The following is a 456,415-nucleotide window of genomic DNA, read 5'->3' on the forward strand; positions in this document are numbered from 1 at the left end:
CTTCAGGTCGACCGTGAAATGGTCGCTCGGCTTGGCCGAGCCAAGGCCCTTGAGAATTGCGAAGACGCCCTTGAACTGCTGCTGGAACGGCACCTGCACCGGGTTCTGGTCGGACGGCTTGTCGCCGATGCGCATGATCGGCGCGGGCGTGGCCGGGAATGCCGCCATCAGGACCTTGTACTGGTTCACGCGCGCCTGACCCATGTCACGCAGGGCCAGTTCGCCTGCATACACGGTGCGGTGGAAGTCGCCGTAGAACGCGTACGGCGTGAGGTTCGCGAAGTCGTCCAGGCGCAGGCCAGCAGCCGTGGCCAGACGGTCGGCGCGCACGGTGGCGTCCTGCCAGTCGGTGGCCAGCGTCGACGCAGCAACCGTCGTGTTCGCCGGTGTGCCCGCAGCGGCGCACGCAGCGGTCAAGGGCAGGATGCCGGGCGCGTCCTTCAGTTGCGCCAGTGTGACCCTGGTCTGCAACTGCGACAGGATCAGCATCTGCTTGCCGTTCAGAGCCATCGCCGCTTCTTTCATCTCGCACGGCCAGTATTCGTCCATGAAGCGCAGGCGCGACAGCTCGCCGAAGTACTGGTGCGTGAATTCGCCATACGAGCGGGTGTCGAGGATGCTGCGGTCCCAGCGCTTGGCGACATCGGCCGTAACCGAGCTGCCCTTGAGGTAATCGTTTTCGACCACGTAATGCGGGAACAGTTCGGCAAAGCGCGGCACCGTCGACAGCGGCATCGTCTGGACATCGATCGTCTCGGCATCCTTGTAGGTCACGACCTTGTAGGCGGCGCCATACACAGCCAGCGACGGCGACTGCACGTTGACGAGGTAGTTGCCGCTGCCGTCAGTGTGGTCGTTGGTGCCGTTGAAGTGCATGTGCCCGCCCACGTGCAGGCGCAGGCCCGTGGCCGCCACGGCATTGGCGACGCTCGCGTCCGGCACGCGCGCCGTCTGGAATGCGCCCGACTTGAACACGTCCTTCATGGCCTGCGTCTGGTTGGCGTAGAAGTCCATGGTCGGATAGTGCGAGAAGGCCATCAGCTGCTTGCCCTCGGCCTTCGCGCGCGCGGCAACCGACTTGATGTAGTCCATCAGGAACATCTTGTGGGTGATCACCTTGTTCCAGCCGGCGTTGCCGGCGCCATCGAAGCCCTTGAAGCTGGTCGGGTTGGCCGGGTCGAACTTCGCGTTCGGCACGAACACATTGGCGTCGATCGACAGCAGCCACAGGCCCTTGACCGGCTCGACCAGGTACGTCGTGTCGATCAGCTTCGTGCACTTGGTGAAGGCTTTGCCCAGTTTCGCTTCGCCGGCAGCCTTGTAGGCGCCGCCCGAGCCTTCGGCGCAGATTTCGAATTCGCGGCTCTTGCTGCCCGACTGCGCCAGCGCCGCGTCATACGTGTATTTGCCGGCGTCGTACTTGCTGAACGGGGTTTCCCACAGCAGGTCGGCCTTGTTCGGCATGAAGCCGAATTCGCCCATCTTGACCATCAGGCGTTCGGTGCCTTGCTCCATGACCTGGTCGGTGCAGATCACCGTCGGATCCTTGGTCAGGCATGCCGGATTGCCGGTGGCATAGATTTTCTGCTCCTTACCGTCCTTGGTCAGAAAGTCGTTCTTGCCCGCTTCATTGTCGTCGAACGGCTCGACGGGGTCATGGTTGCCGGGCGCGATGAAAAAGCGCATGCCCTTGGCCTGGTACTGCTTCATGATCTCGGCGATGCCGTCGACGTTCATCGGCTGGGCGTCGTCGGTATAGTCGCCCGGGAGCGCGACGACGCGAATGCCCTTGGCATAGGCGTCGTCGAGCGCGGCGTAGAACGCGAAGTAATTTTCGTTGAACAGGCGCGTGGAGGTCAGCTGCGCATACATCGTGCGGATGGTTGCGTTCTTGCCGTCCTTGGTCGGAATGCCCGCGAACTGGCTGCTCTTGAAGTCGCCGTAGACATTCTGGAAGTGCACGTCGCTCATGAAGGCGACGGCGGTGCTCACCGGAGCAGGGGACGGGGCCGGCGTTTGCACCGGTGGCGTGACGGCGACAGGAGTGTCGCTGTCGCCAGGACTGCAACCTGCCAGCACGGCCAGCAGGGAAAGCGCCGCGCAGGTGGCAGCGCGGTGAGGCATTGGACGGGTCATGCAATTACTCCGGTCATCAAGATGCCCGGAGGATGACATCGTTGCATGACCGGATGGTTACATGACCGGCTCTAGAGCCGGCGGATTACTTGCCCCAGCTGTCCTTGAGCGTCGTCACCCGGTTGAAGACCGGCTTGCCCGGCGTCGAATCGACGCGGTCGGCCACGAAGTAGCCGTGACGCTCGAACTGGAAGCGCTGGTCGCCCACGGCATCCTTCAGGCCCGGTTCCAGATACGCGGTAATCGTCTCGAGCGCATTCGGATTGAGCACCGTCTTGAAGTCCTTGCCGCCGGCGTCCGGCTGCGGGTCCAGGAACAGGCGGTCGTACAGGCGCACTTCGGCTTCCAGCGCACTGGCGGCGCTGACCCACGTGATGTTGCCCTTGACCTTGTAGTTGTCCGCGCCCTGCGTGCCCGACTTCGAATCCTCGAAGTATTTCACGTGCACGGCGGTGACGTTGCCGTCGGCATCCTTGTCGAAGCCCGTGCATTCAACCACATAGCCATACTTCAGGCGCACGCGGCTGCCTGGCAGGTCGCCCTGGGGCGGCGTGAAGCGGAAGTAGCCCTTGACCGGCGTTTCCATGAAGTCTTCCTGCTCGATCCACAGTTCGCGCGTGAACGGGAAGGTCCGCTTGCCCATCTCGGGATGGTGCGGGTGCACGGGCGAGCTGCACTCGTGCGACTCGCCTTCGGGGAAGTTGTCGACGATGAGTTTCAACGGGCGCAGCACGGCAATCGCGCGCGGCGCTTTCGGGTCCAGATCGTCACGCAGCGCGCCTTCGAGCGTGCTCATGTCGATCCAGCCATCGGCCTTCGACACACCGATGCGCTCGCAGAACAGCTGCAGCGATTCGGGCGTGTAGCCGCGGCGGCGCAGGCCAACGATGGTCGGCATGCGCGGATCGTCCCAACCGGTGACGGTGCCATCGTCGACCAGCGCGCGCAGCTTGCGCTTGGAGGTCACGACATAGGTCAGGTTCAGGCGCGCGAATTCGTACTGGCGCGGCACGGGCTTGTTGAAGAAGCCGCCTTCGGCCAGCGTCTCGACCAGCCAGTCGTAGAACGGGCGGTGATCCTGGAATTCCAGCGTGCACAGCGAGTGCGTGATGTTTTCAATGGCATCCGAAATCGGGTGCGTGTAGTCGTACATCGGGTAGATGCACCAGGCGTCGCCCGTGCGGTGATGGTGCGCATGGCGGATGCGGTACAGGGCCGGATCGCGGTTCGTCATGATGGGCGAGGACATCGCATCTTCGCTCATCTTGGCGCGCAGGATGTGTTCGCCATCCTTGTACTTGCCGGCTTTCATGTCGCGGAACAGCTGCAGCGATTCTTCGACCGGGCGGTCGCGGAAGCGTGAATTGGTGCCCAGCGTGCCGAAATTGCCGCGGTTCTTCGCCATCTCTTCGGCGCTCTGGCTGTCGACGTAGGCTTTCCCGTTCTGGATCAGGTACTCGGCCATCGCGTACAGCTGGTCGAAGTAGTCGCTGGCGTAGTACAGGTGCTCCTGGCCGTCCTGCTGCCACGAGAAACCGAGCCACTTGACGCTGTCGATGATCGTGTCGACGTATTCCTGGTCTTCCTTCTCGGGATTGGTGTCGTCGAAACGCAGGTGGCACAGGCCGCCATAGTCACGCGCCAGGCCGAAATTCAGGCAGATCGATTTGGCGTGGCCGATGTGCAGGTAGCCGTTCGGCTCGGGCGGGAAGCGCGTGATCACGGGCGGCAGGCCCTCACGGGCATGCGTGCCGGCGGCCAGGTCGGATTCGACGATGGCACGCACAAAGTTCGACGACGGTGCGTTGCCCGGCGCCGGGGAATTCTTGTCGTTGCTCATGAGATAGTTCTGGGAGGGTAAGGTGTCGGGCATTTTACCGTAGACAGCGACCCTGTAGCATGCCCTCGTCGTTACCCCGCCCGCCGTTGCCGCCAGCCGGTGAAAGCGGGCGCTCGCGCCCCGTCGAACCTTTTCTATAGGATAATCTCTCTTTAAACCGTGATTCATTGCCAGACGGCTGACGCCGGGAGAGTTTCTGTTGGAAAATTTATATGCGATCCTCGGCGTGGCCCCGAATGCCACCGACGACGAGATCAAGAAGGTCTACCGCTCGCTGGCCATGCGCTATCACCCGGACCGCAATCAGGCGCCGGGCGCGGAGGCGCGCTTCAAGGCCGTGAGCAAGGCTTACGAGATCCTGTCTGACCGCGCCAAGCGCGACGACTACAACCAGAGCCTGAACCACCGCATCGTGCTCGACGCCGAAGCCGAAGCCTTCGAGTTGTGGCGTTCGCTGTTCGCCCTGAACGGCGTCAACCTGCCTGCGCACTGACGCTTCGGCTGCCGCTGCGGCCCGCCAAATACATCTACAGGACACATTATGAAAAACGTACATCCCGAATTTTCTTTCCAGTCGCGTGAACTGGAAGGCCAGATCGAAGGCACTCTGGGCGACCCGCCCAACCGCAAGAACTACGACATGATGGTGAACGCGCTGGTGTCCGAATACGCCGACGGCGGCGGCATCGACGACGTCAACATGATGGCCTTCGCGCTGGTCGACAAGATCCGCTTTCTGGACGCCAAGGGCCTGATGCGCGAAGCGCTCGACTACGCCGACGGCGACCCGGCCAAGGTGTTCGCGATGGCCGAATGCACGGGCGACGATGGCGCCAAGATGTACGAAGCGATGACCACCAACTTCCCCGAGCTGGCGCGCCAGGCGATCATCACCGCATTCTTGTTCAAGAACCAGAATCGCTGGGACGATGAAGACCAGTCGCTCGAGCAGCTGGGCCGCAACGACGACGGCGACGATGTCGATGAAGACGGCGAAGCAACCGACGACTTCAGCGGCCTGTTCGACGAAGGAGACCGCGATGAGCGATGATACCGGCAGCAAGAATGAACACCTGCCAGCCCTGACGCAGCAGGTGGGCGACCTGGTGCTGGCCGGCTCACTCGACCACGCCGAAGAGGTGTTTTCGAAAGCGGCCGACGAGCATGGCGACTACGCCGTGGCGCAGGTGCTGAGCGACCTGCCACCGCAAGTGACGGCGCTGCACCTGGCTGGCTTTGACGGCGGCAAGACGTCGCTGGCCACGATGCTGGTCCCGCCCAAGGCCTGGGCCGACAGCCTGGCCTACATCGCCGCGACCTGGCCCGACAACCTGATCGAGGACGATCCCGAGCGCATCGCCGAAAACCTGTTCAACCACGTCCATGGCGTGGTGTATGCGCAGGACGACGAAGAGCGCCGCAACGAGCTGCTCGAAGCGGCGTCCGCCACCGACCATGGCGCGACGATCTTCGCGATCATGTGGTCGCTGGCCCCGCGCGAAATCCTCGAAGTGGCGGGCGAGATCCTGTCCAAGGGCCGTTACGTGAGCGGCCAGACGAGCGCCGACAGCGACATCGTGCCGCTGGCAGTCGACCTGGCCAAGGCCAGCGAAGATGGCTGGGAGCGCTCGCTGCTGGAGCTGTTCCCGGAGTTCCGTCACAGCGCCGAGATGGCCGAGATCGAACTGCCGGACGATCCCGACGAAGAGTCCGAATTCATGCAGCGTTCGACCCGCGACCTGCTGCTCCGCCTGCGCAAGCAGGTGCCATCGGTGCGCAGCATGCCGCGCCGCAGCCCGCGCCGCAGCCTGGGCTCGGACATCTTTTCGTGACAGCAGGCCCCAGCATGTTGCCTGCCATTGTCATTGAAAAGCCGCCCCGGCTGATCCGCGCGATCCGGCTGCTGCCGGTCGACGCCACGCCCGATGAAGCGGCGATCCTGGCCGATGAATTGTCCGGGATCACCGCCATGGTGGCCGAAAAGTTCACCAACGACCGCACCGCCGAAGGCATCGGGCGCGCGCTGCTGTTGACGGTCGGCGGCATCTCGCTGGGCCTCGAGCACCTGATCCAGACCGAGGAAGAGGGCGACCTCGATGCGCTCGACATCCTGATCGGGGAGGGCGCCGAGCACGCGTTCCAGGCGGGTTTTCGCCTGATCCGCGAGCTGGCCGCGCTACCCGAGGACAGCCTGGTGAGCGAGTACGATCTCGACCCGATCTATGCGCAGCGGCGTCTGAAAGAATTGTTCGTCGATATCTGCACGGCCGACCCGGGCGAATCGTGGTCGGGCTACGAGCGCTATCTGGGCCAGGTGCGCCAGCGCCAGGAAGTCCAGGCGGTCGTCAAGGCGGCCGAGTGGCTGCGCAAGCATCACTACGAGGGCGCGGTCGTCGATCCGGACCTGAATGCCGAAGGCGTGATCGCGATGGCGATCATCTTTGCGGCCGAAGGCGGCGCGCGCATCACGGCGCGCACCGGCCAGCGCGAGTTCGAACGCTTCGTCAAGGCGGTGCGCAAGCACAATCCCGATTTCGAGGCCGGCTGGGCCGAGCTGATGGCGCGTGTGCCGCCGGCGCACCAGCCAGTCATCGCTGCGCGCATCGCGACCTACCGCGCCAGTTGCACGGTGCTGCAACTGATTGGCACGACGGCGACGATGAAGCAGCTGTTTGCCGAAATGGAAAACTACGCCGGGTCGGAGCTCGATCCCGAGTATCCGTGAAGGCTGCCAGGTGAGCATGCCGGGCGCCCGCATTGCCGCCGGCAGCGCGGCGTTCCGGCGCATCAACCGCGCCATGGCCTTTGGTGGCTTTTCCACCTTTGCGCTGCTGTACTGCGTTCAGCCCTTGATGCCGCTACTGGGCCGCGACTTCGGGTTGTCACCCGCGCAGAGCAGCCTGGTGCTGTCGGTGGCGACGGCCACGCTGGCGCTCGCACTGCTGGGCTCCAGCAACGTCGCCGAGCGCTTCGGGCGCAAGAAGGTCATGGTCGGCTCGATGCTCAGCGGCGCTGTGCTGACCCTGGGCTGCGCCTTCGCGTCCGATTACCTCCACCTGGTGGCGCTGCGCGCCTGCATGGGCCTGATGCTGGGCGGCTTGCCAGCCGTGGCGATGGCGTACCTGGGCGACGAGATCGAACCGACATCCCTCGGCCTTTCGATGGGCATGTACATCAGCGGCAGCGCCTTTGGCGGCATGACAGGGCGGGTGCTGTCGGCCTTCATCAGCGATTTCGCCTCGTGGCGCATCGCCCTCGGTGTGCTCGGCGCGGCCGGACTGTACGCGGCGTGGGAATTCTCGCGCAGCCTGCCAACCTCGCGCCATGGCGCGACGCTGCCGGCGCGCGGCCCCGGCTTCGTCGCCGGCTTGCGGATCCACTTGCGCGATCCGGGGCTGCCGTGGCTGTTCGCGCTGTCGTTCCTGCTGATGGGCGCCTTCATCACGCTGTACAACTACATCGGCTACCGCCTGCTGGGCGCGCCGTTCAATCTGCGCCCGAGCGCCGTCGGGCTGCTGTCGCTGCTGTATCTGCTGGGCATCGTCAGCTCGATGTGGGCCGGCAAGCTGGCCGACCGGCTTGGGCGGCGCAATGTGCTGTGGCTCATGATGGGGCTGATGATCACCGGCTTGCTGATCACGCTGGCCGATTCACTGGTGGCGATCGTCCTGGGCGTGGGCCTGGCGACGTTCGGCTTCTTTGCGTCGCACTCGGTGGCCAGCAGCTGGGTAGGGCGGCGCGCGCGGGCGCCACAGGCGCTGGCCTCGGGCATCTACCTGTTCTTCTATTACCTGGGATCGAGCGTGGTGGGCTGGTCGGGCGGGTATGTCTACGAGCACTGGGGCTGGACCGGTGTAGTGACCTTGCTGGCGGGGCTGCTGGGGGTGGGGCTGGCGATCGCGCTGCATCTGCGGCGGCTGGCGCCGTTGCCGGTGAACTACTAGCTGGAGTAAATAGGGGAGCAATACCGAGTAGCGGGCAATACCGACTGGCGGGCAATACCGATGCCGCGCGCCGGCCGAAAACCGGGCGCACAAGTAAAAACGCCACGCTGCGAAGCGTGGCGTTGTCCGATCAGCGGCGAGCTGCGCGGTTTTGCGGGCGCGGTGCGCCGCCGGTTTTGCCAAGGTGACGGAAAGTGATCCGGCCCTTGCTCAGGTCGTACGGCGACAATTCGAGGCTGACCTGATCGCCGGCGATGATGCGGATGTGGTTCTTGCGCATCTTGCCCGAGGTGTAAGCGATCAGCTTGTGGCCGTTTTCGCAGTCGATACGATAACGCGAGTCCGGCAGCACTTCAGCCACGACGCCATTCATTTCGATGAGTTCTTCTTTTGCCATGATGGAGCTCCTGTAAATTTTAATATTGGGTAATCACACCAGCCTGGCGCGCGGCGCACGGGCTGGCGGATGATGCGGCCTGCGTGAAGCAGACAGTGTCAGGATGGGAATAATATTGACTTCGCTGGGTGTTGCGGCCCGTGTGCCATCTCGTGCCGTGGCGTCGCGCTTTGCGCGAATCATTTGTCCACAGGAACACGATATGGGGACGGTAGTAGAATTTTCCAGTGGCAATCTCGTGTTGTCATTCCTGAAACTTTGTAATCGTGGAGGAGTGATCGATGCCATACAAGCGATAGTGTAGCACGGTTGCCGCTCTGCGGCTCATGCGCACGCATAATGACGATATAATCTGCTTAACTTCCGTTGCAAAAAGCAACGCTTTTCACCAGGTCTTTCGCGTGCAGCAGTTGCCCCACGTGTCGATCGGCCGACTTTCCTGGGCTGCTCTCATGAACGACCGCACTTCCGCCAATCTCACTGGCCGCATTTCCACCGGTATTGCCGGCCTTGACGACATCCTGGGTGGCGGCTTGACGCCCCAGCGCGTGTATCTCGTCGAAGGTTCGCCCGGCGCCGGCAAGACCACGCTTGGCCTGCAATTTCTGCTCGACGGCATGGCGCGGGGCGAAGCCGGCCTGTATGTCACCCTGTCCGAAACCACTGATGAACTGATTGCGGTGGGTCAAAGCCATGGCTGGGACCTGACCCCGCTGTCGATCTACGAGCTGGCGGGCGAAGACGACCTTGATCTTGATGCGCAACAGTCGGTGTTCCACCCATCCGAAATCGAACTGGGCGAAACGACGCGCAAGGTGATGGACAGGGTCGACGAACTGCAGCCGGTGCGGGTGGTGTTCGACAGCCTGTCCGAAATGCGGCTGCTGGCCCAGAATCCGCTGCGCTACCGGCGCCAGATTCTGGCACTCAAACAATTCTTCTCCGCGCGCGGCTGTACTGTTCTGCTGCTCGATGACAAGACCAACCAGTCCGACCAGCAGCTGCACAGCATTGCCCACGGCGTCATCAGCCTGGAGCAGATTGCCCGCGACTACGGCAAGGAGCGGCGCCGCGTCAATATCCTCAAGATGCGCGGGATTCGCTTCCGTGGCGGCTACCATGACTATGCGCTCGATACGGGCGGCATCACGATGTATCCGCGCCTGGTCGCTGCCGAACACGTGCGCGACTTCGTGCCGCTGGTCGGCTCGAGCGGCTCCGACGGCTTCGACGCGCTGCTGGGCGGTGGCCTGATCCGCGGCACGAACACGCTGATCGTCGGCCCGTCCGGTATCGGCAAGACCACGCTGTCCACGCGCTGCCTGCTGGCGGCGCTCGAGCGTGGCGAAAAGGCGGCCTACTACCTGTTCGACGAAGGCCTGGGCACCTTCTTTGCCCGCAGCACGCAACTGGGACTGGACCTGCGGCCCTACCTGGCCACCGGCCAGCTCGCGATGTGCCACTTCGATCCGGCCGAACTCTCGCCCGGCGAATTCGCGCAACTGCTGCGCGACGCCGTCGAACAGCAGGGCACGCGCTTCATGGTGATCGACAGCCTGAACGCCTATCTGCAGGCCATGCCGGGCGAACAGTTCCTGACGCTGCAGATGCACGAACTGCTGTCGTATCTGAACCAGCAGGGCGTGACGACGATGATGATCCTGGGCCAGCATGGCCTGATGGCCGAAGGCCGCACCGACGTCGACCTGAGCTACCTGAGCGACAGCACGGTGCTGATGCGCTTTTTTGAGACGAGCGGCAATGTGCGGCGCGCCATCAGCGTGATCAAGAGCCGCACCACGCAGCACGCCCAAACGATCCACGAGCTGCAGCTGGGCCACGGCGGCGTGCGCATCGGTGCGCCGCTCGTGGGCTTCGAGGGTGTGCTGACCGGCATCCCCAACTACCGCGGCGCCACGCCCATGATGGTTCCGGTTCCAGATGCCGGGCAATAGCCAGCCGCGCAGCGCGCGCGAGGAACGCATCCTGATTTTCGCGCCGCGCGGGCGCGACGCCGAGGTCATGGCGTCGGTGCTGCAGCGCGATGGCCTCGAGTGCAAGGCCTTCACCGACTTCGCCCAGCTCGGCGCGGCGATCGAAGAGGGTGCCGGCGCGGCCATCCTGGCCGAAGAAGCGCTGCAGAACGTCGATGCCAGGGCCTTGCATGCCTGGCTCGAAGCGCAGGCGCCGTGGTCCGACTTTCCATTCATCGTGTTGCTGGCCAAGACCGTTGGCCTGCAGCAGGGTGCGGCCCGCGAGCGCCTGGGCGACTACGGCAACGTGATCCTGCTCGAACGTCCACTGAATGCGCAGACGCTGCGCAGCGCCAGCATCTCGGCCCTGCGCGCGCGCCGCCGCCAGTACCAGGCGCGCGACGTGCTGGCCGACCGCGAGCGCACGGCGCAGAGCCTGCACGACAGCCGGCAGGAACTCGTCGCCCTGAACGAAACGCTCGAATCGCGCATCGACGAGCGCACCCGCGCGCTGGCCCAGGCCAACGACCGCCTGATGAACGAGATCATCGAGCGCGAGCGGGTGCAGCAGGCGATGGCGCAGTACCAGAAGATGGAAGCGGTCGGGCGCCTGACCGGCGGCATCGCGCATGACTTCAACAACCTGCTCAATGTGGTCCAGGGCAGCATGGACCTGATCCTGTTGATGTCGAAGGACGATGTGGCCAAGGGCCGCGCCGAGATCGCGCGCCGCGCCTGCCAGCGCGGCGGCAAGCTCACAAGCCAGTTGCTCGCGTTCGCGCGCAACCAGAGTCTCGACCTGCGCGAAACCCATATCGGCCTGCTGTTCGACGGCGTGCGCGAACTGGTGGCAAGCTCGGTCGGCTCGGCCATCCGGCTGCGCTTTGCCGTCGACGACGACTGCGCGGCGGTGCTGGCCGATGGCAACCAGATGGAGATGGCGTTACTGAACCTGGCCATCAATGCGCGCGACGCGATGCCGGCTGGCGGCGAGCTGGTGTTCGCGGCCGGCCTGTCGGCCCCGCCGGCCGGCTTGCTGGCCGAGGGCGACTACGTGCGCATCGCCGTGACCGACAGCGGTGAAGGCATGGCGCCGGAACTGGTGGCCAAGGTGTTCGAACCGTTCTTCACGACCAAGGGCGTGAAGGGCACGGGACTGGGCCTGAGCCAGGTGTACGGCATGGCGCAGCAATCGGGCGGCGCGGCGCGCATCCTCAGCGAACAGGGCGTGGGCACCACGGTGGAAATCTGGCTGCGCGCCGCTACCGGGCTGGATGAGGCCGAGCCGGCGCCGCTGGCGCAGATGCCGGTGGCAAGCGAGCCGGCGCGCATCCTGATCGTCGAGGACGATGATTTCGTGCGCGCCTCGATGGTGTCGTCGCTCGAAGCGCTCGGTCACCACGTGACGCAGGCGGCCGACGGCGAAGCGGGCCTGGCGGCCCTGCAACGGGCGCGTCCCGAGCTCCTGATCACCGATTACCTGATGCCCGGCATGACGGGCGCCGACCTGATGGTGCGTACGCGCGCGATGTTCCCGGGCCTGCCGATGATCATCGCCACCGGCTACGCCGACATGAAAGCAATCGAGCAGGTGATTGGCGACGACATTGTGCTGCGCAAACCGTTCCAGCTGGCCGAACTGGCAGTGAGCGTCGGCCAGGCGCTGGACCGCCAGCGCCAGCGCGACAGCGCAGCTTTGGCCTGAGGTGTGCCCAGCGCGCTCTGCGCGTTTGACTGCGCCTATATAATCCGACAGACGCCACTTGCCAACGGACCACCGTGACAACCGCACCCGACCCATTCGACTATGAAGCCGCCATCAGCGCCTGCGCCCGCGGCGACCGGCACGCCCTGCGCCGGCTGTATGACCAGGAAAGCCCGCGCTTGCTCGGCGTGGCGCTGCGCATCGTGCGCGACCGCCAGAGCGCCGAAGACGTCGTGCATGACGCCTTCGTGAGCATCTGGACCCGCGCCGGCAGCTTTGAGCCCACGCGCGGTTCGGGCCGGGGCTGGATGTACACGATCGTGCGCCACGCGGCGCTCGACGCCGTGCGCGACGGCGCCCGTGAAGTCGGCGTTGACGAAGACACGCTCGACGCGCTCGACGCCGATGCCTTCGATCCCAATATGCAGGACGCCTTCGAGCTGCGCCAGGACATGGGCCGGCTGCACGAGTGCCTGACGCAGCTCGATCCGGCCAAGCGCAACAGCATCCTGCATGCCTATGTGGATGGCTTCTCGCACAGTGAAATCGCCGAGCGGCTCAAATCGCCGCTGGGCACGGTGAAGGCCTGGATCAAGCGCGGCATGAGCGCGCTGCGGGAGTGCATGGTATGAACGCAACACATGATTATGATGATTTGGCTGGCCAATACGTGCTGGGCACGCTGCCGCGCGCCAAGCGGCTCGAGGTCGACGCTGCGCTGGTTGACAATGCCACGCTGCGCGCTGCGGTCGCCTTTTGGGAAGCGCGGCTGCTGCCCCTGACGACGCTGGTGGAACCGAGCACGCCGCCGGCGTCGCTGTGGGCGCGCATCGAGCGCAGCCTGGGACCTGTTAGCAAGCCAGTGACGCCTGCGCGCGCCGGCTGGTGGGAGCGCCTGGGTCTGTGGCGCGGCCTGGCCGCCGGCGGCTTTGCCGCCGCTGCTGTCATGGCGGTGATGGTCGGCCTGCGCGTCAATGACCTACAGCAGCCGCACTACATGGTCGTGCTGGCCGCGCCGCAGAACGCGGCGCCGGGCTGGGTGCTCAAGATGACGGGCGCGACCACGCTGCGCCTAGAACCGCTGGTGTCAACCGCCGTGCCGGCGCAGCGCGCGCTGCAGTTGTGGACCAAGGCCGACAACTGGTCCGGTCCCGTGTCGCTGGGTCTCGTCAAGCCGGGCGAGACCGTCGAGGTCAAGCTCGACAAGCTGCCGAAGATCGTGCCGAACCAGCTGTTCGAAATTACGCTGGAGCCGCAGGCCGGCTCGCCGATCGGCAAGCCGACCGGTCCGATCCTGTTCATCGGCCGCGCCGTGGTCATCTAAATATCGCGCGCACCAACGGAAAAGGGCGTTCCCACGCAAGCGGGAACGCCCTTTGTTCATCCTACAGGATGATTAATGCAGCCAGATCAACGCAGCCAGATCGCGATGTCCTTCACGCCCGGCATGCCGCTGCCGATACGCGATGCGGCCGGGTTGGCGGCCCCGCCGATCAGCGTGCCGGCGCCGGTGGTGATGTCGACGCGGTACAGCGACGTCGGGCCACCGGCGGTGGTGCGCAGGGCTGCCAGCACCAGGCCGTTCGCACCGCCGGCGATGTCCATGCCGCCGTCGCCGGCGATCGTCACGCCCAGCGGGCCGACATTGACCAGCGTGCCGTCGTTTGGCGGGTTCTGCAGGGCCAGCACCGAACTGGTGCTGTCGACGTCGAACAGCTGCGTGGTGGTCGCGTTCAGGATACTGTTCGTGTAGGCGGCTGCTGCCACGCTAGGCGCCGCGCCGACGCGGTTGATGACGCCATCGGTGGTGGTCGCGCCGGTATCGACGTTGATGCGCAGGTTCTGACCGCTGTTGCTGATCACGCGCAGGCGGTCGGCCACCGGGTTGAAGTCGACGGCAAACGCGGTGCCGGCAATCGCGGTGTACGGCAGCGTGGTGTCGGTGCTGTCAGCGGCCAGCGTGGCTTTCACGGTGGCCACGCCGGTGGCCGGATCGATCGTGATCAGGCGCGCGGTCGAGGTCAGGCCATACAGCATATTGTCACGTGGACGCACGTCGATGCCCAGCACGAGTTCACCCGGGGCCAGGCCGCTGATGGTGACATTGGTGTCGAGCGTGTTCGGCGTGCCGACCTTGAAGCCGACCAGGCGGTTATCGTCGGTCAGGCCCAGCACGACCGGCGTCTGCGCCGCGCGCAGCGCGATGCCGCGGATGTCTTCGGTCACGCCCAGCGCGCCCACCAGCGTCGCCGGTGCGCTGGTGGCGGCCAGGTTCACGCCGTACAAGTTACGTGCGCCGCCAACGGTGGCCACCATATAGCCCATGTTGGTGCGTGCATCGATGTCGAAGCCGTTGACGGCGCCGGCGACGATGCCCAGCGGGACCGGGTTGGCCAGCGTGCCGTTGTTTGGCGGGTTCTGGGTGTACAGCGTGTTGTTGACGGCATCGATGCCGAACAGTGTCGTCGAGCCGGTGCCGGCAAACGAGTTGGTATAGGCCGAGGCCGAAATCGCCGTGTTCGCTGCGCCGCCGTTGATGCTGCCGTCGGTGGTCGTCGCGCCGGTGTCGACGTTGATGCGCAGGCTCTGGCCCGTGTTGCTGACAATGCGCAGGCGGTCGGCCATCGGGTTGAAGTCGACGCCGAAGTTGGTGCCGGCCAGCGCGGTGAACGCGTCGGTGGTGTCGGCAGCGTCAGCGGCCAGGCGCGACTTGTTGGTAGCGGCGCCGGTGACCGGGTCGAGCGTGTACAGGCGGCCGGTCGAACCGACGCCGTACAGCATGCCGTCGACCGGACGCATGTCGATGCCGACCAGGTTTTCGCCGCTCTGCAGGCCGGTGACGAGCACATTGGTGCGGATGGTCGCGGGGGCGGCGCGGTCGAACGAGATCAGACGGTTGCTGACAGTCAGGGCAACCACATCGCCAACAGTCGCGGATGCCGGCGGCGGGGTGGTCGGCGCCGGCGCGGCGTTGTTGTCATCGTCGTCGCTGCCGCAGGCGGTCAGCGCAAGGGCGATCGACGATACGAGGACGAGCTTGGCGAATTGTGGTTTTTTCATGATGTGTCCTTATTAGTAGAATGGGTCGTCAAAGTGGATCAGGGCGCACGGCCCGCGGGCAGGCTGCCATGTCGACACGGGTACTACGCACCAGATGCAGGATTGGATGCAGCCGGATGAAAATAAATATTCGTGCGCAGCCCGGCGGCGGCATGCAGCCTGCGTGCATGTGAGAATGCACGCATTTTGATGACAAGGTCGCATGTTACTGTAGGGAAATTATGGTGCAGCTGTCCTGCACCAGCAACCCTGTTCCAACGGTGCCGTCATGCGTGTTTCCCTGAGTGAGGTCGTGTCCGTGGTCGCCTTTTCGCTGGTCGGGTCGGTCTCGTGCCTCAAGGCCTGGTCGGTCTTGTCGGGTACCCCATTCACGCCGGGCTTCTACATTGCCGGCGCGATGTTCAGTCTGCTGATCTGTTCATTGTTTTTGCTGGCGTTCGCGTCGGTGCGGGCCTGGACCCGGGTGCGCTGACGCAGCCCTGGCCGCCGGGCGGCCGCCAGGTGACGAGAGACGGCGCTAGACGACGCCGCGGTTCTGCAGGGCGGCGATCTCGGCGTCGCTCTTGCCCAGCACATCGCGCAACACGTCCAGCGTGTGCTGGCCCAGCGTGGGCGGCGCCACGCTGCTGGTGGCCGGCGTGGCCGACATGCGGATCGGATTGCGCACCAGTGTGACTTCGCCGGCACTCGGATGCGGCAGCGCGATCGCCATCGCGCGCGCCTGCACCTGCTCGTTGGCGAAGACCTCGCCGACGTCGTTGATCGGCCCGCACGGCACGCCGTGTTCTTCCAGCAGCGCGATCCAGGCGGCGCGCGTTTTTTCACCGACCATCTCGGCCAGCAGCGGCACGAGCACGTCGCGATGCTGCACCCGCAGCGGATTGGTGGCAAAGCGCGCATCGAACGCCAGCTCGGGCCGGCCGCCTGCTTCGACGAACTTCTGGTACTGGCCATCGTTGCCGGCGGCGACGATGATGTGGCCGTCCAGGCAGGCGAAGGTCTGGTACGGCACGATATTGGCGTGCGCATTGCCCCAGCGCTTCGGCGCCTTGCCGCTGTTGAGGTAATTGCTGCCGACATTGGCCAGCATCGCCACCTGCGTGTCGAGCAGCGCCATGTCGATCTGCTGGCCTTCGCCGGTGCGGTCGCGGTGCGTCAGCGCGGCCAGTACGGCCACCGTCGCATACATGCCCGTCATCAGGTCGGTCAGCGCGACGCCGGCCTTTTGCGGCCCGCCGCCGGGCACATCATCCCGCTCGCCCGTCACCGACATCAGGCCGCCCATGCCCTGGATCAGGAAGTCGTAGCCGGCGCGGTGCGCGTATGGGCCATCCTGACCAAAGCCCGTGATCGAGCAATAGACCAGGTCGGGTTTGAGCGCCTTCAGGCTCGCGTAGTCGAGGCCATAGCGCGCCAGGTGCCCGACCTTGAAGTTCTCGAGCACCACGTCGCATGACAGCACCAGTTCGCGCAGCAGGGCTTGGCCTTCGCTGCTGGCGATATCGACCGTCATTGAGCGCTTGCCGCGGTTGGCGGTCAGGTAGTAGGCCGCTTCCTGCGTGTCGCGGCCATCGGCATCCTTCGCATACGGCGGGCCCCAGGCGCGCGTGTCGTCGCCACTGCCGGGGCGCTCGATCTTGATCACGTCGGCGCCCAGGTCGGCCAGGTTTTGCGCGCACCACGGGCCGGCCAGCACGCGTGACAGGTCGAGCACGCGGATGTGGCCGAGCGCCTTGGGCAGCGATGTGGAAGCGGAAGCGGAAGGAGAGGATGGCGTCATGGTTCAGGCAGGTAGGCAATCATGAAGCGCCGATTATAACGGGCCGGCCATGGGCTGCGGGGCCAGCTGGGCGGCCGCGGACAGTGCGCGTTCACGGTCGACGATGGCGTCGATCGTGCGCTCTTCCAGGCCCATCGCCCCGAGCACGAAGCTGGACAATTGCAGGCTCGCTTCCAGCGTTTCCGGTACCACGACCGAGGCGCCGGCCAGGCGCAGGTCGCGCGCGTGCTTCTCGTCGCGCGAGCGGGCGAACAAGGCCACGTGCGGGAATTCGCGCCGGATGCCGTGCACGGCCTGCAGCGCTGCGAGCGGCTGGTCCATCGTCAGCACGATCGCAGGCGCCTCGTCGGCGTGCACGCGGCGCAGCAGCTCGGGGCGCGCCGCGTTGCCGAACCAGACCGGCCAGCCGTCGGCGCGCAGCTGCGCGACCAGCCGCGCATCGGTTTCGAATGCCACGAACGGAATCTTTTGCGCAGTGAGCAGCTTGCCCAGTTGCTGGCCCACGCGGCCGAAGCCGGCAATGATGACTTGACCGCGCACCGCACTCAGGGCGGCATGATCGTGCTGCGCGGCCAGCTGCTCCCCTCGCGTTTCCAGCTGGTCGCCAATGGCCGTGCCCAGGCGCGCCAGCAGCGGCGTGATGAACAGCGACAGGCCCACCGCCAGCATCACGCGCGCGCCCAGCGCCGGATCGAGCACCCCGCTGGTCGCCGCATAGCCGATGACGATGAAGGCAAATTCGCCGCCCTGGCCCAGCAGCAGGCCACCTTCGACGGCGCGGCCCCACGGCAGGCCGCCCATCCGGAAAAGGAGGGCCACGACGACGCCCTTGATCAGCACCAGCTCGAGAACAAAAGTGGCCAGCCACAGCGGTGCGTCGAGGATCTGGCCGGTGTCGATCGTCATCCCGACCGTCATGAAGAACAACCCCATGAGCAGACCCTTGAACGGGTCGACCATCAGCTCGACCTCGTGCTTGAATTCGGTCTCGGCCAGCAGCAGGCCGGCGATCAGCGCGCCTAGCGCCATCGACAGGCCGGCGGCGGCCGACAATGCCGCGATGCCGAAGGTGGCGAGCAGCACCAGCGCCATGAACACGTCGGGCTGGCGCTGGCGGGCGAAGGCGCGAAACAGCGGGTGCACGACGCGCCCGCCGACCAAATAGATGAGGGCGATCGCGCCGGCGGCCTTGGCCAGCGTGATGGCGGCCAGCAGCAGCGCGTCGTTGCCGTCGCCGGCACCCTTGGCCAGCGCGCCGATCAGGATCAGGATCGGCACCACGGCCAGATCCTGCAGCATCAACACGGCGAAGGCGGCCTGGCCCAGGCGCGTGCCGGTGCTGTGCTGCTGGTTCATCAGCTGCATGACGACGGCGGTGGACGAGAGCGAGAGTACGAGGCCGAGGATGACAGCGGCCTGACCCGGCAAGCCATACAGATACAGGGCGGCGCCGATCAGCGTCGCGCTGGCCACGACCTGCGCCGAGCCGGCGCCGAACACCCAGCGCCGCATCGACCACAGGCGCGCAGCGGACAGTTCGAGTCCAATCATGAACATCAGGAACAGCACGCCGATTTCAGCGAGCATCGAGATGCCGGGGCCGGCGGGGAAGGTGAGGAACGAGAGCCACGGCGTGTGGACGGCCAGCGCGCCCAGGCCAAAGGGGCCGAGCAGGGCGCCGACGGCGAGAAAGCCGAGCACCTGATTGATGCGCAGGCGCTGCAGGGTAGGAATGAGGATGCCGGCCAGGATCAGGAACAGCAGGATTTCACGCAGGAAGGGGAAAGCGTGGTGGTCGTTCACGGTAGTACCTGTTCGTGGAGGGTTGGCGCGAGCGCCAACCCTACCACACGGACCGGTCAGGTCCCCGAGTGGATGGCCTCATCCAGTTCGGCCTGGCGCTCGCCACCCGCCACGTCCTGGCGCCGTTCGGCCTGCGCTTCGAGCTCGCGCCGTTCGTCGCGGTCGGCATTGCGCAGGTCGATGTAGCGGCGCAGCGCATCGTCAAGCGTCGGCAGCAGCGCGCCCCGTTCGCTGGCGAGCGCGCAATAGCGTGGGCGCGGCGCCGTGAAGCCGAATTCCTCGGCCGCTTTTGATTCCAGACTGCTGGCATCGATGCCGGCCAGTTCGGCCGCGCGCCGCGCCAGCTCGGCCCAGGTCAGTTCGCCCTGGTTGGCCAGATGCCAGATGCCGGCTTCGCCATCGACCGCGAGGTCGAGGCACGCATGCACCAGGTCGGGCACGAAGGTCGGCGACACGGTCAGGTCGCCGGCTGCGACGAACGGGTCGCCCCGTTCCAGCGCAGCGAGTGCCTGGGTGACGAAGTTGTGCTCGTCCCACGGCCCGAAAAAGGCGCTGGTGCGCACGACCAGCGCGCCCGGGTGATTCAGCAGGACCACGCGCTCGGCCTCGGCCTTGCTGCGGCCGTACACGCCCAGCGGCGCGACCGGATCGGATTCGACATACGGCCGCTCGTTGCTGCCATCGAACACGAGGTCGCTCGAGAACGTCGTCAGGTGGATACCATGCTGCGCGCAGGCGGCGGCCAGCGTCGCCGCGCCCACGGTGTTTTCACGCATGCAGCGTTCGAGTTCGTTCTCGGCATCGTCCACGCGCACGTAGCCGCAGGTATTGATCACGGCCCATGGCTTGTAGCGGGCCAGTGCGCGCTCGACCGATTCCTGATCGGCGATGTCCATGTCCTGGCGCGACAGCAGGCGGTGCGCCAGATTGCGTTTTTCGCAGATGCGGGCAAAGGCGCGGCCCAGCGTGCCGGTCGCGCCCAGGATCAGGATGGGCGGGGCGCTCATGTCGACCACGCGGTGGCCATCGGCGGCGGTGGACGTTACGGTGTCGGGCGTGGCGACCGGCTGGCACACGAAGCGGCCCGGGCGACGCCACCAGCCCTGTGCGCGCAGCACCGGATGCGACAGCGGCTCGCCGGCGGCCAGTTCGTTCATCATCGTCGCCAGCGCAGTGCGGCGCGGCAGTGGCGAGCGCACGTCAAGCGGGCCCGGCTCGTAATAGCCGTTCTCTGCGGTGACGAGGCAGTTCCAGTCGAACGACCCGAGCAGCGCCCAGACCGTCACGGCGCGCACGTCAACGCCATTGGCGCGCGACCCCTGCGCGGCTTCCCAGATTTCAAGGAGCCAGCGCAGTTGGTCTTCGCGGTTGGCGTCGATGTGCGCCTCGGTGATCGCCAGCGGGATGCCGTAGCGTTCCCAGATTTCCTGCAGCAGCGGGGCGATGCCCGGTGTGGGCGTGGCCAGCACGCGCGACGCTTCGACGTCAGCGCACGGGAGGTCGTCGGCCATGCCGCGGTGGTGCGCCGGATAGCGCTCCGGCCGATGGTCGAGCCAGCGCTCGCTGGTAACGTAGTAATTGCAGCCGATGATGTCGGGCGGGCACGGGTTATCGCGGAACCAGAGGAGTTCGGCGGCCTCGGCGCCATTGCGCAGCAGGTAGTTCCACAACGGGTGGTCGGGCACGACCATCCCGCACAGCAGGTCCCAGCCGAGCCAGCGGCGCTCGTTGTAGAACTCGGCGACGTCGCTCAGTTCGGGCGTGCTGTAGGTCTTGCCGAGATCGTCGGTCTGGATCAGCTTGGCAGCCGGATTGACGGCGCGGATCGCGCGCATCGACAGCACGGTGGCGCGGCACTGATTCAGCAGCGCCTGGATGAACGTGCGGTCGTCGCGCCCGTGCGGATACCAGACGCCGTACAGGCCGGCGAAGCGCGCCGTCGTGCAGATTTCGTTGACGGGGGTGTAGTACTCGAGCCAGGGATAGCGCGCGGCGACGGCGCCGGCGTAGTCGGCCAGTGCCTCTGCAAAACCGGGGTCGACCAGGCTCGTGTGGCGAGGCCCGCTGCCATGGTGGACCAGGCCGGCAATCGGCGTGACGCCGGCGGCGCGCAGGGCGTTCAGGCGTTCGTCGGGCCAGTGCCAGTTGGCGTGCTCGAGGCCATCCGGCGCCGTGCGTTCCCACAGGATCGGATAGCGGATGGCGCGGATGCCGAGGCCGGCGAAGCGCTCGATGTCGCACGGCCGGTCGGTGTGGCCGTTGCGGTCGAGCTGGCTGAAATAGGCGTCCTGCACGCGGTTGACGGTGCATTCGAGGCCGCCCCACAGTTCGAGGGGATGGTCCTGGTGGTTCTGATCATTGTGGCTGTTCGTGCTCTTGTTCATGGCGTTGGTTCCTTAATATTATTGCAACTAGCTGGTCGACCTGAAGTGCTCTGACTGATCTGTGTTGTGTTGGGAGAGCCCTGCTGCCGAGTCACGGACCGGGTGGCGGTTGACAGCGCGGCGGCAACCTGCAACCATGCGGTCCATGATCTTTCCGAAAGCACATTTCATTCTTTCCTGGTGGCGCCGCTGATAGCGCGCGGCCACGGGAAATGATGTGCATTTCATAGCCGCCTCGATTCAGGCGGCGTTCATTGTTGATACGCAGCGATCGGGGCATAGAACCAGGAACCTCGATGACACTGCCTACTTCAACTACTACTTCTATCGATACTGCCACTGCTGCCGTACCAACCGCAGCAACTACGCCAGCTGCCAACTCGATCATCCTCACCGGTGACCGGCCAACGGGCCCGCTGCACCTGGGCCACTTCGTCGGCAGCCTGCGCGATCGCGTGGCATACCAGCATCAATACCGTCAATTCGTCATGCTCGCCGACTCGCAGGCCATGACCGACAATATGGATGACTTGGGTAAGGTACACCGGAATGTGGTCGAAGTGGCGCTCGATTACCTTGCTGTCGGGATCGATCCGGCCAAGACGACCGTGTTCATCCAGTCCCAAATCCCGGAGCTGACCGAGCTGACGTTCTATTACCTGAACCTCGTGACCGTTGCGCGCCTCGAGCGCAACCCGACCGTCAAGGCCGAAATCGTCCTGCGCGGCTTCGAGCGCGACATTCCGGCGGGCTTTTTGACCTACCCGGCCAGCCAGGCCGCCGACATCACCGCGTTCAAGGCGAACATGGTGCCGGTCGGTGAAGACCAGATCCCGATGATCGAGCAGTGCAACGAGATCGTGCGCAAGTTCAACCGCATCGTCGGGCGCGACATTCTGGTGGAAGCCAAGGCCTTCGTGCCCGAAGTGGGGCGCCTGCCAGGCATCGACGGCAAGGCCAAGATGAGCAAGTCGCTGGGCAATACGATCAACCTGGGCGCCAGCCCTGACGAGATCCGCGCCGCCGTCCGAAACGTCTACACCGACCCGCTGCACCTGAAGGTCTCCGACCCGGGCCACATCGAAGGCAACGTCGCCTTCACGTATCTGGACGCGTTCGATACCGACAAGGACGGCCTGGCCGAGATGAAGGCGCATTACCAGCGCGGCGGCCTGGGCGACAGCATCGTCAAGAAACGCCTCGAAGGCATCCTGCAAGACATGCTGGCGCCGATCCGCGCGCGCCGCGAAGAGTTTGCGAAAGACCCGGCTTACGTCATGCAGATGCTGAAGGAAGGCACGATGAAGGCGCGAGAAGTCGCGGCGGCGACGACCGACGAAGTCAAGAAGGCGCTGGGGCTGTCGTACTTCTGATGTGCTTCTGACTGGTATCGCGCGGCGATGCCGGCGGTAGCGCAGCGCAAGGCTATCGTAACTGTGAGTAGTAGAAAGCCCCCGGGGATGGCAAGCTGCGTGCTTGTCCATCACCCGGGAGTGCATCATGAGCAAAGGCTTGCGCCTGACTGAAAAATGGATGCAGCGCGCCCTGTGGCTCGTTGCGTTCGTGTTTGCCGGCTTCTTGATCGGGCTTGGCAGCCTGATCGTGCAGAACGTGCGCGATGTGGAAGAGCCACTGACGCTCGAGCAGTTCATGGACTCGGCCCAATTGGCCAGTGTGCAAGCCGAGCGCGAAGCCGCGCACAAAGCGCAGGAACAGGCCCAGTCGCGCCTGGAGCAGGCGACCCAGAAGCACACGGTGGCCAGCGCGAATACTGCGTCGGCGCGCGAGACGTTCGCCAACTGGCTGGCGACGCGGCAGGTGACCGCGCGGCCCGAGCAGGATCCGGAATTAATCAAGCGCACCGAGGCACTCGATGCGCTCGCAAGCGCCGAGCGCAAGGCGCTTGCAGCAGTGGAGGCCGAACAGCAGACGCTGCTCGACGCAACCCAGGCCGGGGAGCGTGCCGGCAACCGTTGGCGTGCGCTGGAAGAGCCTGCCGAGACGGCGTTGTTTGAAGCGCAGACTGCGCGCGATCTGCGCGTGTTTGGCTATCGGCTCGCGCTGACCCTGCCGCTGTTGCTGGTGGCCGGCTGGCTGTTCAAGCACAAGCGCAAAACGCCCGACTGGCCATTCGCCTGGGGCTTCATCCTGTTTGCGTTGTTCACGTTCTTTTTCGAGCTGGTGCCGTATCTGCCGAGCTATGGCGGGTACGTGCGCTACATCGTCGGTATCATCCTGACGGTCGTTGCGGGGCGCTATGCGATCCGGTGGTTGCAGGGATACCTGGCGCGCCAGAAACTGGCCGAGGCCTTGCCCGATGCCGAGCGGCGCCAGGGGATGCTCTATGACGTGGCCCAGACCCGGCTGGCGAAAAGCCTGTGCCCCGGATGCGAGCGGGCGGTCGACCTGAAGGATGGCAAGAACGATTTTTGCCCGCACTGCGGCATCGGCCTGTTCAACCGCTGCACTGCCTGCACGACGCGCAAGAATGCGTTTGCACGGTTCTGCTTCGCGTGCGGCGCGGCGGCCAACACGACACTGGCTGATTGAATAAAAAAAACCGCAGCCGGCGGGGCCGGTTGCGGTTTTATGAAGTGCGCGCTATGTAAGGTGGGCGGGTTTCCGCCCACGCGTTCAACACACCTTCGCATACCAGGGAAGATGTGAAGTACGCGCTACCCGATATCAGTCACGCAGGTCAGCTGGCACCTTGCCGCCATTGGCTGCCAGCTTGTTCATGACCTGGCGGTGCAGCCAGATGTTCATCTTGGCCGAATCGTTCATGTCGCCCGTGTAGTTCAGCTCAGTGGCGAGTTCCTTGCGCGACTGCAGGCTGCTGTCCAGGCCGAGCAGCTTGAGCAGGTCGACGATCGACGAACGCCAGTTCAGTTGCTGGCCCGACGAGGCGAGCATGCCGTTCAGGACTTGCTCGACGTCGACTGGCTGGGCTGGCGCCGCTGCTGGTGCTGGCGCTGCTACTGGTACGGCGGCCGTTGGTGCTGCCGGTGCTGCGGTCGGGGCAGCAGGTGCAGCCGTTGGCGTTGCCGCCGGTGCTGCGTCTTTTTTGCCTGGGAAAATTTTATGGAAGATGTTGCTCAGGATACCCACGGGACCCTCCTTTTCTGGTGATTGCTTACGGATATTGTTTGCCATGTAGCCCAGTGCGACGGCCAGGGCGGCGCCCCCGGCAGCCTTGATCAGCGTCGGATGCTCGGCGTAGAAGTCGCTCATGCGATCGACGATGCCGGGATTCTGCTGTTGTGCTTTTTCAGCCAGTTCCTGCACTTGTTCAGGCGAAACCTGCGCCGCCTGTTCAGGCGTAACCTGCGTTGGCACATTGTTGCCGAAGATCTTGCTCAGTGCACCACCGGCGACCGACGACAGCACGCCGCCGCCTGCGCCGCCCAGCAAGCTGGTCAGCATGCCGGCGCGCTGGTGCTGGTCGCTCTGGCCAAACAGCTGGCTGACCATTTGCGGGAACGGCGGGGTCTGGTCGGAGCGCAGTGCGCTCGCGATGCCTTGCGCGACGCTGGCCCGGGGCGCGTTCTGCGCTACTTGGTCGAAGTCGGCGGCAGCATTGCCGTTGGTGCTGGCGGCGCCTGCGCCACCAAGATATTGCTGCAACAAATTACCTAAATCAAAAGCCATGTGTTCTCCTGCTGGGTGAATGCCGGGATGGATGACCAGCGTAGGCGTTTTGATATGGACCGCTCTGTACGATGACGAACCCACGGTGCATCGATCATCAACGATCTGCGCTCTGTGAACTGCGCTCTGCGCTCTGTGATCATTACGTGGGTGTTGCGCAGGAAAGGGTAGTGCCGCATGTATTTGCCAGGTGGACACGACAGTACCGCGAACGGTAAGCTGTCGGCATGCCCTACGTCCCGCTTGCCGTGTTCCTCGTCCTCTACCTGTTTGCCAGCCTGGCCTGGAACATGTCCCAGGTCGTCGGCGCCGCCTACCTCGTTACCAGCCTGACCTGTTTCGTGGCCTACGCGATGGACAAGTCGGCTGCGCGCGCCAGCACCTGGCGCACGCCGGAAGCCACGCTCCTGCTGCTGGGTCTGATCGGTGGCTGGCCCGGCGCCGTGCTGGCGCAACAGTGGCTGCGCCACAAGACCAGCAAGCAATCGTTCCAATGGAAGTTCCAGGCGACGGTGGCGCTGAACCTGGCCGTATTCGCATTCCTTGCCTACCGTTTCGGTCAACCGACCGCCGCATGATGACGAACGATCCCGTGTGGCCATGGCCCCGCATTCTCGCGCACCGTGGCGGCGGCACGCTCGCGCCCGAGAACACGGTGGCCGGCTTGCGCTGCGGCATGGCAGCGGGCTTTCGCGCGATCGAGTTCGACGTCATGCTGGCGCGCGACGGCGTCCCCGTGGTGCTGCACGACCCGGGCCTGGGCCGCACGGTCCGGGGCAGCGGCAGCGTGTTCGAGCACGATGCGCTTGAGCTTGCCGCGATGGATGCCGGCAGCTGGTTCGGCCATGGATTCGCGGGCGAGCCGGTGCCGTTGTTCGACGCCTTCGCGCGCCTGTGCATGGCCCACGGCATCTGGATGAATATCGAGATCAAGCCGGCGCCCGGCTACGAACGCGAGACGGGCCACATCGTGGCGCAGATGACCGCCGCGCTGTTCGCTGACGCACTCGCATCCGGCGACCCGGCCGCGTTGCCGCTGTTGTCGTCATTCAGCGACGTCGCGCTGGCAGCGGCGCAGGCGGCGGCCCCGACCCTGCCGCGCGCCTGCCTCATCAGCGCGCTCGGCGCCGATTGGCAGGTGCGGGCGCAGGCGCTCGGTGTGCACGCCATCCATACCAACCACTTGCACCTGAGCCGGCAGCAGGCACGCACCGTCAAGGACGCCGGCTACGGCCTGTTCTGCTACACCGTCAACGATGCCGGCCGCGCGCGCGAACTGCTGGCCTGGGGTGTGGACGCCTTCTGCACCGACCGCATCGACCTGATCACGCCCGATTTCACCTGACAGCAGGTCCAGGCACTATATTTACTCTGTGACCTCAAGTAACAGGGAGGGAGTGACGTTAAGAAGGGACGATCACCCTGACGGTGTTGCCACCATGGCGCTTTCCATTTCGACGAATACCCTGTCGCTCAGTACGCAGCGCAGCATGCGCACGCATGACACGGAGGGGGCAAAGCTCACCGAGCGCCTGAGCTCCGGCATGCGCATCAACCGGGCATCCGACGATGCGGCCGGCCAGGCGATCACGTCGCGCCTGTCGTCGAACCTGCGCGGCGTCAGCCAGGCGATGCGCAGCCTGAGCGACGCGACATCGATGCTGCAGGTGGCCGACGGCGCCATGGCCAGCGTCACCGATACCCTGCAACGCCTGCGCGAGATGGCGGTGGCGGCCGGCAACGGCAGCTACACGGACGGGGATCGCGGCGCGCTGCAGAAAGAAACGCAGGCACTGCTGCAACACATCACGCAGGTGGGCACCGACACCAGCTTCAACGGGCAAGCGCTGTTTTCGCAGGACACCGTCAGCATCGGCGGCGACGAACGGCGGCGCGCCGTGCTCGATGGCCTGCAGTCCGGCTGGCTCAGTTCGGCCGAGGACCTGATCAAGCAGCATTACGGGCTCATGGGCGATGGCGCCAAACTGACTGTCAACCTCGACACCACGGACGGTGGCTATAACGTGCTCGCCTCGGTGTCCGGCACGTCGTCCGGCGGCAAGCTGAACAATCTGCACCTGAATATCGACATGGCCGACTTCGGCACCGCGCCTACCCCCGACGGTGGCAGCGCGCCGCTCTACAGCGACCGCATCGTCGCCCATGAAATGGTGCACGCCGTGATGGGCCGCACGATGAATATGGGGTCGCTGCCGCAATGGTTCGTCGAAGGCACGGCTGAACTGATCAATGGCGCCGACGAACGGCTGGCCGGCGCCGGCAGCATCGCAGGCGTGGTCGCCACCATCGCTGGCGGCGGTTTTTCGTACGAAGGCGGGTATGCCGCCAGCCGCTACCTGCACGACCGCATGAAGGGCCTGGGCGTGGAGGGCGGCATCAAGGGCATCATGCAATACCTGAACAACAACCAGTCGGCCGATCTCGACGCCGCGCTCAATGCCGTGTCGAAAGGCGTGTACACCAGCAGTGCCGCGTTCCTGGCCGACTTCGGCGCCAATGGCGAACAATTTATCAATACAAAAATGAATCTGACCAATGCCGATACGGGCGCCATCGGTGGCCTCGATGCCGATGGCGGCCCCGTGCGCGATGCCCGCGCCGTCGTGCCCGCCAGCGGGACCAGCAATGCCGCGGACGGCCTGGCCGGTTTCAACGTCGTCTACCCGGACGAAGGCAGCGCCAGCGGCGTGCGGCGCGTGCAGGTGCAGGCCGGCGACAGTGCCGGCGACCTGATCGACCTGCAATTCTCGTCGATGAACGCGCGCGCACTGGGGCTGGCCAATCTCGACATGACACGCTCGAGTGTGGCACTGCTGAGCATCGACCGGGCGCTGGAGTTCGTGGGCGAACAGCGCGTACGCACGGGCGCCTCGAGCAACCGGCTGGACCTGGCCGCCGGTGCCCTAGAGACGAGTTCGCAGAACATGCAGGCGGCCCGCTCGCGTATCCAGGATACCGATTACGCGAGCGACACGGCGCAGCTGACCCGCACGCAGATCCTGCAGCAGGCGGCGTCGGCGATGCTGGCGCAGGCCAATGGGCAACCACGCTCCATCCTGAGCCTGCTGCGCTGAGAATGGATCGGGGAGCTAGGCTATAATCGTTCCTTTATAGGCACGCTGCCTCATTCCGCCCAACGATCAGACATGAAATCCTCCGACATCCGCGAAAAGTTCCTCAAGTTCTTTGAATCCAAAGGCCATTCCATCGTGCGTTCCAGCCCGCTGGTGCCGGGCAACGACCCGACCATGTTGCTGACCAATAGCGGCATGGTGCAGTTCAAGGATGTCTTCCTGGGCCTGGATTCGCGCCCGTACTCGCGCGCGACGTCCGTGCAGCGCTGCGTGCGCGCCGGCGGCAAGCACAACGACCTGGAAAACGTCGGCTACACGGCGCGTCACCACACGTTCTTCGAGATGCTGGGCAACTTCAGCTTCGGCGATTACTTCAAGCGCGATGCGATCCAGCTGGCCTGGGAGCTGTTGACCAAGGTCTACCTGCTGCCAGCCGAAAAGCTGACCATCACCGTGTACTTCGAGGACGACGAAGCGTACGACATCTGGGCCAACGAGATCGGCGTGCCGAAAGAGCGCATCATCCGCATCGGCGACAACAAGGGCGCGCGCTACGCATCCGACAATTTCTGGCAGATGGCCGATACGGGCCCATGCGGTCCGTGCACCGAGATCTTCTACGACCACGGCGCCGACATCTGGGGCGGCCCACCGGGCTCGGCCGAAGAAGACGGCGACCGCTTCATCGAAATCTGGAACCTCGTGTTCATGCAGTTCTACCGCGACGAATCCGGCTCGCTGACCCCGCTGCCGAAGCCGTCGATCGACACCGGCATGGGCATGGAGCGCCTGGCCGCCGTGCTGCAGAACGTGCACAGCAACTACGAAATCGACCTGTTCCAGAACCTGATCAAGGCGGCTGCCCGCGAAACCGCGGCGCCTGACCTCGAGAACAATTCGCTGAAGGTCATCGCCGACCACATCCGCGCTGCGTCGTTCATGATCGTCGACGGCATCATCCCGAGCAGCGAAGGCCATGGCTACGTGCTGCGCCGCATCGTGCGCCGCGCACTGCGCCACGGCCACAAGCTGGGCCAGACCAAGCCATTCTTCTACAAGCTGGTGGCTGACCTCGACATCGAGATGGGCGAAGCCTATCCCGAACTGCGCATGGCCAAAGAGCGCGTGGCGCAAGTGCTCAAGGCCGAAGAAGAACGCTTCGGCGAGACGTTGGAAAACGGCATGAAGATTCTCGAAGCCCAGCTGGCCAAGGATCCGAAGAACCTCGACGGCGGCACCGCCTTCACGCTGTACGATACATACGGCTTCCCGCTCGACCTCACCGCCGACATCTGCCGCGAACGTGGCATCACGCTCGACGAAGCGGGTTTTACCGCCGCGATGGAACAGCAAAAGAAAACGGCGCGCGCCGCCGGCAAGTTCAAGATGGCCGCCAACGTCGAGTACGCGGGCGAAAAGACAAAATTTGTCGGCTACGATTCGCTGGCCCACAACACGCACGTGCTGGCGCTGTACGCCGACGGCGTGAAGGTCGAGCAACTGAGCGCCGGCCAGGCTGGCATCGTCGTGCTCGACACGACGCCGTTCTACGCTGAGTCGGGCGGCCAGGTGGGCGACCAGGGCGTGATTGGCGATGGCGCCATCCGCTTCGAAGTCGAAGACACGCTCAAGATCCAGGCCGACGTCTTCGGTCACCACGGCGTGCTGCGCGAAGGCATGCTGAAGGTCGGCGCAACGGTCGACGCACAGGTCGACACGGCCAAGCGCGCACGCACCATCCGCAACCACTCGGCAACGCACCTGATGCACAAGGCGCTGCGCGAAGTGCTGGGCACGCACGTGGCACAAAAAGGTTCGCTGGTCGACCCGGACAAGACCCGTTTCGACTTCAGCCATCCGCAGGCGCTGACGCTGGACGAGATCACGCAGGTCGAGACCATCGTCAACCGCGAGATTCTCGAGAACCACGCGACGCAGTCGCACAATATGTCGTTCGACGATGCGGTCAAGCACGGCGCCATGGCGCTGTTTGGCGAGAAGTACGGCGACACCGTGCGCGTGCTCGACATCGGTACGTCGAAAGAGCTGTGCGGCGGCGTCCACGTGACCCGCACCGGCGACATCGGCCTGTTCAAGATTGTGTCGGAAGGCGGCGTCGCGGCCGGTATCCGCCGTATCGAAGCCGTTACGGGCGAAGGCGCACTGGCCCTGGTGCAATCGATCAACCGCAAGCTGATCGAAGCGGCCGGCGCGCTGAAGACCAATCCTGACGAACTGACGGGCCGTATCGGCCAGGTGCAAGACCAGGTGAAGCTGCTCGAAAAAGAAGTCGCTGCACTGAAGTCGAAGCTGGCGTCGGGGCAGGGCGACGAGCTGATCGCGCAAGCCATCGACGTCAACGGCATCAAGGTGCTGGCAGCGACGATGGAAGGCGCCGACGTGGCGACGCTGCGCGAAGCCATGGACAAGCTCAAGGACAAGCTGGGCACGGCCGCGATCGTGCTGGCAAGCGTCCTCGAAGGCAAGGTCAGCCTGATCGCAGGCGTGACCAAGGATGCCACCGGCAAGGTCAAGGCCGGCGAGCTGGTCAACTTTGTGGCCCAGCAGGTGGGCGGCAAGGGCGGCGGACGTCCGGACATGGCGCAGGCCGGCGGTACCGACCCATCGGGCTTGCCGGCAGCACTGGCCGGCGTGGCGGGCTGGGTTGGCGAGCGCGCGTAAGCAGCGTCCTGTCGGATAAAAAACGCCGCCTCTTTGGGCGGCGTTTTTTATTGCCTTCGTTGCATTGCCCTCATAGAATCATGCACGAACATTAACCTTTTAAAAGACGATCATGCTGACATTTCGGGTTGTGATAACGGGTTTTCTGGCAACGGTAGTGTCGGTGGCGCAGGCCCAGATGCCGGCAAACGACACGGTCAAGGGCGGCAAGGATCATCCACTGCTCACGCGCTTTGCTGGCGCGAAGCTGGTTGGCTATGAGGTGAAGCAGTTCGATGAGGCCACGCTGCCGGCAGGCAAGCGCGTCCGGATCGCCGGCAAGCTGGGTTTCGAGAAGACCCTGCGCCTGGAGGGCAAGTACACCCGCATCGCCTACGTCTATCCCCAGGACCGCTCGTCTCTCGAAGTCATGCGCAACTACCAGGCAGCGCTCGAAAAGGCCGGCATGAAAAGCACCTTCGCCTGCGCCAAGGAAACCTGTGGCGAAAATTTTGGCGACTTCGTGCAGCAGCAGCGGGTAGGCTACAACTTCATCCAGGGCGGCGAGGCGGCGACCTCGCCCTTCAACTACGGCCGCAATGACAACCGCTATCTGCTCGCATCGGGAACGCGTCCCGATGGGTCCGCGCTGACCGTTGCCGTGTACATGGTCGATCCGGTCCAAGGAAAGCTTGGCGGCGTCTATCTCGACATCGTCGAAGGCAAGTCGATGGAAGGGGGGAAGGTCTCTGCCAACCTGAACGCGGCGGACATGGCCAAAGGCATCGCCACGGACGGCAAGGTGGCGATCTACGGCGTCTATTTCGACACCGGCAAGGCCGACGTCAAGCCCGAATCGGCAGCTGCGCTGGCCGAGATGGCCACGATGCTCAAGCAGTCGCCAAAGCTCAAGGTGTTCGTGGTCGGCCACACCGACAACCAGGGCGCCGTGGCCCAGAACCTGACGTTGTCGCAGCGGCGTGCCGAGTCGGTGGTCGGGGCGCTGGCCGGCACCTACAAGATCGATGCCGCGCGCCTCAGTCCGAAAGGCGTGGCCGCGTATGCGCCGCTGGCGTCGAATCGCGCCGAGGCGGGGCGCCAGCAGAACCGGCGGGTAGAGCTGGTCGAGCAATAAACGCTGGCGGTGCGCGACACCATCGCGCAAGCATATTGCGCAGCCTTGCCGGAACGACGGTTGTGCGCGCTCTTTTGGACCGTATCTGGTGCTTATGATGCACCGTCATCTCGAACGAGTCCGGGAACCTTGGCAAGCACCTGCGCAATGAATTCGATGAAGACCGCTGCACGCTGGGGCAGGCGTCGTTCTGCGGAATACAGCACATTGACGGGCACAGGCGGCGCCCCATGCGCGGTCAACAATGCGACCAGTTCGCCGCTCTGCAGTTCTTCGGTCACCATCCACGCAGGCAGGTAAGCGATCCCCAGGTCATTCAGGACGGCGCGCCGGATGCCGTCCAGACTATTGAGCCGCATGCGCCCGCTGACCTTACGATCGCCATCTCTGAATGGCCAGCTGTCATTGCCGGCTGCCAGCAAGGTATACATGATGCAGTCGTGCGCAGCCAGGTCGCCGGGTTCCAGCGGTGTGCCACGTTGTTTCAGATACGTCCTGCTTGCCACACAGATGCGCGCGGATTGACCGACGCACCGTGCGCGCAGGGTGCTGTCACGTAATTTGCCACCCCGTATGGCGATATCGATGCCTTCGGCCACCAAGTCGATGTAGGCGTCACCCAGACGAAACTCCACATCGACATGCGGATAGCGCCGTAGAAAATCCGGCAGGGCGGGTATCAGGAGTTCAGTGCCGATACTCTCCGGACAAGCAATGCGCAGCAGTCCATGCGGATCTTGTTGGCCATGCGCCTGTGCTTCGGCTTCTCCGATGATGTCGAGTGCTTGGCGCGCTTGCGCGTAGTAGCGCTGGCCCTCGGCCGTGGCAACCATCTGCCGCGTCGAGCGATGCAATAGCCGCGTTCCCAGCGACTTTTCCAGTGCCGCCACATGCCGGCTGACGTTCGGTTGCCCGATCCCGAGCTCCCGCGCGACAGCTGAAAAACTACCGGTTTCGACGGCGCGCACGAAGCAACGCATCCACAACAATTTATCCATTCCTGCCCGTGTGAATTCACTTTATGCAGCAGGAGCATAAATGATATGAGCGCAGCATGGGTTCTCGTGCAGGCAGTCAGCGATCAGACTGCGCGGGTCGACCCCAAGCGCACACGCTCGTGCCCCGGGTTTTACCATGACAGGAACCAAGATGAACACCTCTGCAACTGAACGCTTTGTCAGCCTGGTCGGCACCTATGAAATCGACCCGCTGGACGCTGCGGCGTTTGCACGCATCGCGACGGCGTCGGTCGACCAGATCGCTGGCAAACCAGGCTGCCTGTATTACAGTGCCTCGCAAGACCTGAAGCAGGCCAACGTGTTTCATCTGACCGAAGGGTGGGCCACGCAAGAAGCGCTCGATGCTCACCTGAGTAGTCCAGATTTTCTCACCATGCTGGAGCAAGCATTCACGCTGCGCATCGTGCGCCGTGACATCTACGTGTCTGAGTCGGCAGGGCGAACGTTGTTGGGCTGATTGGCGCAATCCAGGCGCATTGTCCGCTGTCGGACCTGCATTGACCCGCACATCGATGTTTCAAGCGAAGTACCTTCCCACTTTATTGCGCCCAATTGTCTGACCGTCTATTGCACGCGCCGATTTGGGTCGCATCTTGTCCGCATGATGCACCACCATAGTGCTTTTTCGTGAGCATCCAGTACAGACTCGGTAGCAGTTCGTCAAGCTTTTAACACTGGGTTGCAGGCTCGCAACAATCTATGACTATTTTGGTGCGCTGCGTCATACTGTGGGAATTGGAGTAGTATTCGAGTTCCAGCACCCTCCTTACTGATCAGGAATGCGATGAGCGACATCATTTTCGACACTGACACCGACACCATGGAATTCCAGAGAGATCTGGATGCGCGGGGGCTTAATTGCCCACTGCCCATCCTCAAAGCGAAGAAGGCGCTCGCCGAAATGGAGAGTGGCCAGGTGTTGCGTATCGTGGCCACCGACACCGGCTCCGTGCGCGACTTTCAGGCGTTTGCCAAACAGACCGGCAATGCACTGCTGGCCCACACCTTTGAACACGGCGAGTTCACGTTTCTGATGCGCCGCAAGTAAAAGAAACCGCCGTGTCGCGCCTGTCGACACGGCGCGCACCATTGCTGTGCCGGGGTCTGTGCCCCATTTGTTTTCCCCGAATTCATGACAGACCGAGTACTTTAGGTGTTTTCCTCTACTAAAAAATCGCACGCTCGTGCTTTAATTTGGCCCGTTGCCCCGATTTCTCATATAATCTGAGCCACTTTAGTCTGTCTCCATCTCATTTTAAAAGGCACCCTATGAAAGTCCTGGTACCCGTCAAACGCGTGGTCGACTACAACGTCAAGGTTCGCGTCAAGTCCGACAACAGTGGTGTGGATATCGCCAACGTCAAGATGTCGATGAACCCGTTCGACGAAATCGCGCTGGAAGAGGCGACCCGCCTGAAAGAAGGCGGCAAGGTTACCGAAGTGGTGGCAGTGTCGATCGGCGTGCCGCAATGCCAGGAAACCCTGCGCACCGGTCTGGCCATCGGCGCCGACCGCGCGATCCTGGTCGAAACCGCGGGCGACACCGAGCCGCTGGGCGTGGCCAAGATCATGAAGGCGCTGGCCGACAAAGAGCAGCCACAGCTGATCATCCTGGGCAAGCAGGCAATTGATGACGACTCGAACCAGACCGGCCAGATGCTCGCCGCACTGCTGGGCTGGCCACAAGCGACGTTCGCGTCGAAAGTGGTGCTCGAGGATGGCAAGGTCACCGTGACGCGCGAAGTCGACGGCGGCCTGGAAACCGTGGCGCTCAAGCTGCCTGCAGTCATCACCACCGACCTGCGCCTGAACGAGCCGCGCTACGTGACGCTGCCGAACATCATGAAGGCCAAGAAAAAGCCGCTCGAGACGATCAAGCCGGAAGACCTGGGCGTGGACGTGGCGCCGCGCCTGAAGACCCTGAAAGTCGTCGAGCCAGCCAAGCGCTCGGCTGGCGTCAAGGTCCCGGACGTGGGCACCCTGGTGCAGAAACTGCGCACTGAAGCCAAAGTCATCTGAGCCGTTTGTCGTTACTTACAAGATAGGAATCAACATGGTCGCATTAGTCATTGCTGAACACGACAACGGCTCCCTGAAGGGCGCTACCCACCACACCGTTACCGCAGCTGTACAGTGCGGCGGCGATGTGCACATCCTGGTCGCCGGTTCGGGTTGCGGCGCTGCTGCCGAAGCTGCTGCGCAGATCGCGGGCGTCTCGAAAGTGCTGGTCGCCGACGCGCCGCACTTCGCCGACGGCCTGGCCGAGAACGTGGCCGAGCAGATCCTGGCAATCGCCGGCAGCTACTCGCACATCCTCGCCCCGGCCACCGCCTACGGCAAGAACATCCTGCCGCGCGTGGCTGCCAAGCTCGACGTCGCGCAGATCTCCGAGATCACCAAGGTCGATTCGCCCGACACGTTCGAGCGCCCGATCTATGCCGGTAACGCGATTGCCACCGTGCAGTCGAGCGACAGCGTGAAAGTCATCACCGTGCGCGGCACGGCGTTCGACTCCGCCGCCGCTGGCGGCTCGGCCGCCATCGAAGCCATCGCTGCCGTCGCAGACGCGGGCACGTCGAGCTTCGTGGGCCGTGAGCTGGCCAAATCGGACCGTCCGGAATTGACCGCCGCCAAGGTGATCGTCTCGGGTGGCCGTGGAATCGGCTCGGCCGACAATTTCAAGATCCTCGAGCCACTGGCCGACAAGCTGGGCGCGGCGATGGGTGCATCGCGCGCCGCCGTCGACGCCGGCTTCGTGCCGAACGACTGGCAAGTTGGCCAGACGGGCAAGATCGTCGCGCCAACGCTGTACATCGCCGTCGGTATTTCCGGCGCGATCCAGCACCTGGCCGGCATGAAGGACTCGAAGGTCATCGTCGCCATCAACAAGGATTCGGAAGCGCCGATCTTCTCGGTCGCCGACTACGGCCTGGTGGGCGACCTGTTCGAAGCCGTGCCGGAACTGGTCAAGGAACTGGGCTGATCGCCAGGCGCGGCGTCGTTGAACGCCGCGCCGACAGCCGCCAATGACGCCGTTCCCGCCTCTGCAGGAACGGCGTTTTTTTTGCATAAGAATTTATTCAGGAGACAATGGTGAGCTACAACGCCCCGCTGAAAGACATGCAGTTCGTGCTGACTGAACTGGCCAACCTGGCCGAGATCAATGCGCTGCCCGGCTGTGAAGACGCGACGCCCGATACCGTGGAAGCGGTCCTGGAAGAGAACGCGAAATTCTGCCGCGACGTGATCGCGCCGCTCAACCGTGTGGGCGACAAGGATCCGAGCTACTGGAAAGACGGCACCGTCACCACGACCAAGGGCTTCCGCGAGGCGTTCAAGGCGTACGCCGAGGCCGGCTGGCAGGGCGTGCAGCACCCGCAGGACTTCGGCGGGCAGGGCTTGCCCAAGCTCGTGGCCACGCCGTGCATGGAGATGCTGCACGGCGCCAACCTGTCGTTCGCACTGGTGGCGCTGTTGTCCGACGGCGCCATCGAGGCCCTGCTCACCGCCGGCTCGGACGCGCAAAAGGCGCGCTTCCTCGAGCCGCTGGTGTCGGGCCGGTGGACCGGCACCATGAACCTGACCGAGCCGCAGGCCGGCTCCGACCTGGCCGCCGTGCGCACCCGCGCCGAGCCGCAGGGCGATGGCACCTATAAACTGTTCGGCACCAAGATCTACATCACGTATGGCGATCACGACATGACCGAGAACATCGTGCACCTGGTGCTGGCGCGCACGCCTGACGCGCCGCCGGGCGTGAAGGGGATCTCGCTGTTCATCGTGCCCAAGTTCATGATCAACGACGATGGCTCGCTGGGCGCGCGCAACGACGTCGCCTGCGTCTCGATCGAACACAAGCTGGGCATCAAGGCCAGTCCAACGGCCGTGCTGCAGTTCGGCGACAACGGCGGGGCCGTCGGCACGCTGGTCGGCGAAGAAAATCGTGGCCTCGAATACATGTTCATCATGATGAATGCAGCGCGCTTCGGCGTGGGCATCCAGGGCGTCGGCCTGGCCGAGCATGCGTATCAGGGCGCGGTGGCCTTCGCCAAGGACCGCGTCCAGTCGCGTGACGTGGCCGGCTCGAGTGGTCCGGTGACGATCATCCATCACCCGGACGTGCGCCGCATGCTGATGTCGATGCGCTCGCAGACCGAAGCGGCGCGCGCGCTGGCCTATGTCGGCGCGGCGCTGTCCGATCTGGCGCATCACCATCCGGATGAAGCCACGCGCACGGCGAATCTGGCCATCTATGAATACCTGGTCCCAGTCATCAAGGGCTGGGCGACCGAGATGAGCGAGCAGGTCGCGCGCGACGGCGTGCAGGTGCATGGCGGCATGGGCTTCATCGAAGAAACGGGCGCGGCGCAGCACTACCGCGATGCCAAGATCCTGACCATCTACGAAGGCACGACCGCGATCCAGGCCAATGACCTGGTGGGCCGCAAGACGGTGCGCGATGGCGGCGCCGTGGCCAAGGCGCTGATCGCCCAGATCCGCGATGTCGAGCGCCAGCTGGGCGAGGCGCAGAACGCCGATTTCGTCGCCATCGCGCAGCGCCTGCAAGAAGGCAGCGCGGCGCTCGAGCAAGTGGTCGAGTATGTGGTGGCCAATATCAAGACGGACGTGAAGGCGGTGTTTGCCGGCAGCGTCACGTACCTGAAGCTGGCCGGCATCGTGCTGGGCGGCTGGCAGATGGCGCGCGCGGCGCTGGCGGCGCAGAAGCGCCTGGATGCAGGCGAGGGCGATGCTGCCTTCTACCGCGCCAAGATTGGCACGGCGCGCTTCTTTGCCGACCACATCCTGTCGCAGGCACCGGGGCTGCGCACGTCGATCGTCGATGGCGCGGCAGGCGTGCTGGCGCTGGAGATCGAGCAGTTCTAAGCAGGCATGCCGGTCACGCCGTGGTGTCGCAAGGGGTGTTGAACGCGTGGACGGGGAACCCGTCCACCCTACGCGATCCATCCGTTCAACAAATCGTGGGGCACGGTATGGTGGATGCCACAGTGACCCCAACATGTAGGGTGGACGGCTATGCCGTCCACGCGTTCAACCAACCGTTGCACACCACGCAACCCGCATTAAATCATCCGTACGCGCCGCCCGTGTAGACCACATCCGACAACCGTGCGATCGTCCCGATCAGCACGGTCGTCGCCACCAGCATCGTGATCACTAGCAGCAACACCAGCACCCAGTTCGAGTGCGTCTGCTGACCACTGTGCGCGTTGTATTGGGCGTCCCACTTCTCGTCCGGCGTCAGGCCAATGACCAGCGCCTCGACAAAGCCGACAATGTACGACACCAGCAGCGGCAGCACGATGTAGAACGGGTGCGGTTTGACCGCCCCGTACAGGATGCCTGTGACCGGCAGGCAGCACAGGTGCAGCAGGCCGATCCGGTCCGCACCGGGCTTCAGATAAAAGCGGTGAACGCCGAAGCCACCCAGCAGCAGGGCGAGCAGGGTGGCGACAGTCTTGTTCTTGTGCGCAGCGGCCATGGATGTTGTCAATCGTTCAGGAAAGCCAAAGTATCGTCCAGATTGGCGCGAATGGCACGCTTTCAGCGATTGACAGCGTATTCCAGGCCAATCGGGCAGATGGCTGGTAGCGGTATGGCGCGAAATCGGTGATAATGGTTGATTCTCCTGGGACTGCGCGCCCTGTATCATTAACGCTTGCTGCTGTTCGGTGTCGCGCGCTATAATCGTCGACTTTCTCCGTCCAGAACAACTTTTTCGGAAATATTATGGTCGTTATTCGTTTGGCTCGTGGTGGCGCAAAAAAGCGTCCGTTCTTCAACATCGTTGCAACTGATTCGCGCAATCGTCGCGATGGTCGTTTCATCGAGCGTATCGGTTTCTACAACCCGATGGCATCGGGCGCTGAAGTCAGCCTGCGTATCGCTGCTGACCGTCTGTCGCACTGGCAAGGCGTTGGCGCACAACTGTCGCCAACCGTCGCTCGCCTGGTCGCCCAGCAAAAGCCAGCTGCTTAATTTTAATTAAGCAAGGTACGCAGGTTTGAACGATTCAGCAGCGAGCAACGCAGGTACGGGAACTTCGGTTCCCGCCGATCTGGCCGAAGTGGGGTATGTGTCCGGTGCTTATGGCATCGTCGGTGGCATTCGTGTCACGCCGCACTCCGCTGACGCCGATGCGCTGCTGAACGTGAAAACCTGGTGGGTCAGCAAGCCGACTCTGCACGCCGTTACGGTGCGCAGTGCAAAACTGCATGGCGGCGATGTCGTCGCCACGCTGGTCGGCCTGCAGGGCCGCGATGCTGCCGAAGCGCTCAAGGGCGCCACGGTACAGATCGCACGCAGCGCGTTTCCCGCGCTCGAAGAAGATGAGTATTACTGGTCCGATCTGATCGGGCTTGACGTGGTCAACCTGCAGGGCGAAGCCCTGGGCAAGGTGGCCGACATGATGAGCAATGGCGCGCAATCGATTTTGCGCATCGTGCCGGTGCCCGATCCGTCGTCAGACGAGAAGGCCCCCGAGCGCCTCGTGCCGTTCGTCGACCAGTTCGTCAAGACTGTCAGCCTCGACCAAAAACTGATTACCCTGGACTGGGGTCTCGATTTTTGAACCCGTCCACGTGGGCTTGAGATCCGATGCAATTTGACGTCGTGAGCTTGTTCCCGGAAATGTTTGCCGCATTGACGCAGTCCGGGGTGACCCGCCGTGCGTTCGAGCAGCAACGCTGGGGGCTGCATCTCTGGAATCCACGCGATTTCACGCAAGACCGTCACCGTACCGTCGATGACCGCCCATATGGCGGTGGTCCCGGCATGGTGATGATGGCACGGCCGCTCGAAGCGACCATCGATGCCGCGAAGGCGCGCCAGCAAGACCTCGGTCTGCCGAGCCCGCGCGTGGTGTTCATGTCGCCGCAAGGCAAGCCATTGACCCACGCCCGCGCGATGGCACTGAAGGACGAGCCTGGTCTCGTCATCCTGTGCGGTCGCTACGAAGCGGTGGATCAGCGCCTGCTCGATCGCTGCGTCGATGAGGAAATTTCTCTCGGCGACTTCGTGCTGTCGGGCGGTGAATTGCCGGCGATGGCCCTGATGGACGCCGTGGTACGCCTGATTCCCGGCGTGCTCGGCGACGATGCATCGGCCGTCGAAGACAGTTTCGTCAACGGCTTGCTCGACTCGCCGCACTATACGCGGCCTGACGTGTACGAAGACATACCGGTGCCATCTGTCCTGATGGGTGGTAACCACGCCGAGATCGTCAAGTGGCGCCGCCAGCGCATGCTGGAAGCAACCGCATCGAAGCGGCCGGATCTGCTGGACGCGGCGCGCGCTGCCGGCCAGCTGACAAAGAAGGACGAACAGTTTCTGGCAGGGTTGGTCAAACCTGCCGAGTAAGAATGTGGCGTCGCAAGACGCGTACAGAATATGCGTTGCAAGACGCATGCAAAAGCGGGCACGTTGCCCGTTGTTCAACCCCATCCTCTACTGGGCGAAGGTAGCGCCGGCAAGATGGTTTATGGAGTCATAAAAATGAATCTGATTCAACAACTCGAGCAAGAAGAAATTGCGCGCCTCGGCCGCAAGATCCCTGATTTCGCACCTGGCGATACCGTTATCGTCAGCGTCAACGTCGTCGAAGGCACCCGCAAGCGCGCCCAGGCATACGAAGGCGTCGTGATTTCCCGTCGTAACCGTGGCCTGAACTCGAACTTCATCGTTCGCAAGATCTCGTCCGGCGAAGGCGTCGAGCGTACGTTCCAACTCTACTCGCCGCTGATCGCTTCGATCGAAGTCAAGCGTCGTGGCGATGTGCGTCGTGCGAAGCTGTACTACCTGCGTGAGCGTTCGGGCAAATCGGCGCGTATCAAAGAAAAACTGCCACAGCGTCGCGTCAAAGCAGCGCCAGCAGCTGCAGCTGAGTAATAGCTTTCGTGCGCAAGCACCTTTGCTAATAAAAAGGCATCCGCAAGGATGCCTTTTTTACTATCCGCAGCGTTATTGAAAGAACGTTATTTTGGCCAAGCTCGTGTTCGATCCCACCCAGTTGCCCGTGATGAGTCTGGCCGGCGAGGCCGCGGTCGCGCCCGCGCGGCTCAGTCCCACAGCGCTGCGCCAGCGCTTTGCGCAAACCCTGGCCTGGGACCCGGAAATCTCTACCGAGACCGATGACCGCCTGGCCGCGCCGTTTCGCCGTGCCGCCGTGCTGATCCCGCTGGTCGAGCGGCCCGAAGGCGTGACGGTCCTGCTTACGCGCCGCACCGATCACCTGACGAGCCACGCCGGCCAGGTCAGTTTTCCCGGTGGCCGCTCGGAAGACTATGATTCGTCGCCCATCGAAACGGCGCTGCGCGAAACCGAAGAAGAAATCGGCCTGTCGCGCCACCGTATCGAGATCATCGGCGTGCTGCCCGACTACGCCACCATCAGCGCCTACCGCGTCACGCCAGTCGTGGCCCTGGTCGCGCCACCGTTCACATTGCAGGTGGACCCGGGCGAAGTGGCAGAAGCGTTCGAAGTGCCACTGGCTTGGTTGATGGACGGCCAGCATCACCAGCGGCGCGAAGTCAACCTGCCGCAGGGCGGCAGCCGGGCCTTCTACACGATGCCGTACGAGCAGTATTTTGTCTGGGGCGCAACGGCCGCCATGCTGCGCAACCTGTTCCACTTCCTGCGGGCTTAAGGGAATGTTATTGCCCGAAATTTGATTCTGGCGTACTTCTCCGCTATCGTAACGGGGCAGTCGTATTGCCATAACAAAAAAGGGTTCCTGAATGACATTCTTTTCCATCCTGTGCGCGCTGCTCATCGAGCAACTGAAACCGCTGCGCGCGGACAACCAGGTATATGGCGCCATCAAGGCGCTGACGATTCGCATCGAAACCTGGTTCAACGCCGGCGAGCAGACCAATGGCCGCATGGGATGGTTGCTGATGATGGGGGCGCTGATGCTGCCCACCTGGCTGGTCTACTGGGTGTTCATGCATTACAACCTGATCTTCCTGGCCTTCGCCTGGAATGTCCTGATCATCTACCTCACGATGGGGTTTCGCCACTACAGCCATTTCTTTACGTCGATCCAGTTCGCGCTCAATGCCGGCGACGAGCCGCGTGCGCGTGCACTGCTGGCTGAATGGACGCGGCTCGATACGGTTGGCATGGACAGCACGGAGATTACCCGCATCGCCGTCGAGAAAGCCCTGATCACGACGCACCGCAATGTGTTTGGCGTGTTCTTCTGGTTCCTGATGCCGCTGGGCCCGGCCGGCGCCGTGATGTACCGCGTCTCGGAATACCTGTCGCGTGCATGGAACGAGCCCGATCATATGCGCAACGAAGCGTTCGGCGAGTTTGCCGCCAAGGCGTTCTACTGGATCGACTGGATGCCGGTGCGCCTGACGGCGGTGGCATTCGCCGTGGTGGGCAATTTCGAAGACGCCGTGTATGCGTGGCGCAATTTCGCCAACCGGTGGGTCGACGAAGCACGCGGCATCATCCTGTCGGCGGGCGGCGGTGCGATGGGCGTGCGGCTTGGCACGCCCAACGAAAATGCCCCACAATTGTTGCCGGCAGACGCCGCCATGGTCGACATGAGCGACAGCGAAACGGATATCCTGCCGGGCGAAGAACCGACGATCCGTGCGCTGCAAAGTACGGTCGGCCTCGTGTGGCGTGCGCTGATTCTGTGGATGATTCTGCTGTTGTTGACCTCGAGCGTGGCCTGGCTGCGCTAGGGCAGAGGAGGGGGCAGCGCCCGCTTCCTCGTCCTCAGGTCTTCTATAAGATATAATAGTGGCTTCACTTAGCCCCTCAGGACTATGACCGACTTAGCGCAGACCAAGGACGAGGATCTCTCCGGAGAATTTTTTGTCCTGGGCATCACGAACAACGGCAAGCAATTCCGCCCGAGCGACTGGGCGGAGCGGCTGTGCGGCGTCCTGGCAGCCTATTGTCCCGGCACCGGCGGCCCGAATGCCCACCTGAAGTTTTCTCCCTACGTCTACCCGACCCTCGTCAACGGGATCAAGGCCGTCGTGGTCAACCGCAAGCTGCAGAAGATCGAACCACTGGCGTATCACTTCGTGCGCAGCTTTGCCACCGATAACGACATGCAGATCGTCGAGGCGTGCTTCGTGCCGCTGCCCGGCGAGAAGAAGCCCGAAGCCTGAACCTTCAGCACCACGCCACTGGCGCCTTGATCACATCAAGGCGCCAGTGTTCATTTGGGGCCGGGTTTCAGTTCGCCTCAGATGCTTCCTGTCAACCCGTCAACCGAAGGGGCATGCTGGGCTTGCCCATCTGCTACTATTTCGGCCGCAGGCGGGACGGTTGGCGTCCTGCCCCAATGATCGGACATCATGGATTCAAAGAACAAGCTGCGCGGTATCTCCGCGCATGTCGCGGCGCTGTGCCTGGCGCTGATCACCATTGCGCCTGCCGGTGCCCAGCCTGCTGTCAACGCACCTGCGGCCAGCGCACCTGCGGCTGGCACCGCTACTGCCAGTGCCGCCAAAGCGATGCTGCCCAAGGGCGTGACCCTCGGCCCGGCAGTCGAAGGCATCACCGAATATCGCCTGGCCAATGGCCTGAAAGTGCTGCTGTTCCCGGACGCTTCGCGCCCGACCGTCACGGTGAACATGACCTATCTGGTCGGCTCGCGCCACGAAAACTATGGCGAAACGGGCATGGCCCACTTGCTTGAACACCTGCTGTTCAAGGGCTCGACGAAAAACCGCGACATCACCAAGCAGTTCTCGGAGCGGGGCATGCAGTTCAACGGCACCACGTCGCTCGACCGCACCAATTACTACGAAGTGTTCCAGGCGTCGAAAGACAATCTGGACTGGGCACTGCAGATGGAAGCGGACCGCATGGTCAACTCGTTCGTCGCCGCCAAGGACCTGGCGTCCGAGATGACGGTCGTGCGCAACGAGTTTGAAAGCGGCGAAAACCAGCCGGGCAACGTGCTGTTCAAGCGTATGCAGAGCATCGCCTACGACTGGCACAGCTATGGCCGCTCGACGATCGGCAACCGCAGCGACATCGAAAACGTACGAATCAAGAACCTGCAGGACTTTTATCGCACCTACTACCAGCCCGACAACGCCGTGCTGCTGGTGGCGGGCCAGTTCGAGCCGAGGGCCACGCTGGCGAAGATCCAGCGCCTGTTCGGGGCCATCCCGAAACCGAAGCGCACCTTGCCCGTGTTCTGGACCGAAGAGCCGACCCAGGATGGCGAGCGCAGCTTCACCGTGCGGCGCCAGGGTGACATGCAGTTCGTCGCGATTGGCTACAAGATCCCGTCCGACCTGCACGCGGACGCCGAAGCGCTGGGCTTTGCGTCGCAGATCATGGGCGACGCGCCCAACGGCCGCCTGCACAAGCTGCTGGTGGAAACGGGCAAAGCCAGCCAGGTATTCAGCTTTGGCCAGACCGGCTACGCGCCGGGCCTGCAATACTTTGGCGCCGTGATCAAACTGGGCGAGCCAATCGAGCCGGTGCGCGAGGCGCTGGTCCAGGCCGTCGAAGAATTTGCCAGCAAGCCGCCCACGGCGGAAGAACTGGAGCGCGTGCGCCGTTCGTGGCTCAACACGATCGAGCGCAGCCTGAACGATCCGCAGGCGGTGGGCGTGGCGCTGTCCGAGCCGGCGTCGCTTGGCGACTGGCGCATGTTTTTCGTCAGCCGCGAGCGCGTACAGAAGATGACGGCCGAACAGATCGCCGCCAGCGCCGGCCGCTACTACCTGCGCACCAACCGCGTGACCGGCACCTTCATTCCCGAAGAATCGTCGAAACGCGCCGTGCTGCCAGCGGCGCCTGCCGTGACGGACGTGCTGAAGGACTTCAAGCCGGCGGTGTCGAACCTGGTCGCGGAAAACTTCGACCCGAGCCAGCAGAACATCATGCAGCGCACCACGTTGACCACGGCGGGTGGCGTGAAGCTGGCGCTGCTGCCGAAAAAGAACCGCGGCGAGACCGTCACCGTCGATCTGAGCCTGCATGCTGGCGATGAAAAAAGCCTGTTCGGCAAGGGCGTGGTCTATGGCATGACGATCCCGATGCTCACGCGTGGTACTACCCGCTACACCCGCGCTGAGCTGGACGATGCCTTCGAGCGGCTCAAGATCGTGGGTACACCGCTTGGTTTTCAGACTACGCGCGCCAACCTGCCTGAGGCATTAAAGCTGGTGGCTCACATCCTGAAAGAACAATCGTTCCCGCAGAGTGAGTTCGAGCAACTGCGCCAGCAGATACTGGTCGGCCTGGAATCCGGCCGTAACGAGCCGCAAAGCGTGGCCAGCTATGCCCTGGCCCGCCACTTCAATCAATATCCGCGTGGCGACGTGCGCTATGCGGGCACGCTCGACGAGGGGCTGGAAGACTTCAAGCGTATGAGCGTAGATGACGTCAAGGCATTTCACCGCGATTTCTTTGGCGCCAGTCCGGCCGAAATGGCGATCGTGGGCGACTTCGACGCCAAAGAAATTGCGCCGCTGGTCAATGAACTCTTTGGCAACTGGCGCGCCCCCCAACCGTTTTCGCCGTTACGCTATCAGCACGTCGAGGTCGCCCCGACAGTGCAGGTCATTAATACGCCGGACAAGGAAAACGGCTTTTATACCGCTCGCCTGAATGTCGACCTGAATATCGACGATCCCGACTATCCGGCACTGATGCTGGCCAATTACATCTTCGGCGATGGCGGCCTGAAATCGCGCCTGATGGACCGCATCCGCCAGAAAGACGGTTTGTCGTATGGCGGTGGTTCGGGTATTTCTCCAGGTCTGCTCGACCGTGCCGGTAACTTCTCGATCAGTGCCATCGCCGCGCCGCAAAACCTGGCCAAACTTGATGCCGCGGTGCGCGCCGAACTGGCACGCGCGGTCAAGGAAGGATTTACAGCGGAAGAACTGAGCGGGGCGCGTTCGGGTCTGCTGCAGCAGCGGCTTCAGGCACGCACCAATGATGCGAGTCTGGCCTCGGGATGGACGTCGTTCCTGTACCGCAACAAGACCTTCCTGTGGTCGCTGGAACTGGAGCGCAAGCTGAACGCCGTCACCTTGCCCGAGCTGAACGCAGCGTTCCGCAAGGCGATCGATCCGGCAAAACTGTCCGTCGTGATGGCTGGCGATCAGTCCAAAGTCGGGGAGCCGGTCAAACCGATAGTCGCTATGCCCTAACTGCAACAGTTGCCCTACTTAAATTCCCTGAATTGTGACGCCGGGGGAAGCATGCGTTAAAATGTTTCCCTTCGGAATCATCGTATCACCCAGGGAGTATCATGAAAGGCATCAGCAAATTGCCGGCAGCAGGCGGCATGTCGTTCACCGGCAAGGTGGTCCTGGTCACTGGCGCGGCCAGCGGCATCGGTCGCGCCATTGCCCTGGCGTTTGGCCGCGCCGGCGCCTGTGTGGTCGTGGCCGACATCTCGATCGAGGGTGGCCACGCGACGGCGGGCATGATCGTGGAAAACGGCGGCAAGGCACTGTTCGTGCAGTGCAATGTCACGCGCGCGCTTGAGGTCGAAGCGCTCGTGGAAAAGACGATCAATTACTACGGTCGCCTGGACATTGCCGTCAATAATGCCGCGGTGGACGAAGAGCACCATCCGCTGGCCGACACCGACGACGAGCAGTTCGACCGTATCATGAACGTCAACGTCAAGGGCGTCTGGCTGTGCATGAAATACCAATTGCGCCGGATGCTGGCGCAGGGGGGCGGGGCGATCGTCAACATGGCGGGCGTGGCCGGCCTGGTGGGCAGCCCGAACCATGCAGTCTACGGCGCCAGCAAGCATGCCGTGGTGGGCCTGACCAAGAGCGCTGCCGCCGAGTACGCACGCGAGGGCGTGCGCATCAACGTGCTGTGCCCGGCAGCGGTGAAGACGCCGATGCTGGCGCGCGCGATCGAGCGTGATCCGGGCATCGAGAAAAAGCTCAAGGCAGCCCATCCAATGGGCCGCTTCGCCGAAGCCGGTGAAATCGCGCAAGCTGCCCTGTGGCTTTGCTCGGACATGGCTTCGTACGTCAATGGCCATGAGATGGTCATCGACGGCGGTTATACCGCCATCTAGGTTCGCCAGCCCCGGTCTTACTTGGGGCGGGGCTGCTTGAGATTCTGGCTGGCCACGGCGACGCGGCCGGCGCGCACTTCGCCCACGGCAATCGCCACGGCGCGCGCGACGTTGCGGGCTTCTTCCTGCACCGCGTGGTCGGCGTCGAACGTCTCGTGGCTGTCCGCATACGATTCGTAGTAGCCGATGAAGCGGTTGAGCTGGCCGAAGCTGCCCGAACTGATCAAGCCCATCCATTCCAGCCAGTCCGACAGTGAGCGGCGCACGCCCTCGATGCCGGCCACGTCGCCATGCACGATGAGGCCGAATGCACGGCCGGCCAGGTGCTTTGGATATTCCCAGCCATCGCGTTCGATCTGCTTGGCGATCTCGGCCTTCTTGCCCTGGGTCGAGGAGGGATCGGGATTGCCGCCGTCAGCGCAGACCAGGCGGTCGATCATCTGCTTGAGCACGCCCGGCGTCTGGTACCAGTAGACCGGCGTGATGATGATGACGCCGTGCGCCAGCACCCAGCGCTCGTAGATCTCGTTCATCCAGTCATTGACCTGCCGTTCGGCGTGGTTCGGGTAGCAGCTGCATGGCCAGTGGCACAGCGGCATCGCGGTCGACACGCAACCCTTGCACGGATGGATGTGGCGGTCGTAGTCGGAGTTGATCAGGCTGAGGTCGAGGATATCGGCCTCGATGCCATCGGCCTCGATGATCTCGCGCGCCATCTCGGACATGCGCCAGCTTTTCGAGATTTCGCCGGGGCAGGAGCCGTCGTTGCGGGCCGAGGCATTGATGATCAGGATGCGGCTTTTGGTGTCCGGGTTCTTCTGGTGCTGTTCAGCCTCGAGCAGGCGGTCACGCGCGGCTTTCCAGTCGATCGACAGGTCGTAGTCGGGATCGGCAAAGCCAGGGCCGGCCTTGACCGTACGAGGCGCCTTGCGACCGTCCTGGTAGGCGTCCCAGGCCACCGCCTCGATGGCAGCCAGCTCGTTTTCCAGCGCGTCGTAACCGGGGTCCTGGAAGGTGCGACGGAATTGCAGGTGAAATTCGTTGCGCCCCAGTTTGGCGGGCGCCTGGCCCTTGCGTACCGTCGTCATAAGTTCTCCCATGTGAATGGGGTCATTATCGTGGCGACCGGTCAAAGGCTATGTTCGGACGCGCACACAGAATCGCTGGACGAATCAAGTTTGCGTCCGAACCGCACGATGTGCCCGCTTATAGTCGCCCGGCAAATTCCGCAATCATGGCACGCAGCCAACGTTGCGCAGGATGACCATGATGGCGCTCGTGCCACAACATGCTGACTGAAAAGCCGGGCACGGGAAAAGCGCAATCGACGACGTCAAGCAGCGCTGCGCCATCGCGCACCAGGCGTGCCGGTACCAGGGCCACAAGGTCCGATTGCGCGACGATGCCAGGCACGAACAGGAATGACGACGCCGACAACACCACCTTGCGCTGATGGCCAAGCGCGGCCAGCCCGATATCCAGAGGCGTCGAGAACGCTCCGCCATCAAGCGACACAATGACATGCTCGAGCGCGCAGAATTGCGCGGCGGAGATTCCGGGACACAACGCCGGATGGCCGCGCCTGCCGATCAGTACGTAATGCTCGTCGAACAGATGCCGGCTGCGCAGGCGGCCTTGCTCCTCGCCCGGCGTCATCAACGCAAGATCGATGTCGCCCTTGGCCATCCTGGCTTCCAGCGCGTTCGGATCGAGGTGGTGCAGGGCGACGCGCACGCCCGGAAAGCGCTGACGCAGCATCAACACGAACGGCTGCGCGAGTGCTGCCTGCACGTAATCCGTGCAGGCGATGTTGACGTCGAGCGCGGTGGCTTCCGGGTCGAATCGATGGTGCTCGGCCACCGTCGCGCGAAGCTGATCCAGCGAGCGGCGCAGCGGTTCGAGCAATTCCAGCGCCTTGCTGGTGGGCGCCATACCGCGTTGCAGTGGAATCAACAGCGGATCGTCGAACAGCGTGCGCAGTCGGCGCAACTGCGCACTGACCGCCGGTTGGCTCAGGTGCAAACGCTGGGCAGCTCGCGTGACATTCTGCTCGATCAGCAGCGCTTCGAGCGTGATCAGGAGATTGAGATCGGGCGTGGTATTGCTCGTGGTCTTGGTATTCATCCGATGGATGATAGGCCAAAAATGATGTGATTTCACGGATACCTGGGGACTGATCACACTGGCGAGCTCTCCACATTCTCATAGGAAGCGCTCATATGCCCTCGACCACCAGCAAGAACGTGCTGCTCGTCCATGCACACCCGGAACCGACCTCGGCCACGCGTCACCTTGTCCAGGTCGCCATTCACACCATGGAAGCGCAGGGACATACCGTCACGCAGTCCGACTTGTACGGAATAGGGTGGAAGGCGGTGTTTGACCAGGACGATTTTTTAATCCGCGCCAACCCGGAGCGCCTGGCATTCATTGACGAATCAGGTCATGCCTACGCCACCGGCAGCCAGACGCCGGATGTCGAACGAGAGCAAGCGAAGCTGGCCGCTGCCGATGCCGTCATCCTGCTGTTTCCGCTCTGGTGGTTCGGCATGCCCGCAATCATGAAGGGCTGGATCGACAGGGTCTGGGCATTCGGCCTGGCCTATGGTTACCAGGGCGCAGGCAACACCTATCGCTACGGTGAAGGCGGCCTGGCCGGCAAGCGCGCCATGCTGGCCGTCACCGTCGGCGGACCGGCAATCGATTACGGGCCCCGCGGCATCAATGGCCCGCTTGAGCAACTGCTCTTTCCCATCACGCACGGCAGCCTGTTCTTTCCCGGCATGCAGGTGTTGCCAACGTTTGCGGTCTACGACGCGGTGCGCATCGACGCCGGGCGCATGGCCCTGATCGAGTCCGATTGGCAAACGCGGCTTCAGGATTTGTTTGATTCGGCACCGATTGCCTTCCGGACGCAGAACGGCGGAGATTATCCGGACCGCCATGTGCTGGCTGACGATGTTGTGCCTGGCGTATTTGGGCTGGACGCACATATCAAGGCGTGAGTTAAAACTGGGCGGCGTATACGGTAACGACAGCACAGAGTTTTTCATTTATCTTGCGCTCAAAATAAATATATTTCTAATATTCAATTATGAATGTAGCATATTGATATTTCTAATACATCCTTATACACACCAGTACATTTTTATAAAAATTATTAGTATAAGATTTTAGGCGTGAGTTCTGAGTCAGACGAAAGAGTTAAATATAGTTTGGTGATGCTATTCACTGTCAGGCTTTTTTCAGCGCAATACCTTCATCCCCATCCCGTTTGTTCATGGTTTCATTTTGCGAGAAAATAACGATGATCCGAAAAGCAATGCTGGCCATCACGGCTGCCTTCTTAACAAGCTCCGCAGCAGCGGCAACGATTGGTTTTGAGTCTGAGGACGGTGGTTACGGTTACTCGAATTACAGCTTTCTCGAGGACGGGTTCAGGGTGACGTATTCACCGATCAGTGATTTCGGCTTTTATCTTATCGATGATCCTGCTGGTAATTTGGGGATGTGCAGTCCAGCGTGTGCTTCAAATGGGACGACTGCACTTTATGCGTTCAATGAAAGTAGTGTCACGATCGACCGCGAGAACAAAGGCTTGTTTTCCTTTACCTCGCTGGACGTTGCCAAGACATTTACCGGAAACGGTCGGCCTTTGAGTATGACCCTTACTGCAATGGGAATCAACGGTGTCATCACGAACACGATCTTCCTGGAAGAAAGTCTGGCTGAAACATTTTCAAACTTTAATTTCCAGGACTTCGTCAATATTTCGTCATTAACCATCACGGGCGGACAAGACTTTCCGGAATTCGCAATAGACAATCTCGTCCTCTCTGCAACCGAGGTTCCAGAACCTGCATCCTTGGCAACCCTGATAGCCGGCCTCGGAATCATGTACGCATCCCGCCGTCGGCGCTTACCCAACGGCCTCGCCAGATAGGGCCACGGCAGTCGTTACTCGCATCGTTTCGCGGAGAATGTGATTCGGCGACAATGATCAGTCCGAGTTCCAGGTTCTTAATTGTGCTGCACGCTGTGTCGCATGTTCACGGCGGCAGTTCATTCTGTACCATGATTGCAGGCTTGCTCCGGGTCGTAACTCGTATTTGGCATTGCAGTCCAGATCCCGGAACTTGATCCATTCACGCTGCGCTTTAATCAATCCCGCTCGAGCCTTCGAGCCCTCGAGGTTGGCAAGCAGTTGCGTGTATGCCGAATTCAGATTTTGCTCTGTTTCCTTGAGCTTGTCCTCCTCGCATCGTAGTGAGTCAAACGAGGAGCCATCGTTTGTGCATCGCGGACTTTGCGCAAAGGCTGCTGTCGACAGCATGGCAAACGCGACGCCATAGATCCAGTTGCATCGATTTATCAATTCATCCTCAAAATGGTTGTGGCCGATGGCAAAGGTTCACACGAGCATGAGCGCGCCATGGCAATGCATGAAAAAAGCGGGCCAGGCCCAGGGCCCGGCCCGCTTTCACGGGTCCATCCACAGCAGCAGTCTTACTTCTGCTGCTGCAGCAGCAGTCTTACTTCTGCTGCTGCAGCAGCACCAGCCAGTACTTGGCCAGGTCGCCGGCACCGCCGCCGCCCTTGACCGTTTGGAAGGTCGAGATTGCTTCGGCTTTTTTGCCAGCGCGGACTTGTGCCATGCCGAGGCGCAGCTTGGCTTCTTCGGCGTTCTTCAGGCCACCCTTGGCGATACCTTGCTGGATGAAGCCGACGCCCTTGTCGCCCTGGTCCATGGTCGCGTACGCCCAACCCAGGTTGACGAGGCCGGCGCCGGTCTTGGCCTTGGCCGCGCCTGCTTCGCCGGCAGCGATGTTCTTGGCATCGTCCGCCGCGCCCTTGTTGGCCTTGTCGCGCAGTGCGCTGTGGGTTTTGGCATTGCTGCCTTTGCCCAGCACGCCGGCAGCGTAACCGGCATCCATCGTTTTCTTCGCTTCGGTCGGGAAACCGTCACGCAGCGACAGCTCGGCCAGGTCGACGTATTCCTCGGCCGCCATCTGCTTGACGGCAGCGGATTCCAGGCGATACACGTTGATCATATTGGTCTGCGCATCGAAGCCCGACTTGCGTGCCACGCCGCGGTTGAGCAGGTCGGTCCAGAAGTCGTCGCTCGGGTAGTGGGCGACCAGCTTTTCCAGTGCGACCAGGTAGCCGGCATCGTCCTTGACCTTGTTGGCCGACGAGGCCAGGAGGCGCAGGTCTTCTTCGCTTGGCTTCTGGCCGGCTTTTTCGGTGGCTTCGATCGCCGGCAGCAGTGCCGTCTTGGCGCTGGCGTAATCGCCGCCCAGGTAGTAGGCGCGGGTCAGTGGCGCGGCGACTTTTTCAGGCGTCGGGCTTTCTTTCTGGTAGCGCTTGAACCACTCGATCGCCTTCGGGTAATCCTTGGCGTTGTAGTGCATATTGGCCAGGGCCTGGATGAAGTCGGCCTGCTCGTTCGGCGCCAGGCGGCCCGATGCGATGACGGCTTCGAGGGCCGGGATCGAGATGGCGTTGTCATTCGTTGCCGAACCCAGCGACAGCTTCATGCGGTTGACGACATAGTCTTCGTACGGCGTGCGGTTCGGGAAGGCTTCGGCCTGCGTCACGCGGCTCTGGATTTCGGCGTAATTCTTTGCATCCATCAGCGGCTTGATCTGCGCCGGGTCGAGCAGCTTGAACAGCTCTGGGCGGACGGTGTCCTTCGGCGCAGCAGCGGCGGCAGCGGCAGGCTTGTCCTGTGCGTTGACGGCAGGAATCACGGCAGCGGAGTTCAGGCCGACGGCGGCCAGCATCAGGCAGAGGCGGGCGAGACGGAATTGGGACATTGGTTATCCTTCTATCTAGACAAAAAATATACGAAATGTGCGTTTGGCAATATAGCAAGAATGCCAAGCTCGGACAAAAAAGTATTGTCCCATATATCCAGCTTTTTCTGGATTGGCAATTGTGCCGCAGCACGCACCGCCGCGCCCGTGTCGTTACATCGCGTTACTTTGCCGCTGTCACGGCCCGTCAAAACCCGGTACCGGGCAGACCCCTGGCGCGTCGATCTCGCCGGCCAGCCAGGCCACGGCCGCAGCCAGCGCCGGCGGCGCGAAGCCATAGGTGAGCAGTGCAGGGCCGGGAAAGTCGAGCGCCTGGTATGGATTCCACAGCGCCAGATGTAAATCGGGTCGCCAGGTCGCGCAGGCTTGCGGCCCGTAGCGGCGGCGCGCGGTCGAGGCCAGGATCGTGAAGCGGCCATCGGCCGGCAGCGCGGCCCAGTCGAAGGTCTCGCTGTCAGCGAAGGTCACCAGGACGACGTCGTACAGTTGCGACAACGCGGCCGCGATGCTGGCTGCCGGCACGCCGGCTTCTGACACGCCATCGCTGACGACGTCGGCGCGTGCGACCAGGCGCACGCGCGCACCGCGCTCAGGGCGCTGGGGCGAGCGCAATGCCGTCAGGCCTGCGCGCCAGGCGCGCGCCATCAGAGCGCAGTCATCCGGTTCAGCTGCGTACGCAACCGCGCCGGCCGGGTGTGCATCGGCCAGCTTGCCAAGGCGCGCCAGGCGGGCCTGCACGGCCGCTAGCGGCAGCACGCCGTCGCGGATCGCCGCGGCAATCGCTTGCACGGTCTCGATCTGCGTAGCGCGCGTGCCGATCGCCATGACCATGTCGGCGCCGGCCACCAGCGCATTCACAGCCGCCTGGCCGACGCCATAGCGGTGGGCAATCGCATGCATGTCCATGCCGTCCGTGATGATCACGCCGTCGTAGCCGAACTGCTCGCGCAGCACGCCGGTGAGGATCGCATGCGACATGGTAGCCGGATTGACGGGGTCCAGCGCCGGATAGACGATGTGGGCCGTCATCATGGCCGGTGCATGGGGCGCAGCAATCCGGAACGGGGCGAATTCGAACTGTTCGAGGTCGGCGCGCGATTTGTCGACGTACGGCAGGTCGCGGTGCGAATCGACGTGCGTGTCGCCATGGCCGGGGAAGTGCTTGACGCAGCAGGCCACGCCTTCGCGCTCGCTGCCTTCCATCCAGGCCAGCGCGATGCGCGTTGCCTGCTCGGGATCGGCGCCGAACGAGCGCTCGGCAATCACCGGGTTGCGCGGGTTGTTGTTCAGGTCGAGCACCGGCGCGAAGTTCCAGTTGAAGCCCAGCGCGCGCACCGCGCGCGCCACGGCCGCGCCGACCTCGCGCGCCAGGTCCGGATCATTGGCTGCGCCGAGCGCCATCGCGCTGGGCGGGGCCGGCACCCAGGTCGAACGCACGACGGCGCCGCCTTCCTGGTCAAGGGCGATCAGCGCTTGCGGCCCGATCGCATCACGCAGCGCGCCCGTGAAGCGGGTCAGTTGCGGCGCGTCGCGCATGTTCTGGCGGAACAGGCAGGCGCCGCGGATACGGTAGGTACGCAGGAAGGCGTCGGTCTCGGCATCGAGTTCGGTGCCGAACAGGCGCACCATCACCAGTTGGCCGGCCAGGTCGAGGTAGTCGTTCATGGTCGAGATTCAGGCGGTTAGTTCGTCTTCGTGACTTTGCTCAGGTGGCGCGGCTGGTCGGCATTCATGCCGCGCGCCGCCGACAGTGTGGCCGCCATTGTATAAAACGCCTGCGCCGCGACGATCGGATCGAGGTCGGGGATGGCAGCGGTGGGCAGCGTCAGGTCGCGGCTGGCAATATCGGCCGGCGCGGCGAGCAGGACGCGTGCGCCCCGTGCACGCATGTCGTCGGCCAGCGCCACCAGGCTGGCCTGGGTCGGACCGCGCGTCGCGAAGATCAGCAGCGGATAGCCGTCTTCGATCAGCGCCATCGGGCCGTGCTTGATCTCGGCACCCGAAAACGCTTCGGCCTGCAGCGCCGAGGTTTCCTTGAACTTGAGCGCCGCTTCGAGCGCCAATGGGAAGCTGATGCCACGGCCCACCACCATGATGTTGCGCGCCGGCGCCAGCACGTCGATGGCGGCCGACCAGTCGCCGTCCTGGCCGAAACTGCGGGCGGCGCGCAGCGCATCGGGCAGGGCGGCGATGCCGTCCTTGAGTTCTGGGTCGTTCTGCCAGTCGGCGACCAGGCGCGCGCCGGCCACCAGGCTGGCGATGAAGCTCTTGGTCGCGGCCACGCTGTGCTCCTTGCCGGCATGGAGCGGCATCGTCCATTCGGCAGCCTCGGCCAGCGGCGAAGCGGCGTCGTTCACCAGCGCCACCGTGACGGCCCCGCCAGCGCGGAAGTACTGCATCGGTTCGACCACGTCGGGACTCTGGCCCGATTGCGAAATGGCGATGGCCAGCGTGTCTCGCGCGATGATCGGCGACTTGTACAGCGTGATGAGCGACATCGGCAGCGACGTTACCAGGCGGCCCATGCGCGACATGATCAGGTAGGCCAGGTAGCCCGACGCGTGATCCGAGCTGCCGCGCGCCACCGTCACGGCGCTGTGCAACTGTGTCGCACGGAGCTGTTCGCCCAGCGCGGCGTAGCGGTCGGCATCCTGCGTCAAGGCGTGGGCGATGCAGTCGCCCGACGACAGGGCCTCTTGCAGCATCAGCGATTGGTGACCGTCAGCAGTGGCGGGCGTGGCATTCACAGGCATTCTCCTTCGATATAGACAGCTTTGATGTTCAGGGCGCGGTCCAGGACCACGAAGTCGGCGTGACAACCAGGCGCCAGGCGGCCGCGCCGGGTTTCGCCGAGGTAGTCGGCGGCGTGGGTCGAGACGCGCTGGCTGGCGTCTTCGATCGACAGCCCCATGCCCACCAGGTTGCGCAGCGCCTGGTCCATCGTCAGCGTGCTGCCGGCCAGCGTGCCGTCGGCCAGGCGCACGCCGCCCATGCATTTGTGGACCACCTGGCGGCCCAGCATGTACTCGCCATCGGGCATGCCGGCGGCGGCTGTCGAATCGGTCACGCAGAACAGCTTGGGGATGCAGCGCAGGGCAGTGCGGATCGCGCCCGGGTGCACGTGCAGCAGGTCGGGAATGATCTCGGCATATTCGGCGTGCGCGAGCGCGGCGCCGACCATGCCGGGGTCGCGGTGGTGCAGGCCGGGCATGGCGTTGAACAGGTGCGTGAAGCCGGCCGCGCCGTGGGCAAGGGCTGCCACGCCGACGTCGTAATCGCCGTTCGTGTGGCCGATCTGGACCCGGATGCCGGCCTTCGTCAACTGCCGCACGAGGGCCATGTGGCCGTCGATCTCGGGCGCCACGGTGATCAGCTTCATCGGCGCCAGTGCGTGAAAGCGCATGACTTCATCGAGGTGCGCTTCGCGCGCAAACGGTGGCTGGGCACCGAGTTTGCCAGAGTTGATGTACGGGCCTTCCAGGTGCACGCCAAGAATGCGCGCCTCGCCCTTGCCGCGCGCCGCGCAGGCCGCGCCGATGGCGCTCAAGGCCCGGTCGATGTCTTCGACGGGGGCAGTCATGGTCGTGGCGAGCAGGCTGGTGGTGCCGTGCTTCGCGTGCAGCGCGGCGATCACGTGCGGGGCGTCGCCGCCTTCCATCATGTCGCGGCCCGCGCCGCCGTGCACGTGCACGTCGATAAAGCCCGGCACGATATAGACGTCGTCGTTGTTGGCCGGGTCGACCCGGCGGCCGTCGATGCCGTCGACGCGCGCGCCGAAGCGCAGCGCGCCGTGCACCCAGCCGGCCGGTGTGAGGATGTTGCCCTTGATGGGGCGGCGAGTGTCGTCGGTCATGTGTTGGCGTCCTTCAGATGCAGTTCGATCATGCGCAGCGCGCCGGCGGCGGAGTCGCCATGCGGGGCACTGCAGCGTGCCAGCGTTTCGGCTGGCAGGTAGGCGCGCAGCGTGTCGCCCAGGCCGCCGCACAGCGCCAGCGGCAAGCTGCCCGACGGGTCGAGCGCGCGCGCGATGCGGGCGGCTTCTGCGCCCGCCTGTGTCAGGATCCCGGCGGCCACGGGATCGGTAGCGCCGTGCGCCACGACAAAGCGCGCCAGGCCTGCGTAATCGGTCTGCGTGGCGTGGCCGAGCCAGACCTGAATCGGATCGCGCGCGCCGCCGCAGGCGCCAATCACGGCGTCGGCAAAGGCGCCGCCTTCGGCGCGGCCGTCGAGCACTTGCTGGATGTGGCCGATCGCGCGCAGGCCCATCCAGGCGCCGCCTGCTTCGTCGCCGGCAGGAAAGCCCCAGCCGCCGACTTCGACGCGCGTGCCATCTGGCCGCAGGGCTTCGCCGACGCTGCCGGTGCCGATGGCGACGATCGCGCCCGGCTGCCCGCCATGGGCGCCCATCAGCGTCGTGAAGCCGTCGGTGTCGAGCACAAGGGCGCCAAAGCCCGGATCGGCGGCGCGGAAGGCGGCCGCCCATTCCTTGTTGTGGACACCGGCCATGCCCAGGCCGATCGCGCAGGCGGGCATGGGAACGGTGTCGATGCCGATTGCGGCGAAGGCCTGGCTGGTGGCGGCAAGCACCGCGCTCCAGGCCTTGTCGATGCCGTGGCGCAGGCCGGATGCGCCGCTGCTGCCGGTTGCGAGCACGGCGCCGTCGCGGCCGGCCAGGCGCACGCGGGTATTGGTGCCGCCGCCGTCAACGCCAATGAGATAGTGGATCATGGTGTGCAATGAGTGCCGGGAAAAGGGTCATCGCACTATAGGCAGGGCATTCTGGCATGTCAACAGGTATTTAACTGGTATTGATTATTTGGGGCTCCTAGTTCGGTATCGCTCTGCTGTAGGGAGGTAAGTATCAAGGCCGGTGAGCGAATTGGTATCGCAATTGGTATTCCGTGCAGCTTGGTCGCTCGATGGCATATTTGCCTGCAGGAAAAAGGGCACTGGCCAGGTCGGCAAAGTGGTATCGTTCATGGAATATCCCGAGTGAATAACCCCGATGCCCGACCTCTTGCCCCCGCACCTCCCGCCGTCGAACCTGGCGTTTGCCACAGGTGGCGGGGACATGGGCGCACTGCTGCGCGCCCTCGACTGGGCGCACCATCCACTCGGCCCGCTGGCAGCCTGGCCGCAACCACTGCGCACCGCAGTGAGCCTGATGCTTGGTGCGCGCCAACCTATGTACGTGGCCTGGGGGCCGGCGCTGCACCTGCTCTACAACGATGCCTATCGCGTCGTGCTGGGCGCGCGCGGCGCGCATCCCGAACAGACGTTCGGCCAGCCGTTTGCCGAGGTCTGGGCCGATGTCTGGGAAGAGGTCCGCCCGATGCTGTCCGCCACGCTGCAGGGCAATCCGGTGCACGCAGAAGACCATGGCTTCATCGTGCACCGCAACGGCTATCCGGAGCAGATCTACGCCACCTTCTCGACTATCGCGCTGCGCGACGAAGCGGGGCAGGTGGCAGGCGTGTGCTGCATGTGCGCCGAAACTACGGCCGAGGTACTGGCCGCGCAACAGCGCGACCACGCGCTGCACGAGCTGGAAACCACCAATGAAAAGCTGCGCATTGCGGCCGATGCCGGCGAATTTGGCCTGTTCGACCATTCGCTGACCCACTGCGACATCGTCTGGAACACGCACGCGCGCACGCATTTCGGCGTGCCGCCCGACGGGCCGGTGACCCACACGCTGATCGACGCCGCGTTCCATCCGGATGACCGCGAGCGCGTCGTGGCCAAGGTGGCGGCCCTGCTGGCCGCGCCGGGTGATGGCCACTACCGCGACGAATACCGCACGGTGAGCGCCATCGATGGCCGCGAACGCTGGATCGCGGCCAGCGGGCGCCTGCTGCGCGATGCTGCGGGCGCCCCGGAACGCCTGGTTGGCACTACGCTCGACATCACCAGCCGCAAGCTGTTCGAAGCGAGCGTGCGCGCCACCGCAAGCGAAGCCATGGTCGCAGCCGAAGCGAATGCCAAGTTCCGTACGTTCTTCGAGCAGGGCACGCACTTTGGCATCCTGATGACACCGGGCGGCACGCTGATCGAAGCCAATCGCGTGGCCCTCGACGCCGGCGGCTACGCGCGCGGCGACGTGCTGGGGCGCCCGTTCCAGGCCTGCGGCTGGTGGAGCGGCTCGCCCAAGGTGGCGGCCGAGATTGCGGCCTGTGTCGCGCTGGCCGCGGGCGGCGAGCGTGTGCGCTGCGAGCTGCCGTACTTCGTGGCGGGCGGCGGCGAGCGCTTCATCGATCTCGTCATCGCGCCGGTCATGGGCGACGACGGGGCTTTGCTGTTCGTGGCCGCCACCGGCAGCGACATCACCGAGCGGCGCCAGGTTGAAGAGCGCCTGCGCATGCTCGACGCGATCGGCGAAGCCACGCGCGTCGCGCACGATCCGAAGACGATCATGGGCGAGGCCACGCGCCTGCTGGGCCAATACCTGGACGTCACGCGGGTGGCCTATGCGGACGTCGAGGCGGACAACGACCGCTTCACGATCCGCCACGACTGGGTGACGCCGGGCGCGGTCAGCACCGTGGGCGTGTATTCGCTCGATCTGTTCGGCTCGCGCGCCCGCGCCGACATGCGCGAAGGCCGCACGCTGCTGATCCACGACGTCGAGCGCGAACTGACGGACGAAGACGGCGCCGCGATGTTCACCCAGATCGATGTGCGGGCCATCATCTGCTGCCCGCTGGTCAAGGGCGGCAGGCTGGCGGCGATGATGGCGGTGCACCAGCGCACACCGCGCGTCTGGACGGCGGGCGAGGTGGCGCTGGTCGAGGCGGTGGTCGAGCGCTGCTGGGCGCACATCGAACGGGTGCGCGCCACGGAAGCGCTGCACGACGCCGACCGCCGCAAGTCCGAATTCCTCGCCACACTGGCGCACGAGCTGCGCAACCCGCTGGCGCCGATTCGCAACGGTCTCGAAATCATGCGCATGGGCGCGGACAAGCCGGGCAGCGCCTTGCGGCTGGGCGGCGTGCGCGCGATGATGGAGCGCCAGGTCGGGCACATGGTCCACCTGATCAACGACCTGCTCGACATCGCGCGCGTCTCGAGCGGCAAGCTGGTGCTGCAGATGCAGCCGGTCGATTTGCGCGACGTGATCGCAACGGCCATCGAAACCAGCAAACCGCTGATCGACGCTGCCGGTCATGCGTTGTCGGTCGATCTGCCGCTGCTGCCGGTGCCGGTCGACGTCGATCCCGTGCGCATCAGCCAGGTGGTGAGCAACCTGTTGTCGAATGCGGCCAAGTACACGCCGCACGGCGGGCGTATCGTGCTGACGGCGCGCATCGAGGGTGACGAGGCGGTGGTGACGGTGCGCGATAACGGCGTGGGCATCGCGGCCGACATGCTGGCGGCCGTTTTCGAGATGTTTACCCAGGTGGCGCGCAGCATCGAGCGCGCCAACGGCGGACTGGGGATCGGGCTCTCGCTGGTGCGGCGCCTGGTCGAACTGCATGGCGGCGCGGTCAGCGCGCAGAGCGCCGGCGTGGGCCTGGGCAGCAGCTTTGCCGTGCGCCTGCCGTTGATGACGGCGGCGCTCGCCGCTTCGCCGGCGCCTGCGCCGGCCGGCGCGCAGCGTGGCGGGCAAGGCGTCGCATTGCAGGTGCTGGTCGCGGACGACAACGTCGACGCCGCCGCCACGCTGGCGGCGCTGCTCGAGATTGCCGGCCACACGGTGCGCGTCGTGCACGACGGCGCGGCAGCGGTGGAAGAAGCCGCGCGCTTCCAGCCTGACCTCGTGTTTCTCGATATCGGCATGCCGCTCATGGACGGCTATGAAGCGGCGCGCCGCCTGCGCCAGCTGCCCGCGCTCGACGGCGTCATGCTGGTGGCGCTGACCGGCTGGGGCACCGAGGAAGACCGCGCCCGCTCGCGCGCAGCGGGTTTTGATCGCCACCTGCTGAAGCCAGCCTTGCCGGACGACGTCGAGGCGGTGCTGGCCGCGGCCACCGCAGTAGCAGCGGCAGCGGCGCGTGCGCCGGCGTGATCCGGCACTTGGCTGCCCGGGCGCCACGCAGTGTCATAATGGGCGCCGCTGAAGGAGAGTATCGCCATGATCCGCCCGGTTGTTGCCTGCCGTACCACTACGCTTCTCAAGCGCGGTCTGCCGCTGCTCGCCGGCCTCGTGCTGGCCTGCGCCGCAACGGGGGCGGGCGCGGCGCCATCGACGTTCGGGCCGGTGATCGGCAGCGCGCTCCTGTGCCGCAGCCAGCTCGATAACGCCTACTTCCACGCCTATCTCACCGAATCCTTCGGCCCGGCCTACAAGCGCGAGGGCGGGGCCTACTGGTTCCGCACCGAGGCGTCGCTGTGGGGTTCAAAGGTGGAACAAGTGATGGTCAGCGACGACACGAGCGCCGTGGTGTTCGTGGCCGCAATCCTCGAGGCCAAGCCCGACGAACTGGAAAAATCGGTGCGCGCGGCGGTCGGTACGCCGTTTCGCGCGGCCGATGGCTCGCGCTACCCGTTGCGCAAGTCGATCCCCGGCAGCACGATCGCTTACGCGAACGACAAAAGCAAAATATACTGCGCCAAGTTCAAGCCGCTGAGCGGCCCGCAGAGCACCCCGCAGAGCATCCGTTAGTCATTCATGTACAACCACTATTTCCAGCTCTCGCACTCGCCATTTTCGATCGCCCCCGATCCGCGCTACCTGTTCATGAGCGAACGGCATCGCGAAGCGCTGGCGCACCTGTTGTACGGGATCGGCAGCGGCGGCGGCTTCGTGCTGCTCACCGGCGAGATTGGCGCCGGCAAGACCACGGTCTGCCGCTGCTTCATCGAGCAGGTGCCCGCGAACTGCCGCCTGGCCTACATCTTCAATCCGCGCCTGACGGCGCAGGAGCTGCTGCAGACCGTGTGCGACGAGCTGCATATCGAGGTGGCGCCGGCTGCCGCTGGCGCGGGCGTGAAGGGCTATGTGGATGCGATCAACCGCTACCTGCTGGCGTCGCACGCGCAGGGCCTGAACAACGTGCTGGTGATCGACGAGGCGCAGAATCTGTCGAGCGACGTGCTCGAGCAGCTGCGCCTGCTGACCAATCTCGAAACCAGCGAGCGCAAGCTGCTGCAGATCATCCTGATCGGCCAGCCCGAACTGCGCACGATGCTCGCGCGTCCCGAACTCGAACAACTGGCCCAGCGCGTGATCGCACGCTACCACCTGGGACCACTGGGCGAAGCCGAGACGGGCGCCTATATCGCGCACCGACTGGCCGTGGCCGGCGCGGTCGGCGTGCCATTCCCGCCCGCACTGACGCCGCTGGTGCACCGCCTGGCGCATGGCGTGCCGCGCCGGATCAACCTGCTGTGCGACCGCGCGCTGCTGGGCGCCTACGTGGAAAACAGTCCGCAGGTCACGCGCGCCATCCTGCGCCGGGCGGCCGCCGAAGTCTTCGCCGACGATCCGGCCGCGCGCCGTGCACCGCGGCGCTGGCCGTTGCTGGCCGGCGGCGCGCTGGCCTGCGTGGCGCTGGGCGCGGCGGCGTGGCAGATGCTGCCGCAGCATGCGGCGCGGCCGGCGGCGGCCGGTGTTGCGACGGTCAAGCCGGCGCCGGTTGCTTCGGTTGCGTCTAGTGCACCGAGTACGCCCAAACCTGTCGCCGTCGCTGCAGCTGCACCGGGCGCGCCGCTGCCGACGCTCGAGAACGAGACCGCGGCGCTGGGCGCACTGGCGGCGCTGTGGGGGCCGTCATTCGCCAACCTGGCCGGCGCCGATCCGAAATCCATGTGCGAGGCTGCGCTGCACGCCAACCTGCGCTGCCATGCTGGGCGGGGCGGCCTGTATGAGCTGCGCCTGCTCGACCGGCCGGCGGTGGTCACGCTGCACGACGGGCGGCGGACCGGCTATGCGGTGCTGGTCGGGCTGGACGAACGCAGTGTCACGCTGGCGCAGGGCGACCGGCGCGAGCGCGTCGACATCGCGGCCTTCGTCGCGCGCTTCGGTGGCGAATTCACCACCTTCTGGCGCATGCCGGCGGCGTTTCGCGATGTCGTCGCTCAGGGCGACCGCGGGCCGGACGTCGACTGGATCGCCCAACGACTTGCAGGCCTGCACAGTGCCACGGCGCCGGCGCTCGATGCGCCGCTCGACGCGCGCACCAAGGAGTGGCTGCGCGCCTTCCAGGCCGCGCAAGACCTGAAGGCCGATGGCGTGGCCGGGCCGCGCACTTATATGCGTCTGAACCAGTTGTCGAACGTGGCCGAGCCCCGTTTGCTGGCCACTGGCGGGACGGGAAGCTGATATGTCGTACATTCTCGAAGCACTCAAGAAGGCGCAAGCCGAACGCCAGCTGGGCAACGCCCCGACTATCCACGCACCGGCGCCGTCGTACGCCGCGCCGCGTGCAGGGCAGGGCGCGCAGTGGCGCTACCTGGCACTTGGCGTGGGCATCGTCGTGGTCGCGGCGGCAGTGGCGCTGCTGTGGCCGCGTTTTGCGGGCGAGGCGCCGGTGCGGCTGGCAGCCGTGACGCCGCCTGCAGCTGTGGCGGCGACTGCGCCGGCGACTGTGCCGGCGACCGCCCCGGTAGCGACGCCTGCACCGCCCGCTGCTGTGCTACCCGCACCCGCCCCGGTTGCTCAGCCTGCACCTGCACCGGTGCCCGAAGCCCGGCCAGTACGTGTGAAGCCGGCGCCGGCGCCGGTCGTGTCGACAGCGTCATCATCACCACAGCCGTCACCGCAGCAGCGCGAGGCCGCGCCTGCACCCGCCACCGTGGCCGCGCAACCAGTCGGCGACGACCAGCTGCGCACCCTGCAGCAGTTGCCAGATACCCTCCAGCGCGAAATCCCCAAGGTCGCGTTTGGCGGCTACATCTACTCGCCGACACCTGGCGAGAGCCTGCTGCTGGTCGACAAGATGCTGCGCCGCGAGGGCGAGGAAGTCGCGCCGGGTCTCGTGCTCGAGCGGCTCACGCCCAAGGCCGCCGTGATGAATTACCGTGGAACCCGCTACCGTGCTGCCTACTGAATTGGAACCGCGCGTGTCCGGCCCCGTGCTGGCGGTGGTCGGCTGGTCGGGTAGCGGCAAGACGACGCTGCTCGAGCATCTCGTCGCCGGGCTGTCCAGTGCCGGCCTGCGCGTCAATATCGTCAAGCACAGCCACCACGATATCGAGCTCGAGCCGCCGCGCAAGGACAGTGCGCGCCTGCGCCTGGCCGGGGCGGCTGAGGTCATGATCGCCTCGCCGTACCGGATCGCCATCATGCGTGAGCTGCGCGCTGCCCCCGAGCCGCCGCTGGCCGAGCTGCTGACGCGCCTGTCACCCGCCGACCTGACGCTGGTGGAAGGCTACAAGTGGGAGTCGCTGCCGAAGCTGGAAGTGCATCGCCCGGCGCTGGACAAGCCGGCGTTGTACATCGACGATGCGACGATCGTGGCGGTGGTGTCGGACGTGCCCCGTCCCGCGACGCTGCGCGCCGGCGTGGCCTGGCTCGACCTGAACGACATCGGCGCGGTGCTGGCCTGGGTGAGTAAATGGGCGAGCGCCAACCCTCAAGTTCTGGCTGGCGGCGCCGTTAAAGGCTGACGAGTCTCATTCTGGAGAAATATATGGACGTCACGAATATTGCCAAACTGGCGACCAGCATGGCAGAAACTGGTATCCGTCAGGAAGTGGGCATGACGATGCTCAAGCGCGCCATGGACATCGAAGCGTCGTCGGCAGCGCAGATGATTGCCTCGCTCCCGCAGCCGCAGAACCTGCCGGCGCACCTGGGCAATTCGATCAACACGAAAGCATGAGCAACCCGGCGCGATGCCGGGTTTTTTCGTTATGGCTTAGTGTATAGCTTAGTGAAACGCGCGCAGGATGCGCGATTCGCCCGAGCGGTCCGCGAACTGCTCGTTGGCCAGGCGCGTGGCGGCCATCATGCGTTCGAGCTGGGCGTCTTCAAAGCGCGACAGCTCTTCATTGGCCGCTTCCAGCGCCAGCGACAGTTTGGTCCGGGCGCTCTGATACAGCTCGCTCGAGTATTGGTCCGTATTCTTGAGCAGTTCTTCCGCGTTTTCGATCACGAGGCGCAAGTCACCGATCAGTTGCTCTTGCGACTGGACGCGGGTTTCCGGGGTTTCCATCGATTTCACCTATAAGCCGTTGATTAACGTCTTAAAATATAAACAAGGAAGCCCGGTTCTGTTTGTTAGGCCGCAAACATAACAAGCTGTCTTTCTGTCTATTTTTTATTGAACGGTGATTTCGACGTCGCCCAGCGTGACGACCTGACCGGTACGGATCTTGGCCGTCTTGCGCAGTTCCTGCTTGCCGTCGACTTTTACCACGCCGCTGGCGACCAGGTTCTTGCCGGCGCCGCCGCTGTCGACCAGGCCGGCCAGCTTGAGCAGCTGGTTGACTTCGACAAATTCCGATGTCAACTCGAATTCGATTTTTTGCATGTTTTCCTCGGGTGTGAAAAGGGCGGCCTGATGGGCATGCGGCCGCCCGGGTACTGGGTGTTTATTCGACCGGATCGGGCCGCGTCATATCGATCGGCACGATCCACTGGTCAAACTGCTGATCGTCGACAAAACCGCTTTGCAGGGCGGCCTGGCGCAGGGTCAGGCCTTCCTTCGATGCGGTCTTGGCAATCTGCGCGGCGCGATCATACCCGATGTGCGGGGCCAGTGCCGTCACCAGCATCAGCGATTTTTCCATCAGCTCGCCGATCCGGACCAGGTTCGGCTCGATGCCCTGGGCGCAGTGCGTATCGAACGAGCGCATGCCGTCGGCCAGCAGGCGCGCGCTTTGCAGGAAGTTATGGGCGATCATCGGCTTGAACACATTGAGCTCGAAGTTGCCCTGCGAGCCGCCGACGGTGATCGCGACATCGTTACCGAACACTTGGCAGCAGAGCATCGTCAACGCTTCGCACTGGGTCGGATTGACCTTGCCCGGCATGATCGAGCTGCCCGGTTCATTCTCGGGAATGGTGATTTCACCCAGGCCCGAGCGGGGGCCGGACGCCATCCAGCGGATGTCGTTGGCGATTTTCATCAGTGCCGTGGCCAGCAGCTTGAACGCGCCATGGGCCGACACCATCGCATCGTGCCCGGCGAGCGCCATGAATTTGTTGGGCGCCGACTTGAACGACAGGCCAGTGCGCGACCCGAGTTCGGCTGCGATGCGCGGTGCGAAATCGGGATGGGCATTCAGGCCCGTGCCCACGGCGGTGCCGCCGGCCGCCAGTTGCAGCAGGCCCGACAAAGTGGACTTGAGCGCGCTTTCGGCAAATTCGAGCTGGGCGACGTAGCCGGAGAATTCCTGGCCGAGCGTCAGCGGCGTCGCATCCTGCAGGTGGGTGCGGCCGATTTTGACGATCGGCTCGAAGTCGCGCGACTTGCGCACCAGTGTGCCGCGCAATTGCGCCAGGGCAGGCAACACTTCTTTGGCCAGTGCCCAGGCCGCAGCCACGTGCATTGCGGTGGGGAAGATGTCGTTGGACGACTGGCCCATATTGACGTGGTCGTTCGGGTGCAGCAGGCGTGCTTCGCCGCGCTCGCCGCCGAGCAGCTCGGAGCCGCGGTTGGCTAGTACTTCGTTCATGTTCATATTGCTTTGCGTGCCCGACCCGGTCTGCCACACGGCCAGCGGGAATTCGCCCGGATGGCGCCCGTCGAGCACTTCATCGGCCGCGCGGATGATGGCGTCGGCCTTGTCGGCTGGCAGCTTGCCCAGCGAGCGGTTGACGGCGGCCGCGGCGCGCTTGACCTGGGCGAGGGCGGCCACCAGTTCGGGCGCCATGCGTTCGGTCGAGATGTGGAAGTGGTGAAGCGAACGCTGGGTCTGCGCACCCCACAAATTGTTCTGCGGCACTTCGATGGGACCAAAGCTGTCTTTCTCAATCCTGTTTTCCATGGACATGTCCTGATATGCAAGAGGCTGGGATTAAAGAGTTTATCCCAATGTCCGTTAATGACGCTTGGGCTTCACTTTTGTTAGTTGCTATGGCCAGCCGCCTCCCTGTATTCATCATGTGTGCTTTGCTCTCCTGCGGCGTCGGCGCAGCCGAGCTCGGTGAGCCGCGCATCAGTTCGTATATCGGCCAGCCGCTTGCGCTGGAACTCGAGCTGACTGCGCTCGCCTCGCCCGCGACCCCGGTCCAGGCACGCCTGGCGCACCCGGACGTGTACCGGGGCGCGAACATCGGCGTGCCGGCCGTGCTGTCGACGCTGGCCATGCGTGTGAGTCAGCGCGATGGCCGTCAGTTCCTGCGCGTGACGTCGTCGGCGCCCGTCGAATCAAGCCGCCTGCATTTGTACCTTGACCTGGCCGATGGTGGGACGCGCGATGTGCGTCTCGTGACGCTCTTCATTGCGCCGAATCCGAATCCGCCGGCGGCTGCGGTTCCATTACCGGTGCTGGCGCCGGCGCCGGCGCCGATGCCGATGCCCGCGAAGGCGCCGGCGCCGGTCGTGGCGGATCTTTCTGCTGCACCCGTTTCTGCGCCCAAGCCGATGGCGGTCAAGCCAAGGCCACCGAAGCCGGTGAAGGTGCCGAAGCCGCCGCATCCGGTCACACCGGCGACACCGGTCGTCGCTGGGAAGGTGGCGCCGGCGCCCGAACCGGCTGCGGCCACGCCAGCACCGACGCCATTGTCCAAGCCGCTGCCTTTGCCTTTGCCAGTGCCTGTTGCTCTGCCTGCACCTGCATCTGCCGCGATCTGCGCGCCGGCATCCTCGGTTGACAGCGCAACCGTGTGCGCCGCACTCGACGTCAAGAATGCCCAGTTGCGCGAGCAGATCGGCACGCTGGAAGACAAGGTGCGTGTGCTGCAGGTGGCGCTGGGCGCCAGCCCGTCCGCCGTCGTGCAGGACAAGGTCGCGCCGCGGGCCGCGCCACGGCCATCCCGCAAGCGGCCTGCGCCGGAACCGGAAACGTCCACCCCGTGGGGCTGGATCGCCGGGGCAGTGGTTGCCGTCCTCGGGCTGGTGGGTGGCACGCTGCTCGTCCTGCGCCGCCGCAAGCGGGCAGCGCCGATGATCCAGCCCATGCCGCGTGCTTCGCTGATGGCCCGTCTGCGGCAGCGTTTTGCGCGTAAAACGAAGGCGCCGGCGCCGGTCGAACCACAGCTGGATGAGCCGCACAATGAAATGTCTACACAACTTTGATTTTGCGCTATAATTGCTTCGTGATCGACAAGGTCACAGACAGCACAGGGTCTGGCGCAGTCACCAACGATAGGTGGCGCGATCAGCAGACGACCGTTGAGGAAACGCCTGTGTCTGGAAGCAGTTCGCTTGCCTACAGTGGCAACGGACGCCGGCAGCAACCGGCACGAGGCGACGCCAGCAGATAGCTGGGGTTCGTCCTCTCACCGAATTCGCCACCCGGCTTCCAGTCCCGTGGCCACCAAAGCGCCCGCCGGGCGCTTTTTTGTTGCCTGTGCCCGTTGGACACCTTTCTTTTGCCTGCCCATAAAAAAAGCACCTGAAGGTGCCTTGATCGATGAGCCAATGGCGGATCAGTGTGCGTGCAGGGCGCGACCGACTTGATCGTCCCATGGATCGGTCACGTCGCGAATAGCGCGGTCGTTGGCCATCAATTGTTTCAACAGGTCGACCTTGCTGAGGCGTTTGGCACCTGTCAGTTCCGGCATGCCAGCGACTGCCGGGGCTGCCTGAGCCCGTGCTTCCATATTCAATTGCGCAAACTCGTGCCAGTCGCCCGCCTTGGCGGCATGCGTCATCTGGCCCGTCAGGCCAGCCAGGTTTTCGTACATCGCCAGGACATCATCTGCGTTCATAAGGTTACCAAAGCATGGTTTCTCAGGCCGGATTCCCGGTTGTCTCAATCATTTACGGATGGGTATGTGGAAACTTTAGGGTAATCCAGGAAATATTTTTAATGTTTTTTGCATGGGTGCACATGGCGCAAGCTGCGCGCCCACTGGCATACTGTGCGCATGAACCATGACGATATCTCCCGCAGTACTCTCCAACACTACAACGAGCATGCCGAGGATTTTTTTGCCGGTACGATTGACCATGACGTAAGTCAAAACATTGCCGCTTTGCTGGGTGCGATCACAACACCAGCGCCGCATACGATCCTCGACCTGGGCTGTGGGCCTGGGCGCGACCTCAAGACCTTCAGCGGCCTCGGCCATCGTGCCATCGGCCTGGACGGCAGCGAACGGTTTGTCGCCATGGCGCGCGAATACAGTGGTTGCGAGGTATGGCAGCAGGATTTCCTGCACCTGGATTTGCCGCCCGCGCTGTTTGATGGCATTTTTGCCAATGCGGTGCTGTTCCACGTCCCCAGCGCGGCGTTGCCGCACACGCTCGATCAACTGTTCGGTACGCTCAAGCCGGGCGGGGTGCTGTTCACGTCGAACCCGCGTGGCGAGAACCAGGAAGGCTGGAATGGCGAGCGCTACGGTACCTACCATGACTACGACAGCTGGGAGCGCTTCCTGCTCGCGGCTGGCTTTGTGGCACTGCATCACTATTACCGGCCGCCCGGTTTGCCGCGCGAACAACAACCATGGCTGGCAAGTGTCTGGCGCAAACCCATGTGTTAAGCGCCGCACAGAACTAACCGAAAGTTACTCCTAGTGTGAAGTCTCATCCACGTCACGGGCAAGGAGATTGCAATGAACAAGGATCAAGTCAAGGGCAAGACCAAGGAAGTCGCCGGCAAGGTGCAGCAGAAGGTTGGCGAAGCCGTTGGCAGCCGCCAGCAGCAGAGCGAAGGCTTGTCGAACCAGGCGGAAGGTAAAGCTCAGAAGAAAGTTGGCGACGTCAAGGAAATTGCAAAAGGCAATCGCTGATGCATTTCCGCTGATGTATCGCTGCTGATTCGTACGGCAGCACCAACAACAAAGCCGCGCAGTGCGCGGCTTTGCTTTTATCAGGACGCTTTCGCGGGACTGTCCCCGGGTCTATCTGCGGGTCTGTCACCCAATATGTCTTCGATATACAGCATCTTGACCAGCACGGACAGCACAGCCGCCAGTGGCGTGGCCAGCGCGACGCCGGCGAAGCCGAACAGCGTGCCGAAGATCAGTTGCATCACAATCACGAGTGCGGGCGGCAACTCGATGGCTTTCGCCTCGATCATCGGCTGCAACACATAACCTTCGAGCATATTGATCGCTGCAAACAGCAGCAGTGCGTACAGGGCCAGGTCGGGGCTGATCGACAGTGCCAGCAAGACGGCCGGGATGCCCGCCATGATCGGACCCAGGTAGGGGATGAAGTCGAGCAGGCCCGCGATCACGCCCAGAATCAGCGCCAGGGGTACGCCGAGTATGCTCAGACCAATCGCCGTGGTGACGCCCACGATCAGCATCGATACGGCCTTGCCCAGCAGCCAGCTGGACAGGTTGTCGCCCATCTCCTGCATGACCTCACGTGCACGGCCGCGTTTTTGCTGCGGCACGAGGCGGATGAAGCCACCCGTATACACGCCGGGTGACGCGGCAAAATAAATGCCCACGAAAATGATGATGACAATATTGCCCAGCGCGCCGATGACGCCACTGAAGAACAGGCCCGCATTCGGCACGAGCGAACCCATCTGCTTGACGATGTCTTCCGGCGGCGGCAGCTCGGCCACGAGGCGCTTGAGCAGAGGGTGTTGCGCGACTTCCGCTTGCAGGCGCTCGACGGCCGCGGGGATCTCTTTGGCCAGCTGACCTGACTGCTCGGAAATCTGCGGTGCCATCGCCCAGCCGCCCAGGCCAAAGATGGCAGTGAGCAGCAGCACGACAATGACCAGGGCGATATTGCGCTTGATCCCCGTGCGTTGATGCAGCAGCGCGCTTAGTTTGTAGAGCAGGATCGAAAACAGGATGCAGGCAAAGATCAGCAGCAGCGCGTCGGCAGCGAGCACGACCGCTGCCAGTCCCAGGATGAACAGGACGCCGATACCGTTGACGAGCGTGACGCGGCGCGCGAGTTTGCGCTGGGTGAGAGGCGTTTCCGGCGCCATGGCGTCGGAAGAGGGCGGCGTGTGGGGATGCATGGTGTGTATTTACTTGAAAGTGAATGGTGTTGTTAAAACAATAGCATTCTGAGGAGCAAGATGTCGCGCAATTCGGCGTGAGTGGGGCGCGGAGGCGATGTGGATGACTATGTGCGTGCGCTAACAGAAGAGCCGGACACATTCCGTTAATCTGTACTCATCGCATCGCCAACCGGCCATGCCAACCAAAGGAGATCACCATGAACAAAGACCAAGTCGAAGGCAAACTGAAAGAAGTTGGCGGCAAAATCCAAGAAGGCGCCGGCAAACTGGTGGACAGCAAGGAACAGCAAGCCAAAGGCCTGGCAAACCAGGTTGAAGGCAAAGTCCAGAACGCAGCTGGCGACGTGCGTGAAGCAGCAGAAGATGCAGCTGACCGCGCAAACCGTCCACGTCCATAATAGGGACTCCCTCACCAGCCGCTGATAGCGGCAGGTGAATGGACGAAGAAAAAGCCGCATCGTTTCCGATGCGGCTTTTTTACGTCTGGTGCAACCGCCTTATTTTGCCGGTGTCTCGGCCAGGTGGCGCTTGAAGTACGCTTCGATCAAGCCATACACGTGGCGCTGGCTGGTGCGCCCCGAGATGCCATGCTTGGCGCCCGGGTACGTCATCAGGTCGAATTGCACATTGCGCTTGACCAGCTCATCGATCAGGAGCGTGGTGTTCGAGAACAGCACATTGTCATCGGCCATGCCATGCACCAGCAGCAATGGCGACTTCATGCCATCCAGATGCGCAAACACGCCGCTGCGTTTATAAGCTTCCGGATCGCTCTTCGGCGTCGCGCCGACGAACTGTTCGGTGTAATGGGTGTCGTACAGCGACCAGTCGGTCACCGGCGCCACCGACACGCCCATCGCGATCTTGTCCGATGCTGCCGACAGCAGACGCAATGTCATGAAACCGCCATAGCTCCAGCCGAACACGCCGATGCGCTTTGGATCGACAAAGCTCTGCTTGGCCAGCCAGTCGATGCCGGTCACCTGGTCTTCGACTTCGTGCTTGCCCAGATTGTTGTACAGCACGTCGGTGAAGGCGCGCTCGCGGCGGCCCGAGCCACGGTTATCGAGGCGGAACACCACGAAGCCCTGCTGCGCCATGTACTGGTCAAAATAATTGCCCCAGGCGCGGGTCACGCGCTGCGAGTGCGGGCCGCCATAGGTGAACAAGAACACCGGATAGCGCTTGCTCGCATCGAAATTGGCCGGCTTGATGATCGAATAGTGCAGCGTCTGGCCATCGTTGGCCTTCATCGTGCCGTATTCGGTCGCCAGATGGTCGGCCATGTGGCGCGTGTACGGGTGGTTGGCATTGAGCTCGTTCTTTTCGATCCACTCGACCATCGCGCCATCGGCGCGGCGGATCGACACTTGTGGTGGGGTGCGCGGGTTCGAATAGGTATCGACAAACAATTTGCCATTGCCGGCAAACGCCGCATCGTGCCAGCCGTCGCCCTGCGTGATGCGGGCCGGCTTGTCGGCGCTGCTGCCGTCCAGGGCCAGCGCATAGGTTTGCTTGTCGATCACGGCGTCGCGGTTCGACGACACGTACACCTTGCCGGCGCCTTCATCGACCGCCAGCACATCGTCCACGCCCCATGCGCCGCGCGAGATCGGGTGCAGCAGCTTGCCGTCCAGGTCGTACAGGTACAGGTGGTTGTAGCCGCTGCGCTCCGAGGCCCAGATGAAGGCCTTGCGGTTTTTCAGGAAGCGCAGGTCGTTGTGGATGCTGACCCAGGTGGTCGAGTTTTCCGAAAACAGTGGGCGCTGCGCCAGCGAGCCGACATCGACGGCCACCAGGTCCAGGCGCTTCTGGTCGCGCGTCTGGCGCTGGTACACGAGCGTCTTGGCATCGGCGCTGAAATCGGCACGCACCAGATAGATGTCCTTGTCCGCGCCCAGGTCGACCTTGCGCTGCACGCCCGTGGCCGGGTCGACCAGCATCAGGTCGATCAGCACGTTCGGATCGCCCGCGGCCGGGTAATGCTGATCGATCACCTCGGTGCGATCGGCGAAGATCTCGAAGCGGCGCACAACCGGCACCGGCGCTTCATCGTAGCGGCGATAGGCAATGGCCGAATCGTCCGGCGCCCAGTAGTAGCCGGTGGTCTGGCTCATTTCTTCCTGCGCGATGAACTCGGCCGCGCCGTTGTGTACGGTGCCCTTGCCATCCGTGGTCAGCTGGCGCTCGGCGCCGCTTTTCAGGTCGATCACGACCAGGTTCTGGTTGCGCACGAACGAGACATAGCGGCCGCGCGGCGAGATCTTCGGATCGGTCACGCTGCCCGAAGCGACCTTGCGTGCGTTCTCTGGCTTGGCCGCATCGACCAGGTACAGGTCACCACCGACCGGCACCAGCAACTGCTTGCCGTCCGGCGACCAGAAATAATTCAGGATGCCCGACAGGCCAGCGGTGCGGGCGCGCTCGCGGCGTGCTTTTTCTTCGAGCGACAAGGTCTCGGTCGGCACCAGTTGCTTCGAATCCACCAGGCGCTGCGTAGCCTTGCTCTTGGTGTTGTATTCCCACAGGTCGAGACGGTACTGGTCGTCGGCGCGCGGGCGCAGGAAGGTCACGCGTTCGCCGTCCGGCGACACGCGCAGATTGCGCACGCTGGCGCCGGCCAGCGAGGCATCGCCATAAATACGGTCGAGGGTCAGACGTTCAGCCATGGCAGGAACGGCCGTGAGAGCAGCCAGAAGGACGAGGAGAGGGCGCATAGTTTCTCTGGTGGATGTTTAATTGACAGCAACGGCGAGACGATACCAGAGTCAGACTGCCAGCGCTGTAATGACATGTCATAAAAACTAGGACACCAACGCTTTCGCCCCACCCTCACGGATACGCTGGCGCGCCAGCTTCTCGAATTGCCAGGTCAGCAGCACTGCAGCGACGGTCAACGCGAACACGAGGCCGATCCAGAACCCGGTGGCTTCCATCGGCGCCGCAGGCGTCCATGGGAACCATTGCGGCGCCAGCCCCAGCACGCAACCGAGTGGCAGCGACAAGCCCCAGAACGAGACCAGCTGAATCACCATCGGCGGGCGCGTCACCTGGTAGCCGCGGATGGCCGAGGCAGTCGCAACCTGGGTCGCATCCGACAACTGGAACAGCGCCGCGAACAGCAGCAAGTGAGCCGTCACTTGCTGCACGGCTGGATCGGACGTGTAGGCCGCTGCGATTTCCCAGCGGAAGATGGCGATGAACAGCGCTGCCAGCGCCCCAAACGTCAGCGACACGCCCACGCCGACCCAGCCGACGAAGCGGGCCCGCTCTGGGTCGCCTTCGCCCATCGCCTGGCCGACGCGGGTGAGCATGCCAATCGCGAAACTGAGTGGCAGCATGAACACGAGCGACGCAAAGTTAAGCGCGATCTGGTGCGCTGAGACTTGCACGACGCCATAGCGCGCGACCAGCAGACTGATCAGGCCAAAGGCGCTGACCTCGGCGAAATAGGTCACGCCGATCGGCAGGCCGAGGCGCAGCATGCTGCCGATGGCCGTGGCGTCCGGGCCTTCGAAACGGTCGAACGGGTAGGTCATGCGGTAGGCCGGCGAGCGCCGCACCCACCACAGCATCACGCCCAGCATCAGCCACATGCCGCTGGCCGTTGCAATGGCGCAGCCGACTGCGCCCAGGCGCGGGAAGCCCAGCTCGCCAAACACGAGCAGCCAGCTCACGAGGGTGTTGTACAGCAGACCGAAAATGGCGATCCACATGATTGGCTTGGTCTGGTTGATGCTGGTCGTGTAGCCGTACAGCGCGCGGTAGACGCCAAAGGCTGGCAAGCCGACGCTGATCACGTGCACGACCAGCGACGCCCGCGCGGCGACGTGGGCATCGAGCCCGACATGGTCGAACAGCAGCGTGCACAGGTTGGCAAACAGCATCGCGATGGTGCCGACCAATAAGCCTTTCCACATTGCCTGGCGCACCGAGTGGGGTACCTGATCGTGCCGCGCGGCGCCCATTTCGTGCGCGACGACGGTATTGATCGCCATCATCGTGCCCATCACGGTCACTAGCACGATCGACCACACCGCCGTGCCGAGCGACACCGCGGCCAGCTCTTCGGCGCTGACGTGCCCGGTCATGGCGACATCGACCACGCCCATCCCGACGGTGGCCAACTGGCCGACCAGCACGGGCCACGACAGGCGCCACAGGGTGAGAATTTCGGTACGGATCGGTGTGGCGGAGGTGGTCATGATGCGGGCTCGACTAAGGGAACCCAGGATTTTACTGACTTATTGTCAAGGCCGGTGGAAGCCGCACTGTCCACGCGCTGCAACGTGTCGTTTATCCGCGCGCATCCATTGCGCTTTCACAACGGCCATGCGCGCGATCTGACCGACCGTAGCGTGTCAGCCTGAGGGAGAATGCAATGAAAGCGCTGTTGCCCTATTACGAGCGCGAGCTGGTCTACCTGAACACGGTCGGCCGCGAGCTTGCCCACCAGTATCCGAAGCTGGCCGCCGAGCTTGGCCTGGGGCCGGAAGGCAGCGAGGATCCGCACATCCGGCGCCTGATTCAGGCGTGCGCGCTGCTCAATGCGCGCACCGCGAAAAAGCTCGACGACGATTACCCGGAATTCACCGAGGCGCTGCTCGGCAGCCTGTATCCGCATTTCCTGCACGGCATCCCGAGCTGCTCGATCGTGCGCGTCGACGACAGCGACCGCCAGGCCAGCTCTGCCACACTCGGCCACGTGCACGTGGTGCCGCGCGGCACCGAGATGACGTCGCTGGCCGCAGGCGGCGCGCCATGCCGCTTCCGCACGACGGCCGACCTCGCATTGGCGCCAGTAACGGTCACGCGCGCCTGGTTTTCGCCGGTGGCGCAGATGCCGCCGCCGCTCCGGCTGCCGGCCCGCGCTAGCGCGCGCATCAGCATGACTATCGACAGCGCCATACCGTGCCGGCTCTTGCCCAGGCTAGGCCTGGCGCGCTTGCGGCTGCACGTCGACGGCGACGCTCTGCTGACGGCCGCGCTGATCGACAGCCTGTGCCTGCACACGCTGGAAACGTGGGTCGAGACGGAAGGGCAGGACCGCTGGCGCCGTCTGGACCGCCCGGCCTTGTCGCTTGGCGGCCTCGAGCCTGACGAAGCCCTGGTGCCCGAACCGGCGCATGCCCATCCCGCGTACCGCTTGCTGACCGAATACTTTGCCTTCCCCGACAAGTTCCACTTCCTCGACGTCGATCTGGCGGCGCTGGCGCCGATGTTTCCCGCCGGCGCGCGTCGCTTCACGCTGCATGTGCTGCTGACCGGCCTGCACGCAGACGCCGGCGCGGCGCGTGTCCTGCGCGCGCTGTCGCACCAGCACTTGCTCGCGGGCTGCGCGCCGGTGGTCAATTTATTCCGGCAAGCGGCGGCGCCAGTGCGCATCACGCACCGTTCGGCCCTGTACGACGTGGTGCCGGGCCGGCACGAAGAAGACGTCGAGGTGTATAGCATCGACGCGGTGCAGGTACTGACGACGCGTGGCGGCAAGACGACCGGCGTGACCTATCGCCCCTGTTATGGCCTGCGCCATGGCGAAGACGGCGAGGGCCAGCGCTACTGGTTCGACCGCCGCATGGATGGAGGCGAGCGCCGGCACCGCATGCAGATCGCCTTCAGCGACGACGACACGGCGCTGGCCGGACCCGAGCCAGCGATCGCGTCGATCGAGCTGACCTGCAGCAACGGCCAGGCGGCCTGCGCGGTGGGCGTTGGCGCGTCGGGTGGCGACCTAGCCAGCGAAACGGCGACGGGCGGCGTGCCCATCCGCCTGCTGCGCAAGCCATCGGTGCCGCTGCACTTTGGCAACCGCGACGGCAGCGGCTGGCGCCTCGTGGCCCAGCTGGCGCTGAATCACCGTTCGCTGGCCCAGCTCGACGCCTTCCGCGACACGCTGGCGCTGTACGACCTGGCGCGTTCGGGCAGTTCGCAGCGCCAGATCGCCGGCCTTACCGCGCTGGCCGCGCTGCCGGCCACGGCGTGGCTGCGCAACCGGCACGGCGCCACGCTCGTGCACGGCACCGAGGTGCGGCTGACGCTGGACGAAGAAGCGTTCGCCGGCAGCAGCGTGTTCGTCTTCGCGCAGGTGGTCAGCCGCTTTCTGGGGCTGTATGTTCACTTGAACAGTTTCACGCGGCTCGTGTTGATTTCTGGCCAGAGCGGCAAGGAGCTTCTGCGCTGTGAGCCACGCAGTGGCAGCCTGACGCTGGTGTAGTGGGTGATTGCCGACCTGCTGGCGCACCCGCAGCGCTACGAATTTTTCCAGGCGGTACGCCTGCTGCTGCGCTGGCTCGACCGGCAGGGAATCGGCCCGGAGCAGGCGCTTGGCGGCGTCATTCGCTTTCGCAACAGCGTCGGGCTGGGCTTTCCACCGAGCGAGATCGAGGCCATCGAGCCTGGCACCGGCGACGTGCCGGCAATCACGATCACACCCGCGATGATGGGGTTGCTCGGCGTGATGGGCGCCTTGCCGCTGCACTACACCGAACGGTTCGCCGCCTGGGAACTGCGCAACCGCGACGATGGGCCGCGCGCCTTTCTCGATCTGTTTTCCAGCCGCCAGGTGGCGCTGTTCTACCGCGCCTGGTGCAAGTACCGGGTACGGCAACCGCTGGCGGCGGGCGTCGACCGTTTCCAGCCGCTGCTGCTGGCGCTGGCTGGCGTGGCGTCGGGGCAGCAAGACGTGGCTGAGGCCGATGCCATGGCCCGGTTTGCCGCGCCGCTGCGCAGCCGCGTGGTCAGCGCTGACCTGATCGCTGGCGTACTCGGCGCCTGCTTTGGCGTGGCAGTGCGTGTCGAACAATTTACCGGCCGCTGGGACGTGCTCGCCCCGGACCAGCGCACGCTGCTGGCCCAGGGCAATTGCGTGCTGGGAGCGGGCGCCACGGCAGGGGCGCGGCTGCTGCGGCCCGAGCTCGGCATCCGCATCCGCCTGGGCCCGGTGAGCGCCGTTGAGTTTGAACGGTTCCTCCCGGGGCAGGAGGGCAGCCGCGCATTGGCTGCCTTGCTCGGGCGCTTTGCCATCGACGTGCCGTATCGCGTACTGCAAGTTGTGTTGCGGCGCGAGGCGGTCCATGGCGCCCGGCTCGGCGGTTCGGCGCGGCTGGGGCTGAATGGCTTCCTGTGCACGCGAAGTGCAGCACGCGATCGCGACGATATGTGCTACCTGCTCGAGTGACACGTTCGATTCCTGACGGCATACGCGCGCCACACATGTGACGGGCAGCCTACAATCGATGTCAACGAATTAACAAACCATCGACCAGGAGGCACCATGCAACAAGCAGAAAACATGCAGCCGGCAGATCATCTCGAACCAGCAGCAACCCAATCACTTGACGGCCGCCGCGTCGCGGTCCTGATGACCGACGGCGTCGAGCAAGTCGAATACACCAAGCCGCGCCAGTTCCTCGAAGCGCAGGGCGTGACCGTTGTGCTGATCTCGCCAAAGAAAGTGGGCGAACAGATCCAGGGCTTCAATCACCTCGAACCAGGCGACAAGTACGCGGTCGAACTGAACGTGGAAGATGCCAACGCAAACGACTACGATCTGCTCCTGCTGCCGGGCGGCGTGGCCAATCCCGACAATCTGCGCTCGAGCCCGGAATCGATCGCCTTCATCAAGGCCTTTGGCGACGGCGACAAGCCGATTGCCGCGATCTGCCATGGCCCGTGGCCGCTGATCGACGCCGGCATTGCCGAGTCGAAGCATATGACCAGCTGGCCGACGCTGCAGATCGACCTGGTCAATGCCGGCGCCGAATGGACCGATGACGAAGTGGTCGTCGACGGCAAACTGATCACGAGCCGCAAGCCGGACGATATTCCGGCGTTCAACGAAGCCATCATGAAGCAACTGATGGTGCTGCAAGAGGCTGGCACCGATCCAGGGCCGACCTCGTAATGTTCTAGTCGTCAACGGCCGTGCCGCGTCACTGCATGTGTTCCCACAGCGTGACGCAACCGACCGCGATCAATACCAGGCCGCCGAAGATTTCGGCGCGCTTGCCCGCCAGGGCGCCAATGCGGCGGCCTACCAGCATTCCCAGTGTCACCATCGTCAGCGTCGCCAGGCCAATGGCCAGCGCCGGCCAGACGATATGGGTGGCCGTAAAGGCCAGACTCACGCCGACGACCATGGCGTCGATGCTGGTGGCGAAACCCGTCAATGCCAGCAGCCACAGCGGCCGGTTCGAGTCTTCGGCGTCTTCCGGTGGGGAGAGGCCTTCGTGGATCATGCGCACGCCGAGTCCGCAGAGCAGGACGAAGGCGACCCAGTGATCCCAGCTCTCGACGTAAGAGGCGGCGATGCTGCCCAGCGCCCAGCCGACCAGCGGCGTCACGCCCTCGATCACCCCGAACAGCAGGCCCACCTTCAATGCATCCTTGAAACGTACGTGATGGCGGCGCGCGCCCATGGCAATGGCGACGGCAAAGGCGTCGGTAGACATGGCGAAGGCGAGGATGAGGATGGCAACGAGAGACATGACAGCTTTCCGATCGGGCACGACAAAAGGCATGTCGCGTGGCCCGAACGTCACGCAAACATGCCAATGGTCTTGCCAACCAGAAGGCTTGCGCACCATGACGTTGAGCGTCAAGTATGTTGATGCGACAAACTTCCGAAAGAGGAAGCAGGCTACTCCCCAAGGGCGGCGCTATGGTAACTCAGCAGTAGCTAATCGGCAAGGCGCGTGGCGGGCACGCCATCGGCACATCCGGGCATCAGGCAAGGGCGGCGCGGCGCCTTGGCGCCAGTGTGAGCGCACGTCCGAGCGGCAATTCGACGCCGTGATGGAAGAGGGCGCCGGCGATCATGCTGGCAATCCAAGCGAGGATGACGCCGGCAGTCTGCACGAGCACGTCCTGCGGCGCAAAGCGAGTGAACGCCGCATTGATGATGAGGCACACAGGGAAATGCACCAGGAATATGGAGAACGAGATGTTCCCGGCGCTGCTGACGACGCGCCATTGCCCGGGTGCAGTCGACGCGGCCTGCGTGCGGCCGAACGCGACCAGGACACACGCGATGAGCAGCGCAAGGGCAATTCGGCTGCGAAAGTCGACCGTCAGCGCGAGCAGCGCCGGCACGGTCATCATCAGCAACAGAATGGCGACTGAGCGCGGACGGCGGGCAGGATCGCTCGCCCACCAGGCCAGCGCGCCCAGGCCGTAACTGCCGAGAAAGTAGGGGGCCCAGACGTCCCAGTCGGCGTCCAGGTTGAAGTACAGCAGCGAAGCGCCGGTGGCAATGGCCGTCATGGCCGGGATCAGATAGGTTGGCGTGGCCGATGCGGATGCGCGGCTGCAAGCCCATAGCAGGATGCTGAACATGGCATACAGCTGCAGATCGATGGCGACGTACCAGGCGCCGGCCGAGAGCGCGTCGTAGGCAAGCACGTCATGCAGCAGGAACGCATGGGCGAGCAATTGTCCTGCACTGGGCGGTGCGGAGATGGCGTCATGTGTCATCCAGAGGCCTGCGAGCCATGAGGCGGCAACGGCCAGCAGGATCGCCACGAAGAATGGTGGCGCTAGCTTGGTGTAGCGGCGCAGGATGGTTTTTAACGGATTCGCCGGGCCGGACAATGCCTGGGGCGACAATGACTTTGCGGCGAGGAAGCCGCCGATGACGAGGAAGATCTGGACGGCGATGCGGGCGTCCTGGGCGAGCCAGTCGATCAGGTCAGGGAGTGCCTCGCGGGTGTAGTCGGCCATGGGGCCGTAGAAGGCCAGGTGGTGCAGGACGATCAGTTGGGCGGAGATGGCTTTCAGCAGGTTGATCGTGGCGTATTCTGTGGGGCGTTGTTGCAGGGTTATCGGGGCGGACTTCATGTGCATTCTGGGTTGTGGTGCTTGGTGCGTCTGCGTTGCTGGTGATTTCGACGCGCCTGTGGGGGCGTTATCATAGCTGAACTTGCTAGAAAGACATGGTGGGTGGCGTGCGCGGGGTGTTGCTTGGTTTTTGGTTTGCTTTGCTTTGCGTGACACTGCGCTCCGGTCGAAGTCGGGTGCGTTCTAGCAGAGGCGGGAGGGCAAGAAATCGCGGAGCGATTTCCCTCTGGTCAGGCGAATCGGAGAGCCTTGCGCTTGCAAGCGCAAGGCGGATTTCCGGCGGGGAGCAGTGCTCCCCGAATTCCCGGAAATCCCCCGCGTCCCGCGGGTTCGATTCCCGCCGCCTGGAGCGCAGGCGAAAAAAAACCGTCCACTGGACGGTTTTTTAGGAATACTGGTGGAGGCGGCGGGAATCGAACCCGCGTCCGCAAGCACTCTACAGACAGTTCTACATACTTAGCACTATCATTTAATTTAGCCCGTACAGCGCGGATGTGCACGCTTTGGACAGGCGAGTTACCTTAAATTTCGGAAACAACCAAGTAACCCGGCTGAGTCCTAGCCTCTGTAAATGACTCTACTAGTCTTGCGACTCACCCCAGAGGCGAGGTGTTGTAGAGCTAGCAGCAATTAAGCTGCTTGTGCGTACGAGTTATCGTTTGCAGTTATTGATTTCTGGATGTATTTACGAGGTAACCAGTCCTCGGTATGCCCTGCGCTGCTTTGCAACCCACGTCGAAACCAGGTCGCCCCCAGTGTCGAGAAGTTTTATTGTACTCCATGAGCTCGTGATGTACACCCGTTTTCATTAGAAGCGCCTTAAAGTCGCATTCGGTGAGAAACCCGCAACGCATGCCCGAATTGCAATATGCTCGTCGAATTCGTTATGTAACGACAGGGTCCGTAATGACATGCATCGTTTGTGGCGGTTCGCAGATCGCGGGACTGACTGGCTGGCACGCCAGATGCCTTGGTTGTCGCTATGAAAGCGCCGCGTTGACGCCGGCGATCAATGCGCCCAGTGCCGTGCCCATGGATGAAGCACAGCGTGAGGCGGCCTTGAAGGCATTGCGTGTCGAGAATTTCAACACGATTGTCGGCTATGCCAGACAGCATGTTTCGGCCAGCAACCCGCGGCTGCTGGATGTGGGCAGCGCGCACGGCTGGTTCCTCGAGGCGGCTCGCGGGCAATTCGATGTGCTCGGTGTCGAGCCCGATGCCGAGGTGGGTGGGCGGGCGGCTGCGCGTGGCTTGCCAGTGCGCTCGGGTTATTTTCCGGATGCCGTGGGCCGCGACGAGCGCTTCGATGCGATCGTCTTCAACGATGTGATCGAGCATATTCCCGATATTCATAGCGCACTGGCAGCTTGCCACGCGCATCTGAATGATGGGGGGATTCTGATCCTGAACCTGCCCAATAGCCGCGGCTTTTTCTACCGGGTGTCCAAGGTACTGGCACGGATCGGCTGGCGCGGTCCGTTCGAGCGCATGTGGCAAAAGGATATGCCGTCACCGCACGTCCATTATTTTGACCCGCGCAATCTGCGTGAACTGGTGCTCAAGCAAGGATTCACGATGGCGAAAACAGCCGAGTTGCCTGCACTGCGCGCTGAAGGCCTGATGGAACGGCTGCGCTATGTGGGCAAGGCCGCACCGGTGTCACTGTATCTGCAATATATCGTCATTCGCTGCGCCATCCCCGTCTTGAGCATTTTCCCGAGCGACATCATCGTCAGCATTTTCAAGAAAAAAGCCGCAAGCTGATCAGCTTGCGGCCAAGGGGAGGTGTGTGGTTGTCGCGTGCTTAACGGTTGCGGTTGGCAATTTCGTTGCCAAGCATACCGCCGCCGATCACGCCGGCCACGGTGGCCAGTTTCTTGCCGTTACCGCCGCCGATCTGATTGCCGATCAGGCCGCCAATGACGGCGCCGGTACCGATGCCGACATAGTTCGGTTGTGCTGGCGCTGGTTCTGCGTATCGCCGCTGTTCATAGTGAACTTGCTTCGGCGCGGCGTGCACGACGCGGGTTTTCTCGACCACGCGCACCACCGGCTTTTCCTTGATGATCACGGTCGGCTGCTGCTGCTGGGCCACTGGCTGGGCATAGGCCAGCTGATTGGCCGGCACCATCGCCGGGACCATGGCAGGAACCAGTTGCTGCTGGTTGGCCGCGACCGGCACCAGCTGGCCGTTCTGGACCATATAGCCGTTAGGCACTTGCAGGCCTGGTTGCTGCATGCCAGGCTGCTGCTGATTGTAGGGCGAGGTGGCTGCCAGCGGCATTGGCTCGGGCGCGCTCTTGGACGATGGCAGCAGACCAGTGATCGCTGCGGCACCGGTCAGGCTGACGATGATGACCGACGCTGCTGCGGCTGCCATCATTGGGTGAATGCGGTTGGTGGTGTTTTCCATGATCTGCTCCAGTAAGCTATTGCTTGTTTGTATGGATGTAGATTACTGGCGAGCCCGCTTCCAAGCTAGACGCATCCCTGTATCAATCGTAAAGAGATGTAAGCCACCATCCTTGGCGAGTACAAACAAAAATGGCGCCCGGAAGAGGGCGCCATCGTGGATTGAAGTCAGTGTGAAATCAGTTTGACCGCGCGATCAGGCTGCCCGATCCGCGCGCGACGTGCGATCTGCAGCATCGCGCAGTGCAGCCAGCAATTGCTCCGGTGTGTCGAACAGGTAATCAGCGCCCCAGGTCGACTGAGCGATCGCGCCGCAATAACCCCAGGCGCAGGCCACCGTGATCATGCCGGCGGCCTTGCCGGCTTCGATATCGCGCAGGTCGTCACCGACGTACCAGCACTGTTCTGGTGCGACGCCCAGGCGGCGGGCGCCTTCGAGCACGGGCGCCGGGTGCGGCTTGGCAAACGCCGTCGTGTCGCCCGAGACGATGCAGCCGGCGTGCGCCAGCGCGATTTGCGGCACCAGCGGGTCGGTGAAGCGCGAGGGCTTGTTGGTGACGATGCCCCATGCCATACCGGCTTGTTCGATGCCGGTGAGCAGTTCGTTGATGCCGTCGAACAGCGTCGTATGGGTCGACATCGCCGTTTGATAGCGGTCGAACCAGGCCAGGCGCAGCTCTTCGTAACCGTCGTCGCCCGGTGCCAGGCCAAAGGCAGCCCCGATCATGCCGCGCGCACCGGCCGAGGCCGTAGGGCGCAGCACTTCGTACGGCGTCTCGGCCAGGCCGCGCTCGGTGCGCAGCCAGTTGACGGCCGCAGCCAGGTCGGGCGCGGTGTCGGCCAGCGTGCCATCGAGGTCGAACAGGACGGCGCGCGGCGCCGGAATCGAAGGGGGGAAGGTCATCGGATCACAGGGGTTTGGTGCACGCCACCATGTAGTTCACACTGGTGTCGCTGTTGAGTGAATAGATCTTGGTCAGCGGGTTGTAGGTCAGGCCCTTGAGACCATCGACCTGCAGGCCGGCCTGGCGCACAAACTGCGACAGCTCGGCGGGCGTGATGAACTTGCCGTAGTCGTGCGTGCCGCGCGGAAGCATGCGCAGGATGTACTCGGCGCCGATCACGGCGAACAGGTACGACTTTGGATTGCGGTTGAGCGTCGAGAAGAACAGGTGGCCGCCCGGTTTGACCAGGGCTGCTGCGGCGCGCACGATCGATGCCGGGTCGGGCACGTGTTCCAGCATTTCCATGCAGGTGACCACATCGAACTGGCCTGGTTCTGCCAGGGCCATGTCTTCGGCAGCGATGTGCTTGTAGCGCACTTCGACCCCGGATTCCAGGCTGTGCAGGTCAGCGACCTTCAGCGCTTTTTCCGACAGATCGATGCCGGTGACCTTGGCGCCTTTTTTCGCCATCGACTCGGACAGCACGCCGCCGCCGCAACCGATATCGATCACGTTCTTGCCGGCCAGCGGCACGCGCGCATTGATCCACTCGAGGCGCAGGGGATTGATCTCGTGCAGCGGCCGGAATTCCGAGGTCGGATCCCACCAGCGGTGGGCCAGTTCGCTGAACTTCTGAATTTCTGATGGGTCTGAATTTGTCGTCGTCATAGCTCGGAATAATAACCGACCTTCTCCCGATTCGGGAGAAGGTCGTCCCCGCGCATGCGGGGAGCCAGATGTACTTGAATCGTCGATACCTAAAACGACGTCGTCCCCGCGAAAGCGGGGACCCAAGTTTAGCGTGAACGAAACGCTTGCAAACTTGGGTCCCCGCCTGCGCGGGGACGACGTGCTTACTGCAACTACTGTTGACGATTACTTGGCAGCGCCGCGGGTGCCGACCACTTCGATTTCCACGCGACGGTTCTGTGCGCGGCCTTCGGCGGTAGCGTTGTCCGCTTTAGGCTGGCTCTCGCCCTTGCCTTCGGTGTAGATGCGGGTTTCTTCGATGCCCTTGCCCTTCAGGTAAGCCTTGACAGCTTCTGCGCGGCGGATCGACAGTTTCTGGTTGTACGCATCGGTACCGACCGAGTCAGTGTGACCGACGGCGATGATGACTTCCAGGTTCATGTCGCCCAGCTTGCCGCTCAGCTCGTCCAGCGATGCCTTGCCGGCTGGCTTCAGGATCGCCTTGTCGAAGTCGAAGAAGGCGTCGGCCGAGTAGCTGACTTTTTCCGAGGTTGGCACTGGGGCTGCTTCAGGCACTGGTGCCGGTGCTGGTGCAGGGGCGACTGGCGCTGGTGGCGCGACGCACTTGCCGTTTTCAAGCTTTTCTGGCTCGACGCACAGTGGCGCGTCGCAACCTGGGACCGCATCAGCCGGGGTCCAGTAGCCGGTACGCCAGCACAGACCGAAAGGATTGCGTGCGATCACGCCGCGGCTGTCCTGCACATAAGCGCTGTATGGGGTGCGCGCTTGCAGGTCAGTGGTCAGCGGCGCATAAGGTGGGGCGCTTTGGGCAGAAGCGACGCCCGCGATGGCGGCCGTTGCTGCGAACAGAACAGTGATCATTTTTTTCATATTCTTTTCCTTTCGGTAAATTCCGTGTCGATTCAGACAGTCTCCATGTGGTCATAACAATAACATGGTGGCTGCTCTGTCCGTTTCGTATTGTGAAACAAGCAATTGACTTCCTGGCCATTCTGCCACACGCACCAAAATCGTACGACTGCACCTAAATCAAACACCGAGCATTTGTTGATTGACGTTGTTTAAGCGCAACATTTATGCAAGCAGGCGTCGCTGGTGACGACAATACTGGAACTTTTAGTGAGTCCAGTCCGGATTTCCCGTGTCAAAAAGGCATGGCCGGGAATTGAGCAACTACTATGTTGCGCGTGGTAGAATCGCCCGCTGTAACTTATAACTTTCGCCTGAAAGCAGTCGACCCGCCAATGGATCAATTCGCAAAAGAAACAGTCCCGATTTCCCTCGAAGAAGAGATGCGCAAGAGCTATCTCGATTACGCGATGAGCGTGATCGTCGGCCGCGCTCTGCCGGATGTCCGCGACGGCTTAAAGCCAGTGCACCGCCGCGTCCTGTACGCGATGCACGAAATGAACAACGTGTGGAACCGGCCTTACCTGAAGTGCGCGCGCGTCGTCGGCGACACGATGGGCAAGTTCCACCCGCACGGCGACTCGTCGATCTACGACACGCTCGTGCGCATGGCGCAAGACTTCTCGCTGCGCTACACGCTGGTCGATGGCCAGGGCAACTTCGGTTCCATCGACGGCGACAGCGCCGCAGCGATGCGTTACACCGAGTGCCGCCTGGACAAGATTGCCGGCGAAATTCTGGCCGACATCGACAAGGACACCGTCGACTTCCAGCCGAACTACGACGGCAAAGAGAAAGAGCCGACCGTCCTGCCAACCCGCATCCCGAACCTGTTGATCAACGGTTCGTCGGGCATCGCGGTCGGCATGGCCACGAATATTCCGCCGCACAACCTGTCCGAAGTGATTGCCGGCGCGATGCACGTGCTGCACAACCCGGATTGCACGATTGACGAGCTGATCGAGCTGATCCCGGCACCGGACTTCCCGACCGCCGGCATCATCTATGGCGTCTCGGGCGTGCGCGACGGTTACCGCACCGGTCGTGGCCGCGTCGTGATGCGCGCCAAGACCCACTTCGAAGAAATCGGCCGCGACGGCGCCCGTACGGCGATCATCATCGATGAGCTGCCATACCAGGTGAACAAGAAGTCGCTGCTCGAGCGCATCGCTGAAAACGTGCGCGACAAGAAGCTCGAAGGCATTTCCGACATCCGCGACGAGTCCGACAAGTCGGGCATGCGCGTCGTGATCGAGCTCAAGCGCGGCGAAGTCCCCGAAGTCGTACTGAACAACCTGTACAAGCAAACGCAGCTGCAAGACACGTTCGGCATGAACATGGTGGCGCTGGTCAATGGCCAGCCGAAACTGCTGAACCTCAAGCAGATGCTCGAGTGCTTCCTGTCGCACCGCCGCGAAGTCGTCACGCGCCGTACCGTGTTCGAACTGCGCAAGGCGCGCGACCGCGGCCACATGCTCGAAGGCCTGGCTGTTGCGTTGGCCAATATCGACGATTTCATCGCGATCATCAAGGCGGCGCCATCGCCACCGGTTGCCAAGGTCGAGCTGATGCAGCAAGCCTGGGATTCGTCCCTGGTGCGCGAAATGCTCAACCGCACCGAAACCGGCGCGGCCGGCGGCATCGAAGCCTTCCGTCCCGAGCACCTGCCAAAGCACTATGGCATGCAGCCGGACGGCCTGTACAAGCTGTCGGACGAGCAGGCGCAAGAGATTCTGCAGATGCGTCTGCAGCGCCTGACGGGCCTGGAGCAGGACAAGATCGTCAACGAGTACAAGGAAGTGATGACCCACATCGCCGACCTGCTCGACATCCTGTCCAAGCCCGAGCGCGTCACCACGATCATCGTCGACGAAATGACGGCGATCAAATCCGAGTACGCCGACAACGGCAAGGATGCGCGCCGTTCGGCCATCGAGCACAATGCCAGCGACCTCGAAACCGAAGACCTGATCACGCCGCAGGACATGGTCGTGACGCTGTCGCACTCGGGCTACATGAAGTCGCAGCCGGTGTCCGAATACCGCGCGCAAAAGCGCGGTGGCCGTGGCAAGCAGGCGATGGCAACGAAAGAAGACGACTGGATCGACCAGCTCTTCATCGCCAACACGCACGACTACATCCTGTGCTTCAGCAACCGTGGCCGCATGTACTGGCTCAAGGTCTGGGAAGTGCCGCAAGGCTCGCGCAATTCGCGCGGCAAGCCGATCGTCAACATGTTCCCGCTGCAGGACAACGAAAAGATCACCGTCGTGCTGCCGCTGCAGGGCGAGAACCGCACCTTCCCTGAAGACCATTACGTCTTCATGTCCACCTCGCTGGGCACCGTCAAGAAGACGCCGCTGCGCGACTTCTCCAATCCACGCAAAGCCGGCATCATCGCGGTCGACCTGGACGAGGGCGATGTGCTGGTTGGCGCGGCGCTCACCGACGGCAAGCACGACGTGATGCTGTTCTCCGACGCCGGCAAGGCGGTGCGCTTCGACGAGAACGACGTGCGTCCGATGGGCCGTACGGCGCGCGGCGTGCGCGGCATGAACCTCGAAGAAGGCCAGGAAGTCATTGCGCTCCTGGTGGCCGAGAACGAGCAGCAAACCGTCCTCACCGCGACCGAGAACGGCTTCGGCAAGCGTACCCCGATCACGGAGTACACCCGCCATGGCCGCGGCACGAAGGGCATGATCGCGATCCAGACCTCCGAGCGTAACGGCAAGGTGGTGGCGGCGACCCTGGTCGAGCCAAGCGACGAGATCATGCTGATCACGACGGGCGGCGTGCTGATTCGTACGCGCGTCTCCGAGATCCGCGAGATGGGCCGCGCGACGCAGGGCGTGACCCTCATCGCCGTGGAAGACGGCACCAAGCTGTCGGGCCTGCAGCGCATCGTCGAAACCGACCTCGAAGAAGTCGAGTTCGAGCCGGCGCCCGAGTAATATCGTACTGAGCAGGGGCGTGCTGTCGTCCCTGTTGCTGTCACTTCGAACGGCCGGCCCGGCAGGCCGGCCATTGTCCCAAGTCGCCGGGCTCTGCCACCCGCATGGACTCCTGATGAAACACTTTCTCCGTTCCCTGACCATCGTTACCGCTGTCGCTGCTGCGCCCTCGTTTGCCGTGGCGCAAACCGCGCCGGCCCCGGTGGCCGCTGCCACCGCCGCCAGCCCGCAAGCCAGCGCCGCCGTCAAGGAACTGCTCGACGCGATGGACGTGCGCAAGATGATGGCCGCGTCGTTCGCCGAGATGGAAAAGGCGCTGCCACAGATGATGCGCGCACAGCTGACGGCCGTGATCAACGCCGATCCGGGCGCCGATGCCCAGAAAAAGAAAGCCGCGCTGGCCAAGGTCGAGCAGGTCTTGCCCGTGGCGTCGCAAGCAATCAACCGCATGTTCAAGGATCCGGCGCTGATCGATGAAATGATGGTCGACATCGCGCCGCTGTACGCCAATAACTACACGGTCGCCGAACTGAAGGAGCTGACCGCGTTCTATCGCACGCCGCTGGGCCGCAAGATGCTGGCCCTGAGCCCGCGCCTGTCCGCCGAAAGCATGGCGATCGGCCAGCGCATCGTCGCGCCGCGCCTGAATGGCCTGATGCAGGAAGTCATGCAGAGCGCACAAGGCAAATAACCCTCCACGAAAGGACCGCATGACCCAGATCTTCAATTTCTCGGCCGGCCCCGCCGTACTGCCGAAAGAGGTGCTCCAACAGGCCGCGCACGACATGCTCGACTGGCATGGCAGCGGCATGTCGGTGATGGAGATGAGCCACCGTGGTCCCGAATTTTCCAGCATCCACCGCCAGGCGATGATTGATCTGCGTGAGCTGCTGAACGTGCCGGCCAATTACAAGATCCTGTTCCAGCAGGGTGGGGGGCTTGGGCAGAACGCCATCGTGCCGCTCAACCTGGCCGGGCGCCGTCCAGACCCGGTGATCGACTTCGTCCACACCGGTACCTGGTCGGGCAAGTCGGCCAAGGAAGCGGCGCGCTTTGCGCGCGTGAACATCGCGGCGTCGAGCGAGCCTGACCACTTTACGCGTGTCCCGGCGCGCGACACCTGGCGCCTGAGCGACGACGCTTCGTATCTGCATATCTGCACCAACGAGACCATCGACGGCGTCGAATACCCTGACGCGCCCGACGTGCCGGCCGATCTGCCGATCGTGGCCGACATGTCGTCGCACATCCTGTCGCGCCAGATCGATATCTCCAAGTACGGCGTGATCTTCGCCGGCGCGCAAAAGAACATCGGCCCGGCGGGCCTGACGCTCGTGATCGTGCGAGAGGATTTGCTGGACTTTGCCTCGCCCCAGTGCCCGTCGGCCTTCCACTGGAAGACCTGCGCCGAGCACGATTCGCTGTATAACACGCCGCCCACCTATGCGATCTATATCGCCGGCCTCGTGTTCGCGTGGCTCAAGCAGCGCGGCGGCGTGGCGGCGATGGAAGCAATCAATATCGAAAAAGCGCGCCTGCTGTACGCCGCGCTCGACGCCGATGATTTCTACGCCAACCGCGTGGATCCGGCTTATCGTTCGCGCATGAACATCCCGTTCTACCTGCGCGACGAATCACTGAACGAGCAATTCCTTGCCGGCGCCAAAGAGCGCGGGCTGTTGCAACTGAAGGGCCACAAGTCCGTCGGCGGCATGCGGGCATCCATCTACAACGCGATGCCAATCGAGGGCGTACAGGCTCTCGTCGATTATTTGAACACGTTTGCGGGACGGTAGATCGTATTGGCCAGCTGGACGCGTGGACGGCAGAGCCGTCCACCCTACGCCAATGTGCACGGTAGACAGGTGTACCGTAGGGTGGACGGGTATCCCGTCCACGCGTCCAATGCACGGCTGATACGCCCGAACGCAAACAACATCGACCAACCAGCATAACGATGACAGACAAACTCACCCCCTTGCGCGAACGCATCGATGCGATCGACGCACAAATTCTCCAGCTGTTGAGCGAGCGCGGCCAGGTTGCGCAGGCTGTCGGCCACGTGAAGGCCGAAACCAACGCGCCCGTGTTTCGCCCCGAGCGCGAAGCCCAGGTACTGCGCGGCGTGGCCGAGCGCAATCCAGGTCCGCTCAAGAACAGCGACGTCCAGACCATTTTCCGCGAGATCATGTCGTCCTGCCGCGCCCTCGAAAAGCGCGTCACGGTCGCATTTCTCGGCCCCACCGGCACCTTCAGCGAGCAGGCCGTGTTCCAGCAGTTCGGCACGGCCATCGATGCGCTGCCGTGCGTGTCGATCGATGAGGTGTTCCGCGCCACCGAAGCCGGCACCGCCGACTTTGGCGTGGTCCCGGTCGAGAATTCGTCCGAGGGCGCCATCAACCGCACCCTCGACCTGCTGCTGGCAACGACCACGATCATCAGCGGCGAAGTCTCGATCGCGGTCCACCACAGCCTGATGACCAAGACGGGCACGATGGACGGCGTGACCGTCGTCTGCGCCCATTCGCAGGCGCTGGCACAATGCCAGGTGTGGCTGAACCAGCATTACCCGAACATCGAGCGCCGCGCGGTCGCGTCGAATGCCGAGGCGGCCGTGCTGGCCAGCCAGGATCCGACGGTCGCCGCGATCGCCAGCGAGATGGCGGGCGAGCAGTATCGCCTGGGCGTCGTGCAGGCCCACATCCAGGACGATCCGCACAACCGCACGCGCTTCGTCGTGATCGGGCAGTTGCAGACCGGCCGCTCGGGCAAGGACCGTACCGGCATCGTGCTGGCCGTGCCGAACAAGGCCGGCGCCGTCTACAACCTGCTCGCGCCCCTTGAAAAACACGGCGTGTCGATGACGCGTTTTGAATCGCGCCCGGCCCGCATCGGCACCTGGGAGTATTACTTCTATGTCGACATCGAGGGCCACGTGCACGACGCCGCCGTTGCGCGCGCGCTCGAGGAACTCAAGGACAACGCCGCCTTCTTCAAGGTGCTGGGGTCCTACCCGCAAAGCCTTTAAACGATTACGAGAGAGATTTTCATGTCGACATTTGGTCCTGAATACGTCCGCGCCATCGCCCCCTACCAGGCCGGCAAACCGATCGCCGAAGTGGCCCGCGAATATGGTCTCGACGAAGCGAACATCGTCAAGCTGGCGTCGAACGAAAACCCGTTCGGCATTCCAGAGTCCAGCCGCGCCGCGATGCTCGAAGCGGCAGCCGACCTGGGCCGCTACCCGGACGCCAACGGTTTCGAGCTGAAGACCGCGCTGGCCAAGCGCTACGACGTGCCGCTCGAATGGCTCACGCTGGGCAACGGCAGCAACGACATCCTCGAGATCGCGGCCCATGCCTTCGTGCAAAAAGGCGAAGCGGTCGTGTATTCGCAGTATTCGTTCGCCGTGTATGCGCTGGCCACGCAGGGCGTCGGTGGCCGCGCGATCGTCGTGCCAGCCGTCGACTACGGGCACGACCTCGATGCGATGGCGGCCGCCATCGATGCCGATACGCGTTTGGTGTATGTCGCCAACCCGAACAACCCGACCGGCACCTTCATCCCGGCCGCGCAGATCGAAGCGTTCCTGCAAAAAGTGCCGGCGCGCGTGATCGTCGTGCTCGACGAAGCGTACAACGAGTACCTGGCGCCCGAACACCAGTTCGAGTCGAGCGCCTGGGTGCGCAAATACCCGAACCTGATCGTGTCGCGCACGTTCTCGAAGGCCTATGGCCTGGCCGGCCTGCGCGTGGGCTTTGCCATCGCGCAGCCCGCTGTCACCGACCTGATGAACCGCATCCGCCAGCCGTTCAACGTCAACTCGCTGGCGCAGGCCGCTGCGGTCGCGGCGCTGAACGACACGCCGTTCCTGGACCAGGGCGCGCGCAACAATGCCGACGGCTATCGCCAGATGATCGCCGCCTTTGATGAGCTGGGGCTGGAGTACGTGCCATCATTCGGCAACTTCGTGCTGGTGCGGGTCGGCGACGACGACGGCGCCGGTGCGCGCGTGAACGTGGCGCTGCTCAAGCAGGGCGTGATCGTGCGCCCGGTCGGCAACTACGGTCTGCCGCAGTGGCTGCGCATCTCGATCGGCCTGCCGCAGGAGAATGCGGCCTTCATCGAGGCGTTGAAGAAGGCGCTCGGCTGAATGCTGGACAAGATCGTTATCGTCGGCGTCGGCCTGATTGGCGGGTCGTTCGCGCTGGCGCTCAAACGCGCCGGGCAGGTGCGGGAAGTGGTCGGCATCGGCCGCCATCCCGAGGCACTGGCGCGGGCACTGGCCCTTGGCATCATCGACCGGGTCTGTGACGACTACGCCGACGCGTTGAACGGCGCCGATCTGGTCATGCTGGCCGCGCCGGTGGCGCAGACGGGGCCGATCCTGGCTGCGCTGCTGCCGCACCTGGCGCCCGGCACGGTCGTCACCGACGCCGGCAGCACCAAGTGCGACGTGGTTGCAGCAGCCCGCACGGTGCTCGGCGAGCGGGTACACCAGTTCGTGCCCGGCCACCCGATCGCCGGCAGCGAAGCAAATGGCCCCGACGCTGCACTGGCTGGCCTTTACCAGGGCAAGAAGGCCGTGCTCACGCCGTTGCCCGAGAACGCACCAGGCGACGTCGAACGGGTCGCTGCCGCCTGGCGCGCCTGCGGCGCCGTGATGCATCAACTGACGCCAGAAGACCATGACCGCGTGTTTGCCGCCGTCAGCCATCTGCCGCACTTGCTGGCCTACGCGCTGGTGGACGACCTCGCCGGCAAGCCGCACGCCGACATGCTGTTCCAGTACGCCGCCAGCGGCTTTCGCGACTTCACGCGCATCGCCGGTTCATCGCCCGAAATGTGGCGCGACATCAGCCTGGCCAACCAGGCTGCGCTGTTGACCGAGCTGGATGCCTATCTGGCACAATTGACGGCGATGCGGACCATGCTCGCCGCCGGCGACGGGGCCGGATTGCACGATATTTATGCGAACGCGCAGCGCGCCCGCCACGAGTGGCAGATCGCCATCGAAGCCGGCTCGACTCGCGCGCCTATTCAGGAAAACACATGACGCAGCAAAAACACTATCCGCAGCATATCGACCTCGAACCCGTGCTGCACGCGCAGGGCGTGGTGCGGCTGCCGGGCTCCAAGAGCATCTCGAACCGCACGCTGCTGCTGGCCGCGCTGGCCGAGGGCACGACCACGATCCACGACATGCTGGCATCCGACGACACGATGGTCATGCTGGGCGCACTGCGCTCGCTGGGCATCCGCTGGGACGAAGTCGACGAGCGCACGGTCATCGTGCATGGCAACGGCGGCGTGCTGCCCGAGGCTGCGGCCGATCTGTTCATGGGCAATGCCGGCACGGCGATCCGGCCGCTGACGGCGGCGCTGGCCGTGATCGGCGGCGACTACACGCTGCATGGCGTCTCGCGCATGCACGAGCGTCCGATCGGCGACCTGGTCGACGCATTGAACGCCGTCGGCGCGCAGATCGAGTACACGGGCGAGCAGGGCTTTCCGCCGCTGCGCATCCGCCGCGGCCACATCACGGCCAACCGCATGGCCGTGCGCGGCAATGTATCGAGCCAGTTCCTGACCGCGCTCTTGATGGCCGCGCCGCTGATGGCCACGACGCATCCGGTCTCCATCGACGTCGTCGGCGAGCTGATTTCCAAGCCGTACATCGAGATCACGCTGAATCTGATGCGCCGCTTCGGCGTCGAGGTTGAGCAGAATGGCTGGGCCTCGTTCACCGTGCAGCCGGGCCAGCGCTATCAAAGCCCGGGCACGATCCACGTCGAAGGCGATGCGTCGTCGGCGTCGTACTTCCTGGCCGCCGGCGCGATTGCGGGCGGGCCGGTGCGCGTCGAAGGCGTCGGTGAACACAGCATCCAGGGCGACGTGCGCTTTGCCGATGCGCTCGAACGCATGGGCGCCATTGTCACGCGGGGCGAGAACTGGATCGAGGTGCAATCGAATGGCATGCTCAAAGCCATCGACGCCGATTTCAACCACATCCCGGATGCGGCGATGACGATTGCGGTGGCGGCGCTGTACGCCGACGGCCCGAGCACGCTGCGCAATATCGCCAGCTGGCGCGTGAAGGAAACCGATCGCCTGAGCGCGATGGCGACCGAACTGCGCAAGGTCGGCGCCGAAGTGGAGGAGGGGCCCGACTACATCCGCATCACGCCGCCGGACGAACTCAAGCCCGCCACGATCGACACCTACGACGACCACCGGATGGCGATGTGCTTTTCGCTCGCGTCGCTGGACGGCAAGGCGCGGCGCGGCAACGCGATGCGGATCAACGATCCGAAGTGCGTCGCCAAGACTTTCCCCGACTATTTCGAAGCGTTTGCGGGCATTGCGCGCAACGAGCTGTTTTAATTTATCCGCCCCGAGCCCATGCCCAATTCCAACGTACCAGTCATCACCATCGACGGCCCGACCGCTTCCGGCAAGGGCACCGTGGCCAGCCGCATCGCCGACCGCCTGGGTTTTCACCTGCTCGACTCGGGCGCGCTGTATCGCCTGACGGCGCTGCAGGCGCTGCGCGGCGCGCTGCCGCTGTCGGACGAAGCGGGCATCGCGAAGCTGGCCCAGCAGCTGCCGGCGCGCTTTCGGGATGACGTGATCTACCTGGCGGATGAGGATGTAAGTCACGCGATCCGCGCGGAAGAAGTGGGCAATATGGCGTCGAAGATCGCCGCCTTGCCGGGCGTGCGCCGGGCGCTGTTTGACCTGCAACTGGGCTTTCGCCAGGCGCCCGGATTGGTGGCCGACGGGCGCGATATGGGCACCGTGATCTTTCCCACCGCCAAGCTCAAGGTGTTCCTCACCGCAAGTGCTGAGGCGCGCGCGCAACGCCGGTATAAGCAATTGATTGACAAAGGCTTTTCTGCTAATATGAACGACCTGCTGGCAGATTTACGGGCTAGAGACGAACGCGACACCGGTCGCGCAGTCGCTCCCCTGGTCGCAGCAGCTGATGCGCATATCCTGGATACCTCTGCGATGGGGGTCGACCAGGCGGTCGAGCAGGTCCTGACCTGGTATACGCATAAATAAGACTTTGAATGACGTGGTGGCGGTGGTGTCAACCGGTTGCAGTCCGAACCGTTAGGCAGCAGCGCCTGAACGTCATTCCCGCGCAGGCGGGAATCCCGGTTCGATGCGTCACCATTGGCTTGAGTCATCGCCATGGTGGTTTGCAAGTAAATCTGGATCCCCACCTGGGTGGGGACGGTGGTCTTCCGGTTGGCATCTTCGTTGTTGAGGGTGGCAGTCGTAGACCTTGTCCTTTGGTGCTTGCGACAGCATATTGGCCATCGCAAGCGTGTTTTAACCTAACCCAGTTCAGTCCGCACTATCGTCGGTCTGCTGGCTCACATGAAATAACCAACTTTTTTATGTCTACTGCAACTACCCAAGATACTGGTATGGAAAGCTTTGCCGCCCTCTTCGAGGAATCGCTGTCGCGTCAAGACATGCGTTCGGGCGAAGTCATTTCGGCTGAAGTCGTGCGTCTGGATCACAACTTCGTGATCGTCAACGCAGGCCTGAAGTCGGAAGCGTTCATTCCAATCGAAGAATTCAAGAATGACCAGGGCGAACTGGAAGTCGCAGTAGGCGACTTCGTTTCCGTGGCCATCGAGTCGCTGGAAAACGGCTTTGGCGACACCATCCTGTCGCGCGACAAGGCCAAGCGTCTGGCTTCGTGGCTGGCGCTGGAAAAAGCAATGGAATCGGGCGAGATCGTCACCGGTACCGTCAATGGCAAAGTCAAGGGCGGCCTGACCGTTCTGACCAACGGCATCCGCGCGTTCCTGCCGGGTTCGCTGGTTGACACCCGTCCAGTCAAGGACACGACCCCATTCGAAGGCAAGACCCTCGAATTCAAGGTCATCAAGCTGGACCGCAAGCGTAACAACGTCGTGCTGTCGCGCCGCGCTGTCATCGAAGCATCGATGGGCGAAGAGCGTCAGAAGCTGATGGAAACGCTGAAAGAAGGTACCGTGGTTACCGGTATCGTCAAGAACATCACCGACTATGGCGCATTCGTCGACCTGGGCGGCATCGATGGTCTGCTGCACATCACCGACCTGGCATGGCGTCGTGTGCGTCACCCATCCGAAGTCCTGTCGGTTGGCCAAGAGATCACCGCCAAGGTCCTCAAGTACGATCAAGAGAAGAACCGCGTCTCGCTGGGCGTCAAGCAGCTGGGCGACGATCCATGGACCGGTCTGTCGCGTCGTTACCCACAGAGCACCCGCCTGTTCGGTAAAGTCACGAACCTCACCGACTACGGCGCGTTCGTCGAAGTCGAGCAGGGTATCGAAGGTCTGGTCCACGTGTCCGAAATGGACTGGACCAACAAGAACGTGGCACCAAACAAAGTTGTCCAGCTGGGCGACGAAGTGGAAGTCATGGTTCTGGAGATCGACGAAGAGCGCCGCCGTATTTCGCTGGGCATGAAGCAGTGCAAAGCAAATCCATGGGACGACTTCGGCATGACCCACAAGAAGGGCGACAAGGTCAAGGGTTCGATCAAGTCGATCACCGACTTCGGCGTGTTCATCGGCCTGCCAGGCAACATCGATGGTCTGGTGCACCTGTCGGATCTGTCGTGGACCGAAGCCGGCGAAGAAGCTGTGCGTCGCTTCAAGAAAGGCGACGAACTGGAAGCCGTGGTTCTGGCCATCGACGTCGAGCGCGAGCGTGTTTCGCTGGGCGTGAAGCAACTCGAAGGCGACCCGTTCAACACCTACTCGTCGATGAACGACAAGGGTTCGCTGGTCACCGGCACCGTGAAATCGGTTGAGCCAAAAGGCGCCGTGATCTCGCTGAGCGAAGAAGTTGAAGGCTACCTGCGCGCTTCGGAAATCTCGCGTGACCGCGTTGAAGATGCTGGCACCCACCTGAAAGTCGGCGACACCGTCGAAGCTCTGGTGATCAACATCGATCGCAAGGCTCGCAGCATCCAGCTGTCGATCAAGGCGAAAGACAATGTCGATACGCAAGAAGCCATGAGCAAGCTGTCGAACGACAACAGCGCTGCTTCGGGCACGACCAGCCTGGGCGCACTGCTCAAGGCCAAGTTCGATAACAAGAACTAATCAGGTAAGCCCTGAGGAGCTTGCAGATGACCAAGTCCGAGCTGATCAACCGACTGGCTGAGCGTTATTCTCAGCTGGTGGCAAAGGATGCGGAATTTGCTGTCAAGACCATCCTCGATGCGATGACCAACGCCCTGGCGACCGGTCAACGCATCGAGATCCGTGGTTTCGGCAGTTTCTCGCTGAACAGCCGCCCACCGCGCATCGGTCGCAATCCGAAGTCCGGCGACAAGGTGATGGTGCCCGAAAAACGGGTGCCGCACTTCAAGCCGGGCAAGCAGTTGCGCGAGCAGGTGGACGCGATGGTCGGGCAACCGATCATCAACGATTGAGTCAGTGCTGGCACCAAGAAACGGCATCCGCGAGGGTGCCGTTTTTTTTGGCCTGTCGGGTCAGCCAACGGCCCAACGCCGCACGCTATTTTGAAATATGATGGCGGATATGCGACACTTCGCCCTTACACCCTTGTCTAGCGGAACCTGTTGATGAAATTCGTCTCGACCATCGTCGGATTTGTCCTGTTCATCCTGTTTTTCGGCTTTGCGCTGAAGAACACGAAAGAGGTCGACCTGCATTTTTTCCTCGACTATGAATTGCGCGGCCCCCTCGTGCTAATGCTGCTGGCGTTTTTTGTTGCCGGCGCCGCTTTCGGCATCCTGGCCCTGGCGCCGACCGTGTTCCGTCAGCGCCGCGAAAAATGGCAGCACAAGTACACCATCCAGGCCCTGCAAAGCGCCGCCGGCACCGGTGTGGTCGCCACCACGCCGCCGCCGCCGGATGCCGTTCCACCGGTTGCACCCCGCCACTAACAACAAGAACACCATGGATTTCGAACTCTGGATGCTGCTTGGCATCCCCTTCTTCTTTGGCCTGGGCTGGCTCGCCGCCCGGGTCGACATCAACGAGGTGGTCTCCGAGTCGCGCACGCTGCCGCGCGGCTACTTCAAGGGCCTGAACCACCTGCTCAACGACCAGCCCGACAAGGCCATCGATTCGTTCATCGAGATCGTCAAGCTCGACCCTGAATCGAGCGACATGCACTTCGCGCTGGGCAATCTGTTTCGCCGCCGCGGCGAGACCGAGCGCGCGATTCGCGTGCACCAGAACCTGCTGGCGCGCCCCGACTTGCCGAGCGAAGACAAAGCGCATGCGCAGTACGAACTGGGCATCGACTACCTGAAGGCGGGCCTCCTGGACCGCGCCGAGGAATCGTTCAATGGACTGGCCGACACACCGTATGCGGTGCAAGCGCGCCGTTCGCTGCTGGAAATCTACCAGCGTGAAAAGGAATGGAAGCGCGCCATCGAGGCGGCCGAAGACTTGCAAGCGTCCGGCGCCGGCGCGCGCCAGATCGAGATCGCCCAGTTCTATTGCGAACTGGCAGCCGACGCGCTGGTGCACATGGCGCCAAGCGACGCCATGCTGCTGCTGGACAAGGCGCTGGAAGCGAATCGCCACAGCGTACGCGCCACGATCCTGCGCGGCGACGCGCTGCTGGCCCAGGGCGACGTGGAAGAAGCCCTCAAGACCTGGCGCCGCGTGGAGCAGCAAAGCGTGCCGCACGTGGCCCTGGTGGCTGCGCGCCTGATGGATGGCTACCGCAAGGTGGGCCGGCCGCAAGAGGGCGTGAATCTGCTGCGCTCGTACCTGGCCGAAGCCTCGTCGATCGACCTGATCGAAGTGGTGTTCAAGGCCGTCATCGAGCTCGATGGCGTCGAAGCGGCCAAGGGCCTGGTGGTGGAAGAGCTGCGCCGCAATCCGACACTGCTTGGCCTGGATAAATTGCTTGAAGCGCGTCTGATGGATGCGCCGGCCCACGTCTGGGAAGAGCTGTCGATGGTCAAGAACCTGGTGCAGCGCTACACGCAGAAACTGGCGCGCTACCAGTGCAGCCACTGCGGTTTCAAGGCGCGTCAGTTCTACTGGCAATGCCCGGGCTGCAACCGCTGGGATTCGTATCCGCCACGCCGCACCGAAGAACTCAACGTAATGAACTGACGGTTCATCGAACGATCCCAATGACCAGCACGAGCACAACCTCCATGCCCATGACCCCGAGCCGCCTGCTGGTGGCCGACGACTACCGCCAGCAGGCGGCCCCCGAACTGTCTGCCGTGCGCCTGCTGGTGGTGGGCGACGTGATGCTCGACCGCTACTGGTTCGGCGACGTTTCGCGCATCTCGCCCGAAGCGCCGGTGCCCGTCGTGCGCATCGAGCGGCGCGAGGAGCGCCTGGGCGGCGCCGCCAACGTGGCGCGCAATGCCGCCGCGCTGGGCGCCCACACGGGCCTCCTGGGCGTGGTAGGGGCCGACGAGGCGGGCGATGAAGTCGAGCGCCTGCTGCAGGGCGCGGGCATTCATAGCTATCTGAAACGCGACGACGCGATCTCGACCATCATCAAGCTGCGCGTCATCGGTCGCCAGCAGCAGATGGTGCGCATCGATTTCGAAGATGCGCCCACCGAAACCGTGCTGCGCGATAAGCTCAGCCAGTTCAAGGCGCTGCTGCCCGATTACGACGTCATCATCCTGTCGGATTACAACAAGGGTGCGCTGGTCAATGTCGCCGAGATGATTGCCTTGGCGCGCGCCGCTGGCAAGATCGTGCTGGTCGATCCGAAGGGCGACGATTTCACGCCGTACAAGGGCGCCAGCATCCTGACGCCCAACCGCGCCGAACTGCAACGCGTCGTTGGCGGCTGGAAGAGCGAGACCCAATTGCTCGAAAAAGCGCAGGCGCTGCGCGTGGAACTTGGCCTGGATGCGCTGCTCTTGACGCGCTCCGAAGAAGGCATGAGCCTGTTCACGGCCGACGAAGTGCTGCATGTGAACGCCGATGCGCGCGAAGTGTTCGATGTGTCCGGCGCCGGTGACACGGTGATTGCGACGCTGGCCACCATGCTGGGCACGGGCGCGCCGCTGGGCGAAGCGCTGGTGACGGCCAACCGCGCCGGCGGCATCGTCGTCGGCAAGCTGGGCACGGCCACGGTGACGCGCGACGAGCTGTTCCCCGGTTGAGTCGCGCTTGATCTGGCGCAAGCCCGGCCCGTCAACGACGCGCCGGGCGATCCGTTAGAAGAGCGATGGGCGGCGTCGCCGTCCAGCGTCTTCAACCAACGGAGAAATTCGATGATCAAGAAACTGATGCTTGCCTTTGCCGCGCTGGCCGTCTCGGGCAGCATGGCGTTTGCCCAGGTCGATGTGAACAAAGCCGATGTCGCCGCGCTCGATGGCGTCAAGGGCGTGGGGCCGAGCATGTCCAAGGCCATCCTCGACGAGCGCGCCAAGGGCGAGTTCAAGGACTGGCCCGACCTGCAAACGCGCGTCAAGGGTCTGGGCGATAAAAAGGCAGTCAAGCTGAGCCAGTCCGGGCTGGTGGTCAACGGCAAGGCCAAGGAAGGCGCAGCCGCCAAGCCTGCCGCTGCCAAGGGCGACAAGTCCGCTGCCAAACCGGCCGACGCCAAAACGGCAACATGACATGTATTGACTGACAGCGTCACGGGCGCGTGGCAAGATGTTCCAGCTCTTCAAGATCATGCTTGAACATCAACATCAGAAAGGTCGTCATGCCTCACGCCCGTGTTTCAACTCGTGTCTCAACTGCATTGTTGGCAGCCCTGCTGGCTGCTGCAGGGGCCGCTTCAGCTGCTGCGCCAGCAACTACGTCCGCTGCGCCCGCCACACCGAAACAACCCGACATCACCGCGCAGCAAGCCCAGATCAGCAAGATTCTCGGTGAAGTCTCGCAGCAGCGCATCGAAGGCCATATCCGCAAGCTGGTCAGCTTCGGCACGCGCCACACGATGTCCGAGACCGAGTCGCCAACGCGCGGCATCGGCGCTGCCCGCCGCTGGATCAAGGCTGAGCTCGAGCGCTGCGGCGCCGGCACGCCATTGCAGGTCACGTATGACAGCCACGTCGCGCCCGTCTCGGCGCGCATCACCAAGCCCACCGAGATCGTCAATGTCGTCGCAACGCTGCCGGGCACGCAGGCCGCTTCCAAAGAGCGCATGTACGTGGTCAGCGGTCACTATGACTCGCGCGCCTCGGACGTGATGGACGCCACCTCGGACGCGCCAGGCGCGAACGACGATGCATCGGGCACCGCCGCCATCATGGAACTGGCGTGCGTGATGGCCAAGTACAAATTCGACGCGACGCTCGTGTTCATGGCCGTGGCCGCAGAAGAGCAGGGCCTGATCGGCGCCCGCCACTGGGCCGTCGGTGCGCGGGAAAAGAACTGGAACGTGGCCGGCATGTTCACCAACGACATCATCGGCAGCTCGAAAGGCGACGATGGCAAGGTCGACAACAAGCAGGTGCGCCTGTTTGCCCAGAGTATCCCGGCGACCAAGGAAATGAGCGAGGCCGTGCGCCAGCTGGTGGCCACGGGCGGCGAGAACGATTCGCTCTCGCGCCAGCTCGCGCGCCACACGAAGGAGCAGGGCGAGCGCTACGTGAAAGGCTTCAAGGTCAGCGTGATCCAGCGGCATGACCGCTATCTGCGCGGGGGCGACCACATGCCGTTCCTGGAGCAGGGCTACGCCGCGCTGCGCTTTACCGAGCCAGCCGAAGATTTTTCGCACCAGCACCAGGATCTGCGCACCGAAAATGGCAAGGTGTATGGCGACACGATCGACCACGTCGACTTTGACTACATCGCCAAGGTCACGCGCGTGAATGGCGCCGCGATGGCCTCGCTCGCGCTGGCGCCTGCCGCACCGCAAGAGGTCAAGCTGCGCACCGCAGCCCTGACCAACGATTCCACCCTGGTCTGGAAAGCGAATGGCGAGCCCGACCTGGCCGGCTACCGCATCGTCTGGCGCGACACGACCAGTGCCAACTGGGAAGGCTCCAAGTGGGTCGGCAACGTGACGGAAGCCACGCTCGACCTGTCGAAGGACAATGTCTTCTTCGGCGTACAGGCGGTCGACAAGGACGGCAACGTCAGCGTCGCGACGTATCCGCTGCCGCTGCGCTGAAAGGGCGTCTGAGCAGACAGAAGGGCCGCGATGCAACGTTTGCATCGCGGCCCTTTGCATTGTCGAACCCGTCCTCCGACGTCGACGTTCGTCTCGGATTAAAATGGTGTTTTGGTATCGCAAGGAATAGAGAACGCAATGGCATACAAGACCATCGAATCCACGATCGGCAACACGCCGCTCGTGCAGCTGCAGCGCCTGCCGGGCGCGGAGTGCGCGGCGCGCAATAACATCATTCTGGGCAAGCTCGAAGGCAACAACCCGGCCGGTTCGGTGAAGGACCGGGCTGCGATGTCGATGCTGCGCGGCGCCGAATTGCGTGGCCAGATCAAGCCGGGCGACACGCTGATCGAAGCGACCAGCGGCAATACCGGCATCGCGCTGGCGATGGCTGCAGCCATCCTCGGCTACAAGATGATCCTGTTAATGCCAGATAACCTGTCGATCGAGCGGCGCCAGAGCATGGCTGCCTACGGCGCACAGATCATCCTCACGCCAAAGACCGGCGGCATGGAATACGCGCGCGACATGGCCGAGCAGATGCAGAAAGACGGCCAGGGCATCATCCTCGACCAGTTCGCCAACGACGACAATCCACGCGCGCACTACGAGAGCACGGGCCCGGAAATCTGGCGCGACACCGAAGGACGCGTCACGCACTTCGTCAGCGCCATGGGCACCACCGGCACCATCATGGGCGTGTCGCGCTATCTGAAGGAGCAGAACGACGCCGTGCGCATCATCGGCGCGCAGCCCGAAGAAGGCTCGTCGATCCCGGGTATTCGCAAGTGGCCCGAAGCCTACCTGCCGAAGATCTACGACAAGGCGCGCGTCGATCAGGTCGAGAGCGTGAGCCAGGCAGCCGCTGAGCAGATGGCACGCCGCATGGCGGCCGAAGAGGGCATCTTCTGCGGCATCTCGGCCGCAGGCGCCTGTGAAGTGGCGCTGCGCATCGCGCAGACCGTCGAGAACGCGACCATCGTGTTCATCGTCTGCGACCGGGGCGATCGCTACCTGTCCACGGGTGTCTTTCCTGCCTGAATCACCGGCGCGGTCAATGCTGCTACAAGATTGACGGCGCCATAAAAAAGGCCGCCTGGTTCACAGGCGGCCTTGTCAAATCAGTCCTTGGACTGCCTAGACCTTTCCATCGGCTCCAAGCCAATTTCCTTCGGTCGTCCGCCAATGCGGCGGCTCATACGCCCGCGCGGGCGTATGCACTACTGGTGCGGGCCGTGCCGCATGGGACGGCCCGTTCAATCCTGGCCAGACGAACAACGCAGGCGCCCTGAAGCGCCCGACGTTGCTCAGTCTTTCATTGCCGGGACTGCGCCTTCTTTTGGCTTGAACTGCTTGTCGCTGATGCGGAATTTCGCACGGCGATCGCCCATCAGGTAGCGCAGGTCACGGATCGACAGGTCGCTCACTTCGTGCATGCGGATCAGCAGCGAAGCGCCGACTGGCAGGCGGTGGTGACGGATTTTCGAAATCACCGGCGGCGCCACTTCCAGCGCGCGCGACAGCGCTGCGTCATTTTTCAGGCGCAGGTTCTCGATCAGCGTATCGAGAAGGCGATTCGGGTTGTACTGAAGCAGCTCGTCGCCTTCCGAATCGCTGTTCATATCAATGCCGACTTGGTTAGTCATGATTCATATTCCTTAGGGGTTAGTGCGGAGTCATCAACATCTACAACGTCGAGTCCGGTTTTTACTTTCGTAAATTTCTATTCAATTGTACAACTATTTCGATACCGATACTCATGAGCAAGCCGGAATCGTTTCTTTCGATTCGGTTATCGTTGTCTACTTGCAACAATAGCCGCAATGCAATTCTCTCATATAGTCACGTGAAACAACTATTGTTTTTTGATTAATGAGTAGTGTACGGGCATCCAGCATTTGATGCCGCACAGTATGGGAATTGCTGACTTAATGGAAAGAAAATGGGGAGTATGACTACATTCGTAATATATTTAGTACGAATAATTGCAAGATACTTGCGCATACCCCTGGGGGGTATGCGAGCGAGTGCTGGTCAGCAATATTGAAAGTTGGAGGGAAACTTGTTACAAAGGATTACAAACTTTCCCACTCGGAAATGTAGCGTGATGTGCCTCACTCAGGTCGGGCAGCGCGCACGGCACGACCCAGGTCCACAACCGACATTGCATAGAAATAACTGCGATTGTATTTGGTGATAGCATAAAAATTATCGTTGGCGACCCAGTACTCGGTCGGCTCGGCGCCATTTTGCAGGTCGATCAAACCGTACAGGTTCTCCGCCGGCAGCGGCGTGCTGGTGACCACGCCAGCAGCACGCAGCGCTTCCGGTTTCAGCGTCGCTTCCAGACCGAGTCCGAGCAGCGACTCCCAGGCGCGCGTTGGCGAAACGTCGGCGGCATACGCGGTCGGCCCGCGGTGCTCGGGGTTCCAGCCATGCTGGATCAGGAAGTTGGCGACGCTGCCGATCGCATCGACGCTGGAGCCGCGCAGATCGACGCGGCCATCGTTATCGAAGTCCACACCGTATTTGAGGATATTGCTCGGCATGAATTGCGGCAAACCGACGGCGCCTGCGAACGAGCCGAGCAGCGAGAACGGGTCGTAGCCGCGCTCGCGCGCCAGCACCAGCGTGTTGGCCAGCTCATCGCGGAAGAACGCCTGGCGCGCGGCCTGGTTCGGTGAATCCGGATAGGCGAACGCCAGGGTGGTCAGCGAGTCGAGCACGCGGAAGCGCCCGGTGTCGCGGCCGTAGATAGTCTCGATGCCGATGATGCCGACGATGATCTCGGCCGGCACGCCATACGCTGCTTCGGCGCGCTTGAGCGCCTCGGCGTTGGCTTCCCAGAAGCGCACGCCGGCACGGATCCGGATCGGCTCGATGAAGCGGGCGCTGTAGGCTTGCCAGTTCTTTGGCTTGCCCGGTGGCGCCGGCTTGACCAGCTGCACGGCCGTATCGATGTAGCGCACCTGGCCGAACAGCGCCTCGAGCGCCGCACGTTCAAAGCCGTGCTGCGCGACCATCCCGTCGATGAATTCGCGTACTGGTTGCCATTCCAGAAAGTTGACGTGCTCGTTGTCGGTGTCGACGACGCTCGCGGCAGCGGCGCCGGCTGCAACAACTGGCGCGGCCTTGGCGGCGGTGCTACGCACCTTGGACGATTTGGCGTTCGTTGATTTGGCTTTCGCTGCGGCCTTGGCTTTGGCGGCCTTGGTCTTGGCTTGCGCGCTGCGCGCCTGGCTGTCGGAAGAAGGGGCGGCGAGCGCATCGCCATGCGCGCTGGCGGCAAGCGCGAGCGCGGCGAACAGGGTAACAATTAATTTCATCTGACTTGCGACAATAGACGTTTCAAGGTGGCGTGGAGCCGGGGATCGGCTGCGGGCGCGGCGTAGCGCCAGGCGCTGTAACGACGCAGGAAGGCGATGGCGGCCTCGCGGGCGGGCGGGCCCAAGGCCTGCGCGCCGGCGGCGGTAGCAGCATCGGTGGCGAGGATGCGCGCCGCGTAGGCGCTGGGCCCTTCGTCTTGCGCGCGCGGCAGGCCGGCCTGGCCCAGTCGCTTGCACAAGACCGAGTATAGAGCATCGATCGGGTCGATTTCGCGACGGCGCCGCAAAATTTTCATGCTCCACCAGGCCAATCCGGCCAGCACCAGCGCGACGCCGAACGGCCAGCCGAGCAATTTGTCCTGCAGGCCCTGTACGACGCTGCGCTGGCGTTCCGGCGTGTAGTTCAGCACCCACTGGTTCCAGCCGTTGTTGAGCGCGCCCATCGCGTTACGCACATCGGCCAGCCAGGCGCCGGCTTGCAGTCCGAACGGGTTCACGCCGCGCAGCGCGTCGATGCCGAATGGCGCGGGCCGCTCCGTGGCCCGGTTCGTCCCTGACTGCACGCGCTCCGGCGCCACCGCCGCCGTCGGATCCACGCGCAGCCAGCCACGGCCGGCGATCCAGACTTCGGCCCAGGCGTGGGCATCCGACTGGCGCACCGTCATGAAGCCGTCGATGGGATTGAGCTCGCCGCCCTGGTAGCCGGTCACCACGCGCGCCGGCACGCCGGCCGCGCGCATCAGAAACACGAAGGCGCCCGAGTAATGTTCGCAAAAGCCCGAGCGCGTCCCGTACAGGAATTCGTCAACCGTATGACGCCCGAGCAGCGGCGGGGCCAGCGTGTATTCAAACGGCTGCTCGCGGAACTGGCGCAGCACGGCGTCGACCCGCGCTGCCGGGTCGCCCAGCGCGCGCAAGGCCATGCCGGCAGCCAGGGCGCGCGGGTTGAAGCCATACGGCAGCAACAGCCAGCGATTGGTGTCCGCCAGTGCCGGACCACGCTGCAGCGCATACTCGACGTGCGAGCTGGCGCGGTAGCGCACGCGGCTCGCCAGCGGCGTGTCAGCCGTCAGCTCGAACTGCGGTGAGATGCGCAACTCGTGGCCCGGCACGACCGGCAATTCGCCCGGCATCTCGAGCGCGAACACCCAGCGTGATTGCGACGGTTCGAGCGTGACTTCGTATTCCAGTCCCGGCCCGCCGACCGACAGGCGCAGATTGCGGCCCGACGCGGTGTTCTCGCCGCGACGCCAGGTCAGGCCATCGAAGGCATCGAGCACGGGGCCTCGCCAGTACAACTGGGGCGGCAGTGGTGGGCGGCCAAAGAAGCGCACGCGAAACGCCGGCTCTTCGGACAGCGCCAGGTTCGACATCTGGCCCGGCGCCATCTGGTCCGACAAGCCCGAGGTGCCGGCGCCCGGGCCGCCCGGCATGCTCCACAACGGGCCCTGGATGCGCGGGAACACGAAAAACAGCGCGATCGCAATCGGCGCGGCAAAGACCAGCATGCGCGCGGCCATCGCCAGGCGCGTGCGCAGCGGCGGCACGGCGCCGGTGAACTGGAACGACAGCTGCGTGGCCAGCAGCAGCAGCACCGACGCGATCATCATGACCGCCGTGCCGATCCCCTGCGCGTAAAAGAAGTTGGTCAGCACAAGGAAGAAGCACAGGAACACCACGACGAACAGGTCGCGCCGCGCATGCATCTCGAGCATCTTGAAGGCCACCAGCAGCACCAGCATCGCCACGCCGGCATCCTTGCCGAGCAGCGTGTCGTAGCTGAACTGCACGCCGACCATGGCCGCAATCGCGATCGGCAGCAGGACGATGGCCTTGGGCATGCGCTTGCCGCGCAGCGTGATGGCGGCGCGCCAGGCCAGCGTGGCCGCGCACAGCAGCGAGACCCACCACGGCAGGTGCAGCGCGTGCGGCGCCAGCACCAGCACCGCGCTGGCAAGTAATAGCAGCGTGTCGGCCTTGTCGCGTGGCAGCGGGGTACGCAGGAAGTTCATGCGGGACCCTCGATGCCGTACAAGGCCAGCGCGCGCAGGCACGCCGCCTGGTGCGCCGCGCCGCTGCCGGCGTCGATGCGTACGGGACCCAGGTGGAAGGCGTAGGGCAGGGCGCGGCTTTCGGCGTCCAGCACCCAGCGCGTCAGGCGCGCCAGGCGCAGTTCGACGTCGAGCGTGCGTGGCAGGCGGTCGAAGTCGAGCACCAGTTCGTCGCCGCCACCGCCTTCAAAGTGCTTGGTCACCAGCTGGCCGCCGATGCTGGGATCGAGCCGCGCGATCTGGCGCCAGGCCATCTGGCGCGGCGAGTCGCCGGCCTGGTAATTGCGCACGCCAGCAAAATCGTCATGGCCGGCCGTGCGCACGCTGTTGCCGCCGCCGCCCTGCAGCGGCAGGCCGGGCGCGCCGTCTTCGGGGCGCGGGTAGACCAGCACTTGCGCGGCCGGCCGCCAGTAGCTCCAGGCGACGAACAGGCCAAGGGGAAAGCGCGTCGACAGCTTCACGCGCGCCGGCGCCGCCCAGCCACGCGCGGTGGTCGGCAGCGTGAGGGTGACGGTGGCCTGCGTGCCAGCGGCGATGTCGGCGACGTGGCGCGCATCTAGCCAGTCGGCAAAGTCGGCCCGCACGGCGTAGCGCGCCAGGCGCGTGCGGTTGATTACATGCAGCTCAAATTGCGCCACTTCGCCCGCAAACACGGGCGCCGTGCGGCCCTGTTGCAGGCGCAGCTGCGCCAGATTGCGGTAGGTGGCGACCATGTCGACCAGTGCGCATGACAGTGCCAGAAAGGTCAGGCCGAAGCCCAGGCCCAGCCCGTAATTGACCGACCCGACCAGCAGCACGGCCAGCAGCAGCACGAATCCAAGGCCCGCGCGCGATGGCACGATGAACACGCGGCGCTGGCTGATGACCACCTCGCCCGCGTCGAGCGCGCCGCCGCGCGGCAGCCATGTGCCGGTCGTGCGGCGCAACCAGCCCCGTAGCGCCAGCGCCATCAGACCGGGACCGCCTTTTGCAGTTGCAGCACCAGGTCGCGGCTGGCCAGCGCGGTGCCGTGCGCGGCGCGCAGTGGGCGCAGGCGGTGCGCGCAGACCGGCACCAGCACGGCCTGGATATCCTCGGGGATCACGTGGTCGCGCCCTTCGAGCGCAGCCCAGGCGCGCCCGGCCTGCAGCAGCGCGATCGCGGCGCGTGGCGACAGGCCCTCGGCGAACATGCCGTTCTGGCGCGACGCCTGCGCCAACGCCTGCACATACGTGATCAGCGCGTCGGATGCGTGGATGGTGCGCAGCTGATGCCGGGCCGCGGCCAGTTCGGTGGCCTGCATCGCCGGCTGCAGCGTCTTGAGCATCGCGCGTCGGTCTTCGCCCATCAGCAGCGCGCGTTCGGCGGCGGCGTCCGGATAGCCCAGCGTCAGGCACATCAAAAAGCGGTCGAGCTGCGACTCGGGCAGCGGGAACACGCCGACCTGATTGGCCGGGTTCTGCGTGGCGATGACAAAGAAAGGCTCGGGCAGGGCGCGCGTGACGCCGTCGGCCGAGACCTGGTGTTCTTCCATCGCTTCGAGCAGACCCGACTGGGTCTTGGGCGTGGCGCGGTTGATCTCGTCGGCCAGCAGCACCTGCGTGAAGATCGGGCCCGGGTGGAACACGAATTCGTTCTTTTCGCGCTCGTAGATCGAGATGCCGGCCACGTCGGCCGGCAGCAGGTCGCTCGTGAACTGGACGCGGTTAAAGCGCAGGCCCAGCGAAATGGCCAGCGCGTGCGCCAGCGTGGTCTTGCCGACACCCGGCAGGTCGTCGAGCAGCAGGTGGCCGCCGGCCAGCAGGCAGGTCAGGGCCAGGCGCACCTGCTGGTCCTTGCCGACCACCACCTCGTTGACCTGGCGTGCGACGGCGTGCAATTTGTTGAACATGGTTGGCTTTACGTTATTCGGTACATGAAACAGGTCGGCGGACCTGGCACGCATGGCATGATTGACAAGGCGGCACAGCAGCGCTGCGGCCTGCCGTGGTAGATTAGCGTCATTGGCAATCTTCATACGTCGACAGCAACAAGCCGTCCCAAGGGATTCTATGCGAGAACGGCGCGGCAAGGTGTGAATGGATGAGCACAGGCGGAGACCGAGCATCATGAGTACAGCGATTTACAGCCACCCCGACTGCCTGCGGCACGAGATGGGCGATTGGCATCCCGAGTCCCCGGCGCGCCTGCGGGCCATCGACGACCAATTGATCCTGGCGCGCCTGGATGGCCTGATCGAGCAGCGCAGTGCGCCGCTGGCCGACACGGCGCAGATCCTGCGCAACCACACGGCGGGCGCGCTGGCGCTGGTGCGCGACCACGTACCCACCACGCCGGGCGATTATTACCCGCTCGATGGCGACACGTCGCTCAATCAGCACAGCTACCAGGCGGCGCTGCGCGCGGCCGGCGCCGCGGTGGCGGCAACCGACGACGTCATCGCCGGCACGGTCACCAATGCCTTCTGCTCGGTGCGCCCGCCGGGCCACCACGCCACGCCGACCGAGCCGATGGGCTTCTGCCTCTTCAACAACGTGGCCATCGCCGCGCGCCACGCGCTCGAGGCGCATGGGCTGCAGCGCGTCGCAATCATCGACTTCGATGTCCACCACGGCAACGGCACGGCCGATGCGTTTCGCGATGATCCGCGCGTGCTGATGGCGAGCTTCTTCCAGCACCCGTTCTTTCCCTACACCGAGCCCGAACCGATTACCGCCACCTGCGTGAACGTACCGGTGCCGGCGCGCTGCGAGGGCGACACCGTGCGCCAGCTGGTGCAGGAGCAGTGGCTGCCGGCGCTGCATGCCTTCAAGCCGCAGATGATTTTTGTCTCGGCCGGCTTTGATGGCCATCGCGACGACGACATGGGCGGCATCGGGCTGGTCGAGGCGGACTACGCGTGGATCACGCGGCAGGTGCTGGCGGTGGCCAACCAATACGCCGGCGGGCGGATCGTCAGCTGTCTCGAAGGCGGCTACGAGCTGTCGTCGCTGGCGCGCAGCGTGGTGGCGCACCTGAAGGTGCTGGCCGATCTTGAATAGTCGGGAACCGCGGCGGCATTCTGCTCTCTAACGTAGCACCGGCACAAGCCGGGCAGCGAGGAGACCAGCATGAGCGAGGAGATCAGCATGAGCGAGGAGGCCAGCATAAACCCCCGCCGCATCCCGTACGCCCTCTATATCTTCTGCACTCTGTGCCTGCTTTTGGCCAGCACCGTGGCGGGCGCCACCAATTACACGCTCTGGATCAACGGCCGCAGCAGCGGCGGCGCTCCTGGTAACTACAGCGACTTTCGCTACTGGGGCCCGGCCGCGACGCCTGCCGGCATCAACAAGCAGGCAGTCAACTGGGATGGCCGCAGCAGCATTGCCTCGCAAAGCGGGCGCGTGCGCGATGCGCTCGACTGCTTCTGCACGGGCCAGAACTGGTGCTACATCGCTGCCTACAGCGCGGGCGACCTGCTGCTTGGCTACACACTGGCCAATTACGGCGGCTCGGCGCGCACCGTGACGAACGCCAGCGCGAACGCCAGCGGCGTGTGCGCCGCCAGCGGGGGCGTGCAGACCGGCTGGAACCTCAAATGGGTGCGCGTCGCAGCTGGTGCGGCGGGCGGCTCCGAACTCGCCAACGTCGGCGCCTGGACCACCTCCGAGCCGCTCGTGCAAGACCTCAAGACCAGCACCGCGCGCGCCATGTACAACCACAATGACACTCGCAACGTCTGGTTCTACCGCTACGCCGGTGCGCGCGGTACTGCGTACTCGTTCGTGCTGCCAGGCCAGGACGACGAGGTCGTGGCCTATCACAGCAGCGGCGGCGTGGCCGGCAATGCGGGCCGTTCGCTGTGTAATCCGGGTGACTGGCTGTGCGACGACCTGCGCCTGGGCACCGCGCCGAACCAGGGCAGCAGCGTCAAGTGGAGCTGGCACTCGGTCGTGTTCCGCGACGACGGCGAACGCTTCAACCACTATGGCGACGGCAACTGGGCTGGCATCATCGGAGTCATGCGTGAAGCGATGGTCAATACGGCCAATTAGTTGGCGCGCCGTCTGGCTGGCGCTGGTCGTCGCCGCTGCGTTCGTGGTCGGGCTGTTCTGGCACCAGGACGATCCGGCGCTGCCACCTGCTGCATCGGCGCAATCGACCGGCCTGCATTTTCTCGGGCCGGTGCCGGTCATGAATCCCGCCGGCGACGACCGTACCATGCGCCGACGCCAGCTTGCCGGGCAGGTCCGATTAACGCAGCACACTTATTGCAGCTACCTTCAGCACACCCGCTACCCGCATGCTTCGCGTCCGGCCGCGCAGCATCCCGACCAGCTGTATCCGAACCAGCCGGTGCGCGAATCGAACCCGATGCGTGTCGACGGTGGCGACAGCGATCCCGGCGTGCTGGTGCAGACCGCGCAGTCGCGCGTCTACCTGGCGGCAGGCGAGACGGTCACGTTGTCGCTGCGCGCTGTTGACGCGCACGGCGCCGCACTGCCGCTGGTGGTCACGCGTGCGCTGGCCCAGGGCATGGGCACCACGGGCAGCCGCCCCGCGCCCCGCGTCACGCTGGCGTTTTCGCAGGATGATGCCGATTACTGGCGCGCCACGTTCGCTCCGCACGCGGGTGCACTGGCGGGCTTTCACGGCACCATCCGCAGCGAAGTGCGCTTTGCCGCGGCCGGCCGTGCGGGTGTCGTGTTGTTCGACGTGATTTATTCGCCCGAGTTGCCGGCCGTGTGGGCGGGTGCGCCGCGTGAAGCGATCGGCGCGGACGCCATCGAGTTCACGCTGCCGCTCGACGTGCGCTTGGCCGGCCGCTACGTGGTCAGTGGCCGCATCGACGATGCGCTGGGCCGCCCGTTCGCGCTGGCAAGCTTCAACGAACTATTGGGGCAGGGGATGCAGTCGGTCGCGTTGCACGTGCACGGCAAGCTGCTGCACGACGCCGACCCTGCGCCGCCATTGCCGCTGGTGCTGCGCGATGTCGAAGGCTATCTGCTGCGTGAGAACGCGGACCCGGACCGGCTGCTGCTGGCGCGCCGCGAGGGCGCCGTGCTGGTCAGCCGCACGCTGTCGCTGGCCGGCGTGCCCGATCACGTATGGCAGAGCGAGGAACGCAGCCGCTATCTGGCCGAGTATGCGAAAGACCGCGCGGCAGCGCGCGAGCGTTTGGCGGCGTTCGATCCGGCGGCCACGTTACCGCCTCTTGCGTGCAGCGAATCGGGGCTGGTTCAGTAGGGCACCAGCGGCAACTCGACCAGCGCGGACACCGCGATGGCGCAGCACAGCAAGCCGACGCCGTACCAGCGCACCATCGATCGTTTCAGTCTGTCCCGTGCGCGCATATGTCGTCTCCGCTGGCGGCCCGCCACCGTGCGTGGCCAAGGGCAAGTGTGCACGCCGAATATGTCAACAGTGTTGCAACGGCTCAACGTCATGCGCAAGAGAAAGACCAGCTGTGGCGGGTTCACCACGCTCGCGTGCGCCACCAGCGTAAAATAGCACCTTGAACGAAAGATAAAGAAAGCAACAGCATGTCGATACAATGGTTCCCGGGCCACATGAACGCGGCTAAGAAGGAAGCGGCCGAGCAGATGGAGAACATCGATCTGGTGATCGAAGTCCTCGATGCACGCCTGCCCGAGGCGAGCTGCAACCCACTGGTGGACCAGCTGCGCAAGTTCCGCCAGCGTCCCAGCCTCAAAATCCTGAACAAGATCGATCTGGCCGATCCGGTCGCCACCGCCGCCTGGAAAGCCTATTACGATGCGCAGGACGGCGTCACGGCCTACCCGATGACGACCAAGAAGCCGGCCGACGTCGCCCGCATCCCCGATCTGGCCCTGTCGCTGGCACCGCACCGCGGCGTGCCAACGAAGCCGCTGCGCATCATGATCATGGGCATCCCCAACGTCGGCAAATCGACGCTGATGAACGCGCTGCTGAAAAAACGCGTGGCCAAGGTGGGCGACGAGCCGGCCGTGACCAAGGTCCAGCAGCGCCTGTACCTGAACAAGAACGTGGTCCTGGTCGATACGCCCGGCATGCTGTGGCCAAAAATCGCCATGGCCACCGATGGCCTGATGCTGGCAGCCAGCCATGCCATTGGCACCAACGCGCTGGTCGAAGAAGAAGTGGCCGAATACCTGGGCGAGCTGCTGCTGCAGCGCTACCCGCACCTGCTCACCGCGCGCTATGGCCTGAAAACGGACGGCATGGATGGCGTGGGCGTGATCGAAGGCGTGGCGATGCGGCGTGGCTTCCGCGTGCGCGGCGGCGACTACGACTACGAAAAGGCAGCGCACTCGCTGCTGCAGGATTACCGCCAGGGTGCCCTGGGCCGCATCAGCCTGGAAACGCCGGATTCGCGCGCGGCCAGCCTGGCCCTGCACGCAGCCGAAGTGGCCGAGAAGGCCCGTCTGGCCGCCGAGAAGCTGGCTGCCAAGCTCGAAGAGCAGTCGCGCGGCAAGCGCGGCAGTTGACCTGCCAGGGCGCGTGCCGACACGGTATAATCGCGCCGTTTTGGTGCTCTCGCGCGCATTCCAGCGCGCGAAGTTAAACGGGAAACACGACAGGGCTGCGCCGCGCGCCGTCCTGGAAGTGTGCTGCCCCCGCAACGGTCAACAAGCGCCGCGTCCGCACATCCTGCGCCGCGGCAGACAATCTCGATAACCACTGTCCGTGCCGGACAGGAAGGTGAGGGCGTCCGCTTGCCAGCCCGGATACCGGCCAGGACAGGTGGAAGCGCGACGCGCTTCCTTCGACGCCAGGCTGCGGGGACGCAGCAGGGCGCCCTTTACCGAGAACACACTCATCATGACTTTTGCAGCTCCCGCGCGCCGCGCGCCCCTCGTTGTGGCGTGCGCCTTCGCCGTGTCCACCTTCGCTACCCTCGCTGTCAACGCTACTGCGCAGGAAACGCTGGCGCCGGTCGTCGTCACCGCATCCCGCTTCCCGGCCACCGCCACGCCGATCGGCGCCACCGTGATCACGGCGGACCAGATCCGCACCTCCGGCGTGGCCGACGTGAATGCGGCGATCCGCAAGATCGGCGGCGTCTTCGGTCGCCAGAGCCTGGACGGCTCGCCCGACTTCAGCCTGGACCTGCGTGGCTTCGGCACCAACAGCGCGCAGAACGTGGTCGTGATGGTCGACGGTGTGCGCCTGAATGAAAACGAGCTGGCCAGCACGGTGCTCTCGAGCATCCCGGTCGATACGGTCGAGCGCATCGAAATCACCCGTGGCGGCAGCAGCGTGCTGTACGGCGATGGCGCCACCGGCGGCGTGATCCAGATCTTCACCCGCCGTCCGCAAGGCAGCGGCACGCGCGGCACCCTGTTCGTGGAAGGCGGGCGCTTCGACGCGCTCGACCTGCGCGCCTCGATCGCGCATGGCGCCGGCCCGTGGTCGTTCGACGCCGCCGTGGCCGACCGCCGCACCGACAACTACCGCGACAATAACAAGTACGAGCAGACGAGCTTCAGCGGCGGCGTGCAATATGCGTACGGTTCGAACGGCCGCGCCGGCCTGCGCTTCGAGAGCTCGCGTTCGGACTCGCGCCTGCCGGGCTCGCTGAACGAGGCACAGTTCCAGGCCAACCCGACCCAGAGCAACACACCGGACGACTTCGGCTCGCTTGACACCGACCGTGTCAGCGCCTTCGTCGAACACCGCATCGGCGCCATCGAACTGGCTGCCGAACTGTCGCACCGCGAGCGCGATGTCGGTTCGACGTATGTGTTCTCGGGCTTCCCATCGGCCTCGCGCTATCAGGCCGATCAGACCCAGTTCTCGCCACGTCTGCGCCACACTGCCACGCTTGGCGATAAGCGCAATGAATTCGTCACCGGGATCGACCTGACCCGCTGGGACCGCCAAGTGACGTCGAGCTTCTCGGCCGGCGACGCCAAACAGGAGTCCAAGGCGATCTATGTGCGCGACGAACTGACCTGGAACGCGCCGCACAATGCGCGCCTGGCCGTCGGCGCGCGCCATGAACGTTTCGACAAGGACTACACCGATCCGCTCGCCTTTGTCGAGCCGGAAGACACCGAGCAGTCAGTCAACGCGTTCACGGTCGAAGGCAGCTTCGACGTCGCGCGCGAGGTAACCGTGTTCGCCAAGGCCGGTCGCAGCTACCGCATCGCCAACATCGACGAAAACTCGTACCGCTCGAGCCCTGGCGTGCTGGCGCCGCAAACCTCGCGCGACCTGGAGCTGGGCGTCGCCTTCGGCAACGACGCGCACAAGGCCACGGCCCGCGTGTTCCGTCACCGCCTGACGAACGAAATCTTCTTCGATCCGACGCTTGCTGGTGGCTTTGGCATCAACACCAATCTCGACCCCACCCGCCGCCAGGGTGTGGAAGTCGAAGGCAACGCGCTCTTGGCGAACAACCTGCGCCTGACCGGGGCATGGCAATACGTGCAATCCGAGTTCCGCGATGGTCCGAATGCCGGCCGCGAGATGGTGCTGGTGCCCAAGCACGTCGTGACGACGCGCCTGGCCTGGACGCCGGGCAATGGCCAGACCGCCGATGTCGGCGCGCAGTGGGTGGCCAGCCAGCGTTTCGGCAGCGACTTCGCCAATAGCTGTGACGCCCGCGTGCCGTCATACACGACGGTCGACGCCCGCTATGCGCGCCGCTTCGGTCCATGGGAAGCGTCGGTGTCGGGCCTGAACCTGCTCGATCGCCAGCACTACAGCTACGCGTTCAGCTGCCGCGCCGGGATTTACCCGAGCGATGGCCGCCAGCTGAAGGTGTCGCTGCGCTACGACTTCTGATCCATGTTTTGCCGGGCGCGGGTGGCTGATGTATTTGCATGCATGTTTCAGCGGTAAGCAAATGCAATAAATCGCGCCCTGCAGACAGGGCAGGGGCAAAAAGTGGTAATCTCGCGATCGTTCGCTCAATCATATTTGTGGAAGGATGTTATGCGCACTCTGCGTTTTGCCCTCGTTGCTGCCGCCCTGGTTGCCGGTTTCGCCAATGCTTCGCCGACTGATCCACGCGTCGGCTCCGAATACACCGTGCTGGCCGCGCCGCAGCCGACCCAGACCGTCGGCAAGAAGGTCGAAGTCGTTGAATTCTTCGCCTACCACTGCGGCGCCTGCAATGCGTTCGAGCCGACGCTCAATGCATGGATCAAGAAGCAGGGCGACAACATCGTGATGCGCCGCATCCCGCTGCCGTTCCAGGGCCCGAGCGACCCGGAAGCCCGCCTGTTCCTGACGCTCGACGCCATGGGCAAGCTGGAGCAGTACCATGACCGCGTGTTCCGCGCCGTGCACGTCGAGCGCAAGCGCCTGATGAAGGATGAGGACATCATCGCCTGGGCAACCTCGAACGGGCTGGACAAGGCCAAGTTCATGGAAGCGTGGAACTCGTTCGGCGTCCAGACCAAGCTCAAGCGTCTGCCGGCAGTTGCCGAAGCGTACAAGGCCAGCAGCACGCCGACTGTTGTCATCGATGGTAAATACGTCGTGTCGCCAGCGACTGTGGCACAATCGAACAAGATCCAGGACATGGGCCAGCTGATGACGGCCACTGGCCAGGTCCTCGATGCACTGGTAACGAAGGCAGCCCAGACCAAATGACCAACGACGTCGAACGCGACATCCTCAAGATCTACGAAGGGTCACGGCCCAAAGAGGAAGAGCTGTTTGAGACCAGCCGCGTGAACCATGTCGCGTGGTCGCTGGCGGCGATCTTCGCCCTGGTGGCCATCTGGCTCGCCATCGCGCTGGTCAATGCCGAAAACCAGCGCCACGCGCTGGCGACGAACAAGTGCCCCGACATGGTCTTCAAGTCCGGTGTCGACAAGGCCTGCCTCGTCACGGTCAATTCGCGCGATCACTGGTGGCAGCATCTGTGGCATGCGGTGACGAATGTGCGTCCACTGCCGAGTAATGTCGGGCAGTAAAGGTTGTTGGTAGCAAGTTGAACGGCGTCCAATGGGCGCCGTTTTTCATTGCGCGTTGATGTGGTTCATAGTTCATGCTGACCATAAGATTCAGGAATTTCTGTAAGGAAAATTCTGTCGGCATTATGCGGTATGACTGTTTCATGGAGCAGAATCGGACAATTAGGCGACGAACAATAAAACTGTGAAGGCCATATGCTTCTCCAAACGAATTCTGGCAAACGAAGGCATGTTGATCTGCTTTCCGAACTCATCAATAAATCCAAGGTGTCAATCCTGTGTTCCGGCTGGATCAAGTTGCCAGGATTAGAAGATCTATTGCCGTCAATCGACGCGGCTCTCGCTAGGGGCGCCACGGTGATCGTGTATTCCAATTTGACAGAAACCAAGGAAGGCGTTGCGCCAGCGCTGGCCTCGCGGACAGGGCTCACGCATCGCATGGTTGGTCGTGGCAGTCGTGCGCTGCATACCAAGATTTATTATTTCGAAACCGACGACGCTTACACTGCTGTAATTGGTTCCGCAAACATTACGAAGGGAGGCTTGAGCACCAATGAGGAATTGTCTGTGGTTCTACGTGGAATCCAAGGTGACCCCGTTTTCCTTGAGCTCCAAAAATATCTCCAAACCATCGCGAACATGAAGTTCGTTTAAAACCTTGCTGGGACATACTCGTCAGTAACCTTGGTTGGACATTTTCCAGGCAAATCTCGGGATAGTTTTCGTCACAGGTTCTGGTGTGCTTCTTCATTTTCCGCAGGCACGGCCCGGGCGCTGGCACTCCAGCGCCGCAGCGCCACCGAGGCGCACGCCGCCAGTACCCCCCCGACGACCAGCACCAGTCGCGTGTCGATCAGCGTCAGCACCGCGCCCAACAGCGCCATCAGGATATTGGCCAGGCAGAAAATGGTCGACAGCAGCGCCATGACCGAACCCTGGCCATAATCCGCGAACGTATCGGCCGACCAGGTTTGCAGCGCCGTGTTGTAGAACGCATGCGGCACGCCGAACAGGACGATGCCGGCGATCCCGATCCACAAATTGCCAAAGCCCACGCACAGGATGGCCGTGGCGCCCACCGCCGCATACCAGCCGGCGCGCAGGCGGCCTTCGACGAGGCTGGCATGGCCGGCGAATAGCGCGGCAGTGGTCATCAACGCGCACATGCCCATGTTCACGAGCGAAATCTGGCGCGCATCGTAGCCGCCCACATCGACCAGCCACAACGGGAAGTATTCATACAGCGACGCCACACCGCAGCAATAGCCCAGATGGACGATGAACAGCGTGCGCAGCGGCCCGTGGCGCAGCAGCGTCAGCGCATGGCGTTCCCGTGCGACGGTCCACCAGCGCAGGCCGTGCGTGGCCGCTGGCGTCGCCGGGATCGTCAGGAACACGCCGAGCGTGCCCAGCAGCAGCGCAACTGCGGCGATGCCGAACGGGACTTCTGCGCCGTAGGCCATCGTGAAGCCGCCCAGCAGCGGCCCGACGAGCCAGCCTAGATTGAAGGCACCATTGAGCCAGGACAGCGCGTGATTGCGCAGCGGCCCCTTGACGCGTTCGATCACGAGCGCGCGCATGACGGCGCCATTGCCTTCGAGCAGACCGGTGAAGAAGCGCGCGGCGAGGAACAGCAGGTACGATTCCATGACCATCGCGGCGGCCGTGAGCAAGTGACCGAGCGCCGCGCCCACGGTCGTCAGCAGCAGCGCGCGGCGCCGGCCGAAGCCGTCCGACAGCGGCCCCAGCACCGCGCTGCCGATCAGCAGGCCCAGCGGATTGATCATCAGCGCAATGCCCAGCAACAGCTTGGGCGGCAGACCGAGGAAGCTGTTCAAGCCGTGGATGCTGCCGTCGGCAAACAGCGGCGCCAGCATCGGGTAGGGCAGGGACGCGCCGACGGTCGACAGCAAGGCCAGCGCGCACAGGGTCGTGATCAGGAAGCGTTGATTCATGCGGGAGATCCCATGGACACGGGCAGCCGCACGACGAAGCGCGCGCCGCCCAGACCGGACGTCGCCACCTCCAGCGTCCCGCCATGCAAGACCACCGCCTTGCGCGCGATCGACAAGCCGAGCCCGAAGCCGCCGGTGGCGCGGTCGCGGCTGCGGTCGAGCCGGTAGAACGGCTCGAACACCTTATCGCGCTCGGCGTCGGGGATGCCGGGACCGTCGTCGTCGACAGTCATCTCGATGCCGGTTGGTCCCCGTGTGGCCGACAGCACGACCCGGCTGCTGGCATATTTCTGGGCGTTGCGCAGCAGGTTGCCGATGGCGCGCGCCAGCAGGCGGGCGTCGCCGTCGATGGTGCCCAGCCCGTCCGCGAGCTGGCAGCTGACGTCCTGGGGCGACGGCGGCAGCGTGGCGCAGCAGTCGCGCAGCAGCGCGTCCAGATCCACCGTGGCGCCCTGCAGCGTGCCGGCGCTGTCGAGTTTGCTCATATCGAGCAGCTCCCTGACCAGGTCGTTCAGTTCGCGCACGTCGCCCTCCATCGCGGCGATACGGCGGCGCAGGTCGGGGTCGTTGGCGCGCGCGTCCAGCAACTCGAGGCCGAATTCGAGGCGCGCAATTGGCGTGCGCAATTCGTGCGAGACCGAATGCAGCAGACTGCGCTGCGCGCCCATCAGCGCTTCGATGCGTCCGGCCATATCGTTGATGCGTTCGGCCAGCGGGTAGACGATTTCGGAAGGGGCGAGCCGGGCGCGTGCCGACAGCTTGCCAGCGCCAAACTCGTCGGCCATCTGTGACAGCGATTGCAGTGCGCGCCAGTGAGAACGCGACCACAGGGCAATCGGCAGCAGCAGGGCGAGGGCGACGATGACGAAGCGCAGCAGCTCCTTTTTGAGCTCCTTGCCGATATCGATCGGCAGGTTCTGCGCATGCAGCACGTCGTCGTTGCTGCCGATATAGCGCTCGCCCGCCAGGTCGACGCGCCGGTACAGGGCGCGTTCGCCGATATCCAGGACAATCGCGCCGCGATCGAGCGCTGCACGCCGGGTGTCGTCCAGCCGGGCGCGCGCGGCCGCCAGCGGCAGCAGGTCGTAGCGCACCGGCGAGACTTCACGCACATTGTTCAGGCGCGTGAGCCACTCGTCGCCGGGCGCTTCGTCCACATAATGTTCGATCAGGAAAATCTGGCCAGCCGCCTGGCGCCGGGCAATGTCTTCCAGCGGATCGCCGAACAGGCGCGCAAAGGCGAAGTAGATGAGGAATGTCGCGGCCGTGATCGCCAGCATGACGACCACGAAGAACCGGAAAAATAGCCGGTTCACGGGTGCATCCCGGGTGACTGTCGGTGATGAAGCGCGGCCAAAAGCATGGTTTCTCCTGAGCCGGGGATTGTACAGCGGCAAGGGCGCAACCGTCAGCATCCACGCCGGCGCACGAGCGCTGCCTTACAAATTGACGACAATTGGGGGACATCTGAAGGGTGATTCACGGGGGCGCAACGCTTACCATCAGTCGCATCATCAGGGTTTCCGTTTGCCCACTGATGCGCAAGTGTCAGTGGGTTTTTTTATTTGTGCCAGAGCGAAAGCGTCTGCGTTGCCATCATGCGATTGGGAGAGCGAAGCTTGCTCGACGTAAAATATCAGCACACGAACTCCCGGAACGCCACCACGATGAAACAGTTCTTCGCCCTGGCCCTCGCTGCAGCAAGTGGTGTTGCGAGCGCGCAGACGCCGGCCACTAACCCGATGCCCGACGGCAGCCACGATATGTATGCGGGGCTGGGCGCCATGTCACGGGCGCGCTATGAGGGCGCGGCCAACACGAAGACCTCCGTCCTGCCGGTGCTGCAGGTGCAGTGGAGCAATGGGATATTCATTTCCGGCATGAGCGCCGGGATGCACCTGTCGACCGATCCCACACTTGAATTCGGGCCATTGGTATCGCTCCACGCCAGCCGCGACGAGTCCGGCTCGGGCGGCATCATCGATGGCGTTGGCGTGGCGACCATGATGCCGCTGGCAGCGCGCATGCGGCGCGACAATCCGCTGGCCGGCATGCCGGACGTGGATGCCCGGCTCGAAGGCGGCGCCTTCCTCAACTATTACCTGAATCCGGCGTGGCGTCTCACCAGCAGTGTACTGATCGGCTCCGGTAGCGAGCGCGACGGTGCCCGCATGACGCTGGGCGTGCAGCGCCTGGCCGTGGCCATTGCGCCGCAGCACACGATGTCGTTCCATGCCGGGCTCACGCTGGTCAACCGCGACTACAACCAGAGTTATTTCGGCGTCAACGAAAACGATGCCTGGAGCAGCGACAATCCCGTGTATCGCCCCGGGGGCGGCCTGAAGGATGTGCACGTCGGAGCGCGCTGGAACTGGGCGCTCGGTCCGTCGTGGATGCTTACCACCAATGTGCAGGCGACGCGCCTGACCGGCAGCGTTCGCCGTAGCCCGCTCGTCGAGCGGCCCACCAACGTGACGGTTTCGACCGCCTTCGCTTACCGCTTCTGATGATGCAACGCGTACACCTCTCCGCTTGCGTGACCCTGCTGCTGACGGCAGGCGTCGCCGTCGCGCAGGCGCGTGCCGACGACTGGGTGAGCTATCGGGATGCCTACCGGGCGATGGTGGTATTCGACAAATACGGCGGGCCCAAGCATCTGCTGCAGAATCAGCTGCAGGTGCGCCCGCGTGCCAAAGGGACGCTGGGCGATGGCGCGAGCCTGCTGATCAAGGGGCGCACGCTGCAGACCAGCCTGGCGCTTGATCCGCTGGGCCGCACGACGCTGCCGCTGCTGAAAGCCGCCTACGACGAGAACGCGGTGCTGGCACCCAACCGGCCGCTGGGCGGCTTCACGGTGCGCCCGCGCATCTCGCTGGCGCTGCGCGCCGACGGCTCGTACGACGCGACCGAGCTGCGCGCCGCCTGCGAGCAGGCGCTGGGCTTTGCCCGCCATGCCGATGCCTCGGCGCGCAGCTTGGCGTGCGTGGGTGTGCGGCTCGTGTTTCCAAAAACGAGCGCCGATGCCGGCGCCCGGGTGCGGGCCGGTAGCGCCGAGACCGTCCTGCCAGTCACGCGCGCGCCAGCGTTCACGGGGGATGTGGATGACGATTTCCCGGTCGTCACCTACCGTTTTGCGCCTGCGCCTGCGCCAGCGGACGCGGCCCAGGTCGTGACGTACCACGCACCGCTGGCGATCGTGCCGGTGTTCGAATAAGTACTGACGGTAGGGTGGACGGCTATGCCGTCCACGCGTTCAAGCAACCTCAATCTTTCTGTGCTATGCGAAGGCAAGCTGAACGCGTGCGCGGGGAACCCGCCCACCCTACGATGTTCACGCAGACGTAAAAAAACCTGCCGCGGGGCAGGTTTTTTTATAGGTGCGTTATCGCGTCAATTCCAGGCCGATGGCGAAAACAGGTAGCCTTCGCCCCAGACCGTCTTGATCTTTTCCGAATCGGCATCGTCGAACTTGCGCCGCAGCTTGGAGATGCAGTTGTCGATACTGCGGTCGAGCCCATCGAACTCGATCCCGCGCATCTTCTTGAGCAGGGCGTCGCGCGAAAGCACGCGCCCGGCCGCCTCGGCCAGCACCAGCAGCAGTTTGTATTCGGTATTCGACAGGATGCACGGCTGGCCACGCCAGATGACGCTGCGGTCGCTCGTGACGATGCGCAGCGCGCCAAATTGCAGGATGCGCGAATCGACGCCCGACTTGGCCTGGGCACGCCGCATCAGCGCGCGCAGGCGGGCCAGCAGCACGCGCGGCTGGACCGGCTTGTTGACGAAATCGTCGGCGCCTTGCTCGAGCCCCGAGACTTCATCGTACGAATCTTCGCGCGCGGTCAGGATCAGGATCGGGACGTCGGAGTGTTCGCGGATCTGGCGGCACACCACCATGCCGTCCAGGCCCGGCAACATCAGGTCGAGGATCACGACGTCGGGCGAGAGTTCCTTGAAACGCTCGAGCGCGACGTCGCCGCGGGTGACGAGGTCAACCGCAAACTCGTAACTGGACAGGTATTCGGAGACGAGCTCGGCCAGACGCGCATCGTCTTCCACCAACATTACACGGTGCATTCAATTTCTCCTCGGTCTGTCATTGTAGCGGGCAGCATGCCGGAATGGCAGAACCTGCGAGAAGCGAGACAAGTCATTACAGTTTGACGACAACCGGGCGCATCTGATGCGCCCGGTTGTCGATCGCGGCGCGCACACGATCGTCAGTTGGCACCCTTCGTGCTGCGTGACGCGCTGGCGCCAACCTTCTGGTTAGCGTGCAATGCCAGCGCCGGCACGGTCGCCCCATTCACGCTGCCCAGCGTGAACTTGATGGCGCCATTGGCCGGGACCACCACGGCGTCGCCGCTGCAACCTGTTTTGGCGGCATTGAGCTGGCCATTGATGACGTTGCAATAGGTGCCAGACGGCAGGCCGGTCGCCTGCGTTGTGGTCCAGGCCGCCGGGTCGTTATTGATCGCGACAAAGCCCTTGTTGCCGCGCGAAAAGGCGATCTGGTTGCGTGTGCCGGTGGCGAAATTATCCACGCCCTGGCCCGATGTGGCAGCGCGAAACCCGACCATGTTCGAAATCTCGGGCCAGCGATGGATGAAGTCCCAGGCCTGGTTGATCAGCGGCTTGCCATTTGCATCGAACGGGCTGGTGGCTGGCGGCGGCTGCTCACTGCGGGTAAAGCGAAAGCCCGAATGCACTTGCGCTGCGCCGTAGGGCCAGGCCAGCATCAGGACATTGGCCAGCTGGTAGCGCTTGGTGCCTTGCGTATCGTTGGGAACGCCGGTGAAGTTGCTGGCCACGAGCGAGCTCGGGGCATGTTCGCCGCGTTCGGAATCCCAGTTGTTGATGAACACGGTTGCCTTGTCGCTGGGGATGAAGCCCCAGGTCCCACCCCATCCAGTGCTTGGCGAGCCCATAAACCTGGGCAAGTCCGCCACGGCGGCGCCATTCACATTCTGGAACATTTCCTTCATCGCATAGACGTAATGGAACTCGTTGACCGAGCCAGTGGCCAGATAGGCATTCGCCTTGACGCCGCTGTCCGGGATCACCTCTTGCGTGAACCACAGCGGCTCACCGGCTTTGGTCGTGCGGGATACGCCATTGAGGAAGCCGGCAATGTCGCCCGGCGCCATGTGCTTGGCGGCGTCCAGCCGCACACCGTCCACGCCCATGGCCACGAGCTTGTTCAGGTAGTTGCGGATCTGGCCTTGCACATAACTGGCGCCGGTATTCAGGTCGGGCAGGTTGTTGAGGCGGCAGCTCGTCACCTTGGTGCGGTCGGCCAGGCTGTAGTCGCCGCCCTGGATAACGCAGGCGGCATGGAAGTCGGGGGCGCTGAAATGGGGGTAGCTTTGCGTGGCGGCATTCCAACTGCTGCCGTCGGTGGCCGTGCCGGTACCAGCGCCGTCGGCCATCTGGTTGACGACCACGTCGGCGTAAATGCGCACCTTGGCAGCATGGCAGGTATTAATCATGGCCTGCAACTCGGCTTCCGTGCCCATCCGGCTGTCGAGCCTGGTGTAATTGACCGCCTGATAGACGTCGTACCAGAAGTCCAGCTTGCGCGATGCATGGGGTGGCGAGATCTGCACCGCACCGTAGCCCTGTGGCCCGAGCCAGTTCGTGCACTCCTTGGCGATGTCGTTCCATTTCCAGCGGAACATTTGTACCGAGGTATCGGCAGGGTTGAAGTCGGCTGCGGCCGCTGGCGTGCTGAACGCCATGGCGATGCAGGCGATGCTGGAGAGACGCGCTGCGTGGGGCAGACGGTGCACCAATTGCCTGGTTCGGATGAATTCCACGTTGATTCCCGGGTTGTGACGCGTTGACGATAAATGACCGCACGATGGACGCACTGCGTGTCCAATGTTGCTACGACGGAAATTATCACGGAACGTCAGGGCGTAGATTCAGACTTGCTTCAGAGCCAGGCAGCCTGAGCATGGGAGTTTCCGGCTTGACGAACAGGGATCTGTCGTCGAAGATTCCGGTCATCAACCACGTCCTGACACCCTTGGAAAACGCCATGAATCTGGTCGTCAAAGTACGCGTGCTGCGGCACATCCGGCAGTCCGGCTATCGTCCGCAACTGGAGGATCTCTCGCCTGATCTGTTTCCGTTCTGGCAGCGCACTGGCGGGAAAGAATTTCCCGGCATGCCGGACAACGCACTCTTTTTCATGCATGCAGCGACCGGACTGATGCGCTTTTTCGAGGTCGCGGCAGACCGGCGCGAGCCGTGCGCGTTGCCATCGCTGGCCGCTGACTCGGTCTGGCATGCGTGGATGGCATGGGATCCCGTGAATCTGGATCAGTTTTGCCGCCGCCACTTCGGCAAGCCGATCGACCATCTTCCCCACACCATGCTCGATGCGCTGGCACTGCCGCGCGCGCTCGTTGGCTGCCGTGAGCACGAAGACGCGCGCTCGCGGGTACGGGGCTTGCCCGCGTTGTTCCGCCTCGATGTTACGTTGCGTATGCCATATGGTCATGGCTACGCGCTGCAAGACGAGGACGTCGTGTACAGCCGTCTGGATGCCAACGGCAGGATGGCCGGCCGCGCACGGCTGCATCCCGAGCTGACACTGCGGGCGCTGTTGCTGGCAAACCTGATCAGCCAGGCAGACTATGCCGCGGCCCTGCGAGAAAAACGGGGGCTGGATACCGGGGCAGGCACTTATTACGTCGGTGATGGTGGCAGCGACAACGCGATGCGCGACTGTAACGCCAACCTCAACTGCCACGGCGGCGGAAGCGATGGTGGCGATGGCGGCGGCAGCAGCAGTTGTGGCGGTGGCAGCAGTTGCGGCGGCGGTGGCGGCGGCGGAGACTGAGCGCTAGCATGCAAACGGCCCGCTCGCGCGGGCCGTTGCAGATCGTCACGCCGGACGGCGCGTGACCTTCAGTGACTCATTTAATTCAAGCCATGTTCTGGTTGACGAAGTCCCAGTTGGCCACGTTCCAGAACGCTTCCAGGAACTTTGCGCGCGCATTGCGGTAGTCGATGTAGTAAGCGTGTTCCCAGACGTCGGCCGTCAGCAGTGGCTTGTCGGTCGTGGTCAGTGGCGTGGCGGCGTTCGAGGTGTTGACGATGTCGACGCTTCCGTCGGCCTTTTGCACCAGCCAGGTCCAGCCCGAACCGAAGTTGCCCAGTGCCGATTTGTTGAACTCTTCCTTGAACTTCTCGACCGAACCCCATTTGGCATTGATCGCGTCCAGTGCCTTGCCGCTCGGTGCGGCGCCGTTCGGGGTCATGCAGTGCCAGAAGAAGGTGTGGTTCCAGACCTGTGCCGAATTGTTGAACACGCCGCCCGACGACTTCTTGACGATCTCTTCCAGCGGCATTTCTTCGAACTCGGTGCCCTTGATCAGGTTATTCAAGTTGGTCACGTAGGTCTGGTGATGCTTGCCGTGGTGGTATTCCAGGGTCTCGGCCGAGATGTGCGGTTGCAGGGCGTCCTTGGCATACGGCAGTGCTGGCAGGGTGTGTTCCATGATAAATCCTTGTTGGGTTGGAAAGGTTGCAGTTCTGATAGCGGCGCTATTCTAAACCGGCTGCAGCAATATTGCATGACTGCATTCTCTTTCCTACCAGACAGGATTCGTTACTCGAGCACGCTCTGCACCTGCGCCACGCCGACCTCGGCGCTGCCATCGGCCAGGCGGATACGCAAGGTGTCGCGCGCGTGGATCTGCGCCGGGTCGCGCACGATCTGGCCTTTGCCATCGCGCACGATCGCGTAGCCACGTTCGAGCGTGCGCTGCGGATTGAGCAGTTCGAGCTGCGCTGCCAGGCCCATCAACGCATCGCGGCGGCCCTTTAGGTTATTGCGCAGGCTGGTGTGCAGGTGACGCCCGTCCGACGACAGTTGCGCCCGCAGCGCGCGCATGTCGGGCCGGTGCCGGCTCCACCGTTGCTGCAATTGTGCCAGCACCAGTCCCTGGCGGTTGATGGGCAGCTTGACCGCATGCGTCATGGCCGTGGCCAGTGCCAGCAGTTTCAGGCGCTGGTGGCCGATCTGCGCTGACGGGCTCAGCAGGCGACGGCTCAGGTTATCCAGGCCCTGGCTGGCATCCGACAGGCGACGGTCCATTGCGCGCTGCAGGTCGAGCGCGTCGCCGTGCAGCGAGGCGAGCCAGTCGGCGCGGGGCGTGGCGGCCAGCTCGGCGGCGGCAGTTGGCGTCGCGGCGCGCACGTCGGCCGCGAAATCGGCAATGGTGACGTCGGTTTCGTGGCCCACGCCCGAGACCACGGGGATGGCGCAGGCATCGATCGCGCGCGCCACGCATTCTTCGTTAAAACTCCACAGGTCTTCGATCGAGCCGCCGCCACGGCACACGAGCAACACGTCGACTTCGCCGCGGCGCGACGCCGTCGTGATCGCCTCAGCAATCTTGTCGGCAGCGAACTGGCCCTGGACCGGGGTGGGGTAGAGCACCACGTGCACATGGGGCGCGCGCCGGCGCAGGGCTGTGAGTACGTCGCGCAGCGCGGCGGCGCCGGGGCTCGTGACGATGCCGATGCTGCGCGGGAACAGAGGCAGCGGGCGTTTGCGGTCGGCATCGAACATGCCTTGTGCAGTCAGCTTTTCCTTCAGCCGCAGGAATGCCTCGTACAACTGGCCGACGCCGGCGCGGCGGATCGCCTCGACATTGATCTGGTAGTCGCCGCGCGCACCGTACAGCGTCACGAGGGCGCGCACTTCGACCTTGTCGCCTTCGCGCGGGATGAAGCCGGCCGACTGCGCGCGACCACGAAACATCACGGCGCGCACCTGGGCTGCGTCGTCCTTGAGCGTGAAATACCAGTGGCCCGACGCCGCGCGCGTGAAATTGGAGATTTCGCCGCCGATCCAGGTCAGTGGAAAAGTACGCTCGAGCAGGCGCGCCACTTGCTGGTTCAGCGCGGTGACGCTCAGAACGGCAGGGGGCGTGTAGGCAGAGTCGGCGTCGCTGGTCGGGAACATGGTCGGTGGCGAAAAATCGGGGAGGAGCGATTATAGCTGCCCCCACGCCGCGTTCAGGCTCGATGGCAATCAGCTCTGTCAAGGTTGATTATTGCTGCTTTTCAATGCAATCTATTGAAATGCTTTTTAAATCAATAGGTTGCAGGGTTGATGATGTCGTTTGAGGACGGTTTATCCACACAAACTGTGGGGAACTCATTCATAAGACATGACGCTGCGCGCGAATTGGGCAGGGGAGGTGGATTTATTACAAAACAATGACTTAGGGCCATTGCAGCAGGCTTGATCACAAAGTTGTCCACAGAATCTGTGCACACCTTTTTTTGCGGCGCGAAGGCGTTTTCAGCGAAAAACTGTTGGTCCGACTACACCCGGGTGATACCAAGGACCCTGCTTAATTTTAAAGCAGGACGAGTCGTTGGTAATGAAATCAATGACTTACACCCCTAACTTGATGCTTCCTCACACTCTTATCCACATAAAGTGTGCATAGGGCGAATATTCTGTGAACAACGGGCGGACAGGCCGAATAAACATGGTGGTGTCCGAGAATACGGCGTGTTTCATGGGTGATTTCGCCGATATGCTCAAATTTTAAGCGTTGTGGGTTTGCTGATTAAAATCAATAGCTTAGTGTCATAAGCGACGTCTTGCGCACACTTTTGTCCACAATAAGTGTGTGGAACTACACAGCCGCACGTGCTCGGCAAACCGGTAAGTCACTGCCTCTAAAACAGGCGCGCAATCGAAATCCTTTGAAATCAATAACTTAGGTGTTGTTCAGGGGCCTTGCGCACAATTTTGTCCACAGAATGTGTTCGCAACTACAGGCGCCAGCAGGAGCGTTGTCGGAAAAACCATGGTGTCATTGCATGGTGGCACTGAGTCATGAGACTGCCATTTTCTTGCGCAGGCGCAGAAAGCCCTTTGAAATCAACGTGCTTGGCTCGTGTCGCGCGCCTTGCGCACAATTTTATCCACAGAAGGTGTGCAGAACTCTACTTGCCGCTTCGCTGCCAACTTGCTACATTGCCGGATTGACTTTTATCCTCTCAGGAGTATCTCTTGCTCGCCATTTTTCAAGCCGCAGGCTGGCCTATCTGGTTCCTGCTGTTCGCGTCGATCGTTGCCGTCGCCCTCATCGTCGAACGCCTGATCACGCTGCGCCGCGAGAAAATCCTCCCACGCAACCTGCTCGATGAAGTCATCCGTGTGCACCACACGGGCAAGGCCACGCCGGACGTCATCAACAAGCTGGAACAGAATTCGCCGCTGGGCACCGTGCTGGCGGCTGCACTGCGTAATGTTGACGCGCCACGCGACGTGATGAAGGAGTCGATCGAGGAAGCCGGTCGCGGTGTGGCCCAGAACCTCGAACGTTTCCTGACCACGCTCGGCACCATCGCCTCGCTCGCGCCGCTGATGGGCCTGTTCGGCACGGTGGTCGGCATGATCGAGATCTTCGGCGCCTCGGCCCCGACCGGCGGCAATAACCCGGCGCAACTGGCGCACGGCATTTCGGTGGCGCTGTACAACACCGGTTTCGGCCTGGCCATCGCCATGCCGGCCCTGGTCGCCTACCGTCACTTCCGCAACCTGGTCGACACCTATATCGTCGACATGGAACTGCAGGCCGTGAAGTTTGTCGACGTCGTCCACGGTGCCCGCAAATGATGGACTTTCGCCGTGGCCGCAAGCGCGAGGATCCGGAGATCAACCTGATCCCGTTCATCGACGTGCTGCTCGTGGTACTGATCTTTTTGATGGTCTCGACCACCTACAGCAAGTTCACCGAACTGCAGATCACCTTGCCGACGGCCGAGGCTGAGAAGCAGGCGCAAAAGCCGTTCGAGATCAATGTCACGGTCGACGCCAAGGGCAACTACACGGTCAATAACACGCCCGTGGCGTTCACCAGCGTGGCAGGCCTGGCGCAGGATATGAAAACGGCGGCGCGCACGCCGGACGGCCAGGTGGTGGCCAGCCCGGTCGTCATCGTCAATGCCGACCAGTTCGCGATGCACCAGATGGTGATCAATGTGCTCGAAGCAGCGCGTGTGGCCGGCTACGACAAGTTGACCTTCGCAGCCCAGACCGGCACCGGCAAGTAACCTCACCGGCCCGCGTCAAGCGAGCCGGCTTCCTCCCGCATGGCTTCTTCCCTTGAAACAACCCTGACCCGCGCGTGGCTGCGGCGCGGCCCGCTTGCCATCGCGCTATTGCCGGTGGCGCTGCTGTTCGGGGCGCTGGCCGCCCTGCGCCGCCGGCTGTTCCAGTCCGGCCTCAAGGCGTCAAAGCGCTTGCCTGTGCCCGTCATCGTTGTCGGTAACATTTTTATTGGCGGCACTGGCAAGACCCCGCTGACGATCTGGCTGGCCGAGGCCTTGCGCGCGGCCGGCATGCGGCCGGGCATCATCTCGCGCGGCCATGGCGGCGATGCCGGCAAGGATGGCGCGCCGCGCGCCGTCACGCCAGGGTCCGATCCGCGCGTCGTAGGCGACGAGCCGCTCCTGATCGCCCAGCGCACCGGCTGCCCGGTGGTCATCGGCCGCGAGCGCGCCGAGGCGGGCAGGGCGCTGCTGGCGGCGCACCCGGACGTCGACGTGCTCATTACCGACGATGGCTTGCAGCACTATGCGCTGGCGCGCGACATCGAGATCGTCCTGTTCGACGGGCGCGGTGTGGGCAACGGCTGGCTGCTGCCGGCCGGGCCGCTGCGCGAGCCGCCGTCGCGCCGTCGGGATTTCACCGTGGTCAATGTCCCCGAGATTACGCCGGCGCTGGCCCGGGCCGTTGGCGGCGCCCCGTACCGCATGCTGCTGTCAGGCCAGTACGCCGAACCGCTGCATGGCGGCGCGCGCGTGCCGCTGGCCGATCTGCGCGCGAAACGCATCGTTGCCGCAGCCGGCATCGGCAATCCGGGGCGCTTCTTCGCGATGCTGCGCGCGGCCGGCCTGGCCCCCGGCGAACTGGCCTTGCCCGACCATCACGACTTCCTGGACGACCCGTTCGCCGCTCTGGACGCCGAGATCATTCTGATCACGGAGAAGGATGCAGTAAAATGTCGGCAAATTGAACATCTGAAGGACGATCCGCGCTTGTGGGTCGTGCCTGTGACGGCGCAGCTCGACCCTGCGCTGGCTGAACACATCGTGGAGAAATGTCGTGGACGCTCGCCTGCTTGATATCCTGGTCTGCCCGTTGTGCAAGGGTCCGCTCGAACTCGACAAGAAGGCGCAGGAGCTGACCTGCCGCGCCGACCGCCTCGCTTATCCGATCCGTGACGGCATCCCGATCATGTGGGCCGACCAGGCACGCAAGATCGAGCCTGTCTGATCGGCCTACATGAACTTTACCGTCATCATCCCGGCGCGCCTGGCGTCGACCCGCCTGCCGAACAAGCCGCTGGCCGACCTGGGCGGCAAGCCGATGGTGGTGCGGGTGGCCGAGCGGGCGCGTGAATCGGGCGCGACCCGGATCATCGTCGCCACCGACCACGCCGACATTGCCGCCGCCTGCGCCGAGCATGGGGTGAGCGCCGTGCTCACGCGCGCCGATCACCCGTCCGGCACCGACCGCATCGCCGAAGTGGCGCACGTGCTTGGCCTGGCGCCCGATGACGTCGTCGTCAACCTGCAGGGCGACGAACCATTGATCGACCCGCGCCTGCTGGCGGCCTGCGCCGCCCGGATCAGCGCCGACGTCCCAATGGCCACCTGCGCGCATCCGATCCTCGATGCGGCCGACGTGTTCAACCCGAACGTCGTCAAGGTCGTGCTCGACAAGAACGGGCGCGCACTGTATTTCTCGCGCGCCACCATTCCCTGGCACCGCGATGCATTTGCCCAGACGCTCGAGTCGCTGCCTGCCGGCTATGCGCCGCTGCGTCACATTGGCCTGTATGCCTACAGCAATGCGTTCCTGCAGGCATATCCGGCTATGGCCGTATCACCGCTCGAGTCGATCGAGGCGCTGGAACAGTTGCGCGTGCTGTGGCACGGTGTGCCGATCGCCGTGCACATCACGGATAGTGCACCGCCAGCGGGCGTCGACACGCCCGACGATCTGGCGCGGGTACGCCTGCACTACACGTCTTGACGCACGCCACAAGGGTATAGCCGGGCCATCTGCGCAGGATCAAATATCCTCGCTGCAACGGCTTGCGGCTGGCTTTTACGCCAACTTTTGTGGTAACTTCCGTCTCAACGAAGTCTGCGCAATATCAAAAAGATCACCGTATCCGCCATTTTACTTTTCTCTATTTTCTAGAATCTCAGGAAACTCATGCGTCTCATTCTGTTAGGAGCACCCGGTGCCGGCAAGGGCACCCAGGCCAACTTCATCAAGGAAAAGTTCGGCATCCCCCAAATCTCGACCGGCGACATGCTGCGCGCGGCGATCAAGGCAGGGACTGAACTGGGCCTGGCCGCCAAAAAAGTGATGGATGCCGGCCAACTCGTGTCGGACGACATCATCATCGGCCTGGTCAAAGAGCGCCTGAAGGACGCAGACTGCCAGAACGGCTATCTGTTCGACGGCTTCCCGCGCACGATCGCGCAGGCCGAAGCGATGAAGGACAGCGGCGTGAACATCGATTACGTTCTCGAGATCGATGTCCCTGACGACATGATTCTTGAACGCATGACCGGCCGCCGCTCGCACGCTGCGTCGGGCCGCGTGTACCACGTCAAGTTCAACCCGCCAAAAGTCGACGATACCGATGACATCACCGGCGAGCCGCTGATCCAGCGCGACGACGACAAGGCAGAAACCGTCTCGAAGCGCCTCGAGGTCTACCACAACCAGACCAAGGTGCTGCTCGGTTACTACGGCAAGTGGGCCGACTCGGGCTTGCCAGGCGCGCCGAAATACCGCCGCATCTCGGGTGTCGGCCCGGTCGAGCAGGTGCGTGACAACGCGTTTGCTGCGCTGGCCGAATAATCCGTCTATCCAGTACGACCTCAGCGATCCCGCGCCGGCCCTGCCTGCGCGGGATCGCTGCATTCCAGGCCTGTGGTCGTCATTACGCCGTACAATTGTGAGCAATTGTTTCCCGTGCGCCGTGTGCGGGTTGGCAAGACGATAATAAGTTATCTGTCTACAACCCTGAGAGGTCTCCCATGAACAAGAACAACACCATCCTCGCCATGCTGCTGGCACTTGCCGCTGCCAGTGCCGGCGCCCAGACGACAGGTGCTACCCAGGGTCAGCCCGCCACGGGCGAGACATACCGTCCATCCCTCGATGGCCAGCAAACTTCGACGCCGGCTGCGCCGATCGACATGCAGCCGAAAACCCAGGAAGAAAAAGCCACGGGCCGCCAGGAGCCATCGCGCCTGAAGGACATCGATCCGGCCACGCATCCGGCGCCGCAGAACGTGCGTCCACAGCCAACGCCAGCACCGAAGACGCAGCAGGAGCAGGGCGTGCAACCGGTCGCCCGTCGTTCGGTCCAGCAGCAGATCGATAGTGCAGGGCGCCTGGCGTCGCCGAATGCCCCAACGGTTGTCACTCCAGCCACGAGCGCGCCGACGCCAGTCGTGCCAACGACCAGCCAGGTTGCCCCTTGCATTGGCGCAACCTGCACCGACACCAGCGGGGCCACCACGGCCGGCGCTGTCGGCAGCTCGAGCGTCAACAGCGCCGGTCGCCTGTGCAACCGCAGCGGCACCACGGTGCAGTGTTTCTGAACTGACCGCGCGTCGTCCCGAACGTTCTTGATGCGCCTACTTTACGTTTACGTAAACGTTAAAGCCGGGCAAAATAGCGGTACAAGAATTTTCACAAGGGACAACCATGCACATCCAGGATAAAGTTTTCATTGTCACCGGCGGCGCGTCCGGTCTTGGCGCGGCCACCGCGCGCATGCTCGCCGCGAATGGCGCGACCGTCGTCATCGCTGACGTCCAGGCCGAAGCCGGTCAGGCACTGGCCGAAGAGTTGAAGGGTCAGTTCGTCCGCTGCGACGTCACCCAGGAAGCCGACGCCCAGGCTGTCGTCGATGCGGCCGTTGGGCTGGGCGTGCTGCGCGGCCTGGTCAACTGCGCCGGCGTCGCACCGGCCGTCAAGACCGTCGGCAAGGATGGCGCGCACCCGCTGGACGTGTTCCAGCGCGCCGTGAACATCAACCTGGTCGGCACCTTCAATATGGCGCGCCTGGCCGCCGAGGCCATGGGCAAGACCGAGCCGGCCGAGCACGGCGAGCGCGGCATCATCATTAACACCGCATCGGTTGCTGCGTTCGATGGCCAGATGGGGCAGGCGGCCTACGCTTCGTCCAAGGCGGCCGTGGCCGGCCTGACGCTGCCGATGGCACGCGACCTGTCGCGCAACGGCATCCGCGTGATGACGATCGCGCCGGGCATTTTCGAGACGCCGATGCTGATGAACATGCCGCAGGAAGTCCGTGATTCGCTGGGCAAGATGGTGCCGTTCCCACCGCGCCTGGGTCTGCCGACGGAGTTCGCCCACCTGGCCCGCGCCATCATCGAAAACGTGATGCTCAATGGCGAGACGATCCGCCTGGATGGCGCAATCCGCATGCAGCCAAAGTAGTTCTTCGGGGACGTGTCCTGAAAGCATTTCGAAGATGCTGTAGCATGTCTTCGATGTCGGGCGCCTGGTGTAAGTCCACGCGCCCGTTTGCTATTTTGGAGAACCGTTTGAACACACTCAGCAAGCTTGCGCTCGCCCTGGCATTGGCCGGCGCGACGACGACGCCCCTGTGGGCCCAGGATTCACTGCAGGCCGCGCCCGAAGCGGCGACCGGCTACACCGAGAAAAATGGCTGGCAGGCCAAGAAGTACATGGTCACCGCGGCCAATCCGCTGGCGGTCGAGGCCGGTTACCAGATCCTGCGCCAGGGCGGGGCCGCCATTGACGCGGCCATTGCCACGCAACTGGTGCTGACGCTGGTCGAGCCGCAATCGTCGGGCATCGGCGGCGGCGCGTTCATGGTCCATTACGACGGCAAGCAGACCCAGGCATTCGATGGCCGCGAAACCGCGCCAAGCAAGGCCGACGAGCACCTGTTCGAACGGCCCGACGGCACGCCGCTGTCGCGCACCGAAGGCGTGGTCGGCGGCCGCTCGGTCGGCGCGCCGGGCGTGCTGCGCATGCTCGAACTGGCGCACCGCCAGCACGGCAAGCTGCCGTGGAAGGCGCTGTTCGCCCCGGCGATCCGCTTGTCGGAGCAGGGCTTCAAGGTCAGCCCGCGCATGCACAAGATGCTCGCAGGCGAAACCTTCCTGATCAAGGACCCGGTTGCCGCCGCCTACTTTTATGACGCGGCCGGCAAGCCATGGCCGGTTGGCCACTTGCTGAAGAACCCCGCGCTGGCTGCCACGCTGCGCGAGATCGCCGCTGGCGGCGCCGACGTGTTCTACACGGGCCGCTTCGCGCGCGAAATCGCGGCCAAAGTGGCTGCGCACCCGACCAATCCGGGCCTGCTGACGGCCAAGGACATCGCCGATTACCGCCCCAAGGTCCGCACGCCGGTCTGCAGCGACTACCGCGCCTACACGGTGTGCGGCATGCCGCCGCCATCGTCGGGCGGGATCGCCGTGGCGCAGATGCTGGGCATGTTCGAAACCTTCGACATGAAGGCGCTCGCGCCGAAGGACGGCGTGCCGGGCGCAGATGCCGTGCACGTGTTCTCGGAAGTAGGGCGCCTGGCCTATGCCGACCGCAACCGCTACGCCGCTGACGCCGACTTCGTGCCGCTGCCGGGCCGTGGCATCCCGAGCCTGATCGACAAGGGCTACCTGACGGCGCGCGCCGGGATGGTGGGTGCGCGCTCGATGGGCGAGGCCAAGGCCGGTACGCCGCCCGGGATGGAGGTTGCGTGGGGCACCGATAACGCGATCGAGACGCCATCGACCTCGCACATGTCGGTCGTGGACGGCAATGGCGCCGGCCTGGCGATGACGACGACGATTGAAGACGCGTTCGGTTCGCGCCAGATGGTCGACGGCTTCATGCTGAATAACCAGTTGACCGACTTCTCGTTCAGTGCGCGCGACGCCGATGGCCCGGTGGCCAACCGCGTCGAAGCGAACAAGCGCCCACGCAGCGCCATGTCGCCCACGATCGTGTTCGACCGCGCCAGCGGCAAGCTGGTGCTCGCCATCGGCTCGCCGGGCGGTCCGGCCATCATCAATTATGTCGCCAAGGTGCTGGTGGGCACGCTCGACTGGGACCTGAACGTGCAGCAGGCGATCGCGCTGCCGAACTTCGGCAGCCGTAACGGTCCGACCGAACTGGAACGGGGCCGCTTCCCAGACGCCACGCTCGACGTGCTGCGCGCACGCGGCCACGCGATCCGGGTCAGCGAGCAGACATCGGGCCTGCACGGCATCGAGCGTGTGATGGTAAAAGGCGTGCCGATGTGGTTTGGCGGCGCCGATCCGCGCCGCGAAGGTGTTGCCAGGGGCGATTGAGGTATCCCTGGAATGCAAGCCGGCTCGAATGGGCCGGCTTTTTATTTTATGAGATGCAGATTCCGGAATGCGTAGCGAAGTGCTTCCGGCAGCGTGTCCATATCGACGTATTGATTCAACAGTTCGATCCGGAGCTTGTCCTTGCCGCCATACGCAGCAACAAGCCGGTTTGCATAGTCGATCATGAGACGCTGTTGAATGTCGCGCGAGTAGTCCTCGGTGAAGTCGTCATCGGCCAGTCGGTAGGGGCCTTCGTGTTCGATGATGACGCACGCTTGATGTTGCAGCATGATGATCGGCGCATATTCATCGGTGATGTTGCGTGGGAAGCGCATATCGTCGACGTGGTGCCGAACCTCAGAGCTGTTGAGCAGGTAGTAGACCCGGCCGGAGGCGTCGCTTGCGCTGGCAAAAATGAAAAAAGTGCGATGTGGATTTCCGCCCTCGTCCAGCGCCGGGCACTCCTTGCGTAAGGTTGACGGGAAGGGCGCGAAATGGATTGTGGCGGGTTCATACCGCAGGCGAAGGATGGGATCTTGCAGAATGCGTGGCAGGGGTTGGGCGCACGGCAATCCGCTCAATGTATTGAACAGGATGGCGCAAACAAGTGGCTTGATCGTGTTGGACGTCATGGCAGCAGCCTCGCTATTCGGTGATTCCGGATCTGATCGAGCATTTGACGGGCATGGAAACGCGCGCCAGCGCCGGCAAGTTGGCGATCTCTATTTCGGCAGGCGCAAGTCCCTGAATGTATGGCGAAGCTCGTTTGGCAGCGTGTCGAGATCCACGCGCTGCTTCAGGATTTGCGCCCGAAGCTTCTCTTTGCCGCCGAAAGCCGAGGAAAGCCGAGCGGCGAAGTCGATTGCCAGCCTCTGGTGGATATCCTGCGGATATTCGTCATTGAAAACCGGATTCCTGAATGTTTCTCTGGCATCGTTATCGATGATCAGGCATTCCGGACCCCGGACCATCACGATCAATCCATGGCCACCAGTCGAATACTTGGGGGAATGAGGAGGCTCTGGGTTGTTCCGGATTTCGTACCCATGTAGCAGATAAAAGATTCGGCCCGCATTGTCGCTTGCTTTGGCGAAGACGAAATGTACACCGACACTGTATTCATTGTCAGATAAGGTGTCGCACCCGGCGATGGCCTGCAATGGTAGCGGCTCGAAACGTATCTTTGCCTGTTCATAACCCAGTTCAAGGAGCGGGTCGTGAAGGATTCGTGGCAGCGACTGTGCAAATAGAAGACCGCTCGTGCTGCTGAACAATGCGACGGCGATGAGTTGCTTAAGGACGGTAGAACGCATGAGGTGGCCTCTTGATGCGGTAAGTTGAACCTGACCAGAAATCGCGCTGCTTGAAATCCGAGATCCAGATTCGTCCATCCCACTCCAAGGTTGGATGAAAGACGGGATTCTCGGCCGGTACAAGCATCACGATATTGGCGTTTCGCAAGACCAGGCGTCAGGTGGCAGCGATCCAGCGCGGTTGGGGCACACAAGCGACAATCTGCGACAAATTCTTGCCATTTCCATCCCATATTTGCCTCAAGACAAGCAGAATTTGCTAACCTGCTGGCGTGACGAACAAACAGAAAACCAGACCGGGCGTGACAGAAGATGGTGCGCGCGACGCCTGCCGGGGCGGGATTCTGCACGCCGCTCTATGCGGCGACGTGCTGGCCTTGTTCGCGGCGTGACGATGCTGCGCACGTTCCTGCTCCTGGTGCTGCTGGCGCTGACCACGCTGTGCGCACCCCTCGCGCGCGCGGCGGCGCCCGAACCGACCTTGCGCTTCGAGCACCTGTCGGTGCAGCACGGTCTGGCGCAGGAGTCGGTGCTGTCGATCCTGCAGGATGCGGATGGCTTCATGTGGTTTGGCACCCAGTCCGGCCTGTCGCGCTATGACGGTTACCGCTTCGTCAACTACCGCACCGAGATCGGCAACCCGCGCAGCCTGGCCAGCAACTGGGTGCGCGCGATGCTGCTCGATCGCCACGGACGCATGTGGGTGGGCACCGACGGCGGCCTGAATCGCTACGACCCGGCCACCCGCAGCTTCACGCTGTACGCGCCCAACGAGCCGGCGCGGCGCGGCGCCGGCAACCGCCAGATCAAGACGATGATCAGCGATGGCCAGGACGGTCTATGGATTGGTACCGCCGATGGCTTGCAGTATTTCGACATCGACACCGGCAAGTTCACCGTCTGGCACCACGTGCCGAACGATCCGCGCACGCTGCGCGACGACGGGATCCAGGCGCTGGCGCTGGGCGGTGACGGGCGCCTCTGGATCGGCAGCGCGGCCGGCCTGGACAGCTTGAGCGCGGACCGCCAGCGCATCGAGCACCATGCGTCGGACCTGTCCGGGCGTGCACTCCCGGTGCACGCGCTGCTGGTCGACAGCCAGCAGCGACTGTGGGTGGGCCGTTACGGCGGACTCGAACGCCACGGCCAGGGTGGGCCGGGCAAGGGCGCGCTGCGCCGCTTCGGCGCGGGTGACGGCGTCGGCAACGAATGGATCACGACCCTGCGCCAGGATGCCGATGGCACCGTGTGGGCGGGTACGCATGACGATGGCCTGTATCGCTGGCGTGCGCAGGGCGACCGCTTCGACACGTTCCGCCATGAAGTCGCCGATCGCCACAGCTTGGGCGACAATTATGTCTCGGCGCTGTACCGCGACGACGTCGGCACGTTCTGGGCTGGCACCTGGTATGGCGGCGTCTCGCGCGTCGACCTGGGCGGCGGCGGTTTCGCCCGCATCGTCGGGCGTCCCGGCGAGCCCCATTCGCTGGCCGACAACAAGATCCGCGCGCTGCTGCAGGACGGCGACCATCTGTGGCTCGGTTCATCCACCGCGCTGCACCGGTTCGATCCGGCCACCGGCAAGGCCGACGTGTACCGGCACCAGAAGGACAATCCCAACAGCCTGATCGACGTGCCGGCAGCGGCTATCGTGCGCGATCGCGCTGGCCTCTTGTGGATCGGCAGCCGCTCGGGCGTGACGAGCTTCGAGCCGGCCACGCGGCGCTTCCGGCGCTACATGCTGCCGGGCGACGCCGACGCCAACCAGGTGCGCTCGATGCTGGTCGATCGCGATGATGTGATCTGGATCGGCACGCGCGGCGGCATGCACCGCATGGCGGCCGGCACCCGTGCACTCACGAGTCTGCGGCATGACCCGGGCAAGGCGGCCAGCCTGACGGACGACACCGTGCGGCCGCTGCTGGAAGACCGCCGCGGGCGCTTCTGGGTCGGCACGGTCTCGGGCCTGGAACTGCTCGATCGCGCCAGTGGGCGGTTCCGCCACTTCCGCCACGATCCGTTCGACCCGAATAGTCTCAGCCATAACGAAGTGCAGTCGCTGTTCGAAGACAGCCGCGGCGACATCTGGATCGGCACCGGCGTGGGCCTGAACCGCATGGTCACGGGACCGGATGGCGCCCTGAGCTTCACGCGCTACACGACGCGCGACGGCCTGGTCGACGATTCGGTGTCGGCCATTCTGGAAGATGCGGACGGGCGCATCTGGACCAGCACGTCGAGCGGCATTTCGAGCTTCGACCCGGCCAGCGGGCGCTGGCGCAGCTACACGGCCGCCGACGGCATCAGCGAAGGCGCGTTCTTCGACACGGCGGCGCTCAAGACAACCGACGGCACGCTGTATTTCGGCGGCTTCAATGGCCTGACCGCGTTCGATCCGCGCGCGATCCACGACAACCGTATTCCGCCGCGTCCGACGATCACCGGGCTGCAGGTGTTCAACCAGCCGGTCGAAAAGGTCTTCCCGGGCCTGTTGCCGGGGCCGATCGAGCATGCGAGCGCCATCACGCTGCCGTCCGACGCCGCCGTGATCACGGTCGAATTCGCAGCGCTGCATTACGCCGCGCCCGAGCGCAACCGCTTCGCCTACCGCCTCGACGGATTCGATGCGGGCTGGGTCAATGCCGGCGCCGACAAGCGCTTTGCCACCTATACCAATCTCGATCCGGGCACCTATGTGTTCCGGGTGCGCGCGGCCAACAAGGACGATGTCTGGAGCGAAGACGTGGCCGCGCTGGCGATCACGATCGAGCCACCGCCGTGGGGCACGGCATGGTTCCGGATCGGGATGATCATCCTGACCTGCGGTGCGATCTATCTGGGTATGCGCATCCGCTTTGCGAGCCTGCGCCACCAGAAGGAGCGCCTCGAGCACCAGGTGAGCGCGCGCACCGAGCAGGTCGAGCAGCAGAACCGCATGCTCGAGCTCCAGACGGAGGAATTGCGCGAGCAGGAGCGGCGCGGCCGCCACCAGAGCAATGAGCTGGCGCGCGCCTACCGCGCCTTGCAGGACAACGAGGAAGTGCTGCGCCAGGCGAAGGAGCGCGCCGAAGATGCGACGCGCCAGAAGTCCGAATTCCTGGCCAATATGAGCCACGAGATGCGTACGCCGCTGGCCGGCGTGATTGGCATGCTGGGCTTCGCGCTGCGCGATCTGGCGCTGCGCGACAACACGCGAGAGCAGATCCTGCGCGGCCAGGCCAATGCCCAGGCCCTGCTGGGGATCATCAACGACCTGCTCGACTTTTCCAAGATCGAGGCCGGCAAGCTGACCCTGGAACGGATCGATTTCGACCTGCACGCCAAGGTACGCAATGTGGCCAGCCTGTTCGACGAGCAGGCGGCCATGCTGGACCTGGCGTTTTCGGTGCTGGTCGACGACAACGTGCCGCGCTACGTGGCGGGCGACCCGACCCGCGTGCGCCAGGTGCTGGTCAACCTGGTCGGCAATGCCTTCAAATTCACCAACGCGGGCGGCGTGACGATCCATGTCGAATGCCGGCCCGACGACCAGCGCGAGGCGGGCAACCCCCACATGATCCGCTTCACGGTGCGCGATACCGGCATCGGCATCCCGGCGGCGGCCTTGCCGCGCCTGTTCCAGAAATTCGAGCAGGCTGACACCACCACCACGCGCCGCTACGGCGGCACGGGCCTGGGCCTGGCGATCTGTCGCCAGCTGGTCGAGCTGATGGGCGGGACCATCGGCGTGAGCAGCGTCGAAGGCGAGGGCAGCGTGTTCTCCGTGCTGCTGCCGCTGCGCGACGGCGTCGCGCCAGCCCACATCCCGCACGTGACGCGCGCGCTGCACAGCCACCGGCTGGCGATCCTGTGCGCCGAGGATTTCCCGACCAACCAGATCATCGCGCGCCTGATGGTCGAGGAGATGGGCCATGCGATCGACATCGTCGACAACGGCGTCGCAGCGGTGGCGGCGTGCGCCCGCAAGCGCTATGACCTGATCCTGATGGACGGGCGCATGCCCGAGATGGACGGCGCCAGCGCCACGCGCCTGATCCGCGCCGGCGGCCCGCACGACGCGCCGGTGCTCGACCAGCACGTGATGATCGTGGCGCTTACCGCCAACGCCAGCGGCGAAGACCGCGCACGCTACCTGGCCTGCGGCATGGACGCGTTCCTGACCAAGCCGATCGACGAAGCGGCGCTGCACCTGCAACTGGCGCGCGCGATCGAACGCCAGTTGCAGCGCGGGTTTGTGTTGCCGCTGATCGAGGATGGGGCTGTACCTGAACCGGCACCGGCCGCACCTACGCCGGCTACACCTACGCCGGCTGCTCTCGACGCATTGTTCGGCGTGGCGCCGCCAGCGCCGCCCGTCGCTCGCGCCGACAATCTGGGCCTGCGCCTGCGCGCTGCATTCTCTAACGACCTGCCGCGCCGGCGCGCCGAGCTCGACGCCGCGCTGGCAAGCGACGACTTCGAGGCCGCGGGCCGGATCCTGCACGGGCTGCGCGGCAGCGCCACCTATCTGGCCGAGCCGGCGCTGGAAACACTGTGCGCCGAACTGGAAGCGGCCGCCGATGGGCGCGACGCGCAGCGCCTGCGCGCGGGCTTGCCGGTCCTGGCCAGCTTCTTGGATACCTTCGAAACGGGCGCCCCGTCCTGACACCTGCTTATAATGCAGGTTCTGACGAATCTGGTGGAGACGTGATGAACGTGCTGGTGGTCGACGATGACGTGGTGGCGCGCATGATGCTGATGCATCTGGTGGACAGCTGCGGCAGCCATGCGATCGTCGAAGCGGACGACGGCGCCGATGCCTGGCGCCAGCTCGAAGCTGGCCTGCGGCCCGACATCGTGTTCTGCGACCTGCGCATGCCGCACCTGTCCGGCCTGGAACTGCTGCAGCGCGTGCGTCACGACCCGCTGCTGGCGGCGCTGCCGTTCGTGCTGGTGTCGGCGGCGTCCGACAGCGCCACGATGGACGAGGCGGCCCAGGCCGGCGCCAGTGGCTACATCGTCAAGCCGTTCCGCCACGACGACGTGCGCATCCAGTTCGAGCGCCTGTTCCCGCCGGCTGACGCAAACGATGCAAATGACGAAGCCCCGGACGCCGTGGTGCGCCGGCTTGGCATCGACGTCGAGCGCCTGCGCCTGTATCTCGATGGCCTGGCGCGCCAGTTGCAGGCGGCGCAGGCCGGCGTGGCCGAAGGCGCCGAGGGTGCCGAACAACTTGCGCGCTTGCGCGCCGGCTGCAGCATGCTCGGCCTGCATGGCGCCGCCGCAGCGCTCGAGCGCGCGCCGCTGGCGGCCGGCCTGGCGCAGGCGCAGGCAGCGGTAATGCGCCAGATCGAGCGCGCGGCGCGTGCCTGATGCCGATGGCCTGCCTGCCCGCCAAAGTTCCTAGCTGCTGGTGTGCTTTGGACTTACAGTATCCCGCGGGTGTTGCCTGACCGGCGCTGCCGGTCGACTGCTTCGTTGTCAGCCGGGGATCACGCCATGAACGACATCACCAGTGCAGCGCTGTGCCCCTCCGGCCACACCGATGGCTTCGCGCGTGCACACTTGCCACCGCCCGATACCTGGCCCGACTTCCTGTTCGATCTGCCCGAGCTGCAGTACCCCGAGCGCCTGAACTGCGCGAGCGCGCTGCTCGATGGCGCCATCGCGCGCGGCTGGGGCGCACGCACGGCGCTGATTGGCGCCCGCGAACGCCTGAGCTATGCCGAACTACTGGCGCAGGTCGACCGTATCGCCCACGTGCTGCGCCACGATCTCGGGCTGGCCACCGGCAGCCGCGTACTGCTGCGCGGCGCGAACTGTCCGATGATGGCGGCCTGCATCCTGGGCGTGATCAAGGCCGGCTGCATCGTGCTGCCCACCATGCCGCTGCTGCGCGCGCGCGAACTGCGCGCCATCGCCGACAAGGCGCGCATCAATGCGGTACTGTGCGCCGATGGTCTGGTGGCCGAAGTCGATGCGCTCGGGCTGGAGGTGCCGGTCCTGGTGTTCGGCGCGCCGGCGCCCGATGCACCCGATGCGCTGGAAGCACGGATGCCCCGCCACGACGCCCCGTTCATCGCCGCCGACACCGCGCGCGACGACGTCTGCCTGATCAGTTTCACGTCCGGCACCACCGGCATCCCGAAAGGGACCATGCACTTCCACCGCGACGTGCTGGCCGTGTGCGACTGCTTCCCGCGCCACATGCTAGAGGCATGCGCCGACGATATCTTCATCGGCACGCCGCCGCTGGCGTTCACTTTCGGGCTGGGCGGCCTGCTGCTGTTTCCGCTGCGCGTCGGTGGCGCAGGTGTGTTGCTTGAACGCCTGAGCCCCGAGGCGCTGCTGGCGGCCATCGCCGACTACCGCGCCACCGTGTGCTTCACGGCGCCGACCTTTTATCGCCTGATGGCGGCGCAGGCGGACCGTTTCGACCTGGCCAGCCTGCGCGCCAGCGTGTCGGCCGGCGAGCCGCTGCCGCTGGCCACGCGCGAGGCCTGGCAGGCGGCCACCGGGCTGGCGATGATCGACGGGATCGGCGCGACCGAGCTGCTGCACATTTTTATTGCCAGCGCGGGCGCAGCCATCCGGCCGGGCGCGACCGGCAAGCCGGTGCCGGGCTACCAGGCCTGCATCCTCGATGCCGACGGCGTACCTGTCGGTCCGGGCGTGATCGGCCGCCTGGCCGTGAAAGGCCCTACTGGCTGCCGCTACCTGGACGACGAGCGCCAGGGCGATTACGTGCAGGGTGGCTGGAACATCACGGGCGACGCCTACGAAATGGACGCCGACGGCTATTTCTACTACCGCTCGCGGACCGACGACATGATTATCTCGGCCGGCTACAACATCGCCGGCGCCGAAGTCGAAGAAGCGCTGCTGCACCATCCGGCCGTGGCCGAGTGCGCCGTCGTGGGGCGGCTCGACCCCGAACGCGGGCAAGTGGTCGAGGCCCACGTCGTGCTGCGCGCAGGGCGGGCGGGGTCGCACGAGCTGGCACGCGAATTGCAGGAATTCGTGAAGGCGCAGATCGCGCCGTACAAGTATCCCAGGGCCATTTTGTTCAAGGAAAAACTGCCTCGCACCGAAACCGGTAAACTACAACGTTTTAAATTACGCACGAACGCAGATTGAGGACAGCATGCAGGAAGTGGATGGACGTGAAGAAGACCCAGCAATGGGCGGGGCAGCCGAGCTGGACATGGAAAGCCGCCTGACGGACGAACATCACCAATCGCTGCGCCTGTGGCTGCGCATGCTGTCATGCACGACGCGCATCGAGAACGAAATCCGCAGCCGCCTGCGCACGACGTTCGACATCACGCTGCCGCGCTTTGACCTGATGGCGCAGCTGCAGCGGCATCCGGATGGCCTGCGCATGGGGGAACTGTCCAAGCGCATGATGGTCACCGGGGGCAATATCACGGGGATTACCGATCAGCTCGAACGCGAACAGCTCGTGGTGCGGGTGCAGGATGTGAACGACCGGCGCGCGTCAGCCGTCAAGCTGACACCAGCGGGGCGCGCGGCGTTCGACGAGATGGCGGCGGTGCATGAGCGCTGGATCGAGGAAATGCTGGCTGACGTGGCGGCGGAGGACAAGGCGACGATGATCGCGTTGTTGTCGACCATGAAGCGCAGTTTGCGGGTAGATGACGGGGTGTAGCTGGTCCCCCCGACTGGAATCGAACCAGTATCCCACGCTTAGGAGGCATGTGCACTATCCATTGTGCTACGGGGAGGACGCCCGCGCCGCCAGGTGCTGACGGCGCGAAGCAGGGCAAGCCTGCAGTCCGGCGGGCAGGCCCCGCAGGGCGGGCTGGTACCGTGAACCGGTTGCAATTATAGCCGGGATCGAAATAGAAATGCAGGTTCATGCCCGGCAGTCGGTACAATGTGCCCCTTAATCAATCAACGCACCTTTTCCCCCGCGCCAAGAATTTTTCGCGCGACGAAACGCATACCGATCATGGCTGTCATCTCCATTAGTTCCGCTCAACTTGCTTTCGGCCACGTGCCGCTGCTCGACCACGCTGATTTTTCCCTCGAGACCGGCGAACGCGTCGGCCTCATCGGCCGCAACGGCACCGGCAAATCCTCGCTCCTGAAAGTCATCTCGGGCCGTTCGCGCCTGGACGATGGCTTGCTGGTGATGCAGCAGGGCGTCACCATCGCCTATGTCGAGCAGGAACCGGTGTTTGACCTGAGCATGACGGTGTTTGCCGTCGTCGCCGGCGGCATGGGCGATCAGCAGGCGATGCTGACCGAATACGAAGAACTGACCGGCAAGTTCGGCCAGGGCGACGATGACGCGCTGATGGAGCGCATGCATGTGATCCAGACCAAGCTCGACGCAAACGACGGCTGGAATCTGGCGCACAAGGTCGAGACCACGCTCGATCGCCTGAACCTGTCGGGCGACGCCCTGATGGGCACGCTCTCTGGCGGTATGCAAAAGCGTGTGGCGCTGGCCGTGGCGCTGGTCTCGGCGCCGGATGTGCTGCTGCTCGATGAACCGACCAACCACCTGGACTTCACGTCGATCAAGTGGCTTGAGAGCCTGCTGCGTGAATTCCGCGGCTCGGTCCTGTTCATCACCCACGATCGTAGTTTCCTGGACAACGTTGCTACCCGCATCATTGAACTCGACCGCGGCCGTCTGCTGTCGTTCCCGGGCAACTTCACGACCTATCAGGCGCGCAAGCAAGAGTTGCTGGCCAATGAAGAAGTCGAAAACGCCAAGTTCGACAAGTTCCTGGCGCAAGAAGAAGTGTGGATCCGCAAGGGCGTGCAGGCACGCCGCACCCGCGACGAAGGCCGCGTGCGCCGCCTGGAAGCACTGCGCTCGCAGCGCGCGGTGCGCCGCGATCAGCAGGGTCAGATCAAGCTCGACGTCGCCACGGGCGAGCGCTCGGGCAAGATCGTTGCCGATCTCGAGAACATCTCGAAGATGTACGGTGACAAGGTCATCGTCGACAACTTCACCGGCACGCTGATGCGTGGCGACAAGGTTGGCCTGATCGGACCGAACGGCGCCGGCAAGACGACGCTTCTCAAGATCATCCTGGGCGAAGAAACGGCCGACAGCGGCAAGGTCCGTCTGGGCACCAAGCTGAATGTCGCGTACTTCGACCAGATGCGCACCCAGCTCAATGAAGAAGCCAGCCTGGCCGACACCATTGCACCGGGCAGCGACTGGGTCGAGATCAATGGCCAGCGCCGCCACGTGATGACCTACCTGAACGACTTCCTGTTCTCGCCGGAACGTGCACGTTCGCCGGTCAAGTCGCTATCTGGTGGCGAGCGCAACCGCCTGCTGCTGGCGCGCCTGTTCGCCAAGCCAGCCAACTGCCTTGTGCTCGATGAGCCGACCAACGATCTGGACATCGACACGCTCGAGCTGCTCGAAGAACTGCTCGAGGAATACACGGGCACCGTGTTCCTGGTCAGCCACGACCGCACCTTCCTCGACAACGTCGTCACGCAAGTGATCGTGGCCGAAGGCGCCGGCAAGTGGCGTGAATTCGTCGGTGGTTATACCGACTGGGAACGCGTCAAGGCGGCAACGCCGGTGGTCCAGGCGCCGGTCAAGACCAGCGCCCCGAAAGCGGACGACACGGCAGCCCCGGCCGCCAAGAAGGTCAAGCTGAGCTACAAGGAGCAGCGCGAGCTGGAAGAATTGCCGAAGCTGATCGCGACGCTGGAAGATGAACAGTCGGCCATCACGGCCCAGCTCAATGGCCCGGATTTCTACAAGCAGAACCCGGCCGATGCCAAGCGCATCAATGCGCGCTTTGCCGAAATCGAAGACTTGCTGCTCGACGCGCTGGAGCGTTGGGAAACGATCGAAGCGCGCTCGCGCGGCGTGTAATCCAACAGGGGCGGGCGATGGCCGGGCGGAGCGACTTTTCATGATCGACAACAACGAATCGCGCGCCGCCCGGCCAGCCGGCCCCGGCTCCGGCCCCGGTGCCGGGGCTGCGGCCCCGGCGGCCGACGAACCCTTCCTCACCCGCGCCGCCTGGGCGCGCATCCTGCCATTCGGCACCTATATCCTGTTCATGGTGATTGGCGACCTGCTCGAGCGCATGGGCATGAGCCGCGCCGACCTGCGCTGGCTGTATCCGGTGCAGGCCGGCGCCGTGCTGGCGCTGCTGGCCGTGTTCTGGCGCCAGTACGACGAACTGCACCGGTTCGGCTTGCTCTCGCATACGCTCGTTGCCATGGTCGTTGGCATTATCGTGCTGGTGTTGTGGGTCAATCTGACGCTCCCCTGGATGCTGCTGGGCAGCTCGCCCGGCTACGATCCGCGCACGCATGGCGAGATCGACTGGCTGATGGTGACGCTGCGTATTGCTGGCGCGGCGCTGGTGGTGCCCGTCATGGAAGAATTGTTCTGGCGCTCGTTCCTGATGCGCTGGGTCGAACACGCCAACTTCAGACTCGTTGATCCGGCGCGTATCGGCTTCAAGGCGTTTGTGATCCCATGCGTGCTGTTCGGCTTTGAACACACGCTGTGGCTGGCCGGTATTGTGGCCGGCGTGGCCTATGGCGTGTTGTATATGAGGCACCGCAACCTGTGGTCGCCCATCCTGGCCCACGCTGTCACGAATGGGTTGCTGGGCGTCTGGGTTGTCTACACAGGGGGCTGGCAATTCTGGTGATTCCTCCGGTAGTACGACCCGTGGAAGACGACGACCATGCCAGCCCCTTCAGCGTTGCATCGCCTTTCCCCGGTCGCGCTGTGCGCCGGTGCCTTCTGGTGCTTTCCTGCAGGCGCGGCGCCCACGCCGTCAACTGAAGGAATACAACTGCTTGCCGGCATCGGCTGGGCCCACGACGACAACCTCCTGCGCCAGGCCGATGGAGCGCCCGCGCTCGGCGGCGGGCGCAGCGACAGCTACCGCACATTCGAAGCGGGTGTGGCGCTCGACAAACACATTAGCCGCCAGCGCCTTGCCGCCACGGCCAGCGTGTCGAAGACCGCGTTCGATCGTTTCAGGCAGCTCGACTACACTGGCCACGACCTGCAAGCGACGTGGTTCTGGCACCTCGGCACGCAGTTCGACGGCCGTGTCGAGGCGCTCGATATCCGGACACTCGCGCCATACACCGACTTCAACAGCGACCAGCGCAACCTGCGCCAGCAGCGGCGCCAGGCATTCGATGCCGGCTGGCAGCTGCACCCGAGCTGGAAACTGCGCGCAGGCGCCGAGCGCGACAAGGCAAGCTACGACCTGGCGATCCAGCGCTTCAACAACCGCACCGAACAGGCATGTGAGACCGAGCTGCTGTACCAGCCCAGGGGCGGCAGCGCGCTGGGCCTGGTCGCACGCCGCGTCAAGGGCAGTTACCCGTATCGGCGACCGGCCATCGCCACGATGCTGACAGACGATTTCACCCAGGACGAACTCAAACTGCGCGTGAACTGGCTCGCCACCGGCTCGACCATGGTGCAGGGCCTGGCCGGCTACGTGCGGCGCGAGCAGCCGTCGTACGGCGAAGGCGTCACGAGCGGCGTCAACGGCCGCATCAATGCGTTCTACACGCCGCGCGGCCAGGTCAGCTATCAGGCGGGCGTGTGGCGCGAGTTCGCACCCATTGAAAGCCCGTTCGTCAGTTACACGCTCAACAAGGGCGTCAGCATTGGCGTCAATTGGGCGGCCAGCGCCAGGCTGGCGCTCGAGGCCAGCGCGACCTACGAGCGGCGCAGCTACACGGGACGGGGCGACTTTACCGGCGCCGATGCGCTGCGTGACGCGATCCGTTCGGCCAGCGTGCGCGCCGTATGGCAGGCCCGGCCCGGGGTGAAGGTGGTTGCCGCAGTTGTTCATCAGGCGCGCACCGCTTCCGGGCTCGGCATTGGCAAGTTCGATGCAAACGTGGTGCAGGTCAGCGCCAATGTGTTGTTCTGATGACGAATCTATTGACGTGAGGTTGATGGTTTTTTGAGAAAAAACGCGCATTGGTTGCGCTGGCGCTAGCGCAGTCAGGCCGGCGGCTTTTTGTTGGAACCGATGGGTTGCTGGCGCATCGAATGGCATGTTGGGCGTGTGTTTGCCGCCCCGTTGCAACGATCACCGATGCTGGAGGAATCATGAAACGTGTCGTCATATGGATCACGGGCCTGGCCTTGATGCTGGGTATGAGCATGGGCATGAGCACAGCCGGCGCGGCCGAAGTGCTGCTGGGGCCGGGGGACGTGGTCAAGCTGTCGGTGTATGGCAGTCCCGACCTGTCAATCGAGACCCGCGTCAGTGAAAGTGGCCATCTCACGTTTCCGTGGCTGGGGCAGGTGGCTGTCGGCGGCATGCCGGTGGCGGTGGCCGAGAAAACCATCGCAAGCCTGCTCGAAAAGGGCGGCTACCTCAAGCAGGCCCAGGTCAATATGCTGGTGACGACCCTGGCGAGCCAGCAGATTTCGGTGCTCGGACATGTGAACCGGCCCGGGCGCTATCCGGTGGACGGGCGCCGCCGTGTGCTCGACATGCTGGCGCTGGCCGGTGGCATCAACAGCGACGGTGGCGACATGATCAGCCTGGTGCGCATGCGCGATGGCAAGACGCTGCGCGAGACCATCGATGTGGTCGACATGGTGCGTACGGGCGAACTCGACAGGGATGTGGAAGTGGCCGGCGGCGACATCATCTTTGTCGAACGGGCGCCGCGGGCGTATATCACCGGCGAAGTCAGTCGCCCGGGACCATTCCGGCTCGAGCGCGGCATGACGGTCCAGCAGGCCTTGTCGGCTGGCGGCGGCTTGAGTCCGCGCGGCAGCAGCAATGGCATCCGCATCACACGCAAGGCAGCCGGCGGCCAGCCGGTCTCGCTGGACGCCCGTGCCAGTGACATCGTCCAGGTCGATGACGTGATCGTCGTGCGCGAAAGCTGGTTCTAGGCATTGCCTTCGCTGCTTTTCCCACGTTGCTACCAGTCCAGCAGGACCAGCGTGGCGACACACTTCTTGCATGGATGGCATCATTTCCTTGAACAACATTGATCAAGGACAGGGGCATGCAAGCGTGGTGGACACAAAGCTGGGAGACGATTCAACACGAATTTTCCGATCTGGGCGATGCCGAAGATGTGACGATCATCGTCGTGCGTCTGCTGGTGGCGGCGGTGCTGGGTGGTTTGCTTGGCTATGAGCGCGAAACGAAAGGGGCTTCGGCCGGCCTGCGCACGCACATGCTGGTCTCGGTTGGCTCGGCGTTGTTCGTCCTGATTCCATTGCAGGCCGGGATGACAATCCAGGACTTGTCACGCGTGTTGCAGGGCGTCACGGCCGGTATTGGTTTCCTTGGCGCCGGCGCGATTCTCAAGCAGCGCGATCAGAACGATATCAAGGGACTGACCACGGCCGCCAGTGTCTGGATGACGGCCGCCATCGGCGTTTCCGCCGGCATGGGACGCGAAGGCACGGCAGTACTGAGTGCGCTGTTCGGACTGGTCATCCTCGCGTTCGTTCGCTCGCCCAGCAAGCGCAACGCCGACTGACAGTAGGGCGGCGGCGTCCGCCAGTCGTGCAGGTGTACGCGCCAGCGCTGAGGCTCCACGATACTTCCAGTGCATCGGCGCCCATCACAACAGCCGGATCATGCCGTTCGCTGACCCGCTGTTGCACCGGCTATCTTGTTGTTATTCGCCAACTTCTTGCTGCGGCAATGGCAAGCGCGACCTTGTTTGTATTCTTCCCCATGACATCGGCGGGACCGACGCGGCATTCTCATGCCCGGTCAACGCCGCCCGACTTTGCACGATCCTGGCAAGCTGGCCTTCCTCGAATACGCACCCCGAATCGTGCGTAGCTCCCGACACAGATGAATGTATTATCGGAAAAATTGTGCCTTTACCAAGTGCTTGAGCGCGAGGGTGCGGCGTTCATCGCCCCTACACCGGAGGTACGTTGCGATCCACGGACGCTTGGCGGCGGATGGCAATCGGTTGACGAGGCAGAATTCTGCATGAAGGAAGCGCAATGAACGGAACAAACATGGTGTGGCTGGTCAACCGCTTGCGCTGCATGTCGGTGGCCGAGATGGGATACCGGGTCCAGCAGGCCACTGCGATCCGGCTGGGGCGGAGCATGGCGGGCCGTACGCAGCTGGCGCTGGCGCGCTCGGCGCCGCCCGCCATGCCGACCCTGAACCTGGGCGTGCGCGGTGCGCCCGAGCTCGATCCGGGCGAAGTCGAGGCGTTGCTGCTGGACGCCGAGCGCATCTGTGCAGGCCACGTCGTGCTGTTTGCCGACGGCCGCTTCGACGTGGGCGTGCCAACCGCATGGAACCGCGATCCCGACACCGGCGTGACCGCGCCGGCCGTGTACCGGGGCGACCTCGCCATCAACGACCGCGAGCTGGTGGGTGACATCAAGCATGTCTGGGAACTGAATCGCCACTTGCACCTCGTGCGGCTGGCACAGGCCTGGACACTCACGCGCGATACGCGCTGGATGGATGCGCTCGAGCAAAACCTGCGCAGCTGGCTCGAGCAGTGTCCGCCACTGACCGGCCCCAACTGGACCAGTTCGCGCGAGCTGGGCATCCGGCTGATCAACTGGAGTCTGATCTGGCAATTGATCGGTGGTGACCGCAGCGCGCTGTTCGAGGGCGACGCCGGTCAGCGCCTGCGCGCCGACTGGCTTGGCAGCATCCACGCCCATTGCCGTACGATCGCGCGCCACCTGTCGCGCCATTCGTCAGCGAACAACCACCTGATCGGCGAACTGGCCGGCCTGTACATGGGCGCCGTCACCTGGCCGTGCTGGAAAGAGTCACGCGATTGGCAGACGCTGGCACAGAATGAGCTGGAAGTGGAAGCCCAGGCGCAATTCTCGCGCGATGGCGTCAACCGCGAGCAGGCCTTTGGCTACCACTTGTTCGTCTGTGAATTCTTGTTCGTGGCCGGCTTGCTGGCCCAGACCGGCGGCCACAGCCTGCGACCGTTTTCACGCGCTTACTGGGGCAGCCTGCAGCGCGCGCTGCGCTTCTTGCGCTCGGTACGCGATGTTGGTGGCAATGTGCCTGCAGTGGGCGACGCCGACGATGGTTGCGTATTCCGCCTGGATGCATCGGGCATGGACCGCGCCGCGCAGTTGCTGGCGCTGGGCGACACCGTCTTCGGTGGTCATGCCGACAGCCACCCGGGCGTGCGCTGGTTGCTGCACACGCTGCCGGGCGGGCGGCCCGATTGCGATCCGCACGAGGTCGATACGGGCTGGGCCTTTCCCGATGGCGGCTACCTGCTGTTTGGCAATCGCTTTGGCGAAGCCGACGAAATCAAGGGCTTGCTCGACTGCGGCCCACTGGGCTACCTGGGCGTGGCTGCCCACGGCCACGCCGATGCGCTGGCGCTGGCGCTGTCAATCGCGGGTGAACCGTGCCTGGTCGATCCCGGCACCTATTCATACGGGCAGGACGACAAATGGCGCGATTACTTCCGCGGCACGTCCAGCCACAACACGGTGCGCATCGACGGCGTGGACCAGTCGGTCTCGGGCGGGCGTTTCATGTGGCTGCGCAAGGCCGCGGCCAGCATCGAGCGCATGCCGGCCTCGCCGCACGAATTCGATTTCCGCGGTTCGCACGACGGCTATGCGCGCTTGCCCGATCCGGTTCGCCATGTACGCAGTGTCCGCTTCGAGAGCGTCAGCAACACGCTGACCGTGCGCGACGAGGTGTCCGGCAAGAAGCCGCACAAGGTCGAGTTGTTCTGGCACTTCGCACCCGGGCTGGACGTGCGCCTGACCAGCAATGGCCTGGCCGTACGGGGCCGCCGCTTCGTGCTGCAGATGCAGGCCAGCGGCGAGGACCTGCACCTCGAACTGGTGCGCGGCGCCGAAAATCCGCCGCTCGGATGGTACTCGGCCACATACCAGTCCAAGGTGCCGTGCGACGTCTTGCGGATCTCGACCGTGTCGTCCGCCGTGCCGGTGGAGTGCAAATTTTCCATCACGTTCATCGACGAAAAGTAACGCACTGCCCGTAGAAAAGGCACGCCGCGCACGCGACGTGTCGCTGCGAAACCCTGGGAGCAGGGCGCCTGTTGAATCTCATGTTGCAGTGCAATCTTGAGCATGGGAACGAGTATTGCTCTCTGCACACGCGTGCGTGCGCACGGAATCGATCAATGCATTGTAAAATAGATAAGCTTTAGCTGCGGGATATCCCGAACCGCGTTGCAGCGCTACTTGTACAGTGTCCAGCCTCACCCAGTGACCTCGATTCGTACTGCGGCGCCCTGCCGCGCAAGGGGCGGGCAGGCACGAATTCTTGTTGGGTACACACGAAGATATCGTGCGCGGGTCGAGCAGATGTATTCTAGGCATGGTGCACCGCAACCGCGGCAACCAGCTATCGCGCTGATCCCGTTGTTCGAAGCACAATGATTGCCACGTTCCGGGAACGCGCGCATCAGCAGCGAGCAGACGTAAATAGCAGTAAATAGCAGTAAATAGCATCAAGCACTGGCTGGAAGCATCACGGCTATTGCACACAATCGATCACAAAAAGTGAAGGCAGAGAGCAAACACATGAAGATTCTCGTTACTGGCGGCATCGGTTACATCGGTTCGCACACGGTCGTCGAACTGCAAAGCGCAGGCTACGACGTGGTGGTGGTCGACAACCTGTCCAATGCCCAATTGTCGGTACGCGACCGCGTGCAGCGCATCAGCGGCAAGCCATTCGCTTTTGTCGAAGCCGACATCCGCGATCGCGCGGCGATGGAAGCAGCGTTCGCCGAACACAAGCCGGAAGCGGTCATTCACTTCGCCGGCCTGAAGGCGGTGGGGGAGTCGGTCGCCGAGCCGCTGCGCTACTACGACAACAATGTCTCGGGCAGCGTCGTGCTGTTCGAAACGATGGCCAAATTCGGTTGCAAGTCGCTCGTGTTCTCGTCGTCGGCCACCGTGTATGGCGACCCGGCCTCGGTGCCGATCCGCGAAGACTTCCCGCTCTCGGCCACGAACCCGTACGGCCGCAGCAAGCTGATGATCGAAGAGATCCTGCAAGACCTGGCCAAGGCCCAGCCCGACTGGCGCATTGCGCTGCTGCGCTACTTCAATCCGGTGGGCGCCCATGAGAGCGGCCTGATCGGCGAAGAGCCAAGCGGCATTCCCAACAACCTCGTGCCCTACATCGCCCAGGTTGCCAATGGCCAGCGCGAGAAACTGTCGGTCTTCGGCGGCGATTACAACACGCCCGACGGCACCGGCCAGCGCGATTACATCCACGTCTTGACCTGGCCATCGGCCACGTCAAGACGCTGGACCGCCTGACCAAGGGCCCGGGCATCGTTGCCTACAACCTCGGTACGGGGCGCGGCAACAGTGTCCTGGAAATGATTCGTGCGTTCGAAGCGGCCAGTGGCCGCACGGTCGCTTACCAGATCGTCGACCGCCGCCCAGGTGACGTGGCGAAATGCTACGCCGACCCGGCCAAGGCACGCGACGAACTCGGCTGGACCGCCGAACGCGATGTCGCTCAAATGTGCGCCGATGTATGGCGCTACCAAACCACTGCCAAATAATTCAAAGGAACATCGAATGAAAGCCATGATTCTCGCCGCAGGCAAAGGGACGCGCGTGCGTCCACTCACCTACGATCTGCCAAAACCGATGATCCCGCTGCTGGGCCGGCCCGTGATGGCCTACCTGGTCGACCACCTCCGCAAAAACGGAATCTCCGAGATCATGGTCAACGTCAGCTGGCTGCATGAAAAAATCGAAGAGTACTTCGGCGAAGGCGAGCAGTTCGGCGTCCAGATCGGCTACTCGTTCGAGGGCTACACGAAGGACGACGGCGAAGTCGTGCCGATGCCGATCGGCTCGGCCGGCGGCATGAAGAAGATCCAGGAATTCGGCGGCTTCTTCGACGACACCACGGTCGTGCTGTGCGGCGACGCACTGATCGACCTCGACCTGAAAGCGGCCCTGATGGAACACCGTCGCAAAGGCGCGATGGCCACCGTCATCACCAAGGAAGTGCCATGGGACAAAGTCTCGTCGTACGGCGTGGTCGTGACCGATGAAGAAGGCCGCATCCAGGAATTCCAGGAAAAGCCAGCCGAAGCCGACGCCAAGTCCAACTTCATTTCGACCGGCATCTATATCTTCGAACCAGAAGTCATCGACCTGATCCCGTCGGGCGTCTCGTTCGACATCGGCTCGGACCTGTTCCCGCTGCTGGCCGAGCGCGGCCTGCCGTTCTACGCGCAGGGCCGCCCGTTCAACTGGCTCGACATCGGCACCATGAGCGACTACTGGGAAGTGCTGCAGACCGTGCTGACCGGCGAAGTGAACCACATGCACGTGCCGGGCATCCAGATCAAGCCGGGCCTGTGGGTTGGGCTGAACACCAGCATCGACTGGGAAGGCACGACGATTGAAGGCCCGGTGTACATCGGTTCGGGCTGCAAAATCGAAGCCGGTACGCGCATCGTGGGCCCGACCTGGATCGGTCACGGCAGCCATATCTGCGAAGGCGCCGAAGTCGTTCGCAGCGTCCTGTTTGAATACACCCGGGTGTTGCATGATGTAACATTGAATGAAATGATTGTATTCAAGGAATACAGTGTCGACCGAAATGGCGAGATGAAGCATACCTCCGAGTACTCTTCCGAAGAGTGGCTCAATGCACGCGATCGCCGCACGTCGCGTCGCAAGGACACGCCCGACACCAACGAGTCAAAGAAAGAGAAAGTCAGCGCATGAAGATCTATCCAGTCATCCTTTCCGGCGGCGCCGGGACCCGCCTGTGGCCCCTGTCGCGTGCCGTTCTGCCAAAGCAGTTGCTGCCACTGGTTGCCGACAAAACCATGCTGCAGGACACTGCCTTGCGCGTGACGAACTGGCCTGGATTGATGGCGCCGCTGGTGGTCTGCGGCAATGACCACCGCTTCATGGTGGCAGAGCAGTTGCGCGAAGTGGGCATCACGCCGCTGGGCATCCTGCTCGAGCCAGTCGGCCGTAACACGGCGCCAGCCGTGGCGGCAGCTGCGCACCATCTGCAGCAGATCGATCCGGAAGCCGTCATGCTGGTGCTGCCGGCCGACCACGTCATCGAAAACGTTGCTGCCTTCCGTGAAGCGGTCGAGCGCGCAACACGCCTGGTCGCCGCCGGCAAGCTGGCCACGTTCGGCATCGTGCCGAAGACGCCGGAAACCGGCTATGGCTACATTCGCCGTGGCGAGCCGGTGGCCGAGTGCGGCGATTGCTACAACGTGGCGCGCTTCGTCGAAAAGCCGGATGCCGCTACCGCCGAAGGCTTCGTTGCCGAAGGCACCTATTACTGGAACAGCGGCATGTTCATGTTCGGCGCCGCGCGTTACCTGCAAGAACTCGAAGAGCATGCGCCGGCCATCGCCGCCGCCGCCGATCAGGCCATGCACGCCGCCTACCGCGATCTCGATTTCTGCCGTCTCGACGAAACTGCCTTCTCGGCATGCCCGTCCGATTCGATCGACTACGCGGTCATGGAGCACACGCGCGACGCGGCAGTCGTACCGGCCGACATCGGCTGGAATGACGTCGGTTCGTGGTCGGCCCTGTGGGAAACCCAGCCGAAAGATACTAACGGTAACGCTCAGCGCGGTGACGTGTATCTGGATGGCGTGAAGAACTCGCTGGTGCGCGCCGAAAGCCGCATCGTGGCAGTGGTTGGTCTGGAAGACATCGTTGTCGTGGAAACGCAGGATGCCGTGCTGGTCACGAGCAAGAGCCAGGTGCAGCGCGTCAAGCAGGTGGTCGAACACCTGAAGTCGAAAGAGCGTACCGAGCATTTGCACCACACCAAGGTGTATCGTCCCTGGGGCCACTACGAAGGCATCGACGCGGGCGACCGTTTCCAGGTCAAGCGCATCACGGTCAAGCCGGGCGAGAAACTGTCGCTGCAAATGCACCACCACCGCGCCGAGCACTGGGTCGTGGTGTCGGGCACGGCGCGCGTAACGTGCGGCGATACGGTCAGCCTGCTGTCCGAGAACGAATCGACGTACATTCCGATCGGCATGAACCACCGTCTGGAAAACCCGGGCAAACTGCCGCTGCACATCATCGAAGTGCAATCCGGCAGCTATTTGGGTGAAGACGATATCGTTCGCTTCGAAGACATCTACAAGCGGGCATGATAGCCGCCTGGATTTAAAAAAAATGCCGTCTCGTACGGCATTTTTTACGTCGATAGACTTGCCGGATCGGTACGTATACGCGTCTACTTCGCCAAGCCATGTGGGGCAATCGGGGCGAGCGGGTGCCCCCCCGGCTCGACATTCGCGCGGCCCTCGGCGGGCGCGGTAGCAATGTCATGATCATGGATGCCGATGACGGCGCCGGTGCCAGCTGGATCGTTGGCCGGCATGTGTTGTATGTAAGTTGAATGGATGTTCCACTGAAGAATTCCGCGTCATAATCTTGTCAAATTGCGCATTTACTATACTTTTGCTAATTCATGCCGCAATTTCGTCTTGCATGACAACCAACAGGGAATCCATGACCACCTTTGCATCCTTTATGCCACGGCGCACGCTGCTGGCGACCTTGATCGCCGGCGTCGCCGCGACGGCAGCCGCCGCGCCTGGCGATGTCGTGATCAGCCAGCTGTACGCCCATTCGAACAATGCCGGCGGCCAGTGGAGCCACGACTTCGTCGAGCTGTTCAATCGCAGTTCCTCGCCGGTCAGTCTGGATGGCATGAGCTTGCAATACCAGTCCGCCAGCGGCACTAACTGGGGTTCTGTCACCCGCCTGCCGGCCGTGGAACTCAAGCCCGGTCAGTATTTCCTGATGGTCGGTCGCAGCGGTACCCAGTCCAACGCCATGCCGGTGGGCACGGGCGACGTTACCAGCACCAGCTTCGACATGGCGGCAGGCGGCGGCAAGGTCGCGCTGTCCGGCATTGCGACGCAGATGCCGGCGGGCGATGGTACGAACCTGATCGACCTGGTGGGCTTTGGCAGCGCCAACCGCGCCGAGGGCGCGCCAGCACCGGCCCCATCGACGGTCAATTCGATCCAGCGCGCCGCACTGGGCTGCCAGGATACCGACAACAACCGTGACGACTTTACCGCCGCGCCCGTGAGCGGCCCACGCAGCATGGCCTCGGCCATTCAGGCCTGCGGCGGTCCGGTCGTGCAGCCGATCGTGCTGACTTGCCCGGCGGCGGTCCAGGTCGCGCAGGGCAGCAGTTCGTCGACCGTCCTGTCGGCCATCGATGGCGACAGCATCGTCAACAGCGCCAGCATCATCGCCGGTGCCCGTCCTGGCATCAGCCTGCTCGACTTCGCAGCAGCCGGGGCCATTGGCGGGCGCGCCGAAGCGCGTCTCGTCATCGCCGATACGCTGGCCGCGGGCAGCTACCCGGTCCAGATCCAGTTCGGCAACGCCGCCGGCGACGCCGAAACCTGCGCCGTCAATGTCAATGTCGCCGGTGAATTGCGCATTCCTGCAATCCAGGGCTCGGGCGCGAGCAGCCCCTATGTCGGCACGGTCCAATCCACGCAAGGCGTGATCACGGCCAAGATCGGCAGCGGCTTCTTTATCCAGGACGCCGCCGGCGATGGCGACCCATCGACGTCGGATGGCCTGTATGTGTTTGGTGCAACAACCGATGCACCGATCGGCGAACTGGTGCGCGTGACCGGTACGATCGTCGAATACCGCCCAACCGGCGCCAACCGTACCTATACCGAATTTTCCAATGTTTCCGGCGTGCAGCGCCTGGGCGCCGGTCCGACCGTCACGCCGACCAATATCGTGCTGCCGAACGCGGATCTGGCCAGTGTCGAAGGCATGCTGGTGCGCTTTGCGTCGCCATTGACCGTGAATGGCAACCGCAACGTTGGTGATCGTGGCGAACTGATCCTGGCCAATGGCCGCCGCGAAAATCCAACCAATCGCTTCCCACTCGGCTCGCCTGAAGCCCTGGCGCTGTACCAGGAACACCAGGCCAACCAGATCGTGCTGGACGATGGCATCTTTATCGCGCCGACCGTGATTCCGTACCTGGCCGACGATGGCACCGTGCGCGTCGGCGATACTGTCACCGACCTGACGGGCGTCATCGACTATGGCGCACTGGGCGGTGGCGGCGCAGGCTTCAAGCTGCAGCCGACCATGGCCCCGACCTTTGCGCGCACCAACGAACGTACCCCGGCGCCGATCGTGCCTGCGGGCATCAAGGTCGGCAGCGCGAACGTCCTCAACTTCTTCACCACCTTTACCGACGGGCGTGATGCCTGGGGCCGCACCGGCCAGGGCTGCACGATCGGCAACTCGACGTCTGCCGGCAACTGCCGCGGTGCCGACAACACGGCAGAATTCATCCGCCAGCGCGACAAGATCGTCAAGTCGCTGGCAGCGCTCGATGCCGACGTCGTGGGCCTGATGGAAATCCAGAACAACCGTGACATCGCGGTCAGCTACCTGGTCGAGCAGCTCAACGCCGCCACGGCGCCGGGCAAGTACGCCGTCGTGCCACAGCCGGTTGCGCTCGGTACCGATGCGATCCGCGTCGCGATGATCTACAAGCCGTCGGTCGTGTCGCTGGTGGGTGGCGCGCTGTCGGACGGCAACGCCGTCAACAACCGCGCACCGATGGCGCAGACCTTCATGGCTAGCAATGGCGGTGGCAAGTTCTCGGTGGTCGTAAACCACCTGAAATCCAAGGGCGGTTGCAGCGGCGCCGGCGCCGGCGATACCGATCCGGGCAACGGCGCAGGTTGCTGGGACCGCACCCGCACCCAGCAGGCCCAGCGCCTGACGTCGTACTTCATCCCGCAAGTGATCGCGGCTGCGGGCGATCCGGACGTGCTGGTCATTGGCGACCTGAACGCCTACGCCTTCGAAAGCCCGATCAATCACCTGACCGGCGTGGCCGGCATGGTCAACCTGCTCGAGCGTTTCGTGCGCCCGAACGCGATGCCGTACTCGTATGTGTTCGACGGCCTGTCGGGCTACCTCGACCACGCACTGGCAAGCAGCTCGCTGGCCGCGCAGGTGGTCGGCGCCGCCGAATGGCACAGCAATGCCGATGAGCCGGAAACCATCGACTACAACCTGAACGACACTGCGCAGGATCCGTACCGCAACAATGCCTACCGCGCATCGGATCACGATCCACTGGTGGTGAGCCTGAACCTGACGCCGGCGTTCAGTGATGTCACGGCTTCCGTAAAAGTCACAGCTGGCGGTTTTGAGATCAACCGCCTGACCGGCAAGTACACCGGCAATGTTACGGTTACCAACACGAGCGCCACAGTCCTGAACGGTCCGCTGCATTTCGTGATGCCGGGTCTGCCGGAAGGCGTCACGCTGGACAACCGCAGTGGCATGCGCGGTAGCGCCCCATATCTGACGCTGCCACAAGCCAATATTGCGCCAGGGGCCACCATCAAGTTCACGACGACGTTCACCAATACCGCCAAACGCACAATCATTTACACGCCGCAGCTCATCTCCGGCGCGCTTTAAAAGGACACTAGCATGCAAAATCTTTATTCCCTGTTCCTCCGCGCCTTGCTGGCGTTCTCGATTGCGGTCGGCGCGCCGGCGGCGCTGGCTGGGCCAATGTACCGCGTGTCAGTCGATACATCGGCATTCGCAGGCAGCACCGGCTTTCTTGATCTGGGCTTCAACGGCGGCGATTCTGCCGACGCGATCGCCCGCATCACCAACTTTAATGGAGCGTTCCTGAGCGACGTCATGTATCTGGGAAGCGCCAGTGGCGATGCTGCGGGCGGTGTCATCCTGGGTAATAGTGAGGGACAAAACTTCTTCGATCAGGCGGTGAGCTTCGGCGGACTGTTCTCGTTTGACGTCAGCTTCGAGACCAGTAACGATGTGTTTGGGACGCGATTCAGCGTCGCGCTGTTCAACGATGCCATGGACGCGTATCTTGGTGCCAATGGCAGCCTGTTCACAATCGATCTGGAGCCAGGTCAGGCAGATGCGCTGATAGTGAACGCCCCTGGCGTGGCACAAGTCGCCCAGATCGCCGAAGTCCCAGAACCAGGCGAATGGCTGCTGCTCGCCACTGGCCTGCTGCTGATCGGCGCCACCCGCCGGATGCAACAGCGCGGTTAAAGCGCTTGCTGTTATAAGCTGGACGTGGGAAAAAGCGCAGCTGCCGAAGGGCAGCTGCGCTTTTTCATGCCAGGATGCCGGACCGGAAGACGCCGCCGCAGGCAGTCAGGCAGGCGAAACCGCAGAGCAGGGCGCTGACAACATCACTGACTGGTCGGGAAGCGCGGCCACGATGACGGTACAGGCAAGCGTGGCGAATCGATTACCAGGCTGGTCCGTTTCCGCCGCATCGTCGACGGATTGGGCTTGACCTCGTTCGGGATGCTGGCCATGATGGATCCATGCGACCATTATCCATTCTGATGTTATTGGCCTGCGCCGTCTGCGTAGCCTGCGCGGCCAAGCCGCGAGCCCCTGCAACTCCCAAGGCGCCATCGCCGGCGGGGGATACCCAGGCCCAGATCCGCGCGCTGATCGGCGATGCGGGCTGCACCGACAATGCGCAATGCCACACGCTGGCACTGGGCGCGCGTGCCTGCGGTGGCCCGCAGGCTTACCTGCCATGGTCGAGCGCGAAAACGGACGGTGCGGCATTGGCAGCGCTGGCCGCACAATTCAAGAGCGAGCGTGAAGCAGCGATCGCTGCATCCGGTGAAATGTCCACATGCCAGTTTTTTCCTGATCCCGGTGCCGTGTGCCGGGCTGGCACCTGCCAGCTCAATGCGCCAGGCAATGGCGGGCAGTCGGCAATCTGATTTTTGTTGAACGTTCGACTACCCTGCAACGCTCGAGCGATATAACAATCAACGTCCAGAACGATCGAGAAAAAACGATCAGATATAAAAAAAGCTGCGGTCCGAGGACCGCAGCTTTTTTTTCGCCCGCCAGGTTGTTACTTGGCGACGGCTGCCTTCAAGCCGGCTTTTTCGGCTTGCGCCCGCGGCACGCTGGCCAGGCCAGTCTCGACACGCAGAACCGTGGTGGCACGCACCGTGCCATTCGCGTCCATGAACTCGGCGGCGCCAAGGTAGCGCTGGTTGAGTTCGAGACCGCTCCAGCTCATGCCGACTGGCGTATTGGTGCCAGCAACCACCTTGCCCGGGGCCGCGACGACGAACTTGCCGCCGACATCGTTACGGGTGACAACCCACGAATGCAGGCTGTGACGCATTGCTGCCACGTTGCTGCCGTAAGCCACGGTGCAGACACGGTAGTTACCTGCAGGAGGGCTGGCACGTTGTACTGACTCGTTGGTGCCGTCGTTACCCGAGTAGGTCCAGGTGCCGTCCGGCGACAGCATGCCGAGGTCATGATCGTCGCCAGGGTTGCTGTCCTGTTGGTACAGGGCAAAGCGGGTAACCACGGTACCTGCCGGGATGGTGACCGGATACACGCGCACCGAAGCGGTGCTCACGCCAGCGGCGCAGGCAATGCGAAGGTCAGCCGAACTAAGGGCACGGGCGGACAGCGTGACCTGCTCGCCGACAGTGGCTGGCTTCAGACCGCCTTTGGCATAAGGCATCACGCCCGAGTAGCCGGTTCGCACAGTGAACAGCTTGCTGCCACTGACCTTGTCGCCGATGATGTCGCCTGGCGACGTCACTGCCAGGCCAAGACGTGCCGAGACCGGAATCTTGACATTGCGCGTGCCGTCGGTCCAGGTAAGGCTACCGAAATTCCAGACGTTGGCAGCAGCATTGGCGTTGGTAAGGCGTACCGTGAAGTTGGCGGTGGCACCTGGCGCGAGCGTCAGCGTTGCTGGCGTGACGACCGTGGAGAAGCCTGGCACTGTGGCGCTGGCGGTATAGGTTGCCGTGCTGCTACCCACATTGGTGACACTGCGGCGCACGGTTGTGGCGCCCTGGACTGCTGCGACGGTGATGGACGGCAGGTTCAGGTTATAGGTTTCGTCGAGGATGCCGTAGGTAGTGCAGTCGGATGCCGGCGTGACCAGAGTCCGGTTGACCTTGCACATATACTGCACGTAGTCGGCTTTGCTGGCGTCGTACACCAGGCCCGGATCGATGGCCTTGTTCGGGTCGATGTGGCCCGCACCCTGGGACCATGGCAACAGACCATTGGAAGCGCCGGCGACGCCGTCGTTCAGGGTCGAATAGCCAGTGGTCATCAGGGCCGACTTGACGGCTGCTGGCGACCAGGTCGGATGCGCCTGACGGATCAGCAGGGCGATACCGGCCACGTGCGGGCTCGACATCGAGGTGCCCTGGTATGACGCGTAGGCTGGCATCGGCACCAGGCCGCCGCTGGCGACGGCGTCGTGTTCGGCCGGGGTCAATGCTGGCGTCACGCTGGCGATGATGTCCACGCCAGGGGCGGTCAGGTCGGGTTTCAGGATGTTCGGGTCACCCATATTTGGCCCGCGCGACGAGAAGCTGGCCATGAGCGGCGCCGGTTTCGGCTGGTTGTAGTAAGTGCCAATGGCGGCGCGGGCTGCAGCGCCCTGTGCTACGGCGTAGGCCTTGGCGGCAGCGCCGTCAGCCTGGTTGATGTGGACGGTCGGCACCGAGTGGACTTCGCCTACCAGGCCGCTGTTGTTATCGGCCAGGATCATGCCGATGCCGCCTGCGTTGAGCACGGCCAGGCTCTTGTCGACGCGGGCATTGTTGCCACGGGTGCAAATGACGATCTTGCCGGTCACCTTCGCCGGATCGAGCATGACCTGGCCGGCGGCCGGACTGCCGCTAAAGCACAGGTTGGCGTTGCCGCCACCCAGGCCGGCGTCTTCCGCGCGAATCAGCGGTGTGCTTGGCACAGGGGTGGAATTGACTGAAGCGCCGGTGTACTTTGCGCCGTTGCCGAGCGTTGCATCGGCAACGTAGTAGCGGTCGTGGGTCGATGCAGCAACCGTTGTCAGCCATGGGCTGATGTGGGCGACGGCATTGCCCGGTCCGGAGTTGCCGGCCGATGCCGCGACAAACACATTGGCCAGCGAGGCGCGGTAGAAAGCTTGTTCGACAGGGTCGGCCGACGACGTTTGGGAACCGCTGATCGAGTAATTGATGACGTTCACGCCATCGCGCACCGCCGCATCGATCGCCGAGACGGCATCGCTGTTGAAGCAGCTGTTGGTGGCGCGGGTGCCGTCCGGTTCAGCCGGATTGTCATAGGTCCAGCAAACTTTGTAGGCTGCGACGCGCGCGCGCGGCGCCATGCCGCTGGCCTCACCAAGCGGTGCGCCGCCAAGAACCGCGGTCACGCCCTCGTTACCGGCGGCGGTGGTGGCGGTATGGCTGCCGTGGCCGCCATGACCGGTGCTGTTGCCGTCGGTGCCGATGTTGGAGTCGCGTGGCGAGACGAAGTCACTCCAGTTGAGCGTCTGGCCCGATGCGCGGAAACCGGCGTTGAAAAATTTTGCGCCAATCAGTTTGTTGTTGCAATGAATGGCTGGATCGAATCCTTCGCCAGCCATGCAACTGCCGGTGAAGGTGGCTGGCGGCGACGTGTATGCCAGCGTACCGCTTTGGTCGAAGGTTGGTTTGCCGTTACCGTCCACGCGGTCAGCGAAGGATGGACTTTCCGGCCAGATCCCGCTGTCGACAATCCCGACGACCATGTTTTCGCCCTTGACGAGCGAGCCACCGGCATATTGCGACCACAGGCCGCCGGTTTTGGTCAGACCCAGAAAGTCGCGGGTGGTGACCGTGTCGAACGAACGGGCGGCGTCAGCCTGGACATCGGTGACTGCGGCGTTATTTTTCAGCGCCAGTACTTCGGCGTCGGTCAGCATGGCGGCAAAGCCGTTGAGGACGACTTCGTAGTCAGCAAGGATGGTGGCATTGCTGATGGTTGCCAGCACAGCGCCTTTGTTCGCGCCGAGGTACTTGACGTATTCCTGCACAGGAGCGGAGTGGTAGTCGAATGCGGTGCCCGGCGCCGGTTGGGTCGCTGCCAGGCCGGCGACGCCGCCCTTGTACGAGGCGGCAGGTTCAGCCTGCAACTGGACGATATAGGGACGGCGTACTTCTTGTGCCAGCGACAGGTTGGCCGCGCCGGAGAGCAGGATGGCCGCGGCGATCGCGATAGGACGAACTTTGAATGTCATGTTGTAGTCTCGATGGTCTTGATCAAAGGGTTGCTCAGGCAGCGCGGCGGCGGGTGAATGCGCGCAGGCCCAGCAGGCCCAGGCCCATCAGTGCGAACGTGCCGGGTTCCGGCACTTCGCTGGCATCGATGGTGACGATGTTGTCGAGTGCAAAGTTCGCCTGATTGGTAGTGCGGTTGCAATTACCCGCAGCATCGCATGCAAAGCTGGCGATACGGATGTCGGTGAACAGTTTGCCACCGCCAAAACCCGTCAGATCGTAGTTGCGGAAGTTGAAGGTGCCATTGGTCGGTCCCAGAAGATCCAGGTACGTTTCGGCAACGAGGCCAAGGCTGTCGAATCCGGTGATGTACAACAGCCCTGCAAGCGCTGGATAGGTTCCACCCAGGCCAATGAAGCTGGCGTCGAGACTGGCAAGCGAGAACGACGACCCATCGTTCATGCCGAAGAACATATAGCCGTCGGCCAGGCCGGAATAGTAGTTGGTCGCATTGTTGGCTGGGCATTGCACATTGAAACAGGCATCGTTGCCACCGATCGACCCGACCAGGCCAGGGGTACCCGCACCTTCAACGTAATATTTGCCGACACTTAAAACGTCGCCCGCAAAGACAAACGGTGCATCGACAGGTTGTTCGAAATCGAGTACGCCGGCCTGTGCAAAGGATGCCGCACACAGCGTGGATGCGACGGCGGCAGCGCCGAGCAGTTTGTTGAGCGTTGCGGTAAGACGGGTATTCCGGATCATGGGTAGTCCTTCTGGTTATACATCATGAATGATCGCCTGGCGCTATGGAGGTCGCCTGTAACTTTTTTTGCTTACAATTAAATATAGCCTCGGCAACAACTTAAGTGTAATTATTCTTAACAGCCTGTATTTTGTTTCTTCTCATTTATGCTGATAAGATTTTGTTTTTACAAGAAAATTTATTAATTGCTGACGGTGCAAAATAATGTGTGAAACTCGCAACAACGTTGCATTTTTTCACGAGGACACGAACTTATTAGCGACTAATTTCTTATGAGTAAGAGCGTGTTCCACAGCGTTATAAATTTGCTCGAAGAAAAGTTGTCGTCGGTCGTTTCGACGTGTTAGCCTTGCACGCCAAAAACATCCTTTGCCGGCACTATCTCGGTCGGTAAACCAGTTGCAACGCATGGCATACCATCGCTACCAGGAGTTGATTGAATGATATCGGCAACAAACGCGGGGCATGTTGCCCCTGCCAATGCGCATGAGCGCACGCGCGCATGCCAGAGAGGTTTTACACTGCTCGAGTTACTGGTGGTAATCGTCATCATCGGTTTGCTGGCTGCCTATGTCGGACCCAAATACTTTGCCCAGCTTGGCAAGTCGGAAGTAACGATTGCCAAGGCGCAGATCGAGGGCTTTGAAAAATCACTCGACACCTACCGCCTTGATGTCGGTCGTTATCCAACCACCGAAGAAGGGCTGAGTGCGCTGATGGTGGCGCCGCCGACGGCCACCGCCAAATGGAATGGGCCGTACATGAAGAAAGGCATTCCACCCGATCCATGGGGTAACCCCTATGTGTACCGTTCGCCCGGCACCACGGCGGAATATGAAATTGTTTCTACCGGCAAGGATGGGCAGCCCGGTGGGACAGCCGAGAACGCTGACATCAGCTCGCAGTAATGCTTTTGTACCCGCAGGCCGTGATCCGATACACCACCCATCTTCTTCTGTCGTTACCCTGATGCAGTTTGCTGTTCGCACCCTTGCCGCCGACCTGTCGATCGCCACGATGGTGATCGATGCCAATGACGCCACTGACGCACGGCGCCAGGTGGAGGCGCGCGGGCTGTTCGTCAGTGCGGTTGAGCCTGCACGCGGCGCGCGCGCGGCCGCGCTGGGCCGTAGCGGCGGCAAGCTGTCGCTGGTATTGTTCAGTCAGGAACTGCTCGCACTGCTCAGCGCCGGCCTGGGTATCGTCGAAAGCCTGGAAGCCCTGCTGGAAAAAGAAGCCACGCCGGGTACCCGCGCCGTGCTGGAACGTTTGCTGGCCGGCTTGCGCGAAGGCAAGCGTTTTTCCAGCGTGCTGGCCGAACAGCCCGTACTGTTCCCGCCCTTGTATATCGGCATCGTGCGCGCCGCGGAAGGGACCAGCGATTTGCCGCGCGCGTTGGCGCGCTTCATCGATTACCAGCAGCGCATCGACGTGGTGCGCGCCAAGCTGGTGAGCGCCGCCATCTATCCATCGATCCTGCTCCTGGTCGGTGGTGGGGTGTCGCTGTTCCTGATGTCATACGTCGTGCCACGTTTTGCCGAGGTGTACCAGGGAGCAGGACGCGACCTGCCATGGATGTCGCAAATGATGCTTGGCTGGGGCGCATTCGCCAGCGCCAATGGCACGCTGTTGGCCGTGTCGGTGCTGGTATTGCTGGCCGTGACGCTGTTCGGTGTGCGCCACCTGCTGCGCAGCGGCGGCATCGCGCGCCTGCTGCGTCGGGTCCCGGCCATCGGCGAGCGTGTACGCATCTACGAACTGTCACGCTTGTACCTGACGCTGGGCATGCTCACCGAAGGCGGCATCACCATCGTCAACGCCATCGAGACCGTGCAGTCGATGGTATCGCCTGGCGTGCGCGGCAACCTGGCGGCTGCGCGTGGCGCCATCGAATCGGGATTGCCGCTGTCGGACGCCTTCGAAGCGAACGCCCTGACCACACCGATTTCCCTGCGCATGCTGCGCGTGGGCGAACGCACCGGTGAAATGGGGCCGATGCTGACCCAGTCCGCCGCGTTCTACGATGGCGAGATCGGGCGCTGGATCGATCGCTTCACGCGCACCTTCGAGCCGCTGCTGATGGCGGCCATCGGCATCGTCGTCGGCGCCATCGTCGTGCTGCTGTACATGCCGATCTTCGACCTGGCAGGAGACATGTCATGAACACGCACGCCGATCCCGTGGCCGCCGCGCCGTTCGATCCCGCCATCCTGGCGCAGGCACGCGCCGCCGCAAACGTGTCGCGCCGTGGCCTCGTGGCCGAGCTGGAAGCGCTGACCGGGCGCGATGCGCGCGAGCTGGTGCAGGCCCTGGGCGCGCTGTTCGCGCTGCCCGTGATGGAAACGGGCGAGATGCTGCTGCTCGTGCCGGCATTCGACCTGCTGCCGCTGGCACAGGCGCTGTCGCGGCACTGCGCGCTGCTGCGTCACGCCGACGGGCGCCTGGTCGGCGTCGTGGCCGATCCGTTCGATCTCGACCTGCAGACGTGGCTCGGCGCCCAGGCCCGCGCCACGCCCAGCCGGCCGCTCGCACTGTGCCTGGCGCAGCAGGCCGACATTCAGGCCTACCTGTCCAAGCAGGAGGAATCGGCGCGCGCCGTCGATTCGCTCGTGGGCGGGGCTGCCGACGGCCGGCGCGACGGCAAGATTGGCACCGTGCTGTCGTTCGCGTCGGTGTCGGAAGCGGGCAGCCCGGCCGTCAAGCTGGTCAACTCCACGCTGTACGACGCGTTGAAAGCCGGCGCCTCGGACATCCACCTGGAAAGCACGGCCGGCGGCCTGGCGGTGAAATACCGTGTGGACGGCGTGCTCGATCACGCGACGACAGTGGGCGGCATCGAGCTGGCCGAGCACATCATCTCGCGCCTGAAGGTACTGGCCGAACTCGATATCGCCGAGCGCCGCGTGCCGCAGGACGGGAGCTTCCGTGTCGAGGCGGCCGGGCGCGACATCGACCTGCGCGTGTCGATCATGCCGAGCATTCACGGCGAAGATGCGGTGATCCGTATCCTCGACAAGCGCGCGATGATCGAAGCCTACGGCTCGCTCACGCTCGAAGCGCTGGGGTTCGATGCGCCGTCGCTCGTCACGCTGCGCCACCTGGCGCAGGAAGCCTACGGCATGCTCCTGGTAACGGGCCCCACCGGCTCGGGCAAGACCACGACGCTGTACGCGGCGCTGACCGAAATCCACAATGGCCGCGAAAAGATCATCACGATCGAAGACCCGGTGGAGTACCAGCTGCCGGGCATCCTGCAAATCCCGGTCAACGAAAAGAAGGGCCTGACGTTTGCCAAGGGCTTGCGCTCGATCCTGCGGCACGACCCGGACAAGATCATGGTCGGCGAGATCCGCGACCGCGAAACCGCCGAAATCGCGGTGCAGTCGGCGCTGACCGGTCACCTGGTCCTGACGACCGTCCACGCCAACAACGTGTTCGACGTGTTCGGGCGCTTCACGCACATGGGCATCGATCCGTACGCATTCGTCTCGGCCCTGAACGGCATCTGGGCCCAGCGCCTGATCCGCATGAACTGCCCGCGCTGCGGCGAGCGGCACGACCCGACCGATCTCGAACTGGCCTCGGTACACCTCGAGCGCGCCGAGGTGAGCGACTACCTGTTCATGCGCGGGAAGGGCTGCGGCGATTGCCGTGGCACCGGCTACAAGGGCCGCCGTTCAATCGCCGAAATCCTGACCCTGAACGACGAGATCCGCGAACTGATCGTCGACAAGCAGCCAATCCGCCGCATCAAGGCCGCCGCCCATGCCAACGGCACGCGCAGCCTGCGCCTGGCCGCGCTTGACCTCGTGCGACGCGGCGCCACCACCATCGATGAAATCAAGCGAGTGACCCTGCATGCTTAGGCGGACCAATCTGCGCTTTGGACACACCCTGCGCCTGGGCATTGCGAGCGATGGCCTGGCCCTCGTCAGGATCAACCGCCTGTTCGGCCGCGCCCCTGTTCTGCTGGCCGAGCAGCGGCTCGACCTGTTCGCGCCCGATGCGCTGGCCACGGGCCTCTCCGCGCTGTTCGCCGACCATGCGCCTGGCGGCTGGACCGTGAGTGTCGTGCTGGCCGATGAATTGATCCGCCTGTGGCAGGTCACGCCGCCGCAAGGCGCTACGCGCATGGGCGACCTCGAAGGGGCGGCCGCGCTGCGCTTCCAGCACCTGTTCGGGGCGCCGCCTTCCGAGTGGGTGATCCGCGCCGACTGGGATGCGACCAGGCCGTTCCTGGCCAGCGCTGCGCCGCTCAATCTGCTCAATGGCCTGCTGCTGGCTGCCGAGACCTACCGCTTTCACCTGGTCGACATCCGGCCGCAGTTCGTCGCCGCGCTCAATCACTGGCGCCAGGCGCGCAGGGCAGGGGCCTGGTTCGGCCAGGTGCATGGCGGCGTACTGTCGCTCGCGGCCTATGACGGCGCGGTTTTGATGGCCGTACGCAGCAGCCCGATTCCGGCCGGCGCCGATCGCGACTGGCTGGAATCGCACGTGGCGCGCGAAGCGCTGCGCGTGGGCGTGGGACGGCCCGAACGGCTGCAACTGTGCGGCGCCGCGCCGGCCGCCTGGGGCAGCAGCCCGGGGCGCCTGAAGTTCGCCTGCAGCCTGCTGGAGCAGAACGCCGGCGACGGCTGGTCCGACCTGGCGCGCCTGGCGCGTACGGGAGTGCCCGCGTGAAGCGTACCCGCATCGATTTTGCCCCGCCGGGCCTGCGCCGCACGCTGTTTCGCACGCCGCCACGTCTGATCTTCATGCTGCCCGCCGTGCTGGCGATGTGCGTGCCCGCAGGGTTCATGACCCAGCGCTACTTCGAGCAGCAGCAGGAACTGACCGACTTGCAGGCGGCGCTGGCCGTGCGCAGTGCGCCGCCGCCCGTCGTGGTGGCCGCCGCGCCGAAGGTGACCCTGGCGCCGGCGCAGGTCACTGCCGTCAACGCCGCCGTGCAGCAACTGAACCTGCCATGGCGCGACCTGGCGGCAGCACTGGCCGACGCCACCCCAGCCTCGATCGCGCTGCTGGCACTGGAGCCCGACGCCAAGCGGCGCACGCTGCGCATCAGCGCCGAAGCAAAAAACAGCGACGACATGCTGGCCTACATCACGCGCCTGCAGGCCGAGGAATGGTTCACGAGTGTAGTGCTGATGCGCCATGAAGTGATGCAGGAAGACCCGAACCGGCCGCTGCGCTTCCAGATCAGCGTGCAATGGGGGACGCCATGACGCTCGCGACCCTGCCACTTCGCGCGCGCCTGCTGCTCGCGCGGGTCAATCCGCTGGTGGCGCTCGTCTTGGCGCTGATCGTGGCCGGCGCAGCCGTGCAGATCGCGCTGGTGCCGGCGCGCGCCCGGCTCGAGGCAGACTACGAGGCGGCGCGCCGTCTCGCGCGCACGCCGTTGCCACCACGCCCGGCACCAAGCGCGCCGCCACCGAGCAGCGACCAGAACCTGGCGCAGTTCTACGCGACGCTGGGCGATGCACGCAGCGTCGAACGCCAGTTGAAAGCGGTGTTCGCACTGGCTGCCCGCCATGGCTTGACGCTGGAGCAGGGCGAGTACCGCACCACGGTCGATCGCAACGCCAGGCTGGTCGCCTATCAGGTCAATCTCCCCGTCAAAGGCAGTTATCGGGCGATCTGGCAGTTTGCGATGGACGTACTGCGCGCGATCCCGCATGCCTCGCTCGACGACGTGGCGTTTCGCCGCGACGCGATTGGCGATGCGGGCGTCGATGCGCGGCTTCGCCTGACGTTCTATCTCGCCGAGCGCAGCGCAGCACCGGGAGACGCGCGATGAAGCCGCGTCACATCGCAATGGGCTGCGCGCTGGTGCTGGCCGCCGGGCTGGTCGTGTTTGGCGACACGACGCCTGACAACACGCTGTCTGAACCGGCCGAGCGCGTGGCGAAGACGGCTGCCACTGCGCCTGCGCGCAGCACGGCCGTCCCGGTGTCGAAGCCGGTCGCAGACACCGCGATCGTGCGCCTGGTCCCGCGCGACGAGTTGATCGGCGCCGAAGGCGAGCGCTTCGGCGATGGCGAGCAGGCCCTGTTCGCGCGCCACGACTGGACGCCACCACCGCCGCCGCCGCCACCGAACGTACCGCCGCCGCCACCGCCGCCACCCGTGGCGCCGCCCCTGCCGTTCAAGTACATCGGCAAGTCGCTCCAGGACGGCGTGTGGGAAATCTACCTGGCCCGCAACGACCGTACCTATCTCGTGCGCGACGGCGCGACGATCGACGGCGCCTACCGCGTGGACGCGATCCGTCCGCCCACGCTGACCCTGACTTACCTGCCGCTGGACCAGGTCCAGCAGCTCAATATTGGAGTATTCGATTGATGGCTCGTTTGCCGATGCGCGGGTTGACCCTGCTGCTGTTGCCGTTTCTTCTCGCGGGTTGCGCGGCGCAGCGCGCCTACCAGGAGGGCAACGCACTGGTGGCCCAGGACAAGGTCGGCGCCGGCCTGGCCAAGTACCAGGAGGCGCTGGCCTCCGACCCCGGCAATCCCGAATACAAGGCGGCCTACCTGCGCGCCCGCGACGGCGCCGTCGTGCGCATGGTCGAAGCAGCCGACCGTGCGCTGGCCGCCGGCCAGATCGACGTGGCCAGCAACGAATACCGGCGCGTGCAGACCATCGATCCGGGCAACGACCGCGCCCGCGCTGGCCTGCGCCAGGTCGAGGCCGACCGGCGCCACGCGGCCGCACTGATCGAGGCGCGCGCCGCGTTCGAGAAGGGCGATATCGACACGGCGCGCGACAAGCTCGCTGCCGTGCTGACCGAGCGCCCGGCGCACGAGGCAGCGCGCCTGCTGCTGCTGGAAATCGACGAGAAAGCGGCGGCCGCGCCATCCGGCCCGGCGGCGCTGGCGGCCAGCTACCGCAAGCCCATCAGCCTCGAATTTCGCGATGCCCCGCTCAAGCAGGTATTCGAGATCATCTCCCGCCATTCGGGCCTGAACTTCATCTTCGACAAGGACGTCAAGGCCGATACCCGCACCTCGATCTTCCTGAAGAACAGCACCGTCGAAGCCGCCGTCTACTACCTGCTCATGACGAACCAGCTCGAGCGCCAGGTCATGGATGGCAACACGATCCTGATCTACCCGAACGTCGCGGCCAAGCTGCGCGAGTACCAGGAAATGACGGTCAAGACGTTCTTCCTGGCGAATGCCGACGCCAAGTCGATTGCCAACACGTTCAAGACGATCCTCAAGAGCCGCGACGTAGTGGTCGACGAAAAACTGAACCTGGTGATCCTGCGCGACAACCCGGAAGCGATCCGCATCGCCACGCAACTGGTGGCGCTGCAGGACGTGCCGGAGCCCGAAGTCATGCTCGACGTCGAGGTGCTGGAGATCAACCGCAGCAGCGTGATGGACCTGGGGATCAACTGGCCATCGTCGCTCGGCTTCTCGCCACTGACGTCGTTCGATGGCAATGTGCTGACGATCGACCAGCTGCGTGGCCTGAACAGCAGCACCATCACGACGGGCCCGATCAGCGCCACGCTCAACGCCAGCAAGACCGACGGCGATACGACCACGCTGGCCAACCCGCGCATCCGCGTGCGCAACAAGGAAAAGGCCAAGATCGTCATCGGCGACAAGATCCCGAATATTTCGGCGACGGTGTCGTCGGGGATCGGCGGCTTCGCGTCCGATAACATCACCTACCTGGACGTGGGCCTGACGCTGAACGTCGAGCCGACCATCTACCTGAACAACGAGGTGGCGATCCGCATCAACCTCGAGGTCAGCACGCTGGGCGAGCGCGTCGAGACCCGTAACGGCACCGTGGCCTACCGCATCGGCAGCCGCTCGGCCACCACCATGCTGCAACTGAAGGATGGCGAGAACCAGGTGCTCGCTGGCCTGATCAGCAATGAAGACCGCAGCAGCGGCACCAAGGTACCGGGCGTGGGTGACCTGCCGATCGTCGGGCGCCTGTTCGGCAGCCAGACCGACAGCAACGGACGCACCGAGATCCTGCTGTCGATCACGCCGCGCATCGTGCGCGCGGTGCAGCGTCCGCCCGCATCGGCGTCCGAATTCGGCGCCGGCACCGAGGCGAGCTTCCGCCGCCGGCCTGACAATGCCGTGCGTGCACAGGTACTGCTGCCGGCGACGGGCGCGCGGCCCGTTACACCGGCGCCGGCTCTGGCGCCGCCAGCGACCGTCACCACGACCACGGTCACGACGCCAGTCGCGCCGCCGCCGGCGCAGGAACCCGCGACGTCATTCTCGGTGCCGCCGTCGGCCTTGCCGGCCACGCCGCAACTGGGTTCGCCCCCATCGGCGCCGCCGGGCCAGCCGGTGACGACGCCTGAATCTGTGCCTGCATCGGCATCGGCATCTGCACCCGAGGCCGAGGCGCAGCCGGCCGCCTATCCGCCGGGTGTGACGCCGCCAGTGCCGCAGCGATGACGCAGCCGGGCATGCACGCGCGGCATGGCTTCACGCTGATCGAGCTGCTCGTCACGCTCGCGATCCTGGCCTTGCTCGGCACGCTGGTGCTGCCGGTGGCCGAAGTCACGGTGCAGCGCCGCGACGAGCAGGAACTGCGGCGCGGCCTGCGCGAAATCCGCGCCGGCCTGGACGCCTACAAGAGGGCCGCCGACGAAGGCCGCGTGGCCAAGGCCGCCGACGCCAGCGGCTATCCGCCGCGGCTGGAATTGCTGGTGCAGGGTGTGCCCGACCTGCGCAGCCCGAAGCAGACCAGGATCTATTTCATGCGGCGCCTGCCGCGCGACCCGTTTACACCCGAGCGCGATCTCGATGACGCCGCCACCTGGGGCAAGCGCAGTTATGCCAGCGAGCCGGATCAACCGCAGGAAGGCGACGATGTCTATGATGTGTATTCGCGCTCCACGCGGGTGGGGCTGAACGGCATCCCCTACAACAAGTGGTGAGCACGATGCGTATGCGTACACACAGAAAAGGCCGCGGTTTCACGCTGATCGAACTGCTGGTCGTGCTGGGGATCATCGCGCTGCTGCTGACGGTGGCGCTGCCGCGCTTTTTCCCCAGCATCGACAGCGCAAAGGAGACGATCCTGGCCGATAACCTGCGCAACACGCGCCAGGTGGTCGACCAGTACCGCTCCGATACGGGCCGTTATCCCGAGTCGCTCGAACAACTGGTGGAAGCGCGCTACCTGCGCGAAATCCCGCTCGACCCGGTCACCGAGGCGCGCGACACGTGGATACTCGAAGCGCCGCACGAAGGGGAGCAGGGCGGCTTCGCCAACCTGCGCAGCGGCGCGCCAGGCAACGACCGGCGCGGCCGGCCCTATCTGGAATGGTAGTTCGGGCAGGGATACGCCGCGGGCGCCAGGCCGGGTTCACCTACCTGGGCCTGATCATCTTTGTCACCATCATCGGCCTGGTAGGCGCCGCCACGCTCAAGATCGGCGCGCTGCTGCAACGGGCGGCGGCCGAAGAAGAACTGCTGGACATCGGCGCCGCCTTCAGCGCAGCGCTCGACAGCTACGCAGCCGCGACGCCGCAGGGCGCTTCGCCGTATCCGCCATCGCTAAAGGAACTGCTGAAAGACCCGCGCGTGCCGGGCGTGCGCCGGCACCTGCGCAAGATCTTCGTCGACCCGCTGACGGGCAAGGCGGAGTGGGGCGTGGTGTATCTGGGTGAAGGCACGACGGGCGTGGTTGCAGTGCATAGTCTGTCGACGGCCAAACCGCTGAAGGTCGCCAATTTCGACAGCCGGTTTGCGGGCCTGGACAATGCGGACACGATTTCGGCGTGGCGGTTCAAGGCGCGTGATCCGGCGCTGGGGCAGGGGCTTGGACAGCCGCAGCCGGCGCCGCGACCTGGTGCACCCGCGGCGCCGGCGGCGCAACCGGTGCCGCCTGGCTTGCCTGCGGCAGCGCCGGCAGATGTGCCGGCGGCGGAGACGGCTGAAGAATCCGAGCCAGCACCGGTTACCGCACCGGAACCAGAACCGGTAAATGCACAGGAAACCGCAGCCGAACCGCAAACGGAGCCTGCGACGGAAACGCCAACCGAGGACCAGTAGGCTTGGACGAGCCGTCAGGTTGGACACAGCGGGTAGGAGCACAGGTGTGCGACAGTCCGGATTAGGCCCGAACCCAGCCGTTCACGTCAGCTTAGCAGGTTGCCCGGTTTGAAAAAGCCCTGACTGTCACGACAGGTCGGTACCGACCGGAGCAGACCTTGGATCGATTGAGATTGAAGGTCAAACGTCGCGAGGTAAAGAGGCTAGCCACGCTTGTGTCCGTAACAGAACAGACTCAGTATCTGGTAGGAAACCATCCTTTTCATACCATTCCGCAATTTCTAAATCTTGAGCAAGATCTTCTATTTTTCGAATGAGATCGTACGGCATCGCTTCGAGCGCGCGCCCGTTGTTCCGCACTATCTTCGCAAACGCGGCAGCGCTGATTTCCCGCGCTCGCATGCTGTTGAGGCCACTTTCGATCCTCGCAATTAATGTTTGGTTGGACATCAGAGCGCGTTCTAGTTCTTCAAGATGTATGTTTGGAATGACTGTTTGTGGCCAAAGGTGGTCGCTCACCACAGCATAGCAGGTCGGCCAAGGCGGAAAATCGGGGACTGTCACGAAGGGCGGCAGCCGACCCAAAGCAGTCATCGAACGCTGCACAAGGATTGCAGACAACTCGACGTGGTGAAGTCGAAATAGATACGTGACAATACGAGTGCAGATACCAAACCGCCAACAGTAACACTGAGCAGTGTGAAGGCTGGACTGGGGGCACGGCCAGTCAATAGCAACCCTATTCCGATAAGAGAAGAGTCCGCCAGTGCATGACTTAAACCGAATGTAAGAGCCATGCCGATTACGACAATGCCCCAACCTGCGTCGGCGCTAGTGCACCCACTACCCACGAGATCCACGCCCATGCTGCAAGCCCCACGATAGGTAGCCATACGCCAGCGACGGACAGCCATGTCAGATAGCTCAGCATTAGTTGGGCCTGTAAGGATTGAACGGCATGGACGCAATCAACATCCACTTTTGGCCGGACCCGGCTGTTCAGGACAGCATAGCGTGCTGCCAGCATTCAGAAACGAATTCGACAAAAAGTCTGTCGATGAATGCTCTGGTAATGGTACTAAGGGAGGGGCGATGGTCGGGGTCAGGTCGGTCACCCATTTTCAATGACTAGGGCGCTATCTCATCAGTACCACGACGAATACCGACTTTCTGGCTTATCCACCAATAAGCAAGTCCACCGGCAAGGCCCGACCCGAAACAATTCAATGAATCATACAGACCGAATTGCGCCCAACGGACCGATGTGAATGGTTCGGCAAGCTCCATCCATACAGGTGTGGCGCAGATAAAGCCTGTCACTGCGAACTGCCACCATCGCGTTAGACGCAACTTGCAGAATAAAAACGCAAGTGGCAGGCCAACGATGAGCGCATTGGTGATTGCAAGCGGGAAGCCGATGAACCAAACCAGTGGTAACGCGCACCAGGTGCCCGTTCCATGGGCAAGTCCAACGCCGCAGGTGGTGAAGGTGGCGATCGTCACACCAATAACGGCCGCCACGCCAAGCATCGACATGGTACGCAAGACTAATCTGGCGGATGGATGCACGGTTTCTCTGCGATGGCGTGACGTTTTCTGGACAAAGGCAGTCTGGTACAACCCTACGATATCAAGACTTGACTGTCACACGTTCAAAAACCGGATATGCCTGAAGTGGTGAAAAGTCTGCCTTCCAAATGTCGAGTTCATAGAGTTGTCCGGTTGTATCCGCATTGAGAACAATATTCACAGGGACGCCGTCGAGATCGACGTACTGCGCCTCAACAAGGCAGCTGCCTAAAAACCGATTGTCGTGACCCGCAAATTGAACGGTACCCATTTTGCCATCGTTCATGTCAAGTACCCGAGCATGCTCCAGTTGGAGGCGCAGATGCTCGCCATCCCGTGCCCGCCGAAGCAAAGCGCGTATGAATGAATCCTCTGCAAGACGCAGAGTGCGTAAGCCGCCCTGAATCTGGTCTGGCATCATATTCCCTTCCAATGTAAAAACGCATCCTTAGTTTCAGCGGGTGTCGTGCGAATGCTGTCCGGCCGATAGCCGACTGTCAGCATTGCCCAGTGTATGTCTCTACGGTCCTCGGAACAAGTGGCAGGAGCGCCAACAGACTGCGGTTGCTATAACAGACTTTATCGTTTGAAAGCTAACTCGATGCGTTGTGGCGAACTCCATTCGCACGGCGCAGTAAACCAGCAGCCATATGCATCCGTTTTTAATAGGCAACGATAACGCGCATTGCTATGATCGACCGTCACCGTAACGCCACTGCCGGCGTTGACCAACTTTACGAGGAGTCGCATGATCTCTGTCCTGTCGCGCCGTTACAGCAACATGCTATGCATTGCGGGCGTGCTTGCCTGCCTGTCGATCACGCCCGCCCAGGCCGCCACACCCGAACAGTCGGTCAGCGAACTGGTGCAGCGCTTCGCCATGGCGCAAGGCACGTTCGACCGCGTCACGCTGGAAGCGCTGACCGCCGAAAACTATATCGAGATTTCCCCAATCGGCGAGGTCGACCCGCGCGCGAAGATGCTGTCGTTCTATGTCAAGCATGACGACAAGCCGCTGCCGGCAATCACCGTCGACGAGATCATGCCGCGCGTGCTGGGCAATACCGCCATCGTGCTCGCGAAGATGTCTTACGTCATGACGGTTGGCGGGCAAACCCGCACAGCCGCGGTGCGCTCGAGCTTCGTGGCGCTGCAGCAGGACGGCGCCTGGAAGCTGGTGTCGGCGCAGTACACGCCGATCCGGCCGCCGGCCGCACCAGGCAAGTGAGCGGCCAATGACATCGATCATGCGCCTGCGCCCCGTCCTGATAGTCCTTTCCATCGCCGCCAGTCTCAGTCTCAGTGTCAGTGCCAGCGCAGGCGTGCCGGCGCCTGCCGCGCCAAATCTGATCCCTGAAGCCGGCCCGCATGCCGTCGGCCTGCGCGTCGTCCAGCAATACGATTACAGCCGGCTGCTCGAGCCGTCAGTCGATGCATTCGGCAAGGCCGGCAATGCTGCGCCTGGCCGGCCAATCCAGATGCTGGTCTGGTATCCAGCCAGGCGTGCTGGCGGCGCGCCGATGCTGGCCGCAGATTATCAGCAGGCCAGCCTGAATGATGTCGACTTCACCGCGTCGGCCGCCGAAGCAACCAGGCAGCGGGCAGGCTGGATGGCGGGACCGCAAAGCGCGCAGTATGGCGCGGCGACGCTGGCCGTGCGTGATGCGGCTGCTGCGGCAGGCCGCTTTCCGGTGGTGATCTACGCGCCCAGCTTTGCCGCACAAGCCCATGAAAACATCGACCTGTGCGAATACCTGGCCAGCCATGGTTATGTGGTGCTCGCCAGCCGCAGCCTGGGGGCGCGCTCGGTCATGATGACCGACGACGTCGAAGGCGTCGAGGCGCAGGCCGCCGATATCGCTTTTCTTGCCAATTACGCGCAGACGCTGCCGCAGGCCGACATCGGCAATGTGGCGGCGGCAGGGTTCAGCTGGGGCGGTATGGCCAATGTGTTTGCCGCGGCGCGTTCCAGCCGCGTCAAGGCGCTGGTCAGCCTGGACGGCTCCATCCGGTATCACCCGAAAGTGTGGGGCGCGGCGGGTTATGTGCAGCCAGCGCGCACGGCGGTGCCGATGCTGTACCTGGGCGCGCGTGCGCCGTCCGCAGAAGTCATGGAGCGCAAGGACATGCTCGGCAAGAGTTACCTCAACACGATGACCTATTCCGACGTGTATGTCGCGACCCTGCCGCCGATGACGCATCCGGATTTCAGCGCGTGGCATGTGCGCTTTGCCGACGATGCTGCGTTTGGCGACTATGCGCGTGCCGATGTGCTGCAGGCGTATCGCAGCAGCGCGTTGTATGTGCGCCGGTTCCTGGACGCGTATCTGAAGCAGGACGGCGAGGCTCTGGCATGGCTGAAGCAGTCACCAGCGCGGCATGGTATCGGCCCGCAGGTGATGTCGATGGCGTTCACGCCGGTACGGCATGCACTGCTTGGCGAAGGCGACTTCCTGCGTGCGTTCGCCAATGCCGGCTACAAGGATGCGCAGTCGATCCACGCCGGGATGGTGGTACGCTCGCCCGACTTCAAGCTCAGCCCCATGAACATGAATACGCTGGGCTACCAGCTGCTGCGGGCAAAGAACGCGCGCGGCGCGCTCGAGCTGTTCAAGCTGGCCACGTTCCTCGAACCGACGTTCGCCAACGCGTTCGACAGTGAAGGCGAGGCGTATGAAGCGCTCGGCGACACCAGGTCAGCCATTGCGGCCTACGAAAAAGCCGTCGCGGCCGATCCGAACCAGCGCAACGCCGTGGCGCGGATCGCAGCGCTGCGCCGGGGCAGCGCGAACTGACCAGTTACGCCGCGCGGCGCCGGAAGTCGCGCGGCCGGAATCCCAGCAGTGCGAGCATTGCAAAGTAGGTCACCGCACTGGCCACGATGATGCCCAGCAGTGCGCCGATGCGCAGGCCAGGCGTGGCTTTCATCGCCGCCCAGTCGAACTGCGCCTGGCCGAACCACGCCACGGCGCCCATGACCGCCACGCCGATGGCGAGCTTCAGGAAGAATTTGCCCCAACCCGGCTGCGGCGTGTAGATGCCGCGCTTGCGCAGGCCGATGTACAGGCAGGTGGCATTGATGCAGGCGCCCAGGCCAATCGACAGGGCCAGGCCCGCCACGCCCATCAGCGGCACGAAGATCAGGTTCATCAGCTGCGTGGCAACCAGCACGGCAACGGCGATGCGTACCGGCGTCTTGACGTCCTGGCGGGCGTAGAACGCCGGTGCCAGGATCTTGACGAGGATGATGCCCAGCAGGCCGGCGCTGTAGGCCATCAGCGGCATCGATGAATTGACCAGCGCTGCATCGTCGAATTTACCGTAGTGGAAGAGGGTGGCGATCATCGGCACGGCCAGCGTGGCCATGCCCACCGCGGCAGGCAGCGCAAGCAGGAAGGTCAGGCGCAGGCCCCAGTTCAGCAGCGCCGCGTATTCGGCGGTGTCGCCTTCGCTATTGGCTTTCGACAGCGATGGCAGCAGGATCGTGCCCAGGGCCACGCCCAGCATCGCGGTCGGGAATTCCATCAGGCGGTCGGCATACTGCAGCGCCGAGACGGCGCCGGCGGCCAGGCTGGCGGCGATGCCGGTATTGATCAACAGGCTGATCTGCGCTGCGGACACGGCGAACACGGCCGGGCCCATCTTCTTGAGCATGCGGCGCACGCCGGCGTCGCGCAGGCCCGTCAACGGATTGAACGAGATGCGCGGCAACATGCCGATTTTCACGAGCGACGGAATCTGGATCGCCACCTGCAGCAGGCCGCCGACGCAGACCGCAATCGCCATCGCGTAGATCGGCTGTTCGAGGTAATTGACCAGCACGAGCGACGCGAAGATGAACGACAGGTTCAGCAGCACCGGCGTGAACGCGGGGATCTTGAACTGGCGCCAGGTATTCAGGATGCCGCCAGCCAGCGCGACAAACGACATGCAGGCGATGTACGGGAACATCATCTGCGTCATGATGACCGACGCGTTGTAGGCGCCGGGTGTCTCGCGCAGGTCGCCCGCCAGGACCATGATCAGGAGCGGGGCGCCGATGATGCCGACAATACTGGTGAGCACCGTGGCCCACAGCAGCGAGGTGGCGACATGGTCGACGAGGGTCTTGGTGGCGACGTCGCCATGCTGCGTCTTGTATTCGGACAGGATCGGCACGAACGCTTGCGAGAATGCGCCTTCGGCAAACAGGCGCCGCAGCAGGTTGGGCAGGCGGAACGCGATGATGAAGGCATCGGTGTACGCCGAGGCGCCGAAAGCGCGTGCAAACAGGCTTTCACGCAAGAGGCCGGTGACGCGCGAAAGCATCGTCATGCTGGAGATGGCGGCGAGGGTTCTGAGCAGGTTCATGGCGCGAGATTATACTGGTGCAACTCGACCGGTACAGACATCCGGCCGACAATCTTTGAATTTTGAATTGCCCAGACTTGAAAGCTTCGCTATAATCATGGGCTGTACTGAATTCTGTTAGCAGACACTAATCGTTGGGCAGGCTCCTGCGCCGGTTTAACAGTCGCTAATGTTTGCAAACGCAACTTGACCCCGATTTAGGAAATTCCATGGCAAATACCGCACAAGCGCGCAAGCGCGCTCGTCAAGCAGTTAAGCAAAACGCGCACAACTCGTCGCAGCGTTCGACCCTGCGTACCGCAATCAAGGCAGCTCGCAAAGCCATCCAGGCTGGCGACAAAGAAGCCGCGACCCTGATCTTCCAGCAGTCCGTGTCGAAAATCGACAGCATCGCTGACAAGAAAATCATCCACAAGAACAAAGCAGCGCGCCACAAGAGCCGCCTGGCTGCAGCCCTGAAAGCACTGTCGGCGTAAAGCCCGCGTGCGTGCGGCCTTCTGGCCGCGCAGGCAAGTTCTGTGCAGTGGAAAGACCCGCCCGACTTCGGTCCTGGCGGGTTTTTTTGCTTGGCACTTCAATTTTTCTATCCGGAATGCATGGCGGGGTTGTCGATAACGTAAAAACTGGTGTCCGCCGCAAAGGTGGGGCATAATATGGCGCGTCTTATGTCTTATAGAAGACTGGCGTTAAAGACAGGTTTCGCGGCCTTGCACGAAGCGGCCGCCCAACCAACGGAATGTACGCCGGTGCGCTCTGGCCCTCCCGTCGCAGACAGGGGTAGAATGTCCGGCATCGGCGCCCAGTGCCCGCAGCGCATCTATTGATGGGCTGTGGCCAATTGTCAGTTTTTACTACGCGCGACGTTGTCGCGATTACCGAGGAAAATGTGCATGAGCAGTGATCAGACCATCATCTACACCCTGACCGACGAGGCGCCGCTGCTGGCGACCCACGCCTTCCTGCCTGTGGTCAGCACCTTCACGAAGCCGGCCGGCATCACCGTCACGGCCAGCGACATCTCGGTCGCGGCCCGTATCCTGGCAGCGTTCCCTGAAAACCTGACCCCGGAGCAGCGCGTGCCGGATTCGCTGGTCGAGCTGGGCAAGAAGACGCTCGAGGCGAGCGCCAACATCATCAAGCTGCCGAACATCAGCGCCTCGGTCAGCCAGCTGACCACCGCGATCAAGGAACTGCAGGACAAGGGCTACAACATCCCTGACTACCCGTCGGACCCGAAGACCGACGAAGAAAAAACCATCAAGGCCAAGTACGGCAAGTGCATCGGTTCGGCAGTGAACCCGGTTCTGCGCGAAGGTAACTCCGACCGCCGCGCCCCGCGCGCCGTCAAGGAATACGCGCGCAAGAACCCGCACTCGATGGCCCCATGGTCGCAGGCATCGCGCACCCACGTGGCGCACATGACCGAAGGCGACTTCTACCACGGCGAAAAGTCGATGACGGTCGAGGCAGCGCGCGACGTCAAGATGGAACTGGTCACCAAGAGCGGCCAGACCATTGTGCTCAAGCCAAAGGTTTCGCTGCTGGCCGGTGAAATCATCGATTCGATGTTCATGAGCCGCAAGTCGCTGCTGGCCTTCTACGAAGCCCAGATCGAAGACGCACACGCTACCGGCATGCTGTTCTCGCTGCACGTCAAGGCAACCATGATGAAGGTGTCGCACCCGATCGTCTTCGGTCACTGCGTGCGCATGTTCTACAAGGAAGCGTTCGAGAAGCACGGCGCACTGTTCGAGAGCCTGGGCATCAACGTCAACAACGGCATGGCCGATCTGTACAACAAGATCGCCGACCTGCCGTCGTCGCAGCGCGAAGAAATCATCCGCGACCTGCACGCGTGCCAGGAACACCGTCCTGAACTGGCCATGGTCGATTCGGCCAAGGGCATCACCAACTTCCATTCGCCGAACGACGTCATCGTCGACGCGTCGATGCCAGCGATGATCCGCGCCGGCGGCAAAATGTATGGCGCCGATGGCCGCCTGAAGGAAGTCAAGGCCGTCATCCCTGAGAGCACCTTCGCGCGCATCTACCAGGAGATCATCAACTTCTGCAAATGGCACGGCGCCTTCGATCCGAAGACGATGGGTACCGTCCCGAACGTCGGCCTGATGGCTCAGCAAGCCGAAGAATACGGCTCGCACGACAAGACTTTCGAGATCCAGGAAGACGGCGTGGCCAACATCACCGACCTCGCCACCGGCGAAGTCCTGATGAGCCAGAACGTGGAGCAGGGCGATATCTGGCGCATGTGCCAGGTCAAGGATGCGCCGATCCGCGACTGGGTCAAGCTGGCCGTGACGCGCGCGCGTAACTCGGGCATGCCGACCGTGTTTTGGCTCGACCCGTATCGTCCACATGAAAATGAACTGATCAAGAAGGTCAAGGTCTACCTGAAGGATCACGACACGAACGGCCTGGATATCCAGATCATGTCGCAAGTGCGCGCGATGCGCTTCACGCTCGAGCGCGTCTGGCGCGGCCTGGACACCATCTCGGTCACCGGCAACATCCTGCGCGACTACCTGACCGACCTGTTCCCGATCATGGAACTGGGCACGTCCGCCAAGATGCTGTCGATCGTGCCGCTGATGGCCGGTGGCGGCATGTACGAAACCGGCGCTGGCGGTTCGGCTCCGAAACACGTGCAGCAGCTGGTCGAAGAAAACCACCTGCGCTGGGATTCGCTGGGCGAGTTCCTCGCGCTGGCCGTGTCGCTGGAAGACCTGGGCCTGAAAACCGGTAACGAGAAGGCGAAGGTCCTGGCCAAGACGCTGGACGCTGCCACCGGCAAGCTGCTGGACAACCGCAAGTCGCCATCGCCAAAGACCGGCGAGCTCGACAACCGTGGCAGCCAGTTCTACCTCTCGCTGTTCTGGGCGCAAGAGCTGGCCGCGCAGACCGACGACGCCGCACTGGCCGCCACGTTCGCGCCGCTGGCCAAGAAACTGGCCGCCGACGAAGCGACCATCGTCGCCGAGCTGCTGGCCGTGCAGGGCAAGCCGGTCGATATCGGTGGTTACTACAAGCTGGATGAAGCCAAGGTAACGGCCGCAATGCGTCCGAGCGCCACCTTCAATGCGGCGATCGATTCGTTCGCCTGAACTGAACGGCTGCTGTAACTGAAACCCGCCGGCCGCAAGGTCGGCGGGTTTTTATTTGCCCGCGTGGCGCGAATACGCCGGCACGTCGATGAATTCGCCCGGCAGCAATGGATGCGTGCTCAGGGAAAACGGGCCGATACTGCTGCGCACCAGACGCAGCGTCGGCAAGCCCACGGCCGCCGTCATCCGGCGCACCTGACGGTTCTTGCCTTCTTCGAGCGTGATCGCGATCCAGCTGGTGGGCTTGTCCTGGCGCGCGCGGATCGGTGGGTTGCGCGGCCACAGCCACTTGGGTTCGGCGATACGCGCGGCGCGGCACGGCTTGGTGACGAAGTCGCCCAGATCGAGCGGTGCTTGCAGGCGCGCCATGGCGGCGGCATCGGGCACGCCATCGACCTGCACCAGGTAGGTCTTGGCTTCCTTGTGATCCGGATGGGCGATCTTGTGCTGGAGCTGGCCGTCGTCGGTCAAGAGCATCAGGCCTTCGCTGTCGGCGTCGAGCCGGCCAGCGGGGTAGATGCCGGGAATCTTGAGATAGTCAGCAAGACATTCGCGGCCTTCCTGGGACGAGAACTGGCACAGGACCTGGAAAGGTTTATTGAAGAGGATCAGGGACATGAAGGTGCAGAGAAACGAATGAAAGGGCGGCCAGCCGGTAGCGTGGCAATATGGCAAAATACTGGGGCATAATGAAGAGCAGCCCTCGGCTGACGCTGGCAACGGCGACATTGTAAGCGAGTTAGTAACGTCGTTAGTAACGTCGTTCGCACCGCCTTTCGCCACCTACCTGGAGAACTTGATGTACCAGCATATCACCGTCCCGCCTGCGGGCCAGAAGATCACCGTCAATGCCGATTTCAGCCTGAACGTGCCGGCCACGCCGATCATTCCGTATATCGAGGGTGACGGCACGGGCGCGGACATCACACCGGTGATGAAGAAGGTGGTCGACGCAGCCGTGCACAAGGCCTATGGCGGTGAACGCAACATTGCCTGGATGGAGATCTTTGCCGGCGAAAAGGCGACCAAACGCTACGGCGCCGACGTCTGGCTGCCCGCCGAAGCACTGGATGTGCTGAAGGAGTACGTTGTCTCGATCAAGGGCCCGCTGACCACGCCCGTCGGCGGCGGCATCCGCTCGCTCAATGTCGCGCTGCGCCAGGAGCTCGATCTGTACGTCTGCCTGCGCCCGGTGCGCTATTTCACCGGCGTGCCGTCGCCACTGAAGCAGCCGGAAAAGACCGACATGGTCATCTTCCGTGAAAATTCCGAGGACATCTACGCCGGCATCGAATGGGAGGCCGGCTCGGAAGGTGCGCAAAAGCTGATCGCATTCCTGAAGGCCGAGCTGGGTGTGTCGAAGGTCCGTTTCCCGGCCACGTCGGCCCTGGGCCTCAAGCCCGTCTCGATCGAAGGCACCGAGCGCCTCGTGCGCAAGGCGATCCAGTACGCGATCGACCACGACAAGCCATCGGTGACGCTGGTCCACAAGGGCAATATCATGAAGTACACCGAAGGGGGCTTCCGGGACTGGGGCTACGCCCTGGCGCAGAAGGAATTCGGGGCCGAGCTGTTCGACGGCGGCCCATGGTGCAAGCTCAAGAATCCAAAGACCGGGCGCGACATCATGATCAAGGACTCGATCGCCGATGCCTTCCTGCAGCAGATCCTGTTGCGTCCCGCCGAATACAGCGTGATCGCCACGCTGAACCTGAACGGCGATTACATTTCCGATGCACTGGCGGCTCAGGTTGGCGGCATCGGTATCGCGCCGGGCGCGAACATGTCCGATTCGGTCGCGATGTTCGAAGCGACCCACGGCACGGCGCCGAAGTACGCCGGCAAGGATTACGTGAATCCCGGCTCGCTGATCCTGTCTGCCGAGATGATGCTGCGCCACATGGGCTGGAGCGAAGCGGCCGACCTGATCATCGCGGCGATGGGCAAGGCCATTGTGTCGAAAAAAGTGACCTACGATTTCGCGCGCCTGATGGAAGGGGCGACGCAGGTGTCGTGCTCGGGCTTTGGCGAAGTGCTGATCGAACAGATGTGAGGTGCAGCCCGTCGGCGGTTGCGGCGGGCGAAAAAAAACCCCACTGTGACAGTGGGGTTCTTCGCTTCCGGAAGGGGAATGATTAGTTACCCTGGATGTTGGAAGCTTGCTTGCCTTTAGGGCCTTGCGTGACTTCGAATTGGACTTTTTGACCTTCTTTGAGGGTCTTAAAACCGTTCATGTTGATTGCGGAGAAGTGTGCGAACAGATCCTCGCCGCCGTCATCAGGCGTGATGAAGCCAAAGCCTTTGGAATCATTGAACCACTTAACAGTACCAGTTGCCATAAAAGAACTTTCAAATTTAACAAATCACACTAGCCATAAAAGCAAGAAACCTCTTGCCCTCCTCAGCCTGCTCACTTCTTATCAACGAGTACATAAGTACAAAGTCGATGACTGCATTGTTGGTGGAATAATCACGCAAGTCAAGGGGTTTGGGGCGCGGGTTGTCAAATTTTTCATCGAATTCCTGTGCGCCGGACTTGATTTCGGCAATCGAAACGCCATCTGCGCAGTTATCCGAAAAAGCGTAAGATGGAAATATCAGAAAACGAGCTGATGTTTACGCTCGGCACCAACCTCGGAAGTATTAGAATACCCCATGGCAACGAAGCACGATACTGAACAACTGCTAGAGCGGCAGACCGTCAAACCGCCTCCGCTATACCAGGTGGCGCTACTGAACGATGATTACACGCCGATGGAATTTGTCGTGGCCGTGATCCAGGAGTATTTCAACAAGGATCGGGAAACGGCCACGCAGATCATGCTGTCGGTGCACCAGAATGGCAAAGGGGTGTGCGGCGTGTTTTCCAAAGATATAGCGTGTACCAAAGTGGAGTTTGTCTTAACGCATGCACGCAAGGCAGGGCATCCCCTGCAGTGCGTGATGGAGGAAGTATGATTGCGCAGGAACTTGAAGTATCCCTACACATGGCCTTTGTCGAGGCACGCCAGGCACGCCACGAGTTCATCACCGTGGAACACCTGCTATTGGCATTGCTCGATAATCCTTCGGCCGCCGAAGTCCTGCGTGCATGCGCGGTCAATATTGAAGACCTGCGCAAGACCCTGACGAATTTCATCGGCGACAACACCCCAACCGTGCCTGGCACGGGCGAGGTGGACACCCAGCCGACGCTTGGTTTCCAGCGCGTGATCCAGCGCGCGATCATGCACGTGCAGTCAGCGTCCAACGGCAAGAAGGAAGTCACCGGCGCCAACGTGCTGGTGGCAATCTTCGGCGAAAAAGACTCGCACGCGGTGTACTACCTGCACCAGCAGGGCGTGACCCGTCTCGACGTGGTCAATTTCATTTCGCACGGCGTGCGCAAGGACCAGCAGGTCGACACGTCCAAGGCGCCGGAAGGCGTCGAGGAAGCGCAGGTCGAAGGCCAGGCCAAAGAGAGCCCGCTGGACCAGTTCACGCAGAACCTGAACAAGGCTGCAGCCGATGGCAAGATCGATCCGCTGATCGGGCGCGAAGAAGAAGTCGATCGCGTCATCCAGATCCTGTGCCGTCGCCGCAAGAACAATCCGCTGCTGGTGGGCGAGGCGGGCGTGGGTAAAACCGCGATCGCCGAAGGCCTGGCATGGCGCATCGTCCAGGAAGACGTGCCTGAAATCCTGCAGAACGCTGTCGTGTTCTCGCTGGACATGGGCGCGCTGCTGGCCGGCACCAAGTACCGCGGTGATTTCGAGCAGCGCCTGAAGGCCGTGCTCAAGCAGATCAAGGACACGCCGAACGGCATCCTGTTCATCGACGAGATCCACACGATCATCGGCGCCGGTTCGGCCTCGGGCGGTACGCTCGACGCATCGAACCTGCTCAAGCCTGCGTTGGCCAATGGCCAGCTCAAGTGCATTGGTGCGACCACGTTCACCGAGTACCGCGGCGTGTTCGAAAAAGACCACGCGCTGTCGCGCCGGTTCCAGAAGGTCGACGTCAATGAGCCGACCGTCGAACAGACCATCGCGATCCTGCGTGGCCTGAAGTCGCGCTTCGAAGAGCACCACGGCGTGAAGTACTCGGCCTCGGCCCTGACCACCGCCGCCGAGCTGGCTGCGCGCTTCATCAATGACCGTCACCTGCCCGACAAGGCCATCGACGTGATCGACGAAGCCGGCGCCGCTCAGCGCGTGCTGCCGAAGTCGAAGCAGAAGAAAACGATCGGCAAGACCGAGATCGAGGACATCATCGCCAAGATCGCGCGTATTCCGCCGCAGTCGGTCAATCAGGACGACCGCAGCAAGCTGCAGACGATCGACCGCGATCTGCGCAACGTCGTGTTCGGGCAAGACCCGGCGATCGAGGCGCTGTCGGCCGCGATCAAGATGGCGCGTGCTGGCCTGGGCAAGACGGACAAGCCAATCGGCTCGTTCCTGTTCTCGGGTCCGACCGGTGTCGGCAAGACCGAGGTCGCCAAGCAGCTCGCCTTCATCCTGGGCATCGAGCTGGTGCGCTTCGACATGTCCGAGTACATGGAGCGGCACGCTGTTTCGCGCCTGATCGGCGCGCCACCGGGCTACGTTGGTTTCGACCAGGGCGGTCTGCTGACCGAAGCGATCACCAAGAAGCCGCACACCGTGCTGCTGCTGGACGAGATTGAAAAAGCCCACCCGGACATTTTCAACATCCTGCTGCAGGTGATGGACCATGGCACGCTGACCGACAACAACGGTCGCAAGGCCGACTTCCGCAACGTGATCATTGTCATGACCACGAACGCGGGCGCCGAAAGCCTGACCAAGCGCTCGGTGGGTTTCGTCAACTCGCGTGAAGCGGGCGACGAAATGGGCGACATCAAGCGCATGTTCACGCCGGAGTTCCGCAACCGTCTGGATGCGATCATCAGCTTCCGCGCGCTGGACGAAGACATCATCCTGCGCGTCGTCGACAAGTTCCTGATGCAGCTGGAAGAGCAGCTGCACGAGAAAAAAGTCGAAGCCATCTTCACCGAGAAGCTGCGCAAGTTCCTCGGCCAGAAAGGGTTCGACCCGTCGATGGGTGCACGACCGATGTCCCGCCTGATCCAGGACATGATCCGCAAGGCCCTGGCCGACGAACTGCTGTTTGGTCGCCTGACCAACGGTGGCCGCGTCACGGTCGACCTGAACGAAAAGGACGAGGTTGTCCTCGAATTCCCCGAGGGCGATGTCAGCCCGCCAGCGGCCCCGGCCGAGACGGTCGAAATCGAGTAAGCAGGTTCGCTCCCGCAAAAGCCCGCGCACGCAAGTGCCGCGGGCTTTTTTTATACCGAGTGGAACCCACACGTAACGTTGATTGCGCATTTCTTCGATGCAATCCGAGTTACTGCGGGGCCATTTCACAGGCCTGTCATCGTTGCTTCCTACACTGTGCGTACACGCTGTTTCACTCTCACGAAGATCCCAATGCGACTCGCACCGCGCAACACGTTTACCAAGCTCATCGGCGCCTTTGGCATCCTGTCCCTCGTCATCGTCCTCATCGCCGCCGTTGCCGTCTGGCGCATGCACGCGGCCGACGTCATCACGTCGAACTTGGTCGACGACAAGCTGGCCAAGCAGCAACTGACGTCCGAGCTGCTGGGCATCGCGCGGCTGAATGGCTCGCGCGCCGTCTCGATCGCGCGCAGCGACAGCCTGGAACTGGGTGATTATTTTGGCGCGCAACTTGCCGAGGGCCGCAAGCTCGCCAGCGACATCGAGGAGAAACTGGGCACGCTGCCCGCCACGCCCCAGGAACGCACGCTGATCGAAGGCGCCAGTGCCAACAAGGCCGCGCTGGCCGCGATCCAGGCCGAGCTGTTCAAGGCCAAGGACCTGGGCCAGACAGGCCTCGTCGAAGACATCCTCACCAAGCGCTGGGAGCCGGCCTATCGCGCCGAAGTCGCCGCGCTCGAGGGCCTGCTGACCCACGAGAGCACCGAAGCGCACCGCCTAGCCGACGCGTCGGCAGCGGAATCGAGCTTCAGCAAGGCGCTGCTGCTGGCGCTGGGTGGCGCCGCGCTGGCCGTCGCCGGTGGTCTTGCGTGGCTGCTGACCCGCAACCTGGTGGGGCCGCTCAGGCAAGCGGCGACGCTGGCCGAGCAGGTGGCCCATGGCGACCTGCGCCCGACCATCAGTCACACCCGTACCGATGAAATCGGCCGCCTGTTCGACGCACTCAATGGCATGACGCACGGCGTCTCGGGCACCGTGGCGCAAGTGCTGCAAGGGGCGCAGGCAATCGATGCAGCGTCCAGTGAAATCGCGGAAGGCAACCAGGACCTGTCGATCCGCACCGAGCGCCAGGCCGAATCGCTGCGCGAGACGGTGACAGCGATGGACGAACTGTCGGGTGCCATCGCCAGCAACAACGCCAATGCACAGCAGGCCAATGCGCTGGCCCAGACCGCGTCCGGCGTGGCCGCCGAAGGTGCGCAGGCCGTGGGTCAGCTGGTCGTGCGCATGGGGGCGATCAAGGCGTCGGCTGCGCGCATCGTGGACATCACCGGGATGATCGACAGCATCGCTTTCCAGACGAATATCCTCGCCCTGAACGCCGCGGTGGAAGCGGCGCGGGCCGGCAGCGAGGGGCGGGGCTTTGCCGTGGTGGCCGCCGAAGTGCGCAACCTGGCGCAGCACTCGGCTGGCGCCGCGAAAGAAATCAAGAAGCTGATCGGCGAATCGTCGCGCGAGATCGAGGCAGGTACCGGCATCGCCGAAGCAGCCGGCTCGACCATGCGCACCATGCTGCAGCACGTGCATGACGTGGCGGGCATCCTGGGCGAAATCCACACTGCCAGCGCCGGTCAGGCCAACGGCGTGTCGCAAGTGAGCCGCGCGATTGCCGAGATGGACCTCTCGACCCAGCAGAATGCGGCGATGGTGGAAGAGGCGGCAGCAGCGGCCGCCTCGATGCGCCAGCAGGCCGCGGAGTTGTCGGCGCTGGTGGCGACGTTCAAGTTACGTCAAGAGCCTCTGTTGCTGGCGTAGGGTGGACGGCTGCGCCGTCCACGCGGTGATGGTTAGCGGCACGGTCATCCGGGACGAAATCGACATCGGGTTTCAGGCGTCAGTTTTGAGCGCGATTGGGCATCGAATCACCGGCAATTCACCCAATCAAATCGCCGCCAGCGCCCGCCGCAAATCCTCACGCTGATCGTCAATATGCTCGATCCCGACCGACAACCGGATCAGCCCGTCGCCAATCCCCAATTCGGCACGTCGCTCCGGCGGAATACTCGCATGCGTCATCAGCGCCGGATGCTCGATCAGGCTCTCGACGCCGCCCAGGCTTTCGGCCAGCGTGAACACTTCGCACGCTTCGAGAAAACGCCGCGCACCGTCAATGTCCGTGTCCAGGTCGATCGAGACAATGCCGCCGAAACCGCCATGCATCTGATTGCGCGCCAGTGCATGCTGCGGATGCGATTCCAGCCCCGGATAGTGCACCTTGCGGACCTGCGGCTGCTGCTCGAGCCAGCTCGCCAGCAATAGCGCATTGCCGCTGCTACGCTCCACGCGCAGGGCCAGCGTCTTGATCCCGCGCAGCACGAGGAAGCTGTCGAACGGCCCCTGGATCGCGCCCACCGAGTTCTGGATGAAGCCGAGCTTCTCGGCCAGGCCCGTCTGGTGGTCATTGGCGCCGACGATGGCCACGCCGCCGATCACGTCCGAGTGGCCGTTGATGTACTTGGTGGTCGAGTGCACGACGATGTCGAACCCGTGTTCGAGCGGGCGCTGGATGATCGGACTGGCGAACGTGTTGTCGCATACGCACAGGATGCCGCGCGCGTGGCACAGGCTCGCGATGGCGGTCAGGTCGGCCAGCTTGAGCATCGGGTTGGTGGGCGTTTCGACCCACACCATGCGCGTGGCGGGCGTGATGGCGGCGGCCAGCGCGTCCGGGTCGGACAAATCGACGTAGCTGAACGTGTGCCCGGCGCTGTCGCGGCGCACGCGTTCGAACAGGCGGTAGGTGCCGCCGTACATGTCGTCGCCAGCGACGACGTGCGAGCCGCTGGGCAGCAGTTCCAGTACGGCGGCAATCGCCGCCAGGCCCGAAGCAAACGCGAAGGCAGCGCGGCCGCCCTCGATGTCGGCCAGCGAGCGTTCGAGCGCAAAGCGCGTCGGGTTGTGCGAGCGGCCGTAGTCGAAGCCCTGGTGCACGCCCGGGCTTTCCTGGCGATAGGTCGAGGTGGCGAAGATCGGCGGCATCACGGCGCCGGTCGCGGGTTCGGGCGACTGGCCGCCGTGGATGACGCGGGTGGCCAGATGGCGTTTGAATTCGATGGGGTGTTTGGTGTCCGGATGGGTCACGAGAGTGTCCTTCGCAGGTGATTGAGCAGGTCGTAGCGCGTGATCAGGCCAAAGAACTGCGGCCCGTCGGCGATCACGGCAGTAAGGCCCCGGTTGAGGATGTCGCGCAGTTGCGCCATGCTCGCGCCAGGGGGCAGGGTTTGCAGGTCGGCCGTCATCGTGGACGACACCGGCGCGCTGAAATGGTCGTTCGATTGCGTGACCTTCAGCAGCAGGTCGGATTCATCGATCAGGCCCGCCAGGCGTCCTTCGGCATCCATCACGGGCAGTTGCTGCAGGTCGCTCGAGCGCATGCGGTTAAACGCAGTGAGCAGCGTGTCCGACGGCGCCAGCGTGATGACTTCGCCGGCGTCGTGGCGGCGCCCGATCAGGTCGCGCAGGTCGCCTGTTTTCGGGCGCGTGATCAGGCCCTGGTCGACCATCCAGCCATCGCTGTACACCTTGCTGAGGTAGCGCGTACCGGTATCGCAGACGAAGGTGACGACACGCTTGGGGCGCGTCTGCGCGCGGCAGTATTTGAGCGCCGCGGCGAGCAGGGTGCCGGTGGACGAGCCGCCCAGGATGCCTTCCTGCTGCAGCAGCAGGCGCGCGGTGGCGAAGCTTTCTTCGTCGGTGATCGTGTAGGCCTTCTTGACACGGGTAAGGTCGGCGATGCCGGGAATGAAATCTTCGCCGATGCCTTCCACGGCCCACGAGCCGGCTTGCTGCGACACGTGGCCGGTCTCGACGTATTCGGCCAGGATCGAGCCTTTCGGATCGGCCAGGATGAATTCGAGCTGGGGCGCGGCTTTCTTGAAGTAGCGCGACAGGCCGGTCAGCGTGCCGGACGAGCCGACCCCGAGCACGATCGCGTCCAGCTTGTGCTTGGCCTGGTCCCAGATCTCGGGGCCGGTCGTGGTTTCGTGGGCGCGCGGATTGGCCGGATTGTTGAACTGGTCGGCGAACCAGGCGCCGGGAATCTGCTTGGCCAGCCGCGCGGCGAGATCCTGGTAATACTCGGGGTGGCCCTTGCCGACGTCGGAGCGGGTCAGGTGGATCTCGGCGCCGAGCGCCTTGAGGTGGAGGATTTTCTCGGGTGCCATCTTGTCGGGCACGACGAGCACGACGCGGTAGCCCTTGATGCGCGCCACCAGCGCCAGGCCCAGGCCCGTGTTGCCGGCAGTGGCTTCGACGACGGTGCCGCCGGGATTGAGCAGGCCGTCATGCTCGGCCTGTTCGATCATCGTCTTGCCGATGCGGTCCTTGATGGAGCCGCCCGGGTTTTGCGATTCGAGCTTCAGGAACAGCTGGCAGGGCCCGGTATCGATGCGGGTCACTTCCACCATCGGGGTATCGCCAATCAGGGAAAACAGAGCCGCTTGCGACGCATGTTGCATATTTGCCTCCGTGGAGCCGGACTGTGGCGCCGCGGATAGGGGCGCCGCGGCCGGCATGCTATGAGGAACTGGCGCGGATTGGCGCCAGGCCATATCAAAGAATCATGATACGAGGTTTCGGTGGACGTTGCTTTGGAGCGTCTTAAGGGGTGGAGATTAGAGCTCAGCCTTCCGCCTTCAGCCGTCGCCACAGCGTCGTACGGCTGATCCCCAGATGATCGGCCGCCAGGTCGCGCTGCCCGCCAAAGCGCGCCAGCACCGCAGTGGCCGATTCCTGCGTTGGCCCGGCCGCGGCATCGGCAGGGGCTGCACCACGCGCCAGCTCCGGCGCCACCGACAGCATGAAACCCGGCGTCAGCGCCTGCAACGGCTCGGCCGCCAGGAACAGCGCCAGGCGCTCGGTGAGGTTGCGCAGCTCGCGCACGTTACCGGGCCAGGCATAGCCGGTGAGCAGTGGCGTGCACGCTTTCAGTTCGGCCAGCAGGTTCGGATGCGGACGCGCATCGAGCGCGGCCAGCGCACCCTTGAGCGACCATTCGAGCAGCGGCGCGATGTCCTGCACCCGTGCCCGCAGCGGCGGCAGGGCCAGGCGCAGCACCGCCAGGCGATAGAACAGGTCGGCCCGGAAGCGCCCGTCGCGCACGCGCGCCTCCAGGTCGCAGTGCGTGGCGCTGATCACGCGCACGTCGATCGGCACCGGCCGCGTGCCGCCCACGCGCATCACTTCACGTTCTTCGAGCACGCGCAGCAGGCGTGTTTGCAGGCTCAGTGGCATTTCGCCGATCTCGTCGAGAAACAGCGTGCCGCCATTGGCCGCTTCGAACAGGCCCGCGTGCCCGCCACGGCGCGCGCCGGTGAAGGCGCCGTCTTCATGGCCGAACAGTTCGGATTCGAGCAGCGACTCGGCAATCGCGCCGCAATTGACGGCCACGAACGGTCGGTTCGCATCCCGGCGCGGACTTTCGCGGTGGATTGCCTGCGCCACGAGTTCCTTGCCGCTGCCGGTTTCACCTTCGATCAGCACGGTGCTGGGCGAGCGCGCGTACAGCACGACGGTCTGGCGCAGCTGCTGCATCGCGGGCGAGTCGCCGCGTAAGTCGTTCAGGCCGCGCCGCAGCCGTTGCTTATCAGGGGGCGTGCTGCTGGTTCGGCTGCGGCCACGGCTGCGGTCGACCTCGAGCCGGGTCAGGCGGGCCAGTTCGAGTGCATCGTCGAACGCTTGCCGGATCGACGCCGCCGAATACAGGAACACGGCGCGCAGGCCCGCTTCCTCGGCCAGGTCGGTCACCGAGCCGGCGCCGACGATGACGGCCACGCCCAGCGCCTTGAGTTCGTCGACGGCGGCGCGCGCATCTTCCTGCGTCACATAGCTGCGCTGGACCAGGTCCAGGCCGAAGCCGGCCGCGAACTCGGCCAGCTCCGGGAGCAGGGCGCCGTAACTGACGACGCCGATGGCGCCGGGCGCGTTGCCGGCGAGTTTGCGCGCGCGCGTGAGCGCCTGCAGCACGTCAAAGCCGCTGGCCCGGGCGGCCACCACCGGCACCGAGACGCGGCTCTTGAGCCAGGCCGCGTTCGAGCCGGCCGCGATCACGACATCGCAATGCTCGGTGGCCAGTCGCTCGCGAATGTAGGTTGCGGCCTCGTCGAACCCGATGTGCAGGGGCTCGATCGACGCCAGGTGATCGTATTCAACGGTGATGTCACGGAACAGCGCGGACAGGCGCGAGACCGACACCGTCCAGATGATGGGCTTGTCGCTGGTGGAAGAAGTGCGTGGGGAATCCATGTTTCAAGTGTAGTGCAAATGAAGGCCGTTGTTTCAGCCTGAAACGCGCCATGGGAGAACGACGGGTCGAAATTAGGCGTCCGGCGTAAGAATCCGGTAAGGGCATGCCCGTAGGATGGGTCGCAGCCAAAAAGGCAGCCGAACCACGGCACTATCAAAAGAATCAGGAGACAAAGTGGATCAAGACATCGTAGAACGGGTCAAGAATGACCCCAATTACCAGAAGCTCAAAAGCATCCGTTCCCGCTTCGGCTGGACGCTGACCTGGGCCATGATGATCGTGTACTACGGCTTCACGCTGCTGGTCGCGTTCAACAAGGAGTTCATGGGCACCCCGATCGGCAACAGTGTCATCACCTGGGGCATTCCCCTGGGCCTGTTCGTCATCGTGTTCACTGTGGTGATTACCGGCATCTATGTGCGCCGCGCCAACCGCGAATACGACGAGTTGAGCGACGCCATCCGTGCAAAGGTGGGCGCATGATGGCCGGCGCTCGCACCTCCTCACTGCTGGCATTCGTGCTGCTGGCCGCCTCCGGCATTGCTTACGCCGCGCCCGACATGGGCCAGGCCGTTCGCCAGCCGACCAACTGGACCGCGATCAGCATGTTCGCGCTGTTCGTCGTCGGCACGCTGTTCATCACCAAGTGGGCTGCCGCCAAGACCAAGTCGGCGTCCGACTTCTACACGGCCGGCGGCGGTATCACGGGTTTCCAGAACGGTCTGGCGATCGCAGGCGACTTCATGTCGGCTGCATCGTTCCTCGGTATTTCGGCCGCCGTGTTCCTCGACGGTTACGATGGCCTGATCTACGCGATCGGCTTCCTGGTCGGCTGGCCTGTCATCACGTTCCTGATGGCCGAGCGCCTGCGCAACCTGGGCCGCTTCACGTTTGCCGACGTGGCCTCGTACCGCTTCGCGCAAAAGCCGATCCGCGTGTTTGCGGCGTCCGGCACGCTGGTCGTCGTCGCGTTCTACCTGATCGCGCAGATGGTCGGCGCGGGTCAGCTGATCAAGCTGCTGTTCGGTCTGGAATACTGGATCGCCGTCGTGCTGGTCGGTATCCTGATGATGGTCTACGTGCTGTTCGGCGGCATGACGGCCACCACCTGGGTTCAGATCATCAAGGCCGTGCTGCTGCTGTCGGGCGCGTCGTTCATGGCGTTCTCGGTGCTGGCACAATACAACTTCAGCCCGGCCAAGCTGTTCCAGACCGCGACCGAAGTGCATGCCAAGGGCACCGCCATCATGGGCCCGGGCAGCTTCATCAAGGATCCGATCTCGGCCATCTCGTTCGGCATGGCGCTGATGTTCGGTACCGCCGGCCTGCCACACATCCTGATGCGCTTCTTCACCGTTCCGAGCGCGAAGGAAGCGCGCAAGTCGGTGCTGTGGGCAACCACCTGGATCGGCTACTTCTACATCCTGACCTTCATCATCGGCTTCGGCGCGATCGTGCTGGTGGGTACCAACCCGGCATTCAAGGATGCAGCCGGTGCTCTGCTGGGCGGTAACAATATGGCGGCAGTCCACCTGGCCAAGGCCGTGGGCGGCGACGTGTTCCTGGGCTTCATCTCGGCGGTGGCGTTCGCGACCATCCTGGCCGTGGTGGCGGGCTTGACGCTGTCGGGCGCTTCGGCTGTGTCGCACGATCTGTATGCGACCGTATTCAAGAAAGGCAATGCCACCAGCGAAAACGAGCTGCGCGTATCGAAGATCACCACCATCGGCCTGGGTATCGTGGCCGTGGTGCTGGGTATCGCTTTTGAGAAGCAGAACGTCGCCTTCATGGTGTCGCTGGCCTTCGCGATTGCCGCATCGGCCAACTTCCCGGTGCTGTTCATGTCGGTGCTGTGGAAGGACTGCACCACCCGCGGCGCCACGATCGGCGGCTTCCTCGGCCTGGCCACGGCAGTGGGCCTGACGATCGTGTCGAAATCGGTGTGGGTCGATGTGCTGCACCATCCGGCCGCGATCTTCCCGTACGCTTCGCCAGCGATCTTCTCGATGGCAGTGGGCTTCATCGGTATCTGGCTGTTCTCGATCACCGACAAGGGTCCCCGTGCCCGGATCGACCGTGCAGGCTTCGAGGCGCAGCAAGTGCGCGCCGAGACCGGTATCGGTGCAGCGGGCGCGTCGGGTCACTAAGACCGGCCAGCTATCCAATCAACCGGGTGTGCGCCGCAAGGCGCCACCCGGTTTTTTTGCGTCTGCGTGTTTCATGTTTCAAGCTGGCGTTTCAGAGTGAAACAATGGCCGGTGTGTTTGAGGACGATTTGGGTAGAATAAGCACGCAAGTGCTTGAAATGGCGGGACATGGCGTATCAACCAACGCTGGCACGGTGCTTGCAATGAAGACCATAACTTCTTCACCGTGATGACAAGGACCAGCATGAGCAAACTTTCCGCAGGCGCCGCCTTCCGCCAGGCGATCCTCGATGAATCCCCGCTGCAAGTCGTGGGCGCGATCAACGCCAACCACGCATTGCTGGCCAAGCGCGCCGGCTTCAAGGCCATCTACCTGTCCGGTGGCGGCGTCGCTGCCGGCTCCCTCGGCCTGCCCGACCTGGGCATCTCGAACCTCGACGACGTGCTGGTCGACGTGCGCCGCATCACCGACGTGTGCGACCTGCCGTTGCTGGTCGACGTCGACACGGGTTTCGGCGCCTCGGCCTTCAACGTCGCGCGCACTGTGCGTTCGCTGTCCAAGGCTGGCGCGGCTGCCTGTCATATCGAAGACCAGGTCGGCGCCAAACGCTGCGGCCACCGGCCGGGCAAGGAAATCGTCAGCAAGGAAGAAATGGTCGACCGCATCCGCGCCGCTGCCGACGCGCGCCTGGACGACGACTTCGTGATCATGGCGCGCACCGATGCGCTGGCCGTCGAAGGCCTGGACGCGGCAATCGAGCGCGCCGTGGCCTGCGTCGAAGCAGGCGCCGACATGATCTTCCCGGAAGCGATGACGACGCTCGACATGTACAAGCGCTTCGCCGATGCGGTCAAGGTCCCGGTGCTGGCCAACATCACCGAGTTCGGCGCCACGCCGCTGTTTACCGTCGACGAACTGGCTGGCGCTGGCGTCGGCCTGGTGCTGTATCCGCTGTCGGCGTTTCGCGCGATGAACAAGGCCGCCGAAAACGTCTACACCGCGATCCGCCGCGACGGCACGCAGCAGAACGTGATCGACACGATGCAGACGCGCGCCGAACTGTATGACCGCATCGATTACCACAGCTACGAGCAGAAGCTCGACGCGCTGTTTGCCCAGAACAAAGTCAAGTAAGGAGATCACACATGACTACGCAGAACCAGGAAACCCCGACCTTCAAGCCGAAGAAATCCGTCGCCCTGTCCGGCGTCGCCGCTGGTAACACCGCTCTGTGCTCGGTCGGCAAATCGGGCAACGACCTGCATTACCGCGGCTACGATATCCTCGACATCGCGACCACCAGCGAATTCGAGGAAATCGCCTACCTGCTGGTGCACGGCAAGCTGCCGAATGACGGCGAACTGCGCGGCTACAAGGCCAAGCTGCGCTCGCTGCGTGGCCTGCCGCAGGCGCTGAAAAGCGCGCTCGAAGCGTTGCCGGCCAATGCCCATCCGATGGACGTGATGCGCACGGGCGTGTCGGTCCTGGGCTGCACGCTGCCCGAGAAGGATGACCACCACATCACCGGCGCGCGCGATATCGCCGACCGCCTGATGGCATCGTTCGGCTCGATGCTGCTGTACTGGTACCACTTCAGCCACAGCGGCAAACGCATCGAGGTGAATACCGACGACGATTCGATCGGCGGCCACTTCCTGCACCTGCTGCACGGCTTCGCGCCGAAGGAATCGTGGGTGCGCGCGATGCACACGTCGCTGATCCTGTACGCCGAACACGAATTCAATGCCTCGACCTTCACCGCCCGCGTGATTGCCGGCACCGGCTCGGACATGCACTCGGCGATCACCGGCGCGATCGGCGCGCTGCGCGGACCGAAGCACGGCGGCGCCAACGAAGTCGCGCACGATATCCAGAAGCGCTACGACAACCCGGACGAAGCCGAGGCCGATATCCGCAACCGCGTGGCCAACAAGGAAGTCGTGATCGGCTTCGGTCATCCGGTCTACACGATCTCGGACCCGCGCAACAAGGTGATCAAGGAAGTGGCGCGCACCTTGTCGGAAGAGGGCGGCTCGATGAAGATGTTCGACATCGCCGAGCGCCTCGAAACGGTGATGTGGGATGTGAAAAAGATGTTCCCGAACCTGGACTGGTTCTCGGCCGTGTCGTACCACATGATGGGCGTGCCGACGGCGATGTTCACGCCGCTGTTCGTCATCGCGCGCACGTCGGGCTGGGCGGCGCACGTCATCGAGCAGCGCATCGACAACAAGATCATCCGCCCGAGCGCCAATTACGTGGGGCCGGAGGATCTGCAGTTCGTGCCGCTGGCAGAGCGCAAGTAACGCAAATAAGCGCAGCCACTTGACCACCAACTCCGGCACGTCGTTCCCGCGCAGGCGGGAATCCAAGTTCAGCCCAGGTGACCACTATCAGCGTTCCTGGCTTGCTAATTGACTTGGGTTCCCGCCTTCGCGGGAACGACGGTTTCGGGGTTAGCTAAAAAGATCGAACACCGCCATGAATACTGATTACCGCACATCCCTGCCGGGCACGGAGCTCGACTACTTCGACACCCGCGCCGCCGTCGACGCGATCGCACCGGGCGCCTACGCCACGCTGCCGTACACGTCGCGCGTGCTGGCCGAAAACCTCGTACGCCGCTGCGCGCCCGCGACCCTGCGCGATTCGCTCAAGCAGCTCATCGAACGCAAGCGCGACCTCGATTTTCCTTGGTTCCCGGCGCGCGTGGTCTGCCACGACATCCTCGGCCAGACCGCGCTGGTCGACCTGGCCGGCCTGCGCGACGCCATCGCGCTGCAAGGGGGCGACCCGGCACTGGTCAATCCGGTGGTGCCGACGCAGCTCGTGGTCGACCATTCGCTGGCCGTCGAATGCGGCGGGTTCGATCCGGATGCGTTCACCAAGAACCGCGCCATCGAAGACCGTCGCAACGAAGACCGCTTCCACTTCATCGACTGGACCAAGAAGGCCTTCAAGAACGTCGACGTGATCCCGCCCGGGAACGGCATCCTGCACCAGATCAATCTCGAGCGCATGTCGCCGGTGATTCAGGCAGAGCGCGGCGTGGCCTATCCAGACACGCTGGTCGGCACCGACTCGCACACGCCCATGGTCGACGCGCTTGGCGTGCTTGCCATCGGTGTCGGCGGGCTGGAAGCCGAGAGCGTGATGCTGGGCCGTGCCTCGTGGATGCGCCTGCCCGACATCGTCGGCGTCGAACTGACCGGCAAGCCGCAGCCGGGCATCACGGCGACCGACGTCGTGCTGGCGCTGACCGAGTTCCTGCGCAATGCAAAGGTCGTCTCGACCTATCTGGAATTTTATGGCGCTGGCGCAGCGGCGCTGACGCTGGGCGACCGCGCGACGATCGCGAACATGGCGCCCGAATTCGGCGCCACCGCCGCGATGTTCTACATCGACGAGCAAACCATCAAGTACCTGCGCCTGACGGGGCGCGACGATGCGACCGTGTACCTGGTCGAGACGTATGCGAAGCACGCCGGCCTGTGGGCCGACAGCCTGCAGACGGCCGAATACGAACGCACGCTGTCGTTCGATTTGTCAAACGTGGTGCGCAATATCGCCGGGCCGTCCAATCCGCACAAGCGTGTGCCGACGTCCGAACTGGCCGCGCGCGGCATCTCGGGCGTGGTGGAAAACACACCGGGCCAGATGCCCGATGGCGCCGTCATCATCGCCGCGATCACCAGCTGCACCAATACCAGCAACCCGCGCAATATGGTCACGGCGGGCCTCCTGGCGCGCAATGCCAACCGCGCTGGCCTGACCCGTAAACCCTGGGTGAAAAGTTCACTGGCGCCCGGCTCGAAGGCCGTCGCGCTGTACCTCGACGAAGCGGGCCTGAGCCAGGAGCTCGACCAGCTGGGCTTTGGCGTCGTCGCATTTGCCTGCACCACCTGCAACGGCATGAGCGGCGCCCTCGACCCGGCGATCCAGGACGAAATCATCAAGCGCGACCTGTATGCAACGGCGGTCCTGTCGGGCAACCGCAATTTCGATGGTCGCATTCACCCGTACGCGAAGCAGGCGTTCCTGGCGTCGCCGCCGCTGGTGGTGGCGTACGCGATTGCCGGCACGATCCGCTTCGATATCGAGAAGGACGTGCTGGGGCTGGACGCCGCCGGGCGCGAAATCCGCCTGGCCGACCTGTGGCCATCGGAAGAGGAAATCGACGCCGTGGTCGCCGCAAGCGTCAAGCCGGAACAGTTCCGCAAGGTCTACACGCCGATGTTCGCGCGCGTGGCCGACGATGGCGCCGCAGTCAGCCCGCTGTACGACTGGCGCGCGCAGAGCACCTATATCCGCCGGCCACCGTACTGGGAAGGCGCGCTGGCCGGCAGCCGGCCGCTGGCGGGGATGCGGCCACTGGCGGTATTGGGTGACAACATCACCACGGACCACCTGTCGCCGTCGAACGCGATCCTGCTCGACTCGGCCGCCGGCGAATACCTGGCCAAGATGGGCCTGCCCGAAGAAGACTTCAATTCGTACGCCACGCACCGGGGCGACCACCTGACGGCGCAGCGCGCGACGTTCGCCAATCCAACGCTCAAGAACGAGATGGTCAAGGATAGCCATGGCAAGGTGATGGCCGGTTCACTCGCGCGCATCGAGCCGGAGGGTGAAGTCACCCGCATGTGGGAAGCGATCGAACATTACATGGCGCGCAAGCAGCCGTTGATCATCATCGCCGGGGCCGACTACGGCCAGGGCTCGTCGCGCGACTGGGCGGCCAAGGGCGTGCGCCTGGCGGGTGTCGAGGCGATTGCGGCCGAAGGCTTCGAGCGCATCCACCGCACCAACCTGGTGGGCATGGGCGTGCTGCCGCTCGAATTCAAGCCGGGCGAGAACCGCATCACCCTGGCCATCGACGGCACCGAAACGTTCGACGTGATCGGCGCGCGTACGCCACGCGCCGAGCTCACGCTGGTCATCAACCGCGTGAGCGGCGAGCGGGTCGAGGTGGCTGTGACGTGCCGGCTCGATACGGCCGAAGAAGTGGCCATCTACGAAGCCGGTGGCGTGCTGCAACGCTTTGCGCAGGATTTCCTTGAATCGACGGTGAAGGCGGCATGATGGAATCAACCACGTATTCTCCCCAGCGCCGGATCGCCGCCACCTATCTGCGCGGCGGGACCAGCAAGGGCGTGTTCTTCAAGCTGGACGACCTGCCGGAAGACGCCCGCGTGGCGGGCCACGCACGCGACGCGCTGCTGCTGCGCGTGATCGGCAGCCCCGACCCGTACGGCAAGCAGATCGACGGCATGGGCGGCGCCACGTCCAGCACCAGCAAGGCCGTCATCGTTGCAGCATCTGCGCGCGCTGAGCACGACGTCGACTACCTGTTCGGACAGGTGGCAATCGACAAGCCGTTCGTCGACTGGAGCGGCAATTGCGGCAACCTGTCGGCCGCGGTTGGCCCGTTCGCCATCGCAGCGGGCCTGGTCGATCCGGCCCGCGTGCCGCACGACGGCGTGGCCGTGGTGCGCATCTGGCAAGCCAATATCGGCAAGACGATCCTCGCGCACGTGCCGATGGCCGCAGGCCAGGTGCAGGAAACGGGCGACTTCGAGCTCGATGGCGTGACCTTCCCGGCAGCCGAGGTGCAGCTCGAGTTCATGGACCCGGCCGCCGAGGAAGAGGGCGGTGGCGGCGCCATGTTCCCGACCGGGAATCTGGTCGATGAACTCGACGTGCCTGGTGTGGGCGTGCTGCGCGCTACGCTGATCAACGCGGGCATCCCGACCATCTTCGTCGAGGCCGGGGCGCTGGGGTACGACGGCACCGAGCTGCAGGACGCGATCAATGGCGACCCGCGCGCGCTGGCCGTGTTCGAGACGATCCGCGCCCACGGCGCGCTGCGCATGGGCCTTATCGCCAGCATCGACGAGGCAGGCAAGCGCCAGCACACGCCGAAGGTCGCGTTCGTGGCCAAGGCGGCCGGGTACGTGTCGTCGAGTGGCCGGCAAGTGGCGGCCGGTGAGATCGACCTGCTGGTACGGGCGCTGTCGATGGGCAAACTGCACCACGCGATGATGGGCACGGCGGCGGTGGCGATTGGCACGGCGGCGGCCATTCCGGGCACGCTGGTGAACCTGGCGGCCGGCGGGGGCGAGCGCTCGGCGGTGCGGTTCGGCCATCCGTCCGGCACGCTGCGGGTGGGCGCCGAAGCGGTCCTGGAAGACGGGCAGTGGCGCGTGGCGAAAGCCAGCATGAGCCGCAGCGCGCGCATCCTGATGGAAGGCTGGGTGCGGGTGCCCGGTTAGTGTCGCATTCTCGTCGCGCGAGGCTGGAGTAACGGGGTGTTTACAGGTTATGATTGACCTTCAGTGGTTGCTAATTGGCAACTCACCGGCTCATGATAACCAACAGCTTGCCTGCCTCGACGATGGATGGATTTTCGACCCCGCACGTTCCTGATGTACCGTCCCCCGGCGCGCCTGCGCGTGGCTTAGTGGGCGTGCGCCGCACGGTGCGCGAACAACGCGCGATCTTCCAGCACGCACCGGTTGGCATTGCGGTCACCCAGCCCCACCAGATTCGTTCATTCAACCCGCGCCTGGGCGAAATGTTCGGCTATGCGCAGCATGAAGTCGATACCATTTCGCTGCCGGACGTGTGCGTGTCGCCCGAGGCGTATCACGCCCTGGCCACCGAAGCATTCACCGTGCTGGGGCGGGGCGACATGTTCGAAAAGAGCGAGCAGCAGTTTCGGCGCCGCGATGGCTCGCCCTTCTGGGCGCGCCTGCGCGGCTGCTCGGTCGAACCGGGCGACCGCAGCGCGGGCACGATCTGGATCGTCGAGGATGTGACCGAGGCGCGCCAGGCGGCCAGTGAAATGCAGGCGATCATGACCAACGCGTCGATCGGCGTCATGTTCACCCGTAACCGCGTGATCCGGCGCGCCAATCCTGCCTTCTGCACGATGTTCGGCTATGCCGCCGATGAGCCGATCGGCGTGTCCACGCGCGTGCTGTATCCGGACGAGGAGGCGTACCGCGCGCTGGGCCTAGATGCCTATCCGCAGCTGGCGGATGGCCGGCCGTTTCGCACCGAACGCATCCTCGTGCGCAAGGACGGCGCGCCGGCCTGGGTCCTGATGATCGGCTACCAGGTCAATCCGCTCGACCCGGACAAGGGCACGATCTGGATGCTCGAAGACCGCACCCGCGAAAAGGGCGACGAGCAGTCGCTGCGCGAGGCGCTGATGGAAAATCGCGCGATCCTGAATAATGCGGTGCTGGGCATCGCCGTCGTCGAGAAGGGCCGCACGCTGCACTGCAACCGCAAGATGGAAGAGCTGTTCGGCGCACCGCCCGGCGGCATGGATGGCGCACCGGTACGCGAACTGTATCCGGACCAGGGCAGCTGGCTGGCGGCGCGCGCCGTATCCGAGACGCAGTTCGCCACCGGCCAGGCCCACATGGCCGAGCATGAAATGGTACGCCGCGACGGCACGCGCTTCTGGGCGCGCCTGTCCGGGCGCCTGTTCGACGCCACACTCACGCGCGGGCGCAGCGTCTGGCTGGTGGACGACGTGACGGCCCAGCGTGAAGCGGCCGACGCTGTACGGCGTGCACGCGACGAGCTCGAAGTGCGCGTGGCCGAACGCACGGCCGAACTGGCCGGCGCCAATGCGCTGCTGCAGGAAGAAATCAACGAGCGCCGCCAGGCCGAGGCGCGTGTGCACCACATGGCGTACCACGACAGCCTGACGGGCCTGCCCAACCGCGCCATGCTGTCGGACCGGCTCGATGCGGCGATGCGCAGCGTGGCCAGCGGCGACGAAGCGCACAAGGGCGCAGGCCTGGCGCTGATCTTCCTCGACCTGGACCGGTTCAAGACGATCAACGATTCGCTGGGCCACCTGGTGGGCGACCAGCTGCTGTGCGAAGTCGCGCGCCGGCTGGTACGTTCGGTGCGCCCGGGCGACCTGGTGGCGCGCCTTGGGGGCGATGAATTCGTCGTGTTGCTGCCCGGGGTCGAGGAGGGCGCTGCCGCCGCCGCGGTCGGTGACGCGATCATCGCGGCGCTGGCCTCGCCGTGCGCCATCGAAGGCCGCAGCCTGCACATCTCGCCGTCGATCGGCATCTGCCTGTATCCGCAGGACGGCAGTGACGTCGATACCTTGATGCGTCACGCAGACGCGGCGATGTACCAGGCCAAGGCGGCCGGCCGCAACAATTACCAGTTTTTCACCGAGCGCATGAACCAGGCGGCGGCGCGCCACTTCGACCTCGAATCGAGCCTGCGCGGCGCGCTGGCGCGGGGTGAATTCGAGCTGCATTACCAGCCGATCATGTGCACGGCCACGCGCCGCGTGCACGCGCTCGAAGTGCTGTTGCGCTGGCGCCGCGGGGGCAGTGAACTGGTGGGCCCGGACGAATTCATCCCGATCCTCGAAGAGAGCGGCATGATCATGGCGGTGGGCGAGTGGGTGATCCGCACCGCGTGCACGCAGAATCAGTTGTGGCGCAGCGAAGGGCTGGACGTGGTGCCGCTCGCGATCAACCTGTCGGCGCGCCAGTTCACGCACTACGGCCTGGTCGACTCGATCCGCGGCATCGTGCAGGAAACCGGGATCGACGCGGGCCTGGTGGAATTCGAGATCACCGAGACGGCCCTGATGCAGCATGGCGGCCAGACGCTCGAGACGCTGCGCGAGATGAATGCGATGGGGATGTGCCTGTCCATCGACGACTTCGGCACGGGGTATTCGAGCCTGGCGTACCTGAAGCGGTTCCCGGTGCGCAAGATCAAGATCGACCGCGCCTTCGTGCGCGAGCTGGAAGCGAGCGCCGAGGATCGCGCAATCGTGGCGGCCGTGATGGCGCTGGCAAACAGCCTGCAGCTGGCAGTGGTGGCCGAAGGCGTGGAGACGGAAGGGCAGTACGCGCTGCTGCGCTCGTTCGGCTGCGAGTTCGCCCAGGGCTATCTGTTTGCGCGGCCGTTACCGGCCGCGCAGATCGGCAGGTTGCTGGCCGGTTAGTCGGCCAGCGTCGCCACCACAGGGGCGTGGTCCGACGGCTGCTCCCATTTGCGCGTCTCGCGGTCGATGTGGCATGCGGTGCAGCGCGCGGCCAGTGCGGTAGACAGCAGGATGTGATCGATGCGCAGGCCGCGGTTGCGGCGAAACGCCATCTGGCGATAATCCCACCAGCTGTACTGCTTCTCGGGCTGCTCGAACAGGCGGAAGGCGTCGGCCAGGCCCAGGGCGATGAGCGCCTGTAGCGCGTCGCGCTCGGGCAGCGAGAAGTGGATCCGGCCTTCCCATTCGGCCACGTCGTGTACATCGCGCGCCTCGGGCGCGATATTGTAGTCGCCGAGGATCGCGAACTGCGGGTGCGCGGCCATCTCGGCTGCGACCCAGGTCTGCAGCGCCGCCAGCCAGGCCAGCTTGTAGGCGTACTTGTCGGAGCCGACTTCCTGCCCGTTGGGCACATACGCGCAAATGAAACGCACACCACCGATCGTTGCGGCCAGCAGGCGCTGTTGTGGATCGTCGAAGTGCGGATTGTTGCGTACCACGTCCTCAATCGGCAAGCGGGACAGGATCGCCACGCCGTTGTACGTCTTCTGGCCCGAGAACGCGACCTGGTAGCCGGCAGCGTTGAGTTCGGCGACCGGGAACTTGTCGTCGGTCAGTTTTGTCTCCTGGATGCAGAGCACGTCAACAGGATTGGTGTCCAGCCATTGCAACAAGTGTGCAAGGCGAACTTTCAAAGAATTCACATTCCAGGTGACAATTTGCATCGGTTTATCTACAGTTAACGTTAGAAGTTGCTGGTAACTCAAGTGTGCGCAAGCTAATTGCTTGCCAACAGGCTATTATTAACGAAATTACCGGATTGATTACGTGTCCTGCATGAAATAACGATAGAGTTATCCATGTGTGGTTGGTATAATTACAACACCTGATGACACTATTCATTGGTAGCTTTCCAAAAAGTATTGCCCGATTCGCCCTTCGAGACTATAACTAGTCGGGTCCGGTACTTGTCGCAAAAAGCGACAGCATCGAGGGATTGCTTTTTGGTAATAATAAAATTGCGTAGGTGCAACTTTCATTGTACCATTGGCTGGTCGCGATGTAGCGTTGGTCGACAGCTCACACAGTTGTTTAAAGCCATCGACGTGCGCTAGTGGTACTATTGTGAAATATTGCGTTCAGGAGTTCATCATCCTGGCGCAGAATTGAAAAGGACAGAAATGCGCAGTGCATTTGAAGCATGGGCCCAGCGTGAAGGCCACATCGTTCGCCGCCGCGAAGACAAGCCCGAGGAATACCTCGTTTTCGAGACCCAGCGTCGTTGGGTGATCTGGCAAGCTGCCCTGGCGCATGGCGCCAAGACCGCAGCCGATTCGCCATCGAAGTTCGGCAAGGATGGCAGCCCCGTGCCAGCCATCGCGCCCGACGAAGCGGCAGTGCGCAACAGCGTGCTGAACGAAGTCCTGGACGCCTTCAGTGAACTGGACGAGACCGCCGGCATGGAAGGCGTGCTCAAGGTCATCCAGGGGCTGAAGAAAAAGCAGAAGGCCGAGGCCGAAAAGGTCTGACCCGGTCTGCCGGATGCGTTACCGCCACTACAAGGGCGGCATCTACGAGCTGATGTGCGAGGCGCTGCTGGAATCCGACCACACCCCGGTCATCGTGTACCGGGATGAGGGCGGCGCCGTCTGGGTGCGTCCCCGCGATGCTTTCTTCGATACCGTCACGGTCGGCGGCGCCACGCAACCGCGTTTCGCGCCGCTCGACTAGCACTCACCTCAGTATTTGCGCGCCGCTGCCGTTAAAGAAGCATCTGCTTCTTGATGGTTGCCATGTTGCCTCTATTCCGCCCGTTTGTCCTGTCCGCGCTTGCCCTGTTGGGTGGCTGCGCGACCATGTCCGATTCGCCCATGCAGCAGCTCGAAGTGCGCACGGTGCTCGATTACCGCGAGATCGGTGGGGTCGGCTGCATCCTGAGCAATGACGCCGGCCGCTGGTACGTCATCGCCCCGGGCCGCGTGACCGTCACGCGCAACAAGGGGCCGCTGTCGATCAGCTGCAAGAAGCAGGGCGTGGCCATCGCCGCCGAGACCGTGCAGGCGCAGCTCAACACCAGCAACCTTGTCGGCAACCTGGTCACGACCGCCGGCATCGGCCACTACGTTGACCGCTACTCGGGCGCCGGTTATGGCTACCCGGCCACGCTGACCGTACTGATGCAGCCAGCAGAAAAGTCCGTCGCCGCAGTAGGTGCCGAGCCGGTGGCATCGCGGATGTTTTGACTTCGGCGCGCTGGCCGTAGGGTGGACGGTTACGCCGTCCACGCGGTCAACATCAAGCGGCTTCGTGTTGCCGTGTTGGACTCGTGAACGCGTGGACGGGAAACCCGTCCACCCTACATGATGATGCGTGGGTGATTACACGCGATTCATCAGGAACGTGGTCAGGAGCGGCACCGGACGGCCCGTGGCGCCCTTGGCGGCGCCCGACTTCCAGGCGGTGCCGGCGATGTCGAGGTGGGCCCAGGTGTACTTGCGGGTGAAGTTCTCCAGGAAGCACGCGGCCGTGATCGATGCGGCGCCCGGGGTGCCGATATTGGCCAGGTCGGCGAAGTTCGACTTGAGCTGGTCGTTGTAGATCTCGCCCAGCGGGAAGCGCCAGGCCACGTCGCCAGCCTGCTTGCCGGCCGTGAGCAGCTCGTCGGCCAGCGCGTCGTGCGCGGCGTCGTCGCGGGTGAACAGGCCGCTCGTGTGGTGGCCCAGGGCGACGATGCAGGCGCCCGTCAGCGTGGCGATATCGACCACGACGGCCGGGTTGAAGCGCTCGGCGTACGACAACGCGTCGCACAGCACCAGGCGGCCTTCGGCGTCGGTGTTGAGGATTTCAATCGTGGTGCCGTTCATGGCGGTCACGATGTCGCCCGGCTTGGCCGCGCGACCCGATGGCATGTTCTCGCAGGCGACGACGATGCCGATCACGTTGAGCTTCAGGCCCATCTCGCCGATGGCGCGGAAGGTGCCCAGCACCGAACCGGCGCCGCACATATCGTATTTCATCTCGTCCATGCTCGGACCCGGCTTGATCGAGATGCCGCCCGAGTCGAACGTGATGCCCTTGCCGACCAGGACGACCGGTGCATCGTTTGGCGCGCCGCCGTTGTGGCGCAGGACGATGAACTTCGGCGCTTCTTCGCTGCCGCGCGCAACCGCCAGGAAGCTGCCCATCTTGAGCGCTTCGAGCTGCTTGCGTTCGAGGACTTCGAGGCCAAAGCCGAAGTCGTCGGCCAGCTTGCGCGCCGTTTGTGCCAGGTAGGTCGGGGTGCAGATGTTGGGCGACAGGTTGCCCAGGTCGCGCGTGAGCTTCATGCCGTTGGCAATCGCGGCGGCCTGCGCCAGGGCGGCCTTGGCGCTACCGGCGTCCGGCGTGGCGATGACGACCTTGCGCACGCCGGCGGGTGCCGGTTCTTTCTTGCTTTTCTGCGCGTCGGTACGGTATTCGGCGTCGCTCGAGGCCAGCACCAGTGCCTGCAGCGCCCAGTTCGCGTCGCGTTCTTTCACGCTGTCGAGCGGGAATGCGATAATGGCGTCCGTGGAACCCAGCGTGGCGAACATTTTCAGGGCGGCAGTCGCGCCCGTGGTGAAGCTTTTCTGGGAAACGATCTCGTCAGCGCCCAGGCCGACGAGCAGCACGCGCGCCGCAGTCACGCCCGCAACGCCGCGCAGCAGCAGGGTCGAACCGGGCTTGCCGCTGATGTCGCCGGACTTGACCGCCGCGCTGATCTCGCCATTCACGTCGAGTGCTTTTGCTGCAGCCGACAATTTTTTATTTTCGAACACCGCCACTGCTACACAGCCGGTCTTCGCCGCTGCCAGGGTGTTTTTTGTGTCGAATGCTTTTATGCTAAAGTCCATTTGGTTCTCCGATTCGTTGTTCGCGGCGGACTGCCTAATCTGCAATTATAACGACTCTATTGAATGATCTTCCGACGTTCCCTGCAACGTGAGTTGGCAAGCGCCGCTGGCGCGACCTTCACGGTGCTGTTTTCCATTCTTGTCACCTGGACGCTGATCGCCATTCTTGGCCGCGCGGCGGGCGGCAAGGTCGCGTCTGCCGACGTGCTGTCGCTGATCGTGTTCCGCAGCGCCGAGCTGCTGCCGATCATCCTGATCCTCACCTGCTTCATCGCCGTCGTCGCCGCCGTCACGCGCAGTTACCGCGACTCCGAAATGGTCGTCTGGTTTGCGTCCGGCCAGTCGCTGCTGGCGTGGATCCGGCCCGTGCTCACGCTCGGCCTGCCGATGGTGTTCGTCGTGGCCGCGCTGTCGCTGGTCGTTACGCCGTGGGCCAAGATGAAGAGCGCCGAATTCGTCGAGCGTTTCCAGAAGCGCGAAGACCTGCAGCGCGTCGCGCCGGGCCAGTTCCGCGAATCGAGTTCGAACGACCGCGTGTTCTTTGTCGAGCGCAGCTCGGAAGGCACGACCGTCGTGCAGAACGTGTTCGTCAACAGCGTCGCCGGCAACACGCACTCGGTGGTGGTGGCCAAGCAGGGCGTGATCGAATCGGACGGCAAGGGCGGCCAGTTCCTCGTGCTCAGTAACGGGCGCCGCTACGAAGGCATTCCGGGCCAGGCCAACTTCCAGACGATGGAGTTCGAGCGCTACAGCATGCGCGTGGCCACGCAGGCCCCGATGCTCGGCGCCGACATCCCGGTGGCAGCGTTGTCCACGCCGGCGCTGCTGCTCGCGCCGAACCGCTTTACGCAGGCCGAACTGCTGGCGCGCATCGCCGCGCCGATCACCTGCCTGATCCTGATGCTGCTGGCGATCCCGCTCGGCTTCGTCAACCCGCGCGCCGGGTCGTCGGCCAACATGATCCTGGCGCTGCTGATCTTCTTCACCTATAACAATCTGGTGCGACTGTCCGAGGCCAGCGTCAAGCAGGGCAAGGTCGCCTTCGCGACCGGCTGGTGGCCGCTGCACCTGTTCGCGCTGCTGTGCGTGGCGGGCCTGTTCGCCTGGCGCCTGAACGTGAACCACCCGTACCACCCGCTGGTCATGCTGAGCGCCTTCAAGCGCCGCCTGCGCAAGCCGCAGCCGCTGCACAAGCGTGACGAGGCAGCCGTCGAATGAAAATCCTCCAGCGTTACTTCGCAATCAATATCTTCCAGGCGGTGGCCTTCGTGCTGGCCGCGTTCCTGGCGCTCGTCGCCTTCATGGACCTGACCAGCATCCTGCCATCGGTCGGCAAGAACGACTTCGGCATGCAGCACGCGTTTCTGTACGTACTGCTGCTCGTGCCGGGCAATGTGTACCAGGTGATGCCGGTGGCCGCGCTGATCGGCACCATCTACACGATGGCGCAGTTTGCCTCGAGCTCCGAGTTCACCATCATGCGCGCCTCGTCGATGTCGACCCGGCATGCGGCCTGGATGCTGTTCAAGATTGGCGCCATCTTCGTCGTGGTGACGTTCATTTTCGGCGAGCTGATCACCCCGCGCACGGCGCCGATCGCCGAGCGCATGCGCCTGACGGCCAAGGGCGGCTCGGTCTCGGCCGAGTTCCGCTCGGGGATGTGGACCAAGGACAGCGTCCACGAAAACGGCGTGCGCGGCGCCATCACCGGCTCACGCTTCTTCAACGTGCGCCGTATCGCGGGCGACGGCCAGCTGGAAGACGTGCGGCTCTACGAGTTCGACAACAATATGCGCATGCGCTCGCTCGTGACGGCGGCGCGCGGCACCTATGGCGGCAACAACACGTGGCGCCTGACGGATGTCACGGAAACGATGTTCACCAACAGCCGCGAGTTGCCGGCGCCCGGTTCGGCCGTGCCTGAAGGGCAGACCATCCAGAGCACGTATGGCCAGGAAACCGCGGCCATTGCGACGCGCAAGCTGGCCACCTACACGCTGGCGTCCGAGATCACGCCGAAGATCCTGTCGGTATCACGCTCGGATCCCGAGCGCATGTCGGCGGCCGAGCTGGCCGTCTACACGCGCCACCTGGCCGAGAACAAGCAGGAGACGGAGCGCTTCAAGGTCGCGTTCTGGAAAAAGGTCATCGATCCGTTTTCAATCTTCGTGCTGATGGCGCTGGCGCTGCCGTTCGCTTACCTGCACACGCGCAGTGGCGGCGTGAGCCTGAAGATCTTCATCGGCATCATGATCGGCGTGAGCTTCCTGCTCATCAATTCCCTGTTCTCGCACCTCGGTGTGCTGACCATCCTGCCCGCGTTCTTCACGGCGCTGGCGCCCAGCCTGTTATTCCTGCTCATGGCGCTTGGGGCGCTGTGGTGGGTGGAGCGACATTAAGCATGACGACAATGAGACGTGGTTTGATCCTGTTTGCCCACGGCGCGCGCGCTGCATCGTGGGCGGTTCCTTTCGAGCGCTTGCGCGACCAGACGCGCGAGCGTGTGGCCGGTGCGGTCGTGGAGCTGGCATTCCTGGAACTGATGACGCCGAGTCTTCCCGATACCATCGACGCCATGCGCGCGCAGGGCATCGACGACATCACGGTGGTGCCGGTGTTTCTGGGGAAGGGTGGGCACTTGCTGCGTGATTTGCCCGCGCTGTGCGATGAAGTGCGCGCGGCGCATCCGGCGTTGACGCTCAATGTCGCGGGCGCCATCGGGGAAGACCCGGGCGTGCAGCGGGCGATGACGGATTATTGCGTCAACTCGTTGGGTGGTTGAACGCGTGGACGGGATACCCGTCCACCCTACCTGTTGCCTTGACACCGTAGGGTGGACGGATTTTCCGTCCACGCGTTCAACGACATCAATCCGGCTGGTGCTCGCGCCGCGCCAGCGCTTCGCCCATCATGACCAGCACGGGCCCATGGCCAGGCTCCAGGCCACGTGCCAGGTCCGTCAGCGTCAAACGCAGGATGCGTTGATCGACGCGGCTGCAATTTTCCACCACGACCACCGGCAGATCGGCACGTCGGCCCTCGGTCAGTAACCGTTCGGCAGTGGCCGCCGCTTCACGCCCGCCCATGTACTGGACCAGCGTATCGGTTTCAGGCAGGGCAGGATGATCCGGTTCATCGGGCGCGGTGCTCGACGTGAAGAACGCCACGCTGCGCGCCACACCACGCTTGGTCAGCGGCTGCTTGGTGGCCGCCGCGGCAGCAACGGCGGTGGTAATCCCCGGCACCACTTCGACCTCGATGCCTTCCGCTTCCAGCGCACGGAGTTCTTCATCGGCGCGGCCAAACAGCATCGGGTCGCCGCCTTTGAGACGCACGACCAGCGCATACTTGTGTGCGCACTCGACGATCTGGCCGTTGATCACCGTCTGCGCCATCGACCGCTGCCCCGAGCGCTTGCCGACCGAAATTTTATCGGCCCGCTCGCACAACGCCAGCATCTCGGGCGTGACCAGTGCGTCGTACAGCACCACGTCGGCGGCTGCCAGCAGGCGCGCCCCGCGCACCGTGATCAGGTCGGCCGCGCCGGGGCCTGCTCCCACCAGATAGACTTTGCCCAGTGCCGCCATACCGCCCCTTCGTTGTTATGCGTCGATGCGGATCATACCTGCGGCCACGGTCTGATGGGTGACTTCGTCGATCAGGATGAACGCGCCCGTCGCCCGGATCGCATCGTAGGCATCGGCCGCCAGCGGCTGCTGGACAGTCAGTTGCACGCGCGCGATGTCGTTGAGCTTGAGGCCCTCGGCCGGATGGCGCTGTTGCGTGTTCACGTCCAGCAGCGTGTCGATGCGCGCGAACTTGGCCGCCGTCTGGCGCGTGCCATGCTTGAGCCAGTACTTGCGGCGCAGGTCGAGCGGCTCGTCGGCCATCCAGCAGACGTCGGCCGTGACTTGCTTGAGCAAGGTCGCCGGCTGCGTGCTACCGGCCAGCATGTCGCCGCGCGAGACGTCCACGTATTCGTTCAACACCAGCGTGACCGACTGGCCGGCTGTGGCCGACTGCAGCGAACCGTCGAACGTGACGATCTCTTTCACCGTTGCGCTCTGGCCGGATGGCTGCACGACCAGCGTATCGCCCACGTTCACAACGCCCGATTCGATGCGGCCCATATAGCCACGGAAGTCCTTGGCCGCATGGCCGTTGTGGCGCGCCACCAGCTGCACCGGGAAGCGGAACGGGGCGCTGTGCGATTCGTCGTAGACCGACAGCGATTCGAGCAGATCGATCAGCGTCGGGCCGCTGTACCACGGTGTGTTCGTCGATTTTTCCACCACGTTGTCGCCGGTGAGCGCCGACAGCGGAATCGCCGTGATGTCCTTCAGGCCCAGCGAGGTCGCAAACTGTTGGTACTCGGCGACGATGCGGTCGTAGATCGCCTGGTCATACCCGATCAGGTCCATCTTGTTGACGGCCACCACGACGTGCTGGATCTGCAGCAGTTTCGCGATGGTCGAGTGGCGTTTGGTTTGCGTGAGCAGGTCGACGCCGCCGTCTTCGCGCAGCGTGACCTTGGACACGTCGATCAGGATGATGACGGCGTCGGCGGTCGATGCGCCCGTGACCATATTGCGCGTGTACTGCTCGTGGCCCGGCGTGTCGGCAATGATGAACTTGCGCTTGGGCGTGGCGAAGTAGCGGTAGGCCACGTCGATCGTGATGCCCTGTTCGCGCTCGGCTTCGAGGCCATCGGTCAGCAGCGACAGGTCGATCGTGTCGCCCACGGTGCGCTTGTGCTTGGCGCGCGAGACGGCGGCCAGCTGGTCGGCAAAGATGCCCTTGCTGTCAAACAGGAGGCGGCCGATCAGCGTGCTCTTGCCATCGTCGACCGAGCCGGCAGTGATGAAGCGCAGCAGCGAGCGGTTGGCTTTGGTGTCGCCGTTGGCGTTGGCGTTGAGATCAGTCATGGCGTTCATCAGAAGTATCCTGCTTTCTTGCGTTTTTCCATCGAGGCTTCGGAGGTCTGGTCATCCATGCGCGTGGCGCCCCGTTCGGTGATGTCGGTAATCGCCGTCTCGGCAATGATGTCGGCCAGCGAATCGGCGCTGGAAGCCACCGGGCAGGTGCACGAGATATCGCCCACGGTCCGGAAGCGCACGGTGCGGTTCTCGACCGTCTCGCCATCGCGCGCCGGGGTCAAGGGCGTGAGCGGTACCAGGAGGCCATTGCGCTCGATGACGTCGCGCTGGTGCGCGAAATAGATCGACGGCAGCGCCAGTTTCTCGCGGGCGATGTATTGCCACACATCGAGTTCTGTCCAGTTCGAGATCGGGAACACGCGCATGTTTTCGCCCGGATGCACGCGGGTGTTATACAGGTCCCACAGTTCGGGGCGCTGGGCTTTCGGGTCCCACTGGCCGAATTCGTCGCGGAACGAAAAGATGCGTTCCTTGGCGCGGGCTTTTTCTTCGTCGCGGCGCGCGCCGCCGATGCAGGCATCAAAGCCGTGTTCAGCGATGGTTTCCAGCAGCGTGACGGCCTGGGCCGCATTGCGCGAATCGGTGGCCGGGTTGCGCAGGCGCACCGTGCCGCGGCGGATCGATTCCTCGACGCTGCCGACGATCAGGCGCTCGCCCAGCTCAGCGGCGCGGGCGTCGCGGAAGGCAATCACTTCGTCGAAGTTGTGGCCGGTGTCGATGTGCACGAGCGGAAACGGGAAGCTGCCCGGGCGGAAGGCTTTCTCGGCCAGGCGCAACAGGACCACGGAATCCTTGCCGCCCGAGAACAGCAGGGCGGGGTTGCTGCATTCGGCGGCCACTTCGCGCAGGATGTGGATCGCTTCGGACTCCAGCGCGTCCAGGTGGGCGGCGTTCACTTCGTTAAAGATATTCTCGGTAACAGATGTCATGGCGGTGCCTGTTGTTGTTGTGGCTTAGGCAGCCACGGATTTGATGCGAATAAGTTTGCCGTCAACCACGTGCAGCCCGCATTCTTTCGATTCCGGGTTTTCCCACCACCAGCGGCCGGCGCGCAGATCTTCGCCGGGCTGCACAGCGCGGGTGCAGGGTTCGCAGCCGATCGACGGGAAGCCCCGATCGTGCAGCGCGTTGTACGGCACATTGTTCGAGCGCAGATAGTCCCAGACGTTCTCTTCGCTCCAGTCCGTCAACGGATTGAACTTCTGCATGGCGTGGCTCAGATCGTCTTCCTGCACCGCCAGTTCGGCGCGCGTGGCCGACTGCGCGCGGCGCTGGCCCGTGATCCAGGCGCGCTTGCCGGCCAGTGCGCGGCCCAGTGGCTCGACCTTGCGGATGCGGCAGCATTCCTTGCGCATGTCCACGCTTTCATAGAACGCGTTCAGGCCGTTCTGCGTGACGTAGCGCTCGACCGCCAGCGGGTCGGGACGGAACAGCGCGATATCGTAGTCGTAGGTGTCCTTGACGCGGTCGATCATCGCCAGCGTCTCGGCATGCAGGCGGCCTGTCTCGAGCGAGAAGATCGCAATCGGCAGTTCTGCCTTCAGGATCAGGTCGGTCAGCACCATGTCTTCTGCCGCCAGGCTCGATGCGAACACGGCCGGCGTGAAATCGCGGGCAATACGTTCCAGGATCGCGTGGGTCTCGTCCACGCGGCGATGCAGATCGCTCATGGGTTACTCCTGGCTGACAACGTCGCTTGAGGCCGGCAGGGTTTCCCGCGGCACGCGGCGGAACAATGGCACCGGATTGTCGATCGACGCCTGGTAGGTTTCGGAAAACACCGACAAGCCCTTGAGCGCATCGTGGATGCTGCGATCCTGGCGGGTGGCGAAGGCATCGAAGCCGCAGCGCTGCATCTGGAACAGCTGGTCGCGCAGCACGTCGCCGATGGCCCGCAGTTCGCCCGTCCAGCCCAGGCGGCGGCGCAGGTTGAAGGCCGTCGAGTAGCCACGGCCATCGGTGAACTTCGGGAAGTCGATCGCAATGACCGCAAAGCGGCCCAGATCGTCCTTGATGCTCTCCGCGCGTTCGTCCGGTGCCAGCCATACGCCGAGCTCGGCGCGCGCCTCCAGCACAGCACGCTGGGCCAGCCAGACGGTCAGCGGCACGATGATCTTGCCGGCCGGGACCTCGATCGTCTCGGCTGCATCGGTTTCTGCAAGACGCAGCACGCTCCAGTCGTCGGCGACGACTTCGCGGCCCTTGATGATCTGTGGGTGAGCGTCAAGCATACTGATCTTCCTTCGCGGGTTCGCCGGCCGGAATCGGCGTGGCATACACATGTTCCTTGAACGGGGCGATGCCCAGGCGGCCCACGGTGTCGACAAAGCGCTCACCCTCGATCCGACACTGGACATACGTCTCGAGCAGGCGCCCGATGACTTCCGGCATTTGCGGCGCCGAGAACGACGGGCCAATGATCTTGCCGATGGCCGAGGTGTTGCCCTGGGCGCCGCCGACCGACACCTGGTACCACTCGCTGCCATCCTTGTCCACGCCCAGGATGCCGATATTGCCGACGTGGTGGTGGCCGCAGGCATTGATGCAGCCCGAGATGTTCAGTTCGATGTCGCCGATGTCGTGCTGGAAGTCCAGGTCGTCGAAGCGCTCGGCAATCGCCGCGGCAATCGGCAGCGACTTGGCATTGGCCAGCGAGCAATAGTCGCCGCCAGGGCAAGCAATGATGTCGGTCAGGAGGCCAATGTTTGGCGTGGCCAGGCCCTGCGACTTGAGCAATTGCCACAGCGCGAACAACTGGCTTTGCTCGACATCGGCCAGCACCAGGTTCTGCTCGTGCGTCACGCGCACTTCGCCAAAGCTGAACTGGTCGGCCAGATCGGCCACGAAATCGAGTTGCCCGTCGGTGGCGTCGCCCGGCGGCACGCCGGTTTTCTTCAGCGACAGCAGCACGGCAGCGTAACCCGGCACCTTGTGCGGCTTGACGTTGCGATCGAGCCAGTTGGCGAACGGTTTATTGTCCGGCTGCGAAGCGACCACGTCGATCGTCTCGAGCGTGCGATAGGCGTGCGGCTGGAACCACTTGGCAACGCGGTCGAATTCTTCCTGCGTCAGCGTTTCAGGGCCATCCTTCAGGTCGGCCCATTCGGCTTCGACCTGGCGCGTGAATTCCTCGACGCCCATGGCCTTGAGCAAAATCTTGATGCGTGCCTTGTACTTGTTGTCGCGACGACCGTTCTGGTTGTACACGCGCATCATGGCTTCGGTGTACGTCAGCAGGTGCTGCCATGGCAGGAACTCGCGGATGACGCTGCCCAGGATCGGCGTGCGGCCCATGCCGCCACCTGCCATGAACTTGAAACCGACTTCGCCGGCTTCGTTGTGCACAACCGTCAGGCCGATATCGTGCACGGCAATCGCTGCGCGGTCTTCGACTGCGCCATTGATCGCGACCTTGAACTTGCGGGGCAGGGCGGCAAATTCCGGGTGGAAGGTGCTCCACTGGCGCAGGATCTCGGCGAACGGACGCGGGTCGATGATCTCATCGGCCGCCACACCGGCAAATTCGTCGGTGGTGATGTTGCGGATGCAATTACCCGAGGTCTGGATGGCGTGCATCTCGACGGAGGCCAGGTCGGTCAGGATGTCCGGGGTCTGCTCCAGCTCGATCCAGTTGTACTGGATGTTCTGGCGCGTGGTGAAGTGGCCGTAGCCGCGGTCGTAGGTGCGGGCGATGTGACCGAACATGCGCACCTGGGCGCTCGACAGCAGGCCGTACGGCACGGCGACGCGCAGCATGTAGGCGTGGCGCTGCATGTACAGGCCGTTCTGCAGGCGCAGCGGGATGAATTCTTCTTCGAGCAACTCACCGCTGAGGCGGCGCGCCACCTGATCGCGGTACTGGGCGATGCGCTCGCGCACGATGAGGTGGTCGTACTGGTCGTAACGATACATTGGCTTGTTCCGGTAAGGGCGGATAGTGCACGCCCATTCAATAATGTTCCGATGATACGGAGATCGGCTTATATTCCAAACTACGGATAATTTATTTGCTTATATACGTAACCCGAATAAGCATCTTAAAATGCTGTTCGCAGAGCCAACAAGAATATTTACAGAATGAACCTCCACCAGCTGCGCTTCGTGCGCGAGGCCGTACGCCAGAACTACAACCTGACCGACGCCGCCAAATCGCTGTTTACCTCGCAGCCGGGGGTCTCGAAGGCGATCATCGAGCTGGAAGAAGAGCTGGGCGTCGACATTTTCACGCGCCACGGCAAGCGGATTCGCGGCCTGACCGAGCCGGGCCGGCTGGTGCTGCAGTCGGTCGAGCTGATCATGCAGGAGATCGAAAGCCTCAAGCGCATCGGCAAGGAATACGCCGCCCACGACAGCGGCAGCTTCACGATTGCCACCACGCACACGCAGGCGCGCTACATGTTGCCGAAAGTGGTGCAGGCCTTCATGCAGAAGTACCCGAAGGTGCGCCTCTCGCTGCTGCAGGGTAATCCGAAGCAGATCGCCGACATGGTCAAGAGCGACCAGGCCGACCTGGCCATTGCCACCGAGGCCATCACGACGATCGACGGCCTGATCACGTTGCCGGCCTACCAGTGGGAACACGTGGTGGTGGCACCGCCCGAGCACCCGCTGTTCAAGTCGCGGGCGATCTCGCTCGAAGAAATCGCCAGCTACCCGATCATCACGTATGATGCCGCCTTCGCTGGACGCAGCAAGATCGATCACGCCTTCGGCCTGCGCAGCCTGAAACCCGACGTGTTGCTCGAGGCGATCGACGCCGACGTGATCAAGACCTACGTCGAACTGGGCATGGGCATCGGCATCATCGCCGGCATGGCCTTCGACGCCGAGCGCGACCGCGGCCTGCGCGCGATCCCGGTTGGCCACCTGTTCGGCATGAACACGTCGCGCGTGGCGATCAAGCAGGGCGCCTACCTGCGCAGCTATGTGTACACCTTCATCGAACTGCTGACGCCGACACTGAATCGCAAGATGGTCGAATCGGCCATGCGCGGTGGGGACAATTACGAACTTTGATGCACAACGACATTTCAATGGAAACACCGATGGACAAGAATCCGCTTATCGCCTACTACGACAGCATTGCCGCTCACTATGACAACGCAGCCGCCGAGGTGGCCGACGAGCAGCTGGAAGACCTGGACGAAGCGCGCGAGCAAATTTCCACGCTGCTGGCCGGCCACCGCATCCTGGAGCTGGGCTGCGGCAGCGGCGCCTGGACCGAGGTGCTGGCCGAGACAGCCGAGTCGATCGTCGCCACCGACGCCAGCGCCGCGATGCTCGAGCTCGCGCAAATGCACGGCGAGGACCTGGACAATGTCGAATACCGCCTGATGGATGCACTGGCGCTGCCGGATAGTCTGGGCACGGGCGAGGACAAGTTCACGGCCGTGTTCCTGGGCGGCCTGTGGGCGCACCTGACCCGCAAGCAGCAGGACGATCTGCTGCAATCACTGAAAAAGCGCCTGGGCAAGGATGTGCTGCTGGTGCTGTTCGACGACAACTACGTCGAAGGCGAGAGCGCCGTCACCGTGCGCACCGATTTGCTGGGCAACACCCACGAATTCCAGCTCGACGCCGACGGCAAGCAGCATGAACTCGTCAAGAACTACCCGACCGACAGCGCGCTGCGCAAGCGCGTGGGTGTGGCCGGACGCGAGATCCGCGTGGCACGCTGGGAGTTTTATTGGGTGCTGACCTGCCGCTTGAAATGACCGTGCCGTTGCAGCCAGCCGACAGCCGCTTTGCGATCGAGCGTGCAACACGCGAGGATCAGGTGCTGTTGTTCCGCATGCTGCAGTTCTATTACTTCGAGGCGACCCAGTGGAGCGGCGAAGACTTGCTGGAAGATGGGCTGTTCGAGTCCGACCCAGCTGGCGTGGCATCCTACTGCGAGCCAGACGGCGTGGACGCAGCCTGGCTGTTGAAGGTAGATGGCCACCCGGCCGGTGTCGTGTTGGTCGAATTGATCCCGTTCGAAGGTGGACAGATTCGGGAGTTGGCCGACCTGTTCGTCATGCCGAAGTACCGCGGTCTCGGCCTGGCCGAGGCTGCTACGCGCAAGATCGTGCCGGGTCACGAAGGGCCGTGGTTGGTTTCGGTGTTTCGCAAGGATGAACGTGCGCTGCGTTACTGGCAGGGCGCGTTTGCGCGGTTGCCGTTCAGGTCGGTCCAGCCCGGGCCACACCATGCGCTTTTTCATCAGTTCATCATCAATGGTGATGTGCCCGACTGATCTTTTAGAACAACTCACTTCATTCTTATCATGCACATCTGGGTCGATGCCGATGCCTGTCCTGGCGTTATCAAGGACATCCTGTTCCGGGTAGCGGAGCGCACCCAGTTGCCCGTCACGCTCGTGGCCAATCAGTTGATGCGCGTGCCGGGCTCGCGCTTCATCCGCGCGCTGCAGGTGCCATCGGGCGCCGATGTGGCCGATGCCGAGATCGTCGAGCGCGTGAGTCCGGGCGACATTGTCGTCACCGGCGACATTCCGCTGGCGGCGCTGGTGCTGGAGAAGGGCGGCCTGCCGCTCAATCCGCGTGGCGACTGGTACACGAAGGACACAATCGCGCAGCAACTGACGATGCGCGCCTTCATGGAAGAATTGCGTGGCAGCGGCGTCGATACGGGTGGACCGGCGGCGTTCAGCCAGGCCGACAGCCGCAATTTTGCCAATGCGCTCGATCGCGCGCTGGCGAAGCGGAAATAAATCCCGTCTTACCAATGACAGGTTCGCGACGAACGGCAGCGCTTGCGTCGCCATGCCGGCGAACATACGAGCTACGATCGTACCCAATAAATGTAAGCATTTGTTAAGTCGGTCAACAGCTTGGCGAGCTCATCGTTGATAGGTCAGTAGCATGGAAAACATGCACTTCCAAACCACTACCCAAGGAGCTGCACCATGAAAAAATTGACTGTTACCCTGATTGCGGGTCTGTTTGCCAGCGCTGCCTTCGCCCAGACGCCAGCAACGTCAGAAGCGCACGCTACGACGGACACCAAGACCCCGAAAGCCGCATTTGTCCCTAACGAGAATCTGAAGGGCAGCACGCAAACCGACGGCAAGCTGGTCAAGAAGGTCAGCAAGGCTGATGCGAAAGCGGTAGCACGAGCCGACAAGGAAGCCGAGGCAACGGCGAAAGCCGAGAGCAAGGGCGACGTCAAGGCAAAGTAAAGGCGCGGGGAACGGTGCAAACCGGGACCCATGCAACACCTGTATCAGCGGCGGCAAGACCGGATCATCGTTTGGCCGCATGAAAAAACCCGCGAATGTCGCGGGTTTTTTTACGCATCAACCCTCACCCTCGTGGTACTGCGCGAACAGCAGCCCCACGAAATCGACGACCGCCCTGACGCGCGCAGTCGTTCGCACCGTGCGATGCATCGAGAGCCAGATGGCCTGATCCAATTCGGGAATATGTGCAATTGCCGGGACAAGGCCATGGGCTTCGCTTGCCAGAAACGAGGCCAGCACACCCAGGCCGGCGCCATGCGTCACACCATCAAGGATGCCAAGGCCATAGCTGCAGCGCATCCAGGGCGCAGGGGCACCGGGCAGCGCCCGTAACCACTGGTCGGACTGGAACTCGGCACGTGGTTCGTCGAAGCCCACGAATGGCACGCCGGTCCAGTCCTGGTTCGCTATGGCGGCAGCGTAACGCGTTGCGATCGCCTGACTACCATACAGTCCGAACGACAGCGTGCCGACCTGGCGCGCGACCAGGTCGAGCTGTTCGGGCCGGTAAGGACGAATTGCGATATCGGCTTCGCGCCGTGCCAGGTTATACGGCCGGTGGGAGGTAACGATCTCGACCTCCACATCCGGATAAGCGTCATGAAACGGTGCAAAGCGGGTAGTGAGGAAGTACGAGAGCCATTCGTCGGTATTGATGCGTACCACGCCCGACGCGGAACTTGCATTCTGCCGCGCCTGTGCATGCTCGACTTCCAGGGCAATATCGCTCATCTGTTCGGCCAGTGCGAACATGTCCACGCCAAACGTCGTTGGAACGCAGCCACCTTGATGGCGCTCGACAAGCTTCTGGCCGACCGCTTCTTCGAGCTGGTCGAGCCTTCGCGACAGGGTCGCAGGGCTCAATCCCGCCCTTCGCGCAGCACCGCGCAACGTGCCTTCCTGCGCGATGAGTGACAGCAAGCGCAGGTCATCCCAGTTCAAGTGTTTCATATTTGCACCATGATGCCTCAGTTTCTTGGCTATGTGTGCATTTATAGACTATGGGATGATCCTGCCTTGCTTGCCGGTCCAGCGTTTGAACGTACCGCTCGATGTCTGCCTGCCGTCAGCTCCACCAACAATAACAAGGATTTACATGCGTACATTCGCCGATCGCGTGCGGCACGCGCTTCTTTTCGAGGCGATGGCTCTGGCCATCTTTATCCCGGGCTCTGCAGTCCTGTTCGACCAGCCCGTGCAGGACATGGGCGTCATCGGCATTTTCTCGGCCACCATCGCCACACTCTGGAATTTCGTGTTCAACGTTGGATTTGACCGCGCCATGCTGCGTCTGCGCGGCAGCGTCGAAAAGACGATGGCGATCCGTGTCACGCATACCTTCCTGTTCGAAGCCGGCCTGGTTGCCATGCTGATCCCGCTGATCGCATGGTATCTGGGGATTGGCTTGTGGGCTGCGCTACTGATGGATATTGCTATCGTGACGTTTTATCTGGTCTACGGATTTTTGTTCAATCTTGCATATGATCGCTTGTTTCCGGTTGCCAGCACGGCAGCGCCCGCGCAGCCCTGCTGAATAGTCGAACACCCATGCGTGCCCGCATGGAGACCGATCGCCGCAATGTGCCACCGCACGATCGCCAGGTCCCGCTGGGCCGTTCGTCAGCTTCGCTCATGCGGGCGCGGTTGCCCCGTCAGGATGCCTGTGTAGTTTTCCAGCGTGTCGCCGACTTGGATGTCGCCGTCGCGAATGTCGTAGAAATGCAGGTGATCGCTGTGTGCGCTGGCGCGAACTTTGACCACCGACAGCACCCGGCGCAGACGGCCGTGCAGTTCGATATAGCGCTGCATCAAAATCGCATCGGCCAGGAAGGCGTTGCCATACGAAGAAAAGCGCAGATCGGTATAGCGGTCTTCGGTCTCGGCGGTCATGAGTACCGTCACGCCCAGCTGCGTCAGCGATGCCACCAGCCGGTAGAGGGACTCGCGGAAGTCTTCGCGAAATACCGAGGCCAGCGCCATTTCAAAGCCGGACAGCGAATCGATGACGACCCGCTTCGCCTTCATCTTGACGATCATGTCGATCAGGTCATGCAGCACTTCGTCGAGCGACAGATCGAGCGTGCGTGTGTTGATCACGCCGGCGCTGCCGCTCTCGACCAGTGCATCGAGCCGCTGGCTCATCAGTTGATTGGGACTTTTTTCAAAGGCGGCGATGATTCCCGGTTCGCCGATGCGGGCGCCTTCTTCGAGAAATTGGGTGGCCAATACTGTCTTGCCGGAACCCGACGGGCCGACGACCAGCATCGAATACCCGGCCGGTAGCCCACCACCGAGCATGGTGTCGATCGCAGGCACCCCCATCGACAGGCGCTGTGTCGGCTTGAAGCGCACTGGTGCGCCGAGCGCTTGCCGGACCATTGCGCGCGGGAAGATGCGCAGGCCCTGGTCGTCGATGCGAAACGTGTGCATGCCCAGGCTTTGCGCGTGGCCGCGCAGTTTGACAACCTGGATCTTGCGTACCAGTGCATCGCGGTGTACCAGCTGGGACAGCCAGATGATGCCATCGGCAACCGTGAACACGGGACTCGACTCTTCTTCGGGCACCAGGTATTCGCCAATCAGGAAGGTCGTCGCCAGCCAGCTCGTCATCTGCATGCCCAGCTGCTGGACAAAATGCTGCAAGCCTGCGGGACCGTCGTCAAGGCCGCGCGCAGTCTGCACGACGGAGCGGAACGAATCGACAAACACGAGGCTTGCGCCAAAGGCGCGGACTTCTTCCGTGATGCGGGCGAGCACGGCATCGAAATTTCCCTCAAGCAGATCGGCCGAGAGGTTGACGAACCTGATCGAGTCATCGATTTTGTCGGGATCGAAAAAAGGGAACTGTTGCTGATAGCGCAGCATCTTGAGCGCGGGTTCGCCCAGCACGGTGAAGAAAATTGCACGTCGTGTCGGACTGGCCAGTGAAAACATGATCTGGTGTGCCATTGTCGTCTTGCCGCTGCCGGGCGTTCCTGCAAGCAGGTTGAACGAAAACTCGGGCACGCCGCCACCCAGCAAGTCATCGAGTCCGGGCACGCCGGTCGCCAGCAGGCGGATAGTTACTTTGTTCATTTTGATGGCTCCGGTACATCTTCTACAGCGAGCGTCTTCCAGGCCGACAGGAGGATGCGATTGGTTACGAGTTCGCCGACCAGCAGGATCAGGGTGTCGGCGAAAATATGCAGCAATGCGGCGCTGGCGTGTTCCGATTCTTCGATGTCGCGGCTGGCCAGCAGGGTCGACAGATGGGTGAGCGCGCCGGTGCCGGCGTGTTGCGCTTCAGCCAGCCATGGATGGCGTGGTACGAGTTCATGCATGCATCTGACCAGCAGCGACGCGAAGCCCTGGTCACCAATGATCTTGCCGAGCGCTGTGGCGATGCTCGTCCACAATGTCACGCTGGATTCACCACGTTGTGCAAGCACCAGCACGGCGCGCTCGATCAGCGCGTGTCGCTGGAGGGTGAGGGGAGCCGTCATGGACATTTCCTGGAAATAATTCGGCCTGATGGTGACGCAGCGAGAACGATTCTCCGATGCGTTGGGGGCAGGGCTTCAGGCGGGACGTTGATGAAACTACGCGAGACGATCACACGGAGGACTGCGGTGCATGCGCTGTCTTGAGAGGCACGGAAGCGACCAACTGTAACAGGTTATCGATATTCATCGGCTTCACCAGATGCTCGTCGAATCCGGCCGCCAGCGCGCGCGACCGGTCTTCGAGCTGGCCGTAACCCGATATGGCGACGCAGAAAGGCGCAGCCTGGGCCAGGGTGGCGCGCAAGCTGCGGACCAGATCGTAGCCAGTCATCCCTGGCAGGCCGATATCGCACAGGACCACATCGAATGCGCCGGTACATGCCAGTGCGAGTCCGGCAACGCCATCGAACGCCTTGATCACGGTGTGGTTCTCCGAACACAACACCATCCCCAGCATTGCGCTGGCATCCTGGTTGTCTTCGACCAGCAGAATGTGGTGGCGCAATGCGGGCAGCGGGGTGTCAGGCACCACGGCAAGGGGCGCATCGGTCACCTCGAGCAGCGGCAGCCTGACTGTGAAGATCGTGCCGTGGCCCAATCCGGGACTGGCTGCGCTGACGCTGCCGCCATGCATCTCGACGACATTGCGGACGATATTCAAGCCGATCCCCAGGCCACCCTGGGAGCGGGCCAGTGTCCTGGGACCCTGCGCGAACAGCGTAAAGACAGTGGGCAAGACGTCGGCAGCAATGCCGTCGCCGTCATCTTCGACCGTCACGACCACGTCGTTGCCGATCACACAGGCCCGCAGACAAATGCTGCCGCCAATCGGCGTGAATTTCGACGCGTTGACCAGCAAGTTCGAGAACACTTGCGCCAGCCTCACACCATCGCCGAACACCCGGATGGCGCGATCGGGCACCTCGATGATCAACTGCTGCCTGCGCTCATTGACACGCGCCTGCACGGTGTCCACCGCATTGGCCAGCTGCTCGGCAACCAGCAGCGCCTGCTTGTGCAGCTCGATCTTGCCGCTGCTGATGCGCGCCGCGTCGAGCAAGTCGTCCAGCAAGCGGGAGAGTTGTCCCACTTGGCGGTCAATGATGGTCTTGATGTGTATCAGCTCGGTCGATGGGGCGGGCATCCTGCCCAGCATCGCGCTGGCCATGCTGATCGGGGCGAGCGGATTGCGCAACTCATGGGCCAGCATTGCAAGAAATTCGTTCTGGCGCCGGTTTGCGGCTTCCGCTTGCGCGCGCAAGTCTTCAGCATCGAACGTTGCCAGCAGCAGATGCTGGTTGGCGCTGCACAGGATGGCATTTTGCTCGATCAGCGCATCGTGCACGCCGTCGGCGTCGTGCAGCGGCGCTGGCGTGGTCATCGGCATAGGTAGCTTATTGATTCCTGGTTATGTTGACCACCGGCTACTATTGGTCGCAATAAACGGCCATCATACAACCTAAAGGTACGTTGGCAACAGATATTGACTGAATGATGACTTTTGCCGTGATTTCAATGCAATCGATCGCGAGTTCGGGAAGCAGAAATCAATCCAGGGCTCCTCCGAGACAAATTGTCATGGAGGCGACTTGCCACCTTACTCAATCCGTGCGAGCAAACCGTCGTACTGCTTCGAAGTAGTGATTGTCACCCTCGTCCATGCACGTGCTGTTGAGTTGCATGCCGGCCTCGTCGAGCAATCGCTCGTATTGCGCTTTACCAAGCGACACAGAACGCTGTCCGGTCAGCATGTCCTCCCATTCGCACTTCTGATGTGGTGCAGTAAACAAGAAACGGCCACCTGGTCCGAGTGCTTCTGCTACTTTGTTGATCAGCTTTCGCTGGTCGTCTTCCGACAGCAGAAACATCAGTCCGATTGCCAGAAGGCCGTCGAAGGTTCGACCGAAAAAGGTACTGTCCTGCACGGTCTCACACGCTGCATGCGCATCGCCAAATCGCCGTGCAAACATGGACACCAGCGTCGGAGAGGCGTCGATGCCAAACACCGTCAAACCCTGTTCGACGAGTGTCGAGGAAACCGGGAAGCCTGATCCGCAGCCGACATCCAGGACCTCGCCGCCCGACGGCAAAGCACTTGCCCAGCGCCGGATGACATCGCGACCGGTGTCAGAACGCACCGCGGCAAACGCTGAAGCGATATGTTCCCAGCCATTGTCCTGATTGTTGATCACCGCGAATCTCCGGTCAGATGATGGGTTAGTTTTGACCGGTAGCGGCAGCCTGGCAGCGACCGACCCGGCGCATCAGTCGTAAAACGCCGCTAGGTCGCGGGGTATCTGGGCTGATTTGACGACGCTTGGGCGTTGTGTTTTCAAAATACGCGAAGATCGTTGCGCCTTGCTGGAGAAGCCGGTGGCGAATCAAGTCGGAATAACGCGGCAACCCGCTGTATTGAGAAGCCGCATTATGATTGATCGGCAGAGAGGCCTTGGCTGGGCAGTGGCCAGTCATGGTCCTTCACTAGCGCTGCGCAACAGCCGATGAGATCACTACCATATCAGCAAAGCGCGGGTCGGGCGCGTAAGTCATGAGCATGTCGTCGCCGAATTCGCCACGATTGAATTCCATGGTAACTCGGCCATCTCCCGACACGAATTTATACGGGGCGACAGCAAGAAGACGCATCGGTTGCTGTTTATCGATTTTAGTGTCGATCGTGCGGGTGCCTGGTCGTACTTTCAGGCGCCAGCCATTTGCCAGATCGTAGGTTCCGGCAATTTGCCGGGCTTGTTCTTCCTGAATCCGAACCGGCTTTGCTGCTGCGCTGACAACCACGGACGTGACTGGCGCCGTGTCACTTTGCGGATAAGGCCAGGACTGCGCGCCAGAAGTCGAAGCGAGAAGAAGCAGGGATGCGGGAAGCAAAACAGATGAAATGCGCATGATATTTCCTTATGAAATATAGGCATAGGCGCCTGTTCTGGCGTTTGCGCAAAAAGGGCGTGATGCCTTGTCGTCGGAAAAACATTGACCACGTCTGAGGCTGTCGTGAGTCAGAGTGGAGTTTAGGTCGGGTGGATTGAACGGCAAGCGTAAAACCATGATCCTGACTAAATTGACTATTGGCTCAAAAAGTCAGATGCAAACGGCATGACACGCGATTCGTCTGGTCGTTTTCAGATTCGTATCAAATCCAGAGAGCCGAGCAGTAATCTCGCGTAACGGCGAGGCAGACATCAGATCAGATGGCAACGACCGGACAATGAAAAAGGCGCAGTCAACGTTAAATAGAGACTAGTTTTGAACTGATGAGTAGTCCAATGGTCCAACCCCTGTCCCCAGCGTCAGGAGTCGACCATGAAAGCGCCACGTTTCAAGGGCTGGTTCGCAAAACTGCCTTCCCTGAACCAGCCGCAGCGCCGGCAAGTGCTGGATGCCCTGCATCCTGCAGCCGGGCTTGATCAGGTGGTTGCGCTCATCACTGAGGTCAGAACGCCAGGCCGTTGCTGCCCCAGGTGCAGCAACGAGCACTGCTACCGGCATGGTTTCGCCAACGACTTGCAGCGCTATCGTTGCTGTTCCTGTGGCCGCACCTTTAACGACCTCACCGGCACGCCGCTGGCGCGGCTCAGGCACAAAGCCAAATGGCTCTCGTATTCGCAGGTGCTGCTCGATTCACTCCCCGTGCGCAAGGCCGCAGATCGGGTCGGCGTACACCGCAACACCGCCTTTCGCTGGCGGCACCGCTTCCTGCATTGGGTCAAGCTCGACCGGCCCGCGCTCCTGAATGGCATCGTCGAGGCTGACGAAACATTTCTGCTCGAGTCACAAAAAGGTTCGCGCACGCTCAATCGCCCGCCGCGCCGGCGCGGCGGCCATGCTGCCAAACGGGGCATTTCCGGTGAACTCGATTGCATCCTGGTCGCGCGCGACCGCGAAGGGCGCACCATCGATGCCGTTACTGGGCGCGGTGCACTCAAGACTGCGCAACTCGAGCGTGACTTGCTACCCAGGCTCGACAGGCAGGCCTTGCTGGTCAGTGACGGCCATCCTGCTTACCGCGCCTTTGCACGCAAGCACAGGATCGCGCACCAGGCGGTCAATGTGAGCGCGGGTGTGCGTGCAAGACGTCTGGGCAGCCTTGCCATCCACGTGCAGAACGTGAACGCCTACCACCAGCGCTTCAAGGCCTGGCTACAGGGCTTTCGTGGTGTGGCGTCGCGCTACCTGCCCAATTACCTGGGCTGGCGTTGGGCGCTGGATGGAGAGAGGATCATTTTGCCAGAACAATTGCTTTGCATTGCTATCAGTGTCATCAACAGATAACGCTGACTGCGCCATGAAAAATGCCGGCAGCGCCGGCATTAAAAATTCCCACGGACGCAGGAACTGAGAGCGACCGTCACACGCCGCCGTTGGCGGCATGTGCGGCGCCATGCTTAGAACGCGTGACGGATACCGACGGTCAGCACCGATGGATCGGCGCTCAGGGCGCTGATGGCCGGGTTGGTCGAGACCGGGGTCACGTTGTTCGACGATGCATTAATGCCGAACGCAGCGCGGTTGTTGTTGCTCAGCTGGGCGTAGGTGCCGTAGAAGTTGGTGCGCTTCGACAGCGTGTAGGTGTACGACACGGCCACGGTGTTGCCCTTGGCGCCGTTGTTCAGCTTTTGCTGCTGGAAGTTCAGGAAGAACTTGTTCGCGCCCAGTGCGTACGATGCGCCGATGTTGGCGTTCTTGTACTCGACGCCATTGCTGGCGGTGGTGCCTTCCAGTTCGGCTTCCAGGTAGTTACCCTTGATTTCGAAGTCGCCGAATTTGTAGCCGGCGCCAAAGGCCATTTCCTTGTCGTCGCCCGAAGCAAGGCGCTCGATGGTGTGGTAACCGGCGCCCAGGTACAGGCCACCGATCTTGTATTCCAGCGCGATGCCCAGCAGGTCGCCCGATGGGTCGACGGTTTTTTCGGCGGTCGAGTAGGCGGCGTTGACGACGAAGCCCGACAGGTCGTTCGATTTGTAGTTGATCGAGTTCGACAGGCGACGGGTCAGGCGGTTGGTGCCGAAGGCCGACAGGTTGCTGCCGTACATGCCCTGACCGTTGATGTCCGATGCGGCGGCGACAGCAGCGATTGGCGAGTACTCGCGGCCCAGGGTCACGGTACCGAAGTTACCTTGCAGGCCGACCACGGCGCGGCGGCCGAAGGTCTGCGTGTCGGTGGCGCCGGTGTCCAGCGCGACGCCGGCTTCGATGTTGAACAGGGCTTTCAGGCCATTGCCGAGATCTTCGGTACCGCGGAAGCCCAGACGGCTGCTCGACTGGTTGCCCGAGCTGATGGTGGTACGACGGTCTTCACCCGGCACGTCGGTGTCCTCGAGAGCGACGGCCGCGTCCATCACGCCATAGATCTGGACGTTGGTTTGGGCGGATGCGAACAGTGGCAGGGATGACAGCACGGCGGCGGCCAGGAACTTATACTTCATGAAGATCTCCAGTGTGGTTTCGACAAGATGTTGAGTTTGTAATCAACTCAGATCGACAGCGATCTTATCGAGACTATGTGTCGAGTTCATGACAGCTTGGCACTGTTGTTTTTATGCAATAGGACGTTTGTCAATCCCGATTCCTGGGGCATCAGACGACATGGCCCGCAATCGGCAGCACGATATCGATGCGCGTGCCCGGCGGCTCGTCGGCGCCGATCGTGATGTCGCCCTGCATCGCCCAGACCCGCTCGCGCATGCCGATCAGCCCCAGCGATTCGGCCTTGCCCATGTCTTGTGCGCGGATGCCCCGGCCGTCGTCCTGGATCGTCAGCAGCAGGTCGCCATTGGTGCGGTACAGGTTCACGCACACGTGCTGCGCGCCCGCATGGCGCGCGATATTGGTCAGTGCTTCTTGCACGATGCGAAAGATGGCAGTGCTGGCCGAATCGTCCAGCCGCAATTCCGCCTCATCCGCAAGGACGGTGCAGGCGATGCCGTGGCGTTCGGTGAATTCGTCGCGCAAGCCCTGCAGTGCAAAATACAGCCCGCCTTCGTCGAGGGCGCGCGGGCGCAGGTTGGTGGCGATCCGGCGCAGCGACACGATGGCCGTCAGCAGATTGGTTTCCATGCCGCCGAGCAGGGGTGTGCTCGCTTCGGGCAAGCGCTCGACACGCGCCAGCAGCGTCAGGTCCATCCGCAGCGAGGCCAGCAATTGCCCCAGGTCGTCGTGCAGTTCGCGCGCGATATGCGTGCGCTCTTCTTCGCGGATGCTTTGCAGCGCCGACGACAATTGGCGCAACTGGTCGTGCGAGCGCGCCAGCGTCTGCTGGACCAGATGGCGCTCGGACACATCGCGCAGGATCACCGTGTAGATCGGCCGGCCTTCGTGCTCGACGCTCGAGATCGACCCTTCGATGGGAAAGCGTTCGCCGTCGCTGCGAATGCCCGTGACAGCGTAGTCGGTGGCGCGCCGGCCGGCCCGGCCAAGGCCAGCGGGGAAATAATCAGGCGGGGTGCGGGCGTCGGCGCCGGGTGCGACGATGAAGCGCGCCAGCGGACTGCCCTGGAGGCTGGCCACGCCCGTATCGAACATGCGCGCCGCTGCTGGATTGGCCAGCAAAATCGTGGTGTCGTGGCCGACCGACAGGATGGCGTCGCTGGCGCTGTGCAGGATGCGCCGGCTGTCGCAGGCGCGTGCGGCGCGCTGGTCGAGGCTGCGGTTGCGCCGCAGATGCATCGTGCGCTGGAGTTTCATGCGGGCAGGAAGCGAGAAGGCCACGGGCGAGGGCCGGACCTTCTACACTACGCGCACGCCCCGCCTGGGCCTTGAGAGGTCACAAGGCGCGCACTGGCACGCGCGCCCCGCAACGCTGTCACATCTGCTTGAACAGGTGCAAAAAACTGCGGCTGACTTCGAGCTTTTCGGGCCGACCCTTGACCATCACCAGATGGCGGCCACGGATATCGCGCGTCACGCCTTCGATGGCATTGACGTTGACCAGCGTCGCGCGGTGGATTTGCCAGAACAGCGACGGATCGAGCTCATCGGCCAGGTCACGCACCGGCTTGCGGATCAGCGCCTCGAAGCCGCTCGTCTGCACGCTGGTGTATTTTTCGTCCGAGCGAAAGAACAGGATATCTTCGACGGGAATCATGCGCAGGTCCTGGCCGATGCTGGCCTGGATCCATTGCAGATGCTTCGGCTTGGGCGAGGCGATCTTTTCGGCCAGCTGGCTCAGCATGGCGCTGACGCTGTCGTTCACATTGGCTGGCGGCCGCTCGAGACGCTCTTTCAGGCGGTCGACCGTCACCCGCAAGCGGTCCGGCTCGGTCGGCTTGAGCACGTAGTCGATGGCGCCGCGTTCGAACGCTTCCACCGCGTACTGGTCGTAGGCCGTGACGAACACGACCAGGCTCCTGTCGCCAATGTCGCGCGCCGCTTCCATGCCGGTCTTGCCTGGCATGCGGATGTCCAGAAACGTCAGGTCGGGCTTGAGTTCGCCCACCAGCTGGACTGCCTCGTCACCATTTTTCGCTTCGCCGACGATCTGCAGTTCGGGCCAGGCGTCCTGCAGGCGCATGCGCAGCTGGTCGCGCATCAGTCTTTCGTCATCGGCAATGATTGCGGTGGGCATGGTGGTCTCTTGAGCGTGTTGTTATGAAAATATGATTGAATGATTATTCAATGAAACTGATTTACAGGCAAGCGATCAATCGCCGCTGCCCGCCCGCCAGCTGATTACTTGGACAACTGGTACGGCACTTCGATCGTCGCGATCACGCCGGTCGGGCTGTTGGCGCCGATGTGCAGCCAGCCGGCCTCGCCATGCAGCAGCTTCAGGCGTTCGCGGATCGTCTGCAGGCCCAGCCCGGTGCCGTCGCTCGGCATCACGCCAAAGCCCACGCCGTCGTCGGCCACGGTCACGCGCAGGCGGCTGTCGACGACCTCGGCAACGATGTTCAGTGTGCCGCCTTCGGGTTTGCATTCCAGCCCGTGCTTGATGGCATTTTCGACCATCGACTGCAGCATCATCGGCGGGAAGGCCGCGCTGCGCAGGCCGTCCGGCACGCGCAGGTTGACGCTCAAGCGTTCTTCCATCCGCATCTTGAGAAGGTCCAGGTAGGCATTGACCATGTCGACTTCACGCCCAAGGCCCGTCACGACGGCGTTGTCGCGCATCTGAGGCAGCACCGCGCGCAGATACTGGATCAGGCTGCGCTGCATGGCCGACGCGCGTGGCGGGTCGACGCGGATCAGGTGCTCGACCGACGCCAGCGTGTTGAATAAAAAGTGCGGCTCGACCTGCGCCTGCATCATCTGCATTTTGGTTTCCATCAGCTGGCGCTGCATCGCTTCGCGCTCGGCGGCCGCGTTGGCCACCTGGGCTTCGGCATCGGCGCGCTTCTTGCCGCCGACCAGCGCCTTGGTCCCGAACAGCGCCAGCAGCAACAGCACGACAAAGTTCATGAACCAGGTGGAGGCCTGCTTGTGATAGCGCGACACTTTTTGCTCGGCGGCGTCTTCGACGGCGGCCTCGATGGCGTTCGACAATTCTTCGCCGATTTGCGGCGGCAGTTCGATGTGGACGGAGTCACTATTCGGCGAAATGTTCACGGCGCCAGCGGTCGAGGAGGGCGCCGTCGCCGTCACTGGCGGGCCCGGTGGTGCATCGGGCGTGTCAGGCACCGCGGGCACCTCGGGCGTTTCCGGTGTCGTCGCCGGTGCTGTGTCTGCCGCGCGGGGCCGGGTGCGGGGATTGAAGCGGATGCCGCTCTCGTCGATCAGGATGCTGGCGTCGCTGCGGCGGCCGGATTCGCGCTCGGCGCGGGCGATTTCTTCTTCGGCCGGGCCGTTGAACAGTTCCTCCTGCAGGATGCCGGCAGCGGTCAGCGTCAGGCCGGCAAAAAGAAGAAACTTCCACCATGACAGCTGGGTGACCCAGGTCGCCACGCCGTCGAAGGCGCGGTAGAGCCAGGACAGGGTGCCGGCCAGATGGTGCTGTGTCGTGCTGCGTGCTTGCATGGCGTCGTCGATCGTCGGAGGATGTTGCATCGGCCCAAAGCGGCGGCCGTTGGAATGATGCAACTTTAACGCGCCGGGCGCGTCAGGGCCAGTTTCCTGCGACAGCCTGCACAAATCGGGGAATGGACGGGGTGGGTGTTACGATTCGTTTAATTGGCCACACTGATTGCCGTAGGGTGGACGGCTATGCCGTCCACGCGTTCGACTCAAGTTGGATGTGTGGCGCAATCACGTTCGTTGAACGCGTGGACGGGGAACCCGTCCACCCTACAACGCATGTTGGCGGTCCTTGAGGAAAGCGCGCGCGGCGGCGGCCGACAATGGCGCGCTGAACCATTGCCCCTGCATCTGGTCGCAGCCGTGGCTGCGCAAAAAGTCGACCTGCGCCTCGGTTTCCACCGCCTCGCCCACCACGGTGATGTCGAGGTTGTGGCCGATATCGATCAGGGTCCGGGCGAGCGCGCCGTTGCGGCCGTGGTCGGCGATGTCGTGTACGGCCTTGCGTGACAGTTTCACCTGGCGCACCGATAACTGCTGCAGGAACGCGAGATCGGACATGCCTTGCCCGAACTGGTCGACCGACAGCATTGCGCCTGTCGCGCGCAGTTGCACCGAGAGGTCGCGCCCCAGGCCCGGGTTGCGGATCAGGTCAGCTTCGGGGATTTCGATTTCGAGGCTCCCGGGCGGTAACCCGGCCTCTTGCATGCGGCGGGCGATGCCGGCGATGAAATCGGGCCGGCTGTATTCGCGGTGCGTCACGTTCACGGCCACCGGCAAGCCGGCGTAACCGGCGCTGCGCAGGTCGCGTGCGAAGGCGCAGGCCTGGTCCAGCACCCAGCCGCCGATCTCGACGATTTGGCCGCTTTCTTCGGCTTCGGCCAGGAAGGACGCCGGCAGCATCACGCCATGCTCGGGATGGCGCCAGCGCAGCAGGGCCTCGAACCCCCGCACCTTGCCGCTGCGCGCTTCCATCCGGGGCTGGAACAGCAAAAATAACTGATCGTCGTCGAGCGCGCTGCGCATGCTGTTGGCCAGTGCGGCGCGCGCTTCGCTGACGTCGTGCATTTCGCGGGAATGAAAATGCACGCCGCCGCCATGGCGCTTGGCCCGGTGCATTGCCATGTCGGCAGCGCGGATCAGGTCGGCCGATGTCGCGCCATCGTGCGGGTAGGCCGCCACGCCCAGGCTCGCGCCCACGTCGATGTCGTTGCCGCCAAACGAGACCGGCATGATCAATGCGCGGCGCAAGCGTTCGACCATACGCAGCGTGAAGCGCAAGGTCGGCTGGTCGACCAGTACCAGGACGAATTCATCGCCCGCCATGCGCGCCACCGTGTCGCTGTCGCGCACGGCCGCCTGCAGGCGCCGCGCGACGACCTTCAGCACGGCGTCACCGGCATCGTGGCCAAACGTGTCGTTGATCGCCTTGAAACCGTCCAGGTCGATCAGCACCGTGGCCACCAGCGTCTGGTGACGCTGGGCCAGGTGCAGGGCATGGTCGAGCCGGTCCCGCAACAGCGTGCGGCTGGCAAGGCCCGTCAGGCTGTCATGGTTGACGTCGGTCTCGACATGTTCGGCGCGCTGCTTGCTGGCCGTGACGTCGTTGATGATGCCGATAAAATGCGTGACCTTGCCATTGTCGTCGTGCACGGGCGTGATGTGCAGGTCGTTCCAGAACAGTTCGCCATTCTTGCGCAGGTTACGCAGCACGACGTGCACCGAGCGATGCTCGCGCAGCGCCCGCCGCATGCGGCTGCGCTCGTCGGCGTCCAGGCCAGGCGCCGTCATGAAGCGCGAATCGCGCCCGATGACTTCTTCGGCGCTGTAGCCGGTGATGCGCTCGAACGCCGGGTTGACGTACTCGATCAGATGGTCGGGCCCCGTATCATGGGCGATGATCACGCCATTGCGCGCGGCATTGAGCGCGCGCCGGTACAGGGCGAGCTGGCGCTCGCGTGCGCGCTGGCGGGAAATGTCGATGCCCATGCCGAAGATGTACTGGCCGCCATTGCAATCGATGCGCGCGCCACGCAGCAGCATGGGCGTTTCGCGGCCACTGCGCGAAACGTAGTCGGTTTCCAGGGCGATCTCGGTGTTGTTGTCGAACATGGCCTCGACCTGCCTGAGCGCGCCGGGCCGATCGCGCGGGTCGAGCATGGCGATGCCGTTGGCGGCGGCGATCTCGTCCGGCATCATCTCGCATAGCCGCTCGAGATTATGGTTCCATAGCAGGACGCGGCCTTCGCGGTTCATGATGTAGAAGGTGCCCGGCAGCAGGTCGACGACGGCGGACAGTGGTGTCGCGCCAAGCCGCTCGCCTTCGGATAAGCCAATCACGGCTGGGGTAATCGTGATGCTGTAGCCGAGCGGGGCGCCGTCGCGGCCAGTCTGCAACATGAGGTGGAGGCTGGCAGGGCGGGGGCCGGCACTGGTCGCCAATGTGGTCTGGCTCTGGGCGGCGCCTTGCAACACTGTCCAGCTGGCGCCGTCAAGCAGGCTGGCGACCGACTGGCCGATGACATCGGCTGCAGCAGGGCCGAACAGCGCGGCGCACGCCGGGTTCCAACTGGTGATGGTGCCCGCTTGATCAGCCAGGAAACTGACCTGCTCGGCAGGGGCAAACGTTGACATGTCGGGCCGCCTCTCTCGCATCGCGTCGCGTTGGTTGCGCGCATGCTTTCAGCTTATACCCGTTCAACATCGTTGTCGCGCGCCGCGCTTGAGACGTGCGCGGGTGTGCATCAGATTCCTGCGTCAGACGCTCAGGTCAGGCGCTGCGGATGGCTGTAGACGACGTGGCGACCGGCGCGCACGAAGCCGGCCAGCGTCACGCCGGCAGCATCGGCCAGGCGCACGGCCATGGCCGTCGGCGCCGAAATGGCCGCCAGTACGGCGATCCCGGCGCGCGCGGTCTTTTGCACCATCTCGAAACTGGCGCGGCTGGTCACGACAACGAAGCCGCTGTCGGCCGGTACGCCATCGTGCGCCACCGCGCCGATCAGTTTGTCGAGTGCATTGTGGCGGCCGACGTCTTCGCGCACTGTGCGCAGCACGCCATCGCGGTCGGCCCAGCCCGCCGCGTGCACGGCGCCGGTCGCCAGGTGCAGGTGCTGGAGCGCCGCCATCGCGGCCATCGCGCGGTGCAGCGCATCGGGCGCGAATTGCGCCGTCACGCCGTGCGCACCGCCGTCGCGTGCATCGATCAGGCCCGTTTCGCGCTCGAACCAGGCCAGGCTGTCGACGCCGCACAGGCCGCAGCCGGTCTTGCCGGTGCGTGCACGCCGCGTTTCCTTCAGGCGCGCCATGGCGCCGGGGGCAATCTCCATCGCCAGCGTGATGCCGTGCGAACCTGTCTCGATGGCAATGTCGCGGATATCCGCCGCCTGGCGCACAATGCGCTCGGACAGCGAAAAGCCCAGTGCGAAGTCTTCCAGGTCTTGCGGCGAAGCCAGCATGACGGCGTGGCTGATGCCGTTGTAGACGAGCGCCACCGGCACTTCCTCGGCCAGCACCTCAGCCAGCGCCTCGCTCGCGCCGGCTTGCCAGCAGGCCGCCGGTACGCTACTGGCTACCGGATAATCCGGCCCGCCGTCACCGGGGAAGGACGTGCGCGCGTTCATGCCACGCTCGGTGCCGCGCTGGTTGCCGCGCTCGTTGCCACTGAGTGACTGCGCTCGAGCAGCACATCGATGGCCTTCGCTGCCGGCACCTTGCTTTCCTTCGCGTGGTGCCACAGCGGAATCAGCGGATTGCATTCCGGGTAATAACCGGCGATGCAGCCGGACGGCACATCGTAGGGCACGATCTGCAAGCCTTCGACGCGGCGATTCACGCCATCGTCCGCATGCGTACGCAGCGCCACGACGTCGCCTTTGCCCAGGCCATAGCGTTCCATGTCGGCCGCGTTCATGAACAGCACCATGCGGCTGCCGTGCACACCGCGGAAGCGGTCGTCATTGCTGTAGATGGTCGTATTGAACTGGCCGTCGCTGCGGATCGTAAACAGGCGCAGGATGTCGGGGCCGCCCGGCATGTTCGGGTTGCCCGGCAGTTCTTCGGGCACCGTGAATTCGGCCTTGCCGCTCTCGGTCTTCCAGATGCGCTCGGCAGCGGCCAATGGCTTGCGGTAGCCGCCCGGCGTCCACATGCGCTCGTTCAGATCCTTGAAGATCTCGGGGAAAGTCACGCCCATCGCCTTGCGGATGACGCGGTAGTCGGCCACCCAGGCATCCCAGTTGACGTTGGGGTTGGGCGCCAGCGTCGCCTTGGCGATGCCGGCCACGATCGCCGGTTCGGACAGCAGGCCGGGCGCGGCTGGCTCGGTCATCCCGCGCGAGCCGTGCATGTGCGACGTGCTGTCTTCGACCGACACCGACTGGTCACCCGAGCCCTGGCGGTCAATCTCGATCCGGCCCAGGCATGGCAGCAGGTAAGCCGCCTTGCCGTGGATGACGTGGTTGCGGTTGAGCTTGGTAGCGATCTGCACCGTCAGCGGCAGCTCGCGCCAGGCCGCTTCCATCAGCACCGTTTCCGGCACGGCGCGCAGGAAATTGCCGCCCAGGCCAATGAAGCCTTGCAGGTCGCGCTTGATGATGGCTTCGCAGGCATCGACCGTCGTCAGACCCATGTCGCGCGGCGGCTCGAAGTTGAATTGTTCCTTGAGCTTGTCGAGCGGCGCCAGTTCGGGCTTTTCGGTGATGCCGACCGTGCGCTGACCCTGCACGTTCGAGTGGCCACGCACCGGGCAGATGCCGGCGCCCGGCTTGCCGATATTGCCGCGCAAGAGCAGCAGGTTGACCAGCATCGTCACGTTCTGCACGCCATTGCGGTGCTGGGTCAGGCCCATGCCGTACACGCCCAGCACCGCGCTTGACCTGGCATACACGCCCGCTGCTTCTTCGAGCGCCGCTTGCGACAGGCCCGCTTCGCGCTCGATGGCTTCCCATGAGCAGGCGCGCACGGCCTGCTCGAAGTCGCTGAAACCGTTGGTGTGTTCCTGAATGAACGCGATGTCGATCACGCGCTGTTCACCGGCGGCCAGCGCCGCATCGTCAAGCGCGAAGATCGCCTTGCACATGCCCATGATGACGGCCGTGTCGCCACCCGGCTTGACCTGGTGATACTGGGTCGAAATCGCCGTTTCTTGCCTCGTCAGCATTTCCAGCGGCGACTGGGGATTGGTGAAGCTCACCAAGCCACGCTCGCGTAGCGGGTTGAAGGTGATGATCGGCACGTCGCGCTTGCGCGCCTCTTGCAGCTGGTGCAGCATGCGCGGGCTGTTGACGCCCACATTCTGGCCGAAGAACAGGATGCAGTCGGTGTCCTCGAAGTCGCTCAGCTTGACCGTGCCCACGGCGATGCCGATCGTCTTCTGCAGGCCGACCGATGTACTTTCGTGGCACATGTTCGAGCTGTCCGGCAGGTTGTTGTTGCCGTACATGCGCGCCAGCAGCTGGTACATGTACGACGTTTCCAGCGAGGCGCGGCCCGATGCATAGAACACGACCTGCTTGGGGTCAAAACCGCGCAGCGCAGCACCGATCTCGTTGAAGGCCACGTCCCAGTCGACCGGCAGGTATTTGTCGCTGGCGGCGTCGTAGCGCAGCGGCGTGGTCAGGCGGCCGTGGTCTTCCAGTTGATGGTCGCTCCAGCCTTCAAGCTCGGTCAGCGTGTAGCGCTGGAAAAAGTCGGCGCCGATGGACTTGCTCGTGGTTTCCCACGCCGTGGCCTTGGCGCCGCTGGAACAGAACTCGAACGGGTGCGGATTGGCTGGCTTGGCCCAGGCGCAGCTGACGCAGGCGAAGCCATCGGTCTTGTTTTGCTTGAGCAGCAAGCCCGTGTCTTTGACGACGACGTTCTGGTCGGTCAGGATCGTGCTGACGTCACCGACCGAGCCCCAGCCACCGGCTGGCATCGTCGCTTTGGTAATACGGACCTGCTTTTTCTCTTCGCTCATTGCTCACTCCCGCTGATGGAATGGTTACCGTAACGTTCATGCAAGACGGCTTCGGTGCGCCTGCGCACATTCAGCGGCGATCACGGGGCAGGGGCGGGACAAGGCGGTTCATTCAGGCGTAAACGCAAAAACGTCATTCCCGTGCAGGCAGGAATGACGTTTTAGTGGTTGCCGTGCGAAGCGGCAACAGCAACAGACGAGATTACGTCGCGCGCTTACGCTGCGACGATCTCCTGCTTTTCCGGCAGGGCGATCTCGTTGTTGACGCTGAACTGGTAATCCTTGAACACGTGCTCGGCACTCAGTATCTGGTAATTGCCATCGGCCAGCAGATGCGACGTGTCCTTCAGGCGGTACGTGTAATGCCCGCACGTCCAGCAATTGAAGTTGCGCATGTGCGTGCACAGGCAGGTCTTGTCCATCACCGTGACTTTTTTCAGCTCCGGATGCGCCTGCACCTCGCGGTTGTAGGCATTGATGTACGAGCAGTTGCCGGTCGCATCGAGCAGATAGCCGTACGATTCGCAGCCCGGGCGAATGCCAGAGCCAATGGCCGGCGTATTCTTGAGCATGCGCATCGGATAGCCGGTCGGCGAGATGCCGTTGACTTCGATGTCTTCTTCGCTGGCGCGGAAGTATTCCTGCTTGACGTCGTCCGGCAGGCCGCATTCGGTGGTCACGGTAAAGCGCGTGGCGACCTGGACGGCGCCGGCGCCTTTTTCGAGGAAGCTGACGGCATCCGAACCGGTGAACACGCCACCGGCGGCGATCACCGGGATGCCAAGCTGCTCGGCCTTCACGAACGCATGGATCTCGTCCATGATCATGTGCAGGTCGTATTGCTTCCAGTCATCCATGCCGAAGCCCAAGTGGCCACCGGCCAGCGGACCTTCGACGATGATGAAGTCGGGCTTGCGGTCCAGGCGCGAGACTTTGCGCAGGAACAGTTGCAGCGCGCGCACGGACGACACGATGATGCCCAGGTGCGCATCACGGAAACGTGGGTGATCCTTGATCAGCTCGAACGAACCCAAGTGCAGGCCGGCCGACAGCGTGATGCCGTCGATGCCGCCATCCAGCGCCGACGCCAGGCGCACGCGCAGCGTTTCCTTGGGCGCGTTCATGGTCAGCTTTTCCATGCAGTTCACGTAGATCAGGCCATCGCCTTTCTTCGCTTCCATGGTCGAGCTGACATGACGGCGCGTGGCCTCGGCCAAGTGATCCAGATCGAACTGGACCACGGCCTTGTTCATGTTGTTGATGTTGAACTTGTAGGTCTTGGTTTTTTCCTTGACATACGTGGTGTCGAACTTGCGGTCGGACACGTCTTGCGACATTGCATCTGAGATATGGCCGATCCCGCCCAGGCGGGCTGCTTCCAGCGCCAGCTCGGACGTCGAAATGTCCACACCCATTCCGCCGATCATGATGGGCACGTATTCCTTGTTGCCCATGCGCAGGCGGAAATCATCAACACGTTTCATTGCTATCCTTAGACTACCTAATCTGCCCGGAGTGGCTGCGGTGCATACTAGTCGACCCCAGGTCGACGCACGGCGCCATTTTACTCCAAGCGTTACAAGGCTTCAGCGGACACATTGTCCACGTAGCGCCCCGTGCCAGCGCCGGTCAAGCCGGCCCGTTGCAACGCGCTGATACCGATCAGTCGCGGAAGTTGTTGAAGGCCAGCGGCAGGTCTTGCACGTCCTTGCGCAGCATGGCCATGGCCGTCTGCAGGTCGTCGCGCTTGGCGCCGGTGATGCGCACCGATTCGCCCTGGATGCTCGCCTGCACCTTCATCTTGCTTTCCTTGACCAGCTTGGTGATTTTTTTCGCGTCGTCGGTTTCGATACCGTTGCGCACCTTGATCACCAGCTTGACCTTGTCGCCGCCGATTTTCTCGACCTTGCCTTCGTCCAGAAAGCGCACGTCGACCTTGCGCTTGGCCATCTTGTTGATCAGGACGTCCTTGACCTGGGTCAGCTGGAAATCGGAATCGGCAAACAGCGTCAGTTCCTTGTCTTTTTGCTCGACATTGGCCGAGCTGCCCTTGAAATCGAAACGGGTCGTGATTTCTTTGTTCGATTGTTCAACCGCGTTCTTTACTTCGACCATGTCTGCTTCGCAGACGACATCAAATGATGGCATGGGGTGTCCTTATTTTGTTTTGCATGTAGATGAATCCCTCCATTTTAGCGGACGGCGGCCCGAATCGCGACCGTTTCACCCGTGTGGAAAGCCGGCAATGCACGAACCACTATAATGAAACGACACTTTTACGCCGTTACATCATGCCTCTCATTCACGACCAGCCGCTCGACACGTTCAATACCTTCCGCATTCCCGCCCGCGCGCGCCACTACCTGCGTGTGGATGGCGCCGAGCAACTGGCCGCGGTGCGTGCCGATCCGGCGCTGGCCGCCTTGCCGCGCCTGGTGCTTGGCGGCGGCAGCAATCTGCTGTTCACGCGCGACGTCGAGGGTCTGGTGCTGCACATGACGGGGCAGGGCCGCGAGGTGCTGGGCGAAGAGGCCGGCAAGATCCTCGTACGCGCCCAGGCCGGCGAAAATTGGCATGCATTCGTGCGCTTCACGCTCGAGCAGGGCATCGGCGGGCTGGAAAACCTCTCGCTGATACCCGGCACCGTGGGCGCCGCGCCTATCCAGAATGTGGGGGCGTATGGCGTCGAAACCAAGGACGTATTCCATAGCCTCACTGCCTACGACATGGCCAGCGGCGCCACGCGCACGCTGGATACAGCCGCCTGCCGCTTCGGCTACCGCGACAGCATCTTCAAGCATCCCGATGGCGCCAATCTCGTCGTGCTGGACGTGACGTTTGCCTTGCCGCGCGCATGGCAGCCGAACCTGCGCTACGCCGAACTGGGCAATGCGGTGCGCGAAGCCGGCTTGACGGCGCCCACGCCGAACGCCATCGGCCTGATGGTCGAAGCGATCCGGCGCCGCAAGCTGCCCGATCCGCGCGAGATCGGCAATGCCGGCAGCTTCTTCAAGAATCCGGTGGTGTCAAACGCGGAATGCGCGCGCCTGCTCGCGCAGTTCCCGACCCTGGTGCACCACGCCCAGCCGGACGGCACGTTCAAGCTGGCCGCGGGCTGGCTGATCGACCAGTGCGGCTGGAAGGGCCGCCACCTGGGCGCGGCCGGCGTGTACCACAAGCAGGCGCTGGTGCTCGTCAATCTGGGCGGGGCCACGGGACAGGATGTTGTCCAGCTGGCCGCAGCGATCCAGGCCGATGTCGCGGCACGCTATGGCGTGATGCTGGAACCCGAACCCGTCTTCATCTAAGGAACGCTTCATGAAAAAAGTCATCGTCACCGGCCACACCCGTGGCCTCGGGGCCGCCATCGCGGCCGAACTGCAATCGCGCGGCCTGGCCGTGCTGGGCCTGGCGCGCGGGCGCTCCACGCTGGCCGGCATCGAACAGGCCGAGGTCGACATGGCCGATCCGGCTGCCTTGCAGGCCTGGCTTGCCGGGCCGGCGCTGCGCGATTTTCTCGCGGGTGCCGATGCGGCGTACCTCGTCAACAATGCCGGCGTCGTCACGCCAGTGGGCTCGCTTGCCGCGCAGGCGCCGGCGGCCGTGCTGCAGGCGGTGATGCTCAATATCGGTGCGCCGCTGGCGCTGGCAGCCGCGTTCGTGCAGGCCGCGCCCGATGCCGCGCGGCGCATCCTGCATATTTCCAGCGGGGCAGGGCGCAATGCCTATCCTGGCTGGGCCGTGTACTGCGCAACCAAGGCCGCGCTCGACCAGCATGCCCGCGCGGTCCAGCTTGACGGTGACCCGCAGGTGCTGGCGGTCAGCCTGGCGCCGGGCGTCATCGACACCGACATGCAGGCGGCGATCCGCGCGACGCCGGACGCCAACTTCCCGCTGCGCGAGCGCTTCGTCGAGCTGAAGGACACGGTCGGCTTGACCTCGCCCGAGGACTGCGCGCGCAACCTGGCCGACTATCTGCTCGCGCCGGGCTTTGGTCGCGAAGCCGTCGACGATCTGCGCAACTGACGGCGATAACAAGTTCTTGTTGACGCAGGTGCGACACTTGTCGCATCATTGCGGCAAGCGTCACATTCGGCGTCACGTCAAGCCTCACGTCAAGGACTGTTGCCATGGCCGTACCCTCGATTTCCGAACTTAGTCTGCTTAAGGCGCTGTGGCGCCAGCAGCCGCTCAGCGCCCGTGAAATCCACGACGCCGTCGAGGCTGGACTGGGCTGGTCGTATTCGTCCACCCGCAAGACGCTCGAACGCATGCTCGACAAAGGCATGGTGCGCCAGGAGTTGCGCCACGGCGTGCAGGTGTATGAGGCGCTCAGCGACAAGGTCGATACCTTGGCCGCGTTCGCCCATGACTTTGGCAAGCGCGTGATGGAGATCGATACGCCGCTGCCAGTCAATATGTTCACCGGCAGCAAGCTGGTCGACGACGATGAACTCGCGCGCCTGGAGCAATTGCTCAACGACTGGCCCGTCGACAAGGATGCGGCCCCATGAACCTGCTCGACGCGACGTTCATCCGCTTCCTGTTCGCCAGCATCGGCTGCCTGGCGGCTGGCGTGGCCGTGTGGGGTGTACTGGCAATGGCGCGGCGGTACCTGCCGGCGCTCGGCATGCAGCGCACCCCGTGGATGCTGGGGCAGGTCGCGCTTGCGGCCACCTTCACTATCTTGATGCTGCCACAGGCGCAGCAGCTTCACATGCTGCCCGTGTTCGACGTCGACCTGTCGCCCGCGACCGCCAGCGCGGTTGCACAACCTGCGCGGGCGGCCGGTGTCACCAGCGCGTTGGCAGAACCCCGATCGTGGCTGAGCTGGACCGCGTGGGCATGGGCGCTGGCTTACACGGGTGGTCTGCTGTGGATGCTTGCGCGCCTGTTCCATGGCCAGCGCGCGCTGGCGCAGTTGCTGCGCGCCGGTGCGCACCTGCCAGCGGACGCAGCATTGCCACCTATTATCGAAGTCGACGCCCCCATCTCCCCGATGCTGGTCGGTCCGTTCCGGCCGTGCCTGCTATTGCCGCTGGCCCTGCGCACGATCGATCCGTTGCAGCGGGACCTGATCATTGCCCACGAACTGACGCACTGGCGCCGGGGCGATCTGTGGTGGCTGGTCGCCTGCGCGCTGCTCCAGGCGCTGTGCTGGTTCAATCCCGCGATGCGTCTGCTGCGAGCGCGCCTCGTCTGGGCCCAGGAGCTGGGTTGCGACCGCGACGTGCTGCGTGGCCGGCCGCAGGTCCAGCGCAAGGCGTATGCGGCCGCGCTGGTCGCGCAGCTGCGCTTCCAGTACCAGGCGGCGCCAGCCAATGCGCTGGCCTTTGGCGGCGTTGCGCCAGACACATTGACCGCGCGCGTTGCATTGATCCGCACGCCGGTCCTCGACCGGAATGCTGGCCGTGCACGCTGCGCCGGCCTGGCTGCACTGGCGCTGGTGTTCGGCGCCAATCTGGCCCTGCAGCCAGCGCTGGCCTGGGGCGATGCACCGGAAACGCTCGACTGCACGCTGATGCTCGATGCTGCCACGGGGGCGGTGCTGGTCGAAGAAGGGCGCTGCGACGTACGCACCACGCCGGTGTCGATCTTCAATATCGCCGTGAGCCTGATGGGATTCGATGCCGGCATCCTGCAGGACACCCACACACCGGCGCTGCCGTTCAAGGCGGGCTACATCGACTGGCAGCCATCGTGGCGCGCCATTACCGACCCGACGAGCTGGATCCGCAATTCGACCGTCTGGTATGCGCAGCAGGTCACCAGCCGGCTGGGCGAACGCCGCGTGCAGGATTACGTGGGTCGCTTCGACTACGGCAACCAGGACCTGACCGGCGGCGTCGACATGGCCTGGATCGCCTCGTCGCTGCAGGTCTCGCCACGTGAACAGGCCGCATTTCTGCGCAAGGTCGCCAACCGCGAACTGCCCGTCAGCGCGCACGCATTCGACATGACGGCGCAGCTGCTGCGCTTGCCCACGCTGGCGGATGGCTGGCAGGTGTACGGCAAGACCGGCACCGCCTCTGGTGATGGGGCCGGGGACAACAGGCGTGCGCTGGGCTGGTTCGTCGGCTGGGCCACCAAGGACGGGCGCACCGTCGTCTTCGCGCGCCAGACATTTGGCCCGCGCGACCCGGACCGCGCCGCCGGGCCGCTTCTGAAAGAACGCTTCCTGCGCGCGCTGCCGGGAAGGCTCGCAACGCTGTCACCGTCCACATAAGGAATCGTCATGATGAAACAAACAAGCCTGGCACTCGCCGCGGCTGGCCTCGTCGCGTGTCTGCCACCAGCCGCCGCCAACGACTGGAACACGCCGCAGGCACCGTTTGCCCTGTACGGCAACACCTACTATGTCGGCACGCACGGGCTGTCGGCGGTCCTGATCACGTCGAACGAGGGGCACATCCTCATTGACGGCGGCAGCGACAAGTCGCCCGCCCAGATCGTGCGCAATATCCGCAAGCTCGGTTTCAAGGTCGAAGACATCCGCTTCATCCTGAACTCGCACGCACACGCCGATCACGCAGGCGGCATCGCCGAGCTGCAGCGCCTGTCGGGCGCCGAGGTCCTGGCCGGCAGCGCTGCCGTCCCCGTGCTGCGCAGTGGCCAGGCCGACAAGGGTGACCCGCAATACACCGACCTTCAGCCGATGGCGCCAACTGCTCGCGTGCGGGGCGTGGCCAACGGTCACGTCGTCAAGCTCGGCCCGCTGGCAGTGACGATGCACGCCACACCCGGCCACACGCAGGGCGGCGCAAGCTGGACCTGGAACGCCGTGGAAGGCGGCCGGACGGCGCACATGGTCTACGCCGACAGCCTGAACGCCATGGCCGCCGGACCATTCCGCTACCGTGGCCATCCATCCTACCCAACGGCGCGTGCGGACCTCGAACGCTCGATCGCGACGGTGGCTGGCCTGCCGTGCGACGTGCTGGTCTCGGCGCACCCGGAAGGCAGCGACCTGTGGCAGCGCTACGCCCGGCGCGCTGCGCGGGGCAATGCCGCCTTCATCGACACCAACGCCTGCCGTACGTATGCTGACAAGGCCAGAGCGCGTCTGGCTGCCCAACTGAGCAAGGAAGCAGACCAATGATCAAGCATGTTATTGCACTCGTCCTGATGGCGTTCGGCGCCGTCGCCCAGGCCACCGAATGGCGCGACAACCCGGCCATCACGCAGCTGTTCAAGAAAGAGGGCGTGACGGGCACGTTCGTCGTGCACGACGTGGCGCTGGACACCAACACGGGCCACGACCGCCAGCGCGCCGCAAAACGGTTCATCCCGGCGTCGACCTTCAAGCTCCCGAACTCGCTGATCGCACTGAGCACGGGCGCCGTCGCCTCGGTCGACGAGATCGTGCCGTACGGCGGCAAGTCGGTCGCGCGCCCCGAGTGGGCACGGGACATGGGCCTGCGCGAAGCGATCAAAATGTCAAACGTGCCCGTCTACCAGGAAGTCGCGCGGCGCATCGGGCGGGAGCGCATGCGCAGCGCGCTGGTGCGCCTGAATTACGGGAATATGGACACGGGCACGGTGGTCGATCGTTTCTGGCTCGATGGGCCCCTTGAAATCAGCGCGCTCGAACAGACGGTGTTCCTGGCCCGGCTGGCGCAGGGCCAGCTGCCGTTCGAGAACGTGCACATGGACGCCGTGCGCGCCATCGCGCGTCAGGATGGCCCGGCCGAACTGTATGCGAAAACCGGCTGGGGCAAGCGGCCCGGCCAGCCCGATATCGGCTGGTGGGTCGGCTGGATCAAGAAGGACGGCAAGCTCTACACGTTCGCGCTGAACATCGACATCCCGGACGGATCCAACGACAAGCGCGTATCGCTGGCGAAAGCGGCGCTGCAGTCGCTGGGGCTGCTGTAGCGCCACCTCGCCCCGGCGTTTAACCCTCGTCGGGCCAGTACAGAAGCATCGGATTGTCGACCAGCAACTGGCGCTGCAGTTCGGGCGTCGGCGCGATGTGGGGAATAAAATCGACCAGCAGGCCATCGTCGGGCATGTGGTCCTTCAGGTTCGGATGCGGCCAGTCGGTGCCCCACAGTACGCGCTCCGGAAATTCCTGCACGATGCGGCGCGCGAACGGCACGACATCGCGATACGGATGCGCTTCGCCATCGAGCGCGGGCGGACCCGTGACCGACAACCGTTCCGGGCAGCTGACCTTCGACCAGACGTTCGGGTGACGGCGCATGAAGTCCAGGAACAGGCCGAACTCAGGCCCGTCGACGGGTTTGCTGACGTCCGGGCGACCCATGTGATCGACCACGACAATCGTCGGCAGCGCCGCGAACAGGTCGCGCAGGTCGGGCAGGTCCTGCGCTTCGAAATACACGACCACGTGCCAGCCGAAGCGGGCGACGCGGGTGGCAATTTCGAGCAGCTCGTCGGCCGGCGTCACGTCGACCAGGCGCTTGACGAAGTTGAAGCGTACGCCGCGCACGCCGGCGTCATGCAGGCGGGTCAGGTCATCATCGCTGATATCGCGCCGTACGGTGGCCACGCCGCGCGCCCGGCCGCCGGCCGCCTGGCAGGCATCGACCAGTGCGCGGTTGTCGGCGCCATGGCAGGTGGCCTGGACGATGACGTTGCGAGCGAAGCCCAGACGGTCGCGCAGCGCGAACAGCGCTTCCTTGCCGGCGTCGCCCGGCGTGTACTTGCGCTCCGGCGCGAACGGAAACACGGCGGCCGGGCCGAACACGTGGCAGTGCGCGTCGACGGCGCCCTGCGGCAGGATGAAGCGCGGGGTGGCAGGGGCAGGGTGCGGCTCGAGCCAGCCTGGGGTGGTGGTCTGCATGGTCATGGCCTAGTCGATATAGATGAGTCCAGCTTGTTCCAGGGCGCCGCGCATGTCGTACATGTCCAGGCCCAGCACGCCGGCGGCCAGCTTCGCGCGCTTGTTGGCTTCGAGCGCCTCGCGCCTGACGGCGGCAGCAACCACGCGCACCACGTCGGCGGCCGGCACGACGACCACACCATCCTCGTCGGCGACGACGGCGTCGCCGGGGCAGACGATCGCGCCGGCGCATACCACCGGGACGTTCACCGAGCCGAGCGTGGCCTTGATCGTGCCCTTGGCGCTGATTGCACGGCTCCACACCGGAAAGCCCATGGCGGTCAGTTCGCGCACATCGCGCACGCCCGCATCGATGATGAGGCCGCGCGCGCCGCGTGCCATGAAACTGGTGGCCAGCAGGTCGCCGAAATAGCCATCGCTGCACTCGGCCGTGACGGCCGCCACGACGATGTCGCCGGGCTGGATCTGCTCGGCCGCAACGTGCATCATCCAGTTGTCGCCTGGCTGCAGCAGCACCGTCACGGCGGTGCCGGCGGCCTGGCCCGGGTAGATCGGGCGCAGGTACGGCTTCATCAGGCCCATGCGGCCCATCGCCTCGTGCACGGTGGCACTGCCGAGGCGGCCGAGCTGTTCGACTGCAGCGGCATCGGCGCGCACGATATGGCGTTTCACGACGCCTAGCTGCGTGTGCAGGGGCGGGGAGGTCATCAACGGGTTCATGTCACAGTCCTTTGGCGGCAAGGAGGGCGTCCAGGCGCGGATAGACGCGCCTGGCATTGCCTTCGTAGATCTGGTGGCGTTCGGCGGGGCTCAGGTTGGCCGCATCGATATAGCGCCGCGTGTCATCGTAGTAGTGGCCGGTTTCCGGATCGATGCCGCGCACGGCGCCGATCATCTCCGACGCAAACAGCACGTTCTTGACCGGAATGACCCTGGTGAGCAGGTCGATCCCCGGCTGGTGATAGACGCAGGTATCGAAGAACACGTTGTTCAGCAGGTGGTCCTGCAGCAGGGGCTTCTGCATTTCCTGCGCCAGGCCCCGGTAGCGGCCCCAGTGGTAGGGCGCGGCCCCGCCGCCATGCGGGATGATGAACTTCAGCGTCGGGAAGTCAGCGAACAGGTCGCCGCTGAGCAGTTGCATGAAGGCGGTCGTGTCAGCATTGATGTAGTGCGCGCCCGTCGTATGGAAGCAGGCATTGCACGACGTCGACACGTGCACCATCGCCGGGATGTCGTGTTCGACCATCTTTTCATAGAGCGGATACCAGTGGCGGTCGGTCAGCGGCGGGCTGGTCCAGTGGCCGCCGGACGGGTCCGGGTTCAGGTTGATGGCGACGAAGCCGTATTCCTTCACGCAGCGTTCCAGCTCGGGAATGCAGGTCGCCGGATCGACCCCGGGCGATTGCGGCAGCATGGCCGCGCCGATGAAGTAGTCCGGAAACAGGGTGCTCACGCGGTGGCACAGCTCGTTGTTGATCGCGGCCCAGGTGGCGCTGGTCTGCGCGTTACCGATGTGGTGGGCCATGAAGCTGGCGCGCGGTGAAAAGACCGTGAGGTCGATGCCGCGCTCGTGCATCTTGCCAAGCTGGTTGCCGATGATGCTGTCGCGCAGTTCGTCGTCGCTGATGTGCAGTTCGCTCGCCGAGGGCGTCGAACCGTCGGCCAGGCCGGCGATCTGGCGCTTGCGCCATGCTTCCAGCGCGGGCGGGGCAGTGGTGTAGTGGCCGTGGATATCGATGATCATGCGGTGGTTCCTTTTTGCCAGATCGAATGGGGCACCATGACGTCGCCGCGCATGATGAGTCGGGCCGTGCGCAGCAGCGCGGCGCGCACGACGTTGTGCGGGTTGGCCGAATCGATGTCGAGTTCGACCGAAAACTCGCCGCCCGGATGCTCGACCGACAGTCGCCCGCTATCGGCTGGCGCGACGGCCAGGTCGTCGGCCACCGACCCGTCGAGCATGCAGGCGGTGGCCACCGTGACGGCCGCCAGGACGCCGATCGCGTCGTGGCAGACATGGGGAATGAAGCTGCGGGTGCTGATGCTGCCGCCTTCACGCGGGGCGGCGATCAGCGTCATCTTGGGGTAGTTCTTGCTGCTGACGTCGCCCAGGCCCATTGCGTGGCCGCACGCCAGGCGCAGCGTTTCGAGCCGTGTGCGCAGCGCGGTGTCGGCGTTCAGGTCGGCCACGCTTTCATAGCCACTGCGTCCGAGCGCATCGGCGCGCAAGATCACGAGCGGCATGCCGTTGTCGATGCAGGTCACGTCGACGCCATCGATGACGTCGCGCACGTTGCGGGTCGGGAGCAGGCTGGCGCAGACCGAGCCGGCCGTGTCGAGAAACGCGATCTCTACCGGAGCGGCGCTGCCGGGCACGCCGTCGATGCGGGCGTCGCCTTCATAGGCGACGCGTCCGCCCGGCGTCTGCACGGTCATGTCGCATTGCATGCCGGTGTTGAGTGTCAGCACGCGCAAGGTGGTGGTGTCGCCCTGTGCTGCAGCCAGGCCCGTCTCGAGCGCGAACGGCGCCACGGCGGCCAGCATGTTGCCGCAGTTGGCGGTGCTGTCCACGCTGTCGCCGGCCGGTTGTATCTGGACGAACAGGAAATCGAGGTCGACGCCGGGCGTCGTGCTCTTGCGCACGATGCCGGCCTTCGAGGTCAACGGATGTGCGCCGCCCAGGCCATCGATCTGGCGCGGATCGGGAGAGCCGAGCACGGCCAGCAGCACACGGTCGCGTGTCGCGGTATCGGACGGCAGGTCGGCCTCGCAAAAGAACGGGCCACGCGAGGTGCCGCCGCGCATGAACAGGGTAGGGATGGAAGTTTGCATGGGATGGATTGTGGCGTGCCTGTTCATCGCCGGACAGGCCGCGCGCGATCTACCAGCTATAACAGCTTGCTATATCATCTGCCCGATTGAAACAAAAAAGAGGGTATGGTGATGGATCTGAAGCAGCTTTCCTACTTCGTCCGTGTGGCCGAAATGGGCAGTTTCACGCGTGCGTCGATTGTGCTCGACATCGCGCAGCCGGCGCTGAGTCGTCAGGTGCGCCTGCTTGAAGTGGAGTTGCGCCAGAACCTCTTGATACGCAATGGCCGGGGCATCACGCTGACCGAGGCCGGCAAGGTGCTGCTCGAACACAGCCGGGGCGTGCTGCACCAGATGGAGCGCCTGCGCGAAGAATTGTCGCGGGTGCGCGGCTCGCTCGCCGGGCGCGTCGCCGTGGGCCTGCCACCGACGCTGGGCCGCATCCTGGCCGTGCCGCTGACGCGCGAATTCAAGGCGCGGATGCCCGACGCCACGCTGGCGATCGTCGACGGCCTGTCGAAAACGATGCAGGAATCGCTGCTGACCGGCCAGCTCGATATCGCCCTGGTCTACAACGCGCTGCCGACGCCGGGCATTGAGCTGCGGCCACTGCTGCAGGACGAACTGCTGCTGGTGCAGGGCCGCCTGGACCAGGTCGTGGAAAACGGTCCGGTCGAGCTGGCCGATATTGCCGACTATCCGTTGATCATTCCGGGGCGTCCCAATGCGCTGCGGATGCATGTCGAAACGGCGCTGCTCAATATCAGCGCCCAGCCGCGCATCGCGATGGAAGTCAACAGCGTCGCCACCATCCTCGATCTGGTGGCCGATGGCGTGGGCTGCGCCATTCTGTCGCCGCACGCGGTACTGACGGCGGCGCAGCCGGAGCGCTTCACGCTGCGGCGGATTGTCAATCCGGGGCTGTTTCCGCTGCTGTCGCTGGCCACCAGCGCCGACCGGCCGGCGACCAGCACCCAGCAGGCGACGCTGGACATGCTCGAACGCATTGCGCGCGAGGTGCTCCAGCCTGCCGATACGGCCGAGCTATAACAGAATGCGATAGCTGATAGGTGTCACACGTGGTTGTTGGGCTGTGGACAGAATTCAATAATGGCCGCTCAGAGCATCCATTCACAACAGGCGCTACCAAAGCGCCGAACCACAACCGAGACAATCTATGATTCCGCAAAAGAAACAATGGCTGGCCATCGGCCTTGCCGCGCTCGGCGTTTGTACGAGCGCCACCGCTGCCGCCGCTGATGCTGCCGGGTATCCCAAAAAAGCGATCACCATCGTGGTGCCGTTCGGGCCGGGTGGCGTGGCCGACCTGACGGTGCGCATGGTGGCGCAGAAAATGGCGGTGTCGATGAAGCAGCCGATCATTGTCGAGAACCGCCCCGGCGCCGGCGGTGTCGTGGCCGCGAATACGGTCGCCAAGGCCAGTCCTGATGGCTACACGCTGCTCTTGATGAGCAATGGCACGGCGGTCAGCGCCAACCTGTTCAAGAAGCTGCCTTACGACACCCAGAAGGACTTCACGCCGATCTCGACGCTGGGGTACTTCGATCTGGCCCTGCTGGTCAATCCGAAGTTGCCCGTCAAGTCGGTCGGCGAACTGATCGCGTACGCCAAGGCCAATCCGGGCAAGCTCAATATCGGTACGATCAACCGGGGCAGCACGCAGAACCTGGCGGCCGAGCTGTTCGTGTCGATGGCGGGCATGGATGCGCTGGTCGTGCCCTACAAAGGCTCACCCGAAGTGCTCACGGCAACCACCACGGGCGAGCTGGATGCCGCCTTCGAGATCCTCAGCCCGGCACTGCCGCAGATCAAGGCGGGCACCGTCAAGGCCATCGCCGTGACGTCGGCCAAGCGTTTTTCGGGCTTGCCGAACGTGCCGACCGTGGCCGAGAGCGGTCTGCCGAACTACCAGGCCACGAGCTGGAATGCGTTGGCTGCACCCGCGAAAACGCCGCAACCGATCGTCGATCGCCTGCATCGCGAGATCAATGCCGCCGTGGCCATGCCGGATGTGAAGGCACGCCTGCTGGGGCTGGGCATCGTGGCCCAGGGTGCAACGCCGGTTGCAACGGCCACGCTGCTCAAGACCGATATCGCGAAGTGGGGCGCCGTGATTACCAAGGCCGGCATCGAGAAGCAGTAAGACCCCGCGTCCCCGCGGCGCGTCACGGCGCCCGGCGGCGGCACGCAGCGCGTGCCCAACCCATCAGAGACCATCAATAATGAGACAGTTTTACTGCATGCGCTTCGGCGCAGGCCTTCTTGCGGCTAGTGTTTCGTGCGGCGTCGTTGCGCAGGAAGCGACACCAATTCAGCTGTATGGCCTGATCGGCGCCTATGGCGCGAAGATCGAGCGCAGCGGCGATCCGAAAGCCGTAACCCTGGTCGGTCATGGCGGCTTGACCACGTCCTATATCGGCGTACGCGGATCGGAAAGCCTGGGGGGCGGCTACAAGGTGCTATTCGCGCTGGAAAGCTTCTTCCAGACCGACACCGGTGGCCAGGGCCGCAGCACGAACGATCCGCTGTTTTCACGCAATGCCTATGTCGGCATCGAAGGCGGCTTCGGCCGGGTAACGGTGGGGCGCCAAACTAATCCCACCTATATCAATATGGGCATGGTCAGCCCGTTCGGGATCTCGGTCGTGTTTTCGCCGCTGGTGCTGCATTCGTTCGTGGCGAGCTATAACGGCGCACTGATCGGCGACACCGTCTGGAACAATGCGCTCCAGTACACGACGCCGCGCACGAACGGCCTCTTGGCCAATGTGATCGTCGGCGCCGGGGAAACCGCCGGCAGCGCCGGTACCGCGAACGTGGGCCTGCATGCCAACTACGTCAAGGGCGCGTTCACGGCCGTGTTGTCCGCGCAGCGCTTCCGGGTACCGGTGACGGCGCCCCTGACGCAGCAGAAAGGGTATTTGCTCGGCGCGGCCTACGACTTCAAGGTGGCCAAACTGCATGGCGCGATGGTGCGCTCGTCGGCCGACGGGACAGTCAATGAAACGCGGACCCGGGATGTGGGGATCAAGGTGCCGGTCACGGCGCAAGGGGCGCTGCTGGCGGAATTCGCGCACACACGGCGTACGCGCGCCGTTCTGCCCGAGAACGTGCGCAAGACGATGTCGTTCGGGTACGACCACTTCTTGTCGAAGCGCACCGACGTGTATGCGGTGTATATGCGCGATAAGCAGACGGGGTTTGATGGCGGTAACAGCGTGGCGCTGGGCCTGCGGCATGCGTTCTAGACGATCTCGTGGTACAGGTCGCGCCACAGTGGATTGACGGACTGGATCAGGTTGACTTTCCAGTTGCGTTTCCAGGATTTGAGGCGTTTTTCGCGCGTGATGGCTTCGCGGATATCGGTGTGGATCTCGTACCAGACAAGGCGGTTGATGCAGTACTTTTTTGTGAAGCTGGCGGCAGCCGCTTCGCGGTGTTGCCAGATGCGTTTGATTAGGTCAGAGGTAACGCCGATGTAGAGGGTGCCGTAGGGGCGGCTGGCCAGGATGTAGACGTAAGATGGTTTGTCCATGGCGTCTACTGTGCGTTCACGGCGTTATTCGAGTTTGTGGCCGCTCAGAGTAACTTGGGTTCCCGCCTGCGCGGGAACGACGGGGTGGGGTGGTACTTGGGTTCCCGCCCGCGCGGGAACGACGGTTTTCAGGTTACCTGCAACATCAGCACGTCGTTCCCGCGAAGGCGGGAACCCAAGCAAGCATGCACATCGCAACCGCCAAAAAAAAGCCGCCCTTGGGCGGCTTTGTCATTCACCAACCGGCTTACTGCCCGCGCTTGGCGCGTGCTTTGGCCGCAATCCGCATGCGCAGCGCGTTGAGCTTGATGAAGCCGCCAGCGTCAGCCTGGTTGTACGCACCGCCATCTTCGTCGAACGTTGCGATGTTCATGTCGAACAGCGAATCGGTCTTCGAATCGCGCGACACGACGATCACATTGCCCTTGTACAGCTTGATGCGCACCCAGCCGTTGACGGTGGCTTGCGTGTGGTCGATCAGCGTCTGCAGTGCAACGCGTTCCGGCGCCCACCAGTAGCCGTTATAGATCAGCGATGCGTAGCGTGGCATCAGGTCGTCTTTCAGGTGCGCCACTTCGCGGTCGAGCGTGATCGATTCGATGGCGCGGTGCGCGCGCAGCATGATCGTGCCGCCCGGGGTTTCGTAGCAGCCGCGCGACTTCATGCCGACGTAGCGGTTCTCCACCAGGTCCAGGCGGCCGATGCCGTGCTTGCCGCCCAGGCGGTTCAGCTCGGTCAGGACGGCGGCTGGCGACAGGCGCTTGCCATTCAGGCCGACAATGTCGCCGCGCTCGAATTCGACGTCCAGGTATTCCGCTTCGTCCGGCGCTGCTTCTGGCGAGACGGTCCAGCGCCACATCGATTCCTCGGCTTCGGCGCTCGGGTTTTCCAGGTGACGGCCTTCAAAGCTGATGTGCAGCAGGTTGGCGTCCATCGAGTACGGCGCGCCGCCGTTCTTGTGCTTCATGTCCACCGCGATGCCCGCGTCTTCCGCGTACTTCAGCAGTTTTTCGCGCGACAGCAGGTCCCATTCACGCCATGGGGCGATGATCTTGACGTCCGGCTTGAGCGCATACGCGCCCAGCTCGAAACGCACCTGGTCGTTGCCCTTGCCGGTCGCGCCGTGCGAGACAGCGTCGGCGCCGGTTTCGTTGGCGATCTCGATCAGGCGCTTGGCGATCAGCGGCCGTGCGATCGACGTGCCCAGCAGGTATTCGCCTTCGTACACGGTGTTCGCGCGGAACATCGGGAAGACGAAGTCGCGCACGAATTCTTCACGCACGTCGTCGATATAGATATTCTCTGGCTTGATGCCGAACTTGATGGCCTTGGCGCGTGCCGGTTCCAGTTCTTCACCCTGGCCGAGGTCGGCGGTGAAGGTGACGATTTCGCAGCCGTAATTGTCTTGCAGCCATTTCAGGATGACGGAGGTGTCGAGGCCGCCAGAATAGGCCAGTACTACTTTCTTGATGTCGCTCATGGGATGTTCCAGTGATGGAGGGAGGGTAATGGTCAGCTGGCTCGCAAATCCAGCCCGGCAAGCGCCGGGATGGACGGCCAACGATCAAGCTTCAGGGGTAAAAATCAATCTTCGATACGGCCGAGCAGCAGGTACTCGATCAGGGCTTTTTGCACGTGCAGGCGGTTTTCGGCTTCGTCCCAGACGACCGATTGCGGGCCGTCGATGACCTCGGCGGCCACTTCTTCGCCGCGGTGCGCCGGCAGGCAGTGCATGAACAGCGCGTCGCTCGCAGCGCGGGCCATCTTGGCTTCGTCGACGATGAAGCCGTCAAACGCCTTCATGCGCTCGGCGTTTTCTTTCTCGTAGCCCATGCTGGTCCAGACGTCGGTATTGACCAGGTGCGCGCCTTCGCAGGCGTCCGACGGGTTGTCGAACCGCGTGTAGCGCGTGGTCGAGACCAGGCTCGGGTCCATCTCGTAGCCGGCTGGCGTGGCGACGTTCAGGTGGAAGCCGAAGACTTCGGCTGCCTGCAGCCACGAGTACAGCATATTGTTGGCGTCGCCGATCCATGCGACGGTCTTGCCGGCGATCGAACCACGGTGCTCGTGGAACGTGAACACGTCCGCCAGCACCTGGCACGGATGGTGTTCATTGGTCAGGCCATTGATGACCGGCACGCGCGAGTTGGCGGCGAAGCGGTCGATGATGTCCTGGCCAAAGGTGCGGATCATGATGATGTCGCACATGCGGCTGATCACCTGACCGGCGTCTTCCACCGGTTCGCCACGGCCAAGCTGGCTGTCGCGCGTGTTCAGGTAGATGGCGGCGCCGCCCAGCTGGTGCATGCCGGCTTCGAACGACAGGCGCGTGCGCGTCGAGCTTTTCTCGAACACCATCACCAGCGTGCGGTCGACCAGCGGGTGGTACACCTCGTAGGCCTTGAACTTGCGTTTGATGATCGCCGCGCGCTTGATGACGTATTCGAACTCGTCGCGCGTGAAGTCGGAAAACTGCAGGAAGTGCTTGATCGGTGGGGTGCTCGTCATCATAAGTCTGTTCGTGTCTGCTGCGATGTTTGTCCCTTGAATTATAAGGGGAATTTCTTTCCGTTAGGGAAAGTAGTCAGGGCCTTAGTACAGGGTCTGCGCCGATTCGTGCAGCAATTGCCCGTAGAGTTCATGGCGGTGCTTCCAGATCTTGCCCGCTGCCACGGCGTCGAGAATGGCGCAGAACGGCTCGGCCAGATGGCGGCAGTTGTAGTACTTGCAGCCGCCCAGGTAGGGCTTGAACTCCACAAAAGCGCGCTCGAGCATGCCTTCGCTCAGGTGGTACAGGCCAAATTCCTGGAAGCCTGGCGAATCGATGATCGCCCCGGCCTTGCCATCGACTTCCGGCAGCCAGTACAGGCGCGTGAACGTCGTCGTGTGCTTGCCGGTGTCGAGCGCGGCCGAGATTTCGCGTACGGCGATATCGGCGTCCGGGATCAACAGGTTGATCAGCGACGACTTGCCCATGCCCGACTGGCCGATGAAGATCGACGACTGGCCGGCCAGCAGCGGCTTGAGGATTTCAACGGTTTCTTCAGGATGTGCCTGGGCCGAGACCTCGTGCACCGGGTAGCCGAGGCGCGAATACTGCGCGGCGCGTTCGCGTGCGCGGGGCAGCAGGTCCGTCACGTCGGTCTTGTTGAGGATCAGGTGCGCCTCGATGCCGGCTGCCTCGCACGCCACCAGCGAGCGTGACACCAGGTCGTCGGCAAAGCCGGGCTCGGTGGCGATCACGACGAACAGGCGCGAGATGTTGGCGGCCAGCAGCTTGGATTTGTACTGGTCGGAGCGGTACAGCAGCGTGGTGCGCTCGGCGATGCGCTCGATCACGGCCTGGTTCTCGGACGTCCTGACCACGTGGACGACGTCGCCCACGGCCACATTGGTCTTCTTGCCGCGCGTGACGCACTGCAGTTTTTCGCCGTCGATGTCGGCCAGGTAGTGGCGGCCGTGGGCCGCGATGATGGTACCGGTCAGTTCAGTAGGGGATGCGCTCATGCGTTTTCCTGGTTGAGGTACAGCGCATTGGCTTTCGCGGCGCAGATAAAGTCGTTGTCGGACAGCGCGCTGCCCGCGGAATGGGTGGTCCAGCTGACGCGGCAGGTGGTGTAGCCCACCGTCATCTCGGGGTGATGGTCTTCGTGCTCGGCCAGCGTTGCCACCGCATTGACGAATGCGATCGTGGCGCGGTAGTCGGGCAGCGTGAAGGTGCGCGCCAGAACGTTGTCGGCCACGCTCCAGCCGGGTACTTCGTGCAGCAGCGTGGCGATGGCTGCCCTGTCGAGTGCAACCCCTTGCCGCGTACAGTGGCGCTGTTCCAGTTTCATGCGGCCGCCATCGTCAGGCGCTTGACCCGGACCGACGCCGGCGGATGCGAATCATAGAACGCGGAGTGCAGCGGATCGGGCGTCAGCGTCGATGCATTGTCTTCGTACATCTTCACCAGCGCCGACACTAGGTCGCGGTGGTCGGTGTGCTGCGCAGCAAAAGCGTCAGCCTCGAATTCATGCTTGCGCGACGTGATTGAGCTCAGCGGCGCGAGCACAAAGGTGAACACCGGCAGCACGAGGATGAACAGGATCAGCGCCATGCCGTCGTTCGACGCGTTCATGAACGGCAGCACGCCCAGGCCCGTGTAGAACCAGGCCTGGCCTTTCAGGTAGCCGAGCAGGGCCAGGAAGGCCAGCGAGATCGCGAACATCGTCGCCACGCGCTTGACGATGTGGCGCAGCTTGAAGTGGCCCAGTTCGTGCGCGAGCACGGCTTCGATTTCCTGTGGCTCCAGGCGCGACAGCAGCGTGTCGAAGAACACGATGCGCTTGGCCCGGCCAAAGCCCGAGAAATACGCGTTGCCGTGGGCGCTGCGCTTGCTGCCATCCATGACGAACAGGCCGCGCGACGCAAAGCCCACGCGCGTCATCAGGCCATCGATGCGCGCTTTGAGGCTGACATCGGCCAGTGGCGTGAATTTGTTGAACAGCGGCGCGATGACGGTCGGGTAGAACGCGATCATCAGGAGCTGGAACCCGCTCCAGACGAACCACGTGTACAGCCACCACAGCGAACCGCTTGCTTCCATCAGCTTGAGCACGACCCACAGCAGCGGCAGGCCGATCAGCGTGCCCACGAACGTGCTTTTGACCAGGTCGCCCCACCACAGGCCTGGCGTCATCTTGTTGAAGCCGAAGCGCTGCTCGAGGACAAACTGACGATACCAGTCGAGCGGCAGGTCGAGCACACTGGCGATCACGGCAAACGCGACGACCAGCACCAGCTGGTGCATCAGGCCGGGGCCGGTGAATGGCAGGATCACCAGCGACAGCAGTTGCAGGCCGCCCATCAGCGTGAAGCCGATCAGGACAATGGCGCCCCACAGCGTGCCGATCAGGCCGAGCCGGGTTTTGGCAACGGTGTAGTCGGCCGCTTTCTGGTGCGCCGCGAGCGGCACTTTCGGCGCAAACTCGGCCGGCACGCTGGCGCGGTGGCGCGCGATATGCCGGATATGGCGCGCGGCCAGCCAGGTGCGCAGCGACAACGTGAGCAGCAGGAAAACGACGAACAAAACCGAAAACGCGAATGAAGACATTCTGTGCCTGTGAGAAAATGCAGGATTGATTAGGCAAAGAGAGAATTATGTCACAAGCGACACCTTCCGCAGTGCCGGGCACGCCCCAGCGGCCCAATGAATTCAACCTCGTCTGGCTCGACATGGAAATGACCGGCCTCGACCCGGACAACGACCGCATCATCGAGGTCGCCGTCGTCGTCACCGATCCCGACCTGAACATCATCGCCGAAGGCCCGGTGTTTGCCATTCACCAGTCGGATGAAACACTCGACAAGATGGACAACTGGAACAAGGGCACCCACGGCAAGTCGGGCCTGATCGACCGCGTGAAGGCGTCGACCGTGACCGAAGCCCAGGCCGAAGTCGAGCTGATCGAATTTCTCAAGCAGTACGTACCGAAGAACAAGTCGCCGATGTGTGGCAATTCGATCTGCCAGGACCGCCGTTTCATGGCGCGCGGCATGCCGAAGCTCGAAGCGTTCTTCCATTACCGCAACCTCGACGTGTCGACGCTGAAGGAACTGTGCCGCCGCTGGAAGCCCGAGCTGGCATCCGGTTTCAAGAAGCACCAGAAGCACACGGCGCTGGCCGACATCGTCGAGTCGATCGAAGAGCTGCGCTACTACCGTGAGCACTTCATTAAGCTGTGATGCCTTAACGGTAATGCGAGAGTTGTAAAGTTGCGCAAGGGCCACTGCCAAACCGGAAAAAGCTGCAATCCGGCAAGCAAGTTATGCGACAATCCTGGGCATGGCCTCGCTCTCCGCTACTGCTTTTCCGGTGACAGTGTGATGGCTGCGCAAATGCGCAGCCGTGACTGGCAGCATTGTCCGCTCGGCGCACCCGACACCTGGCCGCCGTCCCTCCGGACGGCGGTCGACATGATGCTGCATTCCGCGTTCCCGATGTTCGTTGCGTGGGGACCACAGCACATCTTCCTGTACAACGACGCGTATATCCCGATCCTCGGCGAGCGCCATCCGGGCGCGCTCGGCCAGCCGTTCGCGGCCCTGTGGCCCGAGGTCTGGCCCGAGCTGCAGCCGCAGGTCGAACACGTCATGGGCGGCAAACCGGTCTTTTTCGAAGATTACCCGCTGCGCCTGCTGCGGAACGGCTATCCCGAGCGCACCTGGTTCACCTTCTCGTATGCGCCGCTGCATGCCGACGGCGGCAGCGTTGGCGGCCTGTTCTGCACCGCGATGGAAACCACGACCCGCGTGTTGGGCGAGCGCCGCGCCGCGTTCCGCCTGATGCTGTCCGACGCGCTGGCCGTGCTGGCCGATCCGGGTGACGTGATTGCCACCGCCAGTACGTTGCTGGGTGCAGAATTAAGTGCAGATTCGACCACGACGCGCGCGCGGTATGCCGAGATCGATCCGCTTAGCGGAACGCTGGCCGCACCGTGCCTGTCGGCGCTGTCGGCGCTGACGGACAGCGCGCCGCGGGCGCAGCCGGACCGCTTCGGTCCGGCAATGATGGCCGCGCTGCAGCAGGGCGCCGTGGTGAGCATCCACGACACCGCCAGCGATCCGCGCGCACTGGAGTCGCCGTTCGGCAAGCGCGTGGGCGCCATGCTGGTGGTGCCGTTGATGGCGGCGGGGCGCCTGGCCGCGTGCCTGTGTGTCGATGCGCCGGCGCCGCGCGCGTGGACCGAACACGATATCCGGCTGGCGCGTGACGTGGCCGAGCGCACCTGGGCCGCGGCCGGCACGGCGCGTGCGCATGCGATGCTGCGCGAAGAGCGCGACCGGGGCCGCGAGATTTTCGCCAATATCTCCGAAGGCTTCGCGCTGTTCGACCGCAACTGGGTGGTGCAGCACATGAACACCGAAGGGTTGCGCATCTGCGCCGTCACGAGCGACGAGGTCATCGGCCGCAATCACTGGGCCGTGTTCCCGGCCATGCTCGAGTGCGAGGCCGGGCGCATGTACCAGCGCGTGATGGCCAGCCGCAAGGCGGGCAGCGCCGAACAGTGCCGCGAGTTTCCCGATGGCCGCCGCGTCTGGATCGATCTGCGCGCCTATCCGACCCAGGACGGCGGCATTGCCACGTTCTTCCGCGACATCACCGACCGCAAGCTGGCCGAAGAAAAGCTGGTGGAGGCCGACCGCCGCAAGGATGAATTCCTGGCAATGCTCGCGCACGAACTGCGCAATCCGCTCGCGCCGATCAGCGCCGCGGCGGAGCTGCTCCGGCTCGGCAACGTCGATGCGCGCCGGGTGCACCAGAGCAGTACCATCATCAGCCGCCAGGTGCGCCACATGACGCGCCTGGTGGACGATCTGCTCGACGTCTCGCGCGTGACGCGCGGCCTGATCACGCTGGGCCAGGCGCGCGTGGCGGCGCGCACCGTCATCGAAGAAGCCATCGAGCAGGTGCGCCCGACCATTGACACGCGCGCGCAGACCCTCACCGTGCGCCTGCCGTCGGCCGGCGTGGCGGTGCTCGGTGACAAGGCGCGCCTGGTGCAGGTGGTGGCCAACGTGCTGGCCAATGCGGCCAAGTACACCCCGGCCGGGCGCAGCATCGACCTGCGCGCCGACCTGCACGGCAACCGCCTGGTACTGAGCGTGCGAGACGAAGGCATTGGCATGGACGTGGAACTGACCGGGCGCGTGTTCGACCTGTTTACGCAGGCCGAGCGCTCATCGGACCGCGCCCAGGGCGGCCTGGGGCTTGGGCTCGCGCTGGTCAAGCACCTGGTCGAGCTGCACGGGGGCACGGTGGGCTGTTCCAGTCCGGGCCTGGGCAAGGGCAGCACCTTCGTCATTACGCTGCCGCTGCTGCTCGAAGAGGCGCCGGACCTGCCAGAGCCGGTCGTCGCGGCGCCGGCCGGCGTCGCGCGCCTGAAGGTGCTGGTGGTCGATGACAATACCGACGCGGCAGAAATGCTTGGTTTGCTGCTGGCGGCGCAGGGGCATGACGTGGCGATCGAGCACGGGGCGCTGGGCGCACTTGCACGGGCGCGCAGCATGCGGCCCGATGTCTGCCTGCTCGATATCGGCCTGCCTGAGATCGACGGGCACGAATTGGCGCGGCGCCTGCAGCAGGATCCCGGGATGGCCGATTCGGTGCTGGTGGCGGTGACGGGTTACGGGCAGCCGCAGGACCGTGATGCGGCATTGGCGGCGGGCTTTGCGCATCACCTGGTCAAGCCGCTCGATGTGGAGGTATTGCTGGAGGTGCTGGCTGGCGTGCCGGGCAGGGTGCCCGGTCAGCAGATTCGCGAAAACGTATGGGAACAGGTTGGGCAGGATTGACGGCCAGGCCGTCAATCCTGCAGCCTATTATTCAGCGCCGCAGCACTTCTTGAATTTCTTGCCGCTGCCGCAGGTGCAGTCATCGTTGCGGCCAACCTTCGGCTCGTCGCGCACAATCGTTTCCACGGCCGGCTTGCGCAGCGGCAGCCAGTGGCGGTAGATCGCCGGCACGTTGGCCTCGATCTGCAGCGCCAGGGCATGCACCTTGACCGGGTCGTCGACTTCGGCCAGTTCGGCTTCTTCGATTTCGTCCGCGCCCAGCAGGTAGATCGGGCGGATCAGTTCAGCAACGTCGCTGTCCCAGATCGCATCCCACGAGCCGGCGCGCAGTTCGACGCCTTCCCAGAAACCCCAGCACCAGGCTTCCGGATCGATCAGGACCTTGCCATCGACCTCGTGCTCGCAGAACAGCGGCTCGAAATCCTTCGGCGCGACCTCGAACGTGATCAGGACTTCGTTCATGAAGCGCATGATCAGGTTGACGATGCGTTCTTCGTCGCGCTTGTTCTTCCATTTCGGCGCCGCGGCCTCGTCTTCGCCCCAGACCATTGGCAGCCACTCGGCCGGCATGATCGATTCCGGGCCGATCGCGATGGCGGTCAGGTAGCCGTGCAGGGTGTCCATCGTCATCGCGTCGTCGGAGCAACGGTCGGAGAGCAGGAACTGGTCGAGTTCGTCGAATTCTTTTTCGGAGAGGGGCTGTTCGAGGTGCATGGGGTCGGTGGTCTGTGGCGCGGGCGCGCCGGTTGCGTCAAAGGCGCCAGTGTAACGCCTGCGCCGTCGCCGGGCACGAAAAACCTGCCGGCGAGGCGCTGCTTGCAACGTTTACTTCAGAGTCGAACGGTAGTACGGCAGATTAACGCTTGGCGTTGAAGGCCTTGGTCAGCTCGTCAGCTGCGAACTGCTGGGCTTCTTTCGCCTTCGGCACCACGGCGTCCATGCCGAAGAACTCGTGGGTCACGCCGGTGAAGTGACGATAGTTGACGGTCACGCCTTCCTTCTTGAGGCGGTCGGCGTAGGCCTTACCCTCGGTCATCAACGGGTCGATTTCCGCGGTGATCACGGTTGCCGCTGGCAGGCCTTTGAGCGAGGCGGCCTTCATCGGCAGCGCGTACGGGCTCTTTGGATCGGCGCCGTAGTGCTTGAAGAACCATGTCATCATCGCCTTGTTCAGCGGCTTGGCGTTGGCGTTCTTCTTGTACGACTCGTTGTTCATGTCGTCGTTGACCACTGGATACACCAGCAACTGGTGCACCGGCATCTGGATTTTCTTTTCCATTGCCATCATCGAGACCACGGTCGCCAGGTTGCCGCCGGCCGATTCGCCCGCCACTGCCACGCGCATTGGGTCGCCATTGATGCTCTTGGCATTGGCCAGGGCCCACTGGTACGCCGCGAATGCGTCTTCGGTCTGGGTCGGGAACTTGTGCTCTGGCGCCAGACGGTAGTCGGCCGAGATCACGATCGCCTTGGCCTTCTTGGCCAGGCCACGCACCGACGATTCATACACCTTGGTGTCGGCAATCACGAAGCCGCCGCCGTGGAAATACACGACAACCGGGAACGGACCCGCGCCTTCAGGCGTGAAGATGTGGATCGGGAAGCTGCCGCCCTTGCCCTGGATCGATTGCGTCTTCATCGTGACGCCTGGTTCCGGTGCCGTGCTCTTGCCGGCGTCGGTCAGCACTTTCTTGACGGCGTCGCTCGGGGTTGGCTGCTTGCGCGCTTCTTCCGGGCTCAGGGTTTCAATCGGCTTTGGCTTCAGGGCCGCCATCGCGTCCAGCACTTTCTGCATGTTCGGCTCGGCCTTCGGCGGCTGGGCAGCGGTTTGTGCGATGGCGGTGCCGGCCAGCAGGCCAGCGGCGAGAGCGACGACGGTCAAAGTCAGTTTTTTCATGGTCAGTCCTATGCGGTTATTTGTTCGCAGCACAATTGCGCGGGTACATACATGACATGAGACCTTGTTAGATTGTCACACTCTGTGCGAAAACGAACACAGCAGCAGTGAAATGTTCGCAATCACCACGCGACCGTGCGCCGCCGTACAATGGGGCATGGATAACCTGACCCCTGCCACCGCCGACGCCACGCCAGACCACCCGTACGCGCGCCTCGATCCTGCGACCGTGCTCGATGCGCTCGACAGCGTCGGCCTGCATGGCGACGGGCGCCTGCTGGCGCTCAACAGCTACGAAAACCGCGTGTACCGTGTAGGCCGCGAAGAGGGCGAGCCGGTGGTCGTCAAGTTTTACCGGCCTGAACGCTGGAGCGACGAGGCCATCCTGGAAGAACACGGCTTCGTTGCCGAACTGGTGGCGCAGGAGGTGCCTGTGGTGCCGGCCATCGAGATCGACGGGCGCACGCTGCACACGTTCGACGGTTTCCGGTTTTCGGTATTCGACAGCCGTGGCGGGCGCGCCCCCGAGCTGGGCGACCCCGCCGTGCTGGAATGGATTGGCCGCTTCATCGGGCGCATCCATGCGCAGGGCGCCGTCAAGCCATTTTTGCTGCGCCCGGCGCTCGACCCGGTCACGTTCGGCCGCGAACCGTTCGACTGGCTGCGCAGCCACGACTTCGTGCCACCCGAACTGATGCCGGCCTGGTCGAGCGTGATGGAACAGGCGCTTGACGGCGTGGCACGCTGCTACGAGCGCGCCGGTGAGTTGCCGCTCGTGCGCCTGCACGGCGATTGCCACGGCGGCAACGTGCTGTGGACGCCCGACGGGCCGCACTTCGTCGACTTCGACGACAGCCGCATGGGCCCGGCGGTGCAGGATCTGTGGATGCTGCTGTCGGGCGAGCGGCAGGAGATGGTGGGCCAGATGGCGGACGTGCTGGCCGGCTATGAGGATTTCTGCGATTTCCACCCGCGCCAGCTGTATCTGGTCGAAGCATTGCGCACGCTGCGCCTGATCCATTACTCGGCGTGGCTGGCGATGCGCTGGACCGATCCGGCATTCCCGGCTGCTTTCCCCTGGTTCAATACCCAGCGCTACTGGCAAGACCGCATCCTCGAACTGCGCGAGCAGGTCGCGCTGATGGATGAGCCGCCGCTGTGGCAGATGTAAGAATATAGATGGGCGTGGTAAAGCGCCAAGCTGATGCACGATTGCCACCCAGTTCGGCATAGCACGAGAACCGGATTTGCCGGATAATCAACCCGACAGCCGCCACAGAGACTCCGCATGGAACCGAACCCAGCCCAACAAGACGACACCGACTTCACGATCGACCTGTCGCCGGCCGCCGGCGCGCTGGCGCCACCCGATGCGGTGTCAATGCCAGTGCCAGTACCAGTATCGACGCCGGCCGCCGCCGCGTTCGCGCAGCCGGTGGTACCGGTCACGCCGGTATTGCCCGCTGCGGCGGAACCTGCCGAATTTGCCGGTCCGGGTCGCAAGCCACTCGAGATGCGCGAAATCCAGGAAGCGATCGCGCGTGTCGAGGCGGAAGCCAAGGCCAATATGGCGGCCGAGAGCCGCCACCACGCCGAAGCGCGCGCCCGCTCGCTGGCCGATGAGCGCGCTTCCATCGACGCCGCTGCCGCCGCGGCGGCGCAAGCCAATTCCCAGGCCTCGGAAGACGCCATTGCCGCCAACCGCGAACGCCTCGACTCGCTGCGCGCTGCCGCGCAGGCGTCGAGCGAACGCCTGGACGCGATCCGTCAAGAAACTGCCGAGCTGCGCGCGCGCGTAAAAAGCGATACCGAAGTGCGGGTCGCGACCGAAGCGCGCGCCCGCCTCGAAGAAGAAGCGCGCCGCCGCGCGACGGCCCAGATCGAAGCCGAGGCCGAACTGGCCGCCAAGGCCGCCCGCGCGGCCGACGAACTGGTCGTGCACACCGAGCAGGCGCGCCTGCAGGCAGTCGAGCGCATGGCCGCCGTTGAGGCGGCGCGCGAAGAAGTGCAGCACAACGCCAGCGCCGACGCCCGTATCGCCATCCTGGCGCGCGAGCGCGAGCGGGCCGAACGTTCCGCGCGTCAAACGGCCGAGAAACTGGCCGACGCCGAAGCCGAAGCCCTTGAACTGACCCAGCAGCGCGAGCGCGCCGACCAGATTGCGCTGACGTCGGCCTTTGCCCGCGCGGCCGCCGAAGCGCGCGCACTCGAAGAAGCGCGCGCCTACGCCCACATCGAGCAGGAACGCGAGACGATCGCGCTGGCCCAGGCCGAGTCCGAACGCGTGGCTGGCCAGTCGCTGCGCATGCGCCTGCAGACCGAGAAAGACATTCGCGACGCCGCCGTGCACCGCGAACGGCAAGAACAGATGGCAGCCTCGAGCGCCGCCGCGCGCCGTGACGCCGAAACGCGCATCCTGGCCGCGACCGAAGCGCGCATCGAAGCCGACCGCAAGCTGCGTCTGGTGGCCGAGGACCGCGCCCGCGCCGAAGAAGAAGCGGGCGAGCAGGTGCAGGCGCGGCTGGAAGCCGAAGCCCAGGCCGCGCTCGACGCACGGGCGCGCATGGCCGCCGATGAAGCGGCCACCGCCGCTGCGCAGCGCGAATCTGAGGAACACCGGCGCGAGCGCACGCTGGCCGACGAGCGCGCTGCGCTGGCGCAGGCGGCAGCCGATGCACAGGCTGCAGTGAACGACGACGACGCAGCGGCCCTGGCGCTCGAAGCGTCGCAGGTGCAGTTGCAGCAAGAGGCGGCGCAGCTGGCGGGGCAGCGCCGTGAACAGGCTGAACACCTGGTGCAGGCCGAGCAGGAACGCAAGACCGCTGAGGCGCAAGCGCTGGCGGCACTGGAACAGAAAATCGCGGCCGAGCACGAGCTGACGCTGGCGGCGCAGGCGCGCAGCGAGGCCGAAGCGGCGGCTGCCGCAGCCCTGCAGGCAAAGGTCGAGGCCGAGCGGCGCATCGAAGAAGCGCAGCGCGCCGCCTGGGAAGCGCAGCAGGCGCAGGCCGATGCGGCCATCGAAGAAGCATCGCAGGCGGAGGCGGCAGCCGCCGCGCAGCAGGCGCACGCGCGCCGCGCCGCCGAGCTGGCGCAAGCCCAGGCCGAACGGGCCGAAGTCGAGCAGCAGCAGGTGGCATTGACCGAAGCAGCCATCGCCGCCGAGCGCGACGCAACCCGCGCTGCGCGCGAAGCGCTGGTATTGGTCGAGCGCAAGCTGGCCGCGCAGCGCGAGCAGGCCGCCGCCGACACCCGCGCCAACGAAGCGCAGGCAGCGCGGCTGGCATCCGAACAGGCGGCGGCGCAGGCGGCCGTGTCGCGCGCCGACGCCGAGCAGGCGCAGGCCGAACTGGCACGCCAGCGCGAACTGGCCGAGCTGGCCGCGGTGCAGGCCGCGCTTGAAAAACGTGAAGCGCAGCGGGCGCTGCTCGAACACGCGCAAGAGCACGCCGAAATGCAGCGCAAGGCGGCGCACGCGACGCAGCAGATGGCTGACGCGCGCAAGCAACTGGTGAATCTGGAAAGCCGGCGTCAGGACGACGATGCGGTCGAGCTGGCAGCGACCCAGCGGGCGATTGGCGAGCGCAAGGTCGAAGCAGGGCAGCGCTCGGTCTCGGCCGACCTGACGCGCGAGGTGCTGGGCCGGTTCAAGCAGTCGCAGGCGCGGGCCGGCGATACATCGGCGGCGCAGGCGGCCGCCAGGCTGGCAGAAGTGATTGCGACCCAGCGCGAGCTGGATGGACACCGCAAGGGCGATCCGGACTGATCGGGGAGGGCATGTAAATGCCTCGATGCTCTACGCACGTCGTTCCCACGAAGGCGGGAACCCAAGTTCGCCGCGTAGCGGCAGCGTTTGACGTCACACGTACGGCATGCAGCCTTGGGTTCCCGCCTGCGCGGGAACGACGGTGGTGTGCTTAATGTGCGGCTGCTGCTTGCGCAATCACCGGCGTCCGGCTTGGCGATGTCTGATTATTTTACGTTCGACGCCCGTCGTTCCCGCGAAGGCGGGAACCCAAGTTCGCCTCGTATCGGCAGTGTTCGACGCCACAGGTACGGCATGCAGCCTTGGGTTCCCGCCTGCGCGGGAACGACGGTGGTGTGCTTAATGTGCGGCTGCTGCTTGCGCAATCACCGGCGTCCGGCTTGGCGATGTCTGATTACTTTACGTTCGACGCCCGTCGTTCCCGCGAAGGCGGGAACCCAAGTTCGCCGCGTACCGGCAGCGTTTGACGTCACAGGTATGGCATGCAGCCTTGGGTTCCCGCCTGCGCGGGAACGACGGTGGTGTGCTTACTGCGCCGGCGCCTGTTCAGGCAAACCCGGCGCCTGGCTTGGCGACAGCGGATTGTCCGGGCCGCCGGCCACTTTCGACACGAAATACTCGGTCTCGCCAAAGCACGTGGTCGGCACACCCTTGTGCTGGTCATACGTCAGCTGTACGCGCTTGCCCATGCTGGCCAGCAGGGCCGGCACCACGGTTTCGTCGCGCACCGTGAACACGAAGCGCTCGGGAATCGCACCCGGCATGCTCGACAGCAGAATCTCGCCTTCCCACGTTTTGCACAGCCAGCCGCGCTTGGAGAATTTCTGCAGGTAGCCGGCCCGTTCGCCTTCCGAATACGACCAGGTCAGTGTGAACCAGGTATAGCCTGCAGCCAGGACAGCGACGATGGCGATGAGGATGAGCAGGATGGCGGAAGTGCGCTTGGGCATGGTGGTCGGCATGGTTGGGTGGCTGGTCGATCAAGAAAGTGGTCGGGGTTGGCAAACGGGCAGCGCAAACGCGGTGCGCGCCCATTCTGCCATGCCTTGCCTTAATCGCAAACCGGGATTGCTGACAACGACGGATTCAGCCTGTCTGGCCGGCGGCCAGGGCGTCTTCTGCGGCCAGGCGCCGGCGATATCGGATCGACGACCACAGCGCCACGAGAATGAACGCCAGCCCGGACAGCCCCGTGAACCACTCGGGAATGTGATAGTGCACGCTGGCGAACATGATCAGCGCCAGGATGCCGATGGCGTAGTGCGCGCCATGCTCCAGATACACGAATTCCTGCAGCGTGCCCTTGTAGACCAGGAACACGGTCATCGAGCGCACGAACATGGCGCCGATGGCCAGTCCCAGCATGATGATGACGACATCATTGGTGATGGCAAACGCGCCGATGACGCCATCGAAGCTGAACGACGCATCGAGCACCTCGAGGTACAGAAAGCCCCCGATGCTGCCCTGCGAGATCATCGCGCCCACCGACGGGTCGTGTTCCTTGGCTTCCAGCAGGTTGCTGAGCCATTTCACCGCGATATAGATGAGCACGCCCGTGACGCCGGCGATCAGCACCGCCAGCTTGCGCGCCTCTGGCATCAGGCGCATGGCGGCGACCACGCACAGCAGCGTGAGCAGCACGGCCAGGCCTTCGGTGCCGTACTTGCCGACTTTTGCCTCGAACCAGTCGAACCAGTGCAGCTCTTTTTCTTCGTCGAACAAAAAGTTCAGGAACACCAGCATCAGGAAGGCGCCGCCGAAAGCGGCGACCTCGGCGTGGTGCGCGGTCAGGTTGCGCGAATACTCGTCGGGATTGTCGAGCGCCATGTGCCAGACGTCCGGCAATCCCAGCCCGGTCGCGGCCGCCACGATCACGAGCGGAAACAGCAGGCGCATCCCGAATACCGCCACCAGGATGCCAACGGTGAGAAACAACTTGCGCCAGAATTCGTTCCAGTGCTTGAGCACTGAGGCGTTGACGACGGCATTGTCGAAAGAAAGCGACACTTCGAGCACGCCGAGGATGGCAGTGATCCACAAGGCTTGCAGCAGCCCGGGCCAGCCCCGGTGCGCATAGCCCCACCAGCCAGCGAGCACCATCAGCACTGCCGTCACGACGAACGACCACCGGAAATGCCGCATATGCGCCTCTTGTGTGCAGGTACCTGTTGGGACAATATTACCGTGTCCCCGCCAAAATGGGCTGTACCGAAAGTCGCCCGCCGAGCCTTGCTTCTGAGATAATTCTGCCCAGCATTTCTCACTCTAAGACATCATGGAAATCATTTATCTCATCACACCGGTACTGACCTGGATGGTAGTCGGCCCGATCAAGTTCCTCATCTCCAGTGTGCGCTACCGGCGCTGGGCCTTCGACCTGGTCGGCAACGGCGGCTTTCCCAGCAACCACAGCGCCGTCGTTTCCAGCACGGCCACGCTGATCGCACTACGCGAAGGCATGGGGCACCCGGCGTTCGGCGTGGCCGTCACGCTTGCCTTCATTGTCATGATCGACGCCAACAGCCTGCGCCAGCACGTCGGTCGCCACGCCGTTACGCTGAACCACCTGAATGAGGGCAAGAAAGATTACGTCATCCTGCGCGAGCGCATGGGCCACACCCGGTTCGAAATCGCCGGTGGCATTCTGACCGGCATCGGCATGGGCTTTCTGATCTACACCGTGCTGGGCGGTTTTTAATGTATGTACGGGATGCGTGCGTCGCGCATCCCGCCGCGCATCCCGCCGGACGTCCGGGCGTCCGGCGTTGTCCATTGGTTGTTCGTTGGTTGTCCGTTTTTTACTGCATTTCATCCCGGACGGAATGCAGCTCATCGCCAGATTCCGCACTTCATCCATCCATTTCCGCACTACACAGGTTCGTCAATTGACGCTGCTGGAGACCTCCTGAATACTGCGCGCTGGATGTATCTGAACTTATTTTTATAAAAACACCGAGTCCATTTCCGGAGAACCACCATGCTGCGCAAAACACTCCTCGTTCTAGCCATCGCATCAAGCCTAGTCGCTTGCGGCAAAGATTCCAAAGCCCCCGAGGGCAAGGACAACAAGCCGACCCAGCTGACCGTGGCGCAGGAGGATGTCTTGACGATCCAGAGCGCATCGGTGTCGTCGGGCCCGGTGATTACCGGCTCGATCGAGCCCGAGCGCCGCGCCGACCTGCGCGCCGAAGTCTCGGCCATCGTGCTGCAGGTGCTCAAGGAAAACGGCGAACCGGTCAAGCGCGGCGACGTGCTGGTGCGCCTCGACGAAACCTCGATCCGCGACACCCTGATGTCGGCGGAAGACATGCAGCGCGCCGCCTCGCTGGCCGTCGACCAGGCCAACCGCCAGCTCGAGCGCCTGAAAACCCTTACGGCGTCGGGCATGACCTCGGCCAAGGCGCTCGACGACGCCGAAATGGCGCGCAACAACGCCATGAGTGAACTGTCGAGCTCGCGCAGCCGCGTGGCCACCGCGCGCCAGCAACTGGCCCGCACCACCGTGCGTGCGCCATTTGACGGCATCGTTTCCGAGCGCAAGGTCTCCAATGGCGACACCGCCACCATCGGCAAGGAACTCGTCAAGGTCATCGACCCGACCAGCATGCGTTTTGAAGGCGCAGTCTCGGCCGACTCGGTCAGCACCGTCAAGATCGGCCAGAAGGTCAACTTCCGCGTCAACGGTTACGCGGACCAGACGTTTGCCGGCGTCGTCAGACGGATCGATCCGGCTGCCAATCCGGTGACGCGCCAGGTCGAGGTGCTGGTAGGCTTTGTCGACAATGCGCAGCCGCGCGTGGCCGGCCTGTACGCCGAAGGGCGTGTCGACGCTGCCGCGACCGACGCGCTGATGCTGCCCGAGAGCGCGCTGGTGCGCGTGGGTGACGCCAGCCACACCTGGCGCATCAAGGACAAGACGCTGTCGAAGGTCAAGCTGGTGGTCGGCGCGCGCGACGCCCGCACCGGCAATGTCGAGATCAAGCAGGGCCTCGCGGCCGGCGACGTGGTGCTGCGTGCGCCGACGTCGAACCTGAAGGACGGCCAGAAGGTCGACATGCCGAACGCCCGTGTGGCCAGCGCGAATGGCGCTGGTGCAGGTGCCGGCGCGGTCCAGGGCAAGTAAATCAGGAACACCAAAGGAAAACCCACCATGTTCCTGTCCAATTTTAGTGTCAAGAAACCGGTCGCGACGATCGTCATCATCGTGGCGATGATGGCCATCGGCCTGCTGGCCCTGTCCAAGCTGAAGGTCAACCAGAACCCGGATGTCGAGGTTCCGATCATCGTCGTCGACATCCCGTACCCGGGCGCATCGCCCGAGACCGCCGAGCGCGAGATCACCAACCGCCTCGAAAAGCAGATGCAGGCAATCCAGGGCGTCAAGGATGTCAATTCCAACTCCTACGAAGGCGGCGCCTCGATCTGGATGGAATTCGACTTCGACCGCGATCTGATCGAAGCCTCGGACGACGTGCGCAATGCGATTGCCGCGGTGCGCTACAAGCTGCCGATCGAGATGCGCGAGCCGGTGCTGCGCCGGATCGATCCGGCGGCCCAGCCGATCATGTCGCTGGCGCTGTCGTCGAGCACCCAGAGCCACGCCGAAATCTCGCGCTACGCCGAAGACGTGCTGGCCGACGAATTCCGCGGCATTGATGGGGTGTCCACTGTGGTCGTCAACGGCGCGCTGCGGCGCGAGCTGTCGGTGCTGCTGCGCGCCGAGAAGCTGAGCGAATTCAATATCTCGGCGTCCGACGTCACCAATGCGCTGCGCAACGGTAATACCAATGCGCCGGTGGGCAAGCTGCGTAGCGAACTCGACGAAAAAGGCATCCGCCTGGTCGGGCGCATCGAGCGGCCCGAAGATTTTTCGCAGATCGTCGTCAAGCGCAATGGCGACCAGATCGTGCGCCTGAGCCAGGTGGCCGAGATCCGCGATGGCTTCGCTGACGTGAACACGCTGTCGGTGCGCAGCGGCAGGCCGAATGTGGGCCTGCAGATTTCGCGCTCGCGTGATGCCTCGACCGTTTCGCTGGCCAAGCGCGTCCACGAAGTGGTGGCAGCGCAGAGCAAACTGCTGCCGGCCGGCACCAAACTCGAGGTCGTGATTGACGGCGGCAAGGATGCGCAGTCGAGCCTGAACAACGTCATCGAAGCGCTGGTGCTGGGGGCCGTCCTGACCGTGTTCGTCGTCTACGCGTTTCTCAATTCGTGGCGCTCTACGCTGATTACCGCGCTGGCGCTGCCGACGTCGGTGCTGGCGGCGTTCATCGCCGTCTGGCTGTGCGGCTTCACGCTGAACTTCATGACGCTGCTGGGCCTGTCGCTGGCAATCGGCGTGCTGATCGACGATGCGATCGTGGTGCGTGAAAACATCGTGCGCCACATGGAAATGGGGTCCGACCGCCGCACCGCCGCGCTCGAAGGCACCGCCGAAATCGGCATGGCAGTGGCCGCAACCACGTTCTCGATCATGGCCGTGTTCGTGCCAGTGGCCTTCATGCCGGGCTTGTCCGGTGAGTGGTTCCGCCCGTTTGCGCTGACCGTGACCTGCTCGGTGATCGTGTCGCTGTTCATCTCGTTCACGCTCGACCCGATGATGTCGGCCTTCTGGGGCGATCCACCGGATCACCACAGCCGCCCGAAGACCGGCATCGGCGCCGTGCTCGATCGCTTCAATCACTGGTTCGACCACCAGGCCGATCGCTACGGCCGCGTGATCGCCTGGGCGCTGCATCACCGCCGCGCGATGGCGTGCCTGGCAGTTCTCAGCCTGATCGGCGCGCTGGCCATGCACCATTACTTTGGCGGGTCGAGCTTCCTGCCCAAGCAGGACTCGGGCAACCTGCAGATCGAGGTGCGTACGCCAGCCTCGTCGTCGATCGAGTATGCACGCCGCAAGCTCGAAGCGGCCGCCGTGCTGGCCCGCACCTTGCCTGAAACAAAAGACACGAACAGCAACGTCAAGACCAGCGGCGGCACGATCTACGTCGACATCGGCAAGCGCAGCGAGCGCAAGCGCACTGCGTCCGAAGTCGCCGTCGAATTGCGCGCCAAAATCTCGAGCCTGGTGGGCGCCGAATACACGGTCATCGATGACCTGTCCGGCGGCGGCAAGCCGGTGCAGGTGGAATTTACCGGTCCCGATTCGCGCAAACTGATGGAGCTGACCACCGCCTACATGGAAAAGCTGCGTGAAGTGCCGGGCGCGGTGGACGTCGCGCTGTCCGAGCAGGATCCGAAGAACGAACTGCAGATCGTGCTCGACCGGGGTCTTGCCAATGCCCTGGGCATTTCGGTGGGCGATGCGGCGCAGTCGCTGCGCGTGGCGTTTGCCGGCATCGAAGTGGGCGACTGGGTCGATCCGACGGGTGAAACCCGCGACGTCGCCGTGCGTCTGCACCCGGACGACCGCGTCAATACCGACAGCATCGAGCGCCTGCCGATTCCGGTCACCGGCACCGGCATGATGGTGCCGCTCGAGCAGATCGCGTCGATCACGATGGGCAAGGGCCCGTCGGCGATCCGCCACAAGAATGGCGAGCGCATGATCACCGTGTCGGCCAATGCCCAGGGTCGTTCGGCGGGCGAAGTCACGACCGACGCGATGAAGCTGGCGCGCACATTCGACTTCCCGCCGGGTTATGGGCTGGCGCTGGGCGGTTCGGGTGAAGACCAGCAGGAACTCTTCACGCAAATGATCATTGCGCTGTTCTCGGGTATCGCACTGATGTACCTGATCCTCGTGATGCAGTTCGGTTCGTTCACGGCGCCGATCGGCGTGATGCTGTCGTTGCCGCTGTCGCTGATCGGGGTCGTGCTGGCCCTGATCATGACCGGCAATACGCTTAACCTGATGAGCATGATCGGCATCCTGATGCTGATGGGGCTGGTGGCAAAGAACGCGATCCTGCTGCTCGACGCGGCCAGGGCGCTCGAGGCCGAAGGCATGGATCGCGAAGAAGCGCTGATGGCGGCCGGGCGCAAGCGCCTGCGGCCGATCCTGATGACCACCTTCGCGCTGATCGCCGGCATGCTGCCGGTGGCGCTGGCCCTGGGCGACTCGGGCGAGTTCTACCAGCCACTGGCGATTTCGATCATCGGCGGCACGATCACCTCGACCATCCTGACGCTGCTGGTGGTGCCAACCTTCTATGACAGCATCGAGATCGCCCGCGACCGCATGGTGGCCAAGTATGGTCGCCGCGCCGAGCACCGCAATGCGCTGGTGGCGTTCCTGATGACGTTTGTCGAAGCCATCCTGGCGCTGACGCTGGTGCGCCTCGTGTATCGGGTGATCATGCGCCTCGTGCAGATGGTGACGGGGCGCGGCCGTACCAAGGTGGCGCCGGTCTGATCTGCCAGGGCAGGGCGCCGCACGCGTCTTGCCGGATTTTCCGGACACGGCCAGTAATAACTGGCCGTGTTTTTTTATGCGTGACTAATGGTTGCTTTATCAAGGTTGTAAAATAGCACCCCGGCAACCAACGGACGACGGCTTATGGTCTAATAGCGGCTGTTTTGCCATGCACCCCCCCAGCAGGCAGCATGTGCAACGGTGGCATGCCTTCGCATGACGCCACGTCGCATCTCCAATTTTCCTCCGTAAGGTCCAGTCCCATGCCCGCAGCCCAGCCCATTGCCTTGTTCGTGAACGACGACATGAACTGGCTCGCCGGTGGGGGCGAGATGGGTGAACTGATCCGCAGCATGGACTGGTCGGCCACGCCGCTCGGACCGCTGTCCGGCTGGCCGCAAAGCCTGCGCACATCGGTCAGCCTGTGTCTGTCATCGACGTTCCCGATCCTGGTCTGCTGGGGCCCGGACGACATCCAGATCTACAACGACGCCTATCGCCCGATCTGCGGCGATTTGCATCCGGCAGCCATGGGCGCGCCATTCAAGGTGGTCTGGGCCTCGGCCCTGCCGGTCGTGGGCGAGGCCTTCGAACTGGCGCACCAGGGCTCGGGTGCGTACATCCGCGACCAGCAGATGTTCCTGGATCGCAGTGGCTATCTCGAAGAAGCCAATATGACGTTCTCGTTCTCGCCGATCCGCGACGAGTCGGGCGCCATTGGCGGGATCTTCCACCCGATTACCGAAACCACGGCCCAGGTGCTCAGCGCGCGCCGCAGCAAGGGTTTGCGTGACCTGACCGCGAGCCTGGCAGGCGTGCGCGCGATCGGTGACATCGGCGCGCAACTGGCAAGCCACTGTGCGCACATGACGGCGGACGTGCCGTTCGTGCTGTTCTACCAGATCGATGCCGAGACCGGCGCGCTGGCGCTGCGTGGCAGCGCAGGCCTGGCGGCGGGCAACCCATTGGCGCCGCTGACAGCCGCCTTCGACGACAGCATCTGGCCATTTGCGCGCAGTAACACCTCGCATACGGTCGAGCAGACCGACGACGTGGCCGCGCGCCTGGGTGATGTCGCTTGCGGGCCTTACGAGGACGCGCCGCGCTCGGCGCTGGTGCTGCCACTGACCTTGCCCGGCCAGCAGGAGCTGTTCGGCTTTGTCGTGGCCGGGGTCAGCGTGCGCCGCGCGCTCGACGCCGATTACCGCAATTTCTATGCGTTGCTGGGGGCCGCCGTCAATACCGCCGTGGGCAACGTCGTCGCCTATGAGCAGGAACAGCGCCGCGCCGAAGAACTGGCCCAGATCGACCGCGCCAAGACCGCGTTCTTCTCGAACGTCTCGCATGAATTTCGCACGCCGCTGACGCTGATCCTCGGCCCGCTCGACGATGCGCTGGCCGATGCGCCCGAGTCGATGAATGCGATCCAGCGCCAGCGCGTCGAGCTCACGCACCGCAATTCGCTGCGCCTGCTCAAGCTGGTCAATTCGCTGCTCGACTTTTCGCGCATCGAGGCCGGCCGCGTGCAGGCCAGCTACGTCCCGGTCGATCTCACGCGCCTGACGGTTGACCTGGCCGGCGTGTTCGAGTCGGCCATGGCCAAGGGCGGCCTGGACTACACGGTCGATCTGCAGCCGCTGACCCAGCCGGTGTTTGTCGACCGCGACATGTGGGAAAAGATCGTCTTCAACCTGCTGTCGAACGCTTTCAAGTTCACGCTGCACGGGGGCGTGACGGTAACGCTGCGCGAACATGCCGGCATGGCGCGCCTGTCGGTGCAGGACACCGGTACCGGCATTCCCGAGCACGAACTGCCGCGCATGTTCGAGCGCTTTCATCGCATCGAGGGCGCCCCGGGCCGCACCTACGAAGGCACCGGCATCGGCCTGGCGCTGATCCAGGAACTGGTGCGCCTGCATGGCGGGACGATCGCGGTGTCGAGCACCTTTGGCGAAGGTACCCGTTTCGATGTCGACCTGCCGTTTGGCGACGCCCACCTGCCGCCGGATCGCATCGTGCAGGCGCCGGAGGCGATGGCCGACCGCCAGCGCATGGGCGCGGCATTCGTCGAGGAAGCATTGCGCTGGCTGCCCGACACGCAGGAAGGTGCTGCGCCGACGCCGGATCCTGACACGATCGCGCCCGCGCAATCCGAAGTGCAATCTGACGCGCGGCCGCGCATTCTGGTCGCCGACGACAACAACGACATGCGTGCCTATCTGAAATCGCTGCTCGAACCGCATGCCGACGTGCGCGCGGTGGCCGACGGTCAGGCGGCCTACGAGATGGCGCTGGAGGACCCGCCCGACCTGTTGCTGTCGGACGTGATGATGCCGCGCCTGGACGGCTTCGGCCTGATCGCGAAGGTGCGCGCCAGCGAAGTGCTGCGCCATCTGCCGGTGATGCTGCTGTCGGCGCGCGCCGGCGAAGAAGCCAAGGTCGAGGGCCTGCAGGCCGGCGCCGACGACTATCTGGTCAAGCCGTTTTCGGCCAATGAGCTGCTGGCGCGCATCGGCACCCAGGTGGCGCTGGGCCGCGAGCGGCGCCAGAATGCACGCGATGCACAGGCACGCGAAGCGCATGTGCGCGCGCTGATCGACGCTTCGCCCGCGATGCTCTGGACCACCGACAACGACAGCCTGTGCACCTACCTGAGCCGGCGTTGGTACGACTACACGGGCCGCACGCCCGAGCAGGACCTGGGCATGGGCTGGCTCGAGAACGTGCACCCCGACGACGCCGCGCGCTCGGGCGAGATCTTCCTGGCTGCCAGTGCGGCGCGTGAGCCGTTCTCGTTCGACTACCGCCTGCGCAGCCATGACGGCAGCTACCGCTGGTTCATCGATGCCGGCCTGCCACGCGTGAACGCCGCCGGGGAGCCGGACGGGTATGTCGGCACCGTGATCGACGTCCATGCGCGCAAGCTGTTGCAGGAGCGCTTTGAGCGCGTGTCCGAGGCGGGCGATATCGGCGTCTGGTATGCCGACGTGCCGTTCACGCATTTCCAGATCAATGCCGAGATGGCGCTGCACTTCGGCGTCGACATGGGCCGCGCCGCTTCGGTGAGCGAGCTGCTGGCGGCGGTGGAGCCGGAAGACCGCGAACGGCTGGCCGAGAGCGTCGAGCACGCGGTGCGCGCCGGGGCGCCGCTGGACCTCGAATTCCGCACCCGCGTTGCCGCTCCCGACGGTGGCGACGGCGCGCCGCGCTGGTTGCGCGCCATTGGCTGGTGTGGCCTGGACAAGAATGGCCAGCCCGAACGCTTCGACGGCGTCACGCTCGATATCGACAGCCAGAAGCACGCCGAGCAGGAACTGCATCGCCTGGCGCGCGAACTGGGCGCCAAGAACCGCGCGCAGAGCGACTTCCTGTTTACGCTGGCGCACGAACTGCGCAATCCGCTGGCGCCGATCCGTTCGGGCCTGGAGCTCATGCGTATCGGCGCGGCCAGCGGCGATGTGCAGGCCATCATGCGGCGCCAGGTCGATCACATGGTGCACCTGGTGGACGATCTGCTCGACATGGCTCGCCTGGCCGAAGGCAAGGTCACGCTGCGCTGCGAGCGCGTGCTGCTGGCCGACGCGGTGCGCGAAGCCGTCGACATGAGCATGCCGCTGGTCGAGCGCGGCCGTCATGCGCTGGCCGTGCATCTGCCGGACGGTCATGTCGGCCTGCACGCCGACCGCCATCGCGTGGCCCAGATCCTGAGCAACCTGCTCAACAACGCAGCCAAGTACACCCCGCCGGGCGGCGTGCTCGAAATCCGGGCGCAGATCGAGGGTGATGAAGTCGCGATCTCGGTACTGGACAACGGCATCGGCATCGCCGCCGATGCGCTCGAGGGCGTGTTTGACATGTATGCGCAGGCCCATGCGGGCGCCGAAATGGCGCAGGGCGGCCTGGGTGTCGGCCTGAACCTGGTGCAGCGTCTGGTGAAACTGCATGGCGGCCGCGTGGCCGCCACCAGCGCCGGGGTCGGGCAGGGCAGTCAGTTCACGGTCTGGCTGCCGCTGCCGGCCGACAGCGCGACGCCGCCTGTCGCTGCGGCCGGTACTGCGCTGCAGGCAGCGCTGACCGAACCGGGTATGCTGCGTATCCTGGTGGTGGACGACAACGTCGATGCGGCCCAGACGCTGCAGGCCTTGCTGGAGATGAACGGGCACGCGGTGACGGCCGTGCACGATGGCGCCTCGGCGCTGCTGCAGGCGGCGGCGCTGTTGCCGCAAGTCGTGTTTCTCGATATCGGGTTGCCCGACATGACCGGCTACGACGCGGCCGAAGCGATGCGGCGCATCGCCGGCATGGAAACATCGACGCTGATCGCGTTGACCGGTTGGGGCGCGGAGCAGGACCGCAAGCGCTCGAGCCAGGCAGGGTTCGACCATCATCTGACCAAGCCAGCCGATTTTTTGATTGTGGAACAGTTGATCCGCGACGTGGCGGAGAGAGCGCCGGCCCAAAACAAACAGCCCGGCTGAAGAGCCGGGCTGCGATGGTGCGCCGAACCTCCCCCAAGCTGCAGGGCGCTGTCCGGCTGATTGACCGTGATTACTTGCCGGTCGTGCCGGTTGGCGGCGTGGTGGTGCTGGTTGGATCGGTGGTCTGTGGGCTGGTGGCGCCTTCTGCGGTGCCGGTCATGCCCGTGGTGCCGGTGGCGCCAGTCGTGCCCGTGGTGCCAGCTGCGCCCGACGTGTCGGTCGTGGTGCCGGTGGTGCCAGCAGCAGCGCCGGTGCCCATGTCGCCCGTACCGGTGGTGCCGGTGCCCGTTGCGCCAGTGCCGGTGTCACCCATGGTGCCGGTGGCGCCCGAGGTGCTGCTTGGCATGGTCGCCGAGGTGTCGGCTGGAACGGTCGTGGTGGTCGCTGCTTCGTCTTTCTTGCATGCGCCCAGCAGGGTTGCCAGCACAGCGGCGGTCAGCAGGATTTTTGGTGCCTTGGTCATTGCATTCATTTTTTACTCCTCGATTGACGTCTATTTGTGTGCCGCAGGTCCCGGACTCTTTGTTGGGACATTGCGGCGCCAGATCGGTTCCACTGTGACGCGATGGTCACTGGTGAAACGTTGAGGGTACCGACGCAATACGCGGCCCCAGTGCGTACATCTGTGAATCTGTTTCGACTTCAATGCATCTGTGTCAATTAGACCGCAAGCCCGACAGCTGGTTCGTTAGATACCGCACACTTACGGAAATCGGTAACATTTTTTACACACATCGTGTGACTGCCGGTGTTCTAGGTTCCCAGATGCACATCGCCTGCCGCGGGCACGGCATCCTTCACCGCTGGCTTGTCTTTCTGGCCAAGCTGTTCCAGTAAAACCGGTACCTCGGCGGCAAGTTCGCGGGCCAGATAGCCGAGCGTGCCCAGGCGCTCTGCGAGCCGGTCTCCGGCGCGTGCATGCAGCGCCACGCCCCAGCAGGCCGCCTGCGCTTCTGTGGCGCCGCGCGCCAGTAGGCCGCCGATGATGCCGGCCAGGACGTCGCCCGAGCCGGAGCTGGCCAGCCCGATATTCCCGGCGCCTTCGTGCTGCCACAGCGAGCCGTCCGGCGCGGCGATCACGGTGCGTGCGCCTTTCAGCGCGATGACGGCGTTCCAGTCGCGCGCCGCCGCCAGGGCCGGCGCATCGGGCAGGCCCACGATGCAATCCTTGTCGATGCCCGTCAGGTGCGCCATTTCGCCGCAGTGCGGCGTCATGATCACGGGACGCTCGAAGCGCATCGGCTTGCCTTCGGGCCAGTGCTCTGGCGGATAGAACAGGACGTCCATCGCGCAGGCATCGAGCACCAGGCCCACTTCCGCTTCGACCAGGCGGGGCAGCAGTGCATGCACCAAGCGCGCCGTGCTTGCTTCGTCGCGCATGCCGGGACCAACCAGCACCGCATTCACGCGATCGGCCAGCGGATCGAGGCTCGCCACCGCGTCGAGGCTGAAGCCATCGGTATCGTGCTCGGTCAGGCCAATCACGCGCGCCTCGGGCATGGCCAGCGCGACCAGCTGGGCGACACTGGCGCCGGTCGCGATCGTGAGCTTGCCGGCCCCGGCGCGCAGCGCGGCCGTGGCCGCCAGGATAATGGCGCCCGGCATTTCGCGCGAGCCGCCGATGATCAGGATGTGGCCGCGCATTTCCTTGTCGCCGCCGGTGCCCGGCTGCGGCAGCGGCCAGGCGGCCAGCATGGCGGCGTCGACGTCGTGTACCTGGTTCTTGTCCATGCTGGGTGACCTTATGCGTTGGGGGCCGATGCGACGTCCTTGGCCACGGTGACCGGTGTGCCGGTTTCCTCCAGCGGCGCGACGAAATTGACCAGGCGCAGCGCCAGATCGCCGCGCTTGCCGGCCTCGGGATCGAATTCGTACGATGTGACGGAACAGTTCGGGACATCGCCGTTGCGGTCGAATTCGAGGATCTGCGCTTCGGTGAGGTGCTCGAACAGGTAACGGAAGCAATTGACCGTGACTTGGTGCGCGACGATCAGCACGCGCTCGCCGGCAAATTCCCGTTCGATCGTATCCATCACGCTGCGCAGGCGCAGGATGACGTCGCACCAGCTCTCGCCGCCGGGCGGGCGGAAATAGAACTTGCCGACGTGGTGACGCTGCTCGTACAGGTCGGGGAAGTCGTGCGCGATGCCATGCGTCGTCAGGCGGTCCAGCACGCCAAATTCCTTTTCGCGCAGGCGCTCGTCTTCGCGCACGCACAGGCCGTCGCGGTCGAGGTGGCGCATCACGAAGTTGGCCGTTTCGGCGGCGCGCACGTACGGGGAATGCAGCACGACGGTCGGGCGCTGCGCTGCGGGGAGCGATGCGAACCAGGCGCCGAGGGCGTCGGACTGGCGCTCGCCAAGATCGGACAATGGGACGTCGACGTCGCGCTCGGCGATGTCGATGCGGTGTCCTGCTGCTGCTTCAGCCAGGTCGCGGGCGACGTTGCCGGCGCTTTGTCCGTGCCGCACGACCCAAATTTCCTGTGGCCATTTTTGTTCCATGAAGTCCGCCAAAAAGTTATCTTGGCGTCATCATAGAAGGTTTCATGACGGCTTCAGCGCACGATTGTTCCGTGCACGGAAACCGCCCTGCGGCGTCAGACGGCCCGCGCCTCGCTGTCCAGGTTGATGTCGGCATCGTCGTCAAACACGCGCATGTCGGTCTGTCCCATGACCCGGCTGGTCACGGTGCCGGCAGCGATCGAGCCGCTGACATTCAGCGCCGTGCGGCCCATGTCGATCAGCGGTTCGACCGAGATCAACAGGCCCGCGAGCGCCACCGGCAGGTCCATCGCCGACAGCACGATCAGCGCCGCGAAGGTGGCGCCGCCGCCGACGCCGGCCACGCCGATCGAGCCGAAGGCGATGATCGCCAGCAGCGGCAGCAGGAACGCGGCGGTGAACGGATCGACACCGACCGTCGGCGCAATCATCACCGCCAGCATCGCCGGATAGATGCCGGCGCAGCCATTCTGGCCGATCGTGGCGCCGAACGAGGCGGCAAAGTTGGCCGTGCCTTCCGGCGTGCCCAGGCGCGCGGTCTGCGTGGCCACGCTCATCGGGATCGAACCGGCACTCGTGCGCGAGGTGAATGCGAACACCAGCACCGGGAAGATCTTCTTCACGTAGCGCCAGGGCTTCAGGCCACTGGCTGCGACCATCGCCAGGTGGACGCAGAACATCAGTGCCAGCGCGGCATACGAGGCGACCACGAAGTTGAGCAGGCCAAGAATGTCTTGCCAGCTCGAGCTCGACACAACCTTGGCCATCAGCGCGAACACGCCGTACGGGGTCAGGCGCAGCACCAGCGTGACCATGCGCATCACGATCACGTGCGCCACGTGCACGAAGCTGCTGAACGACGTGAAGACTTCCGGCTTCTTGCCGGCGATGCCGGTGGCCGAGACGCCAATGAAGATCGAGAACACCACCACCGCGATGGTCGAGGTCTTGCGCGCGCCCGTCATGTCGAGGAACGGGTTGGCCGGGATGAAGGACAGCAGCAGTGACGGCAGCGACAGTTCCTTGGCCGCGGCCAGGTTGCCCTGCATGTATTCGCCGCGCGCGACTTCGGCGGCGGTAGAAGTCAGGCCGACTGCGGTCAGGCCGAACAGCTTGGCCATCAGGATGCCGATCGAGGCCGCCACGATGGTCGTGATGAGCAGGATGCCGATCGTGAGCGTGCTGATCTTGCCGAGCGAAGACGCATCGCGCAGCTTCAGGATTGCCTGGATGATCGAGACCATGATCAATGGAATGATGATCATCTGCAGCAGCTGGACATAGCCGCTGCCGATCACGTTCAGCCATTCATTGGTGGCCTTGATCTCGGGTTCACCCACGCCGTACATCACCTGCAGTGCAGCGCCGAGCACGACGCCCAGGCCAAGGCCGGCGAACACGCGCTTGGTGAATGAAACATGGTTGGCCTGCAACCGGTACAGGAAGACGCAGACGGCCAAGGCAATGGCCAGGTTGAGCAGGACGGGAAGTGTCATGGGGGCTTCGAAGGGACGGCGTGGACAATCATGTCATTTTATCGACAAAGTTGCCTGTTCACAGTGCGCTTGTCATTTTTGCCAAGGCGCAGCTTGTACGGGTGGCCATCGGGTTGTTGCGGACCAGCGACGCCCAGCCCCGCTTGTATAGGGAACCCGTCAATCTTGCGTTCAATACTTCCCATGGGTAAGGATAAGTTTCTATAATCCAATAAAACACCTTCTTATCCCTCCTTACGTCAGCCCAGCGAACATGTTCAAACATCTCAGCATCAAGTCGCGCCTCATTTTCGTCATCGCGTTTCTCGCGGTCGAACTCATCGCCGGCGCCGTCATCGGCATTTACAACCTTGGCACGGCCAACGCCGAGCTCAAGCAGATGTACGATCGCCGCCTGGTCGGATTGAGCCAGGCTGGTGAAGTCACGCAGCTGATCACGGCAAACCAGCTGGCCGTCGCCAAGGCAGTCAACGTGGAAGATGCGGGCCAGCGCCGCGCCGCCATGGACACCGTCGCTGCAACGAGCGCCACCATCACCAAGCTGTGGGGCGAGTTCACGCAGATCCCGATGAGCGAGAACGAGCGCGCGCTCGTCGGGCAGATCGCTACGGCGCGCAAGGCCTTCCTCGACGGCGGCCTGTTGCCGGCAGTAGCGGCGATCCGCGCCAATGACAATGCGCAGGCGATCCAGCTGCTGAACGGGCCGATGACGCAGTTGTATGCGTCGCTCAATACGCTGGGTATCCAGCTGATCGAAGAACAGCAGGCTGCGGCACTGGCCGAGTACCAGGCTTCGCAGGCTACTTTTGAGCTGGTGCGCGCGGTATGCCTGGCCGGCCTGGCCTTCGGTCTCATCATGGCCGCGCTGGTTGGCTATCTGCTGGTGCGCGCGATCGTGCGTCCGATCGAGCAGGCCGTGAAGATCGCCGGCGCCGTCGCCCAGGGCGACCTGACCCAGACCATCGAGGTCACGTCGACCGACGAAACCGGGCGCCTGCTGCAGGCGCTCAAGGACATGAACGACTCACTGGTGCGCATCGTCGGCCAGGTCCGCACCGGCACTGACAATATCGCCACTGCTTCCAGCGAAATTGCAGCGGGCAACCTGGATCTGTCGTCGCGTACCGAGCAGCAGGCCGGCTCGCTGGAAGAAACCGCTTCGTCTATGGAAGAACTGACGTCGACCGTCAAGCAGAACGCCGACAACGCGCGCCAGGCCAATGCGCTGGCCACGTCGGCATCCGAAGTGGCGGGCAAGGGCGGCGCCGTGGTGGCCGAGGTGGTGCAGACGATGGGCGCGATCAATACGTCGGCCACGCGCATCGTCGACATCATCGCCGTGATCGACGGCATCGCGTTCCAGACCAATATCCTGGCCCTGAATGCTGCCGTCGAAGCAGCGCGCGCCGGCGAGCAGGGCCGCGGCTTTGCCGTCGTGGCGGGCGAGGTGCGCAGCCTGGCGCAGCGCAGCGCGGCGGCGGCGAAGGAAATCAAGGTGCTGATCGACGATTCGGTCGAGAAGGTGCACCACGGCTCGGAACTGGTGGACCGCGCCGGCACGACGATGGCCGAGATCGTCCAAAGCGTGAACCGCGTGACCGACATCATGTCCGAGATCACCGCGGCCAGCCAGGAGCAGACAGCCGGCATCGAGCAGATCAACGGCGCTATCGCGCAGATGGATCAGGTGACGACGCAGAATGCGGCGCTGGTCGAACAGGCGTCGGCGGCAGCGACCTCGCTGCAGGAAGAAGCGGCCAAGCTGGCGCAGACCGTGGGCGAGTTCAAGCTCACGACGTCGCCGGGTGTGCGCGCAGTCGTGGCCAAGCCGCGCGTGGTTGCCAGTGCGCCGAAGATGGTGGCCAACGCGGCGTCGAAGCCGGTGGAGAAGGCGCCTGCGAAGTTGCCTACGAAGTTGCCTATGAAGGCGCCGGTAAAGCCGGTCGTGACAAAAGCCCGCGCCGATGCCGCGCCAGCCGCGAAGCCGGTGAAGCCAGCGAAGGCAGAGACCGCCAACACTAGCACCGGCGACGGCTGGGAAGAGTTCTGACGCAGTCCGGGGTTGGCGGCCCGGCCGCCAATCCTACCGCACCGTGCGCAACGTGCGCAGCCCCGCCGCCAATAGCAGCAAGGCCAGCACGGCCAGCGCCAGCAACTGCCCGGGCGCCAGCGTCCCCTTCATCGCGCTCCCGTCATACACGGGCAGCTTTGCCGCATCGCCTGGTGTGAACGGCCGCTCGTCGAACAGGTACGGATAGAAGAACTGCCGCAGCTGCGTGTGATACGCCCCGATCCGGTCGTGGTAGGCCAGTTGCGAGGCCAGGTCGGTGTCGGCCAGCCGGTGCAGCAGCACCTGCACGTTCACCGACGCCAGCAGCAGTCCGGCGCGCGCGGTCCAGTCTTCGCGCGCCTGCATGCTGGCGCGGTACTGCGCCACGCTTGGCACCACCGCATCGTCGCCCGCCTGGTGCATCGCGTAATACCACTTCCAGTGGAAGCGCCCGGTGACCGGCGCCGTGTCCTTCCATTCGGGATGCGTGCGGAAGAATTTTTCGAACGTGTCGGGCTTGGGCACGTCCCACGCCGAATGCACGGCCTGACGTTGCGCCAGCGCCAGCTCGACGCCTTTCGACACCGGTGACAGGCGCGCGATGCCCGCATCGGCCAGCGTCGGCAGGATCATCGTCAGTCCCACCAGGCTCGCCAGCAGGATTGCAGCGCTGCCCGCCGACGTGCGCGCACGCGCCGCCACCCAGGCCGCCAGGCCGAACCAGAACGCCAGGTACAGCGTCGCCACCAGCGCAATCTGGGCGAAGCCAATCACGCCAGCGTCGGCGATGAAGGCGCCCACGGCCAGTGGCAGCAGCGCAGCCAGCCATAGCAACGCATAGCGCAAGCCGACGCGCCGGCGCCAGGTGTTAGCCGCGCCTTTTGGCAGGGATGCCAGCAGGCGCAGGCGGCCGGCTTCGCGTTCACTCGACACCAGGTCGTGCATCAGCGCGATGACGAACAGCGGCGTCAGGTACACCAGCACGAACGCGAAATCGAAGCGTCCCGGCATCGCCAGCTCGGGATTGATCGACTCCGATTCGTACAGCTGCGCGTGCAACCCGAGGATGCGCACACGCAGCGCCGACGGCTGCAGATCGCGCCCGCCGATGGCGGCAAACGCCAGTGGCGACGGCGGATTGACGGTCAGGTGCGGCAGGTAGTAGCCGACCGCACCGGCTTCGGCATTGTTACTGCGTAACTGCGTGGCCAGGATGGCCGCGTGGTCATGGGCATGGCTTGCAGCGATGCGCTCGAGCGTGGCGCGCTGCTGGCTCACGGCATGCAGGCCGGTCCAGACCGACAGCGCGGACAGCAGCGCGAGCAGCACGATGGCGCCGACAGCCAGGCGCGAGTGCGCGATCTGGCGCAGTTCCAATAACAGTGTTTTCATGCCGGATTCCTTTCGAGGCGTTTGGCGACCCAGCCACCGATGGCGCATAACGGCAGCAGCCAGCCGCCCAGCAGGGCGAACACTGGCCAGGCGTGGCGCGCGGCAACCTCGGCGAACGGGGCAGGGGCGTAGCCGAAGCGCGGCGTGTCTTCCCAGTGGTGCTTGTCAATGCGCTCGTCGCCAGCGCCTGTGGGCGTGACGACGTTGACGTGCAGGCCGTTGAGCCGCTGGACGAAGGCGTAGCGGTAGCGTTCACCTTCGAGCAGGAAGCGCGCATGGCTGTCGAGGTTCGTGCCCGACAGTGCGGTCGACATGCGGCGCAGCGCGATCAGTGGACTGGCCACGCTGGCCGAATGGACGATCGCGCTTTCTTCACTCTGGCGCGTATGATCGGCGCGCATGAATTCATCGAACAGGGCGCTGGTCATGCGCTCGCCTTCGGCCATCAACAGGCCGCTGTAGTTGACCGGCAGGTCTTCGACGCGCGTCACGCCGTAGTGCGCCAGCGTGCGCGCCCGGAACGCCTTGAAGTACGGGTCGTCCGGATTGTGGCTGTCGCCGATCGCGGCCAGCCGCTCGTGGATCGCGACCTCGGTTTCGATGCGGCTCGGGCGGCCCACGTCGCCGGCGGCGATATCGGGCATCACGCGCGGCAGCAGAATCGCCGTGACAATCCAGCCGGCCACCAGCGCCAGCAGCGCGTCGCGCGCACGGGGCAGCGATGCCGACACCAGCACGGCCGCCACGACCCATACCAGCAGGTACAGCGCATACCCGGCCAGCAGCGCCAGCGCCTCGGCGGCGACGGCCGGGTGCACGACAGCGATCGCCACCAGCGCGATGAAGGCCGGCGCGCCCAGCAGCAGCGCCACGCCCGCATGGGCGGCGAGCTTGCCAAGCAACAGGGTCGCGCCGCGGACACCCTGGACGATCTGCAGCCGTAACTGACCGCGCTCGCGTTCGCGCGCGACGCTGCCGAAAGCGAGGAACACGATCAGCAGCGGCGTGAGCACCTGCAGCACGAAGGCGGGCGTCAACTGGCCAAAGCGCAGCAGCACCGACGACTGGGCGGCGTCGCTGAAGTTGGCGCTGTTCTGGCGGTGACCTTCCAAAAACAGCGTACTGCCGGTGAACGGATCGACGCCGAAATCGAAGAAGGCGAGGGGGCTCAGTGGCCTGAACACATAGTGCCCGTAATGGACGACACGGTGCGGGTGGCGGTCCGGCTGGTTGGCCCATTGGGCGTCGACCGTGCTCTGGAAGCGCGTCCGTTCGGCGTTCACGGCGCCCACGCGCTCATGGCTGACGACGATGGCGACAAGCGTGAGCGCCAGCATCAGGATGCCGGCCGCGACGGCCACCTGGTTGCGCAGCATGGCGCGCCACTCGCCCACGGCAACCGCAGGCAGTGCTCGGGAAACGCTCATGCGGCCTCCGGTCTGGCGGCAGCGTTAGTGGCACCGGCGTAGCGCCGGTACAGGTCGCGCACGTCATAGTGTTCGGCGCCGCTGGCGGCCACTTCGTGGCTGATGTGGCCGCGCTCCAGAAAGCCGATGCGGTCGGCCACTTCGGCTGCACCCAGCAGATCGTGTGTGACCATGAAGATGGCGCTGCCCCGTGCGCGCAAGTCCTGCAGCAGCGTGTTGAATTCGCTCGTGGCCTGCGGATCGAGACCCGTGGTGGGCTCGTCGAGCAGCAGCAGCGGCACCTGGCGCGCCACGGCGAGCGCAATCGCGACCTTCTGGCGCATGCCTTTCGAGTAGCCGCCGAGGCGGCGCGTCCATGCGGCGGGATCGAGCCGCACCGCGCGCAAGGCATCGTCGATGGTGGCGTCCATCGTTGCACCGGTCCGATCGCTGCCGGCCAGGCGCAGGAAGTAGTCGATGTTTTCGCGGGCGCTCAGGTGTTCGTAGAGGGCGACGTTTTCGGGCACATAGGCTAGCTGGCCGCGCGCGGCGAGCGGGTCGGCAGCGACGTCGATGCCGCACACGCGCACGCTGCCGGTCTGCGGTGCGAGAAAGCCAAGGAAGGCGTTGAGCGTCGTCGATTTGCCGGCGCCATTGCCGCCCAGCAGGGCATAGATCTCGCCGCGCGCAACGCGCAGGTTCAGGTCGCGCAGCACGGTCGTGGCGCCGTAGGCGACGGTTACGCCGGTCGCTTCCATGGCAGGAGTGGTCATGGTCATCGTGTTCTTTCAAAGTAAACAAGGGATGCCGGCGCACGCATGCAGCGTGCACGCTCGATGCAGACGTGCGCGCAGAAGCGGCGCCGGCAAACGGGCTGGAGATGACTCGCGCCGCTACGCCGTCACGTCACGTTGGTGACTGCGTCGGCGCAAGGACGAATCAGTGGACGGACTGGTGGCGTGGTGGCGCCTGGGGGGAAGGGATCAGGTACTGGCGCCGATAGAATGGCGCGGGGCGCGGCAGGCGCGCGAGGAGGTAGGCGACCGCCAGGAAGACGGCGAGCAGTTGTGGCGATACGGCCGGTAGATCCACTGTGGCATGGGCGGCAACCTGACAGCTGACGCAGTCGGACAGCTGCTCGGCCAGGTCATGCTCGTGGTACGAGCTGCCGATGAGTTGCAGTGCCAGGATCAGCGCGCACGCACACAGGAACAATCGGCGCAGGGCCGTGCTGGTGTGGGTGATGCGTAAGGTGTTCAACAGCGACATGCAATCCTGGTGGAACGGGTAACGGCGCAGTATAGCCCGGCCATCACGGCGCGGGCAAGCCGCCAGCCCGGCTTACTCGAACGCCACCAGCAGCGTGGCCAGGCTGATGCAGACGACGGCGACCACGCCGATGCGCTGGCGCAGGCGGCGACTGCTCGCGACGATGTCTTTCGCGATATGACGGCGTGGCTTTTTTGGATTGCTGCGGTCGACGGCGGTCGCCGTATGGATCGGCGTGCGGTGACGCTGGACTTGTTCGGTGTGCATAAATGGCTCCAGTTGCAGGCCCCGGCGGTGCACGATCTTTACTGTGCTTCTGCTTGTGTTTGAGGCAATAAACGATCCTAGCATGCACGCATTCATTTGTGGAAGGCCGCGTTGTCAACCGTGCGCACGTACGGACAGCCAGCACACCCGGCCAGCAACGCCGTCCAAAAAGAGGCACTGCGCAATCGTAGTGCGCTGCGCGCGCCATGCTGCGGTGCACCGCAGCGGTCGCCGTGCTCGCGCTCACTCTGGAGTAGCCACTGGCACGAAGCTTGCGTAATGGTTAATGCGCAACGGAGCGCACGAGGTGCATGCCAACGCTGGCCCGCCTCCCCGGACAACGACGTCTACCAACGCATGAACACGTTCATGTGGGGTAGCCGTTTTTTTTTGCCTGATCACTTTTTGGGATTTGCAATGGAAAATCAACAGCGTCAAGCGCAGGGCAATTCGTCCACCGGCACGAACGTCGACGGGACCCGCCGGAACATCATTCATGGTGCTTCTCTGGCTGCGGCCGGTGGCCTGCTGGGGCTGGCCGGGGGCGGGGCATGGGCAGCGGGGTCAGACAAGCCCGAAAAGACCGAGATCAGGATCGGCTTCATTCCATTGACCGATTGCGCATCGGTCGTGATGGCGTCGGTGCTGGGCTTCGACAAGAAATACGGAGTCAAGTTCGTGCTGAGCAAAGAGGCCTCATGGGCCGGCGTGCGCGACAAGCTCGCCAATGGCGACCTCGACGCTGCCCATGTGCTGTACGGCCTGCTGTACGGCGTCCAGATGGGCATTGGCGGCCAGAAGAAGGACATGGCCGTGCTGATGGGGCTGAACAACAATGGCCAGGCCATCACGCTGTCGAAGCAACTGGCCACCAAGGGCGCGGTCGACGGCGCCTCGCTCGCCAAACTGATGCGCACCGAAAAACGCGACTACACGTTCGCGCAGACGTTCCCGACCGGCACCCACGCGATGTGGCTGTATTACTGGCTCGCCGCCAACGGCATCAATCCGATGAAGGACGCCAAGGTGATCACCGTGCCGCCGCCGCAGATGGTGGCCAATATGCGCATCGGGAACATGGACGGCTTCTGCGTCGGCGAGCCGTGGGGCCACCGCGCCATCATGGACGGCATCGGCATCACGGCCACGACGACCCAGGACATCTGGCGCGACCACCCCGAGAAAGTGCTGGGCTCGACGCTGGCGTTTGCCAAGGCCAATCCGAACACGTGCCGCGCGATGATGGCCGCCATTCTGGAGGCAGGCAAGTGGATCGATGCGTCGCTGGCCAACAAGAACAAGATGGCCGAAGTGATCGCCGCCAAGTCGTATGTCAACACCAGCAAGGACGCGATTGACCAGCGCATCATGGGCCGCTACCAGAACGGCATGGGCAAGACCTGGGACGACGCGAACCACATGAAGTTCTACAACGATGGCCTGGTCAATTTCCCGTACCTGTCCGACGGCATGTGGTTCATGACGCAGCATCGCCGCTGGGGCTTGCTCAAGACCGATCCGGATTACCTTGCGGTGGCCACGGCGGTCAATCAGGTCCAGCTGTACAAGGACGCGGCCACGATGACGAAGACGCCGGTCCCGGCGGGCTTGCTGCGCACATCGAAGCTGATGGACGGCACCGTGTGGGATGGCAAGAACCCCCAGGCGTATGCCGCGTCGTTCAAGGTCAAGGCTTGACCATCCACCCGTACTGCGAGGAGCCGTCATGAATGCCCTGTTGAAATCCGTTCCCAACGAGCCAGCGCCAGTGCCGGTGGCTGTCAGCGGCCCTGCGCGCACGGTCCCGCCGCGCAAGCCGGCCGCCGCCGTCGCTGCGCGCCGCGCACAGCCGTTTGCCACGGCAGTCCGGCGCGTGGCGCCGCCGCTGACCGGCATCGCACTCGTGCTGCTGGTCTGGCAAGTGATCGCCGCGCAGAACGAGGCGTTTCCATCGCCGCTGGTCACGTGGCAGGCAGCGCTCGAACTGTTTGCCGATCCGTTCTACCGCAACAGCCCCAACGACCAGGGCATCGGCTGGAACGTGCTGGCGTCGCTGCAGCGCGTGGCGATCGGCTTTGGCCTGGCGGCGCTGATCGGGATTCCGCTGGGCTTCGTGATCGGGCGCGTGCAATTTGTCAGCCGCATGTTCGGTCCGATCATCAGCCTGCTCAAGCCGGTCTCGCCGCTGGCCTGGCTGCCGATTGGCCTGCTGGTATTCAAGTCGGCCGACCCGGCCGCGATCTGGTCGATCTTCATCTGCTCGATCTGGCCGATGATCATCAACACGGCCGTGGGCGTGCAGCGCGTGCCGCAGGACTACATGAACGTGGCGCGCGTGCTGAACCTGTCGGAGTGGAAAATCCTCACCAAGATCCTGCTGCCATCGGCGCTGCCGTACATCCTGACCGGCGTGCGCCTGGCGATCGGCACCGCATGGCTCGTCATCGTCGCGGCCGAAATGCTGACCGGCGGCGTGGGCATCGGGTTCTGGGTGTGGGACGAGTGGAACAACCTGAACGTGGCGCACATCATCATCGCGATTGCCATCATCGGCGTGGTCGGCCTGCTGCTCGAACTGGCGCTGGTGTCGCTGGCGCGTGCACTGACCCACGAACAAGTGGCTAACTGAAAGGGTTTCGATCATGGACGAACTGCAAAAGAAATTCATCGACATCACCGGGGTGGAGATGGCGTTCCACACGAAGAAGGGCGTGTTCCCGGCGTTGCAGGGGATCGACCTGACGGTCAGCAAGGGCGAATTCATCACGCTGATCGGCCACTCGGGCTGCGGCAAGTCGACGCTGCTGAACCTGATTGCCGGGCTGCTCAAACCGACGGCGGGCCTGCTCATCTGCGCTGGCCGCGAGATTGGCGGCCCTTCACCGGAGCGCGCGGTGGTGTTCCAGAATCACTCCTTGTTGCCGTGGCTGACGTGCTACGAGAACATCCACCTGGGCGTCGAGCGGGTGTTCAGCGGGGCTGAATCCCGCGCGCAGTTGCGCGAGCGGACGATGGATGCGCTGGCGCTGGTGGGCCTGACGAGCGCCGAAACCAAGCGGCTGCATGAAATCTCGGGCGGCATGAAGCAGCGCGTCGGCATCGCGCGGGCGCTGGCGATGCAGCCCAAGGTTCTATTGATGGACGAGCCGTTCGGCGCACTCGACGCGCTCACGCGCGCGCACTTGCAGGACGAGCTGCTCAAGATCGTGGCGGCCACGAAATCCACCGTGGTGATGGTGACGCACGATGTGGACGAGGCGGTGTTACTGTCCGACCGGATCGTCATGCTGACCAATGGCCCGGCAGCCACGATCGGCGAAATCATCGCCGTGGAACTCGAACGGCCCCGCGACCGGGTGGCGCTGGCACAGGATGCGCGTTACACCGAGCATCGCCGGCAGGTGCTGGAGTTCTTGTACCGCAAGCAGGCGCATCCGGCCGTGGCAGCCTGATCGGTGGCGGGTGTTGGACTGAAGAAAAGCTGATGGATGATCGAAAGGCGAATACACTGTAGAACTTGTGGTATCGCGAAATTCTGGTCGGATGTTAGAACGCTGACCAGTGAGACCGTAGGGTGGACGGGTTTCCCGTCCACGCGTTCAACGATTTCTGATTCGCCACGAATCGAATGAAGGTGAACGCGTGGACGGCATAGCCGTCCACCCTACGTGCTGTTTGCAGTAGTCATCCTGGTATGTCCACTTCTTGAAAGAGCACACAATGTCGAACTCCATCAAACCAGGGCCGAAGCCCAAGCGGGAGGACGGGCATGATGATCAGCGCCGTCATGTCAATCCGCCGAACAAACCAAAACATCCATCACTGCCCGTTCACAAACCAGTGAAGAAGTAGCGCAACGCCAGAACCGTTTTCCTGGCTAGCCTGTTCAATCCGGGATCAGGTCGCTTTTTTCTTCTGCACCTGACGCTGTTGCTGCTTGCGCTGCGTCTGGTTGCGGTTCTGCTTGCCTTTGTGGAGCGCGGTGGCGTCCAGCTTGGCTTGCTCGGCGGTGCGCAGCTCTTCCTTGTCGTCGTGCGCGACAAAGTAATCGTTGGCTTGCGCGTCGACCACCAGCTTGATCGCCGCTTCGTCGGTGAGGTCATACATCTCCGTGAGGAGCGTGGTCACCTCGTCGAGAAAATCTTCATAAGTCATGGTGGGATCATCCTAATGTGTGCTGAACACAAAAAAGCCAACCCGAAGGTTGGCTTTTCTGCTGAATCTTTGGTAGGCCGTGCGGGATTCGAACCTGCGACCAACGGATTAAAAGTCCGCTGCTCTACCAGCTGAGCTAACGACCCGAAGAAGCAAGATTATAGGGGGCGACACGGGCGCTGTCAAATGCTGCGCCCGGTGTGTGGTGCCCTTTTGCCGTTACTTCAGCGACGCCAGGCGATCGCGCGCGGTCTGTGCGGCGCTCGAATCGGGGTACTTCGCCACCAGTGTCTGGAGCGACTTCTTCGCGTTCTTGTTGTCCTTGAGCAGGGTATAGCTGCTGGCGATATTGAGCATCGCATCCGGCACCTTCGGGCTCGTGGCGTAGGTGGTCGTGACGACCTGCTGCGCTGCGATGGCCTTCTTGTAGTCGCCCAGTGCATAGAAGGTGTTGCCGAGCCAGTACTGCGCATTCGAGGCGTACGGCGACTGCGGATACTGGCGGACGAATTCCTGCAGCGCGACCGACGCGCCTTTGTAGTCGCCTGCCTGGAACTGGGCGGTGGCGGCTTCGTACGCGGTCTTTTCGGTCGGCAGCACTTCGGCGGTCTGGCCGTCGATGACTTCGGCGCGTGGCTCGACTTTTTTCAGGCGCGCATCGAGGTCGGCGTACAGCTGCTTCTGGCTGTTCTGGGCTTTCGCGACTTCGTTGGCCAGCACTTCGATCTGGCCGCGCAGGCGGGCGATTTCCTGCATCGTCTGCTCGTGCTGGTTGAGCATCTCGATCTGCACCGTCTTGTCCGATTTGCTGTCGATGCGTGCGGTCAGGTCGCGCGTGATGTTGTCGACCTTGGTGCGCAGGTCCAGGATGGCCTTGCGCGCTTCTTCGTCGTCGAACGGGCCGGCGACGGCGTGCAGCGGCATCGACAGGGCCAGCACGAGGCATGCGAGGCGGGACTTGGACAGTTTGAGCATAAGCGTTGTGTTCTTTCTACTAAGCCGGTGACTTCGGCGGTTGCTGAGATAAAACAAGGGGCGGGTAGCAGTCTGCACTGCGTCCCGCCCCCTGTCAATCGAACCTGTCCGGCTTGTTCAGCCGAATCGATTATTGATAGACGATGTCTGCGCGGCGGTTTTCAGCCCACGATTCTTCGTTGCTGCCGGTGGCTTTTGGCTTTTCTTCGCCCAGCGACACGGCTTCGATCTGGCCTTCCGACACGCCCAGCGATGCCATCGAACGACGGACGGCTTCAGCACGCTTCTGGCCCAGGGCCAGGTTGTACTCGGTGCCGCCGCGTTCATCGGTATTGCCCTGGATCAGGACTTTACGCGACGTGTTCTTGGTCAGGAAAGCCGAGTGGTTCTGGACCACTGGCTGGCCGTCAGCGCGCACGACGAAGCTGTCGTAGTCGAAGTAGATGCTGCGCTTGGCCAGAACGCCTTGTGGGTCGTTCAGCGGATCGACGCTGCCGGTCTGGACCGGGTTGATGTCACGTGGATCGGCAGCAGCTGGCGCTGCCGGCGTTGGCGATTTCTCGACGACCGGGGTTTCGTTCAGCTTGGTTGGCGACGAGCAAGCGGCCAGCAGGGCTGCGGTGGAAACGATGAAAGCTACACTCTTGAAGTTGCGCATGGATTTTCTCCTGTTATGTTGAGGTTTTACTTCTTACTTCATGAAGGGACCCCAGCTGGGCTCCCGAATGTTTCCCGCTTTGGTCGTCAAGCGTTGCTTGACTCGTCCATCCACAGACACCACGGCCAGCGAGGTGCGACCGCCACCCTTGGTTGCATACATGATGTACTTGCCGTTAGGCGAAAAACTCGGTTCGGTGGCCCCATCGGCCAGGCGCAGTTCCTGGCCGCTGGCCAGATCCATCGCATATAAGGAGTAAGCGCCGCCGCGCTGCGAAATCCAGGCCAGCGTCTTGCCGTCGGACGACACGCGTGGGCTGATGTTGTAGCTGCCATTGAACGTCACGCGGGTGGCGTTGCCGCCGGCTGCGCTCATCTTGTAGATTTGCGGGCCACCGCTGCGGTCGCTCGTGAAATAAATGGTCCGGCCATCGGCGGAGAACTGCGGCTCGGTATCGATCGCCGGGTTGTTGGTCAGGCGCTTGTGGCCGGTGCCGCCCGAATTGACCGAGTAGATCTCGGTGTTGCCGTCCTTCGACAGGGCCACGGCCAGCGTCGAGCCGTCCGGCGACCACGACGGCGCCGAGTTGTTGCCCTTCTGGTTCGAGATCACGTTGCGGCGACCCGTCATCAGGTCTTGCAGATACACGACCGGCTTGCGGTCTTCCATCGAAACGTAGGCGACTTTCGAGCCGTCCGGCGACCAGGATGGCGAAATGATCGGCTCCTTGCCCTGGGTGGCGATGACTTCGTTCTCGCCATCGGCGTCCGACACGGCCAGCACATAGCGCTTGGCGCCGCTGTCGGCCTTCACGTAGGCGATGCGGGTCGAGAAGATGCCGCGCACGCCGGTCAGCTTTTCATAGACATCGTCGGCAATGCGGTGCGCCTGCAGGCGCGTGTAGCGGGGCTGCACTTCGCCGCCCATCTGCGAGATTTCGCCGCCCTTGACGGTGTCCATCAGCTTGTAGCGGATGGCGAACCGGCCGTCGGGCTGCTTGGAGACGCTGCCGACCACGAGCGCGTCGGCGCCGCTGGCCTTGAAGGCGGCCAGATTGATGCTGCCGGCGTCGCGGTCGCTGATGACCTGACCGGCGTCGATGACCTTGAACACGCCACTGCGCTCGAGGTCGGCGCGGATGACGGCCGAGACTTTATCGGGTGCGACGGATTCGTCGGCGAAGGCCGCGATGGCGACCGGGATCTGGTTGCTGCCGACACCGGCGATTTCGATTTGCAGCTGCGCATTGGCTGCCGATCCCATCGCAAGGGAAGCGCTAAACAGCAGGAAATGGATTTTTTTCATAGTTTCTCTTGTAAAACTGGTTCGAACCGAATCAATCGTAATCGCGCATCGAGAAGTTCACGTCAAGCGTACGCTCCACGGTCCCGTCCTTCTTTTTGGGCAGTGGCGATGCTTTCTTGATACCATTTTCCACTGCCCTGTCAAATTCTGGCACACCGCTGCTTTTCACCAACCTGACCGACATGATTTCACCGGTCGGCAACTGCTCGACGCGGAACGTGGCGCGTGGATTGCCCGATACATCGGTGTTGCCCGGATACGCCGTGCTGCTCTTGATGGCCGCCGTGATCGCGGCGATATAACCGCCGTCCGATTTCGGCCCCGTCGACTTGGCAGCACTGCCGCCGCTGCCCATGGCGCCGGCCATGCGCTTGAGTTCATCGGCACGCAGCTTCGCGAGCTTGGCGTCTTCGGCAGCGGCTGCCTTGGCTTTCGCGGCATCCGCTTTCTTCTTCTCGGCAGCCGCCGCGACCTGGTCGGCTTTCTTTTTCTCGTCCGCTTCTTTTTTCTTTTCAGCCGCGGCCAGGGCTGCCGCTTTCTTGTCGGCTTCCTTTTCGGCTTCTTTCTTCTTCTCGTCCGCTTCCTTCTTGGCGAGTAGCTCTTTTTCTTTCTCTTTCTGCTTGCGCTCGGCCTCGTCCTTCTTCTTTTGCTCGGCGAGCTTTTCTTCACGCTCGCGTTTTTCCGCGTCACGTTTCTCGGCCAGCGCTTTCTTCTTCGCTTCTTCGGCCTTGCGTTCCTTCTCGCGCTGCAGGGCGATGTCCGGCGCTGGCTTCGGTGCCGGCTCCTCGACCACCGGTGGTGGCGGCGGAGGTGGCGGGGTGCGCACGGGTTCCGGCGTCGGCTCGGGTGCTGGCTCCGGCTCAGGCGTTGGCTCAGGCTCCGGGGCAGGCTCCGGCGGCAGCTCGGGGGCGGCGGCAGTTTGCACCGACATGTCCCACACTTCGGCCTCGACCGTGATCGGCGTCTTGGCCGTCCAGCTCACGCCGATCCACAGAAACGCCAGCAACGCGGCGTGCACGGCCACTGCCAGCAGGAACGATGGCAGGCGGCTCGGTTCAGGCGGCACGTGGTATGGCACGCCGGCGTTGTCTGGCTTTATTTCGGGCATATTCTAGGCATCAATGCATCGACATCACTGGGTGGCCAGGCCAACCCGGTTGATACCCATCTTCTTGGCTTCCGAGATCAGTTGGATGACGTCGTCGTACTTGCTCTCGCGGTCGCCCGCGATCAGCACCGGATAGTCGGGATGTTCTTCATGCAGCGCGCGCAGGCGCTGCAGCAGGGCAGAGCGGTCGGCCACGTCTTCCTGGGCCACGCGGCCCTTGCCCTGTACGCCGATCGACAGGCGATTTTCGGGCTCGATCGACACCTGGATATAGGTGTCCGGCGGCAGCGCCGATTTCTCGGCGCGCGGCAGGTTGACCACGCTCGGCGCCTGGTTGGCCGGCACTGCCATGAAAATAATGAGCAGCACCAGCATCACGTCGATGTACGGCACGACGTTGATCTCGGATTTGAACTTGCGGCGACGTCCACCGCGCATGCTGCTGGAAAAGGCCATGGTCAGGCTCCTTCTATCAGCGCGACTGGCGCTGGAGAATGTTCGAGAATTCTTCGACGAAGCTCTCGAAGCGGTTGGCCAGGCGGTCGATATCGTGCGTGAAGCGGTTGTACGCCACCACGGCCGGGATTGCAGCAAACAGGCCGATTGCGGTGGCGATCAGTGCTTCGGCAATGCCTGGCGCGACGATCGCCAGCGTGGCTTGCTCGACGCTGGCCAGACCGCGAAACGCGTTCATGATGCCCCAGACGGTACCCAGCAGGCCGATGTACGGCGAGACCGAGCCGACCGACGCCAGGAAGTTCAGGTGCGATTCCAGTGCATCGAGTTCGCGCTGGAACGATGCGCGCATGGCGCGGCGGGCGCCGTCGAGCACCGAGTTCATGTCGAGCGTTTCGCGCGAAGCTTGCTTGCCCTTGATGAATTCACCCATGCCGGACTCGAAGATGCGGGCCAGGGCGCCGCTCTGGTCGCGCTGGCTGCTGGCGCTCTGGTGCAGCGTGTGCAGGTTGCCGCCGGCCCAGAAGCTGCGCTCGAACTGCTCGGTCTGCGCACGCGCGGCGCGGATCGCGAATACCTTGCGGAAGATGTAGGTCCAGCTCACGATCGACAGCAGTAACAGCAAGGCCATAATCAATTGCACCAGCACGTGGGCATTGCCGATCAGGGCGACGAATGAAAGGTCTGGGGTGACGGTCATGGGCTATTTATTTAGGTATGTATTCAGGCGGCACGCATTTTAGCAGCCACGTGGTCGGGCAAGGGGCGCGGGCGCATTGTGGCAATATCGACACAACACACGGTCACGCTCGCCGTATTGAGCAGGGTTTCACCGCACCAGGCCTGCTGCAGGAACTGGACCGATGCGCGGCCCAGCCTGGCAATACTGGTCTGGATCGTCAACTGGTCGTCGAGGCGCGCCGCCGCGTGGTAGTCGAGGGTCACATTCTTGACAACGAATGCGGTGTTGTCCGCATCGAGCAGGGCTTGTTGCTGTACGCCGAGTGACCGAAGCCATTCGGTGCGGGCGCGTTCAAAGAATTTCAGGTAGTTGGCATAGAACACAATGCCGCCAGCGTCGGTATCTTCGTAATACACCCTGACTGGCCAGTTAAATACTGAAGACATTGTTACTGCCGATACATGAACATGAGAAACATTCTACGCGAGTTTCCTTCTCGATATCACCGTTTCCGGCCATCGCTCGTGGAAATTACTTACGTACCCCTCGCACAAAATTGTGCTTTTGAGCAGTAGTAGACTTGAGACTTGGCAAAAAGACCAATCACTGTAACACTTTCTCACAAATGGCGACCGTGCTCTCGGTGGCCATTGGGCCTGCCCGTGCAGATGCCTGCACGGGCAGGCCAGCGCTCAGGCACGCTTGATCGTGAATGGCGAGAAGCCCTGGCACGTTGGCATCAGTTCGATGCTGTTGACGTTCACGTGGGGTGGCAGCGTCGCGATCCAGTACGCGGTGTCGGCAATGTCCTTTGCACTCAGTGGCGTCGTGCCTTCGTAGACCTTGGCTGCGGCCGAATCGTCGCCCTTGAAGCGCACGTTGGAGAATTCCGTGCCGCCGGACAGGCCCGGCGCCAGATTGGTGGCGCGCACGCCGGTGCCCACCAGATCGGCGCGCAGATTGAGCGTGAACTGTTCCACAAAGGCCTTGGTGGCGCCGTACACATTGCCGCCCGGATAAGGGTAGTGGCCGGCGGTCGAGCCGATATTGATCACCAGTCCGCTGCCGCGCGCGACCATGTCGGGCAGCACGAGACGGGTCATCGTCACCAGGCCTTTGCAATTGGTGGCGATCATGGTTTCCCAGTCTTCCAGCGGCACTTCGTGCGCCGGCACCGTGTTGAGGGCCAGGCCGGCATTGTTGATCAGCACATCGATCTGTTTCCAGTCGGCCGGCAAGCCGGCCAGCGCTGCTTCGATCGACGGGCGGCTGGTGACGTCGAGCGTTACCGGCAGGGCGGCGTCGCCCAATTCGGCGGCCAGATCGGCGATACGGTCGGTGCGGCGGGCTGCCAGGATCACGCGGTGGCCGTTCGAAACGAAGGTGCGCGCCATTTCGGCGCCGAAGCCGGCCGATGCGCCGGTGATGAGGACGATCATGATGAATCCTTGAAAAGGGCAGTGAGGAGAATATAAGAAGGCAAATGCAGGCTGGCAAAATTGTAGCCGAAATGATCAGGCTGCCGTGGCGGGCGGGCGATTACGCCCGGGCTGGTCACCAGAACGGCGCTTTCCTTGCCCTTCAATGGGGAGTTCAGTACAATTTGCGGACTTTACGTCTCACGTAACTGGCGAAACACCGCACAAGCGCCACCGATTGGTGCGCAGCGCGGCAAAGGTGGGTACCCACCGGGGAACGTGAGACGCCATACGCCGTTCGCCTGGGCAGCCATCAACCGGTACGCGTTCGATCGCGGCTGCCCGCGCCCTTTGGCTCCCGCACCCGCACACAGCGCCGCTCGTTGCCTGGAATACTATCGATTGGAGTTTTACATGTTTGCTAAAGACCATACGCTGGCCAATGTCGATCCGGATCTGTGGAATGCCATTCAGAAGGAAAACGTCCGTCAGCAAGACCACATCGAGCTGATCGCGTCCGAAAACTACACCTCGCCAGCCGTGATGGAAGCGCAGGGCTCGCAACTGACCAACAAGTATGCCGAAGGCTATCCGGGCAAGCGCTACTACGGCGGCTGCGAATACGTCGACGTCGTCGAGCAACTGGCAATCGACCGCCTCAAGCAATTGTTTGGCGCGGAAGCCGCCAACGTGCAGCCAAACTCGGGCTCGCAAGCAAACCAGGGCGTGTTCTTCGCCGTGTTGAAACCAGGCGACACGATCATGGGCATGTCGCTGGCCGAAGGTGGTCACCTGACCCACGGCATGCCGCTGAACATGTCGGGCAAGTGGTTCAACGTCGTCTCGTACGGCCTGACCGCTGACGAAGACATCGACTACGAAGCCCTCGAGCGCCAGGCGCACGAGCACAAGCCGAAGATGATCATCGCCGGCGCGTCGGCGTTCTCGCTGAAGATCGACTTCGAACGCATCGCCAAGGTCGCCAAGGCAGTCGGCGCCTACTTCATGGTCGACATGGCCCACTACGCCGGCCTGATCGCGGCAGGCGAGTACCCGAATCCGGTGCCGTTCGCCGACTTCGTCACGTCGACCACGCACAAGTCGCTGCGCGGCCCGCGCGGCGGCATCATCCTGATGAAGGCCGAGCACGAAAAAATCATCAACTCGGCCATCTTCCCTGGTATCCAGGGCGGCCCGCTGATGCACGTGATCGCCGGCAAGGCCGTTGCGTTCAAAGAGGCGCTGACGCCTGAGTTCAAAACGTACCAGCAGCAGGTCGTCAAGAACGCCAAGGCACTGGCCGACACGCTGACCGCACGTGGCCTGCGCATCGTGTCGGGTCGCACCGAATCGCACGTGATGCTGGTCGACTTGCGCGCCAAGAACCTGACCGGCAAGGAAGCCGAAGCCATCCTGGGCCAGGCGCACATGACCTGCAACAAGAACGGCATCCCGAACGACCCGCAAAAGCCGTTCGTCACGTCGGGCATCCGCCTGGGCAGCCCGGCCTTCACGACGCGTGGCTTTGTCGAAGAAGACGCCGTCACCGTGGGCAACCTGATCGCCGACGTGCTGGACAACCCGCACGACGCTGCGACCATCGAGCGCGTCAAGGGCGAAGTCAAGAAACTCACCAGCAAGTATCCGGTTTACGCCGCCTGATCTGGCTGACTCTGTCTATCCGGGCCGGTTCGCTGGCCCGATAGTCTCCACGTAGTATTGCAGCCCCGGCGCCATGAAATGTCCCTTTTGCCAGCATGAAGATACACAAGTCCTCGATACCCGCGTATCGGAGGAGGGGGACGCCATCCGGCGCCGGCGCCGCTGCGGCAAGTGTGACAAGCGCTTCACCACCTATGAGCGCATCGAACTGTCCATGCCGATCATCGTCAAGAAGAACGGCAGCCGCACCGAGTTTGCCTCGTCGAAGCTGCGCGGCAGCCTGATGCTGGCGCTGCGCAAGCGGCCCGTGGCGGCCGAAGCCATCGACAAGGCCGTTGCCTCCATCGAAGAAAAGCTGCTCACCAGCGGCCTGCGCGAAGTTGACACCGGCCATGTGGGCGAGCTCGTGATGCAAGAGCTCAAGGGCCTCGACAAGATCGCGTATATCCGTTTCGCGTCGGTCTACAAGAATTTCGAAGACCTGGATTCGTTCCAGGCGGCGCTGGCCGAAGTCGGGCACCAGCGCAAGCTCGACAACTAATCCCGTCCCAAGGTTCCCCGATCGGCGCGGCCTGCGCTTGCGCCGACGCACGGGCGTGCAAAGCCGGCCTGATAACGTCGTAGCTCGTTATCGGGAGGCTTGCATGCGCAACCATTCATATCGCGGTTTTACGCTCATCGAAGTACTGGTGGCGTTGTTCGTGCTCGCCATCGGCATCGTCGGCGCCGGGGCGGCCCAACTGGCGGCCGAGCGCACGCGCCAGCAGGCGGCCCTGATGGCCGAAGCGGGCCAGCTGGCAAGTTCGCTGGCGGCGCGCATCGGTGCCAATCTGCCGCTGGCCAGCCTGCCCGATGCGGGCAATCCCTATCTGTCGCTCGACTACGACGCGGTCGCCGACGGCCCGCCTGTCGCCGCCGTCCCATGCTTCGGCACTGCCGCCTGCGATCCGCTGGCGCTGGCGGCCTTCGACCTCGACGAGACGCGCCTGCTCGTGCACCGGCGCTTTCCCGGCGGGCGCATTGCCGTATGCCGCGATGCGGCGCCGTGGGATGCCGCCAGTCGCCGCTATCGGTGGGCGTGCAGTGGCGGCGCGCATGCGGCGGTGGCAATCAAGATCGGCTGGCATGGCAACGATGACTTGCCGGCGTTCGTGCTGATGGTGGCGCGATGAGTATTCATCGCTATGGGTTTGTGCGTCAAAGCGGCTTTACCATCGCCGAATTCATGGTCGCGATGACGCTTGGCCTGGCTGTGCTGCTGGCGGCTGGTTCGCTGCTGATTGGCGCCACGCGTGCGCATGCGGCGCTGCTCGAAGCGGCCGAGATGGATGATGCCGGCCGCTACGCGCTGGATGCGCTGACGCGCGCCGTGCACCTGGCGGGCCACGTCGACTGGGCCGCGCATCCGGTGATCGATCCCACGCTGCCGGCTGCCATCGCCGGACTGGATGCGTCGTCACTGACCCATGCCGGCGCCGGCATCGATGCGCCGCTTCCGGCAACGGTCAACGGCAGCGACGTGCTGGCGCTGCGCTTTGCCGGCACCGGCGCGCCGCCGGCCGGCGACGGTGGCACGCTCGATTGCGCCGGGTTTCCCGTGCACCGCGATCAGGAAGGCTGGAGCATTTTCTATGTGGCGCGCAATGCGCAAGGCGACGCTGAACTACGCTGCAAATACCGGGGCGCCGGCAACTGGTCGTCCGATGCCGTGGCAGGCCACGTCGACAGCTTCCAGGTGTTGTATGGGCTCGATACCGATGGCGATGGCGCGCCCAACCGGTACGTGAACGCCAGCGCGATCCGGGCGCTCGACGCGGCGCTGGTGCTGGCCGGCTCGACTGCCAACGAGCGTGACGCCGATCTGCGCACGCGCAGCCACTGGAAGCACGTCGCGAGCGTGCGGGTCGGCTTGCTGCTGCATGGGCCGCGCCAGGCGCCTGATGTGGGCGCGGGCCTCGTGCATTGGTTGTTCGGTCCGGGGTATGACGGCGCGCTGGCGGCTGCCGATCCGGGTGTCCGGCTGGCAGCGGCCGACCTCGATCGCGGCGGCGAAGCGCGCGTGCGCAAGGTGTATGGGGCGGTGATTGCGGTGCCAATTGCGGTGCCTGTTGCAGTGCCCGGCGCGCTCCCGGTAGCGCCACCCAGCGTGCCACCTTCTGCGCCGCCGGTGGCCGCGCGTTGAGCTGCCCATGCGCCACCGACTCCCACCCATGCCGCGGCGCCAGGATGGCATCGCGCTCATCACCGCGCTCGTGCTGATGCTGGCCGTGCTCATGACGGGCATCGCCTCGGCGCGTGGCGCGCTGCAAAGCACCCGCGCCGCGGCCTACGAACGCGATCGCACGCTGGCCCTGCACATGGCCGAAGCCGCCTTGCTCGATGCCGAACACGATATCGACGGCGGCGCAGTGCCAGGCTCGGCGCGCGCCAACGCGATCCGCGGCGGCAGTGCGGATGCCTTCGTCGGCGCGTGCCTGGGCGCCCGGCCGTACAACGGTTTGTGCGCGCACGACGCCGACCCTGATCACCAGTTGGCCCGGCTGGCGCTTGACGATGGCCCGGCCATCGCGTTCGGCACGTTCACGGGCGCCACGCTGCCCACAGGGGAGGGCGGCTTGCCGCTCGAGACGCCACGCTACCTGATCGAGCTGATGCCGGCGTCCGCCGACGGCCAGCTTTACCGCATCGCCGCGCGCGGCGCCGGCAGCATGCCAGGCGCCGGGGCTGCCGTGCAGGCCTATTACCGCCTGCCAGCCGCCGGCGGGCATGGCCGGCGCGTTGGCTGGCGCGAGATCGGCAACTGGTCTGCGATGGTTGCCGCCGCATCGGAATGACGCACCCGGGCAAACAGGAGCAAAGAGGAGCAAATTCATGACACGACACCGCAACGGCTTCACGCTGATCGAACTGCTGATGGTGCTGGCGATCGTCGGCATCCTGACATCGGTTGCCTATCCGTCGTATGCGCGCCAGATCGTCAAGGCGCGCCGGGTCGAAGCCCAGCTGGCGCTGCTCGACCTGATGCAGCGCCAGGAACAGTACCGCGCGCAGCATTACAGCTATATCGCGTTCTCGATGGCCACGGGCGCTGCCGACACGCGTCAGTTCCGCACCTGGCTCGGCAACAGTGCGGCCGCCAGCGCTTATGAGCTCGACGGCGAGGCCTGTCCGGAGCAGACGATTGCTGCCTGCATCGTGCTGCGCGCGCGGCCCGGCACGGCCAATGTCAATGCAGCGTTTGCCGATCCGGAATGCGGCACGCTGACGCTGGTCAGCACCGGCGCGCAGGGCGCAAGTGGCGCCAGCGGCCAGTCCACACGCTGCTGGCCATGACCACGCGCCTTGAGACCACGCCCGCCCGCGCCATCCTGCGCCGCCACTGCACCGGTCTGTCGATGGCGGAACTGGCCGTGGTGCTGGGCATGGTGGCGATCACGTCGTCGCTGGCGGCGCCCGGCCTGCACCGGATCGTCCAGGGCCAGGAACTGCGCGTGGCTGCAGCCGACCTTTACAGTGCGGTCCAGCTCACCCGGTCGATGGCGATCGCCCGCAACGAGCCCGTGATCCTGACATCGAACGACGCGGCTGGCATCGACTGGTCGCGTGGCTGGACCGTGTACGTCGATCGCGACAACAATCGCCAGGCGGGCGCGGGTGACGACATCCTGGCCGTGCGCGCCACGCTGCCGCAGGGCGTGCAGGTGAGCTATTCCTTTGCCAGCCCTGCAGCCCCGCAATACATCGCCTACAATGGCGCGGGACGCAGTTGCAGCACGACCAGCAGCGCTGCGGCGCGGCCCGGTACGCTGTCGCTGTTCCACGGCGGCGGGATACGCCGTATTAAAATCAATATGCTTGGCCGCCCGCGCCTGTGCAACCCGGCGCGTGACGCCGGCTGTGATGGCGTCGCCGCACCGCCCTGAAGTAAGACTGAAAACAAGACTGAAAACAAGCGCATTGCACCATGCGCACCGATGAAAGACCACGTGACGCACGACAGCCAACCCATTCTCAACGACACCGAAGGCATGGCCGCGGCGCTGGCCTGGGCTGCGCGGGGCATGTTCATCACGGCGCCCAATCCCCGCATCGGCTGCGTGATCGTCAAGGACGACGTCGTCATCGGCGCCGGCCACACGCAGCCGGCCGGCCAGGCGCACGCTGAAATCCAGGCGCTGCGCGACGCCGCCGCGCGCGGCAACGACGTGCGTGGCGCCACCGCCTACGTCACGCTCGAACCGTGCAGCCACCATGGCCGCACGCCGCCTTGTTCGGACGCGCTGATCGCCGCCGGCTTGGGGCGCGTGGTCGCCGCCATGGTCGACCCCAATCCGCTCGTCGCCGGTCGTGGCCTGGCGCAGCTGGAAGCGGCCGGCATCGGGGTGCGTTCCGGGATCATGGCGCGCGAAGCGCAGGAACTGAACATCGGCTTCTTCTCGCGCATGGTGCGCGGCCTGCCGTGGGTGCGCCTGAAAGTGGCCGCCAGCCTGGATGGCGCCACGGCCCTCGCCGGCGGCGAAAGCCAGTGGATCACCGGCCCCGACGCCCGCGCCGACGGCCATGCCTGGCGCGCCCGCGCCAGCGCGATCGTCACTGGCATCGGCACCGTCAAGGCCGACAACCCGCAGCTCACCGTGCGGGGCCTGGCCACGCCGATGCAGCCGCGCCGCGTGATCGTCGACAGCCGCCTCGAGATCGATCTTGATGCGCACATTCTGCAGGGCGAACCGTGCTGGCTCGTCGCCGCGGCCGAGCAACCGGGCGACGAGAAAGCCGCCGCCCTGCGCGCCGCCGGCCACGAGGTGCTGTACCTGCCCAACGCACATGGCAAGGTCGACCTGCCGGCGCTAATGCGCGAACTGGGCCGGCGCGAAGTCAATGAAGTCCACGTCGAAGCGGGCAGCAAGCTCAATGCGTCACTGGTGCGCGAAGGCTGCGTCGACGAATTGCTGGTCTACCTGGCTCCGAGCCTGATCGGCCCGGGCCAGGGCATGTTCGACCTGCCGCCGCTCACGCAATTGACCGAACGGCGCCAGTTGCGCTTCCACGACGTCACGCGCGTGGGCGACGACCTGCGCATTCTGGCCCGCTTTGCCGAAGCTGCCCAATCATCCTCTGCTACCCCCAACAAGGAATAACGTCGTATGTTTACTGGAATCGTCGCCGCTGTCGGCACCATCACTTCCGTTGCACCGCTGGCCGGTGGCCTGGACGCCGGCGTGCGTCTTGCCATCGATGCCGGCCCGTTGCCGCTGGCCGACGTGGGCCTGGGCGACTCGATCGCCATCAACGGCGCCTGCATGACCGTCACCGAAAAGAGCGCCACCGGATTCACGGTCGACGTCTCGCGCGAAAGCCTGAACAAGACCGTGGGCCTGGACGCGCCCGGTGAAGTCAACCTCGAGAAAGCCCTGACGCTGGCCGAGCGCCTGGGCGGGCACCTGGTGTCGGGCCACGTCGACGGCCTGGGCGTCGTGCACAGCTTCGAGCCGGTTGGCGAATCGCGCGAACTGATCATCGATGCGCCGCACGAGCTGGGCAAATTCCTGGCCTATAAAGGGTCGATTGTCGTCAATGGCGTGTCGCTGACCGTCAATCGCGTGCACGACCTGGAAGAGGGCGGCCAGAAAGTCTGCCGCTTCTCGATCAACCTGATTCCGCACACGATCGAGGTCACCACGCTACGGCACCTGGCGGCCGGTTCGCGCGTCAATCTCGAGATCGACCTGATTGCGCGTTATGTCGAGCGCATGCTGGCAGCGACCACCGCCAGGTAATCGAGTACCCGGCTCGAGTCCACCGGCTTGGTGAAGTGCGCGTCAAAGCCGGCGGCGCTCGAGCGCGCCAGGTCATCCTGCGCGCCCCAGCCCGATACCGCGACGATCGTGCAGCGTTCGAGCCCGGCGATCTGCCGCAGGCCACGCGCCACGTCGTGGCCCGACATGTCCGGCAGGCCGATATCAAGAAACACCACGTCCGGCGCGCATTGCGCGGCCATTCGCAGCGCCTGCTGGCCGTCATGCGCGACCGTGACGGCGTGGCCCTCCATCTCGAGCAGCATCGACAGCGTCACCGCTGCATCGATATTGTCGTCCGTGACGAGAATACGCAGTGCCGGCGCAGCCGGCGTGCCCTGCGCAGCGACCTCTTCAAGGGGCGCTGCCGCTGGCGCGTCGTCCAGCGCAAGCCGGACCACGAACGTGCTGCCCTTGCCGATGCCCTCGCTGTGCGCGCTAACCGCGCCGCCATGCAAATCGACCAGCTGGCGTACCAGCGACAGGCCGATGCCCAGGCCGCCCTGTGCGTGCTGGCGGTTGCTGCCCACCTGACTGAACATCTCGAACACCGATTCCAGCGACGCGGCGGGAATGCCAACGCCGTTGTCGGTGACGGTGATGACGGCGTCAGTGCCGTCCTGCATCACGCGCAGCGACAGCGCGCCGCCTGGTGGCGTGTACTTGGCCGCATTGGTCAACAGGTTGCCGATCACCTGCGCGATGCGGGTGGCGTCGGCCTGTACCGGCAGTGGCGCATCATGCAGCTGCAGGTCGAATGCATGGCGATGCTTGTCGATCAGCGGCAGGCTGGTCTCGACCGCATTGGTCACGATGGCGTTCAGGTCGACGCGGGTCTTGCGGATTTCCACCTTGCCGTTGGTGACGCGCGCGATGTCGAGCAGGTCGTCGATCAGGTGCGCCAGTTGCCGGACCTGGCGTTCCATCATGTCGCGCACATTGGCCGCCACGGCGGGGTCGCGGGGGCCGACGCGCAGTAATTCCAGACCCGTCATCAAAGGGGCCAGCGGATTGCGCAGCTCGTGCGCCAGCACGGCGAGGAATTCGCTCAGGTTGCGGTTGGCCCTGGCGACTTCGTCGAACAGTTCGCGCTGGCGCGACTCAGCCAGGCGCAGCGCGGCTTCGGTGCGTTTGAAGGCATCGATATCGGTGACGATCGCCACATGGCCGCGCGTGACATCGTCGCGGCCCTTGAGCGGCACGGCTGCCACCTGTGTCCAGATCTCGACACCATCGTCGCCCAGATAGCGCGCTTCGATGCCCGGCACGACGCGTTCGCCGCGCGATGCGCGCGCACCGGCGAAATCACGGCGCGCCAGCGGCCGGCCGTCTGCATCGAACGCGGTCCAGCGCATATAGCGCTCTTCGTCCAGTGACGGCAGCACGCCGGTGGGCAGGTAGCGGTGCATTGCCTGGTTCGACAGCAGCAGCTTGCCATCCTGGCCGGCCACGGCCACGCCCACCGGCAGGGCGTCGAACATCGTCACGAGCGTGTCGCGTGTCTCGTGCAGCGCCTGTTCGGTTCGCTTGCGGTCGCTGATGTCGAGCACGTTGCCGACAAAACCCAGGAAGTCGCCGTTCGCCGCAAAGCGCGGCTGTCCGGTCGCAATCACCCAGCGGTACCCATCGACGACATGCCGCAGCCGATGCTCCATGCTGAATGGCACGCGGCGCGCATTGGCATCGACGACGGCGTGGAGCGCTGCGTCGCGCTCGTCGGGATGCACGGCGGCCGTCCAGCCGAACGCCAGGCTCGTTCCCCGGTCCTGGGCCGTGAATTCGTGCCAGGCGCGCGACAGGAACGAGAGCTTGCCATCAGGCTCGGTGACCCACAGCATGGCCGGCGCGGCGTCGGCCAGGTCCAGGAAGCGCGATTCGCTGCGCGCCAGCGCACGTTCTGCCAGGCGGCGCTGCAGGATGGCGGCGGCCTGGTTGGCAGCCACGCCCAGCAGCAGGCGCTCGTGTTCGGACGGAAAGCCGGCGCGCCGCGCGCCGATGACAACGACGCCAAGCTCGCTGCCAATGCCGAAGCGGGCTGTGCCGAACTGCCGCGGCGCGTCGTTGGCATGCAGGGTGGCGGGCCGCCTGTCATGCGGGTCGGCCGACCCGATGGCGGCGTCGAGCGCCGCGCGCGCAGCCGCCAGCATCGCCCCATCATCGTCATTGTCATCGTTGCGCCGGAGGCGAATCGTGTCCAGTGGATCGATCTCGCCCTTGCCCGGCAGGTGGATACCGACCAGGTCCAGGTCCAGCGTCGCAAGCAGGAAGCTCGCCAGGCTGTCGATGACCCCCTCCGGCGGCAGGTCGCCCCAGATGGCCGGCAGGGTGGTCATGGCAACCAGATCGCGCGTGGTCTTGCGCAGGCGGTCGATCTCGGCGCGGTACTCGTCGGGTGTATGCATGCGGCTGCAGACTCAGTGCGCAGGCATCACGCGGTGGTGTGCTTGGGCACCATACAACAAGGCGCTGGCCAGGTGAACCGGATGATCGGGCATGCTCATGGATTGTTACCAGTAGAGCGCCGATGGTGCCTGGCGCCGGCGTTGATGTGTACGGGGGCAAATGCCCGCTGCGGGCACGCATAGTATAGACGATGCGCGCCGGCAGCCCGAAAGGCCACGCCGGCGCGCGTGGCCCATCAGGTGCCCGGCAGCGCCGGCTGACCCGGCTGGCCCGGCTGCGGCTGCACTGCGGGCAGCGCCTTGGCCACGTTGGCTGCCTTGGCGGCCGCCTCGGGATTGAGCACCACCTGCACATAGTTCTTCGTATCGAAGTAACGCCGCGCCGCCGCCTGTACGTCCTGCGCCGTCAGCGCGGCCACCTGCTGCTCGACCTTCAGGATCGACGCCGGGTCGGTCCCTTCGGTCAGGCTCGATTGCAGATTGGCCACCCAGTAGCCGTTCTCGCGCAGCGAACGGCGGTGGTTCTGGATCCAGCCGGATTTCACTTTTTCCAGCTCGGCGGCGTCCGGCCCGTTCTCTTGCAGGCGCTTGATTTCGGCAAACGTCGCAGCCACCACCTTGTCGACATTTTCCGGCCCGGTCGGCAGGTTGATGCCGATCGAGTAGTTCCCGTACGGGATCTTGCTGAGCGCGCCGCTGGCGCCGCCGCCGTAGATCATCGCCATCTTTTCACGCAGCACCTCGATGATGCGCAGATTGGTCACTTCGATCAGCGCCGACAGGCGCAGCTGTTCGGCCTCGGAGAACACGGCCGGGCCCGTGAAGTTGATCGAGATACTGCTCTTGGGCTCGGTGCCGCTGCGCACTTCGCGCTTGACCACGCCCGTCACCGGGCGCAGGCCCACGTCGCGGTATGCCACCGGCAGTGCGGGCGTGGGCAGCGTGCCCAGATAGCTCGTCAACAGCGGCCGGATCGCCTTTTCGTCGAAACTGCCCACCAGGATGAACGTCATGTCCTTCGCGCTCGAGAAACGCTGGCGGAAGATGGCGATGCTGCGATCGAGGTCGATCTTGGCGTATTCGTCGGCCTCAAGCGAGCGTGGCGCGCGCGGGTGATTGCCAAACAGCGCCGACACCACGGCGTCGCCAAAGCGCCGCCCCGGCTGGCCGCTGGCGTTGCGCGCAATCTCGGCCTGTTTGTCGATATACGCGTGGAACAGGTCTTCGTCGCGGCGCACGCCCGCGAACTTCAGCCACAGCAACTGCAGCATCGTTTCGATGTCGGTGGCGCCCGAGGCGCCCGCGATCACGTCGGTGTAGCTGCCCAGGCCCACGGTCACGCCGGCCGCCTTGCCGGCCAGGATCTTGCGCATGTCCAGCGGCGTGAAATCCTTCACGCCCATGCTGGCCACGATCGCGTTCGAAAAGCGCGCATTCAGGATGTCCTGATCAGGGAACAGGCTTTGCCCGCCGGGGCGCGCCGCGCTCAGCACCACCTGGTCATTCAGGAAGTCGGTGGGTTTCAGGATCACCTTCACGCCATTCGATAGCGTCAAGCGCGTCAGCCCCAGCGCCTTGTCGTGCTCTTCGTGCGTGATCGTGCCGGGTTGCGCCGGGCGTTCCATCAGGCGCGCCGCCAGCAGTTTTTCATCGTACGGTTCGACCGGCAGGCGCGCAGCCTCGCTCACCGCCGCCAGCAACTGCGGCCCGGTGGGCGTATCGGGCTTGGCCACGCCCGTGTACAGCACCAGCTTGCCGGAGTCCTGCGGGATCGTGCGGCGCGCGTAGGCGTTCATTTCGGCCTGCGTGATGCCGGGCACCAGGTTCTGCACGTAGCGGTATTCGGTCTCGATGCCGGGGATGGCTTCGTCCTGCAGGAAGTTGCGGATGTATTCGGCGGCGTAGGTGCCCGAATCGCTCTTGGCGCGCTCGTTCCAGGCCTGCTCGTAGGTGCGCATCAGGTTTTTCTTGGCGCGTTCGAGTTCCTGCACGCCGAAGCCGTGCTGGCGTGCGCGTTCGTTTTCCTGCACCAGCGCCGCAATGGCGGGCTGCGCGCCGCGCGGGCCAATGGCGGCCGACGCGTTATAGGCGCGGTAGCGCGGGGTCAGCTTGCCCAGCGAGCTGCTGGCGCCCAGCCACGGCGCATCGGGCAGTTGCGAGATCTCGGCCAGGCGCGCGCTGAGCATCGACGCGAACAGGCCCTGCACCAGCTCTTCGCGGTAGGCGCGCACGGTGCCCAGGTCGCGTACCGGCTGTACTGGATAGCGGATCAGCACCGCATTGCCATCGGCTTCCGGGTCCGTCACGACCAGCGCCTCGGTGTCGGCGCGCGCCGGAATCGCGGCGTAGTCGCGCGGGCGCGGCGTGGCCGGATTCTTCAGGCGCGTGAAGTGCTGCTTGACGAGCTTCTCGGCCTGCGCCGGATCGATGTCACCGACCACGACGACCGCCATCAGGTCGGGCCGGTACCAATCCTTGTAAAAGCGCTTCAGGGTCTCGGGCTTGAAATTGCGCAGCACGTCTTCGCGGCCGATCGGCAGGCGCTCGGCGTAACGCGAGCCGTTGAACAGGCGCGGATAGATCTGCTTGCCCATGCGGTCGGCCGCGCCTTTGCCCAGGCGCGCTTCTTCGAGGATGATGCCGCGCTCCTTGTCGATGGCGTCAGTATCGAAGCTCACGCCGTGGGCCCAGTCTTCGAGTACCTGGAAGGCGCGGGTGACGTTCTGCGGCTTGTCGGTCGGGATCGGCAGGATGTACACGGTCTCGTCGAACGAGGTGTAGGCATTCAGGTCGGCGCCGAAGCCCACGCCGATCGATTGCAGGTACGACACCAGCTCGTGCTTGCGGAAATTGGTCGAACCATTGAACGCCATGTGCTCGACGAAGTGCGCCAGGCCGCGCTGGTCGTCGTCTTCCAGGATCGAGCCAGCCTTGACGACCAGGCGCAGTTCGAGCTTGTGTTTGGGGCGCGCATTGCGCTGGATGTAGTAGGTCAGGCCATTGGCCAGCTTGCCGACCTTGACCTGCGGGCCGACCGGGATCACGGCGTCGAGCTGCAGCGCGTCCATTTTCGAGACGGCTGCCATGGGCGCGCTGGCCTGCGGCGCACTGTGCGCCAGCGAGGACACGCACACCAACGCGGCCAGGCAGGCGCCGCGTACGAATTTGTTGCTCATTGGGGGTTCCCGGTGACTTGATCGGTGCATTTTACAGGGCGCGTGCCTGTGCACGGCTGGGCTTAAGGCTGCGCTAACGAACGCTGCAGGGACCGTGCAGCGACGGCGCAGCGCTTACAGCATCACGCTGCCGAGCGCCAGCAAGCGAGCCATGTCGACGGCCGGGATGGGCCGCCCATACAGATACCCCTGCATCACGTCGCAGCCGAGCGAACCGAGAAAATCGCGCTGGCCGATTGTCTCGACGCCTTCGGCCACCACGGCCAGCGACAGACCCTTGGCCAGCGCGATGGTAGCCTGGGCAATCGCGGCGCTGCGCTGCTCGCTGGTGATATTGCGCACGAAGGTCTGGTCGATCTTGAGTTTGTCGAGCGGGAAGCGCGACAGATAGCCCAGCGATGAGTAGCCGGTGCCGAAGTCGTCCAGCGAGAGCGAGACGCCCAGCGCGCGCAGTTCGGCCATCTGGGCTTCGGCTGCGCTGCTGTCGCCCAGCATCACGCTCTCGGTCAGTTCGACTTCGAGCCAGCGCGGTGCCAGGCCGCTGTCGTGCAGCGCGCTGCGCACCACCGACACGACGGCGCCGGCCTTGAACTGGTGGGCCGAGACATTGACCGCCACGCGCACCGGCGCCAGGCCCGCATCCTGCCAGGCCTTGTTCTGGAAGCAGGCCTGGCGAATCACCCATTCGCCGATCGGATGGATCAGGCCCGTGTCTTCGGCCAGCGGGATGAAGTCGGCCGGCGAGACATTGCCGATCTCGCCGCTGTTCCAGCGCAGCAGGGCTTCCATGCCGACCAGCGTGCCGTCCAGGTGGGACACTTGCGGCTGGTAGTGCAGCGCCAGTTCGTCGCGTTCGATCGCGCGCCGCAGGCGCGTTTCAAGCGCCAGCCAGCGCAGCGCCTCGGCATTCATCTCGCCCTTGAAGAAGCGGAAGCCATTGCGCCCCGATTCCTTGACGTGCGTGAGCGCCGCGTCGGCCGCCTTGAGCAGGTCGCCCGGCGCATCGCCATCGCGCGGGTAGATGCTGATGCCCACGCTGCCGGTGACCACCAGGTCGTGACCGCCCACGCCATGCGGCTCGGCGACGGCGTCGATCAGCTTCTGGGCGCAGTAGATGACGTCGTCGGTGTCGTCGAAATCGGTCATCAAGAGCACGAACTCATCGCCCGACAGGCGCGCGACGGTGTCGGTGGGGCCAGCCAGCGCGCTGACGCGGCGCGCGACTTCGCGCAGCACGGTGTCGCCGGCAGAGTGGCCCAGGCTATCGTTGATGCGCGAGAGCCGGTCCACGTTGAATAGCAGCAGTGCGACCTGGCTGGCATCCTGGCGCGCCGCGGCCAGGGCCTGGCCCACGCGGTCGTTGAACAGCGAGCGATTCGGCAATTGGGTCAGCGCGTCGTGGTTCGACAGGAAATCAAGCTGGTGGTGGGCCGCTTTCAGCGCCGACATGTCGGTCGAGACCGACACGTAGGCCGTCAGGTTGCCGGCATCGTCGCGCACCGCGCTGATGCTCATGCTGGCCGGGTAGATTTCGCCGTTCTTGCGGCGGTTCCAGATTTCGCCGCGCCACTGGCCGTCTTTTTCGAGACAGCTCCACATGCTGGCGTAGAACGCGGCGTCGTGCCGGCCCGAGCGCATGAAGCGCGGGTTGGTCCCCATGACATCGGCTTCGACGTAGCCGGTGATTGTCTCGAAGGCCGGATTGGCGGCGACGATATTGGCGTCGGCGTCGGTCATCAGGATCGCTTCCTGGGTGCTGTCGAAGACCTGGCGCGCCAATTCCAGCCGGTGTTCGCTGTCGCGCAGGGCGGCGTCGGAATCGGCGCGGGCGATGGCCTCGAGCTGCAGCTGCGCCGCGTGGTGCTGGACCACTTCATACAGGTTCAGGTTTTCGTAGGCCACCGCCAGTTGCGCGGCCAGCGCCGTGGCCCAGCGCTCTTCTTCGTCCGTGAAGGGGGCGCCGCCGTCGGCGCGCGTGCAGTACAGCCAGCCCAGTGGATGCTGCAGGTCGTGGACCTGCAGGCCGAGCAGGTGCACGACGCGCGGATGGCCGGCGGGCAGCGTGGCCAGCAGCGCATCGTCCGCATCCAGCCGCAATGGCGCCCGGGCGCGCAGCAGCACGCCTGGCAGGTCGTGCTCATCCAGCGCCGATGGCAACAGCAGGGCAGCGTCGACACCATACGTGCTCAGATGGCGCACGCTGCTTTCCGAGCTGCCCAGCAGGCACAGCGCAACGCAGTCGGCATCCAGCACGCGGCGCACGGCGTCGACAAATGCCGCGGCCAGCGCCTCGACCCGGCGTTCGCCGACGAGCATCATGCACATGCGTTCGAGTTCGCCCAGGCGCGCGCCCAGGTCGAATGGCAGGGCTCGCTCGTTCTCTGGCTCATGCCCGGCGATGGGGAAGGGCGCCGGCGCGCCGCCGGCCACGCCCAGTTCGGCGTCGACAGCCTCGAGGATCCGGTGCGGGTCGGCCGGCTTGCCCAGCACCGTGGTGACGCCGCAGCGCGCCGCCATCGCCACTGTTTCGCGCTCCGAGTAGACTGCCGAGAAGAAGATGACGCGCGTGTTCTCCAGCGCCGGCTCGGCGCGCAACTGCTGGACGAACTCGTAGCCGTCCATCGTCGGCATCAGGATGTCGGTGATGATGAGGTCAGGCAGCTCGGCGCGCGTGATGGCCAGCGCGCAGGCGCCGTTTTCGGCTTCGAGGATGCGGTGCCCGCTCATGCCGAGCAGGGCGCTCAGATAACTGCGGTTGCTGGGCCGGTCGTCGACAATCAGGATCGTCGCCATCAGCAAAGCCTGCCGCTGGCAGTGGCGCCTGGAGGATGAAGGGGACAAGCAAGCGGCATGGCAACTCCGTCAGAAAGACTGCCGCTGTGAAAGGGTAAATACGGCAATAATGTGTTAATCATAATCCAGTTGGTGACGGTCGTGCCGCGGGCTTGCCACGCGAATGAACTAGCTTAACAATTAACCGACACGCGGTCACCTGTGGTTGTCTATTGGCAACGCATGGTTGACGACAAGGGCACATCGTGCTGGCAATTTGGCGCTCTGGCCATCGGGAATGCCGTTGGGCGTCTGTAAATCCTTTAAAATAGCGGATTACGCAAAACCCCTGTTTCAAGGAATCTGTATGTCCATTTCCAGCACTGAGGAAATCGTCGCCGAACTGCGCGCTGGCCGCATGGTCATTCTGGTCGACGAAGAAGATCGCGAAAACGAAGGCGACCTCGTGCTTGCAGCCGATTTCGTCACCCCCGAGGCGATCAATTTCATGATCCGCCACGCCCGTGGCCTGGTGTGCCTGACCCTGACCGAAGAACGTTGCGACCAGTTGGCCCTGCCGATGATGACGTCCAAGAACGGCACCTCGTTCGGCACCAATTTCACCGTCTCGATCGAAGCGGCCGAAGGCGTGACCACCGGTATCTCGGCGGCCGACCGCGCGCGCACCATCCAGGTGGCGGTCCACAAGGGCACTGTGCCGGACGATCTGGTCCAGCCGGGCCATATCTTCCCGCTGCGCGCCCAGAAGGGCGGCGTCCTGATGCGCGCTGGCCATACCGAAGCCGGTTGCGACCTGACGCAGATGGCCGGCCTGTCGCCCGCCTCGGTGATCTGCGAGATCATCAAGGAAGACGGCACGATGGCGCGCCTGCCCGACCTGATCGAGTTTGCCAAAGAGCACGATCTCAAGATCGGCACCATTGCCGACCTGATCCATTACCGCAGCCAGAACGAATGTCTGGTCGAGCGCATTGCCGAACGCGCGCTGTCCACCGAGGCGGGCGAATTCAAGCTGGTGGCGTTCCGCGACGCACCAAGCGGCTCGGCCCACCTGGCGCTCGTGCATGGCGAGCTGTCGCCTGATAAAGAAGCGCTCGTGCGCGTGCACCAGCCGGTGTCGATTCTCGACCTGCTGGAAAACCGCGCCACTACGCACTCGTGGGACATGGCTTCGGCGATGCGCACGATCAAGGCCAGCGACGCCGGCGTGATCGTGCTGCTCAATTGCGGCGAAACGGCCGAGCAATTGTTTGCGCAACTGGCGCCGCAGGATGCACGCGGCAACCGCGCCGGCGCCCGCGCCGCGTCGATGGACCTGCGCACCTATGGCATCGGCGCCCAGATCCTGCGCGCGCTGGGCGTGCGCAAGATGCAGCTGCTGGCCAATCCCCGCAAGATGCCGTCGATGACCGGGTTCGACCTGGAAGTGACCGGCTACGTGCCGCGTCCCGACGCCTGAATCATCCCATCCAACTAATACAAGAGGTCAGTCATGACGGTAGGAACTTTTGAAAGCAATATGCAGGGCGAAGACCTGCGCATCGGTATCGTGCAGGCCCGCTTCAACGAGACTGTGGGCAATGGCCTGCTGTCGTCGTGCCTGGCTGAGCTCAAGCGCCTGGGCGTGGCCGATGAAGACATCCTGCACGTGACCGTGCCGGGTGCGCTCGAAGTGCCGCTGGCGCTGCAGCGCATGGCCGTGACCGAACAGTTCGACGCGCTGATCGCGCTGGGCGCCGTCATCCGCGGTGAAACCTACCACTTCGAGCTGGTGTCGAATGAATCGGGCGCGGGCATCACCCGCATCGGCCTCGATTACGGCATCCCGGTTGCCAACGCGATTCTTACCACCGAGAACGATGCGCAGGCAGAAGTGCGCATGGCCGAAAAAGGCGCCGACGCCGCGCGTGTCGCCGTCGAAATGGCCAACCTGCTGATGGCGCTGGACGAGCTGGTGCCAGAAGACGAATAACACTAAAGGCAAGAGAACAATGACCGACAAGAATATGCACGCCAACCCGAGCAAGAACCGCACGCCGCGCCACCGCGCGCGCGAGTTCGCGCTCCAGGGTCTGTATCAATGGCTGCTGAACAATGAACCGGCACGCATCGTGGCGGCCAATATCCGCAGCGCCCATGGTTTCGACAAAGCTGACAGCGAGTTCTTCTCGGCGCTGCTCAATGGCGCGATCAGTACCTCGGTCGAGCTGCGCGAGTCGATCGCCCCGCTGATCGACCGTTCGATCGCCGAACTGTCGCCGATCGAGCACGCGGTGCTGCTGCTGGGCGCGTACGAGCTGAAGAACCATCCCGAAGTGCCGTACCGCGTCGTGATCAACGAAGCAGTCGAGCTGACCAAGTCGTTTGGCGGTATCGACGGCCACAAGTATGTCAATGGCGTGCTGGATAAGCTGGCCCAGCGCCTGCGCCCGGACGAAGCGGCAGGCGATCAGCGCCGCTGATCGTTTGGTTTGCACCATGTAAAAAGCCACCGTGCGCGAGCCGGTGGCTTTTTTTTATGTTGGGCATAATGCGACAATCCCGTAGGGTGGACGGCTATGCCGTCCACGCGTTCAAGCGGCGTTTGCGAGGCGCCGACGTGCGTTGAACGCGTGGACGGGGAACCCGTCCACCCTACATAAAAAAGCCACCGCCGCAGCGGTGGTTTTGAGGGCAGCGGTCAAATTTTACAGACCGGCCAATGCGTCCGAGGCAACCACCGGTGCGGTGGCAGAAGTGGTCGCTTCAGGTACTGGCTTTGCTTCCGGCTTCACGCTATCTGCCTCAGGCTGCTTGCTGACGACGACTGGCGCCGACGTCGGTGCTGGCGTATTGCGCTTCATTGCCGGCACGTTCTGGCCTTTCGCGACCTGGTTCAGCAGGCGGTACTCGTTGATGACCTTCGCGCCGTAACCCTGGTCGCTGTCCATATCGGCAGCGCCCACATAGGTCTTCAGACCGCCTTCGACCGAACCGGTGCGCTTGACGTAGTCTTTCAGGATCAAGGCGCCGACACGGATGTTGGCCACGGGATTGAGGGCTGCCTGCTGGCCGCCAACTTTCTCGAACTTGTCATGGTGGACCTTGGCCATCACTTGCATCAGGCCCTTGGCGCCCATCGCGCTTTCGGCGAACGGGTTCAAACCCGATTCGATGGCCATCACCGCCAGGATCAGGAGCGGATCGAGTTTCAGATCGTGCGCCGTCAGGTAGGCGGTCGAGACCAGCATATTGGCGGCGTCACTGGCGACGCGGTAACGCTTCGACAGCCACTTGGTCACGTACTGCTGCTGCTTGGTGTTGCCAAGCGTGGCGGACGACGTGCCCATATGGGTCGTTTCCACAGCAACCGTCTGGGCCGTGGCCTGCATTGCGGGCACGACGGTGGCGACAGGTGCTGCCGACATATTGACGGCGACGACCGGTTCCGGATGCAGCATCTCGGAGACGCGCTTGGCGACGCTGTCGTTGGAGTAGATCAGGGCCATCAGGGCCACAGCGCTAAGACCGAATACGGTCAGGGTAGAACGCGCAGTTTGTACAACACTGCGTGCCGTTTTGGTCACGGATGACACCGTGATAGGCTGGCTGGCCATGGAATGCATGAACTTTGCGCTCATGATAAAACGATGAAACATCGAATTTCCCCTTGTCGCGGCAAAAAGAAGCCCGTCGTCGCGCCAAAGGCGTTACGTGGGGGTGCTCTGGACCGTGCATCAGAAAATCGTTTGTCGCCGCGACGCGGCCGACTAACGCCGTCATTGCCTTGCTTCAGCTGGCTGCCGTCCAACATGGGGACTGGTGCCAGTGGCTCAACAACTGTCTCGGGGGAGTGGGCAGACGCCCGTTGAAAACACTCCTACAATGTCATGTGGGGCCCCGACCCCGTGAATGCATGAGAACAGCTAAAATTGTGTCAAAAAAAGTATCGCTGCCTCATCAAGTAGGACGGATTGTATGGGCGAGCTTATATCAAGTCAACCCTAGCACGACTGTTCTATATTACTTCTAGTTATTAAGGACGTACTGATGAGCGTGAAACACTTGTCGAATCAATCACTTGGCGGCGTCGCTTCACTAATGTTCTGCAACCGAAGAAAAGCTTAAAACTTGATGAAATATACAGATCTGCGTGATTTTATGGCCCAATTGGAGCGCATGGGTGAGCTCAAACGTGTCGATTTCCCTGTCTCGACGCACCTTGAAATGACCGAAGTGTGCGACCGCACGTTGCGCGCCGAGGGTCCTGCGCTGCTGTTTTCCAAGCCGACCGGGCACACGATCCCGGTGCTGGCCAACCTGTTTGGCACGCCAAAGCGGGTGGCACTGGGGATGGGCGCGAGCGATGTGAGCGAGCTGCGCCGCATCGGCCACGTGCTGGCGCGCCTGAAAGAACCCGAGCCGCCCAAGGGCTTTGCCGACATCATGGGCATGGGTTCCCTGGTAAAAGCGGTGTGGGACATGGCGCCCAAGGAAGTCAAGGGTGCATCCTGCCAGGAGATCGTCTGGGAAGGGCAGGACGTTGACCTGGCCCGTTTGCCGATCCAGCATTGCTGGCCGGGCGACGTCGCACCATTGATTACCTGGGGCCTGGTCATTACCAAGGGGCCGAACAAGAAGCGCCAGAACCTGGGCATCTACCGCCAGCAGGTGCTGGGCCGGAACAAGGTCATCATGCGCTGGCTGGCGCACCGGGGCGGCGCGCTCGACTTCCGCGAGCACGCGCTGACCAATCCAGGCAAGCCGTATCCGATCGCCGTGGCGCTGGGCGCCGATCCGGCCACGATCCTGGGCGCGGTGACGCCGGTGCCCGATTCGCTGTCCGAATACCAGTTTGCCGGCTTGCTGCGCGGCAGCCGCACGACGCTGACGAAGGCGATCGGCAGCGAGCTGCGCGTGCCGGCGTCTGCCGAGATTGTGCTGGAAGGCCATATCTATCCGGATGCGAACCACCCGACCGGTTTCGAGCATGCGCTCGAGGGGCCGTATGGCGACCACACCGGCTACTATAATGAGCAGGACAGTTTCCCGGTGTTTACCATTGACCGGATCACGATGCGGCGCGACCCGATCTACCACTCGACCTATACGGGCAAACCGCCGGACGAGCCGGCCGTGCTGGGCGTGGCGCTCAATGAAGTGTTCATCCCGTTGCTGCAGAAACAGTTCACCGAAATCACCGACTTCTATCTGCCGCCGGAAGGTTGCAGCTACCGTATGGCAGTCGTGCAGATGAAGAAGCAGTACGCGGGCCACGCCAAGCGCGTGATGTTCGGCGTCTGGAGTTTCCTGCGCCAGTTCATGTATACCAAGTTCATCGTGGTGGTGGACGAAGACGTCAATGTGCGCGACTGGAAAGAAGTGATCTGGGCGATCACGACGCGTGTCGATCCGACCCGCGACACCGTGCTGGTCGACAACACGCCCATTGATTACCTGGACTTTGCCTCGCCGATCAGTGGCCTGGGCAGCAAGATGGGCATCGATGCGACCAATAAATGGCCGGGCGAAACCAACCGCGAGTGGGGCACGCCGATCGTGATGGCGCCGGACGTCAAGGCGCGCGTGGATGCGATCTGGCAAGAGCTGGGGATCTGATGACAGTGGCCGGCGATGGATGTTGCCGGCCATTTCCCCAAACCGCCTGCGTGCGGTATAATTCGCGCTGGCGGGCCCCTGCGCATTGCGGCATGGTTTACCTGGTCAGGTCGGGAACGAAGCAGCCAAAGCCGTTCACCGCAAGTGCCGCAGATCAGGCTCGCCTCTTTCGTTGTTCTTCGCCCTAGCTGGCGTCTGTATTTTCTGTTTGCTCCCCCCTGTTTGCATCACGTTCGCCATCACGGCGTCGTCACGCCTGTCGCCAGCACCGCATGCCGTCTTGTAGGTCAGCGCATCCGCCGAATGTCCGCGGCGGGCGTCATCTGCGGTAAAATCGTGACATGTCCTATCAAGTCCTCGCCCGCAAATACCGTCCCAAGAATTTCGATACGCTGGTCGGCCAGGAGCACGTCGTCCGTGCCCTGAGCCACGCCCTGCGCACCGGGCGGCTGCACCACGCCTATCTGTTCACGGGCACGCGCGGGGTCGGCAAGACCACGCTGTCGCGCATCCTGGCCAAGTCGCTCAATTGCATCGGCCCGGACGGGCAGGGTGGCATCACCGAGCAACCCTGCGGCGTCTGCGAAGCCTGCGTCGCCATCGATGCCGGCCGTTTTGTCGACTATATCGAGATGGATGCGGCGTCCAACCGCGGCGTCGACGAGATGGCCCAGCTGCTCGAACAGGCGGTCTACGCACCAAGCAATGCGCGCTTCAAGGTCTACATGATCGATGAGGTGCACATGCTGACGAACCACGCGTTCAATTCAATGCTCAAGACGCTCGAAGAACCGCCGCCGCACGTCAAGTTCATCCTCGCCACCACCGATCCGCAAAAAATTCCGGTGACGGTGCTGTCGCGCTGTCTGCAGTTCAACCTCAAGCAGATGCCGCCGGGGCATATCGTCGGCCACCTCGAAGACATCCTGGGGCAAGAGGGCGTCACGTTCGAGCAGCCCGCGCTGCGCCTGCTGGCGCAGGGCGCGCACGGCTCGATGCGCGATGCGCTGTCGCTGACCGACCAGGCCATCGCGTACGCCGCCGGCCAGGTCACGCTCGAATCGGTGCAGGGCATGCTCGGCGCGCTTGACCAGTCGTACCTGGTGCGCCTGCTCGATGCGCTCGCTGCGCAGGATGGCGCCGACCTGATGGCGGTGGCCGATGAAATGGCCAGCCGCAGCCTGTCGTACAACGGCGCGCTGCAAGACCTGGGCACGCTGCTGCACCGCATCGCGCTGGCGCAATCGGTGCCGGGCGCGGTGCCGCAGGACTTGCCCGAACTGGCCGACATCATGCGCCTGGCCGGCCTGTTCGAGCCGCAAGAAGTACAGCTGTATTACCAGATCGCCGTGCATGGCCGTAACGAGATCGGCCTTGCGCCGGACGAATACGCGGGCTTCACCATGACGCTGCTGCGCATGCTGGCGTTTCGCCCCGGGCAGGGTGGCGCTGAAGTCCAGGCCCCGCCCGCCGCTGCACCAATCAATGTACCCGGCGCCCGCGCCGCTGCCGCTGCTGCCGCCAGCCATGCAGCGGTGACGCCGCGCGCGGCTGCGTCGGCTGCCGCATCGGCTGCTCCATCGACGAATGCACCGGCTGCGGCGACGCCGCCGGCACCTGCGCCACGTCCCGCAGTGCCAGCACCAGCGCCACCGCCGCCAATGCCTGCCGCGCCGACGGGTGCCTCGGCACCCGGCGCGCCGCCAATGACATCGGCCCGCGCCGCCATCAATGCGGCGCTGGAAGCAGCACGCGCCGGCGCTGGCATGCGATCAAGCGGCAACAAGCGTCCCGAGTCCGCGCCGGCGCCGGCTGCCGACCCTGCGCCACCTCCACCGCCACCGCGGCCTTCAGCACCGGCCGCGCCGGGGCCGGGCGCCACGATGCACGCGGGGTCTTCGGCGTCGTCGGCGCCGCAAGGCCGGTCTGCGCCGCCATGGGATGGCGGTGGCCAGCAGGCCGTCGCGCAATCCGTTGCACCGGCGCAGGCGCAAGCAATCGCACCGCCGCAGCCCGCGCTGCGCTCCCAGCAGCCACCTGATGACGATGTGCCGTCCTGGGTCACCGAGTTTTCGGATGACACGGCCGTCGCCACCGTCACCACCGAGGCCGCGCCAGCCGTCGTCGTTGCCCCGGCTCCTGCTGCGGCTGTGCGTGCACCGCGCGTGGCGCCGCACGCATATGTCGTCACGCCGGTTCCCGAGATCGACTGGGACGGCAACTGGCCGGCGCTGGCCGGCAGCCTGCCGCTGCGCGGCGTGGCCCAGCAACTGGCGCTGCAGACCGAGCTGGTTGCGTGCGAAGCGCGCGACAACGCGGTCACGTTCCGTCTGCGCGTGCCGGTCGACACGTTGCGCGCCAGCGGCAACAGCGAAAAGCTGGCGGCGGCGCTGCAAGAACATTTCCCGAACCTGCGCGTCTGCGTGGAGTCCGATATCGGCCCAGTCTGGTACACCGCCGGCGCCGAACAGAAAGCGGCGCGCGAGGCGCGCCAGCGCGAGGCCGAGGCCCTGGTCGCGGCCGACCCGTTCGTGCAGGAACTCGAGCAACGCTTCGATGCGTTCGTCGTGCCCGGCTCGGTCAAGATCGCCTGATCCAATCACCACAGATAACCCCCATTTGGAGAACCACACCATGATGAAGAACCAGCTCGCAGGCTTGATGAAACAGGCGCAAGCCATGCAGGACAACATGAAGAAGGCGCAGGAAGCGCTGGCCCTGGTCGAAGTCGAAGGCCAGTCGGGCGCCGGCCTCGTCAAGGTCGTCATGACCTGCAAGAACGACGTCAAGCGCGTCACGATCGACCCATCGCTGCTCGGTGACGACCGCGACATGCTGGAAGACCTGGTGGCTGCTGCATTCAATGACGCGTCGCGCAAGGCCGAAGCCACCGCCGCCGAAAAAATGAGCGGCGTGACCGCCGGCATGCCGGGCCTGCCGCCTGGCTTCAAGATGCCTTTCTGATCCAGGGATGATGCGGCACTGCCGGCGCTCTGCCGGCGGGCCGTTTTATTCACCCATCCATGTCGACATCCCTCGAATTTCTCATCGAATCGCTCCGGCGCCTGCCTGGCGTGGGCCCCAAGTCCGCCCAGCGCATGGCGTTTCACCTGCTCCAGCATGACCGCGAGGGCGCGGCGCAACTGTCGCGCGCGCTGTACCAGGCGGTCGACACGGTGCACCACTGCATCAAGTGCAATACCTTCTCGGACATCGAGATCTGCGACCTGTGCGCCGATCCCGAACGCGACCACACGCTCTTGTGCGTGGTTGAAACGCCGGCCGACCAGTTGATGGTCGAGCAGACGCTGACCTGGCGCGGCTTGTACTTCGTGCTGATGGGGCGCCTGTCGCCGCTGGATGGCATCGGACCGCGCGATCTGCACCTGGAAAAGCTGGTGACGCGCGCCACCGACGAGGTGGTCGGCGAAGTGGTGCTGGCAACCAACTTCACCAACGAGGGCGAAGCCACCGCGCACTACATCAGCGAAATGCTCAAGGCGCGCGGGCTCAAGGTCAGCCGTCTCGCACGGGGCGTGCCGGTCGGCGGCGAGCTCGAGTACGTCGACGCGGGCACGATCGCGCGCGCGATGCTCGATCGGCGCAGCACCTAGGCGTGATTGCCGGCGTGTGCGCCGGCAGGCTCACGACGCGGCCCGTTCGTACGGGCCGCGTTTTTTTGCGCAGTTCCAGCCTGCGTCACAGTGACTTTCTGTGAGCTTCCACGGGGGATAGACCTCTATACTCACCCGTCCAATGGATGCTGCCTGTCAGGCACTCTGCGCTCCCGGGTGTCAAGGCCGCGTCCTCAATCAATTTTCAAAAAGCGGCGCAGCATGGATGGCACGAACAAAGCAGTAACTCCTGGAAGCGCCTGGTCGCGAACGCACTGGATTGCCCTGTCTCTGACGTTTGCCGTGTGTTCACTGGCGATTATGTGGGCGCGTTGGGGCGGGACCGTCGAGGACTCGCTGGCCTACTTCAATACGGCGCGTTATCTCCGGGGAGAACTGCCATTTTCCGCGTTGCGCGCGCCATTTCCTTACAGGGTGACCATGCCCGCCCTGGCGGCGTTCATGCCGGGCGACGTTCGCAATGCCTTCGCCATCTTGAACTGGCTGGCCACCGCCGGCACCGCCATCGTCCTTGCTCGTGTTGTGCAGGCTGCGGGCGGCAACCGGCGCCAGACGCTGCTGGCGGGGCTACTGTTCATCTTGTCGGTGCCGACCTTCTGGTATGCCCCCTATCTGCTCACTGATCCTGGCGCCATTTTTGGCAAAGCGGTATTCGTGCTCGGTGTCGTGACTTGCCAGCCCTGGATTGCCGTGGCGGGCGCGTTGTTTGCCACGACGGTCAGGGAAGAAAACATCCTGTTGCTCGGTTGGCTGCTGGTGTTCGGGCGGGTCGGGCTGGTGCGTGGCATCCTTGCACTGGCGGTTGCCGCGCTTTGGCTGGTCAGCGTGCGGTGGTGGCTTTTTTCTGGTCTGCCGTCCTACGTATGGATGCCGAATATCGGCACCGTCATCGCCGCGTTGCGTGACAACCGCTCGCTGCTGTCCTTGATCAGCGCTGCCATGATCGTGATCCCGTTGACGGTGCTGGGGTGGAAACGGGTACCCGATCGGATCAAGCCGCTCAAGGGGATTCTCTTGATGATGGCAATTCCGCCTCTCTACGCAGCCTTGTCCGTGCGTATCGAAGGTCGGGCCATCTGGAGTCTGTACCCATTCTTGATTCCGATCGCCGTCTTTGCCCGGCTGCCCTGGCTGGCGGCGCGAAAGAACGCGGCGAGGGCAGGCGCGAACGCCGTCTGATCCTCCGCCTTCTCTGTCCCGGTTGACAGGTTTTTCTGGCAACATACGCAGCACGCGGGAGCATTCACGGAGACACCATGCAGGGATGGAAGAAATGGACGTTGCGCGGCCTGGCCGCGTTGCTGGGCCTCGTGCTGCTGGTACTGCTGGGCGCCTGGCTGTTCCTGCGCGCCAGCCTGCCGCAGCTCGATGGCGAGCATCAGGACGCGGGCCTGTCGGCCGAGGTGCGCATCGAGCGTGACGCGAGCGGCGTGCCCATGATCACCGGCGCCACACGGCTAGACGTGGCCTATGCGACTGGCTTCGTGCACGCCCAGGAACGCTTCTTCCAGATGGACCTGCTGCGTCGCACGGCATCCGGCGAGCTGGCCGAATTGTTCGGGTCACGCGCCGTCCCCCTCGACCGCGCCAATCGCCTGCACCGTTTCGCTTCCCGCGCCCAGGCCACGTTCGCGCGCCTGGCGCCGGCCGAACGTGCGCTGCTCGAGCGCTACGCGGCTGGCGTCAACGCCGGCCTGGCAGCGCTGGGTGCACGGCCATTTGAGTACGCGCTGACCGGCGCGGCGCAGCGGCCGTGGCATGGCGCTGATTCGCTGCTCGTCGTCTGGGCCATGTACATCGACCTGCAAGGCATGCAGGCGTCACGCGAACTGGCGCGCGGCTGGCTGCGCGAGCACAGCGACGCCGCGCAACTGGCCTTTCTGCTGCCCGAGGCGACCGCATTCGACACCACGCTCGATGGGGGCGCCCCGCCAGCGCCGGCCCCGATTCCGGCACATGCGCCAGCCTGGTGGGGTGGGGCGCCCGCCGCAGCAGATGCCCCCATCAAACTGGCCGGCCTCGACGTGACCGATTCCGTCGGCAGCAACAACTACGCACTGGCCGGCAGCCGCAGCACGAATGGCGCGGCGATCGTCGCCGACGACATGCACCTTGGCCTGCAACTGCCCAACATCTGGTACCGGCTGGCGCTGCGCTTTCCCGATCAGGCGGCGCCCGGCGGCCAGCGGCGTCTCGTCGGCGTGAGCCTGCCCGGCGCGCCGCCTTCCGTCATCGTCGGCAGCAATGGCCAGGTGGCGTGGGCCTTCACCAACAGCTATGCCGATGCGCTGGACCTGGTCGAACTGGGTGTCGATGCCGCGCGCCCGGGCCAGGTCAAGGTGGCGGGCCAGTGGGAGACGCCGCAGGAACATGTCGAGTCGATCCTGGTAAAAGGCGCGCCGGCCGAACGGATGGTGTTTCGCGAGACCTCGCTCGGCCCGATCCGCGAGGCCGGTGGCCGCAGCTACGCCGTGCACTGGATCGCGCACGATCCGGCGGCGCTGAACATGCAGCATCTGAAACTCGAGTCCAGCGCCACGCTCGATGCCGCGCTGGCAACGGCCGCCACTGATGGCATCCCGGCGCAGAACTTCGTGGCCGGCGACGCGCAGGGGAATATCGGCTGGACGATCGCCGGCCTGCTGCCGCAGCGCGCGACCGCGCCGAGCGACACCACCTTTCCACTAGCAGCCGATGCGGCAACGCCGACCTGGGCCGGCGCGCTGCCTTACGCGGCGCATCCGCGCGTGGTCAATCCCGCCAACGGCCAGCTCACCACCGCCAACAGCCGCCAGTTGATGGGCGCCGGTTACGCGCTGCTGGGCGACGGCGGCTACGATTTGGGCATGCGCAACCACCAGCTGCACGATGGCCTGGCGGCGCTGGGCGCGCAGACCGACGTGCGGCGCGCGTTCGACGCCGCGCTGGACGATCGCGCGATCCTGATCGGCGCCTGGCGCGACCGCGCGCTGGCCGCGCTCGACGCCGGGGCGCTGGCAGGGCATCCGGCGCGCGCCGAGTTCCGGCGCCTGCTCGAGACCAGCTGGGATGGGCGCGCCAGCATCAACTCGGTCGGCTACCGCCTCGCGCGCGACTTCATGTGGGCGCTGCACGACCTGCTGTACGGCGGCGCCAACCTGGCGCTGAAGGACCTCGACCCGAAGGCCAGCGCCGCCGGCGCCAGCGCGCGCTGGCCGGCCGTCGTGGCGCGCCTGCTCGACACACGGCCAGCCGGCTGGCTGCCGCCGGGCCACGCCGATTGGCAGGCGCTGCAACTGGCCGCGGTGGACCGCGCGATCGCCGCGCTGCAGGACGCTGGCACGCCGCTGGCGCAAGCCACCTGGGGCCAGCGCAACACGGCAGGCGTTGCGCATCCGATCAGCATGGCGGTGCCGGCGCTGCGGCCCTGGCTCGCTGCACCGGCCGACCAGCTGGCCGGCGACGCGCACATGCCGCGCGTGGCGGGGCCGAAGTTCGGCCAGTCCGAACGCCTGGTCGTGTCGCCGGGGCGCGAAGAAGAGGGTTTGTACAATATGCCGGGCGGGCAGAGCGGGCATCCGCTGTCGCCGTTTTTCCTGACCGGGCATGGGGCCTGGGTCGATGGCAAGCCGACGCCGTTGTTGCCGGGTGCGGCGCGCTACACGCTGCGCCTGCATCCCTGAGGCAGCTGGAGCTGCGGCCTTACCTGGCCGGCAGCACCAGTTGTTGCACGACCTGCAGCAACTCGGTAATCGTCTCGGCGCCGGACGGGTGGCCGAGATAGTAGCCCTGCACCATATCGCAGCCATACTCTTCGAGCAGCAGGAGCTGTTCGCCCGTCTCGACGCCTTCAGCCACCACGACCATCTTGAGGCCATGCGCCATCGCGATGATCGCGCGCGTGATGGCCGCGTTTTCGGAATCCTGCGGCAGGCCAGAGATGAAGCTGCGGTCGATTTTCAATGCGCGCACGTCGAAGCGCTTCAGGTAATTCATCGATGAATACCCGGTCCCGAAGTCGTCGATCGACAGGTGCACGCCGATATTGCGCAGGCGTTCGAGCGTGACCATCGTGGCGCGCGCATCGTCCATCAGCGTGCCTTCGGTGAGCTCCAGTTCGAGCAGGCGCGGCTCGAGCCCCGTGTCGAGCAACGCCGAGAGCACGATCTGCGACAGGTTCTCGTCCTTGAACTGCTTGGCTGACAGGTTCACCGCGATGCGCAGCGTGCGCTGCGTCAGGCGCTGCCACGTGCGCGCCTGGCGGCAGGCAGTGCGCAGCACCCATTCGCCGATCGGCACGATCAGGCCCGTCTCTTCGGCCAGGGGGATGAATTCGGTCGGCGCGATCAGGCCCCGCTCGGGGTGGCGCCAGCGCACCAGTGCTTCGACGCCGACGATCTCTGCGCTGCGCACGTCGCGCTGCGGCTGGTACACCAGATACAGCTCGTCGTTCTGCAGCGCGCGGCGCAGGCCGACTTCGAGCTTCACGTGGCTCATGATCTGCATCGTCAGCGATGAGCTGTACAACTTGGCGTTGTTCTTGCCACAGCTCTTGGCGTGGTACATCGCGGTATCGGCAAACTTGAGGAGCGAGACGCAATCGTCGCCGTCTTCCGGAAACAGCGAGATGCCGATGCTGGCCGTGACGAAGATCTCGTTGCCTTCGATGATGAACGAGCGCCGCATCGCTTCTTTCACCCGGTGCGCGACGTTGAGCGCGTGCTCGACCCGTTCGAGGTCCGGAATCAGGATCGTGAATTCGTCGCCGCCCAGGCGCGCCAGGTTGCTGGCGCCGTCTTCGGTCACGTCGCCGCCATCGCCGCGCGAGACCAGGTCGCTCGGGCGCGTGGTGTCGCGCAGGCGCTCGGACACCATCTTGAGCAGCTGGTCGCCCGCATTGTGGCCAAGCGTGTCGTTGATGCGCTTGAATGCGTCGAGGTCCATGAACAGCACCGCGAACTTCTTGTTGCCGATCCGCGAGCGGTGCAGCTCGCGTTCGAGCGTTTCCAGGAACGCCTGGCGATTCGGGATCCCTGTCAGGCCGTCGCAGTAGGCCAGGCGCCGGATCTGTTCTTCGGTGCGTTTGCGCTCGCTGATATCGCGCACGAGACCCAGCACTTCGGACGAACTGGTGGCCACCAGCCGCGCCTCGAAATGCTGGGCCACGCCGGCGTCGACCAGCTCGTACTCGACCGAGCGCACCTGGTGCGTGGTCAGCACGGCCTTCATCTGCTCCAGCATGCGCCCGGCGATGTCCGGTGGCAGCGTCGCAGTCAGGTGTTTGCCGATGAAGCGGGCGCCGGTGCTGTCGGGCAGGTCGGGGCGGGTGGGGCCTCCTGGTCCCGGACGCTCATGACCCTGCTCGTAATCCAGATAGAAACCGTCGGCATTCAGGCGAAAGAAGGTATCGGGAATCGCCGCCAGCACGGCGCGGTTCTGGGCGTCGGCGATGCGCAGGCGGGCGATGGCGTCGCTGGCGCGTAGCACGTACAGCACGCGGTGGCCGAGGATCTGCCAGTTGATCGGCTTGGAGACGAAATCGGTCGCGCCCACTTCGTAGGCATGGGTGACGGCTTCGATGTCGTCGCTGCCGGTCACCATGATGACCGGCACGCAGACGCCATCGCGTTCGGCGGCGCGGATCGCGCGGCAGGCGGCGAAACCGTCCATGCGTGGCATGTCGACGTCCATCAGGATCAGGTCGGGCTGGCCGGTGCGGGCCTGGTCGAGGGCCTCGATGCCGTCGCCGGCCTGGATCCCGTCCAGGCCAACCTGTGCCAGCATCTCGAGCATCAGCATCCGCATGACCGGATCGTCATCGGCAACCAGGACCGTCACGCGCTGGGTGGGAGCGGAAGGCATGTCAGGATTCCTTTTCAAGCGCTGCGTGAAGCGACAGTCTTACCGCGCGAAACTCGCGTGCCAGGTCGGCCAGCAGCGGGCCGCCGCTGTCCACATTGCCGCTGCGTCCCAGTTGTTCGAGTTCGCGGCACAGGCTGGAGAGCTGCGTGGCGCCGATATTGGCGCTGGCCGATTTCAGGCCGTGGGCCACGCGCCGCACGCTCTCGGCATCGCCTTCGCCCAGTGCCTGGCGCAGTGCATGCAACTGGCGCGGCGTGTCGCCGACATAGGCGGCGATTACTTTCTGCACGAGGGCGTCGCCGTCGTCGCGGCTCAGGGCGCGGATATTCTCCAGGGCGGCGCGGTTGATCGGATCGGCGCCTGAGGTAGTGCGTGGATCGGTGCGCGGATCGGTGCGCGTCGGTGCCGCTGCCGTCAGCCCGGTCGCCGGCCCAGGCCGGGCTGATGGCAGCGGCAGCGGCGTCGCCGGCGCGATCTCGACGACAGGCTCGTCGCCATGCTCGCGCGCCGACAGCAGCGGCATCGTGATCCAGCGGCCGATGACGGTGGCCAGCTGCTGCTGGGTGAAGGGCTTGGACAGGTAATCGTCCATGCCCGCCGCCAGGCAGGCTTCGCGGTCGCCCTGTAGCGCGTTGGCGGTGATCGCGATCACGGGCAGGCCGCGCTGGCGGCCCATCTCGCGTTCGTGGCGCCGGATCTCGCCGGTGGCCGCAAAGCCGTCCATCACCGGCATCTGGCAATCCATCAGCACTGCATCCCAGCGGCCTTCGTGCACGGCGCGCAGCGCTTCCTGGCCGTTTTTCGCGCAGCCGGTTTCGAGACCCAGGCTTTCCAGCATCGCGCGGGCGACTTCGACGTTGACCGGGTTGTCCTCGGCCAGCAGCACGCGCCGCGCGCGCCTGGCCGGATGCAGCGCGGGCTCCTGGTCGCTGGCCGCCGCTGAGGGCGCGGTCGGCCGCTGCAGCCGCGCCGCACGCACCGCCAGGCACGCATACAGATCGGCCGCGCGCGCCGGTTTGACCAGCTGGTACGCCACGCCCGCTTCGCGCCGCTGTACCGGATCGGCGGCCAGCCGTTCGGGGCTGAGCAGCACCAGGTGCGTGTCGCGCGCCAGCGGTTCGGCGCGCACGGCGGCGGCCAGGGCCAGGCCGCTGGTCCCGCGCAGCTCCATGTCCAGCACCGCGGCATCGTAGGGCCGGCCGGCGCGGGCCGCGTTGACCAGCCACTCGAACGCGAGCGCGCCACCGACGTCGTCGCACTGCGCATGCCACGCGGTCAGCTGCTGCACCAGTGCCTTGCGGCTGGCGTCCTGTTCGTCGACGACCAGCACGCGCAGGCCATCGAGTGTATTGAGGTGATGGCCGGGCGCGTCGGGGTCGACGCGGTGCTTGTCGAAGCTGACCGTGAACCAGAAGACCGAGCCGCGCTGCTGTGCATTCTCGACGCCGATGGCGCCGTTCATTAGCTCGACGATCTGCTTTGAAATTGCCAGCCCAAGACCGGTGCCGCCGTACTTGCGGGTGGTGGAGTCGTCGGCCTGCGAGAACGCGTTGAACAGGCGCGCCCGTGCTTCGCGCGAAATGCCGATGCCGGTGTCGTGCACCTCGAAGCGCAGCACGACCTGTTGCGGGTCTTCTCCTGCCACGCGCACGCGCGCCAGGATGCGGCCATCGTCGGTGAACTTGAGCGCGTTGCCCAGCAGGTTGGCCAGGATCTGGCGCAGCCGGTTCGGATCGCCGCAGATCGCCACCGGGATGTCGTTGGCGATGTCGAAGTCGCACGCCAGGCCCTTGGCCGCTGCTTGCGGCGTGTAGACCTTGTGGATCTCGTCGAGCAGGTCCCACAGGTTGAAGTTGATGTACTCGATCGTGAGCTTGCCGGCCTCGATCTTGGAAAAATCGAGGATGTCGTTGATGATCACCAGGAGGTGCTCGCCCGAGCGTTTCACCAGCTGCGTGTAGTTGCGCTGGGCGTCGGTGAGCGACGTGGCCAGCAGCATGTCGGTCATGCCCAGCACCCCGTTCATCGGCGTGCGGATCTCGTGGCTCATCGTGGCGAGAAAGCCGCTCTTGGCGCGGCTGGCCGCCTCGGCCGCATTCTTGGCTTTTTCGAGCTGCTCGGTGCGCACGCCGACCTGGCGTTCGAGCTCGTCGCGGTGGTGCAGCAGGGCGGCGCCGCGCTCTTCGATCTGCGCCAGCATGCCGTTGAAGCTGTCGATCAGCACGCCCAGTTCATCGCTGCGCGTGTGCGGGATCCGCAGGCCGTAGTTCTGGCTGGCCGAGACCTTGTGCGCGGCCTGGATCAGCTTGGTGATCGGTTCGGCGATGCTGTGCTTGAGGCGCCCGGCCAGCACCAGCGACACGAGCAGCGCCGCGCCCATCGCCAGTCCGATCACGCCCAGGCTGGTGGCGATGTCGAGCCACATCGGCAACAGGTCGGCCTCGATCATCACCGCGCCCACCACCAGCTCGCCGTGCCGCACTGCCTGCACCACGCGCATGTGGCGCGCCAGCAGCGCGCGGCCGTCGCGATTGATCCGATCAAGCGTGCCGGCCTCGATGTCGTCCAGCGGCGCGAGGGCGGCGCCCTGGCGCCCCGGCGTGTGGTAGGTGGCGATGGGCTGGCCGAAGCGGTCGTACAGCACGGCCGCCGAGACGCTCTGGCGGGCTTCCAGGGCCGACAGCGTCGCGCCGGCCTGCTTGCGGTCGACCAGCATCAGGTCGCCGGCGCAGGCCGCGCCGATGACGCGCGCGAACGCCGTCAGTTGCGCGGCTTCGGCACGCCGGTGATTGTGGATGGAGGTGACAGCAAACGCGCCGAACACGAACAGCAACGCCGTCGCGGTCGAGAGCAGCGAGATGATGGTCAGCTTCCGGTTCAGGCTCGAGCGCTCGAAGTTCGGCATCGCAATTCCCGCGGTGGGCACAGCGGCATGGACCTGCACGACGCGGATCCTCCGCGCGGGCAAGAGCCCGCAGGAAAAAAATATACGGGGTAGGGGCGTACGCGGCTTTGCGTGAACGCAAAGGGGGCGGGCGAACCGGGTTCGTGTTGCAAACACGCCCAACTTGCGAGGGAGCGCGTAGATTAGGTGCTGAAGGCTGGATGGACTGATCCTGACAGCAAGGTTAAAGTCCCATTCGCTAAAAATGTAACTAACCAACGATGATGGTCGTGCCCACTGAACAGCGGCGATCATGGCCGGGCCCTGCCCATGACGCTTCATGCGCGAACGCAGAAGGCAGCAGGGTGATGCCTGGGGCGATACGCGGATGGTGAATCACTCTCCCTGATCATGGTGGGGGAGTAGGGCGGCGTACTCAGATCGCCGCCGCCCGGCAGGTTACGGCAAAACGGGAATCAGTCGATTTCGCTGACGAACTGGTCGAGCGGACGGCGCACTTTCGCCAGGCCCGCCAGCCAGTCATCTTCGGCCTTGCGGTAGCCGAGCGGCAGAATGACCACGCTACGCAGATGGCGTTCGCCCAGATTCAGGATGCTGTCGACCGCAGCCGGATCGAAGCCTTCCATCGGCGTGCAGTCGACTTCCTCGAAGGCCGCCGCGATCATCGCCGCACTGAAACCGATATAGGCCTGGCGCGCCGCGTGCTCGAAGTTCACCTGCGCATCGCGGCCAGGGTAGGTCGACAGCAGTTGCTGGCGGTAGGCTTCCCAGCCTTCGTTGCGAAAACCCCGCACTTCGTTGGTCAGGTCGAACATGTGGTTGATCCGTTCGGGCGTGTAGTTGTCCCAGGCCGCAAACACCATCAGGTGCGAGGCATCGACCACCTGCGCCTGGTTCCAGGCGACGTCCTTGATCTTGGCTCGCAGCGCCTGATTCTTCACGATCAGGATTTCATAGGGCTGCAGGCCGGACGACGTCGGCGCCAGGCGCGCTGCTTCAATGATCCGATCGATCTTTTCCTGCGGCACCTGACGGGTCGGGTCCATCGCCTTGGTGGCATAGCGCCAGTTCAGTTTGTCGAGCAATTCCATGTAATTCCTTTCGAAAGAGAGATGCACCATTGTATTTTTTCTCGGCAGATAGATAAACTACGATTCTGGCAAATGATTTGTTCTTGAGGAAGCATGATGGCGAGAAAGTTTGATCACCTGGCTGATGTAGAGGTGTTTCTGAGCGTCGTTGAGCACGGTTCGTTCAGCGCAGCCGCGATCGTGCTGTCGACCACGCCGTCGGTGCTGAGCCGGGCCCTGTCGCGACTCGAAGCACGCCTCGGCACACAGTTATTGCGCCGGACCACGCGCAGCCTCAGCCTTACCGACGCCGGTCAGCGCTACGCCAACGAGGCCCGCGACGCCTTCGCCCGCCTCGGGCAGGCAGAGCAGGCGATGCGCAGCACGACGGCGCAACTGAGCGGCAAGGTCCGCATGAGCGTGTCCACCGGCTACGGCCAGCAGCGCCTGCCGCCCATACTGGCCGCCTACGCGCGCGCCTATCCGCTGGTCGAGCTGGACGTCGATATCACCAACCGCAATGTGGATCTGGTGGCCGAGGGCTTCGACCTGGCGATCCGCTCCGGTCCGCTGCCCAGCAGCACGATGGCGTCGCGCCAGCTGGAAGCATCGCCACTGTGCCTGCTGGCATCCCCAGCCTATCTGGAGACCGCCGGATCACTCGCGACGCTCGAGGATCTGGCACGCCAGCAATGCATCGCCTTTGTCCGGCCCAATACCGGCCGGGTGTTCCCTTGGCAGTTGCGCGATGGCGACCGCGACATCGACTGGATCCCGCCGGCGTCGGTAATGGTCTCGACCGACGCGATGGGCGTCATCTGGCTGGCCGAGCAGGGGATGGGGATCGCACTGTGTCCGCGCCTGTTTGCCGAAACCAGCCTGGCAGCGGGACAGCTGGTGGAGATATTGCCGCAGCTAAGTGGCCGCACACGCGCGTTCTCGGTCGTCTATCCGGCGCACCGTGGCCTGTCGGCAGCATCGCGCGCACTGATCGACATGCTGGTGGCGGCGCACGACAGTTCAGGCGGGATATAGAAGATCTGACTCTGCTCATGCAAATAGAAAAGGGGACGCCGTAGCGTCCCCTTTTCTATGTAGGGTGGACGGGTTTCCCGTCCACGCGTTCAAACTAACTTCGCACTGTGGCATGCGACGTCATGTCGCACGCGTGGACGGCATAGCCGCCCACCCTACGGTAGTCCTCAGCAGCACGAAGCCCGACTCCCCCCGTACCGCGCCTCCTGGCGCTCACGGAAGAACTCCTCGTACGTCATCGCCGGCTCATCCGGATGCGTACGCTCCATGTGCGCCAGGTACGTGTCGTACTCGGGCAGGCCGACCATCAGGCGCAGCGACTGCCCGAGGTAACTGCCGGCCTGCTTCAGGGTGCCGAACATCAGGTCACCTGCGGTGCGGGCATGGCGACGTACGGCGACTCTTTTGCGGTCGCGCCATTCGCCTTGCGGGCATCCATCACCGTGCGCAGGCCATAGAACAGCACGGCCAGCACGACGAAGATGAAGAAGCCGGCCAGGCTGGCGTTGACGTAGTCGTTGAAGATGATCCGTTCCATCTCGACGATCGACTTGGCCGGCGCCAGGATCGTGCCGGCGTCGTGCGCGGCCTGATACTTGTTGGCGTGCGCCACGAAGCCGATGCGCGGGTCGTCGTGGAAGATCTTCTGGTAGCCCGCCGTCAGCGTGCAGGCCAGCAGCCACACGGTCGGCAGCGCGGTGACCCACGCGTACTGGCCGCGCTTCATCTTGAACAGCACGCAGGTGCCGAGCATCAGCGCAATACCGGCCAGCATCTGGTTGGCGATGCCGAACAGCGGCCACAAGGTGTTGATGCCGCCCAGCGGATCGACCACGCCCTGGTACAGGAAGTAACCCCAGGCCGCGACGCACAGGCCCGTGGCCAGCAGATTGGCCGGCAGCGAATCGGTGCGCTTGAGCGATGGTGCGAACGCGCCCAGCAGATCCTGCAGCATGAAGCGGCCAGCGCGGGTGCCCGCGTCCACCGCGGTCAGGATGAACAGAGCCTCGAACAGGATCGCGAAGTGGTACCAGAACGCCATCATGGTCTGGCCACCGACCAGGTTCGACAGGATGTGGGCCATGCCCACTGCCAGCGTCGGTGCGCCACCAGCGCGCGAGATGATCGTGTGTTCGCCGACGTCACGGGCCATCTGCTCCAGTGCTTCCGGCGTGATCACGAAGCCCATCTGCGAGACGGCAGCGGCGGCCGATTGCGCCGTGGTGCCCAGCAGGGCGGCCGGGCTGTTCATGGCGAAGTAGACGCCCGGGTCGATGGTCGACGCGGCGATCAGCGCCATCATGGCGACAAAACTTTCCATCAGCATGCCACCGTAGCCGATGAAGCGCGCCTGCGTTTCATTTTCCAGCATCTTCGGCGTGGTGCCCGAGGCGATCAGCGCGTGGAAGCCCGACACGGCGCCGCAGGCAATCGTGATGAACAGGAACGGGAAGATGCCGCCCGACCAGACCGGGCCCGAACCATCGACGAACTTCGTCACGGCCGGCATGCGCAGATCCGGTGCGACGACCAGGATGCCGATCGCCAGCGCGAGGATGGTGCCGATCTTGAGGAAGGTCGACAGGTAGTCGCGTGGCGCCAGCAGCAGCCACACGGGAATCACGGCGGCGACAAAGCCGTAGCCGATCAGCATCCAGGTCAGTTCGGTGCCGGTGAAGGTGAACATCGGACCCCAGACTGGCGAATCGTGCACCCACTGGCCGCCGATGATGGCGAGCATCAGCAACACGAAGCCGATTAGCGAAATCTCGCCGATGCGCCCGACCCGCACATAGCGCGAGTAGATGCCCATGAACAGCGCGATCGGGATCGTGGCCATCACGGTGAAGGTGCCCCACGGCGAACCCGTAAGCGCTTTCACGACGATCAGGGCCAGCACGGCCAGGATGATCACCATGATCATGAAGGTGCCGAGCAGCGCGATCATGCCGGGGATCTCGCCCATTTCGGATTTGATCAGGTCACCCAGCGAGCGGCCATCGCGGCGCGTGGACATGAACAGCACGATGAAATCCTGCACTGCGCCGGCGAACACGACGCCGGCCAGAATCCACATCATGCCGGGCAGGTAACCCATCTGCGCGGCAAGCACGGGGCCCACCAGCGGACCGGCGCCGGCAATCGCGGCGAAGTGGTGACCGAACAAAACGTTTTTGTTGGTCGGCACGTAATCAAGGCCATCGTTGAACTTGTGGGCAGGTGTCTGGCGGGTGGCGTCGAGCCCCAGCACCTTGTTGGCGATGAACTTCGAGTAGAAGCGGTAAGCGATGAGATAGACGCAGCCGGCGGCCGCGACGATCCAGATGGCATTGATGGTTTCACCGCGTTTGAGCGCGATGTAGCCGAGCGAAAACGCGCCCAGGATGGACAAGGCGATCCATCCGAGCATGCTCGTCATTTTCTTCATTGGTGACTCCTCCGATATGGATTGATGCTTCGTACGCCAGTACATGCCGGCGCCATTCTTTACAGCATGGCAATGAGTATCTTGCACAATTATCAGGACTGCAAGCGTAACAATTACGCAGGGGCTACGTACCACTACGTAGGACGCATGCCCGTAACGCACGTAAAATGCCTTGCTTTCCCTATCAGAAGGCAGTCGGCCCATGCGGCTCAAGCAAAAAGTCATCATGCTGGCGGTCGCCCCGCTGGTCGTGGCGCTGTGCGCGATTACCCTCTACGTGCGCCAGCAAGCTGTCACTCTGGCGCAACAGCAGCGCGACACGATCGGCAGCGCCTACCTGGCCAGCAAGGAGGCCGAGCTGCGCCACTACGTCGAGCTGGCCACGCGCTCGATCGCGCACCTGACGCAGAGCGGGCGCAGCGACCCGGCCACGCAGGCCGAGGCAATCCGCATCCTGTCGTCGCTGAGCTACGGCGGCGACGGTTACTTTTTCGTGTATGACACGCGTGGCAAGAACCTCGCGCATCCGCGCCAGCCCGAACTGGTCGGCACCGACATGTGGAACTGGCGCGACTCGACCGGCTCACTCACCATCCAGCGCCTGATCGGGCTGGCACAGGGCGGCGGCGGGTTCCTGCGCTACACGTGGGCCAAGCCATCGAGCAAGACGGCGGCGCCCAAGCTCGGCTACGTGGTGCCGGTCGCGCACTGGGGCTGGGTCATGGGCACCGGCATCTACCTCGACGATGTCGAGGCGGCGCTCGAACTGGTCGAGGCCCAGCAGTCGCGCAACAGCGACCAGACGCTGCTGTGGATGGCCGTGCTGGCCACGCTGGCGACAATCGGCGTGGCCGGTGGCGGGCTGGCGCTGAACATCAGCGAAGGGCGCCTGGCCGACGCCAAGCTGCGCGCGCTGGCCCAGCGCGTGGTGGAGTCACAGGAAGAAGAGCGGGCGCGCCTGTCGCGCGACCTGCACGACGGGATCAGCCAGGCGCTGGTCTCGGTCAAGTTGCAGCTGGAGGCCGGCATCATCCGTCTCGACGGCGATGCCGGCAAGCGCGAACTGGCGCGCGCCGGCCTGGAGCGCACCGTCGAGCAGGTCAACACGGTGCTGGGCGAAGTGCGCCGCATTTCGCACGACCTGCGCCCGACGCTGCTCGACGACATGGGCCTGGCACCGGCGCTGGAATACCTGGCCCGCGAATTCGGCGAGGACGCCGGCACGCCGGTGCGCTTTCGCGCCGCCGGCGCCGTGGATGCGCTGCCCGACATGGTCGGCACGGTGCTGTTTCGCATCGCGCAAGAGGCGCTGACCAATGTCGAGCGCCACGCCCAGGCGGGCACCATCGAGCTCTCGCTCGAGCGGGTGGCCAACCGCGTCAGCCTGTCGATTGCCGACGATGGCGTGGGCTTCGACACCGATGACGTGGCCGTGCACCCGAAGCGGGGCATCGGCTTGAGGAATATGATGGAACGGATGGAAGCGATCGGCGGACGCCTGTCGGTCAATTCGACGTCCAGCGGCACCAGCGTGGTGGCCAGCATCGACTTGAAGGAGTAGGGCAGTGAACGGTGAAACGAAAGAAGTGAAGATTCTGCTGGTGGACGACCACCCTTTGGTGCGTGACGGCCTGCGCGCGCGGCTCGAGTCGGCGCCGCACCTGAACGTCGTGGCCGAAGCCGGCTCGAGCGCCGAAGCGCTCGAGCGCGCCGGCGAATACCATCCCGATTTGGTACTAATGGACGTGAACATGCGCGGCGGCAGTGGTATCGAAGCCACATTCCAGCTCACCGCGCGTTTTCCAGGTATTGCGGTCCTGATGTTGTCAATGCACGACAAACCGGAATACGTCAGTCAGGCAATGGGCGCCGGTGCCCGCGGTTACGTGCTCAAGGATGCGCCGGGCAAGGACATCGTGCTGGCCATCGACACCGTCATGGGCGGCGGTATTTATTACAGCGCCGCACTGGCGCGCCAGCTGGCCAATCCGGCCGTGCCGAGTGACCAGCTCACGGCGCGCGAGCACGAAGTGCTGGGGCATATCGCCGCCGGCCAGTCGAACAAGCAGATCGCGCGCGACCTTGATCTGTCGGTGCGCACGGTCGAAACGCACCGCCTGAACATCAAGCGCAAGCTGGGTATCGAAGGCCAGGCAGAGCTGATCCGGTTCGCGGTGCAGCGCGCCGGTGGTAACTGATGGTCAATACGGGCTGTCCGGTAGGAAACTTCGATTTGCTTTATGGCATTCGGTGCAATAAGATTGCCTGGATACTACTTTGAAACTTTCCATGGCAGAGCAGGAAACATATCCGCTGGTGGCAATCGAGCCGGTCGCGAATGCGCAAAATGAATGGGTCGCGCTCAACGTGCGCCTGGCGCCGGGCGCCGACCTGTCGCAGCGCCTGCACACCGTGTTCGGCACGCCCGACCTGTTGGCCGCCGTCGCGCCACTCGACTGCCTGCTGACGCTGGACGACCCGCTCCATTTGACCGCCGAGGTGCTGGCGCTGTTGCCCGCCGATCGCGTCGGTTTCGTGATCGACGCAAACGCGCTGGTCACCGATGGCGTGGCGCAAAAGCTCGTCGAACTGCATGCCTGCGGTTACCGCATCTGGCTGGACGGCGATATTCCCGACGGCGTCACCGCGCCGCCCGCGCTGCGCTCGGTCGCGCGCAACTGCCGCGTCGCCCCATTGCCGCCCGGACGCCTGGTGGCCCTGTTCGCCCCGCACATCGCCTACGGCGTCGATAGCGCGCGCCGCTTCTTCGGTTGCGAGATCGCCGGCTTTGACTGGTTCATCGGCGACTACGCCTACGATCCGGACATCGCGCCGTCGCCTGACGACGACGGCAGTTCGCGCCGCCGCATCCTCACGCTGCTCGGTTTGCTGGCGCGCGACGCCGACTCGTGCGAGCTCGAAGAGCAAGTCAAGCAGGATCCGGCACTGGCCTACAACCTGCTCAAACTGGTCAATTCGGCCGCGTTCACCGTCGCCACGCAAGTGACCAGCTTTGGCCAGGCGATCACGGTGCTCGGTCGGCGCCAGTTGCAGCGCTGGCTGCAACTGCTGCTGTACGCGCGCCAGCAACCGGACGGCTTGCCCAACCTGCTGCTGCCCCTGGCCGCGCGCCGCGGCGCCCAGCTCGAAGCGCTCGCGCGCCTGCAGGGCGACGACCGCGACGCGCAGGACCTGGCCTTCATGACTGGCGTGTTCTCGTTGCTCGACCGGCTGCTGCACATGCCGATGTCCGAGATCGCGGCCGAGCTCTACCTGCCCGAGGACGTCTACGGCGCGCTCGTGCATCACAGCGGCCAGCTGGGCGCGTGGCTCGAACTGGTCGACGCCAATCCGACCGAGACGGTGCTGCAGGCCGCCGGCGTGAGCCTGGAGCACTGGTGGAGCAGCCAGCTGCATGCCTACCACTGGGCGATCGAGGTAGGCCGCAATGTCTGACGTGCGCGACCTGGCCCCGACCGCCTTCGTCCAGGGCACGAGCGCCGTCTGCGACGCCGTCCTGCGCCTGCGCGGCGACGCGCTGGCCACGGAGCTGGGTCGCCTGGCGCGCATCCTGACGGGCAGCGCACAGGGCCGCTTCGTGGCCGGCCCGGGCCTGGTCGACCCCGGTCCGCCGGGCGGACGCTTGCTGCGCCATGCGGTGGCGGTGGGCCTCGAGCAATTCGGCTGGTATGAAGTGAGCGGCTTTGACGACCATGCCGGGGCCAGCGCCCACGCGCTCGCCGCGCTCGCGCAACTGACGGCGAGCCTGATGCAGATGCACTCGCTGGCGCAGCGCTCGACCCACGCCTACGCCCAGATGGAAGCGCAACTGGCACACCAGTCGCAGATCCTCGACCAGATCCACGAGTCGGTGCTGACGATGGACCAGATGGGCTATATCACCAGCTGGAACCGGGGCGCCGAACGCCTGTTCGGGTACACATCGTTCGAAGCGGTGGGCCGCAACATCCTGTTCTTGTACGCCGACGAAGACTTGGGCGACGAGGAGGGTGCGCTGCCCGACCTGTTCGCGGAGCACGGCGGACGCATGATGGAGGTGAAACGCCGCAAGAAGTCGGGCGACATCTTCTGGGCCAGCCTGTCACTCTCGCCACTGCGCGACCTGGCCGGCCGCCCGAACGGCCTGATCGCCTACCTGACCGATATCACCGAACGCAAGCAGGCCGAAGAACAGCTGCACCACCTGGCCTACTACGACGAGCTGACCGGCCTGCCAAACCGCACGCTGTTCGCGCGCCTGGTCGACCAGGCTCTGATGGTGGCGCAGCGCAACGAGACGGCCGGCTGCATCCTGTTCATCGATCTGAACCGCTTCAAGCGCATCAACGACACGCTGGGCCGGCGCATCGGCGACGAACTGCTCAAGCAGGTCGGCCAGCGCTTCAAGGCCACGCTGCGCGACGAAGACCTGGTGGCCCGCCTGTCGGGCGACGAATACGCAGTGGGCCTGGCCGACGTGCGCCAGCACTTCGAAGCCACCACGGTGGCGCAGAAACTGCAGGCCGCGCTCGACGCGCCCTTCATCATCGGCGGCCACGACCTGCGCGTGGGCGCCAGCATCGGCATCAGCGTCTACCCGCAGGACGGCAACGACGCCGAAACGCTGCTGGCGCTGGCCGACATCGCGATGGAACGGGCAAAGGGCGACGACGCCAACCCGGACCGCAGCGTCGCGTTCTACAGCCAGGACATGAACAAGGGCATGCAGGAGCGCATGCGCATCGAATCCGGCCTGCGCCATGCGCTGGGCAATGGCGAACTGGTGCTGTACTACCAGCCGAAGTTCGAAATCGCCAGCGGCCGCCTGGTGGGCGCGGAAGCGCTGGTGCGCTGGATGCATCCCGAGCGCGGCATCGTGCCGCCCGGCGAATTCATCCCGCTGGCTGAAACCACGGGCCTGATCGTCCAGGTGGGTGAGTGGGTGCTGGAAGAAGCCTGCGCGCAGGCGTCGATCTGGCAGCGCTCGGGCATCGCCCCATTCCGCGTCGCGGTGAACGTGTCGGCGCGCGAGTTCACGCCGTCGCTGCCGGAACGCGTGGCCACCACACTGCGGCGCTATCAGCTCGACCCGTCGTGGCTGGAGCTGGAGATCACCGAGAGCACGCTGATGCACGACGTGGATCGTGTGACGGCGATCATGGACCAGATCACGGCGCTGGGCGTGTCGCTGTCGCTGGACGATTTCGGGACCGGGTTCTCGAGCCTGTCGTATCTGAAGCGGTTCCCGATTCATACCTTGAAGATCGACCGGTCGTTCACAATGGGGATTCCGGCGGATGGGAGCGATTGCGCGATTGCGGGGACGATCATCAGTATGGCGCGGCAGTTGTGTTTGCGTGTGATTGCCGAAGGTGTCGAGACGCTGGACCAGCTGGCGTTCTTGCGCGGGGCAGGGTGTGATGAGGTGCAGGGGTATTTGTATGCGGCGCCGTTGCCGGCGTATGCGTTCGAGAAGGCGTTGCGGGAGAACTGGGCGTTGGTGGGGTGAGAGGACAGAACTCCCTCACGCAGCCGATGATTATGTATAATGCCGTGCAACAGGAAGCGTGGCCGAGTGGTTGAAGGCAGCAGTCTTGAAAACTGCCGACGGTGTGAGCCGTTCGTGAGTTCGAATCTCACCGCTTCCGCCAAGGATACTAAGCAAGAGCCCCACATGCTGGGGCTTTTTTTCGTCTTCTCATCGAGGGAATTTCAACGTTGCAGTTCGCAGTCCTCCTGTCCAGTCGAGTAATCATATTGAGAAGCAATGCACAATATGTCGGCAAATATGGATAAGTGCCGATCTTTTGTATAGACTGGCCACATGAGCGAATCAGCTGAACGAATTCTTGCACTTGCAAAGTCTAAAGGCATACTGCGTACACGAGATGTCGACATTGCCGGTGCACCGCGCGCGCTGCTCGCCTCGCTGGCCGACGACGGGCGGCTGCTCAAACTCGGCCGCGGGCTGTATACGCTGCCCGACCGGGCTGCGTCGGAGCACGAAAGCTTTGCTGAAGTAGCTGCACGCAGCGAAAGCGGGGTGCTGTGCCTGCTTTCCGCGCTGCGTTTTCATGATTTGACTACGCAGCAGTCGTCCGACATCTGGCTCGCCATCCCACACAAGGCCCGTGCTCCGCGCTTCGATTATCCGCCGCTCCGGATCATCCGCATGTCGGGGTTGGCAATGACCGAGGGCGTCGAGATTGTAGACGTTGGTGGTGCCCAGGTACGCGCGTTTAATGTTGCGAAGACGGTTGCTGACTGCTTCAAATTCCGCAACAAGATCGGCCTCGACGTAGCGCTCGAGGCCTTGCGTGAAGCCTGGAACGATAAACGCGCGACGATGGACGACCTGTGGTGCTATGCCGAGATCTGCCGGGTAGCGAACGTCATGCGACCGTATCTGGAAACAGTGGGGGCCGTATGAAAGCAGCGAATCGTGGCGCATCGGTGCGTGCACGGTTACTGAATCGCGCGAAGGCCGACAGGATAGACTTCAACCTGATCCTGACGCGGTATTCGCTCGAGCGGCTGTTGTACCGTTTGAGCGTCTCGTCCTGGGCCGATCAGTTTTTGCTGAAGGGCGCGCTCCTCTTCGATCTGTGGTTCGATCAGCCGCACCGGCCGACCCGTGACATCGACTTGCTTGGCTTCGGGCCGTCCGAAATTGACGACCTGGTCGAAGTTTTTCAGCAGGTCTGTGTTCAGACGTCTGACGATGGCATGGTCTTCGACCAAACTAGCGTGCAGGCAGCGCGGATTCGCAAGGACGCCAACTATGAGGGTGTGCGTGTGACGCTGACCGGCAAACTGGACGTTGCGCGTTGCGCGCTGCTTGGTGCAGATCGACATTGGCTATGGCGATGCCATTACGCCAGCGGCAGAACTCGTGTAATTTCCGGCGCTTCTTGAAGATGTCGCGCCGCCATCGCTGCGTGCCTATCCGGTATAAACCGTGATCGCCGAGAAGTACGAAGCGATCGTCAGTCTGGCTATGACCAACACACGTTTGAAAGATTATTTCGATATGTGGTTTCTTGCGACCTACGCAAAGACTGATGAGGCTGTTCTCCGTCAAGCCATCCAAGCAACATTGGCCCGCCGCCGAATTGAGGTTCCGACAGCGCTACCTCTTGGGTTGTCTGATGCTTTTGCGGCGAGTCTGATAAAACAGCAGCAGAGGCGTGCATTTCTCTCCAAAAGCAAACTCATCGCGCCAGGTTTGGAGGAGGTGTTACCTGTTCTGCGGTGCCCGTTAGGATTACCCGACAGCGGAGCGGCCGTCTAAGAGTTCATATTGGCGCTGGTATGGGTGGACTACACTGCCTAACGCGTTGATTCTTCTTTGATTCATGTGGTTGATAGCACTGAAACCTCCGCTAGCTCCGCGTAAGCCCTCCGCCTCCTCGTATCGTAGACACTGCTGAGGAGCTTCCCGTCGATTGTCATCTTTACGAACCGAATGTCGGCACAGTGCCTGATCTCGTCAATCGACCTGTCGCATAGTGAGAAAGGGATCAAATGGCTGGGTTCAATTTCGGAAAACAGGCACAGGCTCATTGCCATCATAACGTGCGACCTTAGTGTCGAGGCCGTGTCGATTTGCCGGACCTGGCCCTCTTCCATGGTTTGACCCTCTACCATGCTTGAATCGGGTGAAAACGCTTGATACGAGGCGTCTGGATATTCCAGCTTGCATAGCCGCCTTACGCGGTGCTTGCTGCATTCGATGTCTTTGGCATTGAGCAAACGCCACATTTTCACTGCGCCAGGCGCGCAGCGATGGGCTGCCTTGAGCCTGACGATTCTGCACGCGAGGCACGATTATGACTGCATACACTTGGCCGGGCCATTCCGAACGCGTAGGCAGACTGAGGCTGATAGCGAACCTACGGCAAAGCATATTTACCGGAAACTCGCTGCGGTGATCGCCGATGATTTCTCACTTCAATGGCAACTTCTTCCCCGTCATGTCAATCTCTTGGGGAAATTACCCCCTATTCAGATATCGATAAGTCCGGACCAACGCCGTGTGACACTCTGACGTGTGTTGGATTCTGTCTTTGGTAGGCATTCTTTACGTGTTATTGCATCAATGAGTGGTGAAGGAAAACTTTACGGCTTCATGGCTTCAAATCGTGATGCGGTGAGAATATGCGTATTTTTAAGAATGAGCACAATGCTATCCTATCGAGGTCGATTCGGCTGTGACCTCTACGCCCCTCACGATTCCTGATTTGGACTTCAAGTAGAGAAGGGAAAAAGGTTCAGCATTTGTAGCGTGTATTGATTGAGAAATGGGGGGAGTTGTTTCGTAAGGGACGGGAAATTTGTCAATCTGGCGGCGTATGCGCTTCTTCACATCGACGAGCTGCCCCATTGCATGCATATGATATCCAAAGTAATTCTGGCAGGTATTTTAATTTTTATTTCAGTACTCACTTTGCTTTTGATAGTACGTTTATTTCCTCTGGCGCAGTCTTTAAAATAATTTTGGAGCTTGAAGATGGCTAGCCGGATTCGGACAAATGGAGATTATTGAATTCGAATGAAGTTGTTGAAATATTAAGATTAAATTATTTTACTTTTTAAATTTCGAAATATGACTAACCATCACCAAATATCAGATGCCATAGAAGAAATAGCAAAGCATAAAAATCAGATAATAAAGAGTGTTAATGACGCATGGCTCCTGTGCGACTTCTCACTCTCTGAGCCCGAAATTATAAAAAGCTTTGTAATGGAAAAAGGTAAGGGAATTGATTTTCTAAATAAAAATGTCGCTACATTGATAAATGGAGCGCAATCCCGTTTTGTCATAAAATTTGGTGGAGTTTTTGCGCATCAGCGACCATATATAAAGCGAACTTCAAGGAATTGCCTGAAAAAGAAGGGTACGAATTCGACCGAAACATGTGAATTGGCAGACTTGCTTTGTCTGCATGTTTTTGTTGATAGCGAAAAGAATGTAATAACATCTCAAGCCAGTTTTTTTCAAGCAAAAAAATCAGAAGCTATCGATAATCAAACCCAAAGATGGTTTTACGATTTAGATAATGAATTTTCATACAAAGCGTCTGCATTTTGGGAGAGGACTTCTGCAGGCAACGCATCCAGAGCTATGCCTTCATGGGGAGAGCATAGAAGTAGTGCATTTCAGTACCTTTTGCTCCTGAGTGGCAATCCAACTGTTAGATTGAGTCCTTGGAATGTCGAGCATAAACACAAATTCGGATTTTTCCTCTACAAGTTAATAACTTTTTCTACTGGGAAAACCTACGATTATAAAGACAGGCTCGCTGGTGGCTGGTCTTCTATCGTCAACGATGTGTTGCAGATGGGGAGCAGAACAATGAAAGGTAAACCTAGAAACAGCCCCGGTTTGGATGAAGTTATTGATTATTTTAATGACTTTAGAGACCATGACAAGCAAGTCATGGATGTAAATGGTCCGGGTGTGACGATGCTTTTGTCTATTGTGCAGGACACCGATAGACAGTAGATCCAGGGCAAGATGGTAGACTAACGTGTCGGCATTGTTTACCTTGGTCAGGGTTCGGGATGTCGGATGTCGGTAAGTTCTAACTTACGGTTGAGTTAATTAAATATGGACGATTATAGAACATGAAGGCTGCAGAACTCATCTCGGCGTTATCCCAAAAACTTGGTACTACTTCGCAATCTGAACTCGCCAACGTATTAGGGATAACGGTAGGAACGCTTATTAACTGGAAAAACAGAGATGAAGATTTGAGTGCATTGCAGGTTGCATCAGCTCTCGCAAAATCTCGCTCTGCAGCAGTGCGCAAGTCCCAGTTCGATACAATTCAACCGATAGTTGAACTATATGCGATTAGTAGGTGTGAATCGCCGAAAAGTGCCGGTTGGTTGGTTTTCAATGGAGGAGTTAGTGCAAATTTATATGCAAAAGGGTTGAGAGATGCCCTTTGTGAAAGCTACGGTATATATATATTTTATGATTCTCGGGGAAGTGCATTATATGTAGGTAAAGCCAAGGAGCAGACGATATGGAAAGAAATGAATCTTGCTTATAATCGAAAGCGGGATATTCAAAAAATATCGCTCGTAAATCATCCGAACCGAAACCAAGAATTTAAGCCAGGCTACGAAAAATTGCGACAGCCGAAAGACACTCAACTTGAATTATTTGATCTGGCTTGTTATTTCAGTGCGTATCACATCGATGATGGGATGATTGATGATTTGGAAGCATTAATGGTAAGGGGTTTCATCAATGATTTACTGAATGTCCGTATCGAAACTTTTTCTCATGCTAGGTAAAAAGCGATTTTTCATGAGTATCTCGACATACTGCAAGAGCGAGTCCTGCCGCTTTGCCGACGTTTTCAGGCGACTTCTTCACGCCAGTCTGCTGACGTGGCTGAGCGTTGCCATCTCATCGCCACCATATAGCGAGCGCGCTTTGGTTACGTTGGAAACATGACTAGACATGTCGATGACGCGCGTGCGCGCAGCCATATGCCGCATTAACGCCGATGTGTGCTTTCGCTGAAGTGTGAGGGCCTGACGTTCCGGAACAGCTCGATAAGTGAATAATTTATTGCGTGGCTAGTCGGCACGGTAGTTTTGACTCAGTCTCAAGCGCAATGTTGTCAAAATTAAAAAGACACTAGACAGCATACCGTGGGTACAGCTGGGGTAAATGCGTACAGATAGCCGATAGCGCGGCGTTGGTCGCGTGATGTCGTTGGACGAGAAGGGCGGCAACACATAAGTGTCTAGGAAACAACTGTAAATATTGTCAGACGGAAAGCCATGTTTCTTGTTCGAAATCTGGCCGAGGTTTGTGGATAATCGACCTCCTCAGCGACATCGCTCGCGCCCCACTTCCCATCCATCATGAAAAACTTCAGCATCAAGCATCTGATCGCCGCCGTCATCGGCTTGCTCATCCTTGCCGTGATCACCGTCGGCGCCCTTGGCTACCACGCCACGCAGCGCTCCGTTGATCTCCTCGAAAACCTCGCGCTCACCACGGCCAACCAGCAGATCGGCATGTCCGACCTGAAAATGCGTATGGAAACCAACCGCAGCCACATCCTGCAGGCGCTGCAGCACAATCCTGAAAACAAGCACGCGTCGCTGCACAACCACCCGTTGACGTTCCACAGCGACTTCATCGCCAAGAACAGCGAAGAGATGCGCAAGGAGCAGCAGGAGCTGCAGGCGAGTCTGCGCTTCCCCGAAACGCGCGAGCGTTTTTCTGCATGGATGACGGCCAGCGACAACCTGGGCATCGACATGATCGGCAATGCCATGCGCGCGATTCAATCGGGTCAATGGGATGATGCCAACCTGATGCTCGGCAAGCAGATCAACCCGACCTACAACAAGTCGACCGAGGCATTTGCGGCACTGCAGAAGCTGATGAGCGATCGCAACATCCGCCAGGGCAAGGAACTGCACCAGGAGCTGGCCGTACTTAACACGGTCGTGATTGCCGCCATCGTCGTGGCCATTCTGCTCAGCATCGGTGCCGCGTTCTACCTGATCCGTGCGATCAATACGCCGCTGATGCAAGCCGTGGCCGTGGCACGCCGTGTGGCCGATGGCGACCTGAGTGTCCAGGCGCCGGTCAACTCGACCAATGAATTCGGTCAGCTGCTGGCGGCCCTGCGTGACATGACCGCGTCGCTGGCCGGTATCGTCAAGGATGTGCGTAGCGAAAGTGAAGTGATCGCCACGGCGTCGACCCAGATTGCCGCCGGCAATATGGACTTGTCGGCGCGTACCGAACAGCAGGCCAGCGCCATCGAAGAGACGGCCGCATCGGTCGAAGAGCTGACCAGCACCGTGCGCCAGAATGCAGAAAATGCACGCCAGGCCAATGAGCTGGCGGCCTCGGCCACGCAGATCGCCACCCGTGGTGGTACGGTCGTGACCGAAGTCGTAGGTACCATGGGCGAGATCAACGCGTCGGCCCGCAAGATCGTCGACATCATCGGCGTCATCGATGGCATCGCGTTCCAGACCAATATCCTGGCGCTCAATGCAGCAGTGGAAGCGGCGCGTGCCGGTGAGCAGGGCCGTGGCTTTGCCGTCGTCGCGAGCGAAGTGCGCAATCTGGCGCAGCGCTCGGCCAGTGCCGCCAAGGAAATCAAGGAGCTGATCGGCGACTCCGTCAGCAAGGTGGATGCGGGCACGCGCCTGGTTGACCAGGCCGGTGCAACGATGGAAGAGATCGTGCAGAGTGTGCGCCGGGTAGCGGGCATCATGGGTGAAATCAGCGTGGCCAGCGCCGAGCAGAGCTCGGGCATCGAGCAGATTCACCATGCGATCAGCCAGATGGACCAAGTGACGCAGCAGAACGCCGCCCTCGTCGAGGAAGCCGCCAGCGCGGCCACCTCGTTGCAGCAAAGCGCTGCCGGGCTGGCCGATCGCGTCAGTGTGTTCAAGGTCGCGCCGGCCGCCGTGTCAGCGCAGGTTCAGGCCGTCACGACGCGCCGCCCGAACGCAATTACGTTCCAGCCGCAACTGGCCTGATGTAAATCCGAGCGCCGAAGGCTGGCGCTTCAGCGCCGCTCGCCAGCCTTGGCGGGCGTCGGTGAAGCCGCATCGATGTCGGCGCCCCAGGCATCCTTGCCCATCACTGCGGTGCCGTTGGCGGTGAAGTCCATGATTGCGTCGGCAGCACGCGCATAGCGTTCCCACACCGGCAGTCCGGCGCCGTTCGGATCCCCGCGTTTCGCAAAATTCACCATATACGTACTCATCGCCTTGCCCATGCCAAGATCGCGTGCCGTCGCCTGCGCGCCGTACTTGATGGCCACCGTGTCGAAGAAGAACGGGATATCCGTGGCATGCCCGGCGCCAGCGCCCGGTTTTTCATTGGCCTGGTGCACGTAGGAAAAGCGGTACGCATACACGGGCGCGCCGTGCCCGGCCAGCGTGCCGGCAAGGCTGCGCGCACCGGCCACCATATACCCGGTCTTGCCGCCAATATCCGCGCTGGTTGCACCAATCATCACCGGCACCTTGTGCATGCGGCCTTCGGCAAACGCGGCGCGTGAATCGATGGCCAGCTTGCCGTCGACATATGGCCCGTGGTATGTCGGTTTGTCGCGCTGCATGAAGTTGGCCAGGTTCAAACCGTCGGCAATCGTATCGGCCGGCAGCGCCCGCAGTTTCTCCAGCGCTTTTGGATCGTCCGCGGCGATGCCCTTTTCGGCGGCGAAATTCACGCCAATGCGTTCGATGTCCGCCAGCGGCGTCGCCGCCGTGCCGCCATCGCCGCCTGACATCACGACTGCCTTGGCAAACAAGCCCTTGCTCATTGGCGAAGTCAGCAGCGTATTGACCGAGATGCCGCCCGCCGATTCACCGGCGATCGTGACATTCGCCGGATCGCCGCCAAACGCCGCCACATTGCGCTTGACCCATTCCAGCGCGGCGATCTGATCCATGAAGCCGTAGTTGCCAACCACGCCTTTCCCGCCGCTGGTGCCTGTCTCGCGCGTCAGCTGTGGATGGGCAAAGAAACCGAAGCGCCCGATGCGGTAATTGAAGCTGACGACAAGCGCGCCCTGTTTCGCCAGCTCAGCGCCGGAATAGGTTGGGGGCGACGCGCCGCCGTTGACGAAGCCGCCGCCATAGATCCAGACGATCACGGGCAATTTGTCCTTGGCATCGGCCGGCTTCCAGACGTTCAGGTACAGACAGTCTTCGCTTGGCGTCGTGCCCAGTGGCGCAGCGTCGCTGGGGAAGGGCACTTGCATGCAATCGGCCGCGTAGGCGGTAGCCTGACGCACGCCCGGCCACGGCTTGGCCGGTGCGGGTGGGCGCCAGCGCAGCGTGCCCACCGGCGGGGCGGCGAACGGGATGCCTTTCCAGCTGGCGATGCCTGCATCGGTCGAGCCTGCCACCTTGCCCGTGTCGATGGCGATCACCGGTGCGCCCGGCGACGCCGTTGCGCCAGAGGCAGCCACGATGAGCGACATGGCAAGCAGGGGAGAAAGGGAACGATGCAGCATGAATGGGCCTCTTGATTGGTGGTTGAGCAGTTGTCGGGTAATAGTACGCGACCAGCCAGCGCACCGGCAGTACCCGAGCGCAGCCAGGGTTGGGGTGCCATCGCGGCGTAAAGATGGTCAGTGGCCGCGATCTCCGTTACAGTGTTGCAATTCATCCAAAATAGCGGCCCGGAAATGTATTTCCACGGCGCATCTGAATTAATCCGAATTCACTCCCGGTTTCGGCGCTATCATGATGAGCTATTACCCGTTTGCTAATACCGCACATGCAAGGTTTGCTCTGTAGATTTCGACTGTCCACCCTGATGACCCTGGCCGTGTGCGCCACGGTGACACTGACGGTCGCTCTGCTGCTGGCGGTGGTCAACCATTTTGCGGTGCGCCAGGCCAATGCTGAAGCGCAGCTTCGCCTGCAACAGTTGTCATGGCAGATGCGCGATTCGCTTAACCGCGTGGTCGAGCAGGCCACGGGCGACGCCCGCCTGCTGGCCGCCTTGCCGCAAGTGCGCAACGCGCGCAGCCCGGCGTCCGCACGCATTGCGCTGGAAAGCTTGCAGCAGACATTCCCCGATTACGCCTGGATCGGCTTGGCTGACATCGATGGCAAGGTCACTGCCTCCACCAAAGGCCTGCTCGAAGGCGCGGACGTCAGCGCCCGGCCGTGGTTCAAGTCGGGTCAGGTGGGCGTGCGCGCTACCGATTACCATCCTGCCGTCATGCTTGAAAAGCTCATGCCCCACGGTAGCGATCCGTGGCGCTTTGTCGATGTCTCCACGCCCGTCTTCAGCCACGACGGCGAGATGTTCGCCGTGCTCGGCCTGCACCTGAGCTGGGACTGGGCACGACGCCAGGCGCGCAAGCTCCTCACGCCGGCGCTGCGCGAGTACGGCGCCGAGATCCTGGTGGTGCGCAATGACGGGACCGTCATGCTTGGCCCGCAGGAACTGGTCGAGAAAAAGATTTCAACGGAAAGCCTGCGCCGCGCCAGGCTGGGTGACACGGGCGCGCTGCGCGAGGCCTGGTCCGATGGGCGTACCTATCTCACCGGCTATAGCCAGACGGGCCAGATCGGCAACCAGGCGTCGCTGAACTGGGCGGTGCTGGTGCGCCAGGACGAAGACAAGGCGTTACAGAGCGCCAAGCTGCTGCAGCACCGGATGCTGATGTGGAGCGGCTTGCTGGGCGTGGTGCTGGCCGTGGTCGCGGCCTTGCTGGCGCAGCGCCTGGCGCGTCCGATGACGCGGCTGGGCGAAGCGATCGAGCGGGTGACGGAAGCCACTGCCAGCGGTCACGAGTTGCCGACGATTCCGCATATCCAGGGCTTCTACGAAGCCAATATGCTGTCGCGCACGATGCGCAACCTGGTCGAGAGCGAAGAGCAATACCGGCGCGCCTTGCAGCAGATGAATGAACACCTGGAATCGAAGGTGGCGCAGCGCACGGCGGAACTGCAGGCACTGCTGCTGCGCGATGTGCTGACGGGCTTGCCGAACCGGCGGGCGCTGCTTGAAACGCTGCCCGAGGCGATGGGCCGCGCCAGCCGGGGCGGGCGCCCGGCGGCGTTGCTGTTCATCGACATGGATGGCTTCAAGGCGGTCAATGACAACCACGGCCACGAAGAAGGCGACGAGCTGCTGCGCCAGTTTGGCGCGCGTCTTGCCGGCGCGATTCGCCTGACCGATATGGTCGCGCGCCTGGCGGGTGACGAATTCGTCGTCGTGCTGGAAATGCTGACCTCGCGCACCGATGCCGAGGAAACTGCCTGGAAGCTGCTCGACCGCCTGCGCGAGCCGTATGCGCTCAGCACCACCGACGTCACCGTGGGCGCCAGCATTGGCGTCGCGGTGTTTGCGCCGGGCGACAAGCCCGATCTCGATGCCTGGCTGGCGCGCGCCGACCATGCCATGTACGCCGCCAAGCGCGGCGGCAAGAATGCGGTGGCGCTGGCTGCCGTACCGATATGAGGCGCAGGCTGGCCTTCACGCCCCAAGTTGTCCTTTGCGATTGCCAGTAGCCTCCATGAACCAGATCAGTCAGATCATCGCCACCATCAAGCGTCAGCTGAAATTGCAGGGGCTGACCTACCGTGACGTTGCCGTTGCGCTCGACTTGTCCGAGCCGAGTGTCAAGCGCCTGTTCGCCAGCGAGCAATTCACCCTCGACCGCATCGTCGAAATCTGCAGCCTGCTCGGCTTCACGCTGGCCGAGATCACGCAGGAAGCCCAGGCCGGCCAGCGCCGCCTGCGTACGCTCAGCGCCGGACAGGAAGCCGAGCTGGTGTCGGATCCGAAGCTGCTGCTGGTCGCCGTCTGCGCGCTGAACCACTGGCGCATGCTCGACATCCTTGGCGCCTATGCCCTGACCGAAGCGCAATGCGTGCAGCACCTGCTGCATCTCGACCGCCTGCAACTGATTTCGCTCTTGCCCGGCAACCGCATCCGTGTGAACGTAGCGCGCGATTTCGACTGGTTGCCTGACGGGCCGATCCGGGCGTACTTTCGCGAGCAGGGCTTGCCCGAATTCGTGGCCGGCGCGTTCGGCGGGGTGGGCGAGTCGCTCGATTTTGCGCATGGCATGCTGACCGAGAGCGCGCGCGCCAAGCTGCAGCACGAGCTGCGCCAGTTGCGCAGCCGCTTTGCCCAATTGCACGACGAAAGCCTGGCCGCGCCGCTGGCGCAGCGGCGTGGTACCGGCTTGCTGCTTGCACTGCGCGAATGGGAGCCAGCAGGCTTTGCGGAGCTGCGCCGGTAGAGTATGATCGATTGCATCTGCTGCACAGTGCCGGAGCAGAAGCAGACGCTTCTGTAAAGTAATGTGAAGTAATAGACAGATGGATTCGCGGCATTTCGCGGATAGTAGGTGTCAGGGAGAGTGTGACGCCATGAAAATGTCTTTCATCGCTATGGCCGTGCTGGGTTCGAGTGCGGTGTGTGCTTCGGCGCAGGAATCGGTGGCCACCGCAAGTGGCGCCAGCAATGTTGCGATCCCTGAAACCGTGTGCGCGCATGAGTGTCTGGCCCAGCTCCAGTTGGGCACGCGCGCCGATGGCGTGAATGCGCCCGCCGGCAATGCCATCTTCACCCGCGAGTCTGCCGCCGAGCCCGAGCCAGCCACCGGCCGCGTCGGCGCCGGTACGCTGACCGTCGGCCGGCAATTCAATATCGACTACACGACGCTCAATGACGTGGGCGACCCGTTCCACGGTGGTCTGGCCGCCCAGGCTGCGCCACGTGGCGAACGTGCTGACGACAGCGTCGCTTACGAAGGCAAGCTTGCCGGTGTGTCGACCGGCGCCAAGTGGGGCAAGGGCGACGTCGACGGTTCGCCCTCGGGCCGCGCCTGGGGCATGTCGGTTGGCGTCAATCTCGGGCCACTGACGATTCGCGCGGCCCATCAGAACCGCAACGTGGCCAAGGTCACGCGCTACGACCAGGTCGATATCACCATGGCCGCCAAGAATTCCATCGTTGCCGCCAATATGCGCTTCGACTGGGGCACGGCGTACGCCGCCTACAGTGCCAGCCGCGGCTGGGGCAGCTCGCCGCTGTTCAATCCCGATAATCCCTACAGTGCGGGCGTGGCCGCCACGCGTTCCACCAACAGCCGCGATGTGCTGGCCGGTGTGGCCGTGCCCATGAGCCACTCGACCACGCTGCTGGCCTCCTACATCCGGCGCAACGACCGCGACCTCTCCAACCGCGATGCGCGCCAGGTCGCCGTCGGCGCCAGCTACGCTGTCTCGCGCCGCATGGATTTCTACGCTGCGTACTCGCGTATCCAGCATCTGGCCGGTGTGAATCTGGGCGTCAAGCCGGGCAACGGCTCGTCGCTCAACGTCGGGATGCGGCGCGCGTTCTGATCACAGCGTGCCCGTTCGCGCGCCGGCCCTGCGTTGCGACAGGAATCGGCAAAATTCAGTAATGTGTCTCCATGGTTCATTAACTATTGAGGAGACCTTATGACTGGCACCAGCACACTTGATCCGGATAACTTCCCTGAAGCACCAGACCGCAGCCTGGGCAAGGGCCATGGCGTCGACGCACTCGGCCCGAGCGACTTGTCGGACACCGGCAGCGATGTCGTGGGCGGCCCTGGCTTTGCCAGCAATATCGATCCTGAGCAGACGCTCGACTTCGACGGCGGCACCACGTCCGACCTCGAAGCCGGTCATGCAGGTGAAACGGCCGGTCCAGATGTCGGCGACGCCGATTTCTCGGGCGACAGCGACCGCAGCGGCACGGGTGAACGCGCCGCAGCCGGGCGCGATGCGGTTGTCAGGGATGGCGCCGACATCGACACCGACCGCATCGAGTCGATCCCCGATCTGCCACTGACCGAGGATGACACTGACTTCTTAACGAGTCTTCCGCCGGGTCAGGACGTAAGCCGCTAACAGCGCGCCGCTGCCCAATAGGGCAGCGTTGATATATTTCGAGCGCAGCGCTGCCGCCGTGTATTCGCTGTGCTCGATGACGTGATGTGGCGAGCCCTGGCGCTCACGCAGTTCACGCGTGTAGTCAGGCTTGTGCAGGGCGTCGCGCCGGCTTGGGTCGGTGTCGACGTCCAGCTTCTGGTTCACGAACATCGTCGCCTGCAGGAATTTATCGAACACACGCGGCAGCAGGCGCGCGCCCGTCGAATTCATCTTGGCCGCACCGCCGACGAACACGTCGCGCTTCGGATGCTGGGCTGCATACAAGATCGCATCAGCAACGATTTCTGGCGCGTAGACTGGTGCTGGCAGCTTCGGTTCCTTGTCCATATAGTTTTTCGCGTGCACTGCAAACATGGTGTCGATCCCGGTCGGCTTGATCAGCGTGACCGACATCGGTGCGCCTTCCTTGTCCAGTTCGATGCGCAGCGCATCCGTGAAGCCCTTCACGGCGTGCTTGGACGCCGCGTACATCCCTTGCAGCGGAATCGCATGGTCCGACAGTTCGCTGCCCAGGTTGATCAGCGCGCCGCCGCCGCGCAGCTTCATGCGCTTGACTGCTTCCATCGAGCCATTGACTACACCCCAGAAGTTGGTCTGGAACAGGCGGTGGTGGTCTTCGGGCGCCACATCTTCCATCCGGCCAAAGATCGAGATACCCGCATTGTTGATCCAGGTGTCGATACGGCCGAAGCGTTCGATGGCGGCGTCGCCAATGCGCGCCACATCGTCGATATTGCCCACGTCCGCCGTGACGGTGACGACCTCGGCGCCGTTCGTGGTCAGTTCTTCAGCCAGGTGGGCGAGGGCGTCGTCGGCGCGTGCCGCCAGCACCAGCTTGGCGCCACGTTCAGCAGCCATGCGCGCCGTGGTCAGGCCGATGCCGCTGGTGGCGCCCGTGATGACGATGACTTGCTCATTGATTTTCTTCAGTTTGACTGACATGGATGATCCTTTTTTCTTTGATTTGGTCGAGGAAGGTGTTAGTGAAATGATCACTTCGTGTTGCATAGTGATATTTCAAGAGAAAACGTGGCGCGCGGGTGACGTGACGGGGCAGGCAGTCGCCCGATAACGAAAAACGCCGTTCCCACACGATGCGGGAACGGCGTTTTACGAGAACTGCGCGGGCGCAGGCGCGGGTAGGCGACAGGTTATTTCTTGGAGTAAATCTGATCGAACAAACCGCCATCGGCAAAGTGGGTTTTCTGCGCCGCGGTCCAGCCGCCGAAATCACTGATCTGGAACAGCTTAATCTGCGGGAACTGCGACGCGTATTTCTTGGCGAACTTCTCGACCGAAGGGCGGTAGTAGTTCTTGGCGATGATGTCCTGGCCCTGGTCGCCGTACAAAAATTCGAGGTAAGCCTGCGCGACCGGCCGCGTGCCGCGCTTGTCGACGGTCTTGTCGACCACGGCCACTGGCGGCTCGGCCAGGATGCTGACCGACGGTGCGACGATCTCGAACTTGTCCGGGCCGAGTTCACGCAGCGCCAGCAGCGCCTCGTTTTCCCAGGCCAGCAGCACGTCGCCGATGCCACGCTCGACGAAGGTCGTGGTGGCGCCGCGGGCGCCGGAATCGAGTACCGGCACGTTCTTGTACAGGCGCGCCAGGTAATCACGCGCTTTGGCGTCGGTGCCGCCCGGCTGGCGCAGCGCGTAGCCGTAGGCCGCCAGGTGGTTCCAGCGCGCGCCGCCAGATGTCTTCGGATTCGGCGTGATCACCGAAACGCCCGGCTTGACGAGGTCGCCCCAGTCGCGGATCTGTTTTGGATTGCCCTTGCGCACCAGGAACACGATGGTCGACGTGTACGGCGCGCTGCGGTATTTGAGTTTTTGTTCCCAGCCCGGATTGATCAGGCCCTTGTCGCGGATGGCGTCGATGTCGTACGCCAGCGCGAGGGTGACGACGTCGGCCTGCAGGCCGTCGATCACCGAGCGCGCCTGCTTGCCCGAGCCGCCGTGCGACTGCTTGATCGTGACGTTATCGCCCGTCTTTGCTTTCCAGTGCTTGGCAAATGCCGCATCGAACTCGTGGTACAGCTCGCGCGTCGGATCATACGATACGTTGAGCAGGCTGATGTCGGCGGCAAATGCCGGCGCGTGCGCCAGAAGGGTCAGGGCTGCCAGCGAGCTGATGAAGGTTTTGCGAAGCATCGAATGTCTTTCTATAGGTTAGAGACAGTAGCGTACGGTCTCGAGCTATAGAGAGAAAACGAATAAATTCAAGCAACCTTATACGATTTCTGCGCCGGCACAGGTGCGGCTCAGTTTGCCTTCGACAGGATGACCAGCCAGCGGCGGAACAGCAGGATCTCAACGTGGCCGGCTTCAACGCCCGTATCGCACTCGATGACCGGATTCACGGCGTAGAAACGCTTGCGGAAGTCGCGGGTCACCAGGATTTCGCGACGGCCAATGCGGACCATGAAAGGGGTCGGGGCGTGTTCCATACCAAAAGAGCTATTGAGCGTGGTCATGTTCGTTTCCTCGTATCGAGTGGTTATGCAGTGAAGTAAGAATACCATAACTACTGTATGAATCAACAGTTACTGTTCGGGCATACAGTAGTTTTTGCTGTGTGTGGTATTTTCGCCAAGTCAGTCATAATCGCGTCATCATGACCAAAACACTGCCTCGCCTCCAGCGCTTTGCCGCCAACCGCTTCTCTGCCGAGGGCGAATACGGGCTGCACCTGACCATCGGCGTGGCGCTGCTGCTCGCTGCGATGGCGGTGTTCGCCCAGCTTGCCGGCGCCGTCGTGGCTGGCGCGCCAATTACCCAGTTCGACGCCGAGATCGCGAACTGGCTGCACCTGCACGCGCGCCAGGGTGGCCTGTTGCGCGATGTGCTCCTGTTCATCACCCACATCCACAGCACGCCGGGCATCCTCGTCATGGCGTTCTGCGCGGCGCTGTGGCTGTATCGCAGCGGTCACCGTTACTGGACGATGGCAGTCATCGCCAGCGTGCCGGGTGGCATGCTGCTCAATGTCGCGCTCAAGCACACGTTCGAACGTGCCCGGCCGCACTTCGACGAGCCGATCGTCACCTTGACCACTTATAGTTTCCCCAGCGGCCACACGATGGCCGCCACCGTGCTGTATGGCGTGCTGGCCTGTTATTTCTCGCGCCGCGCCCGGACATGGCCGGGCAGGGTGCTGCCCTTCGTGCTGGCGGCCCTGATGATTGGCACCGTGGCGTTTTCGCGCATGTATCTCGGCGCGCACTATCTCACCGACATCCTCGCTGCACTGACGGAAGGCTGCGGCTGGCTCGCGATCTGCATCAGCGGCACTGCTACCCTCAATCGCCGCCGCAGGGCGCGTGAACGGCGCCAGTCCGGCGCGGCCTCACCCCAAGAAATGTAAGGAGTTTTTCGATGCGCACTCTCGTTCACCTGTCCGACCTGCACTTTGGCCGCGTCGACCAGGCCCTGCTCGGCCCGTTGCGCGAGCTCGTGCACAGCATCGCGGCCGATGTCGTCGTCATTTCGGGCGACCTGACCCAGCGTGCCAAGGTGGAAGAATTCGAAGAGGCGCGCGCGTTTCTCGATTCGCTGCCCGGACCGCAGATCGTCGTGCCGGGCAACCACGATATTTCGCTGTACAACGTGCTGCGCCGTTTCGCCCGGCCGCTGTCGCGCTATCGCCGCTACATCACCGACGATCTCGAGCCGGTCTTCATCGACGACGAGATCGCCGTCGTCGGCGTCAACACGGCCCGTTCGCTGACGATCAAGGACGGGCGCGTCAGCCACGAGCAGATAGCCGCACTGCGCGAGCGCCTGAGTGGCCTGAGCCCTGACGTCACGCGCATCGTGGTCACGCACCACCCGTTCGACTTGCCCGATCACTTCGAAAAGCGCGACCTGGTCGTGCGCGCTCCGCTGGCGATGGAAGTGTTTGCCGAAACCGGCGTCGATATCCTGATGGCCGGGCACATGCACGCCAGCCACGCCGGCAGCACGGCGGCGCGCTACCAGATCGATGCGTATGCGGCGCTGGTGATCCAGGCCGGCACGGCGACCTCGACGCGCGGGCGCGGCGAAGTCAATTCATTCAATGTGGTGCGGGTGGATGCGCAGCGGGTCGAGATCGACCGCTACGGCTGGGATGCGGTGGGCGGCAAGTTTGAGCTGGTCAATACCGAAAAGTTCATGCAGGCCGGCAGCGTCTGGTCGCCGCACACCGACGGCATGCTGGCTGCGGGGCTCTAAGACCCCACCAGGCGCGCTCAGATCCAGTATTCGGTCAGGCGCGCCATCGCTTCGCGCAGGCGGTCGGACCATGGCCGCCGTTTCCACGCGTCGAGCTTGATTTCTTTCGAATGGACGACGTCTTCCTTGAACGCGGCTTCCATCTCGCGCCCGAAGGCCGGGTCCAGCACGACCACATTGACTTCATAGTTGTGGATGAAACTGCGGCGGTCGATATTGGCCGAGCCGATGGAGGACCACATGCCATCGATCACCGTGGTCTTGGCGTGCAGGACCGCCACTTGCAACTGGTGAATGCGCACGCCGCCCGCGAGCAGCTCTTCGTAGAACGATTCACCCGCATGCCGGATGAAGCCATGGTCGGACACGCCGGGCAGCACGAGCTGCACGTCCACACCGCGCTTGGCGGCGGCGATCAGGCCGTCGACGATCTGGCGGTCCGGCACGAAGTAGGCGGCTGTCAGGTAGATCGATTTCTTCGATTCGCCGATGGCCACAACGAGTGACTTGTAGATGGACGAATCGTGGTCCGGCGACGTGGCCAGCACGCGCACCACCTTGTCGCCCGCAGGCGCCAGTTGCGGGAAATAATCGATCTGCGGTAATTCACCGGCGTCCTGGTGCACCCAGTTATCGATGAATGCCCACTGCAACGCGCCGACCGCAGGGCCCTGGATCTTGATGTGCGTGTCGCGCCAGCCGACCTTGTCCTGGCTCACGTCGTCCGGGCGCTTCTTGGAACGGAACAGCGAGCTGTTCGCGTAGGTGCTGCTGATGTTGATGCCGCCGGTGAAAGCCACGAGCCCGTCGACGATCATGATCTTGCGGTGATCGCGGTTGTTCAGCGCCCATTTTCCGGGGCGCTTGGTCGGGTCCACCGGATTGAAGACCAGCACGTTTACGCCGGCCTGGCGCAGCCGGTCGAAGAATTCCTTCGGTGTGGCCAGCGTGCCGACCCCGTCGACCATGATATTGACCACGACGCCTTCGCTGCGTTTCTGCATCAGGATCTCGGCGAACTGGCCGCCGATCTCGTCATGGTCAAAGATATAAGTTTCCAGGTTGATCGATTTCTTGGCCCCGCGCGCCGCTTCCATCATTGCGCGCATCGTTGCCGGGCCGTCGAACAGCAGCGTGACGGCATTGCCGGCGATCATCGGCACGCCGGTGGCCTGTTCTTCCAGCACCGCCAACCCCTTGAGATCGGTCGACGCGCGCGCCCAGCGCCGCTTGAGCAGCGCCGCCGCCTGTTTCTGCTTGAGTTCGCCATGCTGCGTCGTGACCGTCGGCGTCGACTGACCGGGCGCTCCGGTCATCGTGCTGGCATCGGGCAGTGACTTGCAGGCCGTCACCGCGCAGGCAAGAGCGGCGATGGCACACCAGGCGGCGAAGCGCTGTTTGATCATTTTGATCCTCGTACGGGTTCTGCATCAGGGGGCGCCAGTTGGCGGTGCTTGGGGCCGAGGAAGAATTCCACCGGCGAATACGCAAAGCGGCGGCCCAGTGCCTGCACCAGGAGGATGCCGCGCTTGAAGCGGATCTTGCGTGCGCGCAGTGCAACCCACAGCGCCAGGCCGAAGCTGACCAACAGGTTGACCGTACCGATCATCAAGACGCCAGCGGTCGCGTTGAGAATCTGCGGCAATGTCATCTGGTAGTCAAGCGCCACCAGCGCGGTCGCGAAATTGGCGGCCGAGAACGTGATGTGGCGAATGTCGATCGGCAGGCCCAGCAGGAAGCCGACGGTGCCCGTGGTGCCCAGCAGAATGCCGAAGAAGAAGTTACCCATCAAACCGCCCAGGTTGTTCTCGACATACGCGCCCAGGCGCGCGAGCCGTGCCGGACCCAGTAGCGTGCGCAGGCCGCGCAATTGCTGGACGCGCTGGCCCATACGGGTGTACAGCGCCTTATTGTCATAGTAGCCCGATACCAGGCCGGCCACGAACAGCCAGACGCCGGCCACCGCCGCATAGAACAGGGCAGGGCTGTTGACGGGGTCAATCTCGTTGAGCAGGTGCAGCGCCTTGATCGGGTCCACCAGATGTTCGCCCCGGTACCAGCGCACCCCCTCGGCAATGGCCCAGGCCACCGGGAACGCGACCAGCACGTTGCCGAGCACCGCCACCATCTGGGTGCGGAACACTTTGTTGACGAGCTCAGCGAGCCGGTCGACGTCCAGGCCGCGCCCGGTCGCCGAGCGGTGCAGCGAAGCCGCGATGCGCTGGGCCGTCATGGCCGGCTGCTTGGTCGCCACCGTAAAGTGCAGCATGTGGATCAGCACGAAGCCGAACGAGTAATTCATGCTGAACAAAAAGGCCTGGACCAGCGGCGGCGAGTGCAGATAGCCCAGCAGAATCTTGAACAGTGCCATGAAGCCGACGATGAAGCCGGCACCGGACGACGACCACAGCATCTTGCGCAAGCCCTTGCGGTCTTCGGCGATGTAGTGCTCGCCTGTGCGGCTGGCGTTTTCGGTGACATTGCGCGCCAGCAGGTCGACGTTGTCGCGCACCAGGTTCGTCACCTGGTACTTGGTGTTGTGCGCTTCGATGAGTTCTTCGGCCAGCTCGATCACGGCGCGCTCGCGCGCCGTCAGTACGAGCGGCGGCTGGTCCGCCACGACGGCGACATTGCCTTGCGGCGTCAGCGTGACGGCCGATGCGGCCGCGCCGGCCAGCTGCGGCGTGCCGGCTGCCATGGCGCTCAGCACGCCCTGGGTTGCAGCCTCTGTGTCAGCCGCCGTGTCGGTGTCCGTGGCAACCTCGGGCACGTCCACCAGGAACAGCAGCTTTTGCAGGCGGTCGATACTTTGCTGCAGCGCGACCAGCAGGTAGGTCAGGGCGATGCTGGTGCCGCTGCTCAGCGCCAGGCGGCGGATCTTGAGCACCACGTCTTCGCACTGGTCGAGCATCACGAGCAGGTGGCGCGCATCGTCCGGACGCGGGATGTCGCCGTTCAGGTAGCGCGCATATTCATCGAGGTAACGGTTGACCTCGATGTTCTGCATCAGGAACGGTGAGTCGAAGTTCTCGATCTGGCTGTAGCTGTGCACCAGGCGCGGCTCCAGACCCAGCGCGCAGACGCGGCACGACAGCGTGCGGATTGCATCGAGCAAGCCCTTGAGCGTGACGACGCGCGCGCGGCCAGGGTTCGCGTCGGCCGGGACCGGCGCGCTTTCGATCACATGGAACAGCGCCATCCAGTCGGTGTCGGGCACTGCGCGAATCCATTCGTAATCGTCCTGGCGGTACAGCACCTGGTCGAGTGCATCGGACAGGTACAGGTCTTCCAGTGCCGGCGGCAGGAAACGGTACGTGATGCGGCTTTTCAGCTCGGTGACGAAACCATCGTTCGACAGGATGCCGATGTCACTGTACAGGCTGGTGTGGCGGCGCTTTTCGAGCAGCGTGGTGATGTAGCGGCGCAGCGCCCAGGCCTGGTCGGGATTGCCCTTGAGAAGCTGGGTCAGCGTCCGCACGGACTGGGCCGGATCGTCCACGGTTTGCCACACCCAGCGCTGGCGCGGGCGCAGATGGCACACCAACTCAACCAGCAGGTCGATGTTGTCACTGTTGGGGTCGATTCGTTCGAGCGTAGAAAGCATGAAAAAAATTGATACTGGAAAGCCTCAGTGTACGCGAGGCGCCCGGCCTGGATGGTGTGGCAACGAACAGTAACGTTGTGGAAATGTCCGCATGGCACTTTTAGTGCCCGAACTGCCGGTGCTGGCGGCTGGACGAGGGCAGGGCAATCCCGCTACACTGGACTGGATTTGCAATGTTGCAGTGACGAAGGAAACCATGTACCTCACGTATTTCAACGGCCAATGGGCCGAGGGCAATGTGCCCTTGTATGGCGCGATGGACCACAGCCTGTGGCTGGGTTCGTCCGTTTTCGATGGCGCGCGTTCGCTTGCCGGCAAGCTGCCCGACCTGCGGCCACACCTCGAGCGCGTGATCAGCTCCGCCGAGAAACTGGGCCTGGCCTGCCCCCTGAGCGTGGACGAGATGGAAGCGCTGGTGCACGAAGGCGTCGCGAAGTTTGCGCCGGATGCCGAGCTGTATGTGCGCCCGCTGGTGTTTGGCACGGAAGGCTTCCTGATTCCGGTTGCCGAGAAAAGCCAGTTCGCGCTGACGCTGTTCGATGCGCCGCTGCCGCCGTTCGTCGGGTTTTCGGCCGGCCTGTCGACGATGCGCCGGCCCCAGCCGAGCATGGCGCCGACGGATGCCAAGGCATCGGCCCTGTACGCCAACTCGACCCGCGCCATGCGCGAAGTGAAGGCGCGCGGCTTCGAGCAGGCGATCATGCTTGACGGCGAAGGCCATGTCGCCGAATTTGGCGCCTCGAACCTGTTCCTGGTCACGGCCGACGGCAAAGTGGTCACGCCCCGCTTGAATGGCACGTTCCTCGCGGGCATTACGCGTGCGCGCGTGATGGCGCTGCTGGCCGGTGTCGGCATCGAGGTCGAAGAACGCACGGTCGACGAAGCCGAGCTGCGCACGGCGCGTGAAATCTTCAGCACCGGTAACTATGGCAAGGTCACGCCATGCACCCGCTATGAAGACCACGTGCTGGAAGTCGGGCCGGTCGCAAGCCAGGCGCGCGAACTGTATATGGCGTTCACGCAGGCCGCGTAATCATTGGTGCGAATGCGTAGGGTGGACGGCTGCGCCGTCCACGCGTTCAAACTGATCCTGCTCCGAGGTATGCGAAGGCAGTTTGAACGCGTGGACGGGGAAACCCGCCTCGCCGGCCGCGTCCACCCTACAGCAATACAAAAGGCCGGCATTTGCCGGCCTTTTGTATTGCTACCCTACGTGGCGATTAGCCGCGTGCTGGTTCCGCGACATAGATCTCGACGCGGCGGTTACGCGCCTTGCCTGCGTTGTCGTTGTTCGAGGCGATTGGCTCGCGCGAACCGCGGCCTTCGATGGTGATGCGGTTCGGGTTCACGCCGCGGCCTGCCAGGTAGTCGCGGGTGCGCGATGCGCGGTCGACCGACAATGGCTGGTTGATGCTGTCGCTGCCGGTGCTGTCGGTGTGGCCGATGATCACGACGTTGGTGTTTGGGTTCTCTTGCAGCGTCGAAGCGAAGCGCTGCAGCACTGGCTGGAAGTTGCCCTTGATGTCCGAGCGGCCCGTGTCGAACGAGATGTCGCTCGGGATTTCCAGCTTCAGGCGGTTATCCGAGGTCTGGGTGACTTGCACGCCGGTGCCCTGGGTCGCTTGTTCCATGGCTTGTTTTTGCTGTTCCATGCGCTTGGACCAGATATTGCCGATCACGGCGCCGGCTGCTGCGCCAATCGCTGCGCCGCCTGCCACACGGCCGCCGCCACCGCCGCTGGTCGTGCCGCCGATCAGGCCGCCGAGGCCCGCGCCAATGCCGGCGCCGGTTGCGGTACCGCGCTGGGTGCCGGTCATGTCTGCGCAACCGGTGGCCGTCATGACGACGATGGCAACTGCTGCGGTGGTTTTGATGAAGTTTTTGTTCATGGTGGAACTCCTTAAAAGTAAGAAATCCGTTTCGCTGTCACACCATCAAAAGGCGCGACCGCGAAACGGATTGAATTTTACGACAAGCAGAGACTTGCCATAAAAATACTATATACCGCGACCGCTGATCAGGCGAACCAGGATCATGATGACGGCGACGACGAGCAGGATGTGGATGAAACCGCCGATGGTGTACGAAGTGACCAAGCCGAGCAGCCAGAGGATAACGAGGACGACAGCAATTGTGTACAGCATGATGAATCTCCTAGAAGGGGTGCGCCGGTTGCGCTGTGTGACCAGTATGTTGTTTCCTGAAAGCGACTACCGTACGATGGCGTACATTAAACGCAACTTTTTTGTTTTTGCACGCCAGGGATCCAGCCCATCATCCCGATCAGGCCAGTAAAGCCGATCAGACACGTCAACAGGCCGCCAGCGATCAGGAACAGCACGTCATGCGCTTCTACCAGCCCTTGCACGGCAGGCGCCGGGCCGGCCGACAGCAGGCCGAAAAGAGTCAGTACCATTCCCCAAATGATGATGCCGATCCAGGTTAATGTGTTCATGCGCGGCTCCCTGATGAATGCTGTTCGCCAATCGATTCAGCATGGGAACAATTGTCGCCTTAGCTCATCAATAATTCCGTGCGATGGCACACATTGCAATTAGGAAAAAATTTGGCCGGGATGCTTGCGCGATCCCGGCCATTGGTGTTGCTGCATAAAAGAAGCTGATTCTTGCTTATGCCACCGAGCGCAGACGGCCCTTGACGATGCGTACGCGGTCGCCGCTGCCCCATTGTGGCTGGCTGGTCTGGTGGAAGGTACGCAGCGTGCCGTCATCCAGGCGCACCCGGATTTCATAGCTGGTCGTTGCCTTCACATTGCCTTCGACCTGGTTGCCCACGACAGCACCGCCGATGGCGCCCGCCGCGGTGGCCAGCGTCTTGCCATTGCCGCCACCGATCTGGTTACCCAGCAAGCCGCCAAGGACGGCGCCACCGGCTGCGCCCAGGCCACTGCCTTCGGCACGTTGCTTGATTGCGCGCACCGATTCCACGTTGCCGCAGTTTTCACACCAGTTGCTCTTTGCTGCCAACTGGGTCGGCTCGCTTTCCTTGATCTGCGTCACAGGCGCAGCTTGTTTGACAGGTGCCGGTGCAGGTACGGGAACCGGCGCAGGGGCATAGGCTTGCGCTGGCGCCTGGGCATCGGCAGGGTAGGCGTAGCCAGGCGGTGGCGCACCTTGTGGCAGGGTCGAGGCGAGCGCTAGGCGATCGGCTTCGGTCAGCTGACGGTTGGCCGTGCCGCCGACCGACGATGGCAGCCAGCCCATGATGGCGGCGGTGCCGACCAGCGAGAACAGCACGACAGCGGCGGCGGCCAGGAGCAGCAGCGGGTGGGTGCGGTTCTTGACCGGCATGGTTGGAGGGGTTGTCATCTTTTGTTCCTTTCGTATAGGCATTAAGCCGGATGTCCGATGATTGTCCTCAGGAACAACTAATGCTTCCGTGCGTCACCGTACATACCTGCGCACCCTGTGCGATTAGGCTCCATCACATTGTTTGTAAATGTAACTGGTCGTAGCGGTCCCGGCTGGCCCACGTACCAACCTGTGAGGAAATAATGAATTCTGCCGTCCACCCGCCTGTCTTCGAGCCCAACAGTAATTTGTTACTCGCAGCACTTCCCCCGCACGATCTCGCCCAGATGCTGCCGCAGCTCGATGAGGTCAGGGTGGAAGCTGGCCAGGTCTTGTGCGAAGCGGGCGATCCCATTCTTCATATCTATTTCCCCCACGATTGCCTGGTGTCGTTGCTGGGCGTGGCCGAAGGGCGCATGACGCTCGAGGTCGGTCAGGTCGGGCGGGAAGGCATGCTCGGCGCCACCACGGCGCTGGGCCACGACATCACGCAAGTGCGCGCCGTTGTTCAGCGCGCCGGTAGCGCGAGCCGGATGGAAGGCGGCCGCTTTCGCCTCGAAGTCTCGCGCAATCCCGCGTTGCAGCGCGTGCTGTACCGGTACACCGATTCCTTGCTGGCCCAGGCGATCCAGATCGCCGTGTGCAGCCGTTTCCACGTGCTCGAAGCGCGCCTGGCCCGGTCGCTGCTCGTCACGCGCGACCGTCTGCAATCGGATAAATTCCACCTGACGCACGAGTTTCTCGCGCATGCACTGGGTGTGCGCCGGGTTGGCGTGACCAAGGCGGCCAGCGCGTTGCAGCAGCAGGGCCTGATCAATTACAGTCGGGGCAATATCGAGATCCTCGACCCGGAGCGCCTGGCGGCAGCGGCATGCACCTGCTACCAGATCGTGCGCGAAGCGGGGGCTGCGCCGGCCACCGATACCGTCTGAGTTAGCCAGGGCGTAGCGCGTCTCCCAATGCAAAACGCCCGGCAAGCCGGGCGTTTTGCATTCACTAACTGTTCACTAAGAGTTCGCTGGCATTGCTGCCAGCGAACGGAAATCAATTGGTGGTCTTGACTTGGTTGCCGACCACGCCGCCGACAGCTGCGCCGCCAACGGTGCCGACTGCGCTGCCGCCGGTCAGGACGCCACCGATCACAGCACCGGCGCCAGCGCCGACTGCGGTGTTACGGTCTTGCTTCGACATGTTCGAGCAGCCGACCATACCGAAAGCGGCGGTCGCCAGGGTTGCCGTCACTACCAGGTTTTTGATGAGTTTCATGAAGTTCTCCTTTGATGGGGTTATTTCAGGCGCAGGTCATTCCTGACCGATTTCACGCCGTTGACGGTTCGCGCGGCCGAAGCCGCTGCGGCGACGCTGTCGGCCGAAGAGACGAATCCCTGCAGCCGGACAATGCCTTGGTGCGTATTGACATCCAGATCGGACACTTTCAGGTCGGGATCACGCCTGATGGCGCTATGCACCCCGGCAGTGATGACATCGTCCTGGACCGCTTCGACCTTGCCGAAACCGGGTAATCCGGACGTGCATCCCGTCAGTGCTCCACCAGCCAGTGCGGCCAGTAAAACGGGGATGCTGCCAAAACGCTTGATGCTCGATCCGTTCATGCGGGTGTTTCTTTTCTTGATGACCTGAGCGTGATCATAGTCAGGATTGCCAAATTGATCTGTTCGGCAACACACAGAGCCCGTGCCAGGTTGTTACAGGTTGTATCCGTGAGGCTATTTCATCGACGTTGGCGTCGACCCGGTGGCGGCGCACTGGGCGCCTGGCGTGCCTGCGCCAACAGGCGCGCGCAATCGCTGTCTTCACCGGGCCCCGTATTGATCAACGGGAGCAGGGCAGCCAGTGGCGCGGCGACGACAGCCAGTGCGGCGGCGCCGCCTGCTTTCATTGCCAGCACACCCTTGTCGATGGCCACGTCCGGCTTGCTGAACGGGCCGCGCACATACAGTGGCGCGCGCAGCGAAAAGATGCGCAGCGCCTTGGTTTCGGGCCGGATACGCAGTTCCATCTGCTCGCCCGCCAGGTTGATGGCGCCGTCGACGGTGATGATGGCTTCCTCGGTGTCGACGATGAAGCTGCGCGTGCGCGCGACGCCATCCTGGACGGCAAAGTCGGCCGCCACGCAGTTGAGTTCAACCTGCTTGTCGCCGAACAGCTTGGTGACGACGATGTTCGCCACGTTCAAGCCGGCCATTTCCAGCAGCATCTTGCTTACCGTGCCTTCGCTGACGAGCGCCTTGAGTTCGCCATTGGATGTGGCCAGCAGCGATGCGACCGAATTGCCGGTGGCCGACAGCTTGGCGTCTGCATTGATCTGGCCAGCGGTTGCCTGCATCTGCTCGATCTTCGGGAACAATTGCTTGATGCCGATCTTGCGGGCCCGAACGTCCGCCATCGCCTTGATGGCGTTCTTGCCGCTGCGCCCGCTGCCATCGAGGCGAATGGTGGTGCGCACGGTGCCGCCGGCCATGCCGAATTCGAGTGGGTCGAGCCGGAGCACACCGTTGTCCATCTTGATGTGGCTGCTGAGCTTACTGATCGGCAGCGCCTTGTCACGCACGATATTGTCGGCGGCAAAGCGCACGTCGGCATCCAGCGCTGTCCAGCGTTCGGTGTGGAATTCTTCCACTGGCAATACCTTGCCGCTCGGCTGCTTCGTCTCGACGCCGCGCGCCGCCTTGCTGGCGTTCGAATCGGCGCCGACGAGTGGCGCCAGATCGGCAAACACGAGCTGGCGCGAGCGCACATTGCCTGACAACACCGGACGCGCGCCACCGGTCGCGTACTCGAGGCGCCCGCCGATATCGCTCGCGCCCACCTTGCCGGCAAAGCCGTCGTAGACCCAGCGGCTGGCACCCTTGGCCAGGCGGCCGGTCAGGCGGCCCGACGTGGAAAACGCCGGCGTTTCCGGCAATAGCACGCCGGTAAATTGATACAGGCGCGCCATGCTGGCGCCGGCCAGTTCGAGTTGCACGTCCAGCGCGGCGAGCCGGGCCGGATTGGTAACGGTGCCGGCAATGGCGATGCGCGTCTTGCCCGATTTGAACTCACCCTGGATCGGGTAGGGCGCGGTGGCGTCCTTCAGCGAAAACACCGAGCCGAGCTTGCCCCCGCCGCCCACTTTGGCGCCGTTGTAGGTTCCGTCGAGCGTGAACGCCACGCCATAGACCGGATCGCGCTCGAGCGTGCGCACCCGGGCCGTGACATCGGCCTTGGTGACCGCATCCTTGACGTGGATGACGCCGTCGGTCAGCACGACGCGCTCGAGGTCGAGATTCCAGCGCGACGGTTGCTCGTTGCGCTGGAAGGTCCAGTTATTCGTGGCAGCATTTGTGCGCAGCAGGTCGACGCGGGGCGCGTCGAAGCGCAGCAGCGGAATGCCGATCCGCTTGTCCAGCAGCGCGAGCGGATCGAGCGAGAAGGAAAACTGGCCGACGCTGGCCATGTTCCCGGCCGCCATGCCGGCCGGATTGCCGATCGTGGTGTTGCGCGCCACGAGGTAGGGCCACGGGATGTGGTCGCGCCACGTGCGCTCGGCCGGCGCTATCCGCGCTGCGGGACGCTCCCACGACACAGTCAGGTCGCCCTGGATGGCAAACGGGCGATCGATGGCGTCGCTGACCTTGTTATTGATCCACGGCCGGGCGCGGTTCCAGTCGAAGGTCGCAATGACGATGATGGCGATGACGGGCAGCGCGATCAGCACGGCAAGGATCCACAGGCCGATCTTCTTCTTGCTGCGGCGCGGCCCCGGTGGGCGCTGCGCCGGCAGCGGCATTGTCTCGGCCATGAAAGTCCTTTGTCTGTGGTAGATGTGATGGGTGCGGCGAGGGTAGCCTACGCGGGTCTGTGTCAACGTGCGATGGCGCACCCAGTGCCGGCGATAAGCGCCGTATGCAGCCGGGGTGCCCATCACTGCAGACAATGTGCGTCACCGAACTGAGCGCATTCCATAACAGGTTTATAACGTTATCTACACCACTTCCGAGGAGAAAATGTAATGAATAAACATCAATCGATGACCGGGTTTGCCCGCCTTGGCTGCGTTGCCGCTCTGCTGGCACTGACGGCCTGCGCAAGTCCTGACAAGGCGCCTGCGACGGCGGACGTGGCTGTCTCGCGCAACGCCATCGAGAACGCGGTGTCGGCAGGTGCAGCTGACCTGGCGCCGGCAGAAATCACGGCGGCACGTGAAAAGATGGGCAAGGCCAATCAGGCCCTGGCCGCGCGCGACTACAAGCTGGCTCGCGAACTGGCAGTCCAGGCCCAGGCTGACGCCAAGCTGGCCCAGAGCAAGGCCGTGTCGAGCAAGGCAACTGCCGCGTCGACCCAGCTGAATGAAGACTTGCGCGTGCTGCGTGAAGAAGTCGACCGCGCCAACACCAACTAATACCAGGCAAGCAATTGCACTGCTTCCTGTCTGATGCAGACAGGAGTTCGCGCCGACGATCCGGCGCATATGGAAAATAAAAGGAATAACAACATGAAAAACCGCAAATCCGCCGTATCGATCCTGGCCGCCGCCGTGCTGGCCGCCGCCTGCGCCAGCGCACCCATGACCACGCCAACGCTTGACCAGGCGCGCGCCGACTTTGTCAGCGCCAACAATAATTCGCAGGTCTCGACCTACGCACCCCTCGAATTCAAGCAAGCCAGCGAAGCCCTCGACCAGGCCAACCAGGCTGCAGCCCGCCGCGAAAGCCTGAGCGACATCGACCGCCTGGCCTATGTGGCCAAGCAGCGCATCGCTACGGCGCAAGAAGTCGCCAAGGGCAAGGCCGCCGAAGCGAATATCGCCGACGCAACGCGCCAGCGCGACATGGTCCGCCTGGATGCCCGCACCGCCGAAGCCGATCGCGCCAAGCGTGATGCTGAAGCCGCCCAGGCTGCTGCCCAGCAGGCCCAGGGTCAGGCGCAGCAAGCCCAGATGCAGGCACAGGCCGCCCAGGCTGAGACGGCTGCCATGGCCGAACGCGCTGCCAAGCTCGAAGCGCTGCTGGTCGACCTGCAAGCCGTGAAAACCGAACGCGGCTTTGTCGTGACGATCGGCGACGTCCTGTTTGCGACCGACCAGGCCGTGCTGAATGCGAATGGCGTCTCGACGCTGCGCAAACTGGCCGACGTCATGGCCCAGAACCCGAACCGCACCGTGCTGATCGAAGGCTTCACCGACAGCACCGGCAGCGAGAGCCACAACCAGCAACTGTCCGAACGCCGCGCCGCCGCTGTCGCGACCGCGCTGGCAGGTCAGGGCGTGCCACGTGAACGTATCGCCATGCGCGCCTACGGCGAAGCATTCCCTGTTGCATCGAATGACAGCGCAGCAAGCCGTCAGCAGAATCGTCGCGTCGAAATCGTTCTGTCGAACGAAGGCGCAGCCATTCCGCCACGCGCAGCAGCGCGTTGAACACATTTTTTGAACCGACTCTGAATTAAGGAATGACAATGGAACAAACCAACAACCTCGGCCACGGCTTTGATGTCTCCGCAATCCGCAAGGCAGCCGCCAACCTCGACGACGGCGCCGTCACCGAGGGCTACCAGGCCGACCGTGAAGCCGTCATCGCGATGCTGAACGATGCACTGGCCACCGAACTGCTGTGCGTGATGCGTTACAAGCGCCATTACTACACCGTCAGCGGTCCAGGCACCGGCCAGATCAAGGCCGAGTTCCTCGAGCACGCGCAGCAAGAGCAGGAACACGCCGACCGCATCGCCGAACGCATCGTGCAACTGAACGGTTCGCCAGACTTCAACCCGGCCACGTTTGCTGCCCGCAGCCACGCCGAATACGACGCGTCGGAAAACGCACAGGACATGGTCCGCGCCGACCTGATCGCCGAACGTGTGGCGATCGAATCGTATCGCCAGATGATCGTGGCGATCGGCGACAAGGATCCAACCACCCGCAATATGCTGGTGGAAATCATGGCCGTCGAAGAAGAACACGCCGACGATATGCGCGACCTGATGGCCTGAGCTTGACCGTGACCCGCCCCGTGCGGGTCAGTTTCAATGATTGATTAGTGACAGGAGTAGAACATGCTAGACACTTCCCGCAACAGCCACGGCAGCATGCACCCGATCAGCGGCAGCACCTATGCCACCCAGTCCGACATGAAGGCCCTCGTGCGTGACGCGCAGTCGATGCTGACCGCCGCCGCATCGCTCACCGGCGAGAAAGCCGAAGAGCTGCGTGAGCGTGGCATGGCACTGCTCGACACCGTCCTGGGCGGCGCTAGCCTGGTCCCGACGCAGGCCGTGGTCAAGGGCAAGGAACTGGTTCATACCGCTGATGTCTATGTCAAAGACAATCCGTGGCGCATCGTGGCAGTAGCGGCAGGTGTCGGCGTGCTCATTGGCGTGCTACTTAGCCGCAAACATTAAGGTTGGGGGCTACGTGGATAAAGAAGAAGCAGTCGTGCATAACCCCGGCGTATTCGCCGGCATTTCCAGTTTGTTCAAGAGTCTGTTCGGGCTGGCCGTCTCGCGCGTCGAGCTCGCCGCGCTGGAGCTGGCCGACATCCGCAATCACATCATCGAGCTGGTGGCCATCTTTGCCGTGGCCGCGCTGGCGGTCTGGTTTGCCATCGCCTTCGGTGCGATGACGATCGTCGCGCTGGCATGGGAATCGATGGGCTGGACCATCCTGTTGATCATGTTCGCCGTGTTTGCACTCATCACGGCCATTCTCGTGGCCAAGGGCATGGCACTGATCAAGCAGAACAAGCTGGGCTTCCCGGCGACGATGAAAGAACTGAAAAACGACCGCGAGATGCTGCTGTGAGCGGCGCACCCAAAGAGGCCAACATGCACAAACACGACAAGACGACCGGGTTGGCCGGTCATCAACACAGTCTGGACCCGGCAATTCGAAAGCAGGAGCTGCTGCGTGAAGGCGAGTTCTTCCGCGCTGGCGTGGCCCATGCCAAGGCCAGCATCCAGCATGGCATCAAGCCTGAAGTGATGCTGCGCTCGGCGTTCGACCACACCACGGTGGCGCTGCGCACCAAAGCCGACGCGCTGCTCAAGCCGACCGGTACCAATGTGTCGATGCTGATGCCGTATGCCATGACTGCCGTGAACTTCGTGCGTCAGCGTCGCATGGGCAAGCAGGCAGCGGGCGCTGCAGTGGGCGTGGGCATTCTGGGCTGGTACCTGAATCGCCGGCGCACCCGCAAGGCCAAGGCCAAGGAAGCATGAGCATGAACGTGTGCCGGCGCCTTCGCGCGCCGGCACACGACTTAACGATCACGAATGACGCTGCAGGATAGTACGCTGTACCGGCTTTGGTGGGGCTTGAACGGCGTTCCAATCGCAAGTTGGACGCCGTCTTTTTTTGTCCGCCTGCTTCCTGCCGATCCAGTATGCTGCACCCGTCCCTTCACCGCGAGAACCCCATGCATCCCTCAAATATTGTCCTGCTCGAATTCCATCCGGAACGCGATGACCTCAGTCCCGACAAGGAGTTGCGCAATGGCCTGTCGGTGGCGCTGCGCATGGGCAAGACGTTGTGGCTGGCAAACGATGAGTCCGTCAGCATCGAGCGCCTGACGCTGGTGGAGGAAGACAGCCGCGGCCAGAGCAGCTTTGCGCGCCAGCACTACCAGTTCGCGCTGCACGATTTCTTCGACCTGCCGCTGCCGGCGTTCGACCCCGAAAAAGGCCGCATCAACGAAGCCGATGTCGAGGGGCTGGCCTGCGATGGCAAATATATGTGGGTCACGGGCTCGCACAGCCTGCGCCGCAAGAAGCCCGACCCGCTCGATGGCAACAAGCGCACGCACAAGCGCCTGGCGACAGTCAGTGCCGACGGCAACCGCTATCTGCTGGGCCGCATCCCGATGGGTGAACAGGATGGCGTGCCCACCTTGCTCAAGGAGGTCGAGCACAAGGGCAAGCGCCGCACTGCCGCGCTGCTGCGCGGCAGTGCGCACGGCAACGAACTGACGGCGCAGCTGAAGCAGGATGAACATCTCGGCCCATTCCTGGCCATTCCCGGCAAGGACAACGGTTTTGATATCGAAGGCATCGCCCTCGCTGGCAAGCACGTGCTGCTGGGCCTGCGCGGGCCGGTGCTGCGGGGCTGGGCCACCATCATCGAAGTAGCCCCGGTCGATGACGAGACACCGGGTTCGCTGCGCCTGGCACCGCTTGATGCGGATGGCAACCTGTACCGCAAGCACTTCCTCGACCTGGGCGGACTGGGGATTCGCGACCTGTGCAAGCAGGGCAGGGATCTGCTGATCCTGGCCGGCCCGACGATGGATCTGGATGGTCCCGTGACGCTGTTCCGGTGGGTTGGCGGCGCCGAGCCGGATGGCGAAACGGTCGTCTCTGCCAAAGTGCTGGAGCACGTGCTGAACCTGCCGTTCGGGCAGGGCGTGGATCACCCGGAAGGCATCGCGCTGTTTGCCAGTCGCGACGGGGCCGATGAGGGTTTGCTGGTGGTGCACGATTCGGCGTCGCCGAGCCGGCAGATCGGGGAGAGTACGCTGGTGGCGGATGTGTATCCGCTACCGTCGCGCAAGAAAAAGCGCTAAAGCCAGTTGGCGCTGGCTCACTTCAGCTTCAGTTCGATGGCGCCTTGGTCAGCAGCGCCGAATCGCGCTGGAAGGTTGCACGCGCTTCGGCCACGCAGGCCTTGCGATCAGCGGCAGGCTCTTGCTTACAGGCGTTCTGCGCTTCCTGCAATGCGGCGCGCAGTTCCTTGCGCAGCGTCTGTTGCTCGGAATCGTTGCGGTACCAACGCGCCGGATCGCCATTGGCAATTTCCTGGGCTTGCTGACGGGCGGCGACCTGGCTGACATTGGCGTCGCCACCTGTGGCCGGCGTCGATTGCGCGGCAGCGCTCAAGCAGGTAAGGGAGGTTGCGAGCGCGAGCAGGCAGGCGGTGGTGGAGCGAATGACGTGGGCCATGATGGTCTCCAGGAGCGGGGCGGAAGAGGGTCGTTCTGACGAGGCAGAAGCGGAAGCGGGCGTATGCCCGATCTCCGCTCCTGCTCCGGTGGTGCCGGGTCGATCGGTGGATCAGTAACGGTAGACGCGGCCGTCGACGATGCGAACGCGGTTGCCCACGCGCAGATCGTAGACGCTGTCCTGCATTACGGCGCGGTATTCGCCGTTATCCATGCGGACATTGATCTGATACTGCTCAGGGCCCTGTGCGTTGCGGTTCTTTTCCACATTGTTACCAATTGCTGCACCGGCGACACCGGCAGCCACGGTGGCTGCAGTGCGGCCGCCGCCGCTGCCGATCTGGTTGCCGGCCAGTGCACCAACGACACCGCCCAGGATGGCGCCGGCGCCGCTCGTGCGGTTTTCACCTTGTGCGACCTGAATCGAATCGATCACGCCGTAGCCAGCCGACGCGCTGCTGCTGGCATTGTTGTAGCCGCCGCCGAATGGCTGCTGGCTGTTGCTGGCGCAACCAGTGAGCAGGGCGCCGGTGGCGAGGACGACAGCGATAAGTTTACGGTTTGCATTCATATTGTTCTCCTGACAAAAGGTTTTACTCAGAATAGACACGCTGGAGATGGGGGTCTGTGCGTTGCCGCACTCACCTTGTTTTGCTTTGGGGTCCGACCTGTCGTCAGGGGACGGTGGATATGTCAGGCAATGAGCGTTGTTTGCGTGACACAGCCCAACACTCTGCGTCTTGTGTTCGCCAGCGTACAGAAGGCGGGTGTGGCGCATGTAAAGATAGCGCCAGTGTTGACAAATGGTGAACAAAAATAATGAAGACTCCGCATGTGATGTTCCTGATCGCTGTTGCCATGGCCTGGACTGCTCCGGCTCTGGCACAAGTGGCAGGGCAGGATGCGAAGGCCGCTTATCAATACGCGATGGACACTGCCGAAGCCGGCTATGATGCCGCCAAGGCCAGGTGTGACACCATGGCCGGTGTGCCGCACGAGATCTGCGTTGCCGATGCCCGTGCAGCGCGGGTCCGGATCGAAGAAGAGGTGACGGCAGCCCAGAAGAACACGCTCGCGGCCTATACCCAGGCACGCACGCGTATTGCGACCGCGTTTCATGAACGCGACAAGACGCGCTGCGGTGCGCTGGTCGGGAATGACCGCGAAGTCTGCCTGGCCCAGGCCAAGGCGACACTGGTTGCGCTCCAGGCAGATGCCCGGGCCGACCGCAAGGCGATCGAAGCGCGTCTGGATGCCAATGACGTCAAGATCGAAGCTGAATATCGCGTCGCACTGCAGAAGTGCGATGCCTTCGCCGGCGCCGTCAAGGACGGGTGCGTGAGCACCGCCCGGACGGCATACGGCAAATAAACCTGCGGGCCGGCTTGCCGGCGCCGCGCAATCCGCCCGCAAGGGTAAGTTTTAAACATGATCATTATTAGGAGCCATCATGAAAATCGCTAAAAGCATCATCTCCGCTGCCATCTTCGCTACCGTCGCTATCACCGCTGTCGGTTGCTCGTCGACCAACAAGCAAGCCAGCACCGGCGAATACGTCGACGACGCAGTGATCACCACCAAGGTCAAGGCTGCCCTGATCAATGACCCTAACGTGAAAGCACGCGAAGTCAACGTCGAAACCTTCAAGGGCGACGTTCAGCTGTCGGGCTTTGTTGCTGATGCACGCGATGCACAGCGCGCTGTCGAGATCGCACGTGGCGTCAAAGGCGTGACCGCGGTCAAGAACGACATCCGCGTGAAGTAATAGTCGGATCGCCGGGGCGGCCCGGTCACTTGTTCAGGCACACATATGCAGCTAGCTCAATCTGATCCGGCCATGCCGGCAACCCCGCCTGATACTGCCGCCCCGGGGGCTTTGCCCCCAAGCAGTAACGGTGACGCCCTCCATCCCGAGGTGCGTTCCACCGGCGACGATCTCGCGCTTCACATCGGTGCGCTACGCGTACCACTGCACGTCAACGCCCGCGGCCTCGCGCTCGGCGTCCTCGCTACCATCGCTTTTGTCTTCGCGCTCCAATGGGCGCAAAAATTCTTCGTGCCGCTTCTGCTCGGCATTCTGATCGCGTATACCCTCAATCCTGTCGTGCGCTGGCTCGAGCGCTGGCATATCCGCCGCATCGTCGGCGCCACGCTGGTTACCGTCGTGATCGTGGGCGCGATGGCAGGCACCGTGTACCGGCTGCAGGGTGAATTCTTCAATATCATCGACGATCTGCCGACGCTGACATCGAAAGTCACGCGCATCCTGTCGAATACAACGGGCGAACGCTCGACGCTGCAGCAGATGCAGGCAGCCGCGGCCGAGATCGAACGTGCCGCCAGCAATGTCGGCTCGGATGCCCGCCGCGTGACGCAGCAGCGGCGCCAGAATACGGGTGATCCCTCGTCGAGCTCGCCAATTCGCGTGATGGACTGGGTGCTGGCCGGCTCGATGAGCCTGGCGGCGTTCATGTCGCAAGCCACGATGGTAATCTTTCTCGTGTTCTTCCTGCTGCTGGCGGGCGATACATTCAAGCGCAAGCTCGTCAAGCTGACGGGCCCTTCGCTGTCGCGCAAGAAAGTCACGGTCCATATCCTGGACGACATCAACACATCGATCCAGAGCTATATGTTCATGCTGCTGGTGACCAATGTCCTGCTGGCGCTGCTGATGTGGGGCACGCTGCGCGCGATCGGTCTGGAAAACGCCGGCGCATGGGCGGCCTTTGCCGGCGTGGCGCACCTGATGCCTTATTTTGGTCCACTCGTAATCACGGTTGCCACTGGCATGGCCGCGTTCCTGCAGTTTGAGACCGTGGGCATGGTCACACTGGTGGCGGGCGCATCGCTCGGCATCGCGACCCTGGTCGGCATGGTCGTGGCAACCTGGATGACCGGCAAGATCGCGCGCATGAATCCGGCGGCAGTCTTTGTCAGCCTGTTGTTCTGGGGCTGGCTCTGGGGCGTCTGGGGCTTGCTGCTGGGGGTGCCGCTCGTGATGGTGCTCAAGGTCGTGGCCGAGCGCGTCGAGGGGATGGAAGTGGTGTCGGAGCTGCTGGGAGAATAAGGTCGGCAGCCAGGCCGCCGACCTTTGAGTTACAACGTTATTCCGCCTTCGGTTTCGGGTCCACGCCCGTTACCGACTTTGGCTTGTTACGCAAGCTACCCATCTGCAACGCATACTGGCGCGCGAATTCTGCGCCCAGGAAAAATATCTGCGCCGAGTAATATACCCACAGCAGCAAGGCGATCAGCGAACCGGCGGCGCCGAAGCTGTCGGTGGTGCCGCTGTTGCCGATGTACAGGCCAATCCCGAACTTACCCAGCGTGAACATCGCCGCCGTGCCAAGCGCGCCGATAGCCACGTCTTGCCACGACAGTTTGACGCGCGGCAGCAGCTTGTAGATCACGCCGAACAGGGTAGCGATAACCAGGAAACCCAGGCCCGAAGCAATCCAGCCAATGACGATCGCAGCGTCTTGCCACATACCGCTGATAAATTTCTCAGCCACCGTTGTGGCGGCGCTGATCACCAGTGACACCATCAGCAGGAAACCCAGCACCAGGATCACGCCAAACGACAACAGGCGGGTGCGGATCAGGTTCCAGATGCCGCCATTTGGTGGTGCTGGCAGGTTCCAGATTTCGTCCAGGCTGTCCTTGAGTTCTGAAAATACCGTCGTTGCGCCGACGATCAGCAGCAATGTGGCCACGATTGTGGCAAACATGCCCGTTTCCTTGTTTTGCGCACCGGCCAGGATGGCCTGGATGGTATCGGCGCCCTGGGCACCGACAAGACCGCGCAATTCATTGAGCAATTGCCCTTGAGCTGCTTCCGCACCGTAGAAAAAACCGGCAACGGCAATCACCAGCACCAGGATCGGCGCCAGCGAAAACAACGTATAGAACGCCAGCGCAGCGCCTTTGCTGGACGCCCGGTGATCGATCCAGTCCATCACTGCAGCGCGCAGCACCTGATAGATCTGGTGCGTGTACGGGAACCATTTATTCACTGCCATAACCGCTTCTCCAAAAGAAAAGGGGGCCGAAGCCCCCTCGATCTTGCATGGTCACCGCCGACATGCGGCAGTGACAGCTTCAGGTATTAACGCTGGACTGGGACTTCAACCGTGATCTGGTCGACTTCGACGCGACGGTTAGGTTCCAGGCAAGCGATCAGCTGAGCGCGGCCTTTCTGGTTGCACTCGACGACTGGGTTAGCTTCGCCCTTGCCGATAGCGCGCAGACGGTTACCGTCGATGCCTTTGCCGATCAGATACTCACGCACGGCCATGGCGCGACGCTCCGACAGCTTCTGGTTGTACGACTCCGAACCCAGACGGTCGGTGTAACCGGTGATTTCGACGTTCGTGACGGTGGTGTCAGCTTGCAGGGCAGCAGCGATTTCGTCCAGCTTAGGTGCTGGGGTGATCACGACAGCCTTGTCGAAGGCGAACATCTTGGTCGCTTCGAGGGTGACTTTCTGGAAGCGTGGTGCTGGTGGTGGTGGTGGTGCGACTGGCTCAGGTGCTGGAGCTGGTGCTTCGACCACTGGTGCCGGTGCTGGCATTGGTGCTGCTGGTGGTGGGTTGAACGCGTAGTTCACGCCGACGGTCAGCATTTTGTTGTTGCTGCGCTTGAAGCCGAACAGTTCGTCATCACGCAGGAAGCCACGCACGGTGCGCAGGTCAGCTTGCAGCGACCATTGCGGGGTCAGGCTTGCCTGGAAACCGATACCAACGGTGCCGTACGGCGAGTTTTTCTCGACGTTACGCAGTGGGTTGTTGACCTTGTCACGCTCGACGCCCAGACCGAACAGGATGAATGGACGGAAACGCTCACGGCTCAGCATCAGCAGAGCGTCCGCGCCCAGCAGGGTCTGGCGGTATTCGCTACGACCCTGTTCGAAACGGGTCTGGCTGGCGCCGACCTGGATGTCCCAGTTCTGACTTACCGCCTTACCGAACTTCAGGCCGCCACCCGTGTCGCGGTCGTCAACGCCGAAGTCGGCATCTGGCTTAACGTGGTTCACGCTAGGCTGGATATACCACGATGGGTTGATCTCTTGAGCGAGGGTGGCGCCGGATGCGCACAGCAGTGCAGCAGCCAGGGCGATTTTCTTGGTGTTGTTCACAGGTAACTCCCGTTGGTTAAAATTGATGACAAAGCATGCGTCAGCAGCTAAGTTGGATAAAGCTTAACAGTGCCAGTTCCGAATCCTCGGTGCGCTACCGCACCTAATGCAAAAACGCTGTGCGATTTTACAACAGTGGTCAAATTCGCACATTTCTAAGGTGAAACGAACTGTAACGACGCTGTCATGTTGCAGATGAAGAGGGTGCACACTGCAGAATGTCATGTTGGGGTCATGCAGGTATAGTGTTGCTTGTGCAGATGACATGGTGCGGCAGCGTCGTCATGTCTTAGAGAGTTTACAAGATTGCAAGAGTTCCACCAGCGGCGCCAAAACAACGTGTTTTGTGCTCTGCACCATGGTGCTCTCAGGAATCTTGTCGAATGTTGGATGGCGCACAGACCATGGTGTCTGATGCAGGCAATCTTGAGGCTAGTTAAGCGGAACCGAGATGTTGTCAGGGTGTCACACGACACACAGCGACCCGGACCACACAGTCTCACTCTCTATTGGAGCTAATCAATATGCATGCAACGACACAGCACAACGCAGCCGAGACCGGCGCAGTGCACACCTCCGGCAATTCGGCGCTGATCGAACGCGTCCCACCACAGCCAACCGAGCGCGCACCGATTTCTTTGGCCCCGATCGAGCGCGTGCGTTCGACGTCTGCCACCCAGCGCCGCATTGAAAACATGCAAAAGCTGATTAATGAGCTCTCGAGCCACGAAATGCTGGCTGATGAAATCGCCTGGTTCCTCAAGTTTTCGCCGTCGGGTGCCCGCAAGTACATCCGCGACCTGCGTGAAGCCGGCGTGATCGAGCTGGCCCGCTACATCGAAGGCACCGCCACCTACCTGGGCAAGGCCGTGTACCAGATTTCGCCAGATCCAGACCGCGTCAAGGCGTTCCTGGCAGCGATCTGCCAGCCAAAGCGCGAAGGCGTTGCCCCACGCAAGGAGCGTCCGGGCCTGCGCGAGCAGAACATGGCTGGCAGCGGTCGTCACTTCCACATTCTGGCCGATGACACCCACTACGCTATCCGCGTCAATCGCAGCCCTGTGGCACGCGATCCACTCGTTGCAGCACTGTTCGGCCCCCCACCAGGCCAACCTGCAGTCAAGTAAAGCGCCGTAGTTGCGCCCCCGGGCTGGTGCGGTCGAGACCCGCACTGGCCACGGTCCTGACGAACGCTGTCGTCCTTCGCCGCGCATTTTGCGCGGTTTTATTTTTTGGGCCGCGTTTTTGCATTGCGTGTGTTGAAAACAAATCAATAGTCCTCAACTGACGTGCCATGTCGCTGTGTTTGCGCGACGCACATTCAACCAGATAGGAGTATCGATGTTACCGAGTGCCGAATCGCTGGAAGGCAAACCCGTACCCAAGGTGACGTTCAAGGCGCGCCCCGACGATCAATGGCGCGATGTGACGTCTGATGAATTGTTCAAGGGCCGCACCGTCGTGGTCTTTTCGCTGCCCGGGGCGTTCACGCCGACCTGTTCTTCAACACATCTTCCGCGTTACAACGAACTGGCGCCCGTGCTGCGCTCGCATGGTGTCGATGAGGTGCTGTGTATTTCGGTGAATGACGCCTTCGTCATGAATCAATGGAAAGCAGGGCAGGATGCCGCCAACATCACGGTCATCCCGGACGGCAATGGTGACTTCACGACCGGCATGGGCATGCTGGTCGACAAGCGCGACCTTGGTTTTGGCAGCCGCTCGTGGCGTTATTCGATGCTCGTGCGCGACGGTGTGATCGACAAGATCTTCATCGAGGCCGACAAGGAAGGCGATCCGTTCGAGGTATCCGACGCCGACACGATGCTTGACTACGTTGCGCCGCAGGCCCAGGTGCCCGAGCCGGTGGTGATGTTTTCGCGGCCCGGTTGCCCGCACTGCGCGCGCGCACGGCAAGCGTTGCAGGAACAGGACATCCATTTCACCGACATTTCTGAAGACCAGAAGATCAATTCGATCGTCTTGCGCGGCATCACGGGCCGCATGACATGGCCACAAGTATTCGTTGGTGGTGAATTGATCGGCGGCGCCGACGACGTGCAGGCCTGGCTCGCCAACCGGACCTGATGATGGAAGCGCTTGCTGTCGGGTTGCTGGGCGTCGTCATCCTGGCTGCCTGGCTGGTGCCCAAGTGGCGCCTGCGCCGCGCCGTATCCCGGCCGCTGCCGCCTCAGCATGTTGCAATCCTGGCGCGCAATGTCATGCAATACAGCGGCATGGATGACGTGCAGCGGCAACAACTGGGGCGGATGGTCCAGCATTTTCTGCATCAAAAGAAGTTTGTCGGCTGCGCCGGGCTCGAACTGACCGACGAGATGCGCGTGACGATTGCAGGCCAGGCGTGCTTGCTGCTGCTGGGGCGTATCGGCGGTCACGAAAAGCCGGTCAGTTATCCGACGCTCGAGATGGTCCTGGTGTATCCGGGGGCGTTTCTGGCGCCGCGCAAGCAGATCGATGTCTCCGGCGTGGTGACCGAAGAGCGGCAGGACTTGCTGGGTGAATCGTGGGGCGATGGGCGCGTCATCCTGTCGTGGGATCATGTGCGGCGCGGCCATACTGCCAATGCGCCTGGTCACAATGTCGTGCTGCACGAGTTTGCGCATCAGCTCGACAGCGAGTCCGGCAACACAAATGGCGCGCCGTATCTGGGCAGTAGCGAGCGCTACCGTAGTTGGTCGGAGGTGTTGTCGCGTGATTACGCGAACTTGCGGCACGACGCCATGTGGGGCAGGCAGGGTGTGCTGGACCATTACGGCGCCACCAATCCCGCCGAATTTTTCGCTGTCGCCACGGAAAGCTTCTTCGAGCAACCGCACCAGCTCGCCGCGCGCCATCCGGCGTTGTACGACGAATTCCTCAAGTATTACAGGATCGATCCACGTCAATGGCAAAGTACCCCGCCTGCGCCCGTGGAGGAACCGCCGCAGTATGGCGTGGTCTATGGACAGTGGCGCTGAACACTGACGTCATCAAATTGATGGCGACCGCCTGTGACAGGGTGCGTGCGGCGCCGTACAGATGGGTCGCTGCCGCGGGCGCATGCTGGCCTCTCTATCCAGGAGAACTTGCCCATGTCTATGATCATCGCAGGACGTTTCCAGCTTCAGGACGAGGTGGACCGCGCACGCAGCGCACTGGTCGACGCCGGTTTTGAAGCCGATCGCATCAGCGGCTTCTATCTGAGCCAGCCGGGTCAGCACGATATGACGCCCATTGGCGGCGACAATTTGCAGTCGCCCGGTGCGAAGGATACGCCCGAAGGCGTTGTCCAGGGCGTGGCGACAGGTGGTGCGGTGGGCGTGGCGGTTGGTGCGGCAACGTCGCCGATCACCGGTCCGATCGGCCCGATTGTTGGCGGTCTCGTGGGCGGGCATATCGGTTCGCTGTTCAGCTTTTCGAAAATGAAGGACCGGGGCGAAGCGGAAGAGGGTGGCGAAAACGCAGTCGCGCCGCGCACGGCCGGCATGCTGGTGGCGGTCGCGTTCACCGACCCCGCGCTGGAAGCCCGCGCCGTCGACCTGCTGCGCGGGCTCGGCGCACATCATATCGAGCGTGCGCAGGGCAATATAGTCGCTGGGGACTGGGCCGATTTCGATCCATCGAGCCTGCCGGACGTGATTGCCTGAGCGGGGCAGTGGGATTCGGCTGATCCCGCTTGTGTATCTGCACCCGGCAGGATTCAGGTCCTAGCCGTTGAGCCCGGCTTGAGCGTCTTGAGTGTGGCGTTGTGGAGCTGTATTTTCTCCAGCGCAGCGCCCACTTGCGAAAACTGGCCCCTGGCGATGCTCCCGACCAGTAACAGAATCCCGCCAACCAGCCCGGTAACTTCGCCAATGACACCGATGCGGCGGATTTTTTCGGCTGCATCTGCCGTCAATGCCATCAAGCGGTGTTGTGGCTCTCTCAGATCGCGGATCACGAACGTGGCCGCGTCGGCGTACAGCGCATGGGCGTACTGGCGCAGCAATCGCTCATCGTCTGTCAATGCGCGCATCAGGGCCTTCTGCGCATCCGGCATGGTGCGATCGTTGTAGCCAGCAATCTCTTGCAGAATACGTTCGTGCAGGTCATCGGCGATACAGACCACGCTGTCGGCCAGGTCAACGACGCACTGCATATTTGATAGCGCATTGGCGCGAGCGGCACCGTCCACATCGCACCCGGCTGCGGCCGCTTGCTGGCGCGGCGTGGTCGATGGTAGCGTCGTGTTTGCGTCGTCGGATGCCGGATCGGGATTGCTGTGTGAAGAAGTCGCCATGATATTCCCCATTATTCGGCGCTGAGAGCGTCGCGGATCAGATTCAGGTCGTGAACATAGCCCGCCAGTATGCGGCGCGTTTCCTCGCTGCTGAGCTTATCCATGTTCTCACGCATTTTCTGGTGGCCCAATGCCACCTTGGTCAGGCCCTGCTGGGCCAGCTTGTAACGACGGTCGATCAGCTTGTATTCGGCTGTCTTGTTTTGCAGGTGTACCTTGGCCAGCGTTACCAGCATGCGATCGGTATTGCGGTTGGCCATCGGAATTTCGGCATTGAAGAGGCCGAGCACGGTCTTGCGTTCATTCTCGTTGGCCTTTTCATAGATGCGGGTGAGGACGATCATGGCATCGATCAGCGTCTGCACATCGGCATTGCCATCGCGCACCATCGTGTCGACGCTGCGGTTCTGATAGCGGGACGTGATCACCCGCGTCAGCAGTCGGGTCATCCCTGTATAGGCCGCCACGTGCCGCTGCTGCAAGCCCGAGTCTGTCATCGCCTTGAGACCGGTTCCCAGATCATCGATGCGCCCCGACAAGTCGTACCGGCCATCGCCCGCCAGCAAACTCAGTGTCTGCATATACAACACGAGCGTCTTCTGAATCGCGACAAAATCATCAAACACCGCCCGCCGCCGCGCATCGGTATCGCGCGCCACGCGCTCGGCCTGGGGCGACAGATACGGCGACTCGCGATCATACGTATCCCGATACCGCCGCGACAGCTCCGCATACCCGCCCAGCCTGGCCGACGCATCCGCAAACTCCCGTACCTCACCCAAGCTGACTTGCCCCGTCGAAGCACACCCGGCCACCAACAGCCCCACCAGCACCAGCACCCTGCGCGCCATACGACCTCCTGCACCACAAAATCCCATTCTTCCCACCCACCTGCCACATAACTTTGTTATTCCTCAATATCCACCCATTAACACCAGCAAAATAAACATGAGGGTCAGAGTCGAATTAAATGACAACTTTAAAAGTTATCAAACAATTCGACTCTGACCCTAATTGATTAGTAATTGATTTTAAGGAAGTCGATAATGCAACAATCTTCTTGTGAATTGATTCGCGGATGTTACTCAATAATTCGACTCTGACCCTCATTAAATACAAGGGAAAAAAGCAGCTAAGCGGAAACAAACAGCACCTCGCAGAGCAATCAATTTTCTAGCGAACATTGATCGGCGAAGTCCTGGCAGCTTTGGGGATCAGCGGCAACAAAAACAATGAGGGTCAGAGTCGAATTAAATGACAACTTTTAAAGTTGTCAAACAATTCGACTCTGACCCTCATTGTTGGGTAAGAGCTTTGGCGATATTAACCTTCAGGTGACATCGAATCAGCGAGTGGTGTGACAAAGTTTCTCAATAATTCGACTCTGACCCTGATTGGGTTAGCGGTCGCGGCGTACTGCGGAGGCGGGGCGTGGGCCGCTGCGTTTTGCGGCTGCGGGGGCGCCGCCGGGGGTGCGGGGCTTGTTGCCGCCGCCGCCGTTACCACCACCGCCGCCGCCGTTACCACGACCACCGCCGTTGCCGCCGCCTGGACGACCGCCGCGGCCGGTGTGGCCTGGGGCGCCGCTGCGCAGCTGGATTGGTTGTGGCTTGGCGTTCATGTCCGGCTCGAAGCCTTCGATGACTTCGCGTGGCAGCGTTTGCTTGATCAGCTTTTCGATGTCTTTCAACATCTGGTGTTCGTCAACGCACACCAGCGAGACTGCTTCACCCGTCGCGCCGGCACGGCCCGTACGGCCGATGCGGTGGACGTAGTCTTCCGGAATGTTTGGCAGGTCGTAGTTCACCACGTGTGGCAACTGGTCGATGTCGATGCCGCGCGCGGCGATGTCGGTGGCGACCAGCACTTGCAGGCTGCCGTCCTTGAACTCGGCCAGCGCCTTGGTGCGTGCCGACTGGCTCTTGTTGCCGTGGATCGCCATGGCGCCGATGCTGTCCTTGCCCAGTTGCTCGACCAGCTTGTTGGCGCCGTGCTTGGTGCGCGTGAAGACCAGCACCTGCGTCCAGTTGTTGGACTTGATCAGGTGCGACAGCAGCGGGTGCTTCTTGTCGCGGTCGACCGGGTGGATCTTCTGTGCGATGACTTCAACGGTCGAGTTGCGGCGCGCCACTTCGATCATCTGCGGGTTGTTCAGCAGGCGGTCGGCCAGCGTCTTGATCTCTTCCGAGAACGTGGCCGAGAACAGCAGGTTCTGGCGCTTGGCCGGCAGCAGCGCCAGCACTTTGCGGATGTCGTGGATGAAGCCCATGTCCAGCATGCGGTCGGCTTCGTCCAGAATCAGGATTTCAACTTTCGACAGGTCGACGGTGCCCTGGCCAGCGTGGTCCAGCAGGCGGCCTGGCGTGGCGACGAGGATGTCGACGCCATGCTTGAGCAGCTTGATCTGTGGGTTGATGCCGACGCCGCCAAAGATGACGGCCGAGTTCAGGTTCGTGTACGTGCCATACAGGCGCACGCTTTCCTCGACCTGGGCCGCGAGTTCGCGGGTCGGGGTCAGGACCAGCGCGCGGATCACGCGTGGCGAGGTCTTGTTTTTCTGCGCTGCGCCGATCGTGTCGGTCGACAGGCGATGCAGGATCGGCAGCGTAAAGCCGGCTGTCTTGCCGGTACCGGTCTGGGCGCCGGCGAGCAGGTCGCCGCCGTTCAGCACGGTTGGGATGGCCTGGCTCTGGATCGGGGTCGGGGCGGTATAGCCTTGTTCGGTTACCGCGCGCACGATCGCGTCAGAAAGACCAAGTGAAGAAAATGACATAGATTTTTTCAGTAAAAAAAGCGGCCCGTCGCCATGCTTGGCGGCAGTCCTGGAATCGGATTGATCGATGCAGGCGCGCAAGCTAGCGGGCGCCCGGACGCTGCCGCAAAGGCGGCTGGCAGGGATTATAGTGAAGTGTATTTCACTGTAGAAAGTATTTGATGCAGAACTCTGTAACGTATTGTACAAAAGCGCAGGCCACTGGCAAGCACCGCCTGCGAGTGGCCTGATTGTTACAACGTGTATTTTACGCGAAAGGCGACAACAGCGGGACAAGCGCGCCGAAAACCTTCGGGCCAGCGGCGATCACGTCGCCCTTGTTCAGGTAATCGGACTCGCCGCTGAACTCGCCGACGATGCCACCAGCTTCGGTCACCAGGAGTGCGCCGGCGGCGATGTCCCAGATCTTCAGGTTCTTTTCAAAGAAGCCGTCGATGCGGCCGGCGGCCACGTTGGCCAGTTCCAGCGCTGCCGAACCGCCGCTGCGCACGCCATGACTGCGCGAGGCGACGACTTCGTACATGCGCAGGTATTCAGCCAGTGCGCGTGGATCCGGACCATGGCCCGACGAGAGCAGGGCGCGGCCGATCCGCTCGGTGCTGCGCACGCGGATACGCTTGTCGTTCAGGTAGGCGCCGCCGCCCTTGGTGGCGGTGAACAGGTCGTTGCGGACCGGGTCGTAGACCAGGCCGTTCGTGATCACGCCGCGCTGCTTGAGCGCAATCGAGATGCAATAGTTAGGGTAGCCGTGCAGGAAGTTGGTGGTGCCATCGATCGGGTCGATGATCCACACGTTTTCACTCTCGTCGTTCAGATTGGCTGATGCACCGCTTTCCTCGGCCAGGATGGCATGGCCCGGATACGCCTTGAGCAGCGTTTCGACGATCTCATGCTCCGCCGCCTGGTCGACGTCGGTGACGAAATCGTTGTGTTGCTTTTCCGAAACGACGATGCGGTCGATGTCGAAGGACGCACGGTTGATGACGGTGGCGGCGCGGCGGGCGGCCTTGATGGCCGTGTTGAGCATTGGGTGCATGGAGGCTTTTCCGTAAGAACGCGAACGCCCACTCACGCACCGAAGGGGCGTCGTGAACGATCAGCTATTGAAGAGTGATTAAAGAGCAGGGTGGCGCCGGAACCCGTTACAATCCGGGGCTTGCCCCCGCTACCGTAAAACCGTCCGCACCACGCGATGGTCGCTATTGTAAATGAACCCGACCCAAACCGACACTTCTTCTTTCAGCCCGCAGCCGCTGTTCAGCCGTTTGCGTTTCGTCCTTGTCGAAACAAGCCGCGCCGGCAACATCGGCTCGGTCGCGCGCGCGATGAAAACGATGGGCTTTACCGATCTGGTGCTGGTCACGCCGAAGTGCGCCGATTTCGTCAACGATCCCGAGGCCGTCGCCTTTGCCAGCGGTGCGGGGGATGTCCTGAACAACGCGCGGGTCGTGCCCGATATCGGCGCGGCGCTCGACGGCTGCAACTTTGCCGCCGCCGTCTCGGCGCGCCTGCGCGAATTTTCGCCCCCTGTCTGGACCCCACGCGCGTTCGCCGAACACGCCGGCGCCGCGCCCGAGCTGCGCGCCGCCATCGTGTTCGGTAACGAGCGCGTCGGGCTGCCGAATGACATCGTCGAGCGCTGCAATGTGTTGATCAACATCCCGGCCAATCCCGATTACTCGTCGCTGAACCTGTCGCAGGCGGCTCAGGTGCTGGCCTACGAGGCGCGCATGGCGTCCGTCAGCGGCGCGCCCGATACGCGCGGCGTCGGCTTCCAGGGCGACGCTGCCAGCGTGACCCAGATCGACGGCATGTACGCGCACCTCGAGCAGGCCCTGGTCGCCATCGGCTTTTTGAATGCCGACAACCCGAAAAAGCTCATGCCGCGCATCAAGCGCATGTTCGCGCGCGGTGGTCTGGAGCTTGAAGAAGTCAACATCCTGCGCGGCATCGCCCGCGCGATCCTGAAGGACGCGCCACCCCGTTGATGCGCACGCTGTCCCCGCTGCACCAGGCCTATACTCGCGTCATGGATACCCACCGTATCGATTCGGCCCCACGCCGCGCCCGCCCTGTGAACAGGTTGCCGGCATGAGTTCGCGCCTGCTGCTGCGCCTGATCCTGCTCGTGCAGGCGCTGATCGCCTGTGCCATCGCCGCAGGCGCCGCCTGGGCCGGTGCCGGGCCCTGGCAAGCCGTTGCCATCGGCGTCATGAGCGTGGTGCTGGTGCGCCTGGCGATCAATGCGAACAATTTTGTGATGAGCCGGCGCGTCGCCAGTCCCTCGCCGCCCCGTCACCAGCTCGGGCCAGTCGCCGCAATGCGCATGCTCGGCGAAGAATTCGGCGCCAGCATGCTGGTCAGTTCCTGGCACATGCCGCGCGCGCGGCCCCATACACGTATCCATCCTGACTGCAGCACGCCGCCGGTCCTGCTGCTGCACGGCTACGGTTGCAACAGCGGCTACTGGGCGCACCTGACGCCGTTGCTTGATGCGGCCGGCATCAGCCACGCCACGCTCGATCTGGAGCCGCTCACCGGCGACATCGACGGCTTTGCCGATGCGATCGAAGAGGGCGCAACACGGTTGCTGCGCGCGGCCGGCGCGCAGCAGGTCATCGTCGTCGGCCACAGCATGGGCGGCCTGGCCGCGCGCGCCTGGCTGCGCCGGCATGGCAGCGCGCAGGCGGCGCGCGTCATCACGCTTGGCACGCCGCACCACGGCACGTGTTTGGCGACGTTCGGGATCGGCATCAACGCCATGCAGATGCAACGCGCGGGTGTCGATGGGCCCGCCTGCACGTGGTTACGCGAGCTTGCTGCGCACGAAGACGCTGCCACGCGCGCGCGCATCACGTCGATCTACACGCACCACGACAATATCGTGGCACCCCAGACATCGGGGCACCTGGAGGGGGCGCGCAACCTCGAACTCGGCGGCGTCGGCCACGTCGCGCTGGGCCGCAACCGGCGCGTGCTGGCGCTTGTCATGGACGAGATCGGGCGCGTGCCAACAGCCTGTCCGGCACCCCCTGTTTTGCACGGCGCAGCATGAATCCACCCTGCGCCCGAGCGTGGTACAGTGATGTCAATAACGCATCCTTCGGAGTATCCAGTGGCGCGCATCCTGATCATCGAAGACAACCCGGCCAACATCGAATTGATGTCGTTCCTGCTCAGCGCGTATGGTCATGCGCCATTGAGTGCGGCCGACGGCCCCCGCGGCGTGGCCGCTGCGCGCAGCGAGCGCCCCGACCTGATTGCCTGTGACGTCAACCTGCCCGGCATGGATGGCTTTGCCGTGCTGGCCGAGCTCAAGGGCGACCCGGCGCTGGCCGGTGTGCCGATCCTGGCCGTGACTGCGCTGGCCATGACGGGCGACCGTGAAAAAGTGCTGGCCGCCGGCTTCGATGGCTATATCAGCAAGCCGATCGAACCCGAAAGTTTCGTGGCCGAACTTGAAGCCTTCCTGACCAGTACGCCAGCGCCAGCATCCGCGCCCGCAGCGCCCGCAGCGCCTGCAGCTGCAGCGACTGCCCCGGTCACCGCCATGGCGGCCAATGACGCCACGGCCAATGACGCCATGGCCACCGCGGTCACGCCGGCCACCGGCGCACGTACGCTGCTGCTGGTCGACGACGACCGCTTCATGCTCGGTGTGCTCAACGACATGCTGATCGGCCAGCCGTACCGGGTGCTCAGCGCCTGCTCCGGTGAAGAAGCGCTGCAGGTGCTCTCGCACGAGCCGGTCGAAGTCATCCTGTGCGACCAGGCCATGCCCGGCATGCGCGGCACCGAGGTGCTGGCCGAGGCGGCGGCGCGCTATCCAAAGACGGTGCGCCTGATGCTGTCGGGCCAGCCCGATCTGACCGACATCGAAGCGGCCATCAAGAGTGGGGTGGCCGATGGTCATTACATCAAGCCGCTGGGCGCGCGGGCGCTGCGCGAGCAGCTCGACGAAGCCTTCCGTCTGCAGAGCGCGCGCGGCACCGGCTAAGGTGAGCCCGCGCCCGCTCAGCCGGTAGATTGCTCGATAGAACGACCGTTCGATGATATCCTTGCGGGAACAAACACGAACAGCGGCCTACATGCAACAAAAAGCACCGCGCCGGACCCGTGAACGCATCCTCGAGCTCTCGCTCAGGCTGTTCAACGAGTTCGGCGAGCCCAATATCACGACCACCGTCATTGCCGAAGAGATGAATATCTCGCCCGGCAATCTGTACTACCATTTCCGCAACAAGGACGATATCGTCAACTCGATCTTCGTCCAGTTCGAGGCGGAGATCGAGCGCATCCTGACGGTGCCGGCCGGGCGCCGCTCGAACATGGAAGACGTGTGGCTGTATCTGCACCATATGTTCAAGCTGATCTGGCGCTACCGCTTCTTCTATCGCGACCTGAACGATCTGCTGTCGCGCAACCGCAAGCTCGAATTGCACTTCAAGGCGATCCACGCGCACAAGATCAAGGTCGCGCGCCAGCTGTGCGAAGACTTGCGCAGCGAAGGCTCGCTTGATGCATCCGACCAGCAGATCGGCGCCATGGCCACCAATATGGTGGTCGTGGCGACCTACTGGCTCTCGTTCGAATACGTGCGCAACCCCCGCAAATACAGCGAGCAGCAGGCGATTGCCGATGCGCTCGCGCGCGGCTGCTACCAGGTGCTGTCGATGGTCGGGCCCTACCTGAATGGCGAGACGCGCGTCCTGTTCGAGAAGCTGTCTGACGACTATCTTAAAAAACTGTCGGCCGACGCCAGGCCTGGCGCCGACTTCCTTTGAAAATGCACACGATGAAAACCCTTGCTGTCTACTGCGGCGCCGCGCACGGCGTCAACCCCGTCTACGCCGATGCGGCGCGCCTGCTGGCGCGCGCCATGGTCGACCACAATATCAGCCTCGTCTACGGCGGCGGCAAGGTCGGCCTGATGGGCGTGATCGCCGATGAAGTGCTGCGTCTGGGCGGTGAAGCCACCGGCGTCATCCCGCGCGCCCTCGTCGAGCGCGAAGTCGGCCACGCGGGCCTCACGCGCCTGTTCGTCGTCAAGGACATGCACGAGCGCAAAGCCATGATGGCCGACCTGTCCGAAGGCTTCATCGCCATGCCGGGCGGGATGGGCACGCTGGAAGAGCTGTTCGAGATGGTGACCTGGGCCCAGCTGGGCATCCACGCCAAGCCGATTGGCCTGTTGAACGTGAACGGTTTCTATGACGGCCTGCGCGCCTTCGTGGGCCATCAGGTGGCCGAAGGATTCGTGCGGCCCGAGCACGAAGACCTGATGATCGCCGACAGCGATCCCGACCAGCTGATCCAGCGCCTGCGCGCAGTGGTACCAGTCGTGCTGGAGTCGAGCCTGCCAGCGGCGGCGGCGGACGAGTTAAAAGGCTAGCGCTGACAGGCTAGGCGACTTCGATCCGGTCGCGTCCGGCCGCCTTGGCCCGGTACAGCGCCTTGTCGGCGCGGCTGATCGCGTCCGTGAACGGTTCGCCATCGCGGCGTTCGGCCAGGCCGGCCGAAAAGCTGATCCGCCGCGCCGGTGTCATGCCGTCGATCTGCAGTGCGTGCACGCGCGTGACGATGCGTTCCAGTACCTGGCGCGCCGCCTGCGGTGTGGCGTCCGGCAGCAGCAGCAGAAATTCTTCGCCGCCCCAGCGCGCCAGCGTGTCGTGCTCGCGCAGCGCGCCATGCGCAGCGCCGGCGAATCCCCGCAGCACGGCGTCGCCCACGGCGTGGCCATATTGGTCGTTCACTTGCTTGAACAAGTCGAGGTCGAGCAGCGCTACGCAGCTGGTTGCGGGCGCCGAGCGCCGCTCTTCGGCGCCCAGCAACTCGTTCATGTGGCGGCGGTTGGCCAGCGACGTCAGTTCGTCGACGGTGGCCAATGTGCGGATGGTGTCGAGGGCCGCAAGCAGCTCCTGCTTGCTGACCTTCATGCGCCGGCGCAGCTTGGTCATTTCGCTGGCCAGCAGCGTGGTCGCCAGCAAGGCCGCCGCCAGGTAGCCAAAACTCATCGCCTCGACGGCGGGCGGGTGGCCCTGGGGATCGATTGCCTGCAGATACCACATGATGCCGGCCATGCCGGCCAGGGCAGCGCCGGCCAGCAGCAGTGCGCGGCGCGGATGCATGGCGAACGTGCAGAAGGCGATGGCCACCACCAGCATGCTTAGAAGCGAGGCGCGCAGCGGGCCGGCGATCGCATAGCCGGCAATGATGCAGCCGATCGCGAACAGTGATTGCAGCGCAGCGAGCATGTCGGGCGCGATCTTCAGCCGCGCGCTGAAATGGATCAGGGCGTAGAACGCGAGCGTGCCGCATGCGGCGACGACGCTCAGCAACAGCGCGGGGCCGCGCGGTGTGTAGCCGGCCCCGACCTGCGCCGCCAGCAGGCCCATGGTAGCCAGATACAGCATGGCAGTGGCGATCCAGTAGTTGCGCATGCGGCGCAGCATGGGCGCCGTATGGGCCGGCGCGGCGGTCATCCCCTTGCTATCGGTGCTACTCGGCGCAGGGGTCATGGGCGTCTCCTGCGCTGCCTGCGAGCAGGCGTGCGATGTCGCTCGCCGGGAGCGGCCGGCTGAACAGATAACCCTGCATTTCGTCGCAGTCGTTGGCACGCAGGAAGTCGCGCTGCTGTTCGGTCTCGACGCCTTCGGCAATCACGCGCAGGTCGAGCTTGTGGCCCAGCGAAATCACGGCCATCGCGATCGCCTGGTCGTCGGGCGAGTCGGCCAGGTCGGCGACAAAGGACTTGTCGATCTTGAGGCGGCTGATCGGGAACGATTTGAGCGCCGACAGGCTCGAATAGCCGGTGCCGAAGTCGTCGATCGACAGCGCCACGCCCATTGCTTCAAGCTCGCGCATCTTGTCGATCGAGCGGCCCAGGTCGCGCATGATCAGGCTTTCGGTGACCTCGACTTCGAGGCCGTCGGCCGGCAGGCTGCTGGCGCGCAGGGCATCGGCGACCCGCTCGACAAGGCGCTTGTCTTCGAACTGGCGCGCCGAGACATTCACCGACACGCTGACCGGGGGCAGACCCGCCGTGCGCCAGGCCTGGGCCTGGGCGCAGGCGGTGCGCAGCACCCAGTCGCCGATCGGCACGATCAGGCCACTCTCTTCGGCCAGGCCGATGAAGCGCAGCGGCGAGACCAGGCCCTGCTCGGGGTGGTGCCAGCGGATCAGCGCCTCGACGCCGAACAGGCAATTCGTGCGCAGGTCGACCTTCGGCTGGTACAGCAGCTGGAACTGGCACGGGCCCGGGTAGTCTTCGGCGCAGGTGTCGATCGCCGCGCGCAGGCCTTCGAGCAACACGAGCTTTTCGTCGACGCTCTCGTTCATTTCGCTGACGTAGTACTGCACGTTGTTGCTGCCCAGTTCCTTGGCGCGGTACATGGCCACGTCGGCGTGCATCATGAGGGCATTGGCGCTGGCGCCGTCGCGCGGGTAGAACGTCACGCCGACGCTGCAGCTCACTTGCACTTCCTGGCCCTCGACCAGCACCGGTTCGGTAACGGCTTCGCGCACGCGCTCGAGCAGCGGCGCGATTGCCATCGGGTCGCCTGCGAGGTCCGGCAGCAGGATCACGAATTCGTCGCCGCCAAAGCGCGCCAGCGTATCGTCGCTGCGCAGGCAGCGATGCATGCGCGCGCCGACCACCTTGAGCAGTTCGTCGCCGGCGTTGTGGCCCAGCGTGTCGTTGACCAGCTTGAAGCCATCGAGGTCGATGAACGCGAGGCCAACCGCGCGGCCCGCTTCGGCGGCGGTGACGATCGCCTGGCCCAGGCGCTCGCGCAGCAGGCTGCGGTTGGGCAGGCCGGTCAGGTCATCGTGGTGCGCCAGATGGCGGATGCGCTGCTCGCCCATCTTGCGCTCGGTGATGTCGCGCACGATCACGACAACGCCATCCTCGACCGCCACCGCCTGGCGGTGCAGCCAGACCCCGGGCTGGGGCAGGGTCTGCGCCTGCCATTCCGTTTCGCGCGCAATGCCGTCGCGCGCTACCGCCGACAGGTCGTCGAAGACGGATTGACTGATCGACGGGGGCAGCAGGCCCGAGATCGGCTTGGCTGCCATCTGCTGCTTGGTCAGGCTGGTGAAGCGCTCGGCGCGGCTATTGGTGGTGGCGACCACGAAATCACGCACTTCGCCGCGCGGACCGAACACGGTGCGCAGCACGAAGAAGGCGTCGGGACTGGCTTCGGATGCGGCGGCGTAGGTTTCCTGCGCCAGCCGTTCGCGCCGGCGCGCCTTGGCCAGCTGCCACGACCACGCGCTGACCAGGATCACGACGGCAATCAAGAGCGCGCTGGCCGCGCCCGCGCCAAGCAGCCAGGCGCGCCGGTCCTGATAGAAATCGGCCATCTGCTCCGCTTCGGACAAGCCGGCCACCGCGACCAGCGGGAAGCTGTTCATCGGCCGGCTGGCGACGGTGCGTGCCTCGGATTCGAGCACGGGTGCGCCGCGCGCGGTCGTGCCGGCCGCCACGCCGCCGTTTGCGCCCGGCACGAAGCGCTGGCCCCACGACACGGTTTCGCCCACGCGCAGCGCGCGCAGCATGCCGTCGGTGCCCGCCATGCCGAGCAGGCCGCGATCGCCCTGGCGCGAGCGTTCGTAGCCGCTGGTGAAATAGGCCGGGTCGAGCGCAACGACGGCCACGCCGGAGAAGCGCCCGGTCGCATCGTTGATGCGGCGCGAAAAGTGGACAGTCGGTTCCTTTGAGTACTCGCTCAGGCTGGTCAGGCTGACGAACGGCACGTCGTCGCTGGTCTGGCGATGAAATTCGAACCACGCGGTGCGTGCCAGGTCATGCCGCTTCGACGCGGGATTGCTGGCGACGATGTGTCCGCTGGCGTCGCTGATCTCCACCTGAAACACGAGGCCGGGCGGCAGCAGGCCCTTGGCTTCGAGCGCGGGCAGGGCGCCGGTCGGGCCATTCTGCTCGACCGCGTACTTCAGCACGCGCAGGGTCTGGTCGATCGCGCTCAGGCTGCGCGCCAGTTGCGCCTCATAGGTGTCGAGCAGTTCCTGGGTCGCGTCGCGTGTGGCCACGACGGCGGCGCGGCGCTCCGATTCGATCACGTGCAGCGTGCCGAACCACATGGCGCCCAGCAGTGCCAGCGCGAACAGTGGCAGCGAGATGTGCGTCTCGAGCGCCAGGCCAAGCCAGCGCGCCAGCAGGCCGCGTGTGCGCGGCGCGCCTGCCGACGGCTCGGTGTCGCTCGTGAGCGACGGCCCGCTGGAACGCACGAGCATGTTCATGGCGTACTCACTGCAGCACCAGCACCGGGCGCACGGACGGGTCGAGCGCAGCGCGCTCGATGTAGCCGATCATCGACGGGTTGTCGGCCACCATGCGGCGCACGGCGGCGTCGCTTGGGGCTTCGCGCGGCGGCTGGCCGCGGCCGGTAAAGACCATCTTCGACCAGTGGGCCTTGAGCAGCGCCGGGGTCTTGCCGGTGAGCTGGCGATAGAACAGGTCGCGCTGCGCTGCGCCCAGCCCCTGGTCGATGGCGACGGCGGCCGCGCCATCCGGGAAGCTGCCCGTCTGGCCGAGGAAGATGGCGCTGACCTGCTCGGCGTTGAGCACCGGGTTCGGGTTGCGGCTCGAGACGATGACGACCAGTTCGGCCGACGCGCTCGTGGCGACGAAGCACAGCGTGCACAGGGCCAGCAGGTGGCGGGAATAATTACCGAGGCGTGTTTTCATCGGCGTCAAAAGACAAAGTCCAGCGCAATGCTGGTCACGTTAGTCGTGCGGTCCGAACGAAACGCAGGCGTGGAATTGATCAGGGTGCCGCGCGAACCGCCGCGCGGCCGCACGCTCTCGAACTGCAGCTTGAGGGCGACGTTGGTGGCGACGTCCCAGCGTACGCCGGTGCTCCAGGTGGTCTGGATCGGAATCGTTGCCAGAAGCGTGTTCAGCGCGCCATTGATCTGGGCGGCGCCGGCAGCGACCGGCGGGGGCAGGCCTTGCAGTGACAGGCCGGGGTCGGACGTGGCCACATCGGCGCGGATCTGCGCATAGCCGACGTAGGGCGTGAATGCGCCCTGGCGCCAGCCGGCGCCGACATACACCGACGTGCCGCCGCCGAGCAGGGAGTCGGTGCGGGTACGTCCCGTTTCGGCGGTGACGAACCATGCACCGGGGTCATAGCTGGCGCCCGCGCTGATCATCGACACGCGCTTGTTGACGATGGCGTAGCGCTCGGCCAGCATCTGGCCCTGTGGGCCGAACATGCGCAGGCCCGCGAACAGGTCGGCGGCGATGTCGGTGTTCAGGCGCGCGCGCGCGGCCGACAGGCGTACCGTCAGGGGACCATAGTCGATGCTGTGCGACAGGCCCAGGATGTTTTCGGCATCGATTTGCAGGCCAAAGCCCAGGTCCTGGTCGGTGCTGCCCGAGAACACCTGCGTTGCGTGGCGCACGGCGCCGGCGTTCCAGCGCCAGGTCGCGTCGACCCCGTCGCTGCTTGAAATCGGCAATGCGCCATAGACTTCGACCGGCGTGCGGACCCACGGAATGGTGTAGCCGACCTTGCGCGATTCGGCGCCAAGAAAGACGGGCAGTGCGATGCGACCGACGCGTACGGCGAGGTCGGGCGTCATCTGGTACTTGATATTGGCCCACTCGACGCGCGGATGGTAACTGCCATTCAGGCGCTGCTCGCTGATGACCTGCAGCACGCCTGACCAGGCGCCCTGGCTGACGTCGAGCTGGGCGGCGAGGCGGCTATCGACGTCCGGGCTCCACGAGCCTGACACGCCGGCGCCGCTCGCGCGCAGGATGGACGAGCTGAAATCGGCCTCGCGGTTGTTCGAATGGACCACGCCGAGCGTGCCGAAGCCGGACAGCTTCCACGTGGGACCTGCGGCGGTGTCAGGCGCCGGGTCGGCGGCCTGTGCTTGTGTCTGCGCCTGTGCATACAACGGCGTGCAGGCGAGCACACAAGTGGCAAATGCGGCAGGCAATAGCGTGCCGGGAAAATAGTGCGAAAGCATGTGATGTGATGTTGGCGCCATGGGCCTGAGCGGTGTCGGGTGACGCCGGGCCAGAACCTGACGACTCTAGCGAAGCGCTCCTGCAAAGTCGAGCGGAGCACGACAAGACAAGCGACTGATGACGGTTTTTGTTGCGTATGCGCAACGACAGTTGCACATGGTAACATCAACGCGGAAGCGGTGCCGGTTCGGCGTTCCACAAGCGTGCGCCCGCCAGATCGAGCCACGTCAGGTACAAGCGCACGTCGAATTCCAGCTGGTGGTAAGCCGGTTCCATCCAGCAGCACAGCTTGTAGAACGCCTTGTCGTGTTCTTTTTCTTTCAGGTGCGCCAGCTCGTGTACGGCAATCATGCGCAGGAATGGCAGCGGCGCATCACGAAACAGGCTGGCGATGCGAATCTCGTGCTTGGCCTTGAGGCGTCCGCCCTGGACGCGCGAGATGGCCGTGTGCAGGCCCAGTGCATGCTGTACCACCTGGATCTTGCTGTCGAAGGCGACCTTCGAGACCGGCGCCGCCTGGCGCAGGTATTCGTCCTTCAGGTCCTGGACGTAGTCGTACAGGGCGCGGTCGGTGCGGATGCCGTGCGGCGCCGGATAGCGCTGGCGCAGCGTGTCGCCAAGACGGTCTTGCGCGATCAGGCCGCTGACCTGCGTGCGCAGTTGCTCGGGATAGGCGGTCAGGTATTTCAGGGTGTGCATAAGCCGGGCAATGTACCACAGGGGGTGGCGCCGTGCCTGGCGGATATATAGAGCAGGCGACTGCGGCCGATGCAGCCGATGCAGCCCACGCAGGCGGCGCCGTAGAAAAGCGTCGTTCCCGCACCGGCTGGGAACGACGCTGCCAGAGCTAGCTGTCCTTGCTGCTCTGGCGATTGCCCTTGTCGGCCATGGCCGCTGCCGCCGCGCGCTGCGCCGATTGCCGGCTTTCGCCGCCCTTGCGGCCGATGTCGGCCATGTGCGCGCGGTTGCGGCTGACGGCTTCGCCGCCTTTCTGGCCGGCGCGGCGCGCTTCTTCGGAATCGAATTCGTGCGCCGTCCCTTTTTGATGCGCCGCCTGGCCGCCCTTGCTGGCGATTTCACGTTGCTGGTTCTGGTCCATCGCCGCGAAACCCCGCTTGGCCGGTTGCCCGCTCTTCTGGGCACTGCCGGTCGCCGTCTCCTTGCTGCCGTTCTCTTTGCTCGTCGCCATGTCGATCTCCTTGTGCCCGTGGGGCTGTCAGTGGAAGAGGTCGTGCCCGATGCCACGAGCGCACACAGGTTGCGCTCTCGTGTTTAGAGAAACGTGGTGAGCGTTAGTTCCACCGTTTTCACGCGAGGGGCGGCCAGAGACGGTATCGGTGCGATTAGGCGTCGGCCACCTTGAGTACCAGCTTGCCCAGGTTGCGGCCTTCGAACAGCATCAACAGCGCCTGCGGGAACTGCTCGAAGCCGTCGACCACGTGCTCGTGACTGGCGATCTTGCCCGCCGCCAGCCATGCGCCCAGTTCGGCCACGGCCTCGTGGTAGCGCGGGGCATAGTCGAACACCACCATGCCTTCCATCCGCGCGCGGTTCACCAGCAATGCCAGGTAGTTCGCCGGGCCCTTGACGGGCGCGGTGGCGTTGTATTGCGAGATCGCCCCGCAGATCACGATCCGCGCCTTCATGTTGATGCGCGTGAGGACGGCGTCGAGGATGTCGCCGCCGACATTGTCGAAATAGACGTCCACGCCCTGCGGGCAATGCTGCTTGAGCGCCGCGTGCAGGCCGCCCGCCTTGTAGTCGATGCAGGCATCAAAACCCAGTTGCTCGACGACGAAGCGGCATTTCTCGGCGCCGCCAGCAATGCCCACCACGCGGCACCCCATGCGCTTGGCGACCTGGCCGACGGTCATGCCGACGGCGCCGGCCGCGCCCGAGACCACGACCGTGTCGCCCGCCTTGGCCTGGCCGACCTCGCGCAGGCCGAAGTACGCCGTCATGCCCGGCATGCCGAGCAGGTTGAGCCATGCGGTAAGCTTGCCCACATTCGGATCGATTTTGACGAAGCCGGCGTTCTTGTCATCGGCCGGGCCTGACCAGTAGCGCTGCACCCCGGTGCCGCCAGCGACATGGTCGCCCACCGCAAAGCGGGGCGAGCGCGACGCCACCACGACGCCCAGCCCGCCGGCGCGCATGACTTCGCCGATGGCAACCGGACGGATATACGATTTGCCTTCGTTCATCCAGCCGCGCATGGCCGGGTCGAGCGACAAATAAAGTACCTTGACCACGATCTCGCCCTCGGCGGGCGCCGGCACCGCCTGTTCGTGCAGTTGCCAGTCGTGGGCCTGCGGCAGCCCGACCGGGCGAGCAGCGAGCAGGAATTGCTGATTGGGTGGAAAGGTGTCGGTCATGCGGGTCTCCCTGGCTGGTTGGATGATCTGTGCCAGGAAGTCTATACCGCGCCGTCGCCCGGCGCGCGCTGCGCATGCGACAATAGCGGGTTCCTCTACCGATCAATCCGTTCAAAGCACCGCACCAATGGCTATCAAAGCGACCATCTACAAGGCTGACCTGTCGATTGCCGACATGGACCGCAACTATTACCAGGAACACAGCCTGACGATCGCCCGGCATCCGTCCGAGACCGAGGAGCGCGTGATGATCCGCGTGCTGGCCTACGCGCTGCACGCCGATCCGGCGCTCGCGTTCACGAAAGACCTGTTCGACGTCGACGAGCCGGCCCTGTGGCTCAAGGACCTCACCGGCGCCATCGACTTGTGGATCGAAGTGGGCCAGCCCGACGAAAAGCGCCTGCTGAAGGCGGCCGGCCGGGCCGAGAAAGTGATCGTCTACAGCTACAGCGCAACGAGCAGCATCTGGTTCAAGGGCATCGCCAACAAGATCGAGCGTGCCAAGAACGTCAGCGTGATCAACATCCCGGCCGAGATCAGCGCCCAGCTCGAGAAAATGGCGTCGCGCTCGATGGCGCTGCAATGCACGATCCAGGATGGCCAGGTGTGGCTGACCGATGGTACCGACACCGTGCTGGTCGAGCGTGAAGCCTTGCGCGGCGCAGTGTAAGATTGTATTTTTCACTGACTTCAACTAGCCAAGGATTGCCATGACCCGTCACCTGATCGCCGCGCTTGCCGCGGGCCTGTTTTCCGTCTCCGCGCTGGCCCAGGTCACCGTCACCGAACCCTGGGTGCGCGCTACCGTGCCGGCTCAGAAAAGCACGGGCGCCTTCATGCAACTGCAGTCGGCCACGCCGGCGCGTCTGCTCGAAGTGCGCACGCCGGTGGCCGGCCGCGCCGAGATCCACGAGATGGCGATGGAAGGGCAGGTGATGCGCATGCGTCAGGTGAAGAGCATCGATCTGCCGGCCGGCAAGCCAGTCGTGCTGGCCTCAGGTGGCTACCACGTGATGCTGCTGGACCTGAAGCGCCAGCTGAAAGAAGGCGAGAACGTCGAGCTGACCCTGGTGGTGCAGGACGCCGCCGCCAAGCGCCAGGAAGTGAAAGTGTCGCTGCCGGTCATGCCGCTGACGCACAGCGGCAAGCCGGCAGCGCAGGATGCGCACGCGGGCCACGCCGGCCACTGATCTGCTGAGCCGCTGGGCGCAGCGGCTCACTGCACCATCAGCGCGGCGCGTTGCCGATGCGCCGCACTTCTCCCGAGCCCGCCACGCTGCGGCTCACCTTGGGATCGCCGTAATAGCCGACATCGCCCGACCCGGCGATGCTCGCGCGCAGGTCATTCTTTGCCCATACTGTCGCGTCGCCGGATCCGGCGATGCTCACGCGCGCCGAATCGGCGGCGATCTTGCCCATGTCGACATCGCCTGAACCACCGATCGACACCGACAGTTCGCGTACCGCGCCGCCATCGGCGCGCAGGTCGCCGCTGCCGGCCACGCTGGCGGAGACCGTCTCGGCCTCCAGCCGCGCGATCTGGATCTTGCCCGAGCCGCCGACGTCCAGGTCCAGGCGCTTGCCGCGCAGGACATCCGCATCGATGGTGCCCGAGCCGCCCAGCGACAGACGATCGATCTGGCGTGCCGTCACGACAATCTTGAGGTTGCGGGTGCGTAGGTTCAGGTTGCGCTTGGCGGGACGGATGCGCAGCATGCCGTCTTCGACGCGCGTCTCGACCAGGGCCTGCAGATTGTCATCGGTCTCGACCGTGACGCTGTCGACGTTGCCAGTACGCAGTTCCAGCCGGCCCGGCAGGCCCAGCGCGATGCCATTGAACGACTCGACCTTGCGCGCCTGGCGCGTGACATTGCCATTGCCTTCGACTTGTTCGCTGCCGAATGGCCAGGCCATGGCCGCAGGGGGCGCTACGCTGCAGGCGAGGACGGCGGCGAGCATCAGGGCGCGCAGGGCAGGGGTGGAATAGGCGTGACGCGACATGGTGGGGCTCCTTGAAAGGCGGTGGGAATGCTGCACATCCTGGCAGGACGGCCCCGTGCTGCCGAGCCGTTTGCGACAGACTGCGCGCGCCGTGGTGTGAAATGCAACTGTGCGGATTAAGCCGCGCGCTCCGACGATCCAGCACGCCCACGCAAGATGCACTAAGATAGTGCGCTTTTTGCAACGGAGTAGTGCGATGAACGTGATTTTATTGGCGATGGCATTCTGTGTGGGCATGGCCATGTCGGTGCAGGCGGCGATCAACAGCCAGCTGGCCCATTCGATCGGGGCCAATTCGATGATGGCGGCGCTGGTGTCGTTCACCTGCGGCACGGCGGTGCTGCTGGCGGTGGCGCTGGCCAAGAGCGGCGTCGGTGGCCTGGGCGCGACGCTTGCGGCCTTACCGTCGCAGCCGGCGTGGAAGTTCCTGGGCGGCTTTCTCGGCGCGGCGTTCGTGTTCGGCACCGTGTTCCTGGCGCCGCGCATCGGTCTTCTCAGCCTGATCGTGCTGGTGATTGCCGGGCAACTGCTCAGCTCGATGGCCATCGATCACTTTGGCCTGATCAATATGGCGACGCGCAAGGTGTCCGGCGTGCGCATTGCGGGTGCGTTGGTGGTGGTCGTTGGCGTGACGATCACGGTGTTCGGCGAGCGCATTGTTGCGAGTATGTCACGCTGAAGATTTTTTTCTTTTCTGCAATATTCAGGTTCTATAATGGTCGACACTTGATCTTTTACCAGCATCGGCCAGATGGAACATCACCAGTCCTCGCAGATCCCCACCCTGTCGTATATCGAGAACGAAGACCATCCGGTCTTCGAAACGCTGGTCCAGCAGATCCTGCATCTGCTGAACTCGAAGCTGGTGTTTTCGGACATCATCATCCACCAGAACAGCCCCTTGATGCTGCGTCAGCCGAAGGGCCTGGTGGCGGTGACCGATTCGCCGATCACGAAGGAAGAGCTGGAAGAATTCTTCGACGTCATCGAGCCGAACTGGACGCAGCGCATCGCGTCGCGCGCGTTCGACCGCTCGATTGACCTGCACACGGCGCGCATCCGTGCCAACTGCTTCCGCTTCCAGGGCGGCAAGCGGATTGGCTGCGTGATCCGCCGCTTCCCGAAAGAGCCGATCCCGCTGGCCGACCTGGGCCTGTGGGACGACGAGCGCGAATTCGCCAGCCTGACCAGTGGCCTGGTCCTGATCATCGGCGACACCTGCCAGGGCAAGTCGACGACGATCGCGTCGATCCTGGACGAGATCAACCGCCACCGCTCGGGCCACATCATCACCATCGAAGACCCGGTCGAAACGCTGATCCCGCAGCGCCGCTGCATCATCACGCAGCGCGAAGTGGGCGAGGACGGCGACGTCGACAGTTATTACCTGGGCGCCCTCGACGCGCTGCGCGAGCGGCCGGACGTGATCGTCATCGGCGAGATCCGAGACGCCGAGACGGCGCAGGAAGCGCTGGCGCTGGCCGAATCCGGCCCGCTGGTGCTGGCGTCGCTGCATGCGCGCTCGACCGAACTGGGCCTGCAAAAGATGTTGCGCTTGCTGGGCAACACGGACGCCCAGGCACAAGCGCTGGCCCACGCACTGCGCGGCGTGCTGTGCCAGGCGCTGCTGCCGTCGGTGGAGGGCAACCATTATCACCTCGCCACCGAATGCCTGACCCCGAGTCCGGCGGTCGTGCGCATGCTCGAAACAGGGGACCTGGGCAGCATCCGCGCGCACATGAATCGCGGCATCGATGCCGGTTGCCACACGATGAATGCGTCGCTCGAAGGCTTGCTGGCCTCGCACAAGGTGCGACTGGAAGATGCACGCAATGCCACCACCGATCGGGTGGCGTTTGCCGATATGGTGTGAGTCGCCCGCGGCTCAGTCCAGTGACTCAGTCGAGCGACACCGCCCGATAGCGATTGACTTCGCTCGCCGTCACCGGCGCGCCGGCATTGCCCCAGCTGGCCCGGATCCAGGTCAGCACCGCCGCCACCTGCGCGTCATCGAGTTCATGCCCGAACGGCGGCATCCCGTACGGCCGTGGATTACCGCGCGTGCCGGGCGGGAAGCCGCCGTTGACCGTCATCCGGATCGCGTTCACGGCCGGCGTCATGGTCACGGCGCGGTTGCCGGCCAGCGGCGGGTAGGCCGGCATGCGTCCCTTGCCATCGTCGCCATGGCATGCCGCGCACTGCGCCCCGTAGATTCGGCCACCTTCGGCCAGCACCTGTTCAGCGGCAGGCAGCAATGCCGGCGTGGGCTGCGCACGCACGGGCGTGGCGGCGAGCGACTTCAGGTAGCCCGCCATCGCGCCCAGATCGTCGGGCGTCAGGTACTGCAGGCTGCGCGCCACCACTTCGGCCATCGGCCCGGTCGCTGCGCCGCGCGGCGAGATGCCGGTACCCAGCAGCGCCACGATATCCGCGTCGCTCCAGTCACCCAGGCCCGCCTCATGGTTGGCGGTGAGCGACGGCGCGTACCAGCCGAGGGTCGGGATCATGCCGCCAGCCAGCGCGCCATCCGCCGCGCCCAGGCTGTTGCGGGTGCTGTGGCAGGCGCTGCAGTGGCCCAGGCCTTCGACGAGGTAGGCGCCCCGGTTCCAGCTGGCGCTGCGCGCCGGTTGTGCGGCGTATTCAGCGGGCCGGAAGTACAGCAGGCGCCAGCCGGCCAGTAACGCCTGCTGGTCGTACGGGAAGCGGATATCGTGCGGCCGGTTCGCCTGGCGCTGCGGCGGCAGGCTGCGAAAGTACGCAAACAGCGCATCCGCATCGGCGCGCGTGACCTTCGTGTAGTTCGTGTACGGGAAGGCCGGATACAGCAGGCGGCCGCTTGGTGCGATGCCATTGTGCAGCGCATTCCAGAAGTCGTCGGCGCTCCAGGCGCCGATGCCGGTGTCGCGGTCGGGCGTGAGGTTCGGGCCGTAAAAGCGCCCGAACGGCGTATCGAGCGCCCGCCCGCCTGCATACGCCACGCCGCCACGCGCCGTGTGGCAGGCGATGCAGTCGCCGGCCTGCGCCAGGTAGGCGCCGCGCGCGATATTGGCGGGCGTGGATGCCCAGGCGGCGGGCGAACTGGCCGGGACGAAGTCGGCGCGCGGCCATGCCAGGGCGATCGCCAGGCCGACTGCGACCACCACCGCCAGCAGGACGATGCGCACGGTCTTCATCATGGCGCGCTACCGCAGAGGATCGGCAGCGGCCGGGGTACGGCATCAGCCGGCCGTGGGTCGGCCGGCATCGACTGCGCCGCCAGCCAGCCCGAGACGGCGGCGACATCGTCGGGCGACAGGCGCGCCGCTACCTGGCCCATGCAATCGGGTGCATGGGCGCGCCGCACGCCATTGCGCCAGGCGCCGAACTGCGCGTTGATGTAATCGCGCGGCAGGCCAAGCAGGCCCGGGATCGCGGGCTGCACGCCGGTCAGGCGCGCGCCGTGGCAGGCGATGCAGGCCGGGATGCCGCGGGTCTGGTCACCCTCGTGCACGAGCTGGCGGCCCCGGTCACGCTGTGCGGGCGACAGGTTGACCGGCGTCGGCGGCAGCACGGTCGGCGCCTGCGCCGCAAAATGCGCGGCGATTTCGCGCAGGTAGGCGTCGGGCAGGTGCTCGGTGAGGTAGGTCATCACCGGGTAGTGGCGCCGGCCGTTCTGGAAATTGCGCAGCTGGTGATACAGGTAGCCGGCCGGCTTGCCGCCGATGCGCGGATAGAAGCTGTCGTTGACGGGATTGCCGCGCGCATCGACGCGCGCATGGCAGGTGGCGCAGGCGAGCAGGCGCTGGGTGAGGGTGTCGGGAACGGGTTGGGGCGCAGCGTCGGCGATGAGCGCGATGGTGCACAGGAGCGTGCAGAAAAGCGCGGCAGCGGGCCAACGGAAGCGTCGAGATGGCATGGATTCACCGGCAGCATGGACGCTGACGATGATAGCGCGAATATTGAACGCCGCGCGGGATTTACACTGCCGGGGTTTCGGTCTTCCAGCGCCGGTAGATCCGCAGCGCCGCATGCGCGTCGTCTGCCGCATATTGCAGCTGCTTGTCCGACAGGTGCGGTAGCGACCAGTTGGTGGTCGTGATGCGCTTGGATTTTTGCAGGCGCTGACCGAAGAAGCGTTCCACGGCACTCTTTGCACCCAGCGGATTCTTTTCGCCGCGCCGGCGCAGCGCCGTCGACAGATCGAGCACGTGGCGCAATTCGATGCCGAACTTGGACTTCAGCCGCTTGACGTCGTCACCCAGGCCAAAACCCACCTTGAGGATGCTGCCAGAGGCCAGCACGGGTTCCAGCACGGTGAAGGCGAGGGCGTTGCCAGCGGGCGTGGCGGTCTGGAACAGAAAAGCAAAGTCGTCGGTGGCCAGCTGCACCAGGTGCGGCCCGGTCGAAACTTCGCCCTTGGCGAACGTTGGCTTGGATTCGGTGTCGAAGCCAATGACATCGGCCGCGAGCAGCGCCGCGAGCGCCTGCTGCGCGTCGGCGTCGGACCGTACCAGCCGCACATGGGCCGGGTCGATGCCGATGTAGGCGGGCAGCTCGGGTTGCAAGTCGAGTTGCATTCCTTCTGCTGCCGCGTCCTTCAAGGCGTCTCCCGAATTCAAGTCTTCGAGAACTTGGACGCCAGCGCCTGCAGCTTTTCCTGGCGCTTGCGGTTGTTTTCTTCTTCGAGGGCGGCGTCGCGCTCGGCCTTCTTGCGATCGGCTTCTTTCTTGAAGCGCTGCTGCAGCTGCTCTTTGGCGTGCAGGCGGTGTGCTTCAGGCACTTCGGCGCCGGCGGTGCCGTCGAGGTCGTAGCGGACCTTGGCTTTTTCCATCGCGCGCAGGTAGCGCATCGAGCCGGTGTGGATGCCGAGGGCGGCGCGCATCGTTTTCTTGTCCAGGCCCGGCATGCGTGCCTGCAACTGCTTGTCGATACCGATCGACAGTGGCAGGCAGTCACGGAAGGCGGGATACTCCTGCTGGAGTTGCTTGAGCAGCGAGCGCGCCGACTGGCCTGATGCCGGGGCAGGGGCGGCAGCCGGGGCTGCTGGCGCTGCCGGCTCGGCTGGCGACTGCGTTGGCTGCTGTGCATCCGGGGTGGCTGGCGCGGCGGTGGTGTCGACGGACTCTGCAGGGGTATTGGTATTCATTGACTTCATGGTAAGAACAGGATTGCGAAGGATAGCACGGCGCTAAAAGCCGCATTGTACTAGTTCCACTAATAAATGTTGAGAAAGACGCACTGCGATGAAGCATTGAAACGCGAAATCGTGTATGATCCGCCTCTTGCCTTGAGTCCGGCTTGCGCCGGCGCAGACCAGCAAGAAGGTCATCATGCCGGGGCAATGCACCCGGTGACACGTGCAGATCCCTCACCGTATCGAGCAATGATCACCAAAACTTGCATTGGGGCGTAATGGCCCCATCTCCTATTCTTCTAGAAAAATAGATGCAAGCCCGTGTTAGCGGGCTTTTTTTCGTTCCGACATGCACAGCACGATTTTGAACAGCGACCAACGCCACCTGCCCGCAGCCCCGATATTACGCCGGCGCGCGCACCGAAGGGCAGGTCGGGCTTGAAGTCTGGCATGTCCGCCCTAAGGTAGGGCCACTTCCGTTCCCCATTCCCAGGTCCCGTACGCGGGGCCCGCTGGATTATTGACTTCGCAGGCGCGCTACTCGCCTCGACTGGAGAGTTTTAAGCTATGAAAAACACCGCCAAGACATTGACACTGACAGCGAAAAAAGCCCCGGCCAAGGCATCGGCCCCGCTGGCAGTGCCTAAAACCGCCACTTCCTACTTCCTCGAAACGGAAGCGGCGGCCAAGGTCACGGTGGTCAAGACCCGTTCGCGCCTGGCGACGCTCAAAGCCCAGGCCGACGCGATCCTGGCCGCCGGTGGCCCTGCCGCCGAGCCGGTTGCCGCCCCAGCCGTCGCTGAAGCCGCACCCGCAACAGTGGCGCCAGTGGCCGCCGCGCCAGTGGAAGCTGCCGCGCCGGCCGAGATCAGCGCGCCTGAGCCTGTCGCTGCTGCCGCCGACACCGCGCTTGACGCGCACGATCCCGCCGACGACTACATGCCAACGCAGGCCAAGCCAGCCGCGCCACCGGTCATCGTGCGCAAGCGCGGCCGTCTGGCAGCACTGAAAAACGCCGAGCCGGAAAGCGACGTCGCTGCCGAAGCTGCACCGGCCGAGGCCGTGGCCCCCGCCGTTGCCGAGACTGCCCCGGTGGCCGAGGAAGCGCCGAAAGTCGTGCGCACCCGCACCGCGCGCCGCGTTGACGCCAGCCCGGCGTCCGTCGCCGTTGCCCAGACCAATGCCGTCGGCACCGTCAGCAAGACCACCGACGCCGCTGCGCTGGCGGCGATCGACACGTCGGGCTACCTGCTGCCGCAGGTGAAGGTGCCTGGCCGCCGTGGCCGCAAGCCAAGCGAATTCGTGCCGGAGAACGACGAAGTCGCGGCGCTGAACGCCGTCGAGCGCGCCGAAATGAAGGCCGCATCGAAAGTGCGTGAGCGCAAGGCCAAGGGCATTGCGCTGCTGAAGGAAGAAGGCTTCTCGGAAACCGAACTCGAGCGCCGTCGCCAGCAGTTGAAGAACCTGATCAACATGGGCAAGGAGCGGGGCTTCCTGACCCACGCCGAGATCAACGACCACCTGCCGGAAAATATCATCGATCCGGAAGCGATCGAAGGCATCATCGCGACCTTCAACGACATGGGCATCGCCGTCTACGAGCGCGCGCCGGAAGCCGAAATGATGCTGTTGTCGGACCAGGCCGTGACGCCGACGAGCGAAGACGAAGTGGAAGCGGCTGCAGCAACCGCACTGTCGACCGCCGACTCGGACTTTGGCCGCACGACTGACCCGGTGCGCATGTACATGCGTGAAATGGGCGCCGTGTCGCTGCTGACGCGCGAAGGCGAAATCGAAATCGCCAAGCGCATTGAGCAGGGCCTGAAGGACATGGTCCAGGCAATCTCGGCCTGCCCGACGACGATCTCGGAAATCATCGCGCTGTCGCACAAGATCGCCAACGATGAACTGAAGATCGACGACGTGGTCGATGGCTTCGTTGACATGAACGACACCCCGGCGCCTGCTGCCTCGGTCGCCCACGCCGCTGCGATCAGCGAAGAGGACGACGAAGAAGAAGAGGAAGAAGTCGAAGAAGAAGAGGGCGACGTCAACAGTGGCGCCGCTGCCGGCTACTCGCCTGAGCAACTCGCGCAACTGAAGAAGAGCGCGCTCGAGAAATTCGCGCTGATCGAGCAGCAGTTCGACCTGATGGGCCACGCGTTCAAGAACAAGGGCTATGGCTCGCCGGCATACGAAGATGCGCAAGCCGTCATTTCGTACGAACTGCTGGGCATCCGCTTTACCGCCAAGGTCGTCGAGAAGCTGTGCGACACGCTGCGTGGCCAGATGGACGAAGTGCGTTCGATCGAGCGCGCCGTACTGGACATCTGCGTGAACCGCTGCGGCATGCCGCGCGCCCACTTCATCAAGGTCTTCCCGGGCAACGAAACCGATCTGCAATGGGGCGACCGCGAAGTCGATTGCGCGTATCCGTACAGCGCGGTGCTGAGCCGTAACCTGCCGGCGATCAAGGAACTGCAACAGCGCATGATCGACCTGCAGGCGCGCGTGGCGCTGCCGCTGGCCGACCTGCGCAAGATCAACAAGCAGATGGCGGCGGGCGAAAAGCGTGCACGCCAGGCCAAGCGCGAGATGACCGTGGCCAACCTGCGCCTGGTGATTTCGATTGCCAAGAAATACATCAACCGCGGCCTGCAATTCCTGGATCTGATCCAGGAAGGCAATATCGGCCTGCTGAAAGCGGTCGACAAGTTCGAATACCGTCGCGGCTACAAGTTCTCGACCTATGCGACGTGGTGGATCCGCCAGGCGATCACGCGTTCGATCGCCGACATGGCCCGCACGATCCGCGTGCCGGTGCACATGATCGAGACGATCAACAAGATGAACCGCATCTCGCGCCAGATCATGCAGGAAACGGGCAGCGAGCCGGATCTGCCGACGCTGGCCCTGAAGATGGAAATGCCAGAGAACAAAGTTCGCGAGATCATGAAGATCGCGAAAGAGCCGATTTCGATGGAAACGCCGATGGGCGAGGATGGCGATTCGCAGTTGGGCGATTTCATCGAAGACAATGCCACGCTGGCCCCGCTGGACGCCGCACTGCACGCCTCGATGCGCAACGTGATCAAGGAAGTGCTCGACTCGCTGACGCCGCGCGAAGCAAAGGTGCTGCGCATGCGTTACGGCGTCGAGATGTCGAACGACCACACGTTGGAAGAAGTGGGCAAGCAGTTCGACGTGACCCGCGAGCGGATTCGCCAGATCGAAGCCAAGGCGATGAGCAAACTGCGTCAGCCATCGCGCTCGGACAAGCTCAAGACCTTCTTGCACAATCAGTAATTCGTCATACAGCGTCGGTCGTCTCGACGTGAAAAGCCGCCCGGTTCGCACCGGGCGGCTTTTTTTGTGCTGGCCTGTCAGCGGCAGTCGACGCCATGTACGCGCCACCTTCCAGAATAAATCATCGACATGCCCCGGACACGATTCTTTGTCACTCTCCCAAGTAAACCGTGGTTGTCAATACACACGTTTTATTGAACAGCAGAAATAAATTCGGACAGATGTTCTATGCCCCCCGATTTTTGCAATACTTGGCCTGTACTTCAGGCCTTGATTTCCTTCCTTGAAAGACCGCAACATGCCTTCCACCCAATACCCACGCCTTGCCAAATCCTGTCTCGCCAGCCTCGCGCTGCTGGCCCCGCTGTCCGCTGTCGCTGGCGATGACGTGATCGTCACCGACCGGCCCGATTTCGTCGAGTCCAGCAATGTGGTCGGCCGTGGCCGGTTCCAGATCGAGACCAGCGTGCTGGCCGAGCGGGACAAGTCCGATGGCGTGCGCGCGCGGACCTACAGCATGCCGACGCTGCTGCGCTACGGCGTGGGCGACGTGCTCGAACTGCGGCTCGAAACCGACGGCCGTACGGTGCAGCATGCGGGCGGCGAGGGCACGTCCGCCGGCTACGCCGACACGGCGCTCGGCGTGAAATGGCATGTGCAGGACGAGGCGCCGGGGCGGCCGTCGGTGGGTGTGCTGCTGCATGCCGACCTGGACAGCGGGTCGCGGACCTGGCGCGGTCAGGGCGTGCGCCCGTCGCTGCGCGTGGCCGCTGAATGGGAATTGCCGGGCGACCTGTCGCTGGGCGTGATGCCCGGCATCGGCCGCGAGCGCACCGAGGACGGCAAGCGCTTCGGCTACGGCATCCTCGGCGTGGTGCTTGGCAAAGAGCTGACGCCGACCTGGCGCGCATTCGTCGAAGTGGCGGCGCCGCAGATCGCCCGCAGCGCCAACGGCGGCACCGTGGCCACGTTCGACACGGGCATGGCGTGGCTGCTGTCAGACCGCTGCCAGCTCGACACCATGCTGTCGCTGGGCCTGAACCGGCGCACGCCCGATGCCGCGCTCACGGTCGGGCTATCGTTCAAACTGTAGGGAGAAATCACCATGAATCTGACCATCCGGCACCGGCTGTTTCTATCGAACCTGGCAGCGGTTTTTCTGGCTGCCGTGGTGGCGTGCATCGCCTACAGCGCGATGTTGTCGCTCGAAACGGCGATGAATGCCATCACCGTCAACGGCAGCGCGCTGAAGCACCAGCTCCAGGCCGACATGGCGCACGACGCCTTGCGCGCCGATGTACTGGCCGCGCTGATTGCCGGACCGGATGGTGCAGGCAAGCAGGCCGACGTCCGGCGCGACCATGCGCAGCACGCGGCCACGCTGGCCGGCTTGATCGACACGCTGGCCAAGGAGCATCCCGACGCGGCGCTGCAAAGCGCCATTCCTGCCGTGCGCGCTGACGTCGACGCCTACCTCAAGAGCGTGGCGCGGATGATCGACCTGGCGTTCACCGACCCGGTTGCGGCGCGCCAGGCGCAGGCGGACTTCATGGGGCATTTCCGCAAGCTCGAAACGAGTATGGGCGAACTGAGCGACACCATCGGGGCTGGCGCGGAGGCCACGCGCGTTGGCGGCCACGAACTGGTCGTGCGCTCCGAACGCCTGCTGCTGCTGGCGTCCCTGATCTCTGTGATGCTGATGGTCGTGGTGGGCCAGCTGTCTGCACGTGCCATCCGGCGCCCGCTCGAGGAAGCGGTGGCGTTCGCCGGCCGCATTGCCGACGGCGACCTTGGCGCAACGCTCGACTGCAACGCCGACGACCGGACCGAAACCGGGCGCCTGAAGGTGGCGCTGCAGCGCATGCGCGCCAATCTGCACGGGGTGGTCAGCCAGGTGCGCGGCAGTACCGACGCCATCGAAACGGCGTCCGGTGAAATCGCCAGCGGCAACCTGGACCTGTCACGCCGCACCGAGCAGCAGGCCGGCGCGCTGGAAGAAACGGCGGCATCGATCGAAGAACTGGCGGCGACGGTCAAGCAGAATGCCGACAGCGCCTTGCAGGCCAACACGCTGACGGCATCGGCGTCCCAGGTGGCCGTCAAGGGCGGCGAAGCGGTGGCGCGCGTGGTCGATACGATGGGCGCCATTCACACGTCGTCGCGCCGCATTGTCGACATCACCGGCACGATCGAATCGATTGCGTTCCAGACCAATATCCTGGCGCTCAATGCGGCGGTGGAAGCGGCGCGCGCCGGCGAGCAGGGGCGCGGTTTTGCCGTGGTGGCGTCCGAGGTACGCAACCTGGCCCAGCGCGCCAACGCGGCGGCCGGCGAAATCAAGGTGCTCATCGACGAGTCGGTGCGGCACGCCGACAACGGGATTTCCCTCGTCGCGGCGGCCGGCGGCACGATGGACGAGATCGTGGCCAGCGTGCGGCGCGTCACCGATATCGTGGCCGAGATTGCCACTGCCAGCCAGCGCCAGGGACAGGGCATCGCGCAGGTCAACAGCGCGATCGGGGAAATCGACGCCGTCACGCAGCAGAATGCTGCGCTCGTCGAGCAGGCCGCCGCGGCGGCGGCCTCGATGCAGGAGCAGACCGCCAACCTCAGTGCGCTGGTCGGGAATTTCAAGCTGGGTCAGGCGGCGCCGGTACAGCTGGCGCCGGTGGACCGGCGCCGGCAGACCGGCGTGTTGCAACTCGCGTGAACCGTTAGCCCGTGTTGCGCAAGCCGGCCGCAACGCCGTTGATCGACAGGTGGATGCCCCGGTGCACGCGCGCATCGACCTGGCTTGCCGGATCGAGCGCCAGTGCCCGGTGCCGCCCGATCAGCTCCACCTGCAGGTGATTCAACGGGTCCAGGTAGGCGAACCGGTTCTGGATCGAGCGCGCCAGCAGCGGATTGCCCTGCAGGCGCTCGCCGGTGCCGGTGATGTCTTCCAGGATGGTCAGCGTGAGCGCGTGTTCGGCCGTGATGCGCTTGAAGATCCGCTCGCGCAGTTCGACATCGGCCACCAGTTCCGCATAACGCCGGGCGATCGGCAGGTCGGTCTTGGCCAGCACCATGTCCATGTTCGATAGCAGCGTGGCAAAGAACGGCCATTCCTGGAACATCGTGCGCAGCTCGGCCAGTTTCGCCTCGCGCTCGCCTTCGCCGAGCCAGCCATGGACCGCCGACGCGAAGCCAAACCAGCCCGGCAGCAGCAGGCGGCACTGGCCCCACGAGAAGCCCCACGGAATCGCGCGCAGGTCTTCGATGCGGCGGGTCGACTTGCGCGAAGCAGGGCGCGAACCGAGGTTCAGCTCCGCGATCTCGGCGATCGGCGTGGCCGCAAAGAAGTAGTCGGTAAAGCCGGGCGTGTCGTAGACCAGGTCGCGATAGGCCTTGTAGGCGCGGTTCGACAGCTCGGCCATCACCGATTCGAAGCGGTGCAGGCGGCCGGTCTGCGCCTCGCTCGCCGTGTTGGGCGTCAGGCTCGCTTCCAGCGTGGCCGAGACGAGCAGCTCCAGGTTGCGCCGGCCGATTTCGGCATTCGAGAATTTGGACGCGATGATTTCGCCCTGTTCTGTCAGGCGGATCTGGCCATTGACGGTGCCCGGCGGCTGGGCGCGGATTGCATCGTAGCTCGGACCACCGCCACGGCCAACCGTGCCGCCGCGGCCGTGGAACAGGCGCAGCTTGACCTTCTGCTGCGCGAACACCTCGACCAGTTTCAGCTCGGCCTGGTACAGCTCCCAGTTGGATGTCAGGAAGCCACCGTCCTTGTTAGAGTCGGAGTAGCCCAGCATGACTTCCTGCAGGTGGCCCTGCTTTGCGATCACGTTGGCCACAAACGGCAGCGCCATCCACGCATCCATGATGCCGGCCGCGCGTTGCAGGTCGGGGATGGTTTCGAACAGCGGGATCACCATCACTTCGCCCGTCGTGCTGCTGGCGCGCAGCAGACCGGTTTCCTTTTGCAGCAGCAGCACTTCGAGCAGGTCGGACACCGTCTCGGTGTGCGAGATGATGTAGTTGCGGATGGCGCGCGGGCCGTAGCGCAGGCGGATCTCGCGCGCACAGCGCAGGATCGCCAGCTCGGACGTCGTCTCGTCGCCGTAGGTATCCCATGGCGAGATCAAGGGCCGGGCACTGTCGAGTTCGCGCAGCAGCAGCGCGACCTTCGCGTCTTCGTCGAGCGCCGCGTAGTCAGGCTCGACGCCGGCGCGGGCCAGCAGTTCGGCCAGCACGCGCTCGTGGATGTCCGAACTCTGGCGCATGTCGAGCGAGGCGAGATGGAAGCCGAAGATGCGCGCGGCGCGCAGCAGGCCGGCCAGGCGCGGCATGGTCAGCATGGCGCCATGGTTCTGGCGCAGCGAGTCGGCCAGCGTTTCCAGGTCGGCCGCAAATAGTTCGGGGTCGAGGTACGGTGCGGCGTGGCCGACTTCCTTGCGCAGGATGTGGCCCACGCCCAGCTCGCGCGCGGTGGCGGCCAGGCGCGCATAGATGCCGATCAGCGCGCGCCGGTAAGGCTCATCGCTGCGGTGCGGCGAGGCGTCGGGCGAGTTCTGGGCCAGCAGCTCCAGCGCCGGCGTGACGTCCACCAGCAGTGTGGAGGCCGACAGTTCGGCGCCCAGGGCATGGACTTCGTCGAGGTAGAAGTCGAGGATCGTCGTCGACTGGCGCGTCAGTGCGTGGCGCATCGTGTCGGCGTTGACGTTCGGGTTGCCGTCACGGTCGCCGCCGATCCAGCTGCCCATCTGCAGGTAGGATGCGTGGGGTTTGGGGGCGTCATCCTGGGCGCCGTCGTCAGGGCCGTATTGTTCGTCGATCTCGAACTCGATGTCGTCGTACAGCGCCGGCAGCTCGCGCAGGAACGTGATGCGGTAGTACGACAGCGCGTTGTCGATTTCGTCGGCCACCGTCAGCTTCGAGTAGCGCAGCATGCGCGTCTGCCACAGCGTGGCGATGCGCGCATGCAGCATCTGCTCGTTGCGCTGGCGCTCGCGCGGCGTGAGCGGCGTGTCGCGCTCGGCCAGCAGGCGGGCAATATCGTGCTCGGCGTCCAGGATACTCTTGCGCTGCACCTCGGTCGGGTGCGCCGTCAGTACGGGCGAAATCAGCGCGTCGTTGAAGAATGCCTGCACTTCGTCGCGGCCGATGCCGGCGCCAGCGAGCTTGTCCAGCGCGTAGCCGATGCTGCCCGCGCGCGGCGCCGAGCCACCCAGCAGGTGCGCGCGGCGGCGGCGGTTGTGGTGCTGGTCTTCGGCGATATTGGCCAGGTGCGAGAAGTACGAGAACGCGCGCACGACCGAAATGGTCTGGTCGCGCGTGAGCCCGTGCAGCATCGTCGTGAGCTCTTTGCTGGCGTCGGGATCGTCGTCGCGCCTGAAGCGCACGGCGGTCTGGCGGATGGTTTCGACCAGGTCGAAGACCTCGGCGCCTTCCTGGTCGCGCAATACGTCGCCCAGCAGGCGGCCAAGCAGGCGGATGTCTTCTTTGAGCGGCGCGTCCTTGTCGGCGCCGGCGGTTACGTCAGGGAGAGCAGGATTGTTCATATCGACCACAAGTAAGCGTTGTGCGAGGGCGGTTGGCCACGGTCTGCAAGAGGCCCCCATGATAAAATTTGTGATCTTATGCAGGGAGCGGTTACCGGCACCGGCCGGATCGGCCCAATGACAGTGAAAGAATTCGTGTGTTAGCAGCTATACAGCAAGGTACTTCGCAGAGTACTTCGGCGTCAGCGCCGTCAAAACTCATTATCGCATCCCGCGAGAGTCGCCTGGCCATGTGGCAGGCGGAGCACGTACGCGACCGGCTCGTCGCATTATATCCACAGTGCCGCGTCGAGATTCTCGGGATGACCACACGGGGCGACCAGATTCTCGACCGCACGCTGTCGGCCGTTGGCGGCAAGGGCCTGTTCGTCAAGGAGCTCGAAGTCGCGATGGCCGAAGGCCGCGCCGACCTGGCCGTGCATTCGCTCAAGGACGTGCCGATGGAGCTGCCCGAAGGCTTCGAGCTGACCGCCGTGCTCGAACGCGAAGACCCGCGCGACGCGTTCGTGTCCAACGATTACGCCAGCCTCGATGCGCTGCCGGCCGGCGCCATCGTCGGCACCAGCAGCCTGCGCCGCCAGTCGCTGATCGCCGCGCGCTATCCGCACCTGGTCATCCTGCCGCTGCGCGGCAATCTCGATACGCGGCTTAGCAAGCTCGATCGCGGCGAATATGCCGCCATCATCCTGGCCGCTGCGGGCCTCAAGCGCCTCGGCCTGCCGCAGCGCATCCGCGCACTGCTCGAACCCGAAATGAGCTTGCCGGCGGCCGGGCAGGGCGCGATGGCGATCGAGATCCTGAGCAGCGCGCGCAGCGACGGCGTCGACCTGCGCGCCGTGCTGGCGCCGCTGAACCACGACGACACGGCCAGCGCCGTGCTGGCCGAGCGCAAGGTGTCGCGTATCTTTGGCGGCAGCTGCCAGATTCCGCTGGCGGCCTTCGCCACCGTGCAGAGCGGCCAACTGCGCCTGCGCGCGATGGTCGCCACGCCGGACGGCAAGCGCAGCGCGCACGCCGAAGTGAGCGGCCCGGTCGAGCAGCCCGAGTATCTGGGCGAGCAGGTGTCCGAGTTGCTGGCCCAGCAGGATGCGAATGCGATCCTGGCGGCGTGCCGTCTCGATGCCGCTGCAAACCAGGATGCCTGAGATGCCTGAGACGGCGCGCGTCGTCGTCGTCACGCGCCCGCGCGCGCAGGCCGATGCGCTGGCCCAGGCCGTTGCCGCCAGCGGCCGTACCGCCGTGCTGCTGCCGCTGCTCGAGATCAGCCCGGTGGAGGATGCCGCGCCGCTGCGCGCGGCGCTGGCCGAACTTGACCGGTTTGCGCTGGTGGCATTCGTCTCGCCCAATGCCATCGATGCCGCGTTCGCGCACATCGATGCCTGGCCAGCGGCGGTGCCGGTGGCGATCGTCGGCGACGGCAGCCGCGCCGCGCTGGCACGCCACGGGGTGACCGGTGACGCATGTACGATCTTCAGCCCGGCCGACAGCGCGCACAGCGATTCCGAGCACTTGCTGCAGCGCCTCGACCTGGCGTCGTACGCCGGCAAACGCGTGCTGATCGTGCGTGGCGACGGTGGCCGCGAGCTGCTGGCCGACGCCTTGCGCGCCGCCGGCGCCCGGGTCGAGCCGGTGGCCGCGTACCGCCGCGCGACGCCGGTATTGACGGCGGAACTGGCCACACGATTGCGCGCCTTGCTGGCGCAGCCAAACGACTGGATAATCACGAGCTCGGAAGCCTTGCGCGGACTGGCCGGGCTGGTGCAAGCCATCGACGACGATGCGCTGATGGCGCGATTACAGCAGCAGCGCCTGATCGTGCCCCATGCGCGGATTGCACAGACGGCTCGCGATCTGGGCCTGGAACACGTGCGCCTCACCGGTTCCGGCGATGCACGCCTATTAGCAGCGTTACAATCACAAGAATGAACGAATTGCCGAACAACCCAGACCAACCCCAGGCCAGCGTGCCCGCCCCCAGCCTTGCCAAGCCGGAGGAGACGCAGGTGCCGCCTGCTGCGCCGCGCGTGAGCGGTCCGGCCGCGCGCGGCCTGTTCGACCGTGTGGCGCGACCGTTGCCGCTGGCCGTCATCGCGCTGGCCGTGATGCTGGCCGTGCAGACGTTCTCGTCGCACAGCCGCATCAATTCGCTGCGCCAGGACATGGCGCGCAGCCTGCAGAAGGGCAATGCGGTCAATGCCGAGACGGCGGCGCTCGCGCGCGACGTGGCCGACCAGTCGAAGGAACTGCAGATCAAGGTTGGCGTGCTGGAGAGCCGCCAGAGCGAAGCGCAGAGTCAGCAGGTCGCGCTCGAGCAGCTCTACAAGGATCTGTCGCAGAACCGCGACGAGTGGGCGCTGTCCGAAATCGAGCAGGTGCTCGCGACCGCGAGCCAGCAGCTGCAACTGGCCGGCAATGTGCAGGGCGCCCTGATCGCGCTGCAGAACGCTGATCGCGCCGTCTCGAGCTCGAATGCCCCGCAATTTTTGACCATCCGCCGCGCGATCGCGGCTGACATCGACAAGCTCAAGGCCTTGCCGGCGGTCGATCTGGCCGGCGTCGCGCTGCGCCTGGACAATGTGATCGTCCAGGTCGAGACGCTGCCGATGCTGGCCGATGAAAAGCCGCTGCTGCCGGTGGCCCCGGTGCGCACGACGCGCCGGCTCGAGGCCGCAGCCGCGGCCGCGCCTGCCAAGAATGCCGCGCCGGCGGTGCCACCTGAGTCGCTCGGTGTGGGTCAGCGTCTGCTGCAGACCTGGAGCATGTGGAGCCAGGAGATGTGGGACGACGTGCGCCAGCTGATCCGCGTGCGCAGTGTCGACGACCCCGAGGCGCTGATGCTGTCGCCGAGCGAGTCGTTCTTTGTCCGCGAAAACCTCAAGCTGCGCCTGCTTAATGCGCGCCTGGCCCTGTTGTCGCGTAACGAAGCCACGTTCCGCGACGACCTAGCCACGGCCCAGACCATGCTGGCCAAGTACTTCGACACGCGCGCCCGCACGACGCAATCGGCCCAGGCGGCATTGCGCCAGGTGCAGGCCAATGACCTGACGATCGAATTGCCGACGCTGGCCGAGAGCCTGGGCGCGGTGCGCAACTACAAAGCGAAGCAATAACCATGCGCTTACTCATCTGGCTGGTTACGCTGATGGCCGCGGCCATCGGCATCGCGGTGACGGCGCGCTTCAATCCGGGCAATGTGGTGCTGTTCTATCCGCCGCACCGGATCGACATGTCGCTCAATCTGTTCGTCGTCGTGCTGATGCTGCTGTTCGCCACGCTGTACGTGCTGGTGCGCACCTTCTACGCGACGGCGCGTATGCCGCAGCGGGTGGCGGCGTACCGCCAGCGCCGCCGCGAGCGCGATGGCAACAAGGGCTTGCGCGACGCGCTCAAGGCACTGTTCGAAGGCCGCTTCGGCCACGCCGAAAAGGCTGCGATGCGCGCTGCCGACCTGCCCGAGAACACGGGCCTGGCAGCGCTGATCGGCGCGCGCGCGGCGCACCGCATGCGCGAGCCGGCACGCCGCGACGCCTGGCTGGCCGGCATCTCGCACGACACCACGCTCAAGACGGCGCGCCTGATGACGCTGACCGAACTGCTGGTCGACGATCACCGCCCTGAGGCGGCACTGGAAGCGGTAGCCGAACTCAATGCCAGCGGCCAGCGCCACATCCACGCACTGCAGTGGGCAATGAAGGCCAACCAGCAAGCGCGCAACTGGCCCGAGGTGCTGCGCCTGGTGCGCATTCTCGACAAACGCAATGCGCTGCATCCGGCACTGGCCCGGCGCCTGCGCGAAATGGCCTACGAAGCGCTGCTGGGCGGCGAAGACCACGACGCCGAATCGATCCGCTGGACCTGGGCCACGGTGCCCCCGCAAGACCGCACGGTGCCGTACGTGGCGGCGCGCGCCGCCGGCGCCTTCAATGCGCGCGGCCTGCACGACGAAGCGCGCGCAATTGCCGAAGAGTCGCTCAAGGCTAACTGGGACGAACGTGTCGTGCGCGCCTACCGCGACGCGGCCAGCCCGGCCGGCTCGCCATCGCTGCTGGCCCAGATCGAAGCCTGCGAAACGTGGCGCCGTGAACGGCCGCAGGACGCCGAACTGGCGCTTACGCTCGGCACGCTGTGCCTGAAACAGAAGCTGTGGGGCAAGGCCCAGCGCTATCTGGAGCAAGCCTTGTCGGACGCGACCGAAGCGGCGATGGTGCGCGAAGCGCATCTGAAACTGGCCCAGATGCATGAAGCGCTGGGGCAGGACGAGCTGGCCGCCAAGCATTACCGGCAGTGCGCACTGGCGACTGTGTTGTAACGCGTGCCTTTCGCTATAATGGCGGACTAATTTTGACTCTTTAGCAACCAAGGATCCCATCATGAGCCTGAACAACGTCCCAGCCGGCAAAGACGTGCCGAACGACTTCAACGTCATCATTGAAATCCCGATGAACTCCGATCCGGTCAAGTATGAAGTCGACAAGGACACGGGCGCGATCTTCGTCGATCGTTTCATGGGTACCGCCATGCACTACCCGTGCAACTACGGCTACGTGCCGCAAACCATCGCCGACGACGGCGATCCATGCGACGTGCTGGTCATCACCCCGTTCCCGCTGCCACCAGGCGTCGTGGTCCGTTGCCGCGCGCTGGGCGTGCTGAAGATGACCGACGACGGCGGCGGCGACGCCAAGGTCATCGCAGTGCCGATCGAAAAAGTGCTGCCGATGTACAAGAAAATCCAGTCGCTGGACGACGTGGAAGAGCTGCGCCTGAAGCAGATCCAGCATTTCTTCGAGCACTACAAGGACCTCGAAGCGGGCAAATGGGTCAAGATCGAAGGCTGGGCTGGTATCGATGAAGCCAAGGCCGAGATCGTTGCCGGCGTGGCAGCGTACAACAAGGGCGCCCAGGCATAAGCCAGCGCGCAGGCAGTATCCGAAAGCCGGCCGCCCGTGAGGGTTGCCGGCTTTTTTACGTCAGTGCGACTCCTGGCGGCGCAGCAGGCCAAGCACGCCCAGGCCATCGGCCAGCAGAAGCCGGCTGGTGGGTTCCGGCAGACGCGTGACCACGCGCACCGTGTCGAGCCCGACATGGCTCAGCCTGGCCGCATCGCCCAGGTGGCGAAACGCGAAGCGGCCTGTGCCGTCTACCGTCAGGTCGAGGTGCCATGGCTGCCATTGTGCGGGGAAGTCGACGGCGCCGCCGATGCTGGCCAGCAGCGTGTCAAAGGACGCTGCAGCGGTCCCGCTGCCGCTGCCGTAGCGCACTTCCAGCAGATCGTCGAAGCCGTCGACGCGCTCGCGGCTGGTGAAGAACGACAGCGTGGTGGGGCCACTGAGTGTCAATGTCGGCGTGATCAGCCAGTTGTCGACGCGGCCGACGCCGTGGGCGGCGCTGAGGCAGCTCGCGACGGCGTACGCGCCGGGTGGGCCAGCCTGGGCCGGGAAGATGTCGGGGTCGCCCTGGCACCATGGCGCGCCTAGCGGGATGCTGCGGTTGATGCGCACCCAGCCCGGGGAGTCGGCCAGGTTGCCGAAGTCTTCGCTGAGCACTTTGGTACCGGCTGCCTGGGTGGTGCGAGGGGCGCAGGCGGCCGGGCTCTCTACTGCGGCGAGCATGAAATTGAGTCGTTGCATGGTGAGCCGTCGCGTCGGGGATCGAGGCTTTATCATAGAAACGGCGGGCACCGCGGTATTGCGGTGCGTTGGGGCTGCCGGGTCACGTGCCCGGCGCGACGCAAAGGGGGAGGGGGAACCAAAAAACGTCGCCGAGGTCGTAGGGTGGACGGCTCTGCCGTCCACGCGTCCAAACCAACCCCGCTCCGTCGTATGCGAAGTCGGGTTGAACGCGTGGACGGGAAACCCGTCCACCCTACCTATTGCGTCAAGAGCGCGTCGGTCGCTGCGCCAGCCACGCCCGCAGCCGCAGCTTGCCAACGATCCCGACCGGAAACCAGTAAATGGACAGGATGAACAGCAGCCCCAGCCACAGCATCCAGCGATCCGGGTGCAGGGCGGCGGCCAGCACAGGCACGCCGTCCAGTGCGGCAGCGCCGTGCGCCATCCAGTCTTTCAGATAGTTCTGGGCCAGGATGAACAGTGTCGCGCCCACGACCGCGCCATACATCGTGCCCATGCCGCCGATCACGACGATCAGCAGGATGTCGGTCATGACCTCGAAGCCAAGCGACGTCTTTGGGCCGACGTAGCGCAGCCACAGCGCCATCAGGGCGCCGGCCAGGCTTGCCGTCAGCGCCGCCAGGACATTGGCCCAGATCCGGTACACCATCGTGCGGTAGCCAAGGGCTTCGGCGCGAAACGCGTTTTCGCGGATCGCCTGCAGCACCCGCCCGAACGGCGAATTGACCAGCCGCAGCAGGAACAGAAACAGCAGCAGGCAGCCGGAGAACACGACGTAATAGGTCAGCACCCGGCCATCGAGATGACGGCCGAACACCTCGTGCTCGACCAGCCGATAGGCAGGAGAAAGCACGTGCGGCACGCTGAACGTGACGCCATCCTCGCCGCCGGTGAAGTCGGACAGTTGCGAGGCCAGCACGGCAAACGACGAGGCCACGGCCAGCGTGATCATCGCGTAGAAGATGGCTTGCACGCGCAGCGCGAACAGCCCCACCACCAGCGCCAGGGCCAGCGCAAGCAGCAGCGCCAGGCCAAGGCCCGCCATGGCGACGCCCCAGGTCGGCTCATCGACGCGCGCCAGCGCCAGCCCGATGCCATACGCGCCGATTCCATAAAACATCGTATGGGCGAACGAGACGATGCCGGTATAACCCAGCAGCAGGTCGTAGGACGCCACCAGCACGATGTAGACGCAGATCGTGGCCGCCGTGTTGAGTGGCCGCGCACCGGAGGTCAGGAACGGCGCCAGCGCGAGCCCGAGCACGATCACGACCAGCAGCGCCGTCAGGCTGCGGCTGCGCGGCAGGTCGCCCGATAACAGTTGGCGCAGCATGGTCAGCCCCGTCCCGTCGCATACAGCCCGGCGGGCCGCCACAGCAGGACCGAGATCATCAGGACGATGCTCGACACCAGCGCGATCCCGGGCGCCAGGAAGCCCGCGTAATTGGCCACCAGCGCGATGAGCAGCGCGCCGATGAAGCAGCCGCCGACCGACCCCAGGCCGCCGATGATGATGACGATGAACAGCATCACCATGATTTCGCCGCCCATCGCGGCCGTCAGCGTTTCCTTGTACAAGCCCCACATCACGCCGCCCAGGCCGGCAAGGCCTGCGCCGGCCGCGAACACCAGTATGAACAGGCGGCGGATGCGGTAGCCGAGCGCTTCGACCATCTCGCCATGTTCGACGCCGGCGCGCACCAGCAGGCCGATCTTCGTGCGGTTCAGGATCAGGTACATCGCGACGAATACCACCAGGCCAATCGCCACCGCCACCAGGCGGTACTTGTCGATGGCCGCGTCGCCCAGCAGGAACGCACCGCGCAGGGCCGTGGGCAGCGGCACGGCGATCGTCGCGGCGCCCCAGACGACGTGAATCAGCTGCTCGGCCACGATCATGCCGCCCATCGTGACCAGGATCTGCTTGAGGTGCTGGCCGTAGACGGGCTGGATGAGCAACCGTTCGAAGGCCCAGCCCAGCAGCGCCGTGACGAGCATGGCGACCACGATCGCCAGCGCCAGCACAGCCAGATTGCTGGGCAGGGAATCCATCTCGAGCCAGTGGCGCAGCGGCAGCAGCACGAGCGTGGCCGAAAACGCGCCGACTGCGATGAATGCGCCATGGCCGAAATTGATCACGTTCATCAGCCCGAACACGAGGGTCAGCCCGCTGGCCATGATGAAGATCATCATGCCCATCGCGAGGCCCGCGACGGTGAGGGTGACCCAGGTGGACCAGCTGCCCACCAGCGGCAGGGTGGCCAGCATCAGCGCCGGCACCAGCAGCAGCGGCGCGATATCGCGGCGGGTGGCCGGCAGCTGGACGTCGGCCGATGGGACGGCGGGGGCGAGGGACATGGGTGTTCCTAGGGTTGGGTGTCGAGGGACAGGCCGAGCAGGCGCTGTTGCAGCGCGGCGTCGCCCGCCAGCACGGCCATCGGGCCGGCATGCACCACGCGGCCGCCATCCATCACGCTGGCCGTGTCGCCCAGCGCGCGCACGACGTGCACGTTCTGTTCGACCAGCAGGATCGTCGCGCCTTGCGCCTTCAGCTCGCGAAACGCCGCCATCAGGCTGTGCACGATGGCGGGTGCCAGGCCCTTGGTCGGCTCATCGACCAGCAGCAGCTTGCGCGGTTCGACGATGGCGCGCGCGATCGCCACCATCTGCTTCTGGCCACCGGACAGGTTCCCGGCCGGGCGGTGCCAGAACATGCGCAGCGCCGGAAAAAAGCCGCAGATCCAGTCGACACGCGCGGCGTCGAGCGGGCCGTCACGCGCGGCCAGCACCAGGTTTTCGCGCACTGTCAGGTCGGAAAACACGGCCATGTTCTCGGGCACGTACGCAATGCCGGCGCGCGCGATGTCCGATGTGGCCAGCCGGGTGATGTCGCGGCCATCGAAGTGGATGCTGCCACTGCTGGCGCGCCACAGGCCCATGATCGTGCGCAGCGTTGTCGTCTTGCCGGCGCCGTTGCGCCCCAGCAGGACGGCCAGTTCGCCGCGCGCCACCTGCAGGTCGACACCGTGCAGGATGTGGTACTGGCCGATGTGCGTGTGCACGCCGGTCAGGCGCAGCAGCGGCTGGCGCGTCGCCGGATCAGGCGCGAGCATGTTCGGTGTCGGACGTTCCAAGATAAGCCTCCTGAACGATGGCAGATGCCATGACCTCGCGCGGTTCGCCATCGGCCACCAGCACGCCGTTGTGCAGCACGACGATGCGGTCGGCCAGCTGGCGCACGACGTCCATCTTGTGCTCGACCAGCAAGATGGTGCGGGCGGCGTCGCCCTTGACTTCGCGGATCAGGTCGAGCACGACCGGCACGTCGTCGGCGCTCATGCCGGCGGTGGGTTCGTCGAACATCATGACGGACGGCTGCAGCGCCAGCAGGATCGCGACTTCGAGCTTGCGCTGGTCGCCGTGCGACAGCGCGCCCACCAGCATGTCGCGCCGCGCCGCCAGCGCCACGCGCCCGAGGTAATAGTCGGCGCGTTCGATAAGGTCGCGGTGGCTTGACCAGACCGACAGGAAGTCCAGGCCAATGCCGGCGCGGCTCTGCACCGCCAGGCGCACGTTCTCGATCACTGACAGCAACGGGAACAGGTTGGTGAGCTGGAAGGCGCGGCCGATGCCAAGACGCGTACGGCGCGCGGCGCCCAGGCGCGTGATGTCGCGGCCATGCAGGTGCACGCTGCCGGCGCTCGCGCGCAACTGGCCCGAGATCAGGTTGAACCACGTGGTCTTGCCGGCGCCGTTGGGCCCGACGATGACGGTGAGCGTACCCGGAAAAAAATCGGCCGTGACGGCGTTGACGGCAACGTGCCCGCCGAAGCGGATCGTCAGGCCGCGCGTGGACAGGGACGGCGCAGCGCGTTCGCTGGCGGCAGCCATGTCAGCCATGTCAGCGCTTGTTCCGCACCGGCAGCGGCATCTCGTCGGCCGGGATGTCGCGCACCAGTTCGAGCAAATCCCATTCGTTCTTCTGGTCCTTCTTGATGCGGAAGTGGTACATCGGCTGGATCGCCTGGTGGTCTTCCTTGCGAAAGACCATGGCGCCCTTCGGCGTCCCGAAGTGCATGCCTTCCATCGCGGCGGCCATCTTGTCGCCATCACCGTCCGGTACCTTGCTCAGCGCCGTCACGACCGCGCTGGCGGCGGCCATCCCACCGGCCGTGAACATGTCGGGCGGGGTCTTGTAGCGCTTCGTGTGCTCTGCCACCAGCCAGTCGTTCATCGGATTTCTCGGAAAACCGTAGTAGTAATAGATGGTGCCTTCGGTGCCGGCATGGGCTTTCCAGGTCTGCATCACGGGCAGGATATTGCCGCCCGGGGCCAGCGCGATGCCGTAGCGTTCGGGTTTCATGGCGGCGATCTTGTTCATCGGACTCGGGCCGGCCCAGACGATGGCCAGCACGCGCGGCTGCGGCTTGTCTTTCAGGGCATCGAACAGGCGCTGCGCCGATGCCGTGAAGTCGGTCGTCGCGAGCGGCGCGTATTCTTCATGGACGACGCTGGCCTTGCTGCCGGTGGCGATCAAGGCTTCCTTGCCGGCCTTGATCGCATCGCGCCCGAACGCATAATCCTGGGTCAGGAAACCCACGCTGCCGCTTTTCAGGGTGCTGGCGGCGGCCAGCGCATCCTGCATCGAACTGCGCGCGGTGCGAAAGATGTACTTGTTCCACTTGTCGCCCGTGATCGCATCGGCCACGGCCGGCTCGATGATCAGGATTTTTTTATACTCCTTCGCCACCGGCAGCATGGCCAGCGCCGAGGCGGACGAGGTGGTGCCGACCGCAATGTCGACGCGGTCGTCGCCATACGCTTCGGCCAGCAGCGTACGGCCCAGATCGGGTTTACTCTGGTCATCCTTGACGATGACCTTGATGGCGCGGCCATTGATGGTCATCCTGCCCCTGGTCAGGTACTCGAGGCCCAGCATGAAGCCGCTCTCGGTCTCGCGCGCGTAGGTTTCAAGTGCGCCCGTCTTGCCGGCGATGAGGGCAACTTTAAAGTCCTTGCCCTGTGCACCTGCGTGGGGCGCGGCGCCCAGGGCACATGCGGCCAGCAGCAGCGGCAGGGCGAACGATCTGATCGAATGGCGCATGCGGTCTCCTCGAGATGTTTTTAGAAGCGCAGTTCGATCGTCGCCGACACCGTGCGCGGGTTGCCGTAGAAAGCCGTCAGCGTGCCTTCGTTGCCCAGCGTCGGGAACAGGTAGCCGGCCGTTTTATAGTGTTCGTCCCCCAGGTTCTTGCCGTGCAGGCCGGCGCGTACCTTGCCATCGGCGCGGGTCCAGACGATGCTCGCGTCCCAGATCCTGTACGAGTCCTGGTCGAGGATCGATGGGGTTTCGAACTGGCTGGTGGCGCCCTTGTATGCATAGCTGCCGATCAGCGAGACACGCCCGTTGTGGCCCATGACTGGCAGCGGGATGTCGTAATTGGCGCGCAGGTTGGCCGAATTCTTCGGCGTGTTCTGGAACGTGCGCTGGCTGGCCACATTGACATTGGCCACGATGTATTCCCGGTAGCTGGCGTCGATGTAGCTGTACATCCCGGCGACCATGAAGTTGGGCGTGAGGTTGGCGACGGCTTCGAGTTCGACGCCCTTGATCCGTGCCTTGCCGGCGTTGGTGGTCACGCCGGCGAAGCTGTCGTCGCGCCCGTCGCCGTTGGTGTCGATGGCGATCGAGCCCGGGATCTGCACGTCCTGGTAATCGCTGTGGAACATGGCCAGGTTGGTCGTGATGCGCCCGCCATGGAAGGCCGACTTGAGACCCAGTTCGGTCGTCTCGATCGTTTCCGGCGCATAGCCGGCGCGCGCGGTGGCGATCGGGAGCCGCGTGCCGACCACGTTCACGCGCGGATCGAACCCGCCGCCCTTGAAGCCTTCGGAATACGACGCGTACAGGTTGTGGGCATCGTTCATCTTCCAGCTCAGTGCCACGCGCGGCGTGAATTTCTTGTCCTTGCGCTCGAGCAGGCCGCCGCGCAGATCGGTATCGGTGCGAAATAGAATCGCGTTTGGATTGCCCATCCGGGGCGAGCCGGCTAGCCCGAAATAAATCTGGCGCAGCACATCGGCTTCGCGCTGGTCGACCGTGTAGCGCCCGCCCAGCGACAGGCTCAGGCCCTCGGCGAGCGTATAGCTGCCGTCAAAGTAAGCGGCCCAGGCCTTCGTGTCGATGTCGCCCAGCGTGAAGGTCGACGTGGGCACCGCGCCGGCCAGGATGGTGTCGAACTGGTTGAAGGCGTTGGCGTCCATGTAGTACACGCCGGCCACGCCCTGCAGGCGCGCGCCGCTGTAGGTTGCTTGCAGCTCCTGGCTGAACTGGCGGTTGGTGTACAGCGCCGGCACTTCCATGTCGACGACGGGCAGGGCGTCGAAGTCGATCGGCGCCCATGACTTGTCGCGGCGCGCGGCCGTGATCGATTTCAGGCGCCACGCGCTGTCGACGGTGTACTCGACCGTGACCGAGCCGCCGTACGAGCGCACTTCCTGGTCGCGGCCCAGCACTTTGGTGAGGTTGCCGCGCGTGTCGAACACGTCGTCCAGGATGGGCGCGCGGCTGGTGCGCCCGACGATCAGACGATGGCCATTCTTGGGGTTGGAATCGTCCTGCGTGAAGTCGCCGGCAAGGCGGACGAACAGGTCCTGGTTCGGCACGAGTTCAATTGAGACCCTGCCGGCGGTGACGTCCTTGTCGTAGTTGCCCTTGCCGGTGGTCAGGTTGTCGCCAAAGCCGTCGCGCGTGAAGCGCGCGAATGTGCCGCTAATGCGCGCGGTGTCGGTCAGCGGCGTGCTGGCCGTGAGCACGCCGTCTCGCTGGCCGTAGTCGCCTAGCGTGGCGCGCACGCGCACGTCGCGCTGGGGGCCAAGCTTGCGCGTGACGTACTTGAGCGCGCCGCCGATCGTGTTGCGGCCGTACAGTGTGCCCTGCGGGCCGCGCAGCACCTCGATGCGCTCGACATCATAGATGTCGGCCACGGCAGCCTGTGGCCGGGCCAGATAAATGTCATCGACATAGATGCCCACGCCCGACTCGAAGCCGGCCAGCGGGTCGGCCTGGCCGACACCGCGGATGAACGCCGTGAGCGTGCTGTTGGTGGCGCGCGACGCCTTGAGCGTCGTGTTGGGCAGCGACAGCGCCAGGGCAGTCACATCGGGCAGCGCCTGCTTCGAGAGCTGGTCGGCCGAGAATGCGGTGACCGACACCGGCACATCCTGCAGCGACTCTTCGCGCCGGCGCGCGGTGACGACCACCCTGGACATGTTGTCGTCGGTAGTCGCCGCAGCCGGGGCGCCCGTCGCTTCCTGGGCATGGACGGCGCCGATGGCGCCGCTGCACGCGGCCAGCAGGGCGCACGTGGACGGATGCAGCAGCTTCATCTTTCTGATCGGACGCATGGATGTCTCCTTATTGTTCGTCGCCACGGTGGATGTGTCGCTCAAAGGGGGAATGTGCCCGAGCGCACCATGCGTCACCTTGCGCATCAACAAGCGCTCCCATGAATACGCAGTTCGAATGGCGGCGTTGCAACAGATGGTCGAACGCATGCGCGTTGCATCACCAAGCGTGCCGGTGCCTGGCGATTGAGGCCCCGTGTGGGCGGTTGATGTATCCTCGTCGTGTATCCATTTCACGAGGGCCCCCATGCGCAGCCAGATCAGCGACGACATCACTTTCCGCAAACTCGAGATCCTGCTGGCGTACATGGAAGGCGGCAATCTGAACGCCGCCGCCCGCATGCTCGACATCAGCGCCGTGAGCGTGCATCGCGCGCTGCATTCGCTGGAAGATGGAATGAGTTGTCAGCTGTTCAGTCTGCAGGGCCGCAACCTGATTCCCAACGACGCCGCGCAGGTGCTGGCGGACGTGAGCCGCGACGTGGTGCGGCTGATGGCGGACGGCATTGCAGCGACGCGCTCGGCCGCCGGTTATTCAGCTGATCATCTCAAGATCGGCTCGCTGTATTCGCTGACGACCGGCACGATCCCCGATGTCATCATCGGCATCAAGCTGCGCAAGCAGGAACTCGAAACCGAACTGGTGCTGGGTTCGAACGCGGATCTGCTGCACAAGCTCAAGCAGAATGCGATCGATGCAGCGCTGATGGCGGTGCCCGAACCCGATCCGGACATCGAATCGATCGCGCTGTTCGAGGACGAGATATTCTTTGCAGCGCCGGCCGGTTCGCCCTATGCGGGGATGGCCGAAGTCGATCTGCGCGCCTGCGCGGACGAAAAGTTCGTCTGCCTGAAGGATGGCTTCGTGACCTTCAACGGGTTCCAGGAAGCGTTCCGCATCGCCGGGTATGCGCCGAGCATCGTCACGCGCGTGGGCGATATCTTCTCGCTGATGAACCTGGTGGGGGCGGGGATTGGCTACACGCTGCTGCCTGGCCGTGTGCGCCATGCATTTGGCGACAAGGTCCAGCTGATCCCGTTGAAGAACGACTATCTGATGCGCCAGACGATCGGTCTGAGTTTCCTGCGCGTGCGCGAGCGGGATCCTAACCTGCTGGCGCTGGCAGCGGTGTGCCGGATGCTGAAACACCGTACGCCAGCGGGCTGAGCACGCTGGTGCCGGTATGGATCAGCGCCCAACCATCCTTACGACCGCTTCAACTGGTTGATCACGCTGGCGACCTTCGTGGTGATCATGTCGACCGCCGGATTGTTCGCTCCGTGCGGGATGATGACATCGGCGTTGCGCTTGGTCGGCTCGATGAACTGCTTGTGCATCGGGCGCACGGTGTCCAGGTACTGGCTGATGACGCTTTCCACCGAGCGGCCCCGTTCCGTGATATCGCGCTGCATGCGGCGGATGAAGCGGATGTCGGACGCCGTATCGACAAAGATCTTCAGCGACATCATGTCGCACAAGGCCGGGTCATACAGGGCAAACAGGCCTTCGATGACGATCACCGGGGCGGGCTTGACCCGAATGGTGCGGTCGGAGCGGTTGTGCAGCGTGAAGTCGTACTCGGGCATGTCGATCGATTCGCCCCGGCGCAGCGCCTGGACGTGCTGCACCAGCAGCGACCACTCGAACGCCTGCGGATGGTCGTAATTCTGCTGGGTGCGCACTTCAGGGCTGAGATGCGTCTGGTCGCAGTAATAATCATCCTGCATCACGACCGAGACCATCTCGGTGCCGAATGTGGACAGCACTTGCCTGGACACCGTGGACTTGCCACTGCCGCTACCGCCCGCGACGCCAATAATAAACGGTTGAAAAGGAAAACTGAGCATGCCGAATGATACCGGATTCGGGACCGGACCGACAGGTCACCGGCGACACGACCGGTCGCAGATGTCGCGTCGGTGCTACCGGGAAAACACCAAAAAATGACGACGTTTCTGTCAGAATCATCGTGATTAAGGAGATTGTCATGACTACAAGGCTGGATCGGATTCGTGGTGGTATGTACGGCTTGCTGACAGGGGATGCTCTGGGCGTTCCCTATGAATTTTCAGCGCCGCAGGATATTCCAGAACGACGCCTGATCGACATGTCTCCGCCACCCGGCTTCGCCCGGGCACACAGCTCGGTTCCCGAGGGGACGTGGAGCGACGATGGCGCACAGGCGCTGTTGCTGCTGGCGTCGTTGGTCGAGTGTCAATCAGTCGACCTTCAGCAATTTACGGAGAGCCTGATGGATTGGTGCCGAAACGGCGCCATGACGCCGGACGGGAGGGTGTTCGACATCGGGATCCAGACAAGACAGGCACTTGAAAATTTTGCCCGGTACGGCAATCCCCTCACATGTGGTCCCAACCAGGAGAGGAGCAATGGCAATGGTTCGTTAATGCGCACGCTTCCTTGCGCATTCATTGTCACGTCGAACCCGGCGGATATGATCGCTCGCGCAAGACGACAAAGTTTGCCAACGCACGCCCATCCACGGTCGCAACTGGCCTGTGCGCTTTACGCGCTCATGGCCTGGCAGATGGTGGAAGGCAGGACACCGATTGAAGCACTCGACTACGCACAAGACACCCTCCAGCAAGGGGTCGATCCTGGCGAGCAAGCAGAGCTCAGCCTGATCCTGGACGGCCGCCTGGATCGGTCGCAGGGTTCAGGCTATGTGGTCGACAGTCTTTGGTCAGCAATACGGTGCGTGCTCGCAACCGACAACTACGAAGATTGTGTGCGCGAAGCGATCGCTCTTGGCAATGATACGGATACCACTGCCTGCATCGCTGGCGGTCTGGCAGGTGTGCTCTATGGGGAACAAGGTATTCCAGCGCTTTGGCGACACGCCCTGCAAGGTCGATCCATCGTGGAAGATGTGCTCGCCCGACTGGCCACGTCCGCGGCCCAGGAACAATATTGATCGACCAACCCCTGTCCCCATCCCAAAAGGAATGCACATGATCCGGTTAGCAATACTTGCAGCTGTCGTGCTCAGCGTCATCTCACCTGTTTCAGCACAGGACGTGCTCCTGCTCGGCGAGGTGCAGCGCGTCATTCTGCAGCCGTCCGGCACGGCAGACTGCCCGCCGCCATGCCCGCCTGACACGCTGTATCCGGACGGATCGAGACGGATCTGCATCTCGAACGGTGGTGGGTGTCAAACGATGGATGTGAAGATCGAGCGGGTCTACCGTGGGGACGCCAAGGGCGAGACGCAACGCTTCAAGTCGCGCATCGGCGAGTGGGGCCCGAGTTTTCCAGTACATGAAAAACGCATTGTTGTCAGCGAAGAGGCGGGGGAGGTGTCCTGGTCGCCTGCAATCGAACAGGATGGAAAAATTTTCATCGATCCGCGCCGTCTGCGTCGTATTGGCGGCATTCCGACCTCGGCCAATGATGATGGCAAGTTAGCGGAACTGGACGAGCTACTCGAGCGTACCGCCACCGCGCGTCAACATTAGCCCGACAAGCGACTGCGCCGCAGTTACTTCAGGCTGCGCAGCGCCGCTTCCAGCGCCGGATAGGTGAACTCGAATCCTTCGCGTGCGAATCGCAGCGGCACCACGCGCTGGCCTTCGAGCAACAGGTCGGCCTGCTCGCCAAGCGCCAGGCGCATCGGCCAACCGGGTGTCGGGATCACGCATGGCCGTTTCCAGACGCGTGCGGCCGCCTGGCTGAATTCCAGTTGCGACACCGCGATCGGCGCGGTGAAGTTGGTTGCACCGAACGTCGGCGCAGATGTATCGCTGAGCGCCTGCTTCCAGCGATGCGCGATGCCCCCGACCAGATCGTCGATGTGAATCCACGACAGCCACTGGCGGCCGCTCCCCAGCCGGCCGCCGATACCCAGCCGGATCGGCAGCAGCATCATCGGCAGCGCGCCTTGCTCGCCCAGCACCAGGCCAAAGCGCATGCACTCGACCTGCACGCCGTGGCGCACGGCGCCGGCCGCGGCGGCTTCCCACTCGCGGCACAGGTCCGACATGAACATCTGCTGGGATGGCGCTGCTTCGTCGAGCTTGGCGTCGTCGCCAATGCGCTGGATGCCGTAGTAGCCGATCGCCGATGCCGACAGCAACAGTCGCGGCTTGTGACTGGCGCGGCCGATCCAGTCGACCACGTTTTCAGTCAGTGCGACGCGGCTCTGGCGCAGCGTCGCCTTGCGCGCGTCGGTCCAGCGCTGGCCGAGGATCCGGGCGCCGGCCAGGTTGACGACGATGTCGACCTGGTGGTCGAGCGGCAGATCGTCCATCGAGGCGATGGTGCGTACCTGCGCGCCGAGCAGCCCGGCAGCGCGCGGCACGTCGCGGGTCAGCGCGATCACCTGATGGCCGTCTTTCAGCAGCGCGCGTACCAGGTGCTGGCCGACGAAGCCCGTGGCGCCGGTGACCAGCACGCAGCGGGCGACGGTGTCGAACACGCTCGGTGCCTTGTTGGATGTCGGTGTCGCACTCGTTGTCAACTTGTTCTCCGGTTCTTCGTCTGAATTTGCCAAGACAGGAATGTAACACTTCCGCTGACAGTAAACGTTACCGACTCAGCGTAATTGATCTCGGCAGCGATCGGGTTTACCTTGGCGGCACAACCTGCATAACAAAAGAGCATGGCCGGCCCCGCAGTGTCCCGAGACCACGGTCCGAGGAGGCGATGGCGACAGACCATGCATTGGAGACGTATCACCAGCGACGCGCCGGGTGGAACCGGCCTTCGCACCTCGTAGGAGCCACCCTGTGTCCTCTCATGTCATTGCAATCTGCGTTCTGGCGCTCATGTTCATCGTCGCCACCGCCATGCCCATCAATATGGGCGTCATCGCGTTTGTCGGCGCCTTCCTGGTCGGCACAATTGTCTTCCACATGGAGACCAAGGCCATCATGACCGGCTACCCGGCCGAGCTGTTCCTGACCCTGGTCGGCATCACGTTCCTGTTCGCCCAGGCCCAGAACAATGGCACCATCGACTGGCTCGTCAGACTGGCCGTGCGCGCCGTCGGCGGGCGCATCGCCGCCATTCCCTGGGTCATGTTCGCGGTCACCGCGCTCCTCACATCCGTCGGCGCCGTCAGCCCGGCCGCAGTGGCGATCATCGCCCCGATCGCGCTGGGCTTTGCCGCCAAGTACAAGATCAATCCGCTGATGATGGGCCTGCTGGTGATTCACGGCGCGCAGGGCGGCGGCTTCTCGCCGATCAGCATCTATGGTGGCATCACCAACAAGGTCGTCATGGAAGCCGGCCTGCCGATTTCGCCGCTGACCACCGCGTTCACCAGCCTGGGCGTGAACCTGGCCGTGTCGATCATCCTGTTCTTCGTGTTCGGCGGTGCCAAGCTGATGCGCCAGCAAATGCCGAAGGCTGGTGCCGGCATCCGTCCGATGACGCCGTTCACGCCACCCGTGGCGGTCGCGGCGCAAGGCCCGCAGATCTACGGCGACGCCGAGAATGAAACGGGCAGCGAAGAGCGCCTGACCGCACAGCGTTCGACTGCTGCCGTCGGCGCCGTCGGCAACGGTGGCCCCGGTTCGGGTCTGGGCACCGGCGACATCGATCTGCATGCCGGTCCGACCTTCCACCAGATGTTCACCGTCGTCGGCCTGGTCGCGCTGGCCGTGCTCACGCTGCTGTACAAACTCGATATCGGCTTCGTTGCCCTCACCATCGGCCTGTTGATTTCGATCCTGTCGCCGCAGGTGCAAAAGCGCGCCATTGGCCAGGTGTCGTGGCCCGAGATCATGCTGATCGTCGGCGTGAGCACGTATGTCGGCGTCATGCAGAAAATGGGCACCATTACCTGGGTTGGCGAAAGCGTCGCCAGCCTGACCTCGCCGCTGACGGTGGCCTTGCTGCTGCTGTTCGTCGGCGCCATCGTCTCGGCCTTCGCCTCGTCGACCGCCGTACTGGGTTCGCTCATTCCGCTGGCCGTGCCGTTCCTGGCATCCGGCACCGGTGTCGATGCCATCGGCTTCATCGCCGCCATGGCCGTCGCCTCGACGATCGTCGACGTCAGCCCGTTCTCGACCAACGGCGCGCTCGTGCTGGCCAGTGCACAGGGCATTGACCGCGATGTATTCCTGCGCCAGCTGATGATCTATGGCGGTATCGTGACGCTGGTCGCACCGATCGTCGTGTGGCTGCTGTTCGTGGTGTTGTAAGGCCACGCAAATTTTAGGAACTATCATGAATCATGCTGAAGGCCGCTGGACCGGCCAGCAACGTAACCGCAGCGAGCGCCTGGCCCGCGCCGGCGCCGCCCTTGGCGGGGCACTCGACGGCAAGGTCGTCCAGGCCTCGCACATCGTCGAGCTGCTGCACGCAGTGCTCGAACCGGGCGACCGCGTCTGCCTCGAAGGCAACAACCAGAAGCAGGCCGACTTTCTTGGCAAGGCCCTGACGCGCGTCGATACGGCGCGCGTGCATGACCTGCACATGCTGCTGTCGGTGCTCTCGCTCCCGGAACACCTGGACGTGTTCGAAAAAGGGATCGCGTCGAAACTCGATTTCTCGTTTTCGGGCCCGCAGGCCGGGCGCCTGGCCAAGCTGGCGCAGTCGGGCAAGCTCAATATCGGTGCGATCCACACCTACCTCGAGCTGTTCGCGCGCTACTTCATCGACCTGACGCCGCGCGTGGCGCTGGTGGCCGCCGAAATGGCCGACCGCGACGGCAATCTGTACACCGGCCCGAATACCGAAGACACGCCGGCCATTGTTGAAGCGACGGCCTTCAAAAGCGGCATCGTCATCGCGCAGGTGAACCAGATCGTCGACAAGCTGCCCCGCATCGACATTCCCGGCGACTGGGTCGGCTACGTCGTGCAGTCGCCCACGCCGTACTACATCGAGCCGCTGTTTACCCGTGACCCGGCCCTGATTTCCGAGATCCAGGTGTTGATGGCGATGATGGCCATCAAGGGCATCTATGCCGAGTACGAGATCGAGCGCCTGAACCACGGCATCGGCTTCGACACGGCCGCCATCGAACTGCTGCTGCCAACCTACGCCGCGAGCCTGGGCCTGAAAGGCAAGATCGCCCGTCACTGGGCATTGAATCCACACCCGGCCCTGATCCCCGCGATCGAAGCGGGCTTCGTCGAATCGGTGCACTCGTTCGGCTCCGAGCTGGGCATGGAAAACTATATCCGCGCGCGGCCCGACGTGTTCTTCGTGGGGCCGGACGGCTCAATGCGCAGCAACCGTGCCTTTTCGCAGGCAGCCGGGCATTACGCCTGCGACCTGTTCATCGGCTCGACGCTGCAGATCGACTTGCAGGGCAATTCGTCGACCGCCACGCTGGGGCGCATCGCGGGCTTCGGCGGCGCGCCGAACATGGGCGCCGATGCGCGGGGCCGGCGCCACCCCAGCAAGGCCTGGCTGAAAGCCGGTGAAGAGGCGCGCGCGGGCCGCAACGTGATCCCGCGTGGCCAGAAGCTGGTGGTGCAGATGGTCGAGACCTTCCGCGAGCACATGGCGCCGGCCTTCGTCGACAAGCTCGACGCCTGGCAACTGGCCGAGCAGGCCGGGATGGCGATTCCGCCCGTGATGATCTATGGTGATGACGTCAGTCACATCCTGACAGAGGAAGGCATTGCCAACCTGCTGCTGTGCCGCACGGACGAAGAGCGCGAACAGGCGATCCGTGGCGTGGCCGGCTATACGCCGGTGGGCATGGCGCGCGACAAGCGCATGGTCGAGAACCTGCGCGACCGGGGCATCATCCGCCGGCCCGAAGATCTCGGCATCGACAAACGCATGGCGACCCGCGACCTGCTGGCCGCCAAGAACATGAAGGGCCTGGTGCGCGCATCGGGCGGGCTGTACGACCCGCCGAAGCGCTTCAGGAACTGGTAAGGAACAACATCATGGAAACGCTGAACTATCGTTTCGAAGGCGGCCAGCGCCCATTGAGCGGCATGCCGCAACTGGTGGGCGTGGTCGGCTCGGGCAATCTTGAAATTTTGATCGAACCGGCGCACCTGAAGGGCGCCTGCGAGATCGAAGTGCGCACGGCGGCCGTCGGCTTCGGCGCCACCTGGCAGGCCGTCATGGCCGACTTTCATGCGCGCTGGAGCCTGGCCGACGCGCGCGTGAGCGTCAACGACATGGGCGCCACGCCGGCCGTCGTGAGCCTGCGCCTGGACCAGGCGGTCGAGTCGATCGCCGCTCTGCCCGGAGGCGCGTCATGAGCAGCTACCAGGAACTCACGGCGCGCCAGCGCATTCCGGCGATGTTCGATGCCGGCAGCTTCGAGGAATTCCTGCCGCCGTCCATGCGCATCGTCAGTCCGCACCTGGCGCAGCTCGATGCGGCGGTGTCGTTCGACGACGGCGTCGTCGTCGGGCGCGGCAAGCTCGGTGGCCAGGTCGTGTTCGGCGCGGCGCAGGAGGGCGGCTTCATGGGCGGCGCGGTCGGCGAAGTCCACGGCGCCAAGCTGGTGGGCATGCTGCAGCGCGCGATCGACGAACGGGCGCACGCCGTCGTGCTGCTGCTCGAATCGGGCGGCGTGCGGCTGCATGAAGCCAACGCGGGCCTGATCGCCGTGTCGGAAGTCATGCGCGCGATCCTCGACGTGCGCGCGGCCGGCATCCCCGTGATCGCGGTCGTCGGTGGCGCCAACGGGTGCTTTGGCGGCATGGGCATCGCTGCGCGCTGCGCCAACACGGTCATCATGTCCGAAGAAGGGCGCCTGGCGATGTCGGGCCCCGAAGTCATCGAGACCGCCAACGGCGTGGAAGAATTCGATTCACGCGACCGCGCGCTGGTCTGGCGCACGACGGGCGGCAAGCACCGCTACCTGCTGGGCGACTGCCAGGTGCTGGTGGAAGACGACACACAAGCGCTGCGCGCTGCGGCGCTCGACGCCATCGCGGACATCCCGGCGGGCGGCGCACCGTTGACGCTCGATGGCCTGCTGGCCGAGCAGGCGATGCTCGAACGGCGCCTGCGTGACACGCAGGGCCTCACCGAACCGATGGATATCTGGAAGGGCCTGGGCATGCCAGATCCGGCGCGGGTGCCGATGCTGGAACCCGACGCCTTCCTCACACTGGCGGCGCAGTACCGCGCCACGCCCACGCTGGGAGAACGATGATGGATTGGCAGAACGTAGCAGCACAACTGTTCCCCGGCGGGCATACCATCACCGAAGCCGACAACTTTTTAAGCGGCAGCGCGCAGGTCGATGGCAAGCCGGTGGCCGTCATTGGCACCACCGACCACACGCCGATCGGCATCGAGATCGCCCTGGCCCAGGCGCAGGCGATCCTGAAGACGGTGTGCGAGCATCCGGGCCGGCCGATCCTGATCCTGGTCGACACGCAAGGCCAGCGCCTGCGCCACCGCGACGAGATGTTGGGCATCAACAGCTACATGGCGCATCTGGGCAAGTGCGTCGATCTGGCGCGGCGCAAAGGCCACACGGTCATCGGCCTCGTGTACGACCAGGCGCTGTCGGGTGGCTTCATCACCAGTGGCCTGATTGCCAGCGCCTGTTACGCGCTGCCCGAGGCGACCATCCGCGTGATGGGTTTGCCGGCGATGGCGCGCATCACGAAGGTGCCCGAGGAACGCCTGACCGAGCTGGCCAAGGACAATCCCGTATTCGCGCCGGGCCCGGAAAACTACCTGCGCATGGGTGGCTTGCACGGCATCTGGGATGGCGATCTGGCGGGAGAATTGATCCGCGCACTGGCCGATGCCAAGGCCGGGGACGAGCGCATGGCGCTGGGCCTGGCGCGGGGCGGCCGCCTGATGGCGCACCCGGTGGCGCAGGCGGTCAGGGTGGGCAGCGATGTTCGCCCGGCATGACCTGGTCTGGCTGACGAGCCGCGGCTGGCAGCGTGTGCGTTCGGGCGCGCCGCAAGCCGCGCTGTCTGCGCTGGATCGCTGGCGTGACGGTGGCTGGCCAGCCGTCGTGCGGCGCACCGAAGCCGGCATGCTGCCGGGTGAGGTGGCGATCGGTTTCCCATTGCCGCCGCGCCCTGAAGATGGCGGCAAACTCAAATTCGGCTGCGCCGTCGAGATGTCCGATATCGGCCGGCGCACGCGCGCCTTGCCGCTGGTCGGCGCGCTCGACGCCGTGCCGGTGCAGTGGCGCGAAGGCCTGGAAGCACTCGAGCGCCAGGCGGCCGATGCCGGCGTGAGCCTCTCCGTGTACGGCTCGGTGGCGCTGGCCGCGCTCACGGGTCAGTATTATCTGACGCCGTTGTCCGACATCGATGTGCTGCTGCAGCCGCAGACGCGGCGCCAGCTGATGATCGGGCTCGATCTGCTGTCGTGGCATGCGGGCATCCTGCCGCTCGATGGCGAAGTGGTGTTTCCCGATGGCCGCGCGGTCGCGTGGAAGGAACTGCGCGCGGCGTTTGCCGGTGCGCCGGGCACGCGCGTGTTGACGAAAGGGCTGGACCGCATTGCGCTGGTCCTGCCCGAAGCATTGATGGCCACGCTGGAGGAAGAACATGGATGACCTGAACCCGCTGCAGACAGTGCGTGCGCCTGGCCGGCCCGAGCAAGGCGACGCCAGCGGGCGCGCCTTTTGCCAGCGCATCGTGCGCGTGGCCGTGCGCAGCCTGTATGCGGAACTGGTGCTGTATCCGAAGCCGGGCCTAGTCTCGAAGATCGACAACGGCAGCCATACCGACATGACGGCGGCCACCTTCGTGCGCAGCCTGTTTGCGCTGCGGCGCTACTTTGCCGACATCACCCGCGCAGGCATGCTGGATGCGCCATTTCACGTTTTAAAGCAGCTGGGGATCGATGCTGAAGCTCGGATGCTGCGCGCCACCGGCGGCATCAACACGCACCGTGGCGCGATCTTTTGCCTGGGCATGCTGTGCGCGGCCATCGGTCGCTGCCGGGCGCATGGTGACGCCTTGACCCCGGCGCGCATTGGCGAACTGCTGCGCGCATGCTGGGGCCAGGCGCTGGGCGCGCACAGCGTTGTCAACGGCGAGCCTGTTTCGCACGGCGCCCGCGCCGTGCTGCGCTACGCAGCCAGCGGTGCGCGCGAAGAAGGGGCGCTTGGTTTTCCGTCGGTGTTCGACGTGGGTCTGCCGGCGCTGCACCGCGCATTGGCAGCAGGGCGCGGTATGCGCGAAGCCCGCATCGACGCACTGTTTGCGCTGATGGCGCATATCAGCGATACCAATGTCTACCACCGCGGCGGCGTCGAAGGCGCGTTGACCGTGCGGCGCCAGGCACGCGCCTTCATCGCGCGCGGTGGGACGGCGGCGCCCGACTGGGAAGCGCGCGCGCTGGCGAGCCACCGCAGCTTCGTCGCGGCGCGCCTGTCGCCGGGCGGCGCGGCCGATCTGTTGGGCGCCGTGTGCCTCGTGCACGCGGTGACGACGCGCTGATGGCGGGGCGCCTGGCCATTCTGTGCCCGGGGCAGGGCGCGCAGCATCCGGCCATGTTCGACATGGCACGCGGCGATCCTGCGGCCAGCCGGCTGCTTGAGGAGTGGTGCGCTGATCCCGCACTGGGTGCGACGCTGCAAGCCGGCCTTGGCGAAGAGCGCTTCACGAACCGCATCGCGCAACCGGCCATCGTCGCTGCCACGCTGGCCATGTGGCGGGCGTTGCAGGACTCGATCGCAATGCCGGCGCTGGTGGCCGGCTACAGCATCGGTGAATTGTCGGCCTATAGCGTGGCGGGGGCGCTGGCACCGGAGGACGTGATCAGGCTGGCCATCGAACGGGCACGGCTGATGGATGCTTGTGTTGTCGAGGGTGCGGCGCAGGGCATGGTGGCGCTGTCTGGCATGCCGGCCGGGACGGTTGACGACTTGCTGGTGGGCGCCGGTTTTTATCCGGCCATCGTGACCGGCGACGATGCGCTGGTGGCCGGTGGTCCGGCCGCGCAGCGTGATGCATTGGCCAGCGCCGCGATCGCCGCCGGTGGCCACGCCACGGTGCTGCCGGTCGCGGTCGCATCGCATACGCCGCTGCTGGCGAGCGCGGTCGCACCGTTCGCTGCCTTGCTGACCGATGCGCAATGGCGCGCACCTGCATTCCCCGTGCTGTCCGGCATCACGGCCGAACCGGTGTTCGATACGGCCAAGGCACTGGCAGAACTGCCGCGCCAGATCGCCGAGCCGATCCGGTGGCGCGACTGTATGGATGCGTTGGGCGAAGCCGGCGTCACGGTAGCGCTCGAACTGGGGCCCGGTGCGGCGCTGTCTCGTATGTTGCAGTCGCGCAACCCGAACATCGCTTGCCGCTCGGTCACGGAATTTCGCTCGCTTGACGGGATACGCGCCTGGCTAGACAGGCAGCTCGACTGACATTCACAAAGCTGATGTCTGATATTGCAACTCAGAATTGGAAAACACGCTGAGTCGCCTATATAACAGTGGTACACCAACTGAAACCATAGGCGTTGTCCATCTGGGCAATGCAATCGAAGGAGCTCTACGTGAAAAAGATTGTCCACGCACTGGTCGCCGCTGCCGGCAGCCGCGCCAAATATGCCCTGCGCAAGCGCGCTGAAGCCATCAAGCCATCGAAGGTCGATTATCGCCTGAACGCCGGCGGCTGGAACTAAGCAGTACTTACCGCCACCCCCTGGCGGACTGATGAAAAGGCTGGGCCCGTACTGCGGGCCGGCCTTTTTTTTCGCCTGCCCGCGTCTTCTTATGGCTGACTACGGAACGGACTACGCTCGTTCAACTCGTCGAGATAGTCGTCAATCCCGCCGGCCTCGCGCTGCAGGAAATTTTCCACCGCATTGGCAAACGACGGATGCGCCAGCCAGTGCGCCGACCAGGTCTTGGTCGGCAGGAAGCCACGCGCCATCTTGTGCTCGCCTTGCGCGCCGCCTTCGAACGTGGCGATGCCCTGTTCGATGCAGAACTCCAGTGGCTGGTAATACGCGGCCTCGAAGTGCAGGCACGGCACGTGTTCCAGTGCGCCCCAATAGCGGCCGTACAGCGTGTCGGCATCATGGATGACGAGTGACGCGGCAATCGCGCGGCCTTCCAGTTCGGCGATCACCAGCAGGATATTGTCCGGCATCGTCGCACCGATGCGCAGGAAAAAGTCCAGGTTCAGGTACGGCGTCGAGTGGTGGTCTTTGTACGTGTTGCGGTAGCAGCGGTTGAACAGCACCCAGTCCTCGCGCGTGGCGTCCGCCCCGCGCACGCGCCGCATCGTCACCCCAGCCTCGACCACCTTGCGCCGCTCGGCCCGGATGTTCTTGCGCTTCTTTGGCTCGAGCGTGGCCAGAAAGTCATCGAAACTTGCATAACCCCGGTTCAGCCAGTGAAACTGCACGCCGCTGCGCAGCAGGAAGCCGGCATCCTTGAGCGCCTGTGCTTCGTCTTCGGGCGGGAACAGGATGTGGGTCGACGAGACTTCGGTGGCCGACTGCGTGGCCGTCAGCACGTCGATCAGCGCGGCGCGCGCAGCTGCATCGACCGCCAGCAGGCGCGAGCCGGCCACCGGCGTGAACGGAATCGCCGACAGCAGCTTCGGGTAGTAGTCGAGGCCATTGCGCGCGTAGGCATCGGCCCAGGCCCAGTCGAACACGTACTCGCCGTACGAGTGGCCCTTGACGTACAGGGGCAGGGCGGCCGCCAGCACATCGGCCGCGTCGTACAGCAGCAAAAATTGCGGCTGCCAGCCGCTCTCGGGCGCCGCGCTGCCTGACGCGTGCAGCGCGTGCAGGAAGGCGTACGAGAGAAACGGCGTCGGCGCTGCCTGGGCCTGGACCAGCGCATCCCATGGCGCTTGCCCGACTTCGGACAGGCTCGAGACGATATGCGTGCGATAATCTGTCATTGCTTTCAACATTGCTTCCAATTCCAAGAAGTGAGTGCCACGGGCAGCGATTCGCCGCGTCGGCACTGCGAGAGACCCTTATGACCAGCCGATTCTTCAATCTCTATTCGCACCATTTTGCACGCGTTGCGGTCGCCATCCCGCGCATTCGTGTGGCCGACCCGGCCTATAACGTCGAACAGACGATCAAACTGGCGCAGCAGGCGGCAAGCGAAGGCGCGGCACTGGTCGCGTTTCCCGAGCTGGGCCTGTCCGCCTACACCTGCGACGACCTGTTCCACCAGCGCGCGCTGCTCGACGCCTGCCTTGAAGGCTTGCAGACCATCCTTGCCGCCTCGCGCAGCCTGCCGCTGGCCATCGTCATCGGCATGCCGCTGCGCGTGAACCACATGCTGTTCAACTGCGCCGTCGCCATCGCGGGCGGGCGCGTGCTGGGCGTGGTGCCGAAAAGTTATTTGCCTAATTATGGCGAGTTTTACGAATCCCGGCAGTTCACGCCCGCCGATTGCGCGTCGGTTGATCAGATCGACCTGTTTGGCGAGACCGTGCCGTTCGGCGTGAACCTGCTGTTCGAGGTCGCCAACCTGCCGCTGCTGCGCTTTCACCTCGAAATCTGCGAAGACGTCTGGGTGCCGGTGCCGCCGTCGTCGTTCGCGGCACTGGCCGGCGCCACGGTGCTGGTCAACCTGTCGGCATCGAACGTCGTCGTCGGCAAGAGTGGCTACCGCCATCAGCTGGTCGCCCAGCAATCGGCGCGCTGCATGGCCGCTTACCTGTACACGTCCGCCGGGCGGGGCGAGTCCACCACCGACATGGCGTGGGACGGCCAGTCGCTGATCTACGAAAAGGGCGAGCTGCTGGCCGAATCCGAACGTTTTTCCGACGAATCGCACATCATCTTCGCCGACGTCGACCTCGAGCGCCTGTCGACCGAGCGCATGAAGGCCACCACGTTCGCACAGTCGGCCCGGCGCCATGCGGCCGAAGTCGCGGCGTTTCGCGTCGTGCGCTTCGACCTCGCGCTGCCCGTGGAGCACACGATGCCGCTGGCGCGCGGCATCGAGCGCTTCCCGTACGTGCCGGCCGACCGCGCCCGGCGCGACGAGCGCTGCACCGAGGTCTACAACATCCAGGTGCAGGCGCTGATCCAGCGCCTGGCCTCGAGCGGCATCCAGAAGGTCGTCATTGGCGTCTCGGGCGGCCTGGACTCGACCCACGCGCTGCTCGTCTGCGCAAAGGTCATGGACCGCCTGAAGCTGCCACGCACGAACATTTTGGCCTACACGATGCCGGGCTTTGCCACCAGCGAGCGCACGCTCAAGCAGGCGCGCGACCTGATGGCGGCCGTGGGCTGCAGCGCGCAAGAGATTGATATCCGCCCGAGCTGCATCCAGATGCTCAAGGATCTGGGCCACCCGTACAGCGAGGGCACGCCGGACTACGACATCACGTTCGAGAACGTGCAGGCGGGCGAGCGCACCAACCACCTGTTCCGGCTGGCGAACTTCCACAACGGGATCGTGATCGGCACGGGCGATTTGTCCGAGCTGGCGCTGGGCTGGTGCACCTACGGCGTGGGCGACCATATGTCGCACTACAACGTCAATGCCAGCGTGCCCAAGACGCTGATCTCGTACCTGGTGCGCTGGGTGGCCGAGACGGGTACCGTGGTTGCCGAAGGCCAGTCGCAAGTGCTGATCGACATTCTCGATACCGAGATCAGCCCCGAGCTGGTGCCCGGCGGCGCAGTCAGTCACGGCACTGATGCCAAGCCCGCGCAAAGCACGCAGGAGCGCATCGGCCCTTACGAGCTGCAAGACTTCAACCTGTTCTACACACTGCGCTATGGCTTCAAGCCGAGCAAGGTCGCGTTCATGGCGTATTCGGCGTGGCACGACAACGCGGCGGGGCGCTGGCCGGACGAGACCGGCACGCGCAACCAATACGACCTGGACGCCATCAAGCGCAACCTGTCGATCTTTTTGTTCCGCTTCTTCAAGACCAGCCAGTTCAAGCGCTCGTGCGTACCGAACGGACCGAAGGTCGGCAATGGCGGCTCCCTCTCGCCGCGCGGCGACTGGCGCGCACCGTCCGACTCCGAGGCCACCGTCTGGCTCGACGACCTGGCAAATATCCCCGACTCATCGAAAGGACCACCACCATGAAACAGATTACCTGCGTGATCAAACCGTTCAAGCTCGACGAAGTGCGTGAAGCGCTGGCTGAAGTCAATGTCACCGGCCTGACCGTCACTGAAGTGAAGGGCTTTGGCCGTCAGAAGGGGCATACCGAGCTGTACCGCGGCGCCGAATACGTCGTGGATTTCCTGCCGAAAGTGAAGATCGAAGTGGTGGTGGACGATCCGATGGCCGACAGCGTCGTCGACGCCATCATCAAGGCAGCGCGCACCGGCAAGATCGGCGACGGCAAGATTTTTGTACAGAACATCGAGCAGGTCATCCGGATCCGTACCGGCGAGACCGGCCCGGACGCCGTCTAAGCAAGCATATCTGACCCCACCGGGGCGGTGCGTCGTTACCGCCCCATCCGCATGTCGAACTTCCACGTCAGCAGCCGCAGGCCGCTGATGAACAGGCAGCTCGACCAGAGCGCAAAATCGTCCGGCACGCCGTACTTGCCCATGAGCAGGAACAGCCAGTTGCCGATGAAGGCGCAGATCGCATACGGTTTGCCATCCCGAAACACCATCGGCACCTCGTTGCAGACGATATCGCGCAGTACGCCCCCGAAAATCCCGGTAATGACGCCCATCATCGAAGCGATGAAGATCGGCATGTCCGCCGCCAGCGCGGCTGACACGCCCGCGATCGAGAACAGGCCCAGGCCCACCGCATCGGCGATCACGATCAGGCGTTCTGAGACGATCTGGCGCAGCGTGCGGATGAGGGGAGAGGCAACCAGTGCCAGCACGAAGATCGCGATGGCGTATTCCTGGTGCGTCACCCAGAACAGCGGACGCTTGTCGAGCAGGATGTCGCGCAGCGTACCGCCGCCGAATGCCGTGATGAACGCAACGGTGAAGACGCCCACCAGGTCCATGCGCTTGCGCCGCGCTTCGATGAAGCCGGAAAACGCACCGACCAGGATCGCCATGATTTCGATGAACTTGATAAGCGTCATGCAGCAGAGGTCAGGGAATGTTGTTGTGAGATTACCACGGGCACGACGCTTGCATAAGAGAATTATGCGCACCCTGCGCCATGGGCGACCGTCCATCTGACAGGCCGGAAGGCAACCGGAAGGTTGCTGCAGCCGGGTTTGCCTAGAGTAGCCATGACCCGGGCAGCGCGAGCGCCGGGGCATCCTGCAAGCCAACCCAGATGAAGGAGTACATGATGGCCAATACATTCGATTCTGTCAGAGTGATCACGCTGACCGCCGGCAACCAGGGTATGCCCGGCGCCCCGATCCTGACGATGGCGCTGTTGATCGACGGGGCCGATGGCACCGTGCAGGGCAAGGGCGAGATTTCCCAGGCCGTGGCGCCACCGTATGGCGAACTGCGCGTGTCCAACATCACCGGCCAGGTGCGCTCGATGGGGTTTGGCCCGGCAACGCAGGCGCTGGCACTGAAAGGGACGATCTTCACGACGCTCAAACCGCCGGCGATCGGCACCATGGAGATACCATTCAGCGCGTTCTTTGTGACCGACAACGACTGGGTGGGCAACGGCTACTTCAACTACCCACCCAACGACGTGACCGATGTGCCGATCGCTCCGGGGGTTACTTTGTCAGCAGTGGCAGCCGCAGCGTAAAGATGACCCGCCCGTCCGCATACCGGTAGGCCAGTTCGCCCTGGTGCTCGCGCACGATCTGTTGCGCGATGTACAGGCCCAGGCCCATGCCGGTGCGGTTGCGCGGATTGTTCATCGATGCGCGCTTGAACGGGTTGAACAGCGTGGCCACCGTCTCGGGTGGGATCGCCTGACCGGCGTTGGCGACTTCGACCGATGCGTCGCGCTCATTGGCGCGCAGGCATACCGTTACCGGCGTGCCCGGCTCGCCGTGGTGGCGTGCATTGCTCATCAGGTTGGATAACACCTGGCCGAGCCGGCCGCTGTCGGCCTTGACGGTGGCCTCGTCGTCGCAGATGAGGTCGAGCGGGATCGACGGGTACGCCATGCGCGCTTCGTCCATCAGGTCGATCAGCAATTCCTTCAGGTCGACCGGTATCAGCGAGACGCCCAGCCCCATGCCACTGTCGATACGGCTCATGTCCAGCACCTGGCTGATCATGCGCTGCATGCGGTTGGTCGACGACTGGATGCGCTTGCCCAGCGTCGGCTGGCCGTTGCCGCCGCCGTTGCCGGTGCGTTCCAGCACCATGCCGGCCATATTGATCGAGTGCAGCGGATCGCGCAGGTCGTGCCCGAGCATCGCCAGCAGCTGCGCGCGGGTTGCTTCGGTTTGCGAGCGGTGCGAGTTCATCGCGCGCACCAGCTCGGCCAGCGTCAGGCGGGCGTTGCCCAGCACCGTCGGTTCCCACGGGTGCGCGCAGCCGCGCACTGTTTCATGCCAGGCGTCGAACGAGCCGCGTGGCGTCAGGCGTTCGCCCAGTGGACCGAAGATGGCAATTTTTTCGGGACGGCCGCCCCAGGCCACGGTTTCGATCTGTTCGACGCGCAGCAGCACGCACCAGCCCTGGCCCATCGGATCGAAGGGCAGGGCCAGCATGCCGACCCACTTCCCCAATTGTTCCTGAAGCGCCTCCGGCCATTCGTGCTTGCCTTCGCGCACCAGCAAGTCATGCTGGTTGTCCGGCAGCGACGCAATGACGGCCTTGGCCAGTTCCGGCGCCAGTTCACCATGCACGACCACCTTGCCATGCTGGGCAACGATCATCGCCTGGGCGCCGGCAGCCGCCATCAGTGATTTGCTGTGCTCGCCCAACGCGTCGATCGGGTCGTCGTCGAGCAGCAGCGATTCGACGATGCTCGTGCGCACGCGGGCCGACTGCTCGGCCAGCGTGGCGTCGGCGCGCGCTTCGATGCTGAGGATGGTCGAGGCCATCACCTGTGCCAGCACGTCGGCCGCCAGGCGCACCGCGTACGGCACCAGCTTCTTCGACATGTGATGGCAGGCAATCAGGCCCCACAGGCGGCCGTTGATGACGATGGACACGCTCATCGACGCCATCACGTGCATGTTCTTCAGGTATTCGATGTGGACCGGCGAGACGCTGCGCAGCACCGCAAAACTCATGTCCAGCGGCAGGGCGCCCGGTGCGCCGCACAGCGGCACGGCGGTGTAGTCCATGTCGCCGATCATGCGCAGCGTATTGAGCGTATACAGCCTGCGCGCCTGGGCCGGGATGTCGCCGGCCGGATAGCGCTGGCCGATGTACGGCACCAGGTCGTCGCGGCGGCTTTCGGCCACCACGTCGCCGCTGTCATCGGCGCGGAAGCGGTAGGCCATCACGCGGTCGAACCCGGTGAAATCGCGCACCTGTGCCACGGCGACGCTGAGCAGCCCTTCGATGGTTTTCTGGCGGCGCAGGCGGTCGATCGAGCTGTGCGCCTTGACGGCGAACTGCGACACTTCTTCGGTCGAGGCTTCGCGCAGTTCGAATTCGGCAGTGACGCGTCCATGGGCGGCGTGCACGACGCAATCGTATTCCGCCGCGCCGATGGACAGGCCGGCCACGATCGGGCCGGCATCGTCGTCGTGCAGGGCGTCGATGCAGTCGGTAATGGCGTCGAAGGCAGCCACCGGCAGGGCCAGCGCATCCAGCGACAGGCCCAGTTGCGGGGTGACACCCAGCATGGCAGGGGCGTTTTCGCTCCAGCC

The 456,415-nt window shown here is 63.9% G+C and carries 408 protein-coding genes, 3 tRNA genes, 2 other RNA genes, 1 pseudogene and 3 riboswitches (2 of these 417 running past the window's edge); of the genes and pseudogenes, 246 read left to right on the plus strand and 168 right to left on the minus strand.

The annotated features are described in order from the left end of the window. Together HD842_RS01180 and HD842_RS01185 are read right to left on the minus strand one after the other, a co-directional pair. A protein-coding gene (locus HD842_RS01180) for a metallophosphoesterase family protein (protein WP_221290047.1) crosses the window boundary here: on the minus strand, positions 1-2,136 show its 5' portion. 48 nt of this gene lie to the left of the window's left edge; only the first 2,136 of its 2,184 coding nucleotides appear in the window; its start codon is at positions 2,134-2,136; its stop codon lies off the left edge, out of view. 85 nt (positions 2,137-2,221) lie between these two features. Beyond that, complete coding sequence (locus HD842_RS01185; RefSeq protein WP_183549862.1) at positions 2,222-3,976, minus strand: glutamine--tRNA ligase/YqeY domain fusion protein; 1,755 nt, start codon at positions 3,974-3,976, stop codon at positions 2,222-2,224. Between the two features lie 199 nt (positions 3,977-4,175). On the opposite strand from HD842_RS01185, the gene HD842_RS01190 reads away from it, so the two are divergent. Genes HD842_RS01190 through HD842_RS01210 form a run of 5 tightly spaced genes read left to right on the plus strand, consistent with a single transcriptional unit; the run spans position 4,176 to position 7,920 of the window. After that, on the plus strand, positions 4,176-4,469 hold the full coding sequence (locus HD842_RS01190) for a DnaJ domain-containing protein (RefSeq protein WP_183549866.1): 294 nt from the start codon (positions 4,176-4,178) through the stop codon (positions 4,467-4,469). Positions 4,470-4,517: 48 nt separating this feature from the next. After that, the gene (locus HD842_RS01195) at positions 4,518-5,027 is read left to right on the plus strand and encodes a hypothetical protein (protein WP_183549869.1); all 510 of its coding nucleotides are present in this window, start codon (positions 4,518-4,520) and stop codon (positions 5,025-5,027) included. Next, entirely contained in the window at positions 5,017-5,808 is a 792-nt protein-coding gene (locus HD842_RS01200) for a hypothetical protein (protein WP_183549872.1), read from the plus strand. Before HD842_RS01195 ends, HD842_RS01200 begins: the two co-directional genes overlap by 11 nt. 14 nt (positions 5,809-5,822) lie before the next feature. Then, positions 5,823-6,701, plus strand: a complete 879-nt coding sequence (locus HD842_RS01205; protein ID WP_183549875.1) for a hypothetical protein — start codon at positions 5,823-5,825, stop codon at positions 6,699-6,701. A gap of 16 nt (positions 6,702-6,717) precedes the next feature. Next, complete coding sequence (locus HD842_RS01210; RefSeq protein WP_183549878.1) at positions 6,718-7,920, plus strand: MFS transporter; 1,203 nt, start codon at positions 6,718-6,720, stop codon at positions 7,918-7,920. Positions 7,921-8,050: 130 nt separating this feature from the next. Here the strand turns inward: HD842_RS01210 and infA are convergent, their stop codons facing one another. Next, positions 8,051-8,317, minus strand: a complete 267-nt coding sequence (infA, locus tag HD842_RS01215) for a translation initiation factor IF-1 (RefSeq protein WP_183549881.1) — start codon at positions 8,315-8,317, stop codon at positions 8,051-8,053. Positions 8,318-8,769: 452 nt separating this feature from the next. Here infA and HD842_RS01220 point away from each other — a divergent pair, with 452 nt between their 5' ends. From HD842_RS01220 to HD842_RS01235, 4 genes are all read left to right on the plus strand, one after another. Then, positions 8,770-10,272, plus strand: coding sequence for an ATPase domain-containing protein (locus tag HD842_RS01220; protein ID WP_183549884.1), 1,503 nt, complete (start codon positions 8,770-8,772; stop codon positions 10,270-10,272). Then, positions 10,259-11,995, plus strand: coding sequence for a response regulator (locus tag HD842_RS01225; protein ID WP_183549887.1), 1,737 nt, complete (start codon positions 10,259-10,261; stop codon positions 11,993-11,995). Before HD842_RS01220 ends, HD842_RS01225 begins: the two co-directional genes overlap by 14 nt. A 74-nt stretch (positions 11,996-12,069) precedes the next feature. Next, positions 12,070-12,627: a sigma-70 family RNA polymerase sigma factor gene (locus tag HD842_RS01230; RefSeq protein WP_183549889.1), complete on the plus strand. Its 558-nt coding sequence runs from the start codon at positions 12,070-12,072 to the stop codon at positions 12,625-12,627. After that, the gene (locus HD842_RS01235; RefSeq protein WP_183549891.1) at positions 12,624-13,319 is read left to right on the plus strand and encodes an anti-sigma factor; all 696 of its coding nucleotides are present in this window, start codon (positions 12,624-12,626) and stop codon (positions 13,317-13,319) included. Before HD842_RS01230 ends, HD842_RS01235 begins: the two co-directional genes overlap by 4 nt. An 86-nt stretch (positions 13,320-13,405) precedes the next feature. Here the strand turns inward: HD842_RS01235 and HD842_RS01240 are convergent, their stop codons facing one another. Continuing rightward, entirely contained in the window at positions 13,406-15,055 is a 1,650-nt protein-coding gene (locus tag HD842_RS01240; protein ID WP_183549893.1) for a DUF4394 domain-containing protein, read from the minus strand. A gap of 268 nt (positions 15,056-15,323) precedes the next feature. Here HD842_RS01240 and HD842_RS01245 point away from each other — a divergent pair, with 268 nt between their 5' ends. Further along, positions 15,324-15,527: a hypothetical protein gene (locus HD842_RS01245; RefSeq protein ID WP_183549895.1), complete on the plus strand. Its 204-nt coding sequence runs from the start codon at positions 15,324-15,326 to the stop codon at positions 15,525-15,527. A 45-nt stretch (positions 15,528-15,572) separates the two neighbouring features. Here HD842_RS01245 and HD842_RS01250 read toward each other — a convergent pair whose 3' ends face one another. Genes HD842_RS01250 through HD842_RS01260 form a run of 3 tightly spaced genes read right to left on the minus strand, consistent with a single transcriptional unit; the run spans position 15,573 to position 21,022 of the window. Continuing rightward, positions 15,573-16,835, minus strand: a complete 1,263-nt coding sequence (locus HD842_RS01250) for a CaiB/BaiF CoA transferase family protein (RefSeq protein WP_183549897.1) — start codon at positions 16,833-16,835, stop codon at positions 15,573-15,575. A 33-nt stretch (positions 16,836-16,868) separates the two neighbouring features. After that, positions 16,869-18,638 carry a cation:proton antiporter domain-containing protein gene (locus HD842_RS01255; RefSeq protein WP_183549900.1) on the minus strand — a complete coding sequence of 590 codons (1,770 nt, stop codon included), beginning with the start codon at positions 18,636-18,638 and terminating at the stop codon, positions 16,869-16,871. Between the two features lie 56 nt (positions 18,639-18,694). Beyond that, positions 18,695-21,022 carry a family 1 glycosylhydrolase gene (locus HD842_RS01260; RefSeq protein ID WP_183549903.1) on the minus strand — a complete coding sequence of 776 codons (2,328 nt, stop codon included), beginning with the start codon at positions 21,020-21,022 and terminating at the stop codon, positions 18,695-18,697. A gap of 296 nt (positions 21,023-21,318) precedes the next feature. Between HD842_RS01260 and trpS the strand changes: the two genes are divergently transcribed. Beyond that, positions 21,319-22,395: a tryptophan--tRNA ligase gene (trpS, locus tag HD842_RS01265; RefSeq protein WP_229424543.1), complete on the plus strand. Its 1,077-nt coding sequence runs from the start codon at positions 21,319-21,321 to the stop codon at positions 22,393-22,395. A gap of 127 nt (positions 22,396-22,522) precedes the next feature. Continuing rightward, complete coding sequence (locus tag HD842_RS01270) at positions 22,523-23,572, plus strand: serine endopeptidase (RefSeq protein WP_183549906.1); 1,050 nt, start codon at positions 22,523-22,525, stop codon at positions 23,570-23,572. Between the two features lie 135 nt (positions 23,573-23,707). On the opposite strand, the gene HD842_RS01275 is transcribed toward HD842_RS01270, so the two are convergent. Further along, on the minus strand, positions 23,708-24,130 hold the full coding sequence (locus HD842_RS01275) for a DUF3597 domain-containing protein (RefSeq protein ID WP_183553470.1): 423 nt from the start codon (positions 24,128-24,130) through the stop codon (positions 23,708-23,710). Between the two features lie 767 nt (positions 24,131-24,897). Here HD842_RS01275 and HD842_RS01280 point away from each other — a divergent pair. The 5 genes from HD842_RS01280 (at position 24,898) to HD842_RS01300 (ending at position 31,561) form a co-directional block, all read left to right on the plus strand. Continuing rightward, positions 24,898-25,248, plus strand: a complete 351-nt coding sequence (locus tag HD842_RS01280) for a DUF1294 domain-containing protein (RefSeq protein ID WP_183549909.1) — start codon at positions 24,898-24,900, stop codon at positions 25,246-25,248. Positions 25,249-25,262: 14 nt separating this feature from the next. After that, positions 25,263-26,015, plus strand: coding sequence for a glycerophosphodiester phosphodiesterase (ugpQ, locus tag HD842_RS01285; protein WP_183553471.1), 753 nt, complete (start codon positions 25,263-25,265; stop codon positions 26,013-26,015). 94 nt (positions 26,016-26,109) lie between these two features. After that, positions 26,110-27,765 (plus strand): flagellinolysin, encoded by a 1,656-nt coding sequence (locus HD842_RS01290; protein ID WP_183549912.1) that lies wholly within the window; start codon positions 26,110-26,112, stop codon positions 27,763-27,765. A gap of 72 nt (positions 27,766-27,837) precedes the next feature. After that, positions 27,838-30,447 carry an alanine--tRNA ligase gene (alaS, locus tag HD842_RS01295; RefSeq protein ID WP_183549915.1) on the plus strand — a complete coding sequence of 870 codons (2,610 nt, stop codon included), beginning with the start codon at positions 27,838-27,840 and terminating at the stop codon, positions 30,445-30,447. A 112-nt stretch (positions 30,448-30,559) separates the two neighbouring features. Then, positions 30,560-31,561: an OmpA family protein gene (locus HD842_RS01300; RefSeq protein ID WP_183549918.1), complete on the plus strand. Its 1,002-nt coding sequence runs from the start codon at positions 30,560-30,562 to the stop codon at positions 31,559-31,561. 92 nt (positions 31,562-31,653) lie between these two features. On the opposite strand, the gene HD842_RS01305 is transcribed toward HD842_RS01300, so the two are convergent. Next, positions 31,654-32,559: a LysR family transcriptional regulator gene (locus tag HD842_RS01305; RefSeq protein WP_183549920.1), complete on the minus strand. Its 906-nt coding sequence runs from the start codon at positions 32,557-32,559 to the stop codon at positions 31,654-31,656. A 151-nt stretch (positions 32,560-32,710) separates the two neighbouring features. On the opposite strand from HD842_RS01305, the gene HD842_RS01310 reads away from it, so the two are divergent. The 5 genes from HD842_RS01310 (at position 32,711) to HD842_RS01330 (ending at position 37,464) form a co-directional block, all read left to right on the plus strand. Continuing rightward, on the plus strand, positions 32,711-33,037 hold the full coding sequence (locus tag HD842_RS01310; protein ID WP_183549923.1) for a putative quinol monooxygenase: 327 nt from the start codon (positions 32,711-32,713) through the stop codon (positions 33,035-33,037). Positions 33,038-33,400: 363 nt separating this feature from the next. After that, complete coding sequence (locus tag HD842_RS01315) at positions 33,401-33,628, plus strand: sulfurtransferase TusA family protein (protein ID WP_183553472.1); 228 nt, start codon at positions 33,401-33,403, stop codon at positions 33,626-33,628. Positions 33,629-33,849: 221 nt separating this feature from the next. Then, positions 33,850-34,599 carry an electron transfer flavoprotein subunit beta/FixA family protein gene (locus HD842_RS01320; RefSeq protein WP_183549925.1) on the plus strand — a complete coding sequence of 250 codons (750 nt, stop codon included), beginning with the start codon at positions 33,850-33,852 and terminating at the stop codon, positions 34,597-34,599. Positions 34,600-34,633: 34 nt separating this feature from the next. Further along, positions 34,634-35,563, plus strand: coding sequence for an electron transfer flavoprotein subunit alpha/FixB family protein (locus HD842_RS01325; protein ID WP_183549929.1), 930 nt, complete (start codon positions 34,634-34,636; stop codon positions 35,561-35,563). A 110-nt stretch (positions 35,564-35,673) separates the two neighbouring features. Next, positions 35,674-37,464, plus strand: a complete 1,791-nt coding sequence (locus tag HD842_RS01330; RefSeq protein WP_183549931.1) for an acyl-CoA dehydrogenase — start codon at positions 35,674-35,676, stop codon at positions 37,462-37,464. Positions 37,465-37,666: 202 nt separating this feature from the next. Here HD842_RS01330 and HD842_RS01335 read toward each other — a convergent pair whose 3' ends face one another. Beyond that, a complete protein-coding gene (locus HD842_RS01335) occupies positions 37,667-38,080 on the minus strand; it encodes an NINE protein (RefSeq protein WP_183549934.1) in 414 nt (137 codons plus the stop codon). Positions 38,081-38,328: 248 nt separating this feature from the next. On the opposite strand from HD842_RS01335, the gene rpsP reads away from it, so the two are divergent. From rpsP to HD842_RS01380, 9 genes are all read left to right on the plus strand, one after another. Continuing rightward, positions 38,329-38,577: a 30S ribosomal protein S16 gene (rpsP, locus tag HD842_RS01340; protein WP_183549939.1), complete on the plus strand. Its 249-nt coding sequence runs from the start codon at positions 38,329-38,331 to the stop codon at positions 38,575-38,577. Positions 38,578-38,602: 25 nt separating this feature from the next. Further along, positions 38,603-39,169 carry a ribosome maturation factor RimM gene (rimM, locus tag HD842_RS01345; protein WP_183549942.1) on the plus strand — a complete coding sequence of 189 codons (567 nt, stop codon included), beginning with the start codon at positions 38,603-38,605 and terminating at the stop codon, positions 39,167-39,169. A gap of 26 nt (positions 39,170-39,195) precedes the next feature. Further along, on the plus strand, positions 39,196-39,957 hold the full coding sequence (gene trmD, locus HD842_RS01350) for a tRNA (guanosine(37)-N1)-methyltransferase TrmD (protein ID WP_183549946.1): 762 nt from the start codon (positions 39,196-39,198) through the stop codon (positions 39,955-39,957). 135 nt (positions 39,958-40,092) lie between these two features. Next, positions 40,093-40,485, plus strand: coding sequence for a 50S ribosomal protein L19 (gene rplS / locus HD842_RS01355; RefSeq protein WP_183553473.1), 393 nt, complete (start codon positions 40,093-40,095; stop codon positions 40,483-40,485). A 130-nt stretch (positions 40,486-40,615) separates the two neighbouring features. Next, complete coding sequence (locus tag HD842_RS01360; RefSeq protein WP_183553474.1) at positions 40,616-41,242, plus strand: CoA pyrophosphatase; 627 nt, start codon at positions 40,616-40,618, stop codon at positions 41,240-41,242. Positions 41,243-41,333: 91 nt separating this feature from the next. Then, complete coding sequence (locus tag HD842_RS01365) at positions 41,334-42,293, plus strand: CobD/CbiB family protein (protein WP_183549949.1); 960 nt, start codon at positions 41,334-41,336, stop codon at positions 42,291-42,293. A gap of 84 nt (positions 42,294-42,377) precedes the next feature. After that, a complete protein-coding gene (locus tag HD842_RS01370) occupies positions 42,378-42,728 on the plus strand; it encodes a DUF3579 domain-containing protein (protein WP_183549952.1) in 351 nt (116 codons plus the stop codon). Between the two features lie 189 nt (positions 42,729-42,917). Continuing rightward, the gene (locus HD842_RS01375; protein WP_229424544.1) at positions 42,918-45,740 is read left to right on the plus strand and encodes a M16 family metallopeptidase; all 2,823 of its coding nucleotides are present in this window, start codon (positions 42,918-42,920) and stop codon (positions 45,738-45,740) included. A gap of 101 nt (positions 45,741-45,841) precedes the next feature. Next, positions 45,842-46,633, plus strand: coding sequence for an SDR family oxidoreductase (locus tag HD842_RS01380; RefSeq protein WP_221290054.1), 792 nt, complete (start codon positions 45,842-45,844; stop codon positions 46,631-46,633). A gap of 17 nt (positions 46,634-46,650) precedes the next feature. Here the strand turns inward: HD842_RS01380 and HD842_RS01385 are convergent, their stop codons facing one another. After that, positions 46,651-47,721: a flavodoxin family protein gene (locus HD842_RS01385; RefSeq protein WP_183549955.1), complete on the minus strand. Its 1,071-nt coding sequence runs from the start codon at positions 47,719-47,721 to the stop codon at positions 46,651-46,653. A gap of 118 nt (positions 47,722-47,839) precedes the next feature. Next, complete coding sequence (locus HD842_RS01390; protein ID WP_183549958.1) at positions 47,840-48,757, minus strand: LysR family transcriptional regulator; 918 nt, start codon at positions 48,755-48,757, stop codon at positions 47,840-47,842. 95 nt (positions 48,758-48,852) lie between these two features. Here HD842_RS01390 and HD842_RS01395 point away from each other — a divergent pair, with 95 nt between their 5' ends. Both HD842_RS01395 and HD842_RS01400 read left to right on the plus strand, forming a co-directional pair. Next, positions 48,853-49,638: an NAD(P)H-dependent oxidoreductase gene (locus HD842_RS01395; protein ID WP_183549961.1), complete on the plus strand. Its 786-nt coding sequence runs from the start codon at positions 48,853-48,855 to the stop codon at positions 49,636-49,638. A 302-nt stretch (positions 49,639-49,940) separates the two neighbouring features. Next, the gene (locus HD842_RS01400) at positions 49,941-50,576 is read left to right on the plus strand and encodes a PEP-CTERM sorting domain-containing protein (RefSeq protein ID WP_221290056.1); all 636 of its coding nucleotides are present in this window, start codon (positions 49,941-49,943) and stop codon (positions 50,574-50,576) included. A gap of 57 nt (positions 50,577-50,633) precedes the next feature. On the opposite strand, the gene HD842_RS24425 is transcribed toward HD842_RS01400, so the two are convergent. The 6 genes from HD842_RS24425 to HD842_RS01430 all read right to left on the minus strand — a co-directional run bounded on the left by HD842_RS24425 (position 50,634) and on the right by HD842_RS01430 (position 57,177). Continuing rightward, positions 50,634-50,966, minus strand: a complete 333-nt coding sequence (locus HD842_RS24425) for a lysozyme inhibitor LprI family protein (protein ID WP_183549968.1) — start codon at positions 50,964-50,966, stop codon at positions 50,634-50,636. Between the two features lie 199 nt (positions 50,967-51,165). Beyond that, positions 51,166-52,449 carry a tetratricopeptide repeat protein gene (locus HD842_RS01410; protein ID WP_183549971.1) on the minus strand — a complete coding sequence of 428 codons (1,284 nt, stop codon included), beginning with the start codon at positions 52,447-52,449 and terminating at the stop codon, positions 51,166-51,168. Between the two features lie 177 nt (positions 52,450-52,626). Further along, positions 52,627-54,114, minus strand: coding sequence for a beta-N-acetylhexosaminidase (nagZ, locus tag HD842_RS01415; RefSeq protein ID WP_183549974.1), 1,488 nt, complete (start codon positions 54,112-54,114; stop codon positions 52,627-52,629). A gap of 17 nt (positions 54,115-54,131) precedes the next feature. After that, positions 54,132-55,154 carry an SIS domain-containing protein gene (locus HD842_RS01420; RefSeq protein WP_183553481.1) on the minus strand — a complete coding sequence of 341 codons (1,023 nt, stop codon included), beginning with the start codon at positions 55,152-55,154 and terminating at the stop codon, positions 54,132-54,134. Between the two features lie 38 nt (positions 55,155-55,192). Continuing rightward, on the minus strand, positions 55,193-56,302 hold the full coding sequence (gene nagA / locus HD842_RS01425; RefSeq protein ID WP_183549977.1) for an N-acetylglucosamine-6-phosphate deacetylase: 1,110 nt from the start codon (positions 56,300-56,302) through the stop codon (positions 55,193-55,195). Continuing rightward, entirely contained in the window at positions 56,299-57,177 is an 879-nt protein-coding gene (locus HD842_RS01430) for a BadF/BadG/BcrA/BcrD ATPase family protein (RefSeq protein ID WP_183549980.1), read from the minus strand. Before HD842_RS01430 ends, nagA begins: the two co-directional genes overlap by 4 nt. A gap of 277 nt (positions 57,178-57,454) precedes the next feature. On the opposite strand from HD842_RS01430, the gene HD842_RS01435 reads away from it, so the two are divergent. From HD842_RS01435 to HD842_RS01460, 6 genes are all read left to right on the plus strand, one after another. After that, positions 57,455-60,454 (plus strand): hybrid sensor histidine kinase/response regulator, encoded by a 3,000-nt coding sequence (locus tag HD842_RS01435; protein WP_183549983.1) that lies wholly within the window; start codon positions 57,455-57,457, stop codon positions 60,452-60,454. A 66-nt stretch (positions 60,455-60,520) separates the two neighbouring features. Further along, the gene (locus tag HD842_RS01440) at positions 60,521-61,051 is read left to right on the plus strand and encodes a hypothetical protein (RefSeq protein WP_183549986.1); all 531 of its coding nucleotides are present in this window, start codon (positions 60,521-60,523) and stop codon (positions 61,049-61,051) included. A 6-nt stretch (positions 61,052-61,057) separates the two neighbouring features. Then, entirely contained in the window at positions 61,058-62,710 is a 1,653-nt protein-coding gene (locus HD842_RS01445; protein ID WP_183549989.1) for an ExeA family protein, read from the plus strand. Between the two features lies 1 nt (position 62,711). Continuing rightward, positions 62,712-63,437 carry a general secretion pathway protein GspB gene (locus HD842_RS01450; RefSeq protein ID WP_183549992.1) on the plus strand — a complete coding sequence of 242 codons (726 nt, stop codon included), beginning with the start codon at positions 62,712-62,714 and terminating at the stop codon, positions 63,435-63,437. Further along, entirely contained in the window at positions 63,409-63,996 is a 588-nt protein-coding gene (gene mobB, locus HD842_RS01455; RefSeq protein WP_370660772.1) for a molybdopterin-guanine dinucleotide biosynthesis protein B, read from the plus strand. The genes HD842_RS01450 and mobB overlap by 29 nt, the downstream gene beginning before the upstream one ends. Positions 63,997-64,019: 23 nt before the next feature. Continuing rightward, positions 64,020-64,211, plus strand: a complete 192-nt coding sequence (locus HD842_RS01460) for a YjfB family protein (protein WP_183549996.1) — start codon at positions 64,020-64,022, stop codon at positions 64,209-64,211. A gap of 48 nt (positions 64,212-64,259) precedes the next feature. Here HD842_RS01460 and HD842_RS01465 read toward each other — a convergent pair whose 3' ends face one another. The 3 genes from HD842_RS01465 to fumC form a co-directional block, all read right to left on the minus strand. Then, entirely contained in the window at positions 64,260-64,544 is a 285-nt protein-coding gene (locus tag HD842_RS01465; protein WP_183550001.1) for a DUF883 domain-containing protein, read from the minus strand. A gap of 105 nt (positions 64,545-64,649) precedes the next feature. Further along, positions 64,650-64,862, minus strand: a complete 213-nt coding sequence (locus tag HD842_RS01470; RefSeq protein ID WP_183550004.1) for an RNA-binding S4 domain-containing protein — start codon at positions 64,860-64,862, stop codon at positions 64,650-64,652. A gap of 61 nt (positions 64,863-64,923) precedes the next feature. Further along, a complete protein-coding gene (gene fumC, locus HD842_RS01475) occupies positions 64,924-66,321 on the minus strand; it encodes a class II fumarate hydratase (RefSeq protein WP_183550007.1) in 1,398 nt (465 codons plus the stop codon). 116 nt (positions 66,322-66,437) lie between these two features. On the opposite strand from fumC, the gene HD842_RS01480 reads away from it, so the two are divergent. Then, entirely contained in the window at positions 66,438-67,574 is a 1,137-nt protein-coding gene (locus HD842_RS01480; RefSeq protein WP_183550010.1) for a hypothetical protein, read from the plus strand. A gap of 353 nt (positions 67,575-67,927) precedes the next feature. On the opposite strand, the gene HD842_RS01485 is transcribed toward HD842_RS01480, so the two are convergent. Then, entirely contained in the window at positions 67,928-68,209 is a 282-nt protein-coding gene (locus HD842_RS01485; RefSeq protein WP_183550013.1) for a flagellar protein FliT, read from the minus strand. Between the two features lie 159 nt (positions 68,210-68,368). Between HD842_RS01485 and HD842_RS01490 the strand changes: the two genes are divergently transcribed. Together HD842_RS01490 and HD842_RS01495 are read left to right on the plus strand one after the other, a co-directional pair. After that, on the plus strand, positions 68,369-68,986 hold the full coding sequence (locus tag HD842_RS01490; RefSeq protein WP_183550015.1) for a class I SAM-dependent methyltransferase: 618 nt from the start codon (positions 68,369-68,371) through the stop codon (positions 68,984-68,986). 72 nt (positions 68,987-69,058) lie between these two features. Then, positions 69,059-69,235 carry a CsbD family protein gene (locus tag HD842_RS01495; RefSeq protein ID WP_183550018.1) on the plus strand — a complete coding sequence of 59 codons (177 nt, stop codon included), beginning with the start codon at positions 69,059-69,061 and terminating at the stop codon, positions 69,233-69,235. 80 nt (positions 69,236-69,315) lie between these two features. On the opposite strand, the gene HD842_RS01500 is transcribed toward HD842_RS01495, so the two are convergent. Next, on the minus strand, positions 69,316-70,431 hold the full coding sequence (locus HD842_RS01500; protein ID WP_229424545.1) for an AI-2E family transporter: 1,116 nt from the start codon (positions 70,429-70,431) through the stop codon (positions 69,316-69,318). A 200-nt stretch (positions 70,432-70,631) separates the two neighbouring features. Between HD842_RS01500 and HD842_RS01505 the strand changes: the two genes are divergently transcribed. After that, the gene (locus HD842_RS01505) at positions 70,632-70,832 is read left to right on the plus strand and encodes a CsbD family protein (protein WP_183550021.1); all 201 of its coding nucleotides are present in this window, start codon (positions 70,632-70,634) and stop codon (positions 70,830-70,832) included. Between the two features lie 99 nt (positions 70,833-70,931). On the opposite strand, the gene HD842_RS01510 is transcribed toward HD842_RS01505, so the two are convergent. Then, on the minus strand, positions 70,932-73,151 hold the full coding sequence (locus HD842_RS01510) for a S9 family peptidase (RefSeq protein WP_183550024.1): 2,220 nt from the start codon (positions 73,149-73,151) through the stop codon (positions 70,932-70,934). Positions 73,152-73,238: 87 nt separating this feature from the next. Continuing rightward, positions 73,239-74,639: an MATE family efflux transporter gene (locus HD842_RS01515; protein WP_183550027.1), complete on the minus strand. Its 1,401-nt coding sequence runs from the start codon at positions 74,637-74,639 to the stop codon at positions 73,239-73,241. Positions 74,640-74,815: 176 nt separating this feature from the next. On the opposite strand from HD842_RS01515, the gene tssF reads away from it, so the two are divergent. From tssF to HD842_RS01530, 3 genes are all read left to right on the plus strand, one after another. Then, positions 74,816-76,648, plus strand: a complete 1,833-nt coding sequence (gene tssF, locus HD842_RS01520; RefSeq protein WP_183550030.1) for a type VI secretion system baseplate subunit TssF — start codon at positions 74,816-74,818, stop codon at positions 76,646-76,648. 3 nt (positions 76,649-76,651) lie between these two features. Continuing rightward, positions 76,652-77,611: a type VI secretion system baseplate subunit TssG gene (tssG, locus tag HD842_RS01525; protein ID WP_183550033.1), complete on the plus strand. Its 960-nt coding sequence runs from the start codon at positions 76,652-76,654 to the stop codon at positions 77,609-77,611. A 96-nt stretch (positions 77,612-77,707) separates the two neighbouring features. After that, entirely contained in the window at positions 77,708-78,337 is a 630-nt protein-coding gene (locus HD842_RS01530; protein ID WP_183550036.1) for a type 1 glutamine amidotransferase domain-containing protein, read from the plus strand. A 28-nt stretch (positions 78,338-78,365) separates the two neighbouring features. Here HD842_RS01530 and HD842_RS01535 read toward each other — a convergent pair whose 3' ends face one another. From HD842_RS01535 to ssrA, 3 genes are all read right to left on the minus strand, one after another. Further along, positions 78,366-78,920 carry a manganese efflux pump MntP gene (locus HD842_RS01535; RefSeq protein WP_183550039.1) on the minus strand — a complete coding sequence of 185 codons (555 nt, stop codon included), beginning with the start codon at positions 78,918-78,920 and terminating at the stop codon, positions 78,366-78,368. A gap of 3 nt (positions 78,921-78,923) precedes the next feature. Continuing rightward, a riboswitch (yybP-ykoY riboswitch) is annotated at positions 78,924-79,097 on the minus strand. A gap of 61 nt (positions 79,098-79,158) precedes the next feature. Further along, positions 79,159-80,274: an acyltransferase family protein gene (locus tag HD842_RS01540; protein WP_229424546.1), complete on the minus strand. Its 1,116-nt coding sequence runs from the start codon at positions 80,272-80,274 to the stop codon at positions 79,159-79,161. 389 nt (positions 80,275-80,663) lie between these two features. Next, positions 80,664-81,022: a transfer-messenger RNA gene (gene ssrA, locus HD842_RS01545) on the minus strand. A gap of 152 nt (positions 81,023-81,174) precedes the next feature. Between ssrA and HD842_RS01550 the strand changes: the two genes are divergently transcribed. After that, complete coding sequence (locus tag HD842_RS01550; protein WP_183550042.1) at positions 81,175-82,032, plus strand: class I SAM-dependent methyltransferase; 858 nt, start codon at positions 81,175-81,177, stop codon at positions 82,030-82,032. Positions 82,033-82,072: 40 nt separating this feature from the next. Here HD842_RS01550 and HD842_RS01555 read toward each other — a convergent pair whose 3' ends face one another. From HD842_RS01555 to ompA, 4 genes are all read right to left on the minus strand, one after another. After that, positions 82,073-82,681, minus strand: a complete 609-nt coding sequence (locus HD842_RS01555; RefSeq protein WP_183550045.1) for a glycine zipper 2TM domain-containing protein — start codon at positions 82,679-82,681, stop codon at positions 82,073-82,075. Positions 82,682-82,876: 195 nt separating this feature from the next. Further along, entirely contained in the window at positions 82,877-83,584 is a 708-nt protein-coding gene (locus HD842_RS01560) for an HAD family hydrolase (protein WP_183550048.1), read from the minus strand. Positions 83,585-83,588: 4 nt separating this feature from the next. Beyond that, positions 83,589-84,293 (minus strand): bifunctional 2-polyprenyl-6-hydroxyphenol methylase/3-demethylubiquinol 3-O-methyltransferase UbiG, encoded by a 705-nt coding sequence (gene ubiG / locus HD842_RS01565; protein WP_183550052.1) that lies wholly within the window; start codon positions 84,291-84,293, stop codon positions 83,589-83,591. A 207-nt stretch (positions 84,294-84,500) separates the two neighbouring features. After that, entirely contained in the window at positions 84,501-85,205 is a 705-nt protein-coding gene (gene ompA, locus HD842_RS01570) for an outer membrane protein OmpA (RefSeq protein ID WP_183550055.1), read from the minus strand. Positions 85,206-85,579: 374 nt separating this feature from the next. On the opposite strand from ompA, the gene gyrA reads away from it, so the two are divergent. The 16 genes from gyrA (at position 85,580) to cysM (ending at position 103,330) form a co-directional block, all read left to right on the plus strand. Continuing rightward, positions 85,580-88,195, plus strand: coding sequence for a DNA gyrase subunit A (gene gyrA, locus HD842_RS01575; protein ID WP_183550057.1), 2,616 nt, complete (start codon positions 85,580-85,582; stop codon positions 88,193-88,195). Positions 88,196-88,310: 115 nt separating this feature from the next. Then, positions 88,311-88,886, plus strand: coding sequence for a DUF2059 domain-containing protein (locus HD842_RS01580; RefSeq protein WP_183550060.1), 576 nt, complete (start codon positions 88,311-88,313; stop codon positions 88,884-88,886). A gap of 19 nt (positions 88,887-88,905) precedes the next feature. Then, entirely contained in the window at positions 88,906-89,991 is a 1,086-nt protein-coding gene (serC, locus tag HD842_RS01585; protein WP_183550063.1) for a 3-phosphoserine/phosphohydroxythreonine transaminase, read from the plus strand. Between the two features lie 161 nt (positions 89,992-90,152). Beyond that, a complete protein-coding gene (gene pheA, locus HD842_RS01590; protein WP_183550066.1) occupies positions 90,153-91,223 on the plus strand; it encodes a prephenate dehydratase in 1,071 nt (356 codons plus the stop codon). 21 nt (positions 91,224-91,244) lie between these two features. Further along, on the plus strand, positions 91,245-92,348 hold the full coding sequence (gene hisC / locus HD842_RS01595; protein WP_183550070.1) for a histidinol-phosphate transaminase: 1,104 nt from the start codon (positions 91,245-91,247) through the stop codon (positions 92,346-92,348). Beyond that, positions 92,349-93,251 (plus strand): prephenate dehydrogenase, encoded by a 903-nt coding sequence (locus HD842_RS01600; RefSeq protein WP_183550072.1) that lies wholly within the window; start codon positions 92,349-92,351, stop codon positions 93,249-93,251. Next, complete coding sequence (aroA, locus tag HD842_RS01605) at positions 93,248-94,579, plus strand: 3-phosphoshikimate 1-carboxyvinyltransferase (protein ID WP_183550075.1); 1,332 nt, start codon at positions 93,248-93,250, stop codon at positions 94,577-94,579. Before HD842_RS01600 ends, aroA begins: the two co-directional genes overlap by 4 nt. An 18-nt stretch (positions 94,580-94,597) precedes the next feature. After that, the gene (cmk, locus tag HD842_RS01610; protein WP_183550078.1) at positions 94,598-95,260 is read left to right on the plus strand and encodes a (d)CMP kinase; all 663 of its coding nucleotides are present in this window, start codon (positions 94,598-94,600) and stop codon (positions 95,258-95,260) included. A 341-nt stretch (positions 95,261-95,601) separates the two neighbouring features. Continuing rightward, the gene (rpsA, locus tag HD842_RS01615; protein ID WP_183550082.1) at positions 95,602-97,308 is read left to right on the plus strand and encodes a 30S ribosomal protein S1; all 1,707 of its coding nucleotides are present in this window, start codon (positions 95,602-95,604) and stop codon (positions 97,306-97,308) included. 26 nt (positions 97,309-97,334) lie between these two features. Continuing rightward, positions 97,335-97,640 (plus strand): integration host factor subunit beta, encoded by a 306-nt coding sequence (locus HD842_RS01620; RefSeq protein ID WP_183550085.1) that lies wholly within the window; start codon positions 97,335-97,337, stop codon positions 97,638-97,640. A gap of 153 nt (positions 97,641-97,793) precedes the next feature. After that, the gene (locus HD842_RS01625; RefSeq protein ID WP_183550089.1) at positions 97,794-98,117 is read left to right on the plus strand and encodes a LapA family protein; all 324 of its coding nucleotides are present in this window, start codon (positions 97,794-97,796) and stop codon (positions 98,115-98,117) included. Positions 98,118-98,130: 13 nt separating this feature from the next. Then, positions 98,131-99,306: a lipopolysaccharide assembly protein LapB gene (gene lapB, locus HD842_RS01630; protein ID WP_183550093.1), complete on the plus strand. Its 1,176-nt coding sequence runs from the start codon at positions 98,131-98,133 to the stop codon at positions 99,304-99,306. Positions 99,307-99,356: 50 nt separating this feature from the next. Then, positions 99,357-100,325, plus strand: coding sequence for a D-glycero-beta-D-manno-heptose-7-phosphate kinase (gene rfaE1 / locus HD842_RS01635; protein WP_267875160.1), 969 nt, complete (start codon positions 99,357-99,359; stop codon positions 100,323-100,325). Positions 100,326-100,436: 111 nt separating this feature from the next. After that, positions 100,437-100,784: a ComEA family DNA-binding protein gene (locus HD842_RS01640; protein ID WP_183550096.1), complete on the plus strand. Its 348-nt coding sequence runs from the start codon at positions 100,437-100,439 to the stop codon at positions 100,782-100,784. Positions 100,785-100,912: 128 nt separating this feature from the next. Further along, positions 100,913-102,289, plus strand: a complete 1,377-nt coding sequence (locus HD842_RS01645) for a M28 family peptidase (RefSeq protein ID WP_229424548.1) — start codon at positions 100,913-100,915, stop codon at positions 102,287-102,289. A 138-nt stretch (positions 102,290-102,427) separates the two neighbouring features. After that, a complete protein-coding gene (gene cysM, locus HD842_RS01650) occupies positions 102,428-103,330 on the plus strand; it encodes a cysteine synthase CysM (protein WP_183550103.1) in 903 nt (300 codons plus the stop codon). 266 nt (positions 103,331-103,596) lie between these two features. Here cysM and HD842_RS01655 read toward each other — a convergent pair whose 3' ends face one another. The 5 genes from HD842_RS01655 to HD842_RS01675 form a co-directional block, all read right to left on the minus strand. Next, entirely contained in the window at positions 103,597-103,935 is a 339-nt protein-coding gene (locus HD842_RS01655) for a hypothetical protein (RefSeq protein ID WP_183550106.1), read from the minus strand. Between the two features lie 468 nt (positions 103,936-104,403). Beyond that, entirely contained in the window at positions 104,404-105,615 is a 1,212-nt protein-coding gene (gene mltB, locus HD842_RS01660) for a lytic murein transglycosylase B (protein ID WP_183550109.1), read from the minus strand. Then, positions 105,612-107,627, minus strand: coding sequence for a transglutaminase TgpA family protein (locus HD842_RS01665; protein WP_183550112.1), 2,016 nt, complete (start codon positions 107,625-107,627; stop codon positions 105,612-105,614). Before HD842_RS01665 ends, mltB begins: the two co-directional genes overlap by 4 nt. Beyond that, complete coding sequence (locus tag HD842_RS01670; protein WP_183550115.1) at positions 107,624-108,616, minus strand: DUF58 domain-containing protein; 993 nt, start codon at positions 108,614-108,616, stop codon at positions 107,624-107,626. Before HD842_RS01670 ends, HD842_RS01665 begins: the two co-directional genes overlap by 4 nt. Next, entirely contained in the window at positions 108,616-109,536 is a 921-nt protein-coding gene (locus HD842_RS01675) for an AAA family ATPase (protein ID WP_183550117.1), read from the minus strand. Before HD842_RS01675 ends, HD842_RS01670 begins: the two co-directional genes overlap by 1 nt. Before the next feature lie 217 nt (positions 109,537-109,753). On the opposite strand from HD842_RS01675, the gene HD842_RS01680 reads away from it, so the two are divergent. The 8 genes from HD842_RS01680 (at position 109,754) to HD842_RS01715 (ending at position 118,213) form a co-directional block, all read left to right on the plus strand. Continuing rightward, positions 109,754-110,686 (plus strand): histone deacetylase family protein, encoded by a 933-nt coding sequence (locus HD842_RS01680; protein WP_183550120.1) that lies wholly within the window; start codon positions 109,754-109,756, stop codon positions 110,684-110,686. A gap of 69 nt (positions 110,687-110,755) precedes the next feature. Further along, entirely contained in the window at positions 110,756-111,682 is a 927-nt protein-coding gene (locus tag HD842_RS01685; RefSeq protein ID WP_229424549.1) for a hypothetical protein, read from the plus strand. Beyond that, positions 111,654-112,874 (plus strand): hypothetical protein, encoded by a 1,221-nt coding sequence (locus HD842_RS01690; RefSeq protein WP_183550122.1) that lies wholly within the window; start codon positions 111,654-111,656, stop codon positions 112,872-112,874. The genes HD842_RS01685 and HD842_RS01690 overlap by 29 nt, the downstream gene beginning before the upstream one ends. Before the next feature lie 296 nt (positions 112,875-113,170). Next, positions 113,171-114,118, plus strand: coding sequence for a ribosome biogenesis GTPase YlqF (gene ylqF / locus HD842_RS01695; protein WP_183550125.1), 948 nt, complete (start codon positions 113,171-113,173; stop codon positions 114,116-114,118). A 25-nt stretch (positions 114,119-114,143) separates the two neighbouring features. Beyond that, a riboswitch (cobalamin riboswitch) is annotated at positions 114,144-114,384 on the plus strand. A 68-nt stretch (positions 114,385-114,452) separates the two neighbouring features. Beyond that, on the plus strand, positions 114,453-116,420 hold the full coding sequence (locus HD842_RS01700; protein ID WP_183550128.1) for a TonB-dependent receptor: 1,968 nt from the start codon (positions 114,453-114,455) through the stop codon (positions 116,418-116,420). A gap of 150 nt (positions 116,421-116,570) precedes the next feature. Further along, the gene (locus tag HD842_RS01705) at positions 116,571-117,233 is read left to right on the plus strand and encodes a thiol:disulfide interchange protein DsbA/DsbL (RefSeq protein WP_183550131.1); all 663 of its coding nucleotides are present in this window, start codon (positions 116,571-116,573) and stop codon (positions 117,231-117,233) included. Then, positions 117,230-117,559, plus strand: a complete 330-nt coding sequence (locus tag HD842_RS01710; protein ID WP_183550134.1) for a hypothetical protein — start codon at positions 117,230-117,232, stop codon at positions 117,557-117,559. The genes HD842_RS01705 and HD842_RS01710 overlap by 4 nt, the downstream gene beginning before the upstream one ends. A 195-nt stretch (positions 117,560-117,754) precedes the next feature. Continuing rightward, complete coding sequence (locus HD842_RS01715) at positions 117,755-118,213, plus strand: phospholipase D-like domain-containing protein (RefSeq protein ID WP_183550137.1); 459 nt, start codon at positions 117,755-117,757, stop codon at positions 118,211-118,213. A gap of 71 nt (positions 118,214-118,284) precedes the next feature. Here the strand turns inward: HD842_RS01715 and HD842_RS01720 are convergent, their stop codons facing one another. Together HD842_RS01720 and HD842_RS01725 are read right to left on the minus strand one after the other, a co-directional pair. After that, the gene (locus HD842_RS01720) at positions 118,285-119,514 is read right to left on the minus strand and encodes an MFS transporter (protein ID WP_183550140.1); all 1,230 of its coding nucleotides are present in this window, start codon (positions 119,512-119,514) and stop codon (positions 118,285-118,287) included. Beyond that, complete coding sequence (locus HD842_RS01725; protein ID WP_183550143.1) at positions 119,511-120,830, minus strand: ATP-binding protein; 1,320 nt, start codon at positions 120,828-120,830, stop codon at positions 119,511-119,513. The genes HD842_RS01720 and HD842_RS01725 overlap by 4 nt, the downstream gene beginning before the upstream one ends. 351 nt (positions 120,831-121,181) lie before the next feature. On the opposite strand from HD842_RS01725, the gene HD842_RS01730 reads away from it, so the two are divergent. Together HD842_RS01730 and HD842_RS01735 are read left to right on the plus strand one after the other, a co-directional pair. After that, complete coding sequence (locus tag HD842_RS01730; protein WP_183550146.1) at positions 121,182-122,021, plus strand: MipA/OmpV family protein; 840 nt, start codon at positions 121,182-121,184, stop codon at positions 122,019-122,021. 29 nt (positions 122,022-122,050) lie between these two features. Next, positions 122,051-122,728 (plus strand): hypothetical protein, encoded by a 678-nt coding sequence (locus HD842_RS01735; protein WP_370660773.1) that lies wholly within the window; start codon positions 122,051-122,053, stop codon positions 122,726-122,728. 176 nt (positions 122,729-122,904) lie between these two features. Here HD842_RS01735 and HD842_RS01740 read toward each other — a convergent pair whose 3' ends face one another. Then, a complete protein-coding gene (locus HD842_RS01740; protein ID WP_183550151.1) occupies positions 122,905-123,591 on the minus strand; it encodes a response regulator transcription factor in 687 nt (228 codons plus the stop codon). Between the two features lie 143 nt (positions 123,592-123,734). Then, positions 123,735-125,330, minus strand: coding sequence for an alpha-amylase (locus HD842_RS01745; RefSeq protein WP_370660774.1), 1,596 nt, complete (start codon positions 125,328-125,330; stop codon positions 123,735-123,737). Between the two features lie 224 nt (positions 125,331-125,554). On the opposite strand from HD842_RS01745, the gene HD842_RS01750 reads away from it, so the two are divergent. Next, positions 125,555-126,361 (plus strand): hypothetical protein, encoded by an 807-nt coding sequence (locus tag HD842_RS01750; RefSeq protein WP_183550154.1) that lies wholly within the window; start codon positions 125,555-125,557, stop codon positions 126,359-126,361. 85 nt (positions 126,362-126,446) lie between these two features. Here the strand turns inward: HD842_RS01750 and HD842_RS01755 are convergent, their stop codons facing one another. Together HD842_RS01755 and xseA are read right to left on the minus strand one after the other, a co-directional pair. After that, positions 126,447-127,022 (minus strand): superoxide dismutase, encoded by a 576-nt coding sequence (locus tag HD842_RS01755; RefSeq protein ID WP_183550156.1) that lies wholly within the window; start codon positions 127,020-127,022, stop codon positions 126,447-126,449. 110 nt (positions 127,023-127,132) lie between these two features. Then, on the minus strand, positions 127,133-128,494 hold the full coding sequence (gene xseA / locus HD842_RS01760; protein WP_183550158.1) for an exodeoxyribonuclease VII large subunit: 1,362 nt from the start codon (positions 128,492-128,494) through the stop codon (positions 127,133-127,135). Between the two features lie 1,065 nt (positions 128,495-129,559). On the opposite strand from xseA, the gene HD842_RS01765 reads away from it, so the two are divergent. From HD842_RS01765 to ggt, 9 genes are all read left to right on the plus strand, one after another. Next, positions 129,560-130,168, plus strand: coding sequence for a MotA/TolQ/ExbB proton channel family protein (locus HD842_RS01765; protein WP_183550160.1), 609 nt, complete (start codon positions 129,560-129,562; stop codon positions 130,166-130,168). Continuing rightward, a complete protein-coding gene (locus HD842_RS01770; RefSeq protein WP_183553496.1) occupies positions 130,168-130,605 on the plus strand; it encodes an ExbD/TolR family protein in 438 nt (145 codons plus the stop codon). The genes HD842_RS01765 and HD842_RS01770 overlap by 1 nt, the downstream gene beginning before the upstream one ends. Before the next feature lie 39 nt (positions 130,606-130,644). Continuing rightward, on the plus strand, positions 130,645-131,679 hold the full coding sequence (lpxK, locus tag HD842_RS01775) for a tetraacyldisaccharide 4'-kinase (protein ID WP_183550162.1): 1,035 nt from the start codon (positions 130,645-130,647) through the stop codon (positions 131,677-131,679). Then, a complete protein-coding gene (locus tag HD842_RS01780; protein ID WP_183550164.1) occupies positions 131,660-131,830 on the plus strand; it encodes a Trm112 family protein in 171 nt (56 codons plus the stop codon). Before lpxK ends, HD842_RS01780 begins: the two co-directional genes overlap by 20 nt. A gap of 9 nt (positions 131,831-131,839) precedes the next feature. Continuing rightward, complete coding sequence (kdsB, locus tag HD842_RS01785; protein WP_183550167.1) at positions 131,840-132,592, plus strand: 3-deoxy-manno-octulosonate cytidylyltransferase; 753 nt, start codon at positions 131,840-131,842, stop codon at positions 132,590-132,592. Positions 132,593-132,778: 186 nt separating this feature from the next. Then, positions 132,779-133,435, plus strand: coding sequence for an adenylate kinase (adk, locus tag HD842_RS01790; RefSeq protein ID WP_183550170.1), 657 nt, complete (start codon positions 132,779-132,781; stop codon positions 133,433-133,435). A gap of 179 nt (positions 133,436-133,614) precedes the next feature. Then, positions 133,615-134,184, plus strand: coding sequence for a hypothetical protein (locus HD842_RS01795; protein WP_183550173.1), 570 nt, complete (start codon positions 133,615-133,617; stop codon positions 134,182-134,184). A 106-nt stretch (positions 134,185-134,290) separates the two neighbouring features. Next, a complete protein-coding gene (locus tag HD842_RS01800) occupies positions 134,291-135,049 on the plus strand; it encodes a 3-hydroxyacyl-CoA dehydrogenase (protein ID WP_183550176.1) in 759 nt (252 codons plus the stop codon). Positions 135,050-135,156: 107 nt separating this feature from the next. After that, the gene (ggt, locus tag HD842_RS01805; protein ID WP_229424551.1) at positions 135,157-136,932 is read left to right on the plus strand and encodes a gamma-glutamyltransferase; all 1,776 of its coding nucleotides are present in this window, start codon (positions 135,157-135,159) and stop codon (positions 136,930-136,932) included. Between the two features lie 41 nt (positions 136,933-136,973). Here the strand turns inward: ggt and HD842_RS01810 are convergent, their stop codons facing one another. Both HD842_RS01810 and HD842_RS01815 read right to left on the minus strand, forming a co-directional pair. Further along, on the minus strand, positions 136,974-137,564 hold the full coding sequence (locus HD842_RS01810) for a hypothetical protein (protein ID WP_183550180.1): 591 nt from the start codon (positions 137,562-137,564) through the stop codon (positions 136,974-136,976). Positions 137,565-137,654: 90 nt separating this feature from the next. Continuing rightward, a complete protein-coding gene (locus HD842_RS01815) occupies positions 137,655-138,245 on the minus strand; it encodes a hypothetical protein (RefSeq protein ID WP_183550183.1) in 591 nt (196 codons plus the stop codon). Positions 138,246-138,639: 394 nt separating this feature from the next. Between HD842_RS01815 and HD842_RS01820 the strand changes: the two genes are divergently transcribed. From HD842_RS01820 to HD842_RS01835, 4 genes are all read left to right on the plus strand, one after another. Next, positions 138,640-142,890, plus strand: coding sequence for a hybrid sensor histidine kinase/response regulator (locus tag HD842_RS01820; RefSeq protein WP_183550186.1), 4,251 nt, complete (start codon positions 138,640-138,642; stop codon positions 142,888-142,890). Between the two features lie 44 nt (positions 142,891-142,934). Beyond that, a complete protein-coding gene (locus HD842_RS01825) occupies positions 142,935-143,597 on the plus strand; it encodes a response regulator (RefSeq protein ID WP_183550189.1) in 663 nt (220 codons plus the stop codon). Between the two features lie 126 nt (positions 143,598-143,723). Continuing rightward, positions 143,724-145,361, plus strand: coding sequence for an AMP-binding protein (locus HD842_RS01830; RefSeq protein ID WP_183550191.1), 1,638 nt, complete (start codon positions 143,724-143,726; stop codon positions 145,359-145,361). 7 nt (positions 145,362-145,368) lie between these two features. After that, positions 145,369-145,893: a MarR family winged helix-turn-helix transcriptional regulator gene (locus tag HD842_RS01835; RefSeq protein WP_183550193.1), complete on the plus strand. Its 525-nt coding sequence runs from the start codon at positions 145,369-145,371 to the stop codon at positions 145,891-145,893. Between the two features lies 1 nt (position 145,894). On the opposite strand, the gene HD842_RS01840 is transcribed toward HD842_RS01835, so the two are convergent. Then, positions 145,895-145,969: transfer RNA gene (locus HD842_RS01840), tRNA-Arg, on the minus strand. Positions 145,970-146,196: 227 nt separating this feature from the next. Here HD842_RS01840 and HD842_RS01845 point away from each other — a divergent pair. From HD842_RS01845 to HD842_RS01900, 12 genes and pseudogenes are all read left to right on the plus strand, one after another. After that, entirely contained in the window at positions 146,197-148,098 is a 1,902-nt protein-coding gene (locus HD842_RS01845; protein WP_183550195.1) for an ATP-binding cassette domain-containing protein, read from the plus strand. Between the two features lie 40 nt (positions 148,099-148,138). Beyond that, entirely contained in the window at positions 148,139-148,891 is a 753-nt protein-coding gene (locus HD842_RS01850) for a CAAX prenyl protease-related protein (RefSeq protein WP_183550197.1), read from the plus strand. Positions 148,892-148,927: 36 nt separating this feature from the next. Then, positions 148,928-150,142, plus strand: coding sequence for an XrtB/PEP-CTERM-associated polysaccharide biosynthesis outer membrane protein EpsL (epsL, locus tag HD842_RS01855; protein WP_183550199.1), 1,215 nt, complete (start codon positions 148,928-148,930; stop codon positions 150,140-150,142). 182 nt (positions 150,143-150,324) lie between these two features. After that, positions 150,325-151,125, plus strand: a complete 801-nt coding sequence (epsE, locus tag HD842_RS01860) for a polysaccharide export protein EpsE (RefSeq protein ID WP_183550201.1) — start codon at positions 150,325-150,327, stop codon at positions 151,123-151,125. A gap of 116 nt (positions 151,126-151,241) precedes the next feature. Next, positions 151,242-151,724 carry an MgtC/SapB family protein gene (locus HD842_RS01865; RefSeq protein ID WP_183550204.1) on the plus strand — a complete coding sequence of 161 codons (483 nt, stop codon included), beginning with the start codon at positions 151,242-151,244 and terminating at the stop codon, positions 151,722-151,724. 481 nt (positions 151,725-152,205) lie between these two features. Further along, on the plus strand, positions 152,206-154,200 hold the full coding sequence (locus HD842_RS01870) for a heparinase II/III family protein (RefSeq protein ID WP_183550207.1): 1,995 nt from the start codon (positions 152,206-152,208) through the stop codon (positions 154,198-154,200). Between the two features lie 558 nt (positions 154,201-154,758). Further along, positions 154,759-155,756 (plus strand): annotated as a pseudogene (gene galE, locus HD842_RS01875) (UDP-glucose 4-epimerase GalE). A gap of 16 nt (positions 155,757-155,772) precedes the next feature. Continuing rightward, positions 155,773-156,939, plus strand: a complete 1,167-nt coding sequence (locus tag HD842_RS01880; protein WP_183550210.1) for a sugar phosphate nucleotidyltransferase — start codon at positions 155,773-155,775, stop codon at positions 156,937-156,939. Continuing rightward, complete coding sequence (locus tag HD842_RS01885) at positions 156,936-158,354, plus strand: mannose-1-phosphate guanylyltransferase/mannose-6-phosphate isomerase (protein WP_183550212.1); 1,419 nt, start codon at positions 156,936-156,938, stop codon at positions 158,352-158,354. The genes HD842_RS01880 and HD842_RS01885 overlap by 4 nt, the downstream gene beginning before the upstream one ends. A 361-nt stretch (positions 158,355-158,715) precedes the next feature. Then, entirely contained in the window at positions 158,716-161,694 is a 2,979-nt protein-coding gene (locus tag HD842_RS01890) for an ExeM/NucH family extracellular endonuclease (protein ID WP_183550215.1), read from the plus strand. Between the two features lie 12 nt (positions 161,695-161,706). Further along, positions 161,707-162,306, plus strand: a complete 600-nt coding sequence (locus HD842_RS01895) for an NF038129 family PEP-CTERM protein (protein WP_183550218.1) — start codon at positions 161,707-161,709, stop codon at positions 162,304-162,306. A gap of 281 nt (positions 162,307-162,587) precedes the next feature. Then, complete coding sequence (locus HD842_RS01900; RefSeq protein WP_183550220.1) at positions 162,588-163,001, plus strand: hypothetical protein; 414 nt, start codon at positions 162,588-162,590, stop codon at positions 162,999-163,001. 137 nt (positions 163,002-163,138) lie between these two features. Here HD842_RS01900 and HD842_RS24335 read toward each other — a convergent pair whose 3' ends face one another. Together HD842_RS24335 and HD842_RS01910 are read right to left on the minus strand one after the other, a co-directional pair. After that, positions 163,139-166,309 (minus strand): S8 family serine peptidase, encoded by a 3,171-nt coding sequence (locus tag HD842_RS24335; protein ID WP_183550223.1) that lies wholly within the window; start codon positions 166,307-166,309, stop codon positions 163,139-163,141. Between the two features lie 34 nt (positions 166,310-166,343). After that, the gene (locus HD842_RS01910; RefSeq protein WP_183550226.1) at positions 166,344-167,057 is read right to left on the minus strand and encodes an NF038120 family PEP-CTERM protein; all 714 of its coding nucleotides are present in this window, start codon (positions 167,055-167,057) and stop codon (positions 166,344-166,346) included. A gap of 441 nt (positions 167,058-167,498) precedes the next feature. On the opposite strand from HD842_RS01910, the gene gspG reads away from it, so the two are divergent. The 11 genes from gspG to HD842_RS01965 all read left to right on the plus strand — a co-directional run bounded on the left by gspG (position 167,499) and on the right by HD842_RS01965 (position 177,089). Continuing rightward, on the plus strand, positions 167,499-167,966 hold the full coding sequence (gene gspG, locus HD842_RS01915; protein ID WP_183550229.1) for a type II secretion system major pseudopilin GspG: 468 nt from the start codon (positions 167,499-167,501) through the stop codon (positions 167,964-167,966). Between the two features lie 61 nt (positions 167,967-168,027). Then, positions 168,028-169,221, plus strand: coding sequence for a type II secretion system F family protein (locus HD842_RS01920; RefSeq protein ID WP_183550232.1), 1,194 nt, complete (start codon positions 168,028-168,030; stop codon positions 169,219-169,221). Next, a complete protein-coding gene (locus HD842_RS01925; RefSeq protein ID WP_183550235.1) occupies positions 169,218-170,924 on the plus strand; it encodes a GspE/PulE family protein in 1,707 nt (568 codons plus the stop codon). Before HD842_RS01920 ends, HD842_RS01925 begins: the two co-directional genes overlap by 4 nt. Further along, positions 170,917-171,738, plus strand: a complete 822-nt coding sequence (locus HD842_RS01930) for a hypothetical protein (RefSeq protein ID WP_229424552.1) — start codon at positions 170,917-170,919, stop codon at positions 171,736-171,738. Before HD842_RS01925 ends, HD842_RS01930 begins: the two co-directional genes overlap by 8 nt. Next, positions 171,735-172,280, plus strand: a complete 546-nt coding sequence (locus tag HD842_RS01935; protein WP_183550237.1) for a PilN domain-containing protein — start codon at positions 171,735-171,737, stop codon at positions 172,278-172,280. Before HD842_RS01930 ends, HD842_RS01935 begins: the two co-directional genes overlap by 4 nt. After that, the gene (locus HD842_RS01940; RefSeq protein WP_183550240.1) at positions 172,277-172,852 is read left to right on the plus strand and encodes a hypothetical protein; all 576 of its coding nucleotides are present in this window, start codon (positions 172,277-172,279) and stop codon (positions 172,850-172,852) included. The genes HD842_RS01935 and HD842_RS01940 overlap by 4 nt, the downstream gene beginning before the upstream one ends. Beyond that, positions 172,849-173,397 (plus strand): hypothetical protein, encoded by a 549-nt coding sequence (locus tag HD842_RS01945; RefSeq protein ID WP_183550242.1) that lies wholly within the window; start codon positions 172,849-172,851, stop codon positions 173,395-173,397. The genes HD842_RS01940 and HD842_RS01945 overlap by 4 nt, the downstream gene beginning before the upstream one ends. 14 nt (positions 173,398-173,411) lie before the next feature. After that, the gene (locus tag HD842_RS01950) at positions 173,412-175,484 is read left to right on the plus strand and encodes a secretin N-terminal domain-containing protein (RefSeq protein ID WP_229424553.1); all 2,073 of its coding nucleotides are present in this window, start codon (positions 173,412-173,414) and stop codon (positions 175,482-175,484) included. 11 nt (positions 175,485-175,495) lie between these two features. Further along, entirely contained in the window at positions 175,496-175,969 is a 474-nt protein-coding gene (locus tag HD842_RS01955) for a type II secretion system protein (protein ID WP_183550252.1), read from the plus strand. Between the two features lie 11 nt (positions 175,970-175,980). Next, positions 175,981-176,364, plus strand: a complete 384-nt coding sequence (locus tag HD842_RS01960; protein ID WP_183550254.1) for a type II secretion system protein — start codon at positions 175,981-175,983, stop codon at positions 176,362-176,364. Then, positions 176,358-177,089 carry a type II secretion system protein gene (locus HD842_RS01965; protein ID WP_183550256.1) on the plus strand — a complete coding sequence of 244 codons (732 nt, stop codon included), beginning with the start codon at positions 176,358-176,360 and terminating at the stop codon, positions 177,087-177,089. The genes HD842_RS01960 and HD842_RS01965 overlap by 7 nt, the downstream gene beginning before the upstream one ends. Before the next feature lie 180 nt (positions 177,090-177,269). Here HD842_RS01965 and HD842_RS01970 read toward each other — a convergent pair whose 3' ends face one another. The 3 genes from HD842_RS01970 to HD842_RS01980 form a co-directional block, all read right to left on the minus strand. After that, positions 177,270-177,683, minus strand: coding sequence for a hypothetical protein (locus tag HD842_RS01970; protein ID WP_183550258.1), 414 nt, complete (start codon positions 177,681-177,683; stop codon positions 177,270-177,272). Between the two features lie 534 nt (positions 177,684-178,217). Beyond that, complete coding sequence (locus tag HD842_RS01975; RefSeq protein WP_183550260.1) at positions 178,218-178,625, minus strand: hypothetical protein; 408 nt, start codon at positions 178,623-178,625, stop codon at positions 178,218-178,220. Positions 178,626-178,719: 94 nt separating this feature from the next. Further along, positions 178,720-179,076 (minus strand): DUF6984 family protein, encoded by a 357-nt coding sequence (locus HD842_RS01980; RefSeq protein ID WP_183550262.1) that lies wholly within the window; start codon positions 179,074-179,076, stop codon positions 178,720-178,722. 330 nt (positions 179,077-179,406) lie between these two features. On the opposite strand from HD842_RS01980, the gene HD842_RS01985 reads away from it, so the two are divergent. Together HD842_RS01985 and HD842_RS01990 are read left to right on the plus strand one after the other, a co-directional pair. Further along, a complete protein-coding gene (locus HD842_RS01985) occupies positions 179,407-179,886 on the plus strand; it encodes a nuclear transport factor 2 family protein (RefSeq protein WP_183550264.1) in 480 nt (159 codons plus the stop codon). Positions 179,887-179,893: 7 nt separating this feature from the next. Next, entirely contained in the window at positions 179,894-181,453 is a 1,560-nt protein-coding gene (locus tag HD842_RS01990) for a dienelactone hydrolase family protein (protein ID WP_183550267.1), read from the plus strand. 4 nt (positions 181,454-181,457) lie between these two features. On the opposite strand, the gene murJ is transcribed toward HD842_RS01990, so the two are convergent. After that, the gene (gene murJ / locus HD842_RS01995; RefSeq protein ID WP_183550270.1) at positions 181,458-183,008 is read right to left on the minus strand and encodes a murein biosynthesis integral membrane protein MurJ; all 1,551 of its coding nucleotides are present in this window, start codon (positions 183,006-183,008) and stop codon (positions 181,458-181,460) included. Between the two features lie 209 nt (positions 183,009-183,217). On the opposite strand from murJ, the gene rpsT reads away from it, so the two are divergent. Together rpsT and HD842_RS02005 are read left to right on the plus strand one after the other, a co-directional pair. Continuing rightward, positions 183,218-183,484, plus strand: a complete 267-nt coding sequence (gene rpsT / locus HD842_RS02000; protein ID WP_183550274.1) for a 30S ribosomal protein S20 — start codon at positions 183,218-183,220, stop codon at positions 183,482-183,484. Positions 183,485-183,898: 414 nt separating this feature from the next. Further along, positions 183,899-186,130, plus strand: a complete 2,232-nt coding sequence (locus HD842_RS02005; RefSeq protein ID WP_183550276.1) for an NADP-dependent isocitrate dehydrogenase — start codon at positions 183,899-183,901, stop codon at positions 186,128-186,130. A gap of 51 nt (positions 186,131-186,181) precedes the next feature. On the opposite strand, the gene HD842_RS02010 is transcribed toward HD842_RS02005, so the two are convergent. Further along, complete coding sequence (locus HD842_RS02010; RefSeq protein ID WP_183550280.1) at positions 186,182-186,748, minus strand: pseudouridine synthase; 567 nt, start codon at positions 186,746-186,748, stop codon at positions 186,182-186,184. Positions 186,749-186,929: 181 nt separating this feature from the next. Here HD842_RS02010 and icd point away from each other — a divergent pair, with 181 nt between their 5' ends. Then, on the plus strand, positions 186,930-188,183 hold the full coding sequence (icd, locus tag HD842_RS02015; RefSeq protein ID WP_183550283.1) for an NADP-dependent isocitrate dehydrogenase: 1,254 nt from the start codon (positions 186,930-186,932) through the stop codon (positions 188,181-188,183). Positions 188,184-188,265: 82 nt separating this feature from the next. On the opposite strand, the gene HD842_RS02020 is transcribed toward icd, so the two are convergent. After that, the gene (locus HD842_RS02020) at positions 188,266-188,469 is read right to left on the minus strand and encodes a cold-shock protein (protein WP_171084635.1); all 204 of its coding nucleotides are present in this window, start codon (positions 188,467-188,469) and stop codon (positions 188,266-188,268) included. Positions 188,470-188,785: 316 nt separating this feature from the next. On the opposite strand from HD842_RS02020, the gene clpS reads away from it, so the two are divergent. The 3 genes from clpS (at position 188,786) to HD842_RS02035 (ending at position 193,143) form a co-directional block, all read left to right on the plus strand. After that, positions 188,786-189,088, plus strand: coding sequence for an ATP-dependent Clp protease adapter ClpS (gene clpS, locus HD842_RS02025; protein ID WP_137175749.1), 303 nt, complete (start codon positions 188,786-188,788; stop codon positions 189,086-189,088). Then, on the plus strand, positions 189,085-191,385 hold the full coding sequence (gene clpA / locus HD842_RS02030; RefSeq protein ID WP_183550286.1) for an ATP-dependent Clp protease ATP-binding subunit ClpA: 2,301 nt from the start codon (positions 189,085-189,087) through the stop codon (positions 191,383-191,385). Before clpS ends, clpA begins: the two co-directional genes overlap by 4 nt. Before the next feature lie 192 nt (positions 191,386-191,577). Then, a complete protein-coding gene (locus tag HD842_RS02035) occupies positions 191,578-193,143 on the plus strand; it encodes a methyl-accepting chemotaxis protein (RefSeq protein WP_183550289.1) in 1,566 nt (521 codons plus the stop codon). Between the two features lie 126 nt (positions 193,144-193,269). Here HD842_RS02035 and HD842_RS02040 read toward each other — a convergent pair whose 3' ends face one another. From HD842_RS02040 to prpR, 3 genes are all read right to left on the minus strand, one after another. After that, complete coding sequence (locus HD842_RS02040) at positions 193,270-194,469, minus strand: trans-sulfuration enzyme family protein (RefSeq protein ID WP_370660775.1); 1,200 nt, start codon at positions 194,467-194,469, stop codon at positions 193,270-193,272. Beyond that, complete coding sequence (locus HD842_RS02045) at positions 194,466-195,845, minus strand: pyridoxal-phosphate dependent enzyme (protein WP_183550292.1); 1,380 nt, start codon at positions 195,843-195,845, stop codon at positions 194,466-194,468. Before HD842_RS02045 ends, HD842_RS02040 begins: the two co-directional genes overlap by 4 nt. 163 nt (positions 195,846-196,008) lie before the next feature. Next, positions 196,009-197,631, minus strand: a complete 1,623-nt coding sequence (gene prpR / locus HD842_RS02050) for a propionate catabolism operon regulatory protein PrpR (protein ID WP_183550295.1) — start codon at positions 197,629-197,631, stop codon at positions 196,009-196,011. A 175-nt stretch (positions 197,632-197,806) separates the two neighbouring features. Here prpR and HD842_RS02055 point away from each other — a divergent pair, with 175 nt between their 5' ends. The 7 genes from HD842_RS02055 (at position 197,807) to HD842_RS02085 (ending at position 208,775) form a co-directional block, all read left to right on the plus strand. Next, positions 197,807-198,115 (plus strand): DUF485 domain-containing protein, encoded by a 309-nt coding sequence (locus tag HD842_RS02055; protein ID WP_183550299.1) that lies wholly within the window; start codon positions 197,807-197,809, stop codon positions 198,113-198,115. Further along, the gene (locus HD842_RS02060) at positions 198,112-199,779 is read left to right on the plus strand and encodes a cation acetate symporter (protein WP_183550302.1); all 1,668 of its coding nucleotides are present in this window, start codon (positions 198,112-198,114) and stop codon (positions 199,777-199,779) included. Before HD842_RS02055 ends, HD842_RS02060 begins: the two co-directional genes overlap by 4 nt. Before the next feature lie 244 nt (positions 199,780-200,023). Continuing rightward, complete coding sequence (gene prpB / locus HD842_RS02065) at positions 200,024-200,914, plus strand: methylisocitrate lyase (RefSeq protein WP_183550305.1); 891 nt, start codon at positions 200,024-200,026, stop codon at positions 200,912-200,914. Positions 200,915-200,925: 11 nt separating this feature from the next. After that, a complete protein-coding gene (gene prpC / locus HD842_RS02070) occupies positions 200,926-202,086 on the plus strand; it encodes a bifunctional 2-methylcitrate synthase/citrate synthase (RefSeq protein ID WP_183550308.1) in 1,161 nt (386 codons plus the stop codon). Positions 202,087-202,261: 175 nt separating this feature from the next. Continuing rightward, positions 202,262-204,862, plus strand: a complete 2,601-nt coding sequence (gene acnD, locus HD842_RS02075) for a Fe/S-dependent 2-methylisocitrate dehydratase AcnD (RefSeq protein WP_183550311.1) — start codon at positions 202,262-202,264, stop codon at positions 204,860-204,862. Then, entirely contained in the window at positions 204,862-206,052 is a 1,191-nt protein-coding gene (gene prpF / locus HD842_RS02080; RefSeq protein WP_183553504.1) for a 2-methylaconitate cis-trans isomerase PrpF, read from the plus strand. The genes acnD and prpF overlap by 1 nt, the downstream gene beginning before the upstream one ends. Before the next feature lie 92 nt (positions 206,053-206,144). After that, positions 206,145-208,775: a bifunctional diguanylate cyclase/phosphodiesterase gene (locus tag HD842_RS02085; protein ID WP_229424555.1), complete on the plus strand. Its 2,631-nt coding sequence runs from the start codon at positions 206,145-206,147 to the stop codon at positions 208,773-208,775. On the opposite strand, the gene xth is transcribed toward HD842_RS02085, so the two are convergent. Then, entirely contained in the window at positions 208,772-209,539 is a 768-nt protein-coding gene (gene xth, locus HD842_RS02090; protein WP_183550314.1) for an exodeoxyribonuclease III, read from the minus strand. The genes HD842_RS02085 and xth overlap by 4 nt on opposite strands. A 456-nt stretch (positions 209,540-209,995) precedes the next feature. Between xth and HD842_RS02095 the strand changes: the two genes are divergently transcribed. The 3 genes from HD842_RS02095 (at position 209,996) to HD842_RS02105 (ending at position 211,057) form a co-directional block, all read left to right on the plus strand. After that, complete coding sequence (locus HD842_RS02095; protein WP_183550317.1) at positions 209,996-210,343, plus strand: hypothetical protein; 348 nt, start codon at positions 209,996-209,998, stop codon at positions 210,341-210,343. A 13-nt stretch (positions 210,344-210,356) separates the two neighbouring features. Continuing rightward, entirely contained in the window at positions 210,357-210,545 is a 189-nt protein-coding gene (locus HD842_RS02100; protein WP_183550320.1) for a DUF1653 domain-containing protein, read from the plus strand. A 62-nt stretch (positions 210,546-210,607) separates the two neighbouring features. Further along, the gene (locus HD842_RS02105) at positions 210,608-211,057 is read left to right on the plus strand and encodes a hypothetical protein (protein WP_229424556.1); all 450 of its coding nucleotides are present in this window, start codon (positions 210,608-210,610) and stop codon (positions 211,055-211,057) included. Positions 211,058-211,192: 135 nt separating this feature from the next. On the opposite strand, the gene HD842_RS02110 is transcribed toward HD842_RS02105, so the two are convergent. Continuing rightward, positions 211,193-212,686: a leucyl aminopeptidase gene (locus HD842_RS02110; protein ID WP_183550324.1), complete on the minus strand. Its 1,494-nt coding sequence runs from the start codon at positions 212,684-212,686 to the stop codon at positions 211,193-211,195. 63 nt (positions 212,687-212,749) lie between these two features. Between HD842_RS02110 and lptF the strand changes: the two genes are divergently transcribed. Genes lptF through HD842_RS02125 form a run of 3 tightly spaced genes read left to right on the plus strand, consistent with a single transcriptional unit; the run spans position 212,750 to position 215,468 of the window. Next, the gene (gene lptF / locus HD842_RS02115; RefSeq protein ID WP_183550326.1) at positions 212,750-213,904 is read left to right on the plus strand and encodes an LPS export ABC transporter permease LptF; all 1,155 of its coding nucleotides are present in this window, start codon (positions 212,750-212,752) and stop codon (positions 213,902-213,904) included. Continuing rightward, a complete protein-coding gene (gene lptG / locus HD842_RS02120; RefSeq protein ID WP_183550329.1) occupies positions 213,901-215,085 on the plus strand; it encodes an LPS export ABC transporter permease LptG in 1,185 nt (394 codons plus the stop codon). Before lptF ends, lptG begins: the two co-directional genes overlap by 4 nt. A 2-nt stretch (positions 215,086-215,087) precedes the next feature. Then, positions 215,088-215,468 (plus strand): sirohydrochlorin chelatase, encoded by a 381-nt coding sequence (locus HD842_RS02125; RefSeq protein WP_183550332.1) that lies wholly within the window; start codon positions 215,088-215,090, stop codon positions 215,466-215,468. An 85-nt stretch (positions 215,469-215,553) separates the two neighbouring features. Here HD842_RS02125 and cobA read toward each other — a convergent pair whose 3' ends face one another. Genes cobA through HD842_RS02155 form a run of 6 tightly spaced genes read right to left on the minus strand, consistent with a single transcriptional unit; the run spans position 215,554 to position 221,535 of the window. Next, entirely contained in the window at positions 215,554-216,273 is a 720-nt protein-coding gene (gene cobA / locus HD842_RS02130; RefSeq protein WP_183550334.1) for a uroporphyrinogen-III C-methyltransferase, read from the minus strand. A 15-nt stretch (positions 216,274-216,288) separates the two neighbouring features. After that, complete coding sequence (locus tag HD842_RS02135) at positions 216,289-217,620, minus strand: sulfate adenylyltransferase subunit 1 (RefSeq protein WP_183550337.1); 1,332 nt, start codon at positions 217,618-217,620, stop codon at positions 216,289-216,291. Beyond that, positions 217,620-218,552 carry a sulfate adenylyltransferase subunit CysD gene (gene cysD / locus HD842_RS02140; RefSeq protein WP_183550340.1) on the minus strand — a complete coding sequence of 311 codons (933 nt, stop codon included), beginning with the start codon at positions 218,550-218,552 and terminating at the stop codon, positions 217,620-217,622. The genes HD842_RS02135 and cysD overlap by 1 nt, the downstream gene beginning before the upstream one ends. Positions 218,553-218,576: 24 nt before the next feature. Beyond that, the gene (locus HD842_RS02145) at positions 218,577-219,293 is read right to left on the minus strand and encodes a phosphoadenylyl-sulfate reductase (RefSeq protein ID WP_183550343.1); all 717 of its coding nucleotides are present in this window, start codon (positions 219,291-219,293) and stop codon (positions 218,577-218,579) included. A gap of 3 nt (positions 219,294-219,296) precedes the next feature. Next, positions 219,297-219,854, minus strand: coding sequence for a DUF934 domain-containing protein (locus HD842_RS02150; RefSeq protein ID WP_183550346.1), 558 nt, complete (start codon positions 219,852-219,854; stop codon positions 219,297-219,299). Continuing rightward, a complete protein-coding gene (locus HD842_RS02155; RefSeq protein WP_183550349.1) occupies positions 219,847-221,535 on the minus strand; it encodes a nitrite/sulfite reductase in 1,689 nt (562 codons plus the stop codon). Before HD842_RS02155 ends, HD842_RS02150 begins: the two co-directional genes overlap by 8 nt. Positions 221,536-221,700: 165 nt before the next feature. On the opposite strand from HD842_RS02155, the gene HD842_RS02160 reads away from it, so the two are divergent. From HD842_RS02160 to HD842_RS02180, 5 genes are all read left to right on the plus strand, one after another. Continuing rightward, positions 221,701-222,639 carry a CysB family HTH-type transcriptional regulator gene (locus HD842_RS02160; RefSeq protein ID WP_183550353.1) on the plus strand — a complete coding sequence of 313 codons (939 nt, stop codon included), beginning with the start codon at positions 221,701-221,703 and terminating at the stop codon, positions 222,637-222,639. Between the two features lie 29 nt (positions 222,640-222,668). Continuing rightward, positions 222,669-223,337: a class I SAM-dependent methyltransferase gene (locus HD842_RS02165; protein ID WP_229424557.1), complete on the plus strand. Its 669-nt coding sequence runs from the start codon at positions 222,669-222,671 to the stop codon at positions 223,335-223,337. Continuing rightward, on the plus strand, positions 223,334-223,858 hold the full coding sequence (locus tag HD842_RS02170) for a GNAT family N-acetyltransferase (RefSeq protein ID WP_183550359.1): 525 nt from the start codon (positions 223,334-223,336) through the stop codon (positions 223,856-223,858). Before HD842_RS02165 ends, HD842_RS02170 begins: the two co-directional genes overlap by 4 nt. Positions 223,859-223,888: 30 nt before the next feature. After that, positions 223,889-224,335, plus strand: a complete 447-nt coding sequence (locus HD842_RS02175) for a YaiI/YqxD family protein (protein ID WP_183550362.1) — start codon at positions 223,889-223,891, stop codon at positions 224,333-224,335. A gap of 195 nt (positions 224,336-224,530) precedes the next feature. Continuing rightward, positions 224,531-224,803 (plus strand): hypothetical protein, encoded by a 273-nt coding sequence (locus HD842_RS02180; RefSeq protein ID WP_183550363.1) that lies wholly within the window; start codon positions 224,531-224,533, stop codon positions 224,801-224,803. Positions 224,804-224,920: 117 nt separating this feature from the next. On the opposite strand, the gene HD842_RS02185 is transcribed toward HD842_RS02180, so the two are convergent. Next, entirely contained in the window at positions 224,921-225,814 is an 894-nt protein-coding gene (locus tag HD842_RS02185) for a LysR family transcriptional regulator (protein ID WP_183550365.1), read from the minus strand. 145 nt (positions 225,815-225,959) lie between these two features. Between HD842_RS02185 and HD842_RS02190 the strand changes: the two genes are divergently transcribed. Then, positions 225,960-226,397 (plus strand): PACE efflux transporter, encoded by a 438-nt coding sequence (locus HD842_RS02190; RefSeq protein ID WP_221290066.1) that lies wholly within the window; start codon positions 225,960-225,962, stop codon positions 226,395-226,397. Between the two features lie 86 nt (positions 226,398-226,483). Here HD842_RS02190 and HD842_RS02195 read toward each other — a convergent pair whose 3' ends face one another. The 5 genes from HD842_RS02195 to HD842_RS02215 form a co-directional block, all read right to left on the minus strand. Further along, a complete protein-coding gene (locus HD842_RS02195; RefSeq protein ID WP_183550367.1) occupies positions 226,484-227,938 on the minus strand; it encodes an ATPase domain-containing protein in 1,455 nt (484 codons plus the stop codon). Beyond that, positions 227,935-228,345, minus strand: coding sequence for a hypothetical protein (locus HD842_RS02200; RefSeq protein ID WP_183550369.1), 411 nt, complete (start codon positions 228,343-228,345; stop codon positions 227,935-227,937). Before HD842_RS02200 ends, HD842_RS02195 begins: the two co-directional genes overlap by 4 nt. A 109-nt stretch (positions 228,346-228,454) precedes the next feature. Beyond that, positions 228,455-229,732 (minus strand): hybrid sensor histidine kinase/response regulator, encoded by a 1,278-nt coding sequence (locus HD842_RS02205; RefSeq protein ID WP_229424558.1) that lies wholly within the window; start codon positions 229,730-229,732, stop codon positions 228,455-228,457. 214 nt (positions 229,733-229,946) lie between these two features. Beyond that, positions 229,947-230,537: a class I SAM-dependent methyltransferase gene (locus HD842_RS02210; RefSeq protein WP_370660776.1), complete on the minus strand. Its 591-nt coding sequence runs from the start codon at positions 230,535-230,537 to the stop codon at positions 229,947-229,949. A gap of 289 nt (positions 230,538-230,826) precedes the next feature. Then, entirely contained in the window at positions 230,827-231,249 is a 423-nt protein-coding gene (locus HD842_RS02215) for a hypothetical protein (protein WP_183550371.1), read from the minus strand. A 414-nt stretch (positions 231,250-231,663) separates the two neighbouring features. On the opposite strand from HD842_RS02215, the gene HD842_RS02220 reads away from it, so the two are divergent. Beyond that, entirely contained in the window at positions 231,664-232,632 is a 969-nt protein-coding gene (locus tag HD842_RS02220; RefSeq protein ID WP_183550373.1) for an IS1595 family transposase, read from the plus strand. 113 nt (positions 232,633-232,745) lie between these two features. Here HD842_RS02220 and HD842_RS02225 read toward each other — a convergent pair whose 3' ends face one another. From HD842_RS02225 to HD842_RS02265, 9 genes are all read right to left on the minus strand, one after another. Continuing rightward, positions 232,746-233,786: a porin gene (locus tag HD842_RS02225; protein ID WP_183550376.1), complete on the minus strand. Its 1,041-nt coding sequence runs from the start codon at positions 233,784-233,786 to the stop codon at positions 232,746-232,748. A gap of 151 nt (positions 233,787-233,937) precedes the next feature. Beyond that, positions 233,938-235,044 carry a PAS domain-containing sensor histidine kinase gene (locus HD842_RS02230; RefSeq protein WP_183550379.1) on the minus strand — a complete coding sequence of 369 codons (1,107 nt, stop codon included), beginning with the start codon at positions 235,042-235,044 and terminating at the stop codon, positions 233,938-233,940. A 118-nt stretch (positions 235,045-235,162) separates the two neighbouring features. After that, positions 235,163-235,924 carry a LytR/AlgR family response regulator transcription factor gene (locus HD842_RS02235; RefSeq protein ID WP_183550382.1) on the minus strand — a complete coding sequence of 254 codons (762 nt, stop codon included), beginning with the start codon at positions 235,922-235,924 and terminating at the stop codon, positions 235,163-235,165. A gap of 104 nt (positions 235,925-236,028) precedes the next feature. Next, entirely contained in the window at positions 236,029-237,312 is a 1,284-nt protein-coding gene (locus HD842_RS02240; RefSeq protein WP_183553516.1) for a sensor histidine kinase, read from the minus strand. A 267-nt stretch (positions 237,313-237,579) separates the two neighbouring features. Then, positions 237,580-239,943 (minus strand): sensor domain-containing protein, encoded by a 2,364-nt coding sequence (locus HD842_RS02245; protein WP_183550385.1) that lies wholly within the window; start codon positions 239,941-239,943, stop codon positions 237,580-237,582. 131 nt (positions 239,944-240,074) lie between these two features. After that, positions 240,075-240,932, minus strand: a complete 858-nt coding sequence (gene fdhD, locus HD842_RS02250) for a formate dehydrogenase accessory sulfurtransferase FdhD (protein WP_183550388.1) — start codon at positions 240,930-240,932, stop codon at positions 240,075-240,077. Then, positions 240,929-243,268, minus strand: coding sequence for an FdhF/YdeP family oxidoreductase (locus HD842_RS02255; protein ID WP_183550392.1), 2,340 nt, complete (start codon positions 243,266-243,268; stop codon positions 240,929-240,931). The genes fdhD and HD842_RS02255 overlap by 4 nt, the downstream gene beginning before the upstream one ends. Positions 243,269-243,483: 215 nt before the next feature. Next, positions 243,484-244,752 carry a nitronate monooxygenase gene (locus tag HD842_RS02260; RefSeq protein WP_183550395.1) on the minus strand — a complete coding sequence of 423 codons (1,269 nt, stop codon included), beginning with the start codon at positions 244,750-244,752 and terminating at the stop codon, positions 243,484-243,486. Between the two features lie 178 nt (positions 244,753-244,930). Continuing rightward, positions 244,931-245,416, minus strand: coding sequence for a YajQ family cyclic di-GMP-binding protein (locus tag HD842_RS02265; RefSeq protein WP_183550398.1), 486 nt, complete (start codon positions 245,414-245,416; stop codon positions 244,931-244,933). Between the two features lie 143 nt (positions 245,417-245,559). Between HD842_RS02265 and murB the strand changes: the two genes are divergently transcribed. The 6 genes from murB (at position 245,560) to blaOXA (ending at position 251,143) form a co-directional block, all read left to right on the plus strand. Further along, positions 245,560-246,576 (plus strand): UDP-N-acetylmuramate dehydrogenase, encoded by a 1,017-nt coding sequence (gene murB / locus HD842_RS02270; protein ID WP_229424559.1) that lies wholly within the window; start codon positions 245,560-245,562, stop codon positions 246,574-246,576. Positions 246,577-246,586: 10 nt separating this feature from the next. After that, positions 246,587-247,294 (plus strand): SDR family oxidoreductase, encoded by a 708-nt coding sequence (locus HD842_RS02275; protein ID WP_183550402.1) that lies wholly within the window; start codon positions 246,587-246,589, stop codon positions 247,292-247,294. 104 nt (positions 247,295-247,398) lie between these two features. After that, a complete protein-coding gene (locus HD842_RS02280; RefSeq protein ID WP_183550404.1) occupies positions 247,399-247,782 on the plus strand; it encodes a BlaI/MecI/CopY family transcriptional regulator in 384 nt (127 codons plus the stop codon). Next, positions 247,779-249,494: a M56 family metallopeptidase gene (locus tag HD842_RS02285; RefSeq protein WP_183550406.1), complete on the plus strand. Its 1,716-nt coding sequence runs from the start codon at positions 247,779-247,781 to the stop codon at positions 249,492-249,494. Before HD842_RS02280 ends, HD842_RS02285 begins: the two co-directional genes overlap by 4 nt. A 9-nt stretch (positions 249,495-249,503) precedes the next feature. Then, on the plus strand, positions 249,504-250,367 hold the full coding sequence (gene bla, locus HD842_RS02290; protein WP_221290069.1) for a subclass B3 metallo-beta-lactamase: 864 nt from the start codon (positions 249,504-249,506) through the stop codon (positions 250,365-250,367). After that, positions 250,367-251,143 (plus strand): class D beta-lactamase, encoded by a 777-nt coding sequence (blaOXA, locus tag HD842_RS02295; protein WP_370660811.1) that lies wholly within the window; start codon positions 250,367-250,369, stop codon positions 251,141-251,143. Before bla ends, blaOXA begins: the two co-directional genes overlap by 1 nt. Before the next feature lie 19 nt (positions 251,144-251,162). On the opposite strand, the gene HD842_RS02300 is transcribed toward blaOXA, so the two are convergent. The 4 genes from HD842_RS02300 to HD842_RS02315 are packed head-to-tail and all read right to left on the minus strand — an operon-like array spanning position 251,163 to position 254,906. Then, positions 251,163-252,080 carry an amidohydrolase family protein gene (locus tag HD842_RS02300; protein ID WP_183550408.1) on the minus strand — a complete coding sequence of 306 codons (918 nt, stop codon included), beginning with the start codon at positions 252,078-252,080 and terminating at the stop codon, positions 251,163-251,165. Between the two features lie 3 nt (positions 252,081-252,083). Next, the gene (gene ligK / locus HD842_RS02305; protein ID WP_229424560.1) at positions 252,084-252,794 is read right to left on the minus strand and encodes a 4-carboxy-4-hydroxy-2-oxoadipate aldolase/oxaloacetate decarboxylase; all 711 of its coding nucleotides are present in this window, start codon (positions 252,792-252,794) and stop codon (positions 252,084-252,086) included. 1 nt (position 252,795) lies between these two features. After that, the gene (locus tag HD842_RS02310) at positions 252,796-253,818 is read right to left on the minus strand and encodes an amidohydrolase family protein (protein WP_183550410.1); all 1,023 of its coding nucleotides are present in this window, start codon (positions 253,816-253,818) and stop codon (positions 252,796-252,798) included. After that, positions 253,815-254,906 carry a 4-oxalomesaconate tautomerase gene (locus HD842_RS02315; RefSeq protein ID WP_183550412.1) on the minus strand — a complete coding sequence of 364 codons (1,092 nt, stop codon included), beginning with the start codon at positions 254,904-254,906 and terminating at the stop codon, positions 253,815-253,817. The genes HD842_RS02310 and HD842_RS02315 overlap by 4 nt, the downstream gene beginning before the upstream one ends. A gap of 111 nt (positions 254,907-255,017) precedes the next feature. On the opposite strand from HD842_RS02315, the gene HD842_RS02320 reads away from it, so the two are divergent. From HD842_RS02320 to HD842_RS02330, 3 genes are all read left to right on the plus strand, one after another. Then, a complete protein-coding gene (locus HD842_RS02320; RefSeq protein ID WP_183550414.1) occupies positions 255,018-255,935 on the plus strand; it encodes a LysR substrate-binding domain-containing protein in 918 nt (305 codons plus the stop codon). 127 nt (positions 255,936-256,062) lie between these two features. After that, on the plus strand, positions 256,063-257,049 hold the full coding sequence (locus HD842_RS02325) for a Bug family tripartite tricarboxylate transporter substrate binding protein (RefSeq protein ID WP_183550416.1): 987 nt from the start codon (positions 256,063-256,065) through the stop codon (positions 257,047-257,049). A 79-nt stretch (positions 257,050-257,128) separates the two neighbouring features. Then, positions 257,129-258,154, plus strand: a complete 1,026-nt coding sequence (locus tag HD842_RS02330) for a porin (protein WP_183550418.1) — start codon at positions 257,129-257,131, stop codon at positions 258,152-258,154. On the opposite strand, the gene HD842_RS02335 is transcribed toward HD842_RS02330, so the two are convergent. The 6 genes from HD842_RS02335 to HD842_RS02360 all read right to left on the minus strand — a co-directional run bounded on the left by HD842_RS02335 (position 258,151) and on the right by HD842_RS02360 (position 263,536). Further along, positions 258,151-258,441: a GIY-YIG nuclease family protein gene (locus HD842_RS02335; protein ID WP_183550420.1), complete on the minus strand. Its 291-nt coding sequence runs from the start codon at positions 258,439-258,441 to the stop codon at positions 258,151-258,153. The two genes, HD842_RS02330 and HD842_RS02335, sit on opposite strands and share 4 nt — an antisense overlap. Before the next feature lie 247 nt (positions 258,442-258,688). Beyond that, positions 258,689-259,921 (minus strand): argininosuccinate synthase, encoded by a 1,233-nt coding sequence (locus tag HD842_RS02340; protein ID WP_183550422.1) that lies wholly within the window; start codon positions 259,919-259,921, stop codon positions 258,689-258,691. Between the two features lie 104 nt (positions 259,922-260,025). Further along, positions 260,026-260,949, minus strand: coding sequence for an ornithine carbamoyltransferase (gene argF, locus HD842_RS02345; protein WP_183550424.1), 924 nt, complete (start codon positions 260,947-260,949; stop codon positions 260,026-260,028). Between the two features lie 84 nt (positions 260,950-261,033). After that, positions 261,034-261,948, minus strand: a complete 915-nt coding sequence (rsgA, locus tag HD842_RS02350; protein WP_183550427.1) for a ribosome small subunit-dependent GTPase A — start codon at positions 261,946-261,948, stop codon at positions 261,034-261,036. Beyond that, positions 261,945-262,277, minus strand: a complete 333-nt coding sequence (locus tag HD842_RS02355; RefSeq protein WP_183550430.1) for a 4a-hydroxytetrahydrobiopterin dehydratase — start codon at positions 262,275-262,277, stop codon at positions 261,945-261,947. Before HD842_RS02355 ends, rsgA begins: the two co-directional genes overlap by 4 nt. Continuing rightward, positions 262,274-263,536: a M48 family metallopeptidase gene (locus HD842_RS02360; protein ID WP_183550433.1), complete on the minus strand. Its 1,263-nt coding sequence runs from the start codon at positions 263,534-263,536 to the stop codon at positions 262,274-262,276. The genes HD842_RS02355 and HD842_RS02360 overlap by 4 nt, the downstream gene beginning before the upstream one ends. Positions 263,537-263,583: 47 nt before the next feature. On the opposite strand from HD842_RS02360, the gene orn reads away from it, so the two are divergent. Continuing rightward, positions 263,584-264,168 (plus strand): oligoribonuclease, encoded by a 585-nt coding sequence (orn, locus tag HD842_RS02365; RefSeq protein WP_183550437.1) that lies wholly within the window; start codon positions 263,584-263,586, stop codon positions 264,166-264,168. 141 nt (positions 264,169-264,309) lie between these two features. Further along, a complete protein-coding gene (locus HD842_RS02370; RefSeq protein ID WP_183550440.1) occupies positions 264,310-266,778 on the plus strand; it encodes an ATP-binding protein in 2,469 nt (822 codons plus the stop codon). 27 nt (positions 266,779-266,805) lie between these two features. On the opposite strand, the gene HD842_RS02375 is transcribed toward HD842_RS02370, so the two are convergent. Together HD842_RS02375 and HD842_RS02380 are read right to left on the minus strand one after the other, a co-directional pair. Beyond that, positions 266,806-267,492, minus strand: a complete 687-nt coding sequence (locus HD842_RS02375; RefSeq protein ID WP_183550443.1) for a UPF0149 family protein — start codon at positions 267,490-267,492, stop codon at positions 266,806-266,808. Between the two features lie 142 nt (positions 267,493-267,634). Beyond that, entirely contained in the window at positions 267,635-268,675 is a 1,041-nt protein-coding gene (locus tag HD842_RS02380) for an alpha/beta hydrolase (protein WP_183550446.1), read from the minus strand. Positions 268,676-268,832: 157 nt separating this feature from the next. Here HD842_RS02380 and HD842_RS02385 point away from each other — a divergent pair, with 157 nt between their 5' ends. Both HD842_RS02385 and HD842_RS02390 read left to right on the plus strand, forming a co-directional pair. Beyond that, positions 268,833-269,846, plus strand: coding sequence for a serine/threonine protein kinase (locus tag HD842_RS02385; RefSeq protein ID WP_183553523.1), 1,014 nt, complete (start codon positions 268,833-268,835; stop codon positions 269,844-269,846). A 117-nt stretch (positions 269,847-269,963) separates the two neighbouring features. Beyond that, positions 269,964-272,438: a hypothetical protein gene (locus HD842_RS02390; protein ID WP_183550449.1), complete on the plus strand. Its 2,475-nt coding sequence runs from the start codon at positions 269,964-269,966 to the stop codon at positions 272,436-272,438. Positions 272,439-272,965: 527 nt separating this feature from the next. Here the strand turns inward: HD842_RS02390 and HD842_RS02395 are convergent. Together HD842_RS02395 and HD842_RS02400 are read right to left on the minus strand one after the other, a co-directional pair. Further along, entirely contained in the window at positions 272,966-273,400 is a 435-nt protein-coding gene (locus tag HD842_RS02395) for a hypothetical protein (RefSeq protein ID WP_221290079.1), read from the minus strand. Positions 273,401-273,524: 124 nt separating this feature from the next. Beyond that, positions 273,525-274,583, minus strand: coding sequence for a DUF475 domain-containing protein (locus HD842_RS02400; protein ID WP_183550452.1), 1,059 nt, complete (start codon positions 274,581-274,583; stop codon positions 273,525-273,527). 133 nt (positions 274,584-274,716) lie between these two features. Here HD842_RS02400 and HD842_RS02405 point away from each other — a divergent pair, with 133 nt between their 5' ends. From HD842_RS02405 to HD842_RS02420, 4 genes are all read left to right on the plus strand, one after another. Next, positions 274,717-275,139 carry a divergent PAP2 family protein gene (locus HD842_RS02405; RefSeq protein WP_183550455.1) on the plus strand — a complete coding sequence of 141 codons (423 nt, stop codon included), beginning with the start codon at positions 274,717-274,719 and terminating at the stop codon, positions 275,137-275,139. A gap of 279 nt (positions 275,140-275,418) precedes the next feature. Then, positions 275,419-276,564, plus strand: coding sequence for an efflux RND transporter periplasmic adaptor subunit (locus tag HD842_RS02410; RefSeq protein WP_183550458.1), 1,146 nt, complete (start codon positions 275,419-275,421; stop codon positions 276,562-276,564). 27 nt (positions 276,565-276,591) lie between these two features. Next, complete coding sequence (locus HD842_RS02415; protein ID WP_183550462.1) at positions 276,592-279,798, plus strand: efflux RND transporter permease subunit; 3,207 nt, start codon at positions 276,592-276,594, stop codon at positions 279,796-279,798. Positions 279,799-280,061: 263 nt separating this feature from the next. Next, positions 280,062-284,276, plus strand: a complete 4,215-nt coding sequence (locus tag HD842_RS02420) for an ATP-binding protein (protein ID WP_229424561.1) — start codon at positions 280,062-280,064, stop codon at positions 284,274-284,276. 70 nt (positions 284,277-284,346) lie between these two features. On the opposite strand, the gene HD842_RS02425 is transcribed toward HD842_RS02420, so the two are convergent. From HD842_RS02425 to HD842_RS02440, 4 genes are all read right to left on the minus strand, one after another. Next, complete coding sequence (locus HD842_RS02425) at positions 284,347-284,748, minus strand: hypothetical protein (RefSeq protein ID WP_183550465.1); 402 nt, start codon at positions 284,746-284,748, stop codon at positions 284,347-284,349. A 281-nt stretch (positions 284,749-285,029) separates the two neighbouring features. Then, on the minus strand, positions 285,030-286,007 hold the full coding sequence (locus HD842_RS02430; protein ID WP_183550467.1) for an NAD(P)H-hydrate dehydratase: 978 nt from the start codon (positions 286,005-286,007) through the stop codon (positions 285,030-285,032). An 11-nt stretch (positions 286,008-286,018) separates the two neighbouring features. Beyond that, positions 286,019-286,780, minus strand: a complete 762-nt coding sequence (locus HD842_RS02435) for a histidine phosphatase family protein (RefSeq protein WP_183550470.1) — start codon at positions 286,778-286,780, stop codon at positions 286,019-286,021. A gap of 95 nt (positions 286,781-286,875) precedes the next feature. After that, positions 286,876-288,276 (minus strand): L-cystine transporter, encoded by a 1,401-nt coding sequence (locus tag HD842_RS02440; RefSeq protein ID WP_183550473.1) that lies wholly within the window; start codon positions 288,274-288,276, stop codon positions 286,876-286,878. Positions 288,277-288,529: 253 nt separating this feature from the next. On the opposite strand from HD842_RS02440, the gene HD842_RS02445 reads away from it, so the two are divergent. Further along, complete coding sequence (locus HD842_RS02445; RefSeq protein ID WP_183550476.1) at positions 288,530-290,326, plus strand: methyl-accepting chemotaxis protein; 1,797 nt, start codon at positions 288,530-288,532, stop codon at positions 290,324-290,326. A gap of 33 nt (positions 290,327-290,359) precedes the next feature. On the opposite strand, the gene HD842_RS02450 is transcribed toward HD842_RS02445, so the two are convergent. The 5 genes from HD842_RS02450 to HD842_RS02470 form a co-directional block, all read right to left on the minus strand. Further along, positions 290,360-291,718 (minus strand): DUF3526 domain-containing protein, encoded by a 1,359-nt coding sequence (locus HD842_RS02450; protein ID WP_183550479.1) that lies wholly within the window; start codon positions 291,716-291,718, stop codon positions 290,360-290,362. Then, the gene (locus HD842_RS02455) at positions 291,715-293,145 is read right to left on the minus strand and encodes a DUF3526 domain-containing protein (RefSeq protein WP_183550482.1); all 1,431 of its coding nucleotides are present in this window, start codon (positions 293,143-293,145) and stop codon (positions 291,715-291,717) included. Before HD842_RS02455 ends, HD842_RS02450 begins: the two co-directional genes overlap by 4 nt. Continuing rightward, positions 293,142-293,903: an ABC transporter ATP-binding protein gene (locus HD842_RS02460; RefSeq protein WP_183550485.1), complete on the minus strand. Its 762-nt coding sequence runs from the start codon at positions 293,901-293,903 to the stop codon at positions 293,142-293,144. The genes HD842_RS02455 and HD842_RS02460 overlap by 4 nt, the downstream gene beginning before the upstream one ends. Positions 293,904-294,063: 160 nt before the next feature. After that, positions 294,064-294,393, minus strand: a complete 330-nt coding sequence (locus HD842_RS02465; protein ID WP_183550488.1) for a hypothetical protein — start codon at positions 294,391-294,393, stop codon at positions 294,064-294,066. A 72-nt stretch (positions 294,394-294,465) separates the two neighbouring features. Then, positions 294,466-294,660, minus strand: coding sequence for a hypothetical protein (locus tag HD842_RS02470; RefSeq protein ID WP_183550491.1), 195 nt, complete (start codon positions 294,658-294,660; stop codon positions 294,466-294,468). A 417-nt stretch (positions 294,661-295,077) separates the two neighbouring features. Here HD842_RS02470 and HD842_RS02475 point away from each other — a divergent pair, with 417 nt between their 5' ends. The 4 genes from HD842_RS02475 to HD842_RS24240 all read left to right on the plus strand — a co-directional run bounded on the left by HD842_RS02475 (position 295,078) and on the right by HD842_RS24240 (position 298,512). Continuing rightward, positions 295,078-296,358, plus strand: coding sequence for a CmpA/NrtA family ABC transporter substrate-binding protein (locus HD842_RS02475; protein ID WP_229424562.1), 1,281 nt, complete (start codon positions 295,078-295,080; stop codon positions 296,356-296,358). A 28-nt stretch (positions 296,359-296,386) separates the two neighbouring features. After that, positions 296,387-297,289, plus strand: a complete 903-nt coding sequence (gene ntrB / locus HD842_RS02480; protein WP_183550493.1) for a nitrate ABC transporter permease — start codon at positions 296,387-296,389, stop codon at positions 297,287-297,289. A gap of 13 nt (positions 297,290-297,302) precedes the next feature. Beyond that, entirely contained in the window at positions 297,303-298,112 is an 810-nt protein-coding gene (locus HD842_RS02485) for an ABC transporter ATP-binding protein (protein ID WP_183550496.1), read from the plus strand. 268 nt (positions 298,113-298,380) lie between these two features. After that, positions 298,381-298,512 (plus strand): hypothetical protein, encoded by a 132-nt coding sequence (locus HD842_RS24240; protein WP_267875149.1) that lies wholly within the window; start codon positions 298,381-298,383, stop codon positions 298,510-298,512. A gap of 45 nt (positions 298,513-298,557) precedes the next feature. Here the strand turns inward: HD842_RS24240 and HD842_RS02490 are convergent, their stop codons facing one another. From HD842_RS02490 to HD842_RS02535, 10 genes are all read right to left on the minus strand, one after another. Next, positions 298,558-298,815, minus strand: coding sequence for a hypothetical protein (locus HD842_RS02490; protein ID WP_183550499.1), 258 nt, complete (start codon positions 298,813-298,815; stop codon positions 298,558-298,560). Positions 298,816-298,885: 70 nt separating this feature from the next. Then, positions 298,886-298,961 (minus strand) — tRNA-Lys (locus HD842_RS02495). A gap of 73 nt (positions 298,962-299,034) precedes the next feature. Then, on the minus strand, positions 299,035-299,790 hold the full coding sequence (ybgF, locus tag HD842_RS02500) for a tol-pal system protein YbgF (protein ID WP_183550502.1): 756 nt from the start codon (positions 299,788-299,790) through the stop codon (positions 299,035-299,037). A 130-nt stretch (positions 299,791-299,920) separates the two neighbouring features. After that, positions 299,921-300,448 (minus strand): peptidoglycan-associated lipoprotein Pal, encoded by a 528-nt coding sequence (gene pal / locus HD842_RS02505; protein WP_183550504.1) that lies wholly within the window; start codon positions 300,446-300,448, stop codon positions 299,921-299,923. Positions 300,449-300,481: 33 nt separating this feature from the next. Further along, positions 300,482-301,753, minus strand: a complete 1,272-nt coding sequence (tolB, locus tag HD842_RS02510; protein ID WP_183550507.1) for a Tol-Pal system beta propeller repeat protein TolB — start codon at positions 301,751-301,753, stop codon at positions 300,482-300,484. 31 nt (positions 301,754-301,784) lie between these two features. Beyond that, on the minus strand, positions 301,785-302,861 hold the full coding sequence (tolA, locus tag HD842_RS02515) for a cell envelope integrity protein TolA (protein WP_183550510.1): 1,077 nt from the start codon (positions 302,859-302,861) through the stop codon (positions 301,785-301,787). Between the two features lie 24 nt (positions 302,862-302,885). Then, a complete protein-coding gene (locus tag HD842_RS02520) occupies positions 302,886-303,317 on the minus strand; it encodes a biopolymer transporter ExbD (protein WP_183550513.1) in 432 nt (143 codons plus the stop codon). Between the two features lie 16 nt (positions 303,318-303,333). Beyond that, a complete protein-coding gene (gene tolQ, locus HD842_RS02525; RefSeq protein ID WP_183550516.1) occupies positions 303,334-304,017 on the minus strand; it encodes a protein TolQ in 684 nt (227 codons plus the stop codon). A gap of 23 nt (positions 304,018-304,040) precedes the next feature. Continuing rightward, the gene (gene ybgC / locus HD842_RS02530) at positions 304,041-304,445 is read right to left on the minus strand and encodes a tol-pal system-associated acyl-CoA thioesterase (protein ID WP_183550519.1); all 405 of its coding nucleotides are present in this window, start codon (positions 304,443-304,445) and stop codon (positions 304,041-304,043) included. Between the two features lie 246 nt (positions 304,446-304,691). Then, positions 304,692-305,438 carry an SDR family oxidoreductase gene (locus HD842_RS02535; protein ID WP_183550522.1) on the minus strand — a complete coding sequence of 249 codons (747 nt, stop codon included), beginning with the start codon at positions 305,436-305,438 and terminating at the stop codon, positions 304,692-304,694. Positions 305,439-305,612: 174 nt separating this feature from the next. Then, positions 305,613-305,732: riboswitch (ZMP/ZTP riboswitch) on the plus strand. 99 nt (positions 305,733-305,831) lie between these two features. Here HD842_RS02535 and glyA point away from each other — a divergent pair. The 9 genes from glyA to HD842_RS02580 all read left to right on the plus strand — a co-directional run bounded on the left by glyA (position 305,832) and on the right by HD842_RS02580 (position 312,856). Then, complete coding sequence (gene glyA, locus HD842_RS02540; protein WP_183550524.1) at positions 305,832-307,079, plus strand: serine hydroxymethyltransferase; 1,248 nt, start codon at positions 305,832-305,834, stop codon at positions 307,077-307,079. A 73-nt stretch (positions 307,080-307,152) separates the two neighbouring features. Further along, positions 307,153-307,620, plus strand: a complete 468-nt coding sequence (nrdR, locus tag HD842_RS02545; protein ID WP_183550526.1) for a transcriptional regulator NrdR — start codon at positions 307,153-307,155, stop codon at positions 307,618-307,620. A 103-nt stretch (positions 307,621-307,723) separates the two neighbouring features. After that, positions 307,724-308,251, plus strand: a complete 528-nt coding sequence (gene pilV, locus HD842_RS02550; RefSeq protein ID WP_183550528.1) for a type IV pilus modification protein PilV — start codon at positions 307,724-307,726, stop codon at positions 308,249-308,251. Further along, positions 308,248-309,261: a PilW family protein gene (locus HD842_RS02555; protein WP_183550530.1), complete on the plus strand. Its 1,014-nt coding sequence runs from the start codon at positions 308,248-308,250 to the stop codon at positions 309,259-309,261. Before pilV ends, HD842_RS02555 begins: the two co-directional genes overlap by 4 nt. Before the next feature lie 7 nt (positions 309,262-309,268). Continuing rightward, a complete protein-coding gene (locus HD842_RS02560) occupies positions 309,269-309,913 on the plus strand; it encodes a pilus assembly PilX family protein (RefSeq protein ID WP_229424563.1) in 645 nt (214 codons plus the stop codon). 37 nt (positions 309,914-309,950) lie between these two features. Next, positions 309,951-310,412 carry a type IV pilin protein gene (locus tag HD842_RS02565; RefSeq protein WP_183550532.1) on the plus strand — a complete coding sequence of 154 codons (462 nt, stop codon included), beginning with the start codon at positions 309,951-309,953 and terminating at the stop codon, positions 310,410-310,412. Then, entirely contained in the window at positions 310,409-311,002 is a 594-nt protein-coding gene (locus HD842_RS02570; protein WP_229424564.1) for a GspH/FimT family pseudopilin, read from the plus strand. Before HD842_RS02565 ends, HD842_RS02570 begins: the two co-directional genes overlap by 4 nt. A 51-nt stretch (positions 311,003-311,053) precedes the next feature. Next, positions 311,054-312,217 carry a bifunctional diaminohydroxyphosphoribosylaminopyrimidine deaminase/5-amino-6-(5-phosphoribosylamino)uracil reductase RibD gene (gene ribD, locus HD842_RS02575; protein WP_229424565.1) on the plus strand — a complete coding sequence of 388 codons (1,164 nt, stop codon included), beginning with the start codon at positions 311,054-311,056 and terminating at the stop codon, positions 312,215-312,217. Positions 312,218-312,223: 6 nt separating this feature from the next. After that, on the plus strand, positions 312,224-312,856 hold the full coding sequence (locus HD842_RS02580; protein WP_183550533.1) for a riboflavin synthase: 633 nt from the start codon (positions 312,224-312,226) through the stop codon (positions 312,854-312,856). Here HD842_RS02580 and HD842_RS02585 read toward each other — a convergent pair. The 3 genes from HD842_RS02585 to HD842_RS02595 all read right to left on the minus strand — a co-directional run bounded on the left by HD842_RS02585 (position 312,817) and on the right by HD842_RS02595 (position 321,245). Next, positions 312,817-315,276 carry a hybrid sensor histidine kinase/response regulator gene (locus HD842_RS02585; RefSeq protein ID WP_183550536.1) on the minus strand — a complete coding sequence of 820 codons (2,460 nt, stop codon included), beginning with the start codon at positions 315,274-315,276 and terminating at the stop codon, positions 312,817-312,819. The genes HD842_RS02580 and HD842_RS02585 overlap by 40 nt on opposite strands. 236 nt (positions 315,277-315,512) lie before the next feature. Further along, on the minus strand, positions 315,513-318,452 hold the full coding sequence (locus tag HD842_RS02590; protein WP_183550539.1) for a M16 family metallopeptidase: 2,940 nt from the start codon (positions 318,450-318,452) through the stop codon (positions 315,513-315,515). Between the two features lie 114 nt (positions 318,453-318,566). Further along, entirely contained in the window at positions 318,567-321,245 is a 2,679-nt protein-coding gene (locus HD842_RS02595; RefSeq protein WP_183550542.1) for a two-component system response regulator, read from the minus strand. A gap of 346 nt (positions 321,246-321,591) precedes the next feature. Between HD842_RS02595 and ribBA the strand changes: the two genes are divergently transcribed. From ribBA to nusB, 3 genes are read left to right on the plus strand one after another with little or no spacing between them, the layout of a single operon-like run. Further along, positions 321,592-322,704 carry a bifunctional 3,4-dihydroxy-2-butanone-4-phosphate synthase/GTP cyclohydrolase II gene (gene ribBA / locus HD842_RS02600; RefSeq protein WP_183550544.1) on the plus strand — a complete coding sequence of 371 codons (1,113 nt, stop codon included), beginning with the start codon at positions 321,592-321,594 and terminating at the stop codon, positions 322,702-322,704. 33 nt (positions 322,705-322,737) lie between these two features. After that, positions 322,738-323,217 (plus strand): 6,7-dimethyl-8-ribityllumazine synthase, encoded by a 480-nt coding sequence (gene ribH, locus HD842_RS02605; protein WP_183550546.1) that lies wholly within the window; start codon positions 322,738-322,740, stop codon positions 323,215-323,217. 19 nt (positions 323,218-323,236) lie between these two features. Beyond that, positions 323,237-323,707 carry a transcription antitermination factor NusB gene (gene nusB / locus HD842_RS02610; protein ID WP_183550548.1) on the plus strand — a complete coding sequence of 157 codons (471 nt, stop codon included), beginning with the start codon at positions 323,237-323,239 and terminating at the stop codon, positions 323,705-323,707. A 225-nt stretch (positions 323,708-323,932) separates the two neighbouring features. Here nusB and HD842_RS02615 read toward each other — a convergent pair whose 3' ends face one another. Further along, the gene (locus HD842_RS02615) at positions 323,933-324,841 is read right to left on the minus strand and encodes a transglycosylase SLT domain-containing protein (RefSeq protein ID WP_183550550.1); all 909 of its coding nucleotides are present in this window, start codon (positions 324,839-324,841) and stop codon (positions 323,933-323,935) included. 517 nt (positions 324,842-325,358) lie between these two features. On the opposite strand from HD842_RS02615, the gene ubiD reads away from it, so the two are divergent. From ubiD to HD842_RS02650, 7 genes are all read left to right on the plus strand, one after another. Beyond that, positions 325,359-326,843 (plus strand): 4-hydroxy-3-polyprenylbenzoate decarboxylase, encoded by a 1,485-nt coding sequence (gene ubiD / locus HD842_RS02620; protein ID WP_183550552.1) that lies wholly within the window; start codon positions 325,359-325,361, stop codon positions 326,841-326,843. Positions 326,844-326,912: 69 nt separating this feature from the next. Continuing rightward, positions 326,913-327,011, plus strand: an RNA gene (ffs, locus tag HD842_RS02625) — signal recognition particle sRNA small type. Positions 327,012-327,184: 173 nt separating this feature from the next. Beyond that, a complete protein-coding gene (locus tag HD842_RS02630; RefSeq protein WP_183550554.1) occupies positions 327,185-329,437 on the plus strand; it encodes a DNA polymerase III subunit gamma/tau in 2,253 nt (750 codons plus the stop codon). Between the two features lie 40 nt (positions 329,438-329,477). Next, positions 329,478-329,807: a YbaB/EbfC family nucleoid-associated protein gene (locus HD842_RS02635; protein WP_183550557.1), complete on the plus strand. Its 330-nt coding sequence runs from the start codon at positions 329,478-329,480 to the stop codon at positions 329,805-329,807. Between the two features lie 59 nt (positions 329,808-329,866). Next, entirely contained in the window at positions 329,867-330,457 is a 591-nt protein-coding gene (recR, locus tag HD842_RS02640) for a recombination mediator RecR (protein ID WP_183550560.1), read from the plus strand. Positions 330,458-330,679: 222 nt separating this feature from the next. Further along, complete coding sequence (locus HD842_RS02645; protein ID WP_183550563.1) at positions 330,680-331,657, plus strand: hypothetical protein; 978 nt, start codon at positions 330,680-330,682, stop codon at positions 331,655-331,657. 77 nt (positions 331,658-331,734) lie between these two features. Then, positions 331,735-334,140, plus strand: coding sequence for a penicillin acylase family protein (locus tag HD842_RS02650; protein WP_183550566.1), 2,406 nt, complete (start codon positions 331,735-331,737; stop codon positions 334,138-334,140). 19 nt (positions 334,141-334,159) lie between these two features. Here HD842_RS02650 and HD842_RS02655 read toward each other — a convergent pair whose 3' ends face one another. The 3 genes from HD842_RS02655 to HD842_RS02665 form a co-directional block, all read right to left on the minus strand. Beyond that, positions 334,160-336,319, minus strand: a complete 2,160-nt coding sequence (locus tag HD842_RS02655) for a putative bifunctional diguanylate cyclase/phosphodiesterase (RefSeq protein ID WP_183550569.1) — start codon at positions 336,317-336,319, stop codon at positions 334,160-334,162. A gap of 1 nt (position 336,320) precedes the next feature. Further along, the gene (locus tag HD842_RS02660; RefSeq protein ID WP_183550571.1) at positions 336,321-339,224 is read right to left on the minus strand and encodes a hybrid sensor histidine kinase/response regulator; all 2,904 of its coding nucleotides are present in this window, start codon (positions 339,222-339,224) and stop codon (positions 336,321-336,323) included. A gap of 455 nt (positions 339,225-339,679) precedes the next feature. Then, the gene (locus HD842_RS02665; RefSeq protein WP_183550574.1) at positions 339,680-340,315 is read right to left on the minus strand and encodes an NAD(P)H-dependent oxidoreductase; all 636 of its coding nucleotides are present in this window, start codon (positions 340,313-340,315) and stop codon (positions 339,680-339,682) included. A gap of 96 nt (positions 340,316-340,411) precedes the next feature. Between HD842_RS02665 and HD842_RS02670 the strand changes: the two genes are divergently transcribed. Continuing rightward, the gene (locus HD842_RS02670) at positions 340,412-341,329 is read left to right on the plus strand and encodes a LysR family transcriptional regulator (RefSeq protein ID WP_183550577.1); all 918 of its coding nucleotides are present in this window, start codon (positions 340,412-340,414) and stop codon (positions 341,327-341,329) included. Between the two features lie 167 nt (positions 341,330-341,496). Here the strand turns inward: HD842_RS02670 and HD842_RS02675 are convergent, their stop codons facing one another. Continuing rightward, complete coding sequence (locus HD842_RS02675) at positions 341,497-341,691, minus strand: YbdD/YjiX family protein (RefSeq protein WP_183550582.1); 195 nt, start codon at positions 341,689-341,691, stop codon at positions 341,497-341,499. Continuing rightward, positions 341,691-343,757 carry a carbon starvation CstA family protein gene (locus HD842_RS02680; RefSeq protein WP_183550585.1) on the minus strand — a complete coding sequence of 689 codons (2,067 nt, stop codon included), beginning with the start codon at positions 343,755-343,757 and terminating at the stop codon, positions 341,691-341,693. Before HD842_RS02680 ends, HD842_RS02675 begins: the two co-directional genes overlap by 1 nt. Positions 343,758-343,959: 202 nt before the next feature. Here HD842_RS02680 and HD842_RS02685 point away from each other — a divergent pair, with 202 nt between their 5' ends. The 11 genes from HD842_RS02685 to HD842_RS24340 all read left to right on the plus strand — a co-directional run bounded on the left by HD842_RS02685 (position 343,960) and on the right by HD842_RS24340 (position 356,285). Then, positions 343,960-345,318, plus strand: coding sequence for a cache domain-containing protein (locus HD842_RS02685; protein WP_183550588.1), 1,359 nt, complete (start codon positions 343,960-343,962; stop codon positions 345,316-345,318). 4 nt (positions 345,319-345,322) lie between these two features. Then, positions 345,323-345,955, plus strand: coding sequence for a response regulator (locus HD842_RS02690; protein ID WP_183550591.1), 633 nt, complete (start codon positions 345,323-345,325; stop codon positions 345,953-345,955). Between the two features lie 79 nt (positions 345,956-346,034). Next, the gene (locus HD842_RS02695; protein ID WP_229424566.1) at positions 346,035-347,213 is read left to right on the plus strand and encodes an HDOD domain-containing protein; all 1,179 of its coding nucleotides are present in this window, start codon (positions 346,035-346,037) and stop codon (positions 347,211-347,213) included. Further along, a complete protein-coding gene (locus tag HD842_RS02700; RefSeq protein WP_183550595.1) occupies positions 347,206-349,266 on the plus strand; it encodes a putative bifunctional diguanylate cyclase/phosphodiesterase in 2,061 nt (686 codons plus the stop codon). Before HD842_RS02695 ends, HD842_RS02700 begins: the two co-directional genes overlap by 8 nt. 52 nt (positions 349,267-349,318) lie before the next feature. Then, positions 349,319-349,408: transfer RNA gene (locus tag HD842_RS02705), tRNA-Ser, on the plus strand. 173 nt (positions 349,409-349,581) lie between these two features. Further along, positions 349,582-350,187, plus strand: coding sequence for a type IV toxin-antitoxin system AbiEi family antitoxin domain-containing protein (locus tag HD842_RS02710; protein WP_183550598.1), 606 nt, complete (start codon positions 349,582-349,584; stop codon positions 350,185-350,187). Next, on the plus strand, positions 350,184-350,672 hold the full coding sequence (locus HD842_RS24245) for a nucleotidyl transferase AbiEii/AbiGii toxin family protein (RefSeq protein WP_267875150.1): 489 nt from the start codon (positions 350,184-350,186) through the stop codon (positions 350,670-350,672). The genes HD842_RS02710 and HD842_RS24245 overlap by 4 nt, the downstream gene beginning before the upstream one ends. Before the next feature lie 43 nt (positions 350,673-350,715). Continuing rightward, a complete protein-coding gene (locus HD842_RS24250; RefSeq protein ID WP_370660777.1) occupies positions 350,716-351,048 on the plus strand; it encodes a nucleotidyl transferase AbiEii/AbiGii toxin family protein in 333 nt (110 codons plus the stop codon). A gap of 1,314 nt (positions 351,049-352,362) precedes the next feature. Next, positions 352,363-353,262: a hypothetical protein gene (locus HD842_RS02720; protein WP_183550601.1), complete on the plus strand. Its 900-nt coding sequence runs from the start codon at positions 352,363-352,365 to the stop codon at positions 353,260-353,262. Positions 353,263-353,384: 122 nt separating this feature from the next. Next, complete coding sequence (locus HD842_RS02725) at positions 353,385-354,062, plus strand: helix-turn-helix domain-containing protein (protein WP_183550604.1); 678 nt, start codon at positions 353,385-353,387, stop codon at positions 354,060-354,062. Between the two features lie 579 nt (positions 354,063-354,641). Further along, a complete protein-coding gene (locus HD842_RS24340) occupies positions 354,642-356,285 on the plus strand; it encodes a methyl-accepting chemotaxis protein (RefSeq protein WP_183550607.1) in 1,644 nt (547 codons plus the stop codon). A 29-nt stretch (positions 356,286-356,314) separates the two neighbouring features. On the opposite strand, the gene HD842_RS02735 is transcribed toward HD842_RS24340, so the two are convergent. Beyond that, positions 356,315-357,772 carry a carboxylesterase/lipase family protein gene (locus HD842_RS02735; RefSeq protein WP_183550610.1) on the minus strand — a complete coding sequence of 486 codons (1,458 nt, stop codon included), beginning with the start codon at positions 357,770-357,772 and terminating at the stop codon, positions 356,315-356,317. Positions 357,773-358,077: 305 nt separating this feature from the next. Here HD842_RS02735 and HD842_RS02740 point away from each other — a divergent pair, with 305 nt between their 5' ends. From HD842_RS02740 to HD842_RS02755, 4 genes are all read left to right on the plus strand, one after another. Further along, a complete protein-coding gene (locus HD842_RS02740; RefSeq protein WP_229424567.1) occupies positions 358,078-359,736 on the plus strand; it encodes a diguanylate cyclase domain-containing protein in 1,659 nt (552 codons plus the stop codon). 55 nt (positions 359,737-359,791) lie between these two features. Next, a complete protein-coding gene (locus HD842_RS02745; RefSeq protein WP_183550617.1) occupies positions 359,792-360,523 on the plus strand; it encodes a helix-turn-helix domain-containing protein in 732 nt (243 codons plus the stop codon). Between the two features lie 130 nt (positions 360,524-360,653). Further along, entirely contained in the window at positions 360,654-361,631 is a 978-nt protein-coding gene (locus HD842_RS02750) for a porin (protein ID WP_183550620.1), read from the plus strand. Between the two features lie 99 nt (positions 361,632-361,730). Further along, positions 361,731-362,165, plus strand: coding sequence for a hypothetical protein (locus HD842_RS02755; protein WP_183550623.1), 435 nt, complete (start codon positions 361,731-361,733; stop codon positions 362,163-362,165). Here the strand turns inward: HD842_RS02755 and HD842_RS02760 are convergent. The 3 genes from HD842_RS02760 to HD842_RS02770 form a co-directional block, all read right to left on the minus strand. Continuing rightward, positions 362,127-363,149: an SDR family oxidoreductase gene (locus HD842_RS02760; protein WP_183550626.1), complete on the minus strand. Its 1,023-nt coding sequence runs from the start codon at positions 363,147-363,149 to the stop codon at positions 362,127-362,129. The genes HD842_RS02755 and HD842_RS02760 overlap by 39 nt on opposite strands. Before the next feature lie 209 nt (positions 363,150-363,358). Continuing rightward, a complete protein-coding gene (locus tag HD842_RS02765; RefSeq protein WP_183550629.1) occupies positions 363,359-364,360 on the minus strand; it encodes a sulfate ABC transporter substrate-binding protein in 1,002 nt (333 codons plus the stop codon). A gap of 110 nt (positions 364,361-364,470) precedes the next feature. Continuing rightward, on the minus strand, positions 364,471-364,683 hold the full coding sequence (locus tag HD842_RS02770; protein WP_183550633.1) for a hypothetical protein: 213 nt from the start codon (positions 364,681-364,683) through the stop codon (positions 364,471-364,473). 140 nt (positions 364,684-364,823) lie between these two features. Here HD842_RS02770 and HD842_RS02775 point away from each other — a divergent pair, with 140 nt between their 5' ends. Both HD842_RS02775 and HD842_RS02780 read left to right on the plus strand, forming a co-directional pair. Beyond that, entirely contained in the window at positions 364,824-365,573 is a 750-nt protein-coding gene (locus tag HD842_RS02775) for a phosphatase PAP2 family protein (RefSeq protein ID WP_183550636.1), read from the plus strand. Positions 365,574-365,584: 11 nt separating this feature from the next. Then, the gene (locus HD842_RS02780; protein ID WP_183550639.1) at positions 365,585-366,421 is read left to right on the plus strand and encodes a metallophosphoesterase family protein; all 837 of its coding nucleotides are present in this window, start codon (positions 365,585-365,587) and stop codon (positions 366,419-366,421) included. 17 nt (positions 366,422-366,438) lie between these two features. Here the strand turns inward: HD842_RS02780 and cls are convergent, their stop codons facing one another. Both cls and HD842_RS02790 read right to left on the minus strand, forming a co-directional pair. Next, positions 366,439-367,827 (minus strand): cardiolipin synthase, encoded by a 1,389-nt coding sequence (gene cls, locus HD842_RS02785; RefSeq protein WP_183550642.1) that lies wholly within the window; start codon positions 367,825-367,827, stop codon positions 366,439-366,441. Then, on the minus strand, positions 367,824-370,025 hold the full coding sequence (locus tag HD842_RS02790) for a site-specific recombinase (RefSeq protein ID WP_183550645.1): 2,202 nt from the start codon (positions 370,023-370,025) through the stop codon (positions 367,824-367,826). The genes cls and HD842_RS02790 overlap by 4 nt, the downstream gene beginning before the upstream one ends. A 196-nt stretch (positions 370,026-370,221) precedes the next feature. Here HD842_RS02790 and HD842_RS02795 point away from each other — a divergent pair, with 196 nt between their 5' ends. Beyond that, positions 370,222-371,058, plus strand: a complete 837-nt coding sequence (locus HD842_RS02795) for a branched-chain amino acid aminotransferase (protein ID WP_183553540.1) — start codon at positions 370,222-370,224, stop codon at positions 371,056-371,058. A gap of 187 nt (positions 371,059-371,245) precedes the next feature. Here the strand turns inward: HD842_RS02795 and HD842_RS02800 are convergent, their stop codons facing one another. The 4 genes from HD842_RS02800 to HD842_RS02815 form a co-directional block, all read right to left on the minus strand. Continuing rightward, entirely contained in the window at positions 371,246-371,914 is a 669-nt protein-coding gene (locus tag HD842_RS02800; RefSeq protein ID WP_183550648.1) for an OmpA family protein, read from the minus strand. Positions 371,915-372,022: 108 nt separating this feature from the next. Continuing rightward, positions 372,023-372,169 carry a lmo0937 family membrane protein gene (locus tag HD842_RS02805; RefSeq protein WP_005671362.1) on the minus strand — a complete coding sequence of 49 codons (147 nt, stop codon included), beginning with the start codon at positions 372,167-372,169 and terminating at the stop codon, positions 372,023-372,025. Positions 372,170-372,255: 86 nt separating this feature from the next. Beyond that, entirely contained in the window at positions 372,256-372,480 is a 225-nt protein-coding gene (locus HD842_RS02810; protein WP_183550651.1) for a hypothetical protein, read from the minus strand. A gap of 175 nt (positions 372,481-372,655) precedes the next feature. After that, a complete protein-coding gene (locus HD842_RS02815) occupies positions 372,656-373,354 on the minus strand; it encodes a glycine zipper 2TM domain-containing protein (RefSeq protein ID WP_183550654.1) in 699 nt (232 codons plus the stop codon). A 185-nt stretch (positions 373,355-373,539) separates the two neighbouring features. On the opposite strand from HD842_RS02815, the gene HD842_RS02820 reads away from it, so the two are divergent. Further along, a complete protein-coding gene (locus HD842_RS02820; RefSeq protein ID WP_183550656.1) occupies positions 373,540-374,268 on the plus strand; it encodes a Crp/Fnr family transcriptional regulator in 729 nt (242 codons plus the stop codon). Between the two features lie 112 nt (positions 374,269-374,380). Here HD842_RS02820 and HD842_RS02825 read toward each other — a convergent pair whose 3' ends face one another. The 3 genes from HD842_RS02825 to HD842_RS02835 form a co-directional block, all read right to left on the minus strand. Beyond that, complete coding sequence (locus HD842_RS02825) at positions 374,381-374,602, minus strand: glycine zipper 2TM domain-containing protein (RefSeq protein ID WP_183550660.1); 222 nt, start codon at positions 374,600-374,602, stop codon at positions 374,381-374,383. Between the two features lie 20 nt (positions 374,603-374,622). After that, positions 374,623-374,949, minus strand: coding sequence for a BON domain-containing protein (locus HD842_RS02830; RefSeq protein WP_183550663.1), 327 nt, complete (start codon positions 374,947-374,949; stop codon positions 374,623-374,625). 119 nt (positions 374,950-375,068) lie between these two features. Next, positions 375,069-377,138, minus strand: a complete 2,070-nt coding sequence (locus HD842_RS02835; protein WP_229424568.1) for an AsmA family protein — start codon at positions 377,136-377,138, stop codon at positions 375,069-375,071. 210 nt (positions 377,139-377,348) lie between these two features. Here HD842_RS02835 and HD842_RS02840 point away from each other — a divergent pair, with 210 nt between their 5' ends. The 7 genes from HD842_RS02840 to HD842_RS02870 all read left to right on the plus strand — a co-directional run bounded on the left by HD842_RS02840 (position 377,349) and on the right by HD842_RS02870 (position 381,891). After that, positions 377,349-377,738 carry a DUF4398 domain-containing protein gene (locus HD842_RS02840; RefSeq protein ID WP_183550666.1) on the plus strand — a complete coding sequence of 130 codons (390 nt, stop codon included), beginning with the start codon at positions 377,349-377,351 and terminating at the stop codon, positions 377,736-377,738. Between the two features lie 93 nt (positions 377,739-377,831). Beyond that, complete coding sequence (locus HD842_RS02845; protein ID WP_183550669.1) at positions 377,832-378,755, plus strand: OmpA family protein; 924 nt, start codon at positions 377,832-377,834, stop codon at positions 378,753-378,755. Between the two features lie 38 nt (positions 378,756-378,793). Then, the gene (locus HD842_RS02850) at positions 378,794-379,327 is read left to right on the plus strand and encodes a ferritin-like domain-containing protein (protein WP_183550672.1); all 534 of its coding nucleotides are present in this window, start codon (positions 378,794-378,796) and stop codon (positions 379,325-379,327) included. Positions 379,328-379,390: 63 nt separating this feature from the next. Further along, positions 379,391-379,735 carry a DUF883 family protein gene (locus tag HD842_RS02855; protein WP_183550675.1) on the plus strand — a complete coding sequence of 115 codons (345 nt, stop codon included), beginning with the start codon at positions 379,391-379,393 and terminating at the stop codon, positions 379,733-379,735. A 13-nt stretch (positions 379,736-379,748) separates the two neighbouring features. Next, complete coding sequence (locus HD842_RS02860; RefSeq protein WP_183550679.1) at positions 379,749-380,135, plus strand: phage holin family protein; 387 nt, start codon at positions 379,749-379,751, stop codon at positions 380,133-380,135. Between the two features lie 23 nt (positions 380,136-380,158). Next, positions 380,159-380,551 carry a hypothetical protein gene (locus HD842_RS02865; RefSeq protein WP_183550695.1) on the plus strand — a complete coding sequence of 131 codons (393 nt, stop codon included), beginning with the start codon at positions 380,159-380,161 and terminating at the stop codon, positions 380,549-380,551. A 197-nt stretch (positions 380,552-380,748) separates the two neighbouring features. Continuing rightward, positions 380,749-381,891 carry a DUF3616 domain-containing protein gene (locus HD842_RS02870; RefSeq protein WP_183550698.1) on the plus strand — a complete coding sequence of 381 codons (1,143 nt, stop codon included), beginning with the start codon at positions 380,749-380,751 and terminating at the stop codon, positions 381,889-381,891. A gap of 28 nt (positions 381,892-381,919) precedes the next feature. Here the strand turns inward: HD842_RS02870 and HD842_RS02875 are convergent, their stop codons facing one another. Together HD842_RS02875 and HD842_RS02880 are read right to left on the minus strand one after the other, a co-directional pair. Beyond that, positions 381,920-382,267 carry a hypothetical protein gene (locus HD842_RS02875; protein WP_183550700.1) on the minus strand — a complete coding sequence of 116 codons (348 nt, stop codon included), beginning with the start codon at positions 382,265-382,267 and terminating at the stop codon, positions 381,920-381,922. A gap of 111 nt (positions 382,268-382,378) precedes the next feature. Continuing rightward, positions 382,379-382,837 (minus strand): glycine zipper 2TM domain-containing protein, encoded by a 459-nt coding sequence (locus HD842_RS02880; protein WP_183550703.1) that lies wholly within the window; start codon positions 382,835-382,837, stop codon positions 382,379-382,381. 266 nt (positions 382,838-383,103) lie between these two features. On the opposite strand from HD842_RS02880, the gene HD842_RS02885 reads away from it, so the two are divergent. The 3 genes from HD842_RS02885 (at position 383,104) to HD842_RS02895 (ending at position 385,333) form a co-directional block, all read left to right on the plus strand. Continuing rightward, positions 383,104-383,637 carry a hypothetical protein gene (locus HD842_RS02885; RefSeq protein WP_229424569.1) on the plus strand — a complete coding sequence of 178 codons (534 nt, stop codon included), beginning with the start codon at positions 383,104-383,106 and terminating at the stop codon, positions 383,635-383,637. A gap of 79 nt (positions 383,638-383,716) precedes the next feature. Further along, positions 383,717-384,031 carry a BON domain-containing protein gene (locus tag HD842_RS02890; protein ID WP_183550710.1) on the plus strand — a complete coding sequence of 105 codons (315 nt, stop codon included), beginning with the start codon at positions 383,717-383,719 and terminating at the stop codon, positions 384,029-384,031. A gap of 45 nt (positions 384,032-384,076) precedes the next feature. Beyond that, on the plus strand, positions 384,077-385,333 hold the full coding sequence (locus tag HD842_RS02895; RefSeq protein WP_183550713.1) for an AI-2E family transporter: 1,257 nt from the start codon (positions 384,077-384,079) through the stop codon (positions 385,331-385,333). Between the two features lie 37 nt (positions 385,334-385,370). On the opposite strand, the gene HD842_RS02900 is transcribed toward HD842_RS02895, so the two are convergent. Both HD842_RS02900 and HD842_RS02905 read right to left on the minus strand, forming a co-directional pair. Further along, positions 385,371-386,285, minus strand: a complete 915-nt coding sequence (locus HD842_RS02900) for a YihY/virulence factor BrkB family protein (protein WP_183550716.1) — start codon at positions 386,283-386,285, stop codon at positions 385,371-385,373. Between the two features lie 86 nt (positions 386,286-386,371). Beyond that, positions 386,372-387,400: an OmpA family protein gene (locus HD842_RS02905; RefSeq protein ID WP_183550719.1), complete on the minus strand. Its 1,029-nt coding sequence runs from the start codon at positions 387,398-387,400 to the stop codon at positions 386,372-386,374. Positions 387,401-387,924: 524 nt separating this feature from the next. Here HD842_RS02905 and HD842_RS02910 point away from each other — a divergent pair. The 4 genes from HD842_RS02910 (at position 387,925) to HD842_RS02925 (ending at position 391,047) form a co-directional block, all read left to right on the plus strand. Next, positions 387,925-388,527 (plus strand): winged helix-turn-helix domain-containing protein, encoded by a 603-nt coding sequence (locus tag HD842_RS02910; RefSeq protein ID WP_183550722.1) that lies wholly within the window; start codon positions 387,925-387,927, stop codon positions 388,525-388,527. Between the two features lie 214 nt (positions 388,528-388,741). Continuing rightward, complete coding sequence (locus tag HD842_RS02915; protein ID WP_183550725.1) at positions 388,742-389,488, plus strand: glutathione peroxidase; 747 nt, start codon at positions 388,742-388,744, stop codon at positions 389,486-389,488. A gap of 2 nt (positions 389,489-389,490) precedes the next feature. After that, positions 389,491-390,378, plus strand: coding sequence for a zinc-dependent peptidase (locus HD842_RS02920; protein WP_183550728.1), 888 nt, complete (start codon positions 389,491-389,493; stop codon positions 390,376-390,378). Between the two features lie 114 nt (positions 390,379-390,492). Next, positions 390,493-391,047, plus strand: coding sequence for a hypothetical protein (locus tag HD842_RS02925; protein WP_183550731.1), 555 nt, complete (start codon positions 390,493-390,495; stop codon positions 391,045-391,047). A 53-nt stretch (positions 391,048-391,100) separates the two neighbouring features. Here HD842_RS02925 and HD842_RS02930 read toward each other — a convergent pair whose 3' ends face one another. The 4 genes from HD842_RS02930 to HD842_RS02945 all read right to left on the minus strand — a co-directional run bounded on the left by HD842_RS02930 (position 391,101) and on the right by HD842_RS02945 (position 395,479). After that, entirely contained in the window at positions 391,101-391,679 is a 579-nt protein-coding gene (locus tag HD842_RS02930) for a hypothetical protein (protein WP_183550734.1), read from the minus strand. Between the two features lie 11 nt (positions 391,680-391,690). Further along, positions 391,691-392,530, minus strand: coding sequence for a hypothetical protein (locus HD842_RS02935; RefSeq protein WP_183550737.1), 840 nt, complete (start codon positions 392,528-392,530; stop codon positions 391,691-391,693). 548 nt (positions 392,531-393,078) lie between these two features. After that, on the minus strand, positions 393,079-394,452 hold the full coding sequence (locus HD842_RS02940; RefSeq protein WP_183550740.1) for a DEAD/DEAH box helicase: 1,374 nt from the start codon (positions 394,450-394,452) through the stop codon (positions 393,079-393,081). Positions 394,453-394,699: 247 nt separating this feature from the next. Continuing rightward, a complete protein-coding gene (locus tag HD842_RS02945) occupies positions 394,700-395,479 on the minus strand; it encodes an inositol monophosphatase family protein (RefSeq protein ID WP_183553544.1) in 780 nt (259 codons plus the stop codon). A 181-nt stretch (positions 395,480-395,660) separates the two neighbouring features. Here HD842_RS02945 and HD842_RS02950 point away from each other — a divergent pair, with 181 nt between their 5' ends. The 5 genes from HD842_RS02950 (at position 395,661) to HD842_RS02970 (ending at position 399,843) form a co-directional block, all read left to right on the plus strand. After that, on the plus strand, positions 395,661-396,440 hold the full coding sequence (locus HD842_RS02950; RefSeq protein WP_183550743.1) for an RNA methyltransferase: 780 nt from the start codon (positions 395,661-395,663) through the stop codon (positions 396,438-396,440). Between the two features lie 103 nt (positions 396,441-396,543). After that, entirely contained in the window at positions 396,544-397,506 is a 963-nt protein-coding gene (locus tag HD842_RS02955) for an esterase/lipase family protein (protein ID WP_183550746.1), read from the plus strand. 60 nt (positions 397,507-397,566) lie between these two features. Beyond that, complete coding sequence (locus tag HD842_RS02960; protein ID WP_183550749.1) at positions 397,567-398,448, plus strand: response regulator; 882 nt, start codon at positions 397,567-397,569, stop codon at positions 398,446-398,448. 91 nt (positions 398,449-398,539) lie between these two features. Beyond that, a complete protein-coding gene (locus tag HD842_RS02965) occupies positions 398,540-399,235 on the plus strand; it encodes a TetR/AcrR family transcriptional regulator (RefSeq protein ID WP_183550752.1) in 696 nt (231 codons plus the stop codon). 11 nt (positions 399,236-399,246) lie between these two features. Continuing rightward, the gene (locus HD842_RS02970) at positions 399,247-399,843 is read left to right on the plus strand and encodes a TIGR00730 family Rossman fold protein (protein ID WP_183550755.1); all 597 of its coding nucleotides are present in this window, start codon (positions 399,247-399,249) and stop codon (positions 399,841-399,843) included. A 10-nt stretch (positions 399,844-399,853) separates the two neighbouring features. On the opposite strand, the gene HD842_RS02975 is transcribed toward HD842_RS02970, so the two are convergent. The 7 genes from HD842_RS02975 to HD842_RS03005 form a co-directional block, all read right to left on the minus strand. Beyond that, complete coding sequence (locus HD842_RS02975; protein ID WP_229424570.1) at positions 399,854-400,969, minus strand: diguanylate cyclase domain-containing protein; 1,116 nt, start codon at positions 400,967-400,969, stop codon at positions 399,854-399,856. Beyond that, a complete protein-coding gene (locus HD842_RS02980; RefSeq protein ID WP_229424571.1) occupies positions 400,950-403,709 on the minus strand; it encodes a bifunctional diguanylate cyclase/phosphodiesterase in 2,760 nt (919 codons plus the stop codon). The genes HD842_RS02975 and HD842_RS02980 overlap by 20 nt, the downstream gene beginning before the upstream one ends. 7 nt (positions 403,710-403,716) lie before the next feature. After that, complete coding sequence (locus HD842_RS02985; protein WP_183550758.1) at positions 403,717-404,157, minus strand: phosphate ABC transporter substrate-binding protein; 441 nt, start codon at positions 404,155-404,157, stop codon at positions 403,717-403,719. A gap of 5 nt (positions 404,158-404,162) precedes the next feature. Then, the gene (locus HD842_RS02990) at positions 404,163-405,449 is read right to left on the minus strand and encodes a hypothetical protein (RefSeq protein WP_183550761.1); all 1,287 of its coding nucleotides are present in this window, start codon (positions 405,447-405,449) and stop codon (positions 404,163-404,165) included. A 166-nt stretch (positions 405,450-405,615) separates the two neighbouring features. Next, positions 405,616-406,149, minus strand: coding sequence for a M48 family metallopeptidase (locus HD842_RS02995; RefSeq protein WP_183550764.1), 534 nt, complete (start codon positions 406,147-406,149; stop codon positions 405,616-405,618). A gap of 148 nt (positions 406,150-406,297) precedes the next feature. Next, entirely contained in the window at positions 406,298-406,639 is a 342-nt protein-coding gene (locus HD842_RS03000) for a KGG domain-containing protein (RefSeq protein ID WP_183550767.1), read from the minus strand. Positions 406,640-406,793: 154 nt separating this feature from the next. Next, a complete protein-coding gene (locus tag HD842_RS03005) occupies positions 406,794-407,825 on the minus strand; it encodes an NADP-dependent oxidoreductase (RefSeq protein WP_183550770.1) in 1,032 nt (343 codons plus the stop codon). 127 nt (positions 407,826-407,952) lie between these two features. Here HD842_RS03005 and HD842_RS03010 point away from each other — a divergent pair, with 127 nt between their 5' ends. After that, positions 407,953-408,495 carry a YaeQ family protein gene (locus HD842_RS03010; RefSeq protein ID WP_183550773.1) on the plus strand — a complete coding sequence of 181 codons (543 nt, stop codon included), beginning with the start codon at positions 407,953-407,955 and terminating at the stop codon, positions 408,493-408,495. A gap of 40 nt (positions 408,496-408,535) precedes the next feature. Beyond that, positions 408,536-409,015: a copper chaperone PCu(A)C gene (locus HD842_RS03015; protein WP_183550776.1), complete on the plus strand. Its 480-nt coding sequence runs from the start codon at positions 408,536-408,538 to the stop codon at positions 409,013-409,015. Positions 409,016-409,052: 37 nt separating this feature from the next. Here the strand turns inward: HD842_RS03015 and HD842_RS03020 are convergent, their stop codons facing one another. Further along, the gene (locus tag HD842_RS03020; RefSeq protein WP_229424572.1) at positions 409,053-409,826 is read right to left on the minus strand and encodes a head GIN domain-containing protein; all 774 of its coding nucleotides are present in this window, start codon (positions 409,824-409,826) and stop codon (positions 409,053-409,055) included. Between the two features lie 196 nt (positions 409,827-410,022). On the opposite strand from HD842_RS03020, the gene HD842_RS03025 reads away from it, so the two are divergent. Then, entirely contained in the window at positions 410,023-410,505 is a 483-nt protein-coding gene (locus HD842_RS03025) for a DMT family transporter (protein WP_183550779.1), read from the plus strand. Between the two features lie 72 nt (positions 410,506-410,577). Beyond that, entirely contained in the window at positions 410,578-411,699 is a 1,122-nt protein-coding gene (locus tag HD842_RS03030) for a type IV pilus twitching motility protein PilT (protein ID WP_183550782.1), read from the plus strand. Positions 411,700-411,724: 25 nt separating this feature from the next. Here HD842_RS03030 and HD842_RS03035 read toward each other — a convergent pair whose 3' ends face one another. The 4 genes from HD842_RS03035 to HD842_RS03050 form a co-directional block, all read right to left on the minus strand. Then, positions 411,725-412,999, minus strand: coding sequence for a cytochrome c (locus tag HD842_RS03035; protein ID WP_183553552.1), 1,275 nt, complete (start codon positions 412,997-412,999; stop codon positions 411,725-411,727). Further along, entirely contained in the window at positions 412,999-413,721 is a 723-nt protein-coding gene (locus HD842_RS03040) for a c-type cytochrome (protein WP_183550786.1), read from the minus strand. Before HD842_RS03040 ends, HD842_RS03035 begins: the two co-directional genes overlap by 1 nt. Positions 413,722-413,782: 61 nt before the next feature. Beyond that, the gene (locus HD842_RS03045; protein ID WP_183550789.1) at positions 413,783-414,382 is read right to left on the minus strand and encodes a 3'-5' exonuclease; all 600 of its coding nucleotides are present in this window, start codon (positions 414,380-414,382) and stop codon (positions 413,783-413,785) included. A 38-nt stretch (positions 414,383-414,420) separates the two neighbouring features. Next, the gene (locus HD842_RS03050) at positions 414,421-414,951 is read right to left on the minus strand and encodes a ProQ/FINO family protein (protein ID WP_183553554.1); all 531 of its coding nucleotides are present in this window, start codon (positions 414,949-414,951) and stop codon (positions 414,421-414,423) included. A 927-nt stretch (positions 414,952-415,878) separates the two neighbouring features. On the opposite strand from HD842_RS03050, the gene rpoD reads away from it, so the two are divergent. From rpoD to HD842_RS24345, 3 genes are all read left to right on the plus strand, one after another. Further along, a complete protein-coding gene (gene rpoD, locus HD842_RS03055) occupies positions 415,879-418,245 on the plus strand; it encodes an RNA polymerase sigma factor RpoD (protein WP_370660812.1) in 2,367 nt (788 codons plus the stop codon). Positions 418,246-418,543: 298 nt separating this feature from the next. Continuing rightward, entirely contained in the window at positions 418,544-419,338 is a 795-nt protein-coding gene (locus HD842_RS03060; RefSeq protein ID WP_183550795.1) for a transporter, read from the plus strand. A gap of 12 nt (positions 419,339-419,350) precedes the next feature. Further along, positions 419,351-420,955, plus strand: a complete 1,605-nt coding sequence (locus HD842_RS24345) for a methyl-accepting chemotaxis protein (protein ID WP_183550798.1) — start codon at positions 419,351-419,353, stop codon at positions 420,953-420,955. A gap of 4 nt (positions 420,956-420,959) precedes the next feature. On the opposite strand, the gene ppc is transcribed toward HD842_RS24345, so the two are convergent. Beyond that, positions 420,960-423,785, minus strand: a complete 2,826-nt coding sequence (gene ppc, locus HD842_RS03070; protein ID WP_183550801.1) for a phosphoenolpyruvate carboxylase — start codon at positions 423,783-423,785, stop codon at positions 420,960-420,962. 149 nt (positions 423,786-423,934) lie between these two features. Here ppc and hemC point away from each other — a divergent pair, with 149 nt between their 5' ends. From hemC to ppa, 5 genes are all read left to right on the plus strand, one after another. After that, entirely contained in the window at positions 423,935-424,930 is a 996-nt protein-coding gene (hemC, locus tag HD842_RS03075; RefSeq protein WP_183553556.1) for a hydroxymethylbilane synthase, read from the plus strand. A gap of 1 nt (position 424,931) precedes the next feature. Beyond that, positions 424,932-425,711 (plus strand): uroporphyrinogen-III synthase, encoded by a 780-nt coding sequence (locus HD842_RS03080; RefSeq protein WP_183550803.1) that lies wholly within the window; start codon positions 424,932-424,934, stop codon positions 425,709-425,711. Next, positions 425,708-426,895 (plus strand): uroporphyrinogen-III C-methyltransferase, encoded by a 1,188-nt coding sequence (locus HD842_RS03085; protein ID WP_183550806.1) that lies wholly within the window; start codon positions 425,708-425,710, stop codon positions 426,893-426,895. Before HD842_RS03080 ends, HD842_RS03085 begins: the two co-directional genes overlap by 4 nt. Before the next feature lie 2 nt (positions 426,896-426,897). After that, a complete protein-coding gene (locus HD842_RS03090) occupies positions 426,898-428,094 on the plus strand; it encodes a heme biosynthesis protein HemY (protein ID WP_183550809.1) in 1,197 nt (398 codons plus the stop codon). 61 nt (positions 428,095-428,155) lie between these two features. Further along, positions 428,156-428,695: an inorganic diphosphatase gene (gene ppa / locus HD842_RS03095; protein ID WP_183550812.1), complete on the plus strand. Its 540-nt coding sequence runs from the start codon at positions 428,156-428,158 to the stop codon at positions 428,693-428,695. A gap of 60 nt (positions 428,696-428,755) precedes the next feature. Here ppa and HD842_RS03100 read toward each other — a convergent pair whose 3' ends face one another. The 7 genes from HD842_RS03100 to HD842_RS03130 form a co-directional block, all read right to left on the minus strand. Continuing rightward, entirely contained in the window at positions 428,756-429,415 is a 660-nt protein-coding gene (locus HD842_RS03100) for a choice-of-anchor J domain-containing protein (protein ID WP_183550815.1), read from the minus strand. Between the two features lie 247 nt (positions 429,416-429,662). Beyond that, positions 429,663-430,751 (minus strand): branched-chain amino acid ABC transporter permease, encoded by a 1,089-nt coding sequence (locus tag HD842_RS03105; RefSeq protein ID WP_183550818.1) that lies wholly within the window; start codon positions 430,749-430,751, stop codon positions 429,663-429,665. Between the two features lie 2 nt (positions 430,752-430,753). Beyond that, positions 430,754-431,776 carry a branched-chain amino acid ABC transporter permease gene (locus HD842_RS03110; RefSeq protein WP_183550822.1) on the minus strand — a complete coding sequence of 341 codons (1,023 nt, stop codon included), beginning with the start codon at positions 431,774-431,776 and terminating at the stop codon, positions 430,754-430,756. Between the two features lie 8 nt (positions 431,777-431,784). Next, positions 431,785-432,531, minus strand: a complete 747-nt coding sequence (locus HD842_RS03115; protein ID WP_183553557.1) for an ABC transporter ATP-binding protein — start codon at positions 432,529-432,531, stop codon at positions 431,785-431,787. Continuing rightward, positions 432,518-433,318 (minus strand): ABC transporter ATP-binding protein, encoded by an 801-nt coding sequence (locus tag HD842_RS03120; RefSeq protein WP_370660778.1) that lies wholly within the window; start codon positions 433,316-433,318, stop codon positions 432,518-432,520. Before HD842_RS03120 ends, HD842_RS03115 begins: the two co-directional genes overlap by 14 nt. A 1-nt stretch (position 433,319) precedes the next feature. Continuing rightward, entirely contained in the window at positions 433,320-434,522 is a 1,203-nt protein-coding gene (locus tag HD842_RS03125) for a substrate-binding domain-containing protein (protein WP_183550825.1), read from the minus strand. Between the two features lie 20 nt (positions 434,523-434,542). Next, on the minus strand, positions 434,543-436,825 hold the full coding sequence (locus HD842_RS03130; RefSeq protein WP_183550828.1) for a TonB-dependent receptor: 2,283 nt from the start codon (positions 436,823-436,825) through the stop codon (positions 434,543-434,545). On the opposite strand from HD842_RS03130, the gene HD842_RS03135 reads away from it, so the two are divergent. Together HD842_RS03135 and HD842_RS03140 are read left to right on the plus strand one after the other, a co-directional pair. Next, entirely contained in the window at positions 436,824-437,015 is a 192-nt protein-coding gene (locus HD842_RS03135) for a hypothetical protein (protein WP_183550831.1), read from the plus strand. The two genes, HD842_RS03130 and HD842_RS03135, sit on opposite strands and share 2 nt — an antisense overlap. A gap of 57 nt (positions 437,016-437,072) precedes the next feature. Next, on the plus strand, positions 437,073-437,993 hold the full coding sequence (locus HD842_RS03140) for a LysR family transcriptional regulator (protein ID WP_183550833.1): 921 nt from the start codon (positions 437,073-437,075) through the stop codon (positions 437,991-437,993). A 38-nt stretch (positions 437,994-438,031) separates the two neighbouring features. On the opposite strand, the gene udk is transcribed toward HD842_RS03140, so the two are convergent. Next, complete coding sequence (gene udk / locus HD842_RS03145) at positions 438,032-438,673, minus strand: uridine kinase (protein ID WP_183550835.1); 642 nt, start codon at positions 438,671-438,673, stop codon at positions 438,032-438,034. Positions 438,674-438,813: 140 nt separating this feature from the next. Between udk and HD842_RS03150 the strand changes: the two genes are divergently transcribed. Next, positions 438,814-439,758, plus strand: coding sequence for an ADP-ribosylglycohydrolase family protein (locus tag HD842_RS03150; protein WP_183550838.1), 945 nt, complete (start codon positions 438,814-438,816; stop codon positions 439,756-439,758). 37 nt (positions 439,759-439,795) lie between these two features. Continuing rightward, entirely contained in the window at positions 439,796-440,299 is a 504-nt protein-coding gene (locus tag HD842_RS03155; protein WP_183550841.1) for a hypothetical protein, read from the plus strand. A 23-nt stretch (positions 440,300-440,322) separates the two neighbouring features. Here the strand turns inward: HD842_RS03155 and HD842_RS03160 are convergent, their stop codons facing one another. Then, positions 440,323-441,300 carry a TIGR01777 family oxidoreductase gene (locus tag HD842_RS03160; protein WP_229424573.1) on the minus strand — a complete coding sequence of 326 codons (978 nt, stop codon included), beginning with the start codon at positions 441,298-441,300 and terminating at the stop codon, positions 440,323-440,325. Between the two features lie 268 nt (positions 441,301-441,568). Here HD842_RS03160 and HD842_RS03165 point away from each other — a divergent pair, with 268 nt between their 5' ends. The 9 genes from HD842_RS03165 (at position 441,569) to HD842_RS24255 (ending at position 449,369) form a co-directional block, all read left to right on the plus strand. Further along, positions 441,569-442,987, plus strand: a complete 1,419-nt coding sequence (locus tag HD842_RS03165; RefSeq protein ID WP_183550843.1) for an SLC13 family permease — start codon at positions 441,569-441,571, stop codon at positions 442,985-442,987. 25 nt (positions 442,988-443,012) lie between these two features. Then, entirely contained in the window at positions 443,013-444,680 is a 1,668-nt protein-coding gene (mdcA, locus tag HD842_RS03170; protein WP_183550846.1) for a malonate decarboxylase subunit alpha, read from the plus strand. Between the two features lie 11 nt (positions 444,681-444,691). Further along, positions 444,692-445,015, plus strand: coding sequence for a malonate decarboxylase acyl carrier protein (mdcC, locus tag HD842_RS03175; protein WP_183550849.1), 324 nt, complete (start codon positions 444,692-444,694; stop codon positions 445,013-445,015). Then, positions 445,012-445,920, plus strand: coding sequence for a biotin-independent malonate decarboxylase subunit beta (locus HD842_RS03180; protein ID WP_183550852.1), 909 nt, complete (start codon positions 445,012-445,014; stop codon positions 445,918-445,920). Before mdcC ends, HD842_RS03180 begins: the two co-directional genes overlap by 4 nt. Beyond that, positions 445,920-446,636: a biotin-independent malonate decarboxylase subunit gamma gene (gene mdcE / locus HD842_RS03185; RefSeq protein ID WP_183550855.1), complete on the plus strand. Its 717-nt coding sequence runs from the start codon at positions 445,920-445,922 to the stop codon at positions 446,634-446,636. Before HD842_RS03180 ends, mdcE begins: the two co-directional genes overlap by 1 nt. After that, positions 446,620-447,294 (plus strand): malonate decarboxylase holo-[acyl-carrier-protein] synthase, encoded by a 675-nt coding sequence (gene mdcG / locus HD842_RS03190; RefSeq protein WP_183550858.1) that lies wholly within the window; start codon positions 446,620-446,622, stop codon positions 447,292-447,294. Before mdcE ends, mdcG begins: the two co-directional genes overlap by 17 nt. Then, positions 447,287-448,183: a triphosphoribosyl-dephospho-CoA synthase MdcB gene (mdcB, locus tag HD842_RS03195; RefSeq protein ID WP_183550861.1), complete on the plus strand. Its 897-nt coding sequence runs from the start codon at positions 447,287-447,289 to the stop codon at positions 448,181-448,183. Before mdcG ends, mdcB begins: the two co-directional genes overlap by 8 nt. Continuing rightward, positions 448,153-449,109 carry an ACP S-malonyltransferase gene (locus HD842_RS03200; RefSeq protein WP_370660779.1) on the plus strand — a complete coding sequence of 319 codons (957 nt, stop codon included), beginning with the start codon at positions 448,153-448,155 and terminating at the stop codon, positions 449,107-449,109. Before mdcB ends, HD842_RS03200 begins: the two co-directional genes overlap by 31 nt. A gap of 131 nt (positions 449,110-449,240) precedes the next feature. Continuing rightward, the gene (locus HD842_RS24255; RefSeq protein ID WP_258837507.1) at positions 449,241-449,369 is read left to right on the plus strand and encodes a hypothetical protein; all 129 of its coding nucleotides are present in this window, start codon (positions 449,241-449,243) and stop codon (positions 449,367-449,369) included. A gap of 89 nt (positions 449,370-449,458) precedes the next feature. On the opposite strand, the gene HD842_RS03205 is transcribed toward HD842_RS24255, so the two are convergent. Beyond that, a complete protein-coding gene (locus HD842_RS03205) occupies positions 449,459-450,616 on the minus strand; it encodes a GNAT family N-acetyltransferase (RefSeq protein ID WP_183550864.1) in 1,158 nt (385 codons plus the stop codon). Between the two features lie 68 nt (positions 450,617-450,684). Here HD842_RS03205 and HD842_RS03210 point away from each other — a divergent pair, with 68 nt between their 5' ends. Together HD842_RS03210 and HD842_RS03215 are read left to right on the plus strand one after the other, a co-directional pair. Further along, positions 450,685-452,769 (plus strand): NAD(+) synthase, encoded by a 2,085-nt coding sequence (locus HD842_RS03210; protein ID WP_183550867.1) that lies wholly within the window; start codon positions 450,685-450,687, stop codon positions 452,767-452,769. Further along, positions 452,766-453,104 carry a P-II family nitrogen regulator gene (locus tag HD842_RS03215; RefSeq protein WP_183550870.1) on the plus strand — a complete coding sequence of 113 codons (339 nt, stop codon included), beginning with the start codon at positions 452,766-452,768 and terminating at the stop codon, positions 453,102-453,104. Before HD842_RS03210 ends, HD842_RS03215 begins: the two co-directional genes overlap by 4 nt. 35 nt (positions 453,105-453,139) lie before the next feature. Here HD842_RS03215 and HD842_RS03220 read toward each other — a convergent pair whose 3' ends face one another. Next, the gene (locus tag HD842_RS03220) at positions 453,140-453,745 is read right to left on the minus strand and encodes a trimeric intracellular cation channel family protein (RefSeq protein WP_183550873.1); all 606 of its coding nucleotides are present in this window, start codon (positions 453,743-453,745) and stop codon (positions 453,140-453,142) included. 215 nt (positions 453,746-453,960) lie between these two features. On the opposite strand from HD842_RS03220, the gene HD842_RS03225 reads away from it, so the two are divergent. After that, positions 453,961-454,383, plus strand: a complete 423-nt coding sequence (locus HD842_RS03225; protein ID WP_183550875.1) for a DUF1842 domain-containing protein — start codon at positions 453,961-453,963, stop codon at positions 454,381-454,383. On the opposite strand, the gene HD842_RS03230 is transcribed toward HD842_RS03225, so the two are convergent. Beyond that, a protein-coding gene (locus HD842_RS03230; RefSeq protein ID WP_183550878.1) for an ATP-binding protein crosses the window boundary here: on the minus strand, positions 454,352-456,415 show its 3' portion. It continues 117 nt past the right edge of the window; 2,064 of the gene's 2,181 nt are visible here — the last part of the coding sequence; its start codon lies off the right edge, out of view — the gene reads right to left on this strand; its stop codon occupies positions 454,352-454,354. The two genes, HD842_RS03225 and HD842_RS03230, sit on opposite strands and share 32 nt — an antisense overlap.

Source organism: Massilia aurea (genome assembly GCF_014200505.1).
Classification (GTDB): Bacteria; Pseudomonadota; Gammaproteobacteria; order Burkholderiales; family Burkholderiaceae_D; genus Telluria; species Telluria aurea_B.

Excerpts from the sequence above, each read along its gene's own strand:
- HD842_RS01965 (WP_183550256.1), top strand. The coding sequence starts at position 176,358 with ATGGTAGTTCGGGCAGGGATACGCCGCGGGCGCCAGGCCGGGTTCACC.
- HD842_RS02895 (WP_183550713.1), top strand. The coding sequence starts at position 384,077 with ATGCAGCTAGCTCAATCTGATCCGGCCATGCCGGCAACCCCGCCTGAT.
- HD842_RS01945 (WP_183550242.1), top strand. The coding sequence starts at position 172,849 with ATGAAGCCGCGTCACATCGCAATGGGCTGCGCGCTGGTGCTGGCCGCC.
- adk (WP_183550170.1), top strand. The coding sequence starts at position 132,779 with ATGCGTCTCATTCTGTTAGGAGCACCCGGTGCCGGCAAGGGCACCCAG.
- HD842_RS02815 (WP_183550654.1), bottom strand. The coding sequence starts at position 373,354 with ATGACAACCCCTCCAACCATGCCGGTCAAGAACCGCACCCACCCGCTG.
- HD842_RS02135 (WP_183550337.1), bottom strand. The coding sequence starts at position 217,620 with ATGAACGCCATGACTGATCTCAACGCCAACGCCAACGGCGACACCAAA.
- HD842_RS01420 (WP_183553481.1), bottom strand. The coding sequence starts at position 55,154 with ATGCTGCAAGAGGCCCTGTCGTCGGGCGACTGCATCGCCCACGCCTTG.
- HD842_RS01395 (WP_183549961.1), top strand. The coding sequence starts at position 48,853 with ATGCCCTCGACCACCAGCAAGAACGTGCTGCTCGTCCATGCACACCCG.
- HD842_RS02580 (WP_183550533.1), top strand. The coding sequence starts at position 312,224 with ATGTTTACTGGAATCGTCGCCGCTGTCGGCACCATCACTTCCGTTGCA.
- HD842_RS02995 (WP_183550764.1), bottom strand. The coding sequence starts at position 406,149 with ATGCACACCCTGAAATACCTGACCGCCTATCCCGAGCAACTGCGCACG.
- HD842_RS02275 (WP_183550402.1), top strand. The coding sequence starts at position 246,587 with ATGAAAAAAGTCATCGTCACCGGCCACACCCGTGGCCTCGGGGCCGCC.
- HD842_RS02830 (WP_183550663.1), bottom strand. The coding sequence starts at position 374,949 with ATGAACGGATCGAGCATCAAGCGTTTTGGCAGCATCCCCGTTTTACTG.
- HD842_RS03105 (WP_183550818.1), bottom strand. The coding sequence starts at position 430,751 with ATGCTGCGCCAACTGTTATCGGGCGACCTGCCGCGCAGCCGCAGCCTG.
- fumC (WP_183550007.1), bottom strand. The coding sequence starts at position 66,321 with ATGGAAAACAGGATTGAGAAAGACAGCTTTGGTCCCATCGAAGTGCCG.
- HD842_RS03205 (WP_183550864.1), bottom strand. The coding sequence starts at position 450,616 with ATGTTGAAAGCAATGACAGATTATCGCACGCATATCGTCTCGAGCCTG.
- prpB (WP_183550305.1), top strand. The coding sequence starts at position 200,024 with ATGAGCAAACTTTCCGCAGGCGCCGCCTTCCGCCAGGCGATCCTCGAT.
- HD842_RS01620 (WP_183550085.1), top strand. The coding sequence starts at position 97,335 with ATGACCAAGTCCGAGCTGATCAACCGACTGGCTGAGCGTTATTCTCAG.
- HD842_RS01830 (WP_183550191.1), top strand. The coding sequence starts at position 143,724 with ATGAACGACATCACCAGTGCAGCGCTGTGCCCCTCCGGCCACACCGAT.
- tolQ (WP_183550516.1), bottom strand. The coding sequence starts at position 304,017 with ATGACCGTCACCCCAGACCTTTCATTCGTCGCCCTGATCGGCAATGCC.
- HD842_RS01825 (WP_183550189.1), top strand. The coding sequence starts at position 142,935 with ATGAACGTGCTGGTGGTCGACGATGACGTGGTGGCGCGCATGATGCTG.
- HD842_RS01800 (WP_183550176.1), top strand. The coding sequence starts at position 134,291 with ATGCACATCCAGGATAAAGTTTTCATTGTCACCGGCGGCGCGTCCGGT.
- mdcC (WP_183550849.1), top strand. The coding sequence starts at position 444,692 with ATGGAAACGCTGAACTATCGTTTCGAAGGCGGCCAGCGCCCATTGAGC.
- HD842_RS02420 (WP_229424561.1), top strand. The coding sequence starts at position 280,062 with ATGCCCGCAGCCCAGCCCATTGCCTTGTTCGTGAACGACGACATGAAC.
- HD842_RS02390 (WP_183550449.1), top strand. The coding sequence starts at position 269,964 with ATGGAACCGAACCCAGCCCAACAAGACGACACCGACTTCACGATCGAC.
- HD842_RS01865 (WP_183550204.1), top strand. The coding sequence starts at position 151,242 with ATGCAAGCGTGGTGGACACAAAGCTGGGAGACGATTCAACACGAATTT.
- HD842_RS02085 (WP_229424555.1), top strand. The coding sequence starts at position 206,145 with ATGATAACCAACAGCTTGCCTGCCTCGACGATGGATGGATTTTCGACC.
- gspG (WP_183550229.1), top strand. The coding sequence starts at position 167,499 with ATGATATCGGCAACAAACGCGGGGCATGTTGCCCCTGCCAATGCGCAT.
- HD842_RS02220 (WP_183550373.1), top strand. The coding sequence starts at position 231,664 with ATGAAAGCGCCACGTTTCAAGGGCTGGTTCGCAAAACTGCCTTCCCTG.
- ubiD (WP_183550552.1), top strand. The coding sequence starts at position 325,359 with ATGAAATATACAGATCTGCGTGATTTTATGGCCCAATTGGAGCGCATG.
- HD842_RS02680 (WP_183550585.1), bottom strand. The coding sequence starts at position 343,757 with ATGAAGAAAATGACGAGCATGCTCGGATGGATCGCCTTGTCCATCCTG.
- ompA (WP_183550055.1), bottom strand. The coding sequence starts at position 85,205 with ATGAAAAAAATGATCACTGTTCTGTTCGCAGCAACGGCCGCCATCGCG.
- HD842_RS02265 (WP_183550398.1), bottom strand. The coding sequence starts at position 245,416 with ATGCCATCATTTGATGTCGTCTGCGAAGCAGACATGGTCGAAGTAAAG.
- HD842_RS03045 (WP_183550789.1), bottom strand. The coding sequence starts at position 414,382 with ATGCAACTCGACTTGCAACCCGAGCTGCCCGCCTACATCGGCATCGAC.
- HD842_RS01845 (WP_183550195.1), top strand. The coding sequence starts at position 146,197 with ATGGCTGTCATCTCCATTAGTTCCGCTCAACTTGCTTTCGGCCACGTG.
- ylqF (WP_183550125.1), top strand. The coding sequence starts at position 113,171 with ATGTCGATACAATGGTTCCCGGGCCACATGAACGCGGCTAAGAAGGAA.
- HD842_RS02360 (WP_183550433.1), bottom strand. The coding sequence starts at position 263,536 with ATGTCTTCATTCGCGTTTTCGGTTTTGTTCGTCGTTTTCCTGCTGCTC.
- HD842_RS01700 (WP_183550128.1), top strand. The coding sequence starts at position 114,453 with ATGACTTTTGCAGCTCCCGCGCGCCGCGCGCCCCTCGTTGTGGCGTGC.
- HD842_RS01305 (WP_183549920.1), bottom strand. The coding sequence starts at position 32,559 with ATGGATAAATTGTTGTGGATGCGTTGCTTCGTGCGCGCCGTCGAAACC.
- ppc (WP_183550801.1), bottom strand. The coding sequence starts at position 423,785 with ATGAACAATCCTGCTCTCCCTGACGTAACCGCCGGCGCCGACAAGGAC.
- HD842_RS01435 (WP_183549983.1), top strand. The coding sequence starts at position 57,455 with ATGCCCGACCTCTTGCCCCCGCACCTCCCGCCGTCGAACCTGGCGTTT.
- HD842_RS03100 (WP_183550815.1), bottom strand. The coding sequence starts at position 429,415 with ATGCAACGACTCAATTTCATGCTCGCCGCAGTAGAGAGCCCGGCCGCC.
- HD842_RS02775 (WP_183550636.1), top strand. The coding sequence starts at position 364,824 with ATGACCAAAACACTGCCTCGCCTCCAGCGCTTTGCCGCCAACCGCTTC.
- HD842_RS02195 (WP_183550367.1), bottom strand. The coding sequence starts at position 227,938 with ATGAACAAAGTAACTATCCGCCTGCTGGCGACCGGCGTGCCCGGACTC.
- HD842_RS02395 (WP_221290079.1), bottom strand. The coding sequence starts at position 273,400 with ATGCCGACCACCATGCCCAAGCGCACTTCCGCCATCCTGCTCATCCTC.
- HD842_RS02020 (WP_171084635.1), bottom strand. The coding sequence starts at position 188,469 with ATGGCAACTGGTACTGTTAAGTGGTTCAATGATTCCAAAGGCTTTGGC.
- HD842_RS02475 (WP_229424562.1), top strand. The coding sequence starts at position 295,078 with ATGGAAAATCAACAGCGTCAAGCGCAGGGCAATTCGTCCACCGGCACG.
- ribBA (WP_183550544.1), top strand. The coding sequence starts at position 321,592 with ATGTCCATTTCCAGCACTGAGGAAATCGTCGCCGAACTGCGCGCTGGC.
- HD842_RS01720 (WP_183550140.1), bottom strand. The coding sequence starts at position 119,514 with ATGAATCAACGCTTCCTGATCACGACCCTGTGCGCGCTGGCCTTGCTG.
- HD842_RS01970 (WP_183550258.1), bottom strand. The coding sequence starts at position 177,683 with ATGACTGCTTTGGGTCGGCTGCCGCCCTTCGTGACAGTCCCCGATTTT.
- HD842_RS02380 (WP_183550446.1), bottom strand. The coding sequence starts at position 268,675 with ATGAAAAAACTGACTTTGACCGTCGTCGCTCTCGCCGCTGGCCTGCTG.
- HD842_RS01250 (WP_183549897.1), bottom strand. The coding sequence starts at position 16,835 with ATGACGCCATCCTCTCCTTCCGCTTCCGCTTCCACATCGCTGCCCAAG.
- HD842_RS01975 (WP_183550260.1), bottom strand. The coding sequence starts at position 178,625 with ATGTCGATGCTTGGCGTGGCGGCCGTTATTGGTGTGACGATCGCCACC.
- HD842_RS01245 (WP_183549895.1), top strand. The coding sequence starts at position 15,324 with ATGCGTGTTTCCCTGAGTGAGGTCGTGTCCGTGGTCGCCTTTTCGCTG.
- HD842_RS01755 (WP_183550156.1), bottom strand. The coding sequence starts at position 127,022 with ATGGAACACACCCTGCCAGCACTGCCGTATGCCAAGGACGCCCTGCAA.
- HD842_RS01260 (WP_183549903.1), bottom strand. The coding sequence starts at position 21,022 with ATGAACAAGAGCACGAACAGCCACAATGATCAGAACCACCAGGACCAT.
- HD842_RS01410 (WP_183549971.1), bottom strand. The coding sequence starts at position 52,449 with ATGTCCCAATTCCGTCTCGCCCGCCTCTGCCTGATGCTGGCCGCCGTC.
- HD842_RS02880 (WP_183550703.1), bottom strand. The coding sequence starts at position 382,837 with ATGAATGCAAACCGTAAACTTATCGCTGTCGTCCTCGCCACCGGCGCC.
- HD842_RS03040 (WP_183550786.1), bottom strand. The coding sequence starts at position 413,721 with ATGCCATCTCGACGCTTCCGTTGGCCCGCTGCCGCGCTTTTCTGCACG.
- pal (WP_183550504.1), bottom strand. The coding sequence starts at position 300,448 with ATGCGCAACTTCAAGAGTGTAGCTTTCATCGTTTCCACCGCAGCCCTG.
- epsL (WP_183550199.1), top strand. The coding sequence starts at position 148,928 with ATGCCAGCCCCTTCAGCGTTGCATCGCCTTTCCCCGGTCGCGCTGTGC.
- HD842_RS02155 (WP_183550349.1), bottom strand. The coding sequence starts at position 221,535 with ATGTATCGTTACGACCAGTACGACCACCTCATCGTGCGCGAGCGCATC.
- HD842_RS03150 (WP_183550838.1), top strand. The coding sequence starts at position 438,814 with ATGACTACAAGGCTGGATCGGATTCGTGGTGGTATGTACGGCTTGCTG.
- HD842_RS03155 (WP_183550841.1), top strand. The coding sequence starts at position 439,796 with ATGATCCGGTTAGCAATACTTGCAGCTGTCGTGCTCAGCGTCATCTCA.
- HD842_RS01280 (WP_183549909.1), top strand. The coding sequence starts at position 24,898 with ATGCCCTACGTCCCGCTTGCCGTGTTCCTCGTCCTCTACCTGTTTGCC.
- HD842_RS02845 (WP_183550669.1), top strand. The coding sequence starts at position 377,832 with ATGAAAAACCGCAAATCCGCCGTATCGATCCTGGCCGCCGCCGTGCTG.
- HD842_RS02900 (WP_183550716.1), bottom strand. The coding sequence starts at position 386,285 with ATGGCAGTGAATAAATGGTTCCCGTACACGCACCAGATCTATCAGGTG.
- HD842_RS02825 (WP_183550660.1), bottom strand. The coding sequence starts at position 374,602 with ATGAAACTCATCAAAAACCTGGTAGTGACGGCAACCCTGGCGACCGCC.
- HD842_RS02485 (WP_183550496.1), top strand. The coding sequence starts at position 297,303 with ATGGACGAACTGCAAAAGAAATTCATCGACATCACCGGGGTGGAGATG.
- HD842_RS02560 (WP_229424563.1), top strand. The coding sequence starts at position 309,269 with ATGCGCCACCGACTCCCACCCATGCCGCGGCGCCAGGATGGCATCGCG.
- HD842_RS02335 (WP_183550420.1), bottom strand. The coding sequence starts at position 258,441 with ATGGACAAACCATCTTACGTCTACATCCTGGCCAGCCGCCCCTACGGC.
- rsgA (WP_183550427.1), bottom strand. The coding sequence starts at position 261,948 with ATGAGCGCATCCCCTACTGAACTGACCGGTACCATCATCGCGGCCCAC.
- rpsA (WP_183550082.1), top strand. The coding sequence starts at position 95,602 with ATGTCTACTGCAACTACCCAAGATACTGGTATGGAAAGCTTTGCCGCC.
- HD842_RS01835 (WP_183550193.1), top strand. The coding sequence starts at position 145,369 with ATGCAGGAAGTGGATGGACGTGAAGAAGACCCAGCAATGGGCGGGGCA.
- HD842_RS02315 (WP_183550412.1), bottom strand. The coding sequence starts at position 254,906 with ATGCAAACTTCCATCCCTACCCTGTTCATGCGCGGCGGCACCTCGCGT.
- mdcE (WP_183550855.1), top strand. The coding sequence starts at position 445,920 with ATGGATTGGCAGAACGTAGCAGCACAACTGTTCCCCGGCGGGCATACC.
- HD842_RS03135 (WP_183550831.1), top strand. The coding sequence starts at position 436,824 with ATGGATGTCTCCTTATTGTTCGTCGCCACGGTGGATGTGTCGCTCAAA.
- ribH (WP_183550546.1), top strand. The coding sequence starts at position 322,738 with ATGACGGTAGGAACTTTTGAAAGCAATATGCAGGGCGAAGACCTGCGC.
- HD842_RS03180 (WP_183550852.1), top strand. The coding sequence starts at position 445,012 with ATGAGCAGCTACCAGGAACTCACGGCGCGCCAGCGCATTCCGGCGATG.
- ppa (WP_183550812.1), top strand. The coding sequence starts at position 428,156 with ATGAGCCTGAACAACGTCCCAGCCGGCAAAGACGTGCCGAACGACTTC.
- HD842_RS24340 (WP_183550607.1), top strand. The coding sequence starts at position 354,642 with ATGAAAAACTTCAGCATCAAGCATCTGATCGCCGCCGTCATCGGCTTG.
- xth (WP_183550314.1), bottom strand. The coding sequence starts at position 209,539 with ATGCAAATTGTCACCTGGAATGTGAATTCTTTGAAAGTTCGCCTTGCA.
- HD842_RS03110 (WP_183550822.1), bottom strand. The coding sequence starts at position 431,776 with ATGTCCCTCGCCCCCGCCGTCCCATCGGCCGACGTCCAGCTGCCGGCC.
- pilV (WP_183550528.1), top strand. The coding sequence starts at position 307,724 with ATGCGCAACCATTCATATCGCGGTTTTACGCTCATCGAAGTACTGGTG.
- HD842_RS03080 (WP_183550803.1), top strand. The coding sequence starts at position 424,932 with ATGCCTGAGACGGCGCGCGTCGTCGTCGTCACGCGCCCGCGCGCGCAG.
- HD842_RS03000 (WP_183550767.1), bottom strand. The coding sequence starts at position 406,639 with ATGGCGACGAGCAAAGAGAACGGCAGCAAGGAGACGGCGACCGGCAGT.
- HD842_RS02035 (WP_183550289.1), top strand. The coding sequence starts at position 191,578 with ATGCGACTCGCACCGCGCAACACGTTTACCAAGCTCATCGGCGCCTTT.
- cysD (WP_183550340.1), bottom strand. The coding sequence starts at position 218,552 with ATGACATCTGTTACCGAGAATATCTTTAACGAAGTGAACGCCGCCCAC.
- HD842_RS02310 (WP_183550410.1), bottom strand. The coding sequence starts at position 253,818 with ATGATCATCGATATCCACGGCCACTACACCACTGCCCCGCCCGCGCTG.
- HD842_RS02095 (WP_183550317.1), top strand. The coding sequence starts at position 209,996 with ATGCGCAGTGCATTTGAAGCATGGGCCCAGCGTGAAGGCCACATCGTT.
- HD842_RS01335 (WP_183549934.1), bottom strand. The coding sequence starts at position 38,080 with ATGGCCGCTGCGCACAAGAACAAGACTGTCGCCACCCTGCTCGCCCTG.
- HD842_RS01815 (WP_183550183.1), bottom strand. The coding sequence starts at position 138,245 with ATGCGTTCTACCGTCCTTAAGCAACTCATCGCCGTCGCATTGTTCAGC.
- HD842_RS02720 (WP_183550601.1), top strand. The coding sequence starts at position 352,363 with ATGACTAACCATCACCAAATATCAGATGCCATAGAAGAAATAGCAAAG.
- trpS (WP_229424543.1), top strand. The coding sequence starts at position 21,319 with ATGACACTGCCTACTTCAACTACTACTTCTATCGATACTGCCACTGCT.
- HD842_RS01665 (WP_183550112.1), bottom strand. The coding sequence starts at position 107,627 with ATGAACTTCCTGCGTACCCCGCTGCCACGCGACAAGGCCGACACGCTG.
- ntrB (WP_183550493.1), top strand. The coding sequence starts at position 296,387 with ATGAATGCCCTGTTGAAATCCGTTCCCAACGAGCCAGCGCCAGTGCCG.
- cobA (WP_183550334.1), bottom strand. The coding sequence starts at position 216,273 with ATGGCGGCACTGGGCAAAGTCTATCTGGTGGGAGCAGGCCCCGGCGCG.
- HD842_RS01290 (WP_183549912.1), top strand. The coding sequence starts at position 26,110 with ATGGCGCTTTCCATTTCGACGAATACCCTGTCGCTCAGTACGCAGCGC.
- HD842_RS02280 (WP_183550404.1), top strand. The coding sequence starts at position 247,399 with ATGGCCGTACCCTCGATTTCCGAACTTAGTCTGCTTAAGGCGCTGTGG.
- clpS (WP_137175749.1), top strand. The coding sequence starts at position 188,786 with ATGGCAACGAAGCACGATACTGAACAACTGCTAGAGCGGCAGACCGTC.
- HD842_RS02565 (WP_183550532.1), top strand. The coding sequence starts at position 309,951 with ATGACACGACACCGCAACGGCTTCACGCTGATCGAACTGCTGATGGTG.
- xseA (WP_183550158.1), bottom strand. The coding sequence starts at position 128,494 with ATGTTCCCGACCAGCGACGCCGACTCTGCCTACACGCCCCCTGCCGTT.
- HD842_RS02665 (WP_183550574.1), bottom strand. The coding sequence starts at position 340,315 with ATGGAATTGCTCGACAAACTGAACTGGCGCTATGCCACCAAGGCGATG.
- HD842_RS02585 (WP_183550536.1), bottom strand. The coding sequence starts at position 315,276 with ATGCATACACCCGACGAGTACCGCGCCGAGATCGACCGCCTGCGCAAG.
- argF (WP_183550424.1), bottom strand. The coding sequence starts at position 260,949 with ATGACGAGCACCCCACCGATCAAGCACTTCCTGCAGTTTTCCGACTTC.
- mdcA (WP_183550846.1), top strand. The coding sequence starts at position 443,013 with ATGAATCATGCTGAAGGCCGCTGGACCGGCCAGCAACGTAACCGCAGC.
- HD842_RS02320 (WP_183550414.1), top strand. The coding sequence starts at position 255,018 with ATGGATCTGAAGCAGCTTTCCTACTTCGTCCGTGTGGCCGAAATGGGC.
- HD842_RS02555 (WP_183550530.1), top strand. The coding sequence starts at position 308,248 with ATGAGTATTCATCGCTATGGGTTTGTGCGTCAAAGCGGCTTTACCATC.
- HD842_RS02965 (WP_183550752.1), top strand. The coding sequence starts at position 398,540 with ATGCAACAAAAAGCACCGCGCCGGACCCGTGAACGCATCCTCGAGCTC.
- ybgF (WP_183550502.1), bottom strand. The coding sequence starts at position 299,790 with ATGCTCAAACTGTCCAAGTCCCGCCTCGCATGCCTCGTGCTGGCCCTG.
- HD842_RS01910 (WP_183550226.1), bottom strand. The coding sequence starts at position 167,057 with ATGATCCGGAATACCCGTCTTACCGCAACGCTCAACAAACTGCTCGGC.
- HD842_RS02160 (WP_183550353.1), top strand. The coding sequence starts at position 221,701 with ATGAACCTCCACCAGCTGCGCTTCGTGCGCGAGGCCGTACGCCAGAAC.
- HD842_RS02300 (WP_183550408.1), bottom strand. The coding sequence starts at position 252,080 with ATGACCATGCAGACCACCACCCCAGGCTGGCTCGAGCCGCACCCTGCC.
- HD842_RS02190 (WP_221290066.1), top strand. The coding sequence starts at position 225,960 with ATGCGTACATTCGCCGATCGCGTGCGGCACGCGCTTCTTTTCGAGGCG.
- HD842_RS02105 (WP_229424556.1), top strand. The coding sequence starts at position 210,608 with ATGTTGCCTCTATTCCGCCCGTTTGTCCTGTCCGCGCTTGCCCTGTTG.
- HD842_RS03050 (WP_183553554.1), bottom strand. The coding sequence starts at position 414,951 with ATGAATACCAATACCCCTGCAGAGTCCGTCGACACCACCGCCGCGCCA.
- HD842_RS01375 (WP_229424544.1), top strand. The coding sequence starts at position 42,918 with ATGGATTCAAAGAACAAGCTGCGCGGTATCTCCGCGCATGTCGCGGCG.
- HD842_RS02660 (WP_183550571.1), bottom strand. The coding sequence starts at position 339,224 with ATGCCGAACTTCGAGCGCTCGAGCCTGAACCGGAAGCTGACCATCATC.
- HD842_RS01985 (WP_183550264.1), top strand. The coding sequence starts at position 179,407 with ATGATCTCTGTCCTGTCGCGCCGTTACAGCAACATGCTATGCATTGCG.
- glyA (WP_183550524.1), top strand. The coding sequence starts at position 305,832 with ATGTTTGCTAAAGACCATACGCTGGCCAATGTCGATCCGGATCTGTGG.
- rpoD (WP_370660812.1), top strand. The coding sequence starts at position 415,879 with ATGCCAACGCAGGCCAAGCCAGCCGCGCCACCGGTCATCGTGCGCAAG.
- HD842_RS02490 (WP_183550499.1), bottom strand. The coding sequence starts at position 298,815 with ATGACTTATGAAGATTTTCTCGACGAGGTGACCACGCTCCTCACGGAG.
- mdcG (WP_183550858.1), top strand. The coding sequence starts at position 446,620 with ATGTTCGCCCGGCATGACCTGGTCTGGCTGACGAGCCGCGGCTGGCAG.
- HD842_RS01580 (WP_183550060.1), top strand. The coding sequence starts at position 88,311 with ATGAAACACTTTCTCCGTTCCCTGACCATCGTTACCGCTGTCGCTGCT.
- HD842_RS02215 (WP_183550371.1), bottom strand. The coding sequence starts at position 231,249 with ATGCGCATTTCATCTGTTTTGCTTCCCGCATCCCTGCTTCTTCTCGCT.
- prpR (WP_183550295.1), bottom strand. The coding sequence starts at position 197,631 with ATGGATTCCCCACGCACTTCTTCCACCAGCGACAAGCCCATCATCTGG.
- HD842_RS01980 (WP_183550262.1), bottom strand. The coding sequence starts at position 179,076 with ATGCCAGACCAGATTCAGGGCGGCTTACGCACTCTGCGTCTTGCAGAG.
- prpF (WP_183553504.1), top strand. The coding sequence starts at position 204,862 with ATGGAATCAACCACGTATTCTCCCCAGCGCCGGATCGCCGCCACCTAT.
- HD842_RS02805 (WP_005671362.1), bottom strand. The coding sequence starts at position 372,169 with ATGCTGTACACAATTGCTGTCGTCCTCGTTATCCTCTGGCTGCTCGGC.
- HD842_RS24335 (WP_183550223.1), bottom strand. The coding sequence starts at position 166,309 with ATGACATTCAAAGTTCGTCCTATCGCGATCGCCGCGGCCATCCTGCTC.
- orn (WP_183550437.1), top strand. The coding sequence starts at position 263,584 with ATGTCACAAGCGACACCTTCCGCAGTGCCGGGCACGCCCCAGCGGCCC.
- ribD (WP_229424565.1), top strand. The coding sequence starts at position 311,054 with ATGAAAGACCACGTGACGCACGACAGCCAACCCATTCTCAACGACACC.
- HD842_RS02325 (WP_183550416.1), top strand. The coding sequence starts at position 256,063 with ATGATTCCGCAAAAGAAACAATGGCTGGCCATCGGCCTTGCCGCGCTC.
- HD842_RS01990 (WP_183550267.1), top strand. The coding sequence starts at position 179,894 with ATGACATCGATCATGCGCCTGCGCCCCGTCCTGATAGTCCTTTCCATC.
- HD842_RS01195 (WP_183549869.1), top strand. The coding sequence starts at position 4,518 with ATGAAAAACGTACATCCCGAATTTTCTTTCCAGTCGCGTGAACTGGAA.
- HD842_RS24345 (WP_183550798.1), top strand. The coding sequence starts at position 419,351 with ATGAATCTGACCATCCGGCACCGGCTGTTTCTATCGAACCTGGCAGCG.
- HD842_RS02125 (WP_183550332.1), top strand. The coding sequence starts at position 215,088 with ATGACGACAATGAGACGTGGTTTGATCCTGTTTGCCCACGGCGCGCGC.
- HD842_RS02110 (WP_183550324.1), bottom strand. The coding sequence starts at position 212,686 with ATGGACTTTAGCATAAAAGCATTCGACACAAAAAACACCCTGGCAGCG.
- HD842_RS01210 (WP_183549878.1), top strand. The coding sequence starts at position 6,718 with ATGCCGGGCGCCCGCATTGCCGCCGGCAGCGCGGCGTTCCGGCGCATC.
- HD842_RS02455 (WP_183550482.1), bottom strand. The coding sequence starts at position 293,145 with ATGAGCGTTTCCCGAGCACTGCCTGCGGTTGCCGTGGGCGAGTGGCGC.
- mltB (WP_183550109.1), bottom strand. The coding sequence starts at position 105,615 with ATGAAATTAATTGTTACCCTGTTCGCCGCGCTCGCGCTTGCCGCCAGC.
- HD842_RS02975 (WP_229424570.1), bottom strand. The coding sequence starts at position 400,969 with ATGACCCCTGCGCCGAGTAGCACCGATAGCAAGGGGATGACCGCCGCG.
- HD842_RS01535 (WP_183550039.1), bottom strand. The coding sequence starts at position 78,920 with ATGTCTCTCGTTGCCATCCTCATCCTCGCCTTCGCCATGTCTACCGAC.
- HD842_RS02170 (WP_183550359.1), top strand. The coding sequence starts at position 223,334 with ATGACCGTGCCGTTGCAGCCAGCCGACAGCCGCTTTGCGATCGAGCGT.
- udk (WP_183550835.1), bottom strand. The coding sequence starts at position 438,673 with ATGCTCAGTTTTCCTTTTCAACCGTTTATTATTGGCGTCGCGGGCGGT.
- HD842_RS02060 (WP_183550302.1), top strand. The coding sequence starts at position 198,112 with ATGATGGCCGGCGCTCGCACCTCCTCACTGCTGGCATTCGTGCTGCTG.
- HD842_RS01460 (WP_183549996.1), top strand. The coding sequence starts at position 64,020 with ATGGACGTCACGAATATTGCCAAACTGGCGACCAGCATGGCAGAAACT.
- HD842_RS01685 (WP_229424549.1), top strand. The coding sequence starts at position 110,756 with ATGAGCGAGGAGATCAGCATGAGCGAGGAGGCCAGCATAAACCCCCGC.
- HD842_RS02655 (WP_183550569.1), bottom strand. The coding sequence starts at position 336,319 with ATGCCTTCCGCTCCCACCCAGCGCGTGACGGTCCTGGTTGCCGATGAC.
- HD842_RS01930 (WP_229424552.1), top strand. The coding sequence starts at position 170,917 with ATGCTTAGGCGGACCAATCTGCGCTTTGGACACACCCTGCGCCTGGGC.
- HD842_RS02670 (WP_183550577.1), top strand. The coding sequence starts at position 340,412 with ATGGCGAGAAAGTTTGATCACCTGGCTGATGTAGAGGTGTTTCTGAGC.
- HD842_RS03120 (WP_370660778.1), bottom strand. The coding sequence starts at position 433,318 with ATGGCTGACATGGCTGCCGCCAGCGAACGCGCTGCGCCGTCCCTGTCC.
- icd (WP_183550283.1), top strand. The coding sequence starts at position 186,930 with ATGTACCAGCATATCACCGTCCCGCCTGCGGGCCAGAAGATCACCGTC.
- aroA (WP_183550075.1), top strand. The coding sequence starts at position 93,248 with ATGACGCAGCAAAAACACTATCCGCAGCATATCGACCTCGAACCCGTG.
- nagA (WP_183549977.1), bottom strand. The coding sequence starts at position 56,302 with ATGACCGACGACACTCGCCGCCCCATCAAGGGCAACATCCTCACACCG.
- HD842_RS01440 (WP_183549986.1), top strand. The coding sequence starts at position 60,521 with ATGATCCGCCCGGTTGTTGCCTGCCGTACCACTACGCTTCTCAAGCGC.
- HD842_RS02375 (WP_183550443.1), bottom strand. The coding sequence starts at position 267,492 with ATGCACCTCGAACAGCCCCTCTCCGAAAAAGAATTCGACGAACTCGAC.
- HD842_RS01715 (WP_183550137.1), top strand. The coding sequence starts at position 117,755 with ATGCTTCTCCAAACGAATTCTGGCAAACGAAGGCATGTTGATCTGCTT.
- HD842_RS02330 (WP_183550418.1), top strand. The coding sequence starts at position 257,129 with ATGAGACAGTTTTACTGCATGCGCTTCGGCGCAGGCCTTCTTGCGGCT.
- HD842_RS01795 (WP_183550173.1), top strand. The coding sequence starts at position 133,615 with ATGAACAAGAACAACACCATCCTCGCCATGCTGCTGGCACTTGCCGCT.
- HD842_RS02185 (WP_183550365.1), bottom strand. The coding sequence starts at position 225,814 with ATGAAACACTTGAACTGGGATGACCTGCGCTTGCTGTCACTCATCGCG.
- HD842_RS02755 (WP_183550623.1), top strand. The coding sequence starts at position 361,731 with ATGACTGGCACCAGCACACTTGATCCGGATAACTTCCCTGAAGCACCA.
- HD842_RS01770 (WP_183553496.1), top strand. The coding sequence starts at position 130,168 with ATGGACTTTCGCCGTGGCCGCAAGCGCGAGGATCCGGAGATCAACCTG.
- nagZ (WP_183549974.1), bottom strand. The coding sequence starts at position 54,114 with ATGAACGACTACCTCGACCTGGCCGGCCAACTGGTGATGGTGCGCCTG.
- HD842_RS24245 (WP_267875150.1), top strand. The coding sequence starts at position 350,184 with ATGAAAGCAGCGAATCGTGGCGCATCGGTGCGTGCACGGTTACTGAAT.
- HD842_RS01380 (WP_221290054.1), top strand. The coding sequence starts at position 45,842 with ATGAAAGGCATCAGCAAATTGCCGGCAGCAGGCGGCATGTCGTTCACC.
- HD842_RS02535 (WP_183550522.1), bottom strand. The coding sequence starts at position 305,438 with ATGATCGTCCTCATCACCGGCGCATCGGCCGGCTTCGGCGCCGAAATG.
- ligK (WP_229424560.1), bottom strand. The coding sequence starts at position 252,794 with ATGAACCCGTTGATGACCTCCCCGCCCCTGCACACGCAGCTAGGCGTC.
- HD842_RS02865 (WP_183550695.1), top strand. The coding sequence starts at position 380,159 with ATGCACAAACACGACAAGACGACCGGGTTGGCCGGTCATCAACACAGT.
- HD842_RS02200 (WP_183550369.1), bottom strand. The coding sequence starts at position 228,345 with ATGACGGCTCCCCTCACCCTCCAGCGACACGCGCTGATCGAGCGCGCC.
- HD842_RS01315 (WP_183553472.1), top strand. The coding sequence starts at position 33,401 with ATGGAATTCCAGAGAGATCTGGATGCGCGGGGGCTTAATTGCCCACTG.
- HD842_RS01385 (WP_183549955.1), bottom strand. The coding sequence starts at position 47,721 with ATGACGACGGTACGCAAGGGCCAGGCGCCCGCCAAACTGGGGCGCAAC.
- HD842_RS01490 (WP_183550015.1), top strand. The coding sequence starts at position 68,369 with ATGAACCATGACGATATCTCCCGCAGTACTCTCCAACACTACAACGAG.
- HD842_RS01480 (WP_183550010.1), top strand. The coding sequence starts at position 66,438 with ATGTGTGCTTTGCTCTCCTGCGGCGTCGGCGCAGCCGAGCTCGGTGAG.
- ubiG (WP_183550052.1), bottom strand. The coding sequence starts at position 84,293 with ATGACGACGACAAATTCAGACCCATCAGAAATTCAGAAGTTCAGCGAA.
- HD842_RS02260 (WP_183550395.1), bottom strand. The coding sequence starts at position 244,752 with ATGAAACGTGTTGATGATTTCCGCCTGCGCATGGGCAACAAGGAATAC.
- HD842_RS01940 (WP_183550240.1), top strand. The coding sequence starts at position 172,277 with ATGACGCTCGCGACCCTGCCACTTCGCGCGCGCCTGCTGCTCGCGCGG.
- HD842_RS02415 (WP_183550462.1), top strand. The coding sequence starts at position 276,592 with ATGTTCCTGTCCAATTTTAGTGTCAAGAAACCGGTCGCGACGATCGTC.
- HD842_RS02385 (WP_183553523.1), top strand. The coding sequence starts at position 268,833 with ATGGATAACCTGACCCCTGCCACCGCCGACGCCACGCCAGACCACCCG.
- rfaE1 (WP_267875160.1), top strand. The coding sequence starts at position 99,357 with ATGACCCCGAGCCGCCTGCTGGTGGCCGACGACTACCGCCAGCAGGCG.
- HD842_RS03030 (WP_183550782.1), top strand. The coding sequence starts at position 410,578 with ATGGAACATCACCAGTCCTCGCAGATCCCCACCCTGTCGTATATCGAG.
- HD842_RS03210 (WP_183550867.1), top strand. The coding sequence starts at position 450,685 with ATGACCAGCCGATTCTTCAATCTCTATTCGCACCATTTTGCACGCGTT.
- HD842_RS01810 (WP_183550180.1), bottom strand. The coding sequence starts at position 137,564 with ATGACGTCCAACACGATCAAGCCACTTGTTTGCGCCATCCTGTTCAAT.
- HD842_RS01390 (WP_183549958.1), bottom strand. The coding sequence starts at position 48,757 with ATGAATACCAAGACCACGAGCAATACCACGCCCGATCTCAATCTCCTG.
- HD842_RS01430 (WP_183549980.1), bottom strand. The coding sequence starts at position 57,177 with ATGATCCACTATCTCATTGGCGTTGACGGCGGCGGCACCAATACCCGC.
- HD842_RS01550 (WP_183550042.1), top strand. The coding sequence starts at position 81,175 with ATGACATGCATCGTTTGTGGCGGTTCGCAGATCGCGGGACTGACTGGC.
- HD842_RS02245 (WP_183550385.1), bottom strand. The coding sequence starts at position 239,943 with ATGTCAACGTTTGCCCCTGCCGAGCAGGTCAGTTTCCTGGCTGATCAA.
- kdsB (WP_183550167.1), top strand. The coding sequence starts at position 131,840 with ATGAACTTTACCGTCATCATCCCGGCGCGCCTGGCGTCGACCCGCCTG.
- HD842_RS02570 (WP_229424564.1), top strand. The coding sequence starts at position 310,409 with ATGACCACGCGCCTTGAGACCACGCCCGCCCGCGCCATCCTGCGCCGC.
- HD842_RS02800 (WP_183550648.1), bottom strand. The coding sequence starts at position 371,914 with ATGAACAAAAACTTCATCAAAACCACCGCAGCAGTTGCCATCGTCGTC.
- HD842_RS02285 (WP_183550406.1), top strand. The coding sequence starts at position 247,779 with ATGAACCTGCTCGACGCGACGTTCATCCGCTTCCTGTTCGCCAGCATC.
- HD842_RS01325 (WP_183549929.1), top strand. The coding sequence starts at position 34,634 with ATGGTCGCATTAGTCATTGCTGAACACGACAACGGCTCCCTGAAGGGC.
- HD842_RS02930 (WP_183550734.1), bottom strand. The coding sequence starts at position 391,679 with ATGGCGACTTCTTCACACAGCAATCCCGATCCGGCATCCGACGACGCA.
- HD842_RS02425 (WP_183550465.1), bottom strand. The coding sequence starts at position 284,748 with ATGAATGCAATGACCAAGGCACCAAAAATCCTGCTGACCGCCGCTGTG.
- HD842_RS02240 (WP_183553516.1), bottom strand. The coding sequence starts at position 237,312 with ATGCAAGCACGCAGCACGACACAGCACCATCTGGCCGGCACCCTGTCC.
- HD842_RS02710 (WP_183550598.1), top strand. The coding sequence starts at position 349,582 with ATGAGCGAATCAGCTGAACGAATTCTTGCACTTGCAAAGTCTAAAGGC.
- HD842_RS03015 (WP_183550776.1), top strand. The coding sequence starts at position 408,536 with ATGACCCGTCACCTGATCGCCGCGCTTGCCGCGGGCCTGTTTTCCGTC.
- HD842_RS01895 (WP_183550218.1), top strand. The coding sequence starts at position 161,707 with ATGCAAAATCTTTATTCCCTGTTCCTCCGCGCCTTGCTGGCGTTCTCG.
- HD842_RS01555 (WP_183550045.1), bottom strand. The coding sequence starts at position 82,681 with ATGGAAAACACCACCAACCGCATTCACCCAATGATGGCAGCCGCAGCA.
- prpC (WP_183550308.1), top strand. The coding sequence starts at position 200,926 with ATGACTACGCAGAACCAGGAAACCCCGACCTTCAAGCCGAAGAAATCC.
- HD842_RS02615 (WP_183550550.1), bottom strand. The coding sequence starts at position 324,841 with ATGGCCAGCCAGCCTATCACGGTGTCATCCGTGACCAAAACGGCACGC.
- HD842_RS01655 (WP_183550106.1), bottom strand. The coding sequence starts at position 103,935 with ATGACTAACCAAGTCGGCATTGATATGAACAGCGATTCGGAAGGCGAC.
- HD842_RS02440 (WP_183550473.1), bottom strand. The coding sequence starts at position 288,276 with ATGACACTTCCCGTCCTGCTCAACCTGGCCATTGCCTTGGCCGTCTGC.
- HD842_RS01185 (WP_183549862.1), bottom strand. The coding sequence starts at position 3,976 with ATGAGCAACGACAAGAATTCCCCGGCGCCGGGCAACGCACCGTCGTCG.
- HD842_RS02850 (WP_183550672.1), top strand. The coding sequence starts at position 378,794 with ATGGAACAAACCAACAACCTCGGCCACGGCTTTGATGTCTCCGCAATC.
- HD842_RS02100 (WP_183550320.1), top strand. The coding sequence starts at position 210,357 with ATGCGTTACCGCCACTACAAGGGCGGCATCTACGAGCTGATGTGCGAG.
- lpxK (WP_183550162.1), top strand. The coding sequence starts at position 130,645 with ATGGCTTCTTCCCTTGAAACAACCCTGACCCGCGCGTGGCTGCGGCGC.
- HD842_RS03220 (WP_183550873.1), bottom strand. The coding sequence starts at position 453,745 with ATGACGCTTATCAAGTTCATCGAAATCATGGCGATCCTGGTCGGTGCG.
- HD842_RS02940 (WP_183550740.1), bottom strand. The coding sequence starts at position 394,452 with ATGTCATTTTCTTCACTTGGTCTTTCTGACGCGATCGTGCGCGCGGTA.
- HD842_RS01500 (WP_229424545.1), bottom strand. The coding sequence starts at position 70,431 with ATGCATCCCCACACGCCGCCCTCTTCCGACGCCATGGCGCCGGAAACG.
- HD842_RS03130 (WP_183550828.1), bottom strand. The coding sequence starts at position 436,825 with ATGCGTCCGATCAGAAAGATGAAGCTGCTGCATCCGTCCACGTGCGCC.
- alaS (WP_183549915.1), top strand. The coding sequence starts at position 27,838 with ATGAAATCCTCCGACATCCGCGAAAAGTTCCTCAAGTTCTTTGAATCC.
- HD842_RS01515 (WP_183550027.1), bottom strand. The coding sequence starts at position 74,639 with ATGACCACCTCCGCCACACCGATCCGTACCGAAATTCTCACCCTGTGG.
- HD842_RS02520 (WP_183550513.1), bottom strand. The coding sequence starts at position 303,317 with ATGGCCTTTTCCAGCAGCATGCGCGGTGGACGTCGCCGCAAGTTCAAA.
- HD842_RS02340 (WP_183550422.1), bottom strand. The coding sequence starts at position 259,921 with ATGAGCGACATCAAGAAAGTAGTACTGGCCTATTCTGGCGGCCTCGAC.
- rplS (WP_183553473.1), top strand. The coding sequence starts at position 40,093 with ATGAATCTGATTCAACAACTCGAGCAAGAAGAAATTGCGCGCCTCGGC.
- HD842_RS02150 (WP_183550346.1), bottom strand. The coding sequence starts at position 219,854 with ATGCTTGACGCTCACCCACAGATCATCAAGGGCCGCGAAGTCGTCGCC.
- HD842_RS01220 (WP_183549884.1), top strand. The coding sequence starts at position 8,770 with ATGAACGACCGCACTTCCGCCAATCTCACTGGCCGCATTTCCACCGGT.
- HD842_RS02910 (WP_183550722.1), top strand. The coding sequence starts at position 387,925 with ATGCATGCAACGACACAGCACAACGCAGCCGAGACCGGCGCAGTGCAC.
- HD842_RS24240 (WP_267875149.1), top strand. The coding sequence starts at position 298,381 with ATGTCGAACTCCATCAAACCAGGGCCGAAGCCCAAGCGGGAGGACGGG.
- HD842_RS02740 (WP_229424567.1), top strand. The coding sequence starts at position 358,078 with ATGACCCTGGCCGTGTGCGCCACGGTGACACTGACGGTCGCTCTGCTG.
- nrdR (WP_183550526.1), top strand. The coding sequence starts at position 307,153 with ATGAAATGTCCCTTTTGCCAGCATGAAGATACACAAGTCCTCGATACC.
- HD842_RS02770 (WP_183550633.1), bottom strand. The coding sequence starts at position 364,683 with ATGACCACGCTCAATAGCTCTTTTGGTATGGAACACGCCCCGACCCCT.
- HD842_RS02925 (WP_183550731.1), top strand. The coding sequence starts at position 390,493 with ATGTCTATGATCATCGCAGGACGTTTCCAGCTTCAGGACGAGGTGGAC.
- HD842_RS02780 (WP_183550639.1), top strand. The coding sequence starts at position 365,585 with ATGCGCACTCTCGTTCACCTGTCCGACCTGCACTTTGGCCGCGTCGAC.
- infA (WP_183549881.1), bottom strand. The coding sequence starts at position 8,317 with ATGGCAAAAGAAGAACTCATCGAAATGAATGGCGTCGTGGCTGAAGTG.
- HD842_RS02725 (WP_183550604.1), top strand. The coding sequence starts at position 353,385 with ATGAAGGCTGCAGAACTCATCTCGGCGTTATCCCAAAAACTTGGTACT.
- HD842_RS02045 (WP_183550292.1), bottom strand. The coding sequence starts at position 195,845 with ATGCAACATGCGTCGCAAGCGGCTCTGTTTTCCCTGATTGGCGATACC.
- HD842_RS01600 (WP_183550072.1), top strand. The coding sequence starts at position 92,349 with ATGCTGGACAAGATCGTTATCGTCGGCGTCGGCCTGATTGGCGGGTCG.
- HD842_RS02005 (WP_183550276.1), top strand. The coding sequence starts at position 183,899 with ATGAGCAGTGATCAGACCATCATCTACACCCTGACCGACGAGGCGCCG.
- HD842_RS02795 (WP_183553540.1), top strand. The coding sequence starts at position 370,222 with ATGTACCTCACGTATTTCAACGGCCAATGGGCCGAGGGCAATGTGCCC.
- HD842_RS03060 (WP_183550795.1), top strand. The coding sequence starts at position 418,544 with ATGCCTTCCACCCAATACCCACGCCTTGCCAAATCCTGTCTCGCCAGC.
- murJ (WP_183550270.1), bottom strand. The coding sequence starts at position 183,008 with ATGAACCTGCTCAGAACCCTCGCCGCCATCTCCAGCATGACGATGCTT.
- HD842_RS03215 (WP_183550870.1), top strand. The coding sequence starts at position 452,766 with ATGAAACAGATTACCTGCGTGATCAAACCGTTCAAGCTCGACGAAGTG.
- HD842_RS01465 (WP_183550001.1), bottom strand. The coding sequence starts at position 64,544 with ATGGAAACCCCGGAAACCCGCGTCCAGTCGCAAGAGCAACTGATCGGT.
- nusB (WP_183550548.1), top strand. The coding sequence starts at position 323,237 with ATGACCGACAAGAATATGCACGCCAACCCGAGCAAGAACCGCACGCCG.
- HD842_RS02915 (WP_183550725.1), top strand. The coding sequence starts at position 388,742 with ATGTTACCGAGTGCCGAATCGCTGGAAGGCAAACCCGTACCCAAGGTG.
- gyrA (WP_183550057.1), top strand. The coding sequence starts at position 85,580 with ATGGATCAATTCGCAAAAGAAACAGTCCCGATTTCCCTCGAAGAAGAG.
- pheA (WP_183550066.1), top strand. The coding sequence starts at position 90,153 with ATGACAGACAAACTCACCCCCTTGCGCGAACGCATCGATGCGATCGAC.
- HD842_RS01705 (WP_183550131.1), top strand. The coding sequence starts at position 116,571 with ATGCGCACTCTGCGTTTTGCCCTCGTTGCTGCCGCCCTGGTTGCCGGT.
- HD842_RS02980 (WP_229424571.1), bottom strand. The coding sequence starts at position 403,709 with ATGAACATGCTCGTGCGTTCCAGCGGGCCGTCGCTCACGAGCGACACC.
- HD842_RS01675 (WP_183550117.1), bottom strand. The coding sequence starts at position 109,536 with ATGTTCAACAAATTGCACGCCGTCGCACGCCAGGTCAACGAGGTGGTG.
- HD842_RS01320 (WP_183549925.1), top strand. The coding sequence starts at position 33,850 with ATGAAAGTCCTGGTACCCGTCAAACGCGTGGTCGACTACAACGTCAAG.
- HD842_RS01750 (WP_183550154.1), top strand. The coding sequence starts at position 125,555 with ATGAATCTGGTCGTCAAAGTACGCGTGCTGCGGCACATCCGGCAGTCC.
- HD842_RS03020 (WP_229424572.1), bottom strand. The coding sequence starts at position 409,826 with ATGTCGCGTCACGCCTATTCCACCCCTGCCCTGCGCGCCCTGATGCTC.
- HD842_RS02650 (WP_183550566.1), top strand. The coding sequence starts at position 331,735 with ATGCAGGGATGGAAGAAATGGACGTTGCGCGGCCTGGCCGCGTTGCTG.
- HD842_RS01955 (WP_183550252.1), top strand. The coding sequence starts at position 175,496 with ATGCACGCGCGGCATGGCTTCACGCTGATCGAGCTGCTCGTCACGCTC.
- HD842_RS02355 (WP_183550430.1), bottom strand. The coding sequence starts at position 262,277 with ATGAAACTGGAACAGCGCCACTGTACGCGGCAAGGGGTTGCACTCGAC.
- hisC (WP_183550070.1), top strand. The coding sequence starts at position 91,245 with ATGTCGACATTTGGTCCTGAATACGTCCGCGCCATCGCCCCCTACCAG.
- HD842_RS01400 (WP_221290056.1), top strand. The coding sequence starts at position 49,941 with ATGATCCGAAAAGCAATGCTGGCCATCACGGCTGCCTTCTTAACAAGC.
- HD842_RS02235 (WP_183550382.1), bottom strand. The coding sequence starts at position 235,924 with ATGCCCACCGCAATCATTGCCGATGACGAAAGACTGATGCGCGACCAG.
- cls (WP_183550642.1), bottom strand. The coding sequence starts at position 367,827 with ATGATCAAACAGCGCTTCGCCGCCTGGTGTGCCATCGCCGCTCTTGCC.
- HD842_RS01270 (WP_183549906.1), top strand. The coding sequence starts at position 22,523 with ATGAGCAAAGGCTTGCGCCTGACTGAAAAATGGATGCAGCGCGCCCTG.
- HD842_RS01505 (WP_183550021.1), top strand. The coding sequence starts at position 70,632 with ATGAACAAAGACCAAGTCGAAGGCAAACTGAAAGAAGTTGGCGGCAAA.
- HD842_RS01495 (WP_183550018.1), top strand. The coding sequence starts at position 69,059 with ATGAACAAGGATCAAGTCAAGGGCAAGACCAAGGAAGTCGCCGGCAAG.
- HD842_RS01710 (WP_183550134.1), top strand. The coding sequence starts at position 117,230 with ATGACCAACGACGTCGAACGCGACATCCTCAAGATCTACGAAGGGTCA.
- HD842_RS02990 (WP_183550761.1), bottom strand. The coding sequence starts at position 405,449 with ATGCTTTCGCACTATTTTCCCGGCACGCTATTGCCTGCCGCATTTGCC.
- HD842_RS01450 (WP_183549992.1), top strand. The coding sequence starts at position 62,712 with ATGTCGTACATTCTCGAAGCACTCAAGAAGGCGCAAGCCGAACGCCAG.
- HD842_RS02820 (WP_183550656.1), top strand. The coding sequence starts at position 373,540 with ATGAATTCTGCCGTCCACCCGCCTGTCTTCGAGCCCAACAGTAATTTG.
- HD842_RS02405 (WP_183550455.1), top strand. The coding sequence starts at position 274,717 with ATGGAAATCATTTATCTCATCACACCGGTACTGACCTGGATGGTAGTC.
- HD842_RS03025 (WP_183550779.1), top strand. The coding sequence starts at position 410,023 with ATGAACGTGATTTTATTGGCGATGGCATTCTGTGTGGGCATGGCCATG.
- HD842_RS02180 (WP_183550363.1), top strand. The coding sequence starts at position 224,531 with ATGAAAAAATTGACTGTTACCCTGATTGCGGGTCTGTTTGCCAGCGCT.
- HD842_RS01365 (WP_183549949.1), top strand. The coding sequence starts at position 41,334 with ATGACATTCTTTTCCATCCTGTGCGCGCTGCTCATCGAGCAACTGAAA.
- HD842_RS02465 (WP_183550488.1), bottom strand. The coding sequence starts at position 294,393 with ATGTCGCTGTTGAACACCTTACGCATCACCCACACCAGCACGGCCCTG.
- HD842_RS02950 (WP_183550743.1), top strand. The coding sequence starts at position 395,661 with ATGAACCCGACCCAAACCGACACTTCTTCTTTCAGCCCGCAGCCGCTG.
- ybgC (WP_183550519.1), bottom strand. The coding sequence starts at position 304,445 with ATGTCTTCAGTATTTAACTGGCCAGTCAGGGTGTATTACGAAGATACC.
- HD842_RS01300 (WP_183549918.1), top strand. The coding sequence starts at position 30,560 with ATGCTGACATTTCGGGTTGTGATAACGGGTTTTCTGGCAACGGTAGTG.
- HD842_RS02630 (WP_183550554.1), top strand. The coding sequence starts at position 327,185 with ATGTCCTATCAAGTCCTCGCCCGCAAATACCGTCCCAAGAATTTCGAT.
- HD842_RS03115 (WP_183553557.1), bottom strand. The coding sequence starts at position 432,531 with ATGCTCGCGCCTGATCCGGCGACGCGCCAGCCGCTGCTGCGCCTGACC.
- HD842_RS01445 (WP_183549989.1), top strand. The coding sequence starts at position 61,058 with ATGTACAACCACTATTTCCAGCTCTCGCACTCGCCATTTTCGATCGCC.
- bla (WP_221290069.1), top strand. The coding sequence starts at position 249,504 with ATGATGAAACAAACAAGCCTGGCACTCGCCGCGGCTGGCCTCGTCGCG.
- HD842_RS02595 (WP_183550542.1), bottom strand. The coding sequence starts at position 321,245 with ATGGCGACGATCCTGATTGTCGACGACCGGCCCAGCAACCGCAGTTAT.
- HD842_RS02175 (WP_183550362.1), top strand. The coding sequence starts at position 223,889 with ATGCACATCTGGGTCGATGCCGATGCCTGTCCTGGCGTTATCAAGGAC.
- HD842_RS02875 (WP_183550700.1), bottom strand. The coding sequence starts at position 382,267 with ATGGCCCACGTCATTCGCTCCACCACCGCCTGCCTGCTCGCGCTCGCA.
- HD842_RS01200 (WP_183549872.1), top strand. The coding sequence starts at position 5,017 with ATGAGCGATGATACCGGCAGCAAGAATGAACACCTGCCAGCCCTGACG.
- HD842_RS01925 (WP_183550235.1), top strand. The coding sequence starts at position 169,218 with ATGAACACGCACGCCGATCCCGTGGCCGCCGCGCCGTTCGATCCCGCC.
- lptG (WP_183550329.1), top strand. The coding sequence starts at position 213,901 with ATGAAAATCCTCCAGCGTTACTTCGCAATCAATATCTTCCAGGCGGTG.
- HD842_RS02885 (WP_229424569.1), top strand. The coding sequence starts at position 383,104 with ATGTTCCTGATCGCTGTTGCCATGGCCTGGACTGCTCCGGCTCTGGCA.
- HD842_RS02470 (WP_183550491.1), bottom strand. The coding sequence starts at position 294,660 with ATGCACACCGAACAAGTCCAGCGTCACCGCACGCCGATCCATACGGCG.
- cysM (WP_183550103.1), top strand. The coding sequence starts at position 102,428 with ATGGCATACAAGACCATCGAATCCACGATCGGCAACACGCCGCTCGTG.
- HD842_RS02230 (WP_183550379.1), bottom strand. The coding sequence starts at position 235,044 with ATGAAACTCCAGCGCACGATGCATCTGCGGCGCAACCGCAGCCTCGAC.
- acnD (WP_183550311.1), top strand. The coding sequence starts at position 202,262 with ATGAATACTGATTACCGCACATCCCTGCCGGGCACGGAGCTCGACTAC.
- HD842_RS01920 (WP_183550232.1), top strand. The coding sequence starts at position 168,028 with ATGCAGTTTGCTGTTCGCACCCTTGCCGCCGACCTGTCGATCGCCACG.
- HD842_RS02410 (WP_183550458.1), top strand. The coding sequence starts at position 275,419 with ATGCTGCGCAAAACACTCCTCGTTCTAGCCATCGCATCAAGCCTAGTC.
- HD842_RS02400 (WP_183550452.1), bottom strand. The coding sequence starts at position 274,583 with ATGCGGCATTTCCGGTGGTCGTTCGTCGTGACGGCAGTGCTGATGGTG.
- HD842_RS01310 (WP_183549923.1), top strand. The coding sequence starts at position 32,711 with ATGAACACCTCTGCAACTGAACGCTTTGTCAGCCTGGTCGGCACCTAT.
- HD842_RS01530 (WP_183550036.1), top strand. The coding sequence starts at position 77,708 with ATGCAACAAGCAGAAAACATGCAGCCGGCAGATCATCTCGAACCAGCA.
- HD842_RS02945 (WP_183553544.1), bottom strand. The coding sequence starts at position 395,479 with ATGCTCAACACGGCCATCAAGGCCGCCCGCCGCGCCGCCACCGTCATC.
- HD842_RS01470 (WP_183550004.1), bottom strand. The coding sequence starts at position 64,862 with ATGCAAAAAATCGAATTCGAGTTGACATCGGAATTTGTCGAAGTCAAC.
- HD842_RS02835 (WP_229424568.1), bottom strand. The coding sequence starts at position 377,138 with ATGGCCGAGACAATGCCGCTGCCGGCGCAGCGCCCACCGGGGCCGCGC.
- rpsT (WP_183550274.1), top strand. The coding sequence starts at position 183,218 with ATGGCAAATACCGCACAAGCGCGCAAGCGCGCTCGTCAAGCAGTTAAG.
- fdhD (WP_183550388.1), bottom strand. The coding sequence starts at position 240,932 with ATGAACGCGCGCACGTCCTTCCCCGGTGACGGCGGGCCGGATTATCCG.
- mdcB (WP_183550861.1), top strand. The coding sequence starts at position 447,287 with ATGGATGACCTGAACCCGCTGCAGACAGTGCGTGCGCCTGGCCGGCCC.
- HD842_RS02985 (WP_183550758.1), bottom strand. The coding sequence starts at position 404,157 with ATGAAAACACGCCTCGGTAATTATTCCCGCCACCTGCTGGCCCTGTGC.
- HD842_RS02745 (WP_183550617.1), top strand. The coding sequence starts at position 359,792 with ATGAACCAGATCAGTCAGATCATCGCCACCATCAAGCGTCAGCTGAAA.
- tssF (WP_183550030.1), top strand. The coding sequence starts at position 74,816 with ATGAAAGCGCTGTTGCCCTATTACGAGCGCGAGCTGGTCTACCTGAAC.
- HD842_RS01900 (WP_183550220.1), top strand. The coding sequence starts at position 162,588 with ATGCGACCATTATCCATTCTGATGTTATTGGCCTGCGCCGTCTGCGTA.
- HD842_RS02645 (WP_183550563.1), top strand. The coding sequence starts at position 330,680 with ATGGATGGCACGAACAAAGCAGTAACTCCTGGAAGCGCCTGGTCGCGA.
- HD842_RS03225 (WP_183550875.1), top strand. The coding sequence starts at position 453,961 with ATGGCCAATACATTCGATTCTGTCAGAGTGATCACGCTGACCGCCGGC.
- HD842_RS03140 (WP_183550833.1), top strand. The coding sequence starts at position 437,073 with ATGCGCAGCCAGATCAGCGACGACATCACTTTCCGCAAACTCGAGATC.
- HD842_RS02445 (WP_183550476.1), top strand. The coding sequence starts at position 288,530 with ATGTTCAAACATCTCAGCATCAAGTCGCGCCTCATTTTCGTCATCGCG.
- HD842_RS02255 (WP_183550392.1), bottom strand. The coding sequence starts at position 243,268 with ATGAGCGAAGAGAAAAAGCAGGTCCGTATTACCAAAGCGACGATGCCA.
- HD842_RS02675 (WP_183550582.1), bottom strand. The coding sequence starts at position 341,691 with ATGTTCGGCACCCTGAAGCAGGCCGGCAGTTACCTCGGGCAGTCGCTG.
- HD842_RS01560 (WP_183550048.1), bottom strand. The coding sequence starts at position 83,584 with ATGACCTTCCCCCCTTCGATTCCGGCGCCGCGCGCCGTCCTGTTCGAC.
- HD842_RS01225 (WP_183549887.1), top strand. The coding sequence starts at position 10,259 with ATGCCGGGCAATAGCCAGCCGCGCAGCGCGCGCGAGGAACGCATCCTG.
- HD842_RS03085 (WP_183550806.1), top strand. The coding sequence starts at position 425,708 with ATGAACGAATTGCCGAACAACCCAGACCAACCCCAGGCCAGCGTGCCC.
- HD842_RS03010 (WP_183550773.1), top strand. The coding sequence starts at position 407,953 with ATGGCTATCAAAGCGACCATCTACAAGGCTGACCTGTCGATTGCCGAC.
- HD842_RS01885 (WP_183550212.1), top strand. The coding sequence starts at position 156,936 with ATGAAGATCTATCCAGTCATCCTTTCCGGCGGCGCCGGGACCCGCCTG.
- HD842_RS01360 (WP_183553474.1), top strand. The coding sequence starts at position 40,616 with ATGAGTCTGGCCGGCGAGGCCGCGGTCGCGCCCGCGCGGCTCAGTCCC.
- HD842_RS01240 (WP_183549893.1), bottom strand. The coding sequence starts at position 15,055 with ATGAAAAAACCACAATTCGCCAAGCTCGTCCTCGTATCGTCGATCGCC.
- HD842_RS02760 (WP_183550626.1), bottom strand. The coding sequence starts at position 363,149 with ATGTCAGTCAAACTGAAGAAAATCAATGAGCAAGTCATCGTCATCACG.
- HD842_RS02855 (WP_183550675.1), top strand. The coding sequence starts at position 379,391 with ATGCTAGACACTTCCCGCAACAGCCACGGCAGCATGCACCCGATCAGC.
- HD842_RS01205 (WP_183549875.1), top strand. The coding sequence starts at position 5,823 with ATGTTGCCTGCCATTGTCATTGAAAAGCCGCCCCGGCTGATCCGCGCG.
- HD842_RS02935 (WP_183550737.1), bottom strand. The coding sequence starts at position 392,530 with ATGGCGCGCAGGGTGCTGGTGCTGGTGGGGCTGTTGGTGGCCGGGTGT.
- HD842_RS02870 (WP_183550698.1), top strand. The coding sequence starts at position 380,749 with ATGCATCCCTCAAATATTGTCCTGCTCGAATTCCATCCGGAACGCGAT.
- HD842_RS01680 (WP_183550120.1), top strand. The coding sequence starts at position 109,754 with ATGAGTACAGCGATTTACAGCCACCCCGACTGCCTGCGGCACGAGATG.
- HD842_RS02010 (WP_183550280.1), bottom strand. The coding sequence starts at position 186,748 with ATGTCCCTGATCCTCTTCAATAAACCTTTCCAGGTCCTGTGCCAGTTC.
- HD842_RS01880 (WP_183550210.1), top strand. The coding sequence starts at position 155,773 with ATGAAAGCCATGATTCTCGCCGCAGGCAAAGGGACGCGCGTGCGTCCA.
- HD842_RS02790 (WP_183550645.1), bottom strand. The coding sequence starts at position 370,025 with ATGCTTTCTACGCTCGAACGAATCGACCCCAACAGTGACAACATCGAC.
- HD842_RS01370 (WP_183549952.1), top strand. The coding sequence starts at position 42,378 with ATGACCGACTTAGCGCAGACCAAGGACGAGGATCTCTCCGGAGAATTT.
- HD842_RS01510 (WP_183550024.1), bottom strand. The coding sequence starts at position 73,151 with ATGCGCCCTCTCCTCGTCCTTCTGGCTGCTCTCACGGCCGTTCCTGCC.
- HD842_RS02460 (WP_183550485.1), bottom strand. The coding sequence starts at position 293,903 with ATGACCATGACCACTCCTGCCATGGAAGCGACCGGCGTAACCGTCGCC.
- HD842_RS02145 (WP_183550343.1), bottom strand. The coding sequence starts at position 219,293 with ATGAGCGATCTGCATCGCCGCGTGGACGAGACCCACGCGATCCTGGAA.
- rpsP (WP_183549939.1), top strand. The coding sequence starts at position 38,329 with ATGGTCGTTATTCGTTTGGCTCGTGGTGGCGCAAAAAAGCGTCCGTTC.
- serC (WP_183550063.1), top strand. The coding sequence starts at position 88,906 with ATGACCCAGATCTTCAATTTCTCGGCCGGCCCCGCCGTACTGCCGAAA.
- HD842_RS01960 (WP_183550254.1), top strand. The coding sequence starts at position 175,981 with ATGCGTACACACAGAAAAGGCCGCGGTTTCACGCTGATCGAACTGCTG.
- HD842_RS02700 (WP_183550595.1), top strand. The coding sequence starts at position 347,206 with ATGTCTGACGTGCGCGACCTGGCCCCGACCGCCTTCGTCCAGGGCACG.
- HD842_RS01820 (WP_183550186.1), top strand. The coding sequence starts at position 138,640 with ATGCTGCGCACGTTCCTGCTCCTGGTGCTGCTGGCGCTGACCACGCTG.
- HD842_RS03035 (WP_183553552.1), bottom strand. The coding sequence starts at position 412,999 with ATGAAGACCGTGCGCATCGTCCTGCTGGCGGTGGTGGTCGCAGTCGGC.
- recR (WP_183550560.1), top strand. The coding sequence starts at position 329,867 with ATGTCGACATCCCTCGAATTTCTCATCGAATCGCTCCGGCGCCTGCCT.
- HD842_RS01625 (WP_183550089.1), top strand. The coding sequence starts at position 97,794 with ATGAAATTCGTCTCGACCATCGTCGGATTTGTCCTGTTCATCCTGTTT.
- HD842_RS01640 (WP_183550096.1), top strand. The coding sequence starts at position 100,437 with ATGATCAAGAAACTGATGCTTGCCTTTGCCGCGCTGGCCGTCTCGGGC.
- HD842_RS02590 (WP_183550539.1), bottom strand. The coding sequence starts at position 318,452 with ATGAGCAACAAATTCGTACGCGGCGCCTGCCTGGCCGCGTTGGTGTGC.
- HD842_RS02765 (WP_183550629.1), bottom strand. The coding sequence starts at position 364,360 with ATGCTTCGCAAAACCTTCATCAGCTCGCTGGCAGCCCTGACCCTTCTG.
- murB (WP_229424559.1), top strand. The coding sequence starts at position 245,560 with ATGCCTCTCATTCACGACCAGCCGCTCGACACGTTCAATACCTTCCGC.
- HD842_RS02450 (WP_183550479.1), bottom strand. The coding sequence starts at position 291,718 with ATGAAAACACTGTTATTGGAACTGCGCCAGATCGCGCACTCGCGCCTG.
- HD842_RS02810 (WP_183550651.1), bottom strand. The coding sequence starts at position 372,480 with ATGAACACATTAACCTGGATCGGCATCATCATTTGGGGAATGGTACTG.
- HD842_RS01670 (WP_183550115.1), bottom strand. The coding sequence starts at position 108,616 with ATGGCGCTGGCGCTACGGGGCTGGTTGCGCCGCACGACCGGCACATGG.
- tolA (WP_183550510.1), bottom strand. The coding sequence starts at position 302,861 with ATGCCCGAAATAAAGCCAGACAACGCCGGCGTGCCATACCACGTGCCG.
- HD842_RS01540 (WP_229424546.1), bottom strand. The coding sequence starts at position 80,274 with ATGCACATGAAGTCCGCCCCGATAACCCTGCAACAACGCCCCACAGAA.
- trmD (WP_183549946.1), top strand. The coding sequence starts at position 39,196 with ATGCAATTTGACGTCGTGAGCTTGTTCCCGGAAATGTTTGCCGCATTG.
- HD842_RS02955 (WP_183550746.1), top strand. The coding sequence starts at position 396,544 with ATGAGTTCGCGCCTGCTGCTGCGCCTGATCCTGCTCGTGCAGGCGCTG.
- HD842_RS01870 (WP_183550207.1), top strand. The coding sequence starts at position 152,206 with ATGAACGGAACAAACATGGTGTGGCTGGTCAACCGCTTGCGCTGCATG.
- HD842_RS02890 (WP_183550710.1), top strand. The coding sequence starts at position 383,717 with ATGAAAATCGCTAAAAGCATCATCTCCGCTGCCATCTTCGCTACCGTC.
- HD842_RS02435 (WP_183550470.1), bottom strand. The coding sequence starts at position 286,780 with ATGGAACAAAAATGGCCACAGGAAATTTGGGTCGTGCGGCACGGACAA.
- HD842_RS01485 (WP_183550013.1), bottom strand. The coding sequence starts at position 68,209 with ATGAACGCAGATGATGTCCTGGCGATGTACGAAAACCTGGCTGGCCTG.
- HD842_RS02205 (WP_229424558.1), bottom strand. The coding sequence starts at position 229,732 with ATGCCGATGACCACGCCAGCGCCGCTGCACGACGCCGACGGCGTGCAC.
- HD842_RS02970 (WP_183550755.1), top strand. The coding sequence starts at position 399,247 with ATGAAAACCCTTGCTGTCTACTGCGGCGCCGCGCACGGCGTCAACCCC.
- HD842_RS01740 (WP_183550151.1), bottom strand. The coding sequence starts at position 123,591 with ATGCACCGTGTAATGTTGGTGGAAGACGATGCGCGTCTGGCCGAGCTC.
- HD842_RS01850 (WP_183550197.1), top strand. The coding sequence starts at position 148,139 with ATGATCGACAACAACGAATCGCGCGCCGCCCGGCCAGCCGGCCCCGGC.
- HD842_RS02685 (WP_183550588.1), top strand. The coding sequence starts at position 343,960 with ATGCGGCTCAAGCAAAAAGTCATCATGCTGGCGGTCGCCCCGCTGGTC.
- HD842_RS01235 (WP_183549891.1), top strand. The coding sequence starts at position 12,624 with ATGAACGCAACACATGATTATGATGATTTGGCTGGCCAATACGTGCTG.
- tolB (WP_183550507.1), bottom strand. The coding sequence starts at position 301,753 with ATGAAAAAAATCCATTTCCTGCTGTTTAGCGCTTCCCTTGCGATGGGA.
- cmk (WP_183550078.1), top strand. The coding sequence starts at position 94,598 with ATGCCCAATTCCAACGTACCAGTCATCACCATCGACGGCCCGACCGCT.
- epsE (WP_183550201.1), top strand. The coding sequence starts at position 150,325 with ATGAAACGTGTCGTCATATGGATCACGGGCCTGGCCTTGATGCTGGGT.
- HD842_RS02750 (WP_183550620.1), top strand. The coding sequence starts at position 360,654 with ATGAAAATGTCTTTCATCGCTATGGCCGTGCTGGGTTCGAGTGCGGTG.
- HD842_RS01730 (WP_183550146.1), top strand. The coding sequence starts at position 121,182 with ATGAAACAGTTCTTCGCCCTGGCCCTCGCTGCAGCAAGTGGTGTTGCG.
- HD842_RS02165 (WP_229424557.1), top strand. The coding sequence starts at position 222,669 with ATGGACAAGAATCCGCTTATCGCCTACTACGACAGCATTGCCGCTCAC.
- HD842_RS02225 (WP_183550376.1), bottom strand. The coding sequence starts at position 233,786 with ATGAAGTATAAGTTCCTGGCCGCCGCCGTGCTGTCATCCCTGCCACTG.
- HD842_RS02370 (WP_183550440.1), top strand. The coding sequence starts at position 264,310 with ATGGCTGCGCAAATGCGCAGCCGTGACTGGCAGCATTGTCCGCTCGGC.
- HD842_RS02840 (WP_183550666.1), top strand. The coding sequence starts at position 377,349 with ATGAATAAACATCAATCGATGACCGGGTTTGCCCGCCTTGGCTGCGTT.
- HD842_RS02430 (WP_183550467.1), bottom strand. The coding sequence starts at position 286,007 with ATGGACAAGAACCAGGTACACGACGTCGACGCCGCCATGCTGGCCGCC.
- HD842_RS02635 (WP_183550557.1), top strand. The coding sequence starts at position 329,478 with ATGATGAAGAACCAGCTCGCAGGCTTGATGAAACAGGCGCAAGCCATG.
- HD842_RS03005 (WP_183550770.1), bottom strand. The coding sequence starts at position 407,825 with ATGACCGACACCTTTCCACCCAATCAGCAATTCCTGCTCGCTGCTCGC.
- HD842_RS01950 (WP_229424553.1), top strand. The coding sequence starts at position 173,412 with ATGCGCGGGTTGACCCTGCTGCTGTTGCCGTTTCTTCTCGCGGGTTGC.
- lptF (WP_183550326.1), top strand. The coding sequence starts at position 212,750 with ATGATCTTCCGACGTTCCCTGCAACGTGAGTTGGCAAGCGCCGCTGGC.
- HD842_RS01890 (WP_183550215.1), top strand. The coding sequence starts at position 158,716 with ATGACCACCTTTGCATCCTTTATGCCACGGCGCACGCTGCTGGCGACC.
- clpA (WP_183550286.1), top strand. The coding sequence starts at position 189,085 with ATGATTGCGCAGGAACTTGAAGTATCCCTACACATGGCCTTTGTCGAG.
- HD842_RS24425 (WP_183549968.1), bottom strand. The coding sequence starts at position 50,966 with ATGCTGTCGACAGCAGCCTTTGCGCAAAGTCCGCGATGCACAAACGAT.
- HD842_RS03090 (WP_183550809.1), top strand. The coding sequence starts at position 426,898 with ATGCGCTTACTCATCTGGCTGGTTACGCTGATGGCCGCGGCCATCGGC.
- lapB (WP_183550093.1), top strand. The coding sequence starts at position 98,131 with ATGGATTTCGAACTCTGGATGCTGCTTGGCATCCCCTTCTTCTTTGGC.
- HD842_RS03125 (WP_183550825.1), bottom strand. The coding sequence starts at position 434,522 with ATGCGCCATTCGATCAGATCGTTCGCCCTGCCGCTGCTGCTGGCCGCA.
- HD842_RS02735 (WP_183550610.1), bottom strand. The coding sequence starts at position 357,772 with ATGCTGCATCGTTCCCTTTCTCCCCTGCTTGCCATGTCGCTCATCGTG.
- HD842_RS02920 (WP_183550728.1), top strand. The coding sequence starts at position 389,491 with ATGGAAGCGCTTGCTGTCGGGTTGCTGGGCGTCGTCATCCTGGCTGCC.